This is a genomic window from Arthrobacter sp. 1088 (assembly GCF_031455315.1).
Taxonomy (GTDB): domain Bacteria; phylum Actinomycetota; class Actinomycetes; order Actinomycetales; family Micrococcaceae; genus Arthrobacter.
The window spans coordinates 1-408,034 of record NZ_JAVDSM010000004.1; the positions used below are offsets into that span (position 1 = coordinate 1).

The following is a 408,034-nucleotide window of genomic DNA, read 5'->3' on the forward strand; positions in this document are numbered from 1 at the left end:
ACGAACTCAACGACAGACCCCGCCAACGCTTCGACTTCTGCACCCCAAATGAGATGATCAGAACCTTCCTGTTGCGATAACCGCTAGAAACCGCCCGCCCAAAACGCGCTCAACTGCGACCTAGTTGGGGAGGCAGGCACGAAAAACGCCGGCCCACCCTGCGAAAGGGTGGACCGGCGTCGGGCTTTTTCGCGCTGCTTAGGCGACGTACGGCTTGGCGGAAACGATCTCCACCGGAATTTCCTTGCCGTTGGGGGCGGTGTAGCTGAGCTTGTCGCCCTCCTTGTGGCCGATGATGGCGGCACCGAGCGGAGACTTCTCGCTGAAGACATCGAGGTCGGAGTCGCCGGCGATCTCGCGGGAGCCGAGCAGGAACGTCTCTTCGTCCCCGGCGATGCGGGCAACAACCAACATGCCAGGTTCTACGATTCCGTCATCGGCAGGAGCTTCGCCCACCTGGGCATCCCGCAGGAGCGCGGTGAGCTGACGGATGCGGGCTTCAATCTTGCCCTGCTCTTCCTTGGCTGCGTGGTATCCGCCGTTTTCCTTGAGGTCGCCTTCCTGGCGGGCGGCTTCGATCTTCTGGACGATTTCCGCCCGGCCAGCGCCGGAAAGGTGGTCCAGCTCAGCCTTCAAGCGGTCGAAAGCTTCCTGGGTAAGCCAAGCTGCTGTGGCGCTGTTGGTGGTAGACACGGATTTCTCCTCTTGATCTGACAAAGCAAAGACCCCGCCGAGGTGGCCACTCGTGAAACTCAGTAACCAACTTAACGGGGTGAAGGTTTCATCCATTGTAGTAAATCCTCTGGACGAACCCAAACTGGTTGAGTTGTGGGTCACACGATTGTTATTTCCCGCTGTCCACGATCCAGCAATTATCCACTACTCCAGAGACGGCAGGGGACTCGGTTCTCAACACTGTGCGTTGGATTGTTGTGCTGCCACCATCGGCACCGTCCTTGGGGTCATTGGGGCCGATCTCAACCACTTTCCAGCCCACCACGGCAAACTTCGAATCCATGGCCTTCACGGCGCATTTGGCCGTGGCTCCCGGGTATTTAGTGACCTGGTAATCTACCTCGGCCCGTGTGCCATCCACGGTGCTGTAGCCGATGTCCTTGAAGGTCACGGGGGCTTGTGCCGAGGACGTTGCCACCCATGCTGCGAACACAATTCCAAGGACCAGGGCCACGATGACGATGTTCCGCTTCGATGTGCGGGTCAAGCCGCGCTTTTGACCACCGTAGCGATTGGCTAGGCTGTTGCTTGCCGGTAGTTCGTTGGCCAATTGGTCCTCTGAAGTCACCTATCCAGTTTAGTGCGGATCCCGGCGCCTCCTGCACAGTCCTGATTTTGCACCATCCATGAAAGAGGAGCCGTCAAGTGACAGCGTCCAGCAGTTCCGAGCAGCAGCTGCGGCTGCTCGCCGTCCACGCTCATCCGGACGATGAATCCAGCAAGGGTGCAGCAACCATGGCGATGTATGCCGCTGCAGGAGTAGACGTCATAGTCGCTACCTGCACTGATGGATCCAGGGGGGATATCCAGAACCCTGGCATGGTGGACGCTCCGCACCCCAAGCGCGACATGGCAGGTGCCCGCCGCTTGGAAATGGCCAATGCGGCTGCCGTGCTTGGGATTCGGCAGCGATGGCTTGGCTTTGTGGACTCCGGCCTGCCCGAGGGCGATCCCCTTCCACCGCTTCCCCCGGGATGCTTCGCCCTGCAGCCATTGGAGCGTGCCACGGCACCGCTGGTCCGTCTGGTCCGCGACTTCAAGCCGCACGTCATCATCAGCTATGACGAAAACGGTGGCTATCCGCACCCGGACCACATCATGGCCCACAAGGTTGCCGTCGAGGCGTTTGAGGCAGCGGGTGACGCCTCGCGCTACCCGGGAACAGGGGAGCCGTGGGCGCCCAGCAAGCTCTACTACGACCGCGCCTTCAGCCCGGAGCGCTTCCGCGCGCTGCACTTTGCGCTGGAGGAGGCTGGGCTGCAGTCGCCCTATGCTGAGCGGCTGGCGGCATGGCTTGAGGCAGACGCCGAGGGCCACACTCCTCCCGCTCCCGCGCACCAGACCACCACGCAAGTGGACTGTGGCGACTTCTTCGAGGCCCGCGATGACGCTCTTCGGGCGCACCGGACACAGATCGATCCGATGGGTTTCTTCTTTGCGGTCTCACCTGACCTGCAGCGGAAGGTATGGCCTTGGGAGGACTACACGCTGATCAAGTCCAGGGTGTCCACCGATCTGCCCGAAAAGGATCTGTTTGCGGGGATAAGATAGGTGTTGCCACCAGTTTCTATCGTTTGTAGAAATCGGCGGCGGCCATCGAACAGCCCAGTTCCACGCTGAAGCCAGTCGACATGCATCAGCTCCCATAGAAGGTTTGAACGTGCACCACTTGATCCTCGCCTTGACCGTCAGTCCGTCGCCGGACCCCACCGGGACGCTGCGGCCTGGCCTGTCCGAGGACCAGGTGACGCCCGGAACCTGGGGCTTCGTCCTCACGGCCTTCATCGTGATCCTCACGACGTTCCTCATCGTGGACATGGTTCGCCGTATCCGCCGGGTCCGGTACCGTGCGCAGGTTGAGGAGGCGCGCTTGGCTGCGGAAGGCGGAACCCTTGATAGTGCGGGCGGCGACGCCGGCACCACGGATGAGAACGGCGATGCCGCACCCGGAAACCGCTAACCCACGCGGAAACAACTGGCCCGGGGCTGCGAATGTCCTGGGTTCGGAGCCCTCTGCCTATTTGCGCCAACACGCAGGTAACCCGGTCTTCTGGCGTCCTTTCGGCGACGAAGCGTTTGCCTTTGCCGCTGCCCGGGATGTCCCCGTCTTCCTCTCCATCGGATATGCGGCCTGCCACTGGTGCCACGTCATGGCCCATGAGTCCTTTGAGGACCAGGAAACTGCGGACTACCTCAATGCGCACTTCGTGCCCGTCAAAGTGGATCGCGAAGAACGGCCGGACGTCGATTCCGTCTACATGACGGCCACGCAGGCCATCAGCGGTGAGGGCGGCTGGCCAATGTCCGTTTTCCTGACGCCGGAGGGCCTGGCCTTCCATGCGGGCACGTACTTCCCGCCCGTGCCCTTGCCTGGGCGGCCGTCCTTCCGGAATGTGCTTGAAGCGGTCCATGAGGCGTGGGTTGAACGCCGCGAAGCTGTTGAACAGAACGCGAGGGGACTGGCCACGAACCTGGCCAACGCCCAGCTGTCCTCTGCCGTTCGGCTTGACGGACCGCCCGAGGTGGTGGATGCCCAGCTGCTTTCAGATGCAGTAAGGGTTTTGGCCCGCTCTGAAGACCCCGACGCCGGTGGGTTCGGCAGCGCTCCCAAGTTTCCGCCGTCGGCGGTTCTTGAGTTCCTGATCCGCCACGCCGCGGCACTGTCGGAGACTGCGGAGGATGCGCAGGACATGGCTGGGCGTGCGCTGGCCGGGATGGCACGTTCGGCATTGTGCGACCAACTCGACGGCGGTTTCGCCCGGTACTCGGTCACGGCGGATTGGTCCGTGCCGCACTTCGAGAAGATGCTCTACGACAACGCCCAGCTTCTGCGCGTCTATGCCCACTGGGTGCGGCTTGGAGGCAATGAGGTGTTCCCGGCTGAGGAAGCGGCGGACGTAGCGTCCGGGTGCGCGGACTGGATGCTGGCCTCACTTGGGCTGCCTGGGGGTGGCCTGGCTTCGTCCCTGGACGCCGATACGGTGGTGGACGGCGTGCACCACGAGGGAGCAGCGTACCTCTGGACGCCGGAGTCGATGCGTGAGGTCCTCGGTCCTGATGACGCCGGAGCCGTGGCCCGCATGATGAACGTGGGCGCCCAGGGGACCGTCTCGGAATTGGGTTCGCCGCTGCATCCCGGGCGGCCCTTGTCCGCCTCAGAGTCCAGGCTCTGGCAGCGGGTGAGGCCTGCACTCCTGGCTGGCCGCGATCTCCGGAACCAGCCTGCCCGGGACGAGAAGGTCGTGGCCGGCTGGAACGGGCTCGCGATAGCGGGCCTTGCCGAGGCAGGAGCCGTACTGGACCGCCCGGATCTCGTGGCTGCCGCCGGGGAGGTTGCTGCCTATCTTGAGAACGTGCATTGGAATGCCGAAGACGGGCTGCTGGTCCGGGTCTCGCACGATTCCAAGGCCCGTGGCATCGGGGGACTCCTGGAAGACTACGCGTTCTGCGCAGAGGGCCTGTTTTCCCTGTACTCGGTGACGGGGACAAAGCGCTGGTACCGTCTTGCGGAACAACTCATCCGGGCCGCTGAAACGCGTTTTGTGGACGACGGACACCTTGCTGATTCGGCGGGGGAGTCAGCGCAGGTGTTCAACGCCCAGGGGCAGCGTGCTGCCCTGGATCCGTTCGACAATGCCACGCCCAGCGGGGCAGCCGGATTTGCCGGAGTGCTGCTGACGTATTCGGCGTACTCGGGCTCGCACGCGCACCGGCTCATGGCGGGGAACATCCTGGGCCTGCTCCCTCCGCTGGCTACACGCGCACCCCGGGTTGCCGGTTGGCTCCTTGCTACGGCGCAGGCGGCGCTGGCGGGTCCGGTGGAGGCCGCCGTCGCTGGTTCCGACTCATCCCTGCGGCAGGAATTGCACAGCGCGCTCTTGAAGTCCGCCAGCCCGGGCATGGTGGTTGCCGTGCAAATGGACGACGCCGGGTCCCCGGCTGGTGAGGGTGAGGTTCCGCTGCTGATTCATCGCACAAGTGCGCCAGATGGCTCGCCGCAAGTGTATTTGTGCAGGGATATGGTGTGCGGGAGGCCAGTGGGGACTGTCGCCGACGTGCAATCCATGCTGGCGCGGATGGCCTCCGGCGCTAGCTGAGGACGGCCATCATGATGGCAACGAAGTGGGCCGCGAACGCCAGGACAGTGAAGGCATGGAAGAGTTCGTGGAACCCAAAGTGCTGGACACTGAAATTTGGCTTCTTGATGGCGTAGAAGACCGCTCCGGCGATATAGAGGGCGCCGCCGATGCAGATGAGAGCGGCAGAGGGGGCGTTCGCTGTGAAGAACTGGGGGAGGTAAAAGAGCGCCCCGCAACCCAGCGCAATGTAGATCGGGACGTATAACCAACGCGGAGCGTCGGTCCAAAGAACCCTGAACAGGACTCCGGCTATGGCCGCGGACCAGATAATCCACAGCAGGGTGACGGCCTGGGAGCGCTCCAGAAGTGACCAGGCCAGCGGCGTGTAGCTTCCGGCGATCACCAACATGATGTTCGTGTGGTCCAGGCGCTTGAGCACCAGCCGGGTCTTCGGGGACCAGTTGCCGCGGTGGTAAACGGCGCTGACACCGAACAGCAGGACGCCTGTTACCGCATAGATCGTGGAGGTAATCTTTCGGTCGGTTGTGGGGGCAAGCGCCACCAGGACGATTCCGGCCGCGAGGGCGAAAGGGGCGGCGACGGCGTGGATCCAACCGCGCCATGCGGGCTTGATAGTGAGCAGCTCGGCCATCATTAAAGAGTAACCTCCGCTCCGGTAAGTTACTGAAGAGTAAGTCTGGCTGAATGTGAATGCGACCCGGCCCTGCACCTGCGAGGCAGTTCGGGAAGGTAGCCTTGGATGTGCGCCGTCGTCGTAAAAGCAAGGAAGTCAGGTGAGAGTCCGGTGGAGCTGCCCGGTTTCCTCTATGGCTTCTACGAGCGCCAGCTCCTTCGCTCCCTGAAGCAGGACCGCATCCCCAGGCACATCGGTGTCATGGTGGATGGCAACCGCAGGTGGGCCCGCCAGTTCAATGCGCCAACCAGCCAGGGACACCAGGCCGGCGCGGACAAAATCCACGAATTTCTTGGCTGGTGCCAGGAGCTTGGCGTCAAGGTAGTGACGCTGTACATGTTGTCCACAGACAACATGAACCGCTCCGGCGAAGAGCTTGATCTGCTCATGGGCATCATCGCCAACACCATGGACCGGCTGGACGAGAATGAGGACGTCTCCGTGCACGCCATGGGTGCGCCAGAGCTTTTGCCGGACTACTTGGCCGAACGCCTGAACAAGCTAACGGCCCGCACTCCGGTCCACGAAAAAATCCACGTGAACGTGGCAGTGGGCTATGGCGGGCGGCGTGAAATCGTCGATGCCGTGAAAGAACTCCTCCGCGACGCCGTCGCCAAGGGGCGGACCATGTCCGACGTCGCAGATGAACTTTCGGTGGACGACATCTCAAGGTTCCTTTACACGCGCGGCCAGCCGGATCCGGACCTTGTCATCCGCACGTCCGGTGAGCAGCGGCTCTCCGGATTCCTGATGTGGCAGAGCGCCTACAGCGAGTTCTACTTCTGCGAAGCCCTCTGGCCCGCATTCCGCAAGGTCGATTTCCTCCGGGCGCTCAGGGACTATGCCGGGCGCCAACGCCGCTACGGAACCTAGGTGCGCTTCGGTTCACCAAAATTTTACGATCCGGACATGCGACTTGCCGATGACACATTACGGAAATGAATGTGCCGAGGATTACGTTAATCCCATCAGCAGGCAAAACCGCCCGCTGATCGGGGAGGCCAGTAGATGGAGCGAACTATCGCACCAGTTACATGGGAGGCCACGCCCGGCCTTCCGGCCGAGCCGCTTCACCATTAGGCCGGGCGACCGCCCGGGGCTGGAGTCGATGTGGCTATTTCTGAGCAACTGCCCGCAATGGTTTCCGACGGGGAAAGTGCAGCTACCTCTCGCGCCAAGAGGGTCTCACAAAAAGCGCGGACCGCACCATCCGCCACAGGCCGCAGCTATGTGATCGATACATCCGTGTTGCTCTCGGATCCGCACGCATTGCTGCGCTTCGCCGAGCACGAAGTCATCGTCCCGATCGTGGTCATCAGTGAACTGGAAGGCAAACGCCACGATCCCGAACTCGGGTATTTTGCCCGCAAAGCCTTGCGCCTCCTGGACGACCTCCGCATTGAACATGGCGGACTGGACCACGCAATACCTATCGGTGCCGACGGCGGCATGCTCCGGGTAGAGATGAACCACATTTCCACGGAGGTCCTGCCCGCAGGCTTCCGCGGAGGCGACAATGACAGCCGCATCCTGGCCGTAGCGAAGAACCTGGCCAACGAGGGCCACAACGTGACTGTGGTGTCCAAGGACCTCCCCATGCGCGTCAAAGCCTCGGCCATGGGATTGCACGCAGACGAATACCGCAACGAACTGGTCAAGGATTCCGGCTGGACCGGCATAGCCGAAGTGGAAGCCAGCGAAGACGAGATCACCACGCTTTACGGCCACGAACCCGTTTTCATCCCTTCCGCCGCTGAACTTCCCGTCAATACCGGGCTTGTCCTCCTGTCCAACCGTGGCTCGGCACTGGGCCGCGTAGGGGCCGACAAGCAAGTCCGGCTCGTCAAAGGCGACCGCGACGTGTTCGGCCTGCATGGCCGTTCGGCGGAACAACGGCTCGCCATCGACCTCCTCATGGATCCCGCAGTGGGCATTGTCTCCATCGGTGGACGGGCGGGCACCGGCAAATCAGCCTTGGCACTCTGTGCGGGCCTCGAAGCCGTCCTGGAGCGGCGCGAACACCGCAAGGTGGTCGTCTTCCGGCCCCTCTACGCTGTAGGCGGCCAGGAACTTGGATACCTGCCCGGGTCTGAATCGGAAAAGATGAACCCTTGGGCGCAGGCCGTGTTCGACACCCTGGGAGCGTTGGTCAGCCAGGAAGTCGTGGAAGAAGTCATGGACCGCGGCATGCTCGAAGTGCTGCCTCTCACCCACATCCGCGGACGCTCACTGCACGATGCCTTCGTGATCGTGGACGAGGCCCAGTCCTTGGAGAAGAACGTCCTCCTGACGGTGATGAGCCGCATCGGCCAGAACTCCAAGATCGTCCTCACCCATGACGTCGCCCAGCGCGACAACCTCCGTGTCGGCCGGCACGACGGCGTGGCCGCCGTCGTCGAAACCCTCAAGGGACATCCGCTGTTTGGCCACATCACCCTGACCCGGTCCGAGCGGTCGCCGATCGCGGCCCTGGTGACGGAACTGCTTGAAGGGGCATAGATCCAACGTTCGATTCGTGTGAAGGGCCGTGGTCCGGTTCGCCGGGCCACGGCCCTTCGCCGTCGCTTAGCGCGAAAGTCCCTTCCCTAACCTCGCAAGCTCGGTTCGGGGCCCTCGGGACGACGCTTCGGCGCAAAGGGACCCTCTCGGTCGCTGTGCGACCTTGCCGGATCCGTTGCGTCGCGATGCGCTCCTTTGCGAAGGACCGCAGCCCGGCCAGCGGTTAAGTCGCCGTTCAGAGCCCGAGGTAGTTGGCGAGCCCTTCGTGGCCGAGGACTTTGAGGGTCCAGTTGGGGCGGATGAACGTTTCCGGGGTGAGGCGGACTCTTTGGACTTCTTCGACTTTGTCGCCCCAGCCGTCGCGGACGAGGCCGTTGAGTTCGTAGCCCAGACTCAGGGAGACGCCCAGGGATTGCTTGTTCCAGACGGCAGCCTCGGACTCCGCAACTTCCGCTTTCAGGTAGTCGAAGGCATAACTTACGACGGCGGCGCGCATCTCTTTGCCGAGGCCCTGGCCTTGCGCGGACTGCTTGAGCCAGGAGCCCGTGCACACGGTCTTTAGCGTCTTGAAGTTCTTGGCGCCGATGTCCTGAACGCCCAGGAAGTCGTCGTTGTGCCAAACGCCAAGGAGGAGGGTCCAGGAGTCAGGCGTGAATCCGGCCCTGCAGCGCCAGTACCACTGGGCCATGTTGGGAGCGAGTTCGTCGTCCGGGAGTTCTGCCCACGGCGTGCTGAACGGGCTCTTGCCGGGCTCGTGGACGCCGGAACGGGCGGCCGCGACGGCAGCCGGGATATCGGCGTCGAGAACTGGACGGAGAGTCAGCCGGGGCGTCGTGAGCGTGAGTCCGAAGGGCGGCCAGATTTCCGTGAGCGTGGTCATCGGTGCAGCTTAGCCCGGCTGTCGAGGGCATGCGAGTCACAGGGCTGGTGCCAGCCTTATGAGTGGTGAACCCGCTATTCCGTTGTTGGCCAACCAAGGAATAGCGGGTTCACCACGTTGGCAGATCCTGGGGATGTCAGGCTGCTGGGCCGATGTCCCAGGAGATATGGCGCCGAACGTCGGTCAGGTTCATTGATTCGGCAAGGAAAAGATCGTCCAGCATGTATTCGTCAACGGCCAGAATCTTTAGCCAATGACCTTTGCCGGCCGTATCGCCGTCCAGACTTTGGCTGGCCACGCAGACGCCCGTCCCGGCATCCACGCGGATCAGCGTCCGCCCCGGATGGGCCAAAGGTTGGGAAGGATCCAAGGGCACGTAGGTCCGGCCACGGGTCACCACCGTTTCCAAGGCCAAGCGTCCCTCATGGTCAACTTCCCGGGGCTCTTCCAGGGACACGGGATTGGAATCGGGGAACTCCAGCGGGACGGGCGCATTGCCGGCAAGTTCCACCGGGTCCAGTGCTGCGGCCAGCCGTCCGTTGCCGAAGGACGGTTCACCGTATGCCGCCTCCGGGCGCCTCCGGACCAAGCCAGCGCCATCATAGACCGGGGTCACCAGGTGGGCAGGAAGCAACCACGAGCGTCGCGTCGCACTGACGTAGAGGTCGTCCCGGGAATCGTTGATGCCCGTCGTGCTGTGCAGCAGCTTTCCGTCAGGAGTTTCCAGCCGCAGCGCGCCGGGCCGCCTGAGCCATGCACGGACCAGATTGGCGCCCGTCCCGGGCCGTTCGAGGTATTCGAAACGTAGACTCGTCCATTTCCACGGGGAAGAACGGCAAAGGTTGCGGAATGTGGAGGACAAGTCCTGCTGTTGCCCGTTGTTGCCGTTGGCCGGGCCAAAACCTGTTCCGAAACCTGATCCACCTGCACTGTATCGGCCCATATCCACAGTTTACCTACGCGTTCAACCCGGCCCTTGGAGTAATTCGGGATAGCATCTGCAGGGTGATCCGACGACTCGCCGACCTCTGGGACGCCAGCCCACTGGGCTTCTGGCTGGTGGTTCTTGCCTGTGCGTACTTTGTGGTGATGGCCGTTCGCCTGACCATTATTGATATCCGGAGCCATCTGCTGCCGAACCGGATTGTCTTTCCCTCCTATGCGGTGGGCGGGGTACTGCTGCTGGGTGCTGCTGTCCTGGTGTTCTTTGGCGGCCCGGATGCTGCGCTGGATGCCTCGATGTTCGGTATCCCCGGGCTCGGTGTGCTGGCCGGTGGCGGCGTGCTGTGGCTGTTCTACTTCCTGCTCCGCTTGGTCTATCCCCCCGGTATGGGGTTTGGGGATGTGAAGCTGGCCGGAGTGCTTGGGCTCTACCTCGGCTACCTTGGGTGGGCCCATGTCTTCGCCGGCACCTTCGCTGCTTTCTTGCTCGGCGGGTTGTGGAGCCTGGTGATCCTTGTGTCCAGGCGCGGAACGCTGGGTTCGGCCATCCCGTTCGGGCCGTTCATGCTCGCAGGAGCCTTGGTGAGCATGGTGCTTTTGCCTGCTTGATTCTTGCAGTCGCACCCGCAGCCAACTGCGGCCGAACTGCAACGCTTCCCGTATTCTCAGCGTTCACCGGGCTGCGGCATGCTTAGCCCAGATGGTTTGATCGCTCAGGAACGCCTGAAGGGGGCCAGGGTGCAGCGGAGTGGATTTTGGCCCGTTCCGGGTGTCACAATGGCCTGCGCATTGCTGCTCTCCGGATGCGGGCAATCGGGCAACGTTTCCGGTGCAACCCCCGGGCCCAGCATTCAACCGCTCATAACCCAGAAGCCGGAGCCTTTCTGCGAGGGCGGTCCGCTGGCTTGCTCCACGTTTACGTCGGTACACGGAAGCGATGCCACCGGAGATGTAGCCTGGCTCGGCACACGGCCGCTGCAGATCAGCGCGACGCATATCAACGGGGCATGGACCCTACTGGTGAAGACGCCGTGCAACGTGCTCAATGTGGAAATCTCGGTCAAGGACGATACCTGGGCCATGCGCTCGATGGCCGCCTCTGCCATGGGCTGCCCGGAGCTTGAGGGCAGCTACGAGGCCTGGACCGCCAAGCTCTTCGAGCAACCTGTTCAATGGAAACTCAATGGCGGCGTGCTCACGTTGAGCAACCCGCATGCCACGATCGAATTGAAGGAAAGCTAACGCCATGGGCGCACCGGAATTTATCCTCAAGCTTCGGGAGAAGATCGGGAATGACCCCCTGTGGTTACCGGCGGTCAGGGGAGTGGTTTTCGACGACGATGGCCGGGTGCTGCTCTGCCAAAGGGCGGACAATCACCACTGGACGGTGATCACCGGCATCCTTGAGCCAGGCGAGCATCCTGCACCCGGCTTGGTTAGGGAAATCTTCGAGGAAACTGCGGTTGTGGCAGAAACTGAGCGGATCATCGCCGTCGGGGTTGTAGGTCCGGTGACCTTTCCGAACGGCGACATCTGCGACTTCCTGGACATCACTTTCCGCTGCAGATATGTTTCCGGCGAAGCCCAGGTAAACGATGATGAATCGATCGCCGTTGGCTGGTTTGGCCTGGATGAACTGCCTGACATGAGCGAGGGAAACCTTCAAGCCATCAGGCTTGCCACGGAGCCCGAAGGCCCCGTGGCGTACCAGATGGAGGACTAAGCTATTTGGCGCCGGCGTCAGCCGGTGCCCGCCTGCGCTCCTGCCCATGGCCCGGGAACGCCAACGGCCGGCACCCTTTTCGAAGAAAGGTGCCGGCCGCCGTCGTGCTTTGGGTTTTAGGCCAAACGTCAGGCCTTGTGCGCCGGGGACGTCATGGTGGTGACGTCCAGGGCCTTGTCGAGTTCTGCCTCGGAGACCTTGCCTTCGCCTTCACCCACGAAGCCGAGCTTCTCGGTTGCCTGGCGGATGGTGAGGCCCTCCTTGACAGCGATCTTGGCAATCTTGGCGGCGTTCTCGTAGCCAATGAACTTGTTCAGCGGCGTCACGATGGACGGGGATGCCTCAGCCAGGAAGCGGGCGCGCTCCACGTTGGCGGTGATGCCGTCGATCATCTTGTCGGCCATCACGCGGCTGGTGTTGGCCAGCAGGCGGATGGACTCCAGGAGGTTGGCGGCCATGACGGGGATGCCTACGTTGAGTTCGAAGGCGCCGTTGGTGCCGGACCATGCGATCGCGGTGTCGTTGCCGATAACCTGGGCGCACACCATGATGGAGGCTTCGCAGATAACGGGGTTGACCTTGCCCGGCATGATCGAGGAGCCCGGCTGAAGGTCCGGGATGGCGATCTCGCCGAGGCCCGTGTTGGGGCCCGAACCCATCCAGCGGAGGTCGTTGTTGATCTTCATGAAGGAGATCGCGATGTTGCGCAGCTGGCTGGAGCCCTCGATGAGGCCGTCGCGGTTTGCCTGTGCTTCGAAGTGGTCGCGGGCCTCGGTCAGCGGCAGGCCGGTGTCGGCTGCGAGCAATTCGATGACGCGCTCCGGGAAACCGGCAGGAGTGTTGATGCCGGTGCCAACAGCGGTGCCTCCAAGGGGGACCTCGGCGACGCGGGGGAGTGCTGCGTTGATGCGCTCGATGCCGTAACGGACCTGGGCGGCGTAGCCACCGAACTCCTGGCCGAGCATCACCGGCGTGGCATCCATGAGGTGCGTGCGGCCGGACTTGACGACGTCCTTGAACTCCACGGCCTTACGGTCCAGGGAATCGGCAAGGTATTCCAGGGCCGGGATCAGGTCATTGATCAGGGCCGAGGTGGCGGCAACGTGCACGGACGTCGGGAACACATCGTTGGAGGACTGCGAAGCGTTCACGTGGTCGTTGGGGTGGACCACTTTGTCGCTGCCCGCAGCTGCGAGGGCACGCGAAGCGAGCTCTGCGATGACCTCGTTGGTGTTCATGTTGGAGGAAGTGCCCGAGCCGGTCTGGAAGACGTCAATCGGGAAGTCGCCGTCGTACTTTCCGGTCGCTACCTCATCGGCAGCTGCGGCGATGGCCTCGGCGAGCTCACCATCGAGCACCCCCAGTTCGGCGTTCGCCAGTGCAGCGGCCTTCTTGACGCGTGCAAGGGCTTCGATGTGAGTGCGCTCAAGCGTCTTGCCGGAGATGGGGAAGTTCTCCACAGCACGCTGCGTCTGGGCGCGGTACAGGGCGTTCACGGGGACGCGAACTTCGCCCATCGTGTCATGTTCAATACGGAACTCAGTGGTGGAAGTCATGGGGCTAGCTTAGGGCGACTTAATGGTTCACAGAAAACCAGGAATGGAGTGCTACGTGCTCCGGCCTGACGACCGGAGCACGGCCGGCTAGAGCTTGCCGATCCCGGAAACGAGGGCCGCGCGGCCCTCATCGAGCTTGTAGGACAGACCCACGACGGCGACGCGGCCGTCGTCGATGGCGTCGGAAATCACACGCGAACTGTCGGCCAGCCGGGCCGCCGTTTGCTTGACGTGCTCCACCACCATGTCGTTGACGTCTTCCTGGTCATTGCGCTTGGCAGTCAATACCGACGGCGTGATGCGTTCCACCAGGTCACGAATGAACCCAATTGGCATCTCACCCGTTTCCACCGCGGCCTTGGTGGCCTTCACGGCTCCACAGCTGTCGTGGCCGAGAATGACGATCAGTGGAACACGGAGTTCGGCAATGCTGTATTCAAGCGAACCAAGGACGGCGTCATCAATCACCTGCCCCGCCGTGCGAACCACGAAGGCGTCGCCCAAGCCGAGATCGAAGATGATCTCTGCGGCAAGCCTGGAATCCGAGCAACCGAAGATGACGGCAAAGGGATTCTGGTTCTCCACCAGGGAGGAGCGTCGCGATGCATCCTGGTTGGGGTGCAGGGATTCACCGGAAACAAAACGTTCATTGCCCTCTTGGAGGCGGCGCCAAGCAAGGGCGGGAGTCAGATAGGTAGGCACCTGATTACTTTACGGCCCGGAGGCGGCGGCTCGTAAAACTGTTGCGCTGCGTGTGCTTATGAGGTCGGCGCTGCAGAGGCCGAAGCTGCAGCGGCCTGGTCCGCGGACTTAACCACGGCGGCAGCGAGGGAAGCGAACTCTTCAAGGTTCGCCGTGCCGCTGAGAATGATGGTGGTTCCGCGGTAGTCGAGCACCATGCTGCGCTTGTCCTTGCCGGAATCGTGGAGCTCCCAGTCCTGGCCACCGGCGTTACGGGTGCCGGTCAGGGGCAGGTTACCTGTCTGCTGCAGAACCCACGTGGGATTCGCCTTGTTGGTCTGGGTGAGGCCGATGAAGGACTCCTTGGGAGTCAGGTAACCAACTTCCCAAGTGGGCACGCCCGTCCCGGTGCCGGATTCCCAACGGGCGTAGTTCGGCTTGAATGTGTCGCCGGTTTCCGGCGTGACAGGTGTGAATCCCGCCACATCGGCAGCGTTGCGGGCTATGGAAGCAACGTCAACGGCGGGCCGAAAGCCCTCACCCTTGGGTGCAGGGTTCATCAACACAATAGGAAGGAATGCGAGGACACACAGCACCAGCGCAATGATCATGCCAATGACGGAGGCATTGGCCCGCTTGGCGGCTTTTGCCGGAATGACGGGTTTATAGGGGGCATCCATAGCGTCCGGGACGCTGCCGGGGTTTGCCTCTGCAGCCTGGGGCTGGTTGCCGGCGGCGGGCTTGTCCTGCGTTTCACTCACACCTCCATAGTCCCTCATCCCGGCTATGAACACACAACCGGGAACCTCACCACAGGAACTGCCCGCCGTGGTCATCCAGCGACTCCAAACGCATGCGGCGACTATGATCGTTCATAGAGGGACCCCAGGTTGCCTCGTGCAACCGTGTCCGGTCCCGTGAATCGTCACTCGAAGAAGAGGTTCAAGTGTCTCCTGCACCAATGACCCAGCAGTATTCCACGATTTCGCCGTCGCTCGCCGTCGGCACCGACGAACCCGACCGCAACCTGGCGCTGGAACTCGTCCGTGTCACCGAGGCCGCGGCAATTGCCGGTGGCCACTGGGTAGGTTTCGGCGACAAGAACAAGGCAGACGGCGCCGCCGTCGACGCCATGCGTTCGTTCCTTCACACCGTCCACTTCAATGGAGTCGTGGTCATCGGTGAAGGCGAAAAAGACGAAGCCCCCATGTTGTTCAACGGCGAGCAGGTTGGTGACGGCACCGGCCCCGAGTGCGACGTCGCGGTGGACCCGATCGACGGAACCCGCCTGACCGCCCTCGGCATCAACAACGCCCTGGCCGTCCTGGCAGTAGCCGAGCGCGGCTCCATGTTCGATCCGTCCGCGGTCTTCTACATGGAAAAGCTGGTCACAGGTCCCGAAGCTGCCGACATGGTGGACCTGCGCCTGCCCGTGAAGCAGAACCTGCACCTGATCGCCAAGGCCAAGGGCGTCAAGGTCAACCAGCTCAACGTCATGATCCTGGACCGCGACCGGCACCGCCCGCTCGTGGAGGAAATCCGCGAAGCCGGTGCACGCACCAAGTTCATCATGGACGGCGACGTCGCAGGTGCCATCGCCGCAGCCCGGTCCGGAACCGGCGTGGACGCACTGATGGGCATCGGCGGAACCCCCGAAGGCATCGTTGCCGCCTGCGCCATCAAGTCCCTCGGCGGTGTTATCCAAGGCCGCCTGTGGCCCACGTCGGACGACGAAAAGCAGAAAGCCATCGACGCCGGACACGACCTCGACCGCGTCCTTTCCACCAACGACCTCGTCACCTCGGACAACTGCTACTTCGCAGCCACCGGTATCACCGACGGCGACCTCCTCCGCGGCGTTCGCTACCAGAAGGACCGCGTCCTGACGCAGTCCATCGTGATGCGCTCGAAGTCCGGAACGGTGCGCTTCGTTGATGCCGAGCACCACGCATCCAAGTGGGAGACGTACGCGCGCAAGCCGTAACCTTCCCATGCTGTCGCGTCTTTGACGCGAAAAGCGCCCCATCGCTCTGCGGCTATCTCCTCGTACCTCGTCGATTTGATGCCGCTCCCGCGATGGGGCGCTTTTCGCTGTCCTGGCGACTGGGTGCCGCGGTTCTGCCTTCCGTGCGGGTGTTCCTGCCGGCGAGGTGGGGGATCAGCGGAGTTTGTCGCGGAGCTTTCGGGCCAGTTGGTAGGCGCCGTAGCGGAGTTTGTTCACTGGGAGGTCCCAGGTGCCGGGGTAGGCTACTTCGCGGCCTCCGAAGGACTTCTTGAAGGACGTGAAGCCTGCCCACTTATGGTCCGGCTGGTCTTCAGGGGCCACACCCCAGAGGTCCACGTGTTTCAGGCCCTTCTCCTTGGCATCTGCCATGAGGTTGACCAGGAGCGGAATGCCGGCGCTGAGCTTGCGGTGCGTGTCGTCCAGTGCGGCATGGGCATAGGTGCGCGTGTCCGAGGAATCGTAGGTGAACGCGGCAGCGATCGGCTCGCCCTCCAGCTCAGCTATGAACAGCGTTCCGGCGCCGGAGGGTAGTAAGCATTCAGCCACCTGGGTAAGGTACTCATCGCTTTGCGGCTTGAAGCCGTTGCGTGCTGCCGTCAGGTGGAGGAAATGCAGAAGAACCTTGATGTCTGCAGGATCCTGGGATGCCCGGAACGTCACGCCCTTCTTGTGGATGTTGCGGTAGAGGTTCCGGTTGGTCGGCTTCATTCCGCCAAGAACGTCCTTGAAATCGCCCTCAAGGTCCACGATCCAGCTCAACTCCGGCTGCAGGTTCACGGGCGCCGGCTGGAGGCCACGGGCACGGAGGAGTGCGTCGGCCTCGGACGCTGTGAAGCCTGCTGACACAGGTTCCATGCGCACGAAGACAGCACGTTCCTTCTTCGCCAATTCCACCAAGGCAGCCGTCGCGGCGTCGAAGGCGTCCACCGACTTTGCCACGGGCCCATAAGGGGCGTAGATAACCTTGCCGGCCGGGTTCTTTTCCTCAATGGCGAGGAAGCTCCAGCCGGGGCCGGACTGCTCATGGACCCGGCGGCCGAGCGAACGCTGGACGTCAGCCCAAGCGGGCGACTGCAGAAAAAAGTCCACGGCTCAGTTACCCAGTCCTGTGGTCACGGCGAAGGCAATACTTGTTTCGGTGGCGCCTTGCACAGGATGAACATTCACCGGGTTCTCCACCTCAGGGATGAACGCAGCGCCGCCGCGCTGCAGCGGGAGGTCGCTCTTGGGCGAATCGAGCACCACGGAACCGGCAACAACCACGACGACGGCGGGTCCGGACTGTGCCAGCGGCACCGGTTCGGCGCCCGGGCCGAGTTCGATCCGCTGGAGTTGGAACTCCTTGAAGGGCGGGCGGTACAGTTCCTGGCCAAACTCTGTTCCACTGGCCTCAACGCGGGGTACGCCCATCGATTCGAAGCGGATGGTCTTGATCAGTTCCGGGACATCCACATGCTTGGGCGTGAGTCCGCCGCGCAGCACATTGTCCGAGGAAGCCATGACTTCCACGCCCAGGCCGTGCAGGTAGGCGTGAACGTTGCCGGCCGGCAGGTACACGGCCTCGCCCGGCTGAAGGGAAAGGTGGTTGAGGAGCAAGGAAATGAGCACACCAGGATCGCCTGGGAAAGCTTCATTGATTCCCAGCATTGCGGCCAGCGCATCTTCGTGGGGCTCTTGGGGTGCGCCTGCACGCAGGACGGCTTCTACCTCATGAATGGCATCCGAGACGTCGCTGCCGCCCTCAATCAGGCGGTTGAAGGCAGCTTTGAGGGCATCGGATTCGTTGGGAACGCTGAGGTCGGAGATGACGTCGCTGATGATTGCGGGGACCTCCACTGCGGCGGAATCCAACACCGAGGCAAGGTGCTCAAAAACGCTTTTGGCTGCTGCAGGGGAGCGGAACCCGCACAATGCCCGGAACGGCGTGAGGGCAAAAATCATCTCCGGTTTGTGGTTATCGTCCCGATAGTTGCGTTCGGGGGAATCCGCGGGGATCCCTGCGGCGTTCTCGCGGGCGAAGCCTTCGCGAGCTTGCTCCAGGCTCGGGTGCACTTGCAAGGAAAGTGGCTGTTCTGCGGCCAGGATCTTGGTGAGGAACGGTAGCCGGGGGCCGAACTCGGCCAGGCTGTCGGTTCCCAGGAAGTGGGTTGGATTCGAGGCGATCAGGGCATCGAGCGGTTGCGTAACCCCATTCGGATGAATGGCTGTGGACGGCGAATCGGGGTGGGCACCGATCCACATTTCTGCCTCCGGACCACCTGACGCCGGCCGCCCCAGCAAGCCGGCAATCGCCGTCGTCGAACCCCACGCGTAGGGCCGCAAAACATTCTCAATCTGATACACGAAGGAAAGTCCTTATCGTCGCGCTGAACGTAGGTGGTGGTGCTGCTGGGGCTACAGCGGGGCGCATTGCCCATTGGTTGCCACGAGGTCCCGGATGCCTTGCTCGTCGCCCTGGGCCTTGAGGCCGTTGAGCAGTTCTTCGGTGATGGGCGTACCGTCCGGCGTGGTGGTCACCGGCGTGAAATCAGAGGACGACGGCGACGGCTGCTGGCCCGCCGGCAGTCCGGCGGGGAGGCTGCCCTGGACCGGACCCGCTGCCACGACATGAGAGCCCGCCTTGGCGTCGTTGGACACCATGGAGTCATTGGCCTTGGGACTGTCCTTGGACGTCAACAGCTCCTGGACTTTGGAGTGGATCAGATCGAAGTCCGGCACCGTGGAGAAGGAGGCATCGAAATCGGGAGGACCAATAGTGAGGCGCTTGACCGGTTGGCTCTTGGACTTCAAGGCAAGGTCCACAAAGCTTCCGAGCTGCGCGGAGGAGATGTTGGATTCCACCACCTTGGTGCCTGCGTTGGCGATGTCCTCGAACTTGGTCAGCAGCGTGCCGGGGTCCAGCTGCTTGAGCATGGCCTGCTGTACGCATTGCTGGCGTGCAATGCGGGCGTAGTCGTCAACGAACTCGCGGGAACGGCCGTACCAAAGGGCGTGGAAGCCATCCAGGTGCTGGTCGCCAGCCGGGATCCAGCCATCGGGCATGCCGTGGATCCCGTTGGCCTCGTCAGTGACGGGACCACTGATGGGTACCCAGCCGCCAGCCTTGATCCGGATGCCGCCCATGGCATCGATGAGCTTTGCGAACCCGTCCATGTCCACCAGCACATACGCCTGCACGGTGATACCCAAGGTCCCGGAGACAGCTTCCAGGGTGGCCTGTGCGCCAGGATCGGCAACCCCCGGGTACAGGTCCTTGTGATTGTTGGTGACCTCGGTGTTGACGGCGTTGATGAGGCATTCATCGCCGCAGTTATAGCCGTCGGGGTAGATCTTCCGCATAGGGGAGTCCTCGCTGAACTGGGCGTTCTGCAGGTTCCTGGGCACGGAAATTATGGCACTTTCACCGGTTTTGGCGTCGACGCTGATGACCGAAAGGCTGTCCGGACGCCTACCCGTACGGTCATCACCGGCGTCGCCTCCCATCATCAGGAAGTTATAGCGACCATCCACGGGATCGATGGCTGGGCCGGCGTTGAAGATGCTGCCGATCGCGTTGCGGCTGACATTCAGGACATACGCGAGGTACCCCAATGACCCGCTGGCCAGGACTGTTGTCACGGCAAGGACGACGGCAATGATGGGCCGCATCCCGGGTGCCAGCAGGTTGGGCCTGATGATCCGCAGGGTGTTCAGGAACAGGTAGGCCCAGCCCAATGCAAGGGCCACGAGGACAACGATGATGAACAGCGATCCCACCGGATGGGTGACGATGCTGAGCAGCATGCTCCGGTTCACCAAAGCGATCAAGAGCGTCAGCAAAGCCAGCGCCCACACAGTGAGGGTGATGCGCAGGGCGAGGCGGCCCAGCTTGCGGTCACCTGCCACGATCTGGGCGCTGCCGGGGATGAAGAGCGTGAGGAGGACCAGCACGAAGGCGCGTTTGGTCCGCACCGGGGCGCTGGCCCCGGCTGGATAGCGGACTGGATCAGTCAGCGCGGCGCCGGACTGATTCGAATTCTTGTGCATGGTGGTCATCCGCTGCCTTCCTAGCGGCTGCTCCGGGCGGAAGCGTTGGCAGGGGAAAAGACCTCTTCCACCTTGTGGCGCAGGTTTTCGCCCTTCTTGGTGGCGACGTCGTTCAGCTCCTGCGCGAAGCGGAGCAGGTCCTCACGAAGACGGACGGCAAGGTCATCCGTGCCGGAGGCGAGCATCCGTACAGCCAGGAGTCCTGCGTTGCGGGCCCCCGCGATGGAGACCGTGGCAACGGGGACCCCGGCAGGCATTTGCACGATGGACAAAAGTGAGTCCATGCCGTCCAAGGTCTTCAAGGGGACGGGGACGCCGATCACAGGCAGGGGAGTGACCGAAGCCAACATTCCAGGCAAGTGCGCTGCGCCGCCTGCTCCTGCGATGATGACGCGCAGGCCGCGCTCGTGGGCAGTCTGGCCATAGCGGATCATCTCGGTGGGCATGCGGTGCGCCGAGACGACGTCCGCCTCAAAGGGGATGCCGAACTCAGCCAGGGCGTCCGCGGCGGCTTCCATGACGGGCCAGTCGGAGTCCGAGCCCATGACGAGACCTACGAGTGGGGCTGTTGATGCTGATGTCATTCGGTCTCCTCGGGGGTGGTCTGTGCGGGCATCCGGCCGTCACGGATGATGTTGGCTACTGCCGTGGCGCGTTGGCGGACGGAATCTACCTCCGAGGCAGACGTGCCGGCCAGGTTGACATGGCCGATCTTCCGCCCTGGCCGCACGGACTTGCCGTAGCAGTGCACCTTCGCTGCCGGCTCATAAGCCAACGCCATGGGGAAGGCCTCGAAGAGGTTCTGGTTGTCCCCGCCCAGGAAATTCTTCATGACGAATACCGGCGCCACAGCATCCGTGGCGCCCAGGGGCAGGTCCAGAACCGCACGCAGATGCTGTTCGAACTGGCTGGTGATCGATCCGTCCTGCGTCCAATGCCCCGTATTGTGGGGGCGCATTGCGAGTTCGTTGATGAGGAACCCGGCACCAACCCCAGGGGTCTCGAAGAGCTCAGCAGCCATGACGCCCGTAACACCGAGTTCGTTGGCGATCCGTAGTGCAGCCCCCTCGGCAGCCGCGGCAACCTCGAGTGGAATGTTCTGGGCGGGGGCGATAACTTCATCGCACACACCGTCAACCTGGATGGTGTGAACTACGGGCCAGGCACGCGATTCGCCGCTCGGCGTGCGGGCTACAAGGGCGGAAAGTTCGCGGCTGAAGTCCACCTTTGCTTCTGCAAGCAGGGGACTCATGGCCTGGAACCAATCCGCAGTACCAGCGGCATCATCGGCGGAGTCAACAATGCGGACGCCCTTGCCGTCGTAGCCGCCACGCGGTGTCTTCAGTACTACGGGCCAGCCGATCTTGTCGCCGAATGCCACCAGTTCTTCTACTGAGTCAACGGCCGCCCACTCCGGGTTGGGCAGTCCGAGGCGATCGATGGCCGCGCGCATCACGAGTTTGTCCTGCGCATTCACCAGGGCGTCGGGTCCGGGCTGCACATTGACGCCGGCGTCGATCAAGGCACGCAGATGTTCCGTGGGAACGTGTTCGTGATCGAAGGTCAGGACGTCCACGCCCTTGGAGAACTCAAGGAGGGCGTCCAGGTCTTTATAGTCGCCAATGGGGGCGTTGGCCACAGCGGGGACAGCCGAAACGTCCTCGCCCTCAGCCAAAACCCGTAGTTCGAAGCCTAAAGCGGTAGCAGGCGGGGCCATCATGCGTGCGAGCTGGCCGCCGCCAACAACACCAATTACTGGAAAAGTCACAAGGTTCAGCCTACCGAACCAGTGGCCCGAACACTGATTCAGCCGCTGTAACGTCCCCTGGGTAGATTAGGGAGATCTGGTTTCCGCCGTTGGTTTGGTCCGGTTTTCGCAGTGGCGCAGGCCCCGGTATCGGCGTTCTCACAAGGGACTCAAAGGGAACGGTTGGAAATGGGCGCTAAAATGGATGTGGCCCATCGGCCCACTTTTCAACGGCCATGGAGGGTCATGATCACCACACTTGCAGATCGCATCCGCGGACTTGCCTCGCTTTTTTGGCGCGAGGTAGCAAAGTTCGGCGCCGTAGGCGGTGTTGCTTTTGTCATTGACTCGGCAGTTTACATCTGGCTGTTTTCGGGCCCGATGCACGGAAGCGAAGTCTGGGCCAAGGCCATTGCGACGATCGTTGCAAGCGTGTTCTCCTGGGTAGCCAACCGCTTCTGGACCTTCCGCCACCGCAAGCAGGCGAACGTGGTCCGTGAGGCCGTTCTGTTCGCCGTCATGAACTTCGTCGGGCTGCTGATTGCTTCCGGTTGTGTGTGGTTCGCCAAGTACGTGCTGGACTTGAATGACAAGCCGTCGCTGTTTATCGCAGGGAGCGTCGTCGGACTCGTGCTGGGCACCATTTTCCGGTTCTTCGCATACCGCTTCTGGGTCTTCAACGAAGAGCTGGATGCCGAGCCGGCTTACTCCCACGACCACGAGATCCTGGAGCTCCATCACAAGGAGAAGTCAGTTGCCGAGGCGGGCACCGGAGGCCCTGCAACCGGCGAATTGCCCTCCATCAAGAACTGATCTCAGGATCGGCTGACGCGCTCATTCTCAAGCAGGTGCCCGGTCACTTCCAGGTCGGGATGCACCAGTACCACTGAGCCGTCTTCTTTCCACGCGCCCAACGCTGCTGCCAGGCCCGGCTCCAAACCATCGGCCGCCCGAACCAGTAGCCGGACGCCCGGTTCCTGGGGAGCGGCGAATCCGTCCAGAAGGCTGTCATGGGTGTGGCCCGCGCTGCCGCGGACGGCCGGAAGGCCGGCTTCCGGTTCGTTGTGTGCCATGAAGACGTCACCGTGGGACCGGACTTCCGCAGCAAAATCCACGACGCCGGGCGGCAACTCGCCGGGCCAGCGCATCGCAAGTGCCGCGAGGGGTACGGCGACGACCGCGTCAAAGCCGGCCGCGGCGCCGTCGTCGGGAGTATCTGTCACCAGCAGGTCCGCTGCCGTGCCGTCGAAGACTACCTCCATGCCCAACTGCCACGCGGCAAGCGCCCACACGAACGATTTCCAGTGTGCCGGGAGGTCCAGCCTGATAGCCTTGCCCGGCTCGGCGTCCAGTTCGTCCTGCAGCAGGTTGCTGGTTTTTGCAACCCAGTTGTCCAAAACCCGCCCGGAGAGCTCTACGCGCTCGGAATCAGGGCCGTACCAGGTCAGCCTCGGGGATGTGGAATGGCCGGATCGCAGGGTGGTCATCAGGTTCGCTGCCGGGATGCTCATGCATCAATCCTGCCACGGTGGGAGCGTCGAGCCGCAGGAGAATGTGAAATGCAACACACCTCCGTTAAGTCCAGTCGATGGACATCCTGTGTGGGTCTTGGGAATTCCGCGGAATGTCAGGAGTTGTTCATCCAAAGTGATGCGGGGCTTCCGTTTTAGCCTCAGCCGGCCCGCGCCACGGCGGAAAACGTTGGGCGTGGCGCATCCCACGTTTCTACAGATTCTTGATTATTATCCCGGCGCGGCTTGACTGGTGGGTAGTTACACGCGTGTAATTAGTAATCAACGCCGCTGCACAGATTCCCGGAACACCGCCGGAAATCGGAAACACATCCAAGCAGCAGCTGCAAAATCAGGAGGGACGCCATGGGGCAAGCGTTGCGTATCCAGGAAGATGCAGTCGTCGCAGAACATGCGTCGGTGAAATACCGTTCGCGGGAAGTGCCAGGGGACTGGTACGTGGACCCGGCGGACCCGGAAGCGGCAGACCGATACAACCAGAACGTGCAGCAGTCGTTGGAGGATCAAGCAACTGCCCTCCTCGCTGCGCACGAAGCGTTGATCGGGGACCTGCCTGCCGGGCCGGACGAAGACTTGGACGACCCTCCCATGGAGTTGCGTCGTCCCCAGGAAATTCCAGGACAGCCGGTGTGGATCGGACTGCCGGGCCAAAGTGACTTCGATGACGAGGGCGAACTCGGTTGGCAGACTGACGCCCTGTGCGCCCAGACAGATCCGGAAGCATTCTTTCCGGAAAAGGGCGGATCAACCAGGGACGCAAAAAAGGTCTGCGGAGCGTGCAACGTCCGGTCGCAGTGCCTTGAGTACGCCCTCGCGAACGACGAACGATTCGGCATCTGGGGCGGGCTCTCCGAGCGCGAACGTCGCCGGTTAAGGAAGCGGGCAGTCTAATTCTTAAGGAAGTACACGTTACCGCCGTCGTGGTTGCCCACGACGGCGGGAGCTATCTCCCCAGGACCTTGGCGGCACTGTCGAACCAGACGCGTTCGGCAGATGCCGCCATTGGCATTGATACAGGATCCACGGACAACTCCCTCGACTTGCTTCGTGAGGCCTTGGGTCAAGCAAACGTCACCACATTCGTCCAGCCCAAGTCCGGCTTTGGCGCCGCTGTCCAGGCCGGCCTGGACGAGCTTGCTCCCAGGGATGCCGCCAGGAATGAGGACGTTGCCAAAAGCGCAGAATCGGCCGGTGCTGTCCCATGGATCTGGCTCCTTCACGACGACGCCGCTCCTGCTCCTGATGCCTTGGCCGAGCTTCTCCACGCAGTGGAACGGACCACTTCGGTAACAGTTGCCGGCTGCAAGCAGCTTGGGTGGCAGGACGACCGTCATCTGGTGGACGTTGGATTATCCACCAGCCGCTGGGCCGAACGCCTCACACTTATCGACGCAGACGAAGTAGATCAAGGGCAATATGATGCCCGCTCTGACACTTTTGCCGTGAACTCTGCCGGAATGTTGATCCGCAGGGACGTCTGGGAGCAGTTGCAGGGCTTTGACCCTGCCTTGCCCGGCAGCGGCGACGACGTCGATTTCTGCTGGCGCAACTGGCTTGCGGGAAACCGTGTGGTGGTGGTGCCAAGCGCGCGCATGTTCCACGTGGAGCACCGCCCGCACGGTCTTGGTACGTCCTCCGCGGCGCGCAAAGCGCAAATTCACATGCGCCTCAAACACACGCCGTGGTGGAACCTGCCGTTCCAGGCAGTGGGGGCGCTCCTGGGCGCACTTGTCCGTTTGGTGCTGAGCATTCTGGTCAAGGAACCGGGCTACGGATTCTCCCAGTTCACGGCCACTATCGCCGGCTTGGTGCGGCCCTTGGCTATCGCAAGAGGCCGCCGGATTGCGGCGAGGACCCGCCGCGTTCACCGTTCGGTGGTCCGGGGCCTCCAAACGTCCTCGCGTGAAGTCCGCGCCAACCGGCGTTCCCTGCTGGAGGCCATCCGCCCAAGCGAGGAAACTACCGTAGCCTCCGATCTTCTCGCCCCCGAACCCAGCGGCGATGCCTCTGACGATTTCGAGGCGCTGGCCACCAACGAACGCGGGTGGGTTGGCACTGGTGCAGTTGCTGCTGCCCTCATCACGTTCGCCGCTTCTTTCGTTGGACTCTTCGGCCTCCTTCGCACAGGAACCGTGGCCGGAGGAGGACTCCTCCCGTTGTCCGGGTCACCCTCCGATATCTGGGCCAACGCCTCTACATGGTGGATTTCCCTCGGTGCGGGACTGCCTGGGCACGCCGATCCCTTCGCTTACGTGTTGTGGCTTCTTTCCTTGTTTGGGGGTGGCGATGGCAACTCGGCAACCGTGTGGTTGCTGATACTGGCCATGCCACTCTCTGCGATAGGTGCCTGGTTCGCTGCCGGGGCCTTGACCGCCCGGCGCCGGTTCCGGGTTGTTGCCGCTCTTGCCTGGTCCGGGGCACCTGCCCTGCTGGTAGCCATCAACCAAGGCAGGCCGGGAGCCTTGGTGGCCCACGTGCTGATGCCTTTGCTGCTGCTGGCGCTGATACGCGCGTCCGGTTCTGCGATAGGCCGGGCCAATGCCGCAAGGGCGCCTTTCACGCGTCGCCCCTCGCCCGTGCTCGGTAAACCGGGAATTAACGGCACGCCGTCCTGGACCGCAGCGGCGGCTGCCGGCTTGGCGATGGCTGCAATCACTGCATCCGCGCCGTCGCTCCTGGGGCCACTGACGGTGGTCGTCGTCCTGGCGGCCGTGGTGCTCGGAACGCGGGGAAAGACACTCTGGTGGTCGCTTTTGCCCAGCGCCGCGCTGTTCATTCCCTACGGCATTTCGGTTCTTGACCGCCCCCGCTCCTTGCTTGCCGATCCGGGCCTGCCGCTCAGTTTCGACGCTGCACCACTGTGGCAGCAGTTCCTGGGCCAGCCCCTGGCTTTCGACATCGACGGCGGCCTTACGGGTCTTGGGATGTTCGGACCGGGCGCTGTGCCTTGGGCTCTGGTGCTTGCTCTGCTGGTGAGCGTCCCTGTCCTTCTCTTGGCCGTAGCGGCACTGTTCCTTCCCGGCAAGCGCACCGCCCTTGTCCGCGTCTTCTGGTTGGCCGCGCTGGCTACGTTGGCCAGCAGTTGGCTGATGGGCCATGTGGCCACCGGAGTCAACAACAACGTGATTGTTGGTCCGTTCACCGGCCCGGCGGTTTCTGCAGCCGGAATCCTGCTGCTCGGTGCGGCGTTGCTCGGTGCCGATAAGCTCTTTGCAGTTCCCACCAGGACTTCTGATGCTGCCCGCTGGAAGTCGCCCTTGCGGCGCGTGGCGTCGGGTGTTGCCCTTGCGCTGCTGCTGGGCGGACCCTTGGCCGGGATTGCGGCATGGGCGGGACAAAACGTCCTGCGGCCCGTCTCTGAGGCCCCGGTCGCTGCCGATACAGCTGACGCCCCTGGATCAGAGGCGGGTAAGAAGCTCTCCTTGGGCGCTGCACGCCAGGTGCGGCCGGTGGACAACGGCACCTTGCCGGCCACCGCCGTCGACCGCGGTGAGGGACCGGAACGTACGCGGACGTTGGTCATCACCAGCGGCGAGCAGGGCGCCTTTACGTCCTCTCTGATGCGTGGTGCCGGGACTACGTTGGACAGCCTGTCTACCATCGCCTCGGCCAGGACCATTATTGGGGCGCCCGGCCGTGAAGAGATTGCTACCGACGACGCCGCTACCGCGTCCCTCCGCAGGGCAGTGGCCACCATTGTGGCGAGCACAGGTGTGGACCCCCGCAACGATCTGGAGCAGCTCGGTGCCGGTTTTGTGGTGCTCAAGGCCGCTGATGACGCCGCCCAGCTGACCGCCAGCAGGATCGACGCCGTTCCGGGCCTCGTTGCTGTTGGACAAACCGACGCCGGGTGGTTGTGGCGCGTAACCCCGAGGAATTCCTCTGCCGCCACCGCTGCAGACACGGCCCACAGGGTTCGCATTCTCAACGCCCAGGGTGAGGCCATCGGCTCCCTGCCCTCAGCAGAGGTGTCCGTGGACGCAGCTGTGCCGGCGGGCGACGAAGGCCGCCGGGTGGTCCTGGCTGAACGGTCCGATCCTGGCTGGAGTGCTTGGATGGATGGGCGCCAGCTGAAGTCGACCACCTCCGGGTGGGCGCAGGCTTTCGAACTTCCGGCCACTGGTGGCGACCTGGAAATCCGGTACACCAACCCTTGGGGGCTTTGGTTTGGCATCCTGCAGGCCGTGGTGTTCGGCCTAACCGTGCTGTTGGCCGTTCCGATGCCCGCACGCCGCTCGCGAACCGGCATGTCGAGGGACGAAGTCTCCCTCCGTAAGGAGTACAGCAGTGTCTGAGGACCCAAAGAAGCAGGTGGACGATAACGCGACGCGCGGTTCCACGAAGAATGCCCGCAGTTCCACCAAAGATGCACCCAACTCCACCAAAGATGCCCGTTCCGGCAAGGGTGCCCGCAGTTCCAACAAGGGCATCATCACAGGGGTTTTGTCCGCAGCGGTGATCCTTGCCGCGGGAGGCGGAGCGGTTGCGGCCACCTCGATGGTTCCAGGGCCCTCAGGCGGATCTGCAGCGGACATCCGGCAAGCCGACGTTCCGGCCGGCCGCTCCCTGGGCGTCTGCCCGGAACCAGCGCGCCTTGTCACCGGAACCGATGTGGACACCGATGCTGAATTCAGCCCGGTTTCCACCACCGCCACCAGTGCGCTCAACGCACTGGTCCTGAGCAATCCCGCAGGTACCATTCCGGGCAGTAAAGTGACGTCGTTGGCAGGCGGCGCAGTTGCTGAAATTGCAAAGACGCCCACGAGTACCCCATCGCCCACTTCCGGTCCACCGGTTCTGACGGCAGGGGCTGCGACCATCAGCCCGGTGACAGCTCCTACCGTGGTGGGTGCTGACCCGCTCGGGAACGAACAAGCCTCCTTGGCCGCGAACCTGAGCTATTCAGCCAACGACGGCGACCTCCGTGGCCTTGCGGCGGCTCCGTGCCAGCAGCCCGGAAATGATGCTTGGCTGTTGGGCGCGGACACCGCGCTTGGCCGGACCGCGGTCCTGAACCTCAGCAATGCATCCGAGACGCCTGCCACCGTCAACCTGGACCTCTTCGGCGCCCAGGGGCAGATCCAGGCGCCGGGCGCACGGGGTCTTCTTGTGGCTCCCGGGACAACGCGTTCGGTAAACCTTGCCGGCCTTGCCCCGGGCGAATCCCAACTGGCAGTGCACGTACGCAGCTCGGGCGGACCCGTTGCAGGGACCATTCAGCAGAGCGTGCTGCGCGGACTGGTGCCGGGCGGGGTGGAGTTCCTCGCCCCGGGTTCCGGGCCGTCCAACCTCCAAGTGATGGCCGGCGTCGACATCCAGGATGCAGCGGCGATCAAGGCACTTGGCAGTAAATCCGGCTTTGCCGACGCCGTTCCGGCGCTTCAAATAGCCGTACCCGGGTCCACGGACGCCGTGGTTCAGGTCCGGCTGTACGGCGCGAACGGTGAGCGCCAGCTCCCCAATGGGGGAGTAGTCACGGTCAAGGGCGGCACGGTAGCTACGTTGGACCTGGACGGCGTTCCGGCCGGCAGCTACACCGTGAGTGCGAGTTCCGATGTCGCGTTCGTCGCTTCAACCCGGATCACACGGGGGGCCAAAGCGGAGGATCCAACGGATTTCGCGTGGTCGCCGTCTTCGGCCAGGCTGGGAAGCCAGCATGTGGTGGCCGTGCCCCGTGATGGGCAGAACTCCTTCAGCTTTGGCGTTCCTGAGGGACGCGCAACTGTTAGCTACGCACCGGTGACAGCCGATGGGAAGGTGGGCAAGTCGGTGGACGTGGACATGTCCGGTGGCACAACATCGCTGATCGAGCTTCCAGCAAAATCCGGACAAGCAGTGGTTGCCGGGTACGTGGTTTCAGCATCCGGGGAACCTGCGTACGGGGCACTTATCCTGGGTAGGCAGGACCGCGCCGACGTCTCAGTGCTGGGCATCCAGGATGCTGCTGCGGGGCTCGAGAAAGTTCCTGTGACGGTGGGCTACTAGGCGGGTTGGGACCCGCGGGCGCTACTGGTAGCGACGCCGGTACACCGGATCCAGCGTCTCCGGCGGTACCCCGAGCATTTCCGCGGTGTACTCCACCACGACGTCGTGAACGAGGTCCTGGAGCTCTTCCCGTGTTCCGGCTGTCTGTTCGACGACACGGCGGTACACAGCGATCATGGGTGCTTCGCCGCGGCTGCCCGGAGTGTAGGAGCCCATCGGGGCTGCCGTACCTTCGGCGACCAATTGCTCCAGATTCGGCGGGATTTCGTCGACGGCGAAGAGCACGCCATCCAACTGCTTGCCCCACATATCCTGGAGGCGTTCGGCTGAGTCCAGCACCATGTCATCGAAACGTTCGGCGCGGGTCCGGAAGCCGGGAAGACTTGGGAGCATGAGTTCCCCACGCAGTCCTCTGCCGTGACGGTTTCTCCGGCGCCGCCGGAAACCGCGGACATCCGTGCCGGTGTGTTCCTTTGCCTGATCGCCTTCGGCGTCAGTCCACCGGATTGTGAAGCCAGGAACATGTGGCTGTGACTGCATATATCGACTTTAGTCCCGAGGAACCGCCAACGCGACATCATGGCGAACAGCGCGCCGTGACCGGCGCTGACTGCACCTTCCGGGTGGGCACGGCCAGCCAATGCGCAGGTTATGGGCCAAGGGGCGCTAATCTGGGATGTTGTGGGTGCTATTCGTCAGTGTTCAAGGTCCGCCTGCCGCCAATCCGCGGTGGCTACTTTGACGTACGTGTATGCCGAGTCCACAGCGGTCCTCGGCCCGCTGGCCATGTACGCCGAACCGCATGCGTACGATCTTTGCGCCCAGCATGCGGAATCCCTGACGGTCCCGCGGGGCTGGGAAGTGCTGCGCCTGGCTATGCCAACGACACCTCCGGAGCCTGGCCCCGATGACTTGCTGGCTCTTGCCAACGCGGTGCGGGAAGCAGCTTCAGCGGCAACGGACACCCCGCCGCGTTCCAGTCGGCCGCATGTGGAGCCTCCCGCCATGGTTGAAGGTGCGCGCCGCGGCCACTTGCGGATACTGCGCGAACCGTCCTAGGTCCGTCCTGGCACTGCCGTACGACCACCCCGGACACGCACCGCAACCCGGACTCAAATCTTCGTCGGCTCCATGGTGGATGGTCCTGCGCTGTAGGCTGGAATCTGCAGATAAATCCGCCAGCGGCGCCATGCCCGCGCCATCCAGGGAGCATTATCCATGCCAAAGGTCAGTCCTGAACTGTTGTCCATCCTGCGCTGCCCAGTGACGGGTTCATCGCTGGTCCAGGAGGGGGAGGACCTTGTGTCAACGGCTACCGCCGAGAACGGTGAAAAGGTCCGTTACGCGATTGAGGACGGCATTCCCCTGCTTCTGCCGCCGGAACTGCTGGCTGCTTCCAACGCCGCAAGCTCCAGCCAGCACAACGCCAAGGCCTGAGTACTTCCAGAACAGCAATCCCGCACGGTACGCCTAAACATCCATAAGGACTTCCATGACTTTCGACTACAAAGTGGCTGACATTTCCCTTGCCGAGGCAGGCCGCCACCAGATCCGTCTCGCTGAGCACGAAATGCCGGGCCTCATGTCCCTTCGTGCTGAGTTCGGCCCGTCGCAGCCGCTCAAGGGCGCCCGCATCGCCGGTTCGCTGCACATGACGGTCCAGACAGCCGTCCTCATCGAAACCCTCACCGCCCTGGGCGCCGAAGTTCGTTGGGCCTCGTGCAACATTTTCTCCACCCAGGACGAAGCCGCCGCCGCCGTCGTCGTCGGTAAGGGCACGCCGGAAGATCCGCAGGGTGTTCCCGTGTTCGCGTGGAAGGGCGAGACCCTCGAGGAATACTGGTGGACCGCAGAGCAGATCCTTACCTGGCCCGGAGCGGACGCCAACCCGGAGCTGGGTCCCAACATGATCCTGGACGACGGCGGCGACGCCACCCTGCTGCTGCACAAGGGCGTCGATTTCGAGGCTGCAGGCGCCGTTCCCGCAGCCACCGAGGAAGATCCTGAAGAGTACGTCCTCATTCTGGACCTCCTGCGCCGGACCCTGGCCGCGGACCCGCAGAAGTGGACACGCGTGGCCGCCCGGATCCAGGGTGTCACTGAAGAAACCACCACGGGCGTGCACCGTCTGTACCAACTCGCCGAACAGGGCAAACTGCTGTTCCCGGCCATCAACGTCAACGACTCCGTCACCAAGAGCAAGTTCGACAACAAATACGGCATCCGCCACTCGCTGCCGGACGGAATCAACCGTGCAACGGACGTCCTCATGGGCGGCAAGGTTGCCGTGGTTTGTGGCTACGGCGACGTCGGCAAGGGTGCGGCAGAAGCACTACGCGGCCAGGGTTCGCGCGTTGTAGTTACCGAGATAGACCCCATTTGTGCCCTGCAGGCCGCCATGGATGGCTACCAAGTGGCCAAGCTGGAGTCTGTCCTTGCCCAGGGTGACATCTTCATCACCACCACCGGCAACAAGGACGTCATCATGGCCGAGCACATGCTGGGCATGAAGAACAAGGCGATCGTGGGCAACATCGGCCACTTCGACAACGAGATCGACATCGCAGGTCTTGCCAAGGTTCCCGGCGTCAAGAAGGTGGAGATCAAACCCCAGGTTCACGAGTGGGTCTTCGACGCCGGCTCCGACTCCGAACGGTCGATCATCGTGCTGTCGGAAGGCAGGCTCCTGAACCTGGGCAACGCAACTGGCCACCCGTCCTTCGTGATGAGCAATTCATTCACAAACCAGACGATCGCGCAGATTGAACTCTGGACCAAGAAGGACCAGCCGGCCGGGGAACGCGAATACCAGAAGCAGGTTTACGTCCTGCCCAAGATCCTGGACGAAAAGGTAGCCCGCCTGCACCTGGATGCGCTTGGCGTGGAGTTGACGGAACTGAGCAAGGATCAGGCGGATTACCTGGACCTGGATGTTGCAGGCCCGTACAAGCCGGAGCACTACCGCTACTAGGCCAAGTTCAGTTTTGCGGTGCCAGTAACCTCCAAGCGGTAGCCCCAAGCCGCAGTGAAAGGCCGGACACGTGACCAGCGTGGCCGGCCTTTCGGCTAGAATTGGGTGTTCAGTATTGCTTGCCGGGGGACAGGAAGACGGGAACCATGACGGAAGTCGCCAAACGGAAAACGGGCAAGATCCTTGCCATTGCAGGGGTCTTTGCGGCCATCGTCGTGGGCGGTATTGGCGTTGCCACTGTTCCTGGATTGCTGTCCGGTTCCACCCCCAACGGCGTGGCCACAACCCAGTCCACTCCGACGCCGGAGGCCAAACCCGTCGAACTGGGCATCACACCGCTGGATGGCGCTGTGGAGTGGAATCCAGTGGTTGGCCCGCAGATCAAGGCCGTCAACGGCAAGGTCAAGGATGTTGTGCTGGCGCCGGTTGAAGGCGGTACACCTGTGCAGGGGAAGACCAGCGCGGATGGCAGCACATGGACAACCCTTGAGGTCCTGAAGTTCAAGACCCAGTACAGCTATTCCTTCACCATTGTGGACACCGCAGGTAAGGAAACGAAGAAGACGCAGACGTTCACCACGGTTTCTGCCGCCTACGAGGCCGATGCTTCCATTTATCCGCGTAACGGCACAGTTGCCGGCTCGGGCCAGCCGATTGAAATCAACTTCAGTGAACCTGTGGTTGACAAGGCCGCGATGGAAAAGCGCGTTGCCATCACCGTTTCATCGGGCCAGCCAGTGGCGTGGCATTGGTACTCGGACAAGAAGGTCCGCATTCGTCCGGAGGCCTTCTGGGCGTCGGGAACCACGGTCACAGTGGATATGAAGCTCCTGGGCGTCGATTTCGGTAACAAGATGATCGGCAACGGCGATGTCGTTTCCACTTTCACTACGGGACCGCAACGCGTGGCTGTGGTGGATGACAACACCAAGACCATGAACGTGTACTTCGATGGCCAACTGATGCACACCGCACCCGTATCGCTGGGCGGCGAAGACTGGCTATCGCCCACCGGCTATGCCGTGATCCTTGAACAAGAACGCAAATCCAACTTCAACGCTGGAAGCATCGGCCTCAAACCCGGGGACAAGGGCTATTACGCTCCAATGGTGGTGGACTATGCCAACCGCCTCACGTGGTCCGGCGTCTATGTCCATCAAGCCCTGGAGTCCGCTTGGGGCGCCATTGGACGCGTGAACGTCTCCCACGGCTGCGTTGGCTTGCTGCCCGAGGATGCTGCCTGGTTTTTCAACAACATGAAAACCGGTGATGTGGTGCAGATCCTGAATACTGGTGCGCCGGCTGTGGAGCCCTTGGAGGGGTTCGGCGACTGGAACATCCCCTGGGCCAGCTACGCCCAGCGGTAGCCTCCATCTCCAGCCGGGGACAGAATTGCTGTTAATATCGAGGCAGTGATTATTTCTTGCGGTCTTTGATTCTCCTTTCCGGTTCCGGCACCTGGCCGGACCTGTTATTTGTGCTGCCCTCCGTGGTGATTACGAGTCTTCCCTAGGGGAACCCGCGCAGGGTTCCCGGCTCCTTCCACCGGATTCCATTTCATCGCTTGGAGCACTAATGACTATTTCGCCAACCCTTCGCCCGGACTGCAGTAATTGCTTCGCCCTTTGCTGCACCGCCCTTGGCTTTGCCCGCTCAGCCGATTTCGCCATCGATAAACCGGCTGCTTCAGCCTGCCCGAACATGGCCAGCGACTTTTCCTGCACCATCCATCAACGTTTGCGGCCCCGCGGATTCAGCGGATGTACTGTCTTTGACTGCTTCGGCGCAGGCCAAGTGGTTTCCCAACGCACGTTTGGGGGTACGAGCTGGGTCCAGGATCCGGAGTCCAAGGCCTCGATGTTCGCTGTCTTCAAGATCGTCAAGCAACTGCACGAAATGTTGTGGTACTTGGCCGAAGCTGAACAACGCGCTTTCGATCCCGAGCTGGCGGCCACCGCCCACGGGCTTTCCACAGATATCGAAAGCACATCCCAAGGCGAGGTGTCCGCAGTCCTGACTGCCGACGTCGGACATTTACACGCCCGGGTGCGTGCCCTTCTGATGGAGGTCAGCGAGGAGGTGCGCGCTTCATATGCGGCTGAGGGCCGTGAAATGCCCGACGGCGGAATCCACCCGGGTGCCGACCTCATGGGTGCCAATTTGGCAAAGCGGCAACTATGCGGCTCGGACCTCCGCGGTGCCTACCTGATAGGGGCAAACCTGGAGCGCAGTGACTTAACCGCCGTTGACCTCCTCGGCGCCGATCTGCGCGATACCCGTCTCCACGGCGCCAACCTCGCAAGGTCCCTCTACCTCACCCAACCGCAAATCAACGCCGCCCAAGGAAACCGGGAAACGCGCCTGCCTGAAAGGCTCGCCACGCCTGCCCATTGGCACTAGGAACATCGGCGGAGGGCTGCGGCGTTGTCTCAGCCCTGGGTAAACGGCAGCTTGCGGAGCCTTTCGCCGATGGCGGCGTTGCGCTGTTCCGCCGTGCGGAGGCGGGCAAATTCGCGGTTGCGTCGCTCACAGAGGACTGCCCCTATGTAGTCCTCGGGAATCGTTCCCGCTGGCGGTGGCGGCGCGACGTAGTTGGCCAGCTCGGAGGCCAGAGCTGCGGCCATCCTGGCGCGTGAGGATGGTGCCATGAGGTACGCCTGCTGAACGAAGGTTCCGGCCCGGCGGGCTGTGGCGTCGGGGATCCGGCCTATGTCCGCTAAGGCCACCCATGGTTGGAGGTATGGCGGAGCGCCGGGAAAGATCCTCGGCTCGGAGGGCACGCGCTGCCGCAGGGAGTAAGTGCCGGCTACGACGTCGCCGAGGCGCTTGGACTTGTCGTTGAAGAGCGCCACTCCGATAGCGAGGCCACCGAAAGTCATGTAAATCTCGAGGAACCCGAGCAGCCCACGGATGACCGCGTGCCGAAACCGGATGGAGCCGCCGTCGTCCCTGACCACACGCAGGCCCGCGGCCAGCTTCCCCAGGGAGCGGCCGCGGGTGAGCGTCTCCACACCGACGGGAACGATGACGAAGGAGAAAACGACACAGGCCAGGACCATGGCCCGGACCGCGGCTTCATCGAGATCCCGGGCGGCAGAAAGGACCAGGATGATGAGGAGGATCAGGAGCAGGACGTTGGCAATGACGTCCAGAATGAGCCCCAGCGCGCGGGCGGCGAAGGACGCCGGGCGCAACTCCAGGACCACTGCCTCGCCTGTGATGATTGAACTCAAGTCCGCCCCCGGTGGCCAGCAATCGCGGCGGGCGCATCATGTACCCGCATCAACGAGTCTAGCCGCGACCATCAGGGCAGACAGGAATAGAGCAGACAGGAATAGGGCAGGCAGGGATAGGGTGGTGCCGTGGACATCGATGCCTTTTCGGCCGTGCATGGGGACAAATGGTCGCGGCTGACGTTTTTGGCACATAAGCGGCGGCTCACTGGGTCCGAGGCCGACGAACTATTGCGCCTGTACCAGACCGTCTCCGCACATTTGTCCCTCATCCGCTCGGTGGCTCCCGAGACGGCGCTGTCCTCATCCCTGTCTGCCGCGCTTGCCCAGGCTCGAACCAGGTTCACCGGGGCACGCTCGAACTTCATGGAAGACCTCGCCCGTTTCTTCGTTATCGCATTGCCGGCGGCGTTCTACAGACTCCGATGGCTAACAGTGTGGTGTGGGATATTCTTCGTGCTGGTGAGTGGGGCGTACGCCCTGTGGATCGGGACGTCGCCCGAGGCGCTGCGGGCCGCGTTTGGCAGCGATGACAGGGTGCGTCAGTACATTGAAGATGACTTCATCGACTACTACTCGGAGAACCCGGCGGCGTCCTTTGCCGGCGCGGTCTGGACTAATAACGCCTGGATTTCAGCCCAAGCCGTTGCGTTCGGAATTACGGGGTTTTGGGTGCCCATGATTCTCTTCCTCAACGCCCAGGGCGTGGGTGCGGCAGCCGGCGTGTTTGCCTCCGCGGGAAAGTTGGATGTCTTCTTCAGCTACATCCTTCCGCATGGGCTCATGGAATTGACCGCGGTGTTCATCGCCTGCGCAGCCGGGCTGAAGATTTTTTGGTCGATGGTCCGGCCCGGACCCCGGACCCGGATGCAGGCCGTGGCGGACGAAGGACGTTCGCTCATCACGGTTGCCCTCGGGTTGGTCCTCGTTCTTCTCATCTCGGGCCTCGTGGAAGCATTCGTGACACCAAGCCCCTTGCCTGTCTGGATGAAGATCGCGATCGGGGCGCTGGTCCTGGTGGCCTATTGGACGTACACCCTGGTTGTGGGTGGACGTTCATTCCGCTCGGGCGCTACCGGCGATCTTGACAGCCATGACGCCGGCTACCGGGGGGTTGCTGTCTAGGCGGACACGCCCGCACCTTACAGTTGCGTTTCGATCTTGCCCAACGCGGGGTGGCTCCTCGTCTCCGCCCAAAGCCGGACTGTAGGCTCGAATGCAGACAAGAGTGCCGGCAGCATGGTCAGGCCGGTGGGATGCCTACGGAAGTGAAACCGCTGTGAGTGACAAGAGCCCAAAACCACAAGATCCGGGGACGGACGTCCACGAGGACCCCGACGAGCCGGCCTTTGACTGGATGAAGCCCAAGGCGCCTGGTGGTTCTTCTGCGGCTCCCTCAGGTCCGGTCCCGGTTCAGCCAGAGAGCCGCGCTGACCGGAAGGCTGCCGAGGCTGCGGATGTTGAGCCGGAGCCACCGCTTTTCGCGGAGACGGTGGCAGATGCGCCCGCAAGTCGCCAACCGGCACACTATTCGGAACCGTTGCCGACGTCGGCACTCCAGGTTCGTCCGCCGGAGGACGAAGTTGCCAGGCGTAATGCGGAACGCGAACAGGCTGCAAAGGTCAAACCGATCGGCCCCCGGATTTTCCAGGTATTGCTCGCCGTCTTCTTCCCCGTGATCCTCTTGGTGCTGGCCGTCCGGGCTGTGACCAGCCCCTTGTTCCTCTGGGTTGAATACAACCGGCCGGGTTTCCCCGGAGACGGTTACGGGTTCAGCACGGACGATCGCATGACCTACGGCTCCTATGCTGTGGACTACCTGAGCAATTGGTCCGGGCCCAGATATTTGGGCGGCTTGGTAAACCAGGACGGCGCCAAGCTTTTCAAGGACAGCGAAGTCGCGCACATGGCGGACGTGAAGATGGTCATTCTGTCCTCGTTCGGTGCCGGCCTGCTGCTCATTCTTTTGAGCATCATCGCCATTGCCTACTTGCGTAAGCGCAGTACAGGCGGCGTTCGGCGCGGGCTCTTCGCCGGCTCCATCGTCACCTTGGTCATCATCATCGGCCTTGCAGTGCTGGCAGCCCTGAGCTGGCAGCAGTTCTTCACGGAGTTCCACCGGATCTTCTTCGCCAATGGAACCTGGACATTCTCGCTGGAAGACACGCTCATTCGTCTCTTCCCGGGACAGTTCTGGGTGGATGCCGGAATCGTCATTGGAGCGCTCGTGTTCCTGGCCGCAACGATCACCTTCATCCTCACCTGGCCAACGCGTCGTCGTCGTGGTTTGGACGCAAAGTCAGCGGCCGAAGAAGAAGCATCCTCAACGGAGATCGACGACGAAAGCGATACCCCTGGTGTCCGCAAGGACACCGGCGAAACCGTCGCATAAACGAGCGGGGCGCTACTTTTCGTAAAGCTTCTCCACCAACGAGGAGAAGTCCTTAACCACCGCGGCCCGCTTCAGCTTGAGCGACGGCGTCAGGTGCCCGGACTCGACGCTGAGATCCGCAGTGATAAAGCCAAACTTACGGATGGATTCGGCCGAGGACACCAGAGTGTTCGCTTCGTCCACCGCAGACTGAACTGCTGCACGAACGCGCTCGTCCCCGGCGGCTTCACTGGGGGACATGGCGTCGCGCTTGTTCTCGGCGCACCAGTCTTCAAGCCCTTCAGGATCCAGGGCCACCAGTGCTGCGACGAACGGCTTGCCGTCGCCCACCACCACGGCCTGTCCCACAAGCGGGTGCTCCCGCAGTTTCTCTTCAAGGGGACCGGGTGCGACGTTCTTGCCCCCTGCGGTGACCAACAGGTCTTTCTTCCTGCCTGTGATGGTCAGGAACCCGTCCGGGTCAAGCTCGCCAAGGTCTCCTGTGCGGAAGAAGCCGTCGACGAAGGCCTCAGCGGTGGCGGCCTCATTGCGGTGGTAGCCCTTGAACACGCCGATCCCCTTGACCAGTACCTCGCCATCCGGGGCCACCCGGATGGTGGTGCCGGGCAGCGGTATGCCAACGGTCCCTATGCGGGACATGCTTGGCGTGTTCACGGTGCAGGGCGCAGTGGTTTCGGTCAGGCCATAGCCCTCAAGGACAGGGATCCCCGCACCGTGGAAGAAATGGTTTTCCCTGAGGCTGAGGGGGCTGGCCCCGGACACGGTGTAGCCGATGGCGCCGCCAAAGACCTCCCGCACCTTGGGGTAGAGGAGCTTGTTGAATGCCGAATGCTTGAGGTTCAGGAACCAACCCGGACCGGGCCCCTGCCCGCGGGCGGCGAGGTCTACCGCCGTCGAATATTCGACGGCGGCCGCGGACGCAGCGGCGAACAGCCCGGACTTGCCTGACATTGCCGCTTTGTGTCCGGCGCCGGCATAGACCTTTTCGAAGATGCGGGGAACTGCGAGCAGGAAGGTCGGTTTGAAGGCGCCCAGGTCCGCCATGAGGCCGCTGGCACCCGGGCTGTGCCCCAACGTGACGCCTGCGGTGAGGCAGACCACCTGGACTGCCCTTGCCAGGACATGTGCCAGCGGCAGGAACATCAACGTTCGCGCGCCGTGCTGCATCAACAGTTCGGGGAGGAACGGGATGACGTTCCTGGCAACGAGCACGAAGTTGCCATGCGTGATTTCGCAGCCCTTGGGTTTGCCGGTTGTGCCGGAGGTGTAGACGATCGAGGCTACATCGGACAAGTTGGCGGCGCTGCGCTGGCGCTCAAGTTCGGCATCCATAATGCCAATTCCGACGGCGGCAAGGCTGGTCAGGTTCGGGGCCTCACCGTCGTGCTCCATGCGGATGATCGTCACCGGGTCCTCACCCAAAGCTGTGGACTTCTCAACGAGGGTGTGAAGCAGGTCTGCTTTGGAGGTGTCTTCCACAAAGATGCGTCGGGCACCGGAATCTGCAAGGATCCACTCGATCTGGCTTGCCGAAGACGTTTCATAAATGGGTACAGTAACTCCGCCAGCCATCCAGATGGCGAAGTCCACCAAGGTCCATTCGAAACTTGAGCGGGAGAGCACAGCTACAGGATCGCCGGGGTTGACGCCCCCTGCAATGAGGCCCTTGGCCAGTGCCTGAACGTCCGCGAGGAAGCGTGCAGCAGGCACGTTGAGCCACCCATTGGCTGTCTTGTGGGCGTAAAGGTTGCCGAACGGGTCCTTGGCGCATCGTTCCAGGAGGAGGTCGGTCACGTTGGTATTCTCGTCGGCCTCGACCAGAAGCTCCGTGCTTGCCTCCCTCACGATCCTCCTCCTAGATCCACGATGGCATCCACATCCTCATCCGCCACTCCTGGTAGCTGATGACTTCGGCGGTCAGCACGGGGTAGAAAAACGCTGTTGCCAGCACGGCCAGCACCACAACCGAGCCCACTATGTAGAGTCCGTATCTCCGCCTCCAAGGAGGATCGGTGGTGCGGCCCAGCACCAACCCCAGGACATACGTCAGGGCCAGCACCAGGAACGGTTCAAAGGAAACTGCGTAGAAGATGAACATCGTGCGTTCGGGATACATGAACCACGGCAGGTATCCAGCCCCGACTCCAACGAGGATGGCCCCGGCGCGCCAATCCCGCCGGCCTGCCCACCAGAAGAGCAGGATCACCAGGGCAATGGTGCCGCCCCACCAGACAATGGGGTTGCCGACGGGCAGGATGGCCGAGGAACACGTCTCGGCAATGCAGCCGGCAGTGCCCTGCTTGGGCGATTGGTAATAGAACGAGGTGGGCCTGCCCATGACCAGCCAGGTCCAGGGGCTGGATTCGTACGGGTGGTCGGCACTGAGGCCCTGATGGAACTTGTATGCCTCAAGGTGGTAGTGCGCCAGGGAACGCACGGAATTGGGCAGCCAATCCCACCCGGGCGCCGGATTGGTGGCCGCCCACTGGCGGTAGTAGGCATCCTTGGAGAGGAACCAGCCGGTCCACGTGGCGACGTACGTGGCCGCCGCGATCGGGACAATGGTCAGGAAAGCCGGAAGTCCATCCTTGATGACCGCTGCACTGGGCCAGCTGCGGATCCCGGCAATGCGGCGGGCGCTCATGTCCCAGAAGACGGTCAACAAGCCAAACGCCGCGACGAAAAACAGCGCAGACCATTTGGTGCCCACAGCCAGTCCGAGGCAAATCCCGGCAACCAGGCGCCACCAACGCATCCCCAACCAGGGGCCGGCCAACAGTTGCTTGGCCGGGGGCCGGCCGTCGGATGAAGCAGCCGCACGGGCGGCCAGCCTGGAAGCAAGGCGACGCCGGCCGTCGTCGCGGTCCAAAAGCAAAGCACCAAAGGCGGCAAGGATCCAGAACGCAAGGAAGATGTCCAACAGGGACGTTCGCGACAACACCAGGTGGTGGCCATCAACCGCGAGCAGTAAGCCGGCCACTGCGCCAAGCGTGTGGGAACGGAAGAGCTTCAGCGTGATGAGCGAGAGCAGGAAGACCGTGAGAGTCCCGGTCAGGGCGGCACCAAAACGCCAGCCGAACGGATTGTCAGCCCCAAACAACCATATGCCGAAGGCAATCATCCATTTCCCCACCGGAGGATGAACCACGTACTCCGGGGTATTGAGCAGGATCTCTGGATTGCCTGCGTTGAAGGAATCGTTGGCGTTGGCTGGCCAGCTGCGTTCGTATCCGCTGACGAGGTACGAATACGCGTCTTTGACGTAATACGTTTCGTCGAAGACCAGGCTGTGGGGGACCTCAAGACGGAAGAAGCGCAGGATTCCGCCGATGGCGGCGGTAATGGCGGGAATCAACCAGAACCATAAACGCAGCGACGGCGGGTAGTCCCGCCAGCTTTGGATCCCGCCGATCAAACGTGATGTCAGGGCGTCCACCGAGAAGGCCGCAGCAGGTCTGGCGATCCAGCGGTGGCCTTCGAGCCCGCGTCCGGGAGGCAGCTTGCTGTTGCTGCCAGCGGGGTCGTCCTGCCTGGACGGAGGCCGCCATGGGGTAGTTCCCCTGGCCGCTGTTTCCTGGGCCGGCTCTCCGGAGCCGTTGCTTGCCGCCACGTCCGTGGCTCCGGAAGGTAATGCCGACACTGCGGGGGTTCCGGAATCGGTGGTGGGAACGGGGGACTGGCTCACCCGCCCATGCTACCGTTCCATCCTTGCTGCGGCGTTGAAGTGCGCTCTTGCTGCGGCGTTGAAGTGCGCGCGGCATTAGGCTTGGCAGGTGGACGAACAACACAGCACCCCGGACGAAGCCCCCTTTGATGATGCATCGGCGGTTGATGAACCGGACGCGGCCCAGGAACCCGAAGCCGGTGCCGACACGGGCGCAACCACGGCAAGCGGCAGGATTGTGCTTGCCGCCACTCCCATCGGCAACGTGGGCGATGCATCCTCCCGCTTGATCGAACTCCTGGCGACCTCGGACATCGTCGCAGCCGAGGACACCCGTCGCCTGCATCGTCTGGTCCAGGCCTTGGGCGTGGAGGTGTCCGGGCGCGTCATCAGCTATCACGAACACAACGAGGTAGCCAAGACCGGTGAACTGCTTGAGTATGTGCGGGCCGGCAAGACCATCCTGATGGTCAGCGACGCCGGGATGCCGGCGGTTTCAGACCCTGGATTCCGTTTAGTGGAGGGAGCCGTTGCCGCGGGCCTGACCGTCACTGCCGTGCCGGGACCTTCCGCCGTGCTGACGGCCCTTGCGCTTTCCGGACTGCCCACAGACCGGTTTTGCTTCGAAGGCTTCCTGCCACGGAAGTCGGGGGAGCGGAATTCCCGCCTGGCGGACTTGGCTGACGAGCGCCGCACCATGGTTTTCTTTGAGGCTCCGCACCGGCTTGAAGTGATGCTTCGGGCGCTGCACGAGCGCTTCGGACCGGAACGCCGGGTGGCTGTTTGCCGGGAATTGACCAAGACCTACGAGGAAGTCATCCGCGGAACACTGCGCGAACTCCTGGAGTGGGCAGAAAACAATGAAGTCCGCGGCGAAATTGCCGTGGTTGTGGGTGGCGCTCCCGAGCAGGCTCCCGGCAAGCCGGAAGACCATGTAGCTGCCGTGAACGAGCTCATCTCCCAGGGAATCCGGTTGAAGGAAGCCGTCGCCGCCGTGGCGGATGACGCCCGTATCAGCAAGCGGGAGCTGTATTCGGCGGTGCTTGCAGCACGCTGATCATCCCTGTGCAGGTGCACAATTTGGCGGGCGCATGGCAGTGCGTGAAGGCGTAGACACTGCTTCTTGCATGGCAGTACCGTGGCAGTAATTCAAGCCAATTCTGGCAAGGAACCCTAGTGGTGCAACCCTCCAATGCACCCAAGACGAAGGAGTCGCCATGACTGTAACGGTTGAACGCGAAAGCGAACTGCTGGCTTCCGTCCCCACCGGCCTGCTGATCAACGGTCAGTGGCGTCCGGCGGGATCCGGAAAGACTTTTGATGTTGAGGACCCGGCTACGGGCAAGGTCCTGCTCAGCATCTCCGACGCCGGTGCTGAAGACGGTGCCGCGGCCCTGGACGCCGCTGCTGCCGCCCAGGCTGACTGGGCACGCACGGCACCGCGCGAACGCGGTGAGATCCTGCGCCGTGCCTTCGAACTGGTCACCGAGCGCGCCGAAGACTTCGCGCTGCTGATGACCCTCGAAATGGGCAAGCCCCTGGCCGAAGCCCGCGGCGAGGTCACCTATGGCGCCGAATTCCTGCGCTGGTTCTCCGAGGAAGCCGTCCGTGTTTCGGGCCGCTATTCCGCAGCACCGGACGGCAAGAACCGCCTGCTCGTTCAGAAGAAGCCGGTTGGACCCTGCCTGCTCATCACGCCGTGGAACTTCCCGCTGGCCATGGCCACCCGCAAGGTAGCCCCGGCCGTCGCCGCTGGCTGCACCATGGTGCTCAAGCCCGCCAACCTCACCCCGCTGACAAGCCTGCTCTTCGCGCAGGTGATGCAGGAAGCCGGCCTTCCCGCAGGTGTCCTGAACGTCATCCAGACCTCCACGGCCGGTGCTGTCACCGGACCGCTGATCAAGGATGACCGCCTCCGCAAGATCTCCTTCACCGGCTCCACCCCGGTTGGCCAGGCACTGATCCGTGAAGCCGCGGACAAGGTCCTGCGCACGTCCATGGAACTTGGCGGCAACGCACCGTTCGTCGTCTTCGAGGATGCTGACCTGGACAAGGCCGTTGAAGGTGCCATCGCGGCCAAGATGCGCAACATGGGCGAGGCCTGCACCGCAGCAAACCGCTTCATCGTGCACGAGTCCATCGCCGACTCCTTCGCCGAGAAGTTCGCCGCGAAGATTGGTTCCCTCACCACAGCCCGCGGTACCGAGCCGGAGTCCAAGGTTGGTCCGCTGATCGACGGCAAGGCCCGCGACGGCGTGCACGCCCTCGTCACTGAAGCCGTAGCAGGAGGTGCAACAGCAGTCACCGGTGGTGCCGCCGTCGACGGTCCCGGCTACTTCTACCAGCCCACTGTGCTGAAGAACGTCGCCGCCGACTCCCGCATTCTCCAGGAAGAAATCTTCGGACCCGTGGCCCCAATCGTCACGTTCTCCACCGAAGACGACGCCATCCGCCTGGCCAACAACACCGAATACGGCCTGGTTGCCTACGTCTTCACCAAGGACCTCAACCGGGGCCTGCGGGTCAGCGAGAAGCTTGAGACCGGCATGCTCGGCCTCAACGCCGGTGTCATCTCCAACGCCGCTGCACCGTTCGGTGGCGTCAAGCAGTCCGGCCTGGGCCGCGAAGGCGGCTCCGAAGGCATCGAAGAGTACCTCTACACCCAGTACGTAGGTATCGCCGACCCGTACGCCGACTAGGTCCTGTACCCCGACTGAGTCCCGTACCCTGGCTGAGTCCCGTACCCCGACCAGTCCAGGGGTTCCGTCCACCGCTCTCGCAACAAGAACGGTAGAGACAAGCAGAGGGCCCGACCCCGGAGCCATAAGTTCCGGAGTCGGGCCCTTTGCTGTTCCCACGTGGGATCGCGGTCTTAGCGGCGTTGCGGGAGAAGTCCCCTGAGCGCGCGCCATGATCTGGCAATCCCTTGCCCCGTTCGTCGGAACAAGGACCCCACAGCGCGGGAGGGGGCACCGAGTGCGTGGAACCAGCGGCGCATGAGCGACGGCGGCAGCCAGTTGGCACGGAAGCGAACCAGCCAGTTGGCATTGTTCCGTAACGAGTCACGAACAACAGCGATCCTGGCAGCAGCCGGCGAGGCTGCCTCCATCGGGCGACCATAACGTTGCCGTTCGAAGTCCGTGGTGAGTGAAGCGACGGCGGCATGTGCGGCGTCGTCGAGACCCCCGGCCTCACCCAGAATGGAACTTGAACGGAGCCGGGACGAAAAGTGCCTTGGCGTTTCACTGGGAGTGGACGGTACACCATAGTCAGTGGCGAGGTCCCGCAACTCTGCCCATGCGAGGGCTGCAGAGTCGTGGTAAGCGTCAGGCGATCCACGATCCGCTGGTTCCTTGGGATTGAGCCGGCGGCGTCGCACGACTACCCTGCTCAGCCTCGGCGAGCCAAGGAAAGCAGCGAGCAACAGCACTGCCGCAATCGTGGCAATAACCGTTGGCAGCGGGTCACGTGGCGCAGAGCCGGCAGTTTGCGCGTCGCCTCCCGGCAGCGGAACGGTGGTGGGCGGAGGCGTCACGGCGGTGCCTGGAACGTCCTTCTCGTCAGCATTGGTGCTCAGGCTGCCCGGGACTGAGGACTCGGTGGCATATTCCGGAACAACCCCACGGGAAGGAGTCGGCTCAAAGGGCACCCATCCCAGTCCTTCGAAGTAGAGCTCGGGCCACGCGTGCGCGTCACGGGCATCTACCTCATACTCAGGGAACGATCCCTGGCCAACCAAAGCCACGGTCTCGCCCGTCAGCCGCCCGGGTGCGTATCCCACCGCAATGCGGCTGGGGATGCCCTCCACGCGGGCCATCACCGCCATGGCGGAGGAGAAGTGGACGCAATAGCCGCTCTTGACCGCCAGGAAGTCCGCCAGCACCGACAACCCGTTGCCGTCATACCCGTTTTGCACCGGCGCTTGAAGGGAATACGTGAATTCACTGGAACGCAGGTATTTCTGGATCGCCAGCGCCTTGGCGTAGTTGTTGCCTGCCGAAGACGTGACCTGCTCCGCCGTCTGGCGAACAATGCTTGGCAGGTTCCCTGGAACGCGGAGGAAGTCCTCCGAAATGGACTTTGGCTTACCTGTTGCCTGCGACAGGGCCTGCGCACTGATCTTGGGTGCCGCCGAGAAGACCACATAGCGTTGGGCCAGCGTGCTCGTCTCCGTACTCATGATGCTGAGGGTGGCCGGATCCCAGGTCCAACGGCCGTTCAGCCCGTTAACGGACACGGGGGCGAACGGCGCCGGTAAGTACGGGCTGGTGAACAAGCCCGCGTTGATGGACGTCACCGCATTCACGACTTCTCCCTGGATGGAGTAACCCGGCTCTATCCGGTCCACCCCGGCCCGCCGTGTGGCGGAGCGGTCATCAGGTGCCCAGGTTTCGCCGTCGAAGTGGTCAATGGTGACGGACCTCAGGTAGGTGGCTGCGCTGGAACTGGTGGAGTACGTGATGCGTCCTGCCCCCGTGGGACTGCGAAGGCTGTTACCCAGCGTGATCATCGGATTGAGGCCGTTCGAGGTACCCCAGGGGCTCAACCGCGAGCCTTGCGGAAAGGTGCCTGTTTCAAACCCTGGAATGGCCAGCGGAACAACCAATGCCAAACCCAGTGCCAGCACCCCCGTCACCAGGGAGCGCCTGATCTGGCCGGAACTTCGTGGTGCTCCGGACTGCAGCCTGGCGTCAGGGGCGAACCAATGGCTGCAACCAAGAATGAGCAGATATCCCACCGTGGCCCCAACGAATCCAGCGACACCTACGCTTTGCGGCTTGATGGTTGCAGGAACCACCATGACCGCAAGGAGTCCGATTCCACTGGCCGCCGGCATCGATAGCGGGACGGCCAAAGCATCGATCAGGATCACCAGAAGTCCCAGGCACGCACACGTGACGAAGACAATCCCCGCGTTGGGGGCCACCGGAGCGCTCTCGGACACAACCGTCTCGGCGGCCCGCTTGATGAGCCGGCCTACCGCGGCAAACGTGCCGGTGGTAGGGATGAAGCCCAGGAAGCTGTCCTGCCGGCAGAACGTGAAACTGAGTATGCCGGCCAATGCTGCCAAGGCACCCAGCGTGGTAACCAAGGGCTGGATCCGGAGGGTCCGCAGGATGGCCAGTGTCAGGGCCACCACTACAACGGTGGTGATCAGCGGCATGAACCAGGCCCAGCCCCTGAACACTCCATTCAGGGATATGGCCGCACCAAGAACGGCCACGGCAACGGAACCAGCCATGATCCACGGGTAGAGGCCGGGAGCCTGCGGCCGTTGTTGAGGTGAAGCGGGGGCGGGCCCGTCTCCGCTGGCACCCTGATGGGGAACGCCCCGCTGGAATGTTGCAGGGGACCCACGATGGGACGTTGCGGTCATCGCGGCACCGCCGCTCCGCGCCGTACGTCCATTGCCGCGCTCGCAGCAACCAGCAGGCCGCCTTCGTCGAAGCCGGACCAGGCCGCTGTCAGTGGTGTCTTCGAGGTGACGGAGACAGCCTTCCAGCCGCCCTGCCTCAAGGTTTCCAGGACATCATCCTTGTTTCGGAAGTCCGGGTTCCGGGAGTCATGGTTGCGGGACTCGTTGCTGCTTTGAGGGTCCGTGACTACTATCGCGAAGGCGTTGGCACCGTAGCCGGCCGCCGGAGCAAGGGCTTTGGCCTCGGCAAGGGTCAGATTGCCAAGCAAGGCAAGAAGCGGCCCGCGCAAACGATGCGCAGCGAGCTTGTCCATGAGGCGGTCGTCGAAGACCGAATCAACGCTTTCCTGGCCCGGCACCTCCAAGGCCCCACTGCGGTTAGGCACGGAACCGGTGGTTTCGGGGGAGCGCCGGGCATGCCCCGGACTAGTTTCTCCGGCCCTGTGATGTTCAGCCCTGTGGTGGTCAACCCAGTGGTGCTTCGGTCCGCTCAACTCAATGGCGGCCAAACCTTCGGCAATGGCATGAAGGCCGGCAACGCCACTGAACTCTTCCACGCCCGGATCCGGTGCCGACGGCGAGCGAATGAAGGCCGGGCTACCGAAGGCGTCCAGGACGCGCAGCGAGTAGTTCCGTTCGGCCAAGTGCGCGCTGATGGACATTGCCGCTGTCACAACCCACTCAAAATTCGGGCTGGTCACCAGGTCCGAGTCGTCGTCGTGCGAGCTGAAAACCGAGGCGCTGCCGGAGGCGAAGGCCGCGAATCGTTGGTCAAGGATGATGGTGGCTTCCGGAGTGGTGACCGATTCCTCCTGGCGGACCATAAGCTGTCCGTGCCGCGCCGTGGCGGGCCAGTGGACGCGCCGCATCGGATCGCCGTGCCGGTATTCGCGCGTCATGATGTCGTCGTCGCTGGGGTTCGCCCTGATCCGGGTGGCCGTTACGCCATCGTTCCCACGCGCCCCGGCGAGTCCCGTTACGGGAAGTTCGACGGCGGCCGGCGTCACGGTGAGGAGGTCGCCGTCGTCGATGGCATGACGCCGCAACGACAAGCCGAACGGGTCGCTGAACTCGGCAGTAACAGGACCTATGCGGAACTGTCCCCGCTTGCCGGATCGCAGATGGTATTCGTAGCGGCTGGTGCCACCTGTTGCAGACCGGGCCGGGAAGCGGAAAGCCGGCGGATCACCGAACCGTGGAGGCAGTTGCTCCTCCATGATCACGTGGCCGGTGGAAAACGTGGATCGGGCGACCGCCAGGCGAACGGTGGTGGCGGTGGACGTCTCCACGGTGGAGGGATTGAATTCCCGGTACACCTGGAACTTGGGTTTCCAGACCCGGACACCAGCCAGGGCAACCAACGGAAGGATCAACAAAAAGACGGCCAGAGTCAGCAGATCACGTCTGCCCATAATGTAGGCGCAGACCAACGAGGCCACCCCGGCGGCGAGCAATCCCCATCCGCGGCTGGTGAACAAATGCTTTGGGAGCCTATCCACGAGTGCCATGCCCGCTGTCTCCTATGCGCTTTGTTTGTCCCTGCGCCACGCGCCAGGCGGTTCCTGGGCAACCGGGAGGGAAGCGAGGATGCCCCGCAGGACTGTTTGGGGCGTGTCGCCGGAACTCGCAGCCTTGCGGTCCAGGATGATGCGGTGCGCGAGTACTGATTCGGCCACGTCCACGACATCGTCGGGAAGGACAAAATCGCGTCCATCCAAAGCTGCCGTAGCCTTCGCGGCGCGCAGCAACTGCAGCAAGGACCGCGGGCTGGCACCGAGTCGAAGGCGGGCACTTTCACGCGTGGCACGGCCAATGGCAACGGTGTATTCCTTGATGGCCGTGGACACGTAGACCTGCTGGACGGCTGCAATCATGGCTGCCACATCGGCTGCCGTGACCACTGGGGTTACCCTGATCAGGGGAGAGGCCGCCTGATGCGTTTCCAACATCTCGATCTCGGCATCCCGATCCGGATAGCCCATGGAAATCCTGGCCATGAAGCGGTCGCGCTGGGCTTCGGGCAGCGGATAAGTGCCCTCCATTTCGATGGGATTCTGCGTTGCCACCACCATGAACGGCAATCCCAGCTGGTACGAATGCCCGTCCACCGTCACCTGGTGTTCTTCCATGCACTCCAGGAGCGCGGACTGGGTCTTGGCCGAGGCGCGGTTGATTTCGTCGCCGATCACGATGTTCGCGAACACCGCACCGGGCCGGAACTCGAACTGCCGCGAAGACTGGTTGTAGATGGACACGCCCGTCACGTCCGATGGCAACAGATCCGGAGTGAACTGGATACGGGACACCGTGCAGTCCACGGTTCGGGCCAATGTCTTCGCCAACAGGGTCTTGCCAACGCCGGGCACATCCTCCAGCAGGAGGTGGCCTTGGGCCAGGAGAACTGTCAGGGCCAGCTTCGCAGCGTCCGCCTTGCCGTCGATGACCTTGCCGATGGATGCCAGGATGCGCTCGCTGGCATCGTGGAAACGTTCAGCATCCATAACCTGCGGCTTGTGTCCATTGAGCAAGGCGGCATCCCGGGGCAGCGCGCTGTACGCCTCGCCCTGGAGTGGGGAAGGCTCAACGGTGACTTGTCGCTTGGACTCCATGGATTGCCCTTCAGCCGTGGCCAACGCCGGTGTCGGCCGTCTGTCCGTTCCAGACTACCCAGACTTTGGCCGTCCCTGACATAGTGCTCCGCGAATTTATGTGCCAACTGGAATTTGTCCCGCAGCACGGGGGACCGCGGTCCGATTAAGGTGGGAACATGTGCAATTCCCTCGCCCCCGCTCCCTACCGCGCGTCCTCCGGTGCAACAGAAGCCTCGGATTCCCGCAAAGAGTACCCTCCGGCCCCGGAACCGCTTCCCGTCCCGGTGATGGACAACCACACCCACTTGGACTTCCGGCACGGTTTGATCGAAGTCGGCGTTGCGGACGCCATGGATGCCGCCGAAGCTGTTGGTGTCCAAGGGGCGATCCAGGTTGGCTGCGACCTGGAATCGTCGCGCTTCACGGTACAAGCTGTCCAGGCCGATGCCCGCTTGCTGGGAGCGGTTGCCATCCACCCCAACGACGCACCCATCTACGCGGGGCGGGGTGAACTGGAATCGGCGCTGGCAGAGATCGAGGAACTGGCTGCCCACCCGCGGATCCGTGCCATCGGCGAAACAGGGTTGGACTTCTTCCGAACCCACGGTGAAGGGCTGGCCCATCAGCGGTACTCCTTCCGGAGGCACATCGACATCGCCAAGCGGCTAGGCCTCACTCTGCAGATCCACGACCGCGACGCCCACGATGACGTAGTGCAGGTATTGAAGGAGGAAGGGGCCCCGGAGCGGGTAGTTTTCCACTGCTTCTCCGGTGATGAGGAGCTGGCACGCATTTGCAATGAGAACGGCTGGTACATGTCCTTTGCGGGCACCATGACGTTCAAGAATGCCGGCAACCTGAGGGCAGCGTTGTCCATTGCGGAGCCCAGCCGGATCCTGGTGGAAACAGATTCGCCATTCCTCACGCCACACCCGTACCGTGGGCGGCCAAATGCGAGCTACATGGTGCCGTACACAGTTCGCTCGATGGCGGAAGTGACAGAAGATGACCTTTCGGAACTTTGCGCCAGGCTGGCTGAAAATACGGTAAATGCCTACGGATCGTGGGGCTGATCGGGGGCATTCGAACCTCTCTGGCACCGCCGGCGATGAATACCCGGTATGTAGAATTCTTGGTCCGTTTATAACAGATCGGTTACTGTGTACAACAAGTAGCCGGGGTCGGGGAAGGCCTTCGGAAAACTGGTCCGGATTCGTCCGGGCTCTTTAGTTGAATGTATTTGGCGGCGCAGATGCCGGCAGCAGAGGGTGGGACCAGGCTTTTTTTGCCTGGCCCCTCAGTTTTGCGGCTGGCATTATTTTTTGCGCTTTTCCCCGTGCCCGGATGGTCTGAGAGTTATGGGCAATCGTGATCAAGTTCTTCACAACGGATGGCAAGTTCAGCTTTCTCAAAGTCGGTGCCCAGTTGCTGGTTGTTGCAGCGCTGGTGGTCGGTGTAGTCGCCTTCGTCGGCAACAACAAGACAATCACCCTGAACGTAGACGGCAAGGTAAGCTCCATCCAGACCTTCGGCGGCACCGTTGACCAAGTGGTCAAGGCAGCCAAGGTCGAGCTGAAGGACGCAGACCGCGTTTCACCGGATCTTGATACCCAAGTGGAAAACGGCTCGGTGGTCAACATCAATCTCGCCAAAGCCGTCTCCATCGAATTGGACGGCGCCCGCAAGACCGTCAACACCAACGCACCGGACGTCGCCGGCCTCGTGAGTGAACTGGGAGTCGCGAGCTCCTCCGAAATCTCCCAGCCGAAGGACGCCTCGCTGGCTGTCACAGGCTCCTTCGTTTCCATCTCCACACCCAAGACGATCAGCCTGGTAGCTGACGGCAAGGACACCAGCACCACCACGACGGCGCCCGACGTCGCCAGCGTCCTGAAGGACGCCGGAGTCACCCTGAGCGCCAGCGATCGCGTCTCCCAGCCCGGAAATGCGCCGGTCATCCAGGACATGGTGATTAAGGTCTCCCGCGTGGACACCAGCAAGACCGCCGAAGCTACTGAGGAAGTACCGTTCGACAGCGTCAGCACCGATAGTGCCGAGCTCTACAAAGGCGACGAGAAAGTGACCCAAAAGGGCGTCGCAGGTTCCGTCGTGAAGACCTTCAAGCTGGTCTTGGTGGATGGCCGTGAAGCTTCCCGCACCCTTGTATCCAGCAATGTAACCACCCAGCCCGTCACTGAAAAGATCATGGTCGGAACGAAGGCCCGCCCCGTCGCTGCCAAGGCTGCCACTTCCAGTGGTCCCACCGGCGCCCCGAACGAAGCTATGTGGGACAGGATCGCCCAGTGTGAGTCCGGCGGAAACTGGTCCATCAACACCGGCAACGGCTATTACGGCGGGCTGCAGTTCTCCAGCCCCACCTGGTTGGCCAATGGCGGCGGCGCCTACGCCCCCACTGCAAACCTTGCCACCAAAGCACAGCAGATCGATATCGCCAACCGCCTCTACGCCAGGAACGGCCTCAGCGACTGGGGCTGCGCACACGCAGCGTGACCCCGCACAGGCGATACGATACCTAGGTGACTGAACCGAATTCCGAACCCGCCGCCGTCGTGCCTTTGATGGGCGCCACCGACATCCGACGGTTAGCCGAGGAAATCGGTGTCCGCCCCACCAAGACGTTGGGCCAGAACTTTGTCATTGACGGTAATACGATCCGCAGGATTGTATCAGCCGCCAACATCGACGCCGGCGAAACCGTGCTTGAGGTGGGCCCGGGCCTTGGCTCCCTGACGCTTGGGCTGCTGGATGCGGCCAAGACTGTTGTGGCCGTTGAGATTGATCCCGTGCTCGCCGGGAAGCTCCCCGAGACCGTTCGTGCATGGCGGCCCGAGGCTGAAGACAACTTCCACCTGGTCCTTTCGGACGCCATGAGGGTCACGGAACTGCCCGTGCAACCGACAGCACTGGTGGCCAACCTCCCGTATAACGTGGCCGTCCCCGTGGTGCTTCACCTGCTGCAACACTTCCCGAGCCTGCAGCACGGCCTGGTCATGGTCCAGGACGAGGTCGCGGACCGCCTGGCAGCAACTCCAGGCAGCAAGATCTACGGTGTGCCCTCGGTCAAAGCTGCCTGGTACGGGCACATGCGCAAGGCCGGCGTGATCGGCATGAACGTGTTTTGGCCAGCTCCGAAAATCCACTCCGGACTCGTTGCCTTTACGCGCCATGACCCACCCGCCACGCACGCCACCCGGGAACAGGTGTTTGCTGTCATCGACGCCGCTTTTGCCCAGCGTAGAAAGACCCTCCGCGCGGCGTTGGCCGGATGGGCAGGCAGTGCCGCAGAGGCCGAACGGTGCCTGGTCGCCGCAGGCGTTGATCCCACAGCCCGGGGCGAGGTCCTGGACATCTCTGCCTACGTCCGGATCGCCGAAGCCCGCCACCCAGCGGACGCATGAGTCCGAACACCCGCAAACCCAGCAGCCTGCCATACGTAGGCGATCGCTTCCATGCCAGGACGGTCCGGGTCAAAGCGCCGGGGAAGATCAACGTCTCGCTAAGTGTTGGTCCGCTGCGCCCCGACGGCTACCACTCCGTGGCAAGCGTCTACCTGGCCGTTTCCCTGTACGAGGAAGTGGCGGCCACCAGCACCGAGGCTGAAGGGATTACCGTCAGCATCAGCCCCAACAGCACCCTGGACCTGGACGGCGTCGATATTCCCCTGGACGAACGCAACCTGGCCTACAAGGCGGCAGCCATCATGGCTGAGCTATCCGAGAAACCAACCGGCGTCCACCTTGAAATCACCAAGCGTGTGCCTGTCGCCGGAGGTATGGGAGGGGGCTCCGCCGACGCCGCCGCTACCTTGCTCGCATGCGATGCCCTGTGGAACAGCGGCCTTTCCCGCGAGGAACTCGCACACCTGGCAGCCGAGTTGGGCGCAGACGTTCCGTTCTCGCTGCTGGGCGGGACCGCCGTCGGACTCGGTGTCGGCGACAAATTGTCGCCCGCACTGGCAAAGGCACAAATGGACTGGGTGCTGGTATTTGCCGACTACGGGCTCTCCACACCTGACGTGTTCCACACCCTGGACGGACTCCGCGACTCCGAAGGCGTGGAAATTCCGGAGCCCGTTGACGTTGACCCCACCATCCTCCAGGCCCTGCGGCACGGCGATCCCGAGGCGCTCAGCCGGGTGCTGATCAACGATCTCCAGCGGGCATCCATTGCGCTTGCCCCACAGTTGAGGGACACCATCGGGCTAGGCGAAGCCCGGGGCGCATTGGCAGGCATGGTGTCAGGCTCCGGGCCCACCATCGCACTGCTTGCCAGGGACTCGGTGTCCGCCAGCGTCCTCGCTGAAGAGCTGACCCATCGAGGCCACACTGCGGTTGCCGTCCACGGACCCGTGCCCGGCGCCCGGATCATCTCCGATACCCTCCTTTAGTAGCTCCCGCATTCCAGCAGTAGAAAGTAGTACCCATTGGCCCACCTGCTCGGCGGCGAAAACCTCACCGTTTCGTTCGCGACCCGCACTGTCCTCGACGGCGTCACCCTCGGCTTGGAGGATGGCGACCGCATCGGCATGGTCGGCCGCAACGGTGACGGAAAATCAACCCTCATGCGTTTGCTCGCCCTACGCTCCACGCCCGACTCCGGCCGCGTCACCAAACGTGGTGACGTCAACGTCGGCTACCTCGACCAAGGCGACGTGCTCGACGGCGACCTGACAGTCGGCGCAGCGATCGTCGGCGACCGCGCAGACCACGAATGGGCCGCCAACCCCAAGATCCGCGAAGTCATGGGCGGCCTGGTTGGTGACGTCGACTGGCACGCCAACGTGCACGCACTCTCCGGTGGGCAAAAGCGTCGTGTCGCGCTGGCCAAGCTCCTCATCGAAGACCACGACGTCATCATGCTGGACGAACCCACCAACCACCTCGACGTCGAAGGCGTGGCCTGGCTGGCCAAGCACCTCAAGACTCGCTGGCGCGCCAACCAAGGCGCATTCCTGGTGGTCACCCACGACCGCTGGTTCCTTGATGAAGTCTGCAACTACACCTGGGAAGTCCATGACGCGATGGTGGACATGTTCGACGGCGGATACGCTGCCTACGTTTTGGCTCGCGCCGAGCGGGACCGGATGGCCGCCGTCGTCGAAGGTAAACGCCAGCAGCTCGTCAAAAAGGAGCTGGCATGGCTCCGGCGTGGTGCGCCGGCACGAACTGCCAAGCCGAAGTTCCGGATCGAAGCTGCCAACGACCTCATTGCCGACGTGCCGGATCCCCGCGACTCCGTAGCCCTCAGCAAGATGGCCACCGCGCGGCTGGGCAAAGACGTGCTGGACCTCGAGAACGTGACCCTCGATTTTGTTGACGGAGCGGACGGGCAGAAACTCTTCGACAACATCACCCTGCGGCTCGCACCTGGCGAACGGCTGGGCTTGGTGGGCGTCAACGGGGCCGGCAAGTCCACGCTGCTCAAGCTCCTCAACGGCGAAATCCAGCCCACCTCCGGCAAGGTCAAGCGCGGCAAGACGGTGGTGACGGCTGTCCTCACCCAGGACGTGAAGGAGCTCGACGACGTCTCGGACCTTCGCGTCATTGAAGTCATTGAGCGGGAAAAGCGGTCCTTTAGCGTAGGCGGTAAGGAATTCACCGCCGGCCAGCTCGTAGAGCAGCTCGGATTCACCAAGGAAAAGCAGTGGACACCCGTCAGGGACCTCTCCGGTGGTGAGCGCCGCCGGCTCCAACTCCTGCGCCTGCTGGTAGGGGAGCCCAATGTACTGATGCTCGACGAGCCCACCAACGACCTCGATACCGACACCCTGGCCGCCGTCGAAGATGTCCTGGACGGTTGGCCCGGAACGCTGGTTGTCGTGAGCCACGACAGGTACCTGCTTGAGCGCGTCACGGACAACCAGATGGCACTCCTTGGCGATGGCAAACTCCGTGGCTTGCCCGGCGGTGTGGACCAATACCTGGAACTGCGTGAAGCGGCACTTGCTTCCGGCGCTGTTGGCGGCGGATCCGGTGCGCCGACTTCTGCGGGTGGCGGTACGTCGTCGAGTGCCGCTCCGTCCGGTGCCAGCGAAGCCGAAAAGCGTGAAGCCCGCAAGGACCTCAACAGGATCGACCGCCAGCTCGGCAAGATAGCCCAGCAGGAGGAAAAGCTTCACACCCAAATGGCCGCGAAGTCCGACTCCGGGGACTTCGACGCACTGGGCGAACTCAATGCCAAGTTGCAGGAACTCCTTGAGGAGAAAGAAGGCCTGGAGCTCGAGTGGCTCGAGGCCGCCGAAATCCTCGGCGAATAGGGCGCGGCCAGCGGTGTTGCCGTCGCGAGTGGCGGCTGGCGGCGCAGCGGCTGGCGAGTGGCGGCTGGCGGCTGGCGGCGCAGCGGCTGGCGAGTGGCAGCCGGCGGCGCAGCGGCGCGCATCCTCCGCGTGCTGGCTCGTTCCTCGCCTTTGACGCACGCTTCCGGATGCCCGCCGCTGCTGCAACGCTCTCTCACATCCAGCGGGTATCTGCGGGATGTTCTCTCAGGTCCAGCGGGCTTTTGCGGGACGTTCTCTCAGGTCCAGCGGGCTTTTGCGGGACGTTCTCTCAGGTCCAGCGGGCTTTTGCGGGACGTTCTCTCACGTTCAGCGGGTATTTGCGGATCGTTCTCTCAGGTCCAGAAGCGTTTTAGCCGTTGCTCTATCACTTCCGCAGGGCTTGCCCTCGCCCGGGCGGGAGTGTCTGGACAACGGTGGATCCGGGGTTGGCGTTGATTTTTTCCTTCGATGTTGAAGGAAACCCGGGCCGCTTGGTCGCTCGGGATGTGAAAGCACGTTGTGGCGGGCATCCGGCAGCCTCTTTTTAGTGTCCGCAGAAGTTTCGGTCAGGGGCTGATTTAAGGACCCGGATCGTTCGGATGTGAGAGCGCATCGCCCGGAAGGCGTTCGGATGTGAGCGCGCATCGCCCGGAAGGCGGTAGGGATGTGAGAGCGCATCGTCCGACAGGCGTTGGGATGTGAGCGCGCATCGCCCGAGAGGCGTTGGGATGTGAGCGCGCATCGCCTGGAAGGCGTTGGGATGTGAGAGCGCATCGCCTGGAAGGCGTTGGGATGTGAGCGCGCATCGCCTGGAAGGCGTTGGGATGTGAGAGCGGAACGCCCGAGAGGCGTTGGGATGTGAGCGCGTATCGCCTGGAAGCGGTGGGGATGTGAGCGCGCATCGCCTGGAAGCGGTGGGGATGTGAGAGCGCATCGCCCGGAAGCAGTGGGGATGTGAGCGCGCATCGCCCGGAAGGCGCCCGGAAGTGAGAGAAGATCAGGGGTCGGATCGGAGCCCCGGCTCCTTTTGCAGCCCGGTCAGTCCGTTCCAGGCCAGGTTCACCAGGTGGGCGGCTACCGCGCGTTTGTCCGGCTCACGACTGTCCAGCCACCATTGGCCTGTCATCGCGACCATTCCGACGAGCATCTGGGCGTACATGGCGCCATCTGCGGCGCTGAATCCGCGGCGGGCGAATTCGTCGGAGAGCAGGTGTTCCACACGCGCTGTGACGTGGGAGAGCAAGGTTGAGAAGGCGCCCTCGGGCTGGGACGGTGGTGCGTCGCGCATGAGGATCCGGAAGCCGTCTGTGCGCTCCTCGATGTAGCCGAGGAGTGCCAGCGCAGCGCGCTCCACCAGGACGCGGGGTTTGGCATCGGTGCTCAATGCCTCGGTGATGGAGTCCAGGAGTATCCGGAATTCGGTCTCGACAACCTGCCGGTAGAGGCCTTCCTTGGACCCAAAATGCTCGTAGATCACCGGCTTGGAGACGCCCGCGCTGGCGGCAATTTCTTCAATGGTCGTGCCGTCCAGGCCTTTGGCTGCGAAGAGCGACCGGCCAATGCCGATGAGCTGGGAGCGGCGCTGTTGTCCGGTCATCCTTGACCGTATCGGGCGGTCTCCCAGAGGCTCGACGGCGGCTGCGGGCCGGGAAAGTTCAGTGCGCTTGCTCACGTGTCCATCATGCCCTAACCCGCCGCGCGGCTGATCGGGGCGGGCCGTAACAGGGCATCCGGAGACCCGTCAGAGTGGGTCAAGTCGCGAACCATGCAAAGGTCATGGCAAACTAGATTCTTGTGTGTGCATCCCGGTGATCCGGGATACCGTCAGGCCCTGCCGCCTGGGGGTACAAGCATGCACGGTCCGCTCTGGTGTAATGGCAGCACCCCGGCCTTTGGAGCCGTGGAGTATAGGTTCGAATCCTATGGGCGGAACGGTCGGAAAATGCGCTCCACTCTGTACCTGGAACAGCTCGAACGGTGCCTGGGTCCACAGTTGGAATGGCAGCATTCCGAAGCCGGGTTACCCGGGACAAAACCGAGCAAGGAGAGCCAGTACGTGAGCCCCGAAACCACCGGTCCCGCAGCAGTCATCGTCTTGGCTGCAGGTGCCGGGACGCGAATGAAGTCGCGGACTCCCAAGATTCTCCACGAAATTGGCGGCCTCTCCATGGTGGGCCACGCCCTCCTCGCCGCCCGTTCCATCAACCCGCGGAAACTTGCCCTTGTTGTCCGGCACGAGCGCGATCGCGTGGCAGAACACGTCTCCGCGCTGGATCCGGAAGCCCTGATCGTTGACCAGGACGCGATCCCCGGCACGGGACGCGCTGTCCAGGTCGCCCTCAACGCCCTCGACGCCGAAGCGGAGCTCACCGGCACTGTGGTTGTCACTTATGGAGATGTGCCCCTGCTGACCGGCGAATTGCTGGGCGAACTCGTGGCCACCCATGAAGCCCAGGGCAACGCCGTAACGGTGCTCACAGCAATATTGGACGACGCCTCGGGCTACGGCCGCATCCTGCGTGCCGAAGACGGCACGGTCACCGGCATCCGCGAGCACAAAGATGCAAGCGAAGCCGAGCACACCATCCTGGAGGTCAACTCCGGCATTTACGCTTTCGACGCCGCTGTGCTGCGCGACGCGCTGACGCAGGTCACCACTGACAACGCGCAGGGTGAGATGTACCTCACCGATGTCCTCGGGCTGGCGCGCGACGCCGGTGGCCGGGTTGCCGCCGTCGTCACCCAGGACCGCTGGCAGGTTGAGGGCGCCAACGACCGCATCCAGCTGTCCGCGCTCGGTGCCGAACTTAACCGCCGCATCGTCGAGTCCTGGATGCGGGCGGGCGTGACGGTGGTGGATCCGTCCACTACCTGGATCGACTCCACGGTCAGGCTCGATGAAGACGTCCGGTTGCTGCCCAATACGCAACTGCACGGTTCCACCACTGTGGCGAGGGACGCCGTCGTGGGCCCCGATACGACGCTGACGGACGTCAACGTTGCCGAAGGTGCCAAGGTGACCCGCACCCATGGCTCGGGTTCCATCATTGGAGCCGGGGCAACCGTTGGACCGTTCACCTACCTCCGCCCTGGCACGGTACTGGGAGAGACCGGCAAGATCGGCGCCTTCTACGAAACCAAGAACGTGACCATCGGCCGCGGTTCCAAGCTGTCCCACCTCGGGTACGCAGGTGACGCTGAAATCGGCGAGGACACCAACATCGGCTGCGGCAACATCACGGCCAATTACGACGGCGAGAAGAAGCACCGCACGGTGATCGGCTCGGGCGTGCGGACTGGTTCAAACACCGTCTTTGTAGCTCCGGTGACCGTGGGTGATGGCGCTTACAGCGGCGCCGGTGCCGTCATCCGCAAGGATGTCCCGCCTGGAGCCCTCGCCATTAGCCTGGCCGCGCAGCGAAACGCCGAAGGCTGGGTACTGGCCAACCGCCCTGGTACCAACTCAGCGAAGCTGGCCCAGGCCGCGCAGGAGTCCATGCTGACCCCCGCCTCCACATCCTCACAATCTCCAGCAACCACAGAAGAGGGCAAATAGGCATGAGCGAAATTACCGCACACGGCGAGAAGAAATTGATTCTCGCCGCCGGAAGGGCACATCCGGAGCTGGCGCAGGAAATCGCGAAGGAGCTGGAGACTGAGCTCCTGCCCATCGACGCCTATGACTTCGCCAACGGGGAAATCTACGTCCGTTCCGCTGAGAGTGTCCGCGGCACCGACGCGTTCGTCATCCAGGCGCACCCGGCCCCGCTGAACAACTGGCTCATGGAGCAGTTGATCATGATCGACTCCCTCAAGCGCGCCTCTGCCAAGAGGATCACGGTTGTTTCACCGTTCTACCCGTACTCCCGCCAGGACAAGAAGGGCCGCGGCCGCGAGCCCATTTCCGCGCGTCTGGTAGCGGACCTGTACAAGACCGCCGGTGCGGACCGCATCATGTCCGTGGACCTGCACACCTCCCAGATCCAGGGCTTCTTCGATGGCCCGGTTGACCACCTGATGGCGATCCCGCTGCTGGCCGACTACATCCGCACCAAGGTGGAGGCGGACAACATCACCGTTGTTTCGCCGGACACCGGCCGCGTCCGTGTCGCCGAGCAGTGGGCGGAACGCCTTGGCGGTGCCCCGCTGGCGTTCGTTCACAAGAGCCGCGATCTTACCGTGCCCAACCAGGCTGTCTCCAAGACCGTTGTTGGCCAGGTTGAAGGCCGCACCTGCGTGCTTATTGACGACATGATCGACACCGGTGGAACCATCTCCGGGGCCGTCCAGGTCCTGAAGAACGCTGGCGCCAAGGATGTCATCATCGCTTGCACGCACGCCGTTTTCTCCGACCCGGCAGCGCAGCGTCTCGCTGATTCGGGCGCACGCGAAGTGGTTGTCACCAACACCCTGCCCATCCCGGCAGAGAAGCGTTTCCCGCAGCTCACGGTGCTGTCCATCGCACCGTTGATCGCGCGTGCCATTCGTGAAGTGTTCGACGACGGTTCGGTCACCAGCCTGTTCGACGGCAAAGCCTGACGCCGGACTACTGACATGACGGGCCATCCGCCGCCTCCGGGCGTGTGGATGGCCCGTTTCAGTAATGAAGGTATCCGCTGGTAAACTCTTGGGGATACCTTGGCGAGGGAGAGCACATCCGGTGCGCGTTTTGAACCGGAATTGCGGGTCTCCGTTATCGACTGGGTCTGCATCTCCTTCGACACAGGCGGGCTGCTGCTGGACAGCAACGGTCGCCGGGCGTAGAAGGTCCACAGACCTCCGCCCTTGCTGATCGACTTGTCCGGAGTTTCCGGACGCCACAGTAATCAAGGAGTACACATGTCTGAGCAGAAGCTCACCGCGGAACTGCGCACCGAATTCGGTAAGGGTTTTGCCCGCCGTGCACGCATGGCCGGCCAGATCCCGGCTGTCATCTACGGCCACGGCGCAGAGCCGATCCACATCAACCTGCCCGGCCGCGCCACCACGCTGGCCGTCCGCGTTTCCAACGCCCTGCTGGCAATCGACGTCGACGGCGAGAAGCACCTGACGCTCGTCAAGGACATCCAGCGCGACCCGGTTAAGCAGATCATCGAGCACGTTGACCTCCAGACCGTCCAGGCCGGCGAGAAGGTTACCGTCGACATCGCCATCCACGTTTCCGGTGAAGTTGCTCCGGGTGCTGTTGCCAGCCTCGAAGCCACCACGGTTTCCCTTGAGGCCGAGGCAACCCACGTGCCCACCGCCGTCGAGGTTGACATCGAAGGCCGCAAGGCCGGCGAGAACATCCACGCATCGGACCTCGTCCTGCCGAAGGGTTCCACCCTGCTCACCGAAGGCGACACCCTGGTGGTCCGCATCGCCGAGACCGCTTCTGAGGCTGAAGAAGAAACCACCGCAGCAGCGGCTGAGTAGTCTTTGACTGCATAGGCAAACGCCTTTTGAGTGGCCGGGTCCCATTGGGTCCCGGCCACTTTCTTCTTTCACTCCCGCGTAATCCCGCGCGCCCCCGCGATTCCGATACCGGTCAGGCAAGTTCGCCGAGCAGATTCGCTGACCGGATTTCCTGACCAGATTCCCTAGGATGAGACCATGACTGACACCTGGCTGATAGTTGGCCTTGGCAACCCCGGCAGCGAGTACAGCAACAACCGGCACAACGTGGGCCAGATGGTGCTTGACGAGCTGGCGTCGCGGATGGGCGGCAAGTTCAAGACCCACAAGGCCAGGGCGCAGGTGGTGGAGGGCCGGCTGGGGATTGGCGGGCCCCGCGTAGTGCTGGCCAAGCCGATGACTTATATGAACGTTTCCGGAGGTCCTGTCGCGGGGCTGGGCAAATTCTTCGACATTGCGCCTGACCACGTAATTGCCGTCCACGATGAGATCGACATCCCCTTCAACACGGTCAAGCTCAAGATAGGTGGCGGCGAGGGTGGCCATAACGGCCTCCGCGATATCTCCAAGGCGCTGGCAACAAAGGACTATCTGCGGGTGCGGGTAGGCGTGGGCAGGCCTCCGGGACGTATGGATACCGCAGACTTTGTCCTCCGGGATTTTGCAGCGCCCGAGAAGAAGGAATTGCCATTTCTGCTGGACGAAGCCGCTGACGCGGTGGAACTTCTGGTCAATGAGGGGCTCCTTGCGGCGCAGCAGAAGCATCATGCGGCAAGAACTTGAGCAAATCTTGAGGAAAGCCTGAGGAAAGCCTGATGATACGAGGCGCCCTTAGCCCTACAAACTGTCGGCGCCCGGAGGTAGTGTGCATGGTACGCAGGTAAGCGGTGGGGGACTGTCGCGGATGTTGTAGCGAAGGATGCGAATGTCGGCGGAGTTGCTAAACAAAGGCGGTGGAGGCGCAGCGAGGGCTGCGGCTCCGGACCTTGTGGGCGGTCCATCCGATCGGCAAACATGGTCATTGTTGGCCAGGAGCCAGGATCTGTCCCGGGCAACCAAGCATCTGGAGTCCCCGGAATCGTACGGTGTGGTGCTCACGGGCGAACGGGGAATTGGCAAGTCGGGCCTGGCCCGGGCAGTAGTTTCCTCGCTGGGCCCCAAAATTCACAGCCTGCAATTGCGCAACACGGTCGCCAACGGTCAGACTCCCTACGGGTGCCTCGGATTCCTCCTGGCGAGGCTGCCGTCCGAGGCCGTCAGTTCGCCCACGGGCATTCTGCACGCGATTACCTCCCTGATCCGTAAAGAAGCCGCGGGCCGCGGGACTGTCTTCATCGTGGACAATGCCGGCGGTATGGATCCCATGAGTACGGGCGTGCTGCTGAATCTGATGGCCACTGGAACGGCCAAGGTGATCGCCACTGTTCAACGCTCCAGTGATCTCCCCGCTGATTTTCATCGGCTGGTCCTTGAGGAGCAACTGGGCGAAGTCCATCTGAACACGCTGAGCGAAGAACAGACCAAGCAGGTTCTCGGCTCGGTGCTGGGCCACTACGTTTCTTCGACCCTGGTTGGCTCACTCCACTCCGCTGTCGGCGGGAACCCGATGCTGCTGCACGCGCTCCTGGACGAGCAACGCCATTCCGGCAACCTCGTCCTCAACGATTCCGTGTGGACGCTCAGGGACCGGATCAAGCTTGAAGGCGCCACAGTTGTTGAGGACTTTGTCCGTTCCAGGCTGGCGCGCGAACCGCAGGCCAACCGGACCGTCGTCGAGGTTCTGGCCTGTGCGCAGCGCGCCACCCTGGTGGATCTTGCAGCGATCTTTGGCACGGAAGTGCTTGTGGAGATGGAGGAATCCGGGCTCTTGAGCGTTGACCGCAGCGGCGAGCACTGGGTGTCCCTTCGGGATGCCTATGTGGGTGAGGTTGTTCGGGGCTGGCTGAGTACCCGGCGCCGTCGCGAGCTGAGGTTGATGCTTCTTGGACCCAAGGAGCCGGAGCTGGCTGGGTTGGCTCCACAGGATTTGCTGAGCTACGCCGCGTGGATGCATGCCTGTGAGGATGAGCCGTCACCGTCGCCCGCGCACGCCTTGGCAGCAGGCCGGGCGGCCCTGGACGATTACGACCCCAACTTTGCCATCCAATGCACACTCTCCCTGGATCCGAAGGATCCCGAATGGGTGCCGGGGCAGCGCCTGAAGTCAGCTGCCTACCTCATGCTGGACCTGCCCCTGCACGCGGCCCAGGCTTTGGATGAGGTTTCCGAGGCGCACATTGCGGCTTTGGACCCAATGGAGTTTGCAGAAGTAACAGCGGCCAAGTGCCAGGCCATGACATGGATTGACGGCCGATCGGCTATGGTGCCCGGAGTGATCGCGGCGGCAAATGAAACATTGGAGTCCATCGTTTCGAATCCGGAGAAGTACACGCCGGAGATGATCACGCGGGCCCGGAACCGGCTCCTGCTTTGCAACTACGAATACCAGACGTACATGGGCGAATACACAGCTGTGGCCGAGGACCTGGAAGAGGAACTGGCCAAGGACCCGGCCGTGGACCGGGAACACTGGCTCAAGTCCGCCTTTTGCCTCATTGAAGCCCGTTGCGTGATGGGCCGGGAACTGGAAGCGCAGCAACTGGCACGCACCGTGTCCCGGCAGCTGGGGAACAATGACAGGCCGGCGCAGTTGGAGGAGTCTTTCGCGCGGCAGGCTTTCGGAGTGCTGCTGCTGTCCGGACAATGGCGGAAATGCATCGAGCTCATGCGCCGGACGCCCTCCACGCCTTCCCGCCTGCAGTACCGGGGTGCGATCACCGAACTGGGCGTAGGCCTCGCCTACGCTTACGCAGGGAAACCCGCTAGCGCGATCGAACCGTTGCGTTCGGCCGCCGCGCAGCTGGAGCTCCGCCCCGCCATGAACATGGTCAAGGTTGCCTACGCAGCTACCGCCTTTGCCTATGCCCAGTTGGGGAATTCACTCGAAGCCGGACGCTACCTTGACCTGTACCGCACCTGCCGGGGTGTTGGAACATATTTCTCCGAATCCGTCGCTGAGTTCTGCGCTGAAATGGCAGGGCGATGGATGGGGGACCCGGACGTCAAACAGCGGCTGCTTGCCCGGGTCCATCAGGACATCGCCAAGAGGCGCTTTACAACAGCGGGCATCTGCCTTTTCGGCGCCACTGTGGAGGGCACGGACGCCGAGTACAAGCTGCTGGAAGAAGTTGCCACTAACCGTCAAGGCCCCTTGGCACAGATCGCCCGTGACCTCGCTCGCGGATCCCTGAACAAGAGTTCCCGTTCCCTTCTGGCGGCCGCCGATGCCGCAGCTGCACTGGATTTGTTGGTGGTCGAAGCCAGGTGCGTTGCCATGGCCTTGGACTTTGCCCGTAATGCCGGTGAAACCACGGCTGCCCGGACCGCGCAGCTTAGGCTTGAGCGTCTGGAACAATCAGTCGCGGCGTTGCCGATCCAACCACGAAGCGACGCACCGGTGTTGACCGAGCGTGAACGGCAAATTGCCAAACTGGCCGGAAAGGGTGTCAGCAATCGTGAAATCGCTATGGATATTGGGGTGTCTGTGCGGACCGTTGAGGGACACCTGTACCAAGTGTTTACCAAGCTCGGCGTTTCATCGCGAGGCGAGCTCAATGGTCTCCTGTGAGTTGAGGAGCGTCGTTTCCGTCAACCGGGTGCGTGCCCATGCAGGCTGAGTACCTTGTTGGCAGGGACGCGGAGTTGGACCTCGCGACCGAAATATTGAGGCAGGAGGGCGCGGGCGCCGTCCTGCTCCTTGCCGATCCCGGCATCGGCAAAACGGCCATGGCCGCCGAGATCGCTGCCCGTCTGGCCGGCGAAATGGTAGTGATGCGGATCCATGGAAGTCCGGCACTGTCCGCTGTTCCTTTCGGTGTCCTGGCGCCCTACCTCCTGGACCTGCCTGTGGAGCAGGCCACCTCGCCGGTGGCGATTCTTCGCGAGTTTTGGTCCCAGTTCGAGAAAAGGCGCGGAAGCGAAGGCGCACGGCTCCTTCTGGTTGTAGACGACGCCCATGACCTCGATGAGGCCAGCACACAGATTCTGGCCGAACTGGTGACGGCTGGCTGGGCGAGGCTAGTGGCGACCAGCAGGCCGCGGCCAGGACTTCCTCCTGCCCTTCTCCAGCTCTGGTACGACGGCCTGGCAGAGCGCTTCGAACTCCATCCCCTGGAAAAGGAAGAAGTGGCCGAGCTCGCCGGGAAAACCTTGGGCGGGTCGGTCATGGCAAGCACCACGGATGTTTTGCATGCTGTTTCGGAGGGTAACCCCCTGTTGCTCCGTTGCCTCCTGGAAGACTCAAAAGCTGACGGAAACCTGGTGCGTCGAAATGGCGTCTGGTTCCTCACCAGGGCCCTCTCCGGCACCGGCGAGGGCCTCTCTGAAGTGGTTCGGAACAAAGTCCTGCGAACCAGCGAGGCTGAACGGGAAGCGATGTACATCATCGCCTTGTCCGAACCCGTCCCCGCCGCCGTACTCGACGCGCTCGTGGGCAGGGATACGTTGCGGTCGCTGATGGACAACAGGCTCGTGATTTCCAGTAACGGCGCTGGTAGTCCGCTGAAAATGTGGCACCCGATGTATGGTGAGGCGCTTCGCCACATTGTTTCGCCCGCGCGTAGCCTCCAGATCCGCCAGCGTATGGTTCAGCACCTGCCCGCGGAACCATCAACGGCAGAGGGCCTGCTCCGAATGGTGAGTTGGGCGCTGGACTGTGGTGCCGACGTCGACGACGAACAGCTGCTGAGGGCAGCGTTCCTCGCCGCGAAACTCCTGCAGAATCCGCTCGCGCTGGAGGCCGCTGCCAAGGTTCGCTCCGAAGCGCTGCGCCCCCGTGCGCGTGCCGTGATGGCAATGGTCAAATACAACGACGGCGACTACCGCAGTGCCGTGGAGCTGCTCGAGGAAGATGCCGGGTTCCTGGACGCCGATCCGTCCGGGCCCCTGGGCGCCGGACTGCTGTGGGGAGCTGCGAGGTCCGCGATGGGGGACAGCTCCGGTGACATCCTGGCTGACGTCCACTCTGCCGCCGACGCACTGGTGGCGGGCCGCAACGCGCAGGACCCTGTGGTCGAACAGATCCGACGACACGCGGCGGCTTTGGAATTGGCGGCGCTGGCCCATGACGGCCGCTATGGAGAGCTTCGTGAGGGACTTGCCACGTTCCAGGCCGGTCTTGCCGCGGACGAGCCCGATTTCGTCATGAACCAGCTTTTCCTGTTGGCAATGCAGTGCGAGCTCCTGATGGTGGAGGGCCAGGCGGTGCAGGCATTGGAGATGGGCAGGGAAGCTCTGGTGTTGCTGGATGAACACCACGACGACCTCCTGTACTTCACCGACTTCATCCTGGTCCGCTATGCCTTGGCTGCGCTGGAGTCGGGGGATTGGGCGGCCGCCGAGACGGCCCTGAACCGCTACGCCGCCAGCTCCGCCATGGGGTTGATAACGTTCGGTGGCGACATCCAGGCGCTCAAAGGATTGTCCTTGCTCCGGCAGGGTCGGTTGGAACAAGCCAGCGCTGTGTTGATTCCCGCAGTGGAGGCACTCCGTGTGAAGGACCCGCAGAGGTTGCGCCGCCTGGGCAACGCGCTGGCGTTTTACGTTGCGGCCCGGTCAGGAAACCATGAACTGGCCCAACGCCTGTCCATGGACACGGTGGTGGTCCCGGCTGCCGGTGGCGCCTATGTTGAAGCCCTGGCCGAGATCTTCACCCTGGCCGCAAAGGAGCTTTTGAATAAAGGAACAGGGCTGGAGAAACTGCGGAGCCTCCCTGATTCCACGCATCTGCATCAACTTCCGGGCGTCCTGCTCCAGAACCTGGTCCTCAGGGCAGAGCTGGGGGACGGACAGGTCATGGAAGCCATCCAGGAAACTGCCTCGTCAATGGCTGGAGCATGGGCAGGCGGCTGGCACATGCTGGCCACCGCCCAAGTGGACGGCGCTGGCGATGCGTTCGTCAACGCAGGCAACCTGCTGGCCGCCGGAGGCATGCCCGGGCCAGCGGCGACAGCTTTCGACAAAGCCGCCGTTGCCTTTGACGCGGAGGGCAAACGGCCCGAGGCGCGGCAGGCGGCCGTGTTGCGCGACGTCAGCGAGGCCAGCCTGGGCGACGCACAGCTCCACGACCCCCACACCGAAGTGGACCGTTCCGTGCCCCTGACCCGGCGCGAGCAGGATATTGTGGCGCTGGCCGTTTCCGGACTCACTGACCGGCAGATCGCGGAGAAACTCATGGTCTCTGTCCGCACCGTGGAGGGCCACTTGTACCGCAGCTATGCCAAGCTGGGCATCCGCCGGCGCGAGGACCTTGGGGCTGCTGTCCGCAATTGATGCACGGCGTTTGAGTAGCTCCGGGAGCCTGTAAACACCACGTGGTTGCGGTATTGCACCAATTACCACCAATCAATGGACTAACCCGCGCCCTTTCCCTGCCTGGACCAAGTAGTGCCCCTCCAGGGGACTGAGTACAACAGAGTATCGGGGCCCGGAAACCGCCCTACTAATCGAGTACCGATTACTGGTGTTCTGATTTCCGGCACGCGGTTAACTGATCTTGGAAGGAAGGAAAGCCCCAAGCATCCCCCGAATTCCACATCGAAATACCGCATCGGTGGTCTCTTTGAGCCGATGCTCCGGCCACCGAAAGGCGGTCCGGCCCTGGACGAAGCCGGCGGCGACAGAGTCTTCTGAGACCGAGACTCTCCCCCCAGCCGTCGCCGGCTTCTAGGCCAGGGATCCCGCAAAATCGCGGAAGCCTAAATTCTCCCGGACCAAGGGACTGCTGCTATTGGAGTGTGCATGTTGCCGGACCCCTGGCTGGACGAAGACGCTGTCACAGTCAGGCTGAGGCCGTCAACATTCCCGGACCGGAAGCAGATCCTGGATCTGATCCTCGCGGCAGTACCCTCTCCTTCCACCAACGGCATTGTTGTGATCGGCGACAGCGGATCTGGAAAGAGCCATTTGTTGCTCTCCATCAAAGCAGGACTACCGGACACCATGGATGTCCGCACTTTCGCCGGCAAACCGGAACTCCAGACAACCGTCTATGGTGCGTTGAGCGCCGCAGTGGAGCCCCCAGGCGAACAAACGGCCCTCCCGGGACTTCATGTCCTGCGGGCGCTCACCCAAAGCCTCGGTCCAGCAGAATACCTGTACACGCCCCCGGTTGCCCGGCGTCGAAGCAAGCGCCACCCCGGGCCCAAACGGCCTCCACTGGTCCTCCTCGTGGACGACATCCACTTCGTCGATCCTGCGTCACTGGCGGTTTTGCTGCAGCTGATGCCGGGATTCGGAGCCACCTTGGTAGCTACGGCCGACAGCCGCCGCCCGCTACCGCCGGATCTGTACCAGTTGTGGGAGGAGGGCTTCCTGGAGCAGTATGTCCTGGCTCCCTTTACGTTCACTGAGGCACAGGCTCTCTGCGAGGACGTGCTGGGCGGAAAGGTTCAAAGGCGCGCCAGCAGTCTTCTGGCGGCGATGTGCGGATTTAACGTGGGACTCCTTTGCCTGGCGATCCAGGATGCACGCAACGCCCATCTCCTGGTTCAGCGCGACGGATACTGGACCCTCGACGTACGGGCTCATTGTCAATGGCCCGGGGTGGTTGAGCACGTCCGGGCCGATATCTCCCACCATGCTGCGGAAGAACTGAAGGCGTTGGAGGTCATTGCGCTCGCCGAGCCTCTGGCCCTGGATGTTGTTGAACACAGCTTCGGCCAGAAGGCCGTGGAACACCTTCTTGACGCCCACCACATCAGGGTCCTCCCAGGAAGGCCTCCGCTTGTCCGTACGAGTTCATGGCTGCGGGGCGAGGGCATCCGGCTGTCCGTTCCCCGCTCGCGCAGCACGGCGCTCCGGCTTGGCATCGAGGAGCCGGGACTCACAGCGGATTCTGCGCCCGCCATGCTGCGCTGGATGACGTGGACCCTCGATTGCGGGCTGAGCCTCTCCGATGAACTCATCCTGGCTGCAGCGCCTGCCGCTGACAAACCCTCCACCGCTGAGCTGGCCATCAGGGCTTCCATGGGTATTAACGGTCCAGGCCACCGGGATGACGCCAGGATGATCCGGGCCAGGGCGCTCATTGCCGAAGGCCAGCTCAAGGAAGCAGCACCGGAGTTGCGCCAGTTGGTGGGTGGATCGCAGGCGGAGGTGCAGGCGGAGGCTGCACGCCGGTTGATGGCATTGGGTCTTTTGGGGGCGGCCTCTCCCATGCCGCCCGACGGCGGGGCCCAGGAGCCGCAGGAACCGTCGGATCCAGCCGCCCGGGTCATGTGGAATGTCCACATGGCCGAACAGCTCCTGCTGTCCGGGGACGCTCCCCAGGCGTTGGAAAAGTCTTCCGCTGCCTTGGCTGCCACTGATGCCGACCCTGCGCTGGAGATGTTCCGGCCAGGGGTGCTCCTTCGCCACGTTTTCCATCTGCGGCACAACCTGTCATGGAGCAGGCTGGACTCCGTCCTGGATTGCCCGTGGACCTATGCAGTGCCAGCGCACCTGGCATGGTGCCTGGATGTAGCGCGGGGTTATGCGCAGCTCAGCCAAGGCCTGCCCCGGGCCGCATTGCGAACGCTGGAACCCGTTGTGGCTGAACTGCACGACGCCGGCCTGCCGCCGGTTCTGCAGCTGGCAACGGCGATGCTGGCGTACTCCGCGGCGCTGTGCGGTGATTCGGAGCTGGCAATGGCAAGGGTGCGGAAGAGCTTGATGGCAGTGAAGGAAGGGGCCGGCCGAACTGAAAATGGCCTGTTGTCCCAGTTCAGCTCCCTGTTCGTGGCGGCAGCCCAGGACAAGGTTTCGCGCAAGCCCGGCCACTTGTTTGCGGCAGCCGAGGCCTTCCATGACCAGCAAAGTCATTTGATGGAAGCCGAGGCGTTGACCCTCATGATGCTCAACGCAAGCGGGTCCGCCGTCGAGGACCTTGTGGTGCAGCGCCGCCTTAGCGAGCTTGCCGCCTCGTTGCGGGGCGCCGGCGCTGCGGCGACGGGAACTTTCGCAACGGCTTTGTCGGGTAATGACCCCAAGGTGCTTGAATCTGCCGGCAAGAGCCTTTCCGGGGACCGGCAGTTCGCGCAAGCGGCCCTGTGTTACGCCCGGGCGGCCAGTGGCTACGAAGCGAGGACCCGCAGCGCGGCGAGCCGCCGCGCCTGGACCTTGATGGAGCGGCTGCATGGGGCTTTCGACAGCGATGTTGCTCCGCCGCTGGGATGGCTGCCTGGTACAGCGGGACATTGAAGTACAGCGGGGCACTGAGATACTGCAGGACGCCGACGTGCTGTACGGCACATCTCCGGGGACGTCGCGCCGTGGGATAATTGAGTGTCCCTGAAGGATTTCCAAGGAGCGCCCCTTGACAGTCGTATCAACTCCCGCCTCACTGCAGCAGTCCGTGGTTCCTGCCATGGACAATGCGGAGGTGCTGCGGATCCGGAACGACTTCCCCGTCCTGGACCAACTGGTCAACGGCAAACCGTTGATCTATCTCGATTCCGGGGCCACCTCGCAGAACCCTTTGAGCGTCATAGAGGCCGAGCAGGAGTTCTACGAGCAGCGCAATGCCGCGGTTCACCGTGGCGCACACCAACTTGCGGTGAGCGCGACTGAGGTCTTTGAGGACGCCCGCCAAACTGTCGCGGATTTTGTTGGTGCCCAGTACGAGGAAACCGTGTGGACGTCCAACGCTACGGAGGGCCTGAACCTCATCAGCTATGCCTTGTCCAACGCCGCCTTGTGGGCTGCTCAGGGCCGCGGCAGTTCGGCGTTGAAGGAGCTGGCCATCGGTCCCGGGGACGAGATCGTGGTCACGGAAATGGAGCACCACGCCAACCTGATCCCCTGGCAGGAGCTCGCTTTCCGCACCGGCGCCACACTGAAGTACATTCCCATCACGGACGACGGCGCGCTCCGGCTCGATGCCGCGGCAGAAATTGTGCGGGAGCGGACCCGACTGCTGGCTTTCACGCACGCGTCCAACGTCCTGGGAACCATCAACCCGGTTGCCGAACTGGTGGCTCTCGCCCGACGCGTGGGTGCATTGGTGGTTCTTGATGCTTGCCAGTCGGTGCCTCACATGCCCATTGACGTCAAGGACCTGGATGTCGACTTCGCGGTGTTCTCGGGCCACAAGATGCTGGCTCCCACGGGCGTCGGTGTCCTGTACGGCAAGCAGGAACTCCTGGACGTCCTCCCGCCGTTCCTCACCGGTGGGTCCATGATCACCACGGTAACTATGGAGCGCGCCGAATACCTGCCTGCTCCGCAGCGCTTCGAGGCCGGGACACAACGCATCTCCCAGGCGGTTGCCCTTGCCACTGCCGTGAACTACTTGTCCGAAACCGGGATCGACCGCATCCATGCCTGGGAGGCTACGCTGGGTCAGCGCCTGGTCAAGGGACTTGAGGGCATCGACGGCATCCGCGTGGTGGGTCCTGCTTCCGGCGCGGAACGCATCGGGCTGGCTGCTTTCGACGTCGCCGGTGTCCATGCCCACGACGTCGGCCAGTTCCTTGACGATCGCGGCATCGCCGTCCGCGTCGGTCACCATTGCGCCCAGCCGCTGCACCGCCGCTTGGGGCTGACCGCTACTACCCGGGCCAGTACGTACCTTTACAACACCACAGACGACGTCGATGCCTTCCTTGACGCCGTGTCTGGCGTCCGGGCCTATTTCCAGGCCTGACCCAGGGCGTCTGCCTTCGGGCGCTCCCCACACACTTCCACGAACGGGTAACCAGCACCATGAGTCTTGACCAGCTGTACCAGCAGATCATCCTGGACCACTCCAAGCAGCGGCACGGAAGCGGGCTCGCGGACACAGAAGCTCCAACGGGCACGTCAACCGGCCAATCCCACCAGCTCAACCCGGTCTGTGGGGACGAGGTAACGCTCCGTCTGGCTGTTGCCGACGGAACTGTCAAGCAGATCAGCTGGGATGGTGCGGGCTGTTCCATCTCCATGGCGTCGGCCTCAGTGTTGACCGACCTTGGCGAGGGAATGTCCGTAGAGGAACTGCACGCCGTGATCGATAACTTCCGTGAAGTCCTTCGCTCGCGTGGAAAGGTGCAGGCGGATCCGGAGATTCTGGGGGACGCCGCCGCATTCGAAGGCGTGGCCCGCTACGCCGCCCGGGTCAAATGCGCCATGATTTCGTGGGTTGCCGCAGAGGACGCGCTGAACCAGGCGACGGCCTAACAGCCCGCAGAGCAGTGTGCCGCTAGGTGCGGCTGAAGACGTCAGGCACGCCGTCGCCGTCGTCGTCCCGTTGTTCTTCCACCTGAACCAGGCGGTAGTGCCGGTTCCTGGCCCTAAGTACGACGGCGGCCAGCAGCGCCGCGATCAGGGAACCGGCCAGGATGGCCACCTTGGCGTGGTCGTTGTGTGCGGATCCGGTGCCGAAACTTAGCTCGCCGATCAACAGTGAGACGGTGAATCCGATCCCGGCCAGCAAAGCCAGCCCAAAGAGGTCGATCCAGGCAATGCTGGAATCCAGGCTCGCTCGGGTGGTTTTGGTCACCAGGAACGTGGTGCCGAAGACGCCAATGGCCTTGCCCAGCACCAACGCCGCAACGATTCCCACGGCCACCGGATCACTGAGCGCCGCCCGCATGCCATCCAACCCGCCCAATGCCACGCCTGCGGAGAAAAAGGCGAAGACGGGTACTGCGAACCCGGCGGAGAAGGGGCGTAGCCGGTGTTCGAAGTGTTCGGCGAGTCCTTCGGCCGGCTCGCCCTTTTTTCCGCTGTTGAACACCGGAACCGCAAAGCCCAAGAGGACCCCGGCCACTGTGGCGTGGATACCGGACGCATGGACGAGACCCCACGTGGCCAGGGCAAGCGGGAGCAGGAAGTACCAACTGCGGATCCGTTTCTGGACCAGGAAGGTGAAGAGCGCCAGCGGTACCAGGGCGGCCAGGAGCATGAGGGGCTGAATCCCCGTGGAGTAGAAGAACGCGATGATGCCGATGGCGATGAGGTCGTCAACTACTGCGAGGGTCAGCAGGAAGGTCCGCAGGGCTGCGGGAAGGTGCGTGTTGATCACGGCAAGGACGGCCAGGGCAAAAGCGATGTCCGTAGCCGTGGGGATGGCCCAGCCCTTGAGTGTCTCCGAGGCGGAGCCGAGGTTGAAGAGGACGTAGATCAGGGCGGGGACCAAGACTCCACCGACGGCCGCGGCAACGGGTACAACAGCGCGGGCAGGTTTGCGGAGTTCCCCGGCGACGAACTCCCGTTTGAGTTCCAGGCCCGCGAGGAAGAAGAACACGGCCAGCAGGCCGTCGGAGGCCCAATGCCCCAGGCTCAGCTGCAGGTGCCAGGGTTCATAGCCTATTTTGAGATCGCGTAATGCGAAGTAACCCTCAGCGGCGGGGGAGTTGGCCCAAATCAGCGCAATCACAGTGGCGGCCAGAAGGAGGGCGCCGCCCACTGTCTCTGTTCGGAGGATGGAGAGGATCCGGCGGTACTCGGGGTAGCTGGAGCGGCTGAAAACGGTGGTGGTCAGGGGTTGTTTGGCCACGGAAGCTCCTGTGGGTCGAGTGGTCGAAAGGCGGGCATCGCAAAGACACCGCCGACCAGACTTCCCGGCACACCAAAGCCCAGTCTACCCAACTGGGTAGCAGTAGAGCGCGTTATGAGGGCTCAAAACGCGCTCTACTGCGACCCAGTTGGGTGGGACGAGCGCTAGGAAACGAGGCCCGCAACCCCTATGGCCGCCGTCGCGAGTCCCAGCACCATGGAAATGGAGACCAGGACGACGTGGACTGTGAGGAACCTGGTGGCCTTGCCGGCGGCGTCGCGGGCCCGGGGATCCTTCATGACGCGCTTCAGGAACTGCGGCCATACAACCAGGGACCACACGCCGGCAACGATCAGGACCCAGCCCAGAATGGCGGGGAGCTGCATACTAGTGGCTTTCGAGCCAGGCCTGCGCCTGCTGCGACTGGATGTTCAGGGCCTTGCCAACCATCGGCTCAGCAGCATCGGCGATCTTGCCGCCGAGGAACGGAACCGACGAGGAAACGTTGCCCTCAAGCTCGATCCGGGTGTTCCCGCCTTCAGCCACGAGGCGCTGGACTGCCGTGACGTCGAGTGGAGCGCCGGAGACCTTAAGGGCGATCTTGCTGGCGCGGGAGCCGTCGGCTGCCGGTGCCTCCCACTGCTCGGTCTGCGTGACAGTCAGGCTCTCGCCGACGAACTTGCGGGCGATATCCGGCAGGCGGGTAGTGGGGAGCGTACGAACCGTGGTGGTGCTGAAAGCGCCGGCGGGGTCGCCGTCGATCGTGAACGATTCCAGGGAGCCGCCCACCAGTTCACTCGTGTGGCGCAGGAAGTCTTCGTCGACAAATACGGCCGCAACGCGGTCAACGCTGTGGGGCAGGGTGGTGGATGCACTCAGGGCCATGGGTCCTCCGTGGATATGTTGGTGGTGAAGCTTTTTAGCTCCCAACATCCTACGGGGTGTCCGTGGCCACGCCGGAACCCTGCTCCTGTTCCTGCTCCTGTTCCTGCTCCTGTTCCTGATGTTGAAGCGCGGTTGCTGCCGCGGAAATGTTCCGTGCCATGGACGGGAAGATGATCCCGTGGAACGGGTACACGCCCAGCCAATAAAGTCTGCCCGCCAAACCGCGTGGGAAGAAGATGGCGCGTTGCTTGTAAAGGCTCCCGCCGCCGTCGGGCTCCACTGCCAACTCAAGCCATGCACGCCCGGGTGCCCGCATCTCGGCCCGGAGACGCAGCAAATGTCCGCGGTCTATGGCTTCGACCCGCCACCAGTCCACCACCTCGCCGCTGCCCAGCTTTTTCGGATGCCTGCGGCCCCTCAACAGGCCCGCCCCACCGGTGAGCTTGTCCAGCCATCCACGCACCCGCCATGCCAGCGGAAGTGAGTACCAGCCGTTCTTGCCACCGATGCCCTCAATGATGGTCCACACATGCTCAGGCTTCGCGTCGCTGTGGAAGGTCCGCTCATCCAGGAAGACCTTGTAACCGGCCCAATCTGGATCGCTGGGAAGAGGGTCGGCGTCGATTCCGGCATTTGCCCAGGTGGTCTCCACCTGCCCGTCCCGTTCCTTGCCCAAAGCCAAGCCGACGGCACGGCGGTACGGCGTCAGGCCGCCGTCGGGCTGGGGAATGTAATGATCGACGTCGTGCTCCCGCGACACGGCATCGTGCTGCAGTGACTGCACCAGCGGCAAGGACATGGACAGCGGAATGGGCGTGACCAGTGCAACCCAAAGCCCGGCGAGTTTGGGCGCCGGAACCGGAAGGGCGATCACCAGACGGCGGGGCAGGCCGCGCTCCAGGGCGTACTCGTTCATCATGTCCTTGTACTTCAGGACGTCCCGGGAGCCGATATCGAACGTCCGGTTCAGGCCGTCCGGGAGGGCGGCAGCAGCCACAAGGTAGTGGAGCACATCCCGCACTGCGATGGCTTCGATGCGGTTATTGACCCAGCTGGGCGCCGGCATGACGGGCAGGGTATCGGCCAAGTGGCGGATCATTTCGAACGACGCCGAACCCGAACCGATAACGACTCCGGCCTGGAACACGATGGAATCCACCGGGGAATCAAGGAAGACGCGTCCCACCGTCTCGCGGGAACGCATGTGCGTGGAGAGCTCTGCGTTCTCCGGGTGCAGGCCGCCGAGGTAGACGATCCTTGTGACGTGGGCCCGGGTCGCTGCGTCTGCCACGAGGCGTGCCATGGCATCTTCCTTCGCCTCGAATCCACTGCCCGAAGCCATGGAGTGAACCAGGTAATAGAGCACATCCACACCTTGGAGTGCGCTCTCCAGGCTTCCGGCGTCGGACAGGGAATCCGTGATGATTTCGACGTCGTCGTGCCATGGAACATCGGCGATTTTCTGCGGGGAGCGGACCACCACCTTCACGCGGTGGCCAGCCTCGAGAAGACGGGGGACCAGGCGGCCTCCAATGTAACCGGTGGCGCCCGTAACGAGGACTGTCTTGGATGGCTGGTTTGGTGATGGCTGCAAAGGAACTCCTGGGCTGGAGGGAGGGGTAGGCTGGAATGACCCGGCATTCATTTGAATTTCCGGGCATTTGTGTTGCCTGCCCTTGGACCCACCCTAGGAGTTTCAGCCATGAGCCTCAACGGTCTGCGCCGCGCACTGGCGGAGGACAAGACTTTTGCGCGCGTCCGAACGGAAGCTCAGCGGCCCTTTTCGGCCCGGAGCACGGACTACCAGATCAGCGCCCCTAACGGGATGCGGGCAGTGCTGCTTGCGGAAATGGCCGATGGCCTTGCTGCCCTGGAAACTGAAACCGGGAGCACGCCTGTTGTGCTGGCGGTCACCGCCACCGGGCGTGAGGCAGAAGACCTGACGGCGGCGCTCGCCTCGTACTTGCCCGCGGAGTCTGTGGCCACCTTCCCCAGTTGGGAAACCCTCCCGCATGAGCGGCTTTCGCCGCGCTCGGACACCGTGGGGCGCAGGCTCTCCGTCCTGCGCCGCCTGACCCACCCTGAAACCTCGACGGCGGCACCCCTGCGTGTGGTGGTTGCCCCGGTTCGCGCCGTGGTCCAGCCGATCGTGGCCGGTTTGGGTGACCTCGTCCCCGTCACGCTGCAGGTAGGGCAGGAACGTTCGTTCACCGATGTTGTCCGTGCCCTTTCCGACGCTGCCTATGCACGGGTTGACATGGTGACCCACCGAGGCGAATTCGCGGTTCGCGGCGGTATCCTGGACGTTTTCCCGCCCACCGAGGACCACCCCATCCGTGTGGAGTTCTTCGGCGATGAAGTTGACCAGATGCGCTGGTTTGCCGTGGCCGATCAGCGCTCTCTGTCTGCACCCGGGATACACCACCCGACGGAACTGCATGCACCGCCGTGCCGCGAAATCCTGATCACGCCCTCCGTCATGTCCCGTGCTGCCAAGCTCAAAGCAGATATGCCGGCGGCGGCTGACATGCTGGAGAAAATCGCGGGTGGGATCGCCGTTGAGGGCATGGAATCCCTGGCCCCGGTGCTGGTGGATGCCATGGTCCCGTTCGTGGACCAGCTTCCGGCCGGTTCCCTGAGCGTGGTCATCGAACCGGAAAAAGTGCGCACCCGTGCGCACGACCTCGCTGCTACCAACGAAGAGTTCCTGGAAGCTGCTTGGTCAACGGCGTCCGACGGCGGTTCCGCGCCACTGGATCTGTCCTCCCAGGCCTCCACCGACTTGCACGCCGCGAGCTTCCGTTCGCTGACTGACACCCGGTCTGCCGCTTTGGAACACGGGGTGTCCTGGTGGTCCATCACCTCGCTCGCAACTGACGAGGACCTGGTGCTGGACATCGACGTCCTCAACCTCCACGCCCGGGAACCCCGCGGTTACCAGGGCGACGTGGCGGAAATGCTGGACTTCATTGGCTCCCGTGTCCGGGAGCAGTGGCGCCTGGTGGTTGTTACTGACGGGCCAGGACCTGCCCAGCGCCTGGTTGAGCTGTTCCATGACGCCGATATTCCGTGTGCACGCGTGGACTCGCTGGATAAGGATCCGCAGCCGGGCATCATCGAGGTGACCACTGCCGCCGTCGGACGTGGTTTTGTCCTTGACGGCCTCAAACTGGGTCTTTTGACTGAAGCGGACCTGCTGGGGCGCGCCACCGCCAGTTCCACCAAGGACATGCGGCGCATGCCGTCCAAGCGACGGAATGCCGTGGACCCGTTGCAGTTGCACGCAGGCGACTTTGTGGTCCATGAGCAGCATGGAATCGGCCGGTTCGTGGAGCTCATCCAGCGCAAGGTGACAGGTACGTCGTCGTCCGATGCCGGGCTGCGTGAGTATCTGGTGTTGGAATATGCAGCCTCCAAGCGTGGCGCTCCGGGGGACCGTTTGTTTGTCCCTACGGACCAGCTGGACCAGGTCACGCGCTACGTGGGCGGGGATACCCCGGCGCTCAGCAAGATGGGCGGCGCAGACTGGGCGAGTACCAAGTCCAAGGCACGCAAAGCCGTCAAGGAGATCGCCGGAGAACTCATCCGGCTCTACTCGGCCCGGATGGCATCCCGCGGACACGCCTTCGCTCCGGATACTCCGTGGCAGCGCGAGCTCGAGGAAGCCTTCCCCTATGTGGAAACCCCGGACCAGCTGACCACTATCAACGAGGTCAAGGCGGACATGGAGCGGGAAATCCCCATGGACCGCCTGGTTTCCGGCGACGTCGGATACGGCAAAACCGAGATCGCCGTCCGGGCGGCCTTCAAAGCCGTCCAGGATGGAAAGCAGGTAGCTGTCCTGGTGCCCACCACGCTGTTGGCCCAGCAGCACTACGAGACGTTCACCGAGCGTTTCTCGGGATTCCCGCTGCGCGTAAAACCCCTTTCCCGGTTCCAGAGCGGCAAGGAAGCCAAGGAAACCGCCGAGGGCGTCAAGAGCGGTGCGGTGGATGTCGTGATCGGTACGCACCGGCTGCTGTCCAAGGACTTTGAGTTCAAGGACCTGGGTTTGGTGATCGTGGATGAAGAGCAGCGCTTTGGTGTGGAACACAAGGAAGCGCTGAAAAAGATGCGCACCAACGTGGACGTCCTGGCCATGAGTGCCACGCCGATTCCCCGAACCCTGGAAATGTCCTTGACGGGCATCCGGGAGACATCCACCCTGGCAACTCCGCCGGAGGAACGCCACCCTGTACTCACCTATGTGGGTCCCTTCACGAACAAGCAGACGTCAGCGGCCATCCGCCGTGAGCTCATGCGTGAAGGGCAGGTGTTCTTCGTGCATAACCGTGTGTCCTCGATCGAACGAATTGCAGCGCAGATCCGCGAGCTGGTCCCCGAGGCCAGGGTGGAAGTGGCGCACGGCCAGATGTCCGAGAGCCGACTCGAGAAGATCATTGTGGACTTCTGGGAGAAACGGTTCGACGTTTTGGTCTGTACAACCATTATTGAGACCGGACTGGACATCTCCAACGCCAACACACTGATTGTGGATGGTGCCGACAAGTACGGACTCTCGCAGCTGCACCAGCTCCGTGGCCGTGTTGGCCGTGGCCGTGAACGCGCCTACGCGTACTTCCTCTATCCCTCTGAAAAGCCATTGGGCGAGGTGGCGCTGGAAAGGCTCAAGGCTGTGGCCGCGCACAACGAACTCGGCGCCGGCATGCAGCTGGCCATGAAGGACCTCGAAATCCGTGGTGCAGGCAACCTGCTGGGCGGGGAGCAGTCCGGCCACATCCAGGGCGTGGGCTTCGACCTCTACATCCGGCTCGTCGGTGAAGCTGTTGCCGAGTACCGCGGTGAGGCCGAGGAGAAGGCCGCCGAGATGAAGATCGAACTGCCCGTCAACGCCCACCTGCCGCATGATTATGTGCCCGGTGAGAGGCTGCGCCTGGAGGCCTACCGGAAGTTGGCTGCCGCTGTCACCAACGAGGCCATCGATGAGGTCCTCGCGGAACTCGTGGACCGCTACGGTGAGCCGCCCTTGCCGGCGCAGAACCTCATCGCCGTGGCCCGCTTCAGGGTGGGGGCCCGCGAAGCCGGGCTGTCCGACGTCGCGCTCCAAGGCAACTTCATCCGCTTCTCGCCGGCGCAACTGCCTGAGTCCAAAACCATGCGGCTGAACCGCATGTACCCGGGTTCCCAGGTCAAGCCTGCCTTGGATGCTGTCCTGATCCCCAAGCCCAAGACAGCCAGGATCGGCGGCCGTGATCTCCAGGATGCCGAGATCCTCCAGTGGGCCAACAACGTGATCGAAGCGATCTTCTCAGATGTACCCGTAAAGGCAGGCTAAACGAATGATGGGAGGACACCACGCCGCGTCAGGAGCCGCGGCGTGGATTGCTATTGCCTCGACCGGACCCTACGCCTTGGGCTGGTACCCGCTGGACTCCACTGGCATCCTCATCGGAGCCATGGCGACGGCGGGCACCGCGTTGGTGTGCGACTGGGACCACCGGCACAGCACCATAGCGAATTCGCTGCCGCCGCTGTCCAATGTGATTGCGGTGGGAATCGAGAAAGCCAGTGGGGGCCACCGGCAAGGGACGCACTCACTCTTGGGAGCCTCGGCCTTCGTTGTGCTGGCGGCCATGGCAGCTCAATTCCAGATGGTCACACCGGTGGGGAAGCTCTCCGTCGGCGCGGGTTTGCTGTGCATGTTCATGATCAACCTTGCCGCCAAGGCTTTGAACCTGTTTCCCAAATCGGGGTGGATCACCAACTGGGTGTTCGCCGTGGTGATGGCTGGCCTGGTGACCTGGTTTGCGCCGGATCAGTGGGGATGGCTGCCGCTGTCAATGCTGACGGGAGTCGTGGTCCACATCGTGGGAGACATGATTACGGTGGGCGGTGTGCCGTTGCTGTGGCCTATCGTCATCAAGCCACCTAAATTCCTGCGGAAATCACTGATCAGTGGCATCTGGCGGGCCAACGGGGCCTTTTCGATTCCGCTGCTGGGCAGGGCCGGATCACGGCGCGAGTGGCTGGTTCTGATTCCTGTCAGCGGATACGCCATGGTGGGCATGGGCGTGGCTGCCTGGGCTCTGGCGGGGCAACACTGGCCGGGTATTTTCTCGGCGCTGGGCGGGATGTTGCAGCTGCCCTGACACGGTCGGCGCACGGTCCGCATGCACGTCGATTGAAGCTTCCATCAAACCAGCGTCACGACTTGCGGCCTCCCTCCACTTCCAGACGGGCACTTGTACCCAGTTTGGAAAAAATGGAGGGTTTTGATGGATTTGGTCCGTTCACACGGCATCCACACCGGCAGTAGGCAAAGTCTGCCCACACAGGGGCGCGCAGCATCGTTGCGGCGCTCGCACGTTGATCTTGAAGTCATCATTCCGGCGTATAACGAGGCCGCGAGGATTCCCCGCACACTGATCCAGACCACCGACTTCCTGTCCGCCCAGCCGTGGTCCTCGCGGATCGTCGTAGTGGACAACGCCAGCGTGGATGAAACGGGAGCCGTAATTCGTCGTCTCTTCCCTGATGGAGGAACCGCCGTGCCGATTTCGGTGATTGGCTGTTCGCGTCGTGGCAAGGGTGCCGCCGTCCGTCGGGGTCTCCTCAGCGGAACGTCGCGGTTCACGGGATTCTTTGATGCTGACATGGCTACTCCGTTGGAAACGCTGACATCGGCAATGTCGTATCTCCAGGAAGGTGCGGCCGCTGTGATTGCTTCCAGGCACGCGCCTGGATCCACCCTGGTACGGCCACAACAGCTTGGGAGACGGATGGGAGGGAAAGCGTTCCGCGCGCTCACCCGAACAAAAGTCAAGGGCATTTTCGATACCCAGTGCGGTTTCAAGTTCTTCGAACGGGACGCGCTCACCGCTGCCATGGTCCAGTGCCGGGCCTCCGGATTTGCCTTCGACGTCGAACTGCTTCTTCGACTTCAACACCAAAAGGCCAGGATCATCGAGTTGCCCGTGGCATGGACGGACGGGGCTGAGTCCACTTTCCGGCCCATGCACGACGGCATAGCGAGTTTTGCGTCAGTTCTCCAGCTACAGAAGACCATGCCATGACCGAGGTACTGGCAGCCGAAACCGCCATCACCGATCTCGCTGGGAAACATGTGCTTGTCCTGAACTGGCGGGACGTCAGGCATTCGCAAGCGGGCGGGGCCGAGCAATATATGCACCAGATTTCCCGGAGATGGGTTGAAAGCCGAGCCAAGGTCACGTGGTTTACAGGCCGGGAGCCTGGCCAGTCAGCCGAGGATGTCATCGACGGCATCCGCATCCTCCGGGCGGGAGGGCCTTTGGCTATCTACGCGCAAGCAGCCCGCAGGCTCCTGAAAACAGGCCAGAACTTCGACGCGATTGTGGATTGCCAGAACGGAATCCCCTTCTTTGCACCCTTGTTTGTGTCCGCTAAGACCCCAATAGTCCAACTGGTACACCATGTACACCAGGAGCAATTCAGCACCAGGTTCTCCCCGCCACTTGCGGCCTTGGGGCGCTTCCTGGAAAAAAGCGGTGCCAAGGCAGTGTATGGCCAGCGGGCCATTGTTGCCGTTTCGCCGTCCACGCGGCTGGAACTGCGAAAACTCGGATTTACGGGACCCATTCACGTGGTGCCCAACGGAACCATCGACGTTCCGGCGACCATTGGACCCAAGGATGCGGACCCCACCATTGCCGTGGTCAGCCGCCTCGTGCCGCACAAGCGGCTGGATGTGCTGCTGGGTCAGTTCGCCGCTGCTGCACGGAGCGTTCCCAAGCTGCGCTTGGAAATTGTGGGCGACGGTCCGGAGAGGCCCCGCTTGCAGCAGTTGGCCATGGATCTTGGCCTTGACCATGTGGTGACGTTTCACGGATATCAGCCCAACGCATTCCGCGACAGCCTGCTTAACCGTGCTTGGCTCACTGTGTCGACGTCGGCCTCTGAAGGGTGGGGCTGCTCGGTGATTGAAGCTGCGGCCTGGGGCGTTCCCTGTGTTGCACTGCGCGTTCCAGGTATCAGGGATTCGGTAGTGGACGGAAGGACAGGCTGGCTCGCGGAAACCCCGCAGGAATTTGGCACTGCCCTGGTGACGGCCCTTGAAGCCTTGCATGATCCCGATACCGCCCATGAGGTTTCTGCGCAGTGCCAGGAGTGGGCGCGCTGCTTCACCTGGGACCGCAGCTCCGAACTGCTGGCCGCTGTACTGCTGGAGGAGACGGAACGCCGGACGAGCACCGAACCAGGCGTCTTTAGCTCGGACATGTCAACGCTCGCACGCTTCGAGCTTCCCGCCGGCGCAGACCTCCGCAGCGTTCTTCGGCGGACAGATGAAATCCGGGAAGTCCGGGGCGGGGTAGAGATCCTGATTAAGGGGCGCGATGAATTTGAGGCCTCTGCCCTCTTGAATCGCATCGGTGTTGTCGCCGCGGAACTGCGCCCAGCAGGGCCGGGCACCCTGCTGGCAGGTCCGGGGAGCGGTTTCACGCCTTCTGAAGCGGTTGATGACCAGTAGGATCGGTGGCCGCAGGGGGCTTCGTGGCGTTGGCTACCATCGCCAAAGGTGCAGACTTCCTGCGTGTCGGAGAAAACAGGATGGCCCGGGCATTAGCCCGGGCCATCCCATGTTGCGTGAAAGTTTAGCTTTCGCCGGCTGAGTCCGAGCGGCCAAGGATGGTTTGCGGAATCCAGAATGCGAGGGCGAACAGGCCCAGGCACACGGCCATCGGCCACGGGTTGTCCAGGCTGAGGAAGGACAGGGAGTAGATGGCGCCCAGGAAGAGCACGATCATAATCACGAACAGGACAATGCTTACGCCGAGGTTGTTCTCTTTTTCAATGGGCGCGCTTGTTGCGTTCTTGGACATTCATTCCTCCTCGGCCCCGCAGGGCTCAAAATCTGTGGCTGTCGCGGACGCCTCAGTAATCCGATGAACCCTGTTCACCTTTGACAATGGCTATTCCGGAACTCGCTCCGATACGTGTTGCACCAGCAGCAATCATAGCCTGTGCGTCAGCCAGGGACCGCACTCCGCCTGACGCTTTGACCCCAACCTCGGGCCCTACCGTCTTGCGCATCAAGGCAACATCCTCAACTGTTGCTCCGCCGCCATTGAATCCGGTGGAGGTCTTCACGAAGTCGGCCCCTGCTTCCACGGCGGCTTCGCAGGCAATGACCTTCTGTTCATCGGTCAACATGGACGTCTCGATGATGACCTTCAGGATTGCCTCGCCGGCGTGGACAGCTTCGGCGACGGCGGTGATGTCATCCACCAGGGCGCCTTTGTCATTCGCACGGGCGGCCGCCATGTTGATCACCATGTCGATTTCGTCCGCGCCGTCCAAAACTGCGCCTCGGGCTTCGAATGCCTTGACGTCGCTGGGCGTAGCGCCGAGGGGGAACGCGATGACGGAGCAGGTCAGTACGCCCGAGCCTTTGAGGGCCTTGGTGACGGTCTTGACCCAGATCGGATTGACGCAGACGGACTTGAATTTGTACTCGACGGCCTCGGCGCACACCTTCAAAACCTCGGCCTCGCTGGCCTCGGGCTTCAACAATGTGTGGTCGATGTACGAGGCGATGCTTGCAGGCGCGACGGCTTCGTTGCTCATGGGATCCTTCCGTGCCGGGCGTGGCCGGCCCGATGGCCGCAGGGTTGTCACTGCCCGTCAAAGGACCATCTTGCCACGATCATGTTCCCTCGTGGCACTGCAGTGGTACCACCACGCTGGAGGCAACTGCTAGGCAGCCTTCGCGGCCTGCTGGTTGCTGCCCCATGCGCCCAAGAGCATCCCGGAAACGCACAGCATGGCGGAGGACTCGGCAGAGAGGAGAAGGCCCAGGCGAAGGCCGTCGCAGGAAGCGGCGTCGCCGATCGCCCAGATACCCGGAACTGAGGTAGCGAGGTCGCGACCTACTGCGATGCCGCCGTCGGAAGCTATCTGGAGACCCGCGCTTTCCGCGAGTTCGGCGCGCGCCGTACGTTCTTCGGCGAGGACCACGAGGTCGCCGTTCATGCTGCTGCCGTCTTCGAAGACGATCCCGGTGGCAGGCACGGCGGAATCGGATACGAGCGTATCGACGTTGGAAGAAACGACGGCGGCAGGGCGGAGGGTGGTGCGGACGGGACGGACTCCGCGGGCCCGGAGCACGGCCTCTGCCTGGCCCGCTGCGGGACCATTGCCCACGAGGATTCCCAACGGCCGCCGGCCAACGATTCTGGTGACGTCCTTGACCGCTTCGCCGATGTTCGCGGCGTCGTCGATAGTGGAGTAGCTGAGGCTGGCTTCGGCTCCCACGACCGGCGGGAGGCTGGGAGCCGACCCCGTGGCGATCACCAGTTGGTCGTAGGAGAACTCCATGCCATCCACGGTGGTGACGATCTTCGCTTCTGCGTCAATGAAACTTGCGGCCTGCCCGAACCGGACCGAGACCTGCGGCAGTTCTGCCAGCTCCAGGAGCGCGTCGGGGCATTCGTCGCGGTTGCTGAGCACGGTGATGGTGCCATCGAAGGGGCGTTGCCGGGAGCCTGATCCATCACCGGCCAGCCGCCGCACCAAAGCCTGGGCGGCCGGACCTGCGCCTGCAATGACAATGTGAACGGGGGTGGAGGACATGTTTGGCCCTTTCGCTGGCGTGACCTGTTGATCATCAGCCTAGAGTCCCGGTTTTTCGCGGGTGTTTCCCCGTTGTTGCCATCTTTTGCAGATCCGTAGTGCGCTGTTTACCCGCCGGTAATAACGTGGATCACAGTGGCGGTCAGTACCGTGCCAGCAACTCCCGTAAACCGTTGGCTGCGAAGCTGGCCACAGCCTCTGCCCGGTCAACGAAGCCGTGGGCACCCACGGGCTCTACCGAGGCCAGAAGCCCTGCGGCGTCGGCCAGGCTCATGGTTAGTCCGGCAGTCAGTTCGTCCACTTGCGGGCCGTGAACGTGCAATACTGCCTGGCGCGAGTCGGTCCAGGCATCCGGACCGGGATCGTCCCGCAAGGTGCGCGTCAGGGACACGTCCTGCCACCCGCCGTCGAGCCTGATCCGTGCATGGTAGGTGACGTCGTGGCCTTCCGTTTCAACGCGACCATCCGCGAAAAAGACGCGGCCTCCGAAGAGCGGGTGCTCCAGGTATCCCGTGAACTGCTCGGGCACACCGGACCCGGCCGTGGGCAGCATGACGGTGGCTTTGAACGTCAGGGGTGAGCCATCCAGTTCTCCGCGCAAGGTGTCGTTGAAACGGACGCCGGCCGCTGGTTCTGTCATGGCGGTGCAACTGGCATCTTTCGGTACGCCGGCTGGCGTCATGGTGTCCAGGTACGCCCGGGCGTCACGGTAACCCATGCCGATCAGGGTGTCGGCGTCGATCCTGCCCAGATAGAACTCGGGGTCAAGCGGGAGCGGATGTTCAGGACGCACCACATGCAGGACAAACTCGCGTCCAGCCGCGCTTGCAACCTCAAAATCCGCAAGGAGGGCTCCCATGGCGCTCATTTCGATCATGTGGACGTACTGCTCCAAGGGCCCGTCGCCCCAATATGGCGAGTTGCCGATGCACCAAATCAGCCACACTTCCGCCGCTCCCCGGCGCAGGGCTTCGGCTACATTGGCGTCACGCATCCAGACCGCATCCGTCCAGATCTTCCCGTCCCGCCGCAGCGGTGTCAGGAAGAGGGGAAGCGACATTCCTGCGGCCATGAGCTCCGCGTCAATCGCGGTGGCGTCGATGGCGTGGCATTGCTTCCCGGTGAACTCCACCACGTTGAAGGAACCTTCGACGGCGCCCTGTTCCGCCGCGCGGCCACGGATAGTCGCGTCGTTGATCCCCAGGGCGGGAAAGACCTTGTTCAGGATGCCGTCCGCGTCACCAATAGCGGGCAGCGCCCATGGGCCCTTGAGGTAGTCACCGATCGGCAGTGGCGAGCCGAAGTCCTTAACGTCCACGCCGGACCAGCGCGTGCACATTTCCTTGGGTGTCACCCCGGACAGCAGCATCCCCGCCGTCAGGATCCCTCCGGAACTGCCGTCAACATGCTGGAACTCCAGGCCTTCCTCGGCGAGCGCCCGCATGACGCCGGCCTGCCAGGCTACGCGCATTCCGCCACCGGCGAGCACCAAAGAACGCTTCACAGTTCGGTTCCTGCTGCCATGGCTCCACTGATCCTGCGCCAATAGAGGAACAGGAGCACCGCCGTCGCGAGGTCAAAGAAGGCCACCAGTAGCGCGATGGGTGAGAAGACGCCGTTCAGTACCCCGATGCCGACGGCTCCGAATGCCCCGGTTTTCTGCAACCCGGACCAGAGCACCACCTCGGGGGAGGGCACGGCGTTGAGCAGTGTGTGGAGGAGCAGTCCGCCCACCACCACCATGAACATGCCCACGGTTCCGAAGAGTTGCCGCATTCCGGGCGTGGAGTCGGCCCCGATCAGTTGCAGGACCGTGCCGCCAAAGGGAACCTGCACGGCACCGGTCAGGACCGTGATGACAGCAATCGCTGCCAGGACGGCGCGCAGTGGATCGGCGGTGGCCCAGGCGATCAGGCCGGGGCGCCGGGCCTGGTGGTGGGGCTGGTTTTGGGGCTCGTGATGGTGGGCCGGCTGTGCCGGCTGATGGGCGGTCATGCGAAGGACTCCAGCAGGCGACCGCGGTCAACGAGCAGCCACACCATCGCGGCCCATGTCAGTGTTGAGACGTAGAAGCGGATGTCGTTGAGCATCATCCAGCGTTTGAGCAGGGAGCGGAGTTCGGCGTCGTCTGCGAAGTCGCCGCCGCGGATGCGCTTGTTGATGGGGATGATGATGCCCTGGCCCACCCAGGTCAGGACGATGATGCCCACCAGGCAAATGATGGCTGGTATGACGCGGATGGTGCCCCACTCGGACCACACCAGGATGCCGCCGGAAATGAACATGATGGGCACAACGATGGTGAAGAACTTGGTGGCTGCGCGGGTGGGGATACCGAAGTGCATGTCTACGTTTTCGCGGGCCAGCGAGCGCCATGTTGGGTACAGGAAGAATTTGAGGACCCACATGGTGCCCACGTACATGGTTGCGCCGAACAGGAAGTAGAGCGCGTTAATGAGGAGTAGCCAGTTCATTGGATGCTTCCCGGAGTAGCGCGGGGGACGGCGCCGGAGCCTGGTGCCGTGCCTGCGATCCTGCTCCGGTCCGGCGGTGCCAGCCATTCCTGGCTCTGGCCCAGGTTCACGACGCTGTCCAGCATGTCGCCTCCCCGAAGGGCGGCTGCAGCGGATTCTGAGGGTGCCGTGAGGAACCAGGCTTCGTAGTGGTCGTCCAGGACACCGTGGGCCTGCGGCAGCCAGGCGGTGAAGACCGGCTTACTTTCAACCTGCAGGTTCTTCAAAGGCTCGACGCCGGGCGCGTCACCGAGGATGAGGCGCGCCTTGGCCTGGGCGCCCAGGGCGATGTCTCCGGTGGCTTCGAAGTAGATGTCGGATTTCCAGAGCATGTTCCGGAAGACGCAATAGTTTGAGGCTGCCAGTTTCAGCGGCAACGCCAGGGGTTCAGGACGTTCAATTTCGATGTAGCAACCCAGTTGGCCGTCCTTGTCATATTGTGCTGACACGGTGGAATCAGTGACCACGAAGTCCAGGTTGGCCTGATGCTTGGGCATGCCCCAGATTCCCTTGCCTCCCTTGACGGAAACCTCGGAACTGACGGGGAGGTCCACCACGAACTGGCCCAGCTTGAAGGTTTTTTGGAAGATCAGCGGGAGGATGGGTGGGGCCGGCCTGCTGCCGTGCGTGATGGCGATGGCCAGTGAGTATTCGATGTACTTGCCGATGTCCGTTGACTTGTAGTTGACCACCGTGACCACCAACAGCCCTTTGCCGCCCAGGCTGAAGGGCCGCATCTCCGTGCCCGGGAGTGCTGCCGCCGCGGCTTTCTTGTTGATGGGGAAAGCGGCCATGAGCACGGGGGAGTCGTCGGAATTGACCGGCATGACGTACTTGATGCCATCGGCCAGTGCGTGCTGGCCACGGAGCCGTTCCTGGCGGCGGGGAACCGGGGACGGCATGAGCTTGAGCAGGGGAGTAACGAGTTCGGTGAGTGTTTTCATGAGTTCGGTTCCTTGGTTCCGTTGAGCTCCTGGACGATGACCGGAAAGGTGTCCTGCCATGCGTGATCGCCGAAGAAGACGTCCAGATGGCCATAGCCGGGGATGAGGTGGAGGGAGTCCTTTCCAGGCCGGTGTTGCTGGAAGAATTCGAAGGTGCGTTGCTGGCTCTCGGGAAGGAAACAGAGGTTGTCCAGCCCGGCGATGAATGCGAATCGTGCATCGGTTTGGGGAGCCTCGGCCACGAAGTTATCCGGCAGTTCCGGATGGTCTCCGGCAGCCACCATGTGCCCGGCTTTGATACTGCGGCCCATCTCCTCGAAGAACGTCACCGGGACCTCGGCGAACTCACCGCTGAGCCATTGGTGGGTGGCGTCGTCGAGGTTTTCGTGCGCCCAAAGGGCCGGGCGGCCGCTGCCGTAGGTGAAGCTGACCATCTTGCAGACGATGTTGTCGCACTCGCGGTGCGTGGCTTTGACCAGGCCCCGGATGGCCCGCGTGAAGTAGCCCTGCGATTTATAGCCCCACGCCGGGGACAAGTAGGGGGTAAAGACCTTGACCACCGGCGTCAGGTAGTCGATCTTCAACCGCGAGAACGCCGGCACCACGGGATGAAGGGAGACCGCGTTAGAGACGATCGTGTCCACCTGGGGCAGGAGACCGGCCACCGCGGACATGGTGAACGACGTCGATCCCTGGCAGTGGATAACGGCCTTCATCGTTTCCGCGCCGGTGGCGTTCAACACGTGCTCGACGGCGGCCGGGTGGTCGTACACGGCGGCGTCGGCGAGCGTCCAGGACAGGGGATCGAGATCGATGGATGCCCGCCAGTTCAGCATCCACACGTCCCATCCGTCCTCCAGCAGGACGTCCACTATGGTGGTCCGGACCGGAGGCCTGAACAGCTCTGCCCGGACGCCGGAACCATGGACCAGCATGACCGGCCCTTTGGTCACCTCCACGGGCGATGTCACATGGACCAGGCTCAAAGGGGTGTTGTCCCGGGCCCGGAAAGGGATGACCTCGGTCCGGTGCTCGGCACGGGTGATGATCATGGTGCGGTTCCTTTCCGCGTGATGGTGATGGGTTCTTCAAGCAGCCGCACGGCGGGCAGGCCGGGCTCCGGAACCAGCCGCGCGCCGTCGTCGTTCCGGGCCAGCTGCCAATCGCGGCAGACTGTGTCCACCACCAGCGGGTAGACAGTTAGGGTGCCGTCGGCGGCGAGGTGGAGGCGCAGGAAGCCTTTATGGTCTTCGATGGATTGGCCGGACATTTTCCAGGTAGAGACCTCCCCGCTGGGCGTCGCCAGGATGAACAGTGCGAAGGCCTCACTGCCAACGGCCCAGCCGCCCAGGTACACCGCCGCAAGCGCCAGCAGCAGGATGACGACGTCGGGCCAGCCGTTCGGCCAGGGAAGCAGGATCACGACGGCGGCACCCACCGCGAGCGCGGACAGCTGGTAGAGCGCTCCGCGGGTGAAGACCACGATCCCTGCCTTGGCCAGCCCAAGTAGCCGTGCCACCAGTGAGAGGACTGCGAGCAGGAGCGGCACCGCAAGGATCAGGATCACGATGAGGAGCAGCGTGTTTCCACGGGTCAGGCTGCGGAGGCTGTCCACGAAGGATTCCCCGCGGAAAGCGCTGAAGACTGTCCAAAGCGTTAGTGCTGCGATCACGTGCACAATGCCCAGGGACAAACCGAAGCCAGGGTTGCGGATGGGAAGCCAATATTGCGAGAAGGGGTTAGCGAGCCGGGGGCCGAGCAACTGGGAATCTGCCTGGTCCGGGTAGAGGGTAGGCATGCGGGTGAAGTGGCGGGGTGGAGGTTCCTGGTCCTTGCCGCCGTGGGCGTTTCCGGTTTGGGTGACGCTGGAGGACAGGCCCGGGGCGTTGTCGTGGCAGGGAAGGACGAGGTGCTCCGGGAGCCAATGGGCGTCTGAAAGGTACGCGCCGCCCAGGCCGCAGGTGATCATTTGCGTTCCGTCAGGAGAGGTTTGCTCCTCGTAGCGGGAGTAGTGGTGCAGGTCGCCGGTGAGCCATAGCCGGACGTTTGCGCCGGTGGGCTCGAACAGGCCCGTCACGGGATTGAACCGACGGCGAAGGTAGTCCTGTTCGAAAAAGTTGACCTGCCTGAACTCATTGGGTCCCGGGTGCCCGGCGTCAACCCAAAAGGGAGCTGCCACGCACAGGATGATGGCGTCTCCGGGTTGGAGCTGCAGGGTGACGTTGCGGTAGAAGTAGTCCAGTTGTGGTTCGTCGATGTACTGTCCCAGCTGGCTGTCCAGGCCCAGGATCCACCAGCCGGGCGTGCCGTCCTGCCGTTCGCCGGAAGCCTCCGTGGGTGATTGACCCGTGAGCCGGACCGCGAAGTAGCTGCGGGTCTGGATGGTCCGCCAGCCCCCGATGCTCCGTTGCCGGGTGAACATCCGGATGAATGAAGTGAGGCCGTCGTACCAGTCGTGGTTGCCGGGGAGCGCGAGCATGATGGGTGTCTCGTTGTGGGGCCCACTCTGCGTGCTTGGCACGGATTTTAGGGCGCTCAGCGGGCCCTGCAACGCAGGACTGGGGAGCGCCATCCGGTACGGTCCGGCCATCCGGTTCTCGTAGGCGGCCGGTGAGGCAACGGGGTAAACCTCATCGCCGCCCAGGACCAGGACCCTCCCGCGGGGAAGATCATGGCCGTCAACCGTCAGCTTGTCCTCGGCAAGCAGCAGCGCGACGGAGTAGGTCGCGTCGAAGCCGTCTCCAAGATCGGCGGTGTAATCGAGCCACAGATCCGCGGGCGCCAAGGGCTCGCTGGGCTTTGCGGTGCGGGACGCCTCAAGATCCCCGGGCGACGGGAGCCCCCGGCTTGTGACCGGCGGCTGGGCCGGTTGGCCGGGGACGGGAAGTTTGTCCAAGCGCAAGGGATCCCCAGGGAAGCTCCCCTCGAGTTCCCTCTTGTCGCCGAAGTCCGCGAAAACAGTAGCTGCCATGACCTTCAATGCCGTCCGTGCCAGGGACATCGGCGAGAGCCAGCGAACCGCTGCCTGGGGAGTGAAGCCCAGGACAGCACGATGCCTCGCAAGCTCCCAGCTCTTCATCTACGTGGCCGTCGCAATGGGCTCCGGACCGGGAACGGGACCCGTTTGAGGCCCCGCCCGTAGACCTGCCACAACTCACCGGCGAACAATTTCATGAAGGACGCCAAACCCGCCGCCGGCGCCGGACCCTCGGCACGGAACGTGGTCAGCTGCTTGGCGAAGTCCAGCGGGCGGATGTACAGAATCCCGGCACCGAAGACGTCCTCCTCGCCGGGCTCTTGGACGTCAGAGGCTTCCGACGGCGGAACGTGGCCACGCAGGATTCTCGCGTACAGCGTTGTGGTGTCCTGCCAAATATCCAGCCCTGCCTCGTTATGGATCAACTTGTACCCGGTGAACGTGAACGGCGTCCCGCCCGGGTCCCGCAGCCACAACCGGTACAGCATGCGCCTGGCCGGCCTGCCGTCGTCGGAAACGTCCTCCACAAAGAGGTTGAACCAGCCGCGCTCCACCGGCATCCGGCCACCGAAATAGTCTGCGAGCACATACCCTTCCGCCTTCGCAGGGTGGCTCGGATCCTCCACAAACGCGTCCATGTCCTCTGCGGTAATCGTCAGCTCGAACATGATCCTGCGGCTCCGGTCCCTGCCCAGGCTTCGCCCCTTCTCCGGGTCAGTGATTCCCGGGCTGAACCAGCCGTGCATCTGCTCCGTGAACCGTACAGACGTCCGCGCGTCTCTTGCAGCCGGTTGCACGTCTTGGGGTTGCTGGTCTGGGAGTTTCTGGTCTGGGAGTTGCGGCAACCCCAAACCACGGCTCCTGGTTCCCGTCGTGGCAGCTGCGCCATCCTCAACTGCGCTCGCAGGCCGCTCCTCCCGCGCACCGTTGCCCTTGGTAGCGTCCGGCGCCAATTCGCGCGGAACCGAGGCGTCGACGTCGTTCGCAGTCTCGTCAGCGCCAGGCAGATCATCACTGGTCCAGTCGTCACTTCCGGCAGCATCGGCGGGGGAAATTCCCCTGTGTCCGGCACTTTGAGTGTGGTTAAGGACGTGGCCGTCCTCCAGGATGTGGTGGCATGCGCGTTCGGCGAAAGCGGAAATTGTCAGTGAAGGGTTGGCACCCACCGGGCCAGGCATGGCTGCCCCGTCCATGACGAACAGGCCGGGATAACCGAATACTTCGCCGTAGGAGTCACACACCGCCTCGCCGGGATGGCGGCCGGATGGTGCGCCGCCAATCGGGTGGACCGTGATGACGCGCTTGGCCCACCACAGGGGGTTGTCGATGAAGTCCCCGTCGAGGTCCTTGGCGATCTCGGACATCGTTCCGCGGACGCGTCCGAAGTAGTCCTTGGACGTGGCCATCGTCCATGCAATGGCGAGCCTTCCGTCGCGAAGGGTCATGACGCCGTCGGGGATATCCCGTCCCATCCCGAGCAGCGGCACGGAACTGGAGGATAGGCGACCGTCACCCAGTGCGGCGGCGAGGTCGGCCGAAACGTTGGACCGCCCGGCGTCGAACAATCTGTCCTTCAGCAGTTGACGGGCAACCTTGGCCGTCCGCTTAACGGTGGTGCTGAGCTGGGCTGTCTCCATGAGCCAGTTCATGAAGGCCGGATAGCCGGCGTCCTCCACGTAGTAGCCGCGGCCATCGCCGTCGTCGTCGTTGGAATCGGGAATCCGGATCGCGGTGGTGATGACTGGCCCGCGGCTGCCGGTGAGTGTTCGCACTCCCGGTGGCGAACCATTCGAGCCAGGAGTTTTGGCGCCCATGATGAACGTCAGCAGATCGCCGTTGCCGCTGAAACGGGTGCCCAGGGCGTCGCTCAGGGCGGGCAGTGAGCTTCGGTTACGCAGGAGCAGGAAGTTGGTGCCGAACGTGCCGGCGCCAAGGATGAGCCGGCGGCAGTGAATGATTCGTTCCTTGAGGAGTTCGCCTTGGCGCTCAGGATCGTGCACCACATAGCGGACCTCGTATCCTCCCCTGGCAAGTGGCCTGATCCCGCGGACATCGTGGAATGTGCGGACATCCGCCCCCTGATGAGCGGCTGCCGAGATGTAGTTGTGGTCCAGTGTGTTCTTGGCACCGGCGTTGCAGCCTATGTCGCATTCACCGCTGAGCGTGCACGTCGTCCGGACGGTGTTTGGACCGTGGATGCTGCCGTACTCCGGGAGGGGGAGTGGCCGGTTGGTTTGAGGTTCCTTGGTGGGCTCCGTGGAAAAAGTGACGGCGATGGGTGGCCTGCTGATTGGTAGGCCGAGGGTCGCGGCGGTCTTCTCCATGGCCAGTGTTTTGGGCGTGTCATGGTACGGATAACGGACCGGTTGGAGTATTTCTTCTGCGGCCTTATAGTACGGGTCAAGGTCCGCCCGCGTGAAAGGCCAATTCTCGTAACCGCCGCCAGGGATGGGGGACTCGTTGACGAACCATTTCTCGTCCTTGCGCAGGAGGACGTTGGCGTAGATTAGCGAACCGCCGCCCAGGCCGCTGGACACCAGGCCCTCCGTTCCCCGGAATGTCCAGGCATCAAAAAGCCCATACAGGCCGCGGTCCGGGTCCCAGAAATTCCGGCCCATCTCCGCGGGCGAACGCGCGAAACTACCGGGCGGATAGGGCTTGCCACGTTCCATAAGCACCACGGATTGTCCGGCCTCGGCCAGGCGAAGTGCAGCCACCGAACCACCGAACCCGGAACCGACCACCACGGCGTCAACTTTTTCGATGTGGTGTGTTTCGATGTCCTGTGCACTGCGGCGTGCCGGATCGGGTGCGGGATCCGCACCCGTATTCCCGCTGTTCCCGGTCCCCAGACGACCCATGGCCGTTCCTCTCAGAGGAAAGCTGACATGAAGGCAGCTCCGGCGTGACCGGGCGGTGCCTCCGGACTATCGCCCTTATGTTCCCACCGGGCCGGGGATCTGTCCATGAGGTGGAGTTATTCCCGTGATCCAGCGCGGCCGGCCGGATGTCACGCGATGATCCTGGTGAAGTTCAGGTCGAAGTCGTGCTCAAGCGGTGCACCGAGGTAGTTTCCCCGTTCCCAGCGGCCTGTGATGGTGTTCCCGTCCTCGCTGATGTGGCCAATGTAGCGTTGGGGCCAATCGGGGCCATCCCGGAAAAGGGTCCACACATTCCCTTCCAGGGTCATGTCCAGGACGCGGGCGACGCCTCGGGAATCAAAGTAGTGCTGCTGGAGTGCGCCGTCTGATCCTGTAGCGCCAATGGTGCAGATTGCATTCGGGAATTCCGGCCTCTCCACAGTGGAGCGTTGGATCAGGAATCCGCCACCCTGCAGCCATTCGAACGTTGTTCGGCCCACCGCGTCCATGACAGGGGCAGTAGTCTCCCATTCGCCGACCAGGATGTTGAGTCGCTCCAACAGCATGGATGTCATGTGGTCCTCCTGAGATGTGTAGCCCCAGTTCCCGCCGCGGGTAGGGATTTGGCGAGGGTGGCCGCCGGCTTCCTGACCCTCTTTGGCTATCACTGGCCCACAAATCACCCAAAGGAGGTTGATTATGGCGGTACTCGCCGCCAAGCAAGGTCAGGAAGCAACGCCTTATCGGGTTTCCCAGTGGCATGATGGGCAAATGAGTCGAGTGACGTGCGATCTGACCATCTCCCTGGACGGCTTCGTCGCCGGTCCCAACCAGCGAATGTCGGAGCCACTGGGCGACGGCGGAGAGCTGCTGCACCGATGGATGTTTGAAGAGGCCGAAGCCAACGCGGCCCAGGTTGAAGAAATCCTCGCTGCCGGTGCCTTCATCATGGGCCGGAACATGTTCGCGGGCCCCGGGCCGGACCTGTGGGACGAGGAATGGCGGGGCTGGTGGGGTGAGGAACCGCCGTATCACGCGCCGGTTTTCGTCCTGACCCACCATCAGCATGAGCCGTTGGAGATGCAGGGCGGCACCACCTTCCATTTCGTGACCGACGGGATCGAATCCGCCCTTGCCCAGGCACGGAAGGCCGCAGGAAGCAAAGACGTAGCCATCGCCGGCGGAGCCCGGACAGCCCGCCAATACCTTGACGCAGGGCTGATGGATGAGTTGCGGCTCCACATTTCGCCCATGATCCTGGGTGGAGGCGAGCGGTTGTTGGACGGCGTGGGCAATCTCAAGCTTGAACCCACGGAAGTGGCCGGCACCAAACTCGTCACCCATGTGCGGTATAGCGTGGGCCGTTAAGAGGCCGCGTCACGGCCGCTAAGACGTCCCGTCAGCGCTGGAGCTTGCACCCACATCCAGCCCATTCATCATTCACCTTGAGCCGAACGGCCTCACCACCTAATCTAATCTTTAAGCAACAAGTGCGCATGGGTGCACATGTGTACTTATAGATGAGGTCGGATTTCGATGTTGTCGGTTTTGCGGAACCCAACGTACCAGCGGCTGTTTTCTGCGCAGATCGTGGCTTTGGTGGGAACTGGCTTGTTGACTGTGGCTCTTGGGCTGCTGGCGTTTGACCTGGCTGGCAGCAATGCGGGTGCCGTGATGGGAACGGCGCTAACCATAAAGATGCTGGCTTATGTTGGTCTCGCCCCAGTGATCAACGCCTTGGTGGATCGCCTTCCGAAGAAGCCGGTGCTGGTCAGCGCGGACCTGGCCAGGGCTGCCATGGCTCTGTGCCTGCCGTTCATTACCGAAGCCTGGCAAATCTACGTCGTGATTTTCCTGTTGCAATCGGCATCCGCCACATTCACGCCGGCGTTCCAATCCCTGATTCCCACTGTGCTCAAGGATGCAAGAGACTACACGCGGGCCTTGTCTTTGTCGCGGCTGGCGTACGACATGGAAGCCCTCGTCAGCCCCGCAGCGGCGGCCATGCTGTTGAGTATCACCGGCTACAACAACCTGTTCCTGGGCACAGTCGCCGGGTTCCTGGTTTCCGCTGGCCTGGTGGCCATGACTGCCATTCCCCCCTCTCCGGTTGGCTCCACCACCCAGGGATCTCTCTGGCACCGCACCACCTTGGGTGCCAGGATATTTTGGCGGAACCGGAGACTCAGATCCCTGCTCGCCCTGAACGTAGTGGTGGCAGCACCCACAGCGCTAGTACTGGTCAACTCCGTTGTCTATGTGCGTGAAATCCTTCACCGGCCTGAGGCAGATTTGGCATTTGCCCTCGCCTGCTTCGGAGTGGGCTCAATGATTGTTGCTATCTCGGCACCCAGGATGCTGGAACGGTTCGGGGACCGGACGGTCATGCTCACGGGTGCCACGCTGATTCCGACGGCGATGATTGGGGCCACGACCGTCACCCTTACGGCGGAGCCTGAAGCGGGATGGTGGCTGTTGCTGGGATTGTGGTTCCTGCTGGGCGCAGGCAATTCGACCATCCTCACCCCGGCCTCGCGCCTGCTGCGCGAAGCATCCACGGAGCAGACCCGGCCCTACCTATTCACTGCCCAGTTCTCGCTCTCGCATGCTTGCTACATCCTCAGCTATCCCTTGGCTGGCTTGCTTGGTGCTGCCGCCGGTTTGGGTTGGGCTGCGGGGGCGCTGACAATTCTTGCGATACTAGGCAGTGCAGGAGCTTTCCTGTCCTGGCCACGGCATGACGCCGGGGGAGCAGGTGCACCCGATCTGAAGGAGCGCTACGTTGAGCAGCCAGCCGAGCAGCCCGTTCCCTGACCCTTCGGAGGCGCCCTCGCTGTTCCACCTGGTCACCCCCCACCCGGAACTGCTCGAGAGCGCTGCCGGTACCTTGCGGATGCTGGCCGAACCAACCCGCCTGCACCTGCTCTGGCAACTCGCCCAAGGCCCGAAGTCCGTTACAGAACTCGTCGACGAAGCACTTGTTCCCCGGACGGTGGTCAGCCAGCATCTGGCCAAGCTCCGTCTCAGCGGACTTGTCGATACCCGCAAAGACGGGCGGCACGTGATCTACTCCCTGCACGACGGCCACCTGCTGCGCCTGATCCAAGAGACCATCAATCACGCCGATCACCGGATAACCGGCGAACCCACCCACGACTAACCTCGACAGGAGTCGCGGGCCAGCTGGACACGACACAGATCCCGCCCGGACACGTGTCCGGGCCGGATTCGTCTTTGAGGCCTCTTAAGGTAACTCCGCTTCCTCAAGCTGGGCCCGACTTTCTGCGGGGAGCTGTGGTTGCTTTCGGCCCCGTGCTGTCATCTCGATGATTGCCAAGGCCGCCAGGGTGAGAATCGCACAGGCGGCAAAGACGCCCTGGTAACCAAGGGATGACACGGACCCGACGGCGATAATCGGACCGGATGCGATTGCGCCAAGGCGACGGGTGTTGGTAAACAAGCCCGATGCCAGTCCTGGTCGGGGGATGATTTGTTGGAACAGTGTCAGGCCCACGCCGGCCACCACCCCGAAGAACCACGCGTGGAGAACCTGAAGAGCGATGAGCGTGGCGGGGTCGGCCACAAAGGTCATTCCTGCGTAGTACCCCAGGCCGGCCAAACACCCTGAAGCGATGAGGGCTTTCCCTGAATACTTTCGGCTCAAACGCCCGACGAAGAGTAGCGCGGGGATCTCCAGGGCTGCTGAGGCTCCCAAAGCGACCCCGGCCCAGATGAGTCCTTGCCCCATGCGCTCATTCACGAACAGGGCCATGATGGTCACAGCCGCACTATCGGTGGCTTGGAGCACGATGAAGCCCACCACCACGCCTATCACGGCCAACTTCGCCGGGATAGGCCCATCATCTCCCGCCCTCTCATGAAGTAGCGTGCTCGCCGCCCGGGCTGCTTTACGGTGAAGGGCCGCGGCACCGGTTGCCGTGAGATTGAGGAGCGCAATTGCCGCCAGCGCCAGCAGAATCGCCCGGCTGCCGAAGACACCGACGATGTACGCGGCAAGCGGGGGTCCCCCTACCCACGCGAAGGACACTATTGCCCGGGTGTTGACGACATCGTTAGGGCTTGCCCCCGAGTGTTTCAGGTGTGCAAAGAGAAGCGACATGCCAACGCCCGAGGGGCCACCCAACGCAATCAGGGCGGTCACGGCAACGGGAAGGGTGGTGGTGAGAGCCAGTAGGGCCGGAAGGGCCAGTGCAAGAACACCACAAAACAGCATGGGCCGTATGTAGTCGTTTTTCCGGTCCGCGTAAGCCGGTATGAGCAGCGAGGCAACGAACCCTCCAGCGTTGTAGACAGCAAGAACCCAGCCAACATCCGCAGGCGTGGCGTCGAACAGATCCACCAGGATCAACGCGAGTGCCGGAGTGAGGAAAGCGAATTGCAAGCCCCACAACAAGGCCATTGAAGAAGTAAGAACGTGTTTAACGGGCAGCACTTTCCACGGCATCTTGTTTTAACCGGCCGATGCCGGCGGTGCTGTTTGTGTGCGGCCGTCTGCGGCAGTCACCGGATTGGCGGTGCTGCTCCAGCTGGCGAGGAAGGCCAGTTGTTCTTCAGCTTGGCTGGCAGGCTCAGCCGTGTAGGCGATCAGTGTCAGTCCATCGCCGGGCAGCTCCAGGGCGTCACCCGTCAGTTCGACTTCACCAACCAACGGGTTCCTCATCCTCTTGTGGGCTGACCTGTGGAAACGCACATTATGCCGGGCCCAGCGCGTGGAAAATTCAGTGCTCCCGGCTGCGAGATCGCCAATCAGGCCATTCAAGTAGCGGTCACGGGGACGACGACCGGACTCCACGCGGAGGGCGGCCGCAAAATCATCCGCGACAGTCTCCCATTCGACGAAGAACTCCTTGGAGCGGGAATCCAGGAACATGAACCGGGCAAGATTCAGCGGCAGGGTCGTCGGGGCAAGGATGCCGGTATAGAGGGCGAAGCAGAGGCTGTTGGCGGCGACAATATCCATCCTGGCGTTTCGGACGTAGGCCGGAGTGCCGGTCATTCCGGAGAGTATCCGTTCGATGCTGGGACGGATCTCGGTCCGTGGTGTGCGGTTGCCGGAATTCCGGGGCGGCGCCGCCGCCTTGGCCAGGTCCAGTAAATGCGAGCGTTCAGCCTCGTCCAGTTGAAGGGCACTGGCCAGGGAGTCAAGGACGGAATCGGAGACGCCCCTGAGGTTTCCGCGTTCCAGGCGGGCATAGTATTCGGTGCTGACGCCCGTCAGCATGGCTACTTCCTCGCGTTTTAGCCCCGCTACCCGGCGCGTCCCACTGTAGGCGGCCAAGCCCGCTTGGGCTGGTGTGATGCGGGCCCGCCGTGTCATGAGGAAGTCGCGGACTTCTTTGTTGTTGTCCATCGTCCAAGGCTACGTGCGGCCAAATGCCCGTAACAGGAACTGCCAGTACACCGCACAGCAGGTACTCCCTCCCTGGGAAAGGGCTGCTTTTCTTGAAGGAGTCCCATGCCGCGATCAAAGCCAGCGGGCCAACACACTCCTACAGGCAACGTCCAGGACGACAGCAAACGCGCCTTGGCAGGGCCCCCGCCCAGCACATGGCCAACTAACCCGAAATGTGATTGACCCGCGCCGTGGAGTTGCGCACCACCAACTGCGGCATGAGGCGTTCGTCGGCGATAGGGGCATCCGGATTATTGAGCCGCTCCAGGGCTACTGTGCCGGCGGTCCGGCCCAATTCAACGGCATGCAAATCCACGGATGTGAGGTCGATGCCGTGCAGGTGTGCTGTCCTGGAATTGTCGTAGCCCACAAGGGACAAATCTTCGGGAATCGAGAGTCCCCGTGCGTAGGCCGCTTCACGGACGCCGAGGGCCAGCTGGTCGTTGTGGGTGAAGATTGCCGTGGGCCGGTGGTGCTGGTTCAGTATTTGTGCGGCGGCCCGCTCTCCTGCGTCCGGCGTGAAGTCCTCTGCGGCAACCGTCTGCGGCGTGAGTCCGGCGTCGTGCATTGTCTGCTCGTAACTCTGGCGGCGGACGACGTGGCCGTCGTAGACCGGGCCAGAGAGATGGGCGATGCGCGTATGCCCGAGGCCAAGTAGATGTTCAGTTGCCGCCCGAGCCCCCGCAAGGTCATCCGAGTAGACACTGTCCACGCCGGGCACCGGCCGGGTCACACTCACCAGCGGGACGATCCGGGCCATCTCCTGCACGTGTTCGTCCGAGTCCAGCAGCGTCGCGGCGATGATAATTCCGACCCGGGCCTCAATCAGCGATTCCAGCGCGCCCGAATCAACGCCGTCCACGGACCGCGAAACGCTCAGGATGAGCCGGTTGTTGTCTTGGGGGAGCGCTGTGCGAACGCCGCTGAGGACATCAGCGTAAATCTCGTTGCGGATATCCAGCAGATAAAGCCCGACGGCGGAACGGTGCTTGCGTGCCAGATCGGCTGCTACCGCGTTGGGCCGGTACCCGAGACGCTTCGCGGCCTCGAAGATGGCCTGCTTCGTCTCGGGGCTGACACCTGGCGCGCCGCGAAAGGCGAAGGACACCAAGGTGCGGGACACGCCCACTTCGCGCGCGACGTCGCTTTGCGTGGCGGGGCGGTGCTGAGGGTCAGGAGCCATAGTTCATCCTCCCACGGGCAAAGCGCGTAAATTCGTCATTTGTTAGTTTGACCTTACATTTAAGCCTTTCGCGCGTTAGTCTGGATTCAGCGCGGGCGAGTATGGCCCGCAACACACTGACAAAGGAGTCCTGATGTCTGCTACGCAAACGCAGAGCAAAGGAACCGGCAATGCCGCCCTTCCCCCGCTAACCAATGGCCCACACCGTAAGCGGCTGGGCCTTGTTGCCTTGGTGGCAACGTTCGGCGGCCTGCTGTTCGGCTACGACACGGGTGTCATCAACGGCGCACTGAGGCCAATGACGGCCGACCTCGCCCTGACGCCGCTCACGGAAGGGATCGTCACCAGTTCGCTGTTGTTTGGCGCAGCTGCCGGAGCAGTCGGAGGTGGCCGCCTCTCCGATAGCTGGGGCCGCAGGAAGACGATCATCCTCCTGGCCGTGCTGTTCCTCATTGGCACCTTGGCCTGTGTCTCGGCGCCGAGCTTCGAGGTAATGGTCATTGGGCGCATCATCCTCGGCCTGGCCGTAGGCGGTGCTTCCACTGTGGTGCCCGTCTTCCTTGCCGAGCTGGCGCCCTACGAAATCCGTGGTTCCCTGGCCGGGCGGAACGAACTCATGATCGTCATCGGCCAGCTGGCTGCGTTCGTTGTCAACGCCATCATCGGCAATGTCTGGGGCGAAGTTGACGGGGTCTGGCGGATCATGCTCGCTGTTGCCGCCCTTCCCGCCATCGCACTGTTCTTTGGCATGCTGCGGATGCCGGAATCTCCTCGCTGGCTGATCTCAAAGGGCAGAAACCCGGAGGCCTTGGCGGTGCTGAAGACCATTCGTTCGGACGATCGCGCCGAGGCAGAAATGGCAGACGTAAAGCACCTCGCGGAGGAAGAAAGGGCATCGAGGGCTACCTCATGGGGTGCACTGAAGGACAAGTGGATCCTGCGCATCATTCTTGTAGGCATCGGGTTGGGGGTGGCCCAACAGCTGACGGGCATCAACTCGATCATGTACTACGGCCAATCCGTACTCGTTGATGCCGGATTCGACTCCAACGCCGCCCTCATCGCCAACATCGCGCCCGGTGTGATCGCCGTCGTCGGGGGTGTCATTGCACTGACGCTGATGCAGCGCGTTAACCGCCGCACCACGCTGCTCCTCGGTTTCACCTTGACCACGGTCTGCCACTTCCTCATCGGCATCGCGTCGATCGTCCTCCCCGTGGGCAATGCAGCCAGGCCGTTCGTGATCCTTTTCCTGGTTGTGGCGTTCGTGGGATCGATGCAGACGTTCCTGAACATTGCGGTCTGGGTGATGCTGTCCGAGATCTTCCCGTTGCACGTCCGCGGCTTCGCCATCGGCCTGTCCGTCTTCTGCCTCTGGATCGCAAACGCCCTGCTGGGTCTGTTCTTCCCCACACTCGTTGCCGGGATGGGGATCACGGGAACGTTCTTCCTGTTTGGTGTTGTGGGCATCCTCGCCCTGGTCTTCATCTACACCCAGGTTCCGGAAACCCGTGGACGTACGCTGGAGGCCCTCGAAGAGGATGTGACCACCGGCGCCATCTACCTGGTGCACAAGAACTAGCCGGTTTTCCAAGACCGCCGCAGGGGAGCGCCGCTCAACGCGGCGTTCCCCTCCGGCGGTTTTCTGCGAATATCTATAGACCGAGGTGCCTGTTGAGCTCGTCCAGGGACTTCACAGTGGCGATGTTGTACCCGTCGGCGAAGGGTTCAGCACCACGGTCCAGCATGACAAGGTCCCGGAAGCCCAGGTTGTACATGGGGATGTGGTCATACAGGGGGTGCGAGGACACGTGCAGGAAGTCCTCCGGCTTGGCATCCAGGGTATCGAGCATGTACTCGAACGCTTGAAGACGCGGTTTGTAGGCCCGGGCCTGCTCAGCGGTAAACACAGCGTGCCACTCTGCACCGAGCTTGGGAATGCTGATGTCCAGGAAACTGTCGTCGGCGTTGGACAGGGCCACCAGCTTGTAGTTGTCGCCTTGGAGCTTCAGCGCAGCCGGCACATCCTCGTGGGCGACGGAGCTGCGTACCGCTTCAGCAAGCTCTGCGCCGGCACCAGGGGTCGGTCCAATGCCAAACCGCTTGCACGCGCGGTCAAAGGCACTCTGAAGGATCTCGACGTAGGGCTTGTAGTCGCCATTGACCTCGTCGAACCGGTACGCGCGGAATACCTTCTTGAAGGCAAGCCACTGTTCTTCGGGGATGCGATCGGCGAGCAAGCGCTGGGTGGTGGGGTAAATGTTGAAATTGATCAGCGTTCCGTAGACATCGTAGGAGATGTACTTCGGCCGAAAGTTCGTGTCTGCCATGATTCGTCCGTTCTTAAGGATCTTGTATTTTTTTGGGGGTAGAGGAGGGGATGCTTAGGCTCAACCCAGAGCCAGTGAGGAGAGCCGTGCGTCTGGTCCGAGGAACCTCGCGGGGTTCATGAAACTGACGTCGGTGGCCGTTGTTCCGTCCAGCACGAGGTCTGCGGCAACGGCTCCCAGCGCGGAGGCCATCTTGAAGCCGTGGCCGGAGAAGCCTGCGGCGGCCACCACGCCTTCAATTCCGGGAACCAGCCCCAGCAGCCCGGTCGCGTCAGGTAAGTGACCATCCGCGCACACGGCAACCCGAAGGGGTTCCGGAACCAGTCCGGGAATGAACTCCCGGACCCACGCCCGGATGGTGTTCAAATGCCTGGGATCCCAGGTAGGAGGCTTCTCCATGGACTCAACCTCATCCAGGAATATGCTCGCGACGACTTTCACCGTCCAGCCGTCAGCACTCGGGAATCCGTAGAACTGGGCTTTGTCCGGCCTGCCGTCTTCCTCGGCCCTCCTGAGGAAGACCGGCATGTCTTCCCTGCAGAATGTTGCCGGGTCCGCAGCGGGGAACCAGGTAAGGATCTGCGGCAGGACGGAAAGGTGGACGCCGAGTTCTTTGCAGAGTGCTCCCGCACCGTTGCCTTGGGAGATGATCACCCGGGAGGCAATGATTTCTTCCTGGTCTGTCCGGACGAGGTATCGGTCACCATGCTTCTCAACGCTCTGTGCTTTCCGGTTTCCGAGGAACCGGGCGCCAAGGCGGGCGGCCTCTGCCAGGGCCACCGTCACGGCCTTCTCCGACTTCAGGTAACCGCCCTCCGGATCAAGAATCGTGACGTCAGTGTCCCTAATCACGTGTTCGGGATACTTTGCCCTTGCTTCTTCGCCCCGGAGAAGCTGGTAGTCAAGGCCGTTGTCTTTCCCCGCTGCAAGGAGGGAAGCCAGCCGCGGGTTGTTGTCGTCGTAAATCGTGACAGCGCCGGTGGTGGTGAGTAGCTCGGTACCGGTGGCTTTCTCCAGTTCACGCCAAAGGTCCTGTGACCTCTGCAGGAGAGGGGTATAGTGCCCGCCTTCTGCGTAAACCTTGCGGAAGATACGGGATTCCCCGGCATAGGCGGAGAAGGGGCCCGGGATTGAAAACCTGTCAATTCCGATGACCCGCTGACCGCGGGAGGCGAGCTGCCAACTTGCCATGCTTCCTACGGAGCCGACACCGACGATGACGACGTCCGTTTCGAGTGCAGTCATGCTTTACCTTGCTTTCCCTTATTGCGCGCCGTTGTTCCGGTTTCGGGTTCCGTTGAAGAGCTCCACCGTCGGCTGTGCTTCCAGTCACTCGAGCGTACGACACAAAAAGAAGCCGATTAAGGGGCTGTGAGACAATGCATTGTTTCCAAAAACGAAAGAAGCAGGAGATGGACCTTACATCGATCGATGATTTGGAGTTTTTTGAACAAATCTCCCGTTCCCAGAGCCTCACGGAAGCAGCCAGGAACTGGGGAAAGTCGGTGTCAGCCGTCAGCAAACGCCTTGCTGCGCTGGAGTCACGGCTTGGGGTAGCGCTGGTCCGGCGCAGCACCCGCCGACTGACCCTCACCGAAGAGGGACAACGTTATGCGACGGGTGCCGTGGCCATCCTGCAGCAGAAAACAGATCTCGAAGACGCGCTGTCCGTGCAGCATGGTGAGCTCAAGGGGCGCCTCCGTGTGCACTCGAGCCTGGGCATTGGACGCAAGCACATTGCGCCGCTGCTGGGGGAGTTCGTCCGGCAGCACCCCCTGATCCAGATAGACCTGGAGCTTTCGCCGCTGCCTTTGAACATAGCCGGCACGAATTTCGACATCGCGGTCCGCGTTGGAGGATTGTCGGACTCCAGGCTCAAGGGAAAACTCCTCGCGCCGAACCGGAGGATTGTGTGCGCCGCGCCGGGCTACATGAAAGGTGCCCCTCCGCTGCGGACCATCAGGGATCTGGAGCGCCACAACTGCATCGTCCTGCGGGAAAACAACGCCGACTATTCGCTGTGGCGCTTTGGCGGACAGGGGCAGGATTACGTCGATGTCAGAGGCAGCATGATCAGCGACGACGGAGACGTAGTGACCGACTGGTGCATCCAGGGCCTCGGCTTGATTATGCGCTCTACCTGGCACGTCAACCCGCTGATCCGTCAGGGAGTACTCCAGCAGGTCCTCCCGGACGTCCCGACCCCAAGCGCCGATATTTTTGCCCTTTACCCTGCCACGGCCAAAACACCCCGCCGGATCACCGCGGCCATTGACCATCTGCGCCAGGGGCTGGCCGCGAGGTTGGGGTCCTAGCTTTCCTCACTACAAGGGGAACACTTCTTTCGTTTTCAGAAAGAATGGGTTGTCTGATGCGCCCATAATCATTGGCTTTTTGTGCCATACGCTCATTTGCATGACTAACCCCCCGGTCCTTGCAATGTTGCACACCGTCCCCGGCTTGGTGAAGGACATGGAAACCCTGGCCTCCGAGGTAGTCCCGGGCCTTCGCGTCCTGCACTACGTGGACGAATCCCTGCTCCAGGACACCATTGCCATGACAACGCCAGGACATGTTCGACGACGGCTGGTCAACTATGCGCGCTACGCCGAGGAATCAGGTGCCCAGGCGTTGCTGGTGAGTTGCTCCTCCATCGGCGAAGCCGCAATCGCCGCCAAGGACTTTGTCTCCATCCCCGTCCTGCGTATCGACGCTCCCATGGCCGGGGTCGCCGTCGAATCGGGTGCCAGGATCGGAGTGCTCGCGACCCTGTCCGCAACCCTCGGACCAACCACCCGCCTTGTCCGGGACTCCGCCGAAAGGCGGAACAAAAAGCCCGCCATCACCGCCAGAATAGTCGACGGCGCTTTCCAGGCTCTGCGAGCAGGTGACCGTCAGCTGCATGACAGCTTGGTGCTCGCCGCGTTCTCGGAACTGGCAGCGGAGTGCGATGTGATCGTTCTCGCCCAAGCGTCGATGGCCCGCGTCGTTGACCACACCCAGGGAGAGCTGGGAGGACCTCTTGTGCTGGCTTCGCCGGATTCTGGAATGAGCCAGCTCAGCTCACTTTTCCTTCCCACGACTCATCAACAGCGCCGGTAACCGAGAAAGATCCGAACCATGTCTGACATACCAACGAAGGCCAATGCCCCTTGGCTGGGCGTTATCGCCGATGACTTCACAGGAGCCTCGGACGTGGCCGGCACCCTTGCCAGCGCCGGAATGCGGGTAGTGCAGACCTTCGGCACGCCTGACCCATCAACGAACCTGGACGATGTTGACTGCATCGTCATTTCACTGAAGACCCGCAGCGTGCCGGCCGCCGAGGCCGTAGAACAGTCTCTGGCCGCGGCGCGTGCCCTGAAATCCCTCGGCGTGCAGCAGCTCTATTTCAAGTACTGCTCCACGTTCGACTCAACTCCGGAAGGCAACATCGGCCCAGTGGCAGATGCCCTGCATGAAGAGTTCGTCCCGGCCGGCCTGGTCACCGTGGTTGCTCCAGGAACTCCCGCATTACGACGGACCGTATATAACGGCGTGTTGTTCGCCGGTACGCACCTCCTGGAGGAATCGTCCATGCGTCACCACCCGCTGACTCCGATGACCGATTCGAACGTGCCACGACTTCTCCAGGCCCAAACCAGCAACCCTGTGGGTCACATCGGCCATGGCGCAATAGAGGCAGGAGCATCCGCGGTTGGAGCGGAACTCGAAACCCTGGGCAGTCAAGGTTCCGGGTACGTGGTCGTGGACACACTCAGCGACCACCACCTCGCCGTGCTCGGGACTGCACTCCTGGATCACCCGCTCGTCACTGGCGGATCGGGACTGGTGGGAGGCTTGGCGGCGGCACGTGGGCACCGTGTCACACCGGACTTGGGGAATGCCAGCCGTCCGACCGGTCCGGCCGCAGTGGTCGCGGGCAGTTGCTCGGAGATGACGAACGCCCAAATCCAAGTGTTCCGCCAGGTGCACCCCTGCTTCCAGGTGGATCCTGTCGCCATCGCCGAAGGACGGGACGTAGTGGCCGAAGCGCTGATGTTCGCCCGGGAAAATCTGCCGAGCGGCCCCATCCTGATACATTCCACTACTTCTCCAGCGGAAGTCTTGAGTGCCCAAAGGCATCTTGGCAAGGCCAGGGCCGCCGAAATAGCTGAAGACGCCCTGTCCGCGATCGCCGAAGGACTCGTCGGCATGGGCTGCCGGCAACTCATCGTCGCCGGCGGAGAAACCTCCGGCGCCGTGGTCCGCAGGCTCGGCATCACGACAGCCCGCGTCGGCAAGGAATCTCACCCGGCGTGCCATGGCTGAAAACCGAGACCGAACCAGGGCTGTCCATCCTGCTCAAATCCGGAAACCTCGGAGACGCGCGGCTCTTCCTTGATGCATGGGACCATTTCCGATGACCGGCATGGACAGCCGCCAGGAGCTCGTCCGGTTGGCCAGGTCCCTCCACCAAAGGGGGCTGACCCGGGGAACATCCGGAAACCTTAGCCTACGGGTGGACGGCGGAATGCTGGTCACCCCCACAAACGCCTCCCTGGGCGAACTCAGGACCGAAGATCTGGCCATGGTCTCCGGCACCGGAGAACACCTGTCCGGGGGCCGCCCCTCCAAAGAGGCCTTTCTTCACTTGGCGATGTACAAGGCAAGGCCGCAGGACCATGCCGCCGTCCATCTGCATTCCACCTACGCCACCGCCCTTTCGTGCCTGGCGGACCTGGATGACGAAGACGTTCTGCCACCTTTGACGGCCTACTTTGTCATGAGGGTTGGACGGCTGGTCCGGTTGCCGTATTTCGCGCCGGGCGACGAGGGCTTGGGCGTGACGGCCCAAAAAGCTGCGGCATCGAGCCGTGCCCTGCTGCTGGCCAACCACGGACCGATCGTTTCCGCGCCCTCCCTGCCACAAGCGGTGGACGCTGTTGAGGAAGTAGAAGAAACAGCCCGACTGTTCTTCCTCCTTCAAGGCCACGCGACACGACCCCTCCAACCCGCCCAGGTGGCCCGGCTTTCCGCACCCCGCGTGTAGTTGGTGCTGCCGTTACTGCACGACGGCGAAGCTCACCAGGTTGGCCCCCTCACCTTCTGCAAGGAGGGCAAGGGCCGTACTGGAGTCCGCCGGAAAGATTTGGTCGGTGATGGTCGCCCTGCCGTCCTGGGCGAAGACCTCGACGGAACAGCGGTCCACAAAGATGCGAAGCCGTATCCGGCCATCTTCCAGAGGTACAGCAACGCGATCCACCGAAGGAAATGCCTCGTCGAATCCGACGTTGCCGGATTCGGTGCGGTCCAGGCTGAGTTCCCCCGTCGCCGGGTCGTAGGCCAGCACTGTGCACTCCATACCTGCGGAAAAGCCGCCCGGTGCGACCCCTTGCCGGGGGTCGGCCCGCAGCACGATGCCGACCCTTCCGGCCTGCCCGGGCTCGAACTCGGCATCGATCCTTAGCACGTCCCCGGATACCTCTTCGGGAAGCCACGTCAGGCCGGGTTCCAGCCGTTGCCGGCCCAGTGCCAAATTCTCCGTCGCATGGTCTTCGAAAGGGTCAATTGCCTCCTGTAACAACACGGGACGCCCGCCTCGGGAAACCAGCTTCACTTCGCGAACGAGCGACATGGCGCTGCGCCAGCCGTCTGAGGGTGTCTCAGCGGCGTACTGCCAATTGTTCATCCAGCCGATCATGAGCCGGCGTCCGCCGGGTACGTTGCTGAAGGACACGGCGGCGTAGTAGTCCCGGCCCCAGTCGAGCCAGCCGTACTCGGCCATCCGGGTGTCGTCAGCCTGGAGGCCTTCGGTGACGGTTGTTTCGGAATGGAACGTCACGCCGTCGAACGTTCCGAGGAAGTACTGGCCGCCGGAGCCGCCGGCGATACCGCCCGGGCTGAGGTTTACCACCAGAACCCACCGGGTGTTGGAGGCGTCGCCGTCCACTGGAAGTTCAAACAGGTCCGGACATTCCCACACGCCTTCTGTGGCGTTCGCCGGACCGAAGGTGCTGAGGTATTCCCAGGACAGCAGGTCCGGTGAGCTGTAGAGCACGACTTCACGACGGGCTGCTTCGACGGCGACCATGACCCAGTAACTGCCGGCGTCGCCGTCGTACCAAAAGACTTTCGGATCACGGAAGTCCGGGGAGGCCCTGTCCAGCACAGGGTTTCCCGAGTACTTCGTCCAGGTGGCGCCGTCGTCCGTGCTGTAGGCAAGGGACTGCGCCTGGAGGCCGGCCATGGGCGAGCCGGAGGTGTAGGCGCTCGTATAGATCGCCACGAGGGGCGGGTTGTCTGGGGTGCCGAGACCGCTCGTGTTATGGATATCCACCACAGCGGAGCCGGAGTAGATGGCTTCCTCGTCATCGCAGGGGATGGCAACTGGCTGCTCATCCCAGCGCAGCAGGTCCACCGAGGTGGCGTGGCCCCAGGACATGTTGCCCCACGTATCGCCGTCCGGGTTGTGCTGGTAGAAGAGGTGGTAGACGCCCTTGGAGTAGAGGAGTCCGTTGGGGTCGTTGAGCCAGTTGCGCTGCGCTGAGTAGTGCCACTGGGGCCGGTACCGGCAGTCGAGGTCGGCGGTTGTGTGCATGGGAGTATTTCCCTTTCGCATGAGGGACAAGGCGGGTCAGCCCTTGACGCCGCTGGAGGCGATGCTGTTGATGAAGGAGCGCTGGAACGCGATGAACAGCACCACCACCGGGACGGTGATGAGGGAGGCATAAGCCATGACCTCGCCCCAGGAGACGTTGAGTTGGAAGAAGTATTGGATGCCGATCATGACGGGCCGGAGCTCCTCGGACTGGACCACCATGAGCGGCCACAGGTAGGAGTTCCAGGCGGGCAGGAACGTCAGGATCGCCACCGTGGCTGTCGCTGGGCCTGCCAGGGGCATCACCACCAGGCGGTAGATCCTGAACCAGCCAGCGCCGTCAATCCTCGCGGCCTCATCCAGTTCCTTCGGGATCGACTCAAAGTACTGGTGGTACAGGTAGATGGAGAACGCATTGGCGATGAACGGGATGATCTGGACCTGGTAGGTGTCCAGCCAGCCCTTGGAGATCTCGAGGCTGAACCCGTTGAGCTCAAAGAACGGCAACTGGTTCACCCACCACACCAGCGGCAGCGCCAGCGTCTGGAAGGGGACGATCAGCGTGGCCAGGATCGCGGTGAACACTATGCGCTTGCCGCGGACCTGCATCCGGGACAAGGCGAAGGCGCAGAGGCTGTTGATGAAGATCCCCAACACCACTGTCACAGCAGAAACGCCGATGGAGTTGATCAGGAAGCGGGCGGCAGGCACACGGTCAAACACAGCAGCGTAGTTGTCGAACGAGATATTGCCGATGGGAAGGAAGGCTGCCACCGAGGACATGTCCCCGAAGATCTGCTGGTCCGGCTTGAGTGAAGACACCAGCATGAACACGAGAGGGAATGCGGCGACGACGGCGAACAGGATCCGCACCAGCATGGTCCCTGCACCGCTGAGACTCTTGGATGTGAGTGTCTCTTTCATGTCAGTCCTTCTCTCGGGTCAGGTAGCGCTGCACTGCGGAGATCAGCAGCACAAGGACGAAGAATACGAGGGAGATGGCCGATGCATAGGATGTTTCCTGCTGCTTGAAGCCGGAGCGCACCGCCTCGAAAATGATGGTGGTGGTGGAATCGAGCGGACCGCCCTGGGTCATGACGCTGACTTGGTCGAAGAGCCCGAGCGCCTGGATGGTGATGGTCACCAGGATCAGGGTGCGAGTGTGCGTGAGGCCCGGCCAGGTCACGTACCGGAACTGGTGCCAGCGGCTTGCCCCATCAAGCTGGGCTGCCTCGTACAGTTCCCCGGAGATGCTCTGCAGGCCGGCAAGCCAGATGATCATGTGGAAGCCGGCGGCCTGCCAGATGGACAGGATGATGATGGCCGGCATGGATGTGGCTGGATCGTTGAGCCAGTCCGGGCCGTCAATCAGGCCGAAGCTGGCCGCGGACAGGAACTCATTGATCAGCCCGTCCTTGCGGTACATGAACAGCCACAGCAGGGACACCACCACCATGGACGTCACCACCGGAAGGAAGTACAGGGTGCGGAAGAAGTTCACCCCACGGAACTTCTTGTTGATCAGGAGCGCCATCGCCAGGGCAAGGCCGGACTGGACGGGCACCACTACAACCGCGAAGTAGCTGACATTCAGCAGCGCGCGCCAGAACGTGGGATCCGTGAAGAGGCGGACGAAATTGTCCGCACCCACAAACTCAACGGGTCGCGGTGACACAAGGCGGGCATTGGTGAAGGCCAGTCCGAAGCCCAGGATCGCGGGGAGGAACACAAAGAGCAGAAGCAGGGCTGCGGCGGGGGCAATCATTGCCCATCCGCTCAGCTGCTCGCGCAGGTAGCGCGGCCGGCGGTGGGGTTTGCTGGGCGGTGCCGCCGGGGCGGGGGCCGCCACGCGGCGGCCAGGACTTGGGGGAATTTGGGTAGTTGTCATGGGGTTCTCCGTAGACAGTCGGGGGCCGGGAGGTCCGACGACGGCGGCAGGCTGAGTGCCGCCGTCGCCCGTCCGTCCGGCTGCCGCCGGCTAGTTCTTGTAGCCGCCGTTGGACTTGATGTTGGCGTCAATCGCCTTGACCGCCTTGTCCAGGGCCGCCTTGGGATCCGCGCCGGCAAGGATGTCCTGGACAGCCTTGCCATATTCGGTGGCGATGAACGGGTAAGCCGGGGTTTCGGGCCGCAGTACCGCGTAGTGACGCGAGAACTCCATGAAGATACGGTTGGCACCGCCCTCGGCGAATGCGGGAATCAGGGCCGCGGCTTCATTGGTGGCCGGGATGCCTCCAGTCGCCTTGATGACGGAAGCCACGTTTTCCGGCTTCAAGGAATAGGACAGATAGTCCATCGCGGCATCCATGTTGTTGCAGCCGCTGGTGACGCCCCACTGCCAGGAAGCTCCGCCGATCTTGGGACCGTTGCCCAGATCCACGCTGGGCATGACCACCAGTTCATCTCCCAGGGCAGCCCGGGCCTTGTCTCCGGCCCAGGAGCCGGTGTAGAGGAGGCCGCTCTTGTTGTTCAGGAAGTCCTGGGTGGAATCTTTCCCGCTCTTCGTCGCCATGAAGCCCTGATCCGCCAGCCCGCGGAACCACTTGGCCCATTCGACAGCCTTATCGCCATTCAGGGCTCCGTCGGCCGACTGGTAGTCCCCGCGGTTGATCAGGTCTCCGCCGAAGGACTGCAGGAACGGCGAGTACGCATAGGGCAGCCATTCGCCGGTTCCGGCAGTACCCATGTCCAGTGGGTAATCCCATTTACCCAGTGCCTTGAGTTTGGTCAACGCGTCCTGGAACTCGTCCTTCGTCCATGGCTTCTCAATGGTGGCGACGCGGACGCCCGCCGCTGCGAGATCGGATTTGCGGGCAAACATGGACAAAGCGACGTCGCCGTACCCAACCGCATAGGTCTCGCCCTGCCACTTGGCAACAGTGCTGGGGAGGTTCTTGGAAAGGTCCGCGGACAGCTTCAGCGGCGCCAGGTACTTGGCCCATGCCCAGTTGGGAACGTTGGGCCCGTCAATGTCCACGATGCAGGGAAGTTTCCCGGCTGACGCCGCCCCTACGACGGAGTCGTTGTAGGACTCCTGCGGGAAGGCCTGCACCTTGATCTGCGCCTTCGCGCCACTGCTTTTGTTATAGGAGTCAACGATCGCCTGGGTCGCCGCCAGTTCCTCCGGGTTTCCGGCGGCGTGGGTCCACATGGTGATCTCTTTGGGGCCGTCGCTTGAGGACGAGGAACTGCCCTTGCTGCAGGCGCCCAGGCTGCCGACGAGGGCCGCCGCAGCTATGCTGGTTGCCAGGATCCGCGTGAATCGTTTGTTCATGATTCTCAATCTTTCTGCTGATTTTGGGTGTGGATGATTGGCCCGGGTCCTTCGGGGCGCAGCCGCTGCAACGGCTGCGCCCCTCTTCTTGCGGACTTCCGGTGTTGTGACGTGGTGTTTCGTGTGGGTTGGTGGTTTATGTCAGCGTGGCGGTGCCACCGAACCCCGTTCGATGACGGGGCAGATGAGTTTTTTCTGCCCCGGCGGCGTGCCGGGTTTTTCAATGTCGTCCAGGAGCCGCGTAACGGCCCAGCACCCCATCTCGTAATGCGGAAGGGCAACAGTGGTCAGCCCTGGCCACAGCGCATCTGCGATGAGTTCGAGGTTGTCCATTCCCACCACTGAGAGGTCTTCCGGGATGCGAAGGCCTGCTGCCGAAGCTGATTGGTAGGCGCCCATGGCCATGCGGTCGTTGAAGCAGAACAGGGCAGTGGGCCGATCAGGTAAAGACAGCAGTTGTGCCGCTGCCTGCCTGCCGCCGACAGTGTCCGAGACCGCGGAGGCGACCAGCCGTGGATCTTCCGGCAGCCCGTTGCGAAGGAGGGCGTTTCGGTAGCCCTCCAGCCGTCCGTGCGTGGCCGGGATGTCGTCAATATTGTTGATCATCCCGATCCTTGTATGCCCTGCAGCAGCCAGGATTTCCACCGCGCTTTCCGCGGCGGCGATTTCATCCGGGACCACTGAGGAGATTGAACTGTCAGCGGAGGCCGCGTCCAGCAGGACCGTGGGGACTTCGTAAAGCTCCTCGGGAACCGTGACGCCCTGGTGGTACATCCGGGCGTAAACGATCCCGTCCACCTGATGTTGCTGGAGGGTTTGGATTTCGTGCTTCTCAAGATCGTTGTCAAGCCCCGAATTGAGCACCATCAGCAGGTAGCCCCGCTGATAAGCGGTTTCCTGGGCGCCACGGATCATGGCCCCGGCAAAGGGCGTGGTGGTGATTTGATCACTGACGAGGCCAATGATCTGCGAACGCTGGTTCCGCAGTCCGCTGGCCAGGCGATTGGGGGTGTAGCCCAGATCCTTGGCCACCGCCCGGACATGTTCTTGCGTTTTGCGGTTCACGCGATCGCTGGTGGCGTCGTTGAGCGCATGGGAAACAGTGGTGATTGAAACGCCGGCAGCCTTCGCCACTTCGCGGATTCCTACCTTCGTCGTCATCGACAGCCCTTTGCAAAACGTTTTGAATGTTGTTTGGATCACATTACCTAAAACGTTTTGCAACTGTCAAGGACAGGTGCACGCCCTTAAAGGCGAAAGGCACCGCAACGTCCTGGACGTTGCGGTGCCTTGTTGAGCAAAGGTCTGCGGGCGGGCTTGCCCCGGGCTAGGGAACCCAGGGAACCTAGGCCCGCAGCCGGTACCCCCGCTTCACGACCGTTTCTATGAGCTTGCCGTCCGGAAGCGAGGAGCGCAGCCGGCTGACTGTCATGTCCAGGGCGTGCACGGAACCGCGGAGGTCCAGGAGGTCCGAGAGCGATTCACGGGACAGCACCGCGCCACCGGCGCCCAGCAGGGCCCGGAGCAAGAGCAGGGGCGCCGGAGCGAGTTCCACTACTTCGCCGTTGATCCGCAGGCAGCGTCCGCGGAGTTCGATGGTGGCGCTCTTGGTTTCCAAGCGGCGCACGTGGTTCAAGGACAGGTGCTCCGTCACCAGGCGAATGAGTGCGCCCATGCGGTAACGGTCGGGAATGAGTGGCGTCAGGCCGGCGTCGACCAGTGGCTGTGCCGTGACGGGCCCGACGGCGGCAACCGTGACGGGCCCCTTGAGCGCCTCGATGAGCTGACGGTACAGGCCCATCTCATGCGCCGTGCTCCACATTGCGTCCACTGCTGGGGCGCTGGTGAAGGTCAGGACGTCAAGGTTGCCGTTGCACACGGCCTCGATCAGGCGCGGGAGTTTGTCCTCGCCGTCGGGCTTGACCCAGCGGTATGGCGTCACCGTGAGGACTGTGGCGCCGGACATTCGTAGGCGCTCCAGCTGGCGTACATCGGTGTACCCGTGCAGCTGCACAGCAACCGTCTTGCCCCGGACACCCTCCGCCAGGAGCATGTCCACAAGTGTCGCTGTGGTTTCGTCACTGCTGATTCCGACGTCGGCAAGGCCGGCCGCGCGGACGGCACCGCGCGCTTTGGGTCCCCGAACGAACATGCGGCAGGCCGAGAGTGTTTCCAGGAGTTGCTCGCCGATGCCGAAGGAGTCCGCCGCCTCGCACCAGCGGCGCATGCCATAGGCCGTGGTGGCGATGCAGATATCCGGCTTGGCGGCGATGATGGTGCGGGTGTCCTCGATGAGGACCATGTCCTCCTGCACGGGCGCGATCTTCAAGGCCGGGGCATGGAGCACGCTCGCACCGCGCCGTTCCAGGGCCTCGATGAGGTCCCTGGAACGGCGATGCGAGGTAACGCCGATGCGGAACCCGTCCAAGGGCGCTTCGGTAGCTTCTGAAACGTCCGTGGCGGTTGTGACGTCTTGGATTTCAAGGGCACGTGCAACAGTCATTGATTTACTTTCAGGCTTCAAGGAGCGAAGCCGCGAGTCGGCTCAGTTCAGCGGATGCTTCGGCATGATTACGGTTGGCTTCAGCCACCCGGACCACCTCGCCTATGACCAGCACGGCCGGGTTGCTGCAACCTGTGGCTGCCGTTTCGATCGTACCCAGATCGGCGATGGTGGTGCGTTGGCCCGGGCGGTAGCCGCGCTCCACAACGGCCATCGGCATGTCCGCCCCCATGCCCGCCCGGCGCAAACCGGCGGCAAGCTGCGGGAGGGTTCCGATGCCCATAAGGACCACGATCGTGCCGCCGAGTCCTGCCAGGTGCGTGTGTTCCTTCTCAGTCAGCGGGGCGTGTCCGGAAACCACGGTGAACATGTGGCTTACCTCGCGGTGCGTTACCGGAATTCCCGCTGCAGCCGGAACAGAGATAGCGCTCGTAACGCCGGAGACTACGCGGACGGGAACGCCAGCGGCAACGCAAGCTGCCACTTCTTCCCCGCCGCGGCCAAAGACGTACGGATCGCCGCCCTTGAGCCGGACCACGTTCTTGCCCAGGAGCGCAGCTTCCACCATGAGTTTCTCGATGTCACGCTGCGTAACCTTGTGGTGCCCGGGCTGCTTTCCAACGTCCACCAACTCGCCGGACGTCAGGTCGGCCAGCTCCTGGTACGGGGCCAGGCGATCGTAAAACACGACGTCGGCATCGCGGAGGGCGTCCACCGCACCAACCGTGAGAAGATCCAGGGCGCCCGGACCACCGCCCACCAGGGTCACGTGCCCCTCGATGCCTGGTGCCGGCTCGAAAGCTACCGGAATACCGGCACCGCCGCAGCGTTCAACCAAAGGCTCCCAACCGGCGTCGCCGTCGTCCACCACTGCTACCAGGAACGGACGCTCGGGCAGAGGTCCGTCGCCGGGTGCGCCGGCAGGGGTGCTGAGGCGGTAAACGTTGGCCCCGGCAGCCTCGTAGCGGCGGACGGCCTGGCGGGCGGCTTTTTCGGATCCCGTGACGAGGACGTCGCGGCCTGTGAGATCAATGGTGAGCTGCATGGGTTCCCCTACTTCTCTGCGCCGACGGGTTCTGCGCCGACAGCTTCGCGGCGGATCGGGATGGTGGAGGCGATGAGCACGCCGCCCTTTTCCTCGTTCGTCGCAGGGCGGATCTGGCCCCGCTCCGGAACGAAGGAGATGGACTCGTCCTTCTGGTTGGGGGCGTTGACGAAGGAACGGAAACGGCGGAGGCGCTCCGGGTCCTTCAAGGTCTCAGCCCACTCGTCCTCGTAGGTGTCGATGTGCTTGGCCATGGCCGCTTCAAGCTCCTCGGCGATGCCAAGCGAGTCGTGCACCACTACTTCCTCGACGTGCTTGATGCCGCCGTCGAGCTCTTCCTGCCAACGCGCGGTGCGCTGCAGGCGGTCGGCGGTACGGATGTAGTACATGAGGTAGCGGTCGATGTACTTCAGCAGTGTTTCGTCATCCAGGTCCTTGGCAAGCAACTGTGCGTGTGCCGGGGTAGCACCACCGTTGCCGCCGACGTACAGGTTCCAGCCGTCAGCCGTGGCGATGACGCCGACGTCCTTGCCGCGGGCCTCCGCGCATTCGCGGGCGCAACCGGACACGCCCATCTTCAGCTTGTGCGGGCTGCGCAGGCCCCGGTAGCGCAGTTCCAGGGCGATGGCCATGGCTACGGAATCCTGGACGCCGAAGCGGCACCACGTGGACCCAACGCAGGACTTCACCGTGCGCAGGCTCTTGCCATAGGCCTGGCCGGATTCGAAGCCGGCATCAACCAGTTCCTTCCAGATGTCCGGCAGCTGCTCCAGGCGCGCACCGAACATATCGATACGCTGGCCACCGGTGATCTTGGTGTACAGGTTGTACTTTTCCGCGACCGCTGCGATGACACCGAGACCCTTGGGAGTAATTTCACCACCGGCAATACGCGGTACCACCGAGTAGGTGCCGTCCTTCTGCATGTTCGCCAAGGCGCGGTCGTTGGTGTCCTGCAGGGAACCACGGCCGGCATCCAGGACGTAGGCGGAGTGCTGGCTGGCCAGGATGGAGGCGATGGTCGGCTTGCAGATATCGCAACCAGCACCCGTGCCGTACTTGGCCATGATGTCTTCGAAGGAGGTAAGTTCCAGGACACGGATGGCGTCGAACAGCTCCTGGCGGGACAGGCTGATGTGTTCGCACAGGGCCTTGGAAACCTCGATGCCGGACTTCTTCAGTTCGCCTTCGAGGAGCTTCTTCAGCATGGGGACGCAGGAACCACACTGGGTGCCGGCACGCGTGCAGGCTTTGACCTCACCGAGTTCCTGGACCGGGGCGTTGCCTTCGCAGGCACCGCACCCATTGATGGTGTCGCGAATGGTTCCGGCGGACACGTTGTTGCAGGAGCACAGGATTGCATCGTCAGGCAGCTCGGTTTCCGGAGCCTCTCCGCCACCGGCAGCGCTCAGGAAGGCGCCGGGCTCGGCAGGCAATTCACGTCCCAGCAGCGGACGCAGGCTCATGTAAGGCGAAGCATCGCCGACGAAGATGCCGCCCAGGAGGGTCTTGGCATCGTCAGTGGTGACGATCTTCTGGTAAACGCCACGGGCGGGGTCTGCGTAGACGATTTCGAGGGAGTGCTCAGTCCTGGCGAAGGCATCGCCGAAGCTCGCCACATCCACGCCGGACAACTTCAGCTTGGTGGCCGTGTCGAAGCCCGGGAACGTCGCCTCGCCGCCGTGCAGGCGGTCGGCAACGATCTCGGCCATGGTGTTTGCCGGAGCAACGAGGCCCAGGCACATGCCCTCGAAGTTGGCCACTTCACCGATAGCCCAAATACCGTCCACCTCGGTGGCACAGAAATCGTTGATCACCACGCCGCCGCGCTGGCCCAGGCTAAACAGCTGCTCTTCGCCCTCAGCTGCGCGGAAGAGATCATCGCGCGGCTTTACACCGATAGCCACGATCACGAGGTCCGCATCAATAGTGCGGCCATCTGCCATCAGGACGCCGGTGACCTGGCCGTCGTCGTCCGTCAGTACCTCGGACGGGAAGACACCACCGTGGACTTCGAAGCCCTTCGCCTCGATCAGGCGGCCAAGTGCCTGGCCGGCGCCTTCATCCAACTGCGTGTTCATGAGCCACGGCGCACCGTTGATGACGATCGGCGTGGCACCCAGCTGCTCGGTGCCTGCAGCGGATTCAAGGCCCAGCAAGCCACCGCCGATGGTGACCGCGTTAACCTTGCGGCCCAGTTTTTCGCGGAGCTCCGCAATGGCCTTGTTAATCGCCCAAACGTCCTCGAGCGTGCGGTAAACGTGGGTGTGCTCGGAGCCAGGGATGGGGAGCCGGGCTGCATCCGAACCAGAGGCAACCACCAGGTGGTCGTATTCGTACTTGTTGCCCGCCGCGGTGAGGACACTCTTGGCGACGGAATCAATCTTGACTGCGCGCTCGCCGGTCTTCAGCGTCAGGGCCTCGTGGTCCCACATGGCAGCATCGCCCAGGGTGAGGTCCACGTCGGTTTCCGTCAGCGCCTTGCTCAAGGCAACGCGGTCGTAGGGTAGGTGCGCCTCTTCGGTCAGAACCGTAACCTGCCAGCCTTCAAGACCGCGGTTGTACATTGCGTCGGCGAAACGGTGGGCCGCAGGGCCGCCTCCGACGACAACGATGCGGCGCGGGTTCTCTGTACTTGAAGTGTGTCCGGTCACTGGTGGGCCTTTCGCAGATGTTGCAGACGGATCTCCGCAACTTGTGCTTCCAGCCTAGGGACGGGCAGTTTCGCTTCAGTTTCCCCTTTGTTTCGTGATCTTAACTTCTGCATCACGAACGCATTTCGCAAGGTGTGAGGTCTCTTTTACGCACCGGACACAAATGCGGACCCCCGATGAAACACCCGCGCCCTAGCTTTGAAGAGTGGCCGCAAGCGTGGCCCGGTCCGGGGGAGTGAAGGTGGAAATTGCCAGCGCCCGGACACAGTGAGAGGGGCTGAAATGACCGTAATTCTGGACCGTGCCGACGAGCTGACTACTACCGCCGTTGGCGAATGGCACCGTGTGTGCGCAGTGGATGAACTCGAAGTGGCCTGGGGCGAAGCGGCATTGATCGAGGGCCGCCAGGTAGCGTTGTTCCGCATCGCACCCGGCGAAGTCTTCGCCGTCGCACAGCAGGACCCGGCCACCCTGGCCAACGTCATGGCCCGCGGCATTATCGGGTCCCGCGGCAGCCGGCCGACCATTGCGTCGCCGCTGCACAAGGAGGTTTACGACCTCGAAACCGGTGAGTGCTTCACCGACCCCAACCTTAAGCTCGCAACTTTTGCCACCCGCCTTGTGGATGGCTACATCGAGGTTGAACTCTAAAACGCCGGACTCCGGCGGCTACAAACCCAACGCTTCGCGGACATCCCCAAGGACATCGTCCAGGGATGTCCGCGCTGCTTGGCGTGCAGCAGGAAGCTCTGCCGCCGACTCCACAGCCTGGATCACCTCCAGGTAACACTTGAGCTTTGGTTCGGTGCCGCTGGGCCGGATGATCACGCGGCTCTGGTCCCGTGTGAGATACAAAAGCCCGTCCGTGGGCGGCAAGGATTCGCTGCCTTCGGCAAGATCGGTGAAAACCTCGACGGCGGAGCCTCCAAACGCTTCCGGCGGGTTGACCCGCAGGCGGTTCATCATGGCGTCCAGGAGCCCCAGGTCCGCCACGCGGATGCTCAGCTGGTCACTCGCATGAAGCCCGTGCACCAGGTACAGCTCATCCAGGGTGTCGAAGACCGTCTTGCCCTCGGCCTTTGCGGTTGCCGCCAATTCCGCGATCAACACCGCCGCCGAGATGCCGTCCTTGTCCCGGACCAGATCCGGGGCCACGCAATAACCCAGCGCTTCCTCGTACCCATAGGTGAGTCCCGGGACGCGCGAAATCCACTTGAAGCCCGTGAGCGTTTCCTCATGGGCATAGCCCGCCGCAGCCGCAATGCGTGACAACAGCCGCGAGGACACGATTGAGTTGGCGAAGACGCCTGCCCGGGGTTCTTCGCCGGCACCGGCGGCCATTCGCGCAACGATATGGGCGCCCAGGAGCGCACCCACTTCGTCCCCGCGCAGCATCCGCCAGGCTCCCGTTGCAGGGTCAACCGCAGCGACCGCCGCCCGATCGGCGTCGGGATCGTTGGCCAGGACGATGTCGGCACCCAGGTCCGCAGCAGCCGCAAGCGCCAGGTCCAGGGCGCCGGGCTCTTCCGGGTTGGGGAACGCGACCGTGGGGAAATCAGGATCCGGCTCGGCCTGTTCCGCCACGAGCGTGACATTTGCGAAGCCGGCTGCGTTCAGCACGGATACGGCTGTTTCACCACCCACGCCATGCATGGGGGTCAGGACGACCTTCAGGTCCCGGGCGGGGAAGTGCTCTGCATCAACCAAGCCTGCCATCGCGGCTTGGTAGTCAGCGGTGATGGAGGTGGGCAGGACAGTCCAGCCATCGTCTGCCAGCGTGATCGACTCCAACGCGCCCACGGCCTCAATCTTTTCGGCAATCTGAGCATCGTACGGCGCCACGATCTGGGAACCGCGCCCGCTTTCAGATACTGCATGGCGTCCCAGATAGACCTTGTAACCGTTGTCCTGCGGCGGGTTGTGGCTCGCTGTGACCATGACACCGCCGTCGCAATCCAGTGACCTGACCGCGTAGGCGAGCAACGGCGTCGGAAGCGCTGCCGGCATCAGGAAGGTTTCAATGCCTGCTGCCGTAAAGATTGCGGCCGTCTCTTGCGCGAAGATGTCCGAGTTGTAGCGGGCGTCAAAGCCGACGACGGCGCGTGGCCGGGTACCCGGCGCAGCTGCGGCTACCACTTCGGCCAGGAAAGCAGCCAAGCCGGCCGCTGCCCGGCGGACCACCACCCTGTTCATCCGGTTGGGGCCTGGTCCGAGGGCAGCTCGAAGGCCGGCGGTGCCAAACTGCAGGGTGCCATTAAAGCTGTCGCCCAGTTCCTGGACTGCTCCTGCGTCACCGCCGCTGGCGAGGTCGGTGAGCTCAAGGAGAGCTGCCGACGTCGTGGGGTCCGGATCGTGGGAAGCCCATTCGCGGGCGTCGGTGAGCAGCTGGTTAAGGGCGGCATCGCTTGATGTCATAGGGACAAAACTATCCTCATTGCCCACGTCAAGGGCAACGCGGGGTCAGATATGGCCCATAAATCTGGTCGCAATGGGCCGTATCTGACCCCGCGTTGCTTTAAAGGGCGCGGGATTGGATGGTGAAGTCCGTGTCCCCGTCCATGCTGAACACAGAAGTTCCCGTGTTGTCCCAATCCGGGAAGAAGATGTCCGAAATAACTGCCGCCCCATCCTGGGCGAAGACCTCCACGGACGAGGAATCAAGGAGGATACGCAGGTGGACCTTGCTGTCGCTGCCGGAGGAGGGTAGGGCAACCTCATGATAGGGGCTGAATTTCTCGGAGAAATTGCTGGTCCCTGCCTTGGAACGGTCAACCTTTACCGTGCGGTTTTCCTTGTTGTAGGAGATGCGCAGGCTAGCGCTCCCATCAGCCGATCGACGAAGAAGAATTCCTGCTTCCCGCGCCGAGGTAAGGTCCATTTCGAGGTCAATGAGCTGCGTACGGGCGGAGAAATCCGTGCCAAGATCCTGCGCCTCCCGCCCGACGGTGAGGTTTTTGCTCTTCACCTCACCACCGGAACTGTCAGCCATGGTGTTAAGGGCCTGGGTGGCGATGGCCGAGCGGAGCTCCAAGCGCTTTTCGCCCCGGACCAGGGTGAGTTCGCGGGGGATTGCCATGGACCCGCGCCACGGCGTGGTGGGAACGTGTTGGGCGTAATCCCAATTGCCCATCCAGCCAAGGAGCACGGGCTTGCCGCCAGGTGCTCCGGAGATGGAGTTTGCCGCGTAGTAGTCGGCGCCATGGTCCAGCCACTGGGATTCGGTGAGCGGAGCATCGGCGGGCGCGGCGTTTTCAGCCGTAAAACGGGTGCCGTCGAATTCGCCGACGAAGTACTGCATGCCTGAGCCGCCCGCGATGCCGCCGGGGTTGATGCTCAGCAGCATGACCCACTTCTTCGCAGTGGAGCCTTCTACGTCCATCTGGACGAGTTCCGGCACCTCCCAGAGTCCGCCCTGGGCGCCAACCCCGGAGAAATCACTGAGGAAGTCCCAGTGCAGAAGATCCGTGGATTTGAACATCTTCACTACCTGCGCGTCCGCCACGACTGTGGTCATCACCCAGTATCGGCCGGGCTCGTACCAGGTGATCTTGGGGTCGCGGAAGTTGTTGTTGGTAGGCGCCAGGTTCAGGACCGGGTTGCCCTTGTACTTCTGCCAGGTGCTTCCGTTGTCCAGGCTGAAGGCCACGGACTGTGCCTGGGCACCTTGGGGGAGTGCGCCGTTCTTTCCATATGCACTGGTGTAGAGGGCCACCATGGGTGGGTTCTGGGCGGACCCCAGCCCGGACGCGTTGTTCTTATCCATCACGATCGAACCGGAGAAGATTTCCTCCTGCGGGCTTGCCTCCATGGCAACAGCCTGCTGTTCCCAGTGCACCAGGTCCGTGCTGGTGGAGTGGCCCCAGGACATGTTGCCCCACGAGTTTCCCCGAGGGTTGTACTGGTAGAAGGCGTGGTAGGTCCCATTGTGGTAAACGAGGCCGTTGGGATCGTTGAGCCAGTTCTTTTCAGCAGTCAGGTGGGCTGCCGGCCGCCATGGATCCGAAGCGGATGGCCGGTGCCCGCCCGGGGCGGGCACCGACGTCGGGCTTTCAGGTGCTGGAGCAGTGCAGGCAGCGGCGGAAAAGGCGACCACGACGGCGGCACTTGCGGCCAGCAGATGACGGCGGGACAGGCGGGGATTGGGGTAAGTCATGGGGAGAGATCCTGGGGTTGGGGAGTTGCAGGGGTGCCGGCCCTTATGGAGCCCGCACCCCCGCCGTGGCCTAAAGGCCGGGGGTGTTGCGGCCTACTTGTAAAGGCCTTCGCCGCCAACGCGGAGGTTGGTGGGCAGGTAGCCGAACGGGCCGAGGCCGTTCTTGCCGAAGGTGCGGTCAACCTGCGTCACGCCACCCTGGAAGTTCATCTTCACGGTGGGGGACAGGGAGCCGCCGCGGACGCCGTCCACGTTGTCGATGAACGACTGCACGAGACCGCCAGGCTGTACGTAGTGCGAGTAAGCCTGGAACTGACGGCCGTTCTGGCGCGGGTCCGGACCCTCCGGCGCGTTGGCCGGCATGTTCAGGTCCGTGGGGGAGCCCAGGGCCAGGCCGCTGTTGTTCACCGGCTGGAAGTCGGAGCGAACGCCGTTGCCCACGAAGCCGTAGACGCCGTCCGGGCCACGCATGCCATCCGCGTAGGTGAACTGGTGGCTGATGGTGAACAGGTAGTACTTGTTCTTGCCGTTTTCGTTCTGGATGTAGATCTGCGGGCGCTCAGTCTGGTCGTTGACGCAGTTGGCGGACAGGATCGGGGGCAGGAAGCTCCACTTGGTGAGGTCCTTGTTGTCTGCAACTGCCAGGCCCACGTTGGCGGTCTGGTACCAGGCGCCGGTGGTGGTGTTGACCTGGTTCACGGTCTCGGCGTGAGGATCGCCCGGACGGTAGCCCAGGTCTTCCTGCTTGCACTTGTAGTCGCCGCGGTTGCCGCCGGTGTTGCCTTCGAAGACCATGAAGGTTTTGCCCGGGTGCGCCGGGTCCGCGAAGGTGTACGGGTCACGGAACGCGAAGCCCGGGTTCTGGGCCTTGTTCTGGTACATCTTTCCGTCCGGCTCCAGCAGCTTGGTGTGCTCGAAGCCGTCGAAGGTCACGCCGTCCTGGTTGGCGTGGATGTTGCCCAGGGCCTTGGCGATGACAGCATCCGGAGCGATGCCGCCGCCACCTGCGTTGCGCTCAGCGACGTCGTAAAACGTGGTTGCCGTGTAGAAGACGTTGATCTTGTTGCCCTGCATGAGGCGCGTCGAGCCGGACCACTCGGTGTTGCCGATGGACGTGTTGTCCAGGAACAGGTGTCCGCCGTAGTTCCACTTGTCCTTGGCCGGATCGGCGTTGGTCTTGCGGAAGAAGTACCCGATCCGGGCGTTCCAGTGGCGCTGGTCGAAGCCGTAGCCGGCGTGCCGGTCAGCTACCAGGGAGAAGATAACGTCCCAGCCCTTGTAGCTGATCTGGTTCGCGTTCTCGTCTGTCAGGGACCAAGTGTCCCAGACCCAGACGTCGTCGTTCATGGCGGGGAAGTCCTTGGGGATTTCCGGCATGGTGACGTCCGGGCTCATGGAGTTCTGGCCCGGAGCAACGTTGGTGTTGCTCTGTGCCATGATCTGCTTGGCGTCTGCCCGGGTCCATTTGGACGTGAAGTCGGCGGCGGGGTCGTACGCCTCCTGCGTGTGGACGGAGGGCAGTGGGAAGCCGGGCGTGGGTGCCGGCATGGTGTTCGACGGCGGGTCGGCCGGCAGGTTGGCCTGCGCGGCCGGGGTCACCAGCAGGATGCTGCCGGCAACGCTGGCTGCGGCTGCGAGGGCGGCTGCCTGTCGCAGACGGCGGCGCGGCCGTGTTGGGGTTGAGTGCGTGTTCATGCTTGCTCTTCTCGCGGAGTGTTGGACTTCGTGGAGTGCTTATCAACTCCGGCGTCCGTCGATCCGCTGAAGGCGTCTTCGAGGGACGCCATCGTTTCGAGGTGCGGCGATCCCTTTTGGGGTTCTCGCCGCGGTGGTTCCAGTACGTCGACTTACCGGAACGACTCCCACGCTAAACACGTGTGAGGGATCAAATCAAACAACATTTCACGGCCTTAAATCACTTGTCAGACATATGTGTGCAAGCGTTTACATTGTCCAATGCGCGCGCGTGCCACAGTCCGGCGCCTCGATCAAATATGTCGAAATAAAACTGACTTATTCTGAGAATTAACTGTGCGTTTACGTGGGGTCCGTTTGACTTGACGCCCCGCATTTCCTGGCTTATGCGGCAGTCCCCACCGGGAAACTCCTTCTAAAAGTCCAATCGGTGGACGTAAAATGTGGTAGCGATTCCGGCGCACCCCTGCGAGCCGGACCCCGCCTGGTGTGAGCTGGTGCAGCATGTGTGAGTTACCAAAGCGGCGTTGGCGGTCCTCCCTGACTCCATTGCGGCTGGTCCTCGCGATCCTTGCGTTGGCAGCGATCGTGGCAGGCTGGCTGGTTCCGGATCTTTTGTCCGCCGTCCCCATTGGGGCAGGCCTGTTGACCCTGGCCGTTGCCGTCCTCATGCCGGCCATCAGGGAAATCGAACTGGGGGCTTCCCCCAGCATCAAACTCGCGCCCGCCCTCAAAGACCGCGAAGACGAGCTCCGCAGCGTCTTCGAACGGCAGAGGGGGGACATGGAGTACTGTGCCCACTTGCTCTGCGACAACCCGGAAACTGCACGCCGCTTGCTGGAGGCGGCGTGGTCCCAGTCCACCAATGCGTGGAAGGGGCCGGTGACGCCCCAGTTGCGCGTCTACACGCTGTGCGTCTTCGTGGAGCTGCTGAAGAAGCACGAACATTGGCTGCAGAGTCGTGCCGACCAGACGAAGAAGCCTAAGGCCGGCAAAGACACAAAAAACGGCAAGGCTCCCTTGGCGCGGTTGCCGTACGACGAGAGGGTCGCCGTCGTGCTTCATGTCTTCGCGAACCTGACCGTTGGCGAGATTGCGGGGATGACTGATCGTCCCGCCCTGGAAGTGGGCAAGTCCTTGGCGGCCGCCGAAGAGAAAACCAACCGCCTGGCGTTGGAAGAAGGCCGGCCGTGAGGGACGCGCTGCGGGAGCGGTTGTTGTCCGAGGCTGCGCTTCATGCGCAGACCCACCCGGCCGATCTGGACCGGGCGTTGGGCGAAGGCATGTCCACTATCCGGCGAAGGCTGGTACGAACCTGGGTGGTGGTCGTCGTGGCCGCGGTGCTCGTGGCGGCCGGGCTGGTGGCTGTCCGCGTGCTCCTTGACAGGCAACCAGCAGTGCTGGAATCCATCGCCGTGAGCGCTCCGGCGAGCTCGCTCCACCCCGGGGCCATCCTTCAGTTGTCCGCGGAAGCGACCTACAGCGACGGCACGCGGCGCCCGTTACAGGAAGGCGTCGAGTGGGCCTCGGACAACCTCGCGGTGGCCGAAACCACCGCCGATGGCCAGGCGACGGCGGTCGCGCCGGGTGTCGCTGGCCTGACAGCAACGGTCGACGGCGTCTCCGGACGCTTCGAGCTCAAGGTCACCCCGCCGGGAACGGCCTCGCTCACGGCCCTGCGCATCACTCCTGGTGACGCTGAAACAAATCCTGGAGGCAAGGTACCGCTCGTCGCCGAGGGAACGTACAGCGATGGGTCACTCGGAAGGCTCAACGTCACAGCTATTTGGGGGTCCCGTGATCCTGGCATTGCGACCGTGGACGGCGACGGCCTGGTCACCGCCGCAGCTCCGGGCACGGCCATCATCTCCGCATCGCAGGATGGATTCGAAGCCACCGCACGCATCACCGTCACCCCGGCACCGCCGGCCAAGCTCTCCGGCCTGGCGATTGAGCCCGCGGAACTCACGATCAAACAAGGGCAGACGCACCAAATGACCGCAGTGGCCTCGTACACGGACGGGTCCACCAAACCCGAGTCCAACGTGACCTGGTCCACCAGCAACCCGAAGATCGCAACAATCTCCGCCTCCGGACTCCTGACCGCGCAGGGCATAGGGCAAGTGCTCATCGAAGCCAAGCACGTGGACGCGGATGGCAAGGAATGGAAAGCGCAATCGAAGGTGACCGTGGAGCATGCGGTGATTCGCGTCGTCGTGGGTCCTGCTGGCCCGCACGCACTCGAACCGGGCGCCACCGTCCAACTGACCGCCACCGTCACGTACAGCGACGGCAAACCCGGCAAGCCGGTCGTTACATGGGCGTCAAGCCGCCCGGTCATCGCCACCGTCAGCAATGGGTTGGTGCGGGGAGGCCCCGTGCAAGGGCAGGTGACCATCACGGCCACGGTGGAAGGCGTGTCCAGCAACGGGGTAGTGGTCAGCGTTGGTCCAACGATTCCGACCCAGGGGCCGGTAAAGGGCTAGCGCTGCCTTAGAGCTTCGCGATGATCTCCGCCAGCAGCGTGGAAATACGCTTGCCCGCCGCTTGGCCGGCTTCGAGGACCTCGGAGTGGCTCAGCGGAACCGGGCTGATGCCCGCGGCAAGGTTGGTGACCAGCGAGATGCCGAAGACCTCCATGCCTGCATGGCGTCCGGCGATGGCTTCCAACGCCGTGGACATCCCCACGAGGTCAGCGCCGATGCGCTTGGCGTACTGGACCTCGGCAGGCGTCTCGTAGTGGGGGCCGCTGAACTGGGCGTAGACACCCTCCTGCAGTGAAGGATCCACCTCGCGGGCCAGCTGCCGGACGCGTGAGGAGTAGAGGTCCGTGAGGTCCACGAAAGTGGCGCCCTCAAGCGGGGACGTGGCGGTCAGGTTGATGTGGTCGCTGATGAGAACAGGCGTGCCCGGGGTCCACTCCTCATTGAGGCCACCGCAGCCATTGGTGAGGACCAGCGTCTTGCAGCCCGCGGCTGCGGCGGTGCGCACGCCATGGACCACGGACCGGACACCCTTGCCTTCGTAGTAGTGCGTCCTGGCTCCGAGGACCAGGGCGCGCTTGCCTTCCTTGGTCAGGACGGAGCGGATGGTTCCCACATGGCCCACAACGGAAGGCTGATGGAAACCGGGAACCTCCGAGGCATTCAAGGTGGCGGTGGTTTCGCCAATGAGATCGGCAGCTTCGGCCCAGCCGGAACCGAGCACCAAGGCTACGTCGTGGGACTCTACGCCGGTCTCGGCGGCGATGAAGTCCGCCGCGGCCCGCGCAGCTTCGAAGGGGTCTGTGTTCATCAGCTCAGTGTTACTCACTGGTACAAGCTACCTTGCGTGTGCGGCAATTTGGTAGGGACCCGTCCGCGCCGGCGGGTGAGGCTTGGCTGACTGGCAGCCTGCCGTGCAATGAGCGAGAATTGAGGATTGTGACCACCCAAGTTGACTTCAGTTCCCCCCGTATCGCGATTCTGGGAGGTGGTCCCGGAGGATATGAAGCCGCCATGGTGGCCGCGTCCCTTGGCGCAAAAGTCACCATCATCGAGCGGGCAGGCCTTGGCGGCTCCGCCGTGCTGACCGACGTCGTGCCTTCCAAAACCCTTATCGCCACCGCCGACCTCATGACCCGCGTCGGTGAGGCGGACGAGTTGGGCGTCAAATTCGACGGTGACGGTGGCGGCTCCAAGCCCCGCGCCGACCTGAAGCACATCAACGATCGCGTCCTGGATCTGGCCCGTGGACAGTCCCACGACATCCGCACGGGGCTGGAGCGCCTCGGCGTTGAGATTGTGATCGGTTCCGGCAAATTGCTGGACAACAACACCATTGAGGTGCTGACCCTTGAAGGCGTCCGCACCATCGACGCCGATGCCATCCTGCTGGCGGTGGGGGCGCACCCGCGCGAACTCCCTACCGCCAAGCCCGACGGCGAACGCATCCTCAACTGGGCCCAGATCTACAACCTCGACGAATTGCCCGAGGAACTGATCGTGGTGGGCTCCGGTGTAACCGGTGCTGAGTTCGCATCTGCCTACAACGGCCTCGGCTCCAAGGTCACGCTGATTTCCAGCCGCGACCAGGTCCTCCCCGGTGAGGACACGGACGCTGCCAAACTGCTGGAAGGCGTGTTCGAGCGCAGGGGCGTACGCGTGTTGTCCCGGTCGCGCGCCAACGCAGTTGAACGGACGGACGACGGCGTGAAGGTCACTTTGGGTGACGGATCGGTGGTTACGGGCTCGCACTGCCTGGTGTGCGTGGGTTCCATCCCCAACACAGCGGGAATCGGGCTTGAGGAAGCCGGGGTGACCTTGACGGAGTCCGGGCACATCAAGGTGGATGGTGTTTCGCGCACCACTGCCCCCAACATCTACGCTGCCGGAGACTGCACCGGCGTGTTCGCGCTGGCGTCCGTCGCTGCCATGCAGGGCCGCATCGCGGTTGCCCACTTCATGGGTGATGGCGTGAAGCCGCTCAAGCTCAACCAGGTGGCGTCCAACATCTTCACCTCCCCGGAAATCGCGTCCGTGGGCGTTTCCGAGGCCGACCTCGCCTCCGGCAAGTACCAGGGCGACGTCGTGATGCTCTCGCTGCTCAGCAACGCCCGCGCCAAGATGCGCAACACCAAGGATGGCTTCGTCAAGATCATCGCCCGCAAGGGTTCCGGCACCGTGATCGGTGGCGTAGTGGTTGGCCCCAACGCTTCCGAGCTCATCTTCCCGATCTCCGTGGCCGTCACGCAGAAACTGCACGTGGACGACGTCGCAAGTGCTTTCACGGTGTACCCGTCACTGACAGGGTCCATCTCGGAGGCAGCGCGGCGCTTGCACGTGCACATGTAGCTGCAGGCCCCTGGCGCCCGTTTCGACGGCTTGCTGCGGATTCGATGGTTGGAAACGTCGAATGCGCAGCGAGCCATCGAAACGGGCGTTCTGCGTTCCTAGGTGCGCAGGGCGGCGACGGCTTCCGCCAAGGACATGCGCAGCGCTGGGCCGTGCCCCGGCAGGATCACATTGGCTTGGATCTTGCTCAGTGAGCGTGCCGCTGCGAGGGCGGTCTCCGGATTCGAGTGGTACATCCGGTGCAGCATCTGTGGGCCGGACTTCGAACTGATCGGGTGGCCACTGGCAAATGTGTCACCTACGGCGATGGCCTGCGCCCCGGGGATCAGTAGGGCAACGTTGCCTGGGGTGTGACCGGGCAAGAGGATCGCTTCCGGTTGGCCAGGCAGGCTCCGGAGCCTGTCCTCATCCCATGCCTCGGCACGCGTTGCGGGCTCGGCTTGGAGGGCTTTCGCTTGGATGACATGGAGCAGCCAGCGGAAAACACGTGGCCGCCACGCCCGTGCCAGCACCTGGCCGATGGTGACCTGATGCTTTTCCTTGCCCTGCACGTGGGCCAATTCCTCGGGGGAACACAGGATGGGCGTGCCGAACGTCCTGGAGAAGTACGCAGCCGAGCCCGTGTGGTCCACGTGGCCGTGGGTGATGAGCATGGCTTTGGCATCAGCCGGCTCAAGCCCGAGCCCGGTGATCGATTCGAGGACCAGGTCCCTATCGGCAGGGTATCCGCCGTCGATCAGTAGGAAGGCGGACCTGTCCGCTGAGGCCGGGGCATCCCGGAGAATGACCCAGTTGGACGCAGGTCCTTCAACAAAGTGGACGCCGGGCGCGGGTTCGGAGATCTTCACTCCGAAAGTCTAGAAGCCCCGGCAACGAATACGCGGGAAGTATGCGTGCACGCAGGGAAACTTCCCACGAACCCGCAGCTTTCCCGCGAAACCGAGTGAGCTACTCAGGCGGCAGCCGCTTGGAAATGTTTTTCGATGAGCCCCTTGATGTCCTCGTGGCATCCTCCGCAGCCTGTGCCGGCGCGTGTGGCCTTGGAGACCTCGCCAACAGTGCTGCAACCATCCAACACGGAATCCTCGATGCTGGCGGCACTGACCCCGGCACAACGGCACACCGTGCGCTGGGGATCGTTGCTGGTGGCGCTGCCGGAACCCAACTGGTCAGGGCCGTCCAGACGAAGCAGCAGGGAACGGTCCGCCGGCAGCTCTGAGGAACGTTCGAAAAGGACGACGAGCTCTGCAGCGGTCCGCGGCATGCCCACGGCCACCAAACCCTCCAACACGCCGCCACGGGTGGTCATCTTGACGTAGCGGCCGTGCTCGGGATCGGCCCACTGGGAGATTTGGCGGCGTGCCCGGCCGGATGCGGCCCCGGCTTCAAGCAGTTCTTCGTCCCAGGGATCGGCCTGGTTGTCGCCGGCAAGGGCAAGGTTGATGCCCCTTGCCTTCAGGACCACAACGCCTGGCTTTTCCGTGGGCAGGGCTTCCATCGCATCCGCGGCTTCCTGGCCGTCTTGTGCCAGGACCACCAAATATTCAGCCAGCCACTCGGCCTGACGCCAGCCCGGGCCTATCAAGCCGGAGGGGCCGGTGGCAGTCCGGCAATCAAGGCAGGAAGCGTCAAGGCAGCGGACCTCTGCACAGTCGCCGATCGCGAACATGTGCGGCTCGTGGTACGTGCGGAGATGGTGGTCCACAAGGATCCCAGCGCCGGTCGGAAGGCCACAGCCTTCAGCCAGCTCGATCCGCGGGCGGACTCCACAGGAGAGGACCAGCAGGTCGCCGTCGATCGCCGAGCCGTCTTCCAGCAGCAGCGCAGAGAAGCTTCCGCCGGGGCCAGCGGTTTCCACGCCGGTAGACCTCGCATTGCCGGCCATCCGGACGCCGCCCGCACGAAGGCTGCTCGTCAGGACGGAACCGCTGCCGCGGTCAATGCTGCGGCCCAAAGGGAAGGGGCCGTTATGGACCACCGTTGCCTGGGCGCCTTCCTCCGCGGCGGCGAGGGCGGTTTCCAGGCCAAGGACGCCACCACCCAGGACCACGACGCGCTTGCCGCCGGCCACAGCTTCGCGGAGTACCGCGGCATCGCGAAGATCGCGCAGGGCAGTAACACCGGCCGGAAGCACGGGGCCAGAAGGATCGGGGTTCAACCCGGTGAGGTTGGGAATGACGGGCCGGGAGCCGGTGGCAAACACCAGTCGGTCGTAGTGTTCATTGGTGCCGTCGGAGAGAATCACCTGCTGGCGTGCGCGGTCAATTCTCTTGACCTTGACACCCAACCGCACGTCAACGCCGTCGGCCTCCAGTTCAGCAGCGTCGGCCATTGCCAGGGCTTCAGGAGTGGTCCGTCCGACGCCGAGTTCTGCAACCATGACGCGGTTGTAAGCGGCCTCAGCTTCCTGCCCGACCACCAGAAGTTGCACGAGTCCTGTGCGGACCGCGGGAAGCAGTTCGTCCACCAGTCGTGCAGCAACCGGGCCGAATCCAACAACAACAATGCGCTCGCTCATGATGCCTCCTTGGCGTGCAGGGGCAGCCCGGATCCGGCAGGCACAGCGGCTGGAGCCGCTGACACTGTGGTGGACGCTGCCCGCCGGACCCATACCCGGCTGGTCTTGAACTCCGGCATGCCGGAAATGGGATCGGTGACCGCCTCCGTGAGGCGGTTGGCGTTTTCCTGGCCCGGGAAATGGAACGGCAGGAACACAGTGTCCGGGCGGACCGAATTGCTAAGCTCCGCCCGGCACAGGACCTCGCCGCGCTGGTTGGTCACGGTTGCGTAATCGCCGTCGGCAATGCCACGCGCCGCTGCCGTGCCAGGGTGAATCAGGAGTTTGGCCTGTGGCTGGGAAGCCAGCAGCTCGCTCACGCGGCGGGTCTGGGCACCGGACTGGTAGTGCTCCAGCAGGCGGCCAGTGGCGAGTGCCAGGGAGTCGTCCGCAAACGAACGTACAGCTCGCTTGGAAGGGGTAACCGGGACCATCACGGCGCGGCCATCGGCATGGGCGAATCCGTCAGCGAAGAGGCGCGGCGTTCCCTGGCTGCCCACGGGGTACGGCCAGTAGGCAGCTTCGCCGCGATCCAGCATGTCGTAGTCGATGCCGGAGTAATCAGCCAGACCGCCAGCCGAGGCCAAGCGCAGTTCTTCGAACACTGTCTCGGGGTCGTCACTGAACGTGGAAGGTGCTTCCAGCATCCCGGCGAGCCGGGACATGAGCCACAGTTCGTTGCGAACACCCGGGGGAGGGGTGAGTGCCCGGCGGCGGCGGATCACGCGGCCCTCGAGGTTGGTCAGCGTGCCCTCTTCCTCGGCCCACTGGGTCACGGGGAGCACGAGGTCGGCTTCAACGGCCGTCTCGGACATGAAGAAGTCGCACACCACCAGGAAGTCCAGGCTGCGAAGTCCCTGGGTCACCGCGTTGGTATCCGGCGCCGAAACCACAACGTTGGCGCCATGCACGAAAAGGCAACGGACGCCGTCGGGCTGTCCCAGGGACTTAAGAAGCTCGACGGCGGGCAAGCCGGCTCCCGGGATCAGTGACTCGTCGACGCCCCAGACCTTGGCCACGTGGGTGCGTGCGGCGGGGTCGGTGATCTTGCGGTAGCCGGGGAGCTGGTCGGCCTTCTGGCCGTGCTCACGGCCACCCTGGCCGTTGCCTTGGCCGGTCAGCGTGCCGTAGCCGCTGCGGGCCGAGCCCGGCAGGCCAAGGAGCAGGCTGAGGTTGATGGCTGCGGTTGCGGTGTCAGTTCCATCGACGTGCTGTTCCACTCCACGGCCGCTGAGGATATAGCTCCCGCCGTTGCGGGCGCCCTGGGCCAGACGCCGGGCGGTTTCGCGGATGAGGGTGGCCGGGACGCCGGTGATGGACTGGACGCGCTCGGGCCAGAAGGCGTTGAGGCTGCGAACCACGGCGGCATAGCCCTTGGTGTTTGCCTCGATATAGCTCGTGTCAGCCAGGCCTTCGTGGACCACAACGTGGCTGATGCCCAAAAGGAGGGCCAAATCTGTGCCGGGCGTTGGCTGCAAATGGATGCCGCCGCCGTCGCCCGTGAACGCTGCCGTCGCCGAACGGCGCGGATCCACCACGATCAGCCCACCGGCGTCGCGCGCGCCCTGAAGGTGCTGGACGAACGGAGGCATGGTCTCGGCTACGTTGGAGCCGAGCATGAGGATCACGGAAGCGGAGTCCAGATCAGTGACGGGGAAGGGGAGGCCGCGGTCAACGCCGAAGGCGCGGTTGCCTGCCGCTGCCGCCGAAGACATGCAGAAGCGGCCGTTGTAATCGATGCGTGAGGTGCGCAGTGCCAGCCGGGCGAACTTGCCCAGCATGTACGCCTTCTCGTTGGTGAGGCCGCCGCCACCGAAAACTCCGACGGCGTCGTTTCCGTACTGCTTCTGGGTGTCCTTCACAGCAGCGGTGACCAGCATGAGGGCCTGGTCCCAGGAGATCGGCCGGTGGACGCCGTCGGATCCTTTGAGCATTGGTTCGGTGACGCGGCCGTTGTGACGCAACAACGACGCCGATGTCCAGCCTTTGCGGCACAGCCCGCCCCGGTTGGTGGGGAAGTCGCGCCCTGAAACCTCCAGGGGCACGGCAACTTCACCGCGCATCGCGGGTGTGGCAGGGCTTGCCGGTGCTGCCTCGGACGAGGACGCCGGCGCTGGGCCGCCGGCTGCCGAAGCAGCCGGGGCCAGCGTCATGGCGCACTGGAGCGCGCAGTACGGGCAGTGGGTATCGGCGCCGTTGGGCATCTAGATGTGTCCGATCGTGTTGCGCTTCTGGGCGGGGCGGATGTAGCAGGCCCAGCAGACGGTGAGCATCAGGACGTAGGCTCCAACGAATCCGTAGAACGCCGGGGTGTAAGAGCCGCTTGCTGTGTTCGATGCATTCAGCACCTGGGGGATCACGAATCCGCCGTAGGCACCGATCGCCGAGATCAGGCCCAGTGAGGAGGAAGCCAACCGTGCCGTGGTGGTGCTTGGGGCACCTGCGCGCGCTGCCCGGCTGGAGGTCGCGAAGATCACCGGGATCATGCGGTACGTTGCACCGTTACCGAATCCGCTGGCTACGAAGAGCAGCAGGAACAGGGTCAGGAAGAGCCAGAAGTTCTTCAGCGGAAGGGTCCAGATCATGGTCAACGTGATGACGGCCATCGAAGCGAACGAGGTAATGGTCATCCGGGCGCCGCCCATGCGGTCTGCCATGCGTCCGCCGTAGGGACGTGCAAGGGAACCGACCAGCGGGCCGAGGAATGCCAGGGACAAGGCCACAGCACCGACGTGGATGGAGGAGAAATCGGGGAAGTAGTCCTTGATCAGTTTCGGGAAGACGCCGGCGAAGCCAATGAAGGAACCGAACGTGCCGATGTAAAGGAACGCCATGATCCACAGGTGTGGTTCTTTGAGGGCCGCAACGGATCCGGCCACGTCACCCTTGGCGCTGGTGAGGTTGTTCATGTACTTCCAGGCACCAAAGGCCGCGATCAGGATCAGCGGGATCCAGATGATGCCGGCCATGGGGAGGTTGACCGTTCCAGCTGCGAGCAAGGTGATGGCGATGGGAACCACAAGCTGGGCGATGGCGGCACCCAGGTTTCCGCCCGCGGCGTTCAGCCCCAGTGCCCAGCCCTTTTCGCGGGCCGGGTAGAAGAAGGTGATGTTGGCCATCGAGCTGGCGAAGTTGCCTCCGCCGAAGCCAGCGAGGGCTGCAACCAGGAGCATGACGCCGAACGGCGTTTCCGGATTGGAAACACAGATCGCCAGGCCGCTGGCGGGAATCAGGAGGAGCAGTGCCGAGACGATGGTCCAGTTGCGGCCACCGAACTTAGGCACCATGAAGGTGTAGGGGATTCGCAGCGTGGCGCCTACGAGGCTGGGGATGGAGATGAGCCAGAAGATCTGGTTGGTGTCGAACTTGAATCCAGCTGCGGGGAGCTGGACGACAACGATCGACCAGAGCTGCCATACGACAAAGCCGAGGAATTCGGCGAAGATCGACCAGTACAGATTGCGCTTGGCGATGGACCGGCCTTCGGCTTCCCACTGGCCCTTGTCCTCGGCATCCCAGTTGGCGATCCAGCGCCCGGGGCGGTGTTCAAGGGTGGGAACGGCGGTAGCAGTGGACTGGGTGGGGGCCAGTTCTTCTGCAGTGCGGTCAACAGTCACGGAGTGCCTCCTTTGGGGGACGTTGTTCTTCCAAGGTAGGTTTCACGCGTTTCGCGGACCGTCGCCCTTTGTAAACGTGCTGTGACATTTCCCTATCGGCGGGGTCACCAGCGCGTGAGGCAATGGTGAGGTAGTGTGGCCCGGACCACAGTGTGAGACTTTTCGACTAGTCCGGATAGTGGACTTAGTTGTCCAGTCAATGGACTGCGGGAACTATTATTGAACTCTCGAATAATCCTTCGCCGGGCAGGCTCCCAGGGTCATCGGCCGGTGTGAACGAAAGCTGCTACTACATGTCTTCGACTGCTACGTCCAAGGAAGGCGAGTACACCAAGCCAGTGAACTCGCGGGGCAAAGTGATCTTCGCCAGCCTGATCGGCACGACGATCGAGTTCTACGACTTCTACGCCTATGCCACTGCGTCAGTGCTCGTCTTCCCCAAGCTCTTCTTCCCCGACGCCACTGACATCAATGCGCTGCTCAGTGCGTTCGCCATCTTCGGTGTTGCCTTCTTCGCCCGTCCCATCGGCGCCGTCGTCTTTGGCCACTTTGGTGACAAGATCGGCCGCAAGGGCACCCTGGTTGCCTCGCTGTTGACCATGGGTATCGCTACGTTCCTGATCGGACTCCTGCCCACGGCATCCATGCAGGGGTGGGCGATCCTGGCCCCGATCATGTTGGTAATCCTGCGCTTCTTCCAAGGCCTGGCTTTGGGTGGTGAATGGTCCGGTGCAGCTTTGCTGGCCACCGAGAATGCCCCCGAGGGCAAGCGTGCCATCTATGGAACGTTCCCGCAGTTGGGTGCCCCTATTGGCTTCATCATCGCCAACGTGATCTTCATCTGGATGAACGTTGCCCTGTCGGCCGAAGAATTCCTCGCCTGGGGTTGGCGTGTTCCGTTCATCCTTAGCGCAGTCCTGGTCATCGTGGGCCTCTACGTTCGCCTGAAGCTGGTGGAGAGCGTGTCCTTCACCAAGGTGATCGAACAGGAAAAGGTTCAGAAGCTGCCCCTCGCCGCGACCCTCAAGAGCCACTGGCGTCCGGTCCTGGCCGGCACTTTCATCATGTTCGCCACCTACGTGCTCTTCTACATCATGACCACGTTCACGCTGTCCTACGGCACCAAGCCAACCCTGGCCGGCGCCCAGGCCGCGGCCGAAAAGGCCGGCAAGCCCATGACGGCGGACCAGATTGCGGCGTTTGTTCCCGGCCTGGGCATCACCCGGTCCGACTTCCTCTGGATGCTGATCATCGGCGTCGTGTTCTTCGGTATCTTCACCGTCGTTTCCGGACCTCTGGCCGAGAAGTGGGGCCGCCGCAAGTTCCTGCTCGGCGTCACCGCCGGCATCTTCGTATTCGGTGCGCTGTGGTTCACCATGTTTGGCCCCGGCCAGGCGGCGGCCATGGTTGGCCTCATTGTGGGCTTCACCCTCATGGGCCTGACCTTCGGCCCCATGGCAGCCATCCTGCCCGAGCTGTTCCCGGCCAACGTCCGTTACACCGGTTCTGCTGTGGCGTACAACCTGTCGTCCATGATCGGAGCGGCTCCCGCCTCGTTCGTCGCCATCGCTCTGTGGTCGGCAGCCAGCGGCAGCACCTGGCTGGTGGGCGTGTACATGGCCATCGCCGCCGTAGTCACTTTCGTGGCGCTCTGGTTCACCCGCGAAACCAAGGACATGGACTACGAGAACAACGTCGCCTGACCTTGGGGACATTAACGACGTCGGCCCCGCACCGGAAGGTGCGGGGCCGACGTCGTTAAGCTGGTTTAGTCCTCGAAGCTCGCTTAGTCCTCAATCGTGGCGATGACAGCGCCTGCAGCGACCGTCTCACCGGCGCTGGCTGCGAGGCCACGAACTGTGCCGGACTTATGGGCCGTCAATGGCTGCTCCATCTTCATGGCTTCCAGGACAACGATCAGATCGCCCTCGGCCACGACGTCGCCGTCGGCAGCTGCGACCTTGACGATGGTGCCCTGCATCGGCGAGGTCAGTGCATCACCGCCAGCGGCTGCGGCTGCAGCCCCTGCCGAGCGGGAACGCTTCTTGGACTTGCCCGATTTGGTGCCCGAGCCGCTGGAAACAGCGGCGACGCTGGCGCCCAAGCCGGACGGCAGAACGACCTCAAGCCGCTTGCCGCCAACCTCGACGACGACGCGCTGGCGCTCACCGGCGTCGGGCGTTTCCGCACCTGCGCCGCTGGCCGTCCAAGCGGGGATGTTGTTGACGAACTCGGTCTCGATCCAGCGGGTGTGCACCTTGAACGGGCCATCTGCCGGTGCGAAGTCGGGATCGGTGACCACTGCGAGGTCGAAGGGGATGACGGTGGGAATGCCTTCCACCACCATCTCCTCGAGGGCACGGCGCGAACGCTGGAGGGCTTGCTCACGGGTGGCGCCGGTGACGATCAGCTTGGACAGCATGGAGTCGAAGTTTCCGCTGATGACGTCGCCCTGCTCAATGCCGGAGTCCACGCGGATGCCTGGACCCGTGGGGTTCTTCAACGTGCTGACCGTGCCGGGCGCGGGCATGAAGTTGCGGCCCGGGTCTTCGCCGGTGATGCGGAACTCGAAGGAGTGGCCGCGGACCTCGGGGTCCTCGTAGCCAAGTACTTCGCCGCGCGCAATGCGGAATTGTTCGCGTACGAGGTCGATGCCCGTAACTTCCTCGGAAACACAGTGCTCCACCTGGAGGCGGGTGTTGACCTCGAGGAAGGAGATGGTGCCGTCCTGGCCCACGAGGAACTCGCAAGTACCCGCGCCGAGGTAGTTGGCTTCTTTCAGTATGGCCTTGGAGGATTCGTAGAGCCGCTTGTTCTGCTCCTCGCTGAGGTACGGAGCCGGGGCTTCCTCGACGAGTTTCTGGTTGCGGCGTTGCAGTGAGCAGTCGCGGGTGGAGACGACGACGACGTTGCCGTAAGCATCCGCCAGGCACTGCGTCTCGACGTGGCGCGGGGCGTCCAGGAAGCGCTCGATAAAGCACTCGCCGCGGCCGAAAGCTGCAATGGCCTCACGGACTGCGGATTCGTACAGCTCCGGAATTTCTTCCATGGTGCGGGCAACCTTGATGCCGCGTCCGCCACCGCCAAAAGCAGCCTTAATGGCGATGGGCAAGCCGAATTCCTCGGCAAACTTCAGGATCTCATCCGCGTCCTGGACGGGGTCGGCGGTGCCGGGAACCAACGGGGCGCCCACCTTTTCGGCGATGTGGCGCGCCTGCACCTTGTCGCCCAAGGCAGAGATCGCCTCGGGGGAGGGGCCGATCCAGGTGATGCCGGCCTCGATCACTTTGGCAGCGAACTCTGCGTTTTCGGCGAGGAAACCGTACCCGGGGTGGATCCCATCAGCGCCCGCCTGCTTGGCGACGTCGATGATCTTGTCCATGACCAGATACGACTCAGCCGCGGTGTTGCCGCCAAGGGCATACGCTTCGTCGGCGAGGCGGACATGCAGGGCGTCACGGTCCGGGTCTGCGTAGACGGCTACGGAGGCGATGCCTTCGTCCCGGGCGGCTCGGATGATGCGGACCGCGATTTCGCCGCGGTTGGCAATCAAGACCTTGGTAAGAGGGCTGGAAATGGGCTGCGCCGGGTTAGCTGACAAGTTGTTGACTCCTTCTGTCCTTGAGGAGCCTAGCGTGATTGTGAGGGTTCCGCCCATATTGATGGGGGATTCCGTGTGTGAGGAGATGTTCCTTTGTAGGGTTGCTACAAATCGCTTCTACTGGTGTGCTTCCCACAGTTCGGTGATTCCAACGTTCGCGTGGACCAGCAGTTCGCGCAGGGTAGAGATGGAAAGACCGACGACGGCGTGCGGGTCACCGTCCACCTTGCGGATAAATGCGCCGCCCAGGCCGTCGATGGTGAACGAGCCCGCGCAGTGCAGCGGTTCTCCCGTGGCAATGTAGGCGTCGATGTCGCTTGCGGTCATGTCTACGAAGTGAACCTCGGCACTCGACACAGAGCCGACCGTGGCTCCCGTTCCGTCCGCGGGCTCGTCCTCGTCCACGTCGGCTGCGGTTTCCCGGCAATCAACAAGCCAGTGACCCGTGTGCAGCACACCCTTGGAGCCGCTCATGCGCAGCATCCGCTCGCGGGCGACCTCCGCCGTGTAGGGCTTGCCGTGGGACTCGCCGTCGAACTCGAAAACCGAATCGCAGCCGATCACCAGGGCGCCCTCGGCTTCGGGGAGTGCGGCCACGGCTTCAGCCTTTGCTCTGGCCAGCAGCAGCGCAGTGTCGTGCGCGTCCGTGACGCCGTAGTGCGCCTGCACCGCGTCCTCATCCACGTCGGAGACGAGGATGTCGTGCTGGATTCCCGCTTCCCTCAGCAACTTGGTGCGGGCAGGGGATTGCGAGGCAAGGATCAATCGGGTCACCGTCCCAGCCTAATACGTTGTTCTCTCACTTCCTGCCGGTTTTGGGGGGATGTTCTCTCACATCGCCTACGCTGGTCGAATGCTGCTGCTCGTGGACCTGGACAACACCTTGGTCGACAGGACTTCGGCCTTTGCTTGCTGGGCTACGAATTTCGTGCGCTCGCTTGGCAGGCCGCATTCTGATGCAGCATGGCTCATCACTGCAGACCGGGATGGTTATGAGCCGCGGGGATCCTTGGCTCTCGCCATCAAACAGCGTTTTCGCATGGACCGTGGAATCGAAGCCCTGGTAGACACCTTGCTCTTTGAGCATGTGGAACTGATGACCATGGATCCGCGTACGCGCATCGCACTGAGGGAGGCGCGGGAGGCCGGATGGAGGATTGGCATCGTCACGAATGGGGCGACGGCGCAGCAGACACAGAAGATCGAACACCTAGGAATTGAACCCTACGTCGATTGCGTCGTGATTTCCGAGGCTGTTGGCATGAAGAAGCCTGATGCTGGGATTTTTCGGCTGGCGGCGCAGGAATTGGGTTGCGATCTGACCGATGGCTGGATGGTGGGAGATCATCCCATCGCCGATATCTCGGGTGGGCGCGCGGCGCGATTAAAGACCGGTTGGGTCTCCCGCGGGCAGGAATGGCCCAACGACGTGCCGCCGCCGACCCTCACTCGCCGCACGGCTGCCGAGGTTATCAATGCTCTGATTCGGCTCGACGCCAGAAACGCCCGACGTCGGCGCCAAGGTTGAGCGCCGACGTCGGACGTTCTGCAGGATGTGAGAGAGGACCGGTCAGATCAGTGCAGGATGTGAGAGAGGACCGGTCAGATTGGTGGTGGATGTGAGAGAGGGACGGTCAGATTGGGGGTGGATGTGAGAGAGGGACGGTCAGATTGGGGGTGGATGTGAGAGAGGGCCGGTCAAATTGGTGGTGGATGTGAGCGAGGATCAGTGGACCAGTTCCTCGGAGCCGGCCGTGCGGCGGTCGCTCCGGTTCAGTTTGGCGCCTTCGACGTCCACATCCGGCAGGATGCGCTGCAACCACTTGGGCAGCCACCAGGCCTTCTCGCCAAGCAGGTACATGACGGCGGGAACGATTGTCATGCGGACGACGAACGCATCGATGAGCACACCGAACGCCATCGCGAAGCCCAACGGCCGCACCATGGTGAGGTGGCTGAAAATGAAGCCGGAGAACACACTGACCATGATGATCGCGGCTGCGGTGACGACTGCTGCGGCGTGGCTGAATCCGGTGCGAACAGCGTGTTTGGCGTTCTCACCATGCATAAAGGATTCACGCATGCCCGATGTTATGAACACCTGATAGTCCATCGCGAGGCCAAACAGCACGCCGATCAGGATGATCGGCAGGAAGCTCAGGACGGCGCCCGGGTTGGCGACGTCGAAAATTGCCCCCAACCAGCCCCATTGATAGACGGCCACGACGGCGCCAAATGCGGCGGCCAGTGACAAGAGGAACCCGCCGGTGGCGAGCAGAGGAACCACAATCGAGCGGAAGACGAGCAGCAACAGGATCAGCGAAAGTCCGACGACGATCGCCAAGTACGGCGGCAGTGCAGCCCCGAGCTTTGCGGAGACGTCGATGTTGCCGGCAGTCTGGCCGGTGAGGCCGATGCTGACGTCGAGGTTCTCGCGGATTTGAGTGCCCTTGTCCCGGATATCGGAAACTACCTGGACTGTGCTGGCGCTGGCTGGGCCTTCTTTGGGAATGACCTGGAAGACGGCCGTGCGGCGATCTTCGCTCAGGGCCACAGGCACGGCCGCCGTGACGTTTTCCACGCTACGCAGTTGTTCCGCGACGTCGAACTGCTTGTTCTTGGCATCGGTTTCGCTGAGCCCCTCGGGGAATTCGGCGACGACGACGATCGGTCCGGTGACGCCTTCGCCGAAGCTGCTGCGTGTGAGGTCGTAGGCTTTGAAGGCTTGCGAATCGACTGGCTCGGATCCGCCGTCGGGAAGTGCCAGACGAAGCTGGGAAGCCGGCAGCGCCAGGGCGCCCAACAGCACCACGCTGGCTACAAGGGAAACCCAAGGATGCCGTGTGACCAAGCCGCCCCAGCCGCTGCTGCTGCGCTTCTCTTCCAGGGCCCGGTCCGCGGCTTCGTGGCCCGGCTCGGCATTGTGCTTGGCGGCTTTGGCCCATGCTCGCTTGGAGATGAGCTTGGGGCCGATCAAAGCCAGAACGGCGGGCGTCAAGGTCAAAGCAACGACGACGGCGACGGCAACTGTCGCTGCGGCGGCAACACCCATGACAGCCAGGAAGGGCAGCCCCGGGACCACGAGTGCCGCCAGCGCGATGATGACGGTGAGACCCGCGAACAGTACGGCGTTGCCTGATGTTCCGGTGGCGAGGGCTGCGGATTCCTCGCCGTCCATTCCGGCGAGGAGCTGGTTGCGGTGGCGGTTAACGATGAACAGGGAGTAGTCGATGCCGACTGCAAGCCCGAGCATCAGGGCAAGCATCGGGGAGATGGAGCTCATGTTGATCACGCCGGTTAGCGCGAATGTTCCGCCGACGCCCACAGCCACTCCGATGAGGGCCATGACGAGGGGCAGGCCGGCTGCGATGAGCGTGCCCAGCATGAGGATCAGAACGAGGGCTGCCACTGCGACACCGACGATCTCCGCCACTCCGAAGATCTGTGAGACGTCCTCGGTGATTTCCTTGCTGGCGTATGCCGTGACACCGGCCGAGGAGACGCCCTGAACAATGTCCTGAACCTGCTTGCGGACGGCGGGATTAACGGCATTGATGGAGGTCTTGAATTGGACCTGGGCGATGGCGGCCTTGTTGTCAGTGGACACGAAGCGCATCCCTTGGGAGGCCTCCAGCTGGCGCTTTCCCAAGGCCAACGCGGTGGCTCCGTCCGCTGCTTCCTTGGCACCGGCGTCGAGCTTTGCTTTGTTGGCGGCGAGTTCGGCACGCTGAGGCGCAAGTTGGGCCTCGATTTGTGCCGGCGTGAGGCCTGTTGCGGTCATCTGCTGTTCCGCACCGGCAAGCTGGGCTTCGCCCGCTTCCAGCTGGGCACGGGCTGCGTCCAGCTGGGTCTTGCCTTCGGCAGCCTTCGCTTCGCCATCGGCGATTTCGGCCGCGGCTTTGTCCAGCTGCTCCTGCGTGGTGAACGGATTCACGGTTCCCTGCACGTCCGGCATGGCTTCAAGCTTGGTGAGCGCAGTGGCGACGGCGTCCTTCTTGGCTTGGTCAAAACCGGAGTCGCCGGCGTCGAAGGCCACGCTCGCCGAGCCGCCGGACGCGTCGGGCAGGGCTTCTTTGAGTTTGTCGGCCATCCTCTGCGTTTCCGTGCCGGGGATGCTGAAGTTGTTGGACATGGTGCCGTGGAACGCGGCGGCCGAACCTCCCACGGCCAGGAGGACCGCCAGCCACAGCGAGATGACCAGCCAGCGGCGGCGGTAGGAAAACTTGCCGAGACGGTAGAGGAACGAGGCCATGTCAGAACCGATCTGTGGAGGAGGAGGATGATGCTTGTGCAGCTGACGCCGCTTGCGGAGTGGCTTCCGACGACGGCGCGAAGCCGGCTCCCAGCAGGCCCATGGCGTCGATGAGGTACTGGCGCAGAACCGCCAGCGATTCGGCCGATAGGTCAGGACCACGTTCGGCGAACCAAACTGTCATGGCTGCCTTGCCGCACGAGATGACGGATCCGGCCAGGGCATGCAGGTAGAGCTCGCTGGTGTCCGGGCCAAGCCTGCCGCGGGCGGCGTCGATAATCTGCCCCGTGCAGTACTCCCATGCTTCGAGTTCGGAACGGGCCAGGGAACGGTTCTCGTGGGTGAGGCTGAAGAGTTCGGCCATGGGTGCTACGGACATGGGGTCAGCGAGGGCCATCAGCGCGGCCTGTGCGGATTCGAGGATCGACTCGTCCGCTGGCCTAAGGCGGAATTGCTCGAGGGCGCGATCCATGAAGCCGTCGGCCACGGACGCGAGGGCAGCCTCGAGGCTCGAAAAGTAGTTGAAGAACGTGCGCCGCGAAACGCCAGCGCTGGCAGTGATGTCCTCCACCGTGAAATTGCCCGGGCCGTTGGTGCGCAAAAGGTCAAGGGCTGCGGTGGTGATGGAGGCCCGGGTTGCCGCCTTGTTGAGCTCGCGCCGTGAAGGTCCGGAGGGTTCGGCCGATTCCACGATGCCCGGCTCGCTGCTGATTGAAGCCACATACTTACACTAAGTGCAAGTTTGCACTCTGCGCAATATTTAATCGGGCCTGCCGGTCTTTACTAAAAATTGTCGTACCCCTTTGGGAGAGTTGAGGCATGGACAAGATGCAGGAGCAGCGCGGGAGTACAGTCGCGGCGCTCCCGCCTGTTCACCCGGGCAACACTGTCCGGGCAGGCACGATTGCAAGTGACCTGATTGACCAACTGCGTGTGTTGGAGGACATGAAGTCCGCCATCTCCGGTCTGCAGGCCAGGATTGCTGTGGCCTTTGATCTGGCCCAGCGTCAGGCGCAGGCGGAGTCCGGCGTTCCCGCCTCGGAGCAGGGCAAGGGAGTGGCCGCGCAGGTGGCGTTGGCCAGGCGGGAGTCGCCGAACCGAGGATCCCGGTTGCTGGGCCTGGCAAAGGCTTTGCTGATTGAGATGCCACGCACCCTGGCTGCGGTGGAGGCTGGCCAGCTCAACGAGTGGCGGGCGACGCTGCTGGTAAAGGAAACAGCCTGCCTCTCCTCGGAAGACCGCTGCGCGGTCGACGAAGAACTCGCCGCCGACACCGGAACCTTCGACTGCGCCGGAGACCGCGCCATCATCGCTGCAGTCAAAGCAGCCGCTTACCGCCGTGACCCCCGTTCCGTCACCCAGCGCGCAGCCCGCGCAGCCACGGAGCGGCACGTCAGCCTGCGCCCTGCACCGGATACGATGACCTACCTCACCGCACTGCTGCCCGTAGCCCAAGGCGTTGCAGCTTACGCAGCCCTCAGCCAATCCGCTGACGCTGCCAAATCCAGCGGAGATGACCGCTCCCGTGGGCAAGTCATGGCCGATACTTTGGTTGATCGGCTTACCGGTACCGCTGGCGGCATTTCCAAGGTGGAGGTCCAGCTCATTATGACCGACCGCACTCTCTTCCAAGGCGACACTGAGCCTGCACGGCTCAAGGGATACGGGATTGTTCCTGCCGGCTGGGCGCGGTCACTCATCGAAGCAGGTGAGGGCGTGGCTACGGCCAGCGGGCAGGACCCTCGCGGGCAGACTTCTCAAGAACCGGGCATTGACGTGTGGCTTCGCAGGCTGTTCACAGCACCTGGTACCGGTGAACTTGTGTCGACGGACTCAAAGGCGCGCCTCTTCCCTGTCGGAATGCGGCGCTTCATCGAAGCAAGGGACAATACCTGCCGAACACCATATTGTGACGCGCCCATTCGGCATATCGACCACATCGTTCCGTGGCAAAATCGTGGACCAACCGATCTGGCCAACGGGGCTGGACTCTGCGAGCAGTGCAACCACACCAAGGAAAACCCCGGCTGGACGGCAAAGCCGCTGGCGGGGAAGTCCGGCGTGCACACACTGGAAATCATTACGCCTACCGGGCACAGGTACCGGTCCAAGGCCCCGCCCCTGCCGGGGACGCACGCCCTGCCGGGGACGCACGGGAACGGCGTTGGCAGTAAGGATCCCGAACAAGGTTGAGTCAGGGTCAGAACTGGTGCGGAGGTGTGGGCTGCTGCTGCGGGGGAGCCGGGGGAGTGTTCTGCTGCGGCTGGGCGGCCTGTTGGCCTGCGTTCTTTGTCAGGTACACCGACTGTCCCGTGGCGCCGGGCTCGCCCTCGCCGAGCGGAAGTACGTAGACGGCCGTGCCATAGGCGCAGACTTCCGTCCAGTTGGTCCCCATTTCGGAGGTGTCGAAGCGCATGGCGACAATTGCGTTGGCGCCGCGCTGTTGTGCTTCGTTGACCATGCGGGCCATGACTTCCTGTCGGCTTTCGTAGAGCGCCCTGGTCATTTCAGGCAGCTCCCCGCCACCGAGGGAGCGGAAGCCAGCAAGCATCTGCGAGCCAATATCGCGCGAGCGGACGGTCAGGCCCATGACTTCGCCGAAGACGGCATCAATGCGGTGGCCGGGTATCTCATTGGAGGTGACGATCAACATGGACCCGAGCCTACCCAGAATTTCACCCTTAAACGGACAAATCCCCCGGGGATTCCCGGGGGATTTGTCTGTGAGGCGGTGATGAACCGGCCAGAGCTAGGATCAGGCCTTTGAGTCGGCCAGTTCGCGCGCCTCTGTTGCGGCAGCAGCGGTGTCATTGGCGAACTCGTCAGCGAACGCGGCACCATTGCGGGGCGCGTTGTACAGCGATTCGTCCAGGATGCCCTGGCGCTTGGCGACGATTGCAGGAATGAGCGCCTGGCCTGCCACGTTGACGGCCGTCCGGCCCATGTCCAGGATGGGATCGATCGCCAGCAGGAGTCCGACGCCGGCCAGCGGCAGTCCCAGCGTGGACAGGGTCAGTGTGAGCATGACGACGGCGCCAGTGGTACCTGCTGTAGCAGCGGAACCAAGCACGGAGACCAGGACGATCAGCAGGTACTGGCTGAAGTCCAGGTTGATACCGAAGAACTGGGCCACGAAGATCGCTGCGATGGCGGGGTAGATCGCCGCGCAACCGTCCATTTTGGTGGTGGCACCGAGCGGCACGGCGAACGAAGCATAGCCGGACGGGACGCCAAGGTTACGCTCGGCGACGCGCTGCGTGAGCGGCAGCGTACCGATCGAGGAACGGGAAACGAATGCCAACTGCACGGCCGGCCAAACACCGGAGAAGTACTGCTTGATGGAAAGGCCGTGGACGCGGACCAGAATGGGGTAGAGCACGAAGAGCACAAGTGCCAGGCCAATGTAGATGGCGGCAGTGAACTTGCCCAGGGAGCCGATGGTGTCCCAGCCGTAGATGGCAACTGCGTTACCGATCAGGCCGATAGTGCCCAGCGGAGCGATGCGGATGATCCACCACAGGACCTTCTGGATGACGGCCAGTGCGGAGGCGTTGAAGGTCAGGAACGCTTCTGCCTGCTTGCCGACCTTGAGAGCAGCGATGCCTACGGCGATCGCGACCACCAGGATCTGGAGTACGTTGAAGCTGACGGAGGTGCTGACCGTGGTGGCAGCGTTGGCGCTCTCCGTGACAGTGGAGCTTGCGCCGAGTCCGAGGAAGTTCTTGGGGAACAGTCCGATCAGGAATGCCCACCAGTCACCGGTTTTGCCGGCGTACTCGGCCTTCTGAGTGATCCCGGTAGCTGCACCAGGCTGCAAGAGCACACCCAGGCCGATGCCGATGAGCACAGAAACCAGCGAAGTGATGGCAAACCAGAGCAGCGTGTTCCATGCCAGACGGGCGGCGTTGGAAACCTGGCGAAGGTTCGCGATGGAGCTCACTACCGCGGTGAAGATCAAAGGAACGACGGCGGTCTGCAGCAACGAGACGTAGCTGGAGCCAATCGTTTGAAGAGTTGCGCCGAGCCCGTTCGGGGCGGCCTTGGTGCTGCCGGTGTACTTTGCGACGAGGCCAAGTACGAGGCCAATGATGAGGGCCGCGATGATCTGGACGCCGAAGGATCCTGCCCACTTGGGGAGCCGGAAGCCGGTCTTTCCAGCTGATGGGGAAGTGTTGGTTGAGGTGCTCACGGGAACACGCTAGGTGCACTTCAAATAACATACCTAACGAACGTTTAGAAATGTTACCTAGCTGTGAAGTTATTCCCGAACCCGGTGTGGCGTGCGTCTCGAAGACTCACCCCAGCAACGCCCGCCGCAGTACGTCCAAGCCGACCGAGCCAATATTTAGTGCCTTGCTGTGGAACGATTTCAGGTCAAACCCTTCGCGGGTTTCAAGCTCGGCCCGGATCTGCTCCCAGAGCCGCTGGCCCACCTTGTATGACGGTGCCTGCCCGGGCCACCCGAGGTAGCGGGTGAATTCGAACTGGAGCTGGCCTTCGCTGATGTCGAGGTTGGATTTGAGGAAGCCAAAGCCCTTCTCGGGAGTCCAGGTTCCGGTGCCCCAGCGTTCGGGGACGGGTAGTTCCAGATGGACGCCAATGTCGAACACAACGCGGGCGGCGCGCATGCGTTGCCCGTCCAGCATGCCCATGTGGTCGCCGGGGTCTTTGAGGTAGCCCAGTTCCAGCATGAGCTGCTCAGCGTAGAGTGCCCAACCTTCGCCGTGTCCGGAGACCCAGCAGGCGTTGCGGCGCCAGTTGTTCAGGAGTTCGCGGCGGTAGGTGGCGGTGGCGACCTGCAGGTGGTGGCCGGGAACGCCTTCGTGGTAAACCGTGGTCGTTTCGGACCAGGTCGTGAAGGTGTCTTCGCCGGCGGGAACGGACCACCACATGCGGCCGGGCCGGGAGAAGTCGTCAGACGGGCCGGTGTAGTAGATGCCCCCTTCGTCGGTGGGGGCGATCATGCATTCGAGGGTTTTCATGACATCCGGGATGTCGAAATGGACGTCGGCGAGCTCGGATACTGCGCGGTCCGAGAGCTCCTGCATCCACGCCTTCAGGGCGTCCGTTCCCTTGATCTGGCGGGCCGGATCGTTGTTGAGGATGCTTTTGGCTTCTTCGATGCTGGCGCCGGGCTTGATCTGCGCGGCTACCTTTTCCTGTTCGCTGATGAGCCGTTCCAGCTCCTGGACGCCCCAGGCGTAGGTTTCCTCGAGGTCTACGGCCGCGCCCAGGAACGAACGGGAAGCCAGGGCATACCGTTCCCGTCCCACCGCGTCCTTTTCCGGGGCAACGGGGAGAAGCTCGTCCTGGAGGAAAGTACCCAACGATTCGTAGGCTGATCGCGCCGCGGAGGCTCCGGCGTCGAGCTTGGACTGAAGGTCAGCCGGAAGCGGCGAACCAGCCAGCGTGGCTCCGGCCGCCATCTTGGCGAAGAAGCCGTCCTTGGCGGCGTACCGGCCGGTTTGCTCGATGACAATCCGAACCTGGCGGGCGGCGGCTACCTTGCCGTCTTCTTTGGCGGCGCGAAGCGAGGAAATGTAGCCTTCGATTGCGCCGGGAACGTTGGTGGCACGGCCTGCGATGTGCTCCCACTGCTCAACAGTGTCCGTCGGCATGAGGTCGAAGATGGCGCGGATATCCTGCGCGGGCGAGGCGATGTTGTTGAGGTCGGCGGCATCCCAGCCGGTTTCATGGATCTCCAGCTCCAGGCCGAGCCGCTCCCGCATTGCGTCCAGTGTGACGACGTCGGATTCGTCGGTCGGTTCCAAGGCCGCCAGCGATTCCAGCGCCTGCCGGGTGGCCTGCGCATGGGCCTCGGCACCCGCCGGCGAGTAGTCCTGATATTCAGTCTCGTGCCCCGGCAACCCCAGCGTGGTGGCAAAGCTGGGATTGAGTTCGATCAGCTTTTCCGTGTACGCATCAGCAACGGAATCGATGGCGGTCTTGGGTCGTGCAGGCGTGTTTGCAGTAGTCACCCACAGAGCCTAACCGGGAGTCGGCTCACGTGAAAGGGTTGTTGCACTTTTTCCCCCTACCGGGAGAAGCGAAGCTATCCGCGGCTGCGCTTCCAGGCGCCCGGACCCGGCGTGGGGTCAAGGCGCAACTGTTGACGGCGCACCCAATGACGAACATTCGGCTTTGCAGGCGCCGGCGTTTGGGGTACTCCCACGGACGCGACGACGGCGGCAAGCGCCGCGAGCTCTTCGGCCGTGGGTTCTCCCTTGACCACGGAGAACATGGGAGCAACAGGTTCGGGCGCCGCAGCGCTCTCGTGTGCCGGGCTCACAGCGGGATGTTTCCGTGCTTCTTGGTGGGCAGGCTGGCGCGCTTGTCGCGGAGGGCGCGCAGGCCGCGGATGATCTGGAGGCGTGTGTCGGAGGGGGCAATGACTGCGTCCACATAGCCCAGCTGAGCTGCCTGGTAAGGATTGAGGAGCTCTTCCTCATAGCCTTGGATGATCTCGGCACGCTTGGCCTCGACGTCGCCGCCGGCCTCGGCAACCGCTGCGAGGTCGCGACGGTAAAGGATGTTCACCGCGCCCTGTGCGCCCATGACACCGATCTGGGCGGTGGGCCACGCGAGGTTCAGGTCCGCGCCCAGCTTCTTGGAGCCCATCACGATGTATGCGCCACCGTAGGCCTTGCGGGTAATGACGGTGAGCTTGGGCACCGTGGCCTCAGCGTAGGCATAAAGGAGTTTGGCGCCTCGGCGGATGATGCCCTGGAATTCCTGGTCCTTGCCGGGGAGGAAGCCGGGCACATCAACCAACGTGATGATGGGGATGTTGAAAGCGTCGCAGTGCCGAACGAACCGGGCGGCCTTCTCGGACGCGGAGATGTCCAGGGTTCCGGCGAACTGCATGGGCTGGTTCGCAACGATGCCCACCGTGTGGCCTTCGACCCGACCGTAGCCAATGATGACGTTGGGGGCGTAAAGCGACTGCATTTCAAGGAAGTGGGCGTCATCCACGATCTGCTCAATGACCTTGCGCATGTCGTAGGGCTGATTGGCCGAATCCGGGATCAGTCCATCCAGGGCGAGGTCGTCGTCGTCGAGTTCCAATTCCTGGTCGTGTTCTACAACCGGGGCCTCGGAGAGGTTGTTGGAAGGCAGGAAATCCAGGAGCTCGCGGACGAATTCGATCGCGTCGGCTTCGTCGGAGGCAAGGTACGTGGACGTTCCGGTGGTGGCATTGTGCTGGCGGGCACCGCCCAGCGTTTCCATATCCACGTCCTCGCCCGTGACGGTCTTGATGACATCCGGGCCGGTGATGAACATGTGCGAAGTCTTGTCCACCATGACGACGTAGTCGGTCAGGGCGGGGGAGTAGGCAGCGCCGCCGGCGCACGGGCCCATGATGAGCGAGATCTGGGGGACTACGCCGGATGCGTGGACGTTGTTGCGGAAGATATCCGCGAACATGGCAAGGGAAGCCACGCCTTCCTGGATGCGCGCGCCACCGCCGTCGTTGATGCCGACTACCGGGCAGCCATTGCGGAGGGCGAACTCCTGGACCTTGACGATCTTCTCGCCGTTGACCTGGCTCAAGGAGCCGCCGTAGACGCTGAAGTCCTGGCTGTAGATGGCAACGAGGCGCCCGTCTACCGTGCCGTAACCGGAGACGACGCCGTCGCCCAGGGGCTTCTTTTTCTCCATGCCGAAGGCGGTGGAGCGGTGGACGGCCAGGGCGTCGAACTCAACGAAAGATTCGGGATCGACCAGAAGGTCAATGCGTTCGCGGGCGGTGTTCTTACCGCGCGCGTGTTGCTTTTCGATCGCTTCCGGGCCGGAAGGCTGTTCTGCACGGGCCTGGCGGTCGCGGAAGTCTGCAATCTTTCCCGCTGTCGTTGTCAGATCGTGGCTCATCAAGTGTCTCCGGCTCTGTAGCTGATTTTCGCTGGCGCAGTTCTGGTGCAAACAAGTAGCTGACTTAAGTAGCTTCCGTACAAAGAACAGGCCCCGCTGGCCAGTCTAGTGACGCCATTGCCGCGAACCGCTGTAGAAACCCTACAATTTTCAGCGCCCAAGCCAAAGCCGCCAGTATGTTACCCGTCAGTAACATACTTGGGTTAGAGTGTCTCCATGACTCCAAGCAACGATGCTTTCCCAGCTTCCGAAGAGAGTAAGCCGAAGGGCAGCACCCCTTATGTAGCCAGCGGTTCGCTCAAAGGCCGCACCGTCATCATGTCCGGCGGCAGCCGTGGCATCGGATTGGCCATTGCCACCCGCGCGGCCCGCGACGGCGCCAACATCGTACTGATGGCCAAGACCGGGGAACCCCACCCGAAACTTGAGGGGACCGTCTTCACCGCTGCCGATCAACTCGTTGCCGCAGGTGGCCAGGCGCTGCCCCTCGTGGGCGATGTCCGCAATGATGACGACGTCGCCGCAGCCGTGAGTGCCGCCGTCGAGCGCTTTGGGGGAATCGACGTCGTCATCAACAACGCGTCAGCCATCGACCTCTCGCGCACGGACGCGATTGACATGAAGCGCTACGACCTCATGCAGGACATCAACGTCCGGGGAACCTTCCTGCTCTCCAAACTGTCCCTCCCTGCACTGCGGGAATCCGGGAACGGGCACATCCTCACGCTGTCTCCACCGCTGAACCTCGACCCAAAATGGGCCGGGATGCATCTGGCCTACACCATGGCCAAGTATGGAATGAGCCTCACCACCCTGGGGCTCGCCGAAGAGCTTAAGGACGACGGCGTTTCGGTCAACTCGCTCTGGCCTTGCACGCTGATCGATACCGCGGCGATCCGGAACATGCCTGGTGGGCAGCAGATCGTGAAGGCCGCCCGCGGACCGGAGATCATGGCCGATGCTGCCCACGCTGTTCTGACTGGCGCCAACCTTGCCGACGGTGTCACGGGTTCGGGGAACTTCTACACTGACGAAGAAGTCCTCAGGGCTGCTGGCGTGAAGGAGTTTGCGCCATACAGCCTCGGCGCGCCTGAAGACCGTCTGGTGCCGGACATCTTCCTCTAAGCGGATTCCCATGTTTCGGGCAGGTTCTGTGGGCCGCAACTGGATAGGATTCAGCTATGGATGCCGAACAGCCTGCCAGCAGCGAACCCCTCGTCCCCAGGCCCGGGGAAGACCGGCCCTCGTTGGACCGTGAGGCGCTGGACCGTGAGGCATTGCTTGAGCCTGATTTCCTGTCGGCAACCGGCATTTCGCAATTGAATATTGTCGAGTCCACGGGATCCACCAATCAGGATCTCGTTCGCGCCGTAACCGTGGAGCCTAAGAAATGGGCTGATCTCGCCGTCTTGACGGCCGAACACCAGACGGCGGCACGCGGACGGCTGGATAGGCACTGGGAATCTCCGGAGCGCTCTGCCGTTTCAGTGTCAATGGTGCTGCGTCCCGTCACAGCCGAAGGCATGCCCGTGCCGACGCAGAGTTACTCGTGGCTCTCACTGCTCGCCGCCGTTGCCCTGCGCGAAGCCTTGCAGGAAACGGCTGGCGTTACGGCAGAAATCAAGTGGCCTAACGACGTCCTGGTTAATGGACGGAAGATCGCCGGAATCCTGGCCCAAATGACGCCATTGGGTGACGGGTCGGTCCCCGCAGTGATCCTGGGCGTTGGGCTCAACGTCTCGCTGTCACAGGATGAATTGCCGGTACCAACCGCTACATCCTTGGCGTTGGAGGGGGCCACGACGACGGACCGCACCGCGCTGCTGAAGAGCTACCTTTCACGCTTCAGCCGGCTTTACCGCAGCTTCTGCAATTCGGAGGGCGACCCCGCGGCAGGGTTGGCAGGCGGGCCCTCGCTGCATAAGCGCGTTGAGTCGGCAATGGTCACGTTGGGACGCGAGGTACGCGCGCACCTGCCCGGTGATCATGAAGTGGTGGGCCATGCCTCCCGGTTGGACGAGCACGGCTCACTCCTTGTGGTGGACCACGGCGGCCGGGAACATGTTGTGACGGCTGGTGACGTGGTCCATTTGCGGGCTACGGAAAGCGGTTATGCGTAAAGAGTTGCTTCCGGGGGAGCAGGTCATCACCATCACGCGGCAACAGGCCCGCTCGCTGTTCTTGCCAACGCTGGCCTTCATAGTGGTTCCTGCCCTGGCTGCCTACGCGTGTGCGTGGATCATCAAAGGAAATCCGCAACGCCTGGCGCCATTCATTACAGTGGAATGGACGCCTTGGCTTGTCGGTTCCTGTGTGGCCGTGGCAGGGTTCGTGCTGGTGGCCTACAGCCTCAGGCGGGTGTTGAAATGGCGTTCAGTCAGGTTCATCCTGACAAGCCGCCGGATAATTGCCAAGTACGGAATGTTTCGTCGCGGCGACTGGCAGGTGTCGTTGATGGCGGTCCGCAGCGTGGGGGTCCACCAGAACCTGCTGCAGCGGACATTGCACTCAGGGAATATATCCTTGGATACCGGGCCCTCTGGCGAAGCGGTCTTGACGGACGTACCGGAGGTCGGAAAATTCAGGGGCTACATTCTTGACGCCATGGATGAACTGCCCAGTGCTGGAACTTTAGAGGCCAACGGTGGGATTTTTGAGGGTGAAGTCCTGCAGGACGTTGATGGGTTGCCGTGGGAATTGAGAGAAGGTGGAAGAGATGAGCGTTGAGGATCAGCAGTCCGGCGAGGACCTGGACGAGGAGTTCGACGCCGTACCCGAACCTTCAGTGGACGAGGACACGGAACCCGCGCCCGCCCAGGCGCCGGTGACCACCGGCCCGCCGACCGGCGTGATGTCCGCAGAGCGCCTGGCCATCAAAGCGCTTGAGGCGAGGCTGCTTGGGGGCGAACGCAAGCTCCGCCGTCGTGAAGTTGCCGCAGGTGCCGGTGTCTCCATTCTTTCCGCACGGAAGTTGTGGAGGGCTTTGGGCTTCCCCAATTTCGGCGATGACGACGTCGCGTTTACTGAGCGTGACCAAGCAGCATTGTCCACCATCCTTGACCTTGTCCGTGCCGGGATCCTCACTGAGGAAGCGGCGATATCCGTCACCCGATCGATCGGCCAGATGACGGACCGCATGGTGGTGTGGCAGATCGAAGCACTGGTTGAAGACATGGTCCAGGAGCAGGGAATTCCGGATGCCGTGGCCCGCAAACAGCTGGTGGGTCAGCTGCCGGCGCTGGTGGATTCCCTGGAAGAGATCCTGGTGTACTCGTACCGCCGCCAACTCAATGCCGGCGTTCAGCGGCTTGCCGTCCGTGCCGAGGCGGGCTTGCAGGCGAGCGAAGAAGGACGCGAAGGGGACGAAGACGATTCCCCCTTGCCTTTGGCCCGTGCCGTAGGGTTCGCCGATCTCGTCTCCTACACAAGTCTCTCGCGGCGCATGAACGAGAAAACCCTCGCCCAAATGGTCCAGCGCTTCGAGAATAAATGCGCCGAGATCATTTCCGTGGGCGGTGGGCGCCTGGTGAAGACCGTGGGCGACGAAGTTCTCTACATTGCCGAGACCCCGGCGGCTGGCGCGGAAATCTCCCTCGCCTTGGCGCAGGCCTTCACGGAAGACGAGATCCTGCCCCAGGCGCGCGTGTCCATGGTGTGGGGTCGCATTCTGTCCCGACTCGGCGACATCTATGGCCCAACCGTGAACCTTGCTGCGCGGCTGACCACCCTTGCCCAGCCGGGGACGGTCCTGGTTGATGCGATGACCGCTGCCGCGCTCGGGCAGGACGAACGCTTCGTGCTGGTCCCGCAAAAGTCCGAGAATGTCCGTGGTTTCGGCGAGATCCACCCCGTGATGCTCGCGCGCGGCCGCGGCAAGGGCTTGGTGTTGGACTAAACCCTCTCCCACATCCTGTGGGTTTTTGGTGATCGTTCTCTCACGTCGTGTGGGTTTTTGGTGATCGTTCTCTCACGTTGTGCGGGTTTTTGGTGATCGTTCCCTCACGTCGTGTGGGTTTTTGGTGATCGTTCTCTCACGTTGTGCGGGTTTTTGGTGATCGTTCTCTCACGTCGTGCGCTGAGCGTGGGATTGTCGCTGCACGATGAGGCCCGACGTCGGCACTTACCGTGGGTGCCCGGCGTCGAGCTACTGCTGCGCCGCCTTCCCCCGAAGAGGACACGATGTGAGCGAGCATCGGGCGGAAGCGGGTGGGATGTGAGCGAGCATCGGGCAGAAGAGGACACGATGTGAGCGAGCATCGGGCAGAAGCGGGTGGGATGTGAGCGAGCATCGGGCAGAAGCGGGTGGGATGTGAGCGAGCATCGGGCAGAAGCGGGTGGGATGTGAGCGAGCATCGGGTGGATTTCACAAATCGATGGAGTAACCTAGAATTCTGAAGAGCGGTCGAGGGGAGTTCTCCCCATCGCCGCGTCCCGGGGAAGGCCATAGGCTGTCAAAGCCAATGGAGAGTCCAATCTCGGGTTCCCTTGGCTCCTCGTCCGGTGCGTGGGATAGTCTTAGGGACTGAAAATTCCGCCGCCGTATGGGGGTACTGCGGAATGCAAGGCTGCCGGCACATGCCGGTTGGTCTGGACGCCGCCTGGGGGCGGCTGTACAACAAGGGAATTTTGGGGCTGTGACATCTTTCTTCGGCAAGCTGGGGCTGAAAAAGCGTCGAAACAGGAAACTCGTATCTGCAACTGCCGTGACTGCGGCCGGTGCCTTGCTGGTAGCGGGCGCAGTCCTCTATCCGGGGTTCAAGACGGCTGAGGTCGATTTGAACGATGGCGGCGTGTGGGTTGTGAGCAAGACCAAGAACGCCGTGGGACGGTTGAATTATCCCTCCCGGGTTCTTGATGGAGCCGTGACACCGGCCACCACCACCTTCGATGTCCTGCAGCATGACGGCAATGTTTTTGTGGACGATGAGTCCGGCTCCACCATCAACCAGGTCTCTGCGGCGAACCTGAAGCTGGGCGGCGACAAACAACTGCCCTCGTCCTCGCAAGTCAGCTACGGTTCCAGCGTCCTCTCAGTCACGGACCCCGCCCGTGGAAAAGTGTGGGCGCTTTCGCCATCCACCGTGAACGGCTTCGACGAAGAATCCACCGAACCCGTCCTCACTGGCTCGCAGAACATGGTGTCGGCCGTCGGACAGGACAACCGCATTTACACGGCGGACCCGGGCAAGGGCGAAATCACCATCACCACCGTGGACGCCAACGGCGAACGGACTGCCTCGGACGTAACCAAGGTGGACGAGCTCAAGGGCGCCGGTGACCTGCAGATTGCTGTTGTGGGCGACAAACCAGTGGTGCTCGATGCCGCGTCCGGAAACCTCTTCCTTCCCGGTGGCCGCAAGCTCCAGCTGCAGGACGCCCGGGAAGCCAAGCTCCAGCAGAGCAGCGAAGACAGCGGCTATGTGGCCATCGCTACGCGCAAAGCCGTCCTGAAGCAGCCTTTGGACGGGTCCACGGCAGCCACCGTCAACGTGGACGGTGAGGGAGTTCCCGCCGCGCCAGTGCAGGTCAGCAAATGTGTCCACGCAGCGTGGGCAGGGGCCAACAAATATGTCCGCGATTGCGATAACGATGCAGACGATAAGAAAAACGACGTACCCAAGGCCAGCGCCTCGCCCAGCTATGTCTTCCGCGTGAACCGGGACCTCGTGGTCCTCAACGACATCAACTCCGGCAGTGTGTGGCTGGTCAACCAGAACATGCAGCTCGTGAACAACTGGGACGATGTTGTCCCGCCAAAGAACCAATCCGATGACCAGGACCAGGAATCCGCGGACAACAACACCATCAACGTCCTCCCGGACCGTACCAAGCCGAACCGTCCGCCCGAGACCAAACCGGATGAGTTCGGCGTACGTCCCGGCCGTACTTCCGTCCTGGGCGTCCTGGACAACGATTCGGATCCCGACGGCGATGTCCTCACCGCCTCGGTTGGCGCCAACGGCCCCAAGTCGGGTGCGCTGGAGAGCATTTACGGCGGCTCAGCGTTCCAGATCAAGGTCCCTCCCACCGCGAAGCCTGGCACGGAGGTATTCGACTACAACGCCTCGGATGGCCGGGGTTTGTCTGCCGGGGGCAAAGTCACGCTGCATGTGGTTGCCCCGGAAGAGAACAAGCCTCCACTGTTCAAGCGTGCCGAGCCCACCACGATGCTCGTGGAGCAGGGCAAATCCGTTAGCCAAAACATCCTTACGGACTGGATGGACCCCGACGGCGATGACCTCGTCCTGCTGGACGCCAAGGCTGACAATGACCAGGACCAGGTCAAGGTCCGCCGGGATGGGTTGCTCACGTACCAGGATTCCGGCGCTGCGCCCGGAAAAAAGAACGTCACCATCACCGTCTGGGATGGCCGCGCCACCATCACAGGCCGGGTGGTTGTGAACGTGCAGCCGCCGGGAGCCTTGGCGCCGGTGGTAAACGCGGACCACGTCACAGCGGTGGTGGGCCAGGACCTGGTCATTTCCCCGTTGAAGAACGACGTTGACCCCAACGGTGGCGCCTTGCGCGTGGCCCATGTTGAGGCTGCCGGCCCGGCAGAGCTGGGCCCGGTCACCGACGGCGGGACCTTCACGTTCCGCAGCAACACCCCCGGTCCCGTGTATTTGAGTTACATCGCCAGCAACGGACCACAAAGCAGCCAGGGCTTGATCCGCGTGGATGTGGAGTCCGGGAAGGACGCCGGGGCCCCGGTTGCCGTCCACGACGTCGCCCTGCTGCCTGTGGGTGGAAGCGTGTTGGTTGATCCGCTGGCCAACGACTCCGATCCTTCCGGCGGGGTCCTCGTCCTCCAGTCGGTTACGGTTCCCGACGGCTCCTCGGCATCGGTCAGTGTGATCGACCATAGCGTCCTTCGCATCACCGACGTCCTCGGGGCCAAGGAACCTTTTGTGTTCAGCTACACCATGTCCAACGGCCGCGCCTCGGCCACCGGAACGGTGGGTGTGGTCCCAGTGCCGGCCCCCGCCGTCGTCGAGGCTCCCCAGCCGAAACCTGACGAGGTGAACGTACGCGTCAACGACGTCGTCACCATTCCTGTCCTGGACAACGACACACATCCGCAGGGCGAAAAGCTCTCTGTTGATCCTGTGTTGGCCCAGCCCGTTGCCGAAGAAGACGGCAAGGCGTTCGTTTCCGAAGACACGCTCCGCTTCATCGCTGGTCCTGTCCCCAAGACGGTGCGCGCCATCTACAACGCCGTGGATCCGCAGGGGCAGAAAAGCGCCGCTGCAGTGACCATCCATATCCTCCCGTTGGAAGGCGCCCAGAATTCGCGGCCACAGCCCAAGAACCTAACGGCGCGCGTAGTGGCGGGCGGCAGCGTCCGCATTCCGGTTCCGTTGGATGGCATAGACCCCGACGGCGACTCGGTCCAGCTCACCGGCATCGACAGCACACCCAGCATGGGAACCGCGACGGCGGGAAGCAACTTCATCGATTTCGTCGGCGCAGGCGACGGCGCAGGTACCGATACGTTCCGATACAAGGTGATTGACCGCCAGGGAGCCGTCAACACGGGAACTGTCACTGTCGGGGTTGCGCCGCGCGGTGAAGACAACCAGAAGCCGGCTCCGGTGGATGACGAAGTCAAGGTCCGTCCGGGCCGGCAGATTGCCGTGGATGCTACTGCCAACGACACTGATCCGGATGGTGACCTGATCCGGATCGTGGCCGATGGTATTGAAGCTGACGCCGGCTTGGATGCCCATGTGAGCAAGACCAGTGGGCGCATCCTTATTACGGCGCCTGCTGCCGAAGGCACGGTGAACGTCCGCTACTCTGTGGCCGACGACCGCGACGCCGTGGGCCAGGCCAGCATCAGGGTCATCGTCAAGAACGATATCCCCCTGCAGGCCCCGATTGCCCGCGACGACCGCGTGACATCGGCCCAGACTCTCGGGAAGACGGCCGTGGACGTGCCCGTCCTGAAGAATGACGAAGACCCTGATGGTGTGGGGGAGAATCTCAAAATCAGTACCGGATTGGAGACGGCCCGGCCCGGGTCTGAGGGCAACGTCATCGTTGACCTCACGGAGCAGCCGCAACTGGTTCCCTACACGGTGGAGGACGTGGACGGACAGAAGTCCACGGCCATCATCTGGGTGCCGGGCATCGGCCAGCAGGTTCCCACCTTGGCCAAGGATGAGGTGGTGGAGCTGGTATCGGGCCAGTCCGTCACCGTAAATTTGGCCGACTGGGTCAAGGTCCGTGATGGACGTTCCCCCCGGCTCACCCAGGCAGACCGCATCAAGCTGATCGGCGCCGATGGCAGCGACCCCATTGCCAACGGTGGTACTGCGATCAAGTACACGGCAGGCGCAGAATACGTGGGCCCTGGATCCATCAGCTTTGAAGTCACGGATGGAACCGGCCCTGACGATCCCAACGGCTTGAAGTCCACGCTCAGCATCCGTACCAAGGTGCTCCCGGACCCCAACAAGAACAATCCGCCCACCCTGCTTGGCAGCCAGGTTGAGGTTCCCAAGGGGGACTCGGCGAGCCTGGACCTGGCGAAGCTGACCTCGGATCCTGATGCCGACGACGTCCAGAACATGAGCTACGAACTGGTGGGCGCGGCACCCGGCGGTTTCCGGGTGAACGTAGATGGCAAGACACTCAAGGTGTCCGCCGAAGATTCAGTGCAGATCGGCCAGGGCGGCACAGTCCAGGTGAAAGCCAAGGACCGCCGCGGACTGGAAGCCCTTGCTACGTACAAGCTCTCCCTGTCTGCATCCAACCGCCCTAAACCCGTTGCCAATGATGACGTGGAACCTGATGCCCAATCGGGCAAGCCGGTCACAGTCAATGCGCTGGCGAACGATTCCAACCCATTCCCGGATACGCCGCTGAAGATCGTCTCCGCCGTGACGGAAACCGGCCAGGGGACGGCGGATTCCAGTGGTGGCAACGTGACGGTGACGCCCGCAACGGGCTTCACCGGAACACTGGTTGTGGCATACACGGTGCAGGACAAGACCGGGGAGCTCTCGCGGTACTCCACGGCACGCATCCGGCTCACGGTGAAGGATAAGCCGGCTGCTCCCACGACTCCGCTTGCGCAGAGTGTCGGCGACCAGACAGCCTTGCTGACCTGGAATGCCCCTGCCGACCGTGGTTCGCCCATCACAAAGTACACGGTGTACGGCGAAGGTGGCTTCAAACAGGACTGCCCTGCCAACACCTGCACCCTGACGGGCCTGACCAACAACGTGAAGTACCACTTCGCAGTGACGGCCACCAACGCCATCAATGAGTCCGATCGCTCGCCAGTGTCCGCGGAGGTTCGACCCGACGTCAAACCGGACACCCCCGTGGCGCCCACGCTCAAGTTCGGGGACAAGCAGTTGTCCGTAGCCTGGGTCCCGCCTGCCAGCAAGGGCTCGCCCATCAAGTCATACGATCTTGAGATCTCCCCGGCTCCTGCGGGCCAGAATCCCCAGATCCAGAACCTCACCGGCGCAAGCTACGTCTGGAAAGGCCTGACGAACGGCGTTGCTTACAAGGTCCGTGTCCTGGCCAGGAACGACGCCAAAGAACCCTCGGAGTGGAGTCCCTACTCCGCCGCGGAAACTCCGGCAGGGGTACCGGCAACACCGGCTGCTCCCTCTGTGTCCGGCGCCGGATCAGTTGGCAGCCAGAGCCAGTTGAAGGTCAGCTGGGCAGCTCCCAACAACAATGGCGACCCCGTCTCTGCCTACACGCTGACCACCTACCGGGGTGGCGCCGTCGTGGGTTCCCAATCCGTAGCCGCCACATCGCAGAATGTCACCGTGGCAAACGCGGAAGCTGACTACACCTTCACGGTTTCGGCTACCAACAAGGCCGGCGTCAGCGGAGTCAGCCAGCAGTCGGCTGCTATCCGCGCGGCGGGCAAGCCAGGCACGGTAGGAAGCGGTTCGGTCACTGCAACCGGCACCAGCGGACAGCTACGGGTGACGTTTACCCCGCTGACCGCCGCGGAACGCAACGGTTCGCAGGACAACGAAATCACCTACCGCTGGCAGACCGCCTACGGTTCGGGCCCGATTGGCCGCGGCGGCGGAGACATCGGCGGCCAACCAAACGGCGACAACGTGGTGGTCAACATCATTGCCACTTCAGTGAAGAACGGCATGTCCGGTGATGCCAAGGCAATCGGGACCGGGAACCCCTATGGGCCTCCGAACGCGCCGAATGTCAACGGTGGAAAGTCGGCCAAGGGCGATGGCCAGGTGCACTGGACGTGGAACAACCCATCCATGAACGGCCGGCCTTTGGATCACTACGAGGTGAGCCTGGACGGTGGCGGCTGGAGCGGCGTGGGTAAGGCCACGAGCTTTGATGCCTCCGGTGGTGGATGGAACAACACACGCAACCTGAAGGTCAGGGCAGTGACTGTCGTGGCCGGTCCGGCCGGCAGTGCCAACTCCACCAGCGGCGACGACCCCACCCCACCACCGCCGGCTTCACAGATCCAGGTGGACGCCAGCAGTGTCCGCACGTGCCCGGGTAAGCCCAGTCTGCCTGACTCGTACACTCCGGGCAGCCCTGCCAGTTGCGGCGTCGGCTGGGTGGAGCGCTCCTGGGGCAAGATCACCATCAATTGCACCAAAGACATTTACGGCAACGGCACCCCCTGGTACCGGCTCCAAGGCACTGCCAAGGACGGCTGGTTCGTCAAGTCCACCACGGTGGATCTCTACGGACCCCGGCCCGGCGGTTGCTGAATTGCCACCACACGTCATCCCAACCCGTCATACCCAGATAAGGAATGAACCCCATGACCATGACAAACGAGCAGGCCGCGTGGTTTGCAGAAACGTTCGAGAAGCTCGTTGCCAACGTGGGCCAGGCCGTTCTGGGCAAGGATCATGTGATCCGCCTCACCTTTACGGCGATGCTGGCTGAAGGCCACGTCCTGTTCGAAGATGCCCCTGGCACTGGCAAGACCTCGCTTGCCCGTGCCTTGGCCGCGACAGTCCAGGGTTCCCACAACCGCATCCAGTTCACTCCCGACCTCCTGCCTTCGGACGTCACGGGTGTGACCATCTATGACCAGAAGACCCAGAAATTCGAGTTCCACAAGGGCCCGGTCTTCAACAACATTGTCCTGGCCGATGAAATCAACCGTGCCTCGCCGAAGACCCAGTCGGCGTTGCTGGAGGTCATGGAAGAATCCCGCGTCACCGTGGATGGCACCACGTACGAGGCAGGCCGTCCGTTCATGGTCCTGGCTACGCAGAACCCGATTGAACAGGCCGGTACGTACCGCCTGCCCGAAGCGCAGCTGGACCGGTTCCTGATCAAGACGTCCATAGGCTACCCGGACCACGCTTCCACCGTGAGGCTCCTGGGAGGGGCCAACTTGAAGGACCGTTCCAAGGACCTCACTCCCATCATCACCACCCAGGCCGTGGCTGACATGGCGGACCTCGCCGCCACCACCCATGTGGACACTGCAGTGCTGGAATACATTTCTCGGCTCTGCGAAGAGACACGCAACGCTTCCGAGACCCGCCTTGGCGTCTCCGTCCGTGGTGCTTTGGCCATGGTTCGCGCGGCGAAGGTTTGGGCCGCCGGGCAGGGACGCAACTTTGTTCTTCCAGACGACATCAAGGAACTTGCTCCCGTGGTCTGGACTCACCGTTTGGTGATGGATCCCGAGGCTGAATTCTCCGGTGCGACGCCGGAGGTGGTCCTCGCGCGTGTCCTGGCCGAGGTCGCGGCCCCGCAGCAACGCGCGAGCGCATAGGGCTGTGCGGACGCTTAGCAAAGTAGCCGGTGCCTGGCAGCGCAAACCAGGCATCCAGAAGACTGGCAAACTCCATCCCTCGGCCGTATGGGCTGAAGCTGTGGGAATGGCAGGCGAGTTTGTCGCAACGGCATGGGCCAAGGTGCGGGACCTGTGGCTTCGCTTCGCCTGGCCTGTCCTTTCCGTGGTGAGTGTGCTCGGCTGGGTAGTCCTTGCTGCGGCTATTGGACTATGGATCGCCGGGCAGTCCTGGGGTTGGCAGGAGGCGAAGTCTGCCGCGATGGTTGCTTTCCTGCTGTTTGTGTTGGCCGTGGGCTTCATCGTGGGCCGTTCGGCTTACGGCGTGGTCCTGGATCTGGCCCGGACCCGTGTGGCGGTGGGGGACGACGCAGTGGGCAGCATCGCCGTGTCCAACGTTTCGGCCAGGCCGCTGTTGCCTGCCGCATTGGAATTGCCGGTGGGCGCCGCGACGGCTGTCTTCCATTTGCCCCGCATGAAGCCGGCCCAGGTACATGAGGACCTTTTCACTATTCCGACGGCGCGGCGTGCTGTGATTGTTGTCGGTCCCGTACGCTCCGTGCGTGCAGATCCGCTCCATCTGCTGCGGCGGCGCGTGCTCTGGACTGAGCCGGTGGACCTTTTCGTCCACCCGCGCACCGTACCGTTGGGAGGCTCGGCTGCCGGCTTCATCCGCGACCTTGAAGGCATGCCCACCACGGAACTATCCAGTGCCGATGTGTCCTTCCACGCACTGCGCGACTACGTTCCCGGGGACGACCGCCGTCACATTCACTGGAAGACGACGGCCCGCACCAACAAACTCATGGTCCGGCAGTTCGAGGAAACCCGCCGTGCGCACCTGGCTATTTCCCTGTCCATCAATACGGATGAATACGGATCGGATGGCGAGTTCGAGATGGCGATTTCCGTCGCCGCGTCAATCGGCCGCCAGGCTATCAAAGAGCAGCGTGAGCTGGACGTCCTGACCCAAAAGGGACCGCTCCGCTGTGAAACGGGCCGCAACCTGCTGGACGACATGACCAGGATTGTGGGGACACCCCTGCGGAAGACCGCCGTCGACCTCGCACGGAACCTCTCGGACACGGTTCCCAACGCATCGGTGGTGTTCCTCGTGGTAGGGAGCCACGTCACGGCTACCCAGCTCCGCACCGCGGCCGCGTCCGTTCCGCCGGGCGTTCGCAGCCTGGCCGTCCGCGTCCAACCCGGAGCGGCGCCGTCGAGGGCCAATATTGCAGACCTGACGGTCCTCACCGTTGGCGACCTCGATGACCTGGCAATCGTGCTGAGAAAGGCGGCAGCATGAGCACCGCACCAAATCTTCGCGCACGCCGCAGGGAAACCAACCGCAGGGACACCAACCGCGGCGCCAGGCGTGCCAGCGCAGGCTCGATATTTGCCGACGCCCGGCCCCTTTGGCATTTTGTCGTGGACTGCGGCGCCCTGGTGGTCCTGCTGTTCCTGGGTGTGCTTGGCTTCAGCCTGAGCTTCGGTGGCGATCCGCATTACATCATCGCCGGGCTGGGCGGCATTTTCCTGGGACTCGGCATAGCGATCCTGAACGCGCACCTTCGCTTGGGACTGCTGATCACCACCGCCCTGGGATTCGGTGCGTACATGCTGTTCGGTTCTGCATTGGCAGTGCCCGACCCAGCCGTCCTCGGGTTCCTGCCGAGCCTGGAATCGCTGCGGACTTTGCTGCTGGGGATCGTCTTTGCATGGAAGGACATGCTGACGGTCGGCGTGCCCGTGGGCACGGCCAACGGCATGCTCATTGTGCCCTTCCTCAGTTCAATGATCACTGCGCTGGCTGCGGGTTTGTTGACGTGGCGCCTGAAGAGTCCATATTGGCCGCTGTTGCCGGTACTGGTCCTTTTCGTCACCGGTGTCGCCTTCAGCACCAGCGCGGGTTTCCTTAATGTGGAGCGCGGCGTTTCCTTGACCATTGTCTCGATCGTCTGGGCGGCGTTCCGCCGCGACGCACTCCGGCAGAGCAGCACCAAGACCGTTTCGGCCAACAGGGCGGAGTTCGACGCCGGTGCGGCGCGCCGCGGGAAGTTCCGGCGCCTGGGGACTGCTGCTGCCGTGGTGGTCGCGGCAGTCGGGATCACCGCAGTCGCTTCGCCCTTGGTGACAGCCAGCGACGACCGGAAGGTACTGCGCAACACGATCGTTCCGCCGTTCGATCCCCGCGACTACATCACGCCCCTTGCGAGCTTCCGGAATTTCGTGAAGGACGAGAAAGACCACACGCTGTTCACAGTGAAGGGCCTACCCAAGGATGCACGCGTACGACTCGCGGCGCTGGATGCCTTTAACGGCCTGAACTACACGATGGATCCCAACAGTTCCGGCAACTTCAGCAAGGTGGGTGATGCCCGTTCGCTTAACACGCTGGCCGATACGGGAAGCCCGGTAGCCGGCACCAATTACACGCTGGAAATCAACATCGAGGATTACCAGGGATATTTTGTCCCGGGAGGCCGCCACACCACGGGCATGAGCTTCCTGCAGAGCTCCGGTGCGGCGTCGGGACTGTACTTCAACGCCGGCACCGATACGGCAGTGACCACCAAGGGCCTGGCAAAAGGCGACAATTACACAGTCCAGGTTTCTGATCCGGGAACCCTTGAACATGGCCAGCTGACGCAGTACGACTTCGCCAAGCTCACGTTGCCCGAAGCCCAGGAGGTACCGCCGATCGTCGCCTCACAGGCGAACGAGCTCTCGGCTGACGCTCCCACGGCCATCGACCGTGTACGGCAGATAGAGGCCCATTTCCAGAAGAGCGGGGCGTTCAGCAACGGCCTGGTTGCTGACGGCCAGTTGCCCAGTTTGCCCGGTCACAGTGCTGCACGCGTTCGCAGCCTGCTCTCCGCCAAGCAAATGCTGGGTGATGACGAACAGTACGCTGTCGCGATGTCACTCATGCTGCGTCACCTCGGCATCCCTTCGCGCGTTGTCATGGGGTTCTATCCGGATCCCAAGAGCCCGGAAAACGGTGCAGGGGACGTCAAGATCATGGGTAAGGACGTGCACGCGTGGGTGGAAGTGGCCTTCGACCGCGTCGGCTGGGTGTCCTTCGATCCGACTCCGCCAAAGGACAACGTGCCCATCCCGCCGGATCCTGAGAACAAGTCCAAGCCCAAGCCGCAGGTGCTGCAGCCGCCGCCCCCGCCGCAGGAGCCCGCGGACCTCCCGCCGGACTCCACCCCGGATGCCTTGGATGCCGATGAGAAGAAAAACAACCCCTGGCTGTTCTGGGGGCCGCTGCTTGCCGCGATCGGCGTGGCGATGATTCCGCTGGGAATTCTCGCAGTGCCGCTGTTGCTGATACTTCTGCTGAAATCACGACGCCGGAAGGCACGTTTTCGTGATGGCCACCCCGCCCAGCGGGTCGGCGGTGGGTGGAACGAGGTGTTGAGCCTTGCTACTGACATGGGCGCCTCGATTGACCCTAAGTCCACGCGGCGGGAATCGTCTGCCGTCATTGCGGATGCATTCCCGGTGACCGGAACCACCACCACAATGTTGGCGCACAGGGCTGACGCCGCAGTTTTCGGGGCAGGGCAACCCAGCGAGGAGGAAGTCAAGGAGTATTGGGAGATCGTGGATTCCTCGCTTCAGGACATCACAGGAAGCGTTGGTTTCTGGAAGCGGCAGCAGGCCCGGTTCTCGCCGAGGTCTTTGCTTTCCGATGGCCGGGCCGCACTGCGCCGGCGCGAACAGACACCCAGGGTCTCCAGGAAGGGTGCCATCTTCACCAACCGCACCCTGTTCAAGAAGAAGGGCAGCGTTGATGAGTAGTGAAACTGAGCTGTGCCCGGCCTGCAAACACCCGGTGCGTCCCGGCGCAGCCTTTTGTACTCATTGCGGATCGCCGCTGACCAATCGTGGAGCCCGGAAGGAACGCAACGTCAACCGTGCCCAGGCTGCCGCCCTTGACTTCGCCACCCGGCAAGGCCTGCCCGATCCCGGTAGTATCTCGGTAGTGCCGGCGTCCACAGCACCGATGCAGCCGGGACGTGAAGCTGCTGTAAACGTACATCCGGGGCCAGGGGGAGGGACCACAATGACTGCACAGCTCGAGCTGGTACCGGCATCCGTCGGAAAACGCCTCGGCGCGGCAGTGCTGGACTGGTTGGGACCTGTTGCCGTCCTGACAACCGCGTTCGCACTGGGCATTGCCGGTATCACCCAAACCCGGCGGAACGGCTTTATCGTCTATGACACCGCTCTACTGGTCCTCTTGGGGAGCATCGGCCTCGGTGTCACCGTCCTGTACATCTTTGTGCTGCTGGGAATCGAAGCCAGGTCTGGAAACACCATTGGCAATCAACTGATGGGAATCCGCAGCTCCGATGCCGACGGCTACGCGCCCGGCGCCGGCGTCGTTTTTGTCCGTGGCATTCTCACGGGCGGGCTCCTCCTGCTGGCGGCAATCCTCGGCGCGGTGCTGTTGGGCGTTGGGTTGCTTGGATTGGTCCTGTGGATCGCCCTCCCTCTTATGGTCCTGGGCGTGGTCTGGGCCGTCCTGGTGGTTGTTTCCAGTGCTTGGGACAGGAACGGCAAGCTGCGTGGATGGCATGACAAAGCCGCGAAGTCCTTGGTGTTCGACGTCCACGCAGGCCGCAACCCGGTTGCCACTGGAGGTATCCAGGGGCCCTACAGCTTCGCGCCCGTGGAGCTACCGCCCGTGCAGCCGGTGGTGTCACCGGTCCCGTCAATGTCGGCTGCCCAACGCGTGTCCGCACCGCGGCAGGTATCCAATCCGCAGCCAGCTCCTGTTGCCCCCGCACACCCTGACGATGACGTCGAGAAGACGCAGATGCGGCCCGGAACTGCACGGGCGGAAGCCGTGCTCCGGATCCGTGTTGACGACGGCCAGGACGTCGAACTGGGTGGAACCGTCCTGGTTGGCCGCAACCCAGCACCCCAGCCCGGGGAAGCTGCCGAGCAGTTGTTGAGTGTCTCGGACCCCGGAAGGTCCATCTCCAAGACCCACTTGCATCTCCGGGTTGATGGCGATGGCGTGTGGGTTACGGACCGCAACTCAACCAATGGAAGCGCTGTCACTACGCCCGACGGCCTCCAGACCCGGCTTCATCCGGGGGAAGCAGTTTTCGTCAGACCAGGTTCCACCGTTCACTTCGGGGACCGTTCCTTCCACCTAGGACAAGCATGAACTCACAGCCGGCCAGCCCCGCCGACCCGGATGCCAACGCCGCTGGATCCGCCTTTCAACTCAGCTACGGATACGGGACGGACCGTGGACTGCGTCGCGAACTGAACGAGGACTCGTTCATTGCATCGGATCCGGTCTTCGCGGTGGCCGATGGCATGGGGGGCCATGAGGCAGGCGAAATCGCCAGTGGCGTGTGTGTGCGGACCCTTGGCAGTTCCCCTGTCCTGGCGGCAGGGGTCCGTTCGGCTTCGGCAGCGGACCTGCAGGAGTGCCTGTTAAAGGCCGATGCCAGCATCCGCGAAGCCACGGGAGGGCGCGCGGGCACCACACTCTCCGGCGTCGTGGTGGTGGAACAAATGGGCGTGCCCTATTGGCTGGTCATGAACATTGGGGATTCCCGGACGTATCGCCTTAGCCAGGGTGATTTCGCCCAGGTCAGCGTGGACCATTCAGAAGTCCAGGAACTGGTGGACTCCGGTGACATCACGGCGGAGCAAGCGGCCGTTCATCCGCGCAGGCATGTGGTCACGCGCGCTTTGGGCACTGGCGACGAGACCGAGGCGGACTTCTGGTTGCTGCCCATTCAGGAAGGGGACCGGATCATGGTCTGCTCCGATGGGCTGAACGGCGAACTGGGGAATGACCATCTGTTCCGCATCCTCAGCACCGTGGCCCATCCGCAGGACGCCGTGGATGCCTTGATCCAGGCTGCATTGCGCAGCGGTGGGCGGGACAACGTCACGGTCATTGTGGTGGACGCCAAGAACGTCCTTAACGACGCCGGGATCGCCACCACCGCGCCGCGCCCGGAGACCGAATCCGAGGTGGAGGAGGACACCCTGCCCAGGGCCTGGGTGACAGGAACGGACCAGGAGGAGGGCGTAGATGGAAAGCAGTAACAAGCCACCCCACGCCCGATACCAGCGTGGTGACTGGTTCGGCGTGGTCCGTCAGGGCACTGTGGTGCTGCTCGGCCCCGATACCCCGTCTGCCCTGATCGATTCGGTGTGGGAACTTCTCGCATCGGCGCCCGAAGCCCATGAGGTCCTCCACGAAGTGACCGAGGCTTTCGGGGTTTCCCTCAGCCGTATTCCGCCCTTTGGCATCATCGATTCCAAGGACGCCCTGCGCGTGTTCCTTCGCGGCGACCTTGAACTCGTTGTGAAGATGTCCGCCGGGGAGGAGGCGCTCTCTGGACGGGACGTGACTACCTGGACGGAACGCCGGCTCACCGCGGCTGATTCCTACGTCCTGCGGATAGGCGCGGGAACCCGTTCCTCCAGCGTTCCGGCAAACCTTGGTATCCCGGCAAGACCTGGTGAAACCTCGACGCCGGACGGCAGCCTGCCGCTGGGGGAGGGGGTGGTCCTCCTGGCCTCCCTCGAGGTGGTGCTCCAAACCGGCACTGTGAATGTTCCGGCGCCCGCTGCGGTTTCCGATGAAACCATGATTGGCTACGACGATGCGGACCTGGGCCTCACCATCACGCCCGGACATTCCGAAGCTCATGAACATACCGAGAGCGCTGAAGAATCCTCGGGCGTTCCCGTCCACACCAGCACCACGGATCCCATAGTCCCTGCCCTGGAGACCACCACCAACTATGACCACCTGTGGGACAAGACGGTGATGCGCAACATCGAAGACGCTGCTGTGCGCGTGGACGAGGAATCCGAGGATCACGATGCTCCGGCGGCCCATGCCCCTGCGCCACAAAATCCGGTATCAGAAACAGCGCCGTCGGCAACACCCACGGCAGTGCCTGCACTGATCGAGTCCGTTCCCTGGCTGCGCAGCCCCGGCGGGGTGCCTGCCTCTGGGGGACGGGCCGAATCGATTGCTCCGCCGCAAGCCCCTCCCGCTTCAGCACCTCAGGTTCCGACGGAATGGGAGTCGACGCCGGTGGGTTTGGCGTCGATGCCCGCGCCTGGACCCAGCATGCCAACGAATGGTCCGTTCATGGATGGTGTCCCCGCGGAGGACGATGCTGACCATGACGGGCAGACGATCATGAAGAGCACCATCGCCAGCCCTGACGCCCAACGTCCTGGGCCCGGGGTTGCACCGAAGGATGCCCCGGCCGGCAACGGTCCCAGCGTTTTAGCGCGGGTGTGCTCCCAAGGTCATGCCAACCCGCCCACCTACGCTCAATGTGCCACGTGTGGTTTCGCGTTGTCCGGTGATTCGCTTCAGGTCCCGCGACCCCGCCTGGGCAGAATGCGCTTATCCACTGGTGAGCTGATCGATCTGGACCAGTCACTCGTCATTGGCAGGCAGCCGTCAGTGTCCCGCGTGCAAGGCGGCACCATGCCGCGGCTGGTGCAGGTGGAGAGCCCCGGAGGGGACATTTCCCGCTCACACGTCGAGGTTCGGTTGGAGGGTTGGCACGTCATGCTGTGCGACCTCAAAGCGACGAACGGAACCGTGCTCATTCGAGAAGGCCAAGCACCCCGCAGACTCGCCCAAAACGAGATGGCCATCCTTTTGGACGGCGACATAGCTGAGTTGGGCGACGACATTTCATTGCGTTTCGAGGAGATTCTTTGAGTTCCAAGAGGCCCCCCGCGCCGCCTCCACCCATTCCCGGTTTCAAGTACATCAGCCTGCTGGGCTCCGGTGGCTTCTCCGACGTATACCTCTACGAGCAGGACAGGCCGCGCCGTAAAGTAGCAGTCAAGGTGCTGCTGTCCGACTTGAAGACCGAGGGTGCACGCCGCCGTTTCGAGTCCGAAGCGAACCTGATGGCACAGTTGTCCTCGCACCCGTACATCGTGACGATTTTCGAGGCGGAAATCACGGAGAGCGGCCATTCCTATTTGGCGATGGAATACTGCTCACGGCCCAGCCTCGATGTCCGCTACCGCCGTCAGCGCTTCAGCGTCGATGAGGTCCTGGCCGTCGGCATCCAGGTGGCATCCGCCGTCGAGACCGCCCACAGGGCCGGCATCGTGCATCGCGATATTAAGCCCGCCAACATCCTGGTCACCGACTACAACCGTCCCGCCCTCACCGACTTCGGCATTTCCGGGACCATTGGGGCCGATACCGAGGACGACGCCGGAATGTCCATCCCGTGGTCACCGCCGGAGCAATTCCGGGGCGGGGCAGTTGACGGCGTTCCGGTGGACATTTGGGCCCTCGGTGCCACCCTGTACACGCTCCTTGCGGGCCGTTCACCGTTTGTTCTTCCCGGCCAGGACAACTCTCAGCGGGAACTGATCTCCCGCATCACCAACTCGCCCCTGCCCAGGCTCGGCCGCGCCGATGTTCCGGAGTCGCTGGAACTCGTCCTGTCTACATCCATGGCGAAGTCACCGGAATCCCGCTACTCGTCGGCCCACGCTTTTGCCTTGGCGTTGCAGCGGATCCAGACCGAGCTGAATTTGTCTGTGACTCCCTTCGAGGTGCTCGAAGAACCGGGTCACGGAGACGAGCAACACCCGGACGACAACTTCGAGGAAACGCGCGTCCGCAGTATCGCTTCAATCGATCCGGACGCTTCGGGAACCGCTACTACTGGTTCGGCACCCACGTTCCCGGCACGGACCTTCCCGTCCACTGTGCCCGGCGCCACCCAGGCTCCTCCCCAGCCAGGCCAGGCTCCTGCCCGGCCAGCCCAGGCTCCTGCCCAGCAAGCCCAGGCTCCTACCCAGCAAGCCCCAGCGCAATTCCAAGCGCCCGTTTGGGACTACCGGCAGGTTGGGCAACCGGACGTGGCGGAGTCGACGGTACTCCGAGGCTGGCAGCCTTCACGTCCACAGGACGACGTGGGCGCAACAGTCCGGCGCTCCCAGGCGCCTGCAGGGGCATCGCCGGCGTCCCAAGCCGCTGCTCCCGGCGCGGATCATGGCAAGCGCAATCTGTGGCTGGCGGCGACGGGTGCCACGGTTTTGGTGGTCGCCATTGTGGTGGGCGTGGTCCTGGGTGCCCAGGCGCAGCCGAAGGTCGCGCCCACGGAGACGGCGAGTAAGCCGGCGGTCGACGCCTTGGGCGATGGTGGGGTTCCGGACGTGGAAGGTCTGGTTGGCAAGCGCAGGCCGGGCAAACCCGACTTCGCAGATTTCGAGTGGAAGAACCCGCAGCCCAAGGAGGGCGACACGTACAAATGGCGCTACAAGACGGTTGTCCTCAGCGAAAGTGAATACAGCAACTCCGAACTGGAACCACGTGCACTGGCCTATGGTACGGAGTCGCCGCTCTGTATTCAGGTGATCATTGTCCGTGTTGACGGCAGTGCCTCGTCCGGGGGCGAGGGTTCTGTCGCCTGCGTGGACTAGAAGCGGCCGCATGACACACATTTACAGCCGATTGAGGAGGCACAGATCATGGGGGATCTAGCAATAGATTTCTGTGGCGAATGGTACGAACCATCCGACGAAGACGTCTTTGACATCGGCAGGGAAGGCGACCTGGAGGTTGACGACAACCCTTACCTGCACCGGCGCTTTTTGCAGATTGCACGGTATGACGGCATGTGGTGGCTCAGCAACGTAGGCAGCATGCTCTCTGCTACGGTCGCGGACGGATCGGGCGGCATGCAGGCCTGGCTGGCTCCCGGCGCGCGGATTCCACTCGTTTTCAGCCACACCAACGTCATCTTCACTGCGGGCCCCACCACGTACGAGTTCGCCGTGCATTTGAAGACGCCGTCCTTCCGGCATGAAGCCAGGGACGAGGACCAAGCGGGGGACACCACCATCGGGCCTGTGGTCTTTACCGACTCGCAGAAAGCCTTGATCGTCGCCCTCGCTGAGCCCATGCTGCGCCGCGATGGCACCGGCTTCAGCGCCATTCCGTCTTCGGCGGAGGCGGCCAAGAGGCTTGGTTGGGCCCTGACCCGCTTCAATCGCAAGCTGGACAACGTCTGCGACAAGTTGGACCGCGTGGGCGTAGTGGGCCTGCGTGGTGGCGCCGGCAAACTCGCCACCAACCGCCGTGCCCGCCTGGTGGAGCACGCCGTGACCTCGCACCTGGTAACAGCCGCGGACCTGTACCTTCTGGAATCCATGTCTGGAGTAGACGAAGCATGAAGTTCCGCTTGACCCTGCGGCGAGACCCCGCGGAAGCAAAGGACCTCGCCGTTACGGTGGATGGTCGCGCCACCGTGGCGGACATCGCCACCGAACTTTGGGTTGCCGACCCCGCGCGCAAGGGCACCGAACCGCCGTCGAACCTGTCCATCAGCGTGGACGAAGCGTTCGTGGGCGGCGGGCTTTCCGGCCATGTCCTCAGGCCCTCGGACAACCTGCTCGAGTCCGGACTGCGGCCCGGCTCCAAGGTTTCGCTCGCGCAGGTGGGCGAGCAGTTCGCGTCGAACGGCAACGGTGGTGCCAACGGCCAAAACCGGGGACCAGCCGCGGCGACGTTGCGCGTCATGTCAGGGCCCGACGTCGGACGCGAATTTTCGCTGCCTTTCGGCACCAGCTACATCGGCCGGGACAGGGACGCGGACATCCGTCTCTCGGATCCGCTGACGTCCAAGCGCCACGCACGCATCACAGTTGGCGAGACCGTGGAGATCGTGGACACGAACTCGGCCAACGGACTCCTCATGGAAGGCTTGCCGGTCACACGGGCAACGCTTGAATCCTCGGATACGGTGACCTTGGGCGATACCACCGTTGGGGTTGTGTCACTGTCGCGGAACCATGGCGGCGGCCCATCATCGCCGCTGGTGGACTTCAACCGCTCGCCTCGTGTGCTGCCGAGGTTTGAGTCTCCCAAACGTGTGCCGCCGGCCGGGCCGAAACGGCCTGAACACCAACCATTCCCGTACGTCATGTTGATCGCACCGCTGCTGATGGGTGGCGTCCTCTTCGCCTTCACCCAGAACCTGCTCTCGGTGCTTTTCATGGCCATGATGCCGCTGTTCATCGTTGGCCACTATGTGGACCACAAGATGCAGGGCAAGCGCCAGGCGAAGGAAGGCCATAAGCAATTCCAGGCTTCCATGCTTGCGTTCCGGGAGGACATTGACCGGCAACAGAACATTGAACGGGCCGTGCGGCTGCAGGAAGCACCATCGGTCAGCGATACCGTGGATGCGATCTACAAACTCGGCCCCCTCCTGTGGACCAACCGTCCTGAGCATCAGCATTTCCTTGGTGTCCGGTTCGGACTCGGATCTTCGCCGTCGCGGATTCAGTTCGAAGAACCCGGTGCCAACGAAACCGAACCCCGGTACATGAGGGAAATCCAGGAATGCCTGCAGCAGGTCCGTGTCATTGATGGCGTGCCGATCGTGTCCCAGCTGCGCACTTCGGGTTCGTTCGGCGTGGCAGGGGACCGCAACGTGGTGGACGATGTCGCCCGGGGCATGGTGCTTCAGCTGGTGGGACTCCACTCGCCTGCGGAGGTGGTGCTGACTGCATTGACCTCGGCCCGCTCGCGTGAGCGCTGGGACTGGTTGCAGTGGCTCCCGCACGTTGGTTCCGGTCACAGCCCGCTCTCCGGCGACCATCTGGCCGCCGGCCCTGCTGCTGGTGCCTCGCTGCTCTCGCGCCTGGAGGACTTGGTGGAGCAGCGCGAGGCCCAGGCCAATGAGCCTGGTCCGCAGCCACGCCCCGCGCTCAAGGACGAGCACGAAGAGATTCCAGGCCCCGTGGTACCTGCTGTCCTGGTGGTCGTTGAGGACGATGCACCTGTGGACCGGGGACGGCTGACGCGGCTGGTGGAACGCGGCCCGGACTTCGGGGTGCACGTCATGTGGGTGGCAGCGAATGTGCAGTCCCTGCCTGCTGCTTGCCGGGACTTCCTCTCCGTCGACGGCGATCACGGCACCACTACCGGCCAAGTACGGCTTGGCCGCCACACCTACCCTGTGAGCTGCGAAAGCCTCGACGCCGGTCTCGCCACGCAGCTGGCGCGCATGATGTCGCCGTTGGTGGATGTCGGAAATCCGCTCGAGGACGATTCGGACCTCCCGCGTGCCGTTTCCTATGCCACTTTGATCGGCAAGGAACTCATGGACAACCCGCAGGCCGTTGCCGAACGCTGGCAGGAGAACAATTCAGTCCATGCCACGGCGGTGCCCAACCGCAAGGACAACGGAAGCCTGCGTGCCTTGGTGGGCTCCAAGGGCGTTGAACCGTTCTACCTGGACCTTAAGAATGAAGGACCCCACGCGCTCGTGGGCGGAACCACCGGCGCAGGTAAATCGGAGTTCCTTCAGTCGTGGGTGATGGGAATGGCAGCGGCCTACAGCCCGGACCGCGTCAGCTTCCTGTTCGTGGACTACAAGGGTGGTGCCGCCTTTGCGGACTGCCTGCACCTGCCCCACACCGTGGGGCTCGTCACCGACCTGTCTCCGCACCTGGTACGCAGGGCCCTGACTTCGTTGCGGGCCGAACTTCACTATCGGGAACGCCTGCTGAACCGTAAGAAGGCCAAGGACCTGCTGGCTCTGCAGCGGGAAGCAGACCCCGAGGCGCCGCCGTACCTCATCATCATCGTGGACGAATTCGCGGCGCTTGCCACCGAAGTCCCCGAGTTCGTTGACGGCGTGGTGGACGTTGCTGCCCGTGGACGTTCGCTGGGTTTGCACCTGATCCTCGCCACCCAGCGCCCTGCGGGTGTCATCAAGGACAACCTGCGCGCAAACACGAATCTCCGGGTCGCGTTGCGCATGGCAGATGAAGTGGATGCCGTGGACATTCTTGGCGTCCCCACGGCGGCATACTTCGACCCGTCCATTCCAGGCCGTGGTGCGGCGAAAACCGGCCCGGGCCGCATCCAGGGGTTCCAGACCGGATACGCGGGTGGCTGGACCACCGAGAAGCCGCAGCGCCCCCGGATCGACATCGTGGAGATGGCCTTCGGATCCGGTCCCTCCTGGGAGCCGCCGCCTGCCACAGCTGTGGAGGAAGAACCTGCAGGCCCCAACGACATCGCCAGAATGACAGGCAACATTATCCGTGCCGCGGATTTCCTGGCGATTGAGCCACCACGCAAGCCGTGGTTGAACGAACTCGCCATGACCTACGACTTCTCCAAATTGCCAAACCCGCGCACGGACGAGCGGCTCCTGCTCGGCGTGGCCGATGACCCCGCACACCAGGACCAGCCCACCGTGTTCTATGAACCGGACAAGGACGGCAACATGGCCGTCTACGGTACGGGTGGTTCGGGCAAGTCGGCGGCGCTGCGCGGAATCGCGATCGCCGCCGCCGTCACACCTCGTGGTGGGCCCGTCCACGTGTATGGCATCGACTGTGGTTCTTCAGGTTTGAAGATGCTGGAGGGACTGCCGCACGTGGGGGAGGTCATCAACGGGGACGATGTGGAGCGGGTTGGCCGCCTTCTGCGGTGGCTCAAGGAAGTTGCCGATGACCGCGCCGCCCGGTTCGCCGAGGTCCGGGCCTCCACCATTGTTGAATACCGGCAGCTCGCAAACCGTCCGGACGAAAAGCGTATCTTCATCCTGGTGGACGGCATGTCCGCCTTCCGTGAAGGCTATGAGTACAGCAACCTGTCCGCGCTGTGGGACATCTTCCTCCAGCTGGCAACGGATGGACGTCCCCTGGGTATCCACCTGGTAGTGAGCGGTGACCGAACCAACTCTGTGCCGGCGTCGCTCCTTGCCTCGATCCAAAAACGCCTGGTCCTGCGTCTTAGCTCCGAAGACGATTACATGACGCTCGATGTGCCCAAGGACGTCCTCAACGCAGCCTCGCCGCCCGGCCGCGGTTTGCTCGATGGCCTGGAAGTCCAACTGGCGGTGCTGGGTGGCAACTCGAACCTGGCGCTGCAGGCCCGCGAAGTGTCCAAACTCAGCCAGGCCATGGTGCGCCAGGGCCTGGAGCAGGCGCCAAAGATACAGCGGCTTCCGGAACTCGTGGATTTGGATATCCTGCCTTCGGGTGCCCCGGATAATCCTGTTATTGGCGTGGACGATGAGACCTTGGGTTCGGCCACCATCGCTGCAAAGGGTTCGCTCCTGCTCGCGGGGCCGCCGGGTGCCGGCCGCACAGTTGCGTTGGTCACGTTGGCGTACGCCCTGCGGCGGTCCAACCCGCGGACGGACCTTATCTACATCGGCTCCCGCCGCTCTGCGGTTGCCTCCCTGAACATCTGGAGCAGGTCCCTGGTGGGGCCTGACGAGGTCTCGGACGTGGTGGATGATCTCATCGACAAAGCCACGGACAACCCGGGCACCATGGCCATCTTCATCGAGGGCCTGACGGAGTTCACGGACACGTTGGCGGAATCGGGCGTGGGACGGTTGGTCACGGCTGCCATCAAGGCCGATCAATGGGTTGTTGGCGAATCCGAAACGTCCACATGGTCCCAGGCATGGTCCTTGGCCCAGCCCTTCAAATCGGGCAGGCGTGGACTGTTGCTCAACCCTGGGGATGTGGAAGGGGATACCCTCCTTAACACCTCGCTGGGCCGGATCAGCAAGGACTTCATCCCTGGCCGCGGGTACATCGTGGGACGTGGAAAGGTACGCAAGCTGCAGATCGCCATGCCGCCGGAGAACCGTAGCTAGGAACTGGCTGGTACGGGCCCCCACTCCGCCAGGACAAAATAATGTCCGCGGCTTGCGGCAAGATAGACCTGTGAGCACACCAGAGAATCCAGATCCGGTCGATACCACAACCCAGGATGCCGCTGCGGCCATCGTCGCAGAAGAGGGAGCACCTCCGTCGGAGAGCCTGCGGGATGAGTATGAGCAACTTGCGGACCTCGTTCGCAAGTACCGGTATGCCTATTACCAAGAGGACGCGCCCACGGTTTCCGACGCCGAGTTCGATGAACTCTACCGTCGCCTGGAAGAAATCGAAGCGCTGCATCCGGAACTCGTTTCCAATGACTCGCCTACGCAGGAAGTCGGCGGCGAAGTCTCTGCCGCCTTTACTGCCGTCGCGCATCTACAGCGGATGTACAGCCTGGACGACGTCTTTTCCCTCGAGGAGCTCGAAGCCTGGGTACGTAAGGCTGAAGCTTCCGTGGCCAAGCTCGGGGACAGCGTCCCGCCCATTGCCTGGCTGACTGAACTGAAAATCGATGGACTCGCCGTCAACCTGCTGTACAGGGACGGAAAATTGGTGCGCGCTGCCACCCGGGGCGACGGCACAACAGGTGAGGACATCACTCATAACGTGCTCACCATCAAGGAGATCCCGCGTCAACTCAGCGGCTCGGGTTATCCCTCGGAAGTTGAAATCCGTGGGGAAGTATTCATTCCTTCCAAGGCGTTCGTTGAGTTCAACGAAGCCCTGGTTGCCGCAGGCAAGGCCCCCCTCGCCAATCCACGCAATGCGGCTGCGGGCTCGCTCCGCCAGAAGGACCCGGCCGAAACAGCAAAGCGTCCACTGAGCATGTTCGTTCACGGCATCGGTGCCCGGGAGGGCCTGAATGCCATGAGCCAATCCGAAACCTATAAGTTGCTGGCTGACTGGGGGCTGCCTGTCAGCCCATATTTCAAGGTTCTGGATTCCTTTGAAGGCGTCCTGAAATTCATCGCCCATTATGGCGAGCACCGGCACGACCTCCTTCATGAAATCGATGGCATCGTGGTCAAAATTGATGACTTCGCCACACAACGTGCCCTCGGTTACACTTCCCGCGTCCCCAGATGGGCAGCCGCCTACAAATACCCGCCGGAGGAAGTCCACACCAAGCTTTTGGACATCCTCGTCAACGTGGGCCGCACGGGGCGCGTCACGCCGTTTGGAATGATGGAGCCGGTGAAGGTCGCGGGTTCCACCGTGGGAATGGCCACTCTGCACAACCAGGACGTGGTCAAGGCCAAAGGCGTCATGATCGGCGACATCGTGATTCTCCGCAAGGCCGGTGACGTGATCCCCGAGATCGTTGGACCCGTGCTGGCGCTGCGAGACCAACAGGACCCACCCGTGCGCGAATTCGTGATGCCCATCGAGTGCCCGTCCTGCGGTACGCCATTGGCACCGGCAAAAGAAAGCGACGTGGACATCCGTTGCCCCAATGCCAAGTCCTGCCCATCGCAGCTGCGTGAGCGTGTTTTCCATCTGGCTGGCCGCGGTGCGTTCGATATCGAGGCCCTGGGCTGGGAAGCAGCGATCGCCTTGACGCAGCCGGCAGAGCCGGAGACTCCTCCGTTGACCAGCGAAGCCGCGCTGTTCACGTTGAAGCCTGAGGATCTGGCGAATGTCATGATCCGCCGGGAGAAGAGGTCCAAGGGTGTAGGGACTGGCCAGTATGAGCTTGTTCCGTACTTCTACTCAAGGGGAACGGCCAAGTCGCCTTCAAAGCCAACGGCAACCACGGAAAAACTCTTTGCCGAGCTGGAGAAAGCGAAGAAGCAGCCTCTGTGGCGTGTCCTCGTGGCATTGTCCATTCGCCATGTGGGACCCACAGCCTCCCGTGCCCTTGCGACGGCCTTCGGCAGCATGGACGCGATCCGCAACGCCACTGAAGAGCAGCTTGCGCATGTTGACGGCGTGGGACCCACCATCGCGGCGGCCCTGAAGGAATGGTTCGCCGTGGACTGGCACAACGAGATCGTGGACAGCTGGGCAGCTGCCGGAGTGCGGATGGAAGACGAACGCGATACCAGCGTGCCGCGAACCCTTGAGGGCCTCACCATCGTGGTTACGGGGACCCTGCCAAACTTCAGCCGGGACGAAGCCAAGGAAGCCATCATCATTCGTGGCGGGAAGGCCTCCGGCTCGGTGTCCAAGAACACCAGCTACCTCGTGGCTGGTGAAAGTGCCGGGACCAAGCTGGATAAGGCCGAGCAACTCGGTGTTCCGATTTTGGATGAGGACGGCTTCCGCGAGTTGTTGGAGAAGGGCCCGGCGAACACCGAGGCCGACGCTGACGCTGCAGCCGAGGCCGATGCTGCAGAGACAGTGAAAGCAGAAGCAGAATGACCGACGCCATCGAGCTGCTCGCCGTAGCGAAACACGCTGCTGCTGCGGGCGCGGCTGTACTATCCCGGAGAGCTGCCGCGGGCACAGGCGGCGTGGGATTGGGAATATCCAACAAAGGCGATGCCGGCGATTGGGTGACCGAGTTCGACGTCGCAGCAGAGAACGCAGTCCGCGAGGCTATCCTTGCGGCCCGGCCGAACGACGCCATCACGGGGGAGGAGCACGGCACCACCCGGCCCCAGCGAGCCTCGGGTTACCGCTGGTCCATTGATCCGCTTGATGGCACTACCAACTTCATCCGCAACATCGTCTATTACGCCACGTCGGTGGCCGTGGCGGATGCCGACGGCGTCTGGTTGGCGGGAGTAGTTCATGCGCCGGCCCTGGGTCGGGTGTACTCGGCCGCCCGGGGCGAGGGCGCCTGGTTGGAAGTCGCGGGGGAGACTACCCGTCTGGCGGGCCCCGTTCCCGGACGCACCGGCCTCATCCTTGCCACAGGATTCAGTTACGATCCCGATACCCGTGCCAATCAGGCAGAAGGCCTCGCCGAACTGATGAACGGCTTCGCGGATGTTCGGAGGCTGGGGTCCGCGGCGTTGGATCTGTGCCTGGTGGCAGATGGCACCTACGACGCCTTTGGGGAGCGCGGATTGAACGAGCATGATTTCTCTGCCGGCGCACTGATCGCCGAAGAAGCGGGCTGTTGGGTGCGAAGGCCACGGCTCGCGAGCCCACTCGACGGCGGTCCAACACTTGAGGATCGCCTGGCCGCGTGGACGTGCGCAGGGGCTTTGGAGCTGTCCGGTAAATTTCCCCTGTGACCTTCCTGTACCCATGACCAGCATCCCCTCGCCATGATCAAGACCCTCGCCATCGCCAACTACCGCTCCATCCGCGATCTCGCGATTGAGCTGCATGGCCTGGACGTGGTGACAGGGGCCAACGGCAGTGGCAAATCCTCCCTGTACCGTGCGCTGCGCCTGCTGGCCGAATGCGCCGGTGGCGACTCCGGAAACGTGGTGGGATCGTTGGCCAGGGATGGCGGGCTGGCATCGACGCTGTGGGCCGGTCCTGAATCAATCAGCGAGGCAATGCGGCGGGGCGAAGTTCCGGTCCAAGGTACCGTCCGCCGGGATTCCGTCAACCTGAAACTGGGGTATTCGGGTGACGACTTCGGTTACCTTGTGGACTTGGGCATGCCCGTGTCCAGTGGCGCCGGCTTTGACCAGGAAACAGGCAGGCCCCGCCCTTCGGCTTTTAGCCTGGATCCCGAGGTCAAGCGCGAGCAGATCTTTTCCGGACCGATCGCAAGGCCAGGTTCCCTGTTGGTGGATCGCAAAGGAAGCCTTGCGAAGCTCCGTGGGCCTGACGGTGAATGGACCGAACTCTCGCGCCGGCTGGATACTTTCCAAAGCATGCTGACGGAAGTTTCGGACCAGGACCGGGCTCCTGAAGTACTGCGGGTCCGGGACTCCGTGCGTTCCTGGCGGTTCTACGATCACTTCCGGACAGATGCCGAAGCCCCGGCCCGGCAGGCGCAACTCGGCACCCGCACTCCCGTGCTGCACCACAGCGGGAAGGACCTGGCGGCGGCGCTGCAGACCCTGCGTGAAGTGGGATTTGAACGGCAGCTGGACGCAGCGATCGATCACGCCTTTCCGGGAAGCCGCCTCGAAATAGCCGTAAGCGACGGCCGCTTCACCGTTGAGTTGCGGCAGCCTGGGATGCTGCGGCCCATGAAAGCGGCCGAACTCTCGGATGGTACGTTACGCTTCCTGCTCCTGACCGCCGCGTTGCTCACTCCCCGGCCTCCGGAATTGATGGTTCTCAACGAACCCGAGACGAGCCTCCACATCGACCTGATGCCGGCACTGGCTGGACTCATCATCCAAGCCAGTGCCAACAGCCAGATCATCGTGGTGACACACTCCGAAGCGCTGCTCAGGGCGCTCCGGGAAAGCGGAGCGGCCCATGAGCACGAGCTTTACAAGGATCTGGGCGAGACCAGGATCAAGGGACTCGGATCCCTGGAAGGCCCATTGTGGAGTTGGCCCAAACGCTGACCTCGAACCACAGCGCCAGGCACGCGGCCGGGGCCAGCCAGTCATCAGAAGGCCGAACCGATGGATGTGAGCTGCTGCGCCGCGGAACCGGAGAAGCGGTTCCCGGGGCGTGCCAGCCCGTAGTGTCCGCGCAGCGTCGACGCCGTGTATTCGGTGCGGAACAGGCCACGCTGCTGAAGGATCGGCACTACCTGGTCCACGAAGACCTCCAGCCCGGACGGCAGGACGGGCGGCATGATGTTGAAGCCATCGGCGGCGCCTGCCTGGAACCAGTCCTGGATGGCATCGGCCACTTGCTCCGGCGTCCCTGAGAAGGTGCGGTGCCCACGTCCGCCGCCCAAACGGCCGATCAGTTGCCGGACCGTAAGCTGTTCACGGCGGGCAAGCTCCACGATCAGCGTGTACCGGCTCTTGGCTCCCTCAATCTCGTCCTCGGAGGGGAGGTCCGCAGGCAATTGCTGGTCCAGCGGAAGGTCCGCGGGTGCCACCCGCAGGGTCCTTGCCAGCTGTTCGCGGGCGTATTCAGGCTTGATCAGCTCGTCGAGTTCACGCTCCAGCTTCAGCGCTTCTGCCTCCGTGGAACCAATGACCGGGACGATGCCGGGCAGGATCTTGATGCCCTCGGGATCGCGCCCCACGGCCAGGGTGCGGGCCTTCAAATCGGCGTAGAAAGCCTGCGCATCCTCCACTGTCTGGTGGGCTGTGAACACGGCCTCGGCGTACTGGGCGGCGAGCTTCTTACCGTCTTCCGAGGATCCCGCCTGCACGATCAGCGGGTGGCCCTGCGGGGAACGGGGGACGTTCAGGGGACCACGGACACGGAAATGCTTGCCTTCGTGCTCGATGGTGCGGATCTTGGTGTCATCACCCCAGACTCCCTCAGCCTTGTCGGCCAGCACGGCGTCGTCTTCCCAGCTGTCCCACAGCTTCTGGGCTACTTCGATGAATTCGGCCGCCCGCTCGTAACGGACGGCATGCGCAGGCTGGTCATCGACGCCGAAGTTTCGCGCAGCGTCCGGCCCCGCCGTCGTGACGACGTTCCAACCGGCGCGACCACCGCTGACCCAGTCCACCGACGCGAAGCGCCGTGCCAGGTTGAAGGGGTCGTTGTAGGTGGTGGAGGCTGTGGCGATCAGGCCGATCTTCCGGGTTGCCGCCGCGATGGCGGTCAGCAGCACCGTGGGTTCCAGCTTGCCGGCAGGGCGACGGCCCACCTCGCCGAAGAGGACGGGGGAGTCTGCGAAGAAGATGGAGTCGAGTTTTCCGCGTTCCGCCGTGCGGGCCAGGTGCTGGTAGTGCTCCACCTTGGTGGAGGCGAAAGGATCACTTTCCGGCAGGCGCCAGGAGGCCTCGTGATGGCCAGTGCTCATCAGGAAGGCGTTGAGGTGGAGTTGGCGTTGTGGGGCGGGCATGGGTTTCTCCTTGATTCTGGTGAGGGGTTATTTCTGGTGTGGGTTGGGTTCTGGTGTGGGTTGGGTTTCAGGCACCAACGTGGACGCCGAGGGCAGCGAGCAGCTCGCCCCTCAGCGATGAATGCCCGACGCCGGTTCCGGCCTGGCGCTCGAGGGCTACACGGCCGTCTTGAAGGACGATCACGCGGTCGGCCAAGGTGATGGCCTCGTCGACGTCGTGGGTGACGAGCAGGACGGCGGGGCGATGCGCGGCAACAAGTTCCTTCAAGAGCGCGTGCATCTTCAGGCGGGTCAGGGCGTCGAGGGCACCGAAGGGTTCATCGGCAAGAAGCAGCCGGGGCTCCCGCACCAGCGACCTCGCCAAGGCAACGCGCTGTTGCTCACCTCCGGACAGCTCGTGCGGCCAGGCTTTTTCGCGGCCGGCGAGTCCCACCTCGGCGAGTGCACGGCGTCCGCGGGCATCGGCGTCGTCATACTTGAGGCCCAACGTGACGTTGCCCAGGACGGTGTCCCAGGGAAGGAGCCTCGAGTCCTGGAACACCACCGACACCTGGTCCGGGACCTTGACGATCCCACTCCCGCGGACGTCGCGGTCCAGGCCGGCAAGGGCACGGAGCAGTGTGCTCTTACCGCAGCCGCTGGGGCCGAGCAGGGCGACGAATTCGCCCGGAGCGATGTCCAGGTCCACGCCGTTGAGCACGCCCTTGGGACCGAAGCTTCGGATGAGGTTGCGCACGGAGACCTCGTGGGAAGGTGCCGTGCGCGGCCCGACTCCCTGCGAGGCACTCAGCCCGCCAACGTGCGTTGCCATGACAATGCCTTTCGTTCCAGGAGCCGGACGGCTGCGTCGGAAAGCAGGCCCAGGACGCCGTAGACGGCAAGGCCCAGGACGATGATGTTGGTTTGGCCGTACGTGCGGGCGAGCTCCATCATGTAGCCGATGCCGCTGGTGGAATTGATCTGCTCCACCACCACCAAGGACACCCAAGCGCCAGTGACGGCGAAGCGGAGCCCCAGGAAGAATCCGGGCAGCGCCCCGGGGAGCACCACGCGGCGGATGAACCCGGACCGGGTTAGCCCGACGGTCTGTGCCAACTCGACGTATCGCAGGTCGATTCCGCGCAGTCCGGCGTGCGTTTGCAGGTAGATCGGCACGAACACCCCCAACGTGATGGTGAGGACCTTCATGGTTTCATCGATGCCGAACCAAAGGATCAGCAAGGGGATCAGGGCAAGGCCGGGGATGGCGCGCTTGATTTGCACAGGACCATCGATCAAGGCCTCACCCACCCGGCTCAGTCCAGCCAGGAGAGCCAGGACGGCTCCCACCACAATCCCGAACAACAGCCCGAAGCCTGCACGCTGGGCAGAGATTGCAAGGTTCTCCTGGAGTCGGCCGTCCGCGATCAGCTCGCCCGCCGTAGACACCACGGTCCACGGCTCGGACAGGATCCGGGGATCCAGGAGGCCTGTAGCGGAGGAAACCACCCAGAGCAGGATCAGGGCGGCGGGGCCCACCAAACCGGCCAGGCGGCGTCTTGGTCCAGGACCCAGGCGGCGGCTGACGGGCCGGACATCGGGGCGGCCCGTCAATGCCGGGTCGAGGTGGGGTTCGACGACGGCGCCCGGTTGGGTGCCGACGTCGCGCGTCTGTGGGGGAGCCGTGCGGGTTCCTGCCGTAGCGGCAGTCGCGCGCTGGGCAGCAGTTGTTGTCATGGCTAGGCACCCCCTGCCGCAGCGTAGGCCGTGCCGGCTATAGCTTCGAAGCGCAGGTCATACAGCTTTGCAGCGTCCAGTTTGGGCTTCTTCTGCTCGCGTGCCAGCAGGTCGATGGTTTGCTGGTGGCGGGCAATGGCCTCCGTCCACGAGGCAGGGAGATCGCGCTCGCCGGCGGCATCGATCAGGTACTGGCCGTCCTCGCGGGAGAGCCCCTGGTTCTTGACGTAGTAGCCCTCAAGCCATTCCCTGGGGTGGTCCTGGACCCACCGCTGTGCCTGTCCCCAGAGCTTCACATACTCCGCAAGTGCGGCAGCCTTGGCCGGATCCTCCAAGACCTTTGCCGGCGCGTACAGGTGACCGGGATCGTCGCGGAGGCCGTGCCGGAGAGTGGTTCCGCCGTCGGCGCCGTACTTGGCCAGGTATCGCTTGATTTGGACGCCTCCCAGTGGGGCAGCATCAACCTGCTTGCTGGACAGGGCGGTGGAATACGTGTCCCCGGTGCTGGGCAGTTCCACGAGCTTGACGTCTGTTTGTTCCAGGCCTGCCTTTTCCAGGATGCGCAGGACAAGCGCGCCCTGCGCCTGGCCGGGACTGTAGGCGATCTTCTTGCCACGAAGGCCCTGGAGTTCCGTAATCCCGGCGCCCGGGGCCACACCCAATTCATAAAGTGGGTGGTTCACGGCGTCTTTGCGAAAGACGCCCGCAATGATCCGGACATCCAGGCCGGTCCACGTGGCATGGATGGGAGGTATGTCGGCCACGGAACCGACATCCAGCGCGTTGGCCCGGAACGCTTCGGTGGTGGCCGGGCCGCCGGAAATGTTGGCAAACTTCACCGGGAAGCTGAGCTTCTTGTCCAGGCCGGAGAGTTCCAAGGCAACCTGTACCGTGGGGTCGCCCACCACCAGCGTGGTCCCTTCCGGGACGGAGGTGGCCAGCGGTGCCGTGACCTGCGCGGCCTGTGTGGCGTCGCCACCAGCCGTGGCCGAACCGCCGCAGGCAGTCAATAGGCCGAGGGCGGGGAGGGCGATGAAGGCGCCGAGGACTTGGCGGCGGTTGGGTGCAGTGCGTTGATGATTTGTGTTGATCCGTGTTCGAACGCGGGGGGACGCGGACATGTAAAGCCTTTCAGGTGCGGGTGGGTCGCCTCAGCCCGGAGCCAAGGGCTCAAACGGGCGGCGGTGGTGCGGATCGCTTATTTCTGAAGGCAGGACGGACAGCAGGTGCGAGCCTGCGTCGCGCTGAAATGGGCCTGGGGCATCGTTCCTCCTGTTCTGTATTTCTTAGGGATCGGTATTTCCTGGCGATCGGTATTTCTTAGTGATCGGTGTTTCTTAGGGATATCCAATCCGCAGCTTGTTTAGCGCGGTGAAGGGCAATGTGCGGTTGCCGTGTGGCAACTCAAGCACGGTCCCCGCACCCTTCGCCAGCTCTTCGACACGTGCCCGCAACAGCGGGAAACCGGGCTTCACGGCACGCCACAGGACGCAATCCAGGGCCATGGAAAGCAACACAAAAGGGTGCCCAAGGACTGGCAAGGGGACAACGTGACGCAACAATCCGCCGTCGGAAATTCTGCGGCTGACTGATAGTTCGGTCACGGAAAGGGCTGTTTGGCATATTGTGCGGTGACTGCGCCACTACCATTGATAAGTGCATTCGTCGATTACTGTCCGCCCAGCCCTGCCCGAAGACTATGACGACGTTGCCCGCATCACGCAGGATTCATACGTCACCGCGGGGTACTACGGCAGCGCGGACCACCCGTACCTGCAGCAACTCCAGGACGTGGCAGCGCGCGCGGAGCACGCCGAAATCTTCGTCGCGGAACGGAACGGCCAGGTGATCGGTTCCGTCACGGCAGCACCGGCCGGTGGCGGATTCTCTGACATCGGCCTGGAAGACGAACTGGAACTGCGCACCCTGGTGGTAGATCCCGCTGTACAGCGTTCCGGTGCCGGACGTGCTTTGGTGCAGGCCGTCGTCGAGCAAGCCAAAGCGATGGACGGCATCGGTGCTGTCTCCCTCACTACGGGAGCCACGTGGGAGAGTGCCAATGCCCTCTACGCCCGGACCGGTTTTGCCCGCGCTCCGCACCGCGACTGGTTCGTGCCCGGCACCGACATAAAGCTGTTCGTTTACAGGCTGGACCTCCAGCAGCCATAAAGTTTCCTTTCGTAAACCCCGCCGGGTTTGTACAACCGGAACGGGCACAGCGATCAGGAAAGGCGCGGCATGCGCAAGACATATGGCACGGGTTCCGTCTGGGAACAGACCCTGGGGTACTCCCGCGCGGTCCAGGTGGACAACACACTCTTCATTTCTGCGACGGCGGCTTCCGGCGTCGTTGATGGGCAGGATGCAATCGTCGGCGATGACTTCTACTCGCAGACCAAATACATCCTTGAGAAGCTCGGAGCGGTCCTGGAAGAAGCGGGGTTCTCCTACGAGGACGTCGTTCAGTCCAAGCTGTACCTGACGGACATCAGCAAGTGGGAAGACGCCGGCCGGGCCCACGGCGAGGTTTTCGGCGAGATCCGTCCCACCCTGGCACTGGTGCACGTGCTGCCCTTCCTGGATTCCAGGATGCTGGTGGAAATCGAGCTCGTCGCGCAGAAGTCCGCGTAAGGCCCTGCTTGGGTTAGCCCGGGATGCCGTAGCGGTGTTCCGGGCGGCCCGTGCTTCCGTAGCGTAATTGGATTTCGACGGCGCCATCGTCGGCAAGCGAGGACAGGTACCTCTGCGCCGTCGCCCGGGAAACGCCCACCCGGTCTGCGACTTCAGCGGCTGAGTACTGTTCGCCGGGAAGCAGCGATTCCAGGACCGCCGCTTCGGTTGCCGAGCGTGGTTTTTGAGCGGGCGTCACGTCACCTGGGATCAGTGCCCGCTTGGCACGTTCAATCGTGGTCTGGTCAACGCCCGTTTGCTGTCCAAGGATCCGGCGATACCGTGCATAGGACCTCAGCTGCTGGGACAAGGATTCCGCGGTGAAGGGCTTTAGCAGGTACCCCAGCGCGCCGCGCCGCATGGCAACCCTGATGGACGGGGCATCGGAGGCCGCTGTCAGCATGATGGCATCGATGTCCAGCTGGCCCAGCAAATCAAGCCCTGAACCGTCCGGCAGGTACACGTCCAGCAACACCAGGTCAGGACGCAGGCTGTGGATCGCCTGCAAAGCCTGGGACGCGGAACCGGCCGGAGCGAGCGCCATGAATCCGGCTACTGAGTCCACGTAAGCCGCGTGCAGTCTGGCAACGTGGAAGTCATCGTCCACAATGAGCACCCTCAAATCCTCAGCCACTGCTGTCCTCCCGCATTGTCGTTCCGGCCTCCCGGCTGGCTTCCCGGCCAGCTTCCCTTCCAGCCGCCGTGCTGGTTGGGGCTTCAGCGCCGGCGTCGGCCGATCGCCCCATCACGCCAGGAATTGTGGCCATGAAGACAGCTCCGGGGCCGCCTTTCCTGCCGGTCTCCAGGACGTGGACGTCCCCACCCCTGCGCCGGGCCAACTGCCGCACCAAAGCCAAGCCCAAACCTTGTCCGGCCCCCTGGCGCACCGGTTGTTCCGACGTCGTGAATCCTTCAGCGAAGACTTCCTCAGGTTCCAGGTTCCCCAAACCGTCTCCGGAATCGCCGACGACGATATGCAGGGTTCCGTTGTCCTGGCCGGCATCGTCAAGCAACTCAAGTTCAACCCAACGCTCCGAAGCGGAACCGGCGACGGCGGCACTCACGGCGTTGTCGATCAGGTTGCCGAGCACTGTGGTGACGTCCTGCGGATCGGCCACGTGTCCCCGGACCAACGTTTCCGGCCCGATCCTCAGCGCCACTCCGCGTTCGGAGGCCTCCACACTCTTGGCGCCGACAAAAGCCTGCAAGTACGTGTCCTGAAGGAGTTCCGCCTGCTCCACAGGGAACTTGAGGGGGCCGGTGGCGGAGATCCTTGCCAGGTACTCCTTGGCTTGCTCGTGTTGGCCGATGCTCATGAAGCCGGCAATGGTGTGGAGTTGGTTGGCGAATTCGTGGCGCTGGGCACGCAGGGCGGTGGACATGGTTCCCACGGCGTCCAGCTGGCGGGTCAATTGCTGCAGTTCGGTGCGGTCGCGGAGCATGACCACCCAGCCGAGGTCTTCCTTGCGGTGCCAGGCTTTTCGGGCGCTGGCCACCAGGACCCGTCCACCGGCTACCAGTTCCACGGCTTCGGCGTCACGGGCTGCCGGCTGGGTGAGCTGCTTGAGTTGACCGGGAACGTTGGCTGTAGCCCAGTCCTGGCCGGTGGCGTCGGGCAGGTCCAGGAGCCTGGCGGCAGCGGCGTTGAACACGGAGATGCGTCCGTCGGCCGCGATGCCGATCACGCCCTCGTCCACGCCCTGGAGTACTGCCACTTGATCGTGGACCAGGGTGCTGATCTCCTCTGGTTCCAAGCCCAAGGTGAGGCGCTGCAGGCGGCGCCGGAGCAGGAACGAAGCCAGGACGCCAGCCAGGAGTGCGCCGCCGGCGGTCAGGGCAATGGGCACAATGTCCTGTGCCAGGCTCTTGCTGAGGGACTCCATGGAGTAGCCCACACTGACTTCGCCCACGATTGATCCAGCCGTGCCTACGCCCTCAGTACCTGTGCCCTCAGCCGAGGGCGCGTACACCGGCACCTTGGCGCCCGCTGATGGACCCAGAGTGCCCGTGTTGCGGGTGGTGATTTCCCGGCCTGCCAACGCTACTGAGGGGTCTGTGCTGACGCGCTCACCGAGCCGCGCAATTTCCGGGTGGGCCAACCGGAGTCCGGTTTCGTCCGTGATGACCACGAAGAGTGCCCCGGTGCGGACCCGGGCCGCTTCCGCTGCTGCCTGCAAGGGGCCGGCCGCCAGAACGCTGGCTGGCGGGGTTCCTTCTTCTTTGCTGATGGCCTGGACGTCTTCCCTGATGTCGGGATCCGCCGCAACTGTGCGGGCGAGGGTGAGTGCTTGGTTTTCGGCTTCGTCGCCGATCCGTTCGTAAACCAGCCAAGCGTGGACGGCACCGCTCAGGAGCACTACAAGCAGAACTACCCCCAGTTGGAGGAGGAGCGTCTGGGTGGAGAAACGCATACTGACCCTGCTAAAGCGCGGCACCGTTACTCCTTTCCTCCAGCTCCATTGAAGCACTGAGCACAATGCGCAAAACGCTCGCAATGATCAGTATTCCCAACAATTCCCGGAAACCCCAGCCCGTGACGGGCGCCACTATAACGTCTGTAGTGCGCATCACATCGAAGTGGTGCCCTTCACAGTAGTAAGGAGCCGGCCGTGCTGGTTTTGCTTGGATTCGCAATGATTGCGGTATTCATGGTCCTGATCATGACCAAAAAATTGACGCCCGTCTTGGCGCTGATCATCGTCCCCACCATCTTCGGTCTCTTCGCGGGGGCCGGCTTGGGCATCGGTCCCATGGTCATGGACTCGATGAAGTCCATGACCTCCACGGCCGCGCTCCTCATGTTCGCCATCATCTACTTCGGCCTGATGATCGACGTCGGGCTCTTCGACCCCCTGGTCAAGTTCATCCTGCGCAAGCTTGGCAATGACCCCGCCAAGGTAGTCCTCGGTACGGCGATCCTCGCTGCGGCAGTCTCCCTGGACGGCGACGGCTCAACCACCTTCATCCTCACCACCGCCGCCATGCTGCCGGTCTACCTGCGCCTGAAGATGAGCCCCGTGGTCCTCACCTGCGTGGCCGGCCTCGCGAACGGCACCATGAACATCCTGCCGTGGGGCGGGCCCACAGCCCGCGCCGCTACAGCACTGAAGCTGGACGTCAACGACGTCTTCGTCCCCATGGTCCCGTCCCTCATCGTTGGCCTCATCGTCGTGCTCGTCTTCTCCTGGCTGCTTGGTCTGCAGGAACGTAACCGCCTCCGCACCACCGCCCCCGAAATCTGGGGCGACGTCGCCGATCCTTCCGACGCGTTCGACGGCGGCAAGGGCCGCGGCGGCTTTGGCCGCGCCGGCTCAACCACAACCGCGCCCAAGCCGGTAACCGGCGGAGGCGCCGGCGTCGCAGTTCTTGAACGTACTGAAGAGCTGGTGGACGATCAGGACACCGCCATGGCCGATACCGCGCTGGATCCCAACCGCACCACGCTGCGTCCCAAACTGTTCTGGTTCAACCTTGGACTCACGGTCGCCGTCATGGTCACTCTGGTAGCGAACATCGTCCCGCTCCCGTTCGTCTTCATGGTGGGCTCGGCCATCGCATTGCTGGTCAACTTCCCCAAGGTCAAGGACCAGGGTGCCCAGCTGATCGCCCACGCGCCGTCGATCGTCGCCGTCGTCAGCATGGTCATGGCCGCTGCAGTCCTCACCGGTGTCCTCAACGGCACCGGCATGGTCAAGGCAATGTCCGAGTGGCTCGTCCAGATCATCCCCGCGGACATGGGTCCCTTCATGGCAGTCATCACCGGCGTGCTGAGCATCCCCATGACCTTCTTCATGAGCAACGACGCCTTCTACTTCGGCGTACTTCCGGTCCTCAGTGAAACCGCAGCCCACTACGGCGTCGGCGCAGCGGACATGGCCCGCGCCTCCATCACCGGCCAGCCCTTCCACCTCCAGAGCCCGCTGGTCCCCGCCATCCTGCTCTTGGTGTCGCTGGCCAAGGTAGACCTGGGCGACCACCACAAGAAGGTCCTCTGGCGCACGGCAGTCATCTCGATCGTCATGCTGGCTGTCGGAGTCCTGACCGGAGCAATCGGCATCGGTTAAACAACCCCATCAAGCAACGCGGAGTCACTTACGGCCCATCCAGACACCTTGGATGGGCCGTAGGTGACCCCGCGTTGTTGTGCTTCGGCGTACGGCGGCTCACCCAAGCCAAGTAGACTGGTTCGGAAAACCATTTGAACTTTGCAGGGGAGATCCATGGCTGCGATCAACCGTGACGACGTCGCGCATCTTGCGCGTCTGGCTCACATTGAAATGAGTGCCGAAGAGCTGGACAGGATGGCGGTCGAGCTTGCCGTCATCGTGGATTCGGTGAAGTCCGTCAGCGAAGCCGCCGGGGAAGATGTCCCGGCCACGTCCCACCCGATTCCGCTGACCAACGTGTTCCGCGAGGACGTCGTGGGCCACACGTTTACGGCTGAGCAGGCGTTGTCCGGCGCTCCGGATGCTTACGAGAACCGTTTCAAGGTCCCGGCAATCCTGGATGAGGACTAATTACAATGACTGAGCTGAAGAACGAACTCATTCGCCACTCCGCTGCCGATCTTGCTGCGAAGCTTGCCGCCCGCGAGGTTTCCGCTGTTGAAGTGACGCAGGCGCACCTTGACCGTATTGCTGACGTGGACGGCCAGATTAACGCGTTCCTGCACGTTAATACCGAGGAAGCCCTGGCTGTTGCGGCCGAGGTTGATGCTGCGCGCGCCGCCGGTGGCGCCGCTGCCGGGGAGCTTCATGCCCTGGCCGGTGTGCCGATTGCCGTGAAGGACCTCATCGTGACGATCGGCCAGCCGACGACGGCTGGTTCGAAGATCCTTGAGGGCTGGCACAGCCCCTACGACGCCACGGTGATCAAGAAGCTCCGTGCTGCGAAGATGCCGATTCTGGGCAAGACCAACCTTGACGAGTTCGCCATGGGTTCCTCCACGGAGCATTCGGCGTACGGGCCCACCCGGAACCCCTGGGACCTGGACCGCATTCCTGGTGGTTCAGGGGGTGGCTCGGCTGCCGCCGTCGCCGCTTTTGAAGCGCCGCTGGCGCTGGGCACGGACACTGGTGGATCGATCCGCCAGCCAGGTGCTGTCACCGGAACCGTCGGCGTGAAGCCGACGTATGGTGCAGTTTCCCGTTACGGCGCGATTGCCATGGCGTCCTCGCTGGACCAGATTGGCCCGGTGTCCCGCACGGTGCTGGACGCGGCTCTGTTGCAGGAAGTTATCGGCGGCCATGATCCGTTCGATTCCACGTCCCTGACCGATCCGTTCGACAACCTTGCTGCTGCTGCCCGCGTGGGCAATGTTGCCGGCATGAAGATCGGCATCATCAAGGAGCTGCACGGCGAAGGCTACCAGGCCGGCGTCGAGAACCGCTTCAACGAGTCCCTTCAGCTGCTCAAGGATGCCGGCGCGGAAATCGTTGAGGTTTCCTGCCCCAACCTGAAGTACGCCCTGGGCGCTTACTACCTCATCATGCCGTCCGAGGCGTCCAGCAACCTGGCCAAGTTCGACGGCGTTCGGTATGGCTTGCGTGCCCTGCCGAAGGACGGCCCCCTGACGATCGAGCGCGTCATGGGTGCAACCCGTGCCGCCGGCTTTGGTGATGAGGTCAAGCGCCGCATCATCCTGGGCACCTATGCCCTGAGCGCTGGTTATTACGACGCCTACTACGGTTCGGCGCAGAAGGTCCGCACGCTCATTCAGCGCGACTTCGACGCCGCGTTCTCGAAGGCGGATGTCCTCATTTCGCCTACGGCTCCCACCACAGCGTTCAAACTGGGGGAGAAGGCGAACGATCCCCTGGCCATGTACCTGAACGATGTCGCAACCATTCCGGCCAATATGGCTGGGATCCCGGGCTTGTCGCTGCCCGGCGGCCTGGCTGACGAGGACGGTCTGCCCGTTGGCGTACAGCTGCTGGCCCCTGCCCGCCAGGACGCCCGCCTCTACCGTGTGGGTGCTGTGCTTGAGTCCATTCTGGAAGAAAAGTGGGGCGGCCCGCTTCTTGCCCAGGCTCCTGAATTGAAGACACCCGCTCTCGGTGCCGCTTCCAACTCCGCCGGAGGTTCAAACTAATGTCCGTCGACGCAACCCTGAGCTTCGAAGAGGCCATGGAGAAGTACGATCCTGTTCTGGGTTTCGAGGTCCACGTGGAGCTCAACACCAAGACCAAGATGTTCTCCTCCGCCCCGAACGTCTTCGGCGATGAGCCGAACACCAACGTCAACGAGGTGGATCTCGGCATGCCCGGCGTCCTCCCGGTGGTGAACAAGACGGCTGTGGAGTCCTCCATCAAGATCGGCCTTGCCCTGAACTGCAAGATCGCCGAGTACTGCCGTTTCGCCCGGAAGAACTACTTCTACCCGGACACCCCGAAGAACTTCCAGACCTCGCAGTACGACGAGCCGATCGCCTACGACGGCTACCTCGACATCGAGCTCGAAGACGGCACGGTCTTCCGCGTCGAGATCGAGCGTGCCCACATGGAAGAGGATGCCGGAAAGCTCACCCACATGGGTGGCTCCGCAGGCCGCATCCAGGGCGCCGACTACTCGCTGGTGGACTACAACCGCTCCGGCGTGCCGCTCGTGGAGATCGTCACCAAGCCGATCCAGGGTGCGGGAAGCCGTGCCCCTGAACTGGCCAAGGCCTACGTTGCCGCGGTCCGCGAAATCGTGAAGAACCTTGGGGTTTCGGACGCCAGGATGGAACGCGGCAACGTCCGCTGCGACGCCAACGTTTCCCTGCGCCCGCACGGCCAGGAACGCTTCGGCATCCGTTCGGAGACGAAGAACGTTAACTCGCTGCGCGCCGTCGAGCACGCCGTTCGTTACGAGATCCAGCGCCACGCTGCCGTCCTGGACTCCGGCCAGCCGGTGATCCAGGAGACGCGCCACTGGCACGAGGACACGCGTTCGACGACGTCGGGCCGCGCCAAGTCCGACGCCGACGATTACCGCTACTTCCCTGAACCGGACCTGGTTCCCGTCGTCGCCTCCCGTGAGTGGGTGGAGGAGCTTCGTGCCACCCTTCCGGAGCCGCCGGCCGAGCGCCGCAAGCGGCTCAAGGAAGACTGGGGCTACTCGGATCTGGAGTTCCGCGATGTGGTCAACGCCGGAGTCATGGACTCGATCGAGGAAACCATCGCGGCAGGTGCCAGCGCAGATGTTGCCCGGAAGTGGTGGATGGGTGAGATTGTTGGCCGCGCCAAGGTTGCCGACGTCGATCCTTCCGCTCTCGGTGTCACGCCGCAGGTCATCGTCGAGCTGAACAAGCTGGTCGAGGACGGCAAGATCAACAACAAGATGGCCACCCAGGTCCTGGACGGCGTACTTGCAGGCGAGGGTACACCCGCCGAGATCGTTGAAAAGCGCGGCCTTGCGGTGGTTTCCGACGACGGTCCGCTTCTGGAAGCCATCGACGCCGCACTGGCAGCACAGCCTGACGTCGCGGAGAAGATCCGTGGTGGCAAGGTCCAGGCCATCGGTGCGATCGTGGGCGGTGTCATGAAGGCCACCCGTGGCCAGGCCGACGCCGGCCGTGTACGCGAACTGATCCTGGAAAAGCTCGGCGTACAGGCCTAAGTACCCAAGTAGCTGGCAGTTGTCGTTGTTTTGAGGTGTCAGAACAACCGCAACTGCCAGCTACTTTTTTGTCCGGCCAGGAGCAGAATGGATGCATGGCCACCATTACACCGGGCCTTCGCAAGGCCTTTATCGCCAGCGGCATTGCCGTCGCCCTGACCGGCGGCGCGGCAGCCGCAGTGTGGGCAGGCACCCAACCCAGCCCATCGCCGTCGAGCGCTACCGCATCACCAAGTCCCACCACGACTGACGGCGCCAAGCGCCCTGAAGGGCGAGCCCATGGGATCCATGGCGAGCACGTTGTGAAAGAGCCGGACGGCACATTCCGCACTGTGGTCACACAGACAGGCAAGATCGAGTCCGTGAACAGCACCTCGATCACGGTGAAGAGCGATGATGGCTTCACGCAGAGCTACGCGATCACTTCAGATACGCGCATCTCACGGATGCCCACTAAACTTTCGGAGCTCCGGAACGGCAAGGGCAAGCCTACGCTGCCTTCGGCTACCGCAGCGGACCTTAAGACCGGCGACACCGTCAGGATAGCCGGGTCCAAAGACGGCGACACCGTGACGGCGCAGCGCATTGTGGCCGGTGAGCTTCCGGCCGCGCTCAAAGGTCACGGCCTCAAGGGGCGCGGACATCAGGGACTATGACCAGTCGCCCCTCGCGTTCTGCGATTAGGGTGTAACTGTGAATCCACCGTTGGACGAGGGTCCGTTCTTTCATGGCACGAAGGCCGACCTTCGGGAAGGTGATCTCCTGAGCGCGGGCTTCAGGTCGAATTACCGTCCCGAGGTCGTGATGAACCACATCTACTTCACAGCTCTCCGGGATGGCGCGGGACTGGCTGCCGAACTCGCGGCCGGGGACACGGAGCCGCGCGTTTACGTCGTCGAGCCGACCGGCGCATTCGAGGACGATCCCAACGTGACGGACAAGAAATTCCCAGGCAATCCCACCCGGTCATACCGCAGCGCGGCCCCGCTCAGGGTCCTCGGCGAAGTCACCGATTGGACGCGACTGGAGCCCGGGGCGCTGCGGGCGTGGAGAGAACGCCTGGCAGCAATTCTGGCTGACGAGCGCGGCGAAATCATCAACTGACTGAGATCTCTGCCGGATCCAGGGACCCTCGCCGGACCGGGGACCCTCGCCTGACCGGGGGCTTTAGAGCGCTACGGTCCTGAATCCGAGGTTGGCGCTGGCCGAGTCAGGCGTGTTGGAACTCCGCGCGGCCAGCCGGTAACGGTTGCAGTAGGAGTCGTGGCATAGGTATGAGCCGCCGCGCATGACCCTTCCGCGGCCAATTGTTGGGCCTTGCGGGTCGTTTACGGTTCCGGCGCTCAGGCACGTCTTGTAGTACTTGGGCAGGAACCAATCGTTGCACCATTCCCAGACGTTGCCGCTGGTCTGGTAGAGCCCATAGCCGTTGGGGGCGAAGGACCTGGCCGGCGCTGTAGTGAGGTAGCCGTCCTCGACGTCGTTACGCACGGGGAACTCGCCCTGCCAGATGTTGCAGTTGTGCCGGGCGCTGCCTTCGGCGCTGTCATGGTGAAGTTCGTTGCCCCATGGATAGCGCTGCCCGGCCGCGCCGCCCCGGGCTGCATACTCCCATTCCGCTTCGGTGGGCAGTCGTCGGCCAGCCCATGCGCAGTAGGCCAAGGCGTCGTTGAAGGACACGTGCGTCACTGGATGGTCAGGGATGTCCTTCCAGTGGGAGAGGGGTCCGGCCGGGTGGGCCCAGTCGGCGCCACGGACATTGAGCCACCAAGGGACGTTGTTGACTCTGTTCAGGATGTCGTGCGGCTCGGCCTTGACTGCAAGATGGAACACGGCAGAGGTCCCGAACTCTTCAGACTCCGTGCGGTGCCCTGTGGCATCCACGAACGCCGCAAACTCCGTGTTTGTGACCGCGGTGGCGCTGATGGTGAATCCGGAAACGGACACTTCGTGGACTGGAGTCTCGCCGTCTCCGTCGTAGCCTTCACCGAAAGGATCGCCCATGGCGAAGGTCCCGGACGGGATCTGGACGTCGCCATGACCCGCTGCCGCGGCGTCGTGGCCCGAACGTACGACGCCGGTCGTCGGGTTCCGGTGTCCGCCCGCCGCGCGTAGTGGGAGCGTCAGTCCGGGTGTGGTGTGTTCCCGGGCGCCGGCGCCCGGGCTGCAGCAATCTGCCATGTCAGCCTTCCCTCTGCGGTTCTCCATCAATCTTAGTGGGGTGGGCCACACCACCAAGAATGATCAAAATTGATTTCTATCCTCAGTTTCAATCATGATCTTGCAAACATGATGGTCGTCGTTTATCGTTTGTTAAACGGTTAACGAGAGTGTTTTGAATCACACTCTTCAATCAACACTGATAACCCTTGCCCCAGCACTGAGGAGACAGCATGAACTCGACGACGCAACAAGCTCCGGCTTTGCCGGAAGCGCGCCGCGTCCCGGAGCCATTGCCGGGAAAATCCGGCACGGGGAGGCGCAAGGGCAACAGGGCACCCCAGCAAAGCTTCCGTTCAAGGCTCAGGCGCGACAAGCAGATGCTCCTGATGATGTTCCCGGGCATCGTTTTCCTGCTGCTGTTCTTCTATATCCCCATCCTGGGCAACGTCATCGCGTTCCAGGACTACCAGCCCTACCTCGGCATCGGGGACAGCCTCTTTGTTGGCTGGCAGAACTTCGTGGACCTGTTCGGCAATCCCGACTTCATCCATGCCTTCTGGAACACGCTCTACCTGGCGGCGTGGCAATTGGTTTTCCTTTTCCCGGTGCCGTTGGTGCTTGCACTGATTGTTGATTCTCTGATCAGCACGCGGATCCGCAGGATTTTCCAGAGCATTGCCTACCTGCCCCACTTCCTGTCCTGGGTCCTGGTGATCGCATTCTTCCAGCAGATGTTGGGCGGTGCGGGCTTCGTCAATAACCTGCTCCGCGATATGGGCATGGATCCGATTCCGTTCATGACCAATCCAGAAACCTTCCCCCTGATGGTGGTTGTCCAGATGATCTGGAAGGACGCCGGCTGGGCCATGATTATTTTCCTCGCCGCCCTGGCAAGCATCGACGCCTCCTTGTATGAGGCAGCGGCCGCTGACGGCGCGGGACGTTGGCGCCGGATGTGGCACATCACCCTGCCTGGGCTAAGGCCGGTGATCGTGCTCCTCCTGATCCTGCGCATTGGCGACATTCTCTCTGTCGGTTTTGAGCAGTTCATCCTCCAACGCGATGCCGTGGGTGCCGGGGCAGCGGAAGTGCTGGACACCTTTACCTACTACACGGGCGTGGTCGGTGGCGGCTGGAGTTCAGGTGCCGCAGCGGGCCTGGCGAAGGGTGTGGTCAGTGCCCTGCTGATCTACGGCGCCAACAAACTTGCCCACCGCTTCGGCGAAGACGGAATTTTTGCAAAGCAAGCACGCTGAGCCCACGCGGCTGCTGCACAAGGAGAACCCTATGGCAACAACATTTTTCACGAGGAAACCGCGGGAATTGAGCTACAGCCCTAAACGACCCGTCTGGAAGGAACGCCCTTCTCCTCTGTACCAAACGGTAAAGGCCGTGGTCCTGGTCCTTTTCAGCCTGTCGATCCTGACCCCGATCCTCCTGGTGGTGTCCACGTCCCTGGCGGACACCGAACAACTCGTACAGGCCGGCGGATTCGTGCTCTGGCCGGAACGTCCCACCCTGGAGGCTTACGCCACGATCTTCAAAGGCCCCATGGTCCTGCAATCCCTGGGGGTGAGCATGCTCATCACCGCCGTGGGCACCATCCTGGCGCTGTTCGTCACCATCACCATGGCATACGCCACCAGCCGGTCAGTCCTCTTCGGCCGGCCCGTGGTGCTTGCGGTGTTGTTCACGCTGTTGTTCGCGCCGGGCCTCATCCCGTCCTTCCTCATGATTCGACAGCTCGGGCTGCTGGATTCCCTGTGGTCGCTGATCCTTCCGGGCATATTTGGCGCCTTCAACTTCGTGGTGATGCGATCGTTCTTCATGAACATCCCGGGCGAATTGATCGAAAGCGCCAGGATCGATGGCGCCAACGACTGGCAGATCCTTTGGCGGATCGTCATGCCACTGTCCAAGGCCGTTATCGCCGTCGTCGGCTTGTTCTATGCCGTTGGATTCTGGAACTCGTTCTTCAACGCACTGCTCTACATCAATGACCACAGTAAATGGCCCATCCAGTTGCTGCTCCGCAACTTCGTAGTACAGGGCAGCGGGGCGGCAGACCAGCTCGGAATTACCACCACACCGCCTCCGCAATCCATCCAGATGGCCGTAGTAGTGGTGGCCCTGGTTCCCATCCTGATGGTTTACCCGTTCCTTCAAAAGCACTTCGCCAAGGGCGTCATCACCGGCGCCGTGAAGGGTTAGCCGTTCCCGCGGCATACCTGCAACAAGCACAGCATCAACTACCAGCAAACAACCAGAAAGGCTTATGCCATGACGAGCACTACCTCACAGGCTGGATTCAGCCGCCGCGGTTTCCTTGGCCTCGCAGGCCTGGCCGTGACCGCCGTCGGCTTGTCCGCCTGCGGTGGTGGCGGAGCCGCAGGCACTGGAGGCGCCGCAGCCTCCGCTTCGGTCAAGCTGCCCACCTACAAGGAATTCACCGGCGTAACTCCAGACCTTGCCGGCAACGCCAAAGGCCTGCAAGCCGGATACTTCAAGCTGCCCACCGCCGTGCAGTCCGTGAAGGCTCCGCCGCTTAAGGGCAAGGTGACCGGTCTGACGGAAACCTTCGACACCATGAGTCCCGGTCTGAAGGACAACCCCTTCTGGCAACGGCTCAACTCCAAGCTCGGCGGCGACCTGGAACTGCAGATTGCCGAGGACATCGGAGACGGCTATCCGGCCAAGTTTGCCACCGTCCTGGCCAGCAATGAGCTGCCGGACATGATGTGGGTGCCACCGAACCAGGGAATTCCCAATGTTGGCCCCATGCTCGAGGCGAAGTTCCAGGACCTGACGCCCTACCTCTCCGGTGACGCAGTGCTTGAGTACCCCAACCTGGCGGCGCTCAAGCCCGATTCCTGGAAGACCGCCGTCGTGAACGGCAAGATCTGGGGAGCGCCCATCCCGAGCACCCCGTTCGGCCAGGTTTACCTGGGCAACCACGACGTATGGGCGCAAGTAGGTGGTTTTGAGGCCGCGAGCGCTGACGAGTTCCTGGACAAGGCAAAGGAACTGACGCGTCCAGGCGACCAGAAGTATGCTCTCGAGCCGGCCTATATCAATGCCCTGCACATGGTTACCGAGTGGTTTGGCGCTCCGAACAGCTGGGCCGTCAACAAGGACCGTACGTTGACGCATTTGTACGAAACGGACGAGTACATGGCCGGCGTCGAATTCACGGCCAGGATGTTTGCAGCCGGCGTTTTCTACCCGGATTCCAAGGCCACGGACATTCGTTCCCGGGTTGCCAATGGCAGTGTTGCGGCACAGGTGGTGGTGGGTCCCCATGACCTCCGTAGCTACCGGACACTGAACAAGAGCGCAAAGTTCGACATCCTTGTTCCGTTCAGCGCCGACGGGAAGGTCAAGCCAACCTACGACATGGGCTATGGGACGGTGGGTTTCACGCCGTTCAAGAAGGCCGGGGAAGGCAAGATCCGTGAACTCCTGGCCCTCATCAATTACCTGTCGGCACCTTTCGGCACGGTGGAGTACATGCAGAAGAACTTCGGCGAGCTCGGCCAGGACTACACACTGGACGGCTCGGGCAACCCCGTGCGTACGGAGACTGGAACCACCAATGCCCCCGGTTTGGTTTCAGCGTTGAACATCATGTCCAGCCCGGAGAACGTCATTTTCAATCCGGGATTCGACGACGACACCCGCTATGTCAGCCAGCAGGAAGAAAAATTGCTGGAGCTCGCATGGCGCAACCCCACCAATGGTTCCTACTCGGATACGAACGCCAAGGTGGGGGCGAAGATCACCAAACAACTCCGCGACAAGGTGGTGGACATCATCACCGGACGGGCCAGGATCGATGAACTCAAGGATGCGGTCAAGCGCTGGAAGAGCGAAGGTGGTGACAAGATGCGCGACGAATACCAGGCCGCGTTGGATCCCGCTGCTCCCGTATTCAGGAGTTAGCCTCAAAAAACAAGACGGCATCAGAAACGAACAAGCAGGGGGAACTCATGGCAAAAGCGGGTAACACAGGCGTCCGGCCCACCATCCGTATGGTGGCCGAACTCGCGGGCGTTTCCACGGCCACGGTTTCCTATGTGTTGTCGGGTCGCCGCGGTGATGCGGGACCCGGAGTTTCGGACCCGACGGCGGAGAAGGTCAAGGCTGTTGCGGAGCGCCTGGGCTACCGCCCCAACCAGGCTGCCCGGGCTATCCGGACAGGGCGGACGAACACCGTCATCCTGTCATTGACGATGCTCTCCGATCCTTGGTCGTTATCCGTCATCGAGGCGGTGCAAAAGGCGGCAGCTCCCTTGGGAATCACGCCGATGATCCTCGGCGACGCCGACTGGGTGAAGGTCCTTGGCACCCATAACGCCGATGCCGTCTTCGTGGATGCAGTCCGTCCCGACCAGCGGGATGCCTTGCGGAAGCTCGCGGAGCACGGGACCACGCTGGTGGTTTTCGACGAAGGGCTTGAACCCGAGGGCTTTGACGTCATCAGGTCCATTGCAGGCCCGGGTTGCCGGATGGCCGTGGAGCACCTCCTCCACGGCCATCGAAGGATCGCCTGCCTCACCCCGGCCACGGCCGCCGGCGCCCCTGGCGGCACCCGCTTCCGGGCCTACGCAGATGCCTTGGCGGAAGCGGGCATCCCGGATAACGAGGATTACGTGGGCCTCTTCGATGGCACATCTGCCGGTGCGTATGCTGCCACAACGCGGCTGCTCAGCCTGCCGGACCGGCCTACTGCCATCTACGCCACCACGGACTTCGCCGCCGTCGCAGCCATCAATGCGGCTCAACGGATCGGGCTCGCCGTTGGTGTGGACGTGGACATCATCGGTGTGGGCAACACGGTGGAGGGGGAGCGGATGTCGCCGTCGCTCAGCACGGTGGGCCCCGTGGATTTCTTCGGCAAGCTTGCCAGGCTTCTTTTGCAGAGGGCAACGTCACCCGCTGCGCCTGACGCCAGGCGTGAGCCTGCGGTCCTGGACTTCCCATGGCACTTGTTCGTGCGCGAATCGGCACCTCACCGCAGCTCCGCAACCAGACATTATTAGACGAACCAGCAGAAGGAAATTGCACCTCATGGAAAAGGATTTGAAGGTCGGCATCGTGGGTTTCGGTCTGCGCTCCGGGTTGTGGAGACACGCCCACAAGCCGGGCAAGGGCTCTGAAGTCACCATCGTCTGCGACGTGAGCGAGAGGGGACGGGCGGATGCCGCGGCGGCCATTCCCTCGGCACGCATAACCAGCGACCTCGAAGAAGTGCTCGCCAGCGACCTGGACGCCGTCCTGGTGTTAACGCCCGATAACCAGCATGCCGCCGTCGCGGTCCGTACGCTTAAGGCCGGCATTGCGACCTTCTGCGAAAAGCCGCTGGATATCACTTTGGAGGCAGCGGACCTGATCCTGAAGACGGCGTACGAGACCGGAACGCGCCTCTACGTTGGGCACAACATGCGGCACATGCCGGTTGTAGTACAGATGCGCCACATCATCCAGGAGGGCAGGATCGGTGAGGTCAAGGCCGTCTGGTGCCGGCACTTTGTTGGCGATGGTGGGGACTACTACTTCAAGGACTGGCATGCCCAGCGCGCCAATGTCACCTCGTTGCTCCTCCAAAAGGGCGCGCACGATATCGACGTGATCCACTGGCTTGCCGGCGGGTACACCAAGCGGGTTGCCGCCGTCGGCGATCTTGCGGTCTATGGCAACGTCAGCAAGCGCAGTAACAATTCCGGCAAGCGCATGGGCGAATGGTTCTCCGTGGAAAACTGGCCCCCCACGGAGCAGAAGGATCTGGCGGAGGTGATCGACGTCGAGGACATTTCCATGATGAACATGGTCCTGGACAACGGTGTGCTGGCCTCCTACCAGCAGTGCCACTTCACACCCGATTACTGGCGCAACTACACGATCATCGGCACCAAAGGCAGAATCGAGAACTTTGGCGACGGTCCAGGGCAGACCATCAACGTCTGGACCAGCCGGACTTCCGGCTACGCTCCACCGGACGAGGTGCACACGATCCAGGACGGTGACGGAGGCCATGGGGGCGCAGACCCGCGCCTGATTGAGGAATTCCTGCGCTTCGCCTCCCAGGGCGGCCCCACGCAAACCAGCCCGGTGGCTGCACGGCAAGCAGTGGCGGCTGGCATCCTCGCCACCGAATCGCTGCGCGGCGACGGCTGCGCGCGGGAAGTCCCTGCCCTGCCTGCCGGGCTCGTGGCATACTTCGACGCCGGCCAACCCGCCTTGGTCCGCGACTAGCCAGCGGGGCTGGATAGCTCGATAAGTTCGGTCATGACGGTTTGAAGTGACTCGCAAACCGTCATGACCGATTTCCGTTTCAGCGTTTCCGGGCGTGCGAGAATGTCGATCTTGCGCACCGAGTTCACGCCGGAAAGGGGCCTCAGCACAACACCGGCATCCAGGACGCGCCGTGCCGTGAACCTTGGCAGGAGTCCGATTGCACCACCAGCCGCAACAAGCGCGGCAACAGTTGAGTAGTCGTTGATGCGGTGCAGCACTTCGGCGGGCCGTCCACTCACGGCAACGACGGCGGCGAGCACGTCCGCGGGGGAGTAGCCGTCGCGGCTGGTCACCCAGGTTTCACCCACGACGTCGGACGGCTTCAGTTCGCGCCGGGACGCCAGCGGGTGGTCCGCGGGCAGGGCGACGTCCAGGGGCTCGTCCGCCAGCGGGATCACGGCCACTTTGTCTTCGGGCCAGGGCGGGCTGTTGTCCATCCTGTGTGCCAGGACGAGGTCGTAGCGTGCAACCAGCCCCGGGAAATCCTCCTGCGCCACATCCTCATCCGAGAGTCGAAGCCTTGGCGACCTTCCGCCGTCGGACGCCAAAAGCGCTGCCAACGGCGCAAACAGCGCCTGCCCCGCGCTGTGGAAGGCGCTGACGCTCACGGGCGCGTCGGGAGCGTCGTGATAGGCGCCGATCGCTGCCCGCGCATCCGCCATGGCATTCACGACGGCGGCCCCGGCCTCGGCGAGGACCTTTCCGGCGTCGGTCAGCACCAGGGCGCGTCCCTCCTTGCGAGTCAGCGGAACGTCCACCGATTTCTGCAGGAGTGCGAGCTGTTGCGAAACGGCCGATGGGGTGACCATAAGAGTCTCAGCCACAGCTTTTACACTCCCCAAGTCACCGAGTTCACGGAGCATCTGCAACTGATGTATTTCCATTAGCAAATACTAAATCGTTGATTGAGAAGAATCTAGTTGTGCTAAATCGTTAGCGGCGCTCTAATGGAGTCAGCAGCAGCGAAGCAGCCCCAGCAGTGAGGAATCCCATGAAGGCTCTCTACAAATCCGGACCACACGCAGGGTTCGAACTCGTTGACCGCCCCGAGCCCGAAACGGGACCCAGCGACGTCAAGATCCGTGTCATGACCACGGGCATCTGCGGTACCGACCTCCACATCCAGAGCTGGGATGCCTGGGCTCAAAGCATCATCGAAACGCCGCTCATCGCGGGCCACGAGTTCTACGGTGAAGTGGTGGAAGTCGGCGAGGACGTCCGTGACGTCAAAGTAGGGGACCGCGTCTCCGGCGAAGGCCACGTCGTCTGCGGAATCTGCCGCAACTGCCGTGCAGGGCGCCGCCAGATGTGCATCCACACCGTCTCCGTTGGAGTGCAGCGGGATGGTGCTTTCGCCGAATATGTGGTCATTCCGGAGACCAATGTCTGGGTCCACCACGACGAATCCGTCACGCCGGAACTCGGCGCCATCTTTGACCCCTTCGGCAATGCCGTCCACACCGCGCTTAGCTTCCCCTTGGTGGGCGAGGACGTCCTCATTACCGGTGCGGGACCCATCGGGCTGATGGCCATCGCCGTCGCCCGCCACGCAGGCGCCCGCAAGATCGCCATCACTGACGTATCCGCTCCGCGCTTGGAACTGGCCCGTCAAATGGGTGTTGACCTCGCCGTCGACGTTTCCAGGATGCGCGTCCGCGATGCACAGCGGGAGCTGGGTATGCGCGAAGGATTCGATATCGGCCTGGAAATGTCCGGACACCCCACCGCCCTGCCTGAGATGATCGACAACATGAACCACGGCGGGCGGATCGCCATGCTGGGACTTCCCAGCCAGTCCATCGACATCGACTGGGGCAAGGTGGTCACCCACATGCTCACGCTCAAGGGCATTTATGGCCGCGAGATGTTCGAGACCTGGTACGCGATGAGCGCCATGCTTTCTTCCAACCCCGTGTTGCACCGGAACATCTCCGCAGTCGTCACCGACAAGCTGTCCGCAGCCGACTGGGAAAAGGGCTTCGAGATCGCCCGCGCCGGCACCGGCGGCAAAGTGGTCCTCGACTGGACCGAACTGTAACCCCGCTGCCGCCACCGAACCCTTCCCGACGTATTCAGGAGCACCCCATGTACTCAGCCATCAAAAACCAACTCCAAGGCGAACTCGACGAGATCCGCAGCGCGGGCCTCTTCAAGACCGAACGCCACATCGATTCCCCGCAGGCCAGCCACATCGCCGCAGGCCAACTCGGCCAGCCAGCCAACACCGTGCTGAACTTCTGCGCCAACAACTACCTTGGCCTTGCCGACCACCCTGACATCATCGCCGCAGCCAAGTCCGCGATGGACGAGCGCGGCTTTGGCATGGCCTCTGTGCGCTTCATTTGCGGCACCCAGGATCTTCACCTGGAACTCGAGGCGCGTGTCTCGGCGTTTTTGGGCACCGAGGACACGATTCTGTTCTCCAGCTGCTTCGATGCCAACGGCGGCGTGTTTGAGTCACTCTTCGGCCCTGAAGACGCCATCATCTCGGACTCCCTCAACCACGCATCCATCATCGACGGCATTCGGCTGAGCAAGGCCAAGCGCTTCCGCTATGCCAACCAGGACATGGCTGACCTTGAGGCCAAGCTCGTTGAGGCCGAGGGCTCCCGTCGGAAGATCATCGTCACCGATGGTGTGTTCTCCATGGACGGCTACCTCGCGCCGCTTGAAGCCATCTGTGACCTCGCCGAAAAGCACGATGCCCTTGTGATGGTGGACGATTCCCACGCCGTCGGCTTTATGGGCCCTACGGGTGCCGGCACTCCTGAGCATGCGGGTGTTTCCCACCGCGTCGACATCTTCACGGGTACCTTCGGCAAGGCCCTCGGTGGCGCCTCCGGCGGTTACGTTTCCGGCCGTGGCGAGATCGTAGCGATGCTGCGCCAGAAGGCCCGCCCCTACCTGTTCTCCAACTCCCTGGCGCCCGCCATCGTGGCCGCCACCATCAAGGCGATCGAGCTCGTGCAGGAATCCGGTGAACTCCGCACTCGCCTGTTCGAGAACGCTGCCCTCTTCCGTCGCCGCATGAGCGAGGAAGGCTTCGAGCTGCTCGACGGCGAACACGCCATCATTCCCGTCATGTTCGGGGATGCCGTCGTGGCCGCAAAGGTGGCCGACGAGATGCTCGGTCACGGTGTGTTCGTCACCGCCTTCAGCTACCCGGTGGTGCCGAAGGGAGCGGCCCGCATCCGCGTCCAGCTTTCCGCCGCACACAGCGCGGACGACGTCGAAGCGTGCGTTCAGGCGTTCGTGAAGAGTCGCGCAGCGGTCGCGTAAGCTGCCCTGCCCCCGATGTTCTCTCACATCCTGCCCCTTTTGACCGGATCCGCTCTCACATCCTGCGGGCTCCCGGCGGATGTTCTCTCACTTTCTTGACGCAAGGGAGAGAGCTGCGCTCGTCAAGTTTTTGAGACAGTTCTCGTTGTTGTTGGTTAGGCGGCCAGGGGTCCCTGAACGGTGGTTTGGTAAGCGGTGTGGGCTGTTACGGGTGGTGCGCCGCCGGCCCGGCGGTTGGGTCGGCGGCGGTTGTACCAGCCCTCGATGTAGTCCATCACGGCGGTCCGGGCGGCGAGCCTGGAACCGAAGCGGTGGTGGTGGTAGAACTCGGTTTTGAGGTGGGAGAAGAAGTTCTCGGCGACCGCGTTGTCCCAGCACACCCCTACCTTGCCCATGGACTGAGTGACCGCGTTCGTGCCGCACCATTGCTGGAATTCCTCAGAGGTGTACTGGGCGCCGCGGTCGGAGTGGAAGACCACAGAATCCTCGGCGAAGCGGCCGTGGTTCCGGGCCATCTGCAGGGCCGCGGTGCACAGGCTCGCACGCATGTGTCCGGCCATGGACCAGCCAATGACCATGCCGGAGAACAGATCGATGACGGTGGCCAGATAGAGCCAGCCTTCGCCGGTGCGCAGGTAGGTGATATCGCCGACCAGACGGGTCCCGGGCACGGTGGAGGTGAAGTCGCGTTTGCCGTCGGTGTCGAGCATGTGATTCTCGATGTGGGCGGTCTTGGCCTGCGGGTCCTGGACCGTGGTCTGTTTCCAGGCCTGAGTTCGGATGGCACGCAGACCGGTCTCGCGCATGATGGCTCCGACGGTTGGGGCGGAGACCTTGGTCCCGGCCGCGTTCAGCAACAAGGCCAACTGGTCCCGTCCGGCACGGCCTTCCTCCTTCGTATAGAGGTCGGTGACCGCGGTGACCAGATCCTCATGCCGCACGGCACGTGGTGAGGGCCCGGCGGGGTTGCGCCACCGATAGAACGAGGCCCGGGAGACCTTCAATGCCCGGCACAGCCACACCACTGAATGGTTGGCCTTCTCCGCTTCGATGAACTCGTAGAAATCCTCTACTTTTGCTTCGCGGCAAAGAAGGCGCTGACTTTTCCCAGGAACTCGACCTCGGCCTTCAACCTGGCGTTCTCGGCCAAGGCCTTTTGGTGTTCTTCCCAGGCAACCGGGCCCCTGTCCTCGGACGGGACAGGGGCATTTGGTTGACGTTCCCGATGTCGGTGAAGCCAGTTCCCCAGCGTGCTTTCCTTCACCCCGATCTCCTCGGCGACCTGCTTCACCGAACGGTTCGTGGACAGCACCAGCCGCACTGCTTCCTCACGGAAAGCGGCATCATATTTTCTTCTGGGCGTGGTCATCTGAAACGAATCTCCCATCAAGCTGTCTCAGAAAACCATACGGCCGCAAGCATCGGGCCGGTGGGGGTTGGATGTGAGAGAAGATCGGGCCGTTTGGGGGTTGGATGTGAGAGCGCATCGGGCCGTTTGGGGGTTGGATGTGAGAGCGCATCGATCTGGGCACCCGTCATGCCTTCTGACAGGATGGAGCCATGGCTTCGAATTATGACGTGGTAATCGTTGGCGGCGGCATTGCGGGGCTTTCCCTGGCGTCCGCGCTTGCAGGGAAGTGCACTGTGGCACTGGTGGAGGCGGAGCAGTCGTTGGCTTTCCATACTTCTTCGAGGTCGGCCCGCCAGTTGATCCCAAGCTACGGTCCGCCCGTGGTGCAGGAGTTGACTGTCCGGACCTTGGAAATGATGAGGGCGCGCGACGCCGAACTTCCTGAGCCCGTCCTTACCCCGCGCGGCTTCATGCTGGTGGGCGATGAGGAAACTGTCCAGGCAGAGGCCAGCGGCAACATGCACACAATCACCCATGCAGAAGCCATGCAGCTCTGCCCGGTCCTGAAGCCGGACTCGTTCACGGCGGCAGGATTGGACAATGGCTCGTTTGGTTGCGATGCACCCGCCTTGTTGGAAGATCACCGGACGAGGGCCGAGGCCGCCGGGGCCGACATCATCACCGGTGCGCGCGTTCACTCGGCCCAGCGGCTCGGAAGCGGCTGGCAGGTGGGTGCCGGAACGGAAGGTTTCCAGTCCGCCGTCGTGGTTAACGCCGCAGGTGCGTGGGCGGATGAGTTGGCCGTTATCAGCGGCGTGGAGAAGCTGGGATTGCAGCCGTATCGGCGGACTGCGGCGATTGTGAACGTCGAGCAATCGTTGACGCGGCAAACGCCAATGGTGGCTGCCGCCGACCACTCGTTCTACTTCCGCGCCGAGGGTGACCAGGTGCTCATCTCTCCGTCGGAAACCGTGCCCAGCGGTGCCGAAGACGCCAAACCCTATGCCGGCGATGTGGACAAACTCATCAGCAAGCTCAACTCACTGACATCCTTGGGCATCCGTTCAGTGGACCGGGCGTGGACGGGGCTGCGCACGGAAGCTGCGGACGGAATCCCCGTGGTTGGTTTCGACGCCGAAGCGAAGGGGTTCTTTTGGCTGGCGGGGCAGGGCGGCTATGGATTCCAGACGTCCTCGGCCATCGCTGAACTTGCCGCAGACCTCATCCTGGGAAACGTAGAGGCCGACAGTCCGGAATCCCGGACAGCTGAGCAGCTTGCGGCCGTCCGCTGGTCCATCCGGCGCTGAACAATAGGGACATGAGCGGAATCAGCAGTCCAGGACAAAACAGCACTCTCATCACCAACATCGGCGAGCTGATGACCCAGGACCTGGAGCATCGTGTCCTCAAGGACGCCGCGATCGTGTTCGAAGGCGAGCGTATTGCCTGGATCGGTTCCAGCAAGGATGCTCCCGTGGCCGATACAAAGATCGACGCCGAAGGCCGCGCCGTCCTGCCCGGCTGGGTCGACTCGCACTCCCACCTCGTTTTCGCCGGTGACCGCACAGCCGAGTTTGAGGCCCGGATGGCCGGGCAGAGCTATAGCGCCGGCGGGATTGCCGTCACCACGGGTGCCACGCGCAGCGTCAGCGACGACGACCTCGCCCGCCTGGTGCAGGACCGGGTGGAGGAAGCCGTCTCGCAGGGAACTACTTACCTTGAGAGCAAGACCGGCTACGGCTTGGACGTGGAGAACGAAGCCCGGAGTGCACGCATCGCCGCGGCCCTGGTGGACGAGGTCACCTATCTCGGCGCGCACCTGGTGCCGGCCGGCTCCGATCCGGAGGAGTATACGGACCTGGTCTGCGGTGAAATGCTCGACGCCGTCCTGCCGCACGTGCGCTGGGCGGACGTGTTCTGCGAGCGCGGTGCCTTCACGGAGGAGCAGTCGCGCCGGGTCCTGACGGCTGCCCGGGATGCCGGGTTGGGACTGCGCGTGCATGGCAACCAGCTGGGCGAGGGGCCAGGTGTGGCGTTGGCCGTGGAGTTCGCGGCCGCCAGCGTGGACCACGTGAACTATCTTTCGGACAAGGACGTTGACGCGCTCGCGGGAACCTGGGCGGGATGGGACCCGGCCACGGGCAGTGGCGTCCGTGGAACCGTCGCAACGTGCTTGCCTGCCTGTGACTTGTCCACGCGACAGCCGCTCGCGCCTGGCCGGGAGCTGATCGATGCGGGCGTCCAGATCGCCCTGGCCGCCAACTGCAACCCTGGCACCTCCTACACGAGTTCCATTGCCTTCTGTGTGACCACGGCGGTCCTGCAGATGCACCTCAGCGTCCATGAAGCCGTCCGGGCGGCGACATACGGCGGCGCGCTGGCGTTGGGTCGGGAGTCAGGGAACGACGTCGAGGGCGAACGGGCGGTGGGTTCGCTCGCCGTCGGTCATCGCGCGGACCTTCACATGCTGAAGGCGCCGTCGGCAACGCACTTGGCGTACCGGCCAGGGATTCCCCTGACGCATTCTGTGTGGCGGGCGGGCGTTCGCGCCGTCTAAGGCAGGTTGAAAGCAAGGTAGGGCGGCGTTCCCATGGGGACGTCGCCCTTTCTGATCCAGCATTCAGCCAGAACGCTGGCACAGCTGACAGACTGTGGACATGGCAAGGGGAATTCTTCGGATACGCTCAGGAGGGCTGGGCCGGGCCAGGACCACGGCGGGGTTTATTTTGGCGGTACTCATCCCCGTTCTGGCCACGACGGTGATGTCCTTTGCCCCGGGTCTGAACTTTGCCACCCATGTACTGGTGCATTTGACCGGAGTGATGGCGGTGGCGTTCATCGGCGGTCTCTGGCCTGCCGTGCTGGCCGCGATTCTGGACTCGTTGTTGCTGAATTATTTCGAGACCGAACCGGTCGGAACTTTCAGAATCAATGACCCGCAGATTCTGTTTGCCTTGTTCGTGTTTTTGGGGGCGGGGATTGCTGTGTCCTTGGTCGTAGGCCTCTCGGCCAAGCGGGCCCAGGAGGCTATTCATGCCCGTGCCGAGGCGGGGACACTGTTGGAGTTGGCGAGGGACGCCCTGATCGAGAACGACACCATTGCGGCATTTCTGGATAAGGTCCGGGAGACCTTTCAGGTCCGCTCGGTGGGCTTATTTACCAGGACCCCCGGAACAGGCGAGGGCTGGGAACTCCAGGCCCAGTCGGGTGAACCGCAGCCAAAGCCTCCGGGCTCGGCTGAATCAGGCGGCGGTGCGTATGAGATGGCAGATACCGGGACGGCCCTTGTGGTTTCCGGCAGGACCCTCACCGCCGGAGAGCGGCGGTTGCTGGCGGCACACGCGACCCACCTGCTTTTACTCCGGCAACGTCATGCACTCCAGCTCCGGCTGAAGGCGACCACGAAAATGGCTGAGGGCAACAGCATACGGACGTCCATTTTGAATGCCGTCAGCCACGACTTGCGGACGCCATTGGCCGGAATCAAGCTGGCCGTGACCGCCTTGCAGCGCCAGAAGGGACGGCTTGCCGAAGACGTGCAGGACGAGATGCTCCATACCATCGACTCCTACGCGGACCGTCTTGACTCCTTGGTGGGCAATCTGTTGGACATGTCGCGGATCTCCAGCGGATCCACCGCCCCGCTCACATCTTCGGTGACCTGGCGTGATGCCATCGAAGATGCGCTGCGGGGTCTGCCGGCAGGAGCGATCCGGATCGATCTGGCTCCTGACACGCCAGCCATTGATGCCGACCTCGGCATGCTGGAACGCGTCATTGCCAATATCGTCGAGAATGCCCTGAAATACGCGGCGGGCTCGGATATCGCCATCGTGGGACCTGCCAATGGACCAGCCAATAGGCCAGGGGTTGCCACGATTGAAGGACGCCCCTGTGGAGAACTGAGGATTGTGGACCACGGCCAGGGGGTGGCCGCCGCGGATGTGATCGCGATGTTTGAGCCGTTCCAGCGGCTGGACGACGCGCCGGCGGGCCTGGGAATAGGACTCGGACTGGCCGTTGCGAAAGGATTTACCGAAGCGATGGGCGGCCAACTAAGGGCGGAACCGACACCAGGAGGGGGACTGACCGTTGTCATCCGCCTTCCTCTTTCCACCGGGGACGGAAACCCACATCACGCACCCGGCACCCCGGAACGAAGGGAGCCATGAGGACTGTACTCGTCGTAGACGACGAACCCCAACTGCTGCGCGCTTTGCAGGTAAATCTGCGTGCTGAGGGATATCAAGTGCTGACGGCACTGGACGGCACCGCTGCTCTGCAGCAGGCCACGGCCAACCACCCGGACCTCATCGTTCTGGATCTTGGACTTCCGGACATTAATGGCGTTGACGTCATCACTGCGATCCGCCGTTCCAGCAGTACCCCGATCATTGTCCTGTCTGCCCGGCAAGGGTCCGTGGACAAAGTCCGCGCTTTGGATGCCGGCGCGGATGACTACGTCACGAAACCGTTTGGCCTGGATGAGCTACTGGCACGGTTGCGCGTCGCCGAACGCCGTCTGGGCACGTCCGACGGCGGCGAACAAGTTGTGATTGTCGACGTCGGGGACTTCGCAGTGGACCTCGAAAAGAAGAAAGTGACACGCGATGGCTCACCAGTACGGCTGACCCCGCGGGAATGGGCCATCCTGCAACTGCTGGTCTGCAACCCGGGACGGCTCATCACCCAGCAGCAGATGCTTGCCAGGATCTGGGGGCCGGGTTACGACGGAGAAACGCATTACCTCCGCGTCTATATGGGACAGCTGCGACGCAAACTTGAAGCCGACCCTGCCCGTCCCAGGCATCTGCTCACCGAGGCCGGAATGGGTTACCGCTTCGAGCCATAACCGGCAGCGACGGGCAAGTCTTCAAGGGACAGCCGGGGCGTTCCGGAGGGGTGTAAATGATTCGTAAATAGAAATGCCTTTCCCGTTTCAATGCCTTCTGTCGGTGTTAGCTTCGGCTGTGACCGCGGTGCATTGACCGCGCGGAAGGGAAACCATGACCACGTTGAGCAGGCCCCCGGCTGACCCGTCGGCGCCCAAGCCGGGCGGCAAAGCCGCGCTGAAAAACTGGTTGTTGTTCGGGCTCCAGGACAGCAAAGGCACGCACCAGGGTCCCGGCGGACTAACTGCGGCCAATGAGAAGAAGCATCCGTGGTGGCAGGTCATGTGCCTGACCGGCGTCGATTACTTCTCCACCTTGGGTTACCAGCCGGCAATCGCGGCGCTGGCCGCCGGTGTGATCTCACCATTGGCTACCATGGTGCTCATCGTCGTCACCCTGTTCGGCGCCCTGCCCGTCTACCGCCGCGTGGCCCGGGAAAGTCATCGCGGCGAAGGCTCCATTGCCATGCTTGAACGCCTCCTGCCACGCTGGGGCGGCAAGCTCTTCGTCCTCATCCTGCTCGGATTCGCCGCCACCGACTTCATGATCACCATGACCCTCTCCGCCGCAGACGCAAGTGCACACCTGATTCAGAACCCTGTGGCCCCAGGTTGGTTGCAGGGCCAGAACATCCTCGTCACGCTCTTCCTTCTGGCTCTGCTGGCTGCCGTCTTCCTCCGCGGTTTCAAGGAAGCCATCGGAGTGGCCGTCGTCCTCGTCGTCCTTTACCTGGGCCTGAATGCCGTGGTCGTGGCCGTAACCCTCGCCCAGGTGTTCACGCACCCGGTCGCCATGGGCGGCTGGTGGAACGCGCTCTGGACCTCGCACGGGGACCCGGTCATGGTGGTGGGAATCGCCCTGCTCGTCTTTCCCAAACTTGCCCTCGGCCTGTCAGGCTTCGAAACAGGCGTCGCCGTCATGCCCCAGGTCCGCGGAGACGACACCGACACAGAGGAAAACCCCGAAGGCCGCATCCGCGGAACCCGCAAAATGCTCACCACCGCAGCTGTCATCATGAGCGGATTCCTGGTCACCACCAGTTTCATCACCGTCGTACTGATCCCGGAACAGGAATTCCAACCCGGCGGACAAGCCAACGGCCGCGCCCTGGCCTTCCTCGCCCACGAGTACCTCGGCGTGGGATTCGGCAGCATCTATGACATCAGCACCATCGCGATCCTATGGTTCGCCGGAGCCTCCGCCATGGCCGGACTGCTGAACCTCGTCCCGCGATACCTGCCCCGATACGGCATGGCCCCAGGCTGGGCCAAAGCCGTCCGCCCCCTGGTGCTCGTCTTCACCCTCGTCGGTTTCCTCATTACCTTCCTCTTTGAAGCCGACGTCGATGCCCAGGGCGGCGCCTACGCCACCGGCGTGCTTGTGCTCATGACCTCGGCAGCTGTTGCCGTCACGCTCTCTGCACGCCGGCGCAGGCAGCGAAAACGCACCATGGGCTTTGGCATCATCTCCCTGGTGTTCACATACACCACGATCGCCAATATCTTCGAACGGCCCGAGGGCATCAGGATCGCCGGAGTCTTCATTCTGGGCATCATCGTGATTTCCCTGCTCTCGCGCATCCGCCGCTCCTTCGAACTCCACGCCACACGCGTCCATCTGGACCGCCAGGCCCTGGAATTCATGTCCGACACCCTCGAAGGCCCCATCGCAATCATCGCCCACGAACCGCTGCGGCTCACCGCCGAAGCGTACCGGGACAAGCTCACTTCAGCGATCGAGGTCAGCCATCTGCCGCTGGAACAGCAAGCCATCTTCCTCGAAGTGATCGTCGACGATTCATCTGACTTCGAAACGGAACTACAAGTACACGGCGTGACGCGGCACGGGTACCGGATCCTGGAGGTCCACGGCCCCGTGGTACCTAACACGATCGCGTCCGTCCTGCTCCATATCCGGGACGTCACCGGGCTCATGCCACATATCTACTTCCGGTGGACCGAAGGAAATCCTTTCACCAATCTCCTGCGCTTCCTGTTCCTGGGCGAGGGCGAAATCGCTCCCGTCACAAGGGAAGTGCTGCGTGAGGCAGTGCCCGATGTCACCCAACGCCCGTGGGTCCACGTCGGCTGACCAAGGAGGTGTTCCCGCATGGGCCCGCATCAAGGCGATACCGACGGCGGAGTGAGGTTCGCTGCACCGCCGGACTCAGTGGAGGGTTACGGAGGACGCGGTGTAGACGGCGCAGCGTATCGCCCTCCGGGGGGCTACCTCTTCAGGGACAATGCCGGCGATACCTGGTGGATCATTTTCCAGGTATCCTCTGACCCGGCTTCTCACGGACCCAACGTTCGTGGAGACGTCCTCGGCTGCAGCGAATCCTACGAGGAGTTTGTTCACGTACGGGTGCTGGCCGCCGACGTGCTCCGTGTGGACGCTGATGCCGCCTTCCGCCAAAAGTTACCCTCCAGCTATGAGGAGGCTGCAAATGTTGCCGCGGGCATCCCGCGTGCTGGAACACAATTCCGGCGTGAAGGGGGCGGGGCGTAAAGGAACCGTAAAGGATCCCCGATTTTCCTGTTTCCACGTTTTCTCCGGTGCTACGCTCCCCGGGATCACGTCGGCAGACAGGAAGACGAGGCAGTGACAACATCGGCCCGGAAGGACATTCCGGACAGCATCCCAAACCCTGAACGCAAACGGCAATCAGGAAATCCGCTGGTGCGATGGTTGTTGGAACACCGTGTCCATCAGCCCGTCGGTCCTGAATCCGTTGAGGACCATGCCACCCAACAAAGCTGGTGGAAGGTCATGTGCCTGACGGGTGTCGACTACTTCTCAACGTTGTCCTACCTACCCGGCATAGCAGCCCTGGCAGCGGGTGCGCTTTCGCCGCTGGCGACCCTGTTAATCGTTGCTCTGACATTGCTGGGCATGCTGCCGATGTACCGAAGGGTGGCAAAGGAAAGTCCCCACGGACAGGGATCCGTGGCCATGCTGGAGAACCTGCTGCCTTTCTGGCGCGGCAAGATTTTCGTACTCGTCCTTCTCGGCTTTGTTGCGACATCGTGGATCATCACCATCACACTGTCCGCGGCCGACGCAACAGTACACCTTCTGGAGAACCCGTTCGTTCCGCCTTTCCTTGAAGGCCAAGCAGTCGCCGTGACGGTGGTTCTCCTGCTGATCCTGGGCGGGGTGTTCCTGATGGGCTTCAGCGAGGCCGTGGCCGTGGCGATCCCGCTCGTAGCCGTGTTTTTGGGACTGAACGCCATCATCATCGGCGTTGGGATCGTGGACATCGCAGCTTCTCCGGCTCTGTTGTCCTCCTGGTCCGAAGCACTGACTGCCGCGTCCGGTGGAGGCTTGGGTGGGCTGGTCCTGCCTGCCCTTGTCGCCTTCCCACTCCTCGTACTGGGCCTTTCAGGATTCGAGACCGGCGTCAGCATGATGCCACTGGTCTCGGCGAATACGACACCCGGGGAACGGCTCGCCGTCCGTATCAGGAACACCCGCAAACTCCTTACGACCGCTGCTGTCATCATGAGCGTCTATCTGATCGGCAGCAGCTTCGTCACGACCGTTCTGATACCCGCAGAAGCTTTCCGGGAAGGCGGGGCAGCAAATGGCCGTGCCTTGGCCTACCTGGCACACCAAAGGCTCGGTGAAGGATTCGGATCGGTATACGACATCAGCAGTATCCTCATCCTCTGGTTTGCCGGGGCATCGGCCATGGCGGGACTGGTCAACATCGTCCCGCGCTATCTTCCGTCCTATGGCATGGCGCCGGATTGGACCCGGGCAGTGCGCCCCGTCGTCCTCGTCTACACAGCCGTAAGCATCCTGATCACCATCGGCTTCAAAGCAGACGTGAACGCCCAGGCAGGAGCTTATGCCACGGGGATCCTCGCCATGATGGTTTCCGGATCGGCTGCTGTGACGATCTCCGCCCTTCGCCGAAAACGACGGCGGGCCGCCAGCGGCTTCGTAGTCCTGACTCTCATTTTGCTTTACGCCCTGATAGCGAACGTCATTGAGAAACCTGACGGACTCACCATCTCCGGCTTCTTCATCCTGGGCATCATCGTGGTGTCCCTCGTTTCCAGGGTCAGCCGGACGACCGAGTTGCGGGTGGATCGAATCCAATTCGACGAGAATGCGCGTCGTTTCATCGCAGATTCCCTCGACTATGACGGCCGGCTCAACCTCATTGCCAATCGCCCTCAAGCACGGGACGCTGCCGAATACGCGGCCAAGGAAACCGACCAGCGCGAATTGAACCCGGTACCTGGCTCCGCCGACGTCATCTTCCTCGAAATCGACGTTAGTGACCCGTCCAGCTTCAGCGATACCCTCACCGTTACCGGCGTCGAAGTTGCCGGTCACCGCGTCCTGCGGGCCCAAAGCCCCGCCGCGCCGAACGCGATCGCTGCGATCCTCCTGGCTCTCCGCAACGCCACAGGCGTTCGTCCCCACGCCTATTTCGAATGGTCCGAAGGCAACCCGCTGGCACACCTGATGCGCTACCTGCTGCTGGGCCGTGGCGACACGGCTCCTGTGGTCCGGGAAATCATCCGCGAAAATGAACCCGACCCCGACCTTCGGCCAGGCATCCATGTCGGCTAACCCCAAGCCGTCGGTTAAACCAAAGCCGAACCGGACCCCTGGACCACCCCAGGCGGGGAACGGCAACACACGCCTGCGGTGGAAGCGCCGGGACCCACAGACACGGCGTGAGAACGTCTTTGGGCGCGCCCTTTCGCACCCAGTCCGCTCAGTACCCCTCGCTTTCCTGGCGGTCATCCTCCTCGGCGCAACCCTGCTGATGCTGCCTGTCTCCCGCAACGGCACTGATCCAGCCTCGCTCATGACGGCCCTGTTCACCGCCGTGTCCGCGACGTGTGTCACGGGCCTGATTACCGTTGACACGGCAACCTATTGGACCCCTTTCGGGCATGTCGTGATTCTGGCATTGATCCAGGTTGGCGGGTTCGGCATTATGACCCTCGCGACCCTGCTGGCCCTGCTGGTCCGCAAAAGCATCGGCTTGCGCGGCCAGCTTGTTGTGCAGTCGGAAACGCACACCCTCAATCTCGGGGATGTCCGCTCCGTGCTGTTCCGGGTTGCCCGGATCATGGTCGTTTTTGAGGCGGTAACGGCTGCAGTCCTGGCTGTCCGGTTCTGGTTCGCCTACGACTCCAACCCAGCTGTTGCGCTATGGCATGGCGTCTTCCACGCAGTGTCTGCCTTCAACAACGCCGGGTTCGCGCTCTACAGCGACAACCTGATCAGTTTCCGCGAAGATCCTTACATCCTGGTCCCCATCTGCCTGGCCATCATTTCAGGTGGTCTCGGCTTCCCCGTCCTCATCCATTTGCTCAACGGCGGGGGACTGCGGGTCCGTAACTGGACGGTTCATTTGCGCCTCACAGTCTTCGGTACCGTCTTCTTGCTAATAGCCGGCTTCGTCTTGTTCGCCGCGTTCGAATGGAACCGGGCCGAAACGCTGGGGCCGCTGTCCCTCCCGGGGAAGATCGTCGGTTCCTTCGCCGGAAGTGTGTTCCCGCGCACCGCGGGATTCAACAGCATCGACTACGGGGTGGCCTCACCGGAGACGCTGATGGTCAGCGACATTCTGATGTTCATCGGAGGGGGAAGCGCTGGGACTGCGGGTGGAATCAAGATCACCACTTTCCTCCTCCTGGCATTCGCCATCTGGAATGAAGTCCGGGGCCGGGACGATGTGACCATAGCCCACCGGTCCATTAGCCCTGCCTCGGTTCGGCAGGCCCTTTCGGTAGCACTGCTCGGCATTGGTGCGGTCATTACCGGAACCATGCTGCTGCTCATGTTCACCGACTACAGCCTGGAGAAGGTCCTGTTCGAATCCATCTCGGCGTTCGCCACGGTTGGCATGAGCACAGGAATCACGTACAACCTTCCTCCATCGGCTGAGTGGGTACTCATGGTTCTGATGTTTACGGGCCGCATCGGGACCGTCACAGTCGCTTCCGCACTGGCCCTGTCCTCCCGCCCCCGCCTGTTCAACCTGCCCGAAGAACGGCCCATCATCGGCTAACAGGGACAGGTTGGACGCTCGCTGCTCCGCTTCACCGTTTCCGTCACTGATTCCGCTGGCAGGACCTCACGAGCGTTCTGACTACTGGCGCGCCCAATTGCCAGATCCACTCCAGTAGATGATCCTTGTGAGATCGAAATTGATCGTTTAGTGTTTCTATAGATCATAAAACGTCACTGGATGAGCAGGAGCGAAACACACGATGAGCGAGAACACACTGGGCGCCTTCATGGAAGAAGAGCTGGTATCACAGCCCGATGTCTGGCAGCGGGCCATCGACCAGGCCGGTGCTGAGAAGTTGCTCCCCGCCGACGGTCAGCGGATCGCCGTCATCGGCTGTGGCACCTCCTGGTTCATGGCCCAGAGCTATGCTGCCGCCCGTGAATCCGCGGGCAAAGGCGTGACGGATGCCTTTGCGGCGTCGGAGGCTTTCCTGAACAGCAACAGTGCGGATCGCCAGTACGACGCCGTTGTGGCCATTACGCGGTCCGGCACCACCACTGAGGTGCTGGAGATCCTGACGGGGCTGAAGGGCATCGTCCCCACTGTCGCCATCATTGGCGACACGGCGTCTCCAATCGTTCACCTGGCCGATACCGTGATTGGACTCCCGTACGCAGATGAGCGATCGGTGGTGCAGACCAGGTTCGCTACCTCGGCACTGGTGTACTTGCTCGCCAGCCTTGGCATTGACCTGAAGCAAGCTATCGAAGACGCCAGGGACGCAGTGACAGGTCCCGTGGCACAGGAACTCCTGGATGCTGAGCAATTCACCTTCCTCGGTACCGGATGGACGGTTGGCCTGGCCCACGAGGCAGGACTTAAGATGCGCGAAGCCGTGCAGGGCTGGACCGAGTCCTACCCGGCCATGGAATACCGCCATGGTCCCATCTCCATCGCTGCGCCAGGACGCGTGACCTGGCTGTTCGGCGCACAGCCTGAAGGCCTTGACAAGGACATGGCCGCTACCGGCGCCCTTTACATCCACACGGACAAGCACCCGCTGGCTGAACTGGCCCGCGTCCACAAAGTGACCCTGGAACGTGCGCGTGTCCGTGGCCTGAACCCGGACCTGCCCCGTAACCTGACGCGCTCCGTCATTCTCGACCCCTCCGCCTAGGCCCCGTCATGGTTCTTGGGCAGGCAGAATCAGCGGTCCTGGCCTTCGACGTTGGCGGTACAGACGTCAAGGCCGGACTCGTGGATGCCTTCGGAAACGTCCTGGGCATGCGCCGGGTACCCACGCCCCTTGATCCAGCGCACCCAGGGGAAGCGGTGCTGGACAGGCTCGCAGGGCTCGCTGAGGAGCTCGCATCCGAGTTTCCGCACATCCCGGCCAAAGCAGCGGGCGTCATCGTCCCTGGCATCGTGGATTCCGTAGGAGGAATCGGGATCTACTCCGCGAACCTCGGGTGGCGTAACTTCCCGTTCACTGCTGAGGCCGAGAAGAGGCTGGGGCTTCCCGTGGCGTTCGATCACGATGTCCGCTCCGCCGCTGCTGTGGAACACGCCTTTGGCGGATCCAAAGAGTTCAACGACGTCGTGGTCATGGTGGTGGGCACAGGAATCGCCGCGGCAGTCTTCTCCGGTGGTGTGGCCGTCACAGCCGGTGGTTTCGCCGGCGAACTCGGCCACGCCCAGGTACTGGACCCCGACGCCGGAACTGAAGCAACAGGGGCCACCATCCTCGAGGCCGTGGGTTCGGCAGGCGCCATCGCCAAACGGTACAGCAGGAAGTCGGGGAATGCCGTGGACGGTGCCCGCGACGTCCTGCTCCGGTCCCAGAAGGGAGATGCCGTGGCTGCCCGTGTGTGGGCAGATGCCGTGGACGCCCTGGCCTTCACAATCTGCCAGTGCGTGAACATCATCGGCACAGAAGCGGTAGTGATTGGGGGAGGCCTGGCCGAAGCAGGCGAGGACCTTCTCGAACCGCTCCGTGCCCGGGTTGACCAAATCCTGGACTTCCAACGACGCCCACGCCTCATCCAGGCCCAGCTTGGCCAGGACGCCGGACTCCTTGGAGCGGCATTGAACGCACGAGCGCTCCTGGATGGTGCGCGATGACCGCTCCGGACGCGGCCCGCAGCGGCACGTCCCCAAATGCCGCAACCCGGATTGTCACCGTGACCCCCAATCCGGCCATCGACATGACCTACACCGTCCACGGAATCACCGAAGGCGCCACCCACAGGGTTCCCACACCCATCAGCCGTGCCGGGGGTAAAGGGCTCAACGTTGCCAGGGTGGTTCACCAAGTAGGCCATCCCGTGCTGGCCGTCGCTCCTACCGGAGGAGCCGCGGGCCAGACCCTGGCCGCTGAACTTTGGACGAGCGGGGTGCCGCATGCGTTGGTGTCTGTCGCCGCCGAGACACGCCGCAGCATCGCGCTCGTGGACACCCTCGCCGGCGAAACCTCCATCTTCAACGAGGAGGGCCAGGCGCTCCTGCCGGACGATTGGCGCTCGCTGACCGCCGCCGTCGTTAAAGCCCTGCGCGGCGATGACGGAGAAGGTCCGGCCGCTGTTCTGGTGGGGTCCGGCAGCCTGCCGCCGGATGCACCCGCCGATTTCTACCCGTCCCTGGTGAAGCTGGCACACGACGCCGGCATCCCGGCCATCATTGACACCTCCGGACCCGGAATCATCACCGCAGCCCAGGCGGGTGCCGATGTCCTGAAACCCAATCACCACGAGCTCGCGGAAGCCACGGGGGAGTTGAGCGTGGAAGCCGCCGCGCTCTCGCTGATTGCCATGGGCGCCCGGACGGTCCTCGTCAGCGCCGGTGCGGACGGAATGCTCGCCTTCGACCACGCAGCGCCCGGCGGGTACTGGAGTGCCCGCCTCCCCGGGCCCCTAAGCGGCAACCCCACAGGGGCGGGCGACGCCGGTGTGGCGGCTGCCGCCGTCGCCCTCGCCGAAGGCATTACGGAACCCCGCGAGATTCTGCGCCGGGCCACAGCCTGGTCCGCCGCGGCGGTGCTCATGCCTGCAGCAGGCGAGATGTCGCCCAGGTACCAGGAACTTGAAGAACAACTCATCGTGACATGGAAGGAGACCCGGTGACCCTTGTCAGCACGCGGGAATTGATGGACAAGGCCGCGGCCAACGGCACGGGCCAAGGCGCGTTCAACGTCATCCATGTGGAAACGGCGGAGGGACTGGTGGCGGGCGCCGAGACAGCGGGAGTTCCACTGATCCTGCAGATTTCGGAAAACTGCGCCAAATACCACGGCGGACTGGAACCGATCGCGGTGGCGGCTTTGGCGATCGCCCGCGAAGCATCAGTGCCCGTCGCCGTTCACCTGGACCATGCCGAATCCGAGGACCTCGCCATCGCGGCCGTGGACCTGGGCTTTGGCTCCGTGATGTTCGACGGCGCGCACTTGCCCTATGAATGGAACGTCGAAGTCACACAACGGGTAGCCCGTTACGCCCACGAGCGAGGCGTTTACGTGGAGGCCGAACTCGGCAAAGTGGGAGGCAAGGACGGCGCCCATGCACCCGGTGTCCGGACCGACCCCGCGGAGGCGCAGGCGTTTGTTGAAGCAACGGGTGTAGATGCGCTCGCCGTCGCCGTTGGCTCCTCCCACGCCATGACCGAACGCAGCGCCGCATTGGACCTGCACCTAATCACGCGGCTGAAGTCTGCGGTCGGAAAACCACTCGTGCTGCACGGCTCTTCAGGCGTCACAGACGACATGCTCGTAGCCGCAATCGGCGCAGGTATGACTAAGATCAACGTATCCACACATTTGAACGGGTTCTTCACCCGTGCCGTCCGTGAGTACCTCGATGCCAACCCCGCAGTGGTGGATTCCCGGAAGTACATCAAGGCCGGCCGGGACGCACTGGCGCTGGAATCCGCACGTATGCTCACGCTGTTCGCCAAAGCGAAATAGCCAGACCCCGCGAAAGGCTCGTCATGACCCGCACCGATCGGCTGACCGCCATCCTTGACCTCCTGGCCGAATCCGGCCATGTGGAAGTCGAGGACATCGTGACGCGGCTTGGCGTGTCACCGGCCACGGCACGCCGGGACCTGGACAGCCTTGCGAAACAACGCCTGCTGAGCCGTACCCGCGGTGGCGCCACCACCGGATCCGTTGCATACGATCTCCCGGGCCGCTATAACCGTGACGACCACGCCCTGGCCAAGCAGGAGATCGCCCAGGCGGCATCGGCCCTGATCCGCCCCGGAGCCGTGATCGGCTTGAGCGGGGGAACCACCAACACGGCGCTGGCGCAGCTGTTGTCCACCCGTGAGGACCTCAACGCACCGTCCAACAGGCCCACCCTCACGGTGGTGACCAACGCGATCAACATTGCCTCGCAGCTCGCCGTTCGTCCGAACATCAAGATCATGGTTACCGGGGGCATCCTGAATCCGCGCTCCTACGAGCTCGTGGGACCCTACACCGACGTGATCATGCAGAAGGTTGCCCTGGACATTGCGTTCATCGGGGTCAACGGTGTTGACCCCGACCTCGGCCCCACGATCACCGATGAAGGCGAAGCAATGGTGAACACCGTCATGGCGCGCCGGGCCACCGAATCCTACGTGGTGGCTGACTCCTCGAAAGTAGGCCGCCGCTCCTTTGCGGCCATGGCAGGGTATGACTTCCGGCACCTCATCACGGACGCCGGGATCAGCGCTGAAGATAAGGCCGCGTTTGAAGCCAAGGGCACGGAAGTTATCGTCGCACCTGCCAACTAACCGGTCCTGCAACCCACCGTTCCCGCAACCAGCCGTTTCCGCTAGAAACGCATTCTCGGCGCGTGAAGCACTGAATCGTCAACATCCCTTGGCACCCACTGGCTGAACGGTTTGTCCAAGCTGTACTGTCCGTCGTCGGTCCTTACCAACGTTCGGAGTTCGGCGTTGTCCGGGTTGTTCAGCGATTCGAAATACTCAACAGTCCAGTGGAACCAGCGCATGCAGAACAGCCTCATGGTTAGTCCGTGGGTGACCATGAGGGTATTCGGGGCATACGTCGGCTTTTCCCAATGGCGGTAAAGGGTCTCCATGAATGAGGACACGCGGTCGTAGACGTCCGAGCCTGACTCGCCTTCACGGAACCTGTAGAAGAAGTGGCCGTAAAGGTTGCGCAACTCCTTCTGGTCCTCGATTTCCCCGGCAATCTGAAAATTGGCCCAGTCCTGCTCACGCAGCCTCGGTTCTTCGATGACGCGCTCGATCAACGGTCCCAGGTCCAACGCCTCAAGAGTCTGGTATGCCCGCAAATAGGGGGACACATAAACGCAGACCTGCTCGCCGTCGAGCTTCTGCCGGAGGGCCTCACCAGCTATCCGGGCCTGTTCAATTCCACGTTCGGTCAGCGGAATGCGGTAGTCCGGCACGCGGTTGTAGATTGACGTGTCGGCATTCGCGGCGGACTGGCCGTGCCGGATCATGAAGATTCTCCCTGGGGCACTCATCCCACCAAGCATAGGGTCTGCCTACGGGTGGAGCGGGAACGTGCACACTTCACGGCAAAGTGGCAGGAACTGCAGGCAAGATAGGTACATGCTCCTCGCTTCCCGCCGCCGCCTGCGCGCCGAAGTACTCATCGTACTGGGCCTGTCTTTGGGCCAATCAGCTGTGTATTCCGTGGTGCAGCTCCTGGACAAGATGACGCGGGCGCCGCTGTCCGAGGCAACCTCCACTCTTAACAGGTCCCAAAGCACCCGCGAGTACTTCGACCTCACGTATCAACTACTGGACATTGTCTTTGCTTTGGTGCCGGTGGTCCTGGTGTTCTATTTCCTGTCATCGCATGTCCAGGGTGGGCGCGAAGGCGCAAGTGGCTTTGCCCGGCTGGGGTTCAACTTCGCGCGCCCCGGCAAGGACCTTTTGCACGGATTGGGACTCGCGGCAGGCATTGGCATCCCGTCACTTGGCTTGTACGCGGCCGGCCGCGCCCTCGGAATCACTACCGCCATTGTGCCCAGCGGCCTGGAGGCTTACTGGTGGACAGTGCCTGTGTTGATTCTCTCCGCGATCCGCCACGCGATCGTTGAGGAAGTGATCGTCGTGGGATACCTCATGGACCGTTTCGGAAAATTCGGTTGGAGCACGCCGCTGGCCATTGTCGTGAGCGCGGCCCTTCGCGGCAGCTACCACTTGTATCAAGGCTTCGGGCCGTTCATCGGCAACTTCGCCATGGGCTTGGTCTTCGCCTGGATCTATACCAAGACGAAGCGGGTGATGCCTTTGGTCATTGCGCATGCGCTGCTGGACATCGTCGCGTTCGTTGGCTTCAGCCTCTTCGGCAAGGCGATAGGCCTGGGCTAGGCACCCTTAAAGCCAGGGGACCCTTAACCAGGGCACCGTTAAAGAGAAATTCGGCCGCCATCGGTGGGTGACGTCGTTGGCACTCGCTGATGGCGGCCGAAGCTTGACCGGACACACTGGACCTGTGACCCAACATGCTGGACTGGAGGGGACCAGGCCCCAGGGAAGGTGTGCGTCAGATGGTGACGGCGCCGGATGCGGTTTCGAAAGTGACGGACATGATGCCAGGCGTACCGTGCGGGGCCATCCACTGGACAGCGACGTCCTCAAGCGGCTTCTCGACGGGCTCGCCCAGCCATTCGGTAACGCGTTCCGCCGAGCCGGCAATGGTGAGGCTGGACATCTTGACGTCACTCTCATAGACCTTGGACGGGTGCAGTGAGGGATCGCCCTCCCACTTGAGCAGGTAAGGCACCTGGGGATCGGCGATCAAGCCGAGAATGCCGATCTGCTGCCATACGAGTTCGCGGCCATCCGGGAACTTGCGGTTGCCCGGAACTGCGGACCGGCCGAGGCGTTCCTCGAAGGGGGCGAGGTCGTCAACGGCGACGCACCAGCCCATCCAACCGCCGCCTGCCGCCGAGCGTGCGCGGACTGCCTGGCCAAAGGGTGCCTTGTCGGAAGCAGGGTGGTCCAGGACCTCTACGACTTCCAGGTATTTGTTATCCGCCAAGGGAATGATCATGTTCCGGGTACCGAAGCGCGGGTGCACTCCGCCCCGGACTGCGTCCACTCCCAGAGCTGCGGAAATTCGTTCGGTGGTGGCCAAAAGGCCATCTCGTTCACAAGCGTAAGAGACGTGATCCATGCGCATGGCTTCATCTTGGCACTTTGTGATCGGGGTCTCAGCTAAGGGAAGCCTTACTAACATGGGATGTTATTGTGCGCCGCCGGAACGCTTCACGCCGGGTCGCGTAAAGACTGAAAAATACTGCCTTCGTCACAAAGCTGTCCAAGTGTCCGGACGCTTCCTAGACTGGCTCCAGCCCACGCCTACAGCGATCAACGGCAAACCCGCGCGCCACGAAGAGGAGAACCCAATGTCCCAAGGATGGTCTTTCGAAACCCGCCAGATCCACGCAGGGCAGGAGCCCGACTCTGCCACGGGGGCGCGGTCGCTTCCGATCTACCAGACCACGTCCTTCGTTTTCCCGAGCGCAGAGTCCGCAGCCAACCGCTTTGCACTGGCCGAGCTCGCCCCGATCTACACGCGGATCGGCAACCCAACACAAGACGCCGTGGAGCAGCGGATCGCCAGCCTCGAAGGCGGGCTGGGCGCGTTGCTCCTTAGCTCAGGACAGGCCGCGGAAACCTTCGCTATCCTGAACATTGCCGAGGCCGGAGACCATGTCGTCGCGAGCCCCAGCCTCTACGGTGGCACCTACAACCTGCTGGCGCACACTCTGAAGAAGTTCGGCATCTCCGTGACGTTCGTGGAGGATCCGGACAACCTGGACCAGTGGCGGGACGCCGTGCAGCCCAACACCAAGCTGTTCTTCGGCGAGGTTGTGTCCAATCCGCGCCAGGACGTGCTGGACATCGAGGGTGTTTCACGCGCTGCGCACGAGGCTGGCGTGCCGCTCATCGTGGATAACACGCTCTCAACCCCCTACCTCATCCGTCCCATCGAGTGGGGTGCGGACATCGTGGTGCACTCGGCTACCAAGTATCTGGGCGGCCACGGCGCGGCGATCGCCGGCGTGATCGTGGACTCCGGAAACTTTGATTTCGGCAAGGACCCGGAGCGCTTCCCCGGATTCAATACTCCGGACCCCAGCTACAACGGACTCGTTTACGCCCGGGACCTTGGCAAGGATGGCGCGCTCGGAGCCAACCTCTCCTACATTCTCAAGGCGCGCGTGCAGTTGCTGCGCGATCTGGGTTCGGCGGTTTCCCCGTTCAACGCCTTCCTCATCGCCCAGGGCCTGGAAACCCTGAGCCTGCGCGTCGAGCGTCACGTCTCGAACGCCACCAAAGTGGCTGAATGGCTGGAAGCCCATGACGACGTCGAATCGGTTGCCTTTGCGGGCCTGCCGTCCAGCCCTTGGTACGACCGCGGCCGTAAGTACGGGCCAAGGGGTACCGGTGCAGTGGTGGCATTCAACATCAAGGGTGGCGTCGAGGCCGGCAAGCGATTCGTGGACGGCCTGGAGTTGCACTCCCATGTTGCCAACATCGGTGACGTCCGCTCGCTGGTTATCCACCCGGCGTCGACTACCCACAGCCAGCTCACGGTCGAACAGCAGCTGGTTGCGGGCGTGAATCCAGGCCTTGTCCGCCTCTCCGTGGGAATAGAGCACGTGGACGACATTATTGCTGATCTTGAGGCCGGTTTCCGGGCTGCCAAAGGCGCTTAATCGCGCTGCTGGGGGAGCGGCCGCCCGCCGTCGAAAATTCGCCGGGCGGCCCTTCGCGGTGCGTGTTCCTGAACGAAGCGGCGCCAAACCGTCACACAGCTGTCACATTCTTCGCCAAGACAGCGGTATTTTTCCTAGACTCTACGTATTAGGTCATGAGTGCCAGCGACAGCCCCGGCTTGCTGGCCGGCAACCCTCCTCCGCGGTGGGGTGCCCCGGGTGAAGACCTGGCCTGTCGCACGCAAGGCGGCAGGCAAGCGCGAGGTTAGGTGTCAAAGGAATGACCATTACTGCTACAGCACCCCCCAAACCGGGCAAAGAAGACGGGACGGTCAAGTACGCCGGCGTAGGTTCACTGGAACTTGAAGCCGGCGGTTTTCTCCCGGATGTTGTGCTTGCCTACGAAACCTGGGGGCAGTTGAATGCGGATGCGTCCAACGCAGTCCTGGTTCAGCACGCACTGACGGGCAGCACGCATGTGGCCCGCGGTGCTACTGATGAGGAAGGCTGGTGGGAGCAACTCGTTGGTCCCGGCGCGACGATCGACACCAACCGGTTCTTCGTTATCTCCATCAACATTGTCGGCGGCTGTTACGGCAGCACGGGCCCATCGTCAGAGGCGCCGGACGGACGGCCCTGGGGATCCCGCTTCCCACTGATCACCTTGCGCGACAGCACGGTGGCTGAAGCCCGGCTCGCGGATGCCTTGGGGATCAAGGCATGGCACGCAGTCCTTGGCGGTTCCATGGGTGGGGCGCGGGCACTTGAGTGGGCGGTCACCTTCCCTGAGCGTGTTCAGCGGTGCGCGGTTATTTCTGTGGGCGCCTACAGCACAGCCGAGCAAATTGCTTTCGCCCAGTCGCAGACGCTCGCCATCCGCCAGGACCCGAACTTCAACAACGGCGATTACTACGGTGGACCAACTCCTGAGGCAGGCCTTGCCCTGGCCCGACGGATAGCGCACATCACGTACCGGTCAGCGCTGGAGCTTGATGTCCGCTTCGGCCGGGAAGCCCAGCACCAGGAGACGCCCCTGGCCGCTGCGGTCCTGGGGGAGCGTGGCCGCTACCAAGTGGAAAGCTACCTCGACCACCAAGGCACCAAGCTGGTGCGCCGGTTCGATGCGAACAGTTACATCGCCATCACCGAGGCGCTGATGTCCCACGACATCAGACGGGGCCGGGGCACCTTGAAGGAAGCCTTGGCTGCCGCCACTGCTGAATTCTTTGTGGCAGCCGTCGATTCCGACCGCCTCTATTTTCCGGCCCAGTCAGTGGAACTGGCGCAAAACCTGCCAGGCAATGTGCCCGTCCACGTGATCGAGGCCCCCATCGGCCACGATGGCTTCCTGACCGAAATCGGCCAACTATCGAAGCAGCTTCGCGAGGCCTTCTTCGCCTAAGCCGGCTCAGCCGTTCATGATGTCGCCGCGCTGCTTCATGTAATCCTCCATGGCAATTTCGCCGTTGCTGAACTTGAGGTCCAGTTCGGCCAGCTTGCGCGCGCGGAAGCCTTGCTGCTCAGAGCCGCGGTGGCTCGGAAACGTAGGTGAAGAAGCGTTCGACGCCGGTCCTGGCGGCGGTGGGGCATCGGCAGGGCGGATGGTGGTGGGCTGCGTGGGATAGCCCGGATAATTCGGCTGCGGGTAACCCGGTCCCGGAAGATTCTGCGGGGGATAGCCGGGGCCCGGATAATTCGGGCCCGGGAAATTGCGGTCCTGGAGCCGCCGCGCCCGGGACTTGTTGTACATGCGTATCCCCATGGGAATCAGCCACGAGCAGACGATGATCCAGAAGATCAGATTGTTCACGGTGCAGGCCTCCTAGGTCTTAACCCAGCTTAGTCCCGCAGTTTCACACCAGCTTTGTCTCCATGCCCAGGAACCTCCCGTAGCGTTCCACTTCTGCCTCCAAAGCTTGTTGTTCGGCTGTTGTGAGTGGCCTGTTCATTCTGATGTCGAGTTCGCAGATCCCACCCGAGAAGCTGTGGCGCCACCATCCGGTCAACCTGCCATCGAGCAACACCACGTGAATTGGAGCATCGCCCTCGGGGAAATAGGGCGCCCTGCCGCCGAGGTAGTGCCTCGATTGTGAATAGCCCATCACGTACTCGTCGTAGCACTGGATGAGATCGACACGGGGAAGTCCTGGCCCATCGTCACCTGGTGGGGGAGTCGCTGCAAGTGCCTCCACATCTTCTGCTGGCAAGTAGAAGTCCAAGCCGTCGACCGCCACGGTTGCCAAGGCGCCCGGAACGGACTCTTCAGCTACCTGCAAGCCAAGCCGTACATCCTTGATGGTCAGTCCGGACCACGCGGCACAGTCCTTGATGGTGGCAGGTCCCCGGCTGCTGAAGTACCGCAGGGCCAGCTGGCCCAAGGCCCATTCGCGGTCGCCGTCCTCCATCAGGGACGTATTGCCGTCGGGCACACGTTCCTCGAACAAGGCGTATGTCTGTTTCAGTGCACCCCCTGCAGAACGGACCGGGCTGCCGCTCACCAGGATTTTGCTGATCTCGGCGTGCATGAGGTGGTAAACGAAGCCAAGGCCTTTGCCGGGGAGCCCCGCCTTTTCCAGTATTCCGGCTAGTTCTTCGCGTGTTTTGTGGGCTCCACCGGCCACCGCTTCGGCAAGGATGTGCCCACTGCGGGCGGCTGCGTGCTCATCAACTCCCGCCTGCCGGTACATGCCCTTGTTGCCTTGATGAAGGCGATCTGCAGACAAACCCATCAACCAGCCGAGGTCGTCACGGTGCACAAAATGCCACGTCGGCCGCAGGATATGCGTCCGGAGGATCCTGCCGTCAGCCACCGCCTGCTCCACCTCATCGGCAGTGCTCCCGACCGCCCTTTGGGCGAGGCTCCACCTGGCATACGGAAATTCCTGCGACTGCACCGCCAGGAGGTTGCGCAGAACATCATCAACGTTTTCGCCGTAGGGAGCCCGCAGCTGCTGACGGCGCAGGCGCAGGGGGACAACATTGTTAGGCTGCATCGAATCCTCCCGGCCGCAGTCCCATCAGCTCAGCCGCGCGGCAGCATGGTGCCGTTGGGGCCGAAGACCGGTCCCGGCGTCGGGCGTTTGGGGGTAATGCCGTCACCGGAGGATCGATGCCGCAACCTGCGGATAACCCACGGAACAAAGTACTCGCGGGCCCACACCAGATCCGAGGATCGGGCCTCGCGCCAGGTGCGGACCGGCAGGGGCTTGGGCACCAGGGGCTCAAGGGTGTGCTGGACGTTCAGCGCTTCAAGGACCATCATCGCGATGGTGTGGTGTCCCAGAGGTGAGAAGTGCAGGCGGTCTTCGTCCCACATCCGCGGATCGGCCAACTGCCTCAGGGACCACATGTCCGCGATGATGGCGTCGTGCCGTGCAGCTACAGTCCTCAGGTTTTCGTTGTAGATGGCCACCTTGCCACGGATGCGGCCCAACACCGAGGACGCGGTGTCCGGTCCGTTGAACAACACCACAGTCGCCCCACCGGAGGCCAGTTCCTGAACAGCAGCATCCAGCTTCTCCGCCAAGAGGTCCGGGTCGCCACCGGGCCGGATGAGGTCATTGCCGCCCGCTGAAATCGAGACAAGGTCCGGCTGAAGTTCCAGGCAAGGACCAATTTGTTCATCCACGATCTGCTGCAGCAGCCGCCCACGGATAGCAAGGTTGGCATAAGCGAAATCCTCATGACCGCGGCCCAGTTCCTCCGCTACACGGTCAGCCCATCCCCGGAAGCCGCCGGGGTTCCGGGGCTCGGGATCGCCGATGCCTTCCGTGAACGAATCCCCCAGTGCCACGTAACGGCTCCAAGGGTGTGTTTGAACCGGTTCGCCCGGCTTCACCAATGAATTGACGTCACTCACGCTTTCCATCCTGCCTTGAATCTGCGAACCTACGCCACCGTAGGTTGTTACTCATCAGTAACTGCAAGAATAGACCCATGACTGAAGCCGTTGCATTCCCCGCGCCCGTTGTCCTGTGGTCCCATGACGAAGCTGAACGGGAGGGCAAGCCGCTTCTGGTGCTGCTGCACGGCTATGGCTCCAATGAGGACGATCTCTTCAGCCTCGCGGGCCTGCTTCCCGAGGGCTTTGTGGTGGCTTCCCTGCGCGCGCCGATGCCCATGGGCCCCGGCTTCACCTGGTTCCCGCTCACTGCGTCAATCGAATATTCCCTGGAAGCAGTAAAGCTTGCCGCCGAGTATGCCCTTGAATGGTTGGATACGGTCAAAGCCAATCATTCTTCAGTGACGCTGCTCGGTTTCTCCATGGGCATGGCCATGGCGACCACCATGCTCCGGTACCGTCCCGCGGACTTCGCTGCCGTCGTCGGGCTTTCGGGTTTCGTGGTGGACGCCGGCGATGACCCCGCCTTCCGCGATGCCGAACTGGACGGCACCTTGCCGATGTTCTGGGGCCGCGACCAGCAGGACCCCGTCATTACTCCGGACAAGATCGAATACACCATGGGGTGGGTGCGCAAGCACGTGGACCTCACCAAGGTGCTCTACACAGGCATGTGGCATGGCATTAATCAGCAGGAAATCGGCCACGTAGGCGAATTCCTGACGCACAAAGTCCTCGCATCTTAATTGCAACGCGGGGTCACTTACGGCCCATAAATGGCGTCACCATGGGCCTTAAGTGACCCCGCGTTGCTTCAGGCGGAGATAATCCTTACGGTCTGGCCGTTGACGGTGACGGTGTCGCCGGCGTGCAGCTGGCGGCCCCGGCGTTCGTCGATCTCGTCGTTGACCTTCACCAAGCCATTCTTAATGAGCTCGGTGGCCTCCACGCCGTCCTCCACCAGGTTGGCCAGCTTCAGCAGCTGACCGAGGCGGATCATGTCGTCGCGGATGGGGACCTCTTCGATTTCCGGGTTGCTCATAAAGCAATGATGCCTGACGTAGTGTGGTGTCAGTGCCGCAGTCTTCCCGTCGTTCCACCCTTCCGCTCGCCGTTGGCCTCCCTGTTGCAGTAGCAACTGGGTTGGTCATTCCGCTTCAAGGAAGGATCAACGGGGCTCTCGGGGCCCGGCTGGACGATGGCATCGCCGCAGCTGTGGTGAGCTTCACCACAGGCCTCGTCCTCATTGCGGCCATTTCCCTCGCCACACCCAAAGGCAGGGCAGGCCTTCGGCGCATCGTCCCGGCGGTCCGCAGCCGTAGCTTTCCCCGCTTCTACGTCATGGCCGGTGGGATCGGTGCACTCTTCGTCATCGCGCAAACATTCACTGTGGGCCTGCTGGGGGTTGCGCTGTTCACTGTGGCGGTGGTCACCGGGCAGACCCTGAGCGGCCTCCTTGTGGACCGAATGGGCATAGGTCCCGGCGGCAAACGGTCCATTACCGGAGTGCGGATCCTGGGCAGTGTGCTGACGGTCGCCGCCGTTGCGTGGGCTGTTTCCCCGCGGTTCGGGGGCAATACCGACATCGCGTCCCTGGTGCTGCCCGTACTGTTGCCTTTGGCTGCAGGGTTTCTCATGAGTTTCCAGCAAGCCATGAACGGAACCGCCACCGTTCACTACGGGACCCCTGTCGCAGCCACGCTGGTCAACTTCATCGCCGGTGCCGTCATCCTCTGGATTGCCTGGCTGATCAAGCTTTCCGTGGCAGGCGCCGGCAACCCGCTTCCGGGTGAATGGTGGTTCTACCTGGGCGGCCCCATGGGCTGCCTTTTCATTGGGCTTGCGGCGCTCCTGGTCCGAAGCCTTGGCGTGCTGGTCACCGGTCTGGGCATGATCGCAGGGCAGTTGGTGGGTTCTTTAGTGCTCGACGTCGTGATCCCCAGTCCCGGTGCGGTGGTCGCCTTGCCCACGGTGTTGGGTACGGTATTGACGCTCGCGGCGATCGTCGTGGCCACGCTGCCCTGGCCCAGGGGAGCATTCGCACGAAAGGTCCCGGGCAAAGGCCGGTAGGCTAGGACACGCAGCTTTCTGCACAGTTATTATCCGCACCAATTCCCCAGCCCACCCCGCCGGACAACCTCGTTCGGAATCCGGGGCAACCACCGCGGACCGCACCCAGCGGCCCTGTAGAACAAATGGAGTACCCATGGCAGCAAAATCCGTCCTTGACCAGGTCATTTCCCTCTCCAAGCGGAGGGGCTTTGTCTTCCAGGCCGGTGAAATCTATGGTGGTTCCCGTTCGGCGTGGGATTACGGACCCCTGGGTGCGGAACTGAAGGAAAACATCAAGCGCCAGTGGTGGCAGAGCATGGTCCGCGGCCGCGAAGACGTCGTAGGCCTGGACTCCTCGGTCATCCTGCCCCGCCAGGTCTGGGAAGCCTCCGGCCACGTCGAGGTGTTCTCGGACCCCCTGGTGGAATGCCTCTCCTGCCACAAGCGCTACCGTGCCGACCACCTTGAGGAAGAGTACGAGGAAAAGAAGGGCCGCCCCGCCGAGAACGGCTTGAAGGACATTGCCTGTGCCAACTGCGGCACCCGTGGCCAATGGACGGAGCCGCAGGAATTCTCCGGCCTCCTGAAGACCTTCCTTGGCCCGGTAGCCAACGATGAGGGCATGCACTACCTGCGTCCGGAAACGGCCCAGGGCATCTTCGTGAACTTCAACAATGTCCTCACCACGTCCCGGAAGAAGCCACCGTTCGGCATTGGCCAGATCGGCAAGTCCTTCCGCAACGAGATCACGCCGGGCAACTTCATCTTCCGTACCCGCGAGTTCGAACAGATGGAGATGGAATTCTTCGTCGAGCCCGGCACGGATGAGGAATGGCACCAGTACTGGATGAAGGAGCGCATGTCCTGGTACACCAGCCTGGGCATCCGTGAAGAAAACCTCCGCTTCTTTGAGCACCCGCTTGAGAAGCTGAGCCACTACTCCAAGGGCACCACGGACATCGAGTACCGCTTCGGTTTCCAAGGCTCCGAGTGGGGCGAGCTCGAGGGCATCGCGAACCGCACGGACTTCGACCTCTCCACGCACGCCAAGGCATCCGGGACGGACCTGAGCTACTTCAACCAGGCCACCAATGAGCGCTACACCCCATACGTGATCGAGCCCGCTGCCGGGTTGACCCGCTCCTTCATGGCGTTCCTGATTGACGCCTACACCGAAGACGAGGCACCCAACGCCAAGGGCGGCGTCGACGTCCGTACGGTCCTGAAGCTGGACCCGCGGCTTGCCCCGGTCAAGGCAGCTGTCCTGCCCCTGAGCCGCAACGAGGACCTGTCCCCGAAGGCAAAGGCGCTGGGCACCCAGCTGCGCAAGAACTGGAACATCGACTTCGACGACGCCGGCGCCATCGGCCGCCGTTACCGTCGCCAGGACGAGATCGGTACTCCGTTCTGCATCACCGTGGACTTCGATACCCTCGAAGACCAGGCCGTGACCATCCGTGAGCGCGACACCATGAGCCAGGAACGCGTGTCCCTGGACAAGGTTGAGGCTTACCTGGCAGCACGACTGATCGGCGCCTAACCGTGGCCTTGGAATACCGCGAGTGGAAGGAAGGCGACGACCTCGCCCTCCTGGAAATCTGGGGCGGCCCGGAGACCCTCCCTGCAGAACAGTTCCGTGCTGCTTTGGCGCCCTCGAGCAACCAGCCTTGGCGCCGCTGCATCGTTGCCGAAGACGTCGTTGACGGCGTTCGCATCCCCGTTGCGGCCGGCGTGGTTCACGAAGCGTCCCTGCACCCGGAACGTCTCTGGGCTTACATCGAGGTTGCCAAGGACCATCGCCGGAACGGCGTCGGTGCCACCCTGCTGACCATGCTGCGCCGCGAAGCCGGGAACTCGCCGTCGGGCGTTTCCAAGCTCCGCAGCAAGGTTGAACCGGGCACCCCGGGGGCTGCTTTCGCCGAAGCCGCAGGCCTGGGACCCATCCAGCGTTCCCAGTTGGTAGTAGTGGAGCCTGAGCCGCTGAAGCTCCCGCGGTTCGGCGACGGTTCCGAGGAAGCTGCCTCGGAGCGCGTGGAGGACCTCGCCACCGGATCCGTGGAACTCAGCGAAGTGGTGGGCCGCTACTACTCAGCTGTCCACCACTGGGACAGCCCGGGCGAGCTCAGCATTGCTACGGTGCAGCGGCTCTTCCTGCACGATCTCACCGGGGCGCACGGAGCCATTGTGCTTCGTGCTCCGAAGGCAAGCGCCTTTGGCGGGGGAGTGCCGGCCAGCCGAAAAGGTAAGATCCAGGCCTTCGCCATCAGCTACGCCCAGGGGAACTCCGAGGAGCCCTCGGATGTCTTCCTGGGTCACGATCCCATGCTGTCCGCCGACGACGCCGAAGCTGCCGTACGGGATCTTCTGGCGCTTATTGCGTACCAGCACCCCGTGCTGTTGGAAGTGGACGAATCCATGACGGCGCTGCGCAGCGTTCTGGCACCTTTGCTGGAGTCGGGCAAGGCCCACGTTCGTGGCGCTGACACACTGATCGTGAGCGACTGACCACGTACTCGCATGTCCGGATCCCGCCCTGCCCATCGCCGATGGGCAGGGCGGGATCCTCGCTTTAAGCTCAGCCCGCATTCGTGGTGGAAAAGCCTTGACGCGGCCATGGCGCAGGAGTAGGAAGGCGACGTAAGCCACGCGCCGGCACACTCGGAGGGAAGCGGCGTCTGTGGAACAGCTCCGGTCTCCTCTGAATCGGCGGTAACAACAATGAACGGAACGACCTTGGACGGGCTGCGGGATCAGCTGCGCGGACAGCTCATCACTCCCGAAGACCCTGAATATGATTCGGCACGGGCAGTCTTTAACGCCATGGTCGACAAACGTCCGGCGGGCATCGTCCGGGTGGCCCAAGTTGCGGATGTGATTGCGGGGGTGAACTTCGCACGGGAGAATTCCATGCCCCTGGCCATTCGGGGCGGCGGACACAGTGCTCCTGGATTTGGAACAGCGGATGACGCCCTGGTGCTGGACTTCGTCAACCGTACAGGGGTGCGGGTTGATCCGGAGACCGCAACTGCGCGGGCCGAAAGCGGAACCACGTGGGCTGATTTCAACCACGCAACGCACGCCTTCGGATTGGCGACCACTGGCGGGATCGTCGGATCCACGGGAGTTGCGGGACTGACCCTGGGCGGGGGAATAGGCTACCTTGCCCGAAAGTACGGTCTCTCCTGCGACAACCTCGTTTCAGCCGATGTGGTCACGGCTGATGGAAAGTTCCTGGTGGCCAGCGAGGACCAGAACGAGGACCTGTTCTGGGCGCTCCGGGGCGGTGGTGGCAACTTCGGCGTGGTGACCTCGTTCGAGTTCAAACTCCATCCTGTTGATATGGTCCATGCCGGAGTCATCCTCTACGGCGCAGAACATACTGACACAGTCGCCCGGTTCTACCGCGATTACATCGCGAACGCGCCCGAAGAGTTCGGCGCTTTCCTGGGATTCCACCAGGGCCCGCCAGTCCCGTTCCTACCCGAAGAGTGGCACGGCAAGCCCGTCTGTGTGGTGGTTGGGATGTGGACGGGGGATTTGGGAGAAGGCGAAGCGCGGTGGCAGCCTTTCCTGGACGCAGCCCCTGTTGCGGGCTCACTGGTAGCTCCCATGCCGTACCCAGCCCTGAACGTTGCCTTCGATGCGCTCAACCAGAAAGGAATGCAGGGCTACTGGAAGGCGAACTTCCTCCCCGAGCTCAGTGATGGCGCCATCCAGGCTCACGCTGAGCATGGTGCGACGGTCACCAGCGTCAATACGGCTGTCCACATCTACCCCATCGACGGCGCCGTCTCACGCGTTGGCGTCCATGACACAGCCTTTGCGCACCGTGACATGAAGTTTGCGCCCGTCATTGCCGCCCAATGGATGGAACCCACGGATAACGAAGCCAACATCGCCTGGGCGCGAGGCTATGCGGCGGCCCTTGCACCGCACTCGGCGCTGGGCGGGTACATCAACTTCATGGACGCTGAAGACCAGAACCGGGTCACTGACAATTACGGCCCCAATTGGGATCGTCTGGTGCAGGTCAAGAGCAAGTACGATCCCGGCAACCTTTTCCACGTGAACCAGAACATCAAGCCAGCCTGAGGGAAGGGTTTGCGTGTGACCCGGCTAGGCTTGAAACCATGAGGTTTTGCAGCTGATGGGTCACGGACACTCCCACGGTCACGGTCATTCTGAAAGTTCCGAGCCAACCCCGCAGGCGATTGCCTCCCGGAAGCGCGCCAACTGGCTCCTGGCTGCGGTGCTGGTTCCACTTGGGGTGCTCACTGTCATTGCCATGATGGTCATGTGGCCCTCGGGCAGCCGGGAGGGAATCTCCTTCGCGAGTCCCTACCAGGCTGCCCCGGGGGTGACTTTCGATACCGGAAAGATCCAGAGCGTGGTGCAGGAAAGCTGCACACAAACCGGCCAAACCGGTGCAGGCCAAACCGATCCAGGCCAGTCCGGCGGATCCGACTGCACTTTCGCCTTCACGCAGCCGGACAAGGGCGGGGAAGCCGTCAAGGTGGTGATCAACCCCGACGTCGCTAAATCCCATGGCGTGAATGTGGGGGATTCGATCCGCTATCTGAACCTTTCCGGTGTCCAAGGCGCGGCGCAGGCCAACGGCTCGCCGTCGTACGTTTTTGTGGATTTCGTGCGGAGCCTGCCGATTGCCCTGCTGGCTGTGCTCTATGCGGTGGTGGTGATCGCTGTGGCGCGCTGGCGTGGCTTCCGGGCACTCCTTGGACTGGTTGGCGCTTATGCCGTGCTGGTCAGCTTTATCCTGCCGGGGCTTGTGGAGGGGAAGCCGCCACTCATGCTGGCTTTGGTGGGTTCAACGGTGATCATGATCGGGGTCCTGTACTTCGCCCACGGTTTCTCGGCGAGGACGTCCACGGCCCTGCTGGGAACCATCTTCGGGTTGGGCATCACAGCGCTGTTGGCGGCGTGGGCCACGGATGCTGCCAACCTTGCAGGCGTCGGTGACCATGACGCTGCAACGCTGATAAATATGTCGGACAAGATTTCAATCTCCGGCATCATCTTGTGCGGCCTGATCATCTCAGGCCTCGGCGTCCTCAACGATGTCACCATTACCCAGTCATCTGCCGTGTGGGAACTTTACGAACTGGCCCCGAACACCAGTGCCCGGAAGCTGTTCTCCTCGGCCATGCGGATTGGCCGGGACCACATCGCCTCCACGGTGTACACGATTGCCTTCGCGTACGCTGGTGCCGCCCTTCCGATCCTGATCATCGTGATGCTTTACGACCGCCCACTTGCCGAGGCCCTGACCAGTGCGGAGTTGTCCGAGGAAGTCATCCGGACATTGGTCGGCTCCATCGGCCTGGTGCTCGCCATCCCGGTTACCACGCTGATAGCCGTCCTTGTGGTCAAGGCGACAGGCGTGAAGGGTGCCGTCGCTTCGCCGGCTCTTTCGGTGAATCCGGAGGACGTGGACGATACCGGTACGCTCGCTGCTGCGGCCGCCGTCGTGGGTTCCGGCAGGGCCGAAACGCTCGACGGCGGCCGGTCTTCCCGCGCGTCCGGCAAGCCTGCCCGCCCGGGGAGCCGCCGTGCCCAGCGTGAGGCGGAGCGCCGGGGCGACGGGGAAAAACCGATTCCGTAGGGCGCAAAGGGTCGATTTGCCCTGATTTGCGACAATGGATGGGTGACTGTAGTAGCAACGCCCCCTGCCCCAAAGCTTGAGCTTCCGCCTTTGCAGCTCGGTGGGATCACCGTGGACACTCCCGTGATACTTGCCCCCATGGCGGGCATCACCAACTCGGCCTTCCGCAGGCTCTGCCGTGAATACGGTGGTGGCCTGTACGTGGCCGAGATGGTTACCTCGCGTGCGCTGGTGGAACGGACCCCGGAATCGTTGCGCATCATCTCCCATGATGAGGACGAGAAAGTGCGTTCCGTGCAGCTCTATGGTGTTGACCCCGTAACGGTCGGCGCGGCAGTCCGCATGCTCGTCGAGGAAGACCGGGCTGACCACATTGACCTCAACTTCGGCTGCCCGGTGCCCAAGGTCACCCGGCGCGGTGGTGGTTCCGCGCTGCCATGGAAGATCGATCTGTTCACGTCTATAGTGCAGACCGCGGTGAAGGAAGCCTCCAAGGGTGGCATCCCGCTCACCATCAAGATGCGCAAGGGCATTGACGAGGACCACCTGACGTACCTCGACGCCGGACGGATCGCCCGCGATGCGGGAGTGGCCGCCGTCGCCCTTCACGGCCGCACCGCCGCCCAGTTCTATTCCGGCCAGGCTGACTGGTCCGCAATTGCCCGCCTTCGTGAGGCGCTGCCTGACATTCCGGTGCTGGGAAACGGTGACATCTGGTCCGCAGAGGACGCTGTCCGTATGGTCCGGGAAACCGGTGTGGACGGCGTGGTGGTAGGCCGTGGTTGCCAGGGACGCCCGTGGCTGTTCGGTGACCTGCAGGCGGCGTTCGAAGGCAGCGATCAGCGGCACCGTCCGGGGCTGCGGGAGGTCGCCGAAGGCGTCTACCGTCACGCAGAGCTCATGGTAGAGACCTTCGGCAACGATGAGTACAAGGCACTGCGGGAAATCCGTAAGCACATGGCCTGGTACTTCAAGGGTTACGTAGTTGGCGGGGAGCTTCGCGCCAAGCTGGCCACCGTTCCCACCCTCGAGGTCCTGCGCGGACTCCTTGATGAACTGGACATGGATTTGCCGTATCCGGGCGTCGATTCCGAGGGCCCGCGCGGCCGTGCCGGATCACCGAAGAAGCCTGCGCTGCCCAAGGATTGGCTCATGAGCCGTCAGCTGAACGCGGAACAGAGTGCCGAAATCTCCGCAGCAGAGCTGGACGTGTCAGGAGGCTAGCTTCACACGTGTAAGACTGGCTCAAGAGGCACCACACAACGGCGCTTGAAGGAGGCAGATACCCATGGGAACCGAAGCGATGCTTGGCCGCACCGGAACGCCGCACGACTACGTGCAGGCAATTCCGGGCTACACCGAAGCGGATTCTGCGCGGTGGGTGGAAGAGCCGCGAAAAACCAACTACCGTTCCGATTTTGAACGTGACCGGGCACGGGTCCTGCATTCCTCGGCCCTGCGGCGGCTCGGCGCGAAAACGCAGGTTGTTGCTCCGGACACGGACGATTTCGTTCGCACCAGGCTGACGCACAGCCTGGAGGTTGCCCAGGTAGGCCGCGAACTTGGCCGTTCATTGGGCTGCGACCCGGACGTTGTGGATACCGCATGCCTGAGCCATGACCTTGGCCATCCACCCTTCGGCCACAATGGTGAGTCAGCACTGAACGAAGTCGCACATACTATTGGCGGCTTCGAAGGCAACGCGCAGACGCTGAGGTTGTTGACGCGCCTGGAACCGAAAGTCCTTGCCGAGGACGGCAGGCCCGCCGGGCTCAACCTGACCCGCGCCAGCCTGGATGCTGCGTCCAAGTACCCGTGGTCCGCCGTCGACGCCCCCGTCATCCATGGCCACCGCACCAGCAAGTTTGGCGCGTATGAGGACGATCTTCCCGTGTTCGAATGGCTGCGTGAGGGCGCTCCGGGTAACCGCTCCTGCATTGAGGCCCAGGTGATGGACCTCGCGGACGATATTTCCTACTCGGTCCACGACGTCGAGGACGCAATCGTCGCAGGCCACTTCCAACTGAAGTGGATGGAGAATCCGGACCACCGTGCCCGCGTTGTGGGCTACACCAAGCAGTGGTACCTCCCACACAACGATCCTGCTGACATCGATGCTGCCCTTGCCCGGCTGGAAGCCACCAAAGTGTGGGTCCGTGAGGCTGACGGGAGCCGGAAATCCATGGCCGCGCTGAAGGACATGACCAGCCAGCTCATCGGCCGGTTCTGCCAAAGCGCCATGGAAACCACCAGGGACCATTTCGGCCCTGCCAACCTGACCCGCTATGGCGCCGAGCTGATGGTCCCGGAGGACACCGTGACCGAAATCGCGGTCCTGAAGGGCCTGGCTACTACATTCGTCATTTCCACGGACCACCGCCAGCCCGTCTACGAACGCCAGCGTGAAGTCCTGCACGCTCTGGTGGGCGTTCTGAATGCCACGGGCGACCGCCACCTCGAGCCGATGTTCGCTGCTGACTGGCGGGACGCTGCCGATGACGGGGCCCGGCTGAGGGTGGTGATTGACCAGGTGGCGTCTTTGACGGATGGTTCCGCGCTGGCCATGTACGAGCGCCTGGTGGGGAGCCTGCCGTCGCTCTGGTAGCACTATCAGCCTGTTGCTCCGCCAGCCTTCAGCCAGGGCCGTCAAGGCGGAGCGGCTAGGATGGTCACGTGGCTGGCTTGATCAAACGTGAAGATATCGACGAAGTACGCCAGCGCACAGATATCAAGGAAGTCGTTGACGGTTACGTCACCCTGAAGAGTGCTGGCTTGGGCAGCTTCAAGGGCCTGTGCCCCTTCCACGATGAACGCTCACCATCCTTCACTGTGCGCCCCCAAGTGGGCAGATATCACTGCTTCGGTTGCGGCGAAGACGGGGATGCCATCTCCTTCGTCCAGAAAATGGACCACAGCTCCTTCCACGAGGCAGTGGAAAAGCTGGCCGCCAGAATTGGCTACGAACTTCGGTACGAGGACGGTGGCAGTGGTCCAAGCCGCGAAGAAGTGGGCAAGCGCCAGCGTCTCCTTGATGCCCATAAGATCGCCGATGAGTTCTTCCGTGCCCAACTGCTGACCCCCGGAGCGGCCGAGGGCCGCAACTTCCTCGCTGGCAGGGGCTTTGACCGTGCGGCAGCAGAGCACTTCGGCGTGGGCTATGCGCCACAGGGCTGGGACTCGCTCCTTAAGCACCTGCGTGGCCGTGGGTTTACCGATGCTGAACTCAAACTTACGGGCATGTTTTCGGAAGGAAACCGGGGCATCTATGATCGCTTCCGTGGCAGGCTCATTTGGCCCATCCGGGACATCGCCGGCGACACCATCGGGTTCGGCGCCCGGAAGCTCTACGAAGACGATCAGGGTCCAAAGTACCTGAACACGCCTGAAACCACTCTCTACAAAAAGTCCCAGGTCCTCTACGGGATCGACATCGCCAAACGGAACATCGCCAAGGACCGGCAGCTGGTGGTGGTTGAGGGGTACACCGACGTCATGGCCTGCCACCTTGCAGGAGTCACGACGGCGGTCGCCACCTGTGGCACCGCGTTCGGCACCGAACACATCAAGATCGCCCGGCGCCTGCTTTCGGACGACGGCACCGGGGGAGAGGTTGTCTTTACCTTCGACGGAGACGCCGCCGGCCAGAAGGCGGCCCTCCGCGCCTTCGAGGAAGACCAACGGTTCGTCGCGCAAACGTACGTTGCGGTGGAACCCACTGGCGCTGATCCGTGTGATCTTCGTCAACTCAAGGGCGACGCAGCAGTACGTGAACTCATCGATAGCAGGAAGCCGCTCTTCGAGTTCGCGATCCGTGCCTCGCTCCGCAGGCACAACCTGGACACGGTGGAAGGCCGGGTCGCAGCGCTGCGGGAAGCGGCGCCCGTTGTGGCACAAATCCGCGACTCCGGCATCCGCCCCGCCTACATACGCGAACTCGCTGGCTGGTTGGGGATGCCGATTGAGGAAGTCAGCCGCTACGTTGGGGCGGCAGCCAAGCGCGCGGCATCCGGTGCGAGTCCGTCCGGCGCTGCGGAACAACCCACGACGACGGCAGCATCGTCGAACGGTCAGGCGTCGAACGGTCAGGTCTTCAATCGTCCCGATCCGCGGGACCCCGTGGCAGGGATGGAGCGCCAAGCGCTGGAAGTCGTCCTCCAGGAGCCCTCAGTCCTGGGTGACGGGGCATGGGAGCGCTTTGAGGCGTCCCATTTTGCTACTCCTGCATACGCGGCGGTGCATGCAGCTGTGCGTGCCACAGGACTGGCCCACGCGGCTGATCCGGTGGCATGGGTGGAGCACATCCGGCAGGAAGTCCCGGAGCCTCTTCGGCCCTTGGTTTCGGAGTTGGCTGTAACTCCTTTGCCGGCCAGTACCCCGGAGGCCATGCAACGGTATTGCCGGGACATTTTGGCGAGGCTTTTCGAACTGCAGATCACCCGCATTAAAGCGGACAAGATGGGCCAGCTGCAGCGCCTTGACGCAGCTGCATTTCCCGAGGAATTCCAGCGGCTGAACCGCGAACTGATGGTGTTGGAAATGCAGCGTCGAGCCCTGCGTTCAGACTCCTGAGGGTCCCAGCGGAGGGCCGTCGGAAGCGGCCTGGAGGCTCGATTTCGTTTTCCGGCGGGGCCCTGTTAAGCTAGTAACCGCTTCATTCCTCCGTAGCTCAATTGGCAGAGCATTCGACTGTTAATCGAAGGGTTACTGGTTCAAGTCCAGTCGGAGGAGCGCACAATACCCCCGTTCCGGAGTTTCGGAACGGGGGTATTTTTATACCCCCAGGGGGTATCTCCGGCCGATTCGCATTCGCCTAAAACCTTTGCTAAAGTCATAACCGCTTCATTCCTCCGTAGCTCAATTGGCAGAGCATTCGACTGTTAATCGAAGGGTTACTGGTTCAAGTCCAGTCGGAGGAGCGCAAGGACCCCGCACCGGTTTCGTACTGGTGCGGGGTCCACTTTTTTACACAAAATCCATCTCCACCTGGAGGAACCGTGCGGCTTCGGCCACGGCTGCCAGGAAGGCTTCCTGTTCGGTCGGGGGTGTCCGCGGTTCGCGCGGATGCCACTCGTGGGGAGCGGAGTACACGCGGGTGAACCCACCGCCCGGGGGCGCATAGAAGATTCCAAAGCGCTGGACCGGCCACTCAGGTGAGGTCTCGGGGGCAACCAGCAACGCGGCGTCGGCTTCCGGGTTGTACCACTGGGCGATGGGCCGGCGCCGGTCATCCGTGAAAAGGCCTGCGGCATAGAGGGCAGCGGACTGGGGACTGGTCACGGAGCACAGCCGGTCCCACCACAGCGGCAGGATGCGTTCATCCCGACGCTGCCAAGGTGCCGGAAGCGGCTGCAGCTCTTGCCAATGTGGCACATCTCAACTTTATCGCCGGGGACGGGCCGGCAACAGGGCTGCCTATGGGGACAAGCCGAGTCTCGGATACAGCACCTCAAAGCCCTTTGTCAGGCCGGCGTTCAATGCGATGCCTACATGCCCGCCGTTTGGCACCTCGTAATAGGTCACCGTCATTCCGGAAGCTTTTGCAGCTGCCGAGACAGCCTTCGCAGCTGCAACATAGGTCACATCATCCGAGCCGACGGTGAAAACGGCAGTGGTGTCTGGAAATTGCTTGCCCTTCATGATGTTGATGGGCTTCTGGGCGTCATAGGTTGCCTGGTTGCCGCCAAAGATCTCTGCCAGGTTGCCTGCAGGGTCCTCCGCGCCGGGAAACTCCTCGCCGGAGATATCCACCACATTGCCCCACATCTTCGGGTATTTGAGCGCAAAGGAGATGGCGCACTGCCCGCCGTTGGAGTATCCGGCGATGGTCCAATGATCGCGGTCCGGGAGGATGTTCAGGTTCGCCTTGGCCCAGTTCACCACGTCAACGTTGATGTACTTCTCCACGTTTCCGTACTTGGCCGTATCCAGGCATAGAGTGTCGTCCTGATCCGGTCCGATCTGGTCGGCCACGATCGCGATGGGCGCCAAGCCATTGTTCTTCGCAGCAAATTCGTCCAACGCGGCCGAAACGTACTGGGGGTCAGGCAGGCCCGGCTGGCCCATCATGAGGACAAACAAGGGCAAACGGGGTGGGTTCTCCGTCAGGGCAGCAGGCGGCAGGTAGATCCCGGCAGGGCGGGCATTGAAACCCGAGGCGGTGGGTGGAATGACCTGCGTTCCCACTTCGCCTTTTGCTGGCATGTTGGCTGGTGGTTTCCAGTTCTGCCAGAGGGGCCCGGAAGGGACAGGAGCATCCGGGTCCGGCTTGCTCAGTTGGATGGCTTCCTCAGTGGAAATCCCCAGCGCTGAGCCCAGGGTCCTGTTGAGCCCGAACTCCATGTTGACGCCCAGCGCAGTGACCAGGAGGAACACGGGAATCGATATCGCCGCCACGGCCTTCCGCCACCGGGGACTGTGGCGAAAACTAACCGCGGCCAGGCCAAGTGCAGCGAAGCCTGTGATCACCCAGAACCACACCCGGGGTGTCAGGCCCACGTGGAAGACGTCCAGGACATCCTCCACGATCCAGACCGTCAACCAACCCAGCGCTGCTGTCACCACAATGCCAACGACCGCTGTGACGACCCAGCGAGAAGCCGGCCTGAGGAACAGCAACAGGAAAAGCCCGACGCCGATAATCACCGCTATCGTCATGACCACAGGGCCGCTGATCTCGATTTCCAGGAGGCCCTTCATGACTGCCGCGTCCGTCCGGCGGCAGTCATGCGGCGGGTTCCCGGGCAACCATTTGGCGTAGCAAACCGGCGCTCTGTGCGGGGGACAACCCCGGCAAATACGCCGACCCAACGGCAAGGCCTATGGACGGCAGGGCCAGCGGATCCCGGTAATACATGTACAGAGTGCGGTGCTCGGGCTGGAACCGCGATTTGAAAGCTGCCAGGGACTTGAAGCCGTACATGGGCTCCAGTGCATTGCCCAGCATTGCCAGGACCCGGTCCAAGGCACTGTGGTCACCGTCGTCCGTCGCTGCCCCCGTGTTGGCCAGCGGGGAGCCTGACAGCGAGATGCGCGGAACGTCGTCCTTGAAGTGCGTAACAGCGGAGGCGATCAGGAATTCCATAACCCCTTTGAAACCAGTGGTTCGGCGGCGCATGAAGTCCAAGGTCCAACCCGACACCACGCCGTCGGTAAAGACCGGCAGCCAGCTTGTGACCCCATGGACCAGGCCGTCGTCGTCCACCGCGACGCAACACATGACTTCGGGATCCTTCAGTTCATCGAGTCCGCCCAACGTGAACCCCATCTCGGGGAGGGCCTTGTCCGCCACCCACTCTTCCGAGATTTCGGCAAGTTGTGCCCGGATCCCCGGAGGCATCTCCGCGTAGTGGTACCAGTGGTCCTTGATGGACAGCTTCTCCGCCCTGTTCAGCGCGGTCCGGACGTTCTGCCATTCCTTGCCTTTGAACGTCATGGCCTGGACGTTCAGCAGGGTTTCTTCCGCCACCTCCAGTTTGCGGAAGCCGCGGGGGAGGAGAGCTTCGTCAAGCTCCGCCGTGGCCGAGTAGAAGCACGGTGTGAGGCCCAGTGCTGCGCAATGTGCCAGAAAGCCTGTGGCAGCCTCGGTGTGGTGTTGGCGGGCTCCGAACGGACCCGCCACCGTCAGTGCCACCCCGTTGTGCACCTGGTAGGCGAGGCCAGCCCTCCTGTCCGGTGTGAACCAGTACTGGTTGTTGTCCCACAGGGCCATCCAGGACAAGGTGCCCCCGCCGTCATGAAGCAGTTCACGGGTGTGTCCCAGATCCGCAGCAGGGTCTTTCGCCAGCGCCCGGAACCGCTGGAAATTGTTCAGGACCATCAAAAGGATGCACAGCCAGATGACGTCCCCGCCCAGTCCGTAAAGAACTGTGCTCAGCAGTCCCTGGGGCAGTTCAACGACGAACGGAACGGGGAAGGGGACCAGGATATGGGTCAATTGGCCTGCGAGGTCCCACAGGGATGAGCGGCTGGGGTTGCCCTCCAGGAACCAGAAGACCACATAGAAGGCCGCCGCCATAGCAGCCATGATGAGGGTTGTCCTGCCCAGGACGCGATATCCGGCGTCGCTGGATTCCACCCGGAATTTGTGGCGGTTGATCACCAGCAGGACCGCGATGATCAGCGGCGCCAGGATAGCGGGCACGGCGTAGAGCAGGAGATAGCCGATGTCGTCATTGCCGAGTGTCACTTCCGGATCCGTCACGTACTGCAGGATTGCCACGCTCGTCACGAACGCCAGGTACAGCTGGATGACCAGAGTCAGCCTGTACGCAAGTCGGCGACCACGGCGCAGCCCCTCGGCACAGACAAGGAGCAACAGCACCGGGATCACTGTGAGGATGGTGGCACCGAAACTCTGCACGCCCACAACACTTTGCAGCGTGACGCAGCTCTTGTCGTTGTCGCATGCTTCGTTGACTTCGTCCACGCTGGGACTTGCCTGCAGCATCACCTCGGAAACCACAGAAAGCGGGCCGACCTCCAACGTACCCGTTAGCTGCGTCAGCAAGGGACCCAGGGCGAACACACCCACCACAGTGCCCACAAGGAACCGGGTCTCACGAAGGCTCGAGGAATGAAGGGAGCCCGCACGCCGCCGCAGCACGAGGGCTTGGACGGCCCAACCGGCCAGAATGCCGATGACAGCGCCGGCAAGGGCCTGGAGTGTTTGTGCGACGCCTACAAACAACGCGAACATGAGCGTGGCGGCCAGCAACCATGTCCGGAGGCGACGACGCCACAGCGCCTCCAGTGCCGCCGTCGAACATCCCAATGCCGCGGCGGCACCACCGTAAGCGCCCACAACGTACTCGCCACCGAGGAAACTCAGCCATTGGTCGCTGTTGTCCGTTCCAAAAGCAACCAGCCCCATCAGCACCAGGGCGCTCAGAGCGGAACCAAAGATGAATGCTGCCAGCGCCAGCCATGGCCCCATGGTGCGCTCGGCGATACCCACGCCCACCAGGATCAGAACGGTGCATGCCAGATAGTCCAGCAAGGATGAGGCAAAGAAAGATGATGTGAAGATGGACCATCCCGGTCCCGGATCCAGCGCCAAACCCAGCCCGACTTGTTCCAGGAGTGACTCATTGGGACCGGCGACAAGGCTGCCCGTAACTGCGCCGACAACCCAAAGGAACAGCACGAGTCCCAGGGTCAGGGGCAGTCGCCGTATGGCCGCCAGGCCGTAAACAGTGCCCCTGTATCCATCAGCCGCACTCATGTGATGTCCCCTTCACCGGCGAAGCAGGGGAAACCCCCGGCTGGCCACCATTCTGCCCTGCCAGGCGCCCTAAGGGGAGGGCTTATACGGGCCGATAGACCCGGTTACGGTTAGTCCCTGTTCCAGGGGCCCGGGTTCACCCGGTACAGCAGGGCCGCTCCAATGACGGCGCCAAGTATCGCCCCGAACAGTGCACTCCCGGCCAGACGGCCCAACAGCGCCCCGACGACGGCGCCAAGCACGGCCCCGAGGAAAAGGCCCCTACCGTTGCGGTGCGGTTTCTTGGTCATGGTCACTGCCTTTGGTCGGGTCAAGGTGAAATGCCGAATTAGTGGATTGAGGGGACCTAATGAATTGACGGGACCGTCCGCGGCCGGACCACCAGCCACAGTGCGGCAATGGCTCCGGTGATGCAAACAGCCTGGACCGCGCCCATGGGTACCGCTGAATCGACACCGAGCCAGCCGACAACGGGGGGAACGATGCCCGCCATCATGAATTGCGCTGCCCCCAGGAGCGACGCCGCCGTCCCCGCCTGGGCTCCATGGTTCGCCAGGGACAGGACCTGGACGCAGGGGAACAGGAAGCCTGTGGCGCAAATGTAGAACCACAGCGGAATCAGGATGCCCCACAGACCCACGTGGAGGAGATCGAGCACGATAATCAGGGCCGCCATAAGCAGCATGAATACCGTGGCTCCGGCCACGATCCACTGTGGAGCGACGCGTCGGATCAACCTCGAACTGATCTGGACGCCCGCCACGATGCCCAGTGAATTGACCCCGAACAGGAGGCCGTATTCCTGGGGAGAGAATTCATAGACGTTCTGGAACAGAAAGGTGGAGGCGGAAAGGTAAGCAAACAAACCACCGAAGTTGAGGCTGCCAACCATCAACATGCCCACGAATATCCGGTCCGTCAGCACGGTTTTGTACCGCTGCCGCACCGTGACTGTGGATTTCCCGCGCCTTTCCGCCGGGAGGGTTTCGCGAATAAAGAAGATCGCGGCCACTATCACCAACGTGCCGTAGCAGGCCAGGAAGTAGAAGATGCCGGGCCACGGGAACACCAGCAGCAATTGGGAACCGATGATGGGGGCCAGGATCGGAGCCAGCCCGTTGACCAAGGACATCCGGGAGAACATGCGGACCATCGAATAGCCGTGGAACAGGTCCCGTACCATGGCCATGGCGACAACGCCGCCGCCCGCGGCGCCGATACCCATGAGCACACGGAAAAGGGACAGGAACCCGATGTCCGTAGCCAAGGCAGCGCCCAATGACGATCCAATATGCAGGGCAGTGGCGAGGATCAAGGGCAGGCGACGGCCAAACTTGTCGCTGAAGGGACCAACCACCAACTGTCCAAGGCCAAACCCAACCGTGGTGCCGGTCAGGGTCAGTTGGATCGCCGTGGCTGATACGCCAAAACTCTCCTCCAGCGCAGGGAACGCAGGAAGGTAGAGATCCACTGTGAAGGGCCCCAGAGCGGTCAGGGCACCGAGAAGGACAATGTAGACAAGCTTTTCGCGTCGGCTCAGGGAATCGCCCGGAGCAATTGGATTGGTCACGATCATCTATCCTATGGCCGTCACATCATATTTATGCAGCTGCGTCAGGCGCGCCGCGGTGTCATCGGCGAAAGTTGAGCCGGAACCTGAATGATAGTTTTGAGGACAGGTGCCCGCGGCGATCTTTTTCCGGCCGCGTTCGCCCGACACGATGCCCAGAGGAAGCAGTTAGGCGGAACCCAATGAGTGGACGTCACACCGGCCGGACCAGCACGAGACCAGCCATCCGTACTTTGCCGAAGACCCTCAAGCTCGTTGCCCGTTTGGCTCCCAGGCAACTCAACGATGAGATCGCCCTTGCCAAGGTCGAACTCAAGCGAAAGGCCACCCAGGTTGGGGTGGCCGGCGCGTTCTTTGGCGTAGCCCTTGTCTTCATGTCGCTCCTGGTGATCGCGTTGGTGGTGGCCGCGATTCTCGGTTTGGCTACCATCATGCCGGGCTGGCTTGCGGCGTTGATCGTTGCAGCGGTCTTTCTCGTGATCGTCGCGCTCGGAGCGTTGATCGGTGTCTCCAAGTTCAAGAAGGCCATGCCTCTGATCCCTGAAGACACCATCCGTGGACTCAAGCACGATCTTGGAATTGCGAAGGAGGGCTCGGCCTTCGACGAATCGATCCTCGATCCCAATTCGCCCGCTGCCAAGGCGGAGAAGGCTGCCAAGGAAGCTGCCGCCGAAAAGGCGAAGGCAGAAAAGGCTGCAAAGGAAGCTGCCAAGGAAGCGGACGCAGCCAAGGCGCCCACGGAGGCAGAACTCCGCCTGCGCCTGAACAAACGGCGCGAACACCTTACCGGCGTGCGCGACGAGCTTGGCGAGCAGTTGGACGTCAAGAAGCAGAGCCAGGCTTTGCTGGGGGCAGCCACCGTGAAACTCCAGGAGGGAAAGGACTTTGCTTCGGCCAAGTTCGCTGACCTTGGGGAGGCCGTCCCCGAGGACCTCGCCGGGCGCCTTGCGTCCCGGTGGAAGGACCTCGTGGCTTTCGCCGCCGCTGCTGCAGTCTTCGTGGTTGCCCTGCGGAAGCTGCTGAAGAAGTAGCAGCCTGACGCGGTACCGCACACACTGGAGGAGAGGAAAGGGGGACACCATGAGGTTCATCGGTGCTGGTTCGCATCCGGACCGTCCCCAGGTGGACCACGACCTCGTCTTTACCGTTCCCAATGTGCTCACCGTACTGCGCTTCATGGGCGTCCCGCTCTTTGTGTGGTTGGTCCTGTGGCAGAAGGAATATGGCTTCGCTGTGCTCGTCCTGGTCATCATGGGCAGCACGGATTGGGTGGATGGCTACATCGCCCGTCGCTATGACCAAACCTCCAAGTTGGGCAGGATCCTGGACCCCTTGGCGGACCGGGCCGCGCTCATAGCCGTTGCCGTCACTTTGGCGATCGCCGGCGTCGTGCAGTGGTGGTATCTGGCCGCGCTGGTGGTGCCTGACGCCATTCTTGCCATTGCCTCGCTGATTTACTTCCGCAGCCATCCAGACCTTCCCGTCAGCATCATCGGCAAGATCCGCACCGGGCTGCTGCTGGTGGGCACTCCGTTGCTGGTACTTTCCAAATTGCCGATTCCCTACACTGATGCCTACTTCGCCGCGGCTTGGGTCTTCCTCGGCCTCGGCCTGCTGGGCCACTGGATTGCGGCGTACAACTACTACTGGGCCATCCTGCGCAAAGGCAAAGAACTGCGGGCCAACGACGGCGGACACGGCTGATGGTGTGGCTGGCGGTTTTCCTTGCCGTACTTGGCGCCTTTTTCCTTGCCATTGGTGCACAACGCCAGGGAAGCGCGGTAAAGGCTGATACCGGTGGGCTGGCACTGAGTTCCAACGGGTTCCTGCGGCTTCTGCGCAACCCACGATGGATGCTTGGGCTCTTGCTGTTGTGCCTTGGCATGGTGATGAATGCGATCGCCCTTGTATCGGCACCCCTGACGGTGGTGCAGCCCATTGGCGCGATCGCACTGGTCATTACCACCGTGGTCAATGCCAAGGACCAGGGCCTGAGTATCAACCGCGCCACCGTGGTTGCCATTACCGCCTGCGTCACCGGATCGGCATTGTTCGTACTCCTGGCAGTTAACGTCACGCAGGAAAACCACCATGTTAACGCTGAAGACGAACTGACAATCGTGCTGCTCCTGGCCCTGGCCGTGGGCCTTTTCGGCACTCTTGCAGTGCTGTTCAAACACCGCATGAGCGCCTTCATATACATCCTGGGAGCGGGTGTACTGTTTGGCTTCGTGGCCGTCCTGACCCGGATCATCGGCAAGCACCTCCTGGACCCCAATGGCCTGTTCCTGCTCAATGTGCAGTGGTACACCCTCATTGCCATCGCCGCCGCCGGCGGCCTTGGTTCCTGGTTCGTCCAGAGCGCGTATTCAGGTGGCCCTCCGGATCTGGTTATTGCCGGACTGACCGTGGTGGACCCCATGGTGGGCATCGCCATCGGCATCGTTATCCTTGGTGAGCTTCGTCCCGATGTTCATGCCGTGATGGCAATCAGCATGGCCGCCGCAGCTTCCCTTGCTATCGTGGGGGTTATTGCCTTGAGCCGGCACCATCCGGAAGTCACCAAGCGTAAGAAGGACGCGAAGGCGGCTGCAAGCCGGAAGGCCTAGGCAAAGTTTGATCCTTGCGCCACCGCTTCGCAGCGGTCCGGCAACCCGGCGACACCGCAGCATTGACCCGTTCAAGGCTGTTCCGCACCGTGACCATCAGGAGTTCTCCACGTGACCATTCCCGACACCAACAAACCCCTTACCATCCTGATCGCGGCGGACACCTACCCGCCGCACGTAAACGGTGCTGCGCAGTTCGGCTTCCGCCTGGCCAAGGGAATGACGGCGCGCGGACACAACGTGCACGTGTTGGCTTGCCGTCCGGACACGGGCAAGAGCTACACCGAGTTCCGTGACGAGGCAACCGTCCACCGTCTCCGCTCCCATGGGGTGTTCACCCACGAGTACTTCCGCATCTGCTTTCCTTGGGAAATCAAGAAGGAAATCAGTCTCCTGTTCGACAAAGTCCAGCCGGACGTGGTGCACATCCAAAGCCACTACATGATTGGCGAACACGTACTCTACGAGGCCGTGAAGCGTGGCATCAGGATTATTGCCACCAACCACTTCATGCCTGAAAACCTGAACCCGTTCCTTCCGTTCCCGCAGTGGTTCAAGGACATCGTGGGGCGCATCTCCTGGAAGGACATGGGCAAGGTGATGGGCCAGGCGGACGTCGTCACGACACCCACACCCCTTGCCGCCAAAGCCATGCACCAGCACGCGTTCCTCCGTAAAGTCCTGCCCCTGTCCAACGGCATTGATTCCGCAGCGTACGAGCTTCAGCCTGGCGAGACGATCGAGCCCCATGCCAACCCCACTGTCCTTTTCGCCGGACGGCTTGCGGAAGAGAAGCACGTCAATGTGCTGATCGACGCCGTTGCGAAGACCCCGCGCGAACTCAACGTCCACCTGGAGGTCGTGGGCGGCGGCGAAGTCCGCCCGGCCTTGGAAGCACAGGTGGCCAGGCTTGGCTTGGGGGATCGGGTGAAGTTCCTTGGACTGGCAAGCGATGAAGAGCTGCGCGAGGCCTACATCAAGGCCGATATTTTCTGCATGCCCGGCACTGCGGAACTTCAGTCGTTGGTGACGCTGGAAGCCATGTCCGCCTCCACGCCTGTGCTGTTGGCAAATGCCATGGCACTCCCGCACCTGGTCCGCGACGGCGAAAACGGGTACTTGTTCACGCCCAACGACAGCACGGAACTCGCAGCGAAGATCACCAAGCTGGTGGAGCTGCCTGAAGACCAACTTAAGGCCATGGGGAAGGTCAGCCGCGAGATGGTGGAGCCGCACAGCATCAACGGCACCCTTCAGACATTCGAGGACCTCTACCGCGGTGCTTCCTACGAGGACATGGTGGTGTGACAAAAGCACTCTTAAGTAGCTATTAGTATTGCTAGAGTGCATTTGCCCCAACTGTTGCTTTTTAGCGGCTTGGGGCGTCACGGGGCTATAGCTCAGCTGGTTAGAGCGCGGGACTCATAATCCTAAGGTCCTCGGTTCAAGTCCGAGTAGCCCTACCTATACACGGGAGCCGTGGCTGGCGTTTCATACGTCAGCCACGGCTCTTTTGCGCTTCGGCTGTTCAACCCACTGCCGCTGACAATTCCGAGCGAATGCGGGCTTCCTCCCCGCTTCCCGTCGTAGGCAAACGCAGGAGACGAATCCCATGCGCATGGCAGATGGCATCTTTGAGTTCATCGCGGAGGTGTTGAGCGGGATTGTCTTCGTGGAATGCGAAACCGTCAACTTCAATGGCCAGGACCGGCAGGTTGGTGACGCGGTTATAGACCACGAAGTCCAGGCTTGCCCGGTTCTGGACAAAAGAAGCCTGTTGGGATGTGAGCATCGCAGGATCGCGAAGCAAATTCTTCAGCAGGACCTGTGGGGCCACAGCTAAGTCGGAGAAGTCCTCTTCCTCGAGGACCTCCGACAAGAGAGTCCAGATAATGTTCTCCGAAGCGAATGTGGAGCCGTTTCGGAGTCGGCCGGCCAAGGGTCGTAGCAACGCTGAATACTCTCGGTACAGGAGGTCGAAGACGGACAGGACGCTGCTGTCGAAAACACCATCCTCCGGATTTCGGTAGCGAATAAACTGCACGAGGTCTCGAAGGTGCCGGCTTTTTGGCAGCATCTCATTGTTCGTTACAAGTACGAACCGCTTCACTGCCCGGGAGACGGCGACATTGACGAGGTGCGGGTCATCGACGAAGCTGACGCCTTGGTGTCCGCTGCTTGTCTCGTCCAGGACTGTGCTCATGATGATCACGTCCTTCTGCCGTCCTTGGAACTTGTGGACTGTGTCGGCGTGGATGCTACTGAGCAGGGCTTTAGCCACTTTGTCCACTTGCCGTCGATACGGGGTCACCACGCCAATCTGGTCATTGCTGATACCTGAGCAGTATCGCCTGAGGACCTCCTTGGCAATGACGTCCGCCTCACGCTGGTTGGTCCGACCCCCGCTGCTGTGCTGGCGCATGTGGTTCCCCTCCACCGTCCGGACTACCACCAACGGCTGACCGCCCGGCCCGCTGGAGGTGTACGGGACCAGCCTCCCGCCGTAGAACTTCCTGTTGCAAAAGTCGATGATCGCCGGATCGCAGCGGTAATGCTCCCGAAGCATAGTGCGGGGAAGGTCATCGCCGAACTGCTCGATGATTGAGGACAGAATGTTGTGCTTCCTGTAGTCCACGCTGGTGGACGGGGCTCGCGTGGAGTTCCTTGAAGCCTTCTCATCGGCGATGTGCTGAAGTTGCTGAAGGTCCCCGACCACGATGACGTTCCGGGCGCGGGAGAGTGCCAGTCCAGCGGCGAGCAGATCGACCTGGGAGGCCTCGTCAATGATCAGATAATCGAGGAGCTGGCCGGTGGGAACATTTCGTCGCAGGGAGTGGCACGTGCTCAGAATTACCGGATAGTCAGCGGTGAAGCCTGCAAAGTTTGACTTGTAGGTGGCCTCTGAATGGATCCGCCTGCGGGTTCGGCTGTAGCGGCGGTGGAGAGATGCTTCCAGGGTCTGTCTGGAAGCCCGCCGGTGGTCTTCCTCAAGACGCCCGTAGTCCTTGTTTGCCAGCAGCCGCTCCGCTTGATCGATACGCTGTTCAAGCTCCCGTATCTTGCTGTCGTAATAGGCTCGCTGAAGCCGCACCACGACATCGGTGTCGTGGGGATCGATTCGTCCGAGTGGTCCATATCGGAGGCGAAGTCCAAGACGCTGGAAAAGTTTACGGAGTGGCCCCGATCCGACGGGCGTGATTGCGGTCTCGGCCAGGAATTCCAGGATCCGACCGGATGGGCCACGCAGTAGCGGGACGCCTTCCAGGGCGGGCACCTCACGGGCGTCTGCCTGCAGAAGGAAATGACGCCTCTCGAGTTGGTACGCGTCCAGCTCCTGCTTCAATATGGCCAGCTGTCTTGCGGTCCCTTGCAGGGTCTGCAATTGACTGTCGAGTTCGGCCACATACTCTGACGGCGGCGCCTCGCCGGATGGCCTGCCGACCAATCGATCGACCCTGGCGTTCCTGGATTCCTGCTTGGCGAAGAATTCGGTACTTTTCTCTTTCCGGCCGAGGTCCGCCACGAGGTATCCGTAGCCTTCCTCGACGAGTTTGTCCCGGACATTTTCCACGGCGGCGTTGTTGAAGGAGACGATTCCAACCGTCTGCCCCGGAACTGTCACGATGTTGGCCACAAGGTTCAGTATCGTTTGGGTCTTTCCCGTACCGGGTGGGCCGTCGATCACCGATATTCGATGGCCGAGTCCTCTCAGGAGAGCCTCTCGTTGGCTGATGTTTGACGAGAAAGGCAGTATCGGGTGCTGTTGAACCAATTCCGGGGAAACCAGGGGCTGGCGCTGGAGCAGCACATCCAGCGCGCTTCCTTTGGGGACGCTCCTGAAGTTCTCGTACTGCCCGCGCAGCGGATCGTCTGCGCTCAGCTTCGATGCAACATCCCGCCAATAATCAAGCACGACCTGGGCTTGTATTTCTTCCTCGGATGGCCGGGAGATTGCTATCTCACTGTCACCACAAGCTTGAAAGCAGGGCCCTGGGCCGTCCATATGAAAAACGCGCCACCATGGCCCCTGAGGGGAATCGAAACGGAGGACCTCTGTGACAGCTTCGAGAACCTTGCCACGCACGATGACGGTGTCGTGGGGGCTGAGGAATATGGGTGCGGGATTTCGAAGAATAATGACGTTGTCCGCCGAGTATTTGTATGTCTTCCCGGAACTGAAGGTTACATACGTGAACGCGCCCGCGGCGCGGTACTCCACCAGTTCCGCGGTCTTGTCATCAAAGCCGTTCCGGCTACGATTGCGGACCAAAATGGCTTCGCTCCGTGGATTGATCATCTGCACTTCCCCCAAACTTGTGTGCGGCGTTGCACTAGCGACGTTACAGAAGTGTCCCGTGCGATCAGATGATTTGGAATCGGGAGAGGTGACTCCAGCGTTGCGGTAAACCGTGAAGCTGCGGTATGTTACTCATCAGTAACTTACTACTTGCCGGTAACTTCCGGGGCCGTGACGTGGTGGCAGGTGACCACCACCCTTGAAGGAGCGCACATGTCCAACGCTGCATTTGATGCCAACAACCTCCCCTATGCTGATGGTGACTTTTACGCCTTTGAGCAATTGCTGACGGGCAAGGAGCAGGATCGTCTGGCCGAGGTCCGCCAGTTCCTGGCGCGCGAGGTCAAGCCCATCGCCGTGGACTGCTGGAACCGCGCCGAATTCCCCATGGACCTCATTCCCAAGCTCGCCGAACTCGATCTGGTCAGCCCGGTGCGCCGGCAGGGGTACTCCAATCTGTTTGCGGGCGTCCTCCACGCTGAAGTGACCCGTGCCGATGCATCGATCGCGACGTTCATGGGAGTGCATGATGGGCTATTCACGGGCTCTATCGAGGCCCTGGCTTCCCAGGAGCAGAAGGATGCCTGGCTTCCGGACATTTACTCCCTGAAGAAGATCGGCGCTTTCGGCCTGACTGAGCCTCTGGGTGGTTCAGATGTGGCCGGCGGTACCCGGACCACGGCGCGGCGCGAGGGGGACCACTGGATCCTCAACGGGGCCAAGCGCTGGATCGGCAACGCCACGTTCTCCGATTGGGTAGTCATCTACGCCAAGGATGTGGAAGACAACCAGGTCAAGGCATTCCTCGTGGACACCTCGCTTCCCGGATACTCGGCACGCAAGATCGAGAACAAGATCTCCCTGCGTACTGTTCAGAACGCGGACATCGTCCTGGACAACGTGGTGGTCCCGGACTTCTTCAAGCTGGCCAACGCCAACAGCTTCCGCGATACCAACAAAGTCCTCAAGGTCACCCGCCTTGCCGTCGCCTGGCAAGCCGTGGGGCTTCAGCTCGCTGCCTTCGATGTGGCCCGAGCCTACGCAGTGGAGCGCCAGCAATTTGGCAGGCCCTTGGCAGTCTTCCAGTTGGTGCAGAACCAGTTGGTTCAGATCCTGGGCAATGCGGTGGCGTCAATGGGCATGATGGTGCGGTTGGCGCAGCTTGAGGATGCGGGGGTTGCAAAGGACGAGCAGTCAGCATTGGCGAAGGCATTCACTACCGCACGCATGCGCGAAAGTGTTGCCCTTGGCCGCGGCATCCTGGGCGGCAACGGCATCGTCACGGATTACGAAATGGCCAAGATATTCTCCGACGCCGAGGCCATCTACTCCTACGAAGGCACCCATGAGATCAACACCCTGGTGACCGGACGCGCCATCACCGGCGTGTCCGCGATCGTCTAGGTGGTCCTTTGGCGGTGAGGACCTGGTCCAAGGGCAGCAGGATGGAAGGCCGCAGGTCTTCCACGAATCCCAAAGGGTTCACGTAGTCCTCGCCGCGGCGGACGCCCCAATGAAGGCAGGGTGTTCCGCTGCAGTGCGCCAGCGCCACGGAGCCAATGGACTCGCCCTTGCGTACGCGATCTCCGGGCTTCAGGTCACTCGTCACGGGTTCAAAGCTGCTCCGGAGTCCGTCGCCATGATCGATCGTGAGGACCGGACGGTCAACCACGACGCCGGCAAAGGTCACCACGCCGTCGGCAGGCGAGGCGACCAAAGCGCCGTCGAGCACTGGCCCCAGGTCTACGCCGCGGTGCCCGCTGAGCCACGGCTTCTCTGGCGGATCGAACGTCCGAACGACTCCGGGTTTGGGGGAGAGGGGCCAGCTCCAGCGCTCGCCTGTGGGTGTGGATGCGCCGGGGCCTCCAACCACAGTCGCGGCGAGGATGAGCAGGGAAATGGAAAGCTTCAAAATGGCCATGTAGCAAGGCTTTCCGGTCGCGCCCTGCCGTGCCATCCCTGGACTGTCCTATGTGGACAATGTCCCCGACAACATCCGGGTTCGGGAGGTCAAACGAGTGGTGCCGCTGTAGTACACTTGGTGGAGCAGTTTGCTGTGCCCTCAAGCTAATTCAGGAACATGTCTCATTCAGATATGTGAGGGTCCAGAGCTGACTACGCGTATCCAGCCCTCCACCAGCGAAGCCGCTTGGCTTTAGGCTGCGGAGGATTGTGCCTCTTGCGGTCCGGTTGAGCCTTTGCGGCTCCATTCCGGATGAGAAGCGCAATGGATGCCAGGAGCCGCGCCCGTCCGGGCAAAGGCTAAACAACCGTCAACTATTGGCAGGGTAAGAGCAGCCCCATGGGCTCTCTCATGAATGACCTGCCGGAAGGAGCGTCGGCATGCCCGTCGTAACTATGCGTCAGCTGCTTGACAGCGGCGTCCACTTTGGACACCAGACCCGTCGTTGGAACCCGAAGATGAAGCGCTTCATCTTCACGGAGCGCAACGGCATCTACATCATCGACCTCCAGCAGTCGCTGTCCTACATCGACCGCGCCTACGAGTTCGTCAAGGCTACTGTCGCCCACGGCGGCACCGTCCTGTTCGTCGGCACCAAGAAGCAGGCTCAGGAAGCAATTGCCGAGCAGGCTACCCGCGTTGGCCAGCCGTACGTCAACCAGCGTTGGTTGGGCGGTATGCTCACCAACTTCCAGACCGTCGCCAAGCGTATCCAGCGCATGAAGGAACTCGAAGAGATCAACTTCGAGGACGTCGCCGGCTCCGGTTACACCAAGAAGGAGCTCCTGCTCCTCAAGCGCGAACTCACCAAGCTTGAGTCCAACCTCGGTGGTATCCGCAACCTGACCAAGGCCCCGTCTGTTCTGTGGGTTGTTGACACCAAGAAGGAACACCTTGCTGTCGACGAAGCCAAGAAGCTGAACATCCCGGTTGTTGCCATCCTGGACACCAACTGCGATCCCGACGAAGTTGACTTCCCGATCCCGGGCAACGACGACGCCATCCGCTCCGTCAACCTGCTCACCCGCGTTGTTGCCGACGCCGTTGCTGAGGGCCTCATCGCCCGCAACCAGCGCGCCACCGGCACCACCGAGGCTCCGGAAGAGCCGCTGGCCGAGTGGGAGCGCGAGCTCCTCGAAGGCAGCAAGACTGAAGAAGCTCCGGCCGCCGAGGCTGCCGAGGCTCCTGAAGCTGCAGCCGGCGAAGCCGAAGCAGCCAAGTAAATCTGGACCTTCCCTGAGGCCGGAAACGGCATCGGGGGCATCTGACAGGATGGCGGCCCACATGGTGGGCTGCCGTCCTGTCAGTCCGTAAACACACAACTTTCTAGACAGAGGGGTTCACATGGCGAACTACACTGCTGCTGACATCAAGGCCCTGCGCGAGCGCACCGGCGCCGGCATGATGGACGTCAAGAAGGCTCTTGACGAGGCCAACGGTGACGCCGAGAAGGCCATCGAGATCATCCGCATCAAGGGCCTCAAGGGTGCTACCAAGCGCGAAGGCCGCTCCACCGCAGAGGGCCTGGTTGCTGCCAAGGTTACCGACGGCGTGGGCGTAATGATCGAGGTCAACTGCGAGACCGACTTCGTCGCCAAGGCTGACAAGTTCATCCAGCTGGCTGACAAGGTCCTCAACGTTGCAGTCGAGTCCGGCGCTGCCGACCTCGAAACCCTGCTCGCCACCGAGGTCGACGGCAAGCCGCTGTCCGAGATCGTCATCGAAGAGGGCGCTGTCCTCGGCGAAAAGGTTGTTGTCCGCCGTATTTCCCGCGTTGAGGGCACCACGGTTGACGCTTACCTGCACAAGACCTCCAAGGACCTTCCTGCACAGGTCGGCGTCCTGTTCGCTGTGGACGGCGAAGGCGAAGCCGCTGCCACCGCAGCACACGACATCGCCGTCCACGTGGCAGCCATGGCTCCGAACTACCTGACCCGCGAAGACGTCCCGGCCGAACTGGTCGAGTCCGAGCGCCGCATTGCTGAAGAGACCGCCAAGGCTGAAGGCAAGCCGGAAGCTGCACTCGCCAAGATCGTCGAAGGCCGCGTGACGGGCTTCTACAAGGGTGAGGTCCTGGTTGACCAGGCATTCGCCAAGGATTCCAAGAAGACCGTTGCACAGGTCCTCGAAGAAGCCGGCGTCAAGGCAACCGCAGTATCCCGTTTCCGCGTCGGAAACTAGTAATTCATGAAAAGGGGTGGTCACTTCGGTGGCCGCCCCTTTTTCATGCACCCGTCCGGGTAGTATCTGCGCGGACCCACAGCACGATAATCTAGCCAGAGTCCACCAACGGGAAGGCACCATGGAAACCGTCAATACTGCAATCCAGCCCGAGAAGACCCGCCGCCGTGTACTTCTGAAACTTTCCGGCGAGGTCATCGGCGGAGGCAAGCTCGGCGTCGATCCTGAAACCGTCCGCGCTATTGCCAAGCAGATCGCTGCTGCCGTCGCTGACGTTGAAGTAGCCATTGTGGTTGGCGGTGGAAACTTCTTCCGCGGAGCCGAACTATCCCAGAGCGGCATGGACCGGTCCCGTGCGGACTACATGGGTATGCTTGGCACGGTCATGAACTGCCTCGCGCTGCAGGACTTCCTGGAGCAAGCAGGCGTGGAAACCCGTGTCCAAAGCGCCATCACCATGGGCCAGGTGGCAGAGGCGTACATTCCGCGCAGGGCCATCCGCCACATGGAAAAGGGCCGCGTGGTCATCTTCGGTGCAGGAGCCGGCCTGCCGTACTTCTCCACGGACACGGTAGCTGCCCAGCGCGCCCTCGAAGTCCACGCCGACGTCGTACTGATGGCCAAGAGCGGTGTGGATGGCGTCTACACCGCAGATCCCAAGAAGGATTCATCTGCCGAAAAGCTTGATGTCCTCAGCTATGACGACGCCCTGCGCCGGGACATCCGTGTGATGGACCAGACGGCCATGACCATGTGCAAAGACAACAACCTGTCCATGGTGGTCTTTGGCATGGAGGGCGAGGGCAACGTTACCCGCGCCATCCTGGGTGAAACGCTGGGAACCCTGGTTACTCCCTAGCAGCGGCTAGGATATTTCTAGGACCGTCCGCCCCTCGTGGCGGATCTTTACTGTGCATTCCTGTAACGTGCATTGCCGCCCGCAGTTGGGCAGCGACTATTTTCTGAGGAGAAACCCGTGATCGAAGAGACCTTGCTCGAAGCCGGCGAGAAGATGGACAAGGCGGTTGAGGTAGCCAAGGAAGATTTCGCCTCGATCCGTACGGGCCGGGCAAACCCAGGGCTCTACAACAAGGTGATCGTGGAGTACTACGGCACTCCCACTCCGCTGCAGCAGCTCGCATCCTTCGCAGTTCCGGACGCACGGACCATCCTCATCACGCCGTACGACAAGACGGCCCTGCGTGACATCGAGAAAGCCTTGAGCGATTCCGAAGTTGGCGCCAACCCCTCCAACGACGGCAACATCATCCGTGTCACCATCCCGGAGCTCACCAAGGAGCGCCGCAAGGAGTACGTCAAGATCGTCAAGGGCAAGGGTGAAGACGCCAAGGTCTCCATCCGCAGCATCCGCCGCAAGGCCAAGGACGCAATTGACAAGTTCGTCAAGGATGGCGACGCCGGCGAGGACGAAGGTTCGCGCGGCGAGAAGGAACTCGACGCCATCACCAAGCAGCACGTCGACAGCATCGACGAACTGCTCAAGCGCAAGGAAGCCGAGCTGCTCGAGGTCTAATGAACCAGGCAGAGCCGGCACCCGCTGGGAGGGTCCCGACACGCGATACGAGCAAACGCGTCAGGCGTTTGCGAGGTAACCCGACGCCGAAGGCAGGCCGCAATCTTCCGGCCGCCATCGGCGTCGGGCTTGCCATGCTTTTCGCCGTTCTTGGGGGATTGCTTTTCCTTCCGCTTGGCTTCGTCCTGCTCACCACATCGTTTGCGGTGCTGGGCGTTTGGGAAGTCTTCAGGGCCCTTGAGGCCCAGGGAACCAGGATGCCGATCATCCCTGTGATGATCGGAACGCTGGTGATGCCGGTTTCCGCCTACTTCGGCGGTTTGGAAGGCTTGCTGTTCACCATGACCGCAAGCTGCGTCGCGGTTCTGCTGTGGCGCTCCATCGAGAGTGCTGCAGGTGCTCCCCGAAGCGTTTTCGCGGGTGTCTTCACTCTCGCCTGGATACCGTTCCTGATCAGCTTCGCGGCGCTCCCACTGCATGCAAGCGGTGGCGCGACTCCAGTCGGCCTATGGCCGGACGGGATTCCAGAGGGAGCCTGGCAGATTGCCACCATGCTGCTTCTGGTCGTTTCGAACGACACGTTCGGTTACATCGTTGGCGCTTCCTTCGGGAAGCACCCCATGGCACCGAAGATCAGTCCCAAAAAGTCGTGGGAAGGATTTGCGGGTTCTGTCGCGGGCGCCATGATCATTGGCGTTCTCGCGTGTGTCCTCATTTTGGACAAACCGTGGTGGGTTGGCCTGGTGCTGGCTACCGGCATGGTTGCTGCTTCGACGGCGGGAGACCTCGCCGAGTCCATGGTCAAGCGCGAACTGGGCGTGAAGGACATGAGCAGCATCCTCCCTGGCCACGGCGGCGTCATGGACCGTTTGGACTCGATCGTCTTCGCGGCTCCTGTAGCCTATGTTCTGTTCGCGCTGCTGAGCGGCGTCTGACAACCCCGATGAAGGAAAATTAGTGGCTTTGGATATTCGTCGCCAGATTCCCGCAACGTTCGATCGCGTTGAGCGCAGCAAGTACGGCTACAACGCCAAGCAAGTGGATGCGTTCCTTAGCCGCGCCAGGACGTCTTTCGAGAACCCTGTGGGTGCCGCAGATCAAGTGTCCAGCACGGACGTGCGCGATGTAGCTTTTGACCCGGTCAAGGGTGGTTACGACGCCAACAGCGTCGACGCTGCCTTGGACCGGCTTGAGGACGCCTTCGCACGCCGGGAACGCGACGACCTCATCAGCCAGCAGGGCGAGGAAGCCTGGCTGCGGCAGATCGGTAAACTTTCCGGCATCCTTCGCGGACGGCTGCACCGGCCCGACGGCGAACGGTTCCGCCGCCCGGCCAAGAAGAAAGTCCGCAGCTACAACGTCCAGGATGTGGACGCACTCTGCGCCGAACTTATCGGTTACCTGGAACACGATCAGCCCCTCAGCGTGGACACCGTTCGTCGTGCAGTCTTCCGTGCGGCCAAGGGTGACGAAGGCTATGAGGAAGCCCAGGTGGATGCATTCCTTGACCGTGTGGTTGAACTGATGGCGGCCATCGACTAAGAAGTCCGCAAAACTACCGTGGCGTTGGAGAGATGGGTGGGTTGTTCTTCCACGCATCGAGGTAGCGGCGCCTTCCACGGGCCAGCGCTGTAACGAAAAAAGCCAGTGCTGCCACTACGGCGACGCTCACCGCTACAACGGCCGGCAGTCCTGCAACCAACAGCGCCGAGCCCACCAACAAGGCGATCAGGGCTGCGTTTACGGTCGCCATGAACACCATGCTGCTGCCGGCAACCTGACTGAAGTCCTTCCTGCCGCCGAAGAAGTAATACGTCCGTTTGGCGCCTTCCTCGTCATCGTGGGATCCAGCCATAAGGTACCTGGCAATGCCGGGGTCCAGATCCAGATATGCGGCGCGCAACCGGTTCATGGCAATGACATACATCAGGTCCTCCATCCCCACGCTCATGACGCGTATGTGGGTTAAGAGCCCCACCATAAGGTCAATGGTGAGGATAGTCAGCGCGAATGCCCTGAAGGCGTCGGAGAATTGCGTAGCCTGACCCACCAGTGCCACACTCAGCAGGCTGGCCGACGTGAAGGTCAGGAACATGCTGATACGCGTGAGGACCTCACCTTGCGTAGTGCTCCTTGAGGCAAGCAGGCTCCAGTGCTCGGTGGCCAGCAATTGCGCCCGTATGCTCGGGGAAGCCGAAGCTTGGGCAGCTGCCGGCTGGCTCACCGGAAGTTCGGAGTTGGCTGCACCCGGTTCTTCGGACATGGCGCCATTGTCCACCCTGCCGCAATGCACGGACAACAGGCGCTGCGCGGACAACAGCTGCCTGCGCTTAGCGTTCGGTAGCTACGGGCCGTTCCGGAACGTGCAGGCGGGACATTACGCGGTTCACGGTAGCGGGCACGCGGTTTTTGGTCCAGAGTGAGACTGCCACTGTCGTTGCGAAAGCCGCCGGGACCGTCCATGCAGCCGGTTGGGCCAGCCAGGCAGGTGCATTGCCCTGGCCCATGACCGTGCTAACCACCATGGCCCCGCCGCACAGCAGCGCGCCGGTCACCATCCCTGCAATTGCCCCGGCATCGGTCAGCCCGCGCCACCAGATTCCCAGCAGCAATACGGGACAAATGGTGGACGCAGTAAAGGCAAAGACGAGTCCAACACTCCCCGCCAGGGCCAGGGTGTCTGTCATGAAGGCAAAACCCAAGGGCACGACGGCGGCAAGCAGCGCTGCGAGGCGGAATCCCCGGACGCTTCCTCCGAAGAGGTCCTGGCTGATGACGCCCGAGAGCGAAACCACCAGCCCGGACGTGGTGGAGAGGAACGCGGCGAAGGCGCCGGCGACCACAAGCGCTGAGAGGAGTTCACCTGCTGTTCCTCCCACGAGCTTGCCGGGCAACAGCAGGACCAACGCATCGGCTTGTCCGGACTGTGCAAGTTCCGGGCGAAGATTCTGCCCACCGCGCCGGAAAGCGTGGGGAAGAGGTAAAACACGGAGAGCAGCCCCAGGACGATCAGTGTAGTACGGCGTGCGGATTGTCCATCGGGATTTGTGTAGAAGCGCACCAAGACGTGCGGCAGGCCCAGTGTCCCGAAAAGCAATGCCACCATGAGCGAAATGTTCTGATAGGCGCTGGCCGCTGGTTGGCCGGTGGGATTGACCGGGAGTTGGGCTTGCTGAGAAGTGCCGTTTCCAGCCAGCACCAGGAGCACGAAGATCACAGGAACGGCCAACGCAGTCAGCTTGAGCCAGTACTGAAAAGCCTGAACGAACGTAATGGAACGCATCCCACCAGCCACCACCGTCAGGCACACCACCAGCACCACCGCCGTCGAACCTACCCACGATGGCAGTCCCGTGGTTATGCGGATGGTGAGCGCAGCGCCATGAAGCTGGGGCACGATGTACAGCCAGCCGACGGCCACCACCACAAGGCTTGTGACGCGTCGAACCATCCTGGAATCCAGCCGCGCCTCGGTGAAGTCAGGGATGGTGTACGCGCCGGAGCGCCGCAGGGGAGCGGCAACGAAAAGCAACAGCATGAGGTAGCCCGCGGTGTAACCAACAGGGAACCACAAGGCATCGGTTCCGGACAGCAGGATCAGTCCCGCGACTCCCAGGAAACTCGCAGCCGAGAGGTATTCGCCGCCAATCGCTGAGGCGTTCCACCACGGCGGGACTGTCCGCGAGGCAACATAGAAGTCACCCGTGGTGCGTGAGATGCGCAGTCCGTAGAAGCCGATGACCGCCGTCGTGATCGAAACTGCCAGGAAGGCGACCAAGCCAACAGCAGGGTTCACTTGTCCTCCACAAGGTCCTTATAGCGCGCTTCATTGCGTGCGGCCGCACGGTTGTAAAGCCAGGCGCTGAGGCCGATCACAGGGTAGATCCCCACCCCCAGCAACAGCCAGTCGAGCGGAATGCCCAGGATCCTTGTCTCAGCAACCCCTGGTCCGAAGACCAGGAACACCGCGAACGAAGCAAGGATCAGCAGGAAGCCGCAGGCCACCACCAGGGCAAGCCGCAACTGCGAGCGGATAAGGGAGCGGACGAAAACACGTCCCACGTCCGAATCCTCGGCGACTTCGCCACCATAGGGGAAGCGCAGGGGAGCCGGTTTCGCTGATTGGCGTGGTGCTGTGACCCGAACGCGCGTCATCCTTGTGGCCGGATGCGCGTGGATTGCAGCTTGTCCCGCACCGATGGCAGGTGGCGCCGGCTGATGGGCAGTTCCGCACCGGCAACTCTTACGCTGGGGGAAGTGGCAGAGAGCTTCAGATGACCCACATGGTTGAGCGCAATCAGGTAGCTGCGGTGGATCCTGATGAAACCGGCTTCCGCCCACTTCTGTTCCAGATCGCTGAGGGGGACACGGATCAGGTAGCTGGCTTCGGCCGTGTGCAGCCTGGCGTAGTCGCCCTGTGCCTGCACATAGCTGACATCATCGCGACGGATCATGCGGGTGGTGCTGCCCAGGTCCACCGTGATCATTTCGGGAGCAGGAGCCCCGTCCTTGATCAGCTCGCTGATCCGGTCAACGGAACGTGCCAGCCTTTCGGCACGCAGCGGCTTGAGGAGATAGTCAATGGCAGCGAGGTCGAACGCCTCCAACGCGCAGTCTTCGTCAGCAGTGACAAAGACGACGGCGGGCGGGCTGCTGCTGCGCGCAATGGCGCGGGCGATGTCCAAACCGGAAAGGGCCGGCATATGGATGTCGAGGAACACCGCGTCAACGGACTCCCGTTCCAACGTCCGCAAAGCCTCGGCCCCGGACGACGCCCGGTGGATGGTGCCGATGCGCGCATCCTGCCCCAGCAGGAAAGCGAGCTCCTCCACGGCAGGCAGTTCGTCGTCAGCGACGAGCACGTTGATCATGATTAAAGATTAGCCCGGTGTGTCAGGCGTCATGTCCGGGCTGGGATTTGGGGACCCGCATGGTGATCAGCGTCCCCTCGCCCGGGGCCGTTTCGATGACGAGGCCGTGCTCGTCCCCATAGACCTGCCGCAAGCGGGCGTCGACATTCCGCAGGCCTACGTGCTCACCGTCTGTATGTCCGGCAAGCACGGACCGCAGGTGCTCCGGGTCCATCCCCACGCCGTCGTCCTCGATAGTGACCTCAGCGAACGCGCCGGAATCGTTGGCGCAGATGGTGATGTGTCCGGGGCCTTCCTTCGCCTCAAGACCGTGCCGGACCGCATTCTCCACCAGCGGTTGCAGGGAAAGGAACGGTATGACCGTGCTCAGCACCTCGGGTGCGATCCGAAGGCTCACCTGCACGCGCTCGCCGAACCGGGCCCGTTCCAGAAGAAGGTAGCGGTCAATGCAGCGCAGTTCCTCGGCCACGGTGGTGAAGTCGCCGTGCCTTCGGAAGGAGTACCTGGTGAAGTCGGCGAACTCCACCACTAGCTCCCTTGCCCGGGCCGGATCGGTATTGATGAAGGAAGCGATCGCGTTCAGGGAGTTGTAAATGAAGTGCGGGCTGATTTGGGCACGAAGAGCCCGGACTTCCGCCTCCATCAGCAGGGTCCGGGAAGCCTCCAACTCAGCCAGTTCAAGCTGGGCGGCAATCCAGTCAGCCACTTCGCCGGTGGCCCGTACCAAGCCGGCTCCGGCCGCAGGCGCCAATGCCGCCACCGATCCGACAACTTTGGAGCCGGCACGGATGGGGGCAATGACGGCACTGAAATCGTGGTGGCCGTGCTCGGATCTTGCGGAGGCCGAATGGCCGGCGTGGGGCACCACGGCAGTCCGGCCCGTCGCCAGCACTTCCGCGGCGAGGCCCATGAGGGAAGGCCGCAGCTCCTCGGCAAACCCGTCCCATGCAAGGACCGAATCGGTATCGGTAATGGCCAACGCGTCGCAGCCCAGCAGCATTCGCAGTTGCTTGCTCGCCTTGGCCGCGCCGGCCGCCTGCAGCCCGCCACGCAGATGCTGCCCAGCACGCGAGGCGGCATGAAGTGTGTTGTATGTGGCCCGTTCAGCATCCGTGCCCAGGTCCCGGAAGGAACGGATCACCTTCAGCCCAACACCCACGACGACGGCGACGGCCAGCACGATCACGGCGATCGCGGCTGCGGTGAAGAGCGGGGAGTCAGGCATAGAGCCAGCGTAGCCGGATGCCCGCTCACATCCTGCGCCGTTTTCCCCAACGTTCTCTCACATCCCACCGGGTTTTCCCCAATGTTCTCTCACATCCCACCGTTCGGCGCAGCATCCTGACCGCTGGGCGACGGTGGCCGCTGGTTCTCTGGAACCGCTGGCACAGCCCGTTCGATAGTGATTGCAGTCACATTGGCAAAGCGTGTGGAGCTGATGTGGACACATCACAATCAGGAGGAACCATGGGTAATGAGGCCCAACCCCAAGACGCAACAGCGTCCGTGGACTTCCAGGAAGTCCAGCAGACGGAACGGTTCAAGACGCTGCGCAAGCGGCACCGCAGGTTTGTCTTCCCGATGGCAGTGGCGTTCCTGCTCTGGTATTTCGCCTACGTTCTCTTGGCCGACTACGCCGTCGGCTTCATGTCCATCAAAGTTTGGGGCAACATCAACGTCGGCCTGATCCTCGGGCTGCTCCAATTCGTCACCACTTTCGGCATCACTGCTTGGTACGTGAGCTACTCCAACAGGAAGCTGGACCCCATCGCGGCATCGATCCGCAATGAGATCGAGGGCCACCAGTTCGATAAGGATGGCAACATGATCCGCGGGGCAGCCAAATGAACACGAACCACATCAGCACCGTTGTCCCCGCGGTCAACGTCGCAGCATTGAAGGATACGACGCTCCTCAACATGGGCATTTTCGCCCTCTTCGTGGCGGTCACCATGGTGATCGTCTTCCGGGCAAGCAGGAACAACAAGACCGCGGCCGACTACTATGCGGCCGGCCGTTCCTTCACCGGTTCACAGAATGGCACCGCGATTGCGGGCGACTACCTTTCTGCGGCCTCGTTCCTCGGTATCACTGGCGCCATTGCGATCAACGGATATGACGGGTTCCTTTACTCAATCGGCTTCCTTGTCGCCTGGTTGGTGGCGTTGCTCCTCGTGGCCGAGCTCTTGCGCAATACCGGCAAGTTCACCATGGCCGATGTCTTGTCCTTCAGGCTGCGCCAGCGGCCGGTCCGCATAGCGGCTGCCCTCTCCACACTCGCGGTTTGCTTCTTTTACCTCCTCGCGCAAATGGCAGGAGCCGGCAGCTTGATTTCGCTCCTCCTGGGCATCAGCGACTGGGGCGGACAAGCTTTGGTGATCATCGTCGTCGGCGCATTGATGATCATGTACGTCCTCATCGGAGGCATGAAGGGCACCACGTGGGTGCAGATCATCAAAGCCATCCTGCTGATCGCTGGAGCTGCAGTCATGACTGCCTGGGTGCTGGCGATCTACGGATTCAATCTCTCCAACCTGCTCGGTTCCGCGGCTGAGGCAGCCAACAACCCTGCCGTTCTCAACCCAGGCCTGCAGTACGGCAAGACGGAGACGTCCAAGCTTGATTTCATGTCCCTGGGCTTGGCGTTGGTCCTGGGCACAGCTGCCCTCCCACACGTTTTGATGCGTTTCTACACGGTTCCCACCGCCAAGGAAGCACGCAAATCCGTGGTCTGGTCGATCTGGCTGATCGGCCTGTTCTACCTGTTCACGCTGGTGCTGGGTTACGGTGCTGCAGCTTTGGTTGGAGCAGACACCATCAAATCGGCCCCAGGCGGCGTCAACTCTGCCGCGCCCCTGCTGGCCTTCCACCTCGGCGGGCCGCTGCTGCTTGGCTTCATCTCCGCCGTTGCTTTCGCCACCATCCTTGCCGTTGTTGCGGGCCTGACCATCACGGCGGCAGCCTCGTTCGCCCACGATATCTACGCGAACGTCATCTCCAAGGGCAAAGCCGATGCAACCACAGAGGTCAAGGTGGCCCGGCGCACCGTAGTAGTGATCGGCATCCTGGCCATCCTGGGTGGTATCTTCGCCAACGGCCAGAACGTGGCCTTCCTGGTGGCTCTCGCCTTCGCAGTGGCAGCTTCGGCCAACCTGCCAACCATCGTTTACTCGTTGTACTGGCGGAAGTTCACCACGCAGGGCGCCGTATGGAGCATGTACGGCGGATTGGCCTCGGCCATCCTGCTCATCACGTTCTCGCCCGTGGTCTCCGGTGCAAAGACGTCCATGATCCAGGGAGCCAACTTCGCGTTCTTCCCGCTGAGCAACCCAGGCATCGTATCGATCCCTCTTGCCTTCCTGCTGGGCTGGCTGGGGACCGTCCTGGACAAGCGCCGTGAGGATCCAGCCAAACAAGCGGAGATGGAAGTCCGCTCGCTGACAGGTGTCGGTGCAGAGAAAGCGGTGGAGCACTAAGTTCACCAAGAATCAGGGCCAAACGCGGGGGCTCCTCTGCCATACGGCGGGGAGCCCCCAGACGCGCCAGCAGTAACTCACTTCTTAAGGCTGAGCCATTCCTTCAACTGCTCCAACGGCCATGTGGTGACGATCCGTTCCTTAGGCACGCCAAGCGCCTCGGCACGTTCGGCGCCGTATTGAAGGAAATCGAGCTGGCCGGGGGCATGGGCATCACTGTCAATGCTGAACAGGCAGCCGGCATCAAGCGCCATCTTGATCAGTGCGTCCGGAGGGTCCTGCCGCTCCGGCCGTGAGTTGATTTCGACGGCGACACCCCACTCGGCACATTCGGTGAAGACCTTGGCGGCATCGAATTCGGACTCGGGCCTAGTGCCGCGGGATCCTTGGACCAGACGGCCAGTGCAATGCCCCAGGACGTTCGTGTGTGGATCACTTATTCCACCAAGCATCCGCTTGGTCATGGTCTTCTTGTCCGCGCGCAGCTTCGAGTGGACACTGGCCACCACCACGTCCAGCCGGTCCAGCATTTCCGGCGATTGGTCCAGTGTCCCGTCCTCAAGGATGTCCACTTCGATGCCTTTGAGCAGGCGGAAGCCGTCCTGATTGGCGTTGATCCCTTCCACCACACCCAGCTGCTTTTCAAGCCGTTCTACGCTGAGGCCGTTGGCGATGGTCAGGTTGGGGGAGTGGTCAGTAAGGGCCAGGTATTCACGGCCCAGGGTTTTGGCAGCAGCCACCATGGTTTCAATGGGTGAACCGCCGTCGGACCAGTTGCTGTGGCTGTGCAGGTCGCCGCGTAACGCTGCCTTGAGCGTGTCGCCGCCGGATGCCAACGATTCCGCGCCACGCTCGCGAAGGTCGGCCAGATAGTCGGGCACCCTGTCTTCCATTGCCTGGGTAATGACTTCCGCGCTTCGGTCCCCAACACCTTTCAGGCTGGTGACTCTTCCATTTCGGACGAGCCTGGCCAGCTCGTCGGGCGGAAGCTGCCGCACGGCGTCGGCCGCTTTCCTGAAGGCCTGGACCTTGAAAGTGGGGGCTTGGCCGCGTTCCAGCCAAAAGGAGATTTCTTCGAGCGCCTCAACGGGATCCATGGCTCCATGATCCACGAACCGGGCGCACCATCAACAGAGGGCAATGTTGACGGTGCGCCGGTCCGGGCTATTACTTCTGGTGGTGGCCGCCTGGAACCAGTCCGGGAGGTGTTCCTTCCGAGGGCGCCAGTCCATGCTCCCCATGGGGAACGGCGTGCTGGCCGGCCATGGATGCGGCCAATCCCGGCGTGGCCACCGATGCAACAACGACGGCGGCCCCGAACGCGGCTGCCAGAAGCCGCCCGGTCCTCGGCAGGCCGTGGGCGCCGCCGTCGTTGGTCTTTTGCTGCCGGCCCAGCCAACCGCCTCCGCCAAGTGCCATCAGAGTTAGTCCCAGAGCCACAAGATGGCTCACTCCAAGCGAGCCTTCACTGGCCGCCAAACCCCCTGCAAGGACAGTGATGTGGGCAGCGGCGGCAACCAGCAAAGCTGGAAAGGCAAGCCGGCGCAAGACAAGGGAGTTCCGGTGGAGTCCCCACAAAGACCACGCCAGGAAGGCCAGCCCGGCTGCGAGGGCCACCACGCCGGCAAACACCATGCCAGGTGCGCCGGCTTCCGTGAGGTAGCCGGCCGCAATGGACAGCTCCACTATCGCGCCGGCCATGGCTGCGAAGTAGACGAACAACAATGCAGTGGCGTTCAGCGTGGGGTGATATTTGGCTGCCATGGCGCTGTCCTCGGTCTCGATGGGTCCGTGATCAGGGGTTCTGTGATCAGGCGCGGGCTGAGGCTACGACGGCCTTGTCCTGGGACAGGGCAACGCCCAGAAGCACCACAGCGCTGGCCAGGTGCAGCACGTTATCTGCCCCGTTCAGGGCGATGATGTTCAGCGAAGTTCCCACGAGGAACAGCCCGAGGATACCTACCAGCAGGTAGACACCGCCCACCGCCGTGTTGACGGATTTGGAAAGCGTGACACTGTTCATACCTGCATAAAGAAGGGCGGCACCAATGGCCAGGTGAATGACGTTGTGCAGGGGGTTCACCGCGAAGATGATCAGGTTGGCACCTTCAGTGGCGAAGAAGCCGGTTCCTGAGGTGACGAAGAATCCGAGCACGCCTACCAAGAGGTATACGGCTCCGAAGATGGTGGCGATCAAGCGATTGGGCGAAGTACGCATTGGTCCGAACCTTCCGGTGATGGCCGGGTGTTCCCGGCCGTCCTGTGGAGCCCCGGGCGGGGCTCTCAAGCAGTGATTCGGACCATGCGTTGCTGCGGATGGGTGGAAACCGGAATATTTTTTCCCGCCCTTATGGACGGAGGCGGATGCTGCTCATTTTGAGATCGTTGGTGCCCTCGAAAACGTACTTGAGATCGATGGTCTTGCCGGTGCACTGCAAGGTTCCCGCGATGTCCGCTTTGTTATTCCCGTTATCCGAATTCACGCTGACGGAGTTGTAATTTGGCTTGCAGGAATCATCAAGTTCCAGGCTGGCAATACCGTCGATGAAGGACTGCTTATCCAGTTCTTCCTTCAAGGCCGGGTGCAGGTAGTTGTCGTAGGCCTGCTCTGTTTGCCCTGAAACCACCAGATTGGTGAACTCGTCAGCCAAAGACCTCGCCTTCGACGTCGCGCCGCCCACAACGTTCACCAGCACCAGGATGCCCACCACGGCCAGGACGATCACTCCTGCCACAATGCCCAGGACAATCCAAAGCACCTTTTTGCTCTTGGCCGGCGGCGGAAGCTGTTGGCCGTACTGGCCGGGTAGATACTGGCCGGGTGGGTACTGCCCGGGTGGGTACTGGCCGGGCGCATACTGCCCCTGGGGGTACTGGCCTTGCGGGTACGGGTTTTGGTCAGGCGGATATTGTCCCGGCGCATACTGGCCCTGGGGACCCGGGGACGACGGCGGCTGTTGCCACTGCGGTGGAGTCCCGTTTGGTTGGGGGTACCCGGGGCCGGGCGGGACGGGCGGTGGGTTCTGGCCGTATTCGCTTCCGCTGTGTCGGGTTTCGTCGCGACCATTCGGTTCTTGCGGGTTGCTCACTGTAGTGCCCCTTTCGGCAGCCTGCGGCAGCGCCACCACGTAGCCAGGAACCGCTGGCCGGCCCCCGATGCGTCCACCTGAATCAAATCGCATCCGCAGTTCCACAGGCAAGGGCCAAAGGGTAGTAACAGCAGGTGAAAACGGGGGGTGTCAGCCTTCGGAGCGCCGGCCCAGCAGGGGTTGCACCCGGTACGGAATCATTTCCCGCATCGCCAAGGCAGTATCGGTGCGGTCAACGCCGTCGCATGCAAGGATCTTGCCGTTGATCCGGTAGAGGTCTTCGGCGTCCAGCGCCACCACACGCAGGAGCAAGTCGGCTGATCCGGTCAGCCCGAAACCTTCCAGGATCTCCGGGATGTCCGCAAGATCCTTCGCGAGCGAGGCGAGTTTCTGTTGCTGGACATGCACGGTGATGAACGCCGTAAGGGGGTAGCCGAGGGCAACCGGATTGATTCGCCGCTCAAAGGAGAGGAATGCGTGCTTCTTCTCGAGTTGGGCCATGCGTGCCTGGACAGTATTGCGCGACAAACCAAGTTTCTGGGCGAGGGCCACAACGGTCCCTCTGGGATCCTTTGCCATCGCTGAAAGGAGCCGTGTGTCAGTGCCATCCAAAGGTTGCATAATGCGCAAGATTAGCACGGCTTGGCCACTCCCAACATGGCAGAATGCTCAAGTTTTTCAACGGTAGTTGTACCCGATGCGTCTTGTGAGTAGGGTCACAATTAACGCTGGCGAAGGAGCCAGGGGGCCGGTCTGCGCTTGGATCACAAGTCCAGCAGGGTCGGCAAAACCTAGCCGGAAGGTTGCGATCACCTGTGTTAACGGATAAGGCGGGCAAGGGAGTGCAAAATGACGCTCCGCGCCCCGGACAAAGTGCACAAAATCCTTTGCGGACGGGGGGCAACCTCCTTCAGCTGGTGTCGCCGGAAGGCGAACGGATCAGCCACCCGGAATTTGATCTTTGGATCAAGGACATCGGCGATGAACAATTGGGCTCCTTGTTTGAGGACATGACAGTCATCCGCCGCATCGACACCGAGGCCACAGCCCTCCAGAGGCAGGGCGAACTGGCCCTGTGGCCGCCGCTGCTTGGGCAGGAAGCAGCCCAGATCGGCTCAAGCCGCTCCTTGCGCGACGACGACTTTGTCTTCCCCAGCTACCGTGAAAGCGGCGTGGCGTACATCCGCGGCGCGCACGTCTCAGAGATCGCCCAGGTATGGCGCGGAAACGCCTTGTACGCCTGGGATCCCCAACGGATCAACATGGCGACACCCCAAATCATCATTGGTTCCCAGAGCCTCCACGCCACTGGTTACGCCATGGGCGTCCAGTTGGACGGCGCCAGCACGGCAGTACTGGCCTACTTCGGGGACGGCGCCACAAGCGAAGGCGACGTGAGCGAGGCCATGGTGTTTGCGGCCAGTTTCCAGGCTCCCGTGGTCTTCTTCTGCCAGAACAACCATTGGGCTATTTCCGAACCCGTGCGCGTGCAGTCCCACGTTCAACTGGCCGACAGGCCAACAGGGTTCGGTATCCCCAGCCTGCGCGTTGACGGAAACGATGTCCTCGCCGTCATGGCTGCTACCCGCTGGGCTTTGGACCGTGCCCGCAGCGGCGGCGGCCCAACCTTTATCGAAGCGGTCACCTACCGCATGGGCCCGCACACTACGGCCGATGATCCCACGCGATACCGTGACCCGAACGAGCTGGAGGACTGGGCTGCCAAGGATCCCATCCTCCGTCTGCGGCGGCTCCTCGACGCCAAGGGCCTGCTCACTGAAGAACTGGAAGGCAGAGTCAAAGCCAAGGCCGACGCCGTCGCAGCCGAGCTCCGAACCAGTTGCGTCAATATGCCCGATCCCCAGCCGTTGGACGTTTTTAACCACGTCTACAGCACACCCAACTCCTGGATTGAACGCCAGAAGGATCACTATTCGCGCTACCTGAGCAGTTTCAACCAGCCCGTCGAGGAAGGTGCACTCTGATGTCCAAGCTCACATTTGCCCGGGCAATCAACGCCGGCCTTCGCAAGTCCCTGGAAAACGATCCCAAAGTCATCCTCATGGGCGAGGACATTGGTTCCCTCGGCGGTGTCTTTCGTGTCACCGACGGACTCCAGAAGGACTTTGGAAAGCACCGGGTGATCGATTCGCCGCTGGCCGAGTCCGGCATCATCGGAACCGCAGTGGGCCTGGCCTACCGGGGCTACCGCCCAGTGTGCGAGATCCAGTTCGACGGCTTCATCTATCCTGCCTTCGATCAGATCGTCAGCCAGGTGGCCAAGATGCACTACCGGACGCAGGGGCGGGTCAAGATGCCGATCACCATCCGCGTTCCTTTCGGTGGTGGCATTGGCTCGCCGGAGCACCACTCGGAATCGCCGGAAGCCTACTTCACCCACACTTCAGGGCTTCGGGTAGTGGCGGTGTCCAACCCGCAGGACGCCTACACAATGATCCAGCAGGCCATTGCCTCCGATGATCCTGTTCTCTATTTCGAACCCAAGCGCCGCTACCACGACAAGGGTGATGTCGATGAGTCCATCGACCTCTCCCAAGCGATGCCATTGGACAAAGCGGCAGTGGTCAACGCCGGATCGGACGTCACCCTGGTGGCTTACGGCCCTCTGGTAAAGACCGCCAAGGCTGCGGCACAGGCTGCAGCTGATGAAGGAATTTCCGTGGAAGTCATCGACCTGCGCTCGTTGTCCCCGGTTGACTACCCGGTGGTTGAGGCATCCGTGCGCAAGACAGGCCGGCTGGTCATCACGCACGAGGCCGGCCAAAATGGTGGCCTCGGAGCGGAAATTGCGGCCAGCATTACCGAGCGCTGCTTCAACTACCTGGAATCCGCACCCGTCCGCATTACTGGCTTCGACGTTCCCTATCCCTATTCGAAGCTTGAGATGCACCATTTGCCGGACCTGGACAGGATTCTGGATGGCGTGGACCGCACGTTGGGCCGCCACAACTCCCTGAGTGGACTGGAAGGATGACCGCTACCATGATCAAGGAATTCAGGCTGCCGGACCTTGGCGAAGGCCTGACCGAGTCGGAAATCCTTAGCTGGAAGGTCGCAGTGGGGGACACCGTCACCCTCAATCAGGTCATCGCGGAGGTTGAGACGGCCAAGGCCGTCGTTGAGCTGCCGTCGCCTTTCGCCGGCGTCGTAGCGGCCCTGCATGAGCAGCCTGGTTCCGTGGTGGAGGTCGGCAAGCCGATCGTCTCCTTCGAAGTGGACGACGCCGGGGCCTCCAACGGGGGCAACGCCAACGGCGGTGGCAACCCGACCGCCGTCGAGACCAAGGCCGCAGCGCCACAACCTGAAATGCCGCAATCTCAAACGCCACAATCTCCAACGTCACAGGCCGAGTCGCCTGAGGCTGACGCGACCCCCGCCAAGAGGGAGCCGAACCTGGTGGGCTATGGCGCCGTCGTCGAGGAGACCGGGCGCCCGGTCCGCCGTGCCCGCGGCCTTGTGCAGGCTGCGGCAACAACAGTGCAGGCAAGGCCCAAATCCGACGATGTCCCTGCAGAGCGTCCACGTTCCACACCGCCGGTCCGTAAGCTGGCGCGCGATCTTGGAATTGACCTCCAGCTGGTTCCCGGCACTGGTCCAGGGGGACTCATCACGCGGGAAGACGTCCAGAACTTCGCGGGTGAGCCGGAAGGCACAAGCGCAGTACCAACGGGGCCGGCAGCCACCGGCGAGCGTGAAACGCGCACGCCTATCAAGGGTGTCCGGAAGTTCACGGCCGCTGCCATGGTGCAGAGCGCTTTCACCGCGCCGCATGTGACGGAATTCCTGACGATCGATGTCACCGCCACCATGGAATTGCTCACGCGGCTCAAGGCAAGCAAAGCGTTTGAGGGCTACAAGCTCACTCCGCTTACCGTTGCGGCCAAGGCGGTCCTGATAGCGCTACGAAACAACCCAACGTTGAATTCCCGTTGGGACGAGGCGCGCCAGGAGATCATCCAGTTCAACTACGTCAACCTTGGCATCGCGGCCGCTACGCCGCGAGGCCTGACGGTACCGAACATCAAGGATGCCGATCGCCTGACCCTGCGGGAACTTGCCACTGCGCTGTCGGAACTCACGGACACAGCACGTGCCGGCAAGACGTCTCCGTCAGATCTTTCGGGTGGCACCATCTCCATCACCAACATCGGAGTATTTGGGATCGACGCCGGAACGCCCATCCTGAATCCGGGGGAGGCGGCCATTGTGGCCTTGGGTGCCGTGAGGAAGGCGCCGTGGGTGGTCGATGATGAGATCGCCGTACGCCAGGTGATGTCCCTGAGCTTGTCCTTCGACCATCGCTTGGTGGATGGGGAACAGGGTTCACGATTCCTGGCCGACCTTGGCGCTATCCTGTCCGACCCCGCCATGGTGTTGACTATGGTCTAGCTTCACGAATGTAGGAAGCTGCGCCGGCCCACCCCTTTACGAGTGCTTGCAGGAAACTGCGGCTAAGGGGTGGGCCGTTGCGTTTTCTAGCCCGCGTGTTTAGTCCTCTGTGGGCGTGTTCCGGTTGGAGTGGTAATCGCGCCAGCTGTATTCCGGCTCAAAGCCAAGGAGCCGCCGGGCTTTGTCGATGGACAGCATGGTTTCGTTCTGGCCCAGTTCCTTGACAACCTCGACGCCGGGAAAGACTTCGGCGGCAAGTTCGGCGCTGCTTCGGCTCATCACGGTGTCCGAAGCGGCGATGATGAAGGTCTCGAAACCGGCTGCACTTTTCTCCAAGGCGCGAACCACTGCCTGGGCGCCGTCGCGGGCATCGATATAGCCCCACAGATTCCACTTGCGAAGGGTGGCGTCCGAGTCGAAGGACTGGAAGGCGTCGTAATCCTCGGGGTCCATCACGTTGGAGAACCTGAGCGCGGTGATGCTCAACGCCGGGTCCCAGCGCGTGAGCTGGATGGCCATCTGCTCCTCGAGGTGTTTCACCAGGGAGTAGGTGCTCTCAGGCCGCGCCGCGTACTCCTCGTCTACAGGAATGTAGGGAGGGTCGATATCGAAAGGGAGCCCCAGGACTGTCTCGCTGGAGGCATAAACCACTTTCTTGATGCCCGCTCGCCGGGCTGCCTGGAAGACGTTGTAGGTGGAGAGCATGTTGTTTTCAAAAATTGCGGCGTCCGGAGCCAACCCCGGTGCGGGGATGGCGGCCAAATGGACGATCGCGTCCAAGCCGCTGTGTTGGTCGTCCAAACCAAGGACGACGTCCAGGACCTCGCCATAGTTGCGGAGGTCTACGTTTACGTAGCCGTGGCCCCTCTTGCCTGCGCGGTCCATGTTGAGCACGTGGTGGCCGTCCTGCGTCAGCCGGCGGACCACGCTCCTGCCTAATTTTCCGGTTCCCCCAGTGACAGCAATCCTCATGATGCGCTCCTCGCGTTATGTAATCGGCTCCAGCCTATGTGCCGCAAGAGGACCGCACAGCCCCTGAAACTGGCCCTGTGAGTCCTAGGAATACTGGAACAGCCCAAGCACATACGGGTAGCAGGTAGCGGGTAGGGGCGGTCAGGCAACTGACGCAGGTAGAGCCAGGGGCCTGGCGCCCGTCTGTGCACGCGCGCGCGCTGGTACTCGTCTCTGCACGCGCGAAGGCACCCGGCAACCATCTGTACATCGCATCCGGCACCTTCCGCCTACCGGGGCACCCCGTGGACGCATCCGGCACCTTCCGCCTACCGGGGCACCCCGTGGACGCATCCGGCACCTTCCGCATACCGGGGCACCCCGTGGACGCATCCGGCACCTTCCGCATACCGGGGCACCCCGTGGACGCATCCGGCACCTTCCGCATACCGCGGCACTCCCTGGACGCACCCGGCACCTTTGTCGGGCAGGTTTATGTTCTCCGGGGTGTGTGGTGGTGGTTGCGTCGGGGTGTTTGTTTGGGGTCGATGTGGGGTGGCGGGATGAACCACGGAACCCCTGTTGTGATGTCGATGCGCCAGTCTTCTTTGTGAATGAGGTGGTGGTGGTGGCTGCAGAGCAGGGTGCCGTTGTCGGTTGACGTGGTGCCGCCGTATGACCAGTAGGTGATGTGGTGGGCTTCGCACCACGGGGCGGGCATGGTGCAGTCGGGGAACGCGCAGCCTTGGTCCCGGGCGGTGATGGCTTTGCGGATGTGGGGCGGGAAGATCCGGGTGGTGCGGCCGATGTCCAGGATGCGGGAGTCGGTTCCGAGCAGGACGGGGAGGATGTCGGCGTCGCAGGCGATTTTGCGGATGGTGTTGGCGTGCATCGGTCCCTGGAACGTTGCTGTGCCGGTGCTGAGTCGTTGGTGGCCCGTGAGTCGTTGGTGGCCCGTGAATCGTTCGAAGAGGTCGCGTTCGTCGATGGTGACGGCGAGTTGGGGGCGGAGTCCGCCGTTGGAGGGCAGTTTCCCGGTGGTCATCGCGACAGCACAGGCTCCGACGAGGCCGTTGAGGAGTTTCTGGGCCCGCGTGCGACGGTCCAGATCCGGTCCGCCTGACGAGTGTTCTGGTCCGGGGTGGAGGGCCGTTCCGGTGCCATCGTCGGTGCTGGTGCTGGTGCTGGTGCTGGTGCTGGTGCTGGTGCTGGTGCTGGTGCTGGTGCTGGCGTCGGGCGCGATGGCGGGCTCGCCGTTGTGGCCCATGAGTCGTGGATTGGTGGCGGTATTCATGGCGGTGGCCAGGGTTTCGTATTGTTCTGCGGTGGCGAAGATTTCGATGTGGTGCAGCCCGTTGCGGCGTCGTCGGCGGAGGAACGCGCCTTGGATTTGGCGGAGAACTTCTTCGGACGGTTCGGGACCGTCTTGGTCGATCGAATCGACCCAGCGTTTGGCCATTTTGGTGACGAAATCCGGGTCGGATTCACTGGCCGTGGCGGTGAGGGCGTGTTCCATCCGGGCGATGGTGCCGTCATCGGCGAGCTGCCGGACTTTGTCCAGTGCGGTGCTGATGATCGTTGCGGACCGGGAAGGCACCAGAGCTGAGGAGAGGGCTTCGGCCAGCACTTCGCGCCGGGCCGGGATCTCCTGCCCGGCCATTCCGGCCTGAGGAAGGACGTCGGGTGCGAGGGCGAGCCTGCGCCGCGCTTCCCCGATGCTGATCCGCAACCGGGCCCGAAGGAACTCAGCGGCATTCCGGTACCCGTCATCCAGGACGCTGCCCGTTCCCGTAACGCTCGCATCCGAGGCTGGTTCGGTCCAACCGGTTCGCCACCCGGGCGCGCCAGCCGACGACCCCGGTGACGCTAGCTGTGCTTCCTTCCGCGTCCTTTCCACCGCCTGCGCCGCGACAACCTGCAAGTACTCCAACGACCGGGAGATCTCCTCGATCCTGCCGGCAAAGTCAGCGGCCTCAACAAACCCACACAGCCGCGCGGCATCGGCCGCTGCGGACAACCGCATGGGGTCCGAAAGAGCCGCACTGTCCCCAAGAAGAGCCGCCAGATCCCTTCCGGTAGCTGCAGGATTGGGATGCCTAATTTCGAAATGGGGGCTCGGCTGAGCAAGCTCCGGGCCATGGCCGGTGCGAGCTTTCCCCTCTGAGTCACGGATCTTTCCGGCGGCGGGGGCCGAGGCGTCTACCATCGGAGCGCCTGGGGACCCGGTGTCCGTGGATCTGGCGCCTGTGGATCTGGCGCCTGTGGATCCGGCGCCTGGGGACCCGGTGTCCGTGGATCTGGCGCCTGTGGATCTGGCGCCTGTGGATCTGGCGCCTGGGGACCCGGTGTCCGTGGATCTGGCGCCTGTGGATCTAGCGTCCGTAGATCTGGTGTCCGTGGATCTGGCGCCTGTGGATCCGCTACTCGTGGCTATCTCGCCCGCGGGCCCTGAAGCCCGGGCGAACTTGGCCTTGCCGTTGCCCAGCCCAGCTCTGTTGCCCAGTCCAGCGTGGAAATGGCTGATGGCGGTGATGGACGCCGTCGAATCCTTGAACCCGGCCTTGACCAAGTCCGGCATGCTCAAGAAGCGTTGTGACCGGATCGCGGCCAGGGCAGCGACAACAGGGGACGGTTCCGTCCGAAGTGCTGCCAGCTGCCCCATGTCTTCCATGATCAAAATCATTACATCGGGGTCTGACAATTTAAGAGGAAACTGGAAGACGGTCCCAATCTCCCGGAAAGATTAAACAGTCAGGCTGCTGTCAGCGCAGCCAGGGCCATCTGTTCCAGGATGGGCCTGGCCGACTTGACCGCGATCTTCCGCCCGTGATGGCGGACGGAGTGGGGTGTGGAGTTGATAAGGCCGAAGGCCGCATGCGCCCGGACACGGAGGCCAGCGACATCTGCGTCGGAGTGGATGCGTGCCAGGACGTCCACCCACGTTTCAACGTAGGCGCGTTGCAAGGATCGGACTTCGGCTTGGTCGGTGCTGCTGAGGCTCCCGAAGTCGCGGTCTTGGACACGTATGACGTCCGGGTTGCTCAACGCAAAATCTACCTGGAACTGGATCAAGCCCTTCAGCGCATCCATGGGGTTCCCGGCTTCCGCGACCACGCGGAGGCCGCCGTCGAGCAGATCGCGGCTGACGCTGAGGAGAAGCTCGGCGAGGACAGCCTGCTTGCCGGGGAAGTGCCGGTACACGGCAGGCCCGCTGACGCCTGCCGCCGCCCCAAGATCCTCCAGCGAAACCCGTGTGAAGCCATTCTCCGCAAAGAGTCCCGCGGCCGCTGAAAGCAATGCCAACCTGCGGAGTTCCTTGGCCTGGCCTCGCTGCGTTGCTGGGGCTGGATTGCTTGCTGGGGCTGGGCTGGCGACAGTTCCTGTTTCCGGGCCTCCGGTCACGTTCTCCTCCTTGGTGAAGTTCCACCGTGCTGGACATCACAGTTAATACAGACTAACCTAAATTTCAGTTACGTGGCACTAACCGAAATGGCCTGGGGCCGGGAATGGAACAGTGGTCAATGGAGACAATCGCCAGCGTGGCAGGACCCCACAGCGGCACCTTTGAAGCCAACCAGGAAGCGCAGCTGGCCCTCGTAGGGGAGCTGAAAGAACGTCTTGCCGCGGCAGCCCTCGGGGGGCCCGCGAAATCCAGGGAGCGGCACGTCGCCCGAGGCAAACTGCTGCCCCGCGAGCGAATCGACTACCTCCTGGACGATGGCAGCCCCTTCCTGGAGATAGCGCCCTTGGCCGCCAACGGCATGTACAACGATGATTCGCCGGGCGCAGGAGTGATTGCCGGTATTGGGTTGGTTCATGGCCGGCACGTCCTGGTGATTTCCAACGATGCCACGGTCAAGGGCGGCACTTACTACCCCATGACGGTAAAAAAGCACCTCAGGGCTCAGGAAATTGCCCTGGAAAACAAGCTTCCGTGTATCTACCTCGTGGATTCCGGGGGAGCATTCCTGCCCAAGCAGGACGAGGTTTTCCCCGACAAAGAGCACTTTGGCCGGATCTTCTACAACCAGGCCAAAATGTCAGCGGCCAAGATTCCTCAGATCGCTTCCGTCATGGGTTCGTGCACGGCCGGCGGTGCCTATGTCCCGGCCATGAGCGATGAGACTGTCATCGTAAGAAATCAGGGCACCATCTTCCTCGGCGGCCCGCCCCTGGTGAAGGCAGCAATCGGCGAGATCGTCACCGCCGAGGAACTGGGAGGCGGCGACGTTCACTCCCGGATTTCGGGCGTTACGGACCACCTCGCCGAGAACGACCAGCACGCGCTGGAGATCGTTCGGGACATCGTGGCGACGTTGCCCAAGCCGGCGAAACCGGCATGGGACGTGCTCGACGTCGTCCTGCCGCCCGTCGTCGACCCCTCCGGCATTTATGGCGTGGTGCCCACAGACGTCAACGCCCAATACGATGTCCGCGATGTAATTGCCCGGCTCGTGGACGGTTCCCAATTCCATGAGTTCAAAAAGAACTATGGCACCACGCTGGTGACCGGATTCGCCCATCTTCATGGGCACCCGGTTGGCATCGTTGCCAACAACGGTGTCCTGTTCAGTGAGTCCTCGCTCAAGGGCGCCCACTTCATCGAACTCTGCGATCAACGCGGGGTCCCGCTGATTTTCCTGCAGAACCTCTCGGGTTTCATGGTGGGCAAGGACTACGAGCAAGGCGGCATCGCCAAGAACGGCGCAAAGATGGTCACGGCGGTCGCAACAGCGAGGGTCCCCAAGCTGACAGTTGTCATCGGCGGCTCCTTCGGCGCCGGAAACTACTCCATGTGCGGGCGGGCCTACTCGCCTCGTTTCCTGTGGATGTGGCCGGCTGCCCGCATTTCAGTGATGGGCGGAAACCAGGCATCCAGTGTCCTTGCAACGGTAAAACGCGACCAGTACGAGGCCGCCGGCCAGGAATGGTCTGCCGAGGAAGAAGAAGCCTTCAAAGCTCCCATTAGGCAGCAGTACGAGGAACAAGGCAGCCCTTATTACTCCACCGCCCGGCTTTGGGATGACGGCATCATCGATCCCGCAGACACCCGACGGGTCCTGGGCTTGGCTTTGGACGTCGTCTCCCGCCAGCAACTGCCCGAGACCTCTTTCGGTCTCTTCAGGATGTGACCATGACTCTGCCAACCACCACCGCACCGGCCGCCACCGCGGCATCCCGTCCTTTCAGCGCTGTCCTCGTTGCCAACCGCGGTGAGATCGCCTGCCGCGTGATCCGGACCCTGAGGGACATGGGCATCCGCTCCATTGCCGTCTATTCGGACGCGGACAAGCACGCCAAGCACGTGGCCCTTGCCGATACCGCAGTGGCGATCGGGGGCACGGCGCCCTCGGAGAGCTACTTGAAAATCGAGGCCATCATCGATGCCTGCCGCCGCAGCGGTGCGGAGGCCGTCCACCCCGGATACGGCTTCCTGTCCGAGAATGTGGAGTTCGCCAAAGCCCTTGACGCGGCGGGGATAACGTTCATCGGACCGGGCATTGACGCGATCGAGGTCATGGGTGACAAGATCCGTTCCAAAAACCACGTCATGGCCTACGACGTCCCATGCGTACCCGGAATCGCAGTACCCGGACTCACGGACCAGGAACTAATCGACGCTGCGCCGTCCGTAGGTTTTCCTTTGCTCATCAAGCCTTCGGCAGGCGGCGGCGGCAAAGGGATGCACATCGTGGAGCGGCCCGAAGACATGGCTGCCACACTGCAGACCGCACGGCGCGTGGCAGCTTCGGCGTTCGGCGATGACACCCTGTTCCTGGAGCGGCTCATCAAGGCACCCCGCCACATCGAGGTCCAGGTCCTCGCGGATAACCACGGCAACGTCATCCACCTGGGCGAGCGCGAATGTTCCCTCCAACGCCGCCATCAGAAAGTGATCGAGGAAGCTCCTTCGGCACTCTTCGAATCGCTGGCGGACGGCCCGGCCGAACGGGCCCGCATTGGAGAAGCAGCCTGCAACGCAGCACGCTCGGTCAAATACAGCGGTGCCGGCACCGTGGAATTCCTGGTGTCCGACGAACATCCCGATGAGTTCTTCTTCATGGAGATGAACACGCGCTTGCAGGTGGAGCACCCCGTCACCGAAATGGTCACCGGGATAGACCTCGTTGAATGGCAGGTGCGGATCGCCGCCGGTGAGGTGCTCACCGTTGCGCAGTCCGACGTCGTTCTTGAAGGCCACGCCGTAGAGGCGCGCGTCTATGCAGAAGTACCGGAACGGAACTTCATGCCCTCGATGGGGCGCGTCGTTGCGCTCGCCGAGAATGGCGGGGCGGATCCCAAGGTGCTCGGAGAGCAACGCTCCAACGCTAACGTTCGGATCGACTCCGCTATGCGCGAGGACCTTGAGATCACCGGCGACTACGATCCCATGCTGGCCAAGGTCATCGCCTGGGGCGACAACCGCGCCGCCGCGCTGGACACCTTGGACGCCGCCCTGGGCAGGTACACGCTCCTGGGCTTGGACACGAATGTGGAATATCTCCGGCTGCTGATCAATGATCCTGACGTCCGCGACGGCCACCTGGACACGGGGCTGATCGAACGCAAGCTGCCGTCCATGGAATTCAGGCACGTCGGCGCCAACGAGTTGATCGCTGCAGCCCTGGCGCTGTGGCTCGAAAAGAAGGAAAACTCCGGTGCTTCCATGCTCGCTGGTAGCGCCTGGAGTTCGCCGGACTCGTGGCGTATCGGCCGGCGGGCCGCTTGGCGAGCCAGCTTTGGACTGCCCGGAACCGGCACCGCCACAGTGGCGTTGACGGAGGACTCCGGCACTTTCGCGGCAGTCATCGACGACGGCCCTGAAGCCGGCCGGGCCGCCAAGGTCACGGTGGTGGAGCGCACCGGTGACGGCATCGTCCTGGAGCTCGACGGCGGCCGGGTCACCTACGCGGTTGGCACAGCGACCGAGGGGGTCAGCGGGATCCGGGACATCTACCTATGCAACGACGGCTGGTCCTGCCGTCTGGAAGTCCTGGACCGCGCCGAACGTCTTCAGAGGATGCTGGCAGGCATCCAGCGCGAAGAAGGTGCTGCGGACCCGGAGGTGCGCTCGCCGATGCCCGGAACTGTGGTTTCCGTGGCGGTGGCCAACGGCGACATGGTCCAGGAGGGACAGCCGCTCCTGTCGGTCGAAGCCATGAAAATGGAGCACCAACTGGTGGCATCGGTTGCCGGGACCGTCCACCTCACCAGCAAACCGGGCGACCTGGTCAAAGCCGACCAGGTGCTCGCCACTATCCACGCGGCACCCCCTCTGGAGGGGCCCGCAGAAACAGACAAGCCCGCAGAAACAGACAAGGAAGTCCAGCTATGAGCAGTTTTGACCTCAACGAGGAATACCAGGACCTCAGTGATTCCGTCCGCGAATTCGCCGACGAAGTGGTGGCACCCGTATCTGCCAAACACGATGAAGAACACAGCTTCCCCTATGAAGTCATCAAGCAGATGGGGGAGATGGGGCTGTTTGGCCTGCCGTTCCCCGAGGAGTTCGGTGGAATGGGCGGGGACTATTTTGCCTTGGCGCTGGCTTTGGAGCAGTTGGGCCGGGTTGACCAGTCCGTGGCAATCACCCTTGAGGCCGGCGTGTCCCTGGGCGCCATGCCGGTGTACCGTTTCGGCACGCAGGAACAGAAGGAGCGTTGGCTTCCGGAGCTGGCATCCGGACGATCCCTGGCCGGGTTCGGGTTGACTGAGCGGGAGGCCGGTTCCGATGCGGGCGGTACCAAGACCCACGCCCACGTGGACAACGGGGAATGGGTAATCAACGGCAACAAGGAGTTCATCACGAACTCCGGCACGGACATCACCACCTTGGTCACGGTCACCGCCGTCACGGGCAAGACGGAAAACGCGGACGGCAGCACCAGGAAAGAGATCTCCACCATTCTGGTTCCCACCGAAACCCCGGGCTTCAAGGCAGAGCGGGCCTACAACAAGGTGGGCTGGAATGCGTCGGACACGCATCCGCTGACGTTGGACAACGTCCGGGTTCCTGAGGCGAACCTCCTGGGCCAGCGGGGCAGGGGGTATGCCAACTTCCTGTCGATCCTTGACGAGGGCCGCATTGCCATTGCCGCCTTGGGCACGGGCGCGGCCCAGGGTTGTGTGGACCTTTCGGTGAAGTATGCCAAGGAACGCACCGCCTTTGGCCAGAACATCGGCAAGTACCAGGCCATCCAATTCAAGATCGCAAGGATGCAGGCCAGGGCCCATACGGCTCGTTTGGCCTATTACGATGCCGCGGCAAGGATGCTGGCCGGCAAGCCGTTCAAGACTGAAGCGGCCATCGCTAAGATGGTCGCAGGCGAGGCAGCCATGGACAACGCACGGGACGCCACCCAGGTGTTCGGTGGCTATGGCTTCATCAACGAATTCACGGTGGCGCGCCATTACCGCGACTCCAAGATCCTTGAAGTCGGGGAGGGCACCACCGAGGTTCAGCTGATGCTCATCGCCCGCGAGCTGGGTCTGTAACCGTACGGGAAGGATCAAGGATGATTGACAAGGTTGTTGCCAGCGCCGCGGAAGCGGTGAAGGACATACCGGACGGCGCCTCGCTCGCCGTTGGCGGTTTCGGCTTATGCGGTATCCCCGTGTCACTCATCGACGCACTCCACAGCCAAGGCACCACGGACCTCGAAACCGTCAGCAACAACTGCGGAGTGGACGACTGGGGCCTGGGCATCCTCCTCAGGGACGGACGTATCCGCCGTACCATCAGCTCGTACGTGGGTGAGAACAAGGAGTTTGCCAGGCAGTACCTCGCCGGTGAACTGGAGGTGGTCCTCACGCCGCAGGGAACACTCGCCGAGAAACTGCGGGCCGGCGGTGCAGGCATTCCCGCTTTCTATACGAAGGCCGGTGTGGGCACCCAGGTTTCCGAGGGCGGCTTGCCGCAAAAGTACGACGCCGAGGGGAACGTTGCGATCGCCTCCTCGCCGAAGGAGGTGCGCACCTTCAATGACGCCGACTATGTGCTGGAAGAGTCGCTGACCCCGGACTTCGGCTTGGTCCATGCGTGGAAGGGGGACCGCCACGGCAACCTCGTTTTCCATGCAACAGCCATGAACTTCAACCCGCTCTGTGCCATGGCTGCCAGGACAACAATCGCCGAGGTCGAAGAGCTTGTGGAAACCGGCGAGCTGGATCCGGAGCACATCCATACCCCTGGTATTTTCGTCCAGCGGGTGGTGGTGGCTCCCACAATGGAGAAGCGGATTGAGAAACGGACAGTGGCCCTGACCACCAGCCAGGCAACCGGGCAGGCAGGAGCAGCACAGTGAACGACAACTCGTATCATGACATCCCGCCCCGCCCCGAAGCCGTTCGGCACGAGTACCGGCGTGCCGACGTCGACCATCACGAGGCCAAAGGCTGGAGCCGCAACGAACTTGCCGCACGGGTAGCCCGGGAACTCACCAACGGTCAGTACGTGAACCTGGGGATCGGGATGCCCACCCTGATCCCCAACTACATTCCCGCGGGTGTGGAAGTGATCCTCCATTCCGAGAACGGCATTCTGGGCGTTGGCCCGTACCCTGCCGAGGACCAGGTTGACCCGGACCTCATCAACGCCGGCAAGGAAACTGTCACCACCAAACCGGGGGCTGCATTCTTCGATTCGGCCTCGTCCTTTGGCATGATCCGGGGCGGCCACGTGGATGTGGCGGTCCTGGGGGCCATGGAAGTGGCGGCCAACGGTGATCTTGCCAACTGGATGATCCCCGGAAAGATGGTCAAGGGCATGGGTGGGGCCATGGACCTCGTGTTCGGCGCCAAGAAGGTGATCGTCATGATGGAGCATGTCGACCGCAACGGCAGGCCCAAAATCGTCAAGGACTGCACCCTGCCCCTCACGGGCAAAGGCTGCGTGGACCGGATCATCACCGACCTTGCCGTGATCGACGTCGTCAAGGATGAAGGCGAGCCGCGGTTGGTCCTTCGTGAGCTCGCCCCCAACGTCACTTTGGACGATGTAGTGGCTGCCACCGGGGCTGAACTCTTCGAAGAGGACCAGGAACTCACCGTATGACGCGTGTTGTTGAGCAGCGTGGACTGTACTTCGATGAGCTTGAAGAGGGCGTGATCTACGCCCACAAGCCCGGACGAACCGTGACGGAGACGGACAACGTCCTGTTCACTACTTTGACCATGAACACCCAGGCGCTGCATTTGGATGCAGCCTGGAGTTCCGCGCAGCCATTCGGGCAGCGGCTGATGAACTCGATGTTCACCTTGTCCACAATGGTGGGGCAGTCAGTGACCCAACTGACGCAGGGCACCATCATCGCCCAGCTGGGGCTGACGGATGTCACCTTTCCCCACCCGCTCTATCACGGGGATACCCTGTACACGGAAACGGTGATCACCGCCAAAAGGTTGTCGTCCTCGCGTCCTGGCCAAGGTGTGGTGACCATGCAACATACTGGCAGGAACCAGGACGGAGTGGTGGTGGCACTTGCCACGCGTACCTGCTTGATGTGGACCCAGGAAGCACACGCCGCACAGTCCTAGGCTGTTTTCCACATTTGTCAGCATTCCAGCAGCAAGGAACCGTTCATGCCTTCTTCCGACTCGTCACTCCACGGAGCCGTCACGCCGTTCACCATGGGGCCGGCACTCCTGTTTTGCCCAGCTGACCGGCCAGAGCGTTTCGGCAAGGCGGCGGAGCGCTCGGATGCCGTGATCCTTGACCTCGAAGATGCCGTGGCTCCGGCGGACAAGCAGCGGGCCCGGGGCGCGATCCTCGCGCAGCTCGGATCCGAAGGAGAGACTGCTGAGCTGGACCCCAGCAGGACGATTATCCGCGTCAACCCGGCGGGCTCCGCAGAATTCGAGAAGGACCTGCACAGCCTGGCGCACACTCCTTACCGCACCGTCATGCTCGCCAAAGCGGAGAGTGCTGAGCAGCTCAGGGCGCTTGAGGGCTACCGCGTGATTGCGCTCTGCGAAACAGCGGCCGGCATCGTCAATGCTGCAGCCATCGCCGCGGAACCCAACGTGGTTGCCCTGATGTGGGGCGCGGAGGACCTGCTGGCTTCCCTGGGCGGCCTCTCCAGCAGGAACGACGACGGCGGCTACCGGGCCGTGGCACTGCACTCACGGTCCGCTGTGCTGCTTGCTGCCAAAGCCGCCGGCAAGGAGGCCATCGACTCCGTGTATGTGAACATCCCCGATCTCCAGGGCCTGTCTGTTGAATCCCTGGACGCCGTGGCCAGTGGTTTCGGTGCCAAGGCGTGCATCCACCCCAGCCAGGTGGCAACCGTACGGGAAGCCTACGCGCCCACGCCCGAAGCCGTGACCGAGGCCGCCGAGCTTCTCGATGCAGCATCTGCTGCGGGAACGGGCGTTTTCCAGTTCAAGGGCAAGATGATCGACGGCCCTATTCTTAAGCACGCTGAGGCAACACTGCGCCGGGCCCGCCACGTGAAGTGACAGTTGAACCCACGCGTTCGTGGGAAAACCGAACTGTGGGTTCAACTGTTCACCTCGGCGTGTCCTCAGCGCTAGGCGCGTACCGGCGTCGTGAGTTCTGCCAGTTCCACCATGTCCGGACGCTTGACGGTGCTCTGGATGGCTACCGCCTGTCCGGTCTTGGCGGATTCCAGCACAGACTCCATGACCTCAAGGGCATGGAAGGCGAGTTGGCCACCCGCGCGGGGCTCTTGTCCCGCCGGAGTTGCTGACAAATCGGCGATGCCGAAGCCGCGGCCGGCGTCGACGTAACCCGCGGATACGGGGAGGGTTTTCCAGTCGTCGGCTCCCAACTCGAACAACTGCACGTCGCCGTCGAAGTGGTTGGGATCCGGAACAATGAGCGACCCCTTCTCCCCATGGATTTCGATGTTGGGGCTCTTGGTCTTGACGGCGTCGAAGCTCATGAACAGCGTCGACAGGGCGCCGGATGCGTGCACCAATACACCTGTGACATGGGAATCGATCTCCACCGGCACTTTTTGCCCCTCGCGGGGACCGGAGCCAATGGTTCGTTCGCTGCGCGTGTGGCTGGCCGCGCCCACCACGGACACTATGGGGCCAAGCAGCGTGACCAGAGCGGATACGTAGTAGGGGCCCATGTCCAGCAGCGGACCCCCGCCGGGCTGGTAGTAGAAATCGGGGTTGGGGTGCCAGCGCTCATGCCCGGGCGTTGCCATGGTGGCGGTCGCCGAAACCGGAGCGCCGATCAGGCCGTCGTCGATCGCTTTGCGCGCTGTCTGAATGCCGGTACCCAGCACGGTGTCGGGAGCGCAGCCGACAGCGACGCCTGCCGCAGCGGCGGCGTCGAGCACTTGCCGGGCCTCGGCGGTGGTCGCTGCCAGCGGCTTCTCGCCGTACACGGACTTGCCCGCGGCAATGGCCTTGAGCGCGACGTCGGCATGCGCTGCCGGAATGGTCAGGTTCAGGACGAGTTCGACGTCCTCTGCGGCCAGCAGCTCGTCCACCGTCAGAGCACGGACGCCGTCGTAAGAGTCGGCAACTGCTTGCGCCCGGGCGGGATCAAGGTCCGCGACGGCCACGAGGTTGATCGCATCCAGTCTGCGGAAGTTCGTCAGGTACTGGGCGATGATGGCGCCACAGCCAATGATTCCTACATTTAGCGGGATGCCCACAGCATGCCCCTTTCGATGATGGTGCGGACGTTGCTGTCCTGGAGGATTTCGACTCGGTGGCCGGGAGTGGAAACGAAGATTCTTCCCTTGCCCCATTGCCTGGTCCAGATGGCGGGGGAGGTCACTTCACGGTTCCAAGGGTCCCATTCGCGTACTTTTTGCGTAGTGGTCGCCAGGACATCGATGTAGTCGTCGGCCAGAACCCAATACTGCTCGGTGACTAGGTCAAAGTCTGCGATTCCCTGGGTAATGGGATGTTCTGCTGCGGCTGGGAGCATGTTCACCGTGTAGGGAACATAGTTATCCGACTGTTCCCCGGTCCGTTCGTCTTCATGCTTGCCCGGGTGGCAGGCGAACTGGCCCCCGATCAAGTGCAGGTAGTCCGAAGTGTTGCGGTAGGAATCGGCGACCCCGCCATGCCATCCGGCAAGCCCCGTGCCATTTTCGACGGCGGCGCGGAGCCCCTCGAACTCGTCCTTTTCGATGGTGGACATCGTCATGCACTGCACGATGAGGTCCACTCCGGCCATGTATTCAGTGTCTGCGTAAATTTTGGGGGATTCCTCCACCCTGACCTCATAGCCGTTCTCTTTGAGGAAGGGGAGGAACAGTTCGGTGGCTTCCACCGGCTGGTGTCCGTCCCAGCCGCCCCGAACCACAAGTGCGGTCTTACTCTTGGTTGTCATGTTTTCCTTTGTATTCTTAAACGTCCGGGTGAGTCTGTTGGGTGTTCGTAAGCGGGTTCAGCGGGCGGCGAAGGCGGCATCGAAAGCCGCAGCCGGGGGACGGATGGCAGCCAACCGGCGGACCATGTCCAACGCTTCCGGAGCGCCGATCAGCCGGTCCATTCCGGCGTCTTCCCATTCGATGCTGGTGGGTCCGGCGTACCCGATCGAGTTGAGCATGCGGAAAATGGGTTCCCAGTTCACGTCGCCATGGCCTGCGGTGACGAAGTCCCAGCCGCGGCGGGGATCCGCCCACGGCAGGTGGGATCCAAGGCGGCCGTTGCGTCCGTTGAGTTGGCGTACGGATTCCTTGACATGCACGTGGAAGATCTTGTCCGCGAAGTCCTGGAGGAACATCACGGGGTCAAGGTCCTGCCAGATGAAGTGGGAGGGGTCGAAGTTCAGGCCGAAGTTCTCCCGGTGCCCGATGGCCTCAAGGGTGCGCTTGGCGGTCCAGTAGTCGTAGGCGATCTCCGAAGGATGGACTTCCAAGGCAAAACGGACTCCTACCTCGTCAAAGACATCCAGGATGGGATTCCAACGGTCTGCGAAGTCCTGGTAGCCGCGCTCGATCATGGCTTCGGAAGCCGGCGGGAACATTGCGATGCACTTCCATATGGACGAGCCCGTGAACCCCGTGACGGTCTTGACGCCAAGCTTTGCCGCCGCAAGAGCAGTGGTCTTCATGGCTTCAGCAGCACGCTGTCGGACGCCCTCAGGATCGCCGTCGCCCCACACGTCCGGTGCCAGGATGTCCCGGTGACGTTCATCGATGGGGTCATCGCAAACTGCCTGCCCGGTGAGGTGGTTGGCGATCGCGTGGACCGATAGGTGGTGCTTCTCCAGGATGTCCAGCCTGCCTTGAAGATACGCGTCGTCCTCGACGATGCGCTGCGGGTCCAGATGGTCGCCCCAGCAGGCTATCTCCAGGCCGTCAAAGCCCCAATCGCCAGCCAGGCGCGCTACTTCCTCAAACGGCAGGTCGGCCCACTGGCCGGTAAAAAGGGTGATGGGTCGGGTCATGTTGGTTCCTCTCAGACGTTCTGCCAGCGGCTCGCGTTGCCCGCGCTCGCCTCAACGGCGGCCAGCACCTTTTGAACCTGCAAGGCATCAGCAAACGACGGCGAGGGCTGCTCCCCAGCGCCGATGGCATTCACCAGGTCCACCACCTGGTGGGTGAATCCGTGCTCGTAGCCAAGACCGTGCCCGGTGGGCCACCAATTGCCTGTGTACGGATGGGACGGTTCGGTGACAATGATCTTCCGGAATCCGGCGTCAGGTTCCAGCGCCGAATCGTAGACCTGTAGCGAGTTCATGTCCTCGAAGTCGAAAGCCAGCGAGCCCTTGGTCCCGTTGAGCTCCAGGCGCATGGCGTTCTTGCGGCCAAGGGCAAAGCGAGTGGCTTCGAAGATGCCGATGGGCCCTGCCACAGCGCTGGAACCAGTGCCGGAAGGAGTCCCGACGGCGGTGCCTTCCGTGGCGGTGGTGGCGGCAGCGCCGTCGTCGTGCTTTCCGGCAAAACGGGCGGTGAACAGCGCGGCGTCGTCCACCGTGACCGGGCCCTTGGGAGCGTCCGAACCGCCGCGGCCACCGAGGCCCACGAAGTCACCGCCCACAGGCCGTTCCTTCACGAAGGTTTCCAGCAGCGCCGAGACCCCGGTGATTGTGGAACCCGTGATCCACTGCGCGGCGTCAATGCTGTGGGCACCGATATCGCCAAGGGAACCGGAGCCGGACTTGGACTTGTCCAGGCGCCACGTGAGCGGCGCATCCGCGTCACTGAGCCAGTCCTGCAGGTATTGCGCCCGGACGTGGCGGATATCGCCCAGGCGCCCTTCCTCCACCATCCGCTTTGCCAACGCCAACGCGGGAGTGCGGCGGTAGCTGAAGCCGCACATGGACAGCACGCCGCGCTCTGCTGCCGCCTGGGCGACGGCTGTCATTTTCTCCGCCTCTTCCACTGAATTGGCCAGTGGCTTTTCGCAGAGCACGTGCTTGCCCGCTTCCAAGGCGGCGATGGCGATCTCGGCATGCGTGTTTCCGGGGGTGCAGATATCGATGAGGTCAATATCATCGCGCTCGATCAGCCGGCGCCAGTCGGTTTCCACGGAATCCCAACCGTACTTGCGTGCCGCAGCACGGACGCCTTCTTCGTTGCGGCCGGCGACGGCAGCCAATTCCGGGGCGAGCGGAAGGTCGAAGAACCGCGGAGCAGTGCGCCAAGCGTGGGAGTGGGCGGCACCCATGAAGGCGTAGCCCACCATGCCCACGCGCAGGGGTTTCGGTTCTGACATGTGAAAGTCCTTTCTTGTCTGAATTCGCACCTGGCTACTTGCTGAAGCCTGCGGTCAGGCCACTGACCAGCTGACGGCGTCCAAGGACGTAAATCACCAGGATTGGCAGGGTGCTCAGGACGACAGAGGCCAGTACGGCGGGGATGTTGACGCTGAACTCGCCTTGGAAAGTCCACAGTCCCAAGGGGAGGACACGGAGTCCGGGGCTTTGGGTGAGCACCAAGGGCAGCAGGAATCCGTTCCAGACATGCAAGCCGTTGTAAATTGCCACGGTTACTATCGCCGGGCGGGTCAAGGGCAGTGCCAACCTCCACATCGTCTGCCAATCACTGCAGCCGTCCAGGCGCATTGATTCGAACAATTCGTTCGGCACATCGCGGATGAAGTTGGACAGGATCAGGACCGTCAACGGAATGGCGAACGCTACGGAGGGAAGCATGATGGCAAGGAGGCTGTCATACAGATTCAGCCGGATGATCATCAGATAGATCGGGATGATGGTTGCCTGGAGCGGAATCGCCAAGCCCATCAGGAACATGCCGTTGACAAACTTCAGGTACCGGCCGCGACCACGAACGATCGCGAAGGCAGCCATGAAGGAGATCAACACCGTGGGGATCACGGAGCCAAGTGTGACGATCACGCTGTTCATGAAGTACGTCGTGAAGTTGGCCTCGAGAACCAGTTGGTAGTTCTCCAAGGTAGGAGCCGTAGGGAGGGCCAGCGGATTCTGCCCAAAGTACCCCTCGGAGGTCTTCAAGCTGGTGATGACGATGTAATAGATCGGCACAATGATGATGGCCAGCCATATCCAACCGCCAAGGCCTCCGGGAATGTTCAGCCGCCTGACCCGTGAACCAAGGCTCTGCTTGGCCTTCATGGAATGGCCCGGGGGAGTGACCGGAGCGGTTTTCGAATCGCTTTGAAGGACAGTGCTCACCTTACAAACCTTCCAATTGGCTGCCCTGCTTGTCCTTGCCTCCAAGGCGCTGGAGGAACAAGGCAAGGACAAGGCCTATAACGACGAGGATGACGGCGATGACACTTGCCGGGCCCATCAGGTTCGCCCGGAAGCCGCGCAAGTACATGTCCAACGCCAGGATGCGCGTGGAGTTACCCGGCCCGCCACCGGTGAGGACGAAGATGAGGTCGAAGTACGTCAGTGATCCTACGACCATCAGGGTGGACGAGGTGATGATGGTGTATTTCAGCTGTGGAAGCGTGATGTGGAAGAACTGCTTAATGATTCCCGCACCATCGATCTGTGCAGCCTCGTACAGGGATTTGGGGATTTGCCGGACGCCACCTTGATAGATGAGTGTGTGGAAGGGCACGAACTGCCAGGCGATCACGAAGATGACCAGGCCCAATGCCAACTGCGGGACGCCCAGCCAGTCCTGGGCCAGGATGGGCAATCCCAGTCCCATGGCCAGGCCAAAGTTAGGGTCCAACAGTGCCTTGTACGCGATGGCAACTGCCGCGGAGGAGAGGAGAAGCGGCAAGAAGTACAACACTGCCAAGGCAGCCCTGTAACGCTGTGTACCTGCCGTGAAGACTCCCAGGAGAAGGCTGATGGGAGTCTGAACCAGCCAGGAGACAATCATGATCAGGAAAGTCAGGCCCAGTGCGTTGTACAGTCCGGGGTCGGTGAGTACTGAGGACCAGTTCTCCAGGCCGGCCGCTCCGATGGCGCCGATGCCGTCCCAGTTGGCGAAGCTCAGCACCAGGACACCTACCAGCGGCACGAGCGCAAACACCACGAAGAAGATCAAAGCCGGCACTGTCAGCCAGGCAAGTGCGGATTTTTGCTGCCCGGCCTGCTCGACTTTCCGCGATCCAGTGGCAGCCCTGTGAGTGGTTGTTGAGCTCATTTGCCCAGGGTGGCATTCATGTTCTCGGCGAACTGCTGTGGCGTGATCGACTTGAGGAACAGTTGGTCGATGTTGTTGAGCAGGGCCTCGGCCGCGGTCGGGCTCAGGGCTTGATCCCAGGACTGCTGGAAGTTCGGGGCATTCTTGGCCATGTCGTAGACGAAGTTCAGGAAGTCCTTGTCCGGCGACGTTGCGAGCTTGTCTTCAATTCCGTTGACGATCGGGACCGAACCGGAGTTGATGTAGGCGTCGATGACCGTATCTGTCATGATGCCGTCCTTGAAGAACTTCTTGGCCGTTTCCTTTTCTTTGTCGGTGGCCTTGGCCGAAATCGACATGTACTGGGCAGGGTTGCCTACGCCATTCTTAGGATCTCCCTTGCCTCCCGGAATGGTCGGGAAGGTGACGAAGCCCAGTTTTCCGTTCTGGACGAAGTTCTGGCCTTCCTTCTTCATAGGTCCGTAGACCCAGGAACCTTGAAGCAACATGGCGGCTTTGCCGGTGAACAACAGCGCCTGGTCTGCCTTCGAATCTGCCGTGATGGAGGAGAAGCCCTTGATGAAGCCGTCGGCAGATACCAGTTCCTGGATCTTGGTTCCCGTTTCGATCACGGCCGGATCCATCCAGGCGTTGGGCTTGCCTTCGAAGATCGCCTTGAACACCTCGGCCCCTCCGATGCGGTCCAGCAGGTATTCCAGCCACATCATCGAGGTCCAGCGGGATTGACCGCCCAAGGAGAACGGGGCTACGCCCATGTCGTTGAAGGTCTTGACCAAGGACATGACGTCATCCCAGGTCTTGGGTGGCTGCACCCCGGCCTTTTCAAAGAGCTCTTTGTTGTAGAACAGGACAACAGGGGCCACGTACTGGTTGGGGAGGGCGTAGATCTTGCCGTTGACGGTGGCTGCACCGAACGAAGCGGGGAAGAACTTGTTTTTCAGGTCCGGGTTGGCCTCGAACCAGCTGGTCAGGTCTTCCACCTGGTTGGCCTCGGCGTAGGTCTTCAACGTTCCGCCGCCCCATCCATAAACAATGGTTGGGGCCTGTCCGGCGCCGATCGCGGTTTTGATCTTCGTCTTGTATGCATCGTTCTGGAAGTACGTCACAGCAATCTTGTTGTCGGGATTCGACGAACCAAAAGCATCGACGGCCTTCTGGATGGTGGTCTGGTTCGGCTCACCGGAGAGGAACCACATGCTGGCTCCTCCTCCGCTCGCGCTGCCCGGTCCGGACGTACCGCAGGCACTGGTTGCCATGACTGCGAATGGTGTAACTGCCGCCAGAGCCAGAAAAGAACGCCGTGATGATTGGAACTGCTTCATTGCTTCTCCATGTGTAGTCGCCTCGTTGGGCATTGCGGTGCCCATCTCCCAAAGGAGTGACCGTGTCCCGAAAAATACCGAAATATTTCGAGAATGCTGTTTAGGTCACGGTCTAAACTAAAGTGCATTCGATCACACGTCAAGGCTTACTTCAGCCACGAGTAGCCTGCAGTTGCGGCGGTCTTGAGCTTTCCGTGGGCATCCCGCATAATCGAACCAAGCCGAAATATTTCGAAAGCAGGGGGACTATGAAACGCGAGCAACGTCCGCTCAAACTCACATTGGCTGCCGTGGCCAAAGAGGTGGGGGTTTCAGCGCCTACGGTTTCCAAGGTGGTGAACGGCAGGGAGGACGTGGCCGAGGAAACCCGGGCGCGCGTGCTTGAGGCCTTGCAACGAACCGGATACAAATCGCCCCTCCAACGCAAAAGCCTTCCGCTCCGGCAGTCAGTTGAAGTGGTTTTCGACTCCCTGAACTCGGCCTACTCCGTGGAAGTCCTCAACGGGGTGATGGAGCATGCGGCGGTCTCGGACATGGAGGTCATCCTCTCGGTGACCAGCAGGCAAACAGCGTCACCCTTGGGACCCGAGGAGCGGGCCCAACGCATTGTCGACGAAGGCCGCAGCGGAATGATCGTGGTCACTTCCGCCTTTGGCTCCGCACAGCTGGAAGCGTTCCAACGCCGCCGGATCCCCATCGTGGTGGTGGACCCCCTCAACCCGCCACCGGCAGACGTCTTCAGCGTTGGCGCAAGCAACTGGGCCGGAGGCAAGGCCGCGGCTACCCACCTGCTCGGGTTGGGACACCGCAAAATCGCCTATATAGGCGGACCTGCCACGGCAGAATGCAGCCAGGCGCGGCTACACGGCTATATGGCGGCACTCATGGCAGAGGGCATTGCCGTGGACGACGACTATGTCTCCTCCGGCCCGTTCCGGCCCGAGAACGGTGTGCGGGGCATGAAGGCCCTGCTTGCACTTGAGGATCCCCCCACGGCAGTATTCGCTGGAAGTGACAGCATCGCGCTGGGTGTCCTGGCAGAAGCGCGAAGGCAGAACATCCGGATCCCGGAGGACATGAGCCTCGTCGGTTTCGACGGCACACACCAAGCGGAAGAATCCGTTCCACCCCTGACGTCCGTGTCACAGCCATTGCAGGAGATGGGCCGCTCTGCCCTGCGGTTCATCCTGCGCCAGGTCCGTGGCGAGGACATCGACTCCCGCCGCGTGGAGCTGGCAACGCATCTGGTGGTCCGTGAGTCCACAGCACCACCGCCCGCGTCCCAAGCCAAATCCACCCAGGCCAAGCCCGCATCCCAGGCCAGACAACACTAAAGGAGCCGCCGCCGTCAAGGCGTAAGGGAGACCGGCGGAATGGCGTCATACAGGAACACCCGCACCCAACGCCCACCCGTCTCACGGAACTCCGCACGGCTTGCGAAACGGTAAAGATAGCTGCGCGCACGCACCCAACGCGGGCGTTCGCCGTCGAACGGGTCATGGCGAAGCAGCCCAAGCGTGGGCTTGTCTGCCTCCAACAGTTTCTCCAGGAAGGCGTAGAACCACCCTTCGTGGACGGTCCGCAGGGGCAGGAACCACATGAGCCAATCAAGCCTGAGGTGGTATGGCGCCCACTGCCGCGGGATGCGGCGCACGTCCCCGGGTTTGCCTTTGAAGCCGTACTCCTGCCACTGCTCGTCAGCTGCATCGGGCTCTTCAGCCATGGTGCCTTCGACGACGATCTCGATCCGCTGCTTCGTCACCGTACCGAACGCACCATAGGCGTTCACGAGGCGCCAGCGGTTGAAGCTCGCATTCATGAGTTGCTGGCGCGAGAACAGGTTCAGAAGCGGCCGGTAGCTGAGGACCAGCAACAGGACCGTCACGGCAAGTACGACGACGAACCACCACGCCGGGGTTTCGGCACCTGCATGCCACTCGAGCGGGATGAAGGGAAATACCGCATGCGCCACCGGATCACTCACTGCAGCGAAGGCAAGGATTATTGCCATCCAGTTCAGCCAGGCAAAATTGCCGCTGCCCACCAACCAAAGCTGCGTAACGACGATGATTCCTGCCGCGATACTGGCCAGCGGTTGCGGCGCGAACAGGAAGAACGGAACCACCAACTGCGCGAAGTGGTTTCCCACCACTTCCACTTTGTGCAGGGGGCGGGGGAGGAGATGGAACTGCCGGCTCAGCGGCCCGGGCATCGGCTGCGTCTCGTGGTGGTAGAGCATCGCCGTGAGGTCGCGCCACTCGCGGCCGCCCCTGATTTTGATCATTCCCGCGCCGAACTCAAGCCGGAACACCAGCCAAACAATCAAGACAAGGATGGTGGTGGGCGGTGGAACCTGGTCCGAGCCAAGGAAAGCTACGGTGAAACCGGCCTCCAGCAGCAGGATCTCCCAACCAAAGCCGTAGAACGTCTGGCCCACATTCACGATCGACATGTATAGGAACCAGAGGCTGAGGAACGCCAGCATCGGCAGCCACGGTGGTCCCAGCTGCGGCAAGCCCAACACCAGCAAGGCCGAGACGGCAATTCCCACCCAACAGACAGCACGGAGCAGGGTATCCGAGTACCGCCACGAGAAGAGAGTGGGCCGGGCCAGACGGCGCGCCATGTCAAGGAACGACGGGACGGGAAGCAGGCCGTGCTCGCCAAGGAGTGCAGGAAACTGGTTCATGGTGGAGAGGAACGCAACCAGGTAAAGGGCGGCAGTTCCGCGTTGTAACACCTGGCGCGCAAATTCGTAGTCCTGCGCGTCAAACCAGTCCTGCGCGTCAAACCAGGCCAGCCACTCCACAAATTCCACGTTACGCCCGGGAAAGAAGTGGTCAAGCAGGGTTTTCCACTTAGCCCGATGCTCCGTTCGCAGCCTTCTGCACGTGCTGGGATACTTAAGCAATGCAGCCGCGCAAGATCGTCATCCTCGGGTCCACCGGTTCCATCGGCACACAGGCGATTGACGTCGTCGACGGCGCCCCGCACCTTTTCGAAGTTGTGGCACTGAGCGCCGGCGGCGGGAACCTGGAATTGCTTGCCCATCAAGCTGTGCACACGCGGGCGCAGGCAATAGGCATTGCCCAGGGCGATCCGGAAGCATTGCAGAACCTGATTGACGCCGCCGCTGCCCGAAGCGGCCTGCGCAACTTTGCACCGGAAATTTTCGTTGGACCCGATGCGTCCACCCGCATCGCAGAAGTGGAATGCGACGTCGTTCTCAACGGCATCACCGGTTCCATTGGCCTTGCGCCAACCCTGGCCGCGCTGGCATCCGGTGCCACCTTGGCGCTCGCCAATAAAGAGTCGCTGATTGTCGGTGGTGCCCTGGTAAAAGCAGCTGCCGGACCCGGCCAGATTGTGCCTGTCGATTCCGAACATTCGGCCATCGCCCAATGCCTGCGTTCGGGTACCGAGCAGGAGGTCGAGAAGTTGATTCTCACGGCGTCCGGCGGACCCTTCCGTGGCCGCAGCCGTGAGCAGCTGCACGATGTCACACCCGCTGAGGCCCTGGCGCATCCAACATGGGATATGGGCCTCATGGTCACCACCAACTCTGCGAGCCTGGTCAACAAGGGCCTTGAAGTGATCGAGGCACATCTGCTCTTCGACGTACCCCTGGACAGGATCGACGTCGTGGTCCATCCGCAGTCGGTGGTCCACTCGATGGTCCAGTTCGTGGATGGGTCCATCATCGCCCAGGCGTCGCCGCCTGACATGCGGCTTCCCATTGCCTTGGGCCTGGGCTGGCCCGGGAGGGTTCCAAGGGCTGCACAGCCATGCGACTGGACCCAAGCCACTAGTTGGACGTTCGAACCACTGGACTCAGTTGCGTTTCCGGCCGTGGAGCTCGCCAAGGAGGCCGCGAAGCAGGGCAGCACCTATCCTGCCGTCTTCAACGCGGCCAACGAGGAAGCCGTGGAGGCTTTCCACGCCGGCCGCATCCGCTTCACGGACATCGTGGACACAGTGGAGTCCGTCCTCAGCGAACATTCAGGTTCTTCGGAGCTTACGGTGGAGTCCGTGCTGGATGCTGAGAGCTGGGCACGCACGCGCACCCATGATCGTTTAGCCAACAGCTCCGTATAGCAGAGATACCGGTAAAGAAACCCCTATGGAAGCAGTCCCGTCGGCATGAGTCCCGTCCTTCTTTTCATCCTCGGAGTCGTCTTCGTCGCCATTGGCGTCGCAGTGTCCATCGCTTTGCACGAGGTTGGCCACCTGGTCCCCGCGAAGCTCTTTAAGGTGCGCGTGACCAAGTACATGATTGGTTTCGGGCCCACCTTGTGGTCCAGGAAGAAGGGCGAAACGGAGTACGGCTTCAAGGCCCTTCCTTTGGGCGGCTATGTGGCCATGATCGGCATGTACCCGCCCAACAAAGAAGATGGCGGGGTACGTCCCTCCAGCACGGGCATGTTCCAGACGCTTGCCAGCGAAGCCCGTTCCGTCGCCCACGAAGAAGTTGGCCCCGGGGACGAAGGCAGGGTCTTTTACAAGCTTCCGGTCTGGAAGAAGATCATCGTCATGCTCGGCGGTCCGGCCATGAACATGCTGATCGGTTTGGTTCTCCTCGCCATCCTGCTCATGGGTTTTGGCGTTGCCACGCCCACCACAACCATCGCGGACGTCTCAAAGTGCCAGGTGGCCGCTGGTAAAACGGTGGACCCGGATTCGGCGGAGTGCAAGCCAACACCTGCTGCGGCCGCCGGGCTGCAGCCGAACGACGTCGTCAAGACTTTCGACGGCAAGGCTGGCACCAGCTGGGATGAACTCACCGGCTGGATCCGGGCCTCCGCCGGCAAAGCAGTACCCGTCACCGTCGAGCGCAACGGCTCGGAAGTTTCCACCACAGTTACTCCAGTTTTGTCCTCGCGGCCGGTTGTGGGTGCCGATGGACGCCAGGAGCAGGACGCCAACGGCACGCTGAAGTACCAGGAGGTGGGCTTCCTGGGAATCGGCCCGCAGAGCGCCTTGGTTCCCCAGCCGGCGTCGTCGGTTCTTCCCATGGCGGGGGAGAACATCAAGCAGATATCCGGAGTGATCCTTAACCTGCCCGCCCGTGTGGTTGGTGTGGCAAAGGCCGCCTTCAGCGAGGAACCCCGGGATCCCAACGGCCCCATCAGTGTGGTTGGCGTCGGCCGTGTGGCCGGCGAGGTCGCTGCGATGGAAGAGGTCCCCCTCCAGGCGCGCATTGGAACGTTGGTAGGGCTGCTTGCGGGCCTGAACTTCGCGCTGGCCATCTTCAACCTTGTACCCCTGCTGCCTCTCGACGGCGGCCACGTGGCGGGTGCCCTGTATGAGGGGGCCCGGCGCCAAGTGGCCAGGCTGAGGGGAAAGCCGGATCCGGGTGCTTTCGATATCGCAAAGCTGCTTCCCGCCACGTATGTGGTGGCCGCGCTGCTGATGGCCATGGGAGCCCTGCTGATTTACGCGGACATCGTCAAGCCAGTGAATATCTTTGGCTGAGATTCCCGCAGGGCCCACTCAGTGGGCTGGAATGGATGGCGGATCATCGGACGCGGCGGGATAGGCTAGCTCCATGACTGTTTTCGCTGTTGAGTATGTATACGTCGCCGAATCCGGCGCCCTCCGCGACGAAGCCCGCCCGGCGCACCGTGCCTGGCTCGGCGACCTCGCAGAAGACGGCACCCTGCTTGCCAGCGGCCCCTACGGTGACGGCGCCGGCGCCCTGCTCATCTTCAAGTCGGCTGATGAAGCCGAACTCAATGACCTCCTGAAGCAGGATCCGTTCGCCCAAGCCGGAGTCATAGCCGGCATCCGCACCACGGAATGGGACCCCATTATCGGCGTCCTGGCTGCCCACGTATCCTAGCTCCCGCGTCCTCCACCACAACGATCCACCCCAAACCCAAGGAGTCCACGTGACCTCGGTCAGCCTGGGAATGCCAGCAGCCCCACCCCCCGTCCTTGCCCCTCGCCGCAAGACGCGGCAGATCAAGGTTGGGTCCGTTGGCGTTGGTTCTGATTCACCCATCAGCGTGCAGTCCATGACTACGACGCCCACCACGGATATCAACGCCACGCTTCAACAGATCGCTGAACTGACGGCCTCCGGCTGCGACATCGTCCGTGTTGCCTGTCCATCAGCCGACGACGCCGAGGCGTTGCCGATCATTGCCCGCAAATCCCAGATCCCCGTGATCGCCGATATCCACTTCCAGCCGAAGTACGTTTTCGCGGCCATTGAAGCGGGATGCGCAGCGGTCCGTGTGAACCCCGGCAATATCCGGAAGTTCGATGACCAGGTCAAGGAAATCGCCGCGGCTGCGAAAGACCATGGGACGTCCATCCGCATAGGCGTCAACGCCGGCTCGCTGGAACCGGGCATCATGAAGAAGTACGGCAAGGCCACCCCTGAAGCGCTCGTGGAGTCTGCGGTCTGGGAAGCCTCGCTCTTCGAGGAGCACGGTTTCCACGACTTCAAGATCTCCGTGAAGCACAACGACCCCGTGATCATGGTGGCCGCCTACGAGATGCTCGCCGAAAAGGGCGACTGGCCCCTGCACCTTGGCGTGACTGAAGCGGGTCCGGCCTTCCAGGGAACCATCAAGTCCGCAACTGCTTTCGGGGCACTGCTGTCCCGAGGCATCGGCGACACTATCCGCGTTTCCCTCTCGGCGCCGCCCGTGGAGGAAATCAAGGTAGGCAACCAGATCCTGCAGTCATTGAACCTGCGTCCACGCAAGCTTGAGATTGTGTCCTGCCCGTCCTGTGGCCGCGCCCAGGTGGACGTGTACACGCTGGCTGAGCAAGTAACCGCAGGCCTTGAGGGGATGGAAATCCCCCTCCGCGTGGCTGTCATGGGTTGTGTAGTCAACGGCCCCGGCGAAGCCCGCGAAGCAGACCTCGGTGTGGCCTCCGGAAACGGTAAAGGCCAGATTTTCGTGAAGGGCGAAGTCATCAAGACAGTGCCTGAAAGCGAAATTGTTGAGACACTGATCGAAGAGGCCATGCGTATCGCTGAAGAGATGGGGGAGGCCGATGGCGAAGATGCTGTCAAGGGTAGCCCCGTGGTTAGCGTCTCGTAACGAGACAGGCCTGGGGGTCAGGGTGCTCGGCAGTGCCGACACCTTGGCCCTTCGCGCGCTTGCGAGCGAAGATCCCGTTGCCAACGTCTTTATCCTGGCGCATCTGGACAGCGTAGGAACGGCAGCGCCCACCAGCGGCGGCGCCAGCGTCTTTGGCGTGTTCGACGACGACACCCTCCTTGGAGCCTGTTGGGCCGGGGCCAATCTGGTCCCGGTGCAACTCGACCCCGGGCTGACCGGATATGTGGCTACGGCGGCCCACCAGTCCGGCAGGCGGTACGCCTCCATCTTCGGGCCGGCGGAAACAGTGCTGGCGCTTTACTCCCGCTTTGAGCAGTTGGGCCACTTCGCGCACGAAGTCCGTTCCAGGCAGCCCCTCTTGACCATTTCCGGTGGCCCGGCCATCGAAGCCAATCCGTTGCTGACCTTCGGCACGATGGCGGACTTCGAACGCATTCTGCCTGCCTGCGCCGCCATGTTCGAAGAAGAAGTTGGCTATTCGCCCTTCCTGGGAGGCCAGGACTTCTACAGCAGGCGCGTTGCGGGGCTCATCCGCCAAGGGCATTCCCTGGTCCACATCGACGCTGCCGGGACAGTTGTCTTCAAGGCAGAGTTGGGTGCAGTTACCCAGGACGTCACGCAGGTCCAGGGCGTATGGATGAATCCGGACATGCGTGGACACCACCAGAGCGCCGGCTACATGGCCGCCGTCGTAAATCTCTCACGTACCTTTGCGCCAATAACGAGCCTGTACGTCAACGACTACAACGCCAAAGCGCGCGCCACCTACGAAAGAGTCGGCTTCGAGCAGGTCGGTACATTCGCCACGGTCTTGTTCTAGCCAGCAATCCAAGTAGCAGCTGATGCCGTTTTGCCGGCTCTAAACGGCATCAGCTGCTACTTACTTGGGCGGGTTCAGGTTTCCGGTGAGATACCGCTGGATGGTCGGTGCCACCAGGCTCACTACTTCCTCCTGGTCTGCACTCGACAGGGGTTCGAGCCGGATCACGTAGCGGAGCAGCATCAGTCCCACCACCTGTGTGGCCACCAGATTGCCACGCAGGCGGACTTCCTCAGCAGGGCCTTGCACACCCACCATGACCCGGGACAGGATGGTCCGGCTCACGGTCTCCCGCAGCAGTGCCGTTTTGGCCTTCGATCCGATGGTGCCCCGAACGAATGCCACCAAGCCGGGTTGCGCCGGGCCCTCCCACAACCGGACAACCGCACGGACAAGTGCTTCTGCCCTCGCCTCCGGTTCCAGGGTTTCAACGCCTGCCAGGACCTGTTCAGGATCGGCAGGCAACTCCACGCTGGAGGCGAACAATTCGTCTTTGCCTTTGAAGAAGTGATGGACCATGGCCGGATCCACTGAGGCTTCCCGCGCCACCTGGCGAAGACTCGTGCCGTCGAACCCTTGCTCTGCGAACAACTTCCGGGCCGCCACCAGAATGGCTTCGCGCGAATGGTCGCTTCCGCTTCGACGGCCGCGGCGCAGGGGTTCCAGGCTCATGAGGTCTGCCGCCTCAGCGTCAACGAGGCAAGGACAAGGACTCCCACCACGATTCCGCCCATCACCAGGGTGTCTTGCCACAGGGCGTCAGTCGCATCGATGTTTCCTGCGATCTCCTGAAGGGCATCAACAGAAAACGTCAGGGGAAGGACACTGGAGATGGCCTCGAGGACGTCGTTCATCTGCTCCCGGGCCACGAACAGTCCGCAGAGCAGGATCTGCGGCACCACCACTACGGGCATGAACTGGACAGCCTGGAACTCGGTGCGTGCAAAGGCCGAACACAGCAGCCCCAAGGCCACTCCAAGGACAGCGTTGATCACCGCGATCATCACGACGAACCCTGGACTTCCCTTGATGTCGAGATTGAAGATCCAATATGCAACTGCCGTCGCCACCAGGGACTGCAACGCGGCCATGATGGAGAACGCAATGGCGTAGCCGAACAAGAGGTCTGCTTTATGGATGGGTGTGGTGAGGAGCCGCTCCAAGGTCCCGGAGGTTCGCTCCCGCAGCATGGTGATGGACGTGACCAGAAACATGACGACGAACGGGAAGATCGCCAGCATCATCAGGCCCACGCGGTCGAAGGTGCGTGGAAAGCCCGGGGGCAGTGTTTCGTTCTCGAAAAGATAGTAGACGGCGGTGAGCAGCAGCGCCGGGACCACCATAATGAGCGCCACGCTGCGGTGATCGTGCCGCAGTTGACCAAGGACCCGGGCTGTGGTGGCAAAGGTCATCCGAAGATTCATGATGCCACCTGGCTCTTCTTTGCTGGCTGACCGCTGTCCGGACCATGTTCGGCGTCTTTGATCATGTTCAGGAACGCGCGCTCAAGGTCATTGCTGCGTCCCCGCCTGGCAAGCTCGGCCGGTGTGAGCTGCGCCAGCAGCAGGCCGTCCCGCAGAAGCAGCAACGAGGAACAATGCGACGCTTCCTCCATCACATGGCTGGAAACCAAAAGCGTTGTTCCGCCAGCTGCCATGTCAACGAACCGCTCCCACAACTCCGCACGCAGTACCGGATCCAGGCCCACTGTCGGTTCGTCCAGGACCAGCAGCTTGGGGTGTGCCACCAGCGCGCATGCGAGGGACACGCGGCTGAACTCCCCGCCCGAGAGGTTCCCGGCTTTCTGCTTTGCAAACGATTCGAGCCCGACGGCGGCAATCGACTCCGCTACGTCCGTCGCTGACGCCTTGTGCATGGCACCGAAGTACCTGACGTTGGCTTCGACACTGAGGTCCGCGTAGACGCTGGCGCCTTGGGTGACATACCCGACGTCGTGCCTTAACGGTGCGCTGCCCGCGGGGCGGCCGAGAACGCTGATGGATCCGCGCGTGATTCGCTGGACGCCCACAATGCCGCGCATGAGTGTTGTCTTGCCGCTACCTGACGGGCCGAGCAGTCCCGTGATGCGCCCGCTGTCCACGGCGAAGTCCAGGCCCCGCAAAATTCTTGTCCGGCCCCGGGAGATGTGCAGGTCCGTAGCTTCTATTGCTGCTTGTGACATGGCTGCCTCCGGCGCCACCGAGTAATTCACCAAGTGATGAATTAACGCTAAGTCCGGTAAACGGTGCGGTCAATAGGCCTTTGCCATCAAAATCCTTGAAAACGTGTCCGCTATCACATAGGTTTTTCCCAAGCCGTGTCGATGGGGCACGGGTGGTTACAGGGGGAATTATGGCAAAGACCTTGAAGGCTGCTTCCGGCAGCCGCACCATCCGTGAGCTCGGCAGTCACCAATGCTTCCCAGTCGCAGGCGATCCCGTTCCGCTGGAGGGAACGGGGGACTAGTCCCCGGACAGAGTCTGCGGCCGGCCGGCCGCTGAGCCACGCCATCGCAGGATGACCAGCCAATCTTTGGCCAGGGGCTTCCAGACGCGACGGCGTGGCTCTTCTCTGTGCTGGCCGTTCCGTGCGAAGCAGCACTGTGCGGAGCGGCGCGCTGGCAGCCGGTAGATTAGTAGACAGTTGTTTTTGCCACATCTGCCATAGAAACGGATACGTACCCGTGGTCCTTCGCCTTTCCCAGTTGTTCCTGCGCACCCTGCGTGAAGATCCCGTCGACGCCGAGGTCGCCAGCCACAAGCTCCTGGTCCGGGCCGGTTACATCCGCCGTGCCGCGCCGGGCATCTACACGTGGCTGCCGCTGGGACTCAGTGTCCTGCGCAAGGTGGAGGAAATCATCCGGCAGGAAATGTCCGCCATTGGCGCGCAGGAAGTCCACTTCCCGGCACTGCTCCCGCGCGAGCCCTACGAGGCCACCAACCGCTGGACGGAGTACGGAGAGGGCCTGTTCAGGCTTCAGGACCGCAAGGGTGCCGATTACCTCCTGGCTCCGACGCACGAGGAAATGTTCACCCTCCTGGTCAAGGACCTGTACTCCTCGTACAAGGACCTGCCGTTGAGCCTGTACCAGATCCAGAACAAGTACCGCGATGAAGCGCGACCCCGTGCAGGCCTCCTCCGTGGCCGCGAGTTCATCATGAAGGACTCCTACTCGTTCGACGTTGACGACGCCGGCCTGGACGCAAGCTACGCCGCCCACCGTGCTGCCTACCTGAAGATCTTCGACCGCCTGGGCCTGGAAGTCATTCCGGTTGCTGCCACGGCAGGCGCCATGGGCGGCTCCAAGAGCGAAGAATTCCTCTTCCCCACTGAGATCGGCGAGGACACCTTTGTTCGCTCGGCCGGCGGCTATTACGCCAACGTGGAGGCAGTCACCACGGTTGTCCCTGAGGACATTGACTTCACGGACGCACCGGCTGCCCAGGTTCTGGACACACCGAACACCCCCACCATCGAGACCCTGGTTGACGCAGCCAACCAGCTGGCACCCCGCAGCGAGGCCGACGGCGGCGCCTGGACTGCCGCTGACACGTTGAAGAACGTCGTCCTCGCCGTGACGCTGCCCACCGGTGAACGCCAGATCGTGGTCCTCGGCGTTCCAGGTGACCGCGCCGTGGATCTCAAGCGGGTGGAAGCCAACATTGGTTCGTTCCTTCCCATCGCGGGCGAGATCGGCCTGGAAGCAGCAAACGAGGAAGACCTCAAGAAGCTGCCGTGGCTGGTCAAGGGCTACATCGGGCCTGGTTTGTCCCTGGATGAAGCAGTTCTGGGCTTGGAAGGATCTTCCAAGCTGCTGTACCTCGTGGATCCCCGCGTCGTCTCCGGCACAACCTGGGTGACGGGCGCCAATATTGATGGCAAGCACGTCTTCGGACTGGTAGCGGGCCGCGACTTCACGTGGGACGGCGTCATCGAATGCACAGACGTCCGGGCAGGGGATCCGGCGCCTGATGGCTCCGGACCGCTTGAAACTGCCCGCGGCATCGAAATGGGCCACATCTTCCAGCTCGGACGCAAGTACGCCGAGGCACTGGACCTGAAGGTACTTGACCAGAACGGCAAGCAGGTTGTTGTCACCATGGGCTCCTACGGCGTTGGTGTCACCCGTGCTGTCGCAGCCCTTGCCGAGGCCAACCATGACGACCGCGGCCTCGTGTGGCCACGCACGGTGGCCCCTGCCGACGTACACGTTGTGGCTGTGGGCCGCGGTGACGAAATTTTCGAAGCCGCAGAGAAGCTATCGGCGGAACTAGAGGCTGCAGGCCTCGACGTCATCTTTGATGACCGGCCCAAGGTTTCTCCCGGCGTCAAGTTTGGCGATGCCGAGCTCGTCGGGGTGCCCACCATCCTGGCCGTCGGCCGTGGGCTCGTGGACGGCGTTGTGGAGATCAAGGACCGCCGCAGCGGTGAAGCCGAGAACATCTCGGTGGAAAAGGCCGTGGATTACGTGGTCAACGCTGTCCGTAACCGGTGATTTCCGGCTTCGAGACTATCCAGCTCACCACCATCATCCTGATTGTGGTGGCTGGATTCGCAGCCGGCTGGGTTGACGCGGTAGTAGGTGGCGGGGGGCTGATCCAGCTCCCCGCACTGCTGCTGGTGCCCGGCATCACGCCCGTCCAGGCTCTGGCAACGAATAAGATGGGTTCCATCTTCGGCACCACCACCAGTGCCACCACCTATTACCGGCGGGTGGGACCGGACCTCAAGACGGCAATACCCATGGCGGTGATTGCGCTGGCGGGGAGCTTTGGCGGTGCCATCCTCGCTGCATCGTTGCCGGCCAGCGTCTTCAAGCCCATCATTGTCGTGGCGCTGATCGCCGTCGCGATTTTCACGGCACTGCGCCCCAGCGCAGGCGAGCTGACTGCTCTGCGGCACGACGGGCACAAGCACTATGTGGTGGCCTGCCTGATCGGTGCCGTGATCGGTTTCTACGATGGCCTGATCGGGCCCGGTACAGGATCCTTCCTGGTAATCGCCTTGGTCTCGGCCATGGGCTACGCGTTTCTTGAAGCCAGCGCGAAGGCCAAGATCGTCAACATGGCCACCAACGCCGGTGCCCTCATTTTCTTCCTCCCCCACGGCTCCTTGTTGTGGGGAGTGGGCCTGGTGCTGGGCCTGGCAAACATGGCGGGCGGATACCTTGGCGCCCGCACAGCTGTAGCCAGGGGGAGCAGCTTTGTGCGGATCGTGTTCCTGATCGTCGTCGCGGCACTGATCATCAAGCTCGGCGTGGACGTCTGGAACGACAACGTCAGCTGACTGCGTCCCCGGGCTCGGGCAAATCCCTTGCTGCTGGAAGTCCTTCGAGCGTCCTGCCCGCCAGTGTGCTCGCCACCCATAGGGAACGGGCCACATCGCCTTCATGACCCCGCTTTCCCGCGGACCACAGGGCATTGTTCACTTCGCGGGCGATGCTCCATTGTCGCGCGACCTCCGGATCAAGGCCGGCGGCGAGGCTGAAGTCCCGGCATCGCTCCCGAAGGGCAGCCGCCGGATCGCGATCCGACAAATCCTTGATCCGGTTCCACAGAACAGGTGCCACCGCAAATTCCGCTTCACCGATCTGCGGCTGGGGATCGATGGCCAGGTAGCCTCGACGGTCCGCGTCCAAGGTGGCGAGGATGTTCATGAAGTGGAGATCGGTATGCACCAGGACGTCCCTGCCGGATCGTCGGCCAACAGCACCGCGGGTCTGGCACACTTCCAACGCGGCCTCCAGTAACCATCGCGGGAAGGGGCGGTCCTGCTGCTCCCACTCCAAAGGCATTTCGTCGCTCCAGCGCTCGGCCGTGGCGGCGATGTGATCGAAGCCCCGCCACTCGGGACGATCATCCGGCGCAATGGAAAGCCCGCGCATGATGTCACCCCAGACCTGCCGGGCTTCATCCATGGGGGCATCCTGCAGCCAACGGGACGCGTCAAGGCGTTCCAGCAGCATGGAGCAACTGGCGGCGTCGGCAGCCAGGAGCCGGACAGCTCCGTGGCCACCCCACAGGGCCAGGGCATGGCGCTCTACAAGGGCTTCCTCATGCGGATAGGCGATCTTCAGCGCAGCCTGCCTGCTGTGCTGGAGAACGGGCACAACCAAGGCTCCATGTCCGTTCCACGGCTCTTCACCGGGTGCGAGGTCCACGGACAACTGCCAACGGTCCAAAGCCTCACGGATAAGCCCCGGAAGGCTCGCCAGCCAGTCCCGCCCCGCGGAATCGCGGTTGTATCGGGCGTGCAGGTCGCCCGGAATCGGAATCATGGCGTGAAGGGTCACGCCATCAGCCTAGCTCTGCCCGGCGGCAGTACCCTCAGAAAACGCCGCTGGCGCCCAAGAGGCTTCCGATCGAGAACGTGGCTGCAAGCGCCAACGCTCCGCCTAACACCACCCGGGCTGCGGCGCGGAACCTGGGCGCCCCACCAATCCAAGCCCCCACGGCTCCCGTGATCGCGAGAGCCAGCAGGACGGCAACGAACGTCAGCGGAACGCGCATCGCCGGGGGAGGGAGCAGGATGGCCAGCATGGGGAGCACGGCGCCAAGGGTAAACGCCACTGCCGATGCAAGGGCGGCGTTCCACGGACTGACGATGTCGTCCTCGTGGATATTGAGCTCCGCGGACAGATGGGCGGCAAGGGCATCATGCTTCGTCAGTTCTTCGGCCACTGTCCGGGCGGTACGCGCGCTGAGCCCCTTCGCCTGGTAGATCGAGGTGAGCTCTTCGAGTTCTTCCTCCGGCTGCTCGGCGAGCTCCCTGCGTTCCTTCTCAATGAGCGACTTTTGCGTGTCGCTCTGGCTGCTGACGGATACATATTCGCCCAACGCCATGGAAATGGCTCCACCCACCAAGCCCGCCGTTCCCGCAGCAAGGATGCTGCCGGTGTTGGTCGTGGCACCGGCCACGCCGACGACGATTGCTGCGACGGAGACAATGCCGTCGTTCGCACCCAAAACGCCGGCGCGCAGCCAGTTCAGCCGATGGGCAAGGTCATCACGATGCGGTTCGTTCTCATGTGTGGTGGCAGTTTCTGCGGAAGCCATGCTTCAAGCCAAGCACCGGCGGGCCGCCTTGGCCAGCATGGCTAGGCTCGCCTATCCCATGCGCCGCTTTACCCACTACTGGGGGTGGGGGATTTACTCACTACTGGGAGTGGCGTCGGCAGCGGAGGCAAGTCATCGTCGTCGACCTCCAAACCCGGCAACGCCGCAAGCGTGGAACCCCAATCCAGGCTCCTGCGGACGGCGGCCAGCAGGCTGCTGGCAGCCCAGTCCCGGGTCTCTCCTGTCGAAAGCGCGATGAGGTCGCCAAATCCCTGCAGGGAGTCCGACTCCAAGGCCCCCAAGCCGGCAGCCGGGTCTTCAGCGAACTGTGCCGGCAGCCTGTATCCGGCCTCGCGGGTGGGGACGTCGCCACAATTACGGCGGGTCAGGGCTTCTGCTTGTTGAAGGAGCCGCTCGTGCACTGCAAGGTCCTTGGCGGCTTGGGCAGTTGCGCCAGCGTCCAATCGCTTCAGCGCCACCTGGTAGACGTAAATGGCTTCCTGTTCGGAACGGACAGTCGCCGCCAGAGCGGCATCGGTAGTGGCAGCGGTTGCATCCGGGGTGGGGCTGACTGAAGGGCACTGGTGCGCAGCAGGTGTTGTGGCAGGCGGGTTACCGCTCGACGTCGGCAACGGCACCGGCACCTGCCACGCAGCAGCCAGTTTTTCGCCCTGGAGAAGTTGGGCGGATCCGACGGCGGCCAGCAACCGGGCGGTCCCGCCGTCGGCCTCGCGTGCGTCGTCCAGCCGTTGCCGGCCGCTGGCGATCAGGCCGGCCACGACCGAGGCAGGCGTAGCTTCCGTGGCCGTGTCTTTTTTGTCGCTTGTCGTTGAAGCTGCGGGAGAAGGCGGAAGGAGGGCCCGGGACTGTGTTGTCAGCAATGTCACAGCATCGTCCAGGGCGGCCGTTTGGGAACCGGATCCTGCAGCTGCCATCAGTCCAGCAGCAGATTCCTGCAGCTTCCTGGTATCGGCGAAAGCGTCGGCGAGGGCAGATACGGAGAACGAAACTGTAGGAGGAGTCCCGGAATCCCGCGGTAGAAGGACGATTCCCGTGCCCGCAACGAGCAGCGCAACCACGGAAATGAGAAGGAGCCGGCCCCACGCTGGTGATCGTCGTTTTTCACTTGTCTGCTCGTCCACAACACACCATGGTGTCACGTGGACGGGCGGACAAGGGAAAAGCCGTGCACCATGTGCTGCCGAAAATCGTTAGGCTAGTAGTCACAACAACATCTATCGGGAGGCGGCGGGCAACGTGAGTGACTCGGAAGCCACGACTTCAACAGACCGTACTGAGTCGAATTCAACGGCCACCATCCACAACCCGGAAGAGCGCAGGCTAAAGGCACTGCTCGAACCGGCAGTCCTTGCCAACAGGCTCTACCTCGAGGATGTTTCCATCCACGTCGCCGGTTCACACCGCACGGTCCACGTCGTCGTGGATCTTCCGCAGGAGGAGACCGGGGGCGTCAGCCTTGACGCCATCGCAGATGTCTCGCGTGGGTTGTCCGATATTCTGGACAACGATCCCCACGACGACGGCCGTCCCTACGACCTCGAAGTTTCTTCGCCTGGAGTAGGCCGTCCCCTGACGGAACCGCGCCACTGGCACAGGGCGCGCGGCCGCATGGTCAGGGTCAACGTCATCCAGGGTGAGAACGTCCTTGGCCGGATTGCGTCAGTGGATGACGCCGGCGTGACCCTCATTCCGGAGCACGAGGTCAAGAAGGGCATGAAGCCCAAACAGGGCGACCCCATCACTATTCCTTTCGACAGGATCCGCCACGGAAAAGTCGAGATTGAATTCAGCCACCTCCACGAGGCCGGGCTGGCAGACGAACACAATGGACCTTCCGAGGAGGCCTAATGGATATTGACATGAGCGCACTGAGACTCCTGGAGCGTGAGCGTGAAATCCCGCTGGACCTCCTGATTCCCACCATCGAGCAAGCGCTCCTGGTGGCCTATCACAAGACGCCCGGTGCCTTCGAGAAGGCCCGCGCCGAGCTGGACCGCAAGAGCGGCCACGTGACCATCTGGGCAACGGAAATCGACGACGACGGCGAGGCGATCGGGGAGTTCGAGGACACCCCGGCCGGTTTTGGCCGCATCGCCGCAAGCACGGCACGCCAGATCATCCTGCAGCGTCTTCGTGACGTCGAGGACGATAACGTATTGGGCGAATTCAAGGGTCGCGAAGGCGAACTGGTCGCCGGCATGATCCAGCAGGGCAACAACCCGCACATGATCCAGGTAAACCTCGGATCGGTGGAGGCCCTGTTGCCGCCGCCGGAGCAGGTTCCTGGCGAAAAGTACATTCACGGCAGCAGGCTTCGTGCCTTCGTGGTGGATGTCCACCGTGGGGCGAAGGGCCCGTCCATTACGTTGTCGCGTTCGCACCCGGGCCTGGTCCGCAAGTTGTTCGAAATGGAAGTTCCGGAAATCGCGGATCGTTCCGTCGAGATCGTGGCACTCGCCAGGGAAGCCGGCCACCGCACCAAGATTGCCGTCAAGGCGAACACCCCGGGTGTCAACGCCAAGGGCGCCTGCATCGGCGAAATGGGCTCCCGGGTCCGTGCAGTCATGACTGAGCTCAACGACGAAAAGATCGACATCGTGGACTTCAGTGAGGATCCTGCGACCTTCATCGCCAACTCCTTGTCACCGTCCCGGGTGAATTCGGTCACTATTACGGACGAGGCAACGCGCTCGGCCCGGGTAGTTGTGCCGGACTACCAGCTCTCCTTGGCGATTGGCAAGGAAGGCCAGAACGCACGCCTCGCTGCGAAGCTGACCGGATGGCGGATCGATATCGTGTCCGACGCCGCCCCGGCCAAGACCGAATAGCGATCGTTCCGGCGGCTTGGCCGTCGGAACCGCGCCGCGCTTACAGCGCGGCCGGTTTCGGCTGTCCGGGGCCGGGGGGCTAGAATAGATGGAACCGGGCTTACGTCCGGTATCCGCGCGCTTTGACGTGCCTTATCTGCATGTGCAGTGTCGGTCGTCAGCGCAAGTTTGCAGAGGCAGGTAAGGACACGTCGTGGCTGAACTGCTTGAACGCGGCCATGGCCCTGTTCGTACGTGCATCGGATGCCGGAAGCAAGGCTCCCGGTCCGAGCTTGTCCGGCTGGTCGCCCAAGGTGGTGGTTCGTCCACTGTCCTTGTCGATGTTCGACGCCGGATGGCCGGCAGGGGTGCGTGGCTGCATCCCAGCGAAAAGTGCTTGGCATTGGCAATCAAGCGGCGTGCTTTCGGAAGGGCCCTCGCGGGCGCTGCTGAAACAACCGCCGTCGAAAGCTACTTCATGTCAGGCGCGCCACTTGTGGAGGCTCCGGCTGCCACAGGAAAACCGTCCAAACCTGAAAGCGGGTCAGAAAACTGATGGAAACCCGATGAGTTCCCAGCGATGAGTGCGTAACGATGACAACTTTGTTGCGCTCTGCAATGGGCCTTTCAGTCGCGCTAGCGGCAGGGGCCCGCAGTAAGAAGTAGACGGTTCGTGCCTGGCTCGGTGCGGACCGAGACAGGAGAAATGTGGCCAAGGTCCGCGTACATGAGCTCGCCAAAGAGCTCGGTATTACTTCCAAAGATGCAGTAACAAAACTGCAGGAATTGGGCGAATTCGTTCGCTCCGCCTCTTCCACCATTGAGGCCCCCGTCGTGAAGAAGCTTCGCGACGCCTACCCCGGTGCAGGCGCTGCAAAGGCAGCTGCCCCCGCACCTGCAGCCGCCCCCAAGGCTCCGGCTGCTCCCGCAGCATCCCGTCCGGCAGCGCCGGCTCCGGGCCCCGCTGCACCCAAGGCCCCGGCTCCGGCAGCACCGGCCGCGGCGGCACCTGCCCCCGCAGCACCAGCTCCCGCGGCGCCTGCTCCGGCAGCGCCGTCGGCTCCCGTTGCATCCACGCCGTTTTCGGCAAAGCCCGGTGCCCGTCCTGCTCCCAAGGCAGAGACTCCGGCTCCGTCCCGCCAAGGCGGCCAGGCCCCGCGTCCCGGCGGTCCCCGTCCGGGCAACAACCCCTTCGCCACGTCCCAGGGCATGCCCCGCGGCCGTGGTGGCGACGGCGAACGTCCGCCGCGTCCGGGAAACAACCCGTTTGCAACCTCACAGGGCATGCCCCGCGCAGGTGGCCGCAATGATGGCGAACGCCCCGGTGGTCCCCGTCCCGCAGCAGGTGCGGGTGGTCCCCGTCCCGCAGCAGGCAGCGGTGGTCCCCGTCCGGGTGCTCCGCGTCCCGGTGCGCCCCGTCCCGGTGGTGCTCCGCGTCCGGCTGGTGGCCCCGGTGGAAACCGGCCTACTCCGGGCATGATGCCCAACCGCACTGAGCGTCCGGCTCCGGGTGGCGCAGGTCGTCCCGGTGGCGCAGGCCGTCCGGGTGGCGGACCGGGACGTCCCGGTGGCGCACCAGGTGCAGGTACCGGTGGCGGCGCTCCCGCCGGCGGTGGCTTCGGCAAGGGTGGCCGCGGTCGCGGTGGTACCCAGGGTGCCTTCGGCAAGGGCGGCGCCGGTCGTGGCAAGCAGCGCAAGTCGAAGCGTGCAAAGCGCCAGGAACTGGAGCAGATGAGTGCTCCGTCGCTGGGCGGCGTATCCGTACCCCGCGGCGATGGCGAGACCATCATCCGTTTGCGCCGTGGTTCCTCCATCACGGACTTTGCAGAGAAGATCGATGCGAACCCCGCATCGCTCGTGACCGTTCTCTTCCACCTCGGTGAGATGGCAACGGCTACGCAGTCCCTCGACGAAGACACCTTTGGATTGCTCGGCGCCGAACTTGGCTACAAGCTCCAGGTTGTTTCGCCGGAAGACGAAGAGCGCGAGCTGCTGGACCAGTTCGACATCAACATCCAGGACGAGCTTGACGCCGAAGGTGACGATGTCCTTGAGGCACGTCCGCCGGTTGTCACCGTCATGGGTCACGTTGACCACGGTAAGACCCGCCTGCTTGACGCCATCCGCAACTCCAACGTAGTGGCCGGCGAGCACGGTGGAATCACCCAGCACATCGGTGCTTACCAGATCAGCCACATCCACGAGGGCACGGCCCGCGACATCACGTTCATTGACACCCCCGGTCACGAGGCCTTCACGGCCATGCGTGCACGTGGTGCCAAGGTCACCGACATCGCGATCCTGGTTGTTGCAGCCGACGACGGCGTTATGCCGCAGACGGTTGAAGCACTCAACCACGCCCAGGCAGCCAACGTGCCGATCGTCGTCGCAGTGAACAAGATCGACAAGGAAGGCGCCAACCCTGACAAGGTCAAGGGTCAGCTCACCGAGTACGGCCTGGTTCCCGAGGAATACGGTGGCGACACCATGTTCGTTGAGGTTTCTGCCCGCCAGAACCTCAACATCGACGAACTGATCGACGCCGTCCTGCTGACGGCCGATGCCGCACTGGATCTGCGCGCCAACCCGGACAAGGACGCCCGAGGCATTGCCATCGAAGCGAACCTGGACAAGGGCCGCGGTTCCGTGGCCACCGTCCTGGTGCAGTCCGGTACCTTGGCCGTGGGTGACACGATCGTGGCCGGTACGGCCCACGGCCGCGTCCGTGCCATGTTCGACGAGAACGGCGAGGCCCTCGATGTCGCACTGCCGTCGCGTCCGGTCCAGGTCCTCGGCCTGTCCAACGTACCGCGTGCAGGTGACACCTTCCTGGTGACGCCGGACGAGCGTACGGCCCGCCAGATCGCCGAGAAGCGTGAAGCTGCCGACCGCAACGCCGCACTGGCCAAGCGTCGCAAGCGCATCAGCCTGGAAGACTTCGACCAAGCCGTTGCAGAAGGCAAGATCGACACCCTCAACCTCATCCTCAAGGGTGACGTCTCCGGTGCCGTGGAAGCCCTCGAAGATGCCTTGCTCAAGATCGATGTCGGAGACGACGACGTTCAGCTCCGTGTCATCCACCGCGGTGTGGGTGCCATCACGCAGAACGACGTCAACCTGGCAACGGTGGACAACGCCATCATCATCGGCTTCAACGTCAAGCCGGCTGAGCGCGTCGCTGAACTGGCTGACCGTGAAGGCGTGGACATGCGCTTCTACTCCGTCATCTACGCAGCAATCGATGACATCGAGATGGCCCTCAAGGGCATGCTCAAGCCGGAGTACGAAGAAGTCCAGCTCGGTACTGCCGAAGTCCGCGAAGTCTTCCGTTCCTCCAAGTTCGGAAACATCGCCGGTTCGATCGTCCGCACGGGCATCATCCGCCGTAACACCAAGGCACGCGTTAGCCGCGACGGCAAGGTCATCGGTGACAACCTCACCGTTGAGACGCTCAAGCGCTTCAAGGATGACGCAACCGAAGTCCGTACTGACTTCGAGTGTGGTATCGGTCTTGGCTCGTTCAACGACATCTCCGAAGGCGACATCATCGAGACCTTCGAGATGCGCGAAAAGCCGCGCGTCTAGGTTCCGCTTGGAGCGGGTCCGTCGGGTAGCCCCGGCGGACCCGTTCCGTACCCGTTTCTACTTTCCAGGAGGAAGTCATGGCCGATCCGGCACGCGCTGCCAAGTTGGCGCAGCGGATAAAGGTCGTCGTGGCCGAGGCCCTCGGCCGCAGGGTCAAGGACCCGCGCGTCGAGTCCATCACGATCACCGACGCCCGCGTCACCAACGACCTTCAGCACGCCACCATCTACTACACCGTCTTTGGTGACGACATAGCCCACGCCGATGCCGCCAGGGCATTGGAGAAGGCCAAGGGTGTGCTCCGACAGGAAGTCGGCCGCAATATCACCGTACGGCTTACTCCCACCCTTGAGTTCGTTGCTGACCAGATTCCGGTCAACGCATCCAACCTTGAGGAGCTGCTCCGTGAAGCAAAGCGTCGCGACGCCGAGGTAGCCGCTTTGGCTGCCGGCGCCAAGCACGCAGGCGAGGCTGACCCCTACAAGGGCGAGGGCCCCGAAGGCTCCGAAGAAATCGACGAAGACGACTTCGACGAAGAAGACATCGACCTCGCGGACGATGACGAACTCGACGAAGACGCCAACCGCTAGAAGTTTTCTTGCAGAAAGGCCGGTTCCTCCTGAGGAACCGGCCTTTCTGCCGTCCATGCTCGCTAAGATCGGAGCATGTCGGCGCACAGTGCTCAGCAGCGTGATGAATTCCTGAACCATGCGATTCGGCTCGCGGTGCAGAACGTCTCCGACGGCGGGGGGCCGTTTGGCGCTGTCGTCGTCACCCCGGATGGGCGAATCCATGAGGGGGTCAACCGGGTCACACGGGACAACGATCCCACCGCGCATGCGGAAGTGGTGGCCATTCGCCGGGCCGCAGCCGACATCGGCAATTTCGATCTCAACGGCTCAGTGCTCTATGCCAGCTGCGAGCCATGCCCGTTGTGCCTCTCGGCCACGCTCTGGGCCAGGATCGGCCGGGTGTACTTCGCCGCGGACAGGCACGGAGCCGCCAGGGCCGGCTTCGATGATGCGGTGTTCTACGAGTACTTTGCCGGCGGGAGGCCTGAGCTGCTTCCCGTAGAACACGCGCCGGTTGCCGCTTCCGAGACGCCTTTCGAGGCTTGGCGCAACAACGCGGAACGCACCGACTACTGACGCTCCCATCGCTGCGCCGGTTGCGGCGGGAGTACGTGGGCCCGGGCAGGAAGCCGATGCACGCCGTCGAGCAGTTCCTGCTGATCGCCGCACAGCGCAATCCGGATCCAGCCTTCGCCGATGGACCCAAATGCAGTGCCGGGCGCGAACGCAACTCCCGAATCGGCCAGGAACGCGTGGACCCAGGCCCGGACATCGCCGCCACTGACGTGGGAGACATCAGCCCACAGGTAGAAGGCTCCTTGCGCGCCAAGGAACGGAATGCCCTTGCCTTCCAGGACGGCGGAGGCGGCATCACGGTTGCTCCTATAGTGGTTTCGCGCATCCGTCACGTAGTCCTGGGGGCCGGTCAAGGCAGCCAAGGCGGCATACTGCGATGGCGAGGCAACGCAGGAAACGATCGCTTCCATGACATTGTTCATTTTCTTTTCCAAGCCCGGCGGGCAGATCAAGGCTCCGATCCGTAGGCCTGTGAGCCCGTACGTCTTGGACAGCGTCAGGGACGTGAAGACGCGCGACTCGCCGGGGATGTCGCTATCGAACCGGGCCGGGCTGACATGCGGGACGTCAAAGGTGAAGGCTTCATAGCACTCGTCCGAGAGGATCCAGAGATCGTGCCGGACGGCCAGTTCCACAAGTTGGCGGACGGCATCCTCGCTGATGACGGCGCCCAGGGGGTTGGACGGCGAGTTCAGCACGAGAACGCGGGTCTGCGGCGTGATGAGAGCTTCGATGTCCGCAATGTCCGGCAGGAACCCGTTATGTGGGTACAGGGGATACCGGACGGGCACTGCGTTCAGGAGCCGGCTGGTCATGGCGAACGTGGGATAGCCGGGGTTGGGAATCAGGATTTCGTCGCCGGGGGAGAGTAGCAGGCTCATGGCGAAGTGCAGGCCCTGCTGCGCTCCGTCCACCACGTAGACCCGCTCGGCACCGACTTCCACGTGATGATGCTCACGGAACCTCTTGGCGAAGGCTTCGCGGAGCGCGGGGATACCTGCGTTTGGGGTGTAGTTGGTTTCGTCCCGCTCAAGGCACGCTATTCCGGCGTCGAGGACGTGCCGTGGGAGAGCAAAGCCTGGTTCGCCGATGCTCAGCACGATCGCTCCCGGGGTCCTCCAGGCGGCCTCGGTGATTTCACGGATCTGGTTCACGGGGACGTCGCGGACGTGCGCGGCAAGCTCAGGCATGGGAGCTATCCTAGCCACCCATATACTGGTAAGCGTGCTTTCTGGACTGGTAATCGTTGACAAACCGCAGGGATGGACCAGCCATGATGTGGTTGGCCGGATGCGGCGGCTGGCCGGCACCCGGAAAGTGGGGCATGCGGGCACGCTCGATCCCATGGCCACCGGAGTGCTGGTCCTTGGGATCAACAAGGCCACACGGCTCCTGACCTACATTGTGGGAACGTCCAAGACGTACACAGCTACCATCAGGCTCGGCGAGACCACCATCACCGATGACGCAGAAGGCGAAGTCACGGAGGCGCGCAGCGCAGTGGACATTACCGACGACGCCGTTGCCGCCGGCGTTGCCGCCCTCACCGGGCCCATCCAGCAGGTTCCCAGCAGCGTCAGCGCCATCAAGGTCAACGGCGAACGCTCCTACGCCCGTGTCCGCTCCGGCGAAGAGGTCAAGCTTGCGGCCCGGCCCGTAACCATCCACCGCTTCGACATCCACGCCATCAACAGGATCGACGGCGGAAGGGTGGTCGACGTCGACGTCACGGTGGAATGTTCCTCCGGTACGTACATCCGGGCCCTGGCCCGCGACCTCGGCAACGCCTTGGGCGTCGGTGGACACCTCACGGCCCTGCGCAGGACGCAGGTTGGCCCGTACTCCCTTGACCAGGCCCGGACGCTGGAGGAGCTCGCAGAAGAGCTCGAGGTTCTGGAGATGTCCCTGGCAGCACGCTCGCTGATGCCCAACCGGGAGCTCACCGAAGAAGAAACTACCGAGATCTCCTTCGGCCGGCGCATCGCCGCGGGGCCAGGAGCAGGAACGCCGGACGCCGCCACGGCCGAAAAGCCTGCCGCAGCGTTCGCGCCGTCGGGAGAGCTGGTAGCCCTGCTGGCCGATACCGGGAGCTTCGCGAAGCCTGTACTGGTCTTTGCCCCCGGAACCGGAACCGCCACGGTCGGCGAGGAAAAGTAGGCATGGACGGCTATTTCTACTCCATCCTTATTGTTGGTTTGGTATCCACGATCGCGTGCGTCGTGGCAGGTTTGATGAAGAAGGCCCCAAACGACGTCACCATCTTCTCCGTGCTGGCCGTAGAGCTGGCCCTGCTGGTCTACCTGGTTGGTTCGATTGTCCGGGTTGCCGTGGGTGAACGGATGGCCGGTGAAGCCTGGGAGTTCTGGGGATACCTGATCACAGCGTTGATGATCCCGCTGGGGGCCGTGTACTGGGCCATCCTTGAGCGGACCCGCTGGAGCAACTTCGTCCTGGCGGCGGTGGGGGTCACCGCGCTCGTCATGGCTGCCCGCATGAATCAGATCTGGTACTGACCTTGAAGGAAAAACGAAACATGACTGGAACCGAGACTGAGGCAAACGCCGGCCGGACACCCCAAAAAGACACACGGAACACCGGCCCTGGGCGCTTGCTGATCGCGGTCTATGCCGTCTTCGCACTCTCAGCCACTGCCCGGGCCGGATATCAGATTGCCACCAAGTTTGCCGAAGCTCCGCTGGCGCATATCCTCTCTGCGTTCGCCGCCGTCGTCTATGTCGTAGCCACCATCTCGCTGGCAAAACCGGGCCGCACCTGGTTCAAAGTGTCGTTGGCCGCGGTACTTGTGGAACTGCTCGGCGTGCTGGTGGTTGGAGCCATAAGCCTCTTCGATCCTGTGGCTTTCCCGCATGACACTGTGTGGTCGCTGTTTGGACGCGGTTATGGTTTTGTCCCGCTCGTGCTGCCCGTCCTCGGACTCCTGTGGTTGAACAAGAGGCGGCCGTCCAAAGCGAATAGCCACAGCGGGTAACCTTAGAATGTTCCGGCGCCGGGAGGTTGCCGGGCGGAACGAATATCTGCAGTAAAAGGCGAGGTTGATGGTCCACATCTGGAACGATCCCACCGAAGTCCCCAGGGACTTCGGACCAACAGTCGTTACCATCGGGAACTTTGACGGCGTCCATCGTGGCCACCAGCATGTTCTCGCGCAACTGACGAACACCGCCAAGCGTCACCACATCCCGTCAGTGGCCGTGACCTTCGATCCCCACCCCGCCCAGGTCCACCGCCCGGAGTCGGCCCCGGAGCTGATCATGGGCCTCCAGGACAAACTGGACGCCCTCGGCGAAACAGGGGTGGACGCTGTCCTGGTCATGAAATACACGCTGGACCTCGCGTCCATGACGCCCATCGAGTTCGTCCGCCAAATCCTTCTCGAGTCCCTTCACGCCGCGCACGTCGTGGTTGGCCACGATCTCCGCTTCGGCGCAGGGAATGTGGGAGACGTCGTCACCATGCAGGAACTCGGCGAGCAGTTGGGCTTTGGCGTCCAGGTTGTCAATGAGTATGGCGCAGGAGGCTTCCCGGTCCACGAAGACGGGGATGCCGACCGCCGTTGCTCCTCCACCTGGGTGCGGGAAGCTTTGTCCGAAGGCGACGTCGTAACGGCAGCCGCCGTCCTGGGACGTCCCCACCGCATGCGCGGCGAGGTGGTACATGGAGCTGCCCGCGGGAGGAACCTCGGTTTTCCCACCGCCAACCTTTCGCATGATTCCACAGGGTACGTACCAGCCGACGGTATCTATGCAGGCTGGTTGATAGACCAGTCCGGAACGCGGTGGCCCGCCGCCATCTCCGTTGGCTCCAACCCCACGTTCGACGGTGTGAGCCGACAAGTGGAGGCCCACGTTATTGACCGTCCCGAGGAGAACGTGGAGGACTTTGACCTCTACGGCCAGACTGTGGCGGTCGAATTTACCCAGCGCCTCCGCGGAATGGTGGCATATCGCGGGCCCGAGGCCCTGGTGGAGCAGATGTGCCTGGATGTAGCCCAGGCACACGAGCTGCTGACCCGGCGCTAGCGGTATTTCGACAACAATGCTGACCTGCCGGTAAACTATTAGTGGATCCGGCTGCAGTCCGTGGCGGCTGGACCTGTTTTTGTGTGCGGAGACGCATCGGAAGCAACCCGTCAGCGAGGCGCTGCACCGGGAGGCACGGCACAACTCTAGGAGTTCACGTGGCACTTGACGCCGCTGTAAAGCAGTCCATCATCAAGGAATACGCAACCTCTGAAGGCGACACCGGTTCGCCCGAGGTCCAGGTTGCAGTCCTGACCCAGCGGATCAAGGATCTGACTGAGCACATGAAGGAGCACAAGCACGACTTTCACACCCAGCGCGGTCTGCTGGCCATGGTTGGTCGTCGCAAGCGCATGCTTTCCTACCTGAAGAACACTGACATCGCCCGCTACCGTTCGCTCATTGAGCGCCTCGGCCTGCGCCGCTAGTCTGCCTTTGGGGGCGGCCCGATCCCTCGCGGAACGGGCCGCCTTCTTCAAAAACAACTAAAAAAAGGAATCAACCGCATCGCGCATTCGCGGTCCTCGGTAGTGATTCCCGGGAAGAAATCGGCGACGATTTGCCCGTGGATCTCGATCGATGACCGGGTGTCGTACAGGCCAGGAATAAAGAAGAGGCCTGGGTTGATGCGGCGGACTTCCGCTAAATCAGAAACGGAGGTGACTCTCATGGAGGGTCCCGAAATCCAGTTCTCCGAAGCGATTATTGACAACGGCCGTTTTGGCAAGCGTGTCATCCGCTTTGAAACCGGCCGCCTTGCCAAGCAGGCTGCCGGCGCTTCGATGGTCTACATCGACGAAGACACCGCACTCCTCTCGGCAACCACCGCAGGCAAGCAGCCGCGCGAAGGCTTCGACTTCTTCCCGCTGACGGTTGACGTCGAAGAGCGTATGTATGCTGCCGGCCGTATCCCGGGCTCGTTCTTCCGCCGTGAAGGCCGCCCCTCCACGGAAGCCATCCTGGCTTGCCGCCTGATGGACCGCCCGCTGCGCCCGGCCTTCGTGACGGGCCTGCGCAACGAGGTCCAGATCGTTGTGACCGTCCTGGCGATCAACCCCGACGAGCTCTACGACGTCGTGGCCATCAACGCGTCTTCCATGTCCACGCAGCTCTCCGGCCTCCCGTTCTCCGGCCCGATCGGTGGCGTCCGCGTTGCCCTCATCGCCGACGAACACGGCTCACAGTGGGTTGCCTTCCCCAAGCACTCCCAGCTTGAGAACGCCGTGTTCAACATGGTTGTTGCCGGCCGCATCGCAGGCGACGACGTCGCCATCATGATGGTTGAAGCCGAAGCAACCGACAACTCCTGGAACCTCATCAAGGAACAGGGCGCAACTGCTCCCACCGAAGAAGTTGTTTCCGAGGGCCTCGAAGCGGCAAAGCCATTCATCAAGGCTCTCTGCGAAGCCCAGGCCGATCTTGCTGCCCGTGCAGCGAAGCCGACCGTCGAGTTCCCGGTCTTCCTGGACTACCAGGACGACGTCTACGCTGCCGTTGAGGCCGCTGCCGCTGACAAGCTGGCTGCTGTCTTCCAGATCGCTGACAAGCAGGACCGCGACAACGCCTCCGACGAGCTCAAGGATGAGGTCCTTGGCTCACTTTCCGGCCAGTTCGAAGGCCGCGAGAAGGAGCTGTCCGCAGCTTTCCGCTCGGTCACCAAGCACGTTGTGCGCCAGCGCATCCTCAAGGACCAGGTCCGCATCGACGGCCGTGGCCTGACGGATATCCGCCAGCTCACCGCAGAGGTCGAAGTTCTGCCCCGCGTTCACGGTTCGGCCATCTTCGAACGTGGCGAGACCCAGATCATGGGCGTCACCACGCTGAACATGCTCAAGATGGAGCAGCAGATCGACTCGTTGTCGCCGGTAACGCGCAAGCGCTACATGCACAACTACAACTTCCCGCCGTACTCCACCGGTGAAACCGGCCGCGTCGGTTCCCCGAAGCGCCGCGAAATCGGCCACGGTGCCCTCGCTGAGCGCGCCCTGGTACCGGTTCTGCCTACCCGTGAAGAGTTCCCTTACGCCATCCGCCAGGTATCCGAGGCCCTCGGTTCCAACGGTTCGACGTCCATGGGTTCGGTGTGTGCTTCGACGCTCTCGATGCTCAACGCAGGTGTCCCGCTGAAGGCAGCTGTTGCCGGTATCGCCATGGGCCTGGTTTCCGACCAGGTTGACGGCCAGACCCGCTACGCCGCCCTGACCGATATCCTCGGCGCCGAAGACGCCTTCGGTGACATGGACTTCAAGGTTGCCGGTACGTCCGAGTTCGTCACGGCCATCCAGCTGGACACCAAGCTCGACGGCATCCCCGCTTCCGTGCTGGCAGCAGCGCTCAAGCAGGCCCGCGAAGCCCGCCTCCACATTCTCGAGGTCATCAACGCAGCGATCGACACCCCGGATGAGCTCTCCGAGTTCGCCCCCCGCGTCATCGCCGTGAAGATCCCCGTAGACAAGATCGGCGAGGTCATTGGCCCCAAGGGCAAGATGATCAACCAGATCCAGGAAGACACGGGCGCGGACATCTCCATCGAAGATGACGGCACGGTCTACATTGGCGCCACCAACGGTCCGTCTGCTGACGCAGCACGCTCCGCCATCAACGCCATCGCGAACCCGCAGGTACCGGAAATCGGTGAGCGCTACTTGGGTACGGTCGTCAAGACCACCACGTTCGGCGCTTTCGTTTCCCTCACCCCGGGTAAGGACGGCCTGCTGCACATCTCCGAGCTCCGCAAGCTCGCCAACGGCAAGCGCGTGGACAACGTTGATGACGTCGTCTCGGTGGGCCAGAAGGTCCAGGTCGAGATCACCAAGATCGACGACCGCGGAAAGCTTTCCCTCTCCCCGGTTGTTGCCGAGGAAGAAGGCGCAGCCTCCGAGGAAGCTGCAGAAGAAGCCGAAGTTTCCGCAGAGTAGTCTGTAAGCAGTACCCGGAGGGGCCGGTGGGCTGAAAGGTCCACGGGCCCCTCTGGCTTTACCCGAAAGGTCTTAATGACTGTCGTACCCTTGCCGTTGGAGCAGACACTTCCCGGCGGCGACCTCATCCATGGTGCCGAGGGCGGTTCCGTCGTACGGCGTTCGGTCCTGCCCGGCGGCGTCCGCGTCCTCACCGAGGCAATGCCCGGGCAGCGTTCGGCCACCATCGGATTCTGGGTGGCAGTCGGTTCCCGCGACGAGGCCGATGGTCAGCATGGTTCCACGCACTTCCTGGAACATCTCCTGTTCAAGGGCACCAAGCGCCGTACCGCCTTGGAAATTGCTTCAGCCTTTGATGAGGTGGGTGGCGAGTCCAACGCTGCGACTGCCAAGGAAAGTACCTGTTACTTTGCCAGGGTGCTCGATTCGGACCTGCCGATGGCCATCGACGTCATAGCGGACATGATCACCGGTGCTGTCCTGGATCCGGCGGAGCTGGAACAGGAACGGGACGTCATTCTTGAAGAAATCGCCATGGACAGCGATGACCCAACAGACGTAGCCCACGAAAAATTTGTTGCAGCCGTGCTCGGCAGCCACCCGCTCGCGCGTCCTATTGGCGGAACTCCGGACGCCATCAAGGCCGTTGCAAGGGACTCGGTCTGGGAGCACTACCAGCGGTACTACCGTCCGGAAGAACTGGTTATCACCGCGGCTGGCGGCTTGGACCATGACGTCGTCTGCGATCTCGTGCAGAAGGCGTTGGAAGCAGCAGGCTGGCACCTGGATCCGGAAGCAGCTCCGGTAGATCGTCGGGCCACCAACCGAGCCGTGATCACCGGCACATCCGGCCTTCATGTGGTCAAGCGTCCCGTGGAGCAGGCAAACATCATTATGGGTTGCCCCACTATCGTGGCAACGGATGATCGCCGATTCGTCATGAGCGTGCTCAATGCCGTGCTCGGTGGGGGAATGTCCTCCAGGCTTTTCCAGGAGATCCGCGAGAAGCGCGGCCTGGTCTACTCCACCTACTCTTTCACCGCCGCGTACGCCGATGCCGGCTATTTCGGCATGTATGCAGGGTGCACGCCGTCAAAAGTGCGCCAGGTACTCGATCTTCTTGGTGTTGAGTTGGACAAGCTCGCCAAGGAGGGCATCACAGAGGAGGAACTCCGGAAGGCAGTGGGACAGCTCAGCGGCGGCATTGTCCTCGCCCTCGAGGACACGGGCTCACGTATGTCCCGGCTCGGCCGGGCGGAACTCGTATCCGGGGAGTTCCAGGATATTGACGAGACACTGGCCCGGATCAAGGCAGTCACTGTGGACGAAGTCCAGGAACTCGCCCGGGAACTTGCCGCAGCTCCCCGCACCATCACCGTCGTCGGGCCGTTTGAAGAAAGCGAGACCTTCGGTCTTTAGGACCCAGCGCATTCAGCTGGTCCTCCATCTCTGGACTCCCGCACTGTAAACAGGGCAGCATGATCACACGATCATGCTGCCCTGCTCACATTGGAGTCGTGATGGATGTGCCCCCAAAAGGACATGCCGCAGAACTGCTGAGGGACTTTATTGGACACTGGCGGGGGATCACCGAGATAGCACAGTCTCCATGGGGCGCAGCGCGGACCGCAGAGGCCGAAGCCGTTTTCACGCAAGCTGCGGGGGGCTACGCCGTTGTGCAGAGCTACCGACACCGCGAGCCGGATGGAACGCACTTCGAAGGGCACGGGATGTTCACAGTGGATCCGGCCCATGGGGATACGCTCTGGTATTACGTGGACAGCATGGGCCGGCCACCAAGTGCCCCGGTGCGCGGTACGTGGCATGCAGGGACGCTGACGATGGACCGGCGAACGCCGGAGGGCGTAGCCCGGCACGCGTTCCGTGTTGAAGATGGCGTCCTGGTGCACACCGCGGAACTGCGGCTCGAGGGCACGGCCGAGTTCACTCCTTTGCTCAAGAGCGTGTTCCGGAAAACCTGACGGCGGCATAAATCCGGGTTTGTTGCCTCTTCCCCTTAGCCGCCTGCGAACGGAGGAAGGACGTCGATAACGTCCTCGGCGCCCAGGGGAGCAGAAGGGTCTCGAACCGCTACCTCATTCCTAAGGAAGCTGCTGCGGGCCACGATGCGGGCAAGCGTTGGCGTCCCCTCCTGAGGCAAAGGACGTTCGACGGCGAGGGCAGCTTCCAGCAAGGCCTCGAGGCTGGATCCTTCCGGGAGTGGATGGATTTCCTCTTCGACACCTGCAGCGGCGCGTGCGGCAGCGAAGTAACGTACAAGCAAGGGTTCAGCCTCCGATTGCGCTCATGCTGCGGTCCGGCTGCACGAAGTCCGGTGCGCCGAGGCCAGTGTGGTCCATGCCGTGGGCTTTGGGTTTGACCCACATGGCGTCCTGCCAACGTTGGGCAAGCTCCTCATCCGTTGCGCCTTCCCGAAGCAGTCCGAGGAGATCGAACTCCTCACGGGAGAACAGGCAGCTCATGATCTTGCCTTCAGCCGTAATTCGGGTGCGGCGGCAGTCTGAACAGAACGGTTCGGTGACCGATGCGATGATCCCGACTGTACCGAGGACCGCCCCTTCAGCTTCACCCGTTGCCTGGTTCCGGCGTCGTACTTCAAATCGTTCGGCAGGGGCGCCGTCGCGTTCCCGCGGGTCCGGACCGAGGACAAAGTCCTTTGACAGCAAATCCCGGATTTCAGCCGCAGTGATCATGTTGCGCCGGGTCCACCCGTGGTCGGCGTCCAGCGGCATCTGTTCGATGAAGCGAAGTTCGTAGCCACGCTCCAAGGCCCAGGCGAGGAGGTCAGGAGACTCGGCATCGTTGATGCCCCTCATCAGCACGGCATTCAACTTGACCGGACCAAGACCGGCAGCCCATGCGGCGTCCACGCCGGCGAGGACACGGTCCAGGAAAGGCCGGCGCGTGAGCTTGGTGAAGGTTTCCTCGTGGAGCGAATCCAGGGAGACGTTGATCCGGGTGAGTCCTGCGGCTTTGAGGGCGGCCGCTTTCTTGTCCAGGCCCACGCCATTGGTGGTCATCGAAATGGGAAGGTCAGGGTGCTCGTTCCGGATGCCTGCAATGACGTCAACCAGATCAGCCCGGACCAACGGCTCACCACCAGTGAGGCGCAGTTCCCGCACGCCCAGGGCGCCAACGCCTACACGCACAATGCGAATGATTTCGTCTTTGGTCATCACCGCCTGCTTGGAGAGCCATTCCAACCCTTCCGCAGGCATGCAGTACGTACACCGCAGATTGCACTTGTCTGTCAGGGAAAGGCGCATATCAGTCGCGCGCCGTCCATAGCGGTCCCACAAACCGGCGGGCGTGCCAGCTGGACGCGGCGGCGGAACCGGGCCGCCTGCAGCGCTGCCCAAAGGAGGCACAGGCATGCCAAGCTGAACACTCATGAATTCAGGCTACGCCACCGTGGGCTGAACAGTGATACCGGCTACATTTCGTTTCACTCAGCGGACATTGGTTCGGCTGATCCTGAAAAGGCCGCGGCCATGTCCGGTGCCCTCGGCAGTTCTTACGGAATGCGTACATTCACCCGGAAGTGACCCGTATCCGATGCCGGGCAGCTTCGGCGTACCTATGCTGAAAGCGTGAGCATGCAATCGGCATCAACAGCGGCAGAGCCCGGCAATCGCCGCATCCTTCTCGTCGAAGACGAGCAGACCATCGCTGATGTCGTCCGCGACTATCTCCTGCAAGCCGGGTTCCAGGTGGACGTGGCCGGGGATGGGTTCTCGGCGCTCAGGCTCGCAGCAACCCGACAGCCGGACCTTGTGATTCTGGACCGCATGTTGCCCGGGCTGGACGGTGTGGAAGTGTGTCGCCGGCTCCGCCAGAGCATGAGCGTGCCGGTCATCATGGTTACGGCACTGGGAACCGAAGATGACCGCATCCTTGGTTTGGAGATGGGCGCGGACGATTACGTCACCAAGCCGTTCTCGCCGCGGGAGCTTGTCCTTCGCGTCAAGTCCGTCCTTCGCCGCAGCGTGAAGGAATTCTCCCCCGAACCACCTGTCGAATTGGCAGGCTTTGAACTGGATCCCTCATCCCGGACCGTCACGCACCGTGGAACGCCGCTGACTTTGACGGTGCGTGAGTTCGATCTCCTGGCCTTCATGCTGCGCAGGCCAAACCAGGTCTTCAGCCGGGAAGAACTCATCAAGGCAGTCTGGGGCTGGGACTTCGGCGATCTTTCCACTGTGACCGTCCATGTGCGGCGCCTCCGCGAGAAGATCGAAGTCAACCCCACCAAGCCTGAGCTCCTTAAGACGGTTTGGGGCGTTGGCTACAGGTTCGACGCCAAGGGGGATGGCCATGGAGGGCACTGAGCTTGCAACCATCCTTGCCTGGGTGCTCCTGTGGGCAGTGGTCATCGGTGCCATCACGCTTGTGCTGCTACGTGTCCTTCGCCGGGCTTCGGTGTTGGCCCAGATCTGCCTGGTTGTGGTGGCTACCGTGGCTGTCCTTGTGGCAGGCATGGTCAGTGCGTTCAATGCCATGTTCATTTCCGCCAGGGACCTTGAGGTCATGTGGTACATCCTGGCCATGGCTTCGGCAGTAGCAGTGGCCTTATCGCTCGTGCTGGGAGCCGGGGTATCCCGGAACGCGGCGCGCCTTGTGGCGGCGGCCAGGAGACTCGGCCGGGGCGAAACCCTGGACCACAGCACTAAAAACGGAAAGCGGACCGGACCTGCCATGACCTCGGAACTCGCTGAACTGGCCCAGGAACTGGAGGCCAGCAGCCGTAACCTTGCGGAATCGCGGGCCAGGGAAGCCGCCATTGAAACCGCGCGGCGCGAGCTCGTCTCGTGGATTTCACATGATCTCCGTACTCCACTTGCCAGCATGCGCGCCATGACCGAAGCCCTTGAGGACGGCATGGTGGCCGATATCCCGGAGTACTACCGGAAGATCATCGGGCAGACCAAACAAATGACTGCCATGGTCAACGACCTTCTGGAGTTGTCCAAGATCCAGGCTGGAAGCCTTCGCTTGCGCGCCGAGTCCCTGGACCTCTATGACCTTGTCAGTGATGCTCTGTCCGATCTGGCGCCGCTGGCCGCCCAACGCGGCATTACGCTCACCGGCGGAGGAGACCGCGAGTGCATGGCCGTGGCCGACGGACCCAGCATGGCCAGGGCGATCCGGAACGTGCTGCTCAACGCGATCATTTACAGCAGGCCGGACACGGACGTTCACACCAGCGTGGGGCGCGACAACGGAAACGCCGTGGTCGCAGTTCAGGACCACTGCGGGGGCATCCCGGAGGAGGACCTTCCCCACCTGTTCGAAACCGGCTGGCAGAAGGACCCTTCACGGGGGAACCCGTCGGGATCGCAGGGAAGCTACAGCGGAGCAGGAATCGGATTGAGCATGGTGGCTGGCATTGTCAAAGCGCACGGGGGAGCTGTGAAGGTGGAAAACGTCGACGGCGGTTGTCGGTTTGCGCTGTCACTTCCGGCTGGTTCGCTTCCGGCAGGATCTGTTCAAACAGGATCTGTTGTGGATCGCCAAGGAGGCGCAGCATGAGAAAGCCCGGATTCTGGGCTGCGGTTGCCGGTGTGGCGGCCGGGGGAGCAGGCATTGCGGCAGGCGAGTTGAGCGCGGGCTTCCTTAGCCCCCTCGTTTCGCCAGTGACGGCACTGGGCGGCGCCGTCATCGATTCCGTTCCTCCCGGAGTGAAGGACCTCGCCGTGCAGCTCTTCGGGACGGCGGACAAGATCGTGCTGGTCGCTTCCATCCTGGTTGTGGCCGTGGTTCTGGCTGCCCTGGCCGGGATTCTGGAGCGCCGTCGAACCGGACTCGGACTTGTTCTGGCGGCCTTGGCCGGTGCGGCGGGCCTCAGCGCTGTCCTGACCCGGGCCCAAACTACACCGCAGGCCGCCATCGCACCCATCGTGGCCGCCGTCGTCACCATGCTGCTGCTCCGCACGCTGATTCGCCGCCTAGGCACGTGGGTCCCGCTACGTGAAGCGTCATCCGGCGTGGTGCCGTCAGATCCGGCCAGTGCCTCACCTCCGCCTGCCTCACCTCCGCCGGAACCTGCCCCTCTGGCACGGCGGAGCTTCCTGAACGCCGTGGCGGCCACGTCGCTTGCGGCAGCCGTGGGTGGAGTGGTCACCAGTATCCTTACGCGGGCCACCACGGTGGCTTCCGGTTTCAGGGGCTCTTTAACGCTGCCGGCTCCATCGACGACGCAGCAGGCTATCCCTGCAGGGGCATCGCTGCCCCTGGAAGGGATCAGCCCCCTGGTGACACCGAACCCCGACTTCTACCGGATCGACACCGCTTTGACTGTGCCGGCCATCGATCCTCCACAGTGGAAACTGAAAGTGACCGGAATGGTGGATCGCGAGGTCGAGCTCGACTTCGCGACGCTCCTCACAAAGCCCATGACGGAGCGGCACATCACCATCGCGTGCGTGTCCAATGAAGTGGGCGGCGACCTCATCGGTAATGCCCTGTGGCTTGGCTGGCCTGTACGGGAACTCCTGGCCATGGCCGGTCCCAAACCAGGGGCAGACATGGTGCTTTCCACCAGCAACGATGGCTGGACGGCAAGTACGCCCCTCGAAGCGCTCACGGACGACCGCGACGCCCTCCTTGCCGTTGGCATGAACGGCGAGCCGCTGCCCCTGGAACACGGATTCCCGGTGCGGATGATTGTGCCGGGACTCTACGGCTTCGTCTCGGCAACCAAATGGCTCACCGAACTCAAGGTCACCCGGTTTGCGGACGACACCGCTTACTGGACTCCCCGTGGCTGGAGCGATCACGGCCCCATCAAGACGCAGTCCCGCATCGATGTACCGCGTAGTGGGCGCACGGTCAAAGCAGGCAAAGTGCAATTTGGCGGTGTGGCCTGGGCCCAGCATCGTGGGGTGGACCATGTGGAGCTCCGCATCAACCGTGGCCCCTGGCGACAGGTGATGCTTGCACCAGGGATATCCGCGGATACCTGGTACCAGTGGCAGCTGGGAGTTGACCTCTCACCCGGCGACTATGAAGTCCAAGTGCGTGCCACCGACTCTTCGGGCAAACCACAAACCGAAGACCGGACCCCCGTAGCTCCCGACGGCGCCACCGGCTACCACACCATCAACGTCAAGGTCACATAAGGCCCTACTCTGGGTACGTCCTGATAATCTCCGGACAGGAGCGTGACCACACAGGAGGATGTCCTTGCCCAGATCCGTTGCTGCCCATCGCGACGCCGTGGTGGAACTACTGAGCGGTCCTGCCGCCACCATGGCCACTGAAAAGCTGCCACTGCTTGACGCGCTGGGCAAGGTGCTGGCCGTGGACCTCCACGCGCCACTTTCCCTGCCGCCATTCGCCAACTCCCAAATGGACGGCTTTGCCGTCAACTCTGCCGGGATTCCCGACGGCGGCGCGAAGCTACGGGTGGCGGCACCTGTTCCGGCGGGGGCGGCTCCTGAGGTGTTGAAGCCAGGCTTTGCGGCGCCCATCATGACCGGCGCCATGATCCCCGACGGCGCCGACGCCGTAGTCCCCATTGAGCGGGCACGCCCCAGCACCTTCCCGAATCCCGAGGCAAGGGATGTTGAGGTTGAACTCCCCGCCGTTGCTCCCAATACCTATGTTCGGCACGCGGGCAGCGACATCAAAGAAGGGGACCTGGCCCTTCCCGCAGGTACCTGTCTAGGACCCGCTCAGCTTGGCCTGTTGGCCGCGCTGGGGTTGACCGCCGTCGAAGTCCGCAGGCCATGGCAAGTCCTGCTGGTCACCACGGGCGATGAAGTCCTGGAACCGGGCCGGAATCTTACGCCCGGCAAGATCTACGACTCCAACGGAACCCTCCTGGAAGCATCCATGCGCCAAGCAGGCCTTGACGTCGTGCGAAGCCGGATCTCCGATGATGATCCCGCGCAATTGCTCGAACTGCTTCGCAGCCACCTTGGCAGCGATGACGGCCGGCGCCCGGTAGACCTGATAGTGACCACCGGCGGCGTCAGCAAGGGGGCATACGAGGTCGTCCGGCAAGCCATGGCCGCCCAGCACGTGGAGTTCCTGCCCGTGGCCATGCAGCCAGGAGGCCCACAAGGAATCGGCCGCTTTGAAGGCGTTCCGTTCCTCGGCTTTCCGGGCAACCCTGTCAGCTCCCTCGTTTCCTATGAGATGTTCCTGCGCCCTGCCCTTTCGCTGATCCACGGCGTCCCGGCAATGAGGCCGGTACAGCGGGCGCGTTTGGTGGAACCGCTGCATTCACCAGAGGGCAAGCATCAAGTCCGCCGCGGAACGGTGCTGCCTGACGGCTCCGTCCGCATGGAGGGTGGCGCGGGAAGCCACCTGGTGCATGCCTTGGCACGCTCGAACGCATTGGTGCAGATCCCCAGCGACGTCACGGAACTCGCTGAGGGAAGCGAAGTGGAAGTATGGATGCTGTGAATGAAACTCCCACGAACACGTCCGGCAACACCGGCGGCCTGACCCATCTCCGTCAAGACGGTACCGCCCAGATGGTGGATGTCTCCGAGAAAGCAGTCACCACGCGTGAGGCGACAGCCACGGCCACGGTCCGCAGTACTGCCGAAGTCCTGGCCCTTCTCGGCGCCGGCGAACTTCCCAAGGGCGACGCGCTCGCAGTGGCGCGCGTGGCAGGGATCATGGCCGCCAAGAAGACACCCGAACTGATCCCGCTGTGCCACCCGTTGCCGATTTCCAAGGTCACGGTCGATTTTGAGCTGGGAGCCGACTCGATCGAAGTACTGGCTACTGTGAAGACGCGCGGTGTCACCGGCGTCGAAATGGAAGCACTCACCGCTGCCTCCGTAGCGGCCCTGAGCGTCTACGACATGATCAAGGCCGTGGATAAGCACGCAGTCCTGACAGATATTCAGGTGCTGGCAAAAAGCGGTGGCAAAAGTGGGGATTGGAAGCACGGTGACTGGAACCGGGGCAGTTCGGCGCCGGAAAGAGCCCAAGCATGAGTGCGTGCGAACCAAACGCCCACGGGCCGCGGAAGGCCGGCGTCGTCATAGCGTCCACGCGTGCGGCAGCGGGAATCTACGCCGACGAAACCGGCCCCGTCATCCTGGACTGGCTCAAGGAGCACGGCTTTGATACCTTTCCCACCATGGTGGTGCCGGATGGCGAGCCTGTTGGCGCGGCGTTGAGGGCGCTCCTGACCCAGCAGCCCGCCGTCGTCATCACCAGTGGCGGAACGGGCCTGAGCCCGGACGACAGGACGCCGGAAGTAACCTTGCCGCTGCTGGATCGTGAGATCCCGGGCATTATGGAAGGCATTCGGCGGGCGGGCGCTGCAAAGACGCCCATGGCAATGCTGAGCCGTGGGCACGCAGGGGCAGCAGGAAAGACATTCATCATTAACTTGCCCGGTTCCCCGAAGGGCGTCATGGACGGCTTGACCGTCCTGGATCCGGTGATCGGGCACCTTTGCGATCAATTGGAAGGAAGCCATGGGCACTGAAACAGACTTTGAAGTTGTTAGCGCGGTCCTGAGTGCCGAGCCCATCTCCGTGGACCAGGCAATTGCCGCGGTGGAGTCTGACACCGCCGGGGCAGTAGTCAGCTTCAGCGGCGTCGTGCGCAACCACGATTCGGGCAAGCCCGTGGACCGCCTGAGCTACAGCGCGCATCCCACAGCGCACCGGATCATGGCCGACGTAGTCGCGCAGTTGGTGGCCGAGCACTCCGGCGAAGCAGCGCAGCCCGTCAGGATTTGGGCCGCACACAGGATCGGGATGCTGGAGATAGGTGATCCCGCGTTGGTGTGTGCCGTGGCGGCCGCCCATCGGGGACAGGCGTTTGCCGTTTGTTCGGAACTTGTGGACCGGGTCAAAGAACAGGTGCCCATTTGGAAGGAACAGTTCTTCAGCGACGGCACCGTGGAATGGGTCGGGGCCGGGGAGTAAGAGGGTACGGCCCGGGGAGTAGGGGGTACGGCCCGGGGAGTAGGGGGAACGGCCCGGGGAGTAGGGGGAACGGCCCGGGGGAGTGGTTGCGAAGTCACGGTTCCTGCCGCACCCCGGCCCGGCGGTAGGGTTAAAGGCATGACCGAACAACTTGCCGTTGCAGTGCTGGGCGCCTACGGGCGCATGGGAATTGAAGCCGTGAAGGCTGTTGAAGCAGCCGACGATATGAAGCTGGTAGCGGCTCTCGGTCGCGGCGATTCCCTGCAGACGCTGCTCGATGCAGGTGCCAAGTATGTTGTGGACCTGACTGTTCCGGACACTACCGAGGCCAACGTCCGCTTCGCGGTTGAACATGGCATTCATGCAGTGGTCGGGACCACCGGTTGGGATGGGCAGCGCCTTGGGTCGTTGCGGACGCTTTTGGAGCAGAAGCCGGAAACGGGCGTTCTGATCGCCCCGAACTTTGCTTTGGGTTCCGTGCTGGCGTCGGCGTTTGCGGCGAAGGCTTCGCAGTACTTCGAGTCCGTGGAGATCATTGAACTGCATCACCCGAACAAGGTTGACGCTCCTTCAGGTACGGCCGTGCGTACTGCACAGCTGATTGCCCAGGCCAGGCAGGAAGCAGGTGTGCCGGCAAGTCCTGATGCCACGGAAACGTCCCTGGACGGCGCCCGGGGCTGCGATGTGGAGGGTGTACGTGTCCACAGCGTGCGGCTCCGCGGGCTGGTGGCGCACCAGGAAGTGCTGTTCGGCGGGCCTGGTGAACAGCTGACGCTGCGCCATGACTCCTTCGATCGTGCCTCGTTCATGCCAGGTGTGCTGCTCGGGCTTCGCAAAGTTGCGGAGCACCCAGGCTTGACCGTGGGCCTGGATGGCTACCTGGACCTGGGGCTTTAGGATCATGGGTACTTTTTGGGAGTCTGTGAAGAAAAACCGCACCAAAATCTGGGTTGGTGCCATCACCCTGCTCTTGGTGTTGTATCTGGTGGTGTCCCTCCAGCGTTCCATCCTGTTGCTTGGTGATCCCAATCCGGTGGCAAAAGGTATCGGCGCGGCTTACCTCGTTTTGCCTGTGATTGGCGCTTGGGCGCTCATTCGTGAGCTCTTGTTTGGGGCGCGGACCGAACAGATGGCCAAGGTCCTGGAGGCCGAGGGAGGCCTTCCTGTGGATACCTTGCCGCGCACGCCCGGTGGCCGGATTGTCCGGGCTGCCGCTGACGCCGAGTTCGAAAAGTATCGTGCGGAGGCCGAGGCAGCACCCGGGGATTGGCGTTCCTGGTTCCGGCTGAGCTGCGCCTACGACGCCTCCGGCGATCGCAAACGTGCCCGCGCTTCAATGCGCGACGCCGTGAAGCTCTTCCGCTCTCAGCCCACGGTGGCCGGGCGGTAACTGCCCAGGCGCGACGCCTGGTGGGCCAGCCACTCCAGAGGTCCCCGCCAGCGCAGGAGGGCAAAGCAGATGCCGATGCCTACAGCGGCCAGAGCCTGCGTCCAATACATTCCTTCGTCAGTCCACCCTGCTGGCAGTGGCTTGTTGTGGAAACCGGATACCACCCAGACATGGAGTGAATACAGCGTGAGAGTCATGGCGCCCGGACCGCTGAGGAGCATGAGGAAGTTGACCTTGATCCGTTGGGCAAGGGTGCCCAGCATCAGGAACAAGCCGACGACGGCGGCAGCCACGCCACCGGTGTGAAGCAGATCCAGGGTGGTGCCGGCATGCGGTGCCGCGCTTGCCAGCCACCACCACGAGTCCACCTGCTGCAAGCCTGTCAGGTTCACTTGGAGCATGCTCTCCAGCGGGTATCCCCGTGTTCCCGGCAGTGCTTCCAGTGCGGCGCGGCCGCCCCATACCTCCATGGCCAGGGTTCCTACGATTTTCGCCAAAGCGGCCACCGCGAATCCGCAGGTGAACAGCAGCAACTGGACGTTCGCCGTCGTGAGCGCCAAACGGCCGATCGCCAGTCCGATCAGCAAATAGGTGATCCATTGGAACACCGGGTAGTAGCCCGTGAAGAACAAGTCGGCGACCAAGCGTCCCGGTGTCTCAAGGTCCTCGCTGTTTGGGTTGTGCCCCAACTGCAGGGGAGGGTTGGCGTCGAGCAGCCAGGGCCGGACGAGGTAGGCGATCAGGGATGAGACCAGTACCCAGCCGAGCGCCCACAAGCAGAGTGCTTTCAGTCGCAATCCCAGAAACGGCAGGATGCACAGGAACAAGACGGCATAGTGGACCAGGATGACCGCGACGTTGACCTCCAAACCCCCAAGCGTCAGCCCGACGACGGCAATCACCAAGGCGCGCATCGCGACACCGCTTCTCGCCGCCCAGAGGTCCAGGCCCTGGCGCGGCTCCTGTTTTCCGGTGGTGAGTGCCAACCCGATTCCGGCGAGGACTGCGAACAGCGCAGCGGACCTGCCCGAGAAAACCAGTCCGACCCACGTGGGCTCCCACTGCGGGGAGGGGCCGAACGTCGGCATCAGATGGGTGGCCATCATTCCGAGCAAGGCCAGGCCGCGGGCGGCATCTATGCCCGTAAGGCGGGTGGAGACTTTGCGTCCCCTGGGCACCTTCCGGGCTGGCGCCGTCTCTTGCGAAGTCATGCTGCGATCGTCTCACAAGGGACTGTGGCCCTGCTGTGAAGCGGGCTGGAAGCATCGTGGCAGCAGATAGCTCATTGCGGAAATGATTCCACGAGGCGGGCGAGCGGTGGGGGTGCCTGTCCTGCCGGCAGTGCGTCGACGAGCAGGGAGGCATACCGGATTTTGTTGCCGCTGCGTCCCCCGAAGAACCGGCGCAGCTGTGCCGGTGCCGGCTTGCCGCGCTGTGAGGGCTGGCGTTGGAGGAGCCGGAACGAGGCAAGCTCACCTTGGGCCGCAATGACGTTGAGCACCGCATCGACGCCAAGGCAGCGGATGAGTTCGTCCTCCAGATCCGCTTGGCAAACGTGGAAGCCGCTCCCGGACAAGGAGCCGGAACCAAGGCCTGCCCGGCTGAGTGCGCGGGCGATGCCCTGTGCTTCGCCTGCATCGCAAAGTCCGAGTAACCGGTGGTCCGTGCCTTTCGGGCCGTAGCGGTCAAGGAAGCGAACGATGTTGGTCGCGCCTCCCATCGGCACCACAGTGACGCGCTCAGCCTTCAGGTCATGGCCAAGGCGAACGGCCAGTGTCTCCACCGCAAGCCGGTCACTTTCGCCCTCCACCAACACAGTCGTCACCCGCATGGAACCAGTATGAAGGACACACGCTGCCGGCCCACAGGCCTTGTCTTCGAATATATGTTCGAATAACATGGCCTTCATGAACGATGCTCCAAAGCCTCCGGAAGGCCTCCAAGGACCCATGAGGGCGATGAGTCCAGGTGTTGTCGACTTCCTTTTCAGGCAACTCGTGGCAGGTGAACCGCCGGAAGATGTCCAGTGGCGCAGCGAGGGAACGGTCCTCGCCGAGCAGGCGCCAGGTGCTGAGCTTGCACGTCGCCTGGCTGAAACGGACCTTGAGGCCCTCACGCCAAGGGAACTCTTCGACTACGTTCGCGCGTCCCAGCGTTTGGTCGCCTGGGCGGAACAATTGAAGGAAAAAGCGGTCGCGCAATATTGCTCTGAGGGCACTGCGAGGACGCCCAAGCCCGCATAGTCAGCAGGGTCGATGACGACCATCACGCGGAACCCATTCCCGGAACATGGCTGTGACAGGGTAACGTTTTTCTTATGTCTGACTCCCGCGCCCACATTCCCGCACTTGGTACCCTGCTGACCGCCATGGTCACCCCGTTCACCGAGGATGGCAAGGTCGACTACGACCAAGCCGCGGCGTTGGCGGAGAAGCTGGTCCAGGACGGTTGCGACGGACTCGTGGTCACCGGTACCACTGGAGAGACCTCAACCCTTACTGACGAAGAAAACCTCGGCATGTTCCGTGCGGTCAAGGAAGCCGTGGGGGGCAAGGCTGCCATCATTGCCGGAACCGGCACCAACGACACCGCGCACTCCGTGCATCTGTCCCAGCGCGCGGCCCAGATTGGCATCGACGGCCTTCTGATCGTCACTCCTTACTACAACAAGCCCAGCCAGGCCGGCGTTCGCGCCCACTTCGAGACGATTGCGTCCTCTACGGACCTGCCGGTCATGCTCTATGACATCCCCGGCCGCTCGTCCATTGCAATCGCGCCCGAGACCATGATCGGGCTTGCCAAGCACCCGAACATCGTGGCCGTCAAGGACGCCAAGGCGGACTTCGCCGCAGCCACCCGCGTCATGGCCGAGACCGATTTGGTCTTTTACTCAGGCGACGACGGCCTCACGCTGCAGTGGATGGCGCTGGGGGCAGCAGGCCTCGTGGGCGTGACCACGCACGTGGCTACCCGCCGATTCCGCGAACTCATTGACGCTGTCAATGCCAATGACCTTGCCACGGCGCGGGCCATCAACTTCGAACTGGAACCCGTGGTGCGCGCAACCATGACGCGGGTCCAAGGCGCTGTAGCCGCCAAGCAGATTCTCAAGTGGCAGGGAGTCCTGCCCAACTCGGTTGTCCGTTTGCCCCTCGTGGAGCCGGACGAGGCCGAGATCAAAACCATCCGCGGGGATTTGGCGGAAGCCGGAATGGACTTCAACGTCTAGGACGGCACCGCCGGAAAGAAGCACAATATGACCCAAACAGCCCTTCCTGGACTGGTTACTCCGCCGAAACTGCCGCAAGGCACACTGCGGATTGTTCCGCTAGGTGGACTGGGGGAGATAGGCCGCAACATGGCGGTCTTCGAAATCGACGGCAAGTTGCTGATCGTTGACTGCGGCGTACTTTTTCCCGAGGAAACGCAGCCCGGCGTTGATTTGATCCTTCCCGACTTCTCTTACATCGAGGACCGGCTGCAGGATGTTGTTGGGGTGGTGCTCACGCATGGCCACGAAGACCACATCGGTGCTGTTCCGTATCTGCTGCGCCTCAAAGCTGACATCCCGTTGATCGGCTCCCAGTTGACGCTGGCCTTGGTGGAGGCGAAGCTGCAGGAGCATCGGATCAAGCCGTACACGCTGACCGTCAGCGAGGGCCAGGTGGAGCAGTTCGGCCCGTTCGAATGCGAATTCATCGCAGTGAACCACTCGATCCCGGACGCCTTGGCCGTCTTCATTCGCACAGCGGGCGGCACTGTCCTGCATACGGGCGACTTCAAGATGGACCAACTGCCTTTGGACGGCCGCATCACCGACCTCCGCCACTTCGCCCGCCTGGGTGAAGAAGGAGTGGACCTCTTCATGGCCGACTCCACCAATGCCGACGTTCCCGGGTTCACCACCGCCGAGAAGGAAATTGGCCCCACCCTTGATCGTTTGTTCGGGCAGGCGAAGAAGCGCATCATCGTGGCTTCCTTCTCCTCCCACGTTCACCGCGTCCAGCAGGTCCTCGACGCCGCAGCCAAGCACGGCCGCAACGTTGCGTTCGTCGGCCGTTCCATGGTTCGGAACATGGCTATCGCAGCCAAGCTGGGGTACCTTGACGTGCCCAACGGGATCCTGGTGGACATCAAGAACATTGACAATCTCCCCGATGACCGGGTGGTCCTGATGTCCACCGGTTCCCAGGGCGAGCCCATGGCAGCACTCTCACGCATGGCAAACGGGGACCACCGTGTGGTTGTTGGCCAGGGCGACACCGTGATCCTGGCCTCCAGCCTTATTCCAGGCAACGAGAATGCCGTGTTCCGCATCATCAACGGATTGTTGAAGCTCGGTGCCGATGTCATCCACAAGGGGACGGCCAAGGTTCACGTGTCCGGGCACGCAGCTGCCGGCGAATTGTTGTACTGCTACAACATCCTTGAGCCCCTCAACGCGATGCCTGTCCACGGTGAAACCCGGCACCTGATTGCCAACGGAAATATTGCCGAAGAGTCCGGCGTGCCCTCCGAAGGCATCATCCTCAGCGATAACGGCACTGTCATTGACCTGAAGGACCACAAGGCCAACATCGTTGGGCAGGTAGAGGTCGGCTTCGTCTATGTGGACGGTTCCAGCGTTGGTGAAATCACCGATGCGGATCTGAAGGACCGCCGTATCCTGGGCGACGAAGGCTTTATCTCCATCATCACGGTCATTAACCGCACCACCGGCAAGATCGTCTCCGGACCGGAGATCCATGCACGCGGTGTGGCGGAGGACGACGCCGTCTTCGACGAAATCATCCCCAAGATCAACGCTGCGTTGGAAGAAGCCGTGCTCAACCACGCAGACCACACCAACCACCAGCTGCAGCAGGTCGTGCGCAGGATCATCGGAACGTGGGTGAACCGGAAGCTTCGTCGCCGTCCCATGATCATTCCGGTGGTCCTGGAAGCGTAGTCCACCGGCAACATGCTTCCCAGGGGGCCTGAAATCCGCGGATTTCGGGCCCCCTTGGGGTAGCGTGGCAACCATGGCGACCCGTACTTCCTCCACGCCACGAGGCAGCTCCAGCAGTAAATCCGGCGGCACAGGCCGGGGCGCAGCTGCATCCAAAAGCAGTGCAGCCACGTCCAGGAACGGCCGGGGCAGCAGTGCACGCTCCAAGCAGCCGGCCGCCGTCGAGCCCCACGCGCCGCTGCCGTTGCGCATGCTCGCAGGCGCCTGGCAGGGTATTGGCCACGTTGTGGGCGCAGGAGTCCGCCGGATCGGGTACGACGTCAGCGACCTCGATCCCGCCGATCGCCGCGACGGCGCAGCCCTGTTCAACCTGGTGCTGGGAATCGGCATTGCAACGTTCACCTGGTGGGGTCTGACAGGATGGCTGCCTGACGCCGTCTACAGCGTGGTCAACGGCACGTTCGGCTGGATGTCGCTTGTTTTGCCTTTCATGCTTTTCATCTGCGCTTTCCGCCTCTTCCGCAAACCGCAGGATGGCCGCGGCAACAACCGCGTTGGCATCGGCTTCATGATCATGACTTTTGCCGGCTCCGGCTTGGCCCACATTATTGGTGGCCAGCCCACCGTGGCTGATGGCTTTGATGGTCTGCGCAGGGCGGGCGGAATGCTGGGCTTCCTTGCAGCGTCTCCACTGGCTGCCATCCATGCCATTGTCCCGGTGATCGTCTACAGCCTGTTGGCCTTCGTGTCGGTGCTGATCGTCACGGCCACGCCGTTCGGGGCGATCCCCTCCAGGATCCGCTCTGCCTACGAGCACCTCATGGGCGTGGACCTCATGGACGCCGAGTCCGGCAAAGATGCCCATGATCGCAGTTACCTCTATGAAAACGGGGCTGTTGCACAGCCCAAGAAGAAGAAGCGGATGCGTCTCTTCGGCAAGGATGAGGACACCGATGCCGGTTTGGAAGGCTACGTCGGTGACGAGGCCTTTGAGCACGCAATAGTCGACGACGACGAAACTCCCCAACCGTCTGCACCCCGGGTTCCGCCGGGCGTACGCCGCCCCACCCAGGCCGAGATAGCCGTGGGTAAGATCAAGGCTGCCCAGGGCCTGGGTGCCGCTCCCGGCATCGACAACCCCACCGAGGCCATTCCCGTCCTCACCCCGGAGATGACCGCACCCACCGTGGCGCAGGTTCCGGCCAGGCCGGCAACGCCGCCTCCGCCGCCGACGCCCATTCCCCAGCGCACGGAGCAACTGTCCCTGGCAGGGGACGTCACGTACACCCTGCCGGCTTCAGACTTCCTCACGCCAGGTTCCATTCCGAAAGAGCGCACCGAGGCCAATGACGCCGTCGTGGCCGCCCTCACGGACACTCTGACGCAGTTCAACGTCGATGCCGCCGTGACCGGCTTCAGTCGCGGCCCCACAGTGACACGCTATGAAATCGAGCTGTCTCCCGGCACCAAGGTGGAGCGCGTAACCGCGCTCTCCAAGAACATCTCCTACGCGGTGGCATCCAGCGACGTACGCATCCTAAGCCCCATTCCCGGTAAGTCCGCGATCGGCATCGAGATTCCCAACACGGACCGCGAAACGGTCTCCCTGGGTGATGTGCTGCGCAGCCAGAACGCACGCCGGACCGACCACCCCATGGTCATGGGTGTCGGCAAGGACGTCGAGGGTGGTTATGTAGTGGCCAACCTTGCCAAGATGCCCCACCTCCTGGTGGCCGGTGCTACAGGTGCTGGTAAATCAAGCTTCGTGAACTCCATGATCACCTCGATCCTGATGCGCGCTACGCCTGACGAAGTCCGCATGGTCATGGTGGACCCAAAGCGCGTTGAACTGACTGCCTATGAAGGTGTTCCACACCTGATCACACCCATCATCACCAATCCCAAGAAGGCTGCCGAAGCCCTGCAATGGGTGGTTCGCGAGATGGACGCCCGCTATGACGATCTCGCCAACTACGGCTACAAGCACATCGACGACTTCAACAAGGCGGTCAGGGCAGGCAAGGTCACTCCGCCGGTTGACTCCAAGCGTGTCATCAAGCCCTACCCGTATTTGCTGGTCATCGTGGACGAGCTCGCGGACCTCATGATGGTGGCGCCTCGCGACGTCGAAGATTCGATCGTCCGCATCACCCAGCTGGCCCGTGCCGCGGGCATCCACCTGGTGCTGGCTACGCAGCGACCTTCCGTGGACGTTGTTACGGGCCTCATCAAAGCCAACGTTCCCTCCCGCATGGCGTTCGCCACCTCGTCCGTCACGGACTCCCGAGTGGTGCTGGACCAGCCGGGCGCCGAAAAACTTATTGGCCAGGGTGATGCGCTCTTCTTGCCGATGGGCGCTTCCAAGGCCATGCGTGTGCAGGGTGCCTGGGTGACGGAATCCGAAATCCATAAAGTTGTGGAACACGTCAAAGGCCAGTTGCAGGCCGTGTACCGCGACGACGTCGCCGCCGAGGCTCCCAAGAAACAGATCGACGACGACATCGGAGACGACCTCGAGGTGCTGCTCCAGGCCACCGAACTGGTGGTCACCACCCAGTTCGGTTCCACCTCCATGTTGCAGCGCAAGCTTCGTGTCGGCTTCGCCAAGGCCGGGCGCCTTATGGACCTCCTGGAGTCCCGCGGCGTCGTGGGTCCCTCCGAGGGATCCAAGGCCCGCGATGTCCTGGTCAAGCCGGATGACCTCGCTGCCGTGCTTGCTGCCATGAAGGGACAGGAATCCCCGGCTGCGCCTGACGCCCACACTGCGGCCCTGAGCGATAACGCGAACTCCAACATCGCCGTCGGCGGTTATGCCGAGGACCTGGTGGCAGCGGATCTGGACAACCGGACCCAGGCTGTTGAATATTTCGACGGCGCCGACGGCTCCGATGACGAGGACGAGGATGGCGAGGACGCCTGGTCGCTCACCGGACGGTAGCCTAGAGGGGTGACTACAGCCGAAGGTGACAACGCCTCTTCCAGCAGCTCCGACGTCTGGAACCTTCCCAATATCCTCACGATGCTCCGCATCGTCCTGGTTCCGTTTTTCGTCTGGTTCCTCGTGGCAGATGACAGCCATCAAGGCATTTGGCGATGGGCGGCAGTCGTGGCCTTCGCCGTAGCGATCTATACCGACAAGCTCGACGGCGATATCGCCCGCGCGCGTGGCCTTATCACCAACTTCGGCAAGATCGCGGACCCCATTGCGGACAAACTGCTCATCGGTTCAGCGCTGGTGCTCTTGTCCATCCTCGGGGAACTGCCCTGGTGGGTGACCATCCTCATCCTGGTCCGCGAGTGGGGCATCACGGCACTGAGGTTCTTTGTGATCCGCTACGGCGTCATGCCGGCCTCACGCGGCGGAAAGCTGAAAACAGTCATCCAGACAGTGGCCATCTTCCTGTACATCCTGCCGCTTGAGGCGATCGCACCGTGGTTGGTCATTGTGGCCTTCTGGGTCATGATGGCCGCCCTTGCCATCACGTTATGGACCGGAGCGGAATACGTCGTCCAGGCGCTCCGGCTTCGTGCCGCTGGCCGCGGAGCATGAGTCACCCCGGAGACGCTGCCGAAGCGGCAGCGCTGGCGACGGCGGCAGTGGCCGTGTCGCTGGGAAAGAGCCTGACCGTGGCGACGGCGGAGTCGCTGACAGCCGGAATGGTGGCGGCAAGCCTGGCCAACACTCCCGGTGCGTCCGGAATGTTGCAGGGCGGTGTGGTTGCCTATCAGAACTCCGTGAAGGCCTCCGTCCTCGGTGTTTCAACGGAACTGCTTGACGCGGTTGGTTCAGTGGACGGCGCAGTAGCTGAGGCGATGGCCGAGGGCGCCAGGCGGGCCTGCATGGCCGACGTCGGAATATCCACCACCGGCGTGGCCGGTCCGGAGCCCCATGACGGCAAACCAGTGGGAACTGTTTTTGTTGGCGTCGCTACGGGTACCGGCACGGGGTCGTTTGAATTCAGCTTTTCGGGGGACAGGCAGAGTATCAGGCAACAAGCCTGTGAAGCTGCGCTGGCGCGCCTGCTTGATGCGCTGGAAGGGGTTGGTTACCGTTCGTAAAGTAGCCGGGAACAAAAACTCATTGCCAATAGTTGTGTCATTGTGTCGCTTCGGAACAGCCGGGGCGCCTAGGATGTAGAAAACCACACCGGTCCGCCAGCCAGCGAACCGGATGAACGAGGGAGCAAGGCGATACAGATGGTAAAGCAGCCCGTATCCGTAAACGGCGTTGTCCGCTGGAAGGATGTGGGCTTGGCTAAGCAGGCACAGAGCGAACAGAAGGAGCGCAAAATGGTTGTACTACGCCACGAAATCGGTGATGTACTGCGCGATGTCCGCCAGCGTCAGGGCCGTACCCTCCGCGAGGTCTCGCACAGCGCCCGTGTCTCACTTGGATACCTGAGTGAGGTTGAACGCGGCCAAAAGGAGGCTTCTTCCGAGCTCCTGTCCTCTATCTGCACCGCCCTGGACGTTCCGTTGTCCAGCATGCTCCGCGAAGTCAGTGACCGCGTGGCTGTTGCGGAGGGCGTAGCTGTTCCGGACACCGTTCCGCAGGAATTCTCCCAGCGTTACGGTCGCGATCTTGACCTGACCGACGACTTCCCGCAGGGTATGCTCTCCGGAGCCCGGTAACGGTCACACCACATCAGGAATTAGCACGAAAGGTCCCCAGCCTAGGCTGGGGACCTTTCGCGTCCGGCGACGTTTCGCATGTGCTGCTGCGCGGCCTAAAGCCGCGTTTGGAGGCGCGTTAGTCCTCGGTGGGATTGGCGGTCTCCCCGGACTCGGTCTCCTTCAGGGTGGCGTCCCTGATGATACTTTCACCGTAGACGGCGTTGAGCCGGCCCATGTACTCGGCCAGGGTTTGGACATCCTCCAGAGGCCACTCACCGAGTCGCTCACGGAACACCTGCCGGCGGGCGTCCTGGACCTGGTGCATCTTCTCTTCGCCTTTTTCCGTCAGGCGAATGGACTGGGCGCGCCCGTCCTGCGGATCTGCCTCCTTGTAGACCAAGCCGATACTTTCCAGAAATGCGATCTGGCGGCTCACTGAGGGCTTGCCCACTCCGATGCACGAGGCAAGGTCCGTCAGGCGGATGGGGCCTTCGCGGCGAATGATCGTCAGCAGTCCGTACGCGGCAGGCTCCATGTCGGGATGGACCTGGCGGGACAACTGATGCGATATGGAACGGGCACGGCGCCAGAGCAGGCTCAGCTGGTGTTCCACCTGCTGAAGGGCGTCGTCTATGGTTTCGCCTGGCACGGCCTCGGGGGGCGTGCTCTGGAGAGGATTGCTCATGGCAACCATTCTAGAGTCCGGCGTCGTGAGAGACTCTATCCGTGAGGGCAAGTGACTTTTGGCGATTAATGGACGATGAATTTGGGGCAGGCTATTCCCGCGTCCTGGCCAATTCCCTGGTGCTGGCCGGGGTGGGAGGGCGGACTGCCGTAGAGGCGCTGGCTGCCGGCTACCAGCCACGGGAAGTCTGGCTGGCGATATGCGAAGTCCAGGATGTCCCTTTGGAGCGCAGGCTCGGCAGGGATATCAAGCCTGCGGCCAACTGAAGTCTCCGGCCATGTTTGCCGGGGGACTTCCAGCCCTGTGGTGGTGACACGCCCGCGCGCGTTGTTCGAATATCTGTTCGGATAGGGATATGCTCCTGTGAGAGGAAAATTGTTCCTGAAGGACGCATTCCACAGGCAATCCGAGGGTTGGTTATCCACATAGCCCACATCGGCTTCAAAAAATGTCAGGGAGCCGTAATAGCGTCTGACATGACAGGAAAGCGGCCATTCAGGCCACTCCACAGCGAGAAAGCATCAGAGGTGTGAACCATGGCGGCAACCCCGGATCGTGAAAAGGCGCTCGAAGCAGCGCTTGCCCAGATCGACAAGCAGTTCGGCAAAGGCTCCATCATGCGCTTGGGTGATGACACCCGCGCCCCGATCGAAGTCATTCCTACTGGATCCATCGCACTGGATGTCGCCCTTGGCATTGGCGGCCTGCCCCGCGGCCGCGTCGTGGAGATCTACGGCCCGGAATCCTCTGGTAAGACCACAGTGGCGCTGCACGCTGTAGCCAACGCGCAACGTAACGGTGGCATCGCGGCCTTCATCGACGCCGAGCACGCCCTTGACCCCGATTACGCCGCCAAACTTGGGGTGGACACGGACGCACTGCTCGTGTCGCAGCCGGACACTGGTGAGCAGGCCCTGGAAATCATGGACATGCTTGTGGGCTCCGGCTCCCTGGACATTATCGTCATTGACTCCGTGGCTGCCTTGGTCCCACGTGCTGAAATTGAGGGCGAGATGGGCGACTCCCACGTCGGCCTTCAGGCGAGGCTCATGAGCCAGGCCCTGCGAAAGATCACCGGTCGCCTGAGCCAGACCAAGACCACCGCCATCTTCATCAACCAGTTGCGTGAGAAGATCGGCGTCTTCTTTGGATCGCCCGAAACCACCACCGGTGGTAAGGCCCTGAAGTTCTACGCCTCAGTGCGCATCGACGTCCGTCGCATTCAGACGCTGAAGGAAGGTGCCGACTCCGTCGGTAACCGGACCAAGGCCAAGATCGTCAAGAACAAGATGGCCCCGCCCTTCAAGATTGCCGAATTCGACATCATCTACGGCCAGGGCATCTCCCGCGAGGGAGGCATCATTGACATGGGCGTAGAGCACGGCATCATCAAGAAGTCCGGCTCGTGGTTCACGTACGACGGCGATCAGCTGGGCCAAGGCATGGAGAATTCACGGCGCTTCCTGCGTGATAATCCGGAGCTGGCACAGGAACTTGAGCGTCTCATCAAGGAAAAGCTTGGCGTGGGTGTCAAGCCGGAGGCAGACTCCCCAAAGCTGAAGGCCGTTGACGGCTAGAACCGGGCCGGACCCGGAGTCCTCCGTCTCCGGCGATCCTGAGCCTGATCCCGAATCCATGGCCCGCGCCATCGTCTTGCGGCAATTGACGATGGCGCCACGGAGTCGGCTGCAGCTGTCCCGCAAGCTGGCCGAGCGGAATGTCCCTCCGGATGTTGCTGAGGCTGTGCTGGACCGCTTCGAGGAAGTCCAGCTCATTGACGACGCTGAGTTTGCCAGAATGTGGGTGCGCAGCCGCTCCCAAAGCAGAAAACTGGCCAAAGGTGCCATTCGCCGTGAGCTGACGGAGAAGGGTATCGAGCTCGATGATGCCGAGGAAGCACTCTCACAGCTCAGCGATGAAGACGAGGAAATCGCCGCTCGTGAGCTCGTTGAGCGCAAACTGAGGCCAGGCGTGGATCTCTCCGATCGTGTAGAACGTGACAAGTACACCCGTAGGCTGGCATCCATGCTGGCCCGGAAGGGCTATGCCCCTTCGATGGCCTTCCGGATCGTCGGTGAGGTACTTGCCCAAGCCGGTACCCTTGAGTAGTGAGTTTGACCATTCCTTCCCCCTCAGCAGAAACCACGCCTTCGGCCGTAGCATTGGCAATCAATGCTGATGCCCAAGTGACGGATGCCCGTGCCCCGATGGAATCTGCCGCGTTTGAACCTGCCCCGTTTGAACCGAGGACGTATCAGGTCCGTACTTTCGGCTGCCAGATGAACGTCCACGATTCCGAACGTATGGCTGGCCTCCTTGAGGATGCTGGTTACGTGCCCGCGGAGGGTGAGGTTGCGGACATCGTGGTGTTCAACACGTGCGCCGTTCGGGAAAATGCGGACAACAAGCTCTATGGAAACCTTGGCCAGCTTCGGCAGGTCAAGGCAGCCAACCCTGGCATGCAGATCGCCGTCGGCGGTTGCCTCGCCCAGAAGGACCGGGAAACCATCGTCAAGAAGGCTCCTTGGGTGGACGCTGTGTTTGGCACCCACAATGTAGGAGCACTTCCGGCACTGCTGAAGCGGGCGCGGCACAACAACGAGGCCCAGCTCGAAATCCTGGAATCCCTGGACGTCTTCCCGTCCACCCTCCCCACCAAGCGCGACTCCGTCTATTCCGGTTGGGTTTCGATTTCAGTAGGCTGCAACAACACCTGCACGTTCTGCATCGTGCCATCGCTCCGCGGCAAGGAGAAGGATCGGCGTCCCGGGGAAATCCTGGCCGAAATCCAGGCCTTGGTGGACGACGGCGCCGTGGAAGTTACGTTGCTGGGCCAGAACGTGAACTCCTACGGGGTTGAGTTCGGTGACCGCTTGGCCTTCTCAAAGCTTCTGCGTGCCTGTGGTGAGATCGAAGGCCTTGAACGCGTACGCTTCACCAGCCCGCATCCGGCAGCGTTTACGGACGACGTCATTGATGCGATGGCCGAGACACCCAACGTGATGCCGCAGTTGCACATGCCCCTGCAATCGGGCTCGGACAAGGTACTCAAGGATATGCGGCGCTCGTACCGCTCCAGCAAGTTCCTTGGCATCCTGGACAAGGTGCGTGAGCGGATTCCCAATGCGGCCATCACTACGGACATCATTGTTGGCTTCCCCGGAGAAACCGAAGAGGATTTCCAAGCGACGCTCGACGTCGTCGAGAAGTCGCGGTTTGCCTCAGCCTTCACCTTCCAATACTCCAAACGGCCTGGTACGCCTGCTGCCGAGCTCCCGGAGCAACTTCCCAAAGCAGTGGTCCAGGAACGTTTCGAACGGCTGACCGCCCTTCAGGACCGTATCGCCGCGGAGGAGAACGCCAAGCAGCTGGGTCGCCGTGTGGAAATTCTGGTGACAGCGCAGTCGGGCCGCAAAGCAGAGGAAACGCACCGGTTGTCCGGCCGGTCCAAGGATCAGCGACTCGTTCACTTCTCGGTACCTGATGGTGCGGAAACCCCCCGACCAGGTGACTTTGTCACCGTGACCATTACCGAAGCCGCGGCATTCCACCTGGTTGCCGATCCTGCCGGCCTGGACGATTACATGTTGCGCCGGTCAAGGGCTGGTGACGCCTGGGATCGTTCGCAGGCAGATTCCTGCGGTGTTCCGAGCGCGGGTGCGGCGTCGGGCAGGAAAGGTGTGTCTTTGGGCATGCCGTCACTGCCTGTTCGCGGCGCCTGACGCCCATTATTCGAGGTCGAATGGCTCCCTCCCATGCCGCGCCGCCGGTCATCGCAGTCGTCGGCCCCACCGGTTCCGGTAAATCGGACCTGGGCGTCGAGCTGGCCCTTGCCCTCGATGGTGAGGTCATCAACGCTGATGCCTTGCAGTTCTATCGGGGCATGGACATCGGGACGGCCAAGATCACTGTGGACGAGCGCAGGGGTGTGCCACACCATCTGCTGGACACAAAAGATGTCACCGAGGAAGCCAGCGTGGCGGACTTCCAGGCGGAATGCCGCGCCGTCATTAGTGACGTGCACGCGCGGGGCAAGCGCGCCATCATGGTGGGGGGCTCGGGCCTCTATGTGCGGGCCGCCCTGGATGTACTGGAGTTTCCCGGCACGGACCCTGTCTTGCGAAAACGGCTTGAGGACGAATGGGAAACGTTCGGTCTGGCGCCGTTGCGTGCCCGGCTTGAAAAGGTGGATCCCATCTCGGCAGGGCGTCTGGGGGATGCCCGGCGGGTGATCAGGGCCTTGGAGGTCTACGAAATGACGGGACGGCCGTTCAGCTCGTTCATGCCGCAACGCGAGTACTTCCAGCCGGCCATACAGATTGGCCTGGCTGTGGAACGGGAGGTTCTGCGGGAGAGGCTTGCGCTCCGCGTACACCGGATGGTGGATGCGGGGTTGCTCCAGGAAGTGGAACGCCTTGATGCGGCTGGGCTGCGGCGCGGCAAAACGGCCTCGCGTGCCCTGGGATATGCGCAGTTCCTCAGGGTGCTCGACGCCGAAGCCAGTGTCCCGGAGGCAGCTGAGGAAACCATTGTGGCCACGCGGCAGTTCGCCCGGCGGCAATTGACCTGGTTTAGGGCCGATCCCCGCATCGCCTGGCTCGATTGGCAGGACCCGGACCTTGTGGCCAAGGCAGTGGCGCTGGCCTAGCCGGGCTGCCACTCCCATACAGCAATTTCTGACCGAACCTGCCCGGCGGGTAGCCTAGTCCCATGGATCAAACCGCCGCAGTTCCCGCCCAGCAGTCCGCCGCTGCCGGTGCCACCGTGTCCACTGCCAGCCTTTCCGGTTTGGCGTTTTCCAAGGGCCATGGAACGGGTAATGACTTCGTCCTGATTGCTGATCCGGGTGCTGTCCACGAGATCTCACCAGAGCAGGTAGCACAGCTGTGCGACAGGCATCGGGGAATTGGTGGTGACGGTCTTATCCGGGCTGTCCCCTCGCGGTATTTGCCCGAAGGCCGCATCCTGCTTGAGCAGGACGCCTCTGCCGAATGGTTCATGGACTACCGGAACGGCGATGGTTCGCTCTCCGAGATGTGCGGCAACGGTGTCCGAGTGTTCGTACACTTCCTGATCGACCAAGGCCTGGTTGAGCTCGGTCCGGGTCAGTCCTTGACCATCGGAACACGTGGCGGCATCAAGAAGATTGTGCGCACGTCCGGCGGTTATGCCGTGGATATGGGCCCATGGGAATTCATCTTCCCTGCAGAAGCACAAAGCAAAGCCATGGATGCTTTGGTCAGCGCAGATGGTCTGGAGGTGGCCCGGCCCGGGCTGTCGGTCAGCATGGGCAACCCGCACACGGTGGTAGCACTTGCTGAGCTCAGTGAGCTCGCCGCCACGAAGCTGTTCACAGCTCCGGTCGTGGATCCCAAGCCTGCCAATGGCACCAACGTCGAGTTCGTGGTGCCCGCTGAACCGCTGGTCCACGACGGTGTGGGAAGTATCACCATGCGCGTCCACGAGCGCGGCGTAGGCGAGACGCAATCGTGTGGCACCGGTGCGTGTGCGGCCGCCGTCGCAATACGTCACTGGGCTGGCAGCAGCGCCCCCAATGCCTGGCAGGTCAACGTTCCCGGCGGCGTAGTGGAAGTGAAGTTCTTCCCCGGCGAGGACGGCCGCGAACACGTTGAGCTCAGCGGGCCGGCGGTCATTGTGGCTAGTGGGACGCTTTCCTGACCCGAAGGATCCTGAAGGACTTGGAAGTGCTTTCCCGGGAGACTGCGTAGGACTTGTCCAGTTCGTTGGCCAGCCAGCGTTGGAGTGAGTCCGAGCCCAGGTTCTTCTGGACCACCATCCATGCGTTGCCGCCCGGTGCCAGCCGGGGCAGCCACGTCAGGAGAAGCGAGTGCAGCTCGTCCTTGCCGATGCGGATGGGCGGGTTGGACCAGATCGTGTCGAATTCGACGCCGGGATCTACCTCCTGCGGGAGGCTGGCCTTCACGTTGTTCAAGCCCAGGGAAACGGCGTTTTCATTGGTCAGGGCGATGCAGCGCTCGTTGACGTCCACGGCATAGACCTGTGCATGGGGCGCCATGAGCCCCATGGTGAGGGCAATAGGGCCCCAACCGCACCCGATATCCAGCAGGTTGCCCCGGGGCGAGGGCGGTGGAACCTCGGCCAGAAGGACCTTGGTGCCTTTGTCCACACCGTCGGGGCTGAAGATGCCCGACGAGGTCTGCACCTGACGGGTAGCTCCAGCCAGTTCCACAGTGAGGGGCTTGCGGGTAAACGGACCGGCCGGTTGGGCGCTGAAATAGTGTGCAGACTCCATAATTTGCCAGATTAGTTGGCTTCCGGCGGCTTGGGAAACTGCCCTCGGGCCGGGACGGTTTGACAGTGCTGCTAATGTGGAAGGCATGTTCTTGATCTTTGAGTAATCAGCCCGAGCCGGCCAAACAGTCGGCAAGGCACCTGCCCGCGATGCAGGCCCGCTTGGCACATCAGCCCGGCGCATGGCCATTCCGCCCGCAGGTTCCGTCCGGCAGACTCCGCATCTCCCGTTGTTGGTGGATCGCGGTTGCTCAGTAGAACATGTCCCACCCAGCTGTCGCGAAAGCAGTGGCCCAGCCATCTGCCGTCAGCGCCTGGCTTCTGGATTGGCGACGAATTCTCCTGCAGGACAGGACCTCCCGCGGACCAACCCGCTCGATTCAAGCACCACAGGAGGCCCTATATGGCCGAAGCCCGTCAGCCCACCGCGAATACCGTCCCATTGGACACCAAACAGCACTATTCTGGATATGCCGAACAGTCTAAGGAGACCATGACCACCCAGAAGCACTCCGGATCCGATTCCGACGCCCAGGACATGAGTCCTGAACAAATCCAGGCCGTCATTGACCGGATTCTTTCCAAGGATGTACCCGCACAGGCATCCGATGACAATGATGCCAAGGGCGTTTTCGGCAGGGCACAAGCGATCTCCACGCTTGACCACGAACACAGCATTTACGACGGCGACCAGGAAGACCTGGCCGAGCGTCGTGCACTTCGCCGTACAGCGGGCCTTTCCACCGAACTCGAAGACGTCACAGAGGTCGAATACCGGCAGCTGCGCCTGGAACGCGTCGTCCTGGCCGGCCTGTGGACAGAAGGCACCTTGGCTGACGCCGAGAATTCGCTTCGCGAACTCGCAGCACTGGCAGAGACTGCCGGATCAGAGGTCCTTGACGGACTGGTTCAGCGCCGTACGAAACCGGATCCCGGAACGTTCCTGGGGTCGGGCAAGGCCCAGGAACTCAAGGACATCGTGGCTGCCACGGGAGCCGATACCGTTGTGGTGGACACCGAGCTTTCCCCCTCGCAGCGACGCGGACTTGAGGACATCGTCAAGGTCAAGGTGGTGGACAGGACCACGCTGATCCTGGATATCTTCGCGCAGCATGCAAAGAGCCGTGAAGGCAAGGCACAAGTTGAGCTCGCACAGCTTGAGTACCTGCTCCCCAGGCTTCGTGGTTGGGGTGACTCCATGTCCCGCCAGGCCGGTGGCCAGGTGGGTGGAGCCGGCGCCGGTATGGGTTCCCGTGGTCCCGGTGAAACAAAGATCGAGCTCGACCGCCGCAGGATCCGGACGCGCATGGCCAAGCTTCGCCGGGAGATTGCCGCCATGAAGCCTGCGCGCGAGACCAAGCGGGCCAACCGCCGTCGTAACGCCGTACCTTCGGTTGCGATTGCCGGCTATACCAACGCTGGTAAGTCCTCGCTCCTGAACCGGCTGACCGATGCTGGAGTGCTGGTGGAAAACGCGCTGTTCGCCACCCTGGACCCGACGGTCAGGAAGGCGCAAACGCCGGACGGCATCGGCTACACGCTGGCCGACACCGTTGGGTTCGTCCGCTCGCTGCCTACGCAACTGGTGGAAGCCTTCCGTTCCACGCTGGAGGAAGTAGCCGACGCAGACCTGATCCTGCATGTCGTGGACGCCTCCCATCCCGACCCGGAAGGGCAAATCGCGGCAGTGCGTGCTGTCTTCACCGAGGTCGACGCCCGCAAGGTCCCCGAAATCATCGTCCTGAACAAAGTGGACGTGGCTGATCCTTTCGTAGTGGAACGCCTGAAGCAGAAGGAGCCGCGGCACGCCGTGGTTTCCACGCGCACAGGCCAGGGCATTCCTGAGCTCCTGGAAGAGATCAGCCGGTCCATTCCCCGGCCGGGAGTCCGCCTCGAAGTGTTGATCCCGTACGACCGCGGTGACATGGTCAACAAGCTGCACAACTCCGATTCGGAAATCCTGAGCCTCGAGCACGAGGAAAACGGAACCCGCGTGGTGGCCATGGTCCGTGAGGGATTGGCGGCCGAACTGGAGTCATTCGTCAGCAATGGTTGAGAAGGTGGCGGCGGACGTCGTCGAGTCGGTGGGGGAGAAGTTCACCCTCGAACTGTTGGACAAAGCTGTTGCCGGGATGGGCGGTCAAAGCCGTTCAGGCCAGCACGAGATGGCCAGGCAAGTCACCAAGGCCATCGAGTCCGGTGAACATTTGTTGGTCCAGGCTGGAACGGGAACGGGTAAGTCCTTGGCGTACCTGATTCCGTTGATCGCCCATTCCATGGACAGCAACAAACCGACGCTTGTGTCCACCGCTACCTTGGCCCTGCAAACGCAGATTGTTGGCAGGGACCTGCCCCGGCTGTTGGAGACCATAAGCCCGGCCCTTGAGCGTCCCGTGAACGTGGCGCTCGTTAAGGGCCGGGCAAATTATGTTTGCCTGCAAAAGCTGGAGGGCGGCTTCCCCAGCGAAGAGCCGTCCGAGGGGCAACTTTTTTCCCTGGGTGAGGACACCAGCGTTCCCCATTTCGCAGCGGCGGTTGGCGGCCCGTCGTCGCAATTGGGCAAGGAAGTGGTCCGGCTCCGTGAATGGGCCGAAAAGACGGCCACTGGCGACCGCGATGAACTGATGCCGGGTGTCACCGACCGCGCCTGGAGGCAGGTCTCCGTGACGTCCATGGAGTGCCTGGGAGCGCAAAAATGTCCGCTTGCCGAGGAATGCTTCAGCGAGCAGGCACGGGCCCGGGCGGCTGAGGCTGACGTCGTGGTGACCAACCATGCCATGCTGGCCGTCAGTGCCTTCGAAGGCCTTGCTGTCCTGCCCGAGTACGACGTCGTTGTGGTTGACGAAGCACATGAGCTGCAGGACCGGGTCACGGGAGCTGTGACAGGTCAGCTGTCCGTGGCAATGGTGCATGCTGCGGCTTCGAGCGCGCGCAAACACACCGCTATTACCGTAGACGCCCTGAACGCGGCCGCCGATCGATTGGACATGGCCATTGCCGGTGTCCCCAACGGACTGCTGCCCAATGGGCTAAACGACGAACAACTGGACTGCCTGGACCAGCTGCGCGATGCCACACGCGCCGCATTGTCCGACTCGAAAACCGACTCTTCAAACGCGGTCGACGGCGGGAGGCAGCTTGCGCGCTCACGGCTCATGCTCATTCTGGAACTGTGCGAGCGGATGCTCGCAGCCAAGGAGAACCGTGAAGTGGTGTGGTTCTCCAGAAACAGCACCTTCGATCCCCAGCAGGGATACTCACACCCGGACGAGACCGCGCCCGCACTGATCAACATCGCCCCGCTTAGCGTTGCCGGCCGCCTGCGGGAGGGCCTTTTCGCGGGGCACACAGTGGTGCTTACTTCTGCCACGCTGGCCATTGGATCTGCCTTTGAACCCGCAGCCGGTGGCCTGGGGCTTATTGGAGATGGGGCGCCAAGCTGGACCGGGTTGGACGTCGGGTCACCTTTTGATTATCCGAAGCAGGGTGTGCTCTACGTGGCCAAGCACCTGCCCAAGCCCGGCAGGGGCACTTCACCCGAGGCCCTGGATGAGCTTGAAGACCTCATCCGTGCATCCGGTGGGGGAGCCCTGTGCCTGTTCTCATCGCGTCGGGCGGCCGAAGAAGCTGCAGATGCCATGCGCCCACGGCTGGATGTGGACATCCTCTGCCAGGGAGAATCCACCATGGCAGCACTGGTGAAGCAATTTGCCGATGAACCGGACACCTGCCTCTTCGGCACCATGTCCCTGTGGCAGGGCGTCGACGTCCCTGGCGGTTCATGCCGCCTTGTGGTGATTGACCGCATTCCGTTCCCGAGGCCCGATGACCCGCTAATGACCGCACGCTCACGGGCCGTTGCACAGTCCGGGGGCAACGGGTTCATGGCGGTGTCGGCTACGCATGCGGCAATTCGTCTTGCACAGGGAGCAGGACGCCTCATTCGTTCCACCGGCGACAAAGGCGTGGTGGCCGTCCTGGACTCACGGCTTTCCACCGAACGGTACGGCGGGTTCCTGCGTGCCGCTTTGCCGCCATTTTGGGCAACGACGGACCGCAACGTGGTGCGCGGCGTCCTGGAACGCCTGGGCGCAAAGAAAACGTAGGCGAACTCCCTAGAGGGAGCGCAGTACCGAGACGACCTTGCCCATGATGGTGGCCTGGTCTCCAAGTATCGGTTCGTACTGCGTGTTCTGGGGGAGCAGCCATGTGTGGCCGTCCCGCTGGCGGAAGGTTTTTACCGTGGCTTCGTCATCCAGGAGCGCTGCCACGATATCGCCGTTGATGGCGTCATTCTGGCGGCGGACAACCACCCAGTCACCGTCACAAATTGCGGCATCGATCATTGAGTCCCCAGCGACCTTCAGCATGAACAGTTCGCCGTGGCCCACCAGTTGCCGGGGCAGGGGCAGGACATCCTCAATAGTCTGGTCGGCGAGGATGGGCCCACCGGCAGCAATGCGTCCAACCAGGGGTACCATCGCGGTGTCGCTGGCGCTGGCCAGTTCCGTCACGGCGAGTCCGCCTGCGCTGCGGAGTGTAGTAGCTGCTTCCACTCCGGGAATTGTCCCGCCGTCAAGGGTCAAAGGCATGAGTACTTCCATGGCGCGGGGGCGCTTGGGATCTCTGCGCAAGTAGCCGAGCTTCTCCAACTGGGAGAGCTGGTGCGTGACGCTGGAGAGGCTCGCGAGACCCACGGTGTCGCCAATTTCGCGCATGCTGGGCGGATACCCGTTGTCATTGACAGACCGCTGGATGGTTTCCAGGATTTTCTTCTGCCGGACAGTCAGGCTTTTGGGACTCTTTTGAGGCTGCTGGCTCCGCAGGGGTGCCCCGCCGCCGGTGGCTTTCGCTGCCATGTTCGCCAATGCCCTTCCGTTCCGCCCGGCCACGGTCTGAAGTGTGCCCGGGGATGTGGGATCCGAAAAAATGTCAGACCCTCCTGTTCCACTGAAACAGTGCCTGTTTCTTCACTCAAACCTAGGCCAGGCACAGGCGTTTATCAAACATTCGTTCTAGCGAGTCTCGACACCGTTCGATGATAAGTGCTAAAAATGTCATAGCAAGGTTCGAATATGTGTTCTATAAAGGTTGAGCGCGGTTCGGATGTTCGAAGAAAGTGTTCGAACATTCGGGGCCGGGCTCGGCGAACACAAGGAATTGGCAGCCGGCAACGGGCATCCGATGCAGGCAATCGCTCAGAAGGGCTCAGCTCATGTCCGCAATCTCTACGTTCCACGAATTCCGCAACACTCCGGCTCCTGCGCGTCTCCGGCTTACCCAACGCGGCAGGATCGTCTTCTTTGGAATTCCCGTCATGCTTCTCCTTGCTGCGCTGCTGAGCCTTGCCGGCTTCATCAACTCCCCGGCCAAAGCTTCTGATTCCCAAGCCCAGCTGCAGCCGCCGGTGGCAGTTACGGTTACTGTCCAGCCAGGGCAGTCCCTGTGGGGCATCGCCGGTGCGGCCGCGCCGGAGCGGGACCCCCGTGATGTCATCGCGGAAATCATCCAGTTGAACGATCTCCGCGGGGGACGCATCCAGCCCGGCCAGCAGCTGTTCGTTCCCGCCAATTGAGCGGCCAGGGGGCGAGGGGCCAGCGTCTCTGGCGTCACAGTTACTCCGCAGTCGCACCGGCACCTTAAACTGTCTTGGTGAGTGACCAGCTTGAGCGACTTGACCGACTTCCCCTTCGGACCAACCTGCGTGGATTGAGCCCCTATGGCGCGCCGCAGCTTGACGTCCCCATTTTGCTCAACGTCAACGAGAACACCCATGGCGTTCCGGCAGATGTGCAAGCGGCGATTACCCAGGCTGTTGCCGCCGCGGCCACTGGCCTGAACCGGTATCCTGACCGCGAATTCACGGAACTCCGTGAATCCCTTGCCGATTACCTCGGACACGGGCTTTCCGCGGAGAATATCTGGGCAGCCAACGGCTCCAACGAGGTCCTGCAGCAGATTTTGCAGGCTTTTGGAGGTCCGGGGCGTAAGGCGCTGGGATTCCCTCCCACGTATTCCATGTACCCGTTGCTTGCCAGTGGCACGGACACTGAGTATGTCCGTGGGGTGCGAGCTGATGACTATGGCCTGGATGCGGCTTCTGCGGCTGCCCAGGTGCGGGAGACCGGAGCGAATATCGTCTTCCTGTGCTCGCCGAACAACCCCACGGGAACGGGACTGGGCCTGGACGTGGTCGAAGCCGTGTACGAAGCCGGCGAGGCCAGCCAGGCAATCGTCATCGTGGACGAGGCCTACCACGAGTTCGCGCACGACAACACCCCGAGCGCACTGACGCTGCTTCCCGGGCGGGAGCGTTTGATCGTCTCGCGCACCATGAGCAAGGCCTTTGCCTTGGCAGGTGCCCGGTTGGGCTACATGGCTGCCGCGCCCGAGGTCACCGATGCCATCAGGCTCGTTCGGCTGCCCTACCACCTTTCAGCCGTCACACAAGCCACGGCCCTGGCCGCCCTGAACCACCGCGAAGCGCTCATGGCCGACGTCGAAGACATCAAGGTCCAGCGGGACCGGATTGTGACCGAGCTCCTCCGAATGGGACTCAAGCCTGCGGCCTCGGACTCAAACTACGTGTTCTTCGGTGGGCTTTCGAACCCGCACGCAGTCTGGCAGGGCTTGCTGGATGCGGGAGTCCTGATCCGCGACGTCGGTATTCCAGGGCACCTGCGGGTGACTGCGGGAACAGAAAAGGAAACAACGGCCTTCCTTGAGGCCCTGGAAGCCCTTCTGGACAGCGCTGCGTCCCAGCCCAACTAAACTTGTCAATAGACCCACCCCATTCTTCGTGTATAAGGACGTCCCAATGAGCGAAACCGGCGCCAAGCCGTCCGCTGACCGCACTGCGCGCATGGAGCGCACCACCAGCGAATCCTCCGTCCTGGTGGAGATCAACCTGGATGGCACCGGTGTCTCGGACATCAGCACCACGGTTCCCTTTTATGACCACATGCTGACGGCGTTGTGCAAGCACTCCCTGATTGACATGACCGTCAAGGCCACGGGTGACACCCACATTGATGCCCACCACACCGTGGAGGATGTGGCCATTACCTTTGGTGAGGTTTTGCGTACTGCCCTGGGCAACAAAGCCGGAATCCGCCGCTTCGGCGAAGCAACGGTTCCTCTGGACGAAGCCTTGGCGCACGCAGTCGTGGATGTTTCCGGACGCCCGTATCTGGTGCACGGAGGGGAACCTGCAGGGCAGGAGTATCACCTGATCGGTGGCCACTTCACAGGTTCGCTGACCCGTCACGTCTTTGAGGCCATCACGTTGCACGCCGGTATCTGCCTGCACATGAACGTCCTCGCAGGCCGGGATCCCCATCACATCGTCGAGGCCCAGTTCAAAGCCTTTGCCCGGGCTCTTCGTTCTGCAGTGGAGTCGGATCCCCGCGTGGAGGGCATTCCATCCACCAAGGGGGCGCTATGAGCGGGCAAATCCTGAAGGACGGTGCGGTTACCGACGCTTCGGCAACCGTCAAGCCGGAGTCGCCCGAAGGCAAGCCCACGGTTACGGTGCTGGATTACGGTTCGGGCAACGTACGTTCGGCTGTTCGCGCCCTTGAGCGTGCAGGCGCCCAGGTGGTTCTTAGCTCCAAGCCTGAGGACGTACTGAATGCCGACGGGCTGCTGGTCCCCGGCGTGGGTGCCTTTGAAACGGTGATGAGGGAACTCAAGGCCGTCGATGCCATCCGCATGATTGGCCGCCGCGTCGCGGGTGGACGGCCTGTCCTGGCGATCTGCGTTGGGTTGCAGGTCCTCTTCGAGGCCGGAGTCGAACACGGAACCGAGTCCGAGGGGATGGCCGAATGGCCGGGCAAAGTTGAGCTCCTTCCCGCCCCCGTGGTTCCCCACATGGGTTGGAACACGGTGGACGTGCCTGAAGGATCCAAGCTATTCGCGGGCGTCGAACAGGAACGTTTCTACTTCGTGCACTCATACGGCGTGCAGGAGTGGAACTTCGACGTCGTCCAGCCCCGGATGGCCCCACCTTTGGTGACGTGGTCCGAGCACGGAGCCCCCTTTATCGCTGCTGTTGAAAATGGCCCCCTGTGCGCCACCCAATTCCACCCCGAGAAATCCGGAGATGCCGGGGCACGCCTCCTGCGCAACTGGGTGGACGGGCTTCGCAAACCTGAAGCCAAGGTGGCACAAGGTCCGGCAGCGGACGATCGTGGTGCAGCCTAAGTGTGGTCGGTAGTGCTTATGGGCCTTGCCGGCGTGCTGGTGGGTGGAGGTATCTCCTTCCATCAGCAGAAGAAGCCACTGTGGGTTTCCGTTTCCTTCTATGTGCTGGCGGGGATGTCCCTGCTTGCCGCCTATCTCCTGACGCTGCCGGGCAACTGAACGCCTCGCGTCCCCATCAACTCCTAGGACACACATGACCACCTCTGCCCAGTCCGTTCTGGAACTCCTCCCCGCCGTCGACATCGTTGATGGCCAGGCAGTCCGCCTGCTGCAAGGCGAGGCAGGCTCGGAAACCAGCTACGGTACGCCTCTGGAAGCTGCCTTGAACTGGCAGAACGCCGGTGCTGAGTGGGTGCACATGGTGGACCTCGACGCCGCTTTTGGCCGTGGCAACAACGCGGACCTCATCAGGGAGGTCGTCTCCCAGCTCAACGTAAAGGTTGAGTTGTCCGGCGGTCTGAGGGATGACGAGTCGCTGGAACGCGCCCTGGATTTGGGCGTGGAGCGGGTAAACCTCGGTACGGCAGCACTGGAGAACCCTGAGTGGACACGACGTGCCATTGACCGCTTCGGTGACAAGATCGCCGTCGGCCTCGATGTCCGTGGTACCATCCTGGCTGGTCGCGGCTGGACCAAAGAAGGCGGCGACCTCTGGGAAGTTCTTGCCCGCCTGGAGGACGCTGGCTGCGCACGCTACGTGGTCACCGACGTCACCAAAGACGGAACGCTGCAGGGCCCGAACGTTGATTTGCTGCGCCAGATGGTGCAGAAAACGGGTAAGCCCGTGGTGGCTTCAGGCGGTATCTCCAGCCTTGAGGATCTTCGCGTGCTCCGCGAACTCGTGCCCTTGGGCGTCGAGGGTGCCATTGTTGGCAAGGCCCTTTATGCAGGTGCTTTCACTCTGCCCGAAGCCCTGGATGTAGCCGGTCGCCGCTGATGGCTGCTTCACGTCCCACAGATTCCGGCCCGGAGAACCACCCGGGCAACCGCGATGCCGGACGACGCGAACTTCCGGGCCACATTGCTGCTGCCTTGGCTGGCGCCGGGGGAGCCACCGACTCCGCGGGGCAACCTTGGGAAGGCCGGAGCCTGAGTGGTGACGATGCCAGGATCCACAATTTCGAAGACGACGACGGCACGGCTGATGCCGGTTACCTCGCCGCCGTTGCTGCACTGCTGAACGGTACGGGCAGTGAGGCAGACGTCCTGGCTTCACTCGCTACCGCCAGGGTCTTTGTTCCCGTGATAGCCCAGCTCGCCGAGGAAGCCGAAGGCGTTGGCGGGCTGCACGCGGACAAGCAGGCGGATATGGCATTAGTCACACTTAAGGCGCCTGATGGCCGGAAGGCAATGCCGGTCTTCACCACGGCCGCCGCTCTTGAATCGTGGCATGCAGAGGCCCGGCCCGTAGCTGTTTATGCGGCAAGGGCGGCCCTTTCGGCCGTTTCCGAAGGCGCTCAATTGCTGGTGTTGGACCCCGGTTCAACGTTCACTTTCGTGGTTCGGCGGCCAGCCATGTGGGCGTTGGCTCAGCAGCGGGACTGGACGCCGTCATACCTTGATGATCAACTGGAGTTTGCTCTCGCTTCACAGGCCGAGTCGTTTCCGGCGGTGCGCCGGCTCGAAACACAGGCCGGTGGTGGCGTCGCCTCCCTGACTGCGGACGGCCGCACGGTCCCGGGCGGAGGCGCTGGCCCGGAACTGCGGATAGTGCTGTTCCTTGAGGACGGACTCGACGCCGCTGCCGTCCAATCGCTGGTGGCTGACCTGAACGAGGCGTGGGCGCAGCTGGAATCCTTTGCCGAGGGCGTCGATTCCATTGAAGTAAAACTGCAACGTGCGGCGCAGGAGCCTGGGCGGCACTAACGGCAGTACCCGTCCACCGGGGACTGCCCCGGGGGAACAAGAGGAATTAGCCCGTGAACTTCGCTCTCTACAAGGAGATGCTTTCCATCCGCCCTGTCCGGCGGCTCCTGCTGGTGGGCATGGTCGCCCGTATTCCGCATTCAGCGGCTGGCGTGCTCCTGACACTGCACATTGTCCTGTCGCTGGGGCAGGGCTACGCCGCCGCGGGCGCTGCTGCCGCCGTCATGACCATAGGTATTGCCTTGGGGGCGCCTTGGCGTGGTCGGCGCGTTGACATGGTGGGCCTGCGTAAGGCGCTGATCCCTTCCGTCATCTCGGAAACAGTGATCTGGTCTCTTGTTCCGCATGTCCCGTACGCCTGGCTGCTTCCCTTGGTCTTCGTGGGGGGCTTGTTCACATTGCCTATCTTCAGCGTGGTGCGTCAATCGTTGGGCGTCATGGTAGACGGAGACCAGCGACGCTCCGCGTTTGCGCTTGATTCCATCGCCACTGAGCTCGTGTTCATGATAGGTCCCGCTGTTGGCGCGATCGTCGCAACGAGCGGCTTCTCGGCCGTGGGACTTACCGCGGTGGGCATCTCTGTCTCCGTGGCCGGCCTGTTCTTGATCTGGTTCAACCCTCCGACCCGCAGTGATGCCAAGTGCACTCCGGAGGAATCCGCGGCACGGGCCGCTGCGGACCTTGCCGCCGCCGAGGCAGCCATGGTCGCCTCCGCACCGGGCCACGTGCAGGAGGCGGCGTCTGAAATGGCACCGGCAGCCATCTCCCGTACAGCCGGACTTCGGAACCGCATGGCCCGCAATTTCACCTGGTTTACGGTTTCCGTTGCAGCGCTTTTCGCCGTAGCTGCGGGATCGGGGATGGTACTTAGCGGTTCGGACGTCAGTATTGTTGGCCTGTTGGAGCGCGGCGGACACCAGAACGAGATTGGCATCGTCTTCTTCTTCTGGTGTGCGGCATCGGTTTTGGGCGGCCTCATCTACGGTGCCATGAATCGTCCGGTCTCTCCCATGTTGCTGTTGTTGGGCATGGCCGCGCTCACCATCCCCATGGGTTTCGCACACGATACCTGGACGCTGGCGGTGCTCTCGATTTTCCCCGGCCTTCTTTGCGCTCCAGTGCTGTCTGCGTCATCGGAGAAGGTGGCGGACCTCGTCGATGAGGAACGCCGCGGCGAGGCCATGGGGTGGTACGGATCCGCGCTGACGGCCGGGATTGCGTTCGGCGCACCCCTTGCCGGGATATTTATTGACAATGTAGGGCCGTCCGGAGGTTTTGCCTCCGTCGGCTTCGCCGGAGTCGTACTCTGCATCGCGGGCTTCGCCCTCATGTCCCGGCGCCGCCGCGCCCGGGTGTAGCTCCAGCATTGCCAGGGTCTAGCTCCAGCATTGCTAAAACTTCGCCGTAATCCCGGTGTCGGCGGCATTAACGACGACGGCGGCCCGGCCACATATGTGGTCGGGCCGCCGTTGTAGGTACTTTGGGCAGTTCCTGGCTAGTTCACCGGCCCGGTGAACTTCTCACCCGGGCCTTTGCCCGGCGCGTCAGGGATAAGGGAAGCTTCGCGGAATGCCAACTGGAGGGAGCGCAGTCCATCACGCAAGGGCCCGGCATGCTGCGAACCGATTTCGGGGGCGGCCGCCGTTACGAGGCCGGCCAATGCAGTGATGAGCTTGCGGGCCTCGTCAAGGTCTGTGAGGTCTTCTGCGTTGGGGTCATCGGCGAGGCCGACCTTCACAGCGGCGGCGCTCATCAGGTGGACCGCGCCGGTGGTGATGACTTCTACAGCCGGAACTTCCGCGATGTCACGGATCTGCTGGGAGACCCCGGAATCGGCCGCGGGGGCCGCAGCTGTGGTTGTGTCGGCGTCCTTGGAGTAGGAATTGCGCGAATTGCTGTCTTCAGTGCTCATACTGGTAAGCTTGTCACAGACCGACTGGAAGTCGTTATTCGCATTAAATGCTCCCGCCCCGTGCAATGTGCGCTTGGCGGGTTATTTCTGTAGAATTGATTTTCAGTTTGCAAGCGGAGTCCTCTCCCACCCGCGTCAGCCGTTTTCCCTCCGGGGAACAGGATTCCTTCACGGAACAAGAGGTTGCCGGGTACTGGTCGGACACACCGAGGCGTAGCCTCTGGAGTGCGTGCCCCCTTCAAGGGAGCACACCCGATCCTTGAGGCCTTCGATTGCACCAGCAATTGGAGGCCTTCTCTATTTGCCGGTGAAACTCACCACAACCACAGGAGCTTTAACATTAGCGAGCCAAGAATCAATGAGCGTATCCGCGTCCCCGAGGTGCGGCTGGTCGGCCCTGCCGGCGAACAGGTAGGAATCGTCCGCATCGAGGACGCCCTGCGTCTTGCTGCCGAATCCGATCTCGATCTCGTTGAAGTTGCCCCGCAGGCTAAGCCTCCTGTTTGCAAGTTGATGGACTTCGGCAAGTACAAGTACGAAGCTGCCGTGAAGGCGCGTGAGGCCCGCAAGAACCAGACCAACACGGTTCTGAAGGAAATCCGTTTCCGCCTCAAGATCGACAAGCACGACTACGAAACCAAGCGCGGACATGCACTTCGCTTCCTCGGCGCCGGTGACAAGGTCAAGGCAATGATCCAGTTCCGCGGCCGCGAACAGCAGCGTCCGGAGATGGGTATCCGCCTGCTTCAGAAGTTTGCTGAAGACGTCGCAGAGGTGGGCATTGTTGAGTCCAGCCCACGCATCGATGGCCGCAACATGGTCATGGTGATCGGTCCGCTGAAGAACAAGGCCGAAGCCAAGGCTGAAGCCCGGCGTGCAGCCCAGCGTGCCGAAGCCAAGGCCCAGAATGAGGCCAAGGCATCCGGGCGCGTGGACACGACAGGTGACCAGGCTCCGTTGACGCAGACCTTGGGCGACCTTCTTCCGGCAGGCCTGCTTGCTTCCGAAGAAGAGCCCAAGCAGGAGGCTGTCGAGGCTCCCGCAGCTGAAACCCCCGTTGCTGAAGAGGCACCGGTTGTTGAAGAAGCCGAGGAAGCGCCCGTAGCTGAAGAAGCTCCCGTAGTCGAGGAGGCTCCGGTTGTTGAGGAAGCTCCTGTAGTCGAAGAAGCACCCGTGGTTGAGGAGGCCCCGGCTGTGAAGGCTGCACCGGCGGAGAAAGCACCGGCCGCCAAGGCAGCAGCCCCTGCACCCGCAGCTCCGAAGCCAGCTGTTCCGGCAGCTGCCCCGAAGCCTGCAGTTCCCTCGGCTCCGAAGCCCGTCGCCAAGCCGGCAGCTCCCAAGCCGGCAGCTCGGCCCGCAGCCCCCAAGGCTGCGCCGAAGCCTGCATCACGCAAGACCAACTAGTTCAACGCCCCGGAGGCCCTGGCCTCCAACGGCAAGCAACCAGCACGCCAGCCCTTGTAGGCCGGCTGCACGAAAGAACTGCGGACTTTGTCCGTGGATACGTAAGGAGATCGGTTCCCATGCCGAAGATGAAGACCCACAGCGGTGCTAAGAAGCGCTTCAAGCTGACCGGCACCGGCAAGCTGAAGCGTCAGCAGGCCAACCGCCGCCACTACCTGGAGCACAAGTCCTCCACGCTGACCCGTCGCCTCGCCGGCGACAAGATCGTCTTCAAGGGCGATGCCAAGGTCATCAAGAAGATGCTCGGCGTCTAAGTTCCAAGTTCTTTGGTTGCTGCCATCCGGTAGCGGCCGACTACACCAAAAGCCTTCTCAGGCCGGCCGGGTTTCCGGCAGTAGCAGCTTGGGATAAAGATTTCTGAAGGAGTACGCACGTGGCACGTGTGAAGCGGGCGGTAAACGCCCACAAGAAGCGCCGGGTTATCCTCGAACGCGCCAAGGGTTACCGCGGTCAGCGTTCGCGCCTGTACCGCAAGGCCAAAGAGCAGCTGCTGCACTCGTTTGTGTACAGCTACGGCGACCGCCGTAAGAAGAAGGGCGACTTCCGTCGCCTCTGGATCCAGCGCATCAACGCTGCATCCCGCGCCAACGGCCTCACCTACAACCGCCTGATCCAGGGCCTGAAGGCCGCTGAGGTTGAGGTTGACCGCCGCATGCTGGCCGAACTGGCTGTTTCGGACGCCAACGCATTCGCCGCTCTGGTGAACATTGCCAAGGCCTCCCTGCCTGCCGACACGTCTGCTCCGGCTGCCAAGGCCGAGGTTGCTGCACCGAAGGCTGCCAAGGTTGCTCCGGCTGCTGCTACCGCAACGGCTGTCAAGGCTTCTGTCTCCGAGAAGCCGGCCATCGATGGCGCTATTGCTGCCGTTGAAGGCGAAGGTGCCCCGGAAGGCCACGCCATCAAGGGCAACGCTGAGTCCAAGAAGTACCACGTACCGGGTTCCACTTGGTACGAGAACACTGCTGCTGAATACTGGTTCTCCACGGTTGAGGCTGCAAAGGCTGCCGGCTTCGAGCCGGCCGGTGGCGAAGCCCGCCAGCAGATCAAGAACTAGTCGCAACTGCCACTAAAGTTCTTTATATGAACCAAACCGGGCGCCCGCAAGACTTTTCGATGACCAACCCCCGAGCAGATCGGGTAAGGGACGTTGCCAAGCTTGCAGGGCGCCCGGCCCGTTTAAAGCGCGGCCGTTTCCTGGCTGAGGGTCCACAGGCGGTTCGCGAGGCCTTGACCCTTCACCGGGAGCGCATTGCGGCAGGGGGTTCCGCCGTCGTGCATGAAGTCTTTGCGAGCGAGGCATGCCTGGAGCGGCTCCCGGAACTCGCGGACCTTGCAGAAGGAACACAGCTTCGGCTGGCCAATGACGACGTCCTGGCCGCCATGGCGGACACCGTCAACCCGCAGGGCATCGTTGCTGTCTGCAGTTTTGTGGATGTCAGCCTTGAATCAGTGCTCGACGCCGGTCCTCGCCTTCTTGCGGTCATGTGCCAGGTCCGGGACCCCGGCAATGCGGGCACAGTTTTGCGCGCGGCCGACGCCGCTGGTGCCGACGCGGTAATCCTGACGGGTTCAAGCGTGGATATCTATAATCCCAAGGCGGTCCGGTCCACGGCCGGTTCGTTGTTCCACCTGCCGGTGGTCCTGGGGGCTGATGTTGAAGATCTCGTCGCGCGCTGCCGGGCACTGGGTATAGGGATCCTGGCCGCCGACGGGTATGGGACGGTAAACCTTGACCAGCTCCAGGACGAGAATGCTGCCCGGCGGCTCGGAAACGGCCATGTGGCCTCTGATTATGCCCTTGAAGCGCCCACGGCCTGGTTGTTCGGCAATGAGGCACAAGGATTGTCCGACGCCGAATTGGCGCTTGCGGATCACCGCGTAGCCGTTCCTGTCTATGGGGCGGCGGAGAGCTTGAACCTGGGTACAGCGGCCACCGTTTGCCTCTATGCAAGCGCCCGTTCGCAGCAAGGCGCCCGGGTCGGGAATGCAGAAATAGCCTGACGCCCGGTACGGTGTTTCTTGCAAGATCGTCACGATGACGACTCTTCTTGGCCCATTCCAATCTTTCCCAAAACCGAAGAGGTGAAGCTTTCGTGGCTGCAAGTGGCGGTACCAAAGCGATCGTGGCGGCCCTCGCCGCGAACCTGACCATCGCTGTCCTGAAGTTCGTTGCGTTCGTCCTGACGATGTCATCGTCCATGCTCGCTGAGGCCATTCACTCAGTTGCTGACTCCGGCAACCAGATCCTTCTCCTGGTAGGAGGCAAGCGCGCACAGCGTGCGGCAAGTCCCGAGCACCCCTTTGGCTACGGCCGCGAACGGTACATCTACGCGTTCATCGTGTCCATCGTCCTCTTCAGCGTGGGTGGCCTCTTCGCCCTGTACGAGGCATGGGAGAAGTTCCAGCACCCACACGGCATCGAAGGCGACTTCTGGTGGGTGCCGTTGGCGGTCCTGATTGGCGCCATCATTGCCGAGTCGTTCTCTTTCCGAACCGCCATCGTGGAATCGAACCATATCCGTGGCAAGCAGACATGGGCCAAGTTCATCCGCAATGCCAAGCAGCCCGAACTGCCGGTCATCCTCCTTGAAGACTTCGGCGCCTTGCTGGGCTTGGTGTTCGCCCTGTTCGGCGTCAGCATGACCCTCGTAACCGGCGACGGCGTGTGGGACGCCTTGGGTACGGCCATGATCGGCCTGCTGCTTGTCGCCATCGCTGTCATCCTTGCTGTGGAGACCAAATCGCTCCTGCTGGGTGAATCGGCCACTAAAGACGACGTCGCACGCATCACCGAGGCACTGCAGGCGGATGGCACCCGGATCATCCATCTCAAGACCATGCACCTGGGGCCGGAAGAACTGCTGGTCGCCGCCAAGATCACCATGGGTGCAGCCGATACCGGTCAAGCAATTGCCCGTGTGATTGACGACGCCGAGCAACGGATCCGGGCGGCCGTTCCGATCGCGCGGGTCATCTACCTTGAACCCGATGTTGAGCGCGTCCAGGCTTAGTCAGGTCAGCATTAACCAAAAGATGGGCTCCTCAAACCGAGGAGCCCATCTTTTTTGTTGCGGTTTCGAGCAGTTGGATTATCCGCTAGCGATTCATGGGGTAGCCAGCGGCTTCTTGCGTTCCAGCAGCCCGCTGATGATGGCAACTCCCAGCCCGAGGATGGCGAGGACTGCGCCCACAAGGGCCGGAGCCACGTAGCCCCAACCCCAGGCAATCACGGTCCCGCCGAGGAAGGCTCCCAAGGCATTGGCAATGTTGAGGGCGGAGTGGTTCAGTGACGAAGCGAGCGAGGCGGCGCCGGGAGCGGCATCCAGGAGACGGGTCTGCAACGCTGGCGTGAGCATGGAGCCTATGCCGCCGACGACGAAAGCCATGATGAAGGCGGACCAGGCCCAGTGGGCGGCAATGGCGTAAACCACCAATGCTGCGGCGATGCCGGGCATGACCCAGTAGATGGTTCCCATGACGGACTTATCGGCGATGCGGCCCCCGATGATGTTGCCCGCAACCATGCCTAGCCCGTATAGCGCCACCACTGCCGGAATGAGGGTTTCGGGTATGCCGGCCACGCCGGTCATGGTGTGCGCGATGTAGGTGTAGACGGCGAAGAACCCGCCAAAGCCGATGATGCCGATCAGCAAAGCAAGCCATACCTGAAGCCGCTTGAGTGCACCGAGCTCGCGTCGAATACTTGCTTCAGGGTGCGCTGCTTCGAAGGGGACGAATTTCCAGACCATGGCCACGGTCAGGAGGCCGATGGCCCCCACGATGATGAAGAGGAGGCGCCAGCCGAAGGTCTGCCCCACCCAGGTGGCCAGTGGCACTCCGATGACGTTGGAAACTGTGAGGCCAGCCATGACCATGGAGATGGCCCAACCCCGTTTTGTGGGGGCCACCAAGCCGGCCGCAATAACGGCAGCCACGCCGAAGAACGCGCCATGGGGGAGCCCGGACGCGAAGCGGGAGAGCAGCATGAAACCGTAGTCGGGAGCAATGAAGGAGGTCAGGTTGGCGATGGAGAGGAACAGCATCAATCCCAGGGCCAAGCGCTTCCTGGGAAGTTTGGCTCCGAATGCAGCGAAGATGGGGGCTCCGATGACAACGCCCAAGGCATAGGCGGAGATGAGGTTGCCGGCCTCGGGCGTGCTGATGCCCAGTCCTTCCTCGATTTCCTTGAGAAGTCCCATCATCGCGAATTCTGTGGTGCCGATGGCGAACCCGCCCGTGGCAAGCGCCAGGATGGCCAGGCCCAGGTGGCGCCTTGCTGTTGTGGAGGCGGCGGGTGGGGACACGGTGATAGTCATGAGCCTGCTTCGTGAGGTGCCTTGAGGGCTGGGAAAAGGTGGAGAAAATCCGATAACAAGCTTAGACCCGTAACCCCGACTTGACGTTGCTATGTGACGATGCCCATGATGCGCGGCACCCATAGACTGTTTCAGTGACTGGACTGATAAACGTTGTGGGCGCCGCCGTCGTCGACTCCCTGGACGCCCCGGCCCGACTCCTTGTAGCACGTCGCACTGCGCCCCCGCAGTTCGCCGGAATGTGGGAATTTCCCGGCGGCAAAGTAGAAGACGGCGAGTCGGCCGAAGCTGCCCTTCATCGGGAGCTCGCGGAGGAGTTGGGAGTTACGGTTCAGCTCGGGGCGGAGCTGGAGTCCGGTGAGGTCGCCGGGTGGCCCCTCAATGAGCGCGCGGCTATGCGTGTCTGGTTGGCGGAACTCGCTGAAGGCACACCTCGTGCCCTTGAGGATCACGACGAGCTGCGCTGGGTATCCCTGCTTGATGACGAAGAAGCTCTTGGGCTTGCGTGGATCCCGGCTGACTTCCCGATAGTCCGGGCGTTGCTGGAAAGAGTGACTGCAAGGGCCTAGGCCTCTTCATAGGCGTCAGTTCAGAAAAGTGGTTCTTGCCCTGGCAGGGGCGTCCCGACCGCAGGCTCCGTGCCCGAAGCTGGAGCGGTGGCTGGCCGGGCATTGCGGTGGCTGAAGCCATGCGTCCCGGTAAAGCCATGCTTGGCTTTAAAGTGATTAATCCTCCCTGATAACCAGGTCCGGTATTCCTTGGAGGCATAAGAACCCTGCCCGTACAGGCGACGGTACCGTCCTACGAGTTCGGGATGGTGGGCGGCGAGCCACTTCATGTACCACTCACGCGTACCCGGCTTCAGGTAGAGGGCTCCTGCAGTGATGCCTGTGGCGCCGGCCTTGGAGAGTTCTGAGAACAAGGACTCAAGGGCCTCGTCTGAATCCGTGAGCCAAGGCAGGATAGGCATGGCCATCACTCCGCAACCCAGACCTGCCTCACGGAGCCGCGCAATAAGCTTGAGGCGGGCCCTCGGGGAAGGGGTGCCGGGTTCAACAATCCCGGCAAGATCCTCATTGGTCATGGCCAGTGAGATGCCCAGGTCCACTGGGACCTGGGTGGCCGCATGCTTGAGCAGGGGAATGTCCCGGGCCAGCAACGTGCCTTTGGTCAGGATGGAAAACGGGGTCCCTGAATCTGCAAGGGCCCGGATGATCCCTGGCATCAGCGCGTATCGGCCTTCGGCGCGCTGGTAGGGGTCTGTGTTGGTTCCCAAGGCAACCTGGTGCCGCTCCCAGGAGGGTTTGGCCAGTTCCTTCCGCAGGACCTCTGCCGCGTTGATCTTGACCACCACTTGGGAGTCGAAGTCCCGCCCGGCGTCGAACTCCAGGTAGGTGTGCGTCTTGCGGGCGAAGCAATAGACGCAGGCATGGCTGCAACCCCTGTAGGGATTCACTGTCCAGTCGAAAGGCATATTGGAACCGGAAGGCACCTTGTTGAGCACTGACTTTGCGGTGACCTCATGGAAGGTGACTCCGGAGAATTCGGGTGTTGAGATGGAGCGCACAAGCCCGGCCAAGGGCAGCAGGGCGTCCAAGGCCGGGGCAGGGCCAGGAGCCATACTGTCAAGGCTTTCGGACGCCGGTCCACGCGTTGGCGAAAGTGCTTGTGCGTCCCATCTCATGCACTCTATTCGAATGTATGTTCGAATCAATGTCAAGGACCACGAATGCCGATCCAGGACCTTGCTAAGGTTGGCCCATGATTCTGCTGACTGGGTTCGAACCGTTTGGCGATCAAAGTGTCAATCCATCTTGGACGGCTGCCCTGCGTGCACGTGACATCCTTCGCTCCGAGGGATACAAGGTTGAAGCAGTAGAGCTTCCCTGCGTGTTCGGTGAGTCAGCGTCTGTCCTGCTGGCCACCGTCGAATCCCTGGCGCCGGACGTCGTACTGTGCACGGGGTTGGCTGGAGGAAGGGAGAGGCTCTCCCTGGAGCGAGTAGCCATCAATTGCGATGACGCCCGCATCCCGGATAACAAGGGCAAGCGGCCCATTGATGAGGAAGTGGTTCCCGGTGGCCCGGCAGCTTACTTCTCGACGTTGCCGATCAAAGCCTCCCTACGAAACCTGCAGATCGCCGGCATCAAGGGTGAGATCTCACAGTCTGCCGGAACCTACGTCTGCAACCATGTGTTCTATGCACTGATGCATGCCCTCGCAACCCGGGGCGGCGTCCGCGGAGGATTTGTCCATCTTCCCTACCTTCCGGAGCAGGTGCCCGAGGGGAGCGCGACGCCGTCCATGCCGCTCGATGCCATGGCTGCCGGCATCGCAGTGGTGGCGCGGACGGCAGTCCAGGCGCCGGTGGATGGACCTAAGGCTTCAAAAGTTCCCATTCCACGGTGACGCTCGCCGCCACGGACGACTCGCCGGCCTCAAGGGGAAGTGCTTCAACAGCAGCGGCCCTGACCAGTCCGCCCATCGGGATAGGGGAGCCCGGCAGGGGCTGCTGGGAAATGGAAACCACGGAGCCCAACCGGGAGGACGCCAAGGACGCGTACTGCTCCGCCCGCTGAAGCGCGTCCTGCCACGCCGCTTCCTGCGCCTGCCTCGTGACCTGGGAGGCGTCCGCAAAGCCCTGCTCGATCCCGTTGATCCGGATGTCGTCCCCACCGGCGGCCACCGCCGCAGCAATGGTGGCGGGGGCTTCCGTGTGTGAGCGGATGCCGACGTGCACGTTGGTGGATGCCACATAGGCAGCGACCTTCTGTCCTTGCCCCTCCACCCACACCAGGTCTGCCCGAAGGTTTAAGCCGCTGGTGCGCAGATCCGCATCCTGCACGCCAGCCGCCCGCAGACTGGTGGCGACGGCGGCGGCCGCCTTGCCGGCGTCGTCGTATGCCTTGGACGCAGTCTCCCTTCGCGTCTCGACGCCCAGCGTCAGTGTCACCAGGTCCGGCACTGCCTTGGCGCTCGCCGTTCCCGTAACGGTAATGGTGCGTTTCATGCTTCGGCCTCGATTCGATGGTCAATGTAGCCGCCTGCTGCGAGTCCAGCCTGCCGTTCAAAGAAATTCCTCGACGCCGGATTGCCCGCGCGCAGCATGGACCAGCCGGCGGCGACACCGTAGAAAACGAGGAACGGCAACCCCAGGCAGTAGGCGTACTGGGTGCTGTGCCGTTCCTCGTGGGCAAGGAGCAGCTCATTGCGTCCTGCCACGCCGCGCGCTGCGCGGTAGAGGACGACGTTCCCCACCGTGAACGCTCCGGCGTGTGGAAGCTTCCACGCATACCCTGCCGCTATCAGCAGGCCCCGGGGTCCACGCGAAATGCGTGATCGGGAGGCGCGCGCGACCAACAGCCCCAAGGGTGTTGTCAGGTTCAGGAAGTTGGCGACTTGCCTTAATCGCTGCCCGGGAGTCATGAAGACATGCTAGACCTGTGGAGTTAAATGGCGCCTGTGAGCTTCAACTAGACTGAAGGGTAGTGCCTGCCGTCCGCGGTGAGCACTGCCCTTTCGTTTTGCAGGCCAGCCATGCCGGCCGCTCCCGACTCGTAGCTAAGAACAGTAGATGACTGACACTTTGCCAGGCGCTGCCATCCCGAATCCGCTGGATGAAGCCGCCATCAACGCCGCCGTTGAGGATGCGATCGCCGCGATAGCGGCTGCCTCCTCCCTCGAAGAACTCAAGGCTGTCCGCCTCGCCCACACAGGCGAGAAGTCGCCCCTGAGCCTGGCCAACCGTGAAATCGGTGGCCTCGCCAAGGAGCACAAGGCTGCCGCCGGAAAGCTCATGGGATCCTCACGCGGCCGGGTCAACCAGGCGCTCGCCGCCCGGACCGAAGTACTGGAAGCCGAGAACGACGCCCGGATCCTGGTGGAGGAAACCGTTGATGTCACGGCGGCGCCGCGTCGACGCCGTGCCGGAGCGCGCCATCCGCTGTCCACGCTGCAGGACCGTGTTTCGGACATCTTCGTGGGCATGGGCTGGGAAATTGCCGAAGGGCCCGAGGTGGAGTCCGAGTGGTTCAACTTCGACGCCCTGAATTTCAAGCCGGACCACCCGGCCCGCGAAATGCAGGACACGTTCTTCGTGGAACCTCCCGAGGCACACCTGCTCATGCGCACCCACACCTCTCCGGTTCAGGTCCGTTCCATGCTGGAGCGCGAAGTGCCCATCTACGTCCTGTGCCCGGGCAAGGTGTTCCGCACGGACGAGCTCGACGCAACGCACACCCCGGTCTTCCACCAGTTCGAGGGTCTTGCGATTGACAAGAACCTGAGCATGGCCGACCTCCGTGGAACGCTGGAGCACTTCGCCCGCCAGATGTTTGGCGACGAAGCTTCCATTCGCCTGCGCCCGAACTACTTCCCGTTCACCGAGCCGTCAGCTGAACTCGACATCTGGCACCCCGGTGCCAAGGGCGGTCCGCGCTGGATCGAATGGGGTGGCTGCGGCATGGTCAACCCCAACGTCCTCCGGGCTGCCGGCATCGATCCGGACGTCTATTCAGGTTTTGCCTTCGGCATGGGCATCGAGCGCACGCTCATGTTCCGCAACGAGGTCGGCGATATGCGCGACATGATCGAGGGCGATGTACGTTTCAGCGAGCACTTCGGGATGGAGATCTAACAGTGCGTATCCCACTTTCCTGGCTGCGTGAATTTGCGCAGGTTCCGGCCGATGCTACGGCCGAAGACGTCATGGCGGACCTGGTCAAGGTCGGTTTTGAAGAAGAGGAAGTCCACCGTCCCACGGATGAACTCACGGGTCCCATTGTGGTCGGCCAGGTGCTGAGCCTGGTCAAGGAACCGCAATCCAATGGCAAGACCATCAACTGGTGCCAGGTCCGTGTTGTCCCTGAAGGGCAGGAACAGACCCTGACTGGCGAGGGAATCGATCCTTCCGGTGTGCAGGGCATCATTTGTGGCGCCCACAACTTCGTGGAAGGCGACAAAGTGGTTGTCACGCTTCCCGGAGCTGTGCTGCCCGGCAACTTCCGGATTTCGGCGCGGAAAACTTACGGTCACCTGTCTGCGGGCATGATCGCTTCGGTTCGCGAACTGGGCATCGGCGATGACCATGATGGAATTTTGGTTCTCTCACGGATCGGGTTGGATCCGGAAATCGGCACGGACGCTATGAAACTCCTTGGTCTCTATGACCAGGCTGCGGAAATCAACGTCACGCCGGACCGCGGCTACGCCTTCTCCATCCGTGGTGTGGCACGCGAGTACGCCCATGCCACCGGAACATCCTTCGTTGACCCGGCTTCCAAGGTCAACGCTCCGGCCAGCCTCCAAGGCGGGTACGGCGTAAAGCTCAACGACGACGCCCCCATCTACGGCAAGCCGGGCTGTGACCGCTTCGTGGCACGTACAGTGCGTGGCGTGGACGCTTCCCGTCCCACCCCGCCGTGGATGTCTGCACGTCTTCGTCTGGCCGGCGTCCGTTCCATCTCCCTGCCGGTTGATATTTCCAACTACGTCATGCTTGAGCTCGGCCAGCCGAACCACTGCTACGACCTCGACAAGCTTGCGGGCGACATCGTGGTTCGCCGCGCTGTGGCGGGGGAAAAGATCACCACGCTGGACGACAAAGAGCGCACGCTCGATGTCGAAGACCTGCTGATCACCGATGACTCCGGAGCTATCGGCATCGCCGGGGTCATGGGCGGTGCCCACACCGAGGTTTCGGATTCCACCACGAACATCCTGGTGGAAGCCGCGCACTTCGATGAAGTATCGATTGCCCGTTCCCGTCGCCGCCATAAGCTTCCGTCCGAAGCATCCAAGCGCTTCGAGCGCGGGGTTGACTGGCACGTTGCGAATGTCGCCGCGCAGCGCGTGGTGGACCTCTTGGTTGAACTTGCCGGGGGTACTGCGGACGAGACAGGTACCGACGTCGGAACCGCCCCTGACGCCGTCACCATTGACCTGCCCGCAGAGTTCGCCGCCGCCCGTATCGGTATCGACTTCACGGCAGAGCAGATCACTACGTCCCTGGTGGATCTTGGTGCTGCTGTGGAAAAGACTTCCACCGGCTATCTGGTGACGGCTCCGAGCTGGCGCAACGACCTCGAAACCAAGGAAGACCTGTCCGAGGAAATAGCCCGCTTGGTTGGTTATGACAACATCCCGGCAACGCTGCCCGTGGCGCCTCCGGGCCGTGGCCTGAGCCGCAGCCAGCAGCAGAAGCGCCGCGTCGTGCAAGCTCTGGCGGACGCCGGACTGACGGAGGTCCTGTCCTATCCGTTCGTCTCCAAGGCAGCCAACGACACCTTCGGCGTGCCAACGGAAGGTCAAGAACGTCCGGCCTTGAAGCTGGCCAACCCCATCAGCGAGGAGCACGGTTACCTACGTACGTCCATCCTGCCGGGACTGATCGAGGTTGTCCGCCGCAACCACTCCCGCGGTTTCCGTGACCTGGCACTCTATGAGGCCGGCTCGGTGTTCCTTCCCGGCGAAAAGCTCGGTACTGAATCCATCCCGCCGCTGGGCGTCAAGCCGTCCGATGAGGTACTGGATGCACTGTACGACGGCGTCCCGCACCAGCCGCTGCACATCGCGGCTGTCTTGACTGGCCACGATTCTCCGGCTGCGGCGACGCACACGCCGCGTGCCTGGGACTGGGCCGACGCTTTGGATGTCGCGCGGCTCATCGCGGATGTTCTCGGCGTTGAACTTGTAGTCAGCCAGGGGAGCCACCAGGCCTTCCATCCCGGACGTGCTGCACAGCTCGCGCTGCGGTCCGGCGACGTTGTGGGCTACGCCGGTGAGCTCCACCCGAAGCTCCTCGCAGCCCACGACATGCCAGCACGCTCTGTGGCGGTTGAGGTCAATGTTGAGGCGCTGTTCGAAGCAGCCGCCGACGTCATTGTGGCCAAGCACATCTCCGGGTTCCCCGTGGCGACACAGGATGTCGCCTTGGTGGTTCCGCAGGATGTTCCGGCTGACCAGGTGCTTGCCGCGTTGCGTGAAGGTGCCGGGGAACTCCTCGAAGACGTCGCATTGTTCGACGTCTACGTTGGCCCGGGCATCGAGGAAGGCAAGAAGTCTCTCGCGTTCGGCCTCCGTTTCCGTGCAGCTGACCGCACGCTGACTGCCGACGAAGCTTCGGAGGCCCGCGCCGGCGCTGTGGCTGTTGCTGCAGAGCGTTTTGGTGCAGTGCAGCGGTAGCGCCTTCGCATGCGATGAAATCCCCGGAACCTCCTGGTTCCGGGGATTTTTTTCAGTTGCCTCCGGAATCAGCGACAGCTCGGTCTGTTTGGCCAGACAATGGAGGCTCGGAATATTTTGGGGAGGATTGAGCCATGGCAAAGCGTATCCGCGGTCTAACCGCCGTGATTTATCAACCGCTTCGGTCCGTGCCGACGATGAACCACGTAACCTCGTGAAGCAGATGCGGCTCCGGTTCGCCGGAGTGTGCCGGGAGTGCGGTGCATCTCTTCCGGCCGGGACAGCGGCAATCTACGAGAGCGAGACCAAGACTGTCCTCTGCTTGGGGTGTGCCACCGAGGCTAAGGAAGCTATGTCCTCCGACACGGAACCGCCTGGTACGGAGGGTGCGGTCGCAGATCCCGGAGTAGCGGGTTCATCGGCCCGACGTGAGTACGGTCGCCGAAAGGCGAAGGACGAGGAAAGGCTGCGCGGGAAGTGGGGTCGTTTCGGTGGCCTCGCCGTCGCGCTCTCTGAGCGACCGCACACCAAGTCCTGGGATCGGGGCGCGGTCGGTGAAGAACGACTCGGCGCAAGGCTAAGTGCCCTTGCCACCGATGGTTTGGCCGTCCTTCATGACCGACGCATCCCCGGCTCGAAGGCCAACATTGACCACATTGCCATCACTCCGGGTGGAATCTGGGTGATCGACGCCAAGCGGTACAAGGGACGGCCCGAACTGGAGATCGAGGGTGGCATCCTTCGCCCACGCGTGGAGAAGCTGCTGGTCGGCCGGCGCAATTGCACGAAACTGGTCGATGGGGTGCTCAAACAAGTCGATCTCGTCCGAGACTTCGTAGGGGATGTCCCGGTCACCGGCGCGTTGTGCTTCATTGAGGCCGATTGGCCCCTCATCGGGGGTGCGTTCTCCATTCGTGGCGTTCACGTGCTGTGGCCGAAACGCCTAGCCAAGGTGCTTGCAGCGGAGACAGCCGGCGATGTTGATGTGGCGGCTGTGCGGGAAGCGGTGGCCGCCCGATTCAGGTCAGCGTGACCTTAGTGCAGAGCCCCGTGTTCGAGTTGCTCAGGCTCGACGAAGTGCTTGTTGCGGGCGGCCGCCTTCAGGAACTCGGGCGGCCCGCCCAGGACCGGGCGCTCCGTTTCGTCAGTGCCAAGGACCGGCAAGAATTCCTCGCGGGCCGATTGGCGTTATGGCACTTCGCTGCTTCGCTCCTCGACGTGGATCCGGCCCGGCTAGTGCCCGACTACAGCTGCCCACAGTGCGGGCAGGGCCAGGACCACGGTCGCCCGGGTTTCATGCTCGACGGCGTCCCCGAGCCTCTCGCGCTAAGCGCATCCAAAGCCCAGGGCTGGGTGCTGCTGGCCGGCGTCGTGCATCCATCCGAGGGCGCCCGGCTGGGAGTCGACCTTGAAGCTATTGATCAAGCAGCGTTCCAGGGCTTTGATGATGTTGCCTTGACTCCGGGGGAGAAGCACTTCCTGAAGAGTGTGCCGGAAAATCAAAAGGCGGTGCAGCGTACACGCTTGTGGGCACGCAAGGAAGCCTGGCTGAAGATGACCGGGGAGGGCCTGCGGAGGAACCCCGCGGAAGTGGACGTATTGGACCGGCCCGGCCTATGGGACATCACCAGCATCAACGGCGAACGCCAGGAACTGCCGGAGGGATTCGTGGCGGCGGTGGCTATTTCCTAGCCCTGCGGCAGCGGCGGGAGGGCGGCCTCGTACAACCAAGGCCGGAGAATCGCACCGGCATTGAACCCCGGAATGAAAGAGTCGGCGGCTTCGATGAAGGACGCTGTGGAAATTGAGCCGTGGCGGTTGACCGATGTCCAGTGCTGGAGGAGACCGAAGAACGCTTCGTCACCGGCTGCCACCCGGACGGAGTGGAGCGCCAGGGCGCCTCGTTTGTAGACGCGGTCATCGAACATGAGCTCCGGACCGGGATCGCCAACGAGCAGGTCCTGCGGCCCGGCGTCGAGCTTTTTCCAGGCGGCGAGGGCACGGGCTGCAACTGGCATCGTTCCGGACTCCTCGGACCACAACCACTCGGCGTAGCAGGCGAATCCCTCGTGGAGCCAGATGTCCTTCCAATTGCTGACGGTCAGGGAGTTACCAAACCACTGGTGGGACAGCTCGTGAGCGATCAATCGCTGCGCATCCCAGGCATCACGCATGTGGTTGCGGCCAAAAATGGAGACGGTCTGTGCTTCCAGCGGGATTTCCAACTCGTCTTCGGTGACAACCGAGGTGTAATCGCTGAACGGGTAGGGGCCGAAGCAGTCCTCGAAGGTCTTCATCATGTCCGGCTGTCGTTGAAGCCCCTGGCGGGCGTCGTCAGCCATGTCCGCAGTAACCGCGGCGAACTGCGGAACTCGGTGATGGGTGTCTGCAGGGTTGAGCGGCACCATGACATACCGGCCGATCTGCATCGTGGCGAGATATGTAGCCATGGGTTCGGAATGCTCGTAGACCCAGGTCTCGCGGCTCGATTTTCGTGACCGGGACACTAGTTGGCCGTTGCACACCGGCCGGTAGTTGTCATCCGTGGTCACGGAGATCCGGAACGATGATTTATTGCGCGGATGATCGTTGCAGGGGAACCACGACGCCGCGCCGTTGGGCTGGCCGGCCACCAGGACGCCGTCGTTCAGTTCTTCCCAGCCGACCTCGCCCCACAAGCCGCGACGTGGTTGCGGGTTACCCTCGTAGCGGATCTCAAGGACGAAGGGCTGACCGGCCTTCAACGGGGACACAGTAGTGACCACAAGGTGCTCGGCCCGTTGGCTGAACTTTTGGACCTTCCTGCCATCCAGTTGGATCTTGGACGCCCGCAGGCCCACCAGGTCCAGGACTATCTGCGAAGCCGGCTCCAGGGCCGTGCAACGCAGCACCGCTTTGCCGATCAGCTTGTTGCTGCCCAGCCTGACATCGAGGTCCAATTCGTACCGATCCACACGGTAGCTGGTGCTGCCGTGGTCCAAGGTGTATGGGTCGGCGTTGGTCGCAGTAGTAATTATCGGTGCCGTCATGGTCTGCCCCAATCTACTTGAGTCGGGCGGCCGGTGCTGCCGGACCCTCCCAAGGACTCACGGGGTTTCCCATCCAATAGGTCCCTGCCGGCACGGTTTCGCCGCGCATTACCAACGACGCCGGACCAACGGTGCCGCCGTCGCCAATGCTTGCGGCAGGAAGGATGACGCCATGGGGTCCCATGGTTGCCCCGTTGCCCAGCGTCACAGTATCGATGCTCATGACGCGGTCGTGGAAAAGGTGCGTCTGGACCACGCAGCCGCGGTTGACGGTTGAGTTCTCGCCGAGCGTCACGAGGTCCGCTTCAGGGAGCCAGTAGCTTTCGCACCACGTTCCATGCCCGATTTTCGCGCCCAGGCCGCGGAGCCACCACACCAAAGCGGGAGTTCCAGCGGCTGAACGGGCGAACCATGGAGCGCTGACCATTTCAATGAAGGTGTCCACCACCTCATTGCGCCAAATGAACGAGCTCCACAAAGGGTGCTCACCGGCGCGAATGGTGCCCACGAGGACCCACTTGGCAATGATGGAACTCAATGCCGCCACCGCTCCGGCAGCCAGGACCACCACACCGCCTAGAAGTGCGGCCAACCAGTAACTCCAGCCTCGGGCGATCGCATCCAGAACCAGCATGACCCCGACGCCGATTGCCACCGTGAGGATGACAGGCACCAGGCGGCACAGTTCCCAGAGACCCCTTGCCAGCTTCAGCTTCAAGGGTGGCTGGAACGTGAGGCTCTGATCGGCGTCGACGGCGGTGCGGCGCAACCTGACTGGTGGGCTGCCCAGCCAGGAGGTGCCGGACTTGGCTTTGGCCGGCGTAGCGGACAGCACGGCGACGAGAGAGTTCTTGGGCACGTTGCGGCCCGCTGCCGTCATACCCGAGTTGCCCAGGAACGAACGCTTCCCGATCTTGGCAGGAGCGATTTTCATCCAGCCGCCGCCGAGTTCGTAAGAGGCCACCATCGTGTCGTCGGCGAGGAATGCTCCGTCGCCGATCGTCGTCATCCTGGGCACCAACAGCACAGTCGATGCCTCCACGTTCCGTCCAACCTTGGCTCCCAGAAGACGGAGCCACACGGGGGTAAACAGGCTCGCATAGATGGGGAAGAGCAGGTCCCTTGCCATGTCCAGCAACCGCTCAGTAGCCCAAACCTGCCAACCGATGCGACTCCGCACCCGGTAGTAGCCTTCCTTGAGTCCCAAGCCCAGGAGCCGGGCAACAACCAGGATCAGGATGAGGTTGCTGAAGAACCATGCGAGGGCGGCAAGCGGCAACGCCATGCTGATCTGTGGCAGGGCTTCTCCGAGAGACTCATGCCCACGGACAAATGCGAAGATGACCAAAGCACCGGCGAAGGCGGACACATATGGGATCAAGGCCAGAACGGCGGAGCCGGTGGCGAATGCCGAGAACCACAAGCGGGCCACGATGGGGCTTCGGCTGCTGGGCTCAGGCCAGTCGTGTTTTGCTTTTCCCCGGCGTCGGGCCGGGGAGCCCGACACCAGGTGCCCGGCCTTCACCTTGCCCAGCACTGCGGACCCTGCCTCGACGCGCGCGCCAGCGCCGATGGTGGCTCCGGGCATGAGGGTACTTCGGGAGCCCACTACTGCTCCCGCGCCAACATGGATTTGGCCGATGTGGACAGAATCGCCGTCCACCCACCAGCCGGAGAGGTCCACTTCCGGCTCGATATTGGCCCCGGTTCCCAAGGACAGCAGACCGGTGACCGGCGGCAATGAATGCAGGTGGACGTCCCTTCCGATCTTTGCGCCGAGGGCCCGTGCGTAGTAGGGAACGAACGGTGCGCTGGCCAGGCCAATGGCACCGGAGAGGTCCTGTATTTGCTCAGCCAGCCAAAGCCGCAGGTGCGTCTTGCCGGACCGCGGATATGTTCCGGGTTCAACCTTGCCCAGCAGGATGCGGGCAGCCACCACCGAGATCGCCATGCGGCCCAGTGGACTGACAAAAATCAGCCAGGAAGTCCCGATCCACCACCAGGAAACCACGGGGGCTGCGGTGAATCCAGCGAAATCGGCCAACAGCCTGTTGGCAGCCATGAGGTAGGTCAACCAGCGCATGCCCACCAGGATGTGCAGGGGTACGCCCATGAGGACCTGGAAGACCTGCGACTTAAGGGCTGTGGGCCGTACGGTGCGCTCCGCAGCGGGACCCGGCATGCCGCCGTCGGGAAGCGACTGCCGCGCAGCCTCTATGAGTGCGCCAACCCGCGGCGTCGCATAGATGTCCGCCACCGTGATGGTCGGGTACCGAACACGCAATGCGGAAACAAGCTGCGCGGCCGCCAGCGAGCCGCCACCGTAGGCGAAGAAGTCCGCGTCAAGGGAGCTGACAGGGCTGCCGAGGACCGATTCCCACTGCTCCACAATCCATCGGGCGTCGTCCGGCAGATTCAGCGGTGCTTTGCCCGCCTCCTTGGCTGCAACGCCGGCAAGAGGCCACGGAAGCGAGTGACGATCCACCTTGCCGCTGGTCTTTGTCGGCAGCGAACCAACAACCGTCAGGAGGGGGACCAATGCTGCAGGAAGGCTCTCGCCCAACTGTCTGCGGGCCTCGTCCAGGTCCAGTACGCAGCCCTCGGTGGGCGCCAGGTATCCGACGAGGATCTGGTTACCTGCAGACGTCGTTTGCACCGCGGCGGCCGCACCTCCCACCCCAGGCAGAGACTGCAGTGCGGCATCGACTTCGCCCAGTTCGATCCGTCGCCCACCCAGTTTGACCTGTTCGTCGGCCCTCCCGACGAAGACCAGACCCTCGGCTTCGAAGCGCACAAGGTCACCGGACCGGTAGGCGCGTTCCCAGGCCAGGGTCGGCATGGCTGCATACTTCTCAGCATCCTTAGCCGGATCCAGGTATCGGGCCAGGCCCACTCCGCCGATAATCAATTCCCCAATTTCACCCTCAGCCACGGGCACGCCGGCGGAATCGACGACGGCGAGGTCCCAGCCGTCCAGCGGCAGTCCGATGCGAACAGGGCCAGGTCCGCCCAGGGGAGCCGCGCAGGCGACCACTGTGGCCTCGGTGGGTCCGTACGTGTTCCAGACTTCCCGGCCGTCGACGGCGAGCCGTTCGGCGAGTTCAGGCGGGCAGGCCTCCCCACCAAAGATGAGTAGTCGCACATTCTCGAGGGCTTCGACTGGCCACAAAGCAGCCAGGGTTGGCACTGTCGAAACAACGGTGATGCCGTGGTTGATGAGCCATGGGCCCAGATCCATGCCGGTCCGTACAAGGGCGCGTGGAGCCGGTACCAGGCAGGCGCCGTGCCGCCAGGCCAGCCACATCTCCTCGCAGGAAGCATCGAACGCGACCGAAAGGCCGGCCAGGACCCTGTCCTGCGGGCCGATGGGATCGGATTGCAGGAAGAGACGGGCTTCGGCGTCCACGAAAGCGGCCGACGAGCGGTGCTTGACGGCAACGCCCTTCGGCGTACCCGTGGAACCGGAGGTAAAGATGATCCACGAGTCGTCATCCAGTCCAGGTTTCTGCGGCTCCGTCACGGCCTTCCGCGTCTCGCCTGCCACTTCAACGGCCAGGCCGGCACCAACGACGGCGGCCACCTTGGCTTCGCCAAAAACCAGCCGGGCGCGCTCCTCGGGGTCGTCGGCATCCACGGGGACGTAGGCTGCCCCCGCCATGAGGATTCCCAGGATGGCGACGTAAAGATCACCGGTGCCGGATGGGATGCGGACGCCGACCTTGTCCCCTCGGCCAAGACCAGCGGCGTTCAGGACCCGCGCGAACGCGCGGACTGCTCCAAGCAGTTCGGTGTAGCTCAGTGACTTCCGGCCATCGTCCAATGCCGAGGATTCCGGAAAAGCTGCCGCAGTCGCTTCGAGGATATCCACCAGGGTCCGCTGAGGAGGTGCTGCAGACGCCCCCGGAAATTGGGGGCGGTAGGTGGCCAAGGCATCCAAGTTCCCGGCCACGGCAGAATGTTCTGTGCTCACGCAGTCAGCTTTGCCCAGAAAGGTGAACAAAAGGTGTCGGCGGCTTCCTGCCGTTCACGGTTTGTTGCACGAATGATCGCTTTGCCGTTACGGCAGCAGCAGGACCTTCCCCGTGGTGAGGCGTCCTTCGAGGTCCCTGTGTGCCTGGGCCGCTTCGGCCAAGGGGTAGGTGGCGCCGACCCGAACCGCCAGCGTGCCGTTCGCTGCGGCCTCGAAGATCTCGGCTGAGCGCCAGCGCCGCTCGTGCGTGTTCTGGACGAAATGGCCCATCGTGGGGCGGGTCAATGTCAGTGAGCCGCCCGAGTTCAGGCGTTGGGGATCGAACGGGGGGACGGGACCTGAAGCGGCGCCGAAGAGCACCATGGAACCCCTGATGCGCAGGCTCCGCAGGGAGTCGTCGAACGTATCCTTACCCACGCCGTCGTACACCACATTGACGCCCTCGCCGTTGGTAAGTTCGCGGACCTTGTCCGCGAAGCCTTCATAGCGGAGGACTTCGTCGGCGCCGGCGAGCTTGGAGAGGTCGGCCTTTTCGTCCGAGGAAACTGTGGTGATGACCCGTGCCCCACGCGCCTTCAACAGTTGGGTTAGAAGCAGTCCCACACCGCCGGCTCCCGCGTGCAGCAGCACCGTGTGGCCAGGTTCCACGCGGAAGGAGGAGTTCATCAGGTAGTGGGCGGTAATTCCCTGCAGTGGCAGGGCGGCTGCAGTGTGATCATCGACGCCGGCCGGCACGGGGAGCGCCTTCGCGGCGTCCACGAGTGCGTAGTCAGCGTAGGTCCTGGAACCTTCGGCAGTGGCAACCCTCTCACCTACAGAGAAGTCCTCTACACCCTCACCCATTGCTTCGATGGTTCCGGCGGCTTCCGCGCCGGGGGTGAAGGGGTACTCAACCTTGTAGGTGCCGCGGCGCTGGTAGGTCTCAATGAAATTGACCCCGGCAGCTGCGACCTTGATCAACAGCTGCCCGGGACCAGGTACGGGTGGCTCCACGGAAGCATATTCGAGGACTTCAGGTCCTCCCGGCTCCTTGGCAACAATCGCGTGCGTCATGGTGGCTCCTTACTCCGGGACGGTCCTTCCGGTGCCCGGTTCCAGAACCCATCCTATGAAGGATGACGCCTTTGGTTGTGGAGGCCTAGAAGCGTCCGTGCGTCGAAGCGACGGGGCAGTCGAAGCCACGACCAGCTGCCAGGCCTACCTCGTTGAGGTAGCTGACCACTATCCCGTAGGACTGAATCAGCGTGGTTTCCGTGTACGGGATGGAGTGCTTCGTGCAGAACTCGCGGACGATTCCTGCGGCCTTGTGAAGGTGGGGCCGGGCCATGTCAGGGAACAAGTGGTGTTCCACCTGGCGGTTCAGTCCGCCCAGCAGGAAGTCCATGAAGCGTCCGCCCGAGATGTTGCGGGAGGTAAGGATCTGCCGGTTGAGGAAGTCGACTCGGCTGTCCTTGGGAAGGACAGGCATGCCCTTGTGGTTGGGGGCAAACGAGGCGCCCATGTAGAAGCCGTAGACCATGATCTGGACACCGAGGAACGCAAACGCCATACCGATGGGCAGGAAGGTGAAAGCGAGGACCGGAAGGGCGGCAAGACGGGCCACCAGGATAGGCGTCTCCACCCAGCGGTGGCGCACCTTCTGCTTGCCGAAGACAAAGCGAAGCGAGTCGAATTGCAGGCTCAGGCCAAGGAGCGTGAGGAGCGGGAAGAAAAACCAGCCCTGCTTCCTGGTCAGGAAGGCCAGGCGTCCTTTGCGTTCGGCGGCTGCATCTTCGTAGAAGACCAGCGCGTTGTTCCGGATGTCAGGGTCCTTGGAAATGACGTTGGGGTGGTTGTGGTGGGCACCGTGTTTTTGCTCCCACCAGGAGTAGCTGATGCCTGCGATTCCTGTTGCCAGGAGCCGGGCTGACCAGTCGTTTGCGCGACGGGACGCGAAGATCTGCTTGTGTCCGGCCTCGTGTGCCAGGAAGCTCAATTGTGTGCAGAAAATACCCACGGCGGCAGCGATCAGGAGCTGGAACCAGGAGTCACCCAGCAGGGCGAAGCCTGTCCAGGTGGCGGCCATGAGGATCATGAGGGCTACGAAGAGCCAGATGTAGAACCCGCTGCGCCGTTCGAGAAGACCGGCAGCTTTCACGCTCTTAAGGAGCTCCGAATAGCTTTGAACAACGGGGTTTGGCTGAATTGCGCGTGTCTTGGGGCGCTCAGCGGTGGACGTGGGTGCCATATATGTGCCCCGTATCGCTAACGGGCAACGCTGCAGCCGACGTTCGGACTGCACGGTCTGGATCACCCTCCACTAAGCATACGCCGTCCGCACTAACTTATGTGACGCCGTGCACTTGCCAGAAGACGGCGTGCATAAATATCGGCAACCATGAATAGTTTTGCTGTACAGTGGAGCTATGACTATTTCTGTTGCCGTCTCCGGTGCCAGCGGCTACGCCGGGGGAGAAGTGCTGCGCCTGCTTGCGGGCCATCCGAACGTCACTATCGGTGCGATCACTGCGCACAGCAACGCCGGTTCCAGACTAGGGGAGTTGCAGCCGCATCTCCACGGTTTGGCAAGTCGGATTCTTGAAGACACCACTGTGGAGAACCTGTCCGGGCATGATGTCGTCTTCCTGGCGCTCCCGCACGGCGCTTCTGCGGAGATCGCTGCCCAATTGCCGGAAGGCACAGTAGTCATCGACGCCGGAGCGGACCACCGCCTGCAGGATCCGGCTGCCTGGGAAAAGTTTTACGGCTCGGCCCACGCCGGGACCTGGCCGTATGGGCTCCCTGAACTGCCGGGACAGCGCGACGCCCTCAAGGGTGCCAAGCGCATTGCGGTCCCGGGCTGCTACCCGACGTCGGCCCTGCTCGCCTTGACGCCGGGGTTCGACAATAACCTCCTCCTGACGGACGACGTCGTAATTGTCTCGGCCTCTGGTACCTCCGGTGCGGGCAAGGCGGCAAAGGTCAACCTGATCGGTTCCGAAGTCATGGGATCCATGAGCCCCTATGGAGTTGGCGGCGGGCACCGCCACACGCCGGAAATCGAGCAGGGGCTTTCCAATGCCGCCGGCGAGCCGGTGACGGTGTCCTTTACTCCAACCCTGGCTCCGATGAGCCGCGGTATCCTCACTACGGCCACTGCGAAAGTCGGGCACGGAGTTACCTACGCCGAACTGCGCCAGGCCTGGGCGGAAGCTTATGACGACGAGCCGTTCGTCCACCTTCTCCCCGAGGGCCAGTGGCCCAGCACCAAGTCAGTGCAAGGTTCCAACCACGCAGTCATGCAGGTGGCCTTCGACCAACACGCCGGCCGCGTCATTGTCACGTGCGCTATCGACAACCTCACCAAGGGAACCGCCGGCGGAGCCGTGCAGTCCATGAACATAGCCCTCGGCCTGGACGAAACCGCCGGCCTGAACCTGCAGGGAGTTGCACCGTGACCATTACCGCACCCAAGGGATTCCGGGCTTCCGGCATCAAAGCCGGCATTAAAGCTTCCGGCAACCCGGACCTGGCCCTCGTCGTCAACGACGGTCCGCGAAAGTCCGCTGCCGCCGTCTTCACCTCAAACCGCGTCGCCGCTGCTCCAGTTCACTGGTCACGCCAGGTGGTCAGCGATGGCCGTGTGGACGCCGTGATCCTGAACTCCGGCGGAGCCAACGCCTGCACTGGCCCGCAGGGATTCCAGAACACGCATGCCACGGCCGAGAAAGTGGCCGAAGTGCTGGGAGTCTCAGCTTCCGACGTCGTGGTTTGCTCCACTGGCCTGATCGGCGAGCAACTGCCCATGGACAAGATCCTTCCGGGCGTTGAAACCGCGTTCGGCGAGCTTTCGGCAGACGGCGGTTCGGCCGCTGCCACGGCGATCATGACCACGGACAGCGTCTCCAAGGAGGCCGTCTTCACAGGAACCGACGCCGAAGGCAAGCAGTTCACAGTTGGCGGCATCGCCAAGGGTGCCGGCATGCTGGCCCCCGGCCTGGCAACCATGCTTGTTGTCCTCACCACCGACGCCGAGGTACCGGCGGACGAGCTCGACGTCGTCCTCCGCGATGCCACGCGTGTCACGTTTGACCGCGCCGACTCTGACGGTTGCATGTCCACCAACGACACCGTGGTGCTGATGGCCTCGGGTGCCTCCGAAGCACTGCCCTCTGCGGAACAGTTGAGCGAGGCCATCACGAAGGTCTGCGCCGAGTTGGCCCGTAAGCTTATCGGCGACGCCGAAGGTGCAAGCCACGACATCGCCATCCGTACCTTCAACGCGGCAAGCGAACGCGACGCCGAGATCGTTAGCCGCGCTGTTGCGCGCTCCAACCTCTTCAAAGCGGCCATCTTCGGCAAGGACCCCAACTGGGGGCGGGTACTCTCTGCCGTGGGCACCACCGATGCCGTGTTCGAGCCGGACCAGCTCAACGTGTCCATGAACGGCGTGCAGATCTGCCGCAACGGCAGCATCGGCGAGGACCGTAACCTGGTGGACCTTGAACCGCGTGAGGTGCGCGTCGACATCGACCTGCAGGCCGGCGACGCCGAGGCAACCATCTGGACCAATGACCTCACGCACGACTACGTGCATGAGAACAGTGCATACTCGAGCTGAGCGGATGACTATGACTGCGCACACCCGGGAAACCACGTCCGCGAGCCACGTCTCGGCCGAAGCAGCCCAGGACAAAGCGGGCACGCTGATCGAGGCCTTGCCCTGGATCCAGCGTTTCGCTGGAACCACCATGGTGATCAAGTACGGCGGGAACGCCATGGTCAACGATGACCTTCGGCGTGCCTTCGCCGAGGATATCGTGTTCCTCCACCACGTGGGCATCCACCCTGTGGTGGTGCACGGCGGCGGTCCGCAGATCAACTCCATGCTGGGCCGGCTTGGCATCGAGTCCGAATTCAAGGGTGGGCTGCGCGTCACCACTCCGGAAGCCATGGACGTGGTGCGCATGGTCCTCACCGGCCAGGTGGGTCGTGAACTTGTGGGCCTCATCAATTCCCATGGTCCGTATGCGGTTGGCATGTCCGGCGAGGATGGCGGCCTGCTGCGCGCAGTCCGCACCGGAACCGTGGTGGACGGCGAGGAAGTTGACCTCGGCTTGGTGGGCGAAGTTGTAGGCGTGGACCCCGCCGGGATCACGGACATCCTCGACGCCGGCCGCATCCCGGTGATCTCGACGGTCGCCCCGGAAATCCTCGACGACGGCAACGGTTCCGGTCCCACTACCGGCCAGGTCCTGAACGTCAACGCAGACACCGCGGCTGCAGCTGTCGCTTCTGCGCTGGGCGCCTCCAAGCTGGTCATCCTGACCGACGTCGAGGGCCTCTACGCGAACTGGCCGGACAAATCGTCCCTGATCTCTTCGCTGACTGCATCCGAACTCCGCGAGATGCTGCCCAAGCTCGAGTCGGGCATGATCCCCAAGATGGCTGCATGCCTGAAAGCGATCGACGAAGGCGTGGAACGCGCGCACATCGTGGATGGCCGGCTGCCGCACTCAATCCTGCTGGAAACCTTTACGACCGCGGGCATCGGCACCCAAGTTGTCCCTGACGAGGAAGTGAACGCATGACCGCGAACGAAGCAGAACTGGTGGAATCCCCAACAGACGCCATTACTGGCCACAGCTCAGGCGCTGACTGGCTGGCCCGCTACAACTCGTCGCTGATGGGTGTCTTCGGCACGCCCCAGCGGGTCCTGGTCCGCGGCGCGGGTTGCCTCGTGTGGGACGCCGACGGGAAGGAGTACCTGGATCTCCTCGGTGGCATCGCCGTGAACGCGCTGGGCCACGCCCACCCCTTCGTCACCTCGGTGATCTCCAGCCAGCTCGCCACGCTTGGACACGTTTCCAACTTCTTCACGAGCCCCACGCAGATCGCTCTGGCAGAAAAGCTGCTGGCCATCACCAATGCTCCCGCCGGATCCAAGGTTTTCTTTGCCAACTCCGGGACGGAAGCCAACGAGGCAGCGTTCAAGCTGGCCCGCCGGAACAGCGACGCCGAGCGCACCAAGATTGTTGCCCTCGAAGGCGCTTTCCACGGCCGCACCATGGGTGCGCTCGCACTCACGGCAAAAGAGGCCTACCGGACACCGTTCGAGCCCCTGCCCGGCGGCGTGGTCCACATTCCGTTCGGTGACATCGAAGCCCTGCGCTCCGCCGTCGACGAATCCACGGCAGCCGTCTTCCTGGAACCAATCCAAGGCGAAGCGGGCGTCCGGCCGCTGAGCGCCGAATATCTGCAGGCAGCCCGCGAAGCCACCACGGCGGCCGGCGCCCTGTTGATTTTGGACGAGGTCCAGACCGGCATCGGCCGGACCGGCAAATGGCTGGCCAGCGAAGACGCGGGGATTGTCCCCGACGCCATCACGCTTGCCAAGGGACTTGGCGGCGGCTTCCCGGTCGGTGCGTTGATTACTTTCGGAAGCACGACGTCGGCCCTGCTCACCGCCGGGCAGCACGGAACCACTTTCGGTGGAAATCCCGTGGCCACGGCTGCTGCCCTTGCCACGCTCCACGCGATCGAGAGCCAAAGTGTCCTCCAGAACGTCCTGAGTGTCGGGGCACACCTACGCGAGGGTCTTGCCCGGGTGGACGCCGTGACTGAGGTCCGCGGTGAAGGTCTCCTTATCGGATTCGACGTCAATGCCGATGTAGCTCCTGCCATGGTTACTGCAGGCCTTGACGCCGGGTTCATCATCAACAGCCCGGGGCCAAAGACCATCCGGCTGGCACCGCCGCTGATCCTCACCATCGAGCAGGCAGACCGTTTCCTGGCTGCGCTGCCTGAGCTCATTACAACGGCTACCGCCCAAACTGCTAAGGACGCACAGTGACTACATCCACCACCCGTCACTTCCTCAAGGACACCGACCTGAGCGCTGCTGAGCAGGCCGAGGTTCTTGAGCTCGCAGCCCGCATGAAAGCGGCGCCGTACAGCGTCCAACCTTTCGCGGCCGATGGCAATGGCCGGAAGACCGTCGCCGTCATCTTCGACAAGACCTCCACCCGTACCCGTGTTTCCTTCGCCACCGGCATCGCGGACATGGGCGGCAACGCGCTCATCATCAACCCCGGCGAAGCACAGATCGGGCATAAGGAATCCGTGGAGGACACCGCCAAGGTCCTTGAGCGCATGGTCTCCACCATCGTGTGGCGGACCGGGGCCCACTCGGGCCTGGTTGCCATGGCGGAGAACTCCAAGGTCCCGGTCATCAACGCCCTCTGCGACGACTACCACCCCTGCCAGCTCCTCGCGGATCTCCTGGCGGTCAAGGAGCACAAAGGCGAACTGAAGGGCCTGAGCATGGCCTACCTCGGTGATGCGGCCAACAACATGGCCAATTCCTACCTTCTGGCTGGCGTCACAGCTGGCATGCACGTCCGTATTTCCGGTCCCGTTGGCTACTTGCCGGCCCCGGAGATTGTGGCTGCTGCACAAGAGCGTGCCGCCGAGACAGGCGGCTCAGTGCTCATTACCAGCGATGCTGCCGAAGCCCTTAAAGGCGCTGACGTCGTGGCAACGGACACCTGGGTATCCATGGGTCAGGAAGCCGAGAAGGAAGCCCGGCTGCAGCTCTTCCGCGACTACTCCGTGGATGAGGCCGCCATGGCGCAGGCCGCGCCGGACGCCGTCGTTCTTCACTGCCTTCCTGCTTACCGTGGTTATGAAATTTCCGCTGGCGTCATCGACGGCCCGCAGTCGATCGTCTGGGACGAAGCTGAGAACCGACTCCATGCCCAGAAGGCACTCATGGCCTGGCTGATGCACCGTTCCGGACTTGCGTTCGTGGAAGGTCTTTCTCCCGTCGAGGGCACTGGGGAGAGCACGTTCTAGTGTCCACGAATCCGTCGGTTCCGGGCGCCAGCCCGGCCACCAAGACTGCCCGCCAGGCGCGTATCACCGCGATCCTGACGGGTGAGTCCGTGCGTTCCCAGGCAGAGCTTGCAGCCCTGCTGGCGGACGACGGCGTTCAGGTCACCCAAGCCACGCTGTCCCGCGACCTTGTGGAACTTGGCGCGGTGAGGGTTCGCGGCAAGGAAGGCGCACTGGTCTATGCCGTTCCGGGGGAGGGCGGTGACCGCAACGCTAAAAGCGGCGTCACGCAGGAAATCCTGGACGCGCGGCTCTCCCGGCTGTGTGGTGAGCTGCTCGTAACTGCAGAGGCTTCGGGCAACATTGTTGTCCTGCGAACACCTCCGGGGGCAGCAAACTTCCTGGCACTGGCCATCGACCACTCCGTAATGCCGTCGGTATTGGGTACGATCGCAGGCGACGACACTCTGCTGTTGGTTGCCAGGGATCCCGACGGCGGAGCCGAACTGGCGGCCCGTTTCCTGCGGATGGCCGAGGAAGCCGGACCGGGAAACTAGCCCGCGGTGGCAACAACTGATTTACGCAGCATTGATTTCAAATGAACCAAGCAACAACAAAGGAGCACTCTCGTGACTGAGCGCATTGTTCTGGCCTACTCCGGTGGCCTCGATACGTCCGTAGCCATCGGCTGGATCGGTGAAGCCACCGGCGCCGAGGTCATCGCCGTGGCCGTCGACGTCGGACAGGGCGGCGAGTCCCTGGAGACCATCCGCCAGCGCGCCCTCGGTTGCGGCGCCGTCGAGGCCTATGTTGCCGACGCCCGCGACGAATTCGCCAACGAATACGCCATGCCGACGCTGAAGGCCAACGCCCTCTACCAGGGCCACTACCCGCTGGTGTCTGCCATTTCGCGTCCGGTGATCGTCAAGCACCTCGTGAAGGCTGCCCGCGAATTCGGTGCCACCACCGTCGCCCACGGCTGCACCGGCAAGGGCAATGACCAGGTCCGCTTCGAAGTTGGCATCCAGACGCTCGGCCCGGACCTGAAGTGCATCGCACCGGTCCGCGACCTCGCCCTGACCCGCGACAAGGCGATTGCCTTCGCCGAGGAAAAGGGACTGCCGATCGAGACCACCAAGAAGAACCCGTACTCGATCGACCAGAACGTCTGGGGACGCGCCGTCGAGACCGGTTACCTTGAGGACATCTGGAACGCACCTACCAAGGACATCTACGACTACACCGCCACGCCGGAATTCCCGCCGGCGCCGGACGAGGTCACCATTTCCTTCGAAGCCGGCGTGCCGGTAGCCATCGACGGCGTGAAGGTCACCCCGCTGCAGGCCATCCAGGAACTGAACCGCCGTGCCGGCGCGCAGGGCGTTGGCCGCATCGACGTCGTCGAGGACCGCCTCGTTGGCATCAAGTCCCGCGAAATCTACGAGGCACCGGGTGCAATGGCGCTGATCACCGCCCACAAGCACCTCGAGGATGTCACAATCGAGCGCGAGCAGGCCCGCTTCAAGGCCACCGTTGGCCAGCGCTGGGCCGAGCTGGTCTACGACGGCCAGTGGTTCTCCCCGCTGAAGCGCTCCCTGGACGCGTTCATCGAGGACACCCAGAAGTACGTCTCCGGCGACATCCGCATGGTCCTCCACGGCGGCCAGGCAATCGTCAACGGTCGTCGCTCCGAGACTTCGCTGTACGACTTCGACCTCGCTACCTACGACACCGGCGACACCTTCGACCAGTCCATGGCGCGCGGCTTCATCGAGCTGTGGGGCATGTCCTCCAAGGTTGCCTCCGGCCGCGACCTGCGGGTCTCGGGCGAGTAATGACGTCCGCAACAAACGAAGGCGCACTGTGGGGCGGCCGGTTCGCCGGCGGCCCCGCGGATGCGCTGGCAGCATTGAGCAAGTCCACGCACTTTGACTGGCGGCTGGCCCGCTATGACATCGCCGGCTCCAAGGCGCACGCCCGCGTGCTGGCGAAGGCCGGATTGCTGGACGACGCCGAACTTGAAGGCATGCTTGCCGCCCTCAACCAGCTGGACGAGGACGTGGCGAGCGGTGCCTACCTCCCGGCCGAGAGCGATGAGGATGTTCACGGTTCACTTGAGCGTGGCCTGATCGAGCGTGCCGGAACCCAGTTGGGCGGCAAGCTCCGTGCCGGCCGTTCCCGCAACGATCAAGTGGCAACGCTCGGCCGCATGTTCCTGCGCGACCATGCCCGGATCATCGCTGCTGGCGTCCTCGCCACCATCGACGCACTCGTGGAGCAGGCAAAGGCCCACCAGGGTGTTGCGATGCCTGGCCGGACGCACCTTCAGCACGCCCAGCCGGTATTGCTGAGCCATCACCTTCTGGCACATGCCTGGGCACTGCTTCGCGACGTGCAGCGACTCCAGGACTGGGACAAGCGTGCTGGAGTTTCGCCGTATGGTTCTGGTGCCTTGGCCGGTTCGTCGTTGGGGCTGGATCCCGAGGCCGTTGCAGCTGATCTTGGCTTCTTCTCGGCTGTCCACAACTCGATTGATGGCACCGCCTCCCGCGATGTCTTCGCCGAGTTCGCATGGGTGTGCTCCATGATTGGCGTTGATCTTTCCCGGATCTCCGAGGAAGTCATCTTCTGGGCCACCAAGGAATTCTCCTTCGTGACCCTGCACGACTCGTACTCCACTGGGTCCTCGATCATGCCGCAGAAGAAGAACCCGGACGTTGCCGAGCTCGCGCGCGGCAAGGCAGGACGCCTCATCGGCAACCTGACCGGACTGCTGGCAACGCTCAAGGGCTTGCCGCTCGCGTACAACCGCGATCTGCAGGAGGACAAGGAACCGGTCTTCGACGCCGCCGACACCCTGGAGCTGTTGCTTCCGGCCGTGTCCGGCATGATCGCCACGCTGAAGTTCAACACGGAGCGCATGGAGTCCCTGGCTCCCCAGGGCTTTGCGCTGGCCACGGACATCGCAGAATGGCTCGTCCGCCAGGGCGTTCCCTTCCGTGAAGCACACGAGCTTTCAGGTGCTGCGGTCAAGCAGGCTGAAAGCCGTGGGGTTGAGCTGTGGGACCTGACGGATGAAGAGTATTCAGCGATCTCGGAGCACTTGACTCCCGAGGTCCGCAGCGTGCTAAGCACTGAGGGTTCGCTCAACAGCCGCAACTCCCAGGGCGGAACTGCACCGGCCGCCGTCGAACGCCAATTGGTGGCGCTCATGGCAGAACTGGATGCAGCACGCAGCTACGCCGGCTAAACGCACCATCAATCCTGTGGGATGGCACATCACGTGCCGTCCCACAGGGCTTTAAGGGGTGCGTTAGCATGGCGCTATGACTCAGATCACCACTGGGGCGCTGCCCGCAGAGCTTCACAAAGCCGCCGACATCGTTACCCGCCTCCTCACCAAAATGGACGAGGCATCCGTCCCGCAACCGTCCGAGCTCCCGGGCTGGACCCGTGGCCACGTCCTTGCCCATATTGCCGGGATTTCGCGCGCCATGGCCCGCCAGCTCGAGTACGCCCGGCGCGGTGAGGCCGTGGAACTGTACGACGGCGGCATGGACGGACGCAACAAGGCCATCGAGCTGGCCGCCGGACACAGCCTCGCAGACCATAAGGAGTCCGTTGACACCGCGCTGTCTCGTGCCTTGGCGGCGTTTGACGCACTGGAACCAGCCGACTGGGAGGCGCGCATCAGCTACCGGGACGGAACAGTCCTCGACGGCGGTCTGGCACTGCGGCGCGAACTCACCATCCATGCATCGGATCTTGGACTGGGATATGGGCCTGAAACCTGGAGCCGGCCCTTCTGCGAGCACCTGTTCACTTTCCTCGAAGCACGCGTTCCGGAGAAGTACAAATTTGTCCTGCAGCCCACTGGACTGCCGCAGCGGGTCATTGGTCACGGCGGCACCTCGATTGCCATTACGGGCATGCTCACCGACATCGCGGCATGGCTCGCAGGCCGCGAACCGAGCTTGGGAAGCCTGCGAGCTACCGCGGCGGCCGACGGCGTCGACCTGCCCGAGCTGCTCCCATGGCCCGCGGCACAACCTGCAGCCCGCTAGGCCGTCCTTCTCTCACTTCCTTACGTGTTTCGGCGGATGTTCTCTCACTTCCTGACGTGTTTCGGCCGGTGCTCTCTCACTTCCTGACGTGCTTCGGTGGATGCTCTCGCACTTCCTGACGTGTTTCGGCCGTCCTTCTCTCACTTCCTGCCGTTTTTTGGGTCGTGGTCGCTAACGTCCTGATGCATCGGGGGAGCGGTACGACGTCGGCACCCGGCTGAATGCCGACGCGGGGTTATGGGAGACGAAAGGGAGCTGCGAGTCCTTGTCCCTTGGGGATGTTCTCTCAGATCCTGAGGCTTTTCCGGCGACGCTCTCTCACTTCCCGCGGCGTTTTCCCCTTTCCTCTCTCACTTCCTGCCGCGTTGAGATGTGAGAGAGGAAACGGCGAAAGGCGTTGGGATGTGAGTGAAGGATCGCGGAAGGGCGTTGGGATGTGAGTGAAGGATCGCGGAAGGGCGTTGGGATGTGAGTGAAGGATCGCGGAAGGGCGTTGGGATGTGAGTGAAGGATGGCGGAAGGGCGCTGGGATGTGAGAGAAGGATGGCGGAAGGGCGCTGGGATGTGAGAGAAGGATCGCGGAAGGGCGCCGGGATGTGAGAGAAGGATCGCGGAAGGGCGCCGGGATGTGAGAGCGGAAACGGGAGCTACGAGTGTTTGGGCTTCGTTGCCGCCCGCCACAAATGCATGGTGGCGTAGGACCGCCAAGGACTGACTTCCCGGAATTCAGGGGTGAGGCCGGGACCAGGAGGGAGGACCCGCAACCCGTTTCGAACGGCCGCGTCATTGCTCAGGAAAACGTCGGGCGCTCCCAGCACGCGCATGGCGACATACCCTACGGTCCAAGGCCCAATTCCTGGTAACGGCAGCAACTTTCGCTCCAGTCCTGCAACGTCGTCGCCGTAGCCGAACTCGAGGGCCCCTGTGGCCATCGCTTCGGCCACGGCAACCACTGACTCGATGCGCCGCTGCGGTCCCCGCAGCAGGATGCGGGCGTCTTCGGCGAGTTCCGCCGCGGTCGGAAACAGGCGATCCAAACCGGGGACACCGCCGTCGATCGGGGAGCCGAGAGCTGATAATTGGGTCAGTGCCGTCCGGGCAGCAGCAACGGTGATTTGCTGGCCGATTAGAGCCCTGACCAGCAGTTCCTGGGGGTCGACTGCTCCTGGCACGCGAATTCCGGGAACCTCCTTGATGCTCCCTTTGAGCCGGGGGTCCATCGCCAAGGCGTCGTCGATCGCTTCTGGGTCGGCGTCCAGATCGAACAACCTGCGGACACGACTCAACAACACCGGGAGGTCGTGGAGGTCCACCACCGTAGCCGACAACTGCAAGGGCTTGCCCTGCCTTGAGGGGCTGTAGGCCACCGAGAACGTGGCGTTGCCGCGCGGGAGGCGGAGGGTTCGGGCATAGGTCCTGGTTCCGTCGTGTCCGGTGCTTGCCGACTCGATGCCCGGCACAGCACGAACCGCCAGGAAATCGAAGATTCCCGGGTCGAAGGGCTCCCGATATGGCAGATTCAACGTCAGAGCGGCTGGTGTCCCGTCGCTTGCCTCCCCGGCACCCCTGCGAACTCCCGATTTCGCACCGGTGGTTCGCAGCGCCGTCGGGGTCATCGCAAAAACCTCGCCGATGGTGTCGTTGAATTGCCTCACGCTATTGAACCCCGAGGCAAAGGCGACATCGGCGAGGAGCATCTTCGTTGAGACCAACAGCGTCCTTGCTGTCTGCGCCCTGCTGGCCCGTGCCAGTGAGAGCGGGCCGGCGCCAAGTTCGTGGCTAAGGATGCGGTTGAGCTGGCGCGCGGAGTAGCCAAGGCGGTGCGCAAGGCCGTCGACCCCCTCGCGGGTGATAACGCCGTCGTTGATCAGGCGCATTGCACGGCCGGCAACGTCGGATCGGATGTTCCAGGCCGGTGTTCCGGGGACGGCCTCGGGCAGGCATCGCTTGCAAGCCCGGTACCCGGCTTCGTGGGCAGCGGCCGACGTCTCGTAGAACGTGACATTCTCGGCCTTCGGCGTACGGGCTGGGCAGGACGGCCGGCAGTAGATACCAGTCGAGCTGACGGCCGTGAAGAATTGTCCGTCGAAGCGGGTGTCGCGGGCGTCAATTGCCCTGTAGCGCTGCCAGAAGTCCATTCCTTCATCCTGTCAGGAGTGCACGCCCGCTGCTAGCGGAAATCGGACATAGCCGTTTCACGATTTTTGCTAGGGTCTGGGCATGAGCTCGTCCATGGAGAAGGGAGTCAGCGATCCCGAAAAAGTGCGTAAGTTCCTCGAAGGCGACCCCCGTGTCATCGCTCCACTGGTCCTTGGCGCGGTGCTCACCCACTACTCCGAAGCCGGTCCAGTCGCGGTGAGACTCACTGAAGTGGAGGCCTATATGGGCCCTCGCGATTCCGAACACCCCGATCCCGGATCGCACACTTTCGGCGGTCCCACGGCCCGTAACGCGCCGATGTTCGGACCACCGGGTTTCCTGTACGTGTACTTCACCTACGGCATGCACTACTGCGCCAACATCGTCTGCGGTCCAGCAGGCTCCCCGTCGGCGTTGCTTCTGCGGGCCGGCGAGATTGTAGAAGGCGAGGGGCTTGCCACCGTAAGGCGGCCTGCCTCCAAAACGCACAAGGACTTGGCCAGTGGACCTGCACGCCTGGCATCGGCGCTGGGACTTACGACGGCGGACACGGGCCGTGACGCGCTCGCCTCACCGTTCAGCTTTTGGCTGCCTAAGACGCCGGTAGCGGCCGTGGCCAGCGGACCGCGGGTTGGGGTAGCTGGTCCCGGTGGAAGTACGGACTACCCGTGGCGCTTCTGGATCGAAGATGATCCAACGGTGTCACGGTACAAAGCAGCGCGGCCACGCAACCGGGCGTGAACTTTGGCCGCTGGTCCGCCATATGACCTGGACCCAACACGTTTACCAAAATCGCTGTAGAATGGACGGTCTGTCTTTTGCGATAGGGGTTACGGTTCGATGCACGACGCTGATTTGGTCCACGAGCAGGAATACGTTGCTGGGCTGTACGCCCGGCTCGATGAGCTGCGCGAAGAAAAGCGTGCCCAGCTGGCCCAGGTGCGCAAGGCCGGTGCAGTGGGAACCATGCAAAACGTGTCCGAACGTGACGCGTTCGCCGCGCTGTATGAGGACCGCCTTGCCCAGCTCGACGCCGTCGATGACCGTTTGGTCTTCGGGCGCCTCGATCTGGACTCGGGGGAGGCCCAGTACATTGGCCGTATCGGGTTGTCTACCGCCGATCTCCAACGGCTCATGGTTGACTGGCGCGCCCCGGAAGCCGGCCACTTTTACCAGGCCACCGCTTTCGACCGCCAAGGCGTGCGCCGCCGTCGACACCTGATCCTGCAAGGCCGGGACGTGAAGGCGATCGAGGACGACGTCCTGGATGCCGGCATGCTCGCGGACAACGATTCCCTGCAAGGCGAGGGCGCGCTCCTTGCGGCCCTGAATTCCAAGCGTACGGGCCGCATGTCGGACATCGTGGGAACCATCCAGTCGGAGCAGGACAGGATCATCCGTTCGTCGATCTCGGGCGCGCTCGTCGTACAAGGTGGTCCAGGGACGGGTAAGACGGCAGTGGCACTGCACCGCGCCGCCTACCTCCTTTACACGCACCGTGATCGGCTCAAGAGTGCCGGCGTTCTGCTGGTGGGACCGTCGTCGTCGTTTATGCACTACATCGAGCGTGTACTGCCCTCGCTGGGCGAGACCGGCGTCGTCATGGCCAGTCTTGGCCGGCTTATGCCCGGAATCCACGCTGTTCCCGAGGAAGATCCGGACGTTGCTGCGCTCAAAGGCAAGCTCGACATGGCCACGGTGGTGGCCAACGCCGTGGCAAACCGGCAGCGCACGCCTGTAGAAGACCGCATTCTCGAAGTCGATTCCCGCAAGCTGACGCTGACCGTCCGCCAGGTCCGCCGCGCACGGGAAAAGGCCCGGGCCACGGGCAAGCCGCACAACGAAGCGCGGCTGACGTTCGTCAAGATCCTTCTGCGTGAGCTCACGGAGCAACTAACGGACCTCGTCGAGGAGTCGAACATCGGCAATAACGCCGATCGCGCCTACCTCGCCGAAGACGTCCGGTCCGCCCGGGACGTCCGCATCGCACTGAACCTGTGCTGGATGCCGATGACTCCGGAGAAGCTGATCTCCGAGCTCTTCAGCAAGCCCGCCATCCTGGAAGCCTGCACGCCACACCTCACACCGGAACAGCGATCCCTTCTGCAGCGGCCAGCGGATGCGCCCTGGACCGAGGCGGACGTGCCGCTTCTTGACGAAGCTGCCGAACTGCTCGGTGAGCTGGATCCTGCCGCGGGCAGGGGACTGGCCCAGCAGGAAGCCGACCGCGCCCGCGATCTGGCCAACGCCAGGCAGACCCTGGCCAACATGGAAGCCATGGGCGTGGATGTCCTGGTGAGCGCCGAAGAACTGGCAGACCAGAACCAGGAACGCGAGAACCGGCTCACCGCAGCCGAGCGCGCTACGAGCGATCGTTCCTGGGCTTTCGGCCACATCGTGGTTGATGAGGCACAGGAACTTTCGGCCATGCAGTGGCGGCTCCTCGTGCGTCGCTGCCCGCTGAAGTCCTTCACGATTGTGGGGGACATCGCCCAAACGAGTGCAGCGGCAGGCGCCAATTCGTGGCAAAGCGCGCTCGCGCCGTCGTTCGGTGACCGCTGGCAGCTCGAAGAACTGACCGTCAACTACCGCACGCCGTCCCAGATCGCGGAAGCCGCTGTTCGGATGGCCAACCGCGCAGGCCTGGTGGTCTCGGCTCCGAAGGCCGTGCGCGAAGGCAAATGGTCGCCCATCGTGGACCGCGTCGAAGCGGACGGAATTATCTCCCGCCTGGTCGAGGTCCTGCCTGAGGAAGTGGAAGCAATCGACGGCGGCCTGCTGGCTGTCATCGCCGACGGCCCACTGCTGCCGCAGGCGGCTGCCGCGCTGCGCGGGATCTACGGCCGCCGCATCGGCTCGGGAGCCGGAAGCTACGAGCAGGACATCGTGGTCATCAGCCCCAAGGAAGCGAAGGGCCTGGAATTTGATGGCGTCATCGTCCTGGAGCCGGCTGCCATGCTCAATCACGAGCACGGCAAGGTGGGCGACCTCTACGTCGCTATGACCCGACCCACGCAGCGGCTCAGGCTCATCGCCGCGGCACCGCTGCCCGCCGGCATCGAACGCTAGGAAAAGTGAACCCAACAATCCTGCTAACTTAGAACTCGTGTCACACGTAAACAACATCGAGTCCCAGCACAACGATCCCGCCTTTGCCAACATCTGGCAGGAGCTCAAATGGCGCGGCCTGATCCACGTTTCCACCGACGAAACGGAACTGGAAAAGCTGCTCGCCGGGGACCCGATCACGTATTACTGTGGCTTTGACCCCACCGCTCCGTCCCTTCACCTGGGTAACTTGGTGCAGCTCCTGCTGATGCGGCGCCTGCAGTTGGCTGGCCACAAGCCGCTCGGCCTGGTTGGCGGATCCACGGGCCTTATCGGTGATCCGCGCCCCACGGCGGAGCGCACCTTGAACACCAAGGACACGGTTGCGGAGTGGGTCGGCTACCTCCAGGGGCAGGTGCGCCGTTTCCTCAGTTTCGAGGGCGATAACGCGGCACGCATGGTCAACAACCTGGACTGGACGGCGCCGCTGAGTGCCATCGACTTCCTCCGTGAGATCGGAAAGCACTACCGGGTGGGCACCATGCTTCGCAAGGATGCTGTCGCCTCCCGTTTGAGTTCCGAAGAGGGCATTAGCTACACCGAGTTCAGTTACCAGATCCTGCAGGGCATGGACTACCTCCAACTGTTCCGCGACTACGGCTGTGCACTGCAGACCGGTGGCTCGGACCAGTGGGGCAACCTCACCAGCGGTACCGAACTCATCCGCAAGGTGGAAGGCAAGAGCGTCCACGCCCTGGGTACGCCGCTCATCACCAACTCGGACGGTACCAAGTTCGGCAAGAGCGAGGGCAACGCCATCTGGCTGGACCCCGAAATGTGCAGCCCGTACGCGTTCTACCAGTTCTGGCTGAACACGGCCGACGCTGACGTGGTGGACCGGCTCAAAGTCTTCACGTTCCTTTCACGTGCGGAAATTGAAGAGCTTGGCCAGGCTGTTGCGGAGCGTCCCTTCGCACGGGAAGGCCAGAAGAAGCTTGCGTTCGAAGTCACGTCCTTGGTGCATGGCATCGATGCGACTGAAAAGGTCATCGCCGCTTCGGCAGCACTCTTCGGCAACGGCGATCTCACCGTCCTGGACGAGCGCACCCTGGAAGCAGCGACCGCGGAACTTCCCTCCGCGAAGATCAGCGCCGACGGTCTTGGAATCATCGACTTGTTGGTGGCCGCCGGTTTGTCCGACAGCAAGTCGGCAGCCCGCCGGACCATCGGGGAGGGCGGCGCCTACGTGAACAACACCAAGGTCTCCGATCCGGATGCCGTTATCGCGCAGGATGAACTGCTTCATGGCCGGTACCTGCTCCTTCGCCGGGGCAAGAAGAACCTGGCGACGATTGAGGTTTCGGCCTAGTTCGCCGTACATCGCAATACCTGAAAGGGCCGGCAACCGTTGTGGTTGCCGGTCTTTTCTGCGTTTAAGCGTGTTTGTGCGTGGGTGGGCGCCGAAGGCGGTTGGGTGGTTGGCGCGGCGCGAAGGTGGGTGGGTGGTTGGCGCGAAGGCGGTGGTCTTCCTCTGCGCGCTCGGTCGTTCCTGCCTTGGACGCGCGTTGCCGGATGGGCGCCGCCTTCTTCGGATGTTCTCTCAGATCGTGCGGGGTTTGGGGGATCGTTCTCTCGGATCGTGCGGGGTTTTGGTGGGTTGGGGGTGTGGTGTTCGACGGCGGTGGTTGGCGTGGGTGTTTGGCGGCGGGGTGGTGGGGTGTGGTTGGTGTGACGGGCTTCACTGGGGTTGGTTTTTGGGGTTTTGGGGTGGTTTTGGCGGGTCTGTGGCGTTGTTTAGCCTGTGTTTGGGCGGTTTTGGCCGGTTTTTGGGTGGTGTTGGGGTGGATTTGTGTGGGGGCTGGTGGGCGTGTAATGTCTTCTGAGTCGCCGCGAGTGAGACAGCCTGGTGCTGGGAACTGCGGGGGCCGACCCCCTTTGATAACAGCCTGGAATATGGTGCGCTTTTGGGCGTGCTGGTTGCCGGGTGGGGCCGGGGCCTGGATCGGGAATCGCGGAAACGTTGATTTGCCAAGATCGGGTTGATCGGGTAAGTTTGAAAAGTTGCTCCGGAGCGATCCAGCGAAGGCTGGTGGTACTGCTTTGGAATAGTGACCTGTTGTTTGAGAACTCAATAGTGTGCCAAGTTTGTTGATGCCGATTGTTTTTTTGATTGGTTGAAATTATGGCCAGGCTGCTGCGCACCCCCGTGTGTGGTGGTTTGGTTTTCAGCTGGTTTCGAATTTTGTGCAGCCGTGTTCGCCGTTATTTCCGGTGGGTGTGGTTGTGTCTGTTTGATTTTTTGTTTTCAACGGAGAGTTTGATCCTGGCTCAGGATGAACGCTGGCGGCGTGCT

General features: G+C 62.8%; 349 protein-coding genes, 4 tRNA genes, 1 pseudogene and 1 riboswitch. Of the genes and pseudogenes, 217 read left to right on the forward strand and 137 right to left on the reverse strand.

Features of this window, described 5'->3' with window-relative positions; genetic code table 11:
* Positions 1-198: 198 nt before the first annotated feature.
* Positions 199-693 carry a transcription elongation factor GreA gene (gene greA / locus J2Y41_RS06890; RefSeq protein ID WP_216924913.1) on the reverse strand — a complete coding sequence of 165 codons (495 nt, stop codon included), beginning with the start codon at positions 691-693 and terminating at the stop codon, positions 199-201.
* 151 nt (positions 694-844) lie between these two features.
* Positions 845-1,303: a DUF4307 domain-containing protein gene (locus J2Y41_RS06895; protein ID WP_309927469.1), complete on the reverse strand. Its 459-nt coding sequence runs from the start codon at positions 1,301-1,303 to the stop codon at positions 845-847.
* A gap of 77 nt (positions 1,304-1,380) precedes the next feature.
* Here J2Y41_RS06895 and mca point away from each other — a divergent pair, with 77 nt between their 5' ends.
* From mca to J2Y41_RS06910, 3 genes are all read left to right on the forward strand, one after another.
* The gene (mca, locus tag J2Y41_RS06900) at positions 1,381-2,286 is read left to right on the forward strand and encodes a mycothiol conjugate amidase Mca (protein WP_309927471.1); all 906 of its coding nucleotides are present in this window, start codon (positions 1,381-1,383) and stop codon (positions 2,284-2,286) included.
* Between the two features lie 109 nt (positions 2,287-2,395).
* The gene (locus J2Y41_RS06905; protein ID WP_309927473.1) at positions 2,396-2,695 is read left to right on the forward strand and encodes a hypothetical protein; all 300 of its coding nucleotides are present in this window, start codon (positions 2,396-2,398) and stop codon (positions 2,693-2,695) included.
* Positions 2,673-4,832: a thioredoxin domain-containing protein gene (locus J2Y41_RS06910; protein ID WP_309927475.1), complete on the forward strand. Its 2,160-nt coding sequence runs from the start codon at positions 2,673-2,675 to the stop codon at positions 4,830-4,832. Before J2Y41_RS06905 ends, J2Y41_RS06910 begins: the two co-directional genes overlap by 23 nt.
* Here the strand turns inward: J2Y41_RS06910 and J2Y41_RS06915 are convergent.
* On the reverse strand, positions 4,825-5,466 hold the full coding sequence (locus J2Y41_RS06915; protein ID WP_224166822.1) for a hemolysin III family protein: 642 nt from the start codon (positions 5,464-5,466) through the stop codon (positions 4,825-4,827). The two genes, J2Y41_RS06910 and J2Y41_RS06915, sit on opposite strands and share 8 nt — an antisense overlap.
* Positions 5,467-5,574: 108 nt before the next feature.
* Between J2Y41_RS06915 and J2Y41_RS06920 the strand changes: the two genes are divergently transcribed.
* On the forward strand, positions 5,575-6,381 hold the full coding sequence (locus J2Y41_RS06920; protein ID WP_224091617.1) for an isoprenyl transferase: 807 nt from the start codon (positions 5,575-5,577) through the stop codon (positions 6,379-6,381).
* A gap of 237 nt (positions 6,382-6,618) precedes the next feature.
* The gene (locus J2Y41_RS06925; protein ID WP_309927478.1) at positions 6,619-8,007 is read left to right on the forward strand and encodes a PhoH family protein; all 1,389 of its coding nucleotides are present in this window, start codon (positions 6,619-6,621) and stop codon (positions 8,005-8,007) included.
* Positions 8,008-8,242: 235 nt separating this feature from the next.
* Here the strand turns inward: J2Y41_RS06925 and J2Y41_RS06930 are convergent, their stop codons facing one another.
* Together J2Y41_RS06930 and J2Y41_RS06935 are read right to left on the reverse strand one after the other, a co-directional pair.
* Positions 8,243-8,887, reverse strand: a complete 645-nt coding sequence (locus tag J2Y41_RS06930) for a GNAT family protein (protein WP_309927480.1) — start codon at positions 8,885-8,887, stop codon at positions 8,243-8,245.
* A gap of 136 nt (positions 8,888-9,023) precedes the next feature.
* A complete protein-coding gene (locus tag J2Y41_RS06935; protein WP_396133481.1) occupies positions 9,024-9,830 on the reverse strand; it encodes a hypothetical protein in 807 nt (268 codons plus the stop codon).
* 62 nt (positions 9,831-9,892) lie between these two features.
* Here J2Y41_RS06935 and J2Y41_RS06940 point away from each other — a divergent pair, with 62 nt between their 5' ends.
* From J2Y41_RS06940 to J2Y41_RS06950, 3 genes are all read left to right on the forward strand, one after another.
* Entirely contained in the window at positions 9,893-10,438 is a 546-nt protein-coding gene (locus J2Y41_RS06940; protein ID WP_224091620.1) for an A24 family peptidase, read from the forward strand.
* 168 nt (positions 10,439-10,606) lie between these two features.
* Positions 10,607-11,071 (forward strand): META domain-containing protein, encoded by a 465-nt coding sequence (locus J2Y41_RS06945; protein WP_309927483.1) that lies wholly within the window; start codon positions 10,607-10,609, stop codon positions 11,069-11,071.
* Positions 11,072-11,075: 4 nt separating this feature from the next.
* Entirely contained in the window at positions 11,076-11,552 is a 477-nt protein-coding gene (locus J2Y41_RS06950) for an NUDIX domain-containing protein (RefSeq protein ID WP_309927485.1), read from the forward strand.
* A gap of 128 nt (positions 11,553-11,680) precedes the next feature.
* Here J2Y41_RS06950 and J2Y41_RS06955 read toward each other — a convergent pair whose 3' ends face one another.
* The 3 genes from J2Y41_RS06955 to J2Y41_RS06965 form a co-directional block, all read right to left on the reverse strand.
* A complete protein-coding gene (locus J2Y41_RS06955) occupies positions 11,681-13,108 on the reverse strand; it encodes a class II fumarate hydratase (protein WP_224091622.1) in 1,428 nt (475 codons plus the stop codon).
* Positions 13,109-13,195: 87 nt separating this feature from the next.
* Positions 13,196-13,810: a carbonic anhydrase gene (locus J2Y41_RS06960; protein ID WP_224091623.1), complete on the reverse strand. Its 615-nt coding sequence runs from the start codon at positions 13,808-13,810 to the stop codon at positions 13,196-13,198.
* Positions 13,811-13,866: 56 nt separating this feature from the next.
* Positions 13,867-14,550: a DUF4245 domain-containing protein gene (locus J2Y41_RS06965; protein ID WP_309927488.1), complete on the reverse strand. Its 684-nt coding sequence runs from the start codon at positions 14,548-14,550 to the stop codon at positions 13,867-13,869.
* Between the two features lie 200 nt (positions 14,551-14,750).
* On the opposite strand from J2Y41_RS06965, the gene glpX reads away from it, so the two are divergent.
* Positions 14,751-15,773, forward strand: a complete 1,023-nt coding sequence (glpX, locus tag J2Y41_RS06970) for a class II fructose-bisphosphatase (RefSeq protein ID WP_216924934.1) — start codon at positions 14,751-14,753, stop codon at positions 15,771-15,773.
* 174 nt (positions 15,774-15,947) lie between these two features.
* Here glpX and J2Y41_RS06975 read toward each other — a convergent pair whose 3' ends face one another.
* The 5 genes from J2Y41_RS06975 to J2Y41_RS06995 are packed head-to-tail and all read right to left on the reverse strand — an operon-like array spanning position 15,948 to position 21,588.
* Entirely contained in the window at positions 15,948-16,883 is a 936-nt protein-coding gene (locus J2Y41_RS06975; RefSeq protein ID WP_224091625.1) for a peptidoglycan bridge formation glycyltransferase FemA/FemB family protein, read from the reverse strand.
* Between the two features lie 3 nt (positions 16,884-16,886).
* Entirely contained in the window at positions 16,887-18,137 is a 1,251-nt protein-coding gene (gene manA, locus J2Y41_RS06980) for a mannose-6-phosphate isomerase, class I (protein ID WP_309927491.1), read from the reverse strand.
* A gap of 51 nt (positions 18,138-18,188) precedes the next feature.
* Positions 18,189-19,829 (reverse strand): LCP family protein, encoded by a 1,641-nt coding sequence (locus tag J2Y41_RS06985; protein ID WP_224166830.1) that lies wholly within the window; start codon positions 19,827-19,829, stop codon positions 18,189-18,191.
* 11 nt (positions 19,830-19,840) lie between these two features.
* The gene (purE, locus tag J2Y41_RS06990; protein ID WP_224091629.1) at positions 19,841-20,404 is read right to left on the reverse strand and encodes a 5-(carboxyamino)imidazole ribonucleotide mutase; all 564 of its coding nucleotides are present in this window, start codon (positions 20,402-20,404) and stop codon (positions 19,841-19,843) included.
* On the reverse strand, positions 20,401-21,588 hold the full coding sequence (locus J2Y41_RS06995; protein ID WP_224166831.1) for a 5-(carboxyamino)imidazole ribonucleotide synthase: 1,188 nt from the start codon (positions 21,586-21,588) through the stop codon (positions 20,401-20,403). The genes purE and J2Y41_RS06995 overlap by 4 nt, the downstream gene beginning before the upstream one ends.
* A gap of 225 nt (positions 21,589-21,813) precedes the next feature.
* Here J2Y41_RS06995 and J2Y41_RS07000 point away from each other — a divergent pair, with 225 nt between their 5' ends.
* Positions 21,814-22,380 carry a GtrA family protein gene (locus tag J2Y41_RS07000; RefSeq protein ID WP_224091633.1) on the forward strand — a complete coding sequence of 189 codons (567 nt, stop codon included), beginning with the start codon at positions 21,814-21,816 and terminating at the stop codon, positions 22,378-22,380.
* A 2-nt stretch (positions 22,381-22,382) separates the two neighbouring features.
* Here J2Y41_RS07000 and J2Y41_RS07005 read toward each other — a convergent pair whose 3' ends face one another.
* Positions 22,383-23,078: a TIGR03089 family protein gene (locus tag J2Y41_RS07005; RefSeq protein ID WP_309927495.1), complete on the reverse strand. Its 696-nt coding sequence runs from the start codon at positions 23,076-23,078 to the stop codon at positions 22,383-22,385.
* Between the two features lie 366 nt (positions 23,079-23,444).
* Between J2Y41_RS07005 and J2Y41_RS07010 the strand changes: the two genes are divergently transcribed.
* Genes J2Y41_RS07010 through J2Y41_RS07020 form a run of 3 tightly spaced genes read left to right on the forward strand, consistent with a single transcriptional unit; the run spans position 23,445 to position 29,084 of the window.
* The gene (locus J2Y41_RS07010) at positions 23,445-23,990 is read left to right on the forward strand and encodes a WhiB family transcriptional regulator (RefSeq protein ID WP_263422286.1); all 546 of its coding nucleotides are present in this window, start codon (positions 23,445-23,447) and stop codon (positions 23,988-23,990) included.
* A 29-nt stretch (positions 23,991-24,019) separates the two neighbouring features.
* Positions 24,020-27,394: a glycosyltransferase gene (locus tag J2Y41_RS07015; RefSeq protein WP_396133482.1), complete on the forward strand. Its 3,375-nt coding sequence runs from the start codon at positions 24,020-24,022 to the stop codon at positions 27,392-27,394.
* Positions 27,387-29,084: a DUF5719 family protein gene (locus J2Y41_RS07020; protein ID WP_309927499.1), complete on the forward strand. Its 1,698-nt coding sequence runs from the start codon at positions 27,387-27,389 to the stop codon at positions 29,082-29,084. The genes J2Y41_RS07015 and J2Y41_RS07020 overlap by 8 nt, the downstream gene beginning before the upstream one ends.
* A gap of 21 nt (positions 29,085-29,105) precedes the next feature.
* Here the strand turns inward: J2Y41_RS07020 and J2Y41_RS07025 are convergent, their stop codons facing one another.
* The gene (locus J2Y41_RS07025) at positions 29,106-29,624 is read right to left on the reverse strand and encodes a metallopeptidase family protein (protein WP_224166835.1); all 519 of its coding nucleotides are present in this window, start codon (positions 29,622-29,624) and stop codon (positions 29,106-29,108) included.
* 111 nt (positions 29,625-29,735) lie between these two features.
* Here J2Y41_RS07025 and J2Y41_RS07030 point away from each other — a divergent pair, with 111 nt between their 5' ends.
* From J2Y41_RS07030 to J2Y41_RS07050, 5 genes are all read left to right on the forward strand, one after another.
* On the forward strand, positions 29,736-30,143 hold the full coding sequence (locus J2Y41_RS07030; protein WP_224091641.1) for a DUF3499 domain-containing protein: 408 nt from the start codon (positions 29,736-29,738) through the stop codon (positions 30,141-30,143).
* Between the two features lie 159 nt (positions 30,144-30,302).
* Positions 30,303-30,521 carry a Trm112 family protein gene (locus tag J2Y41_RS07035; RefSeq protein ID WP_224091642.1) on the forward strand — a complete coding sequence of 73 codons (219 nt, stop codon included), beginning with the start codon at positions 30,303-30,305 and terminating at the stop codon, positions 30,519-30,521.
* Positions 30,522-30,576: 55 nt separating this feature from the next.
* Positions 30,577-32,055, forward strand: coding sequence for an adenosylhomocysteinase (ahcY, locus tag J2Y41_RS07040; RefSeq protein ID WP_224091643.1), 1,479 nt, complete (start codon positions 30,577-30,579; stop codon positions 32,053-32,055).
* Between the two features lie 146 nt (positions 32,056-32,201).
* Positions 32,202-33,422: an Ig-like domain-containing protein gene (locus J2Y41_RS07045; protein WP_224166838.1), complete on the forward strand. Its 1,221-nt coding sequence runs from the start codon at positions 32,202-32,204 to the stop codon at positions 33,420-33,422.
* Between the two features lie 208 nt (positions 33,423-33,630).
* Positions 33,631-34,455: a pentapeptide repeat-containing protein gene (locus J2Y41_RS07050; RefSeq protein WP_309927504.1), complete on the forward strand. Its 825-nt coding sequence runs from the start codon at positions 33,631-33,633 to the stop codon at positions 34,453-34,455.
* Between the two features lie 29 nt (positions 34,456-34,484).
* On the opposite strand, the gene J2Y41_RS07055 is transcribed toward J2Y41_RS07050, so the two are convergent.
* Entirely contained in the window at positions 34,485-35,288 is an 804-nt protein-coding gene (locus J2Y41_RS07055) for an RDD family protein (RefSeq protein ID WP_309927506.1), read from the reverse strand.
* Positions 35,289-35,417: 129 nt separating this feature from the next.
* On the opposite strand from J2Y41_RS07055, the gene J2Y41_RS07060 reads away from it, so the two are divergent.
* Positions 35,418-36,413 (forward strand): stage II sporulation protein M, encoded by a 996-nt coding sequence (locus tag J2Y41_RS07060; protein ID WP_309927508.1) that lies wholly within the window; start codon positions 35,418-35,420, stop codon positions 36,411-36,413.
* A gap of 154 nt (positions 36,414-36,567) precedes the next feature.
* On the forward strand, positions 36,568-37,680 hold the full coding sequence (locus J2Y41_RS07065) for a TIGR01906 family membrane protein (RefSeq protein ID WP_224091658.1): 1,113 nt from the start codon (positions 36,568-36,570) through the stop codon (positions 37,678-37,680).
* A 12-nt stretch (positions 37,681-37,692) separates the two neighbouring features.
* Here the strand turns inward: J2Y41_RS07065 and J2Y41_RS07070 are convergent, their stop codons facing one another.
* Together J2Y41_RS07070 and J2Y41_RS07075 are read right to left on the reverse strand one after the other, a co-directional pair.
* Positions 37,693-39,525: an AMP-dependent synthetase/ligase gene (locus tag J2Y41_RS07070; protein WP_309927510.1), complete on the reverse strand. Its 1,833-nt coding sequence runs from the start codon at positions 39,523-39,525 to the stop codon at positions 37,693-37,695.
* A gap of 10 nt (positions 39,526-39,535) precedes the next feature.
* Positions 39,536-41,179 (reverse strand): dolichyl-phosphate-mannose--protein mannosyltransferase, encoded by a 1,644-nt coding sequence (locus J2Y41_RS07075; protein ID WP_396133499.1) that lies wholly within the window; start codon positions 41,177-41,179, stop codon positions 39,536-39,538.
* Between the two features lie 274 nt (positions 41,180-41,453).
* Between J2Y41_RS07075 and rsmI the strand changes: the two genes are divergently transcribed.
* Positions 41,454-42,401, forward strand: coding sequence for a 16S rRNA (cytidine(1402)-2'-O)-methyltransferase (gene rsmI, locus J2Y41_RS07080; protein ID WP_396133483.1), 948 nt, complete (start codon positions 41,454-41,456; stop codon positions 42,399-42,401).
* Positions 42,402-42,561: 160 nt separating this feature from the next.
* Positions 42,562-44,043, forward strand: coding sequence for an NAD-dependent succinate-semialdehyde dehydrogenase (locus tag J2Y41_RS07085; RefSeq protein ID WP_223936356.1), 1,482 nt, complete (start codon positions 42,562-42,564; stop codon positions 44,041-44,043).
* 173 nt (positions 44,044-44,216) lie between these two features.
* Here J2Y41_RS07085 and J2Y41_RS07090 read toward each other — a convergent pair whose 3' ends face one another.
* The 3 genes from J2Y41_RS07090 to J2Y41_RS07100 are packed head-to-tail and all read right to left on the reverse strand — an operon-like array spanning position 44,217 to position 49,369.
* Complete coding sequence (locus tag J2Y41_RS07090; protein WP_396133484.1) at positions 44,217-46,721, reverse strand: DUF3488 and DUF4129 domain-containing transglutaminase family protein; 2,505 nt, start codon at positions 46,719-46,721, stop codon at positions 44,217-44,219.
* Positions 46,718-48,268 carry a DUF58 domain-containing protein gene (locus J2Y41_RS07095; RefSeq protein ID WP_309927517.1) on the reverse strand — a complete coding sequence of 517 codons (1,551 nt, stop codon included), beginning with the start codon at positions 48,266-48,268 and terminating at the stop codon, positions 46,718-46,720. The genes J2Y41_RS07090 and J2Y41_RS07095 overlap by 4 nt, the downstream gene beginning before the upstream one ends.
* 12 nt (positions 48,269-48,280) lie before the next feature.
* Complete coding sequence (locus tag J2Y41_RS07100) at positions 48,281-49,369, reverse strand: MoxR family ATPase (RefSeq protein WP_309927519.1); 1,089 nt, start codon at positions 49,367-49,369, stop codon at positions 48,281-48,283.
* Positions 49,370-49,527: 158 nt separating this feature from the next.
* Between J2Y41_RS07100 and J2Y41_RS07105 the strand changes: the two genes are divergently transcribed.
* From J2Y41_RS07105 to J2Y41_RS07125, 5 genes are all read left to right on the forward strand, one after another.
* The gene (locus J2Y41_RS07105) at positions 49,528-50,424 is read left to right on the forward strand and encodes a TatD family hydrolase (protein ID WP_224166847.1); all 897 of its coding nucleotides are present in this window, start codon (positions 49,528-49,530) and stop codon (positions 50,422-50,424) included.
* Positions 50,425-50,719: 295 nt separating this feature from the next.
* Complete coding sequence (locus J2Y41_RS07110) at positions 50,720-51,862, forward strand: transglycosylase family protein (protein WP_309927522.1); 1,143 nt, start codon at positions 50,720-50,722, stop codon at positions 51,860-51,862.
* Positions 51,863-51,888: 26 nt separating this feature from the next.
* Complete coding sequence (rsmA, locus tag J2Y41_RS07115) at positions 51,889-52,770, forward strand: 16S rRNA (adenine(1518)-N(6)/adenine(1519)-N(6))-dimethyltransferase RsmA (protein WP_309927524.1); 882 nt, start codon at positions 51,889-51,891, stop codon at positions 52,768-52,770.
* Positions 52,767-53,759, forward strand: a complete 993-nt coding sequence (locus tag J2Y41_RS07120; RefSeq protein WP_224091703.1) for a 4-(cytidine 5'-diphospho)-2-C-methyl-D-erythritol kinase — start codon at positions 52,767-52,769, stop codon at positions 53,757-53,759. The genes rsmA and J2Y41_RS07120 overlap by 4 nt, the downstream gene beginning before the upstream one ends.
* 36 nt (positions 53,760-53,795) lie before the next feature.
* Positions 53,796-55,628 carry an ABC-F family ATP-binding cassette domain-containing protein gene (locus J2Y41_RS07125; RefSeq protein WP_224166850.1) on the forward strand — a complete coding sequence of 611 codons (1,833 nt, stop codon included), beginning with the start codon at positions 53,796-53,798 and terminating at the stop codon, positions 55,626-55,628.
* A 997-nt stretch (positions 55,629-56,625) separates the two neighbouring features.
* On the opposite strand, the gene J2Y41_RS07130 is transcribed toward J2Y41_RS07125, so the two are convergent.
* Positions 56,626-57,225: a TetR/AcrR family transcriptional regulator gene (locus tag J2Y41_RS07130; protein ID WP_224167487.1), complete on the reverse strand. Its 600-nt coding sequence runs from the start codon at positions 57,223-57,225 to the stop codon at positions 56,626-56,628.
* A 263-nt stretch (positions 57,226-57,488) separates the two neighbouring features.
* On the opposite strand from J2Y41_RS07130, the gene J2Y41_RS07135 reads away from it, so the two are divergent.
* The 11 genes from J2Y41_RS07135 to sufU all read left to right on the forward strand — a co-directional run bounded on the left by J2Y41_RS07135 (position 57,489) and on the right by sufU (position 72,254).
* Positions 57,489-57,560, forward strand: a tRNA-Gln gene (locus J2Y41_RS07135).
* A 124-nt stretch (positions 57,561-57,684) separates the two neighbouring features.
* Positions 57,685-59,184 carry a bifunctional UDP-N-acetylglucosamine diphosphorylase/glucosamine-1-phosphate N-acetyltransferase GlmU gene (glmU, locus tag J2Y41_RS07140; protein ID WP_309928019.1) on the forward strand — a complete coding sequence of 500 codons (1,500 nt, stop codon included), beginning with the start codon at positions 57,685-57,687 and terminating at the stop codon, positions 59,182-59,184.
* Between the two features lie 2 nt (positions 59,185-59,186).
* Positions 59,187-60,167: a ribose-phosphate diphosphokinase gene (locus tag J2Y41_RS07145; protein ID WP_159697849.1), complete on the forward strand. Its 981-nt coding sequence runs from the start codon at positions 59,187-59,189 to the stop codon at positions 60,165-60,167.
* A gap of 99 nt (positions 60,168-60,266) precedes the next feature.
* Complete coding sequence (locus J2Y41_RS07150) at positions 60,267-60,392, forward strand: hypothetical protein (protein ID WP_263433777.1); 126 nt, start codon at positions 60,267-60,269, stop codon at positions 60,390-60,392.
* Positions 60,393-60,467: 75 nt separating this feature from the next.
* Entirely contained in the window at positions 60,468-61,043 is a 576-nt protein-coding gene (locus J2Y41_RS07155; RefSeq protein ID WP_224091717.1) for a 50S ribosomal protein L25/general stress protein Ctc, read from the forward strand.
* Positions 61,044-61,220: 177 nt separating this feature from the next.
* A complete protein-coding gene (gene pth / locus J2Y41_RS07160; protein WP_309927531.1) occupies positions 61,221-61,805 on the forward strand; it encodes an aminoacyl-tRNA hydrolase in 585 nt (194 codons plus the stop codon).
* Positions 61,806-61,947: 142 nt separating this feature from the next.
* On the forward strand, positions 61,948-64,689 hold the full coding sequence (locus tag J2Y41_RS07165; protein WP_309927533.1) for a LuxR C-terminal-related transcriptional regulator: 2,742 nt from the start codon (positions 61,948-61,950) through the stop codon (positions 64,687-64,689).
* A 38-nt stretch (positions 64,690-64,727) separates the two neighbouring features.
* Positions 64,728-67,391, forward strand: coding sequence for an AAA family ATPase (locus J2Y41_RS07170; protein ID WP_224091732.1), 2,664 nt, complete (start codon positions 64,728-64,730; stop codon positions 67,389-67,391).
* A gap of 468 nt (positions 67,392-67,859) precedes the next feature.
* Complete coding sequence (locus tag J2Y41_RS07175; RefSeq protein ID WP_309927537.1) at positions 67,860-70,298, forward strand: ATP-binding protein; 2,439 nt, start codon at positions 67,860-67,862, stop codon at positions 70,296-70,298.
* A 115-nt stretch (positions 70,299-70,413) separates the two neighbouring features.
* Positions 70,414-71,742 carry a cysteine desulfurase gene (locus J2Y41_RS07180; protein WP_224166856.1) on the forward strand — a complete coding sequence of 443 codons (1,329 nt, stop codon included), beginning with the start codon at positions 70,414-70,416 and terminating at the stop codon, positions 71,740-71,742.
* Positions 71,743-71,801: 59 nt separating this feature from the next.
* On the forward strand, positions 71,802-72,254 hold the full coding sequence (sufU, locus tag J2Y41_RS07185) for a Fe-S cluster assembly sulfur transfer protein SufU (protein ID WP_223936373.1): 453 nt from the start codon (positions 71,802-71,804) through the stop codon (positions 72,252-72,254).
* 22 nt (positions 72,255-72,276) lie between these two features.
* Here the strand turns inward: sufU and nhaA are convergent, their stop codons facing one another.
* The 4 genes from nhaA to J2Y41_RS07205 all read right to left on the reverse strand — a co-directional run bounded on the left by nhaA (position 72,277) and on the right by J2Y41_RS07205 (position 76,105).
* Positions 72,277-73,575: a Na+/H+ antiporter NhaA gene (nhaA, locus tag J2Y41_RS07190; protein ID WP_309927541.1), complete on the reverse strand. Its 1,299-nt coding sequence runs from the start codon at positions 73,573-73,575 to the stop codon at positions 72,277-72,279.
* A gap of 164 nt (positions 73,576-73,739) precedes the next feature.
* Positions 73,740-73,961, reverse strand: a complete 222-nt coding sequence (locus tag J2Y41_RS07195; protein WP_224166858.1) for an SCO4848 family membrane protein — start codon at positions 73,959-73,961, stop codon at positions 73,740-73,742.
* A gap of 1 nt (position 73,962) precedes the next feature.
* Positions 73,963-74,460, reverse strand: a complete 498-nt coding sequence (locus J2Y41_RS07200) for a DUF2505 domain-containing protein (RefSeq protein ID WP_224091751.1) — start codon at positions 74,458-74,460, stop codon at positions 73,963-73,965.
* 49 nt (positions 74,461-74,509) lie between these two features.
* Positions 74,510-76,105 carry an SDR family oxidoreductase gene (locus J2Y41_RS07205; RefSeq protein WP_309927547.1) on the reverse strand — a complete coding sequence of 532 codons (1,596 nt, stop codon included), beginning with the start codon at positions 76,103-76,105 and terminating at the stop codon, positions 74,510-74,512.
* 57 nt (positions 76,106-76,162) lie between these two features.
* On the opposite strand from J2Y41_RS07205, the gene mfd reads away from it, so the two are divergent.
* From mfd to J2Y41_RS07225, 4 genes are all read left to right on the forward strand, one after another.
* Positions 76,163-79,795, forward strand: coding sequence for a transcription-repair coupling factor (gene mfd, locus J2Y41_RS07210; protein WP_309927549.1), 3,633 nt, complete (start codon positions 76,163-76,165; stop codon positions 79,793-79,795).
* A gap of 4 nt (positions 79,796-79,799) precedes the next feature.
* Positions 79,800-80,609, forward strand: a complete 810-nt coding sequence (locus J2Y41_RS07215; protein WP_224166861.1) for a metal-dependent hydrolase — start codon at positions 79,800-79,802, stop codon at positions 80,607-80,609.
* 126 nt (positions 80,610-80,735) lie between these two features.
* A complete protein-coding gene (locus tag J2Y41_RS07220) occupies positions 80,736-81,533 on the forward strand; it encodes a glycosyltransferase (RefSeq protein WP_309927552.1) in 798 nt (265 codons plus the stop codon).
* Entirely contained in the window at positions 81,530-82,966 is a 1,437-nt protein-coding gene (locus tag J2Y41_RS07225; protein ID WP_309927554.1) for a glycosyltransferase family 4 protein, read from the forward strand. The genes J2Y41_RS07220 and J2Y41_RS07225 overlap by 4 nt, the downstream gene beginning before the upstream one ends.
* Positions 82,967-83,090: 124 nt before the next feature.
* On the opposite strand, the gene J2Y41_RS07230 is transcribed toward J2Y41_RS07225, so the two are convergent.
* From J2Y41_RS07230 to J2Y41_RS07280, 11 genes are all read right to left on the reverse strand, one after another.
* Positions 83,091-83,318, reverse strand: a complete 228-nt coding sequence (locus J2Y41_RS07230; RefSeq protein ID WP_224091770.1) for a hypothetical protein — start codon at positions 83,316-83,318, stop codon at positions 83,091-83,093.
* Positions 83,319-83,370: 52 nt separating this feature from the next.
* Complete coding sequence (gene deoC, locus J2Y41_RS07235) at positions 83,371-84,063, reverse strand: deoxyribose-phosphate aldolase (protein WP_309927557.1); 693 nt, start codon at positions 84,061-84,063, stop codon at positions 83,371-83,373.
* 129 nt (positions 84,064-84,192) lie between these two features.
* Positions 84,193-85,068: an FAD-dependent oxidoreductase gene (locus J2Y41_RS07240; RefSeq protein ID WP_309927559.1), complete on the reverse strand. Its 876-nt coding sequence runs from the start codon at positions 85,066-85,068 to the stop codon at positions 84,193-84,195.
* A 142-nt stretch (positions 85,069-85,210) separates the two neighbouring features.
* A complete protein-coding gene (locus J2Y41_RS07245; RefSeq protein WP_309927561.1) occupies positions 85,211-86,572 on the reverse strand; it encodes a patatin-like phospholipase family protein in 1,362 nt (453 codons plus the stop codon).
* Positions 86,569-87,063 (reverse strand): hypothetical protein, encoded by a 495-nt coding sequence (locus J2Y41_RS07250; protein ID WP_309927563.1) that lies wholly within the window; start codon positions 87,061-87,063, stop codon positions 86,569-86,571. Before J2Y41_RS07250 ends, J2Y41_RS07245 begins: the two co-directional genes overlap by 4 nt.
* The gene (locus tag J2Y41_RS07255; RefSeq protein WP_224166867.1) at positions 87,060-87,542 is read right to left on the reverse strand and encodes a DUF1772 domain-containing protein; all 483 of its coding nucleotides are present in this window, start codon (positions 87,540-87,542) and stop codon (positions 87,060-87,062) included. The genes J2Y41_RS07250 and J2Y41_RS07255 overlap by 4 nt, the downstream gene beginning before the upstream one ends.
* Complete coding sequence (locus J2Y41_RS07260; protein ID WP_309927566.1) at positions 87,539-88,525, reverse strand: acetoacetate decarboxylase family protein; 987 nt, start codon at positions 88,523-88,525, stop codon at positions 87,539-87,541. Before J2Y41_RS07260 ends, J2Y41_RS07255 begins: the two co-directional genes overlap by 4 nt.
* Positions 88,522-89,577 carry an alpha/beta hydrolase gene (locus tag J2Y41_RS07265; RefSeq protein WP_224166869.1) on the reverse strand — a complete coding sequence of 352 codons (1,056 nt, stop codon included), beginning with the start codon at positions 89,575-89,577 and terminating at the stop codon, positions 88,522-88,524. The genes J2Y41_RS07260 and J2Y41_RS07265 overlap by 4 nt, the downstream gene beginning before the upstream one ends.
* Positions 89,574-91,604: a hypothetical protein gene (locus J2Y41_RS07270; protein ID WP_309927569.1), complete on the reverse strand. Its 2,031-nt coding sequence runs from the start codon at positions 91,602-91,604 to the stop codon at positions 89,574-89,576. Before J2Y41_RS07270 ends, J2Y41_RS07265 begins: the two co-directional genes overlap by 4 nt.
* Positions 91,601-94,363, reverse strand: coding sequence for a GMC oxidoreductase (locus J2Y41_RS07275; protein ID WP_309927571.1), 2,763 nt, complete (start codon positions 94,361-94,363; stop codon positions 91,601-91,603). Before J2Y41_RS07275 ends, J2Y41_RS07270 begins: the two co-directional genes overlap by 4 nt.
* 149 nt (positions 94,364-94,512) lie before the next feature.
* A complete protein-coding gene (locus J2Y41_RS07280) occupies positions 94,513-94,938 on the reverse strand; it encodes a hypothetical protein (RefSeq protein WP_309927573.1) in 426 nt (141 codons plus the stop codon).
* A gap of 196 nt (positions 94,939-95,134) precedes the next feature.
* On the opposite strand from J2Y41_RS07280, the gene J2Y41_RS07285 reads away from it, so the two are divergent.
* The 3 genes from J2Y41_RS07285 (at position 95,135) to J2Y41_RS07295 (ending at position 97,523) form a co-directional block, all read left to right on the forward strand.
* Positions 95,135-95,731 (forward strand): dihydrofolate reductase family protein, encoded by a 597-nt coding sequence (locus J2Y41_RS07285; RefSeq protein WP_309928022.1) that lies wholly within the window; start codon positions 95,135-95,137, stop codon positions 95,729-95,731.
* Positions 95,732-95,899: 168 nt separating this feature from the next.
* A complete protein-coding gene (locus tag J2Y41_RS07290) occupies positions 95,900-97,177 on the forward strand; it encodes an MFS transporter (RefSeq protein WP_309927576.1) in 1,278 nt (425 codons plus the stop codon).
* Positions 97,146-97,523 (forward strand): helix-turn-helix transcriptional regulator, encoded by a 378-nt coding sequence (locus J2Y41_RS07295; protein ID WP_224091849.1) that lies wholly within the window; start codon positions 97,146-97,148, stop codon positions 97,521-97,523. The genes J2Y41_RS07290 and J2Y41_RS07295 overlap by 32 nt, the downstream gene beginning before the upstream one ends.
* A gap of 84 nt (positions 97,524-97,607) precedes the next feature.
* On the opposite strand, the gene J2Y41_RS07300 is transcribed toward J2Y41_RS07295, so the two are convergent.
* The 3 genes from J2Y41_RS07300 to J2Y41_RS07310 form a co-directional block, all read right to left on the reverse strand.
* Complete coding sequence (locus J2Y41_RS07300) at positions 97,608-98,783, reverse strand: MFS transporter (RefSeq protein WP_309927577.1); 1,176 nt, start codon at positions 98,781-98,783, stop codon at positions 97,608-97,610.
* Between the two features lie 51 nt (positions 98,784-98,834).
* Positions 98,835-99,734, reverse strand: coding sequence for a helix-turn-helix transcriptional regulator (locus J2Y41_RS07305; protein WP_309927578.1), 900 nt, complete (start codon positions 99,732-99,734; stop codon positions 98,835-98,837).
* A gap of 205 nt (positions 99,735-99,939) precedes the next feature.
* On the reverse strand, positions 99,940-100,959 hold the full coding sequence (locus J2Y41_RS07310) for a LacI family DNA-binding transcriptional regulator (protein ID WP_309927579.1): 1,020 nt from the start codon (positions 100,957-100,959) through the stop codon (positions 99,940-99,942).
* A 133-nt stretch (positions 100,960-101,092) separates the two neighbouring features.
* Between J2Y41_RS07310 and J2Y41_RS07315 the strand changes: the two genes are divergently transcribed.
* Positions 101,093-102,541: a sugar porter family MFS transporter gene (locus J2Y41_RS07315; protein ID WP_309927580.1), complete on the forward strand. Its 1,449-nt coding sequence runs from the start codon at positions 101,093-101,095 to the stop codon at positions 102,539-102,541.
* Between the two features lie 73 nt (positions 102,542-102,614).
* Here the strand turns inward: J2Y41_RS07315 and J2Y41_RS07320 are convergent, their stop codons facing one another.
* Entirely contained in the window at positions 102,615-103,289 is a 675-nt protein-coding gene (locus J2Y41_RS07320) for a haloacid dehalogenase type II (protein ID WP_309927581.1), read from the reverse strand.
* Positions 103,290-103,349: 60 nt separating this feature from the next.
* Positions 103,350-104,534, reverse strand: coding sequence for an N-methyl-L-tryptophan oxidase (solA, locus tag J2Y41_RS07325; RefSeq protein WP_309927582.1), 1,185 nt, complete (start codon positions 104,532-104,534; stop codon positions 103,350-103,352).
* Between the two features lie 167 nt (positions 104,535-104,701).
* Between solA and J2Y41_RS07330 the strand changes: the two genes are divergently transcribed.
* The 4 genes from J2Y41_RS07330 to otnC all read left to right on the forward strand — a co-directional run bounded on the left by J2Y41_RS07330 (position 104,702) and on the right by otnC (position 108,321).
* Positions 104,702-105,604 (forward strand): LysR substrate-binding domain-containing protein, encoded by a 903-nt coding sequence (locus tag J2Y41_RS07330; RefSeq protein ID WP_224091866.1) that lies wholly within the window; start codon positions 104,702-104,704, stop codon positions 105,602-105,604.
* A gap of 100 nt (positions 105,605-105,704) precedes the next feature.
* Positions 105,705-106,391, forward strand: a complete 687-nt coding sequence (locus J2Y41_RS07335; RefSeq protein WP_309927583.1) for an aspartate/glutamate racemase family protein — start codon at positions 105,705-105,707, stop codon at positions 106,389-106,391.
* Between the two features lie 18 nt (positions 106,392-106,409).
* Positions 106,410-107,600 (forward strand): 3-oxo-tetronate kinase, encoded by a 1,191-nt coding sequence (gene otnK / locus J2Y41_RS07340; protein ID WP_309927584.1) that lies wholly within the window; start codon positions 106,410-106,412, stop codon positions 107,598-107,600.
* Positions 107,601-107,676: 76 nt separating this feature from the next.
* A complete protein-coding gene (otnC, locus tag J2Y41_RS07345; protein ID WP_309927585.1) occupies positions 107,677-108,321 on the forward strand; it encodes a 3-oxo-tetronate 4-phosphate decarboxylase in 645 nt (214 codons plus the stop codon).
* A gap of 12 nt (positions 108,322-108,333) precedes the next feature.
* Here the strand turns inward: otnC and J2Y41_RS07350 are convergent, their stop codons facing one another.
* The 8 genes from J2Y41_RS07350 to nirB all read right to left on the reverse strand — a co-directional run bounded on the left by J2Y41_RS07350 (position 108,334) and on the right by nirB (position 119,345).
* A complete protein-coding gene (locus J2Y41_RS07350) occupies positions 108,334-109,869 on the reverse strand; it encodes a glycoside hydrolase family 32 protein (RefSeq protein WP_309927586.1) in 1,536 nt (511 codons plus the stop codon).
* A 36-nt stretch (positions 109,870-109,905) separates the two neighbouring features.
* Complete coding sequence (locus J2Y41_RS07355) at positions 109,906-110,793, reverse strand: carbohydrate ABC transporter permease (protein ID WP_309927587.1); 888 nt, start codon at positions 110,791-110,793, stop codon at positions 109,906-109,908.
* 1 nt (position 110,794) lies between these two features.
* Complete coding sequence (locus J2Y41_RS07360) at positions 110,795-111,757, reverse strand: sugar ABC transporter permease (protein WP_309927588.1); 963 nt, start codon at positions 111,755-111,757, stop codon at positions 110,795-110,797.
* 90 nt (positions 111,758-111,847) lie between these two features.
* Positions 111,848-113,143 (reverse strand): extracellular solute-binding protein, encoded by a 1,296-nt coding sequence (locus tag J2Y41_RS07365; protein ID WP_309927589.1) that lies wholly within the window; start codon positions 113,141-113,143, stop codon positions 111,848-111,850.
* 141 nt (positions 113,144-113,284) lie between these two features.
* A complete protein-coding gene (locus J2Y41_RS07370) occupies positions 113,285-114,304 on the reverse strand; it encodes a LacI family DNA-binding transcriptional regulator (RefSeq protein ID WP_309927590.1) in 1,020 nt (339 codons plus the stop codon).
* Between the two features lie 184 nt (positions 114,305-114,488).
* Complete coding sequence (locus J2Y41_RS07375; protein ID WP_309927591.1) at positions 114,489-115,646, reverse strand: uroporphyrinogen-III synthase; 1,158 nt, start codon at positions 115,644-115,646, stop codon at positions 114,489-114,491.
* A gap of 10 nt (positions 115,647-115,656) precedes the next feature.
* Positions 115,657-116,691: a uroporphyrinogen-III C-methyltransferase gene (cobA, locus tag J2Y41_RS07380; RefSeq protein WP_309927592.1), complete on the reverse strand. Its 1,035-nt coding sequence runs from the start codon at positions 116,689-116,691 to the stop codon at positions 115,657-115,659.
* A gap of 8 nt (positions 116,692-116,699) precedes the next feature.
* Positions 116,700-119,345, reverse strand: a complete 2,646-nt coding sequence (gene nirB, locus J2Y41_RS07385) for a nitrite reductase large subunit NirB (RefSeq protein WP_309927594.1) — start codon at positions 119,343-119,345, stop codon at positions 116,700-116,702.
* A gap of 282 nt (positions 119,346-119,627) precedes the next feature.
* Between nirB and nirD the strand changes: the two genes are divergently transcribed.
* Positions 119,628-119,996 carry a nitrite reductase small subunit NirD gene (nirD, locus tag J2Y41_RS07390; RefSeq protein WP_224091886.1) on the forward strand — a complete coding sequence of 123 codons (369 nt, stop codon included), beginning with the start codon at positions 119,628-119,630 and terminating at the stop codon, positions 119,994-119,996.
* Positions 119,997-120,014: 18 nt separating this feature from the next.
* On the opposite strand, the gene J2Y41_RS07395 is transcribed toward nirD, so the two are convergent.
* The 3 genes from J2Y41_RS07395 to J2Y41_RS07405 all read right to left on the reverse strand — a co-directional run bounded on the left by J2Y41_RS07395 (position 120,015) and on the right by J2Y41_RS07405 (position 125,193).
* Positions 120,015-121,760, reverse strand: a complete 1,746-nt coding sequence (locus tag J2Y41_RS07395; protein ID WP_309927597.1) for a phospho-sugar mutase — start codon at positions 121,758-121,760, stop codon at positions 120,015-120,017.
* Between the two features lie 100 nt (positions 121,761-121,860).
* Positions 121,861-123,498: a glycoside hydrolase family 32 protein gene (locus J2Y41_RS07400; RefSeq protein ID WP_309927600.1), complete on the reverse strand. Its 1,638-nt coding sequence runs from the start codon at positions 123,496-123,498 to the stop codon at positions 121,861-121,863.
* 93 nt (positions 123,499-123,591) lie between these two features.
* Entirely contained in the window at positions 123,592-125,193 is a 1,602-nt protein-coding gene (locus J2Y41_RS07405) for a glycoside hydrolase family 68 protein (protein ID WP_224166879.1), read from the reverse strand.
* A 504-nt stretch (positions 125,194-125,697) separates the two neighbouring features.
* Here J2Y41_RS07405 and J2Y41_RS07410 point away from each other — a divergent pair.
* Together J2Y41_RS07410 and J2Y41_RS07415 are read left to right on the forward strand one after the other, a co-directional pair.
* The gene (locus tag J2Y41_RS07410; protein WP_309927605.1) at positions 125,698-126,387 is read left to right on the forward strand and encodes a hypothetical protein; all 690 of its coding nucleotides are present in this window, start codon (positions 125,698-125,700) and stop codon (positions 126,385-126,387) included.
* The gene (locus J2Y41_RS07415; RefSeq protein ID WP_309927609.1) at positions 126,384-127,679 is read left to right on the forward strand and encodes an Ig-like domain-containing protein; all 1,296 of its coding nucleotides are present in this window, start codon (positions 126,384-126,386) and stop codon (positions 127,677-127,679) included. Before J2Y41_RS07410 ends, J2Y41_RS07415 begins: the two co-directional genes overlap by 4 nt.
* Positions 127,680-127,686: 7 nt before the next feature.
* On the opposite strand, the gene J2Y41_RS07420 is transcribed toward J2Y41_RS07415, so the two are convergent.
* Positions 127,687-128,487 carry a purine-nucleoside phosphorylase gene (locus tag J2Y41_RS07420; protein WP_396133500.1) on the reverse strand — a complete coding sequence of 267 codons (801 nt, stop codon included), beginning with the start codon at positions 128,485-128,487 and terminating at the stop codon, positions 127,687-127,689.
* A gap of 128 nt (positions 128,488-128,615) precedes the next feature.
* On the opposite strand from J2Y41_RS07420, the gene J2Y41_RS07425 reads away from it, so the two are divergent.
* Positions 128,616-130,025 (forward strand): NAD(P)H-quinone dehydrogenase, encoded by a 1,410-nt coding sequence (locus J2Y41_RS07425; RefSeq protein ID WP_224091906.1) that lies wholly within the window; start codon positions 128,616-128,618, stop codon positions 130,023-130,025.
* Positions 130,026-130,123: 98 nt separating this feature from the next.
* On the opposite strand, the gene J2Y41_RS07430 is transcribed toward J2Y41_RS07425, so the two are convergent.
* From J2Y41_RS07430 to J2Y41_RS07445, 4 genes are all read right to left on the reverse strand, one after another.
* Entirely contained in the window at positions 130,124-130,873 is a 750-nt protein-coding gene (locus tag J2Y41_RS07430; protein ID WP_309927615.1) for an MBL fold metallo-hydrolase, read from the reverse strand.
* Between the two features lie 104 nt (positions 130,874-130,977).
* Positions 130,978-132,543, reverse strand: coding sequence for an FAD-dependent oxidoreductase (locus tag J2Y41_RS07435; RefSeq protein WP_309927619.1), 1,566 nt, complete (start codon positions 132,541-132,543; stop codon positions 130,978-130,980).
* Positions 132,540-134,786 carry a molybdopterin oxidoreductase family protein gene (locus J2Y41_RS07440; protein WP_309927622.1) on the reverse strand — a complete coding sequence of 749 codons (2,247 nt, stop codon included), beginning with the start codon at positions 134,784-134,786 and terminating at the stop codon, positions 132,540-132,542. The genes J2Y41_RS07435 and J2Y41_RS07440 overlap by 4 nt, the downstream gene beginning before the upstream one ends.
* Positions 134,787-136,199, reverse strand: coding sequence for an MFS transporter (locus J2Y41_RS07445; protein WP_224091923.1), 1,413 nt, complete (start codon positions 136,197-136,199; stop codon positions 134,787-134,789).
* Positions 136,200-136,492: 293 nt separating this feature from the next.
* Here J2Y41_RS07445 and J2Y41_RS07450 point away from each other — a divergent pair, with 293 nt between their 5' ends.
* Entirely contained in the window at positions 136,493-137,902 is a 1,410-nt protein-coding gene (locus J2Y41_RS07450; RefSeq protein WP_309927627.1) for an MFS transporter, read from the forward strand.
* Positions 137,903-137,985: 83 nt separating this feature from the next.
* Here the strand turns inward: J2Y41_RS07450 and J2Y41_RS07455 are convergent, their stop codons facing one another.
* Entirely contained in the window at positions 137,986-139,857 is a 1,872-nt protein-coding gene (locus J2Y41_RS07455) for a biotin carboxylase N-terminal domain-containing protein (RefSeq protein ID WP_224091928.1), read from the reverse strand.
* 60 nt (positions 139,858-139,917) lie between these two features.
* Positions 139,918-140,574 (reverse strand): nucleoside triphosphate pyrophosphatase, encoded by a 657-nt coding sequence (locus J2Y41_RS07460; RefSeq protein ID WP_309927633.1) that lies wholly within the window; start codon positions 140,572-140,574, stop codon positions 139,918-139,920.
* A gap of 79 nt (positions 140,575-140,653) precedes the next feature.
* Between J2Y41_RS07460 and J2Y41_RS07465 the strand changes: the two genes are divergently transcribed.
* Entirely contained in the window at positions 140,654-141,328 is a 675-nt protein-coding gene (locus J2Y41_RS07465) for an HAD family hydrolase (protein ID WP_309927636.1), read from the forward strand.
* A gap of 198 nt (positions 141,329-141,526) precedes the next feature.
* Here J2Y41_RS07465 and J2Y41_RS07470 read toward each other — a convergent pair whose 3' ends face one another.
* Together J2Y41_RS07470 and J2Y41_RS07475 are read right to left on the reverse strand one after the other, a co-directional pair.
* The gene (locus tag J2Y41_RS07470; protein WP_309927640.1) at positions 141,527-144,052 is read right to left on the reverse strand and encodes an MMPL family transporter; all 2,526 of its coding nucleotides are present in this window, start codon (positions 144,050-144,052) and stop codon (positions 141,527-141,529) included.
* A gap of 1 nt (position 144,053) precedes the next feature.
* Entirely contained in the window at positions 144,054-144,746 is a 693-nt protein-coding gene (locus tag J2Y41_RS07475; RefSeq protein WP_309928024.1) for a TetR/AcrR family transcriptional regulator, read from the reverse strand.
* 125 nt (positions 144,747-144,871) lie between these two features.
* Here J2Y41_RS07475 and J2Y41_RS07480 point away from each other — a divergent pair, with 125 nt between their 5' ends.
* Positions 144,872-146,245: a DUF222 domain-containing protein gene (locus J2Y41_RS07480; protein ID WP_396133488.1), complete on the forward strand. Its 1,374-nt coding sequence runs from the start codon at positions 144,872-144,874 to the stop codon at positions 146,243-146,245.
* Positions 146,246-146,252: 7 nt separating this feature from the next.
* Here J2Y41_RS07480 and J2Y41_RS07485 read toward each other — a convergent pair whose 3' ends face one another.
* The 5 genes from J2Y41_RS07485 to J2Y41_RS07505 all read right to left on the reverse strand — a co-directional run bounded on the left by J2Y41_RS07485 (position 146,253) and on the right by J2Y41_RS07505 (position 151,921).
* Complete coding sequence (locus J2Y41_RS07485) at positions 146,253-146,705, reverse strand: YbjQ family protein (RefSeq protein WP_224166887.1); 453 nt, start codon at positions 146,703-146,705, stop codon at positions 146,253-146,255.
* A gap of 102 nt (positions 146,706-146,807) precedes the next feature.
* Positions 146,808-148,241 carry a dicarboxylate/amino acid:cation symporter gene (locus J2Y41_RS07490; protein ID WP_309927644.1) on the reverse strand — a complete coding sequence of 478 codons (1,434 nt, stop codon included), beginning with the start codon at positions 148,239-148,241 and terminating at the stop codon, positions 146,808-146,810.
* A gap of 106 nt (positions 148,242-148,347) precedes the next feature.
* On the reverse strand, positions 148,348-150,030 hold the full coding sequence (locus tag J2Y41_RS07495; protein WP_309927647.1) for a DUF885 domain-containing protein: 1,683 nt from the start codon (positions 150,028-150,030) through the stop codon (positions 148,348-148,350).
* A gap of 74 nt (positions 150,031-150,104) precedes the next feature.
* The gene (locus J2Y41_RS07500; protein WP_309928028.1) at positions 150,105-150,293 is read right to left on the reverse strand and encodes an acyl-CoA carboxylase epsilon subunit; all 189 of its coding nucleotides are present in this window, start codon (positions 150,291-150,293) and stop codon (positions 150,105-150,107) included.
* 44 nt (positions 150,294-150,337) lie between these two features.
* Positions 150,338-151,921 carry an acyl-CoA carboxylase subunit beta gene (locus J2Y41_RS07505; RefSeq protein ID WP_216925413.1) on the reverse strand — a complete coding sequence of 528 codons (1,584 nt, stop codon included), beginning with the start codon at positions 151,919-151,921 and terminating at the stop codon, positions 150,338-150,340.
* A gap of 216 nt (positions 151,922-152,137) precedes the next feature.
* Here J2Y41_RS07505 and J2Y41_RS07510 point away from each other — a divergent pair, with 216 nt between their 5' ends.
* From J2Y41_RS07510 to J2Y41_RS07590, 17 genes are all read left to right on the forward strand, one after another.
* Positions 152,138-153,046 carry an NAD(P)-dependent oxidoreductase gene (locus J2Y41_RS07510; protein ID WP_309927651.1) on the forward strand — a complete coding sequence of 303 codons (909 nt, stop codon included), beginning with the start codon at positions 152,138-152,140 and terminating at the stop codon, positions 153,044-153,046.
* Positions 153,047-153,102: 56 nt separating this feature from the next.
* The gene (locus J2Y41_RS07515; RefSeq protein WP_309927653.1) at positions 153,103-154,041 is read left to right on the forward strand and encodes a biotin--[acetyl-CoA-carboxylase] ligase; all 939 of its coding nucleotides are present in this window, start codon (positions 153,103-153,105) and stop codon (positions 154,039-154,041) included.
* Positions 154,034-154,648, forward strand: coding sequence for a PH domain-containing protein (locus J2Y41_RS07520; RefSeq protein WP_309927657.1), 615 nt, complete (start codon positions 154,034-154,036; stop codon positions 154,646-154,648). The genes J2Y41_RS07515 and J2Y41_RS07520 overlap by 8 nt, the downstream gene beginning before the upstream one ends.
* Positions 154,638-155,816: an adenylate/guanylate cyclase domain-containing protein gene (locus J2Y41_RS07525; protein WP_224091990.1), complete on the forward strand. Its 1,179-nt coding sequence runs from the start codon at positions 154,638-154,640 to the stop codon at positions 155,814-155,816. Before J2Y41_RS07520 ends, J2Y41_RS07525 begins: the two co-directional genes overlap by 11 nt.
* 739 nt (positions 155,817-156,555) lie before the next feature.
* Positions 156,556-162,645, forward strand: a complete 6,090-nt coding sequence (locus J2Y41_RS07530) for an Ig-like domain-containing protein (RefSeq protein ID WP_309927662.1) — start codon at positions 156,556-156,558, stop codon at positions 162,643-162,645.
* A 53-nt stretch (positions 162,646-162,698) separates the two neighbouring features.
* Positions 162,699-163,670, forward strand: coding sequence for a MoxR family ATPase (locus J2Y41_RS07535; RefSeq protein ID WP_224091994.1), 972 nt, complete (start codon positions 162,699-162,701; stop codon positions 163,668-163,670).
* 106 nt (positions 163,671-163,776) lie between these two features.
* Positions 163,777-164,994: a DUF58 domain-containing protein gene (locus tag J2Y41_RS07540; protein ID WP_309927668.1), complete on the forward strand. Its 1,218-nt coding sequence runs from the start codon at positions 163,777-163,779 to the stop codon at positions 164,992-164,994.
* Positions 164,991-167,495: a transglutaminase-like domain-containing protein gene (locus tag J2Y41_RS07545; protein ID WP_309927671.1), complete on the forward strand. Its 2,505-nt coding sequence runs from the start codon at positions 164,991-164,993 to the stop codon at positions 167,493-167,495. The genes J2Y41_RS07540 and J2Y41_RS07545 overlap by 4 nt, the downstream gene beginning before the upstream one ends.
* On the forward strand, positions 167,488-168,873 hold the full coding sequence (locus J2Y41_RS07550; protein ID WP_309927677.1) for an RDD family protein: 1,386 nt from the start codon (positions 167,488-167,490) through the stop codon (positions 168,871-168,873). Before J2Y41_RS07545 ends, J2Y41_RS07550 begins: the two co-directional genes overlap by 8 nt.
* Complete coding sequence (locus J2Y41_RS07555; RefSeq protein WP_309927680.1) at positions 168,870-169,772, forward strand: protein phosphatase 2C domain-containing protein; 903 nt, start codon at positions 168,870-168,872, stop codon at positions 169,770-169,772. The genes J2Y41_RS07550 and J2Y41_RS07555 overlap by 4 nt, the downstream gene beginning before the upstream one ends.
* Positions 169,759-171,420 (forward strand): FHA domain-containing protein, encoded by a 1,662-nt coding sequence (locus tag J2Y41_RS07560; protein ID WP_309927683.1) that lies wholly within the window; start codon positions 169,759-169,761, stop codon positions 171,418-171,420. Before J2Y41_RS07555 ends, J2Y41_RS07560 begins: the two co-directional genes overlap by 14 nt.
* A complete protein-coding gene (locus tag J2Y41_RS07565) occupies positions 171,417-173,150 on the forward strand; it encodes a serine/threonine-protein kinase (protein ID WP_309927686.1) in 1,734 nt (577 codons plus the stop codon). Before J2Y41_RS07560 ends, J2Y41_RS07565 begins: the two co-directional genes overlap by 4 nt.
* 48 nt (positions 173,151-173,198) lie before the next feature.
* The gene (locus tag J2Y41_RS07570) at positions 173,199-173,903 is read left to right on the forward strand and encodes a hypothetical protein (RefSeq protein WP_224092011.1); all 705 of its coding nucleotides are present in this window, start codon (positions 173,199-173,201) and stop codon (positions 173,901-173,903) included.
* Positions 173,900-178,360, forward strand: a complete 4,461-nt coding sequence (locus J2Y41_RS07575) for an FtsK/SpoIIIE domain-containing protein (RefSeq protein WP_309927688.1) — start codon at positions 173,900-173,902, stop codon at positions 178,358-178,360. The genes J2Y41_RS07570 and J2Y41_RS07575 overlap by 4 nt, the downstream gene beginning before the upstream one ends.
* Before the next feature lie 70 nt (positions 178,361-178,430).
* Positions 178,431-180,728: an NAD-dependent DNA ligase LigA gene (gene ligA, locus J2Y41_RS07580; RefSeq protein WP_309927692.1), complete on the forward strand. Its 2,298-nt coding sequence runs from the start codon at positions 178,431-178,433 to the stop codon at positions 180,726-180,728.
* Positions 180,725-181,549: an inositol monophosphatase family protein gene (locus J2Y41_RS07585; protein WP_309927698.1), complete on the forward strand. Its 825-nt coding sequence runs from the start codon at positions 180,725-180,727 to the stop codon at positions 181,547-181,549. The genes ligA and J2Y41_RS07585 overlap by 4 nt, the downstream gene beginning before the upstream one ends.
* A gap of 33 nt (positions 181,550-181,582) precedes the next feature.
* Positions 181,583-182,791: an AAA family ATPase gene (locus J2Y41_RS07590; protein WP_309927700.1), complete on the forward strand. Its 1,209-nt coding sequence runs from the start codon at positions 181,583-181,585 to the stop codon at positions 182,789-182,791.
* Positions 182,792-182,835: 44 nt separating this feature from the next.
* Here the strand turns inward: J2Y41_RS07590 and J2Y41_RS07595 are convergent, their stop codons facing one another.
* The 5 genes from J2Y41_RS07595 to J2Y41_RS07615 form a co-directional block, all read right to left on the reverse strand.
* Positions 182,836-184,203: an LLM class flavin-dependent oxidoreductase gene (locus tag J2Y41_RS07595; protein WP_309927701.1), complete on the reverse strand. Its 1,368-nt coding sequence runs from the start codon at positions 184,201-184,203 to the stop codon at positions 182,836-182,838.
* A gap of 67 nt (positions 184,204-184,270) precedes the next feature.
* Positions 184,271-185,014: an ABC transporter ATP-binding protein gene (locus J2Y41_RS07600; RefSeq protein ID WP_309927703.1), complete on the reverse strand. Its 744-nt coding sequence runs from the start codon at positions 185,012-185,014 to the stop codon at positions 184,271-184,273.
* Positions 184,990-185,919 (reverse strand): ABC transporter permease, encoded by a 930-nt coding sequence (locus J2Y41_RS07605; protein ID WP_309927704.1) that lies wholly within the window; start codon positions 185,917-185,919, stop codon positions 184,990-184,992. The genes J2Y41_RS07600 and J2Y41_RS07605 overlap by 25 nt, the downstream gene beginning before the upstream one ends.
* Positions 185,920-185,921: 2 nt before the next feature.
* On the reverse strand, positions 185,922-187,040 hold the full coding sequence (locus J2Y41_RS07610; protein WP_309927707.1) for an ABC transporter substrate-binding protein: 1,119 nt from the start codon (positions 187,038-187,040) through the stop codon (positions 185,922-185,924).
* A 216-nt stretch (positions 187,041-187,256) separates the two neighbouring features.
* Entirely contained in the window at positions 187,257-187,523 is a 267-nt protein-coding gene (locus tag J2Y41_RS07615) for a hypothetical protein (protein WP_309927709.1), read from the reverse strand.
* Positions 187,524-187,575: 52 nt separating this feature from the next.
* Between J2Y41_RS07615 and J2Y41_RS07620 the strand changes: the two genes are divergently transcribed.
* The gene (locus tag J2Y41_RS07620) at positions 187,576-188,088 is read left to right on the forward strand and encodes a GNAT family N-acetyltransferase (RefSeq protein ID WP_224166906.1); all 513 of its coding nucleotides are present in this window, start codon (positions 187,576-187,578) and stop codon (positions 188,086-188,088) included.
* 69 nt (positions 188,089-188,157) lie between these two features.
* Positions 188,158-188,550: a RidA family protein gene (locus J2Y41_RS07625; RefSeq protein ID WP_224092023.1), complete on the forward strand. Its 393-nt coding sequence runs from the start codon at positions 188,158-188,160 to the stop codon at positions 188,548-188,550.
* 13 nt (positions 188,551-188,563) lie between these two features.
* Here the strand turns inward: J2Y41_RS07625 and J2Y41_RS07630 are convergent, their stop codons facing one another.
* Both J2Y41_RS07630 and J2Y41_RS07635 read right to left on the reverse strand, forming a co-directional pair.
* Positions 188,564-189,223, reverse strand: coding sequence for a response regulator (locus J2Y41_RS07630; protein ID WP_224092025.1), 660 nt, complete (start codon positions 189,221-189,223; stop codon positions 188,564-188,566).
* Positions 189,216-191,000 carry an ATP-binding protein gene (locus J2Y41_RS07635; RefSeq protein WP_309927714.1) on the reverse strand — a complete coding sequence of 595 codons (1,785 nt, stop codon included), beginning with the start codon at positions 190,998-191,000 and terminating at the stop codon, positions 189,216-189,218. Before J2Y41_RS07635 ends, J2Y41_RS07630 begins: the two co-directional genes overlap by 8 nt.
* A gap of 198 nt (positions 191,001-191,198) precedes the next feature.
* On the opposite strand from J2Y41_RS07635, the gene J2Y41_RS07640 reads away from it, so the two are divergent.
* From J2Y41_RS07640 to arr, 6 genes are all read left to right on the forward strand, one after another.
* A complete protein-coding gene (locus J2Y41_RS07640) occupies positions 191,199-192,653 on the forward strand; it encodes a CitMHS family transporter (RefSeq protein ID WP_309927716.1) in 1,455 nt (484 codons plus the stop codon).
* Positions 192,654-192,809: 156 nt separating this feature from the next.
* Entirely contained in the window at positions 192,810-193,106 is a 297-nt protein-coding gene (gene gatC, locus J2Y41_RS07645; RefSeq protein WP_017199363.1) for an Asp-tRNA(Asn)/Glu-tRNA(Gln) amidotransferase subunit GatC, read from the forward strand.
* 5 nt (positions 193,107-193,111) lie between these two features.
* Complete coding sequence (gene gatA / locus J2Y41_RS07650; protein WP_224166909.1) at positions 193,112-194,680, forward strand: Asp-tRNA(Asn)/Glu-tRNA(Gln) amidotransferase subunit GatA; 1,569 nt, start codon at positions 193,112-193,114, stop codon at positions 194,678-194,680.
* Positions 194,680-196,188, forward strand: coding sequence for an Asp-tRNA(Asn)/Glu-tRNA(Gln) amidotransferase subunit GatB (gene gatB, locus J2Y41_RS07655; RefSeq protein ID WP_309927718.1), 1,509 nt, complete (start codon positions 194,680-194,682; stop codon positions 196,186-196,188). Before gatA ends, gatB begins: the two co-directional genes overlap by 1 nt.
* Positions 196,189-196,283: 95 nt before the next feature.
* Entirely contained in the window at positions 196,284-196,844 is a 561-nt protein-coding gene (locus J2Y41_RS07660; protein WP_309927721.1) for a DUF5666 domain-containing protein, read from the forward strand.
* A gap of 37 nt (positions 196,845-196,881) precedes the next feature.
* Positions 196,882-197,292 carry an NAD(+)--rifampin ADP-ribosyltransferase gene (arr, locus tag J2Y41_RS07665; protein ID WP_309927723.1) on the forward strand — a complete coding sequence of 137 codons (411 nt, stop codon included), beginning with the start codon at positions 196,882-196,884 and terminating at the stop codon, positions 197,290-197,292.
* A 63-nt stretch (positions 197,293-197,355) separates the two neighbouring features.
* On the opposite strand, the gene J2Y41_RS07670 is transcribed toward arr, so the two are convergent.
* Positions 197,356-198,369 (reverse strand): formylglycine-generating enzyme family protein, encoded by a 1,014-nt coding sequence (locus tag J2Y41_RS07670; RefSeq protein WP_309927725.1) that lies wholly within the window; start codon positions 198,367-198,369, stop codon positions 197,356-197,358.
* 212 nt (positions 198,370-198,581) lie between these two features.
* Between J2Y41_RS07670 and J2Y41_RS07675 the strand changes: the two genes are divergently transcribed.
* From J2Y41_RS07675 to J2Y41_RS07695, 5 genes are all read left to right on the forward strand, one after another.
* Positions 198,582-199,607 (forward strand): ABC transporter permease subunit, encoded by a 1,026-nt coding sequence (locus J2Y41_RS07675; protein ID WP_309927726.1) that lies wholly within the window; start codon positions 198,582-198,584, stop codon positions 199,605-199,607.
* Between the two features lie 31 nt (positions 199,608-199,638).
* Positions 199,639-200,562 carry a carbohydrate ABC transporter permease gene (locus tag J2Y41_RS07680; RefSeq protein ID WP_309927728.1) on the forward strand — a complete coding sequence of 308 codons (924 nt, stop codon included), beginning with the start codon at positions 199,639-199,641 and terminating at the stop codon, positions 200,560-200,562.
* Between the two features lie 69 nt (positions 200,563-200,631).
* Complete coding sequence (locus J2Y41_RS07685) at positions 200,632-202,290, forward strand: sugar ABC transporter substrate-binding protein (RefSeq protein ID WP_309927730.1); 1,659 nt, start codon at positions 200,632-200,634, stop codon at positions 202,288-202,290.
* A 47-nt stretch (positions 202,291-202,337) separates the two neighbouring features.
* Positions 202,338-203,390 (forward strand): LacI family DNA-binding transcriptional regulator, encoded by a 1,053-nt coding sequence (locus tag J2Y41_RS07690; protein WP_309927732.1) that lies wholly within the window; start codon positions 202,338-202,340, stop codon positions 203,388-203,390.
* A gap of 28 nt (positions 203,391-203,418) precedes the next feature.
* Complete coding sequence (locus tag J2Y41_RS07695; protein ID WP_309927734.1) at positions 203,419-204,603, forward strand: Gfo/Idh/MocA family oxidoreductase; 1,185 nt, start codon at positions 203,419-203,421, stop codon at positions 204,601-204,603.
* Here J2Y41_RS07695 and J2Y41_RS07700 read toward each other — a convergent pair.
* The gene (locus J2Y41_RS07700) at positions 204,600-205,529 is read right to left on the reverse strand and encodes a LysR family transcriptional regulator (RefSeq protein ID WP_224092057.1); all 930 of its coding nucleotides are present in this window, start codon (positions 205,527-205,529) and stop codon (positions 204,600-204,602) included. The genes J2Y41_RS07695 and J2Y41_RS07700 overlap by 4 nt on opposite strands.
* Before the next feature lie 107 nt (positions 205,530-205,636).
* On the opposite strand from J2Y41_RS07700, the gene tdh reads away from it, so the two are divergent.
* Positions 205,637-206,683: an L-threonine 3-dehydrogenase gene (gene tdh / locus J2Y41_RS07705; RefSeq protein ID WP_224092059.1), complete on the forward strand. Its 1,047-nt coding sequence runs from the start codon at positions 205,637-205,639 to the stop codon at positions 206,681-206,683.
* A 47-nt stretch (positions 206,684-206,730) separates the two neighbouring features.
* Positions 206,731-207,924, forward strand: coding sequence for a glycine C-acetyltransferase (locus tag J2Y41_RS07710; RefSeq protein ID WP_309927737.1), 1,194 nt, complete (start codon positions 206,731-206,733; stop codon positions 207,922-207,924).
* A 155-nt stretch (positions 207,925-208,079) separates the two neighbouring features.
* Here J2Y41_RS07710 and J2Y41_RS07715 read toward each other — a convergent pair.
* A protein-coding gene (locus J2Y41_RS07715; RefSeq protein ID WP_396133491.1) for an IS3 family transposase occupies positions 208,080-209,293 on the reverse strand; the annotation gives its coding sequence in 2 pieces (ribosomal slippage) (positions 208,080-209,032 and positions 209,032-209,293; 1,215 coding nt in all).
* A gap of 191 nt (positions 209,294-209,484) precedes the next feature.
* Here J2Y41_RS07715 and J2Y41_RS07725 point away from each other — a divergent pair.
* The 13 genes from J2Y41_RS07725 (at position 209,485) to J2Y41_RS07785 (ending at position 224,917) form a co-directional block, all read left to right on the forward strand.
* Positions 209,485-210,582 carry an FAD-binding oxidoreductase gene (locus J2Y41_RS07725; RefSeq protein ID WP_224166915.1) on the forward strand — a complete coding sequence of 366 codons (1,098 nt, stop codon included), beginning with the start codon at positions 209,485-209,487 and terminating at the stop codon, positions 210,580-210,582.
* 11 nt (positions 210,583-210,593) lie between these two features.
* Positions 210,594-211,832 carry an imidazolonepropionase gene (hutI, locus tag J2Y41_RS07730; protein WP_309927740.1) on the forward strand — a complete coding sequence of 413 codons (1,239 nt, stop codon included), beginning with the start codon at positions 210,594-210,596 and terminating at the stop codon, positions 211,830-211,832.
* 100 nt (positions 211,833-211,932) lie between these two features.
* Positions 211,933-213,447: a DUF4118 domain-containing protein gene (locus J2Y41_RS07735; RefSeq protein WP_309927743.1), complete on the forward strand. Its 1,515-nt coding sequence runs from the start codon at positions 211,933-211,935 to the stop codon at positions 213,445-213,447.
* Positions 213,444-214,127: a response regulator gene (locus J2Y41_RS07740; protein ID WP_224092072.1), complete on the forward strand. Its 684-nt coding sequence runs from the start codon at positions 213,444-213,446 to the stop codon at positions 214,125-214,127. The genes J2Y41_RS07735 and J2Y41_RS07740 overlap by 4 nt, the downstream gene beginning before the upstream one ends.
* Positions 214,128-214,281: 154 nt before the next feature.
* Positions 214,282-216,258, forward strand: a complete 1,977-nt coding sequence (locus J2Y41_RS07745) for an amino acid transporter (RefSeq protein WP_224092074.1) — start codon at positions 214,282-214,284, stop codon at positions 216,256-216,258.
* 18 nt (positions 216,259-216,276) lie between these two features.
* Positions 216,277-216,675: a hypothetical protein gene (locus tag J2Y41_RS07750; RefSeq protein WP_309927746.1), complete on the forward strand. Its 399-nt coding sequence runs from the start codon at positions 216,277-216,279 to the stop codon at positions 216,673-216,675.
* 93 nt (positions 216,676-216,768) lie between these two features.
* Positions 216,769-218,751 carry an amino acid transporter gene (locus J2Y41_RS07755; RefSeq protein ID WP_309927748.1) on the forward strand — a complete coding sequence of 661 codons (1,983 nt, stop codon included), beginning with the start codon at positions 216,769-216,771 and terminating at the stop codon, positions 218,749-218,751.
* Entirely contained in the window at positions 218,708-220,204 is a 1,497-nt protein-coding gene (locus J2Y41_RS07760; protein ID WP_309927749.1) for a potassium transporter TrkG, read from the forward strand. Before J2Y41_RS07755 ends, J2Y41_RS07760 begins: the two co-directional genes overlap by 44 nt.
* 202 nt (positions 220,205-220,406) lie before the next feature.
* A complete protein-coding gene (locus J2Y41_RS07765) occupies positions 220,407-221,324 on the forward strand; it encodes an SIS domain-containing protein (RefSeq protein WP_309927751.1) in 918 nt (305 codons plus the stop codon).
* 8 nt (positions 221,325-221,332) lie between these two features.
* The gene (locus J2Y41_RS07770) at positions 221,333-222,268 is read left to right on the forward strand and encodes an ROK family protein (protein WP_309927753.1); all 936 of its coding nucleotides are present in this window, start codon (positions 221,333-221,335) and stop codon (positions 222,266-222,268) included.
* Positions 222,265-223,266, forward strand: coding sequence for a hexose kinase (locus J2Y41_RS07775; protein WP_309927755.1), 1,002 nt, complete (start codon positions 222,265-222,267; stop codon positions 223,264-223,266). Before J2Y41_RS07770 ends, J2Y41_RS07775 begins: the two co-directional genes overlap by 4 nt.
* Entirely contained in the window at positions 223,248-224,102 is an 855-nt protein-coding gene (locus tag J2Y41_RS07780) for a class II fructose-bisphosphate aldolase (protein WP_224166925.1), read from the forward strand. The genes J2Y41_RS07775 and J2Y41_RS07780 overlap by 19 nt, the downstream gene beginning before the upstream one ends.
* A gap of 23 nt (positions 224,103-224,125) precedes the next feature.
* Positions 224,126-224,917 carry a DeoR/GlpR family DNA-binding transcription regulator gene (locus J2Y41_RS07785; protein WP_224092101.1) on the forward strand — a complete coding sequence of 264 codons (792 nt, stop codon included), beginning with the start codon at positions 224,126-224,128 and terminating at the stop codon, positions 224,915-224,917.
* Positions 224,918-224,958: 41 nt separating this feature from the next.
* Here J2Y41_RS07785 and J2Y41_RS07790 read toward each other — a convergent pair whose 3' ends face one another.
* Entirely contained in the window at positions 224,959-225,615 is a 657-nt protein-coding gene (locus tag J2Y41_RS07790) for a histidine phosphatase family protein (RefSeq protein ID WP_309927761.1), read from the reverse strand.
* Between the two features lie 112 nt (positions 225,616-225,727).
* Between J2Y41_RS07790 and J2Y41_RS07795 the strand changes: the two genes are divergently transcribed.
* A complete protein-coding gene (locus J2Y41_RS07795; RefSeq protein WP_309927764.1) occupies positions 225,728-226,495 on the forward strand; it encodes a type II CAAX endopeptidase family protein in 768 nt (255 codons plus the stop codon).
* A 175-nt stretch (positions 226,496-226,670) separates the two neighbouring features.
* Here J2Y41_RS07795 and J2Y41_RS07800 read toward each other — a convergent pair whose 3' ends face one another.
* A complete protein-coding gene (locus tag J2Y41_RS07800) occupies positions 226,671-227,309 on the reverse strand; it encodes a VOC family protein (RefSeq protein ID WP_216925364.1) in 639 nt (212 codons plus the stop codon).
* 187 nt (positions 227,310-227,496) lie between these two features.
* Between J2Y41_RS07800 and J2Y41_RS07805 the strand changes: the two genes are divergently transcribed.
* Positions 227,497-228,852: a bifunctional o-acetylhomoserine/o-acetylserine sulfhydrylase gene (locus J2Y41_RS07805; RefSeq protein ID WP_224167492.1), complete on the forward strand. Its 1,356-nt coding sequence runs from the start codon at positions 227,497-227,499 to the stop codon at positions 228,850-228,852.
* A gap of 151 nt (positions 228,853-229,003) precedes the next feature.
* Positions 229,004-229,118, forward strand: a riboswitch (SAM riboswitch).
* A 14-nt stretch (positions 229,119-229,132) separates the two neighbouring features.
* Positions 229,133-230,254, forward strand: coding sequence for a homoserine O-acetyltransferase (locus J2Y41_RS07810; protein WP_224092107.1), 1,122 nt, complete (start codon positions 229,133-229,135; stop codon positions 230,252-230,254).
* A gap of 6 nt (positions 230,255-230,260) precedes the next feature.
* On the opposite strand, the gene J2Y41_RS07815 is transcribed toward J2Y41_RS07810, so the two are convergent.
* The 3 genes from J2Y41_RS07815 to J2Y41_RS07825 are packed head-to-tail and all read right to left on the reverse strand — an operon-like array spanning position 230,261 to position 232,720.
* Positions 230,261-230,662 carry a hypothetical protein gene (locus J2Y41_RS07815; RefSeq protein ID WP_224092123.1) on the reverse strand — a complete coding sequence of 134 codons (402 nt, stop codon included), beginning with the start codon at positions 230,660-230,662 and terminating at the stop codon, positions 230,261-230,263.
* A 43-nt stretch (positions 230,663-230,705) separates the two neighbouring features.
* Positions 230,706-231,845 carry a winged helix DNA-binding domain-containing protein gene (locus tag J2Y41_RS07820; RefSeq protein ID WP_224092125.1) on the reverse strand — a complete coding sequence of 380 codons (1,140 nt, stop codon included), beginning with the start codon at positions 231,843-231,845 and terminating at the stop codon, positions 230,706-230,708.
* 29 nt (positions 231,846-231,874) lie between these two features.
* Positions 231,875-232,720: an SGNH/GDSL hydrolase family protein gene (locus J2Y41_RS07825; protein ID WP_224092127.1), complete on the reverse strand. Its 846-nt coding sequence runs from the start codon at positions 232,718-232,720 to the stop codon at positions 231,875-231,877.
* Between the two features lie 68 nt (positions 232,721-232,788).
* Between J2Y41_RS07825 and J2Y41_RS07830 the strand changes: the two genes are divergently transcribed.
* Positions 232,789-233,439 (forward strand): phospholipase, encoded by a 651-nt coding sequence (locus J2Y41_RS07830; protein WP_309927771.1) that lies wholly within the window; start codon positions 232,789-232,791, stop codon positions 233,437-233,439.
* Between the two features lie 68 nt (positions 233,440-233,507).
* Here the strand turns inward: J2Y41_RS07830 and J2Y41_RS07835 are convergent, their stop codons facing one another.
* Positions 233,508-233,735 (reverse strand): RNA-binding S4 domain-containing protein, encoded by a 228-nt coding sequence (locus tag J2Y41_RS07835; RefSeq protein ID WP_224092129.1) that lies wholly within the window; start codon positions 233,733-233,735, stop codon positions 233,508-233,510.
* A gap of 23 nt (positions 233,736-233,758) precedes the next feature.
* Here J2Y41_RS07835 and J2Y41_RS07840 point away from each other — a divergent pair, with 23 nt between their 5' ends.
* The 10 genes from J2Y41_RS07840 to J2Y41_RS07885 all read left to right on the forward strand — a co-directional run bounded on the left by J2Y41_RS07840 (position 233,759) and on the right by J2Y41_RS07885 (position 245,281).
* Positions 233,759-234,763, forward strand: coding sequence for a DMT family transporter (locus J2Y41_RS07840; protein ID WP_309927773.1), 1,005 nt, complete (start codon positions 233,759-233,761; stop codon positions 234,761-234,763).
* Positions 234,764-234,899: 136 nt separating this feature from the next.
* Positions 234,900-236,285, forward strand: a complete 1,386-nt coding sequence (locus J2Y41_RS07845) for a glycine--tRNA ligase (RefSeq protein ID WP_216925355.1) — start codon at positions 234,900-234,902, stop codon at positions 236,283-236,285.
* A gap of 2 nt (positions 236,286-236,287) precedes the next feature.
* Complete coding sequence (locus J2Y41_RS07850) at positions 236,288-237,250, forward strand: GNAT family N-acetyltransferase (protein ID WP_224166931.1); 963 nt, start codon at positions 236,288-236,290, stop codon at positions 237,248-237,250.
* Positions 237,251-237,463: 213 nt separating this feature from the next.
* Complete coding sequence (locus J2Y41_RS07855) at positions 237,464-238,837, forward strand: FAD-binding oxidoreductase (protein ID WP_224166932.1); 1,374 nt, start codon at positions 237,464-237,466, stop codon at positions 238,835-238,837.
* Positions 238,838-238,892: 55 nt separating this feature from the next.
* The gene (locus J2Y41_RS07860; RefSeq protein ID WP_309927777.1) at positions 238,893-240,365 is read left to right on the forward strand and encodes a YibE/F family protein; all 1,473 of its coding nucleotides are present in this window, start codon (positions 238,893-238,895) and stop codon (positions 240,363-240,365) included.
* Between the two features lie 42 nt (positions 240,366-240,407).
* Positions 240,408-241,589 carry a tRNA dihydrouridine synthase DusB gene (gene dusB, locus J2Y41_RS07865; protein ID WP_309927780.1) on the forward strand — a complete coding sequence of 394 codons (1,182 nt, stop codon included), beginning with the start codon at positions 240,408-240,410 and terminating at the stop codon, positions 241,587-241,589.
* A gap of 64 nt (positions 241,590-241,653) precedes the next feature.
* The gene (locus tag J2Y41_RS07870) at positions 241,654-242,970 is read left to right on the forward strand and encodes a deoxyguanosinetriphosphate triphosphohydrolase (RefSeq protein ID WP_224092138.1); all 1,317 of its coding nucleotides are present in this window, start codon (positions 241,654-241,656) and stop codon (positions 242,968-242,970) included.
* 68 nt (positions 242,971-243,038) lie between these two features.
* Entirely contained in the window at positions 243,039-244,934 is a 1,896-nt protein-coding gene (gene dnaG, locus J2Y41_RS07875; RefSeq protein WP_309927783.1) for a DNA primase, read from the forward strand.
* 86 nt (positions 244,935-245,020) lie between these two features.
* Positions 245,021-245,093 (forward strand) — tRNA-Asn (locus J2Y41_RS07880).
* Positions 245,094-245,208: 115 nt separating this feature from the next.
* Positions 245,209-245,281: transfer RNA gene (locus J2Y41_RS07885), tRNA-Asn, on the forward strand.
* Positions 245,282-245,327: 46 nt separating this feature from the next.
* Here the strand turns inward: J2Y41_RS07885 and J2Y41_RS07890 are convergent.
* The 5 genes from J2Y41_RS07890 to J2Y41_RS07910 form a co-directional block, all read right to left on the reverse strand.
* On the reverse strand, positions 245,328-245,735 hold the full coding sequence (locus tag J2Y41_RS07890; protein ID WP_224166936.1) for a hypothetical protein: 408 nt from the start codon (positions 245,733-245,735) through the stop codon (positions 245,328-245,330).
* Between the two features lie 42 nt (positions 245,736-245,777).
* Positions 245,778-247,061, reverse strand: coding sequence for an alpha/beta hydrolase-fold protein (locus J2Y41_RS07895; protein ID WP_309927785.1), 1,284 nt, complete (start codon positions 247,059-247,061; stop codon positions 245,778-245,780).
* A 25-nt stretch (positions 247,062-247,086) separates the two neighbouring features.
* Complete coding sequence (locus tag J2Y41_RS07900) at positions 247,087-249,585, reverse strand: DUF2156 domain-containing protein (RefSeq protein WP_309927787.1); 2,499 nt, start codon at positions 249,583-249,585, stop codon at positions 247,087-247,089.
* 110 nt (positions 249,586-249,695) lie between these two features.
* On the reverse strand, positions 249,696-249,875 hold the full coding sequence (locus J2Y41_RS07905) for a glycine zipper domain-containing protein (RefSeq protein WP_216925346.1): 180 nt from the start codon (positions 249,873-249,875) through the stop codon (positions 249,696-249,698).
* Positions 249,876-249,931: 56 nt separating this feature from the next.
* Positions 249,932-251,161, reverse strand: coding sequence for a multidrug effflux MFS transporter (locus tag J2Y41_RS07910; RefSeq protein ID WP_224093918.1), 1,230 nt, complete (start codon positions 251,159-251,161; stop codon positions 249,932-249,934).
* A gap of 176 nt (positions 251,162-251,337) precedes the next feature.
* Between J2Y41_RS07910 and J2Y41_RS07915 the strand changes: the two genes are divergently transcribed.
* From J2Y41_RS07915 to J2Y41_RS07935, 5 genes are all read left to right on the forward strand, one after another.
* The gene (locus J2Y41_RS07915; RefSeq protein WP_224092165.1) at positions 251,338-252,186 is read left to right on the forward strand and encodes a phage holin family protein; all 849 of its coding nucleotides are present in this window, start codon (positions 251,338-251,340) and stop codon (positions 252,184-252,186) included.
* Positions 252,187-252,235: 49 nt separating this feature from the next.
* Entirely contained in the window at positions 252,236-252,859 is a 624-nt protein-coding gene (locus J2Y41_RS07920) for a CDP-alcohol phosphatidyltransferase family protein (RefSeq protein ID WP_224166941.1), read from the forward strand.
* A complete protein-coding gene (locus J2Y41_RS07925) occupies positions 252,859-253,764 on the forward strand; it encodes a DMT family transporter (RefSeq protein ID WP_224092167.1) in 906 nt (301 codons plus the stop codon). The genes J2Y41_RS07920 and J2Y41_RS07925 overlap by 1 nt, the downstream gene beginning before the upstream one ends.
* 111 nt (positions 253,765-253,875) lie before the next feature.
* The gene (locus tag J2Y41_RS07930; protein WP_309927799.1) at positions 253,876-255,072 is read left to right on the forward strand and encodes a glycosyltransferase; all 1,197 of its coding nucleotides are present in this window, start codon (positions 253,876-253,878) and stop codon (positions 255,070-255,072) included.
* Positions 255,073-255,153: 81 nt separating this feature from the next.
* Positions 255,154-255,227 (forward strand) — tRNA-Ile (locus J2Y41_RS07935).
* Between the two features lie 65 nt (positions 255,228-255,292).
* Here J2Y41_RS07935 and J2Y41_RS07940 read toward each other — a convergent pair.
* Positions 255,293-258,061 carry an AAA domain-containing protein gene (locus tag J2Y41_RS07940; RefSeq protein WP_309927800.1) on the reverse strand — a complete coding sequence of 923 codons (2,769 nt, stop codon included), beginning with the start codon at positions 258,059-258,061 and terminating at the stop codon, positions 255,293-255,295.
* A gap of 213 nt (positions 258,062-258,274) precedes the next feature.
* Between J2Y41_RS07940 and J2Y41_RS07945 the strand changes: the two genes are divergently transcribed.
* A complete protein-coding gene (locus tag J2Y41_RS07945) occupies positions 258,275-259,465 on the forward strand; it encodes an acyl-CoA dehydrogenase family protein (RefSeq protein ID WP_309927802.1) in 1,191 nt (396 codons plus the stop codon).
* On the opposite strand, the gene J2Y41_RS07950 is transcribed toward J2Y41_RS07945, so the two are convergent.
* Positions 259,440-259,982, reverse strand: a complete 543-nt coding sequence (locus J2Y41_RS07950; protein WP_309927804.1) for a M23 family metallopeptidase — start codon at positions 259,980-259,982, stop codon at positions 259,440-259,442. The two genes, J2Y41_RS07945 and J2Y41_RS07950, sit on opposite strands and share 26 nt — an antisense overlap.
* 422 nt (positions 259,983-260,404) lie before the next feature.
* Between J2Y41_RS07950 and rpsB the strand changes: the two genes are divergently transcribed.
* The 6 genes from rpsB (at position 260,405) to J2Y41_RS07980 (ending at position 265,281) form a co-directional block, all read left to right on the forward strand.
* Positions 260,405-261,247 carry a 30S ribosomal protein S2 gene (rpsB, locus tag J2Y41_RS07955; RefSeq protein ID WP_309927806.1) on the forward strand — a complete coding sequence of 281 codons (843 nt, stop codon included), beginning with the start codon at positions 260,405-260,407 and terminating at the stop codon, positions 261,245-261,247.
* A gap of 121 nt (positions 261,248-261,368) precedes the next feature.
* On the forward strand, positions 261,369-262,205 hold the full coding sequence (tsf, locus tag J2Y41_RS07960) for a translation elongation factor Ts (protein ID WP_224092177.1): 837 nt from the start codon (positions 261,369-261,371) through the stop codon (positions 262,203-262,205).
* A gap of 121 nt (positions 262,206-262,326) precedes the next feature.
* Complete coding sequence (gene pyrH / locus J2Y41_RS07965) at positions 262,327-263,064, forward strand: UMP kinase (protein ID WP_224092194.1); 738 nt, start codon at positions 262,327-262,329, stop codon at positions 263,062-263,064.
* 117 nt (positions 263,065-263,181) lie between these two features.
* A complete protein-coding gene (frr, locus tag J2Y41_RS07970) occupies positions 263,182-263,739 on the forward strand; it encodes a ribosome recycling factor (RefSeq protein ID WP_216925335.1) in 558 nt (185 codons plus the stop codon).
* Complete coding sequence (locus tag J2Y41_RS07975) at positions 263,739-264,674, forward strand: phosphatidate cytidylyltransferase (RefSeq protein WP_224166946.1); 936 nt, start codon at positions 263,739-263,741, stop codon at positions 264,672-264,674. Before frr ends, J2Y41_RS07975 begins: the two co-directional genes overlap by 1 nt.
* A gap of 22 nt (positions 264,675-264,696) precedes the next feature.
* On the forward strand, positions 264,697-265,281 hold the full coding sequence (locus J2Y41_RS07980; protein WP_224166947.1) for a DivIVA domain-containing protein: 585 nt from the start codon (positions 264,697-264,699) through the stop codon (positions 265,279-265,281).
* Positions 265,282-265,294: 13 nt separating this feature from the next.
* On the opposite strand, the gene J2Y41_RS07985 is transcribed toward J2Y41_RS07980, so the two are convergent.
* From J2Y41_RS07985 to J2Y41_RS08005, 5 genes and pseudogenes are all read right to left on the reverse strand, one after another.
* Positions 265,295-266,002: a hypothetical protein gene (locus J2Y41_RS07985; RefSeq protein WP_309927811.1), complete on the reverse strand. Its 708-nt coding sequence runs from the start codon at positions 266,000-266,002 to the stop codon at positions 265,295-265,297.
* Between the two features lie 67 nt (positions 266,003-266,069).
* Positions 266,070-267,535, reverse strand: a pseudogene (locus J2Y41_RS07990) (cation acetate symporter).
* A complete protein-coding gene (locus tag J2Y41_RS07995; protein WP_224092202.1) occupies positions 267,532-267,894 on the reverse strand; it encodes a hypothetical protein in 363 nt (120 codons plus the stop codon). Before J2Y41_RS07995 ends, J2Y41_RS07990 begins: the two are co-directional and overlap by 4 nt.
* On the reverse strand, positions 267,891-268,610 hold the full coding sequence (locus J2Y41_RS08000; protein ID WP_224166951.1) for a LytTR family DNA-binding domain-containing protein: 720 nt from the start codon (positions 268,608-268,610) through the stop codon (positions 267,891-267,893). The genes J2Y41_RS07995 and J2Y41_RS08000 overlap by 4 nt, the downstream gene beginning before the upstream one ends.
* A gap of 22 nt (positions 268,611-268,632) precedes the next feature.
* A complete protein-coding gene (locus tag J2Y41_RS08005) occupies positions 268,633-269,835 on the reverse strand; it encodes a histidine kinase (RefSeq protein WP_309927816.1) in 1,203 nt (400 codons plus the stop codon).
* Positions 269,836-270,077: 242 nt separating this feature from the next.
* On the opposite strand from J2Y41_RS08005, the gene J2Y41_RS08010 reads away from it, so the two are divergent.
* Positions 270,078-270,458 (forward strand): DUF485 domain-containing protein, encoded by a 381-nt coding sequence (locus J2Y41_RS08010; protein WP_309927819.1) that lies wholly within the window; start codon positions 270,078-270,080, stop codon positions 270,456-270,458.
* The gene (locus J2Y41_RS08015) at positions 270,455-272,086 is read left to right on the forward strand and encodes a cation acetate symporter (RefSeq protein WP_309927820.1); all 1,632 of its coding nucleotides are present in this window, start codon (positions 270,455-270,457) and stop codon (positions 272,084-272,086) included. The genes J2Y41_RS08010 and J2Y41_RS08015 overlap by 4 nt, the downstream gene beginning before the upstream one ends.
* A gap of 77 nt (positions 272,087-272,163) precedes the next feature.
* Here J2Y41_RS08015 and J2Y41_RS08020 read toward each other — a convergent pair whose 3' ends face one another.
* The 5 genes from J2Y41_RS08020 to J2Y41_RS08040 all read right to left on the reverse strand — a co-directional run bounded on the left by J2Y41_RS08020 (position 272,164) and on the right by J2Y41_RS08040 (position 275,796).
* Positions 272,164-273,183, reverse strand: a complete 1,020-nt coding sequence (locus tag J2Y41_RS08020; RefSeq protein ID WP_309927823.1) for a PHP domain-containing protein — start codon at positions 273,181-273,183, stop codon at positions 272,164-272,166.
* Positions 273,184-273,253: 70 nt separating this feature from the next.
* Entirely contained in the window at positions 273,254-273,850 is a 597-nt protein-coding gene (locus tag J2Y41_RS08025; RefSeq protein ID WP_309927824.1) for a hypothetical protein, read from the reverse strand.
* 46 nt (positions 273,851-273,896) lie between these two features.
* The gene (locus J2Y41_RS08030) at positions 273,897-274,304 is read right to left on the reverse strand and encodes a DUF4383 domain-containing protein (RefSeq protein WP_223936509.1); all 408 of its coding nucleotides are present in this window, start codon (positions 274,302-274,304) and stop codon (positions 273,897-273,899) included.
* Between the two features lie 130 nt (positions 274,305-274,434).
* Entirely contained in the window at positions 274,435-275,175 is a 741-nt protein-coding gene (locus tag J2Y41_RS08035; RefSeq protein WP_309927830.1) for a hypothetical protein, read from the reverse strand.
* Between the two features lie 150 nt (positions 275,176-275,325).
* Complete coding sequence (locus J2Y41_RS08040) at positions 275,326-275,796, reverse strand: Lrp/AsnC family transcriptional regulator (protein WP_224092218.1); 471 nt, start codon at positions 275,794-275,796, stop codon at positions 275,326-275,328.
* A 194-nt stretch (positions 275,797-275,990) separates the two neighbouring features.
* On the opposite strand from J2Y41_RS08040, the gene pdhA reads away from it, so the two are divergent.
* The 3 genes from pdhA to J2Y41_RS08055 are packed head-to-tail and all read left to right on the forward strand — an operon-like array spanning position 275,991 to position 279,585.
* A complete protein-coding gene (gene pdhA / locus J2Y41_RS08045; RefSeq protein WP_396133494.1) occupies positions 275,991-277,160 on the forward strand; it encodes a pyruvate dehydrogenase (acetyl-transferring) E1 component subunit alpha in 1,170 nt (389 codons plus the stop codon).
* Positions 277,160-278,170 (forward strand): alpha-ketoacid dehydrogenase subunit beta, encoded by a 1,011-nt coding sequence (locus J2Y41_RS08050; protein ID WP_224166957.1) that lies wholly within the window; start codon positions 277,160-277,162, stop codon positions 278,168-278,170. Before pdhA ends, J2Y41_RS08050 begins: the two co-directional genes overlap by 1 nt.
* Complete coding sequence (locus J2Y41_RS08055; RefSeq protein ID WP_309927837.1) at positions 278,167-279,585, forward strand: dihydrolipoamide acetyltransferase family protein; 1,419 nt, start codon at positions 278,167-278,169, stop codon at positions 279,583-279,585. Before J2Y41_RS08050 ends, J2Y41_RS08055 begins: the two co-directional genes overlap by 4 nt.
* Before the next feature lie 99 nt (positions 279,586-279,684).
* On the opposite strand, the gene J2Y41_RS08060 is transcribed toward J2Y41_RS08055, so the two are convergent.
* From J2Y41_RS08060 to J2Y41_RS08070, 3 genes are all read right to left on the reverse strand, one after another.
* Positions 279,685-280,557, reverse strand: a complete 873-nt coding sequence (locus tag J2Y41_RS08060) for an NAD(P)-dependent oxidoreductase (RefSeq protein ID WP_309927839.1) — start codon at positions 280,555-280,557, stop codon at positions 279,685-279,687.
* Between the two features lie 472 nt (positions 280,558-281,029).
* Entirely contained in the window at positions 281,030-283,207 is a 2,178-nt protein-coding gene (locus J2Y41_RS08065; RefSeq protein WP_309927841.1) for a DUF222 domain-containing protein, read from the reverse strand.
* A gap of 80 nt (positions 283,208-283,287) precedes the next feature.
* Positions 283,288-283,938: a TetR/AcrR family transcriptional regulator gene (locus J2Y41_RS08070; RefSeq protein WP_309927843.1), complete on the reverse strand. Its 651-nt coding sequence runs from the start codon at positions 283,936-283,938 to the stop codon at positions 283,288-283,290.
* A gap of 119 nt (positions 283,939-284,057) precedes the next feature.
* Here J2Y41_RS08070 and J2Y41_RS08075 point away from each other — a divergent pair, with 119 nt between their 5' ends.
* From J2Y41_RS08075 to J2Y41_RS08105, 7 genes are read left to right on the forward strand one after another with little or no spacing between them, the layout of a single operon-like run.
* Entirely contained in the window at positions 284,058-285,668 is a 1,611-nt protein-coding gene (locus tag J2Y41_RS08075) for a carboxyl transferase domain-containing protein (protein WP_309927846.1), read from the forward strand.
* Between the two features lie 2 nt (positions 285,669-285,670).
* A complete protein-coding gene (locus J2Y41_RS08080) occupies positions 285,671-287,872 on the forward strand; it encodes a biotin carboxylase N-terminal domain-containing protein (RefSeq protein ID WP_309927848.1) in 2,202 nt (733 codons plus the stop codon).
* The gene (locus J2Y41_RS08085) at positions 287,869-289,032 is read left to right on the forward strand and encodes an acyl-CoA dehydrogenase family protein (protein ID WP_224092238.1); all 1,164 of its coding nucleotides are present in this window, start codon (positions 287,869-287,871) and stop codon (positions 289,030-289,032) included. Before J2Y41_RS08080 ends, J2Y41_RS08085 begins: the two co-directional genes overlap by 4 nt.
* Positions 289,033-289,052: 20 nt before the next feature.
* Positions 289,053-289,841, forward strand: coding sequence for a CoA transferase subunit A (locus J2Y41_RS08090; protein ID WP_224166962.1), 789 nt, complete (start codon positions 289,053-289,055; stop codon positions 289,839-289,841).
* On the forward strand, positions 289,838-290,590 hold the full coding sequence (locus J2Y41_RS08095; RefSeq protein WP_275965343.1) for a CoA transferase subunit B: 753 nt from the start codon (positions 289,838-289,840) through the stop codon (positions 290,588-290,590). Before J2Y41_RS08090 ends, J2Y41_RS08095 begins: the two co-directional genes overlap by 4 nt.
* Entirely contained in the window at positions 290,587-291,072 is a 486-nt protein-coding gene (locus J2Y41_RS08100; protein ID WP_223948528.1) for a MaoC family dehydratase, read from the forward strand. The genes J2Y41_RS08095 and J2Y41_RS08100 overlap by 4 nt, the downstream gene beginning before the upstream one ends.
* Positions 291,073-291,117: 45 nt before the next feature.
* Entirely contained in the window at positions 291,118-291,993 is an 876-nt protein-coding gene (locus J2Y41_RS08105; RefSeq protein ID WP_309927857.1) for a CoA ester lyase, read from the forward strand.
* A 71-nt stretch (positions 291,994-292,064) separates the two neighbouring features.
* Here J2Y41_RS08105 and J2Y41_RS08110 read toward each other — a convergent pair whose 3' ends face one another.
* From J2Y41_RS08110 to J2Y41_RS08140, 7 genes are read right to left on the reverse strand one after another with little or no spacing between them, the layout of a single operon-like run.
* Entirely contained in the window at positions 292,065-293,168 is a 1,104-nt protein-coding gene (locus J2Y41_RS08110; protein ID WP_309927859.1) for a Gfo/Idh/MocA family oxidoreductase, read from the reverse strand.
* Positions 293,153-293,854, reverse strand: coding sequence for a ThuA domain-containing protein (locus tag J2Y41_RS08115; protein WP_309927861.1), 702 nt, complete (start codon positions 293,852-293,854; stop codon positions 293,153-293,155). The genes J2Y41_RS08110 and J2Y41_RS08115 overlap by 16 nt, the downstream gene beginning before the upstream one ends.
* A 57-nt stretch (positions 293,855-293,911) precedes the next feature.
* Positions 293,912-294,916, reverse strand: a complete 1,005-nt coding sequence (locus tag J2Y41_RS08120; protein WP_309927863.1) for a sugar phosphate isomerase/epimerase family protein — start codon at positions 294,914-294,916, stop codon at positions 293,912-293,914.
* An 11-nt stretch (positions 294,917-294,927) separates the two neighbouring features.
* Positions 294,928-296,187 (reverse strand): Gfo/Idh/MocA family oxidoreductase, encoded by a 1,260-nt coding sequence (locus J2Y41_RS08125; protein WP_309927865.1) that lies wholly within the window; start codon positions 296,185-296,187, stop codon positions 294,928-294,930.
* A gap of 34 nt (positions 296,188-296,221) precedes the next feature.
* Positions 296,222-297,127 carry a carbohydrate ABC transporter permease gene (locus J2Y41_RS08130; RefSeq protein ID WP_309927867.1) on the reverse strand — a complete coding sequence of 302 codons (906 nt, stop codon included), beginning with the start codon at positions 297,125-297,127 and terminating at the stop codon, positions 296,222-296,224.
* Between the two features lies 1 nt (position 297,128).
* Entirely contained in the window at positions 297,129-298,058 is a 930-nt protein-coding gene (locus tag J2Y41_RS08135; protein WP_224092251.1) for a carbohydrate ABC transporter permease, read from the reverse strand.
* Positions 298,055-299,380 (reverse strand): extracellular solute-binding protein, encoded by a 1,326-nt coding sequence (locus J2Y41_RS08140; RefSeq protein ID WP_224092261.1) that lies wholly within the window; start codon positions 299,378-299,380, stop codon positions 298,055-298,057. Before J2Y41_RS08140 ends, J2Y41_RS08135 begins: the two co-directional genes overlap by 4 nt.
* A gap of 248 nt (positions 299,381-299,628) precedes the next feature.
* On the opposite strand from J2Y41_RS08140, the gene J2Y41_RS08145 reads away from it, so the two are divergent.
* Positions 299,629-300,714, forward strand: coding sequence for a LacI family DNA-binding transcriptional regulator (locus J2Y41_RS08145; protein ID WP_309927870.1), 1,086 nt, complete (start codon positions 299,629-299,631; stop codon positions 300,712-300,714).
* 14 nt (positions 300,715-300,728) lie between these two features.
* On the opposite strand, the gene J2Y41_RS08150 is transcribed toward J2Y41_RS08145, so the two are convergent.
* Positions 300,729-302,198 (reverse strand): lipase maturation factor family protein, encoded by a 1,470-nt coding sequence (locus J2Y41_RS08150; RefSeq protein WP_309927872.1) that lies wholly within the window; start codon positions 302,196-302,198, stop codon positions 300,729-300,731.
* Positions 302,199-302,290: 92 nt separating this feature from the next.
* On the opposite strand from J2Y41_RS08150, the gene dxr reads away from it, so the two are divergent.
* The 5 genes from dxr to J2Y41_RS08175 all read left to right on the forward strand — a co-directional run bounded on the left by dxr (position 302,291) and on the right by J2Y41_RS08175 (position 307,276).
* Entirely contained in the window at positions 302,291-303,475 is a 1,185-nt protein-coding gene (gene dxr, locus J2Y41_RS08155) for a 1-deoxy-D-xylulose-5-phosphate reductoisomerase (RefSeq protein ID WP_224166972.1), read from the forward strand.
* A gap of 45 nt (positions 303,476-303,520) precedes the next feature.
* Positions 303,521-304,852, forward strand: a complete 1,332-nt coding sequence (locus tag J2Y41_RS08160; RefSeq protein ID WP_309927874.1) for a site-2 protease family protein — start codon at positions 303,521-303,523, stop codon at positions 304,850-304,852.
* A gap of 73 nt (positions 304,853-304,925) precedes the next feature.
* On the forward strand, positions 304,926-305,219 hold the full coding sequence (locus J2Y41_RS08165) for a YciI family protein (RefSeq protein ID WP_309927877.1): 294 nt from the start codon (positions 304,926-304,928) through the stop codon (positions 305,217-305,219).
* A 49-nt stretch (positions 305,220-305,268) separates the two neighbouring features.
* Positions 305,269-306,435, forward strand: coding sequence for a flavodoxin-dependent (E)-4-hydroxy-3-methylbut-2-enyl-diphosphate synthase (gene ispG, locus J2Y41_RS08170; protein WP_216925300.1), 1,167 nt, complete (start codon positions 305,269-305,271; stop codon positions 306,433-306,435).
* Positions 306,398-307,276, forward strand: coding sequence for a GNAT family N-acetyltransferase (locus J2Y41_RS08175; protein ID WP_224093929.1), 879 nt, complete (start codon positions 306,398-306,400; stop codon positions 307,274-307,276). The genes ispG and J2Y41_RS08175 overlap by 38 nt, the downstream gene beginning before the upstream one ends.
* A 60-nt stretch (positions 307,277-307,336) precedes the next feature.
* Here J2Y41_RS08175 and J2Y41_RS08180 read toward each other — a convergent pair whose 3' ends face one another.
* Genes J2Y41_RS08180 through J2Y41_RS08190 form a run of 3 tightly spaced genes read right to left on the reverse strand, consistent with a single transcriptional unit; the run spans position 307,337 to position 309,458 of the window.
* The gene (locus tag J2Y41_RS08180; protein WP_309927880.1) at positions 307,337-307,948 is read right to left on the reverse strand and encodes a TetR family transcriptional regulator; all 612 of its coding nucleotides are present in this window, start codon (positions 307,946-307,948) and stop codon (positions 307,337-307,339) included.
* Entirely contained in the window at positions 307,945-308,688 is a 744-nt protein-coding gene (locus J2Y41_RS08185; protein ID WP_309927883.1) for an ABC transporter permease, read from the reverse strand. Before J2Y41_RS08185 ends, J2Y41_RS08180 begins: the two co-directional genes overlap by 4 nt.
* Before the next feature lie 8 nt (positions 308,689-308,696).
* Positions 308,697-309,458, reverse strand: a complete 762-nt coding sequence (locus tag J2Y41_RS08190) for an ABC transporter ATP-binding protein (protein ID WP_309927886.1) — start codon at positions 309,456-309,458, stop codon at positions 308,697-308,699.
* Between the two features lie 501 nt (positions 309,459-309,959).
* On the opposite strand from J2Y41_RS08190, the gene J2Y41_RS08195 reads away from it, so the two are divergent.
* Positions 309,960-311,771, forward strand: coding sequence for a proline--tRNA ligase (locus tag J2Y41_RS08195; protein ID WP_224092270.1), 1,812 nt, complete (start codon positions 309,960-309,962; stop codon positions 311,769-311,771).
* Entirely contained in the window at positions 311,768-312,562 is a 795-nt protein-coding gene (locus J2Y41_RS08200; RefSeq protein ID WP_309927889.1) for a TSUP family transporter, read from the forward strand. The genes J2Y41_RS08195 and J2Y41_RS08200 overlap by 4 nt, the downstream gene beginning before the upstream one ends.
* Here the strand turns inward: J2Y41_RS08200 and J2Y41_RS08205 are convergent.
* The 3 genes from J2Y41_RS08205 to J2Y41_RS08215 form a co-directional block, all read right to left on the reverse strand.
* The gene (locus tag J2Y41_RS08205; RefSeq protein WP_396133501.1) at positions 312,555-313,553 is read right to left on the reverse strand and encodes an aminoglycoside phosphotransferase family protein; all 999 of its coding nucleotides are present in this window, start codon (positions 313,551-313,553) and stop codon (positions 312,555-312,557) included. The two genes, J2Y41_RS08200 and J2Y41_RS08205, sit on opposite strands and share 8 nt — an antisense overlap.
* 49 nt (positions 313,554-313,602) lie before the next feature.
* Positions 313,603-314,331 carry a VIT family protein gene (locus J2Y41_RS08210; RefSeq protein ID WP_224166978.1) on the reverse strand — a complete coding sequence of 243 codons (729 nt, stop codon included), beginning with the start codon at positions 314,329-314,331 and terminating at the stop codon, positions 313,603-313,605.
* A 68-nt stretch (positions 314,332-314,399) separates the two neighbouring features.
* Positions 314,400-315,473, reverse strand: coding sequence for a DUF4439 domain-containing protein (locus J2Y41_RS08215; protein WP_309927894.1), 1,074 nt, complete (start codon positions 315,471-315,473; stop codon positions 314,400-314,402).
* Between the two features lie 115 nt (positions 315,474-315,588).
* On the opposite strand from J2Y41_RS08215, the gene rimP reads away from it, so the two are divergent.
* Positions 315,589-316,200 (forward strand): ribosome maturation factor RimP, encoded by a 612-nt coding sequence (gene rimP, locus J2Y41_RS08220; RefSeq protein ID WP_224092279.1) that lies wholly within the window; start codon positions 315,589-315,591, stop codon positions 316,198-316,200.
* Positions 316,200-317,180 carry a transcription termination factor NusA gene (nusA, locus tag J2Y41_RS08225; protein WP_224092281.1) on the forward strand — a complete coding sequence of 327 codons (981 nt, stop codon included), beginning with the start codon at positions 316,200-316,202 and terminating at the stop codon, positions 317,178-317,180. Before rimP ends, nusA begins: the two co-directional genes overlap by 1 nt.
* Before the next feature lie 157 nt (positions 317,181-317,337).
* Here nusA and J2Y41_RS08230 read toward each other — a convergent pair whose 3' ends face one another.
* Positions 317,338-317,541, reverse strand: a complete 204-nt coding sequence (locus tag J2Y41_RS08230) for a hypothetical protein (RefSeq protein WP_309928041.1) — start codon at positions 317,539-317,541, stop codon at positions 317,338-317,340.
* On the opposite strand from J2Y41_RS08230, the gene J2Y41_RS08235 reads away from it, so the two are divergent.
* The 4 genes from J2Y41_RS08235 to J2Y41_RS08250 all read left to right on the forward strand — a co-directional run bounded on the left by J2Y41_RS08235 (position 317,461) and on the right by J2Y41_RS08250 (position 321,892).
* Positions 317,461-317,715, forward strand: coding sequence for a YlxR family protein (locus J2Y41_RS08235; protein ID WP_309928035.1), 255 nt, complete (start codon positions 317,461-317,463; stop codon positions 317,713-317,715). The genes J2Y41_RS08230 and J2Y41_RS08235 overlap by 81 nt on opposite strands.
* Positions 317,716-317,867: 152 nt before the next feature.
* The gene (gene infB, locus J2Y41_RS08240; protein WP_224092285.1) at positions 317,868-320,744 is read left to right on the forward strand and encodes a translation initiation factor IF-2; all 2,877 of its coding nucleotides are present in this window, start codon (positions 317,868-317,870) and stop codon (positions 320,742-320,744) included.
* 77 nt (positions 320,745-320,821) lie between these two features.
* Positions 320,822-321,334 carry a 30S ribosome-binding factor RbfA gene (gene rbfA / locus J2Y41_RS08245; RefSeq protein ID WP_224092287.1) on the forward strand — a complete coding sequence of 171 codons (513 nt, stop codon included), beginning with the start codon at positions 320,822-320,824 and terminating at the stop codon, positions 321,332-321,334.
* Between the two features lie 75 nt (positions 321,335-321,409).
* Positions 321,410-321,892, forward strand: coding sequence for a nucleoside deaminase (locus J2Y41_RS08250; protein ID WP_309927898.1), 483 nt, complete (start codon positions 321,410-321,412; stop codon positions 321,890-321,892).
* Here J2Y41_RS08250 and J2Y41_RS08255 read toward each other — a convergent pair.
* A complete protein-coding gene (locus J2Y41_RS08255; protein ID WP_309927900.1) occupies positions 321,886-323,082 on the reverse strand; it encodes a pyridoxal phosphate-dependent aminotransferase in 1,197 nt (398 codons plus the stop codon). The two genes, J2Y41_RS08250 and J2Y41_RS08255, sit on opposite strands and share 7 nt — an antisense overlap.
* 34 nt (positions 323,083-323,116) lie before the next feature.
* On the opposite strand from J2Y41_RS08255, the gene truB reads away from it, so the two are divergent.
* The 5 genes from truB (at position 323,117) to rpsO (ending at position 326,360) form a co-directional block, all read left to right on the forward strand.
* Positions 323,117-324,049: a tRNA pseudouridine(55) synthase TruB gene (gene truB / locus J2Y41_RS08260; protein WP_224092291.1), complete on the forward strand. Its 933-nt coding sequence runs from the start codon at positions 323,117-323,119 to the stop codon at positions 324,047-324,049.
* Between the two features lie 2 nt (positions 324,050-324,051).
* Entirely contained in the window at positions 324,052-324,405 is a 354-nt protein-coding gene (locus J2Y41_RS08265; RefSeq protein ID WP_224092294.1) for a hypothetical protein, read from the forward strand.
* A 20-nt stretch (positions 324,406-324,425) separates the two neighbouring features.
* Positions 324,426-324,881, forward strand: a complete 456-nt coding sequence (locus J2Y41_RS08270) for a hypothetical protein (RefSeq protein WP_224092297.1) — start codon at positions 324,426-324,428, stop codon at positions 324,879-324,881.
* Positions 324,882-324,948: 67 nt separating this feature from the next.
* A complete protein-coding gene (locus tag J2Y41_RS08275) occupies positions 324,949-325,932 on the forward strand; it encodes a bifunctional riboflavin kinase/FAD synthetase (protein ID WP_309927904.1) in 984 nt (327 codons plus the stop codon).
* Positions 325,933-326,090: 158 nt separating this feature from the next.
* Entirely contained in the window at positions 326,091-326,360 is a 270-nt protein-coding gene (rpsO, locus tag J2Y41_RS08280; RefSeq protein ID WP_144652206.1) for a 30S ribosomal protein S15, read from the forward strand.
* Positions 326,361-326,407: 47 nt separating this feature from the next.
* Here rpsO and J2Y41_RS08285 read toward each other — a convergent pair whose 3' ends face one another.
* Positions 326,408-326,602 (reverse strand): hypothetical protein, encoded by a 195-nt coding sequence (locus J2Y41_RS08285; protein WP_224092302.1) that lies wholly within the window; start codon positions 326,600-326,602, stop codon positions 326,408-326,410.
* Between J2Y41_RS08285 and J2Y41_RS08290 the strand changes: the two genes are divergently transcribed.
* The 3 genes from J2Y41_RS08290 (at position 326,601) to J2Y41_RS08300 (ending at position 330,832) form a co-directional block, all read left to right on the forward strand.
* The gene (locus tag J2Y41_RS08290; protein WP_309927907.1) at positions 326,601-328,850 is read left to right on the forward strand and encodes a polyribonucleotide nucleotidyltransferase; all 2,250 of its coding nucleotides are present in this window, start codon (positions 326,601-326,603) and stop codon (positions 328,848-328,850) included. The genes J2Y41_RS08285 and J2Y41_RS08290 overlap by 2 nt on opposite strands.
* Before the next feature lie 75 nt (positions 328,851-328,925).
* The gene (locus J2Y41_RS08295) at positions 328,926-330,269 is read left to right on the forward strand and encodes a pitrilysin family protein (RefSeq protein WP_224166984.1); all 1,344 of its coding nucleotides are present in this window, start codon (positions 328,926-328,928) and stop codon (positions 330,267-330,269) included.
* A gap of 101 nt (positions 330,270-330,370) precedes the next feature.
* Complete coding sequence (locus J2Y41_RS08300; protein WP_309927910.1) at positions 330,371-330,832, forward strand: DUF1579 family protein; 462 nt, start codon at positions 330,371-330,373, stop codon at positions 330,830-330,832.
* Positions 330,833-330,867: 35 nt separating this feature from the next.
* Here J2Y41_RS08300 and J2Y41_RS08305 read toward each other — a convergent pair whose 3' ends face one another.
* Together J2Y41_RS08305 and moaA are read right to left on the reverse strand one after the other, a co-directional pair.
* Positions 330,868-331,134: a MoaD/ThiS family protein gene (locus J2Y41_RS08305; RefSeq protein ID WP_309927912.1), complete on the reverse strand. Its 267-nt coding sequence runs from the start codon at positions 331,132-331,134 to the stop codon at positions 330,868-330,870.
* Positions 331,135-331,138: 4 nt separating this feature from the next.
* Positions 331,139-332,263, reverse strand: a complete 1,125-nt coding sequence (moaA, locus tag J2Y41_RS08310) for a GTP 3',8-cyclase MoaA (RefSeq protein WP_309927914.1) — start codon at positions 332,261-332,263, stop codon at positions 331,139-331,141.
* A gap of 204 nt (positions 332,264-332,467) precedes the next feature.
* Here moaA and J2Y41_RS08315 point away from each other — a divergent pair, with 204 nt between their 5' ends.
* From J2Y41_RS08315 to J2Y41_RS08355, 9 genes are all read left to right on the forward strand, one after another.
* Positions 332,468-333,199, forward strand: coding sequence for a response regulator transcription factor (locus J2Y41_RS08315; protein ID WP_309928038.1), 732 nt, complete (start codon positions 332,468-332,470; stop codon positions 333,197-333,199).
* The gene (locus J2Y41_RS08320) at positions 333,186-334,400 is read left to right on the forward strand and encodes a HAMP domain-containing sensor histidine kinase (protein WP_309927916.1); all 1,215 of its coding nucleotides are present in this window, start codon (positions 333,186-333,188) and stop codon (positions 334,398-334,400) included. The genes J2Y41_RS08315 and J2Y41_RS08320 overlap by 14 nt, the downstream gene beginning before the upstream one ends.
* Positions 334,397-335,989, forward strand: coding sequence for a molybdopterin-dependent oxidoreductase (locus J2Y41_RS08325; protein ID WP_309927918.1), 1,593 nt, complete (start codon positions 334,397-334,399; stop codon positions 335,987-335,989). Before J2Y41_RS08320 ends, J2Y41_RS08325 begins: the two co-directional genes overlap by 4 nt.
* 58 nt (positions 335,990-336,047) lie before the next feature.
* Positions 336,048-337,280, forward strand: coding sequence for a gephyrin-like molybdotransferase Glp (gene glp / locus J2Y41_RS08330; RefSeq protein ID WP_309927920.1), 1,233 nt, complete (start codon positions 336,048-336,050; stop codon positions 337,278-337,280).
* Positions 337,268-337,822, forward strand: a complete 555-nt coding sequence (moaC, locus tag J2Y41_RS08335) for a cyclic pyranopterin monophosphate synthase MoaC (RefSeq protein WP_224092331.1) — start codon at positions 337,268-337,270, stop codon at positions 337,820-337,822. The genes glp and moaC overlap by 13 nt, the downstream gene beginning before the upstream one ends.
* A complete protein-coding gene (locus J2Y41_RS08340) occupies positions 337,819-338,322 on the forward strand; it encodes a MogA/MoaB family molybdenum cofactor biosynthesis protein (RefSeq protein ID WP_309927922.1) in 504 nt (167 codons plus the stop codon). Before moaC ends, J2Y41_RS08340 begins: the two co-directional genes overlap by 4 nt.
* Positions 338,312-338,767, forward strand: a complete 456-nt coding sequence (locus J2Y41_RS08345) for a molybdenum cofactor biosynthesis protein MoaE (RefSeq protein WP_224092333.1) — start codon at positions 338,312-338,314, stop codon at positions 338,765-338,767. Before J2Y41_RS08340 ends, J2Y41_RS08345 begins: the two co-directional genes overlap by 11 nt.
* 138 nt (positions 338,768-338,905) lie before the next feature.
* Positions 338,906-339,664: a 4-hydroxy-tetrahydrodipicolinate reductase gene (dapB, locus tag J2Y41_RS08350; RefSeq protein ID WP_224092335.1), complete on the forward strand. Its 759-nt coding sequence runs from the start codon at positions 338,906-338,908 to the stop codon at positions 339,662-339,664.
* A gap of 4 nt (positions 339,665-339,668) precedes the next feature.
* Positions 339,669-340,157, forward strand: a complete 489-nt coding sequence (locus J2Y41_RS08355) for a hypothetical protein (protein WP_224092337.1) — start codon at positions 339,669-339,671, stop codon at positions 340,155-340,157.
* On the opposite strand, the gene J2Y41_RS08360 is transcribed toward J2Y41_RS08355, so the two are convergent.
* Positions 340,133-341,368, reverse strand: coding sequence for a heparan-alpha-glucosaminide N-acetyltransferase domain-containing protein (locus J2Y41_RS08360; protein WP_309927925.1), 1,236 nt, complete (start codon positions 341,366-341,368; stop codon positions 340,133-340,135). The two genes, J2Y41_RS08355 and J2Y41_RS08360, sit on opposite strands and share 25 nt — an antisense overlap.
* A gap of 71 nt (positions 341,369-341,439) precedes the next feature.
* On the reverse strand, positions 341,440-341,988 hold the full coding sequence (locus J2Y41_RS08365; RefSeq protein ID WP_224092340.1) for a TOPRIM nucleotidyl transferase/hydrolase domain-containing protein: 549 nt from the start codon (positions 341,986-341,988) through the stop codon (positions 341,440-341,442).
* Positions 341,989-342,064: 76 nt separating this feature from the next.
* On the opposite strand from J2Y41_RS08365, the gene J2Y41_RS08370 reads away from it, so the two are divergent.
* The 7 genes from J2Y41_RS08370 to J2Y41_RS08400 all read left to right on the forward strand — a co-directional run bounded on the left by J2Y41_RS08370 (position 342,065) and on the right by J2Y41_RS08400 (position 349,737).
* A complete protein-coding gene (locus J2Y41_RS08370; protein WP_224092341.1) occupies positions 342,065-342,400 on the forward strand; it encodes a hypothetical protein in 336 nt (111 codons plus the stop codon).
* Between the two features lie 74 nt (positions 342,401-342,474).
* A complete protein-coding gene (gene dapA / locus J2Y41_RS08375; protein ID WP_224166993.1) occupies positions 342,475-343,386 on the forward strand; it encodes a 4-hydroxy-tetrahydrodipicolinate synthase in 912 nt (303 codons plus the stop codon).
* Positions 343,387-343,413: 27 nt separating this feature from the next.
* The gene (locus J2Y41_RS08380; RefSeq protein WP_224092342.1) at positions 343,414-345,105 is read left to right on the forward strand and encodes a ribonuclease J; all 1,692 of its coding nucleotides are present in this window, start codon (positions 343,414-343,416) and stop codon (positions 345,103-345,105) included.
* 73 nt (positions 345,106-345,178) lie between these two features.
* Positions 345,179-348,043 (forward strand): DNA translocase FtsK, encoded by a 2,865-nt coding sequence (locus tag J2Y41_RS08385; protein ID WP_309927929.1) that lies wholly within the window; start codon positions 345,179-345,181, stop codon positions 348,041-348,043.
* 9 nt (positions 348,044-348,052) lie between these two features.
* On the forward strand, positions 348,053-348,655 hold the full coding sequence (gene pgsA / locus J2Y41_RS08390) for a CDP-diacylglycerol--glycerol-3-phosphate 3-phosphatidyltransferase (RefSeq protein ID WP_224092346.1): 603 nt from the start codon (positions 348,053-348,055) through the stop codon (positions 348,653-348,655).
* Positions 348,652-349,164, forward strand: a complete 513-nt coding sequence (locus J2Y41_RS08395) for a nicotinamide-nucleotide amidohydrolase family protein (protein ID WP_309927931.1) — start codon at positions 348,652-348,654, stop codon at positions 349,162-349,164. The genes pgsA and J2Y41_RS08395 overlap by 4 nt, the downstream gene beginning before the upstream one ends.
* A 138-nt stretch (positions 349,165-349,302) precedes the next feature.
* On the forward strand, positions 349,303-349,737 hold the full coding sequence (locus J2Y41_RS08400) for a helix-turn-helix domain-containing protein (RefSeq protein ID WP_216925260.1): 435 nt from the start codon (positions 349,303-349,305) through the stop codon (positions 349,735-349,737).
* A gap of 118 nt (positions 349,738-349,855) precedes the next feature.
* On the opposite strand, the gene J2Y41_RS08405 is transcribed toward J2Y41_RS08400, so the two are convergent.
* Complete coding sequence (locus J2Y41_RS08405) at positions 349,856-350,413, reverse strand: MarR family winged helix-turn-helix transcriptional regulator (protein WP_396133497.1); 558 nt, start codon at positions 350,411-350,413, stop codon at positions 349,856-349,858.
* Positions 350,414-350,472: 59 nt separating this feature from the next.
* Here J2Y41_RS08405 and J2Y41_RS08410 point away from each other — a divergent pair, with 59 nt between their 5' ends.
* From J2Y41_RS08410 to dapF, 6 genes are all read left to right on the forward strand, one after another.
* Positions 350,473-350,670 carry a DUF3046 domain-containing protein gene (locus J2Y41_RS08410; protein WP_263422287.1) on the forward strand — a complete coding sequence of 66 codons (198 nt, stop codon included), beginning with the start codon at positions 350,473-350,475 and terminating at the stop codon, positions 350,668-350,670.
* 270 nt (positions 350,671-350,940) lie between these two features.
* Positions 350,941-351,981, forward strand: a complete 1,041-nt coding sequence (gene recA / locus J2Y41_RS08415) for a recombinase RecA (protein ID WP_224166997.1) — start codon at positions 350,941-350,943, stop codon at positions 351,979-351,981.
* Positions 351,971-352,513, forward strand: coding sequence for a regulatory protein RecX (locus J2Y41_RS08420; protein WP_309927940.1), 543 nt, complete (start codon positions 351,971-351,973; stop codon positions 352,511-352,513). Before recA ends, J2Y41_RS08420 begins: the two co-directional genes overlap by 11 nt.
* A 98-nt stretch (positions 352,514-352,611) precedes the next feature.
* Positions 352,612-354,126 carry a tRNA (N6-isopentenyl adenosine(37)-C2)-methylthiotransferase MiaB gene (gene miaB / locus J2Y41_RS08425; RefSeq protein WP_396133502.1) on the forward strand — a complete coding sequence of 505 codons (1,515 nt, stop codon included), beginning with the start codon at positions 352,612-352,614 and terminating at the stop codon, positions 354,124-354,126.
* A gap of 20 nt (positions 354,127-354,146) precedes the next feature.
* Positions 354,147-355,052: a tRNA (adenosine(37)-N6)-dimethylallyltransferase MiaA gene (miaA, locus tag J2Y41_RS08430; protein WP_309927945.1), complete on the forward strand. Its 906-nt coding sequence runs from the start codon at positions 354,147-354,149 to the stop codon at positions 355,050-355,052.
* Positions 355,053-355,114: 62 nt separating this feature from the next.
* Complete coding sequence (dapF, locus tag J2Y41_RS08435; RefSeq protein WP_309927948.1) at positions 355,115-356,083, forward strand: diaminopimelate epimerase; 969 nt, start codon at positions 355,115-355,117, stop codon at positions 356,081-356,083.
* Here the strand turns inward: dapF and J2Y41_RS08440 are convergent.
* Positions 356,064-356,678: a methyltransferase gene (locus J2Y41_RS08440; protein ID WP_309927950.1), complete on the reverse strand. Its 615-nt coding sequence runs from the start codon at positions 356,676-356,678 to the stop codon at positions 356,064-356,066. The two genes, dapF and J2Y41_RS08440, sit on opposite strands and share 20 nt — an antisense overlap.
* Before the next feature lie 492 nt (positions 356,679-357,170).
* Here J2Y41_RS08440 and hflX point away from each other — a divergent pair, with 492 nt between their 5' ends.
* Positions 357,171-358,733 carry a GTPase HflX gene (hflX, locus tag J2Y41_RS08445; RefSeq protein WP_224092358.1) on the forward strand — a complete coding sequence of 521 codons (1,563 nt, stop codon included), beginning with the start codon at positions 357,171-357,173 and terminating at the stop codon, positions 358,731-358,733.
* Positions 358,726-360,783 carry an ATP-dependent DNA helicase gene (locus J2Y41_RS08450; RefSeq protein WP_224167001.1) on the forward strand — a complete coding sequence of 686 codons (2,058 nt, stop codon included), beginning with the start codon at positions 358,726-358,728 and terminating at the stop codon, positions 360,781-360,783. Before hflX ends, J2Y41_RS08450 begins: the two co-directional genes overlap by 8 nt.
* Positions 360,784-360,792: 9 nt before the next feature.
* Here the strand turns inward: J2Y41_RS08450 and lexA are convergent, their stop codons facing one another.
* Positions 360,793-361,536 (reverse strand): transcriptional repressor LexA, encoded by a 744-nt coding sequence (lexA, locus tag J2Y41_RS08455; RefSeq protein WP_224093932.1) that lies wholly within the window; start codon positions 361,534-361,536, stop codon positions 360,793-360,795.
* A 356-nt stretch (positions 361,537-361,892) separates the two neighbouring features.
* Here lexA and J2Y41_RS08460 point away from each other — a divergent pair, with 356 nt between their 5' ends.
* The 8 genes from J2Y41_RS08460 to J2Y41_RS08495 all read left to right on the forward strand — a co-directional run bounded on the left by J2Y41_RS08460 (position 361,893) and on the right by J2Y41_RS08495 (position 368,103).
* Entirely contained in the window at positions 361,893-362,252 is a 360-nt protein-coding gene (locus J2Y41_RS08460; protein WP_224167002.1) for a LysM peptidoglycan-binding domain-containing protein, read from the forward strand.
* A 77-nt stretch (positions 362,253-362,329) separates the two neighbouring features.
* Entirely contained in the window at positions 362,330-363,448 is a 1,119-nt protein-coding gene (locus tag J2Y41_RS08465; protein ID WP_224092364.1) for a histidinol-phosphate transaminase, read from the forward strand.
* Positions 363,449-363,494: 46 nt separating this feature from the next.
* Positions 363,495-364,121 (forward strand): imidazoleglycerol-phosphate dehydratase HisB, encoded by a 627-nt coding sequence (gene hisB, locus J2Y41_RS08470; protein ID WP_216925246.1) that lies wholly within the window; start codon positions 363,495-363,497, stop codon positions 364,119-364,121.
* The gene (gene hisH, locus J2Y41_RS08475) at positions 364,118-364,879 is read left to right on the forward strand and encodes an imidazole glycerol phosphate synthase subunit HisH (RefSeq protein WP_309927954.1); all 762 of its coding nucleotides are present in this window, start codon (positions 364,118-364,120) and stop codon (positions 364,877-364,879) included. The genes hisB and hisH overlap by 4 nt, the downstream gene beginning before the upstream one ends.
* Positions 364,880-365,038, forward strand: coding sequence for a hypothetical protein (locus J2Y41_RS08480; protein ID WP_216925244.1), 159 nt, complete (start codon positions 364,880-364,882; stop codon positions 365,036-365,038).
* Between the two features lie 34 nt (positions 365,039-365,072).
* On the forward strand, positions 365,073-365,816 hold the full coding sequence (priA, locus tag J2Y41_RS08485; protein WP_309927958.1) for a bifunctional 1-(5-phosphoribosyl)-5-((5-phosphoribosylamino)methylideneamino)imidazole-4-carboxamide isomerase/phosphoribosylanthranilate isomerase PriA: 744 nt from the start codon (positions 365,073-365,075) through the stop codon (positions 365,814-365,816).
* Positions 365,816-366,745 carry an SseB family protein gene (locus tag J2Y41_RS08490; protein WP_224092375.1) on the forward strand — a complete coding sequence of 310 codons (930 nt, stop codon included), beginning with the start codon at positions 365,816-365,818 and terminating at the stop codon, positions 366,743-366,745. Before priA ends, J2Y41_RS08490 begins: the two co-directional genes overlap by 1 nt.
* Positions 366,746-366,798: 53 nt before the next feature.
* A complete protein-coding gene (locus J2Y41_RS08495; RefSeq protein WP_309927961.1) occupies positions 366,799-368,103 on the forward strand; it encodes an MFS transporter in 1,305 nt (434 codons plus the stop codon).
* Between the two features lie 137 nt (positions 368,104-368,240).
* Here J2Y41_RS08495 and J2Y41_RS08500 read toward each other — a convergent pair whose 3' ends face one another.
* Positions 368,241-368,657, reverse strand: a complete 417-nt coding sequence (locus tag J2Y41_RS08500) for a DUF1844 domain-containing protein (RefSeq protein ID WP_309927964.1) — start codon at positions 368,655-368,657, stop codon at positions 368,241-368,243.
* A 225-nt stretch (positions 368,658-368,882) separates the two neighbouring features.
* Here J2Y41_RS08500 and infC point away from each other — a divergent pair, with 225 nt between their 5' ends.
* The 5 genes from infC to J2Y41_RS08525 all read left to right on the forward strand — a co-directional run bounded on the left by infC (position 368,883) and on the right by J2Y41_RS08525 (position 373,132).
* Positions 368,883-370,061 (forward strand): translation initiation factor IF-3, encoded by a 1,179-nt coding sequence (infC, locus tag J2Y41_RS08505; RefSeq protein WP_309927966.1) that lies wholly within the window; start codon positions 368,883-368,885, stop codon positions 370,059-370,061.
* A gap of 119 nt (positions 370,062-370,180) precedes the next feature.
* The gene (gene rpmI, locus J2Y41_RS08510) at positions 370,181-370,375 is read left to right on the forward strand and encodes a 50S ribosomal protein L35 (RefSeq protein WP_059387794.1); all 195 of its coding nucleotides are present in this window, start codon (positions 370,181-370,183) and stop codon (positions 370,373-370,375) included.
* Positions 370,376-370,494: 119 nt separating this feature from the next.
* Complete coding sequence (gene rplT / locus J2Y41_RS08515; protein ID WP_224092379.1) at positions 370,495-371,175, forward strand: 50S ribosomal protein L20; 681 nt, start codon at positions 370,495-370,497, stop codon at positions 371,173-371,175.
* A gap of 26 nt (positions 371,176-371,201) precedes the next feature.
* Positions 371,202-372,122 (forward strand): RNA methyltransferase, encoded by a 921-nt coding sequence (locus J2Y41_RS08520; protein WP_309927972.1) that lies wholly within the window; start codon positions 371,202-371,204, stop codon positions 372,120-372,122.
* Between the two features lie 92 nt (positions 372,123-372,214).
* Positions 372,215-373,132 carry a cation diffusion facilitator family transporter gene (locus J2Y41_RS08525; protein WP_309927974.1) on the forward strand — a complete coding sequence of 306 codons (918 nt, stop codon included), beginning with the start codon at positions 372,215-372,217 and terminating at the stop codon, positions 373,130-373,132.
* A 93-nt stretch (positions 373,133-373,225) separates the two neighbouring features.
* Here the strand turns inward: J2Y41_RS08525 and J2Y41_RS08530 are convergent, their stop codons facing one another.
* A complete protein-coding gene (locus J2Y41_RS08530) occupies positions 373,226-374,437 on the reverse strand; it encodes an MFS transporter (RefSeq protein ID WP_309927976.1) in 1,212 nt (403 codons plus the stop codon).
* A gap of 134 nt (positions 374,438-374,571) precedes the next feature.
* Between J2Y41_RS08530 and J2Y41_RS08535 the strand changes: the two genes are divergently transcribed.
* Positions 374,572-375,006: a (deoxy)nucleoside triphosphate pyrophosphohydrolase gene (locus J2Y41_RS08535; RefSeq protein ID WP_224092383.1), complete on the forward strand. Its 435-nt coding sequence runs from the start codon at positions 374,572-374,574 to the stop codon at positions 375,004-375,006.
* 20 nt (positions 375,007-375,026) lie between these two features.
* Here the strand turns inward: J2Y41_RS08535 and J2Y41_RS08540 are convergent, their stop codons facing one another.
* Entirely contained in the window at positions 375,027-376,121 is a 1,095-nt protein-coding gene (locus tag J2Y41_RS08540; protein WP_309927979.1) for an Rv2578c family radical SAM protein, read from the reverse strand.
* A 77-nt stretch (positions 376,122-376,198) separates the two neighbouring features.
* On the opposite strand from J2Y41_RS08540, the gene pcp reads away from it, so the two are divergent.
* The gene (pcp, locus tag J2Y41_RS08545; RefSeq protein WP_309927981.1) at positions 376,199-376,846 is read left to right on the forward strand and encodes a pyroglutamyl-peptidase I; all 648 of its coding nucleotides are present in this window, start codon (positions 376,199-376,201) and stop codon (positions 376,844-376,846) included.
* On the opposite strand, the gene J2Y41_RS08550 is transcribed toward pcp, so the two are convergent.
* Positions 376,815-377,447 carry an SIMPL domain-containing protein gene (locus J2Y41_RS08550; protein ID WP_309927982.1) on the reverse strand — a complete coding sequence of 211 codons (633 nt, stop codon included), beginning with the start codon at positions 377,445-377,447 and terminating at the stop codon, positions 376,815-376,817. The genes pcp and J2Y41_RS08550 overlap by 32 nt on opposite strands.
* Entirely contained in the window at positions 377,444-377,863 is a 420-nt protein-coding gene (locus J2Y41_RS08555; protein ID WP_309927984.1) for a hypothetical protein, read from the reverse strand. The genes J2Y41_RS08550 and J2Y41_RS08555 overlap by 4 nt, the downstream gene beginning before the upstream one ends.
* Positions 377,864-378,011: 148 nt before the next feature.
* On the opposite strand from J2Y41_RS08555, the gene pheS reads away from it, so the two are divergent.
* From pheS to J2Y41_RS08575, 4 genes are all read left to right on the forward strand, one after another.
* Positions 378,012-379,073: a phenylalanine--tRNA ligase subunit alpha gene (pheS, locus tag J2Y41_RS08560; protein ID WP_223936608.1), complete on the forward strand. Its 1,062-nt coding sequence runs from the start codon at positions 378,012-378,014 to the stop codon at positions 379,071-379,073.
* A 2-nt stretch (positions 379,074-379,075) separates the two neighbouring features.
* The gene (gene pheT, locus J2Y41_RS08565; protein WP_309927987.1) at positions 379,076-381,619 is read left to right on the forward strand and encodes a phenylalanine--tRNA ligase subunit beta; all 2,544 of its coding nucleotides are present in this window, start codon (positions 379,076-379,078) and stop codon (positions 381,617-381,619) included.
* A gap of 352 nt (positions 381,620-381,971) precedes the next feature.
* A complete protein-coding gene (locus tag J2Y41_RS08570) occupies positions 381,972-382,652 on the forward strand; it encodes a nuclease-related domain-containing protein (protein ID WP_309927989.1) in 681 nt (226 codons plus the stop codon).
* A gap of 5 nt (positions 382,653-382,657) precedes the next feature.
* On the forward strand, positions 382,658-383,311 hold the full coding sequence (locus J2Y41_RS08575) for a 4'-phosphopantetheinyl transferase superfamily protein (RefSeq protein WP_309927991.1): 654 nt from the start codon (positions 382,658-382,660) through the stop codon (positions 383,309-383,311).
* On the opposite strand, the gene J2Y41_RS08580 is transcribed toward J2Y41_RS08575, so the two are convergent.
* From J2Y41_RS08580 to J2Y41_RS08595, 4 genes are all read right to left on the reverse strand, one after another.
* The gene (locus J2Y41_RS08580; protein ID WP_309927992.1) at positions 383,308-384,648 is read right to left on the reverse strand and encodes a M1 family metallopeptidase; all 1,341 of its coding nucleotides are present in this window, start codon (positions 384,646-384,648) and stop codon (positions 383,308-383,310) included. The two genes, J2Y41_RS08575 and J2Y41_RS08580, sit on opposite strands and share 4 nt — an antisense overlap.
* A 13-nt stretch (positions 384,649-384,661) precedes the next feature.
* Positions 384,662-388,618: a Pls/PosA family non-ribosomal peptide synthetase gene (locus J2Y41_RS08585; RefSeq protein WP_309927994.1), complete on the reverse strand. Its 3,957-nt coding sequence runs from the start codon at positions 388,616-388,618 to the stop codon at positions 384,662-384,664.
* 87 nt (positions 388,619-388,705) lie between these two features.
* Entirely contained in the window at positions 388,706-389,671 is a 966-nt protein-coding gene (locus J2Y41_RS08590) for a quinone oxidoreductase (RefSeq protein ID WP_309927996.1), read from the reverse strand.
* An 85-nt stretch (positions 389,672-389,756) separates the two neighbouring features.
* Complete coding sequence (locus J2Y41_RS08595) at positions 389,757-390,845, reverse strand: acyl-CoA desaturase (protein WP_224092439.1); 1,089 nt, start codon at positions 390,843-390,845, stop codon at positions 389,757-389,759.
* Between the two features lie 178 nt (positions 390,846-391,023).
* Here J2Y41_RS08595 and argC point away from each other — a divergent pair, with 178 nt between their 5' ends.
* From argC to J2Y41_RS08640, 9 genes are all read left to right on the forward strand, one after another.
* Positions 391,024-392,055, forward strand: coding sequence for an N-acetyl-gamma-glutamyl-phosphate reductase (gene argC / locus J2Y41_RS08600; RefSeq protein WP_309927998.1), 1,032 nt, complete (start codon positions 391,024-391,026; stop codon positions 392,053-392,055).
* A complete protein-coding gene (gene argJ / locus J2Y41_RS08605; RefSeq protein WP_224167021.1) occupies positions 392,052-393,218 on the forward strand; it encodes a bifunctional glutamate N-acetyltransferase/amino-acid acetyltransferase ArgJ in 1,167 nt (388 codons plus the stop codon). Before argC ends, argJ begins: the two co-directional genes overlap by 4 nt.
* A 10-nt stretch (positions 393,219-393,228) precedes the next feature.
* The gene (argB, locus tag J2Y41_RS08610; RefSeq protein ID WP_224167022.1) at positions 393,229-394,188 is read left to right on the forward strand and encodes an acetylglutamate kinase; all 960 of its coding nucleotides are present in this window, start codon (positions 393,229-393,231) and stop codon (positions 394,186-394,188) included.
* A complete protein-coding gene (locus tag J2Y41_RS08615) occupies positions 394,185-395,450 on the forward strand; it encodes an acetylornithine transaminase (RefSeq protein ID WP_224092443.1) in 1,266 nt (421 codons plus the stop codon). Before argB ends, J2Y41_RS08615 begins: the two co-directional genes overlap by 4 nt.
* Complete coding sequence (gene argF, locus J2Y41_RS08620) at positions 395,447-396,451, forward strand: ornithine carbamoyltransferase (protein ID WP_224167023.1); 1,005 nt, start codon at positions 395,447-395,449, stop codon at positions 396,449-396,451. The genes J2Y41_RS08615 and argF overlap by 4 nt, the downstream gene beginning before the upstream one ends.
* Entirely contained in the window at positions 396,451-396,987 is a 537-nt protein-coding gene (locus J2Y41_RS08625; RefSeq protein WP_223936621.1) for an arginine repressor, read from the forward strand. The genes argF and J2Y41_RS08625 overlap by 1 nt, the downstream gene beginning before the upstream one ends.
* Positions 396,988-397,059: 72 nt before the next feature.
* Positions 397,060-398,265: an argininosuccinate synthase gene (locus J2Y41_RS08630; RefSeq protein WP_224092452.1), complete on the forward strand. Its 1,206-nt coding sequence runs from the start codon at positions 397,060-397,062 to the stop codon at positions 398,263-398,265.
* Positions 398,265-399,680: an argininosuccinate lyase gene (argH, locus tag J2Y41_RS08635; protein ID WP_309928003.1), complete on the forward strand. Its 1,416-nt coding sequence runs from the start codon at positions 398,265-398,267 to the stop codon at positions 399,678-399,680. Before J2Y41_RS08630 ends, argH begins: the two co-directional genes overlap by 1 nt.
* 76 nt (positions 399,681-399,756) lie before the next feature.
* Positions 399,757-400,494, forward strand: coding sequence for a maleylpyruvate isomerase family mycothiol-dependent enzyme (locus J2Y41_RS08640; RefSeq protein WP_309928005.1), 738 nt, complete (start codon positions 399,757-399,759; stop codon positions 400,492-400,494).
* Positions 400,495-401,141: 647 nt separating this feature from the next.
* Here the strand turns inward: J2Y41_RS08640 and J2Y41_RS08645 are convergent.
* Positions 401,142-402,632, reverse strand: coding sequence for an AlkA N-terminal domain-containing protein (locus J2Y41_RS08645; RefSeq protein WP_309928007.1), 1,491 nt, complete (start codon positions 402,630-402,632; stop codon positions 401,142-401,144).
* 94 nt (positions 402,633-402,726) lie between these two features.
* On the opposite strand from J2Y41_RS08645, the gene J2Y41_RS08650 reads away from it, so the two are divergent.
* The 3 genes from J2Y41_RS08650 to tyrS all read left to right on the forward strand — a co-directional run bounded on the left by J2Y41_RS08650 (position 402,727) and on the right by tyrS (position 407,050).
* A complete protein-coding gene (locus tag J2Y41_RS08650; RefSeq protein ID WP_309928040.1) occupies positions 402,727-403,374 on the forward strand; it encodes a DNA-3-methyladenine glycosylase in 648 nt (215 codons plus the stop codon).
* Positions 403,375-403,473: 99 nt separating this feature from the next.
* On the forward strand, positions 403,474-405,702 hold the full coding sequence (locus tag J2Y41_RS08655) for an AAA family ATPase (protein ID WP_309928009.1): 2,229 nt from the start codon (positions 403,474-403,476) through the stop codon (positions 405,700-405,702).
* A gap of 37 nt (positions 405,703-405,739) precedes the next feature.
* Complete coding sequence (gene tyrS, locus J2Y41_RS08660; protein WP_224167028.1) at positions 405,740-407,050, forward strand: tyrosine--tRNA ligase; 1,311 nt, start codon at positions 405,740-405,742, stop codon at positions 407,048-407,050.
* Positions 407,051-408,034: the final 984 nt, after the last annotated feature.

Coding starts and splice junctions, on each gene's coding strand:
- J2Y41_RS08030 (WP_223936509.1), bottom strand. CDS start 274,304: ATGCGTACTTCGCCCAATCGCTTGATCGCCACCATCTTCGGAGCCGTA.
- J2Y41_RS07750 (WP_309927746.1), top strand. CDS start 216,277: ATGGGCCCGCATCAAGGCGATACCGACGGCGGAGTGAGGTTCGCTGCA.
- J2Y41_RS07860 (WP_309927777.1), top strand. CDS start 238,893: ATGGGTCACGGACACTCCCACGGTCACGGTCATTCTGAAAGTTCCGAG.
- nirD (WP_224091886.1), top strand. CDS start 119,628: ATGACCGTAATTCTGGACCGTGCCGACGAGCTGACTACTACCGCCGTT.
- J2Y41_RS07740 (WP_224092072.1), top strand. CDS start 213,444: ATGAGGACTGTACTCGTCGTAGACGACGAACCCCAACTGCTGCGCGCT.
- J2Y41_RS08530 (WP_309927976.1), bottom strand. CDS start 374,437: ATGACTATCACCGTGTCCCCACCCGCCGCCTCCACAACAGCAAGGCGC.
- J2Y41_RS07485 (WP_224166887.1), bottom strand. CDS start 146,705: ATGTTGATCGTCACCTCCAATGAGATACCCGGCCACCGCATTGATGCC.
- J2Y41_RS07510 (WP_309927651.1), top strand. CDS start 152,138: ATGACTCCAAGCAACGATGCTTTCCCAGCTTCCGAAGAGAGTAAGCCG.
- J2Y41_RS08590 (WP_309927996.1), bottom strand. CDS start 389,671: ATGACGCACGCGATTGTTGCCAAGGAGCCGGGAGGACCTGAAGTCCTC.
- J2Y41_RS07440 (WP_309927622.1), bottom strand. CDS start 134,786: ATGCCCAACGGCGCCGATACCCACTGCCCGTACTGCGCGCTCCAGTGC.
- J2Y41_RS07800 (WP_216925364.1), bottom strand. CDS start 227,309: ATGCGCATGGATCACGTCTCTTACGCTTGTGAACGAGATGGCCTTTTG.
- J2Y41_RS07535 (WP_224091994.1), top strand. CDS start 162,699: ATGACCATGACAAACGAGCAGGCCGCGTGGTTTGCAGAAACGTTCGAG.
- J2Y41_RS06930 (WP_309927480.1), bottom strand. CDS start 8,887: ATGACCACGCTCACGGAAATCTGGCCGCCCTTCGGACTCACGCTCACG.
- J2Y41_RS07500 (WP_309928028.1), bottom strand. CDS start 150,293: ATGTTCTCCGTGGTCAAGGGAGAACCCACGGCCGAAGAGCTCGCGGCG.
- J2Y41_RS07130 (WP_224167487.1), bottom strand. CDS start 57,225: ATGACCGGACAACAGCGCCGCTCCCAGCTCATCGGCATTGGCCGGTCG.
- J2Y41_RS07010 (WP_263422286.1), top strand. CDS start 23,445: ATGGGGCAAGCGTTGCGTATCCAGGAAGATGCAGTCGTCGCAGAACAT.
- J2Y41_RS08300 (WP_309927910.1), top strand. CDS start 330,371: ATGGATGTGCCCCCAAAAGGACATGCCGCAGAACTGCTGAGGGACTTT.
- J2Y41_RS08490 (WP_224092375.1), top strand. CDS start 365,816: ATGGCTGCTTCACGTCCCACAGATTCCGGCCCGGAGAACCACCCGGGC.
- pcp (WP_309927981.1), top strand. CDS start 376,199: ATGATTCTGCTGACTGGGTTCGAACCGTTTGGCGATCAAAGTGTCAAT.
- pheS (WP_223936608.1), top strand. CDS start 378,012: ATGACTGACACTTTGCCAGGCGCTGCCATCCCGAATCCGCTGGATGAA.
- hisH (WP_309927954.1), top strand. CDS start 364,118: ATGAGCGGGCAAATCCTGAAGGACGGTGCGGTTACCGACGCTTCGGCA.
- J2Y41_RS07950 (WP_309927804.1), bottom strand. CDS start 259,982: ATGGCCATTTTGAAGCTTTCCATTTCCCTGCTCATCCTCGCCGCGACT.
- J2Y41_RS07145 (WP_159697849.1), top strand. CDS start 59,187: ATGAGCGAAATTACCGCACACGGCGAGAAGAAATTGATTCTCGCCGCC.
- ahcY (WP_224091643.1), top strand. CDS start 30,577: ATGACTTTCGACTACAAAGTGGCTGACATTTCCCTTGCCGAGGCAGGC.
- J2Y41_RS07975 (WP_224166946.1), top strand. CDS start 263,739: ATGAACCAGGCAGAGCCGGCACCCGCTGGGAGGGTCCCGACACGCGAT.
- J2Y41_RS08395 (WP_309927931.1), top strand. CDS start 348,652: ATGAGTCACCCCGGAGACGCTGCCGAAGCGGCAGCGCTGGCGACGGCG.
- J2Y41_RS08285 (WP_224092302.1), bottom strand. CDS start 326,602: ATGAGAGTCACCTCCGTTTCTGATTTAGCGGAAGTCCGCCGCATCAAC.
- J2Y41_RS07690 (WP_309927732.1), top strand. CDS start 202,338: ATGGCAAAAGCGGGTAACACAGGCGTCCGGCCCACCATCCGTATGGTG.
- deoC (WP_309927557.1), bottom strand. CDS start 84,063: ATGAGCAACGAAGCCGTCGCGCCTGCAAGCATCGCCTCGTACATCGAC.
- J2Y41_RS06945 (WP_309927483.1), top strand. CDS start 10,607: ATGGCCTGCGCATTGCTGCTCTCCGGATGCGGGCAATCGGGCAACGTT.
- J2Y41_RS08555 (WP_309927984.1), bottom strand. CDS start 377,863: ATGACTCCCGGGCAGCGATTAAGGCAAGTCGCCAACTTCCTGAACCTG.
- J2Y41_RS07710 (WP_309927737.1), top strand. CDS start 206,731: ATGTACTCAGCCATCAAAAACCAACTCCAAGGCGAACTCGACGAGATC.
- J2Y41_RS07810 (WP_224092107.1), top strand. CDS start 229,133: ATGACCATTACTGCTACAGCACCCCCCAAACCGGGCAAAGAAGACGGG.
- J2Y41_RS07835 (WP_224092129.1), bottom strand. CDS start 233,735: ATGAGCAACCCGGAAATCGAAGAGGTCCCCATCCGCGACGACATGATC.
- J2Y41_RS08185 (WP_309927883.1), bottom strand. CDS start 308,688: ATGACCTTTGCCACCACAGCCCGGGTCCTTGGTCAACTGCGGCACGAT.
- J2Y41_RS07830 (WP_309927771.1), top strand. CDS start 232,789: ATGACTGAAGCCGTTGCATTCCCCGCGCCCGTTGTCCTGTGGTCCCAT.
- J2Y41_RS07680 (WP_309927728.1), top strand. CDS start 199,639: ATGGCAACAACATTTTTCACGAGGAAACCGCGGGAATTGAGCTACAGC.
- recA (WP_224166997.1), top strand. CDS start 350,941: ATGGCGGCAACCCCGGATCGTGAAAAGGCGCTCGAAGCAGCGCTTGCC.
- J2Y41_RS07165 (WP_309927533.1), top strand. CDS start 61,948: ATGTCGGCGGAGTTGCTAAACAAAGGCGGTGGAGGCGCAGCGAGGGCT.
- J2Y41_RS07775 (WP_309927755.1), top strand. CDS start 222,265: ATGACCGCTCCGGACGCGGCCCGCAGCGGCACGTCCCCAAATGCCGCA.
- gatB (WP_309927718.1), top strand. CDS start 194,680: ATGTCCGTCGACGCAACCCTGAGCTTCGAAGAGGCCATGGAGAAGTAC.
- J2Y41_RS07940 (WP_309927800.1), bottom strand. CDS start 258,061: ATGATCAATCCACGGAGCGAAGCCATTTTGGTCCGCAATCGTAGCCGG.
- J2Y41_RS07770 (WP_309927753.1), top strand. CDS start 221,333: ATGGTTCTTGGGCAGGCAGAATCAGCGGTCCTGGCCTTCGACGTTGGC.
- J2Y41_RS08105 (WP_309927857.1), top strand. CDS start 291,118: ATGCCTTCTTCCGACTCGTCACTCCACGGAGCCGTCACGCCGTTCACC.
- J2Y41_RS07585 (WP_309927698.1), top strand. CDS start 180,725: ATGACCGACGCCATCGAGCTGCTCGCCGTAGCGAAACACGCTGCTGCT.
- J2Y41_RS07290 (WP_309927576.1), top strand. CDS start 95,900: ATGTTGTCGGTTTTGCGGAACCCAACGTACCAGCGGCTGTTTTCTGCG.
- hisB (WP_216925246.1), top strand. CDS start 363,495: ATGAGCGAAACCGGCGCCAAGCCGTCCGCTGACCGCACTGCGCGCATG.
- J2Y41_RS08315 (WP_309928038.1), top strand. CDS start 332,468: ATGCAATCGGCATCAACAGCGGCAGAGCCCGGCAATCGCCGCATCCTT.
- J2Y41_RS08015 (WP_309927820.1), top strand. CDS start 270,455: ATGAACACGAACCACATCAGCACCGTTGTCCCCGCGGTCAACGTCGCA.
- J2Y41_RS08320 (WP_309927916.1), top strand. CDS start 333,186: ATGGAGGGCACTGAGCTTGCAACCATCCTTGCCTGGGTGCTCCTGTGG.
- cobA (WP_309927592.1), bottom strand. CDS start 116,691: ATGCAGCTCACCATTGATCTCACAGGCCGCGACGTCCTCGTCACGGGA.
- J2Y41_RS07435 (WP_309927619.1), bottom strand. CDS start 132,543: ATGAGCGAGCGCATTGTTGTTGTTGGATTCGGCCCGGTTGCTGCACGA.
- J2Y41_RS07795 (WP_309927764.1), top strand. CDS start 225,728: ATGCTCCTCGCTTCCCGCCGCCGCCTGCGCGCCGAAGTACTCATCGTA.
- J2Y41_RS08500 (WP_309927964.1), bottom strand. CDS start 368,657: ATGAGCACTGAAGACAGCAATTCGCGCAATTCCTACTCCAAGGACGCC.
- J2Y41_RS07470 (WP_309927640.1), bottom strand. CDS start 144,052: ATGGCCTCGTTCCTCTACCGTCTCGGCAAGTTTTCCTACCGCCGCCGC.
- J2Y41_RS07355 (WP_309927587.1), bottom strand. CDS start 110,793: ATGAAAGAGACACTCACATCCAAGAGTCTCAGCGGTGCAGGGACCATG.
- J2Y41_RS08540 (WP_309927979.1), bottom strand. CDS start 376,121: ATGAGATGGGACGCACAAGCACTTTCGCCAACGCGTGGACCGGCGTCC.
- J2Y41_RS07105 (WP_224166847.1), top strand. CDS start 49,528: ATGTGCAATTCCCTCGCCCCCGCTCCCTACCGCGCGTCCTCCGGTGCA.
- J2Y41_RS07315 (WP_309927580.1), top strand. CDS start 101,093: ATGTCTGCTACGCAAACGCAGAGCAAAGGAACCGGCAATGCCGCCCTT.
- J2Y41_RS07225 (WP_309927554.1), top strand. CDS start 81,530: ATGACCGAGGTACTGGCAGCCGAAACCGCCATCACCGATCTCGCTGGG.
- J2Y41_RS08055 (WP_309927837.1), top strand. CDS start 278,167: ATGACCGCTACCATGATCAAGGAATTCAGGCTGCCGGACCTTGGCGAA.
- J2Y41_RS07285 (WP_309928022.1), top strand. CDS start 95,135: ATGAGTCGAGTGACGTGCGATCTGACCATCTCCCTGGACGGCTTCGTC.
- J2Y41_RS08165 (WP_309927877.1), top strand. CDS start 304,926: ATGACTGTTTTCGCTGTTGAGTATGTATACGTCGCCGAATCCGGCGCC.
- J2Y41_RS08295 (WP_224166984.1), top strand. CDS start 328,926: ATGACTGTCGTACCCTTGCCGTTGGAGCAGACACTTCCCGGCGGCGAC.
- J2Y41_RS08115 (WP_309927861.1), bottom strand. CDS start 293,854: ATGACAACCAAGAGTAAGACCGCACTTGTGGTTCGGGGCGGCTGGGAC.
- J2Y41_RS08450 (WP_224167001.1), top strand. CDS start 358,726: ATGGTTGAGAAGGTGGCGGCGGACGTCGTCGAGTCGGTGGGGGAGAAG.
- J2Y41_RS08000 (WP_224166951.1), bottom strand. CDS start 268,610: ATGATCAACGTGCTCGTCGCTGACGACGAACTGCCTGCCGTGGAGGAG.
- J2Y41_RS08615 (WP_224092443.1), top strand. CDS start 394,185: ATGACCGCGAACGAAGCAGAACTGGTGGAATCCCCAACAGACGCCATT.
- J2Y41_RS07300 (WP_309927577.1), bottom strand. CDS start 98,783: ATGGCCTTGTTGTGGGGCTTGCAATTCGCTTTCCTCACTCCGGCACTC.
- miaA (WP_309927945.1), top strand. CDS start 354,147: ATGGCTCCCTCCCATGCCGCGCCGCCGGTCATCGCAGTCGTCGGCCCC.
- rpsB (WP_309927806.1), top strand. CDS start 260,405: ATGCCCGTCGTAACTATGCGTCAGCTGCTTGACAGCGGCGTCCACTTT.
- J2Y41_RS07625 (WP_224092023.1), top strand. CDS start 188,158: ATGCGCAAGACATATGGCACGGGTTCCGTCTGGGAACAGACCCTGGGG.
- J2Y41_RS08160 (WP_309927874.1), top strand. CDS start 303,521: ATGAGTCCCGTCCTTCTTTTCATCCTCGGAGTCGTCTTCGTCGCCATT.
- J2Y41_RS08360 (WP_309927925.1), bottom strand. CDS start 341,368: ATGACTTCGCAAGAGACGGCGCCAGCCCGGAAGGTGCCCAGGGGACGC.
- J2Y41_RS07400 (WP_309927600.1), bottom strand. CDS start 123,498: ATGACTTACCCCAATCCCCGCCTGTCCCGCCGTCATCTGCTGGCCGCA.
- J2Y41_RS08405 (WP_396133497.1), bottom strand. CDS start 350,413: ATGGTTGCCATGAGCAATCCTCTCCAGAGCACGCCCCCCGAGGCCGTG.
- J2Y41_RS07170 (WP_224091732.1), top strand. CDS start 64,728: ATGCAGGCTGAGTACCTTGTTGGCAGGGACGCGGAGTTGGACCTCGCG.
- lexA (WP_224093932.1), bottom strand. CDS start 361,536: ATGGCAGCGAAAGCCACCGGCGGCGGGGCACCCCTGCGGAGCCAGCAG.
- glp (WP_309927920.1), top strand. CDS start 336,048: ATGTCCTTGCCCAGATCCGTTGCTGCCCATCGCGACGCCGTGGTGGAA.
- J2Y41_RS07575 (WP_309927688.1), top strand. CDS start 173,900: ATGAAGTTCCGCTTGACCCTGCGGCGAGACCCCGCGGAAGCAAAGGAC.
- J2Y41_RS07540 (WP_309927668.1), top strand. CDS start 163,777: ATGGCAGGCGAGTTTGTCGCAACGGCATGGGCCAAGGTGCGGGACCTG.
- J2Y41_RS08340 (WP_309927922.1), top strand. CDS start 337,819: ATGAGTGCGTGCGAACCAAACGCCCACGGGCCGCGGAAGGCCGGCGTC.
- J2Y41_RS07555 (WP_309927680.1), top strand. CDS start 168,870: ATGAACTCACAGCCGGCCAGCCCCGCCGACCCGGATGCCAACGCCGCT.
- J2Y41_RS07670 (WP_309927725.1), bottom strand. CDS start 198,369: ATGGCAGATTGCTGCAGCCCGGGCGCCGGCGCCCGGGAACACACCACA.
- J2Y41_RS07515 (WP_309927653.1), top strand. CDS start 153,103: ATGGATGCCGAACAGCCTGCCAGCAGCGAACCCCTCGTCCCCAGGCCC.
- J2Y41_RS07175 (WP_309927537.1), top strand. CDS start 67,860: ATGTTGCCGGACCCCTGGCTGGACGAAGACGCTGTCACAGTCAGGCTG.
- purE (WP_224091629.1), bottom strand. CDS start 20,404: ATGACATCAGCATCAACAGCCCCACTCGTAGGTCTCGTCATGGGCTCG.
- J2Y41_RS07505 (WP_216925413.1), bottom strand. CDS start 151,921: ATGAGCCACGATCTGACAACGACAGCGGGAAAGATTGCAGACTTCCGC.
- J2Y41_RS07675 (WP_309927726.1), top strand. CDS start 198,582: ATGAACTCGACGACGCAACAAGCTCCGGCTTTGCCGGAAGCGCGCCGC.
- J2Y41_RS06915 (WP_224166822.1), bottom strand. CDS start 5,466: ATGGCCGAGCTGCTCACTATCAAGCCCGCATGGCGCGGTTGGATCCAC.
- J2Y41_RS07095 (WP_309927517.1), bottom strand. CDS start 48,268: ATGGCACTCGTGGATAGGCTCCCAAAGCATTTGTTCACCAGCCGCGGA.
- J2Y41_RS07985 (WP_309927811.1), bottom strand. CDS start 266,002: ATGTCCGAAGAACCGGGTGCAGCCAACTCCGAACTTCCGGTGAGCCAG.
- dapA (WP_224166993.1), top strand. CDS start 342,475: ATGTCTGACTCCCGCGCCCACATTCCCGCACTTGGTACCCTGCTGACC.
- J2Y41_RS07240 (WP_309927559.1), bottom strand. CDS start 85,068: ATGTCCTCCACCCCCGTTCACATTGTCATTGCAGGCGCAGGTCCGGCC.
- J2Y41_RS07945 (WP_309927802.1), top strand. CDS start 258,275: ATGTCCAACGCTGCATTTGATGCCAACAACCTCCCCTATGCTGATGGT.
- J2Y41_RS08125 (WP_309927865.1), bottom strand. CDS start 296,187: ATGTCAGAACCGAAACCCCTGCGCGTGGGCATGGTGGGCTACGCCTTC.
- J2Y41_RS07825 (WP_224092127.1), bottom strand. CDS start 232,720: ATGGAAAGCGTGAGTGACGTCAATTCATTGGTGAAGCCGGGCGAACCG.
- J2Y41_RS07405 (WP_224166879.1), bottom strand. CDS start 125,193: ATGAACACGCACTCAACCCCAACACGGCCGCGCCGCCGTCTGCGACAG.
- J2Y41_RS07465 (WP_309927636.1), top strand. CDS start 140,654: ATGCTGCTGCTCGTGGACCTGGACAACACCTTGGTCGACAGGACTTCG.
- J2Y41_RS07995 (WP_224092202.1), bottom strand. CDS start 267,894: ATGACGCGCGTTCGGGTCACAGCACCACGCCAATCAGCGAAACCGGCT.
- J2Y41_RS07280 (WP_309927573.1), bottom strand. CDS start 94,938: ATGACATCCATGCTGTTGGAGCGACTCAACATCCTGGTCGGCGAATGG.
- J2Y41_RS07050 (WP_309927504.1), top strand. CDS start 33,631: ATGACTATTTCGCCAACCCTTCGCCCGGACTGCAGTAATTGCTTCGCC.
- J2Y41_RS07000 (WP_224091633.1), top strand. CDS start 21,814: ATGATCACCACACTTGCAGATCGCATCCGCGGACTTGCCTCGCTTTTT.
- otnC (WP_309927585.1), top strand. CDS start 107,677: ATGGGACCATTTCCGATGACCGGCATGGACAGCCGCCAGGAGCTCGTC.
- J2Y41_RS07350 (WP_309927586.1), bottom strand. CDS start 109,869: ATGCACACAACCGCCGACCTCGACTGCCGGTACCGGCCCCAGTGGCAC.
- J2Y41_RS08190 (WP_309927886.1), bottom strand. CDS start 309,458: ATGTCACAAGCAGCAATAGAAGCTACGGACCTGCACATCTCCCGGGGC.
- J2Y41_RS08580 (WP_309927992.1), bottom strand. CDS start 384,648: ATGACGGCACCGATAATTACTACTGCGACCAACGCCGACCCATACACC.
- J2Y41_RS08180 (WP_309927880.1), bottom strand. CDS start 307,948: ATGAGCCTGGAACCCCTGCGCCGCGGCCGTCGAAGCGGAAGCGACCAT.
- J2Y41_RS07610 (WP_309927707.1), bottom strand. CDS start 187,040: ATGTCCGCGTCCCCCCGCGTTCGAACACGGATCAACACAAATCATCAA.
- glpX (WP_216924934.1), top strand. CDS start 14,751: ATGACCCAGCAGTATTCCACGATTTCGCCGTCGCTCGCCGTCGGCACC.
- J2Y41_RS07920 (WP_224166941.1), top strand. CDS start 252,236: ATGAGGTTCATCGGTGCTGGTTCGCATCCGGACCGTCCCCAGGTGGAC.
- J2Y41_RS07045 (WP_224166838.1), top strand. CDS start 32,202: ATGACGGAAGTCGCCAAACGGAAAACGGGCAAGATCCTTGCCATTGCA.
- J2Y41_RS08020 (WP_309927823.1), bottom strand. CDS start 273,183: ATGGATCCCGTTGAGGCGCTCGAAGAAATCTCCTTTTGGCTGGAACGC.
- J2Y41_RS07855 (WP_224166932.1), top strand. CDS start 237,464: ATGAACGGAACGACCTTGGACGGGCTGCGGGATCAGCTGCGCGGACAG.
- J2Y41_RS08520 (WP_309927972.1), top strand. CDS start 371,202: ATGAACCAAACCGGGCGCCCGCAAGACTTTTCGATGACCAACCCCCGA.
- J2Y41_RS06985 (WP_224166830.1), bottom strand. CDS start 19,829: ATGACCACCATGCACAAGAATTCGAATCAGTCCGGCGCCGCGCTGACT.
- J2Y41_RS07735 (WP_309927743.1), top strand. CDS start 211,933: ATGGCAAGGGGAATTCTTCGGATACGCTCAGGAGGGCTGGGCCGGGCC.
- J2Y41_RS08085 (WP_224092238.1), top strand. CDS start 287,869: ATGAGCAGTTTTGACCTCAACGAGGAATACCAGGACCTCAGTGATTCC.
- J2Y41_RS08355 (WP_224092337.1), top strand. CDS start 339,669: ATGGGTACTTTTTGGGAGTCTGTGAAGAAAAACCGCACCAAAATCTGG.
- J2Y41_RS08410 (WP_263422287.1), top strand. CDS start 350,473: ATGGACGATGAATTTGGGGCAGGCTATTCCCGCGTCCTGGCCAATTCC.
- J2Y41_RS06950 (WP_309927485.1), top strand. CDS start 11,076: ATGGGCGCACCGGAATTTATCCTCAAGCTTCGGGAGAAGATCGGGAAT.
- rbfA (WP_224092287.1), top strand. CDS start 320,822: ATGGCCGATCCGGCACGCGCTGCCAAGTTGGCGCAGCGGATAAAGGTC.
- J2Y41_RS08040 (WP_224092218.1), bottom strand. CDS start 275,796: ATGCAACCTTTGGATGGCACTGACACACGGCTCCTTTCAGCGATGGCA.
- dapB (WP_224092335.1), top strand. CDS start 338,906: ATGACCGAACAACTTGCCGTTGCAGTGCTGGGCGCCTACGGGCGCATG.
- nusA (WP_224092281.1), top strand. CDS start 316,200: ATGGATATTGACATGAGCGCACTGAGACTCCTGGAGCGTGAGCGTGAA.
- J2Y41_RS07100 (WP_309927519.1), bottom strand. CDS start 49,369: ATGGAGTCCAAGCGACAAGTCACCGTTGAGCCTTCCCCACTCCAGGGC.
- tdh (WP_224092059.1), top strand. CDS start 205,637: ATGAAGGCTCTCTACAAATCCGGACCACACGCAGGGTTCGAACTCGTT.
- J2Y41_RS07155 (WP_224091717.1), top strand. CDS start 60,468: ATGTCTGAGCAGAAGCTCACCGCGGAACTGCGCACCGAATTCGGTAAG.
- J2Y41_RS07635 (WP_309927714.1), bottom strand. CDS start 191,000: ATGCGTTTCTCCACCCAGACGCTCCTCCTCCAACTGGGGGTAGTTCTG.
- J2Y41_RS07205 (WP_309927547.1), bottom strand. CDS start 76,105: ATGAATGCCGGGTCATTCCAGCCTACCCCTCCCTCCAGCCCAGGAGTT.
- J2Y41_RS08275 (WP_309927904.1), top strand. CDS start 324,949: ATGGTCCACATCTGGAACGATCCCACCGAAGTCCCCAGGGACTTCGGA.
- J2Y41_RS07570 (WP_224092011.1), top strand. CDS start 173,199: ATGGGGGATCTAGCAATAGATTTCTGTGGCGAATGGTACGAACCATCC.
- J2Y41_RS07910 (WP_224093918.1), bottom strand. CDS start 251,161: ATGATCGTGACCAATCCAATTGCTCCGGGCGATTCCCTGAGCCGACGC.
- J2Y41_RS06955 (WP_224091622.1), bottom strand. CDS start 13,108: ATGACTTCCACCACTGAGTTCCGTATTGAACATGACACGATGGGCGAA.
- J2Y41_RS08135 (WP_224092251.1), bottom strand. CDS start 298,058: ATGAGCTCAACAACCACTCACAGGGCTGCCACTGGATCGCGGAAAGTC.
- J2Y41_RS07255 (WP_224166867.1), bottom strand. CDS start 87,542: ATGAACTGGCTACTCCTCATTAACGCGCTCTACTTCCTGTTCGGCGCA.
- J2Y41_RS07905 (WP_216925346.1), bottom strand. CDS start 249,875: ATGACCAAGAAACCGCACCGCAACGGTAGGGGCCTTTTCCTCGGGGCC.
- J2Y41_RS07270 (WP_309927569.1), bottom strand. CDS start 91,604: ATGAAGAGCTGGGAGCTTGCGAGGCATCGTGCTGTCCTGGGCTTCACT.
- J2Y41_RS07660 (WP_309927721.1), top strand. CDS start 196,284: ATGGCCACCATTACACCGGGCCTTCGCAAGGCCTTTATCGCCAGCGGC.
- J2Y41_RS07260 (WP_309927566.1), bottom strand. CDS start 88,525: ATGAAAACACTCACCGAACTCGTTACTCCCCTGCTCAAGCTCATGCCG.
- J2Y41_RS07330 (WP_224091866.1), top strand. CDS start 104,702: ATGGACCTTACATCGATCGATGATTTGGAGTTTTTTGAACAAATCTCC.
- mfd (WP_309927549.1), top strand. CDS start 76,163: ATGAGCCTCAACGGTCTGCGCCGCGCACTGGCGGAGGACAAGACTTTT.
- J2Y41_RS07600 (WP_309927703.1), bottom strand. CDS start 185,014: ATGGCAACGCACGTTGGCGGGCTGAGTGCCTCGCAGGGAGTCGGGCCG.
- J2Y41_RS08090 (WP_224166962.1), top strand. CDS start 289,053: ATGATTGACAAGGTTGTTGCCAGCGCCGCGGAAGCGGTGAAGGACATA.
- J2Y41_RS07085 (WP_223936356.1), top strand. CDS start 42,562: ATGACTGTAACGGTTGAACGCGAAAGCGAACTGCTGGCTTCCGTCCCC.
- J2Y41_RS07265 (WP_224166869.1), bottom strand. CDS start 89,577: ATGATCATCACCCGTGCCGAGCACCGGACCGAGGTCATCCCTTTCCGG.
- J2Y41_RS08080 (WP_309927848.1), top strand. CDS start 285,671: ATGACTCTGCCAACCACCACCGCACCGGCCGCCACCGCGGCATCCCGT.
- J2Y41_RS07780 (WP_224166925.1), top strand. CDS start 223,248: ATGGAAGGAGACCCGGTGACCCTTGTCAGCACGCGGGAATTGATGGAC.
- J2Y41_RS07320 (WP_309927581.1), bottom strand. CDS start 103,289: ATGGCAGACACGAACTTTCGGCCGAAGTACATCTCCTACGATGTCTAC.
- J2Y41_RS07360 (WP_309927588.1), bottom strand. CDS start 111,757: ATGACAACTACCCAAATTCCCCCAAGTCCTGGCCGCCGCGTGGCGGCC.
- J2Y41_RS07200 (WP_224091751.1), bottom strand. CDS start 74,460: ATGGCCCTGAGTGCATCCACCACCCTGCCCCACAGCGTTGACCGCGTT.
- J2Y41_RS07520 (WP_309927657.1), top strand. CDS start 154,034: ATGCGTAAAGAGTTGCTTCCGGGGGAGCAGGTCATCACCATCACGCGG.
- J2Y41_RS07365 (WP_309927589.1), bottom strand. CDS start 113,143: ATGAACAAACGATTCACGCGGATCCTGGCAACCAGCATAGCTGCGGCG.
- J2Y41_RS07525 (WP_224091990.1), top strand. CDS start 154,638: ATGAGCGTTGAGGATCAGCAGTCCGGCGAGGACCTGGACGAGGAGTTC.
- gatC (WP_017199363.1), top strand. CDS start 192,810: ATGGCTGCGATCAACCGTGACGACGTCGCGCATCTTGCGCGTCTGGCT.
- J2Y41_RS08400 (WP_216925260.1), top strand. CDS start 349,303: ATGGTAAAGCAGCCCGTATCCGTAAACGGCGTTGTCCGCTGGAAGGAT.
- J2Y41_RS08655 (WP_309928009.1), top strand. CDS start 403,474: ATGCACGACGCTGATTTGGTCCACGAGCAGGAATACGTTGCTGGGCTG.
- J2Y41_RS07900 (WP_309927787.1), bottom strand. CDS start 249,585: ATGAGTGCGGCTGATGGATACAGGGGCACTGTTTACGGCCTGGCGGCC.
- J2Y41_RS08460 (WP_224167002.1), top strand. CDS start 361,893: ATGTCCGCAATCTCTACGTTCCACGAATTCCGCAACACTCCGGCTCCT.
- J2Y41_RS07305 (WP_309927578.1), bottom strand. CDS start 99,734: ATGGACAACAACAAAGAAGTCCGCGACTTCCTCATGACACGGCGGGCC.
- J2Y41_RS08550 (WP_309927982.1), bottom strand. CDS start 377,447: ATGAAACGCACCATTACCGTTACGGGAACGGCGAGCGCCAAGGCAGTG.
- argB (WP_224167022.1), top strand. CDS start 393,229: ATGACTGCGCACACCCGGGAAACCACGTCCGCGAGCCACGTCTCGGCC.
- J2Y41_RS07250 (WP_309927563.1), bottom strand. CDS start 87,063: ATGACCGCCCATCAGCCGGCACAGCCGGCCCACCATCACGAGCCCCAA.
- argC (WP_309927998.1), top strand. CDS start 391,024: ATGACTATTTCTGTTGCCGTCTCCGGTGCCAGCGGCTACGCCGGGGGA.
- J2Y41_RS08640 (WP_309928005.1), top strand. CDS start 399,757: ATGACTCAGATCACCACTGGGGCGCTGCCCGCAGAGCTTCACAAAGCC.
- J2Y41_RS07545 (WP_309927671.1), top strand. CDS start 164,991: ATGAGCACCGCACCAAATCTTCGCGCACGCCGCAGGGAAACCAACCGC.
- J2Y41_RS07895 (WP_309927785.1), bottom strand. CDS start 247,061: ATGAAGGGCCTCCTGGAAATCGAGATCAGCGGCCCTGTGGTCATGACG.
- J2Y41_RS07090 (WP_396133484.1), bottom strand. CDS start 46,721: ATGACCGCAACGTCCCATCGTGGGTCCCCTGCAACATTCCAGCGGGGC.
- J2Y41_RS07700 (WP_224092057.1), bottom strand. CDS start 205,529: ATGGAAATACATCAGTTGCAGATGCTCCGTGAACTCGGTGACTTGGGG.
- J2Y41_RS07025 (WP_224166835.1), bottom strand. CDS start 29,624: ATGCAGTCACAGCCACATGTTCCTGGCTTCACAATCCGGTGGACTGAC.
- J2Y41_RS07595 (WP_309927701.1), bottom strand. CDS start 184,203: ATGCCCGCCCCACAACGCCAACTCCACCTCAACGCCTTCCTGATGAGC.
- argH (WP_309928003.1), top strand. CDS start 398,265: ATGACGTCCGCAACAAACGAAGGCGCACTGTGGGGCGGCCGGTTCGCC.
- J2Y41_RS08595 (WP_224092439.1), bottom strand. CDS start 390,845: ATGGCACCCACGTCCACCGCTGAGCGCCCCAAGACACGCGCAATTCAG.
- J2Y41_RS07220 (WP_309927552.1), top strand. CDS start 80,736: ATGGATTTGGTCCGTTCACACGGCATCCACACCGGCAGTAGGCAAAGT.
- J2Y41_RS08370 (WP_224092341.1), top strand. CDS start 342,065: ATGAACGATGCTCCAAAGCCTCCGGAAGGCCTCCAAGGACCCATGAGG.
- J2Y41_RS08270 (WP_224092297.1), top strand. CDS start 324,426: ATGACTGGAACCGAGACTGAGGCAAACGCCGGCCGGACACCCCAAAAA.
- J2Y41_RS07120 (WP_224091703.1), top strand. CDS start 52,767: ATGAGTCCGAACACCCGCAAACCCAGCAGCCTGCCATACGTAGGCGAT.
- J2Y41_RS07030 (WP_224091641.1), top strand. CDS start 29,736: ATGGGCCAAGGGGCGCTAATCTGGGATGTTGTGGGTGCTATTCGTCAG.
- J2Y41_RS07925 (WP_224092167.1), top strand. CDS start 252,859: ATGGTGTGGCTGGCGGTTTTCCTTGCCGTACTTGGCGCCTTTTTCCTT.
- J2Y41_RS08345 (WP_224092333.1), top strand. CDS start 338,312: ATGGGCACTGAAACAGACTTTGAAGTTGTTAGCGCGGTCCTGAGTGCC.
- J2Y41_RS07395 (WP_309927597.1), bottom strand. CDS start 121,760: ATGACATCAAGCGATGCCGCCCTTAACCAGCTGCTCACCGACGCCCGC.
- J2Y41_RS06910 (WP_309927475.1), top strand. CDS start 2,673: ATGCCGCACCCGGAAACCGCTAACCCACGCGGAAACAACTGGCCCGGG.
- J2Y41_RS07195 (WP_224166858.1), bottom strand. CDS start 73,961: ATGCAGCTCCCCGCCATTCTGGGCTGGGTCCTGATCGTTGCCGGCGTG.
- J2Y41_RS08005 (WP_309927816.1), bottom strand. CDS start 269,835: ATGCCTGACTCCCCGCTCTTCACCGCAGCCGCGATCGCCGTGATCGTG.
- J2Y41_RS07725 (WP_224166915.1), top strand. CDS start 209,485: ATGGCTTCGAATTATGACGTGGTAATCGTTGGCGGCGGCATTGCGGGG.
- moaA (WP_309927914.1), bottom strand. CDS start 332,263: ATGAGTGTTCAGCTTGGCATGCCTGTGCCTCCTTTGGGCAGCGCTGCA.
- J2Y41_RS08175 (WP_224093929.1), top strand. CDS start 306,398: ATGCTGTCAAGGGTAGCCCCGTGGTTAGCGTCTCGTAACGAGACAGGC.
- J2Y41_RS07410 (WP_309927605.1), top strand. CDS start 125,698: ATGTGTGAGTTACCAAAGCGGCGTTGGCGGTCCTCCCTGACTCCATTG.
- J2Y41_RS08255 (WP_309927900.1), bottom strand. CDS start 323,082: ATGCCTGAGCTTGCCGCGCACGTCCGCGACGTCCCCGTGAACCAGATC.
- otnK (WP_309927584.1), top strand. CDS start 106,410: ATGTCTGACATACCAACGAAGGCCAATGCCCCTTGGCTGGGCGTTATC.
- J2Y41_RS08440 (WP_309927950.1), bottom strand. CDS start 356,678: ATGGAGTCTGCACACTATTTCAGCGCCCAACCGGCCGGTCCGTTTACC.
- J2Y41_RS07310 (WP_309927579.1), bottom strand. CDS start 100,959: ATGGCTCCTGACCCTCAGCACCGCCCCGCCACGCAAAGCGACGTCGCG.
- J2Y41_RS08010 (WP_309927819.1), top strand. CDS start 270,078: ATGGGTAATGAGGCCCAACCCCAAGACGCAACAGCGTCCGTGGACTTC.
- dxr (WP_224166972.1), top strand. CDS start 302,291: ATGCAGCCGCGCAAGATCGTCATCCTCGGGTCCACCGGTTCCATCGGC.
- J2Y41_RS08120 (WP_309927863.1), bottom strand. CDS start 294,916: ATGACCCGACCCATCACCCTTTTTACCGGCCAGTGGGCCGACCTGCCG.
- J2Y41_RS08210 (WP_224166978.1), bottom strand. CDS start 314,331: ATGGCTTCCGCAGAAACTGCCACCACACATGAGAACGAACCGCATCGT.
- J2Y41_RS08570 (WP_309927989.1), top strand. CDS start 381,972: ATGTCCTCCGACACGGAACCGCCTGGTACGGAGGGTGCGGTCGCAGAT.
- J2Y41_RS07480 (WP_396133488.1), top strand. CDS start 144,872: ATGGACAAGATGCAGGAGCAGCGCGGGAGTACAGTCGCGGCGCTCCCG.
- J2Y41_RS08050 (WP_224166957.1), top strand. CDS start 277,160: ATGTCCAAGCTCACATTTGCCCGGGCAATCAACGCCGGCCTTCGCAAG.
- J2Y41_RS08650 (WP_309928040.1), top strand. CDS start 402,727: ATGGAGAAGGGAGTCAGCGATCCCGAAAAAGTGCGTAAGTTCCTCGAA.
- J2Y41_RS08205 (WP_396133501.1), bottom strand. CDS start 313,553: ATGATTCCGATTCCGGGCGACCTGCACGCCCGATACAACCGCGATTCC.
- J2Y41_RS08380 (WP_224092342.1), top strand. CDS start 343,414: ATGACCCAAACAGCCCTTCCTGGACTGGTTACTCCGCCGAAACTGCCG.
- J2Y41_RS07760 (WP_309927749.1), top strand. CDS start 218,708: ATGAACCCGACCCCGACCTTCGGCCAGGCATCCATGTCGGCTAACCCC.
- moaC (WP_224092331.1), top strand. CDS start 337,268: ATGGATGCTGTGAATGAAACTCCCACGAACACGTCCGGCAACACCGGC.
- J2Y41_RS08645 (WP_309928007.1), bottom strand. CDS start 402,632: ATGGACTTCTGGCAGCGCTACAGGGCAATTGACGCCCGCGACACCCGC.
- J2Y41_RS08365 (WP_224092340.1), bottom strand. CDS start 341,988: ATGCGGGTGACGACTGTGTTGGTGGAGGGCGAAAGTGACCGGCTTGCG.
- J2Y41_RS07785 (WP_224092101.1), top strand. CDS start 224,126: ATGACCCGCACCGATCGGCTGACCGCCATCCTTGACCTCCTGGCCGAA.
- miaB (WP_396133502.1), top strand. CDS start 352,612: ATGGAATCTGCCGCGTTTGAACCTGCCCCGTTTGAACCGAGGACGTAT.
- J2Y41_RS07375 (WP_309927591.1), bottom strand. CDS start 115,646: ATGACTGTTGCACGTGCCCTTGAAATCCAAGACGTCACAACCGCCACG.
- J2Y41_RS07455 (WP_224091928.1), bottom strand. CDS start 139,857: ATGGGCGGAACCCTCACAATCACGCTAGGCTCCTCAAGGACAGAAGGA.
- J2Y41_RS07370 (WP_309927590.1), bottom strand. CDS start 114,304: ATGACGACGAAGGTAGGAATCCGCGAAGTGGCGAAGGCTGCCGGCGTT.
- J2Y41_RS08325 (WP_309927918.1), top strand. CDS start 334,397: ATGAGAAAGCCCGGATTCTGGGCTGCGGTTGCCGGTGTGGCGGCCGGG.
- hflX (WP_224092358.1), top strand. CDS start 357,171: ATGACCACCCAGAAGCACTCCGGATCCGATTCCGACGCCCAGGACATG.
- J2Y41_RS08290 (WP_309927907.1), top strand. CDS start 326,601: ATGGAGGGTCCCGAAATCCAGTTCTCCGAAGCGATTATTGACAACGGC.
- J2Y41_RS07550 (WP_309927677.1), top strand. CDS start 167,488: ATGAGTAGTGAAACTGAGCTGTGCCCGGCCTGCAAACACCCGGTGCGT.
- sufU (WP_223936373.1), top strand. CDS start 71,802: ATGAGTCTTGACCAGCTGTACCAGCAGATCATCCTGGACCACTCCAAG.
- J2Y41_RS07820 (WP_224092125.1), bottom strand. CDS start 231,845: ATGCAGCCTAACAATGTTGTCCCCCTGCGCCTGCGCCGTCAGCAGCTG.
- rpmI (WP_059387794.1), top strand. CDS start 370,181: ATGCCGAAGATGAAGACCCACAGCGGTGCTAAGAAGCGCTTCAAGCTG.
- J2Y41_RS07560 (WP_309927683.1), top strand. CDS start 169,759: ATGGAAAGCAGTAACAAGCCACCCCACGCCCGATACCAGCGTGGTGAC.
- J2Y41_RS07230 (WP_224091770.1), bottom strand. CDS start 83,318: ATGTCCAAGAACGCAACAAGCGCGCCCATTGAAAAAGAGAACAACCTC.
- J2Y41_RS07215 (WP_224166861.1), top strand. CDS start 79,800: ATGATGGGAGGACACCACGCCGCGTCAGGAGCCGCGGCGTGGATTGCT.
- J2Y41_RS07745 (WP_224092074.1), top strand. CDS start 214,282: ATGACCACGTTGAGCAGGCCCCCGGCTGACCCGTCGGCGCCCAAGCCG.
- pyrH (WP_224092194.1), top strand. CDS start 262,327: ATGGAAACCGTCAATACTGCAATCCAGCCCGAGAAGACCCGCCGCCGT.
- J2Y41_RS07005 (WP_309927495.1), bottom strand. CDS start 23,078: ATGAGCATCCCGGCAGCGAACCTGATGACCACCCTGCGATCCGGCCAT.
- J2Y41_RS07685 (WP_309927730.1), top strand. CDS start 200,632: ATGACGAGCACTACCTCACAGGCTGGATTCAGCCGCCGCGGTTTCCTT.
- J2Y41_RS08065 (WP_309927841.1), bottom strand. CDS start 283,207: ATGGAAGACATGGGGCAGCTGGCAGCACTTCGGACGGAACCGTCCCCT.
- solA (WP_309927582.1), bottom strand. CDS start 104,534: ATGACTGCACTCGAAACGGACGTCGTCATCGTCGGTGTCGGCTCCGTA.
- J2Y41_RS07915 (WP_224092165.1), top strand. CDS start 251,338: ATGAGTGGACGTCACACCGGCCGGACCAGCACGAGACCAGCCATCCGT.
- J2Y41_RS07765 (WP_309927751.1), top strand. CDS start 220,407: ATGAGCGAGAACACACTGGGCGCCTTCATGGAAGAAGAGCTGGTATCA.
- J2Y41_RS07845 (WP_216925355.1), top strand. CDS start 234,900: ATGGCAGCAAAATCCGTCCTTGACCAGGTCATTTCCCTCTCCAAGCGG.
- J2Y41_RS07790 (WP_309927761.1), bottom strand. CDS start 225,615: ATGATCCGGCACGGCCAGTCCGCCGCGAATGCCGACACGTCAATCTAC.
- J2Y41_RS08145 (WP_309927870.1), top strand. CDS start 299,629: ATGAAACGCGAGCAACGTCCGCTCAAACTCACATTGGCTGCCGTGGCC.
- J2Y41_RS08100 (WP_223948528.1), top strand. CDS start 290,587: ATGACGCGTGTTGTTGAGCAGCGTGGACTGTACTTCGATGAGCTTGAA.
- J2Y41_RS07590 (WP_309927700.1), top strand. CDS start 181,583: ATGATCAAGACCCTCGCCATCGCCAACTACCGCTCCATCCGCGATCTC.
- J2Y41_RS08385 (WP_309927929.1), top strand. CDS start 345,179: ATGGCGACCCGTACTTCCTCCACGCCACGAGGCAGCTCCAGCAGTAAA.
- J2Y41_RS08025 (WP_309927824.1), bottom strand. CDS start 273,850: ATGGCAGCCAAATATCACCCCACGCTGAACGCCACTGCATTGTTGTTC.
- tsf (WP_224092177.1), top strand. CDS start 261,369: ATGGCGAACTACACTGCTGCTGACATCAAGGCCCTGCGCGAGCGCACC.
- J2Y41_RS08060 (WP_309927839.1), bottom strand. CDS start 280,557: ATGAGGATTGCTGTCACTGGGGGAACCGGAAAATTAGGCAGGAGCGTG.
- J2Y41_RS06920 (WP_224091617.1), top strand. CDS start 5,575: ATGTGCGCCGTCGTCGTAAAAGCAAGGAAGTCAGGTGAGAGTCCGGTG.
- pth (WP_309927531.1), top strand. CDS start 61,221: ATGACTGACACCTGGCTGATAGTTGGCCTTGGCAACCCCGGCAGCGAG.
- J2Y41_RS08250 (WP_309927898.1), top strand. CDS start 321,410: ATGTCGGCGCACAGTGCTCAGCAGCGTGATGAATTCCTGAACCATGCG.
- J2Y41_RS06935 (WP_396133481.1), bottom strand. CDS start 9,830: ATGGGCCGATACAGTGCAGGTGGATCAGGTTTCGGAACAGGTTTTGGC.
- J2Y41_RS08075 (WP_309927846.1), top strand. CDS start 284,058: ATGGAGACAATCGCCAGCGTGGCAGGACCCCACAGCGGCACCTTTGAA.
- J2Y41_RS07695 (WP_309927734.1), top strand. CDS start 203,419: ATGGAAAAGGATTTGAAGGTCGGCATCGTGGGTTTCGGTCTGCGCTCC.
- J2Y41_RS08230 (WP_309928041.1), bottom strand. CDS start 317,541: ATGCAGCCACGCACCCCTGCCGGCCATCCGGCGTCGAACATCGACAAG.
- gatA (WP_224166909.1), top strand. CDS start 193,112: ATGACTGAGCTGAAGAACGAACTCATTCGCCACTCCGCTGCCGATCTT.
- J2Y41_RS07275 (WP_309927571.1), bottom strand. CDS start 94,363: ATGGGTCGTCTGGGGACCGGGAACAGCGGGAATACGGGTGCGGATCCC.
- hutI (WP_309927740.1), top strand. CDS start 210,594: ATGAGCGGAATCAGCAGTCCAGGACAAAACAGCACTCTCATCACCAAC.
- dapF (WP_309927948.1), top strand. CDS start 355,115: ATGGATCAAACCGCCGCAGTTCCCGCCCAGCAGTCCGCCGCTGCCGGT.
- J2Y41_RS07335 (WP_309927583.1), top strand. CDS start 105,705: ATGACTAACCCCCCGGTCCTTGCAATGTTGCACACCGTCCCCGGCTTG.
- J2Y41_RS07035 (WP_224091642.1), top strand. CDS start 30,303: ATGCCAAAGGTCAGTCCTGAACTGTTGTCCATCCTGCGCTGCCCAGTG.
- J2Y41_RS08265 (WP_224092294.1), top strand. CDS start 324,052: ATGGACGGCTATTTCTACTCCATCCTTATTGTTGGTTTGGTATCCACG.
- J2Y41_RS07870 (WP_224092138.1), top strand. CDS start 241,654: ATGGGAACCGAAGCGATGCTTGGCCGCACCGGAACGCCGCACGACTAC.
- priA (WP_309927958.1), top strand. CDS start 365,073: ATGACCACCTCTGCCCAGTCCGTTCTGGAACTCCTCCCCGCCGTCGAC.
- J2Y41_RS07450 (WP_309927627.1), top strand. CDS start 136,493: ATGTCTTCGACTGCTACGTCCAAGGAAGGCGAGTACACCAAGCCAGTG.
- J2Y41_RS07605 (WP_309927704.1), bottom strand. CDS start 185,919: ATGACAACAACTGCTGCCCAGCGCGCGACTGCCGCTACGGCAGGAACC.
- J2Y41_RS08140 (WP_224092261.1), bottom strand. CDS start 299,380: ATGAAGCAGTTCCAATCATCACGGCGTTCTTTTCTGGCTCTGGCGGCA.
- J2Y41_RS07420 (WP_396133500.1), bottom strand. CDS start 128,487: ATGAACACAGACCCCTTCGAAGCTGCGCGGGCCGCGGCGGACTTCATC.